The sequence below is a fragment of the Caulobacter sp. GW822-FHT01G02 genome (assembly GCF_058802865.1).
In genome coordinates this window covers 1-444341 of the sequence record NZ_JBXAON010000004.1, presented here as the reverse complement: position 1 = coordinate 444341, position 444341 = coordinate 1, and the positions used below count along the sequence as shown (strand labels likewise).

General features: G+C 68.0%; 420 protein-coding genes, 3 tRNA genes, 1 other RNA gene and 11 pseudogenes (1 of these 435 running past the window's edge). 262 read left to right on the top strand and 173 right to left on the bottom strand.

Annotated features, from left to right (window positions below):
- The 6 genes from AC1RNC_RS14425 to AC1RNC_RS14400 form a co-directional block, all read left to right on the top strand.
- A protein-coding gene (locus AC1RNC_RS14425; RefSeq protein ID WP_492887070.1) for an OprO/OprP family phosphate-selective porin crosses the window boundary here: on the top strand, positions 1-420 show its end. 840 nt of this gene lie to the left of the window's left edge; only the last 420 of its 1260 coding nucleotides appear in the window; its start codon lies off the left edge, out of view; its stop codon occupies positions 418-420.
- A gap of 72 nt (positions 421-492) precedes the next feature.
- On the top strand, positions 493-1536 hold the full coding sequence (locus AC1RNC_RS14420) for a substrate-binding domain-containing protein (protein WP_492887069.1): 1044 nt from the start codon (positions 493-495) through the stop codon (positions 1534-1536).
- A gap of 144 nt (positions 1537-1680) precedes the next feature.
- Positions 1681-2991 (top strand): hemolysin family protein, encoded by a 1311-nt coding sequence (locus AC1RNC_RS14415; protein WP_492887068.1) that lies wholly within the window; start codon positions 1681-1683, stop codon positions 2989-2991.
- Between the two features lie 33 nt (positions 2992-3024).
- Positions 3025-3648 (top strand): DsbA family protein, encoded by a 624-nt coding sequence (locus AC1RNC_RS14410; protein WP_492887067.1) that lies wholly within the window; start codon positions 3025-3027, stop codon positions 3646-3648.
- A gap of 10 nt (positions 3649-3658) precedes the next feature.
- Complete coding sequence (locus AC1RNC_RS14405; RefSeq protein WP_492887226.1) at positions 3659-4111, top strand: hypothetical protein; 453 nt, start codon at positions 3659-3661, stop codon at positions 4109-4111.
- Positions 4108-4788, top strand: coding sequence for an HTTM domain-containing protein (locus AC1RNC_RS14400; RefSeq protein WP_492887066.1), 681 nt, complete (start codon positions 4108-4110; stop codon positions 4786-4788). The genes AC1RNC_RS14405 and AC1RNC_RS14400 overlap by 4 nt, the downstream gene beginning before the upstream one ends.
- Here AC1RNC_RS14400 and AC1RNC_RS14395 read toward each other — a convergent pair.
- Both AC1RNC_RS14395 and AC1RNC_RS14390 read right to left on the bottom strand, forming a co-directional pair.
- Positions 4785-5876 (bottom strand): glycosyltransferase family 4 protein, encoded by a 1092-nt coding sequence (locus AC1RNC_RS14395; protein ID WP_492836587.1) that lies wholly within the window; start codon positions 5874-5876, stop codon positions 4785-4787. The two genes, AC1RNC_RS14400 and AC1RNC_RS14395, sit on opposite strands and share 4 nt — an antisense overlap.
- Positions 5876-6718 (bottom strand): UDP-2,3-diacylglucosamine diphosphatase, encoded by an 843-nt coding sequence (locus AC1RNC_RS14390; RefSeq protein ID WP_492836589.1) that lies wholly within the window; start codon positions 6716-6718, stop codon positions 5876-5878. Before AC1RNC_RS14390 ends, AC1RNC_RS14395 begins: the two co-directional genes overlap by 1 nt.
- A gap of 294 nt (positions 6719-7012) precedes the next feature.
- On the opposite strand from AC1RNC_RS14390, the gene AC1RNC_RS14385 reads away from it, so the two are divergent.
- Complete coding sequence (locus tag AC1RNC_RS14385) at positions 7013-7642, top strand: TetR/AcrR family transcriptional regulator (protein WP_492836591.1); 630 nt, start codon at positions 7013-7015, stop codon at positions 7640-7642.
- Between the two features lie 129 nt (positions 7643-7771).
- Here the strand turns inward: AC1RNC_RS14385 and AC1RNC_RS14380 are convergent, their stop codons facing one another.
- The 3 genes from AC1RNC_RS14380 to AC1RNC_RS14370 all read right to left on the bottom strand — a co-directional run bounded on the left by AC1RNC_RS14380 (position 7772) and on the right by AC1RNC_RS14370 (position 11295).
- Positions 7772-8410 (bottom strand): DUF4276 family protein, encoded by a 639-nt coding sequence (locus AC1RNC_RS14380; RefSeq protein WP_492887065.1) that lies wholly within the window; start codon positions 8408-8410, stop codon positions 7772-7774.
- Positions 8410-9660: an AAA family ATPase gene (locus tag AC1RNC_RS14375; RefSeq protein WP_492887064.1), complete on the bottom strand. Its 1251-nt coding sequence runs from the start codon at positions 9658-9660 to the stop codon at positions 8410-8412. Before AC1RNC_RS14375 ends, AC1RNC_RS14380 begins: the two co-directional genes overlap by 1 nt.
- A 1167-nt stretch (positions 9661-10827) precedes the next feature.
- Positions 10828-11295, bottom strand: a complete 468-nt coding sequence (locus tag AC1RNC_RS14370) for an Lrp/AsnC family transcriptional regulator (protein ID WP_492887063.1) — start codon at positions 11293-11295, stop codon at positions 10828-10830.
- A 122-nt stretch (positions 11296-11417) separates the two neighbouring features.
- Between AC1RNC_RS14370 and AC1RNC_RS14365 the strand changes: the two genes are divergently transcribed.
- From AC1RNC_RS14365 to AC1RNC_RS14345, 5 genes are all read left to right on the top strand, one after another.
- A complete protein-coding gene (locus AC1RNC_RS14365; RefSeq protein ID WP_492887062.1) occupies positions 11418-11690 on the top strand; it encodes a DUF6356 family protein in 273 nt (90 codons plus the stop codon).
- A complete protein-coding gene (locus AC1RNC_RS14360) occupies positions 11687-12688 on the top strand; it encodes a putative sulfate exporter family transporter (RefSeq protein WP_492887061.1) in 1002 nt (333 codons plus the stop codon). The genes AC1RNC_RS14365 and AC1RNC_RS14360 overlap by 4 nt, the downstream gene beginning before the upstream one ends.
- Positions 12689-12722: 34 nt before the next feature.
- A complete protein-coding gene (locus AC1RNC_RS14355) occupies positions 12723-14192 on the top strand; it encodes an amino acid permease (protein ID WP_492887225.1) in 1470 nt (489 codons plus the stop codon).
- Positions 14193-14265: 73 nt separating this feature from the next.
- Positions 14266-15414, top strand: a complete 1149-nt coding sequence (locus tag AC1RNC_RS14350; RefSeq protein WP_492887060.1) for an acyl-CoA dehydrogenase family protein — start codon at positions 14266-14268, stop codon at positions 15412-15414.
- 230 nt (positions 15415-15644) lie between these two features.
- Positions 15645-17252: a methyl-accepting chemotaxis protein gene (locus tag AC1RNC_RS14345; RefSeq protein ID WP_492887059.1), complete on the top strand. Its 1608-nt coding sequence runs from the start codon at positions 15645-15647 to the stop codon at positions 17250-17252.
- Positions 17253-17355: 103 nt separating this feature from the next.
- On the opposite strand, the gene AC1RNC_RS14340 is transcribed toward AC1RNC_RS14345, so the two are convergent.
- Positions 17356-17667: a hypothetical protein gene (locus AC1RNC_RS14340; RefSeq protein WP_099444777.1), complete on the bottom strand. Its 312-nt coding sequence runs from the start codon at positions 17665-17667 to the stop codon at positions 17356-17358.
- Between the two features lie 296 nt (positions 17668-17963).
- Here AC1RNC_RS14340 and AC1RNC_RS14335 point away from each other — a divergent pair, with 296 nt between their 5' ends.
- The 13 genes from AC1RNC_RS14335 to AC1RNC_RS14275 all read left to right on the top strand — a co-directional run bounded on the left by AC1RNC_RS14335 (position 17964) and on the right by AC1RNC_RS14275 (position 30891).
- The gene (locus AC1RNC_RS14335; RefSeq protein ID WP_492887058.1) at positions 17964-19985 is read left to right on the top strand and encodes a methyl-accepting chemotaxis protein; all 2022 of its coding nucleotides are present in this window, start codon (positions 17964-17966) and stop codon (positions 19983-19985) included.
- Entirely contained in the window at positions 19985-20272 is a 288-nt protein-coding gene (locus AC1RNC_RS14330) for an STAS domain-containing protein (protein WP_492887057.1), read from the top strand. The genes AC1RNC_RS14335 and AC1RNC_RS14330 overlap by 1 nt, the downstream gene beginning before the upstream one ends.
- Positions 20269-20634, top strand: coding sequence for a response regulator (locus AC1RNC_RS14325; protein WP_062095129.1), 366 nt, complete (start codon positions 20269-20271; stop codon positions 20632-20634). Before AC1RNC_RS14330 ends, AC1RNC_RS14325 begins: the two co-directional genes overlap by 4 nt.
- 85 nt (positions 20635-20719) lie before the next feature.
- Positions 20720-23002 carry a chemotaxis protein CheA gene (locus AC1RNC_RS14320; RefSeq protein WP_492887056.1) on the top strand — a complete coding sequence of 761 codons (2283 nt, stop codon included), beginning with the start codon at positions 20720-20722 and terminating at the stop codon, positions 23000-23002.
- Positions 23003-23005: 3 nt separating this feature from the next.
- Positions 23006-23473: a chemotaxis protein CheW gene (locus AC1RNC_RS14315; RefSeq protein ID WP_492887055.1), complete on the top strand. Its 468-nt coding sequence runs from the start codon at positions 23006-23008 to the stop codon at positions 23471-23473.
- The gene (locus AC1RNC_RS14310) at positions 23473-24351 is read left to right on the top strand and encodes a CheR family methyltransferase (protein WP_492887054.1); all 879 of its coding nucleotides are present in this window, start codon (positions 23473-23475) and stop codon (positions 24349-24351) included. The genes AC1RNC_RS14315 and AC1RNC_RS14310 overlap by 1 nt, the downstream gene beginning before the upstream one ends.
- Positions 24351-25385, top strand: coding sequence for a protein-glutamate methylesterase/protein-glutamine glutaminase (locus tag AC1RNC_RS14305; RefSeq protein WP_492887053.1), 1035 nt, complete (start codon positions 24351-24353; stop codon positions 25383-25385). Before AC1RNC_RS14310 ends, AC1RNC_RS14305 begins: the two co-directional genes overlap by 1 nt.
- 3 nt (positions 25386-25388) lie before the next feature.
- On the top strand, positions 25389-25778 hold the full coding sequence (locus AC1RNC_RS14300; RefSeq protein ID WP_010918325.1) for a response regulator: 390 nt from the start codon (positions 25389-25391) through the stop codon (positions 25776-25778).
- Positions 25775-26341: a chemotaxis protein CheD gene (locus AC1RNC_RS14295; RefSeq protein WP_492836618.1), complete on the top strand. Its 567-nt coding sequence runs from the start codon at positions 25775-25777 to the stop codon at positions 26339-26341. The genes AC1RNC_RS14300 and AC1RNC_RS14295 overlap by 4 nt, the downstream gene beginning before the upstream one ends.
- A 5-nt stretch (positions 26342-26346) precedes the next feature.
- Complete coding sequence (locus tag AC1RNC_RS14290) at positions 26347-26727, top strand: DUF8776 family protein (protein ID WP_492836620.1); 381 nt, start codon at positions 26347-26349, stop codon at positions 26725-26727.
- 7 nt (positions 26728-26734) lie between these two features.
- Entirely contained in the window at positions 26735-27337 is a 603-nt protein-coding gene (locus AC1RNC_RS14285; protein ID WP_492887052.1) for a response regulator, read from the top strand.
- Positions 27334-27804, top strand: coding sequence for a chemotaxis protein CheE (locus tag AC1RNC_RS14280; RefSeq protein WP_492836624.1), 471 nt, complete (start codon positions 27334-27336; stop codon positions 27802-27804). The genes AC1RNC_RS14285 and AC1RNC_RS14280 overlap by 4 nt, the downstream gene beginning before the upstream one ends.
- 267 nt (positions 27805-28071) lie before the next feature.
- Positions 28072-30891: a TonB-dependent receptor gene (locus AC1RNC_RS14275; protein WP_492887051.1), complete on the top strand. Its 2820-nt coding sequence runs from the start codon at positions 28072-28074 to the stop codon at positions 30889-30891.
- An 80-nt stretch (positions 30892-30971) separates the two neighbouring features.
- On the opposite strand, the gene nagA is transcribed toward AC1RNC_RS14275, so the two are convergent.
- From nagA to AC1RNC_RS14255, 4 genes are all read right to left on the bottom strand, one after another.
- Complete coding sequence (gene nagA / locus AC1RNC_RS14270) at positions 30972-32108, bottom strand: N-acetylglucosamine-6-phosphate deacetylase (protein WP_492887050.1); 1137 nt, start codon at positions 32106-32108, stop codon at positions 30972-30974.
- Complete coding sequence (locus AC1RNC_RS14265; RefSeq protein ID WP_492887049.1) at positions 32108-33199, bottom strand: SIS domain-containing protein; 1092 nt, start codon at positions 33197-33199, stop codon at positions 32108-32110. Before AC1RNC_RS14265 ends, nagA begins: the two co-directional genes overlap by 1 nt.
- Positions 33200-33237: 38 nt before the next feature.
- On the bottom strand, positions 33238-33981 hold the full coding sequence (locus tag AC1RNC_RS14260; protein ID WP_492887048.1) for a GntR family transcriptional regulator: 744 nt from the start codon (positions 33979-33981) through the stop codon (positions 33238-33240).
- Positions 33982-34056: 75 nt separating this feature from the next.
- On the bottom strand, positions 34057-34125 hold the full coding sequence (locus AC1RNC_RS14255; protein ID WP_476064238.1) for a hypothetical protein: 69 nt from the start codon (positions 34123-34125) through the stop codon (positions 34057-34059).
- Between the two features lie 124 nt (positions 34126-34249).
- Here AC1RNC_RS14255 and AC1RNC_RS14250 point away from each other — a divergent pair, with 124 nt between their 5' ends.
- The 4 genes from AC1RNC_RS14250 (at position 34250) to nagE (ending at position 43684) form a co-directional block, all read left to right on the top strand.
- A complete protein-coding gene (locus AC1RNC_RS14250) occupies positions 34250-36916 on the top strand; it encodes a TonB-dependent receptor (protein ID WP_492887047.1) in 2667 nt (888 codons plus the stop codon).
- A 145-nt stretch (positions 36917-37061) separates the two neighbouring features.
- Positions 37062-39344 carry a family 20 glycosylhydrolase gene (locus AC1RNC_RS14245; RefSeq protein WP_492887046.1) on the top strand — a complete coding sequence of 761 codons (2283 nt, stop codon included), beginning with the start codon at positions 37062-37064 and terminating at the stop codon, positions 39342-39344.
- Between the two features lie 24 nt (positions 39345-39368).
- On the top strand, positions 39369-41876 hold the full coding sequence (gene ptsP / locus AC1RNC_RS14240) for a phosphoenolpyruvate--protein phosphotransferase (RefSeq protein ID WP_492887045.1): 2508 nt from the start codon (positions 39369-39371) through the stop codon (positions 41874-41876).
- Positions 41877-41881: 5 nt separating this feature from the next.
- Positions 41882-43684 (top strand): N-acetylglucosamine-specific PTS transporter subunit IIBC, encoded by a 1803-nt coding sequence (gene nagE, locus AC1RNC_RS14235; protein ID WP_492887044.1) that lies wholly within the window; start codon positions 41882-41884, stop codon positions 43682-43684.
- On the opposite strand, the gene AC1RNC_RS14230 is transcribed toward nagE, so the two are convergent.
- Complete coding sequence (locus tag AC1RNC_RS14230) at positions 43685-44380, bottom strand: dienelactone hydrolase family protein (RefSeq protein ID WP_492887043.1); 696 nt, start codon at positions 44378-44380, stop codon at positions 43685-43687. It abuts the gene before it with no gap.
- Positions 44381-44601: 221 nt separating this feature from the next.
- Positions 44602-45399, bottom strand: a complete 798-nt coding sequence (locus AC1RNC_RS14225) for an IclR family transcriptional regulator domain-containing protein (RefSeq protein WP_492887042.1) — start codon at positions 45397-45399, stop codon at positions 44602-44604.
- A gap of 273 nt (positions 45400-45672) precedes the next feature.
- Between AC1RNC_RS14225 and AC1RNC_RS14220 the strand changes: the two genes are divergently transcribed.
- Both AC1RNC_RS14220 and AC1RNC_RS14215 read left to right on the top strand, forming a co-directional pair.
- Positions 45673-46473, top strand: a complete 801-nt coding sequence (locus tag AC1RNC_RS14220; RefSeq protein WP_492887041.1) for an isocitrate lyase/PEP mutase family protein — start codon at positions 45673-45675, stop codon at positions 46471-46473.
- Between the two features lie 126 nt (positions 46474-46599).
- A complete protein-coding gene (locus AC1RNC_RS14215) occupies positions 46600-47802 on the top strand; it encodes a CaiB/BaiF CoA transferase family protein (protein WP_492887040.1) in 1203 nt (400 codons plus the stop codon).
- Here the strand turns inward: AC1RNC_RS14215 and AC1RNC_RS14210 are convergent, their stop codons facing one another.
- On the bottom strand, positions 47803-48495 hold the full coding sequence (locus tag AC1RNC_RS14210; protein ID WP_492887039.1) for an isochorismatase family protein: 693 nt from the start codon (positions 48493-48495) through the stop codon (positions 47803-47805).
- A gap of 24 nt (positions 48496-48519) precedes the next feature.
- On the bottom strand, positions 48520-49710 hold the full coding sequence (locus AC1RNC_RS14205; RefSeq protein ID WP_492887038.1) for an acyl-CoA dehydrogenase: 1191 nt from the start codon (positions 49708-49710) through the stop codon (positions 48520-48522).
- 196 nt (positions 49711-49906) lie between these two features.
- Here AC1RNC_RS14205 and AC1RNC_RS14200 point away from each other — a divergent pair, with 196 nt between their 5' ends.
- The 13 genes from AC1RNC_RS14200 (at position 49907) to AC1RNC_RS14140 (ending at position 62932) form a co-directional block, all read left to right on the top strand.
- Positions 49907-51223, top strand: a complete 1317-nt coding sequence (locus AC1RNC_RS14200) for an aconitase/3-isopropylmalate dehydratase large subunit family protein (protein ID WP_492887037.1) — start codon at positions 49907-49909, stop codon at positions 51221-51223.
- On the top strand, positions 51223-51720 hold the full coding sequence (locus AC1RNC_RS14195; protein WP_492887036.1) for a LeuD/DmdB family oxidoreductase small subunit: 498 nt from the start codon (positions 51223-51225) through the stop codon (positions 51718-51720). The genes AC1RNC_RS14200 and AC1RNC_RS14195 overlap by 1 nt, the downstream gene beginning before the upstream one ends.
- A complete protein-coding gene (locus tag AC1RNC_RS14190; protein WP_492887035.1) occupies positions 51713-52612 on the top strand; it encodes an isocitrate lyase/PEP mutase family protein in 900 nt (299 codons plus the stop codon). The genes AC1RNC_RS14195 and AC1RNC_RS14190 overlap by 8 nt, the downstream gene beginning before the upstream one ends.
- 5 nt (positions 52613-52617) lie before the next feature.
- Entirely contained in the window at positions 52618-53565 is a 948-nt protein-coding gene (locus tag AC1RNC_RS14185; RefSeq protein ID WP_492887034.1) for a polysaccharide deacetylase family protein, read from the top strand.
- A 3-nt stretch (positions 53566-53568) separates the two neighbouring features.
- Entirely contained in the window at positions 53569-54528 is a 960-nt protein-coding gene (locus AC1RNC_RS14180) for a polysaccharide deacetylase family protein (protein ID WP_492887033.1), read from the top strand.
- A gap of 380 nt (positions 54529-54908) precedes the next feature.
- Positions 54909-57026, top strand: coding sequence for a TonB-dependent receptor (locus AC1RNC_RS14175; RefSeq protein WP_492887032.1), 2118 nt, complete (start codon positions 54909-54911; stop codon positions 57024-57026).
- Between the two features lie 81 nt (positions 57027-57107).
- On the top strand, positions 57108-58124 hold the full coding sequence (locus AC1RNC_RS14170) for a zinc-dependent alcohol dehydrogenase family protein (protein ID WP_492887031.1): 1017 nt from the start codon (positions 57108-57110) through the stop codon (positions 58122-58124).
- Entirely contained in the window at positions 58124-59467 is a 1344-nt protein-coding gene (locus AC1RNC_RS14165) for an MFS transporter (RefSeq protein ID WP_492887030.1), read from the top strand. Before AC1RNC_RS14170 ends, AC1RNC_RS14165 begins: the two co-directional genes overlap by 1 nt.
- Positions 59468-59494: 27 nt before the next feature.
- Positions 59495-60166: a hypothetical protein gene (locus AC1RNC_RS14160; RefSeq protein ID WP_492887029.1), complete on the top strand. Its 672-nt coding sequence runs from the start codon at positions 59495-59497 to the stop codon at positions 60164-60166.
- Positions 60163-60855, top strand: coding sequence for an acetoacetate decarboxylase family protein (locus AC1RNC_RS14155; protein WP_492887028.1), 693 nt, complete (start codon positions 60163-60165; stop codon positions 60853-60855). Before AC1RNC_RS14160 ends, AC1RNC_RS14155 begins: the two co-directional genes overlap by 4 nt.
- Before the next feature lie 77 nt (positions 60856-60932).
- Positions 60933-61421 (top strand): cupin domain-containing protein, encoded by a 489-nt coding sequence (locus AC1RNC_RS14150; protein ID WP_492887027.1) that lies wholly within the window; start codon positions 60933-60935, stop codon positions 61419-61421.
- Positions 61418-62452, top strand: coding sequence for a cupin domain-containing protein (locus tag AC1RNC_RS14145; RefSeq protein ID WP_492887026.1), 1035 nt, complete (start codon positions 61418-61420; stop codon positions 62450-62452). Before AC1RNC_RS14150 ends, AC1RNC_RS14145 begins: the two co-directional genes overlap by 4 nt.
- Positions 62453-62455: 3 nt before the next feature.
- Positions 62456-62932 (top strand): VOC family protein, encoded by a 477-nt coding sequence (locus AC1RNC_RS14140; protein WP_492887025.1) that lies wholly within the window; start codon positions 62456-62458, stop codon positions 62930-62932.
- Between the two features lie 67 nt (positions 62933-62999).
- On the opposite strand, the gene AC1RNC_RS14135 is transcribed toward AC1RNC_RS14140, so the two are convergent.
- Positions 63000-64271 carry a purine-cytosine permease family protein gene (locus AC1RNC_RS14135; RefSeq protein WP_492887024.1) on the bottom strand — a complete coding sequence of 424 codons (1272 nt, stop codon included), beginning with the start codon at positions 64269-64271 and terminating at the stop codon, positions 63000-63002.
- A gap of 323 nt (positions 64272-64594) precedes the next feature.
- On the opposite strand from AC1RNC_RS14135, the gene AC1RNC_RS14130 reads away from it, so the two are divergent.
- From AC1RNC_RS14130 to AC1RNC_RS14080, 11 genes are all read left to right on the top strand, one after another.
- Entirely contained in the window at positions 64595-65770 is a 1176-nt protein-coding gene (locus AC1RNC_RS14130; RefSeq protein ID WP_492887023.1) for a class I SAM-dependent methyltransferase, read from the top strand.
- Between the two features lie 33 nt (positions 65771-65803).
- Entirely contained in the window at positions 65804-66151 is a 348-nt protein-coding gene (locus AC1RNC_RS14125; RefSeq protein WP_492887022.1) for a hypothetical protein, read from the top strand.
- A gap of 51 nt (positions 66152-66202) precedes the next feature.
- Positions 66203-66763 carry a cysteine hydrolase family protein gene (locus AC1RNC_RS14120; RefSeq protein WP_492887021.1) on the top strand — a complete coding sequence of 187 codons (561 nt, stop codon included), beginning with the start codon at positions 66203-66205 and terminating at the stop codon, positions 66761-66763.
- A gap of 17 nt (positions 66764-66780) precedes the next feature.
- On the top strand, positions 66781-67413 hold the full coding sequence (locus AC1RNC_RS14115; RefSeq protein ID WP_492887020.1) for an isochorismatase family protein: 633 nt from the start codon (positions 66781-66783) through the stop codon (positions 67411-67413).
- A complete protein-coding gene (gene leuC, locus AC1RNC_RS14110) occupies positions 67414-68823 on the top strand; it encodes a 3-isopropylmalate dehydratase large subunit (protein ID WP_492887019.1) in 1410 nt (469 codons plus the stop codon). It begins immediately after the preceding gene.
- 2 nt (positions 68824-68825) lie between these two features.
- The gene (gene leuD, locus AC1RNC_RS14105) at positions 68826-69443 is read left to right on the top strand and encodes a 3-isopropylmalate dehydratase small subunit (RefSeq protein ID WP_492887018.1); all 618 of its coding nucleotides are present in this window, start codon (positions 68826-68828) and stop codon (positions 69441-69443) included.
- Positions 69444-69571: 128 nt separating this feature from the next.
- Entirely contained in the window at positions 69572-70441 is an 870-nt protein-coding gene (locus tag AC1RNC_RS14100; RefSeq protein ID WP_492887017.1) for an isocitrate lyase/PEP mutase family protein, read from the top strand.
- Positions 70438-71595: an iron-containing alcohol dehydrogenase gene (locus AC1RNC_RS14095; protein WP_492887016.1), complete on the top strand. Its 1158-nt coding sequence runs from the start codon at positions 70438-70440 to the stop codon at positions 71593-71595. The genes AC1RNC_RS14100 and AC1RNC_RS14095 overlap by 4 nt, the downstream gene beginning before the upstream one ends.
- 59 nt (positions 71596-71654) lie before the next feature.
- A complete protein-coding gene (locus tag AC1RNC_RS14090) occupies positions 71655-73703 on the top strand; it encodes a hydantoinase/oxoprolinase family protein (RefSeq protein ID WP_492887015.1) in 2049 nt (682 codons plus the stop codon).
- A 10-nt stretch (positions 73704-73713) separates the two neighbouring features.
- A complete protein-coding gene (locus AC1RNC_RS14085) occupies positions 73714-75588 on the top strand; it encodes a hydantoinase B/oxoprolinase family protein (RefSeq protein ID WP_492887014.1) in 1875 nt (624 codons plus the stop codon).
- Between the two features lie 43 nt (positions 75589-75631).
- The gene (locus AC1RNC_RS14080; RefSeq protein ID WP_492887013.1) at positions 75632-77134 is read left to right on the top strand and encodes an NAD-dependent succinate-semialdehyde dehydrogenase; all 1503 of its coding nucleotides are present in this window, start codon (positions 75632-75634) and stop codon (positions 77132-77134) included.
- Between the two features lie 367 nt (positions 77135-77501).
- Here AC1RNC_RS14080 and AC1RNC_RS14075 read toward each other — a convergent pair.
- The 4 genes from AC1RNC_RS14075 to AC1RNC_RS14060 form a co-directional block, all read right to left on the bottom strand.
- Positions 77502-77591, bottom strand: a tRNA-Ser gene (locus tag AC1RNC_RS14075).
- A gap of 309 nt (positions 77592-77900) precedes the next feature.
- Positions 77901-78746, bottom strand: coding sequence for an MBL fold metallo-hydrolase (locus tag AC1RNC_RS14070; RefSeq protein ID WP_492887012.1), 846 nt, complete (start codon positions 78744-78746; stop codon positions 77901-77903).
- Between the two features lie 106 nt (positions 78747-78852).
- Positions 78853-79554: a hypothetical protein gene (locus AC1RNC_RS14065; RefSeq protein WP_492887011.1), complete on the bottom strand. Its 702-nt coding sequence runs from the start codon at positions 79552-79554 to the stop codon at positions 78853-78855.
- Positions 79555-79681: 127 nt separating this feature from the next.
- The gene (locus AC1RNC_RS14060; RefSeq protein ID WP_492887010.1) at positions 79682-80707 is read right to left on the bottom strand and encodes an RluA family pseudouridine synthase; all 1026 of its coding nucleotides are present in this window, start codon (positions 80705-80707) and stop codon (positions 79682-79684) included.
- Between the two features lie 92 nt (positions 80708-80799).
- On the opposite strand from AC1RNC_RS14060, the gene AC1RNC_RS14055 reads away from it, so the two are divergent.
- Complete coding sequence (locus AC1RNC_RS14055) at positions 80800-83289, top strand: TonB-dependent receptor (RefSeq protein WP_492887009.1); 2490 nt, start codon at positions 80800-80802, stop codon at positions 83287-83289.
- 199 nt (positions 83290-83488) lie between these two features.
- The gene (locus tag AC1RNC_RS14050) at positions 83489-85195 is read left to right on the top strand and encodes an alkaline phosphatase D family protein (protein WP_492887008.1); all 1707 of its coding nucleotides are present in this window, start codon (positions 83489-83491) and stop codon (positions 85193-85195) included.
- Between the two features lie 129 nt (positions 85196-85324).
- On the opposite strand, the gene AC1RNC_RS14045 is transcribed toward AC1RNC_RS14050, so the two are convergent.
- Positions 85325-85951, bottom strand: coding sequence for a LysE family translocator (locus AC1RNC_RS14045; protein WP_492887007.1), 627 nt, complete (start codon positions 85949-85951; stop codon positions 85325-85327).
- Entirely contained in the window at positions 85938-86357 is a 420-nt protein-coding gene (hisI, locus tag AC1RNC_RS14040; RefSeq protein WP_492887006.1) for a phosphoribosyl-AMP cyclohydrolase, read from the bottom strand. The genes AC1RNC_RS14045 and hisI overlap by 14 nt, the downstream gene beginning before the upstream one ends.
- Before the next feature lie 112 nt (positions 86358-86469).
- Here hisI and AC1RNC_RS14035 point away from each other — a divergent pair, with 112 nt between their 5' ends.
- Positions 86470-87354: a DUF817 domain-containing protein gene (locus AC1RNC_RS14035; RefSeq protein ID WP_492887005.1), complete on the top strand. Its 885-nt coding sequence runs from the start codon at positions 86470-86472 to the stop codon at positions 87352-87354.
- Between the two features lie 45 nt (positions 87355-87399).
- Here the strand turns inward: AC1RNC_RS14035 and folE are convergent, their stop codons facing one another.
- Positions 87400-88035 carry a GTP cyclohydrolase I FolE gene (folE, locus tag AC1RNC_RS14030; RefSeq protein ID WP_492836709.1) on the bottom strand — a complete coding sequence of 212 codons (636 nt, stop codon included), beginning with the start codon at positions 88033-88035 and terminating at the stop codon, positions 87400-87402.
- 198 nt (positions 88036-88233) lie between these two features.
- On the opposite strand from folE, the gene cysS reads away from it, so the two are divergent.
- The 6 genes from cysS to AC1RNC_RS14000 are packed head-to-tail and all read left to right on the top strand — an operon-like array spanning position 88234 to position 93797.
- Positions 88234-89625 (top strand): cysteine--tRNA ligase, encoded by a 1392-nt coding sequence (gene cysS / locus AC1RNC_RS14025; protein ID WP_492887004.1) that lies wholly within the window; start codon positions 88234-88236, stop codon positions 89623-89625.
- Between the two features lie 14 nt (positions 89626-89639).
- The gene (locus AC1RNC_RS14020; RefSeq protein WP_492887003.1) at positions 89640-90101 is read left to right on the top strand and encodes an SRPBCC family protein; all 462 of its coding nucleotides are present in this window, start codon (positions 89640-89642) and stop codon (positions 90099-90101) included.
- 7 nt (positions 90102-90108) lie between these two features.
- Positions 90109-90570 carry an iron-sulfur cluster assembly scaffold protein gene (locus AC1RNC_RS14015; RefSeq protein WP_492836715.1) on the top strand — a complete coding sequence of 154 codons (462 nt, stop codon included), beginning with the start codon at positions 90109-90111 and terminating at the stop codon, positions 90568-90570.
- A gap of 52 nt (positions 90571-90622) precedes the next feature.
- Entirely contained in the window at positions 90623-90877 is a 255-nt protein-coding gene (gene yidD / locus AC1RNC_RS14010) for a membrane protein insertion efficiency factor YidD (RefSeq protein ID WP_492836717.1), read from the top strand.
- Positions 90874-92871, top strand: coding sequence for a threonine--tRNA ligase (gene thrS / locus AC1RNC_RS14005; RefSeq protein ID WP_492887002.1), 1998 nt, complete (start codon positions 90874-90876; stop codon positions 92869-92871). The genes yidD and thrS overlap by 4 nt, the downstream gene beginning before the upstream one ends.
- Entirely contained in the window at positions 92871-93797 is a 927-nt protein-coding gene (locus AC1RNC_RS14000; RefSeq protein WP_492887001.1) for a glycosyltransferase family 2 protein, read from the top strand. The genes thrS and AC1RNC_RS14000 overlap by 1 nt, the downstream gene beginning before the upstream one ends.
- Positions 93798-93830: 33 nt before the next feature.
- Here AC1RNC_RS14000 and AC1RNC_RS13995 read toward each other — a convergent pair whose 3' ends face one another.
- The 3 genes from AC1RNC_RS13995 to AC1RNC_RS13985 are packed head-to-tail and all read right to left on the bottom strand — an operon-like array spanning position 93831 to position 96777.
- On the bottom strand, positions 93831-94196 hold the full coding sequence (locus AC1RNC_RS13995) for a hypothetical protein (protein WP_492887000.1): 366 nt from the start codon (positions 94194-94196) through the stop codon (positions 93831-93833).
- A complete protein-coding gene (locus AC1RNC_RS13990) occupies positions 94193-95092 on the bottom strand; it encodes a hydroxymethylglutaryl-CoA lyase (protein WP_492886999.1) in 900 nt (299 codons plus the stop codon). The genes AC1RNC_RS13995 and AC1RNC_RS13990 overlap by 4 nt, the downstream gene beginning before the upstream one ends.
- Complete coding sequence (locus AC1RNC_RS13985) at positions 95089-96777, bottom strand: ArnT family glycosyltransferase (RefSeq protein ID WP_492886998.1); 1689 nt, start codon at positions 96775-96777, stop codon at positions 95089-95091. Before AC1RNC_RS13985 ends, AC1RNC_RS13990 begins: the two co-directional genes overlap by 4 nt.
- A 169-nt stretch (positions 96778-96946) precedes the next feature.
- On the opposite strand from AC1RNC_RS13985, the gene AC1RNC_RS13980 reads away from it, so the two are divergent.
- Together AC1RNC_RS13980 and AC1RNC_RS13975 are read left to right on the top strand one after the other, a co-directional pair.
- The gene (locus AC1RNC_RS13980) at positions 96947-97672 is read left to right on the top strand and encodes a glycosyltransferase family 2 protein (RefSeq protein ID WP_492886997.1); all 726 of its coding nucleotides are present in this window, start codon (positions 96947-96949) and stop codon (positions 97670-97672) included.
- A 91-nt stretch (positions 97673-97763) separates the two neighbouring features.
- Positions 97764-98186: a hypothetical protein gene (locus AC1RNC_RS13975; protein ID WP_492836730.1), complete on the top strand. Its 423-nt coding sequence runs from the start codon at positions 97764-97766 to the stop codon at positions 98184-98186.
- Here AC1RNC_RS13975 and AC1RNC_RS13970 read toward each other — a convergent pair.
- Positions 98180-98644, bottom strand: coding sequence for a tRNA (cytidine(34)-2'-O)-methyltransferase (locus tag AC1RNC_RS13970; RefSeq protein ID WP_492886996.1), 465 nt, complete (start codon positions 98642-98644; stop codon positions 98180-98182). The two genes, AC1RNC_RS13975 and AC1RNC_RS13970, sit on opposite strands and share 7 nt — an antisense overlap.
- Before the next feature lie 205 nt (positions 98645-98849).
- Between AC1RNC_RS13970 and petA the strand changes: the two genes are divergently transcribed.
- The 3 genes from petA to AC1RNC_RS13955 are packed head-to-tail and all read left to right on the top strand — an operon-like array spanning position 98850 to position 101553.
- On the top strand, positions 98850-99401 hold the full coding sequence (petA, locus tag AC1RNC_RS13965; RefSeq protein WP_492886995.1) for a ubiquinol-cytochrome c reductase iron-sulfur subunit: 552 nt from the start codon (positions 98850-98852) through the stop codon (positions 99399-99401).
- A gap of 5 nt (positions 99402-99406) precedes the next feature.
- Entirely contained in the window at positions 99407-100693 is a 1287-nt protein-coding gene (locus tag AC1RNC_RS13960; protein WP_492886994.1) for a cytochrome b, read from the top strand.
- Between the two features lie 5 nt (positions 100694-100698).
- Positions 100699-101553 (top strand): cytochrome c1, encoded by an 855-nt coding sequence (locus AC1RNC_RS13955; protein WP_492836738.1) that lies wholly within the window; start codon positions 100699-100701, stop codon positions 101551-101553.
- A 71-nt stretch (positions 101554-101624) separates the two neighbouring features.
- Here the strand turns inward: AC1RNC_RS13955 and AC1RNC_RS13950 are convergent, their stop codons facing one another.
- The 6 genes from AC1RNC_RS13950 to ychF form a co-directional block, all read right to left on the bottom strand.
- The gene (locus tag AC1RNC_RS13950; protein ID WP_492886993.1) at positions 101625-102095 is read right to left on the bottom strand and encodes a GNAT family N-acetyltransferase; all 471 of its coding nucleotides are present in this window, start codon (positions 102093-102095) and stop codon (positions 101625-101627) included.
- 157 nt (positions 102096-102252) lie between these two features.
- Entirely contained in the window at positions 102253-103020 is a 768-nt protein-coding gene (locus tag AC1RNC_RS13945; RefSeq protein WP_492886992.1) for a pepsin/retropepsin-like aspartic protease family protein, read from the bottom strand.
- 96 nt (positions 103021-103116) lie between these two features.
- Positions 103117-103635: a histidine phosphatase family protein gene (locus AC1RNC_RS13940; protein WP_492886991.1), complete on the bottom strand. Its 519-nt coding sequence runs from the start codon at positions 103633-103635 to the stop codon at positions 103117-103119.
- Between the two features lie 31 nt (positions 103636-103666).
- The gene (locus tag AC1RNC_RS13935; protein ID WP_492886990.1) at positions 103667-104347 is read right to left on the bottom strand and encodes a dienelactone hydrolase family protein; all 681 of its coding nucleotides are present in this window, start codon (positions 104345-104347) and stop codon (positions 103667-103669) included.
- Positions 104347-105027: a dienelactone hydrolase family protein gene (locus AC1RNC_RS13930; protein ID WP_492886989.1), complete on the bottom strand. Its 681-nt coding sequence runs from the start codon at positions 105025-105027 to the stop codon at positions 104347-104349. Before AC1RNC_RS13930 ends, AC1RNC_RS13935 begins: the two co-directional genes overlap by 1 nt.
- Before the next feature lie 66 nt (positions 105028-105093).
- A complete protein-coding gene (gene ychF, locus AC1RNC_RS13925) occupies positions 105094-106194 on the bottom strand; it encodes a redox-regulated ATPase YchF (protein ID WP_492886988.1) in 1101 nt (366 codons plus the stop codon).
- A 119-nt stretch (positions 106195-106313) separates the two neighbouring features.
- Here ychF and AC1RNC_RS13920 point away from each other — a divergent pair, with 119 nt between their 5' ends.
- The gene (locus tag AC1RNC_RS13920) at positions 106314-107159 is read left to right on the top strand and encodes a pirin family protein (RefSeq protein WP_492886987.1); all 846 of its coding nucleotides are present in this window, start codon (positions 106314-106316) and stop codon (positions 107157-107159) included.
- On the opposite strand, the gene AC1RNC_RS13915 is transcribed toward AC1RNC_RS13920, so the two are convergent.
- The 8 genes from AC1RNC_RS13915 to lgt form a co-directional block, all read right to left on the bottom strand.
- Entirely contained in the window at positions 107156-107905 is a 750-nt protein-coding gene (locus AC1RNC_RS13915) for a tetratricopeptide repeat protein (protein WP_492886986.1), read from the bottom strand. The genes AC1RNC_RS13920 and AC1RNC_RS13915 overlap by 4 nt on opposite strands.
- A 2-nt stretch (positions 107906-107907) precedes the next feature.
- Positions 107908-108525, bottom strand: a complete 618-nt coding sequence (gene pth, locus AC1RNC_RS13910) for an aminoacyl-tRNA hydrolase (RefSeq protein WP_492886985.1) — start codon at positions 108523-108525, stop codon at positions 107908-107910.
- Between the two features lie 88 nt (positions 108526-108613).
- Positions 108614-109213: a 50S ribosomal protein L25/general stress protein Ctc gene (locus AC1RNC_RS13905; protein ID WP_492886984.1), complete on the bottom strand. Its 600-nt coding sequence runs from the start codon at positions 109211-109213 to the stop codon at positions 108614-108616.
- Positions 109214-109370: 157 nt separating this feature from the next.
- Positions 109371-110426 carry a hypothetical protein gene (locus AC1RNC_RS13900; RefSeq protein ID WP_492836760.1) on the bottom strand — a complete coding sequence of 352 codons (1056 nt, stop codon included), beginning with the start codon at positions 110424-110426 and terminating at the stop codon, positions 109371-109373.
- Positions 110427-110565: 139 nt separating this feature from the next.
- A complete protein-coding gene (locus AC1RNC_RS13895) occupies positions 110566-111504 on the bottom strand; it encodes a ribose-phosphate pyrophosphokinase (protein ID WP_492886983.1) in 939 nt (312 codons plus the stop codon).
- Between the two features lie 127 nt (positions 111505-111631).
- Entirely contained in the window at positions 111632-112420 is a 789-nt protein-coding gene (pgeF, locus tag AC1RNC_RS13890; RefSeq protein ID WP_492886982.1) for a peptidoglycan editing factor PgeF, read from the bottom strand.
- Positions 112417-113493, bottom strand: a complete 1077-nt coding sequence (locus tag AC1RNC_RS13885) for a class I SAM-dependent methyltransferase (protein ID WP_492886981.1) — start codon at positions 113491-113493, stop codon at positions 112417-112419. Before AC1RNC_RS13885 ends, pgeF begins: the two co-directional genes overlap by 4 nt.
- On the bottom strand, positions 113480-114394 hold the full coding sequence (gene lgt, locus AC1RNC_RS13880; protein WP_492886980.1) for a prolipoprotein diacylglyceryl transferase: 915 nt from the start codon (positions 114392-114394) through the stop codon (positions 113480-113482). Before lgt ends, AC1RNC_RS13885 begins: the two co-directional genes overlap by 14 nt.
- A gap of 113 nt (positions 114395-114507) precedes the next feature.
- Between lgt and AC1RNC_RS13875 the strand changes: the two genes are divergently transcribed.
- The 5 genes and pseudogenes from AC1RNC_RS13875 to AC1RNC_RS13855 all read left to right on the top strand — a co-directional run bounded on the left by AC1RNC_RS13875 (position 114508) and on the right by AC1RNC_RS13855 (position 116949).
- Positions 114508-114777 (top strand): accessory factor UbiK family protein, encoded by a 270-nt coding sequence (locus tag AC1RNC_RS13875; RefSeq protein WP_125156683.1) that lies wholly within the window; start codon positions 114508-114510, stop codon positions 114775-114777.
- Positions 114778-114909: 132 nt separating this feature from the next.
- Positions 114910-115416 (top strand): type III secretion system chaperone family protein, encoded by a 507-nt coding sequence (locus AC1RNC_RS13870; RefSeq protein ID WP_125156682.1) that lies wholly within the window; start codon positions 114910-114912, stop codon positions 115414-115416.
- 27 nt (positions 115417-115443) lie between these two features.
- A pseudogene (locus AC1RNC_RS13865) lies at positions 115444-115550 on the top strand (hypothetical protein); the annotation flags it as partial.
- An 18-nt stretch (positions 115551-115568) separates the two neighbouring features.
- Positions 115569-116351: a pyrroline-5-carboxylate reductase gene (gene proC / locus AC1RNC_RS13860; RefSeq protein WP_492886979.1), complete on the top strand. Its 783-nt coding sequence runs from the start codon at positions 115569-115571 to the stop codon at positions 116349-116351.
- Positions 116352-116391: 40 nt separating this feature from the next.
- Positions 116392-116949 carry a TetR family transcriptional regulator gene (locus AC1RNC_RS13855; RefSeq protein ID WP_492886978.1) on the top strand — a complete coding sequence of 186 codons (558 nt, stop codon included), beginning with the start codon at positions 116392-116394 and terminating at the stop codon, positions 116947-116949.
- 111 nt (positions 116950-117060) lie between these two features.
- On the opposite strand, the gene AC1RNC_RS13850 is transcribed toward AC1RNC_RS13855, so the two are convergent.
- The 3 genes from AC1RNC_RS13850 to AC1RNC_RS13840 are packed head-to-tail and all read right to left on the bottom strand — an operon-like array spanning position 117061 to position 119622.
- Positions 117061-118401 carry a sensor histidine kinase gene (locus AC1RNC_RS13850; RefSeq protein WP_492886977.1) on the bottom strand — a complete coding sequence of 447 codons (1341 nt, stop codon included), beginning with the start codon at positions 118399-118401 and terminating at the stop codon, positions 117061-117063.
- A 3-nt stretch (positions 118402-118404) separates the two neighbouring features.
- Complete coding sequence (locus AC1RNC_RS13845; protein WP_492836771.1) at positions 118405-119106, bottom strand: response regulator; 702 nt, start codon at positions 119104-119106, stop codon at positions 118405-118407.
- A gap of 12 nt (positions 119107-119118) precedes the next feature.
- Positions 119119-119622 (bottom strand): MarR family winged helix-turn-helix transcriptional regulator, encoded by a 504-nt coding sequence (locus AC1RNC_RS13840; RefSeq protein WP_492886976.1) that lies wholly within the window; start codon positions 119620-119622, stop codon positions 119119-119121.
- Between the two features lie 80 nt (positions 119623-119702).
- Here AC1RNC_RS13840 and AC1RNC_RS13835 point away from each other — a divergent pair, with 80 nt between their 5' ends.
- From AC1RNC_RS13835 to AC1RNC_RS13820, 4 genes are all read left to right on the top strand, one after another.
- The gene (locus AC1RNC_RS13835) at positions 119703-120593 is read left to right on the top strand and encodes a branched-chain amino acid aminotransferase (RefSeq protein ID WP_492886975.1); all 891 of its coding nucleotides are present in this window, start codon (positions 119703-119705) and stop codon (positions 120591-120593) included.
- A gap of 107 nt (positions 120594-120700) precedes the next feature.
- A complete protein-coding gene (locus AC1RNC_RS13830) occupies positions 120701-120958 on the top strand; it encodes a hypothetical protein (protein WP_492886974.1) in 258 nt (85 codons plus the stop codon).
- Positions 120945-121568 (top strand): cytochrome b/b6 domain-containing protein, encoded by a 624-nt coding sequence (locus AC1RNC_RS13825; protein ID WP_492886973.1) that lies wholly within the window; start codon positions 120945-120947, stop codon positions 121566-121568. Before AC1RNC_RS13830 ends, AC1RNC_RS13825 begins: the two co-directional genes overlap by 14 nt.
- Positions 121569-121578: 10 nt before the next feature.
- On the top strand, positions 121579-122109 hold the full coding sequence (locus tag AC1RNC_RS13820; RefSeq protein ID WP_492886972.1) for a helix-turn-helix transcriptional regulator: 531 nt from the start codon (positions 121579-121581) through the stop codon (positions 122107-122109).
- 43 nt (positions 122110-122152) lie between these two features.
- Here the strand turns inward: AC1RNC_RS13820 and ahpF are convergent, their stop codons facing one another.
- Together ahpF and ahpC are read right to left on the bottom strand one after the other, a co-directional pair.
- Positions 122153-123739: an alkyl hydroperoxide reductase subunit F gene (gene ahpF / locus AC1RNC_RS13815; RefSeq protein WP_492886971.1), complete on the bottom strand. Its 1587-nt coding sequence runs from the start codon at positions 123737-123739 to the stop codon at positions 122153-122155.
- Between the two features lie 142 nt (positions 123740-123881).
- Positions 123882-124445, bottom strand: a complete 564-nt coding sequence (gene ahpC, locus AC1RNC_RS13810) for an alkyl hydroperoxide reductase subunit C (protein WP_099581443.1) — start codon at positions 124443-124445, stop codon at positions 123882-123884.
- Between the two features lie 412 nt (positions 124446-124857).
- Here ahpC and AC1RNC_RS13805 point away from each other — a divergent pair, with 412 nt between their 5' ends.
- The 5 genes from AC1RNC_RS13805 to AC1RNC_RS13785 all read left to right on the top strand — a co-directional run bounded on the left by AC1RNC_RS13805 (position 124858) and on the right by AC1RNC_RS13785 (position 134282).
- A complete protein-coding gene (locus AC1RNC_RS13805; RefSeq protein ID WP_492886970.1) occupies positions 124858-125898 on the top strand; it encodes a LacI family DNA-binding transcriptional regulator in 1041 nt (346 codons plus the stop codon).
- Positions 125899-126053: 155 nt separating this feature from the next.
- Complete coding sequence (locus AC1RNC_RS13800) at positions 126054-128906, top strand: TonB-dependent receptor (protein WP_492886969.1); 2853 nt, start codon at positions 126054-126056, stop codon at positions 128904-128906.
- 114 nt (positions 128907-129020) lie between these two features.
- Positions 129021-130550 (top strand): tryptophan halogenase family protein, encoded by a 1530-nt coding sequence (locus tag AC1RNC_RS13795; RefSeq protein WP_492886968.1) that lies wholly within the window; start codon positions 129021-129023, stop codon positions 130548-130550.
- Positions 130551-130572: 22 nt separating this feature from the next.
- On the top strand, positions 130573-132876 hold the full coding sequence (locus AC1RNC_RS13790) for a beta-glucosidase family protein (protein WP_492886967.1): 2304 nt from the start codon (positions 130573-130575) through the stop codon (positions 132874-132876).
- Positions 132876-134282 (top strand): glycoside hydrolase family 30 protein, encoded by a 1407-nt coding sequence (locus AC1RNC_RS13785; protein WP_492886966.1) that lies wholly within the window; start codon positions 132876-132878, stop codon positions 134280-134282. The genes AC1RNC_RS13790 and AC1RNC_RS13785 overlap by 1 nt, the downstream gene beginning before the upstream one ends.
- A gap of 61 nt (positions 134283-134343) precedes the next feature.
- Here the strand turns inward: AC1RNC_RS13785 and AC1RNC_RS13780 are convergent, their stop codons facing one another.
- The 9 genes from AC1RNC_RS13780 to AC1RNC_RS13740 form a co-directional block, all read right to left on the bottom strand.
- Positions 134344-135312, bottom strand: coding sequence for a tetratricopeptide repeat protein (locus AC1RNC_RS13780; RefSeq protein ID WP_492887224.1), 969 nt, complete (start codon positions 135310-135312; stop codon positions 134344-134346).
- Positions 135313-135486: 174 nt separating this feature from the next.
- Positions 135487-135891 (bottom strand): DUF4870 family protein, encoded by a 405-nt coding sequence (locus tag AC1RNC_RS13775; RefSeq protein ID WP_492886965.1) that lies wholly within the window; start codon positions 135889-135891, stop codon positions 135487-135489.
- 4 nt (positions 135892-135895) lie between these two features.
- Positions 135896-136270 carry a DUF4870 family protein gene (locus tag AC1RNC_RS13770; protein WP_492836784.1) on the bottom strand — a complete coding sequence of 125 codons (375 nt, stop codon included), beginning with the start codon at positions 136268-136270 and terminating at the stop codon, positions 135896-135898.
- A gap of 117 nt (positions 136271-136387) precedes the next feature.
- On the bottom strand, positions 136388-136939 hold the full coding sequence (locus AC1RNC_RS13765; protein WP_492886964.1) for a hypothetical protein: 552 nt from the start codon (positions 136937-136939) through the stop codon (positions 136388-136390).
- Between the two features lie 3 nt (positions 136940-136942).
- On the bottom strand, positions 136943-137365 hold the full coding sequence (gene folB, locus AC1RNC_RS13760; RefSeq protein ID WP_492886963.1) for a dihydroneopterin aldolase: 423 nt from the start codon (positions 137363-137365) through the stop codon (positions 136943-136945).
- A 14-nt stretch (positions 137366-137379) separates the two neighbouring features.
- Positions 137380-137895, bottom strand: a complete 516-nt coding sequence (locus AC1RNC_RS13755; RefSeq protein ID WP_492836787.1) for a 6-pyruvoyl trahydropterin synthase family protein — start codon at positions 137893-137895, stop codon at positions 137380-137382.
- Positions 137896-138070: 175 nt separating this feature from the next.
- Positions 138071-138841, bottom strand: coding sequence for an SDR family oxidoreductase (locus tag AC1RNC_RS13750; RefSeq protein WP_492886962.1), 771 nt, complete (start codon positions 138839-138841; stop codon positions 138071-138073).
- Positions 138838-139224 (bottom strand): dihydroneopterin aldolase, encoded by a 387-nt coding sequence (locus tag AC1RNC_RS13745; RefSeq protein ID WP_492886961.1) that lies wholly within the window; start codon positions 139222-139224, stop codon positions 138838-138840. The genes AC1RNC_RS13750 and AC1RNC_RS13745 overlap by 4 nt, the downstream gene beginning before the upstream one ends.
- 3 nt (positions 139225-139227) lie before the next feature.
- Positions 139228-139308 (bottom strand): hypothetical protein, encoded by an 81-nt coding sequence (locus tag AC1RNC_RS13740; RefSeq protein ID WP_125157318.1) that lies wholly within the window; start codon positions 139306-139308, stop codon positions 139228-139230.
- A gap of 205 nt (positions 139309-139513) precedes the next feature.
- Here AC1RNC_RS13740 and AC1RNC_RS13735 point away from each other — a divergent pair, with 205 nt between their 5' ends.
- The gene (locus tag AC1RNC_RS13735) at positions 139514-139984 is read left to right on the top strand and encodes an NUDIX domain-containing protein (RefSeq protein ID WP_492886960.1); all 471 of its coding nucleotides are present in this window, start codon (positions 139514-139516) and stop codon (positions 139982-139984) included.
- A gap of 89 nt (positions 139985-140073) precedes the next feature.
- A complete protein-coding gene (locus AC1RNC_RS13730; RefSeq protein WP_492886959.1) occupies positions 140074-141513 on the top strand; it encodes an aldehyde dehydrogenase family protein in 1440 nt (479 codons plus the stop codon).
- 496 nt (positions 141514-142009) lie between these two features.
- Here AC1RNC_RS13730 and AC1RNC_RS13725 read toward each other — a convergent pair whose 3' ends face one another.
- Positions 142010-142351 (bottom strand): hypothetical protein, encoded by a 342-nt coding sequence (locus AC1RNC_RS13725; protein WP_492886958.1) that lies wholly within the window; start codon positions 142349-142351, stop codon positions 142010-142012.
- A gap of 1117 nt (positions 142352-143468) precedes the next feature.
- Here AC1RNC_RS13725 and AC1RNC_RS13720 point away from each other — a divergent pair.
- The 4 genes from AC1RNC_RS13720 to AC1RNC_RS13705 all read left to right on the top strand — a co-directional run bounded on the left by AC1RNC_RS13720 (position 143469) and on the right by AC1RNC_RS13705 (position 144775).
- A complete protein-coding gene (locus AC1RNC_RS13720) occupies positions 143469-143660 on the top strand; it encodes a hypothetical protein (RefSeq protein WP_492886957.1) in 192 nt (63 codons plus the stop codon).
- Entirely contained in the window at positions 143660-143842 is a 183-nt protein-coding gene (locus AC1RNC_RS13715) for a DUF3606 domain-containing protein (RefSeq protein WP_010918311.1), read from the top strand. The genes AC1RNC_RS13720 and AC1RNC_RS13715 overlap by 1 nt, the downstream gene beginning before the upstream one ends.
- Positions 143843-143919: 77 nt before the next feature.
- Positions 143920-144357: a DUF6491 family protein gene (locus AC1RNC_RS13710; protein ID WP_492886956.1), complete on the top strand. Its 438-nt coding sequence runs from the start codon at positions 143920-143922 to the stop codon at positions 144355-144357.
- Between the two features lie 205 nt (positions 144358-144562).
- The gene (locus AC1RNC_RS13705) at positions 144563-144775 is read left to right on the top strand and encodes a hypothetical protein (protein WP_492886955.1); all 213 of its coding nucleotides are present in this window, start codon (positions 144563-144565) and stop codon (positions 144773-144775) included.
- A gap of 2 nt (positions 144776-144777) precedes the next feature.
- Here AC1RNC_RS13705 and AC1RNC_RS13700 read toward each other — a convergent pair whose 3' ends face one another.
- Both AC1RNC_RS13700 and AC1RNC_RS13695 read right to left on the bottom strand, forming a co-directional pair.
- A complete protein-coding gene (locus AC1RNC_RS13700) occupies positions 144778-145023 on the bottom strand; it encodes a hypothetical protein (protein ID WP_492886954.1) in 246 nt (81 codons plus the stop codon).
- A 167-nt stretch (positions 145024-145190) separates the two neighbouring features.
- Positions 145191-145508 (bottom strand): hypothetical protein, encoded by a 318-nt coding sequence (locus tag AC1RNC_RS13695; protein WP_492886953.1) that lies wholly within the window; start codon positions 145506-145508, stop codon positions 145191-145193.
- Between the two features lie 17 nt (positions 145509-145525).
- Here AC1RNC_RS13695 and AC1RNC_RS13690 point away from each other — a divergent pair, with 17 nt between their 5' ends.
- Positions 145526-145792: a hypothetical protein gene (locus tag AC1RNC_RS13690; protein ID WP_492836798.1), complete on the top strand. Its 267-nt coding sequence runs from the start codon at positions 145526-145528 to the stop codon at positions 145790-145792.
- A gap of 88 nt (positions 145793-145880) precedes the next feature.
- Complete coding sequence (locus AC1RNC_RS13685; RefSeq protein WP_492886952.1) at positions 145881-147761, top strand: AMP-binding protein; 1881 nt, start codon at positions 145881-145883, stop codon at positions 147759-147761.
- A gap of 4 nt (positions 147762-147765) precedes the next feature.
- On the opposite strand, the gene AC1RNC_RS13680 is transcribed toward AC1RNC_RS13685, so the two are convergent.
- Together AC1RNC_RS13680 and AC1RNC_RS13675 are read right to left on the bottom strand one after the other, a co-directional pair.
- Complete coding sequence (locus AC1RNC_RS13680) at positions 147766-150183, bottom strand: M28 family metallopeptidase (RefSeq protein WP_492886951.1); 2418 nt, start codon at positions 150181-150183, stop codon at positions 147766-147768.
- Positions 150184-150374: 191 nt separating this feature from the next.
- Entirely contained in the window at positions 150375-152798 is a 2424-nt protein-coding gene (locus AC1RNC_RS13675) for a TonB-dependent receptor (protein ID WP_492886950.1), read from the bottom strand.
- A gap of 250 nt (positions 152799-153048) precedes the next feature.
- Here AC1RNC_RS13675 and AC1RNC_RS13670 point away from each other — a divergent pair, with 250 nt between their 5' ends.
- Positions 153049-154497 carry a protein adenylyltransferase SelO gene (locus AC1RNC_RS13670; protein WP_492886949.1) on the top strand — a complete coding sequence of 483 codons (1449 nt, stop codon included), beginning with the start codon at positions 153049-153051 and terminating at the stop codon, positions 154495-154497.
- Positions 154498-154589: 92 nt separating this feature from the next.
- Positions 154590-154715, top strand: coding sequence for a hypothetical protein (locus AC1RNC_RS13665; RefSeq protein ID WP_099581400.1), 126 nt, complete (start codon positions 154590-154592; stop codon positions 154713-154715).
- Here AC1RNC_RS13665 and AC1RNC_RS13660 read toward each other — a convergent pair.
- From AC1RNC_RS13660 to AC1RNC_RS13640, 5 genes are all read right to left on the bottom strand, one after another.
- Positions 154712-155485, bottom strand: coding sequence for a polysaccharide deacetylase family protein (locus tag AC1RNC_RS13660; protein WP_492886948.1), 774 nt, complete (start codon positions 155483-155485; stop codon positions 154712-154714). The genes AC1RNC_RS13665 and AC1RNC_RS13660 overlap by 4 nt on opposite strands.
- 14 nt (positions 155486-155499) lie before the next feature.
- A complete protein-coding gene (locus AC1RNC_RS13655) occupies positions 155500-156339 on the bottom strand; it encodes a glycosyltransferase family 2 protein (protein ID WP_492886947.1) in 840 nt (279 codons plus the stop codon).
- Positions 156340-156479: 140 nt separating this feature from the next.
- Entirely contained in the window at positions 156480-158729 is a 2250-nt protein-coding gene (locus AC1RNC_RS13650; protein WP_492886946.1) for a TonB-dependent receptor, read from the bottom strand.
- 165 nt (positions 158730-158894) lie between these two features.
- Positions 158895-159872, bottom strand: a complete 978-nt coding sequence (locus tag AC1RNC_RS13645) for a FecR family protein (protein WP_492886945.1) — start codon at positions 159870-159872, stop codon at positions 158895-158897.
- Positions 159873-159957: 85 nt separating this feature from the next.
- On the bottom strand, positions 159958-160479 hold the full coding sequence (locus AC1RNC_RS13640) for an RNA polymerase sigma factor (RefSeq protein ID WP_492886944.1): 522 nt from the start codon (positions 160477-160479) through the stop codon (positions 159958-159960).
- Between the two features lie 591 nt (positions 160480-161070).
- On the opposite strand from AC1RNC_RS13640, the gene AC1RNC_RS13635 reads away from it, so the two are divergent.
- Together AC1RNC_RS13635 and AC1RNC_RS13630 are read left to right on the top strand one after the other, a co-directional pair.
- Positions 161071-161235 carry a hypothetical protein gene (locus AC1RNC_RS13635; RefSeq protein WP_492886943.1) on the top strand — a complete coding sequence of 55 codons (165 nt, stop codon included), beginning with the start codon at positions 161071-161073 and terminating at the stop codon, positions 161233-161235.
- A 56-nt stretch (positions 161236-161291) separates the two neighbouring features.
- Positions 161292-161783 (top strand): hypothetical protein, encoded by a 492-nt coding sequence (locus AC1RNC_RS13630; RefSeq protein WP_492886942.1) that lies wholly within the window; start codon positions 161292-161294, stop codon positions 161781-161783.
- Between the two features lie 10 nt (positions 161784-161793).
- Here AC1RNC_RS13630 and AC1RNC_RS13625 read toward each other — a convergent pair whose 3' ends face one another.
- From AC1RNC_RS13625 to AC1RNC_RS13610, 4 genes are all read right to left on the bottom strand, one after another.
- Positions 161794-164091 carry a CHASE2 domain-containing protein gene (locus AC1RNC_RS13625; protein WP_492886941.1) on the bottom strand — a complete coding sequence of 766 codons (2298 nt, stop codon included), beginning with the start codon at positions 164089-164091 and terminating at the stop codon, positions 161794-161796.
- Positions 164088-165464 (bottom strand): FecR domain-containing protein, encoded by a 1377-nt coding sequence (locus AC1RNC_RS13620; RefSeq protein WP_492887223.1) that lies wholly within the window; start codon positions 165462-165464, stop codon positions 164088-164090. Before AC1RNC_RS13620 ends, AC1RNC_RS13625 begins: the two co-directional genes overlap by 4 nt.
- Entirely contained in the window at positions 165431-166243 is an 813-nt protein-coding gene (locus tag AC1RNC_RS13615; protein ID WP_492836811.1) for a response regulator transcription factor, read from the bottom strand. Before AC1RNC_RS13615 ends, AC1RNC_RS13620 begins: the two co-directional genes overlap by 34 nt.
- 78 nt (positions 166244-166321) lie before the next feature.
- Complete coding sequence (locus AC1RNC_RS13610) at positions 166322-167530, bottom strand: winged helix-turn-helix domain-containing protein (RefSeq protein WP_492886940.1); 1209 nt, start codon at positions 167528-167530, stop codon at positions 166322-166324.
- A 71-nt stretch (positions 167531-167601) separates the two neighbouring features.
- Between AC1RNC_RS13610 and AC1RNC_RS13605 the strand changes: the two genes are divergently transcribed.
- On the top strand, positions 167602-168447 hold the full coding sequence (locus AC1RNC_RS13605; protein WP_492886939.1) for an aldose 1-epimerase: 846 nt from the start codon (positions 167602-167604) through the stop codon (positions 168445-168447).
- Here the strand turns inward: AC1RNC_RS13605 and AC1RNC_RS13600 are convergent.
- Positions 168437-169735: a lytic murein transglycosylase gene (locus tag AC1RNC_RS13600; RefSeq protein ID WP_492886938.1), complete on the bottom strand. Its 1299-nt coding sequence runs from the start codon at positions 169733-169735 to the stop codon at positions 168437-168439. The two genes, AC1RNC_RS13605 and AC1RNC_RS13600, sit on opposite strands and share 11 nt — an antisense overlap.
- 218 nt (positions 169736-169953) lie before the next feature.
- On the opposite strand from AC1RNC_RS13600, the gene ykgO reads away from it, so the two are divergent.
- The 7 genes from ykgO (at position 169954) to AC1RNC_RS13565 (ending at position 173611) form a co-directional block, all read left to right on the top strand.
- The gene (gene ykgO, locus AC1RNC_RS13595) at positions 169954-170079 is read left to right on the top strand and encodes a type B 50S ribosomal protein L36 (protein WP_004616427.1); all 126 of its coding nucleotides are present in this window, start codon (positions 169954-169956) and stop codon (positions 170077-170079) included.
- Positions 170079-170696: an HAD family hydrolase gene (locus AC1RNC_RS13590; protein ID WP_492886937.1), complete on the top strand. Its 618-nt coding sequence runs from the start codon at positions 170079-170081 to the stop codon at positions 170694-170696. The genes ykgO and AC1RNC_RS13590 overlap by 1 nt, the downstream gene beginning before the upstream one ends.
- Before the next feature lie 22 nt (positions 170697-170718).
- The gene (locus tag AC1RNC_RS13585) at positions 170719-171594 is read left to right on the top strand and encodes an NAD(P)-dependent oxidoreductase (RefSeq protein ID WP_492886936.1); all 876 of its coding nucleotides are present in this window, start codon (positions 170719-170721) and stop codon (positions 171592-171594) included.
- 89 nt (positions 171595-171683) lie between these two features.
- The gene (gapR, locus tag AC1RNC_RS13580; protein ID WP_099581374.1) at positions 171684-171953 is read left to right on the top strand and encodes a nucleoid-associated protein GapR; all 270 of its coding nucleotides are present in this window, start codon (positions 171684-171686) and stop codon (positions 171951-171953) included.
- 67 nt (positions 171954-172020) lie between these two features.
- Complete coding sequence (locus AC1RNC_RS13575) at positions 172021-172359, top strand: hypothetical protein (protein WP_492836817.1); 339 nt, start codon at positions 172021-172023, stop codon at positions 172357-172359.
- Between the two features lie 78 nt (positions 172360-172437).
- Positions 172438-172926 carry a hypothetical protein gene (locus AC1RNC_RS13570; RefSeq protein WP_492886935.1) on the top strand — a complete coding sequence of 163 codons (489 nt, stop codon included), beginning with the start codon at positions 172438-172440 and terminating at the stop codon, positions 172924-172926.
- Between the two features lie 217 nt (positions 172927-173143).
- Entirely contained in the window at positions 173144-173611 is a 468-nt protein-coding gene (locus tag AC1RNC_RS13565; RefSeq protein WP_492836819.1) for a hypothetical protein, read from the top strand.
- Positions 173612-173627: 16 nt separating this feature from the next.
- On the opposite strand, the gene AC1RNC_RS13560 is transcribed toward AC1RNC_RS13565, so the two are convergent.
- Both AC1RNC_RS13560 and AC1RNC_RS13555 read right to left on the bottom strand, forming a co-directional pair.
- Entirely contained in the window at positions 173628-173729 is a 102-nt protein-coding gene (locus tag AC1RNC_RS13560) for a hypothetical protein (protein ID WP_492836820.1), read from the bottom strand.
- Positions 173729-175201: a sigma-54-dependent transcriptional regulator gene (locus tag AC1RNC_RS13555; RefSeq protein ID WP_492836821.1), complete on the bottom strand. Its 1473-nt coding sequence runs from the start codon at positions 175199-175201 to the stop codon at positions 173729-173731. Before AC1RNC_RS13555 ends, AC1RNC_RS13560 begins: the two co-directional genes overlap by 1 nt.
- Before the next feature lie 301 nt (positions 175202-175502).
- On the opposite strand from AC1RNC_RS13555, the gene AC1RNC_RS13550 reads away from it, so the two are divergent.
- Positions 175503-177293: a M3 family oligoendopeptidase gene (locus AC1RNC_RS13550; protein ID WP_492886934.1), complete on the top strand. Its 1791-nt coding sequence runs from the start codon at positions 175503-175505 to the stop codon at positions 177291-177293.
- Between the two features lie 109 nt (positions 177294-177402).
- Positions 177403-178770 carry an ABC1 kinase family protein gene (locus AC1RNC_RS13545; protein ID WP_492886933.1) on the top strand — a complete coding sequence of 456 codons (1368 nt, stop codon included), beginning with the start codon at positions 177403-177405 and terminating at the stop codon, positions 178768-178770.
- A gap of 112 nt (positions 178771-178882) precedes the next feature.
- On the opposite strand, the gene AC1RNC_RS13540 is transcribed toward AC1RNC_RS13545, so the two are convergent.
- The gene (locus AC1RNC_RS13540; protein ID WP_492886932.1) at positions 178883-179386 is read right to left on the bottom strand and encodes a hypothetical protein; all 504 of its coding nucleotides are present in this window, start codon (positions 179384-179386) and stop codon (positions 178883-178885) included.
- Between the two features lie 76 nt (positions 179387-179462).
- Complete coding sequence (locus tag AC1RNC_RS13535; protein ID WP_492887222.1) at positions 179463-179972, bottom strand: RNA polymerase sigma factor; 510 nt, start codon at positions 179970-179972, stop codon at positions 179463-179465.
- A 103-nt stretch (positions 179973-180075) separates the two neighbouring features.
- On the opposite strand from AC1RNC_RS13535, the gene AC1RNC_RS13530 reads away from it, so the two are divergent.
- From AC1RNC_RS13530 to AC1RNC_RS13500, 7 genes are all read left to right on the top strand, one after another.
- Positions 180076-180555, top strand: a complete 480-nt coding sequence (locus AC1RNC_RS13530; protein ID WP_492886931.1) for a PaaI family thioesterase — start codon at positions 180076-180078, stop codon at positions 180553-180555.
- Positions 180548-181471: an alpha/beta fold hydrolase gene (locus tag AC1RNC_RS13525; RefSeq protein ID WP_492886930.1), complete on the top strand. Its 924-nt coding sequence runs from the start codon at positions 180548-180550 to the stop codon at positions 181469-181471. The genes AC1RNC_RS13530 and AC1RNC_RS13525 overlap by 8 nt, the downstream gene beginning before the upstream one ends.
- Positions 181472-181527: 56 nt before the next feature.
- A complete protein-coding gene (locus AC1RNC_RS13520; RefSeq protein WP_492886929.1) occupies positions 181528-182463 on the top strand; it encodes a glycosyltransferase family 9 protein in 936 nt (311 codons plus the stop codon).
- Between the two features lie 64 nt (positions 182464-182527).
- The gene (locus AC1RNC_RS13515; protein WP_125159184.1) at positions 182528-182758 is read left to right on the top strand and encodes an aa3-type cytochrome c oxidase subunit IV; all 231 of its coding nucleotides are present in this window, start codon (positions 182528-182530) and stop codon (positions 182756-182758) included.
- A 118-nt stretch (positions 182759-182876) separates the two neighbouring features.
- A complete protein-coding gene (locus AC1RNC_RS13510; RefSeq protein ID WP_492886928.1) occupies positions 182877-184019 on the top strand; it encodes a Re/Si-specific NAD(P)(+) transhydrogenase subunit alpha in 1143 nt (380 codons plus the stop codon).
- A gap of 25 nt (positions 184020-184044) precedes the next feature.
- A complete protein-coding gene (locus AC1RNC_RS13505) occupies positions 184045-184380 on the top strand; it encodes a proton-translocating transhydrogenase family protein (protein WP_099581343.1) in 336 nt (111 codons plus the stop codon).
- A 28-nt stretch (positions 184381-184408) separates the two neighbouring features.
- Positions 184409-185830 carry an NAD(P)(+) transhydrogenase (Re/Si-specific) subunit beta gene (locus tag AC1RNC_RS13500; protein ID WP_492886927.1) on the top strand — a complete coding sequence of 474 codons (1422 nt, stop codon included), beginning with the start codon at positions 184409-184411 and terminating at the stop codon, positions 185828-185830.
- Positions 185831-185905: 75 nt separating this feature from the next.
- On the opposite strand, the gene AC1RNC_RS13495 is transcribed toward AC1RNC_RS13500, so the two are convergent.
- The 3 genes from AC1RNC_RS13495 to AC1RNC_RS13485 form a co-directional block, all read right to left on the bottom strand.
- Positions 185906-186172, bottom strand: a complete 267-nt coding sequence (locus AC1RNC_RS13495; protein WP_492887221.1) for a DUF2442 domain-containing protein — start codon at positions 186170-186172, stop codon at positions 185906-185908.
- A gap of 100 nt (positions 186173-186272) precedes the next feature.
- Positions 186273-186446: a DUF4160 domain-containing protein gene (locus AC1RNC_RS13490; protein WP_492886926.1), complete on the bottom strand. Its 174-nt coding sequence runs from the start codon at positions 186444-186446 to the stop codon at positions 186273-186275.
- Between the two features lie 137 nt (positions 186447-186583).
- On the bottom strand, positions 186584-186940 hold the full coding sequence (locus AC1RNC_RS13485) for a UrcA family protein (protein ID WP_492886925.1): 357 nt from the start codon (positions 186938-186940) through the stop codon (positions 186584-186586).
- Between the two features lie 347 nt (positions 186941-187287).
- Here AC1RNC_RS13485 and AC1RNC_RS13480 point away from each other — a divergent pair, with 347 nt between their 5' ends.
- The 4 genes from AC1RNC_RS13480 (at position 187288) to AC1RNC_RS13465 (ending at position 191549) form a co-directional block, all read left to right on the top strand.
- On the top strand, positions 187288-188097 hold the full coding sequence (locus tag AC1RNC_RS13480) for a M23 family metallopeptidase (protein ID WP_492886924.1): 810 nt from the start codon (positions 187288-187290) through the stop codon (positions 188095-188097).
- A gap of 112 nt (positions 188098-188209) precedes the next feature.
- Entirely contained in the window at positions 188210-189166 is a 957-nt protein-coding gene (locus AC1RNC_RS13475) for an alpha/beta fold hydrolase (RefSeq protein ID WP_492886923.1), read from the top strand.
- A gap of 38 nt (positions 189167-189204) precedes the next feature.
- Complete coding sequence (locus AC1RNC_RS13470) at positions 189205-190122, top strand: ABC transporter ATP-binding protein (RefSeq protein ID WP_492886922.1); 918 nt, start codon at positions 189205-189207, stop codon at positions 190120-190122.
- Positions 190119-191549, top strand: a complete 1431-nt coding sequence (locus tag AC1RNC_RS13465; RefSeq protein ID WP_492886921.1) for an ABC transporter permease — start codon at positions 190119-190121, stop codon at positions 191547-191549. The genes AC1RNC_RS13470 and AC1RNC_RS13465 overlap by 4 nt, the downstream gene beginning before the upstream one ends.
- A gap of 82 nt (positions 191550-191631) precedes the next feature.
- On the opposite strand, the gene rpsU is transcribed toward AC1RNC_RS13465, so the two are convergent.
- Positions 191632-191868: a 30S ribosomal protein S21 gene (rpsU, locus tag AC1RNC_RS13460; protein ID WP_125159223.1), complete on the bottom strand. Its 237-nt coding sequence runs from the start codon at positions 191866-191868 to the stop codon at positions 191632-191634.
- A gap of 182 nt (positions 191869-192050) precedes the next feature.
- On the opposite strand from rpsU, the gene AC1RNC_RS13455 reads away from it, so the two are divergent.
- Positions 192051-192740 (top strand): COQ9 family protein, encoded by a 690-nt coding sequence (locus AC1RNC_RS13455; protein ID WP_492886920.1) that lies wholly within the window; start codon positions 192051-192053, stop codon positions 192738-192740.
- A 47-nt stretch (positions 192741-192787) separates the two neighbouring features.
- On the opposite strand, the gene rcdA is transcribed toward AC1RNC_RS13455, so the two are convergent.
- Complete coding sequence (gene rcdA, locus AC1RNC_RS13450; RefSeq protein WP_492836837.1) at positions 192788-193297, bottom strand: protease adaptor protein RcdA; 510 nt, start codon at positions 193295-193297, stop codon at positions 192788-192790.
- A 214-nt stretch (positions 193298-193511) separates the two neighbouring features.
- Positions 193512-193718 (bottom strand): DUF1192 domain-containing protein, encoded by a 207-nt coding sequence (locus tag AC1RNC_RS13445; protein ID WP_492836838.1) that lies wholly within the window; start codon positions 193716-193718, stop codon positions 193512-193514.
- A 73-nt stretch (positions 193719-193791) separates the two neighbouring features.
- Between AC1RNC_RS13445 and AC1RNC_RS13440 the strand changes: the two genes are divergently transcribed.
- Both AC1RNC_RS13440 and AC1RNC_RS13435 read left to right on the top strand, forming a co-directional pair.
- Positions 193792-194766 carry an NAD(P)H-quinone oxidoreductase gene (locus AC1RNC_RS13440; protein WP_492886919.1) on the top strand — a complete coding sequence of 325 codons (975 nt, stop codon included), beginning with the start codon at positions 193792-193794 and terminating at the stop codon, positions 194764-194766.
- Between the two features lie 149 nt (positions 194767-194915).
- Positions 194916-195629: a DUF1013 domain-containing protein gene (locus AC1RNC_RS13435; protein WP_492836840.1), complete on the top strand. Its 714-nt coding sequence runs from the start codon at positions 194916-194918 to the stop codon at positions 195627-195629.
- A gap of 80 nt (positions 195630-195709) precedes the next feature.
- Here AC1RNC_RS13435 and AC1RNC_RS13430 read toward each other — a convergent pair whose 3' ends face one another.
- Positions 195710-195883: a YdcH family protein gene (locus AC1RNC_RS13430; RefSeq protein ID WP_492836841.1), complete on the bottom strand. Its 174-nt coding sequence runs from the start codon at positions 195881-195883 to the stop codon at positions 195710-195712.
- Positions 195884-196012: 129 nt separating this feature from the next.
- Here AC1RNC_RS13430 and AC1RNC_RS13425 point away from each other — a divergent pair, with 129 nt between their 5' ends.
- Genes AC1RNC_RS13425 through AC1RNC_RS13415 form a run of 3 tightly spaced genes read left to right on the top strand, consistent with a single transcriptional unit; the run spans position 196013 to position 197420 of the window.
- A complete protein-coding gene (locus AC1RNC_RS13425; RefSeq protein ID WP_492886918.1) occupies positions 196013-196666 on the top strand; it encodes a UbiX family flavin prenyltransferase in 654 nt (217 codons plus the stop codon).
- Between the two features lie 5 nt (positions 196667-196671).
- Complete coding sequence (locus AC1RNC_RS13420) at positions 196672-197133, top strand: TIGR02444 family protein (protein ID WP_492886917.1); 462 nt, start codon at positions 196672-196674, stop codon at positions 197131-197133.
- Between the two features lie 59 nt (positions 197134-197192).
- Positions 197193-197420, top strand: a complete 228-nt coding sequence (locus tag AC1RNC_RS13415; protein ID WP_492886916.1) for a YdcH family protein — start codon at positions 197193-197195, stop codon at positions 197418-197420.
- Between the two features lie 85 nt (positions 197421-197505).
- Here the strand turns inward: AC1RNC_RS13415 and AC1RNC_RS13410 are convergent, their stop codons facing one another.
- The gene (locus AC1RNC_RS13410; protein ID WP_492886915.1) at positions 197506-197868 is read right to left on the bottom strand and encodes a response regulator; all 363 of its coding nucleotides are present in this window, start codon (positions 197866-197868) and stop codon (positions 197506-197508) included.
- 101 nt (positions 197869-197969) lie between these two features.
- Positions 197970-198683 (bottom strand): GGDEF domain-containing protein, encoded by a 714-nt coding sequence (locus AC1RNC_RS13405; RefSeq protein ID WP_492886914.1) that lies wholly within the window; start codon positions 198681-198683, stop codon positions 197970-197972.
- A gap of 328 nt (positions 198684-199011) precedes the next feature.
- On the opposite strand from AC1RNC_RS13405, the gene purE reads away from it, so the two are divergent.
- The 3 genes from purE to AC1RNC_RS13390 all read left to right on the top strand — a co-directional run bounded on the left by purE (position 199012) and on the right by AC1RNC_RS13390 (position 201202).
- Positions 199012-199503, top strand: coding sequence for a 5-(carboxyamino)imidazole ribonucleotide mutase (gene purE, locus AC1RNC_RS13400; protein WP_492886913.1), 492 nt, complete (start codon positions 199012-199014; stop codon positions 199501-199503).
- Between the two features lie 5 nt (positions 199504-199508).
- On the top strand, positions 199509-200594 hold the full coding sequence (locus AC1RNC_RS13395; protein ID WP_492886912.1) for a 5-(carboxyamino)imidazole ribonucleotide synthase: 1086 nt from the start codon (positions 199509-199511) through the stop codon (positions 200592-200594).
- Positions 200595-200683: 89 nt separating this feature from the next.
- The gene (locus AC1RNC_RS13390; protein ID WP_492886911.1) at positions 200684-201202 is read left to right on the top strand and encodes a GNAT family N-acetyltransferase; all 519 of its coding nucleotides are present in this window, start codon (positions 200684-200686) and stop codon (positions 201200-201202) included.
- Here the strand turns inward: AC1RNC_RS13390 and AC1RNC_RS13385 are convergent.
- Together AC1RNC_RS13385 and AC1RNC_RS13380 are read right to left on the bottom strand one after the other, a co-directional pair.
- Positions 201199-201438, bottom strand: coding sequence for a helix-turn-helix domain-containing protein (locus AC1RNC_RS13385; RefSeq protein ID WP_492836849.1), 240 nt, complete (start codon positions 201436-201438; stop codon positions 201199-201201). The two genes, AC1RNC_RS13390 and AC1RNC_RS13385, sit on opposite strands and share 4 nt — an antisense overlap.
- Positions 201438-201941, bottom strand: coding sequence for a DUF2975 domain-containing protein (locus tag AC1RNC_RS13380; protein WP_492886910.1), 504 nt, complete (start codon positions 201939-201941; stop codon positions 201438-201440). Before AC1RNC_RS13380 ends, AC1RNC_RS13385 begins: the two co-directional genes overlap by 1 nt.
- A 94-nt stretch (positions 201942-202035) precedes the next feature.
- Here AC1RNC_RS13380 and AC1RNC_RS13375 point away from each other — a divergent pair, with 94 nt between their 5' ends.
- From AC1RNC_RS13375 to AC1RNC_RS13355, 5 genes and pseudogenes are all read left to right on the top strand, one after another.
- A complete protein-coding gene (locus tag AC1RNC_RS13375) occupies positions 202036-202968 on the top strand; it encodes an ABC transporter ATP-binding protein (protein ID WP_492886909.1) in 933 nt (310 codons plus the stop codon).
- Entirely contained in the window at positions 202968-203693 is a 726-nt protein-coding gene (locus tag AC1RNC_RS13370; protein ID WP_492886908.1) for an ABC transporter permease, read from the top strand. Before AC1RNC_RS13375 ends, AC1RNC_RS13370 begins: the two co-directional genes overlap by 1 nt.
- A 43-nt stretch (positions 203694-203736) precedes the next feature.
- Positions 203737-204441, top strand: a complete 705-nt coding sequence (locus tag AC1RNC_RS13365; protein WP_492886907.1) for an aspartate/glutamate racemase family protein — start codon at positions 203737-203739, stop codon at positions 204439-204441.
- A gap of 236 nt (positions 204442-204677) precedes the next feature.
- Positions 204678-207023, top strand: a complete 2346-nt coding sequence (locus AC1RNC_RS13360) for a GH92 family glycosyl hydrolase (protein WP_492886906.1) — start codon at positions 204678-204680, stop codon at positions 207021-207023.
- Positions 207024-207143: pseudogene (locus AC1RNC_RS13355) on the top strand (hypothetical protein); the annotation flags it as partial. It abuts the gene before it with no gap.
- Here the strand turns inward: AC1RNC_RS13355 and pbpC are convergent.
- Positions 207140-209359, bottom strand: a complete 2220-nt coding sequence (gene pbpC / locus AC1RNC_RS13350; RefSeq protein WP_492886905.1) for a multimodular transpeptidase-transglycosylase PbpC — start codon at positions 209357-209359, stop codon at positions 207140-207142. The pseudogene AC1RNC_RS13355 and the gene pbpC sit on opposite strands and share 4 nt — an antisense overlap.
- A 54-nt stretch (positions 209360-209413) precedes the next feature.
- Between pbpC and AC1RNC_RS13345 the strand changes: the two genes are divergently transcribed.
- On the top strand, positions 209414-209899 hold the full coding sequence (locus AC1RNC_RS13345) for a YcgN family cysteine cluster protein (protein WP_492886904.1): 486 nt from the start codon (positions 209414-209416) through the stop codon (positions 209897-209899).
- A 216-nt stretch (positions 209900-210115) separates the two neighbouring features.
- Here the strand turns inward: AC1RNC_RS13345 and rpmE are convergent, their stop codons facing one another.
- Positions 210116-210340 (bottom strand): 50S ribosomal protein L31, encoded by a 225-nt coding sequence (gene rpmE, locus AC1RNC_RS13340; protein ID WP_125159158.1) that lies wholly within the window; start codon positions 210338-210340, stop codon positions 210116-210118.
- A gap of 124 nt (positions 210341-210464) precedes the next feature.
- Between rpmE and AC1RNC_RS13335 the strand changes: the two genes are divergently transcribed.
- On the top strand, positions 210465-212318 hold the full coding sequence (locus AC1RNC_RS13335; protein WP_492886903.1) for an ABC transporter transmembrane domain-containing protein: 1854 nt from the start codon (positions 210465-210467) through the stop codon (positions 212316-212318).
- Here AC1RNC_RS13335 and AC1RNC_RS13330 read toward each other — a convergent pair.
- The 7 genes from AC1RNC_RS13330 to thiE all read right to left on the bottom strand — a co-directional run bounded on the left by AC1RNC_RS13330 (position 212315) and on the right by thiE (position 218535).
- A complete protein-coding gene (locus tag AC1RNC_RS13330) occupies positions 212315-212554 on the bottom strand; it encodes a DUF2188 domain-containing protein (protein WP_492886902.1) in 240 nt (79 codons plus the stop codon). The two genes, AC1RNC_RS13335 and AC1RNC_RS13330, sit on opposite strands and share 4 nt — an antisense overlap.
- 4 nt (positions 212555-212558) lie before the next feature.
- On the bottom strand, positions 212559-213491 hold the full coding sequence (locus AC1RNC_RS13325) for an iron-containing redox enzyme family protein (protein WP_492886901.1): 933 nt from the start codon (positions 213489-213491) through the stop codon (positions 212559-212561).
- A 156-nt stretch (positions 213492-213647) separates the two neighbouring features.
- A complete protein-coding gene (locus AC1RNC_RS13320; protein ID WP_492886900.1) occupies positions 213648-214961 on the bottom strand; it encodes a hypothetical protein in 1314 nt (437 codons plus the stop codon).
- A 68-nt stretch (positions 214962-215029) separates the two neighbouring features.
- Positions 215030-216100, bottom strand: coding sequence for a glycerophosphodiester phosphodiesterase (locus AC1RNC_RS13315; RefSeq protein ID WP_492886899.1), 1071 nt, complete (start codon positions 216098-216100; stop codon positions 215030-215032).
- A gap of 164 nt (positions 216101-216264) precedes the next feature.
- Positions 216265-217065, bottom strand: a complete 801-nt coding sequence (locus AC1RNC_RS13310) for an inositol monophosphatase family protein (protein WP_492836863.1) — start codon at positions 217063-217065, stop codon at positions 216265-216267.
- Positions 217066-217366: 301 nt separating this feature from the next.
- The gene (locus AC1RNC_RS13305) at positions 217367-217789 is read right to left on the bottom strand and encodes a hypothetical protein (protein WP_492886897.1); all 423 of its coding nucleotides are present in this window, start codon (positions 217787-217789) and stop codon (positions 217367-217369) included.
- Between the two features lie 86 nt (positions 217790-217875).
- Entirely contained in the window at positions 217876-218535 is a 660-nt protein-coding gene (gene thiE, locus AC1RNC_RS13300) for a thiamine phosphate synthase (protein WP_492886896.1), read from the bottom strand.
- 132 nt (positions 218536-218667) lie between these two features.
- On the opposite strand from thiE, the gene AC1RNC_RS13295 reads away from it, so the two are divergent.
- From AC1RNC_RS13295 to AC1RNC_RS13285, 3 genes are all read left to right on the top strand, one after another.
- The gene (locus AC1RNC_RS13295) at positions 218668-218853 is read left to right on the top strand and encodes a (2Fe-2S)-binding protein (RefSeq protein WP_099575957.1); all 186 of its coding nucleotides are present in this window, start codon (positions 218668-218670) and stop codon (positions 218851-218853) included.
- Between the two features lie 147 nt (positions 218854-219000).
- Positions 219001-219480: a bacterioferritin gene (gene bfr, locus AC1RNC_RS13290; RefSeq protein WP_125159220.1), complete on the top strand. Its 480-nt coding sequence runs from the start codon at positions 219001-219003 to the stop codon at positions 219478-219480.
- A gap of 169 nt (positions 219481-219649) precedes the next feature.
- Positions 219650-220225, top strand: a complete 576-nt coding sequence (locus AC1RNC_RS13285; protein ID WP_492836866.1) for a tryptophan-rich sensory protein — start codon at positions 219650-219652, stop codon at positions 220223-220225.
- Between the two features lie 148 nt (positions 220226-220373).
- On the opposite strand, the gene AC1RNC_RS13280 is transcribed toward AC1RNC_RS13285, so the two are convergent.
- The 4 genes from AC1RNC_RS13280 to AC1RNC_RS13265 form a co-directional block, all read right to left on the bottom strand.
- A complete protein-coding gene (locus AC1RNC_RS13280; protein ID WP_492886893.1) occupies positions 220374-220820 on the bottom strand; it encodes a DoxX family protein in 447 nt (148 codons plus the stop codon).
- A complete protein-coding gene (locus tag AC1RNC_RS13275) occupies positions 220817-221569 on the bottom strand; it encodes an HvfC/BufC family peptide modification chaperone (protein WP_492886891.1) in 753 nt (250 codons plus the stop codon). The genes AC1RNC_RS13280 and AC1RNC_RS13275 overlap by 4 nt, the downstream gene beginning before the upstream one ends.
- A complete protein-coding gene (bufB, locus tag AC1RNC_RS13270) occupies positions 221562-222395 on the bottom strand; it encodes an MNIO family bufferin maturase (RefSeq protein WP_492886889.1) in 834 nt (277 codons plus the stop codon). Before bufB ends, AC1RNC_RS13275 begins: the two co-directional genes overlap by 8 nt.
- A gap of 143 nt (positions 222396-222538) precedes the next feature.
- Complete coding sequence (locus tag AC1RNC_RS13265; protein ID WP_492836870.1) at positions 222539-222829, bottom strand: BufA1 family periplasmic bufferin-type metallophore; 291 nt, start codon at positions 222827-222829, stop codon at positions 222539-222541.
- Positions 222830-223054: 225 nt separating this feature from the next.
- On the opposite strand from AC1RNC_RS13265, the gene AC1RNC_RS13260 reads away from it, so the two are divergent.
- The 3 genes from AC1RNC_RS13260 to AC1RNC_RS13250 all read left to right on the top strand — a co-directional run bounded on the left by AC1RNC_RS13260 (position 223055) and on the right by AC1RNC_RS13250 (position 225078).
- The gene (locus AC1RNC_RS13260) at positions 223055-223594 is read left to right on the top strand and encodes a sigma-70 family RNA polymerase sigma factor (RefSeq protein ID WP_492886886.1); all 540 of its coding nucleotides are present in this window, start codon (positions 223055-223057) and stop codon (positions 223592-223594) included.
- Positions 223581-224234 (top strand): anti-sigma-F factor NrsF, encoded by a 654-nt coding sequence (nrsF, locus tag AC1RNC_RS13255; RefSeq protein WP_492886884.1) that lies wholly within the window; start codon positions 223581-223583, stop codon positions 224232-224234. The genes AC1RNC_RS13260 and nrsF overlap by 14 nt, the downstream gene beginning before the upstream one ends.
- Positions 224235-224406: 172 nt before the next feature.
- Entirely contained in the window at positions 224407-225078 is a 672-nt protein-coding gene (locus AC1RNC_RS13250) for an NrsF family protein (protein ID WP_492886882.1), read from the top strand.
- 55 nt (positions 225079-225133) lie between these two features.
- Here AC1RNC_RS13250 and fba read toward each other — a convergent pair whose 3' ends face one another.
- From fba to gap, 4 genes and pseudogenes are all read right to left on the bottom strand, one after another.
- Positions 225134-226225 (bottom strand): class II fructose-bisphosphate aldolase, encoded by a 1092-nt coding sequence (gene fba / locus AC1RNC_RS13245; protein WP_492886880.1) that lies wholly within the window; start codon positions 226223-226225, stop codon positions 225134-225136.
- 252 nt (positions 226226-226477) lie between these two features.
- Positions 226478-227668, bottom strand: a complete 1191-nt coding sequence (locus AC1RNC_RS13240) for a phosphoglycerate kinase (RefSeq protein ID WP_492887220.1) — start codon at positions 227666-227668, stop codon at positions 226478-226480.
- A 21-nt stretch (positions 227669-227689) separates the two neighbouring features.
- Positions 227690-227767, bottom strand: a pseudogene (locus tag AC1RNC_RS13235) (hypothetical protein); the annotation flags it as partial.
- Positions 227768-227822: 55 nt separating this feature from the next.
- The gene (gene gap / locus AC1RNC_RS13230; RefSeq protein ID WP_492886878.1) at positions 227823-228830 is read right to left on the bottom strand and encodes a type I glyceraldehyde-3-phosphate dehydrogenase; all 1008 of its coding nucleotides are present in this window, start codon (positions 228828-228830) and stop codon (positions 227823-227825) included.
- A 214-nt stretch (positions 228831-229044) separates the two neighbouring features.
- On the opposite strand from gap, the gene AC1RNC_RS13225 reads away from it, so the two are divergent.
- The 6 genes from AC1RNC_RS13225 to AC1RNC_RS13200 all read left to right on the top strand — a co-directional run bounded on the left by AC1RNC_RS13225 (position 229045) and on the right by AC1RNC_RS13200 (position 233607).
- Positions 229045-229503: a hypothetical protein gene (locus AC1RNC_RS13225; protein WP_492886876.1), complete on the top strand. Its 459-nt coding sequence runs from the start codon at positions 229045-229047 to the stop codon at positions 229501-229503.
- A gap of 3 nt (positions 229504-229506) precedes the next feature.
- A complete protein-coding gene (locus AC1RNC_RS13220; protein ID WP_099575970.1) occupies positions 229507-229833 on the top strand; it encodes a cell division protein ZapA in 327 nt (108 codons plus the stop codon).
- Positions 229834-229913: 80 nt separating this feature from the next.
- Positions 229914-231884 (top strand): alpha/beta hydrolase family protein, encoded by a 1971-nt coding sequence (locus tag AC1RNC_RS13215; RefSeq protein WP_492886874.1) that lies wholly within the window; start codon positions 229914-229916, stop codon positions 231882-231884.
- A gap of 66 nt (positions 231885-231950) precedes the next feature.
- Positions 231951-232113: non-coding RNA, 6S RNA (gene ssrS, locus AC1RNC_RS13210), on the top strand.
- 39 nt (positions 232114-232152) lie between these two features.
- Positions 232153-232773: a 5-formyltetrahydrofolate cyclo-ligase gene (locus tag AC1RNC_RS13205; RefSeq protein WP_492886872.1), complete on the top strand. Its 621-nt coding sequence runs from the start codon at positions 232153-232155 to the stop codon at positions 232771-232773.
- A 9-nt stretch (positions 232774-232782) separates the two neighbouring features.
- Positions 232783-233607 carry a TIGR00282 family metallophosphoesterase gene (locus tag AC1RNC_RS13200; RefSeq protein WP_492886870.1) on the top strand — a complete coding sequence of 275 codons (825 nt, stop codon included), beginning with the start codon at positions 232783-232785 and terminating at the stop codon, positions 233605-233607.
- Here the strand turns inward: AC1RNC_RS13200 and AC1RNC_RS13195 are convergent.
- Positions 233604-234269, bottom strand: coding sequence for a glutathione S-transferase family protein (locus AC1RNC_RS13195; RefSeq protein WP_492886868.1), 666 nt, complete (start codon positions 234267-234269; stop codon positions 233604-233606). The two genes, AC1RNC_RS13200 and AC1RNC_RS13195, sit on opposite strands and share 4 nt — an antisense overlap.
- 154 nt (positions 234270-234423) lie before the next feature.
- Here AC1RNC_RS13195 and AC1RNC_RS13190 point away from each other — a divergent pair, with 154 nt between their 5' ends.
- The 3 genes from AC1RNC_RS13190 to AC1RNC_RS13180 all read left to right on the top strand — a co-directional run bounded on the left by AC1RNC_RS13190 (position 234424) and on the right by AC1RNC_RS13180 (position 237203).
- Complete coding sequence (locus AC1RNC_RS13190) at positions 234424-235179, top strand: YebC/PmpR family DNA-binding transcriptional regulator (RefSeq protein ID WP_492886866.1); 756 nt, start codon at positions 234424-234426, stop codon at positions 235177-235179.
- A 67-nt stretch (positions 235180-235246) separates the two neighbouring features.
- The gene (locus tag AC1RNC_RS13185; protein ID WP_492886864.1) at positions 235247-236209 is read left to right on the top strand and encodes a phosphoribosylaminoimidazolesuccinocarboxamide synthase; all 963 of its coding nucleotides are present in this window, start codon (positions 235247-235249) and stop codon (positions 236207-236209) included.
- 61 nt (positions 236210-236270) lie between these two features.
- Positions 236271-237203, top strand: a complete 933-nt coding sequence (locus AC1RNC_RS13180) for a nucleoside hydrolase (protein WP_492886862.1) — start codon at positions 236271-236273, stop codon at positions 237201-237203.
- A 16-nt stretch (positions 237204-237219) separates the two neighbouring features.
- Here the strand turns inward: AC1RNC_RS13180 and AC1RNC_RS13175 are convergent, their stop codons facing one another.
- Complete coding sequence (locus AC1RNC_RS13175; protein WP_492836885.1) at positions 237220-237501, bottom strand: hypothetical protein; 282 nt, start codon at positions 237499-237501, stop codon at positions 237220-237222.
- 68 nt (positions 237502-237569) lie between these two features.
- A complete protein-coding gene (locus tag AC1RNC_RS13170; RefSeq protein WP_492886860.1) occupies positions 237570-238991 on the bottom strand; it encodes a M20/M25/M40 family metallo-hydrolase in 1422 nt (473 codons plus the stop codon).
- Positions 238992-239112: 121 nt separating this feature from the next.
- Here AC1RNC_RS13170 and ruvC point away from each other — a divergent pair, with 121 nt between their 5' ends.
- The 17 genes from ruvC to AC1RNC_RS13085 all read left to right on the top strand — a co-directional run bounded on the left by ruvC (position 239113) and on the right by AC1RNC_RS13085 (position 254519).
- Positions 239113-239634 (top strand): crossover junction endodeoxyribonuclease RuvC, encoded by a 522-nt coding sequence (gene ruvC / locus AC1RNC_RS13165; protein ID WP_492887219.1) that lies wholly within the window; start codon positions 239113-239115, stop codon positions 239632-239634.
- On the top strand, positions 239631-240248 hold the full coding sequence (gene ruvA / locus AC1RNC_RS13160; RefSeq protein ID WP_492836887.1) for a Holliday junction branch migration protein RuvA: 618 nt from the start codon (positions 239631-239633) through the stop codon (positions 240246-240248). Before ruvC ends, ruvA begins: the two co-directional genes overlap by 4 nt.
- Complete coding sequence (ruvB, locus tag AC1RNC_RS13155) at positions 240245-241279, top strand: Holliday junction branch migration DNA helicase RuvB (RefSeq protein ID WP_492886858.1); 1035 nt, start codon at positions 240245-240247, stop codon at positions 241277-241279. The genes ruvA and ruvB overlap by 4 nt, the downstream gene beginning before the upstream one ends.
- A gap of 7 nt (positions 241280-241286) precedes the next feature.
- The gene (locus AC1RNC_RS13150) at positions 241287-242111 is read left to right on the top strand and encodes an FtsW/RodA/SpoVE family cell cycle protein (protein ID WP_492886856.1); all 825 of its coding nucleotides are present in this window, start codon (positions 241287-241289) and stop codon (positions 242109-242111) included.
- Complete coding sequence (ybgC, locus tag AC1RNC_RS13145; RefSeq protein ID WP_492886854.1) at positions 242108-242575, top strand: tol-pal system-associated acyl-CoA thioesterase; 468 nt, start codon at positions 242108-242110, stop codon at positions 242573-242575. The genes AC1RNC_RS13150 and ybgC overlap by 4 nt, the downstream gene beginning before the upstream one ends.
- Positions 242576-242690: 115 nt before the next feature.
- Positions 242691-243389: a protein TolQ gene (tolQ, locus tag AC1RNC_RS13140; protein ID WP_125159123.1), complete on the top strand. Its 699-nt coding sequence runs from the start codon at positions 242691-242693 to the stop codon at positions 243387-243389.
- A gap of 4 nt (positions 243390-243393) precedes the next feature.
- On the top strand, positions 243394-243915 hold the full coding sequence (locus AC1RNC_RS13135; protein WP_492886852.1) for an ExbD/TolR family protein: 522 nt from the start codon (positions 243394-243396) through the stop codon (positions 243913-243915).
- 19 nt (positions 243916-243934) lie between these two features.
- Positions 243935-244750 carry a cell envelope integrity protein TolA gene (gene tolA, locus AC1RNC_RS13130; RefSeq protein ID WP_492886850.1) on the top strand — a complete coding sequence of 272 codons (816 nt, stop codon included), beginning with the start codon at positions 243935-243937 and terminating at the stop codon, positions 244748-244750.
- Between the two features lie 47 nt (positions 244751-244797).
- Positions 244798-246096 (top strand): Tol-Pal system beta propeller repeat protein TolB, encoded by a 1299-nt coding sequence (gene tolB, locus AC1RNC_RS13125; protein WP_492887218.1) that lies wholly within the window; start codon positions 244798-244800, stop codon positions 246094-246096.
- Positions 246097-246286: 190 nt separating this feature from the next.
- Complete coding sequence (gene pal / locus AC1RNC_RS13120) at positions 246287-246853, top strand: peptidoglycan-associated lipoprotein Pal (RefSeq protein WP_492887217.1); 567 nt, start codon at positions 246287-246289, stop codon at positions 246851-246853.
- A gap of 75 nt (positions 246854-246928) precedes the next feature.
- A complete protein-coding gene (ybgF, locus tag AC1RNC_RS13115; RefSeq protein ID WP_492886848.1) occupies positions 246929-247798 on the top strand; it encodes a tol-pal system protein YbgF in 870 nt (289 codons plus the stop codon).
- A 175-nt stretch (positions 247799-247973) separates the two neighbouring features.
- Complete coding sequence (gene tilS / locus AC1RNC_RS13110) at positions 247974-249191, top strand: tRNA lysidine(34) synthetase TilS (protein WP_492886846.1); 1218 nt, start codon at positions 247974-247976, stop codon at positions 249189-249191.
- 78 nt (positions 249192-249269) lie between these two features.
- Entirely contained in the window at positions 249270-251153 is a 1884-nt protein-coding gene (gene ftsH, locus AC1RNC_RS13105; RefSeq protein ID WP_492886844.1) for an ATP-dependent zinc metalloprotease FtsH, read from the top strand.
- A 79-nt stretch (positions 251154-251232) separates the two neighbouring features.
- On the top strand, positions 251233-252045 hold the full coding sequence (gene folP, locus AC1RNC_RS13100) for a dihydropteroate synthase (protein WP_492886842.1): 813 nt from the start codon (positions 251233-251235) through the stop codon (positions 252043-252045).
- Positions 252046-252112: 67 nt separating this feature from the next.
- Positions 252113-252928 carry a bifunctional hydroxymethylpyrimidine kinase/phosphomethylpyrimidine kinase gene (thiD, locus tag AC1RNC_RS13095; protein WP_492886840.1) on the top strand — a complete coding sequence of 272 codons (816 nt, stop codon included), beginning with the start codon at positions 252113-252115 and terminating at the stop codon, positions 252926-252928.
- Positions 252925-253509: a nucleotidyltransferase family protein gene (locus AC1RNC_RS13090; RefSeq protein ID WP_492886838.1), complete on the top strand. Its 585-nt coding sequence runs from the start codon at positions 252925-252927 to the stop codon at positions 253507-253509. The genes thiD and AC1RNC_RS13090 overlap by 4 nt, the downstream gene beginning before the upstream one ends.
- A gap of 188 nt (positions 253510-253697) precedes the next feature.
- Positions 253698-254519, top strand: coding sequence for a PhzF family phenazine biosynthesis protein (locus tag AC1RNC_RS13085; RefSeq protein WP_492886836.1), 822 nt, complete (start codon positions 253698-253700; stop codon positions 254517-254519).
- A 9-nt stretch (positions 254520-254528) separates the two neighbouring features.
- Here the strand turns inward: AC1RNC_RS13085 and AC1RNC_RS13080 are convergent, their stop codons facing one another.
- Together AC1RNC_RS13080 and AC1RNC_RS13075 are read right to left on the bottom strand one after the other, a co-directional pair.
- Positions 254529-254897: a hypothetical protein gene (locus AC1RNC_RS13080; RefSeq protein ID WP_492886834.1), complete on the bottom strand. Its 369-nt coding sequence runs from the start codon at positions 254895-254897 to the stop codon at positions 254529-254531.
- A gap of 133 nt (positions 254898-255030) precedes the next feature.
- Positions 255031-256936: pseudogene (locus AC1RNC_RS13075) on the bottom strand (ATP-binding protein).
- Positions 256937-257102: 166 nt separating this feature from the next.
- Here AC1RNC_RS13075 and AC1RNC_RS13070 point away from each other — a divergent pair.
- The 6 genes from AC1RNC_RS13070 to AC1RNC_RS13045 all read left to right on the top strand — a co-directional run bounded on the left by AC1RNC_RS13070 (position 257103) and on the right by AC1RNC_RS13045 (position 262391).
- Positions 257103-257432 (top strand): hypothetical protein, encoded by a 330-nt coding sequence (locus AC1RNC_RS13070; RefSeq protein WP_492886832.1) that lies wholly within the window; start codon positions 257103-257105, stop codon positions 257430-257432.
- A gap of 70 nt (positions 257433-257502) precedes the next feature.
- Positions 257503-257943, top strand: a complete 441-nt coding sequence (locus AC1RNC_RS13065; protein WP_492886830.1) for a hypothetical protein — start codon at positions 257503-257505, stop codon at positions 257941-257943.
- Positions 257944-258078: 135 nt separating this feature from the next.
- A complete protein-coding gene (locus AC1RNC_RS13060; protein ID WP_492886828.1) occupies positions 258079-259251 on the top strand; it encodes a phosphoserine transaminase in 1173 nt (390 codons plus the stop codon).
- A 148-nt stretch (positions 259252-259399) separates the two neighbouring features.
- On the top strand, positions 259400-260980 hold the full coding sequence (gene serA / locus AC1RNC_RS13055) for a phosphoglycerate dehydrogenase (RefSeq protein WP_125159106.1): 1581 nt from the start codon (positions 259400-259402) through the stop codon (positions 260978-260980).
- A gap of 124 nt (positions 260981-261104) precedes the next feature.
- The gene (locus AC1RNC_RS13050; RefSeq protein WP_492886825.1) at positions 261105-261506 is read left to right on the top strand and encodes a VanZ family protein; all 402 of its coding nucleotides are present in this window, start codon (positions 261105-261107) and stop codon (positions 261504-261506) included.
- A gap of 78 nt (positions 261507-261584) precedes the next feature.
- A complete protein-coding gene (locus tag AC1RNC_RS13045) occupies positions 261585-262391 on the top strand; it encodes an FkbM family methyltransferase (RefSeq protein ID WP_125159105.1) in 807 nt (268 codons plus the stop codon).
- A gap of 35 nt (positions 262392-262426) precedes the next feature.
- On the opposite strand, the gene AC1RNC_RS13040 is transcribed toward AC1RNC_RS13045, so the two are convergent.
- Both AC1RNC_RS13040 and AC1RNC_RS13035 read right to left on the bottom strand, forming a co-directional pair.
- Positions 262427-263164 (bottom strand): hypothetical protein, encoded by a 738-nt coding sequence (locus tag AC1RNC_RS13040; protein ID WP_125159104.1) that lies wholly within the window; start codon positions 263162-263164, stop codon positions 262427-262429.
- Positions 263165-263266: 102 nt separating this feature from the next.
- Positions 263267-266482, bottom strand: a complete 3216-nt coding sequence (locus tag AC1RNC_RS13035; protein ID WP_492886822.1) for an acetyl-CoA carboxylase family protein — start codon at positions 266480-266482, stop codon at positions 263267-263269.
- A 121-nt stretch (positions 266483-266603) separates the two neighbouring features.
- Here AC1RNC_RS13035 and AC1RNC_RS13030 point away from each other — a divergent pair, with 121 nt between their 5' ends.
- The 4 genes and pseudogenes from AC1RNC_RS13030 to AC1RNC_RS13015 all read left to right on the top strand — a co-directional run bounded on the left by AC1RNC_RS13030 (position 266604) and on the right by AC1RNC_RS13015 (position 272202).
- Positions 266604-267386 carry an ImuA family protein gene (locus tag AC1RNC_RS13030; protein WP_492886820.1) on the top strand — a complete coding sequence of 261 codons (783 nt, stop codon included), beginning with the start codon at positions 266604-266606 and terminating at the stop codon, positions 267384-267386.
- Positions 267301-268848, top strand: a complete 1548-nt coding sequence (locus AC1RNC_RS13025) for a Y-family DNA polymerase (protein WP_492886818.1) — start codon at positions 267301-267303, stop codon at positions 268846-268848. The genes AC1RNC_RS13030 and AC1RNC_RS13025 overlap by 86 nt, the downstream gene beginning before the upstream one ends.
- Positions 268849-268936: pseudogene (locus AC1RNC_RS13020) on the top strand (NlpC/P60 family protein); the annotation flags it as partial. It lies immediately after the preceding gene.
- A 17-nt stretch (positions 268937-268953) separates the two neighbouring features.
- A complete protein-coding gene (locus AC1RNC_RS13015; protein WP_492886816.1) occupies positions 268954-272202 on the top strand; it encodes an error-prone DNA polymerase in 3249 nt (1082 codons plus the stop codon).
- 22 nt (positions 272203-272224) lie between these two features.
- Here AC1RNC_RS13015 and AC1RNC_RS13010 read toward each other — a convergent pair whose 3' ends face one another.
- Positions 272225-272662 carry a hypothetical protein gene (locus AC1RNC_RS13010; protein ID WP_492886814.1) on the bottom strand — a complete coding sequence of 146 codons (438 nt, stop codon included), beginning with the start codon at positions 272660-272662 and terminating at the stop codon, positions 272225-272227.
- A gap of 161 nt (positions 272663-272823) precedes the next feature.
- Positions 272824-274086, bottom strand: a complete 1263-nt coding sequence (gene cytX, locus AC1RNC_RS13005; protein WP_492886812.1) for a putative hydroxymethylpyrimidine transporter CytX — start codon at positions 274084-274086, stop codon at positions 272824-272826.
- Between the two features lie 228 nt (positions 274087-274314).
- Between cytX and AC1RNC_RS13000 the strand changes: the two genes are divergently transcribed.
- Complete coding sequence (locus AC1RNC_RS13000; RefSeq protein WP_492886810.1) at positions 274315-276510, top strand: catalase; 2196 nt, start codon at positions 274315-274317, stop codon at positions 276508-276510.
- A gap of 25 nt (positions 276511-276535) precedes the next feature.
- Positions 276536-277441, top strand: a complete 906-nt coding sequence (locus AC1RNC_RS12995) for an NAD(P)/FAD-dependent oxidoreductase (protein WP_492886808.1) — start codon at positions 276536-276538, stop codon at positions 277439-277441.
- Between the two features lie 6 nt (positions 277442-277447).
- On the opposite strand, the gene AC1RNC_RS12990 is transcribed toward AC1RNC_RS12995, so the two are convergent.
- From AC1RNC_RS12990 to AC1RNC_RS12980, 3 genes are all read right to left on the bottom strand, one after another.
- The gene (locus AC1RNC_RS12990; RefSeq protein ID WP_492886806.1) at positions 277448-279334 is read right to left on the bottom strand and encodes a polysaccharide biosynthesis protein; all 1887 of its coding nucleotides are present in this window, start codon (positions 279332-279334) and stop codon (positions 277448-277450) included.
- Positions 279335-279418: 84 nt separating this feature from the next.
- Complete coding sequence (locus tag AC1RNC_RS12985) at positions 279419-280630, bottom strand: molybdopterin molybdotransferase MoeA (RefSeq protein WP_492886804.1); 1212 nt, start codon at positions 280628-280630, stop codon at positions 279419-279421.
- Between the two features lie 124 nt (positions 280631-280754).
- Complete coding sequence (locus tag AC1RNC_RS12980) at positions 280755-281582, bottom strand: ferredoxin--NADP reductase (RefSeq protein WP_492841868.1); 828 nt, start codon at positions 281580-281582, stop codon at positions 280755-280757.
- 462 nt (positions 281583-282044) lie between these two features.
- Between AC1RNC_RS12980 and AC1RNC_RS12975 the strand changes: the two genes are divergently transcribed.
- The gene (locus AC1RNC_RS12975) at positions 282045-282464 is read left to right on the top strand and encodes a hypothetical protein (RefSeq protein ID WP_395445672.1); all 420 of its coding nucleotides are present in this window, start codon (positions 282045-282047) and stop codon (positions 282462-282464) included.
- A gap of 16 nt (positions 282465-282480) precedes the next feature.
- On the opposite strand, the gene AC1RNC_RS12970 is transcribed toward AC1RNC_RS12975, so the two are convergent.
- Positions 282481-282690: a hypothetical protein gene (locus AC1RNC_RS12970; protein WP_492886802.1), complete on the bottom strand. Its 210-nt coding sequence runs from the start codon at positions 282688-282690 to the stop codon at positions 282481-282483.
- A 222-nt stretch (positions 282691-282912) separates the two neighbouring features.
- On the opposite strand from AC1RNC_RS12970, the gene AC1RNC_RS12965 reads away from it, so the two are divergent.
- The 4 genes from AC1RNC_RS12965 (at position 282913) to AC1RNC_RS12950 (ending at position 285585) form a co-directional block, all read left to right on the top strand.
- Positions 282913-282988, top strand: a tRNA-Trp gene (locus AC1RNC_RS12965).
- Between the two features lie 96 nt (positions 282989-283084).
- On the top strand, positions 283085-283402 hold the full coding sequence (gene secE, locus AC1RNC_RS12960) for a preprotein translocase subunit SecE (RefSeq protein ID WP_492841862.1): 318 nt from the start codon (positions 283085-283087) through the stop codon (positions 283400-283402).
- Between the two features lie 10 nt (positions 283403-283412).
- Positions 283413-283970 carry a transcription termination/antitermination protein NusG gene (gene nusG / locus AC1RNC_RS12955; protein ID WP_099581184.1) on the top strand — a complete coding sequence of 186 codons (558 nt, stop codon included), beginning with the start codon at positions 283413-283415 and terminating at the stop codon, positions 283968-283970.
- Positions 283971-284085: 115 nt separating this feature from the next.
- Positions 284086-285585 carry a hypothetical protein gene (locus AC1RNC_RS12950; protein WP_492886799.1) on the top strand — a complete coding sequence of 500 codons (1500 nt, stop codon included), beginning with the start codon at positions 284086-284088 and terminating at the stop codon, positions 285583-285585.
- Here the strand turns inward: AC1RNC_RS12950 and fabA are convergent.
- On the bottom strand, positions 285582-286112 hold the full coding sequence (gene fabA / locus AC1RNC_RS12945) for a bifunctional 3-hydroxydecanoyl-ACP dehydratase/trans-2-decenoyl-ACP isomerase (protein ID WP_492886797.1): 531 nt from the start codon (positions 286110-286112) through the stop codon (positions 285582-285584). The genes AC1RNC_RS12950 and fabA overlap by 4 nt on opposite strands.
- Before the next feature lie 110 nt (positions 286113-286222).
- Complete coding sequence (locus tag AC1RNC_RS12940; protein WP_492886795.1) at positions 286223-288058, bottom strand: DUF885 domain-containing protein; 1836 nt, start codon at positions 288056-288058, stop codon at positions 286223-286225.
- Between the two features lie 125 nt (positions 288059-288183).
- Here AC1RNC_RS12940 and AC1RNC_RS12935 point away from each other — a divergent pair, with 125 nt between their 5' ends.
- Positions 288184-288936 carry an SDR family NAD(P)-dependent oxidoreductase gene (locus AC1RNC_RS12935; RefSeq protein ID WP_492886794.1) on the top strand — a complete coding sequence of 251 codons (753 nt, stop codon included), beginning with the start codon at positions 288184-288186 and terminating at the stop codon, positions 288934-288936.
- Between the two features lie 22 nt (positions 288937-288958).
- Positions 288959-289576 carry a 2-hydroxychromene-2-carboxylate isomerase gene (locus tag AC1RNC_RS12930; RefSeq protein WP_492886792.1) on the top strand — a complete coding sequence of 206 codons (618 nt, stop codon included), beginning with the start codon at positions 288959-288961 and terminating at the stop codon, positions 289574-289576.
- Positions 289577-289701: 125 nt separating this feature from the next.
- On the opposite strand, the gene spt is transcribed toward AC1RNC_RS12930, so the two are convergent.
- Complete coding sequence (gene spt / locus AC1RNC_RS12925; protein WP_492886791.1) at positions 289702-290919, bottom strand: serine palmitoyltransferase; 1218 nt, start codon at positions 290917-290919, stop codon at positions 289702-289704.
- 118 nt (positions 290920-291037) lie between these two features.
- Between spt and AC1RNC_RS12920 the strand changes: the two genes are divergently transcribed.
- From AC1RNC_RS12920 to AC1RNC_RS12895, 6 genes are all read left to right on the top strand, one after another.
- Positions 291038-291676 (top strand): TetR/AcrR family transcriptional regulator, encoded by a 639-nt coding sequence (locus AC1RNC_RS12920; RefSeq protein WP_492836036.1) that lies wholly within the window; start codon positions 291038-291040, stop codon positions 291674-291676.
- A gap of 182 nt (positions 291677-291858) precedes the next feature.
- Entirely contained in the window at positions 291859-292290 is a 432-nt protein-coding gene (gene rplK, locus AC1RNC_RS12915; RefSeq protein ID WP_492886789.1) for a 50S ribosomal protein L11, read from the top strand.
- 4 nt (positions 292291-292294) lie between these two features.
- The gene (gene rplA, locus AC1RNC_RS12910; RefSeq protein WP_492886787.1) at positions 292295-292981 is read left to right on the top strand and encodes a 50S ribosomal protein L1; all 687 of its coding nucleotides are present in this window, start codon (positions 292295-292297) and stop codon (positions 292979-292981) included.
- Between the two features lie 124 nt (positions 292982-293105).
- Positions 293106-293345 carry a type II toxin-antitoxin system VapB family antitoxin gene (locus tag AC1RNC_RS12905; protein ID WP_492836031.1) on the top strand — a complete coding sequence of 80 codons (240 nt, stop codon included), beginning with the start codon at positions 293106-293108 and terminating at the stop codon, positions 293343-293345.
- On the top strand, positions 293345-293740 hold the full coding sequence (locus AC1RNC_RS12900) for a type II toxin-antitoxin system VapC family toxin (RefSeq protein ID WP_492886784.1): 396 nt from the start codon (positions 293345-293347) through the stop codon (positions 293738-293740). The genes AC1RNC_RS12905 and AC1RNC_RS12900 overlap by 1 nt, the downstream gene beginning before the upstream one ends.
- Positions 293706-294953, top strand: coding sequence for a TIGR03862 family flavoprotein (locus AC1RNC_RS12895; RefSeq protein ID WP_492886782.1), 1248 nt, complete (start codon positions 293706-293708; stop codon positions 294951-294953). The genes AC1RNC_RS12900 and AC1RNC_RS12895 overlap by 35 nt, the downstream gene beginning before the upstream one ends.
- On the opposite strand, the gene AC1RNC_RS12890 is transcribed toward AC1RNC_RS12895, so the two are convergent.
- A complete protein-coding gene (locus AC1RNC_RS12890; protein ID WP_492886780.1) occupies positions 294950-296299 on the bottom strand; it encodes an alpha/beta fold hydrolase in 1350 nt (449 codons plus the stop codon). The two genes, AC1RNC_RS12895 and AC1RNC_RS12890, sit on opposite strands and share 4 nt — an antisense overlap.
- A 397-nt stretch (positions 296300-296696) precedes the next feature.
- On the opposite strand from AC1RNC_RS12890, the gene rplJ reads away from it, so the two are divergent.
- The 10 genes from rplJ (at position 296697) to gst (ending at position 310770) form a co-directional block, all read left to right on the top strand.
- Positions 296697-297215, top strand: coding sequence for a 50S ribosomal protein L10 (gene rplJ / locus AC1RNC_RS12885; protein WP_492836023.1), 519 nt, complete (start codon positions 296697-296699; stop codon positions 297213-297215).
- 47 nt (positions 297216-297262) lie between these two features.
- The gene (gene rplL / locus AC1RNC_RS12880) at positions 297263-297643 is read left to right on the top strand and encodes a 50S ribosomal protein L7/L12 (protein ID WP_099581159.1); all 381 of its coding nucleotides are present in this window, start codon (positions 297263-297265) and stop codon (positions 297641-297643) included.
- A gap of 285 nt (positions 297644-297928) precedes the next feature.
- Positions 297929-299023 (top strand): sensor histidine kinase, encoded by a 1095-nt coding sequence (locus tag AC1RNC_RS12875; RefSeq protein ID WP_492886778.1) that lies wholly within the window; start codon positions 297929-297931, stop codon positions 299021-299023.
- Positions 299020-299394, top strand: coding sequence for a response regulator (locus AC1RNC_RS12870; RefSeq protein WP_492886776.1), 375 nt, complete (start codon positions 299020-299022; stop codon positions 299392-299394). The genes AC1RNC_RS12875 and AC1RNC_RS12870 overlap by 4 nt, the downstream gene beginning before the upstream one ends.
- 10 nt (positions 299395-299404) lie before the next feature.
- On the top strand, positions 299405-300442 hold the full coding sequence (locus tag AC1RNC_RS12865) for a WD40/YVTN/BNR-like repeat-containing protein (protein ID WP_492886774.1): 1038 nt from the start codon (positions 299405-299407) through the stop codon (positions 300440-300442).
- Between the two features lie 107 nt (positions 300443-300549).
- A complete protein-coding gene (locus AC1RNC_RS12860) occupies positions 300550-300954 on the top strand; it encodes a hypothetical protein (protein ID WP_492886772.1) in 405 nt (134 codons plus the stop codon).
- 60 nt (positions 300955-301014) lie between these two features.
- Complete coding sequence (locus tag AC1RNC_RS12855; protein ID WP_492886770.1) at positions 301015-301173, top strand: hypothetical protein; 159 nt, start codon at positions 301015-301017, stop codon at positions 301171-301173.
- Positions 301174-301617: 444 nt separating this feature from the next.
- Positions 301618-305688 carry a DNA-directed RNA polymerase subunit beta gene (rpoB, locus tag AC1RNC_RS12850; protein ID WP_492886768.1) on the top strand — a complete coding sequence of 1357 codons (4071 nt, stop codon included), beginning with the start codon at positions 301618-301620 and terminating at the stop codon, positions 305686-305688.
- Between the two features lie 98 nt (positions 305689-305786).
- Positions 305787-309977, top strand: a complete 4191-nt coding sequence (gene rpoC / locus AC1RNC_RS12845) for a DNA-directed RNA polymerase subunit beta' (RefSeq protein WP_492886766.1) — start codon at positions 305787-305789, stop codon at positions 309975-309977.
- 91 nt (positions 309978-310068) lie between these two features.
- A complete protein-coding gene (gst, locus tag AC1RNC_RS12840; protein ID WP_492886764.1) occupies positions 310069-310770 on the top strand; it encodes a glutathione transferase, Atu5508 family in 702 nt (233 codons plus the stop codon).
- Between the two features lies 1 nt (position 310771).
- On the opposite strand, the gene AC1RNC_RS12835 is transcribed toward gst, so the two are convergent.
- The 4 genes and pseudogenes from AC1RNC_RS12835 to AC1RNC_RS12820 all read right to left on the bottom strand — a co-directional run bounded on the left by AC1RNC_RS12835 (position 310772) and on the right by AC1RNC_RS12820 (position 314512).
- The gene (locus AC1RNC_RS12835) at positions 310772-311110 is read right to left on the bottom strand and encodes a hypothetical protein (RefSeq protein ID WP_492886762.1); all 339 of its coding nucleotides are present in this window, start codon (positions 311108-311110) and stop codon (positions 310772-310774) included.
- Between the two features lie 234 nt (positions 311111-311344).
- Positions 311345-313252 (bottom strand): CocE/NonD family hydrolase, encoded by a 1908-nt coding sequence (locus AC1RNC_RS12830; protein ID WP_492886760.1) that lies wholly within the window; start codon positions 313250-313252, stop codon positions 311345-311347.
- Between the two features lie 105 nt (positions 313253-313357).
- Entirely contained in the window at positions 313358-314128 is a 771-nt protein-coding gene (locus AC1RNC_RS12825; protein ID WP_492886758.1) for a hypothetical protein, read from the bottom strand.
- A gap of 136 nt (positions 314129-314264) precedes the next feature.
- Positions 314265-314512: pseudogene (locus AC1RNC_RS12820) on the bottom strand (hypothetical protein).
- Between the two features lie 23 nt (positions 314513-314535).
- Here AC1RNC_RS12820 and rpsL point away from each other — a divergent pair.
- The 5 genes from rpsL (at position 314536) to AC1RNC_RS12795 (ending at position 320032) form a co-directional block, all read left to right on the top strand.
- On the top strand, positions 314536-314907 hold the full coding sequence (gene rpsL / locus AC1RNC_RS12815; RefSeq protein ID WP_004624021.1) for a 30S ribosomal protein S12: 372 nt from the start codon (positions 314536-314538) through the stop codon (positions 314905-314907).
- Between the two features lie 13 nt (positions 314908-314920).
- Positions 314921-315394: a 30S ribosomal protein S7 gene (rpsG, locus tag AC1RNC_RS12810; protein WP_047403744.1), complete on the top strand. Its 474-nt coding sequence runs from the start codon at positions 314921-314923 to the stop codon at positions 315392-315394.
- Between the two features lie 107 nt (positions 315395-315501).
- The gene (gene fusA, locus AC1RNC_RS12805) at positions 315502-317580 is read left to right on the top strand and encodes an elongation factor G (protein ID WP_492886756.1); all 2079 of its coding nucleotides are present in this window, start codon (positions 315502-315504) and stop codon (positions 317578-317580) included.
- Between the two features lie 118 nt (positions 317581-317698).
- Complete coding sequence (gene tuf, locus AC1RNC_RS12800; RefSeq protein ID WP_492835994.1) at positions 317699-318889, top strand: elongation factor Tu; 1191 nt, start codon at positions 317699-317701, stop codon at positions 318887-318889.
- A gap of 165 nt (positions 318890-319054) precedes the next feature.
- Positions 319055-320032, top strand: a complete 978-nt coding sequence (locus AC1RNC_RS12795) for a sensor histidine kinase (protein ID WP_492886754.1) — start codon at positions 319055-319057, stop codon at positions 320030-320032.
- Positions 320033-320090: 58 nt separating this feature from the next.
- On the opposite strand, the gene AC1RNC_RS12790 is transcribed toward AC1RNC_RS12795, so the two are convergent.
- From AC1RNC_RS12790 to AC1RNC_RS12780, 3 genes are read right to left on the bottom strand one after another with little or no spacing between them, the layout of a single operon-like run.
- Positions 320091-323225, bottom strand: coding sequence for an efflux RND transporter permease subunit (locus AC1RNC_RS12790; RefSeq protein ID WP_492886752.1), 3135 nt, complete (start codon positions 323223-323225; stop codon positions 320091-320093).
- The gene (locus tag AC1RNC_RS12785) at positions 323225-324322 is read right to left on the bottom strand and encodes an efflux RND transporter periplasmic adaptor subunit (RefSeq protein WP_492886750.1); all 1098 of its coding nucleotides are present in this window, start codon (positions 324320-324322) and stop codon (positions 323225-323227) included. Before AC1RNC_RS12785 ends, AC1RNC_RS12790 begins: the two co-directional genes overlap by 1 nt.
- Positions 324319-325809, bottom strand: coding sequence for an efflux transporter outer membrane subunit (locus AC1RNC_RS12780; RefSeq protein ID WP_492886748.1), 1491 nt, complete (start codon positions 325807-325809; stop codon positions 324319-324321). The genes AC1RNC_RS12785 and AC1RNC_RS12780 overlap by 4 nt, the downstream gene beginning before the upstream one ends.
- Positions 325810-325968: 159 nt before the next feature.
- On the opposite strand from AC1RNC_RS12780, the pseudogene AC1RNC_RS12775 reads away from it, so the two are divergent.
- From AC1RNC_RS12775 to AC1RNC_RS12765, 3 genes and pseudogenes are all read left to right on the top strand, one after another.
- A pseudogene (locus tag AC1RNC_RS12775) lies at positions 325969-329351 on the top strand (TonB-dependent receptor).
- Positions 329352-329498: 147 nt separating this feature from the next.
- Positions 329499-330590 (top strand): Fic family protein, encoded by a 1092-nt coding sequence (locus AC1RNC_RS12770; RefSeq protein WP_492886746.1) that lies wholly within the window; start codon positions 329499-329501, stop codon positions 330588-330590.
- Between the two features lie 73 nt (positions 330591-330663).
- Entirely contained in the window at positions 330664-332328 is a 1665-nt protein-coding gene (locus AC1RNC_RS12765) for a M20/M25/M40 family metallo-hydrolase (RefSeq protein ID WP_492886744.1), read from the top strand.
- Between the two features lie 3 nt (positions 332329-332331).
- Here AC1RNC_RS12765 and AC1RNC_RS12760 read toward each other — a convergent pair whose 3' ends face one another.
- The 5 genes from AC1RNC_RS12760 to AC1RNC_RS12740 all read right to left on the bottom strand — a co-directional run bounded on the left by AC1RNC_RS12760 (position 332332) and on the right by AC1RNC_RS12740 (position 338704).
- Entirely contained in the window at positions 332332-333447 is a 1116-nt protein-coding gene (locus tag AC1RNC_RS12760; protein WP_492886743.1) for a hypothetical protein, read from the bottom strand.
- A gap of 197 nt (positions 333448-333644) precedes the next feature.
- Entirely contained in the window at positions 333645-334871 is a 1227-nt protein-coding gene (locus AC1RNC_RS12755; protein ID WP_492886741.1) for a TetR/AcrR family transcriptional regulator, read from the bottom strand.
- A gap of 142 nt (positions 334872-335013) precedes the next feature.
- Complete coding sequence (locus AC1RNC_RS12750) at positions 335014-335970, bottom strand: alginate O-acetyltransferase AlgX-related protein (protein WP_492886739.1); 957 nt, start codon at positions 335968-335970, stop codon at positions 335014-335016.
- 212 nt (positions 335971-336182) lie between these two features.
- Entirely contained in the window at positions 336183-336695 is a 513-nt protein-coding gene (locus AC1RNC_RS12745) for a glycine cleavage system transcriptional repressor (protein WP_492886737.1), read from the bottom strand.
- 62 nt (positions 336696-336757) lie between these two features.
- Positions 336758-338704 carry a hybrid sensor histidine kinase/response regulator gene (locus tag AC1RNC_RS12740; RefSeq protein WP_492886735.1) on the bottom strand — a complete coding sequence of 649 codons (1947 nt, stop codon included), beginning with the start codon at positions 338702-338704 and terminating at the stop codon, positions 336758-336760.
- A 134-nt stretch (positions 338705-338838) separates the two neighbouring features.
- Between AC1RNC_RS12740 and AC1RNC_RS12735 the strand changes: the two genes are divergently transcribed.
- The 5 genes from AC1RNC_RS12735 to AC1RNC_RS12715 all read left to right on the top strand — a co-directional run bounded on the left by AC1RNC_RS12735 (position 338839) and on the right by AC1RNC_RS12715 (position 345956).
- Positions 338839-340065: a serine hydrolase domain-containing protein gene (locus tag AC1RNC_RS12735; protein ID WP_492886733.1), complete on the top strand. Its 1227-nt coding sequence runs from the start codon at positions 338839-338841 to the stop codon at positions 340063-340065.
- Positions 340066-340511: 446 nt separating this feature from the next.
- Positions 340512-342590, top strand: coding sequence for a 3-hydroxyacyl-CoA dehydrogenase NAD-binding domain-containing protein (locus AC1RNC_RS12730; RefSeq protein WP_492886731.1), 2079 nt, complete (start codon positions 340512-340514; stop codon positions 342588-342590).
- 140 nt (positions 342591-342730) lie between these two features.
- The gene (locus AC1RNC_RS12725; RefSeq protein ID WP_492886729.1) at positions 342731-344305 is read left to right on the top strand and encodes a class I adenylate-forming enzyme family protein; all 1575 of its coding nucleotides are present in this window, start codon (positions 342731-342733) and stop codon (positions 344303-344305) included.
- 118 nt (positions 344306-344423) lie between these two features.
- Complete coding sequence (locus AC1RNC_RS12720) at positions 344424-345410, top strand: DegT/DnrJ/EryC1/StrS family aminotransferase (RefSeq protein WP_492886727.1); 987 nt, start codon at positions 344424-344426, stop codon at positions 345408-345410.
- Positions 345411-345464: 54 nt separating this feature from the next.
- Positions 345465-345956 (top strand): DUF2199 domain-containing protein, encoded by a 492-nt coding sequence (locus tag AC1RNC_RS12715; RefSeq protein WP_492886725.1) that lies wholly within the window; start codon positions 345465-345467, stop codon positions 345954-345956.
- A gap of 10 nt (positions 345957-345966) precedes the next feature.
- Here AC1RNC_RS12715 and AC1RNC_RS12710 read toward each other — a convergent pair whose 3' ends face one another.
- The 7 genes from AC1RNC_RS12710 to AC1RNC_RS12680 all read right to left on the bottom strand — a co-directional run bounded on the left by AC1RNC_RS12710 (position 345967) and on the right by AC1RNC_RS12680 (position 351546).
- Positions 345967-346362, bottom strand: coding sequence for a type II toxin-antitoxin system HicB family antitoxin (locus AC1RNC_RS12710; protein ID WP_492886723.1), 396 nt, complete (start codon positions 346360-346362; stop codon positions 345967-345969).
- Positions 346363-346366: 4 nt separating this feature from the next.
- Positions 346367-346555 (bottom strand): type II toxin-antitoxin system HicA family toxin, encoded by a 189-nt coding sequence (locus AC1RNC_RS12705; RefSeq protein WP_004620875.1) that lies wholly within the window; start codon positions 346553-346555, stop codon positions 346367-346369.
- Positions 346556-346599: 44 nt separating this feature from the next.
- A complete protein-coding gene (gene corA, locus AC1RNC_RS12700) occupies positions 346600-347568 on the bottom strand; it encodes a magnesium/cobalt transporter CorA (RefSeq protein WP_492886721.1) in 969 nt (322 codons plus the stop codon).
- Between the two features lie 18 nt (positions 347569-347586).
- Positions 347587-348606, bottom strand: a complete 1020-nt coding sequence (locus AC1RNC_RS12695; protein ID WP_492886720.1) for an adenosine deaminase — start codon at positions 348604-348606, stop codon at positions 347587-347589.
- Between the two features lie 104 nt (positions 348607-348710).
- Positions 348711-349604 (bottom strand): pirin family protein, encoded by an 894-nt coding sequence (locus AC1RNC_RS12690; RefSeq protein ID WP_492886718.1) that lies wholly within the window; start codon positions 349602-349604, stop codon positions 348711-348713.
- A 95-nt stretch (positions 349605-349699) separates the two neighbouring features.
- A complete protein-coding gene (locus AC1RNC_RS12685; protein WP_492886716.1) occupies positions 349700-350977 on the bottom strand; it encodes an MFS transporter in 1278 nt (425 codons plus the stop codon).
- A 71-nt stretch (positions 350978-351048) separates the two neighbouring features.
- Positions 351049-351546: an Lrp/AsnC family transcriptional regulator gene (locus AC1RNC_RS12680; RefSeq protein ID WP_125155882.1), complete on the bottom strand. Its 498-nt coding sequence runs from the start codon at positions 351544-351546 to the stop codon at positions 351049-351051.
- A 142-nt stretch (positions 351547-351688) separates the two neighbouring features.
- Between AC1RNC_RS12680 and AC1RNC_RS12675 the strand changes: the two genes are divergently transcribed.
- The 7 genes from AC1RNC_RS12675 to AC1RNC_RS12645 all read left to right on the top strand — a co-directional run bounded on the left by AC1RNC_RS12675 (position 351689) and on the right by AC1RNC_RS12645 (position 358478).
- Positions 351689-355132, top strand: a complete 3444-nt coding sequence (locus tag AC1RNC_RS12675; protein WP_492886714.1) for an indolepyruvate ferredoxin oxidoreductase family protein — start codon at positions 351689-351691, stop codon at positions 355130-355132.
- A gap of 41 nt (positions 355133-355173) precedes the next feature.
- Entirely contained in the window at positions 355174-355479 is a 306-nt protein-coding gene (locus AC1RNC_RS12670) for a hypothetical protein (protein WP_492886712.1), read from the top strand.
- Between the two features lie 5 nt (positions 355480-355484).
- Positions 355485-355763, top strand: coding sequence for a type II toxin-antitoxin system RelE/ParE family toxin (locus tag AC1RNC_RS12665; RefSeq protein WP_492836117.1), 279 nt, complete (start codon positions 355485-355487; stop codon positions 355761-355763).
- A gap of 47 nt (positions 355764-355810) precedes the next feature.
- Positions 355811-356101: a hypothetical protein gene (locus AC1RNC_RS12660; protein ID WP_492835946.1), complete on the top strand. Its 291-nt coding sequence runs from the start codon at positions 355811-355813 to the stop codon at positions 356099-356101.
- An 8-nt stretch (positions 356102-356109) separates the two neighbouring features.
- Positions 356110-357234 carry an NAD(P)/FAD-dependent oxidoreductase gene (locus AC1RNC_RS12655; protein WP_492886710.1) on the top strand — a complete coding sequence of 375 codons (1125 nt, stop codon included), beginning with the start codon at positions 356110-356112 and terminating at the stop codon, positions 357232-357234.
- A 67-nt stretch (positions 357235-357301) separates the two neighbouring features.
- Positions 357302-358357, top strand: coding sequence for a glycosyltransferase (locus AC1RNC_RS12650; protein ID WP_492886708.1), 1056 nt, complete (start codon positions 357302-357304; stop codon positions 358355-358357).
- Between the two features lie 44 nt (positions 358358-358401).
- Positions 358402-358478: transfer RNA gene (locus AC1RNC_RS12645), tRNA-Met, on the top strand.
- A gap of 40 nt (positions 358479-358518) precedes the next feature.
- Here the strand turns inward: AC1RNC_RS12645 and AC1RNC_RS12640 are convergent.
- Both AC1RNC_RS12640 and AC1RNC_RS12635 read right to left on the bottom strand, forming a co-directional pair.
- A complete protein-coding gene (locus AC1RNC_RS12640; RefSeq protein ID WP_492886706.1) occupies positions 358519-358800 on the bottom strand; it encodes a BrnA antitoxin family protein in 282 nt (93 codons plus the stop codon).
- Positions 358760-359032 (bottom strand): BrnT family toxin, encoded by a 273-nt coding sequence (locus AC1RNC_RS12635; RefSeq protein WP_492886704.1) that lies wholly within the window; start codon positions 359030-359032, stop codon positions 358760-358762. Before AC1RNC_RS12635 ends, AC1RNC_RS12640 begins: the two co-directional genes overlap by 41 nt.
- 148 nt (positions 359033-359180) lie before the next feature.
- Between AC1RNC_RS12635 and AC1RNC_RS12630 the strand changes: the two genes are divergently transcribed.
- A complete protein-coding gene (locus tag AC1RNC_RS12630; protein WP_492886702.1) occupies positions 359181-359639 on the top strand; it encodes a hypothetical protein in 459 nt (152 codons plus the stop codon).
- On the opposite strand, the gene AC1RNC_RS12625 is transcribed toward AC1RNC_RS12630, so the two are convergent.
- The 4 genes from AC1RNC_RS12625 to AC1RNC_RS12610 form a co-directional block, all read right to left on the bottom strand.
- A complete protein-coding gene (locus AC1RNC_RS12625) occupies positions 359575-360579 on the bottom strand; it encodes a glycerophosphodiester phosphodiesterase family protein (RefSeq protein ID WP_492886700.1) in 1005 nt (334 codons plus the stop codon). The two genes, AC1RNC_RS12630 and AC1RNC_RS12625, sit on opposite strands and share 65 nt — an antisense overlap.
- A 140-nt stretch (positions 360580-360719) precedes the next feature.
- The gene (locus AC1RNC_RS12620) at positions 360720-362123 is read right to left on the bottom strand and encodes a glycoside hydrolase family 47 protein (RefSeq protein WP_492886698.1); all 1404 of its coding nucleotides are present in this window, start codon (positions 362121-362123) and stop codon (positions 360720-360722) included.
- Between the two features lie 49 nt (positions 362124-362172).
- Positions 362173-363603 carry a sensor histidine kinase gene (locus AC1RNC_RS12615; protein ID WP_492886696.1) on the bottom strand — a complete coding sequence of 477 codons (1431 nt, stop codon included), beginning with the start codon at positions 363601-363603 and terminating at the stop codon, positions 362173-362175.
- 99 nt (positions 363604-363702) lie between these two features.
- Complete coding sequence (locus AC1RNC_RS12610) at positions 363703-364161, bottom strand: Lrp/AsnC family transcriptional regulator (protein ID WP_395445708.1); 459 nt, start codon at positions 364159-364161, stop codon at positions 363703-363705.
- Between the two features lie 105 nt (positions 364162-364266).
- On the opposite strand from AC1RNC_RS12610, the gene AC1RNC_RS12605 reads away from it, so the two are divergent.
- On the top strand, positions 364267-365508 hold the full coding sequence (locus AC1RNC_RS12605; RefSeq protein ID WP_492886694.1) for a methionine gamma-lyase: 1242 nt from the start codon (positions 364267-364269) through the stop codon (positions 365506-365508).
- A 14-nt stretch (positions 365509-365522) separates the two neighbouring features.
- On the opposite strand, the gene AC1RNC_RS12600 is transcribed toward AC1RNC_RS12605, so the two are convergent.
- On the bottom strand, positions 365523-366497 hold the full coding sequence (locus AC1RNC_RS12600) for a glucokinase (RefSeq protein ID WP_492886692.1): 975 nt from the start codon (positions 366495-366497) through the stop codon (positions 365523-365525).
- 218 nt (positions 366498-366715) lie between these two features.
- Between AC1RNC_RS12600 and AC1RNC_RS12595 the strand changes: the two genes are divergently transcribed.
- Entirely contained in the window at positions 366716-367069 is a 354-nt protein-coding gene (locus tag AC1RNC_RS12595; RefSeq protein ID WP_492886690.1) for a PilZ domain-containing protein, read from the top strand.
- Between the two features lie 198 nt (positions 367070-367267).
- Here AC1RNC_RS12595 and AC1RNC_RS12590 read toward each other — a convergent pair whose 3' ends face one another.
- The 5 genes from AC1RNC_RS12590 to AC1RNC_RS12570 form a co-directional block, all read right to left on the bottom strand.
- Positions 367268-367699: a helix-turn-helix domain-containing protein gene (locus AC1RNC_RS12590; RefSeq protein WP_492835922.1), complete on the bottom strand. Its 432-nt coding sequence runs from the start codon at positions 367697-367699 to the stop codon at positions 367268-367270.
- 243 nt (positions 367700-367942) lie between these two features.
- Entirely contained in the window at positions 367943-368758 is an 816-nt protein-coding gene (locus tag AC1RNC_RS12585) for an acyl-homoserine-lactone synthase (RefSeq protein WP_492835920.1), read from the bottom strand.
- Between the two features lie 130 nt (positions 368759-368888).
- A complete protein-coding gene (locus AC1RNC_RS12580) occupies positions 368889-369617 on the bottom strand; it encodes a helix-turn-helix transcriptional regulator (protein ID WP_492835919.1) in 729 nt (242 codons plus the stop codon).
- 209 nt (positions 369618-369826) lie between these two features.
- Entirely contained in the window at positions 369827-371356 is a 1530-nt protein-coding gene (locus tag AC1RNC_RS12575) for a response regulator (RefSeq protein ID WP_492886687.1), read from the bottom strand.
- Between the two features lie 187 nt (positions 371357-371543).
- Positions 371544-374378, bottom strand: coding sequence for a TonB-dependent receptor (locus AC1RNC_RS12570; protein WP_492886685.1), 2835 nt, complete (start codon positions 374376-374378; stop codon positions 371544-371546).
- 479 nt (positions 374379-374857) lie between these two features.
- On the opposite strand from AC1RNC_RS12570, the gene queC reads away from it, so the two are divergent.
- Both queC and queE read left to right on the top strand, forming a co-directional pair.
- Positions 374858-375586 carry a 7-cyano-7-deazaguanine synthase QueC gene (gene queC, locus AC1RNC_RS12565; protein WP_492886684.1) on the top strand — a complete coding sequence of 243 codons (729 nt, stop codon included), beginning with the start codon at positions 374858-374860 and terminating at the stop codon, positions 375584-375586.
- 108 nt (positions 375587-375694) lie between these two features.
- Complete coding sequence (gene queE / locus AC1RNC_RS12560) at positions 375695-376327, top strand: 7-carboxy-7-deazaguanine synthase (protein ID WP_492886682.1); 633 nt, start codon at positions 375695-375697, stop codon at positions 376325-376327.
- A gap of 9 nt (positions 376328-376336) precedes the next feature.
- Here queE and AC1RNC_RS12555 read toward each other — a convergent pair whose 3' ends face one another.
- The 3 genes from AC1RNC_RS12555 to aroC all read right to left on the bottom strand — a co-directional run bounded on the left by AC1RNC_RS12555 (position 376337) and on the right by aroC (position 378467).
- Positions 376337-376579 (bottom strand): hypothetical protein, encoded by a 243-nt coding sequence (locus AC1RNC_RS12555; protein ID WP_125155904.1) that lies wholly within the window; start codon positions 376577-376579, stop codon positions 376337-376339.
- A gap of 48 nt (positions 376580-376627) precedes the next feature.
- Positions 376628-377170: a response regulator gene (locus tag AC1RNC_RS12550; RefSeq protein ID WP_492886680.1), complete on the bottom strand. Its 543-nt coding sequence runs from the start codon at positions 377168-377170 to the stop codon at positions 376628-376630.
- Between the two features lie 175 nt (positions 377171-377345).
- Positions 377346-378467 carry a chorismate synthase gene (aroC, locus tag AC1RNC_RS12545; RefSeq protein ID WP_492886678.1) on the bottom strand — a complete coding sequence of 374 codons (1122 nt, stop codon included), beginning with the start codon at positions 378465-378467 and terminating at the stop codon, positions 377346-377348.
- A gap of 199 nt (positions 378468-378666) precedes the next feature.
- Here aroC and AC1RNC_RS12540 point away from each other — a divergent pair, with 199 nt between their 5' ends.
- The gene (locus tag AC1RNC_RS12540; RefSeq protein WP_492886676.1) at positions 378667-379122 is read left to right on the top strand and encodes a hypothetical protein; all 456 of its coding nucleotides are present in this window, start codon (positions 378667-378669) and stop codon (positions 379120-379122) included.
- Between the two features lie 62 nt (positions 379123-379184).
- On the opposite strand, the gene AC1RNC_RS12535 is transcribed toward AC1RNC_RS12540, so the two are convergent.
- The 3 genes from AC1RNC_RS12535 to AC1RNC_RS12525 are packed head-to-tail and all read right to left on the bottom strand — an operon-like array spanning position 379185 to position 382621.
- The gene (locus tag AC1RNC_RS12535; protein WP_492886675.1) at positions 379185-380528 is read right to left on the bottom strand and encodes a M56 family metallopeptidase; all 1344 of its coding nucleotides are present in this window, start codon (positions 380526-380528) and stop codon (positions 379185-379187) included.
- 24 nt (positions 380529-380552) lie between these two features.
- Positions 380553-382238 carry a M56 family metallopeptidase gene (locus AC1RNC_RS12530; RefSeq protein WP_492886673.1) on the bottom strand — a complete coding sequence of 562 codons (1686 nt, stop codon included), beginning with the start codon at positions 382236-382238 and terminating at the stop codon, positions 380553-380555.
- A complete protein-coding gene (locus AC1RNC_RS12525) occupies positions 382238-382621 on the bottom strand; it encodes a BlaI/MecI/CopY family transcriptional regulator (RefSeq protein WP_492886672.1) in 384 nt (127 codons plus the stop codon). The genes AC1RNC_RS12530 and AC1RNC_RS12525 overlap by 1 nt, the downstream gene beginning before the upstream one ends.
- 142 nt (positions 382622-382763) lie before the next feature.
- On the opposite strand from AC1RNC_RS12525, the gene AC1RNC_RS12520 reads away from it, so the two are divergent.
- Positions 382764-383246 carry a hypothetical protein gene (locus tag AC1RNC_RS12520; RefSeq protein ID WP_492886670.1) on the top strand — a complete coding sequence of 161 codons (483 nt, stop codon included), beginning with the start codon at positions 382764-382766 and terminating at the stop codon, positions 383244-383246.
- Positions 383247-383314: 68 nt separating this feature from the next.
- Positions 383315-384277, top strand: coding sequence for a bifunctional helix-turn-helix transcriptional regulator/GNAT family N-acetyltransferase (locus tag AC1RNC_RS12515; protein WP_492886668.1), 963 nt, complete (start codon positions 383315-383317; stop codon positions 384275-384277).
- Here the strand turns inward: AC1RNC_RS12515 and AC1RNC_RS12510 are convergent.
- From AC1RNC_RS12510 to aptA, 3 genes are all read right to left on the bottom strand, one after another.
- Positions 384274-385419 carry an acyltransferase family protein gene (locus AC1RNC_RS12510; RefSeq protein ID WP_492886667.1) on the bottom strand — a complete coding sequence of 382 codons (1146 nt, stop codon included), beginning with the start codon at positions 385417-385419 and terminating at the stop codon, positions 384274-384276. The genes AC1RNC_RS12515 and AC1RNC_RS12510 overlap by 4 nt on opposite strands.
- Before the next feature lie 110 nt (positions 385420-385529).
- Positions 385530-386978: a serine hydrolase domain-containing protein gene (locus AC1RNC_RS12505; RefSeq protein ID WP_492886665.1), complete on the bottom strand. Its 1449-nt coding sequence runs from the start codon at positions 386976-386978 to the stop codon at positions 385530-385532.
- Positions 386979-387060: 82 nt separating this feature from the next.
- Entirely contained in the window at positions 387061-388374 is a 1314-nt protein-coding gene (aptA, locus tag AC1RNC_RS12500; protein WP_492886663.1) for an omega-aminotransferase AptA, read from the bottom strand.
- 96 nt (positions 388375-388470) lie between these two features.
- On the opposite strand from aptA, the gene AC1RNC_RS12495 reads away from it, so the two are divergent.
- The 19 genes and pseudogenes from AC1RNC_RS12495 (at position 388471) to AC1RNC_RS12405 (ending at position 412220) form a co-directional block, all read left to right on the top strand.
- A complete protein-coding gene (locus tag AC1RNC_RS12495; protein WP_492887216.1) occupies positions 388471-389145 on the top strand; it encodes a GntR family transcriptional regulator in 675 nt (224 codons plus the stop codon).
- Positions 389146-389201: 56 nt separating this feature from the next.
- Positions 389202-390701, top strand: coding sequence for an aldehyde dehydrogenase (locus tag AC1RNC_RS12490; protein ID WP_492887215.1), 1500 nt, complete (start codon positions 389202-389204; stop codon positions 390699-390701).
- A gap of 7 nt (positions 390702-390708) precedes the next feature.
- Positions 390709-392163: an NAD-dependent succinate-semialdehyde dehydrogenase gene (locus tag AC1RNC_RS12485; protein ID WP_492886661.1), complete on the top strand. Its 1455-nt coding sequence runs from the start codon at positions 390709-390711 to the stop codon at positions 392161-392163.
- Between the two features lie 163 nt (positions 392164-392326).
- Positions 392327-393700 carry an aspartate aminotransferase family protein gene (locus AC1RNC_RS12480; RefSeq protein WP_492886659.1) on the top strand — a complete coding sequence of 458 codons (1374 nt, stop codon included), beginning with the start codon at positions 392327-392329 and terminating at the stop codon, positions 393698-393700.
- Positions 393697-395076 (top strand): glutamine synthetase family protein, encoded by a 1380-nt coding sequence (locus AC1RNC_RS12475; protein ID WP_492886657.1) that lies wholly within the window; start codon positions 393697-393699, stop codon positions 395074-395076. Before AC1RNC_RS12480 ends, AC1RNC_RS12475 begins: the two co-directional genes overlap by 4 nt.
- A 52-nt stretch (positions 395077-395128) precedes the next feature.
- Positions 395129-396223: an ABC transporter substrate-binding protein gene (locus AC1RNC_RS12470; RefSeq protein WP_492886655.1), complete on the top strand. Its 1095-nt coding sequence runs from the start codon at positions 395129-395131 to the stop codon at positions 396221-396223.
- Positions 396224-396329 (top strand): annotated as a pseudogene (locus AC1RNC_RS12465) (hypothetical protein); the annotation flags it as partial.
- A complete protein-coding gene (locus AC1RNC_RS12460) occupies positions 396329-397249 on the top strand; it encodes an ABC transporter permease (protein ID WP_492886653.1) in 921 nt (306 codons plus the stop codon). The pseudogene AC1RNC_RS12465 and the gene AC1RNC_RS12460, both read left to right, overlap by 1 nt.
- Positions 397246-398103, top strand: a complete 858-nt coding sequence (locus AC1RNC_RS12455; RefSeq protein WP_492886651.1) for an ABC transporter permease — start codon at positions 397246-397248, stop codon at positions 398101-398103. Before AC1RNC_RS12460 ends, AC1RNC_RS12455 begins: the two co-directional genes overlap by 4 nt.
- A gap of 127 nt (positions 398104-398230) precedes the next feature.
- Positions 398231-399376 (top strand): ABC transporter ATP-binding protein, encoded by a 1146-nt coding sequence (locus AC1RNC_RS12450; protein WP_492886649.1) that lies wholly within the window; start codon positions 398231-398233, stop codon positions 399374-399376.
- A gap of 158 nt (positions 399377-399534) precedes the next feature.
- Entirely contained in the window at positions 399535-400287 is a 753-nt protein-coding gene (locus tag AC1RNC_RS12445) for a gamma-glutamyl-gamma-aminobutyrate hydrolase family protein (protein WP_492886647.1), read from the top strand.
- A gap of 16 nt (positions 400288-400303) precedes the next feature.
- A complete protein-coding gene (locus AC1RNC_RS12440) occupies positions 400304-401707 on the top strand; it encodes an aspartate aminotransferase family protein (protein ID WP_492886646.1) in 1404 nt (467 codons plus the stop codon).
- Positions 401704-403104, top strand: a complete 1401-nt coding sequence (locus AC1RNC_RS12435; RefSeq protein ID WP_492835866.1) for a glutamine synthetase family protein — start codon at positions 401704-401706, stop codon at positions 403102-403104. The genes AC1RNC_RS12440 and AC1RNC_RS12435 overlap by 4 nt, the downstream gene beginning before the upstream one ends.
- Positions 403105-403140: 36 nt before the next feature.
- A complete protein-coding gene (locus AC1RNC_RS12430; RefSeq protein ID WP_492886644.1) occupies positions 403141-404391 on the top strand; it encodes an NAD(P)/FAD-dependent oxidoreductase in 1251 nt (416 codons plus the stop codon).
- Positions 404392-404567: 176 nt separating this feature from the next.
- A complete protein-coding gene (locus tag AC1RNC_RS12425; protein WP_492886642.1) occupies positions 404568-406589 on the top strand; it encodes a tetratricopeptide repeat-containing sulfotransferase family protein in 2022 nt (673 codons plus the stop codon).
- 142 nt (positions 406590-406731) lie between these two features.
- Positions 406732-409104, top strand: coding sequence for a TonB-dependent receptor (locus tag AC1RNC_RS12420; protein WP_492886640.1), 2373 nt, complete (start codon positions 406732-406734; stop codon positions 409102-409104).
- 153 nt (positions 409105-409257) lie between these two features.
- Positions 409258-410541: an APC family permease gene (locus tag AC1RNC_RS12415; protein ID WP_492887214.1), complete on the top strand. Its 1284-nt coding sequence runs from the start codon at positions 409258-409260 to the stop codon at positions 410539-410541.
- On the top strand, positions 410538-411842 hold the full coding sequence (locus AC1RNC_RS12410; RefSeq protein WP_492886638.1) for a Xaa-Pro dipeptidase: 1305 nt from the start codon (positions 410538-410540) through the stop codon (positions 411840-411842). The genes AC1RNC_RS12415 and AC1RNC_RS12410 overlap by 4 nt, the downstream gene beginning before the upstream one ends.
- Before the next feature lie 138 nt (positions 411843-411980).
- Positions 411981-412220, top strand: a complete 240-nt coding sequence (locus AC1RNC_RS12405) for a hypothetical protein (RefSeq protein WP_492886636.1) — start codon at positions 411981-411983, stop codon at positions 412218-412220.
- Here the strand turns inward: AC1RNC_RS12405 and AC1RNC_RS12400 are convergent.
- Positions 412217-412813 carry a TetR/AcrR family transcriptional regulator gene (locus tag AC1RNC_RS12400; protein WP_492886634.1) on the bottom strand — a complete coding sequence of 199 codons (597 nt, stop codon included), beginning with the start codon at positions 412811-412813 and terminating at the stop codon, positions 412217-412219. The genes AC1RNC_RS12405 and AC1RNC_RS12400 overlap by 4 nt on opposite strands.
- On the opposite strand from AC1RNC_RS12400, the pseudogene AC1RNC_RS12395 reads away from it, so the two are divergent.
- Positions 412785-412898: pseudogene (locus tag AC1RNC_RS12395) on the top strand (hypothetical protein); the annotation flags it as partial. The gene AC1RNC_RS12400 and the pseudogene AC1RNC_RS12395 overlap by 29 nt on opposite strands.
- 48 nt (positions 412899-412946) lie before the next feature.
- On the opposite strand, the gene AC1RNC_RS12390 reads toward AC1RNC_RS12395, so the two are convergent.
- From AC1RNC_RS12390 to AC1RNC_RS12380, 3 genes are all read right to left on the bottom strand, one after another.
- Positions 412947-414089, bottom strand: coding sequence for an aromatic ring-hydroxylating oxygenase subunit alpha (locus AC1RNC_RS12390; RefSeq protein WP_492886632.1), 1143 nt, complete (start codon positions 414087-414089; stop codon positions 412947-412949).
- Between the two features lie 133 nt (positions 414090-414222).
- Positions 414223-415854 carry a phytoene desaturase family protein gene (locus tag AC1RNC_RS12385; RefSeq protein ID WP_492886630.1) on the bottom strand — a complete coding sequence of 544 codons (1632 nt, stop codon included), beginning with the start codon at positions 415852-415854 and terminating at the stop codon, positions 414223-414225.
- An 88-nt stretch (positions 415855-415942) separates the two neighbouring features.
- On the bottom strand, positions 415943-416584 hold the full coding sequence (locus tag AC1RNC_RS12380; RefSeq protein WP_492886628.1) for a glutathione S-transferase family protein: 642 nt from the start codon (positions 416582-416584) through the stop codon (positions 415943-415945).
- Between the two features lie 118 nt (positions 416585-416702).
- Here AC1RNC_RS12380 and AC1RNC_RS12375 point away from each other — a divergent pair, with 118 nt between their 5' ends.
- Entirely contained in the window at positions 416703-417266 is a 564-nt protein-coding gene (locus AC1RNC_RS12375; protein ID WP_492886626.1) for a TetR/AcrR family transcriptional regulator, read from the top strand.
- A 54-nt stretch (positions 417267-417320) separates the two neighbouring features.
- Here AC1RNC_RS12375 and AC1RNC_RS12370 read toward each other — a convergent pair whose 3' ends face one another.
- Both AC1RNC_RS12370 and AC1RNC_RS12365 read right to left on the bottom strand, forming a co-directional pair.
- Positions 417321-420395, bottom strand: a complete 3075-nt coding sequence (locus AC1RNC_RS12370; RefSeq protein WP_492886625.1) for an efflux RND transporter permease subunit — start codon at positions 420393-420395, stop codon at positions 417321-417323.
- A gap of 3 nt (positions 420396-420398) precedes the next feature.
- The gene (locus AC1RNC_RS12365) at positions 420399-421487 is read right to left on the bottom strand and encodes an efflux RND transporter periplasmic adaptor subunit (protein ID WP_492886623.1); all 1089 of its coding nucleotides are present in this window, start codon (positions 421485-421487) and stop codon (positions 420399-420401) included.
- A gap of 76 nt (positions 421488-421563) precedes the next feature.
- Between AC1RNC_RS12365 and AC1RNC_RS12360 the strand changes: the two genes are divergently transcribed.
- Together AC1RNC_RS12360 and AC1RNC_RS12355 are read left to right on the top strand one after the other, a co-directional pair.
- Positions 421564-422196: a TetR/AcrR family transcriptional regulator gene (locus tag AC1RNC_RS12360; protein ID WP_492886621.1), complete on the top strand. Its 633-nt coding sequence runs from the start codon at positions 421564-421566 to the stop codon at positions 422194-422196.
- Positions 422197-422260: 64 nt separating this feature from the next.
- Positions 422261-422464: a hypothetical protein gene (locus tag AC1RNC_RS12355; RefSeq protein WP_492835847.1), complete on the top strand. Its 204-nt coding sequence runs from the start codon at positions 422261-422263 to the stop codon at positions 422462-422464.
- Here AC1RNC_RS12355 and AC1RNC_RS12350 read toward each other — a convergent pair.
- Positions 422461-423825 (bottom strand): aminotransferase-like domain-containing protein, encoded by a 1365-nt coding sequence (locus AC1RNC_RS12350; RefSeq protein ID WP_492886619.1) that lies wholly within the window; start codon positions 423823-423825, stop codon positions 422461-422463. The two genes, AC1RNC_RS12355 and AC1RNC_RS12350, sit on opposite strands and share 4 nt — an antisense overlap.
- A gap of 68 nt (positions 423826-423893) precedes the next feature.
- Here AC1RNC_RS12350 and AC1RNC_RS12345 point away from each other — a divergent pair, with 68 nt between their 5' ends.
- Positions 423894-424304 carry a DUF983 domain-containing protein gene (locus tag AC1RNC_RS12345; RefSeq protein WP_492835843.1) on the top strand — a complete coding sequence of 137 codons (411 nt, stop codon included), beginning with the start codon at positions 423894-423896 and terminating at the stop codon, positions 424302-424304.
- 11 nt (positions 424305-424315) lie between these two features.
- On the opposite strand, the gene AC1RNC_RS12340 is transcribed toward AC1RNC_RS12345, so the two are convergent.
- Positions 424316-424789 (bottom strand): carboxymuconolactone decarboxylase family protein, encoded by a 474-nt coding sequence (locus tag AC1RNC_RS12340; RefSeq protein ID WP_199743390.1) that lies wholly within the window; start codon positions 424787-424789, stop codon positions 424316-424318.
- A 96-nt stretch (positions 424790-424885) separates the two neighbouring features.
- On the opposite strand from AC1RNC_RS12340, the gene AC1RNC_RS12335 reads away from it, so the two are divergent.
- A complete protein-coding gene (locus tag AC1RNC_RS12335; protein WP_492886616.1) occupies positions 424886-425743 on the top strand; it encodes a sigma-70 family RNA polymerase sigma factor in 858 nt (285 codons plus the stop codon).
- 1 nt (position 425744) lies between these two features.
- Here the strand turns inward: AC1RNC_RS12335 and AC1RNC_RS12330 are convergent, their stop codons facing one another.
- Positions 425745-426053 carry a polyhydroxyalkanoic acid system family protein gene (locus AC1RNC_RS12330; RefSeq protein WP_492886615.1) on the bottom strand — a complete coding sequence of 103 codons (309 nt, stop codon included), beginning with the start codon at positions 426051-426053 and terminating at the stop codon, positions 425745-425747.
- 158 nt (positions 426054-426211) lie between these two features.
- Between AC1RNC_RS12330 and didA the strand changes: the two genes are divergently transcribed.
- From didA to AC1RNC_RS12315, 3 genes and pseudogenes are all read left to right on the top strand, one after another.
- Positions 426212-426418 (top strand): DNA damage-induced SOS-independent cell division inhibitor A, encoded by a 207-nt coding sequence (didA, locus tag AC1RNC_RS12325; RefSeq protein ID WP_492886613.1) that lies wholly within the window; start codon positions 426212-426214, stop codon positions 426416-426418.
- A 45-nt stretch (positions 426419-426463) separates the two neighbouring features.
- Positions 426464-427465 carry a dipeptide epimerase gene (locus tag AC1RNC_RS12320; protein WP_492886611.1) on the top strand — a complete coding sequence of 334 codons (1002 nt, stop codon included), beginning with the start codon at positions 426464-426466 and terminating at the stop codon, positions 427463-427465.
- A 60-nt stretch (positions 427466-427525) separates the two neighbouring features.
- A pseudogene (locus AC1RNC_RS12315) lies at positions 427526-428322 on the top strand (DUF1295 domain-containing protein).
- Between the two features lie 135 nt (positions 428323-428457).
- Here the strand turns inward: AC1RNC_RS12315 and AC1RNC_RS12310 are convergent.
- From AC1RNC_RS12310 to AC1RNC_RS12290, 5 genes are all read right to left on the bottom strand, one after another.
- Positions 428458-429213 (bottom strand): DUF72 domain-containing protein, encoded by a 756-nt coding sequence (locus AC1RNC_RS12310; RefSeq protein WP_492886610.1) that lies wholly within the window; start codon positions 429211-429213, stop codon positions 428458-428460.
- Positions 429214-429426: 213 nt separating this feature from the next.
- Positions 429427-430815, bottom strand: a complete 1389-nt coding sequence (locus AC1RNC_RS12305; protein ID WP_492886608.1) for an L-serine ammonia-lyase — start codon at positions 430813-430815, stop codon at positions 429427-429429.
- 135 nt (positions 430816-430950) lie between these two features.
- Complete coding sequence (locus tag AC1RNC_RS12300; RefSeq protein ID WP_492886607.1) at positions 430951-432606, bottom strand: M28 family metallopeptidase; 1656 nt, start codon at positions 432604-432606, stop codon at positions 430951-430953.
- A 43-nt stretch (positions 432607-432649) separates the two neighbouring features.
- Complete coding sequence (locus tag AC1RNC_RS12295; RefSeq protein WP_492886605.1) at positions 432650-433843, bottom strand: DSD1 family PLP-dependent enzyme; 1194 nt, start codon at positions 433841-433843, stop codon at positions 432650-432652.
- Positions 433844-433985: 142 nt separating this feature from the next.
- Complete coding sequence (locus AC1RNC_RS12290; RefSeq protein WP_492886603.1) at positions 433986-434963, bottom strand: threonine ammonia-lyase; 978 nt, start codon at positions 434961-434963, stop codon at positions 433986-433988.
- 145 nt (positions 434964-435108) lie between these two features.
- Here AC1RNC_RS12290 and AC1RNC_RS12285 point away from each other — a divergent pair, with 145 nt between their 5' ends.
- The 6 genes from AC1RNC_RS12285 to AC1RNC_RS12260 all read left to right on the top strand — a co-directional run bounded on the left by AC1RNC_RS12285 (position 435109) and on the right by AC1RNC_RS12260 (position 444178).
- Complete coding sequence (locus AC1RNC_RS12285) at positions 435109-435717, top strand: acyloxyacyl hydrolase (protein ID WP_492886601.1); 609 nt, start codon at positions 435109-435111, stop codon at positions 435715-435717.
- Between the two features lie 139 nt (positions 435718-435856).
- Positions 435857-437143: an adenylosuccinate synthase gene (locus AC1RNC_RS12280; RefSeq protein ID WP_492886599.1), complete on the top strand. Its 1287-nt coding sequence runs from the start codon at positions 435857-435859 to the stop codon at positions 437141-437143.
- A 117-nt stretch (positions 437144-437260) separates the two neighbouring features.
- On the top strand, positions 437261-438991 hold the full coding sequence (locus AC1RNC_RS12275; RefSeq protein WP_492886597.1) for an ATP-binding protein: 1731 nt from the start codon (positions 437261-437263) through the stop codon (positions 438989-438991).
- A gap of 168 nt (positions 438992-439159) precedes the next feature.
- The gene (locus tag AC1RNC_RS12270; protein WP_492886595.1) at positions 439160-440308 is read left to right on the top strand and encodes a hypothetical protein; all 1149 of its coding nucleotides are present in this window, start codon (positions 439160-439162) and stop codon (positions 440306-440308) included.
- Positions 440309-440480: 172 nt separating this feature from the next.
- Positions 440481-441227 (top strand): response regulator, encoded by a 747-nt coding sequence (locus tag AC1RNC_RS12265; RefSeq protein ID WP_492887213.1) that lies wholly within the window; start codon positions 440481-440483, stop codon positions 441225-441227.
- Between the two features lie 215 nt (positions 441228-441442).
- Positions 441443-444178, top strand: coding sequence for a TonB-dependent receptor (locus AC1RNC_RS12260; RefSeq protein ID WP_492886593.1), 2736 nt, complete (start codon positions 441443-441445; stop codon positions 444176-444178).
- 3 nt (positions 444179-444181) lie between these two features.
- On the opposite strand, the pseudogene AC1RNC_RS12255 reads toward AC1RNC_RS12260, so the two are convergent.
- Positions 444182-444265, bottom strand: a pseudogene (locus AC1RNC_RS12255) (alpha/beta fold hydrolase); the annotation flags it as partial.
- Positions 444266-444341: the final 76 nt, after the last annotated feature.

The window sequence follows — 444341 nt, the reverse complement described above, 5'->3', positions numbered from 1 at the left end:
TCGAACATCGACGTCACCCGCGTGGGCGGCGCCGCGGTCGGCAAGGATCCGAAGGTGAAGGTGGGCTATGCCTTCGTCAGCTTCTGGCCGACCGGTGAGATGCGCAACTACGACGCCGCCGCCGGTGAAGTGAAGCGTCCGAAGATCCTGAACCCGGTCACGGCCGGCGGCACGGGCGGCCTGGAACTGGCCGTGCGCTACGACTACGCCGACCTGAGCGACGCCTACGACACCCTGAACGTCAAGCCGGCCGTGTCGCAAGCCGGCAAGTACACGGGCTGGACCCTGGGCGTGAACTACTACCCGGTCTCGTACGTCCGCTTCCAGGCCAACTACACCGACGGCAAGTCGGACAACATCGGCCTGAACCAGGACTACGACGTGAAGCAGTTCCAGCTGCGCGCTCAGCTGGACTTCTAAGACCGACCTGTTCGCGGGCGGATCCTCCCGGGTCCGCCCGATCTCCTTGCTTCATTCCTTTAGGAACTGACCATGAAGAAGCTCCTGTCCTGCGCGGCCGCCGCCGTCGCCCTGTCGGGTCTGGCCGCCGCGCCCGCCCACGCCGCCCGCGACTATGTGTGGGCCGCCGGCTCCTCGACCGTGTTCCCGTTCGCCACCCGCGCCGCCGAGAACTACGCCAAGAAGTCGGGCAAGAAGGCTCCGAAGATCGAAAGCCTCGGCACCGGCGGCGGCATCAAGCTGTTCTGCTCGGGCAACGGCGAAGGCTTCCCGGACATCGCCAACGCCTCGCGTCCGATGAAGAAGGCCGAGTTCGACGCCTGCGCCGCCAAGGGCGTCAAGGACATCATCGCGATCAAGATCGGCTTCGACGGCATCGTCGTCGCCACCGACAAGGACGGCGCCGACTACAACTTCAAGACCGAGAACCTCTACATGGGTCTCTCGAAGCTCGTCTATAAGAACGGCCAGTTCATCCCGAACCCGAACAAGAACTGGGATGACGTGGCCGGCGGCCTGCCGGGCAACCGCATCCAGGTGTACGGCCCGCCGCCGACCTCGGGCACCCGCGACGCCTTCGTCGAGCTGGCCATCGAGGCCGGCGCCCGCAAGTATCCGACCCTGGACGCGATCCGCTCGGACAACGAGAAGAAGTTCAAGGCCCAGGTCGACCCGCTGCGTAACGACGGCTGGATCGACGCCGGCGAGAACGACAACGCCATCGTCGGCACCCTGACCAAGACCCCGGGCTCGCTGGGCGTCTTCGGCTGGTCGTACCTCGAAGAGAACATGGACAAGATCAAGGGCGCCAGCGTCAACGGCGTGCGTCCCTCGGCCCAGACCATCTCGGACGGCTCGTATCCGCTGTCGCGCACCCTGTTCATCTACGTGAAGAAGGCCAATATCGGCGTCACCCCGGGCCTGGAAGACTTCCTGAAGGAGTTCACCTCGGACGCCGCGACGGGCCGTGGCGGCTATCTGCAAGGCCGTGGTCTGATCCCGCTGCCTCCGGGCCAGCACGATGCCCAGAAGGCCATCGTGGCCAACAAGACCACGATGAACCGTCCGGCTTCGTAAGCGGGCAGTTGGTCACTTAGACCGAGCTAGACGCCGCGGCTCTATGGGCCGCGGCGTTTTTCTTTGTATAGTGGACCGCGCCGGGCCTCCCCATGCCCGCGCCGCGGTCGCCGTCCGGGCCCGCGTCCTTGACCCTGCAGGGCCATGATCCTCGTCGCGCTCGCCGTCGTCTTCCTCCTCGTTCTGTTGAACGGGGTCTTTTCCATGTCCGAACTGGCCGTCGTCTCGGCCCGCAAGGCGCGTCTGCAAGGCTTCGCCGAGCGGGGGGATCGGGGCGCGAAGCTGGCCCTGGAGATGGCCGAGCACCCCACGCGGTTCCTGTCGGCCGTCCAGGTCGGCATCACCCTGATCGGCATCTTCGCCGGCGCCTACGGCCAGGCCACCATCGCCAGCGCGCTGGACCACTGGCTGGAAGGCTTCCCGCCGATCGCCAAATATTCAGAAGGCTTGGCCACCACGGTCGTGGTCATCGGCCTGACCTATGTGTCGGTGATCCTGGGCGAACTGGTGCCCAAGCGTCTGGCCCTGATGTTCCCGGACGTGATCGCCCGCCGCATGTCGCCGTTCCTGGCCATCGTGGCCATGGTGCTGCGCCCGTTCGTGACCCTGCTGACCGTGTCCACGGCCGCCGTGCTGAAGCTGATGGGCGTGCGCGACGAGCGCAACAACGGCGTCACCACCGAGGAGATGGAAGCCGTCCTGGCCGAGGGCGCCGACGCCGGCCTGATCGAGCCCGAGGAGCGGGCGATGATCAATGAGGTGCTGCGCCTGGGCGACCGCCCCGTCCGCGTGGCCATGACCCCGCGCCGCGACCTGTTCTGGGTGTCGCTGGCCGACAGCCCCGAGCAGGTGCTGACCGAGATCCGCGCCAGCGCCCACTCGCGCATCCTGGTGGCCACCGACGACGATCTCGACGGCGGGGTCGGCGTGGTGCTGAAGAAGGACCTGCTGGACGCCTGCCTGTCGAACGAACCCCTCGACCTCAAGGCCCACGTCCAGCAGCCGATCGCCATCCCGGAAACCATGTCGCTGCTCAAGGCCCTGGCGGTCTTCAAGCAGACCAGCCTGCACATGGCCCTGGTCGTCGACGAGTTCGGCTCGCTGCAGGGCGCGATCACGCCCCTGGACCTGCTGGAAATGATCGCCGGCGACTTCCCCGAGGACCACGAGGACGACGAGAAGCGCTTCATCCGTCGCGAGGACGGCAGCTGGCTGATCGACGCCCGTCTCGACATCCAGGAGCTGAACGATCACCTGGGCGAGAACTTCGAGGCCGAGGGCGGCTACCACACCGTGGCCGGCCTGATCCTGGACCGCCTGGGCCGCCTGCCGGTCGAGGGCGAACATGTCGAACTCGGCGCCTTCGACCTGGAGATCGTCGACATGGACGGCTCGCGGATCGACAAGGTCATCCTCAAGCACACCAAGCGCAAGAAGGACGGGCTGGAGGGGTAGGTCGGCCGACCGACCGTTTCCCCGGAGTTACCTATGCTTTTCCGTCACGCCATCGCCTTGGCCGCCGCTCTCGTCGCTTTCGCCTTTTCCGCGCCGGCCGGCGCCGCCGAGTACGGGTTCAAGGACCTCCTGCGCGAGCCGGGCGCGCCGCGCGCCGGGGCGACGGATCCGGACGTCATCATCGTGATGTATGCCGACTACAACTGCGGCTACTGCAAGCGCATGGAGCCGGTGCTGGCCAACGCCCTGAAGGCGGACCGGCGCCTGGCCGTGGTCCACAAGGAATGGCCCATCTTCGGCGACGTGTCCGAACACGCGGCGCGCGTGGCGCTGGCGGCGACCTATCAAGGCCGGTACGACGCGGTGCATCGGGCCTTCATGCTCTCGCCCACGCGGCTGAGCGACAAGGACATGGTCGACACCGTCGCCAAGCAGGCCGGCGTCGACTGGGCCAGGCTCACAAGCGACCTGAAGGCCCACGGCCGCGACATCGACGCCATCCTGACGCGCAATGAACGCGAGGCCGCCCTGCTGACGCTTCAAGGCACGCCGGGCCTGGTGATAAACGGCTATCTGATCCGCGGCGCCCTGTCGGAGGAACAGTTGAAGGACCTGCTCCAGAAGATCCGCGCGGCACAGCCGCGCCCCGCGGGCTAGGAGCCCGACGATCCCGATCCTGCCTGATCCCCTCAAGCTCCTGCTCCCCGCCCTGATCCCGTCGTGGAACTTCTTCGACGTGATCGCGCCGGCGCCGCGCGTCGAATACGCCCTGCTGGCCTCGCCCGGCGATGCGACCGGCGTCTGGCGCGCGTTCCGGCCCCGGCCCGAGCACGTGTCGCTGGCGACCATGCTCAAGCGCCTGGTCTGGAACCCGCGCTGGAACCAGACCCTGTTCGTGATGAGCTGCGCCGAGCGCCTGGCCGAGGACCGCACGCCCGCCCATAGCGAGGACGAACTGTTCAAGCGCATCGCCGCCGACCTGGCCGTCGAGCCCCAGGATCCCGCGCGGCCGTGGCTGTGCTTCCGCCTGGTCTTCGTCAGCCGCGAGGGCGAGGCGCTGACCGAGGAGGTCATGGTCCAACCCGCGCCGCGCCTTCTTCAGGACATCGCGATCCGATGAGCCTTGAAGCCGCCGTCCGCCTGACCGAGATCCTGCTGGCGCTGGCCCTGATCCAGCAGAGCCTCGAGCACCTGCGCGGCCTGCCCGGCGAGCGGCCGCTGTTCGCCGTCCGGATCCTGCTTTGCGTCCTCGTGGCCGGCGGGATCGCCGCGCCCTGGCCGCTGGTCGGGCTGGCGTTGGTGTCGCTGCTGATCCTTCACCGCTTCCAGGGGCCCTATAATGGCGGCAGCGACCGCATGGGCCTGCTGGCGCTGTGGTGCCTGGTCCTGACCCGCCTGCTGCCCACGCCGGCCCTCAAGGAGCTGTCGTTCGGCTATCTCGGGGCGCAGCTGATGCTCAGCTACTTCATCTCGGGCGGGGTCAAGATCGTCAATCCCGACTGGCGCTCGGGCCGGGCGCTGCGCGACGTTTTTCAGTTTTCCGCATATCCGGTCTCCCAGAATCTGCGCCGCTTCGCCGAGCGGCCCCAGCTGCTGCGGGTCATGTCCTGGGCGGTGATGGGCTTCGAGCTGGCCTTCCCGCTGACCCTGCTGTGGAAGCCGGCCCTGGTCGCCGGCCTGGCGGTCGCGGCGACCTTCCACCTGGCCAATGCCTGCCTGTTCGGCCTCAACCGGTTCTTCTGGACCTGGCTGGCGACCTATCCGGCCATCCTGTGGCTGCAGGGACGGTTGTTCTAGGCGGCCGTCTTCTTGCGCAGCCGCGCCAGGCGCCGCAGCCGCCGCCAGAAGCGGGTCTTCTCCGGCTCCGGATAGGGCTGCAGGTTGCGGAAGAACTCCTCGGCGCACGAGCGCCACGAGAACTTCTCGGCGAACTTGCGGACCACCGCGCGGTCCAGGTCCAGGCAGGCCAGGCAGGCTTCCTTGAGGCCGTCGGTCTGGCCGGGGGCCAGCACGCCGGCGTTGGAGCCGGGGATGATGTCGACCGGACCCGGGGCCGAGAACGCCGCCACCGGCACGCCGGCGGCCATGGCCTCCAGGATCACCAGGCCGAAGGTGTCGGTCAGGGACGGGAAGCAGAACACGTCCGCCCCGCCGAAATAGCGGGCCAGCTCGTCGCCGAACTTGGCGCCCAGGAACTTCACCTCGGGATATTTCTCGGCCAGCTCCTCGCGCTGCGGGCCGTCGCCGATGACGACCTTGGTGCCCGGCAGGTCCAGGCTGGCGAAGGCCTCGATGTTCTTCTCGACGGCGACGCGGCCGACATTGAGGAAGATCGGGCGCGGCAGGCCCTCGAACGGGTCGGGATCGCCCTCGACGCGCGGCTTGAAGATGTCGGTGTCCACCCCGCGCGACCAGGGCGAGAGGTTGCGGAAGCCGTGCTTGGCCAGCTCGTCGCGCATGGTCGGCGTGGCCACCATCAGGCGGCCCGACGGCTTGTGGAACCAGCGCATATAGGTGTAGCCGGCCGCCAGCGGCAGCGGCAGGCGGGCCGAGACATATTCCGGGAACTTGGTGTGGTAGCTGGTCGTGAACGGCAGCTTCCACTCCAGGCAGATGCGGCGCGCGGCCAGGCCGATCGGACCCTCGGTGGCGATGTGGATCGCCTCGGGCTCGAACTGCTTGAAGCGCTCCTGCACCGGCTCGTAGGCGCCGATCGCCAGCTTGATCTCGGGATAGGTCGGCAGCGGGAAGGTCGGGAACTGTTCGGGGCTGACGACGTCGACCTCGTGGCCCATCAGGCGCAGTTCCTCGACCACCCGGGTCAGGGTCCGGACCACCCCGTTGACTTGAGGCTCCCAGGCGTCGGTCGCAAGCAGAATTCGCATCAGGCGGCGGCGGGCTCCGGCAACGGCTCGTCGGCGGCTTCAGCGGCTTGAGGCGCGATCGAACGGGCGCGGTCGATCACCGACCACGAGCGCAGCTTGGCCCATTCCAGGATCTCGAGATGGCCGTCCGCGTGCTCGGCCAGGGCCGTGCAGCTTTCGACCCAGTCGCCGTCATTGATGTAGCGGACGCCGTCGATGTCACGCATCTCGGCCTTGTGGATGTGACCACAGATCACGCCGTCCACCCCCCGACGTCGCGCTTCGTCGGCCACGGCGGCCTCGAAGTTCTCGATGAACTGCAACGCGTTCTTCACCTTGACCTTCAGAAACGCCGACAGACTCCAATAGCCGAACCCCAGGCGACGCCGCAGGCGATTCACCAGAGTGTTCAGCATGAGGATGGTTCTATAGGACCAATCCCCGAGGAAGGCGAGCCACTTGGCGTGCTGGACGATGCCGTCGAACTCGTCGCCGTGGACAACCAGATAGCGTTTGCCGTCGGCGGCCTCGTGGATCACGTCGCGGGCCACGATCACCCCGCCGAAGTGGACGCCGCAGAAATCGCGGATCCGGTCGTCGTGATTGCCGGGGACGTAGATCACCTCCGTCCCCTTTCGCGCCATGCGCAGGATCTTCTGGACCACGTCGTTGTGGGCCTGGGGCCAGTACCAGCCGCTGCGCAGCTTCCAGCCGTCGATGATGTCGCCGACCAGATACAGCTTGTCGCACTCGACATGGCGGATGAAGTCCAGCAGCAGCTCGGCCTGGCACCCGCGCGTGCCCAGGTGCAGATCGCTGATGAAGATGGAGCGGTAGCGGCGAACGGCGACGTCGGCGCTCATGGTCGAACCCCCGTGTGGCGCCGCGAGATCACTCCGTCCCCGGATCGGAAGATGGCGGCCAACGGCAGGCGATTAAGCTGATTGCATGTCGCTTTGATGAAATGGGGCCGCGGCGGATTTACCGCGCGTTAAGGCGCCGCGCCCTCGCGGCGGTCCGCCGTCTGCCCGCGAAATGCGCAGTTTCGACGTCATTGTCAAAATTCTGGACCGATAAGCAATCCCTTTCGCCGCTTGGGGTTGCTTGAGGGCGGCAAGCCTGTTGCGGTGCAGCATCGCGGCGACTAGATCACCGGCATGGACGCCGCCCGCCTCGCCAAGGACACGCCGAAATCCCAGAAGACCCGCGCGCGGATTCTGGACCAGGCGATGCGCCTGATCGCCGAGATCGGCTACCACGCCGCCACCAACCCGGTGATCGCCGACGCCGCCGGCCTGACGCGCGGGGCGATGCTCTATCACTTCCCGACCCGCGAGGCCCTGGTCGAGGCCGCCGTGGCCCACATCCAGGCCGAGCGTTCGACCCTGTTCCGCGCCGCCGCCGAGAACCTGCCCGCCGGGGCCGACGTCACCGAGCACGCGATCGACAGCTACTGGGACCTGCTGCACAGCGTGCCGTTCCTGGCCTTCGGCGAGCTGGAGGACGCCGGCCGCACCGACCCGGCCATCCACGCCCTGCTGGCGCCCGCCCAGGCCGAGTTCGACCGCGCCCAGGCCGGCGACCACTTCCTGAAGATCCTCCATGCCGGCGCCGGCCCCCGCTTCCAGGCCAGCCGCGACCTGGCGCGCTTCATGCTGGAGGGCCTGGCCCGCACGACCCTGACCTACGACAAGGACGGCCGGAAGGAGCGCCTGCTGATGCTGATCAAGCGGGCCACGCACATGCTGAACCGCAAGGGCGATGTGCAGGATTTGTGGCCGGAGTAGGGGGCTGAAGCGGCCCTCGGTTCGCCGCCATGAACTCGACATAGGCCCCCCTGGGAGAGGGCGGCGGTGATATGGCCTGGGTCTAATGGTCTTGCCTCTCGTCAGAAGGCAATCGTACGGTGGCGGGGTTTAGATCGGGTCAGGTTGCAGAGGCGGGGAAACTGCCTCGAGCAGCGTCCCGTAGAAACTGGCGAAACTTGGGGAACGACATTCCGAAGGATCGAATTGCTCTCCAACCGATTGCGCCGCTTCCACTTTGCGCAGTCCGCCCCGAAAATATCCGGCCTTCTGTAAAACTCTTTCAAAGGCCTCCCAGGTTCCACCGCCAATTTCATCGCTGAGGCGAAAGGAAGCCTTCTGCGGAACGTTGGTTGGCGCGTTTGGATACGCCCGCATGACGCTGCTCCAGGCCCCAAAATACCAAGCTTCCAGTTCCTCAACTACCACCCGATTGGCGACCCGCCAACGGACCGGTCCGGCTGTCGTCCGAGTAGACATCCCGGCGGAGCGCGCTACCGCCTCCAACTTCGCCTTCAGCGCCCGGCAGTCCGCGCTGTCTCTATCGATTAGAACGATGATCCGAGCATAGTCGGGCAACCAACGGGCGTAGCCTCTCAATCGCCTCTCGAGGTTAGCCAGGAGGTCAGTCTTGCCTTGAAAGGCGTGGATCGTGAAGGTCGCCCGGCCCTCCAAGAGCCTAGGCAGCCACGCAGCGAGGAATGCTTCGGCGGAAGGTTCCTCAACGAGGATCTCAAGATGACCCGCCATCAGGGTTTGGCGAGTTGGAATGTCGGAGCCCCCTGATTTGTGAGGGGGTCGCCGACACCGAAATGGCCCTCCAGCCACAGCTGCCCTAGCAAACCGCCCTCGTCCACGAAGGCATTAATACCGGGGATTTCGGAGGCCGTTGCAACCTGCGTGTACCCGTCCTCGTCCCGGTAAAGCGCACGTACTTCCCTTGCCTGAAGGGCATTGAGGAAGAATGGAGAATGCGTCGTCACCAATAGCTGACCTCTTCCCGCAGCGGCGCGGCACTCTTCCGCCAATCCGTATAACAGGCGCGGATGCAAGAAATTCTCAGGTTCCTCGATCCCGATAAACGGTGGAGGCTGAGGATCATAGAGTAGCACCAAGTAAGCCAACATTTTCAGTGTGCCATCCGAGGCGAACCTAGCGAGGATGGGGTTGTCGAAGGGCGCATCCTTGATCGTGAGAAGTAGGCGCCCGTCCGGCATAGCCTCGGCCAAGACGCGCTCTATCCGTGGCACGCGGCGCCGTAGGATCTTGAAGATTTCTTCCAAACGAGTTGGGTGCTGCTCGCTTAGGTACTGGATTACATTGGCGAGGTTATCGCCATTGCGGGACAAACGCTCCTGAGGTCCAGCCTCGGGCTGACCTCGCGTGTTATCGACTGAGAAATAGGACACGTACCAGCCAGTTATGAACTGACGCAGCGCGGCGACACGCGGATGCTCGGCGAATTGGCCTAGAGCATTTACGGCGATAAGGTCTGGGGCGCTCAGCGGAAAATCGACGCGACTATCCTGTTCGTCCGGCTTGTCACCGCTGACCGCGCGTCCGATCCCTTCGCGGTAATTGAGGAAACGGAACGGCTGGCCATGGCTGCCCCGCTTCCAGCGGAGCCACTCTTCCACGACCACTGGCGAGCCATTTTTCTCATCGACGGCGAGATGATACGTGATGAGCGGGTATCCAGGCTCCCTGTACTTGATCTCGATGACGATCGGCCCCTCGCTGCCGCGCGTTTTCAGTTCTCTCGCACGCCCGCGGCGGTCCCACGCTCGCCGCAAACCAGTGTCGAAACACTCCGAAAGGAAAGCGAAAACATCGAAGAATGTCGACTTGCCGCTGCCGTTGGGCCCTAGCAACACTGTTAGGGGGGTTATATTTTTCAGCTCGATTTTGCGGAGCGCTCGGAAGTTTTCGACGCGCAAATATTCGATACGCGCGGTGGGACGCGACGCCGTAACTTTTTTTGTCGTTGGTTCGGTGGGCATACGATGCACGATACGTCAAAGGGTAGCCTGACCTTAATGGAGGTCAACTAATCTTGCTACGATTGAACGGCTGAAGCTGTGGTCATCCGGAGCGGGCAGGGCGTTTCGCCGGACGTTGTGCAACGCATCGTTGGAGCCGACGACTGCTGCCGACCGGGCGAAGCCATCAAACTCCGCCTTTCTGGGGCCGTGCGGTGCCTCAAAGCTGAACGCCTCCGCGTCGGGAGCCCGCCTTCAATCTCTTGGAGGCTGCAGCGTGCAGGGCTGTCCAGGTCAGTCAAGGCTCGCCTCCGGCGACCGCGCGCGGCGACGCGGAGCGTCGGCCTTGAGTGACCTGGACAGCCCTGCGATCGTCTCGCCGTGAGATGTAAGGCGGGCGCTCTTCCGGGGCGGAAGGCGGCTTGGACGGGAAGAGAGCGCGCACCGGAAACCCTCTCTCATGGAGAGAGGGAGGGGCCCGCGCCGCAGGCGTGGGAGGGTGAGTGGGTAGGCGAAGCCCATGGACGATCCTGGCGCTGTTGCGGACGATGTGCCGGCACGCCGGTTGGCGGTGTAACCACTCACCCTCCCATCGCGGCGCGATGGGCCCCTCCCTCTCTCTAAGAGAGAGGGGATTGAGGGCGCTGTATCCCCGGTGTTGGCGGGACAGAGCCACACGAAATCAACCGCTTGTCGATTTTTCGCGCCCCTGAATGATCCGCGTTGAATCCGCCCCGATACTCAGAGCTGTCCCCGTCGCGGGGGAGGGCGTTTGGATCCGGCCCAATACGGCGGCGGGGGTAGGTTGAGCGGGGCCGCTGGCGGTTCCCGGCGGCGCCTTCACGCCACGTCGCTTACTCTTTAGGAGCGCACGCGGGTGACGGAGCTGTCCGGGATCAAAACCATCAGCGGATCGACAGGGCGGTGATCGTACAAGCCGCCTATCGTGGATCGTCGGGGTCGAGACGGATGTAGCCGATCGACTTGGTCCGCGCCCGTCCGGGGGCTAGTGGGGTCCCGAGCTGAAAGACGCTCACGCCCCCCATCCTCACGGGCAAGAACAACCTGGCGGAGCGGTCGTCCGAGCCGAAACACACAAACCACTACGGTCTCCGGGTTCGCCCGGCCGCTCCGTCGCCTCCCCACACCTTCAGCGGCCGCGCCGCGTGGAGCGGCGAAGCCGTGAGCCTAGCTCGGGCAGATCGGCAGCGCCGTCGTGAACTTGATCTGCTCCATGGCGAAGCTGGACGAGACGTCGGTCAGCGGGGCGGTGGCGATCAGGCGCTTGTAGAAGCGGTCATAGGCGGCGATGTCCTTGACCACGACCTTGAGCAGATAGTCGACCTCGCCGCTCATCCGGTAGAACTCGACGACCTCGGGCAGGGAACTGGCGCCGGCCGCGAACTGGGTCAGCCAGGCCTCGTCGTGGCGGCCGGTCTTGACCGCCACGAAGACGGTCAGGGCGAGGTCCAGGGCCGCGCGGTCCAGCAGGGCGACGCGGGCGGTGATGACGCCGGCGTCCTGCAGGCGCTTGATCCGCTTCCAGCACGGGGTCTGGCTCAGGCCGACCCGCTCGGCCAGCTCGGCGATGGCGACGGTGGCGTCGTCCTGCAGGATGGCCAGGAGGCGTCGGTCGACTTGATCGAGATCAATCATCTCGCGATCCCCTGTTTTGGAGAATGAAATTCTCCGTATCGCGGAACGGGTAACCTTTCAAACCATGTCTTTCTTCGAATCCTCGCCATCCTAGGGCGCCTCGGCACAGCAACGGGGCTCCCATGGACCTGTCCTTCACGCGTCATCCCAAGTCGGTCGGCGAAAGCTATGGCCAGCACATGGGCGTGGCCTGGAGCTTCGGCTTCACCCTGCTGGGCGCGGGTCTGGCCTGCCTCGTCCACGGTCTGCTGCCGTTCGCCTTCGAGCGCACCGGCAGCCAGACGGTGCGCCGGCTGCACGAGCGGCTGTCCAGCCGCTGCGCCAAGGCCGACGCGCATTTCGCGGCTCAAGCGCCGATCTCGGGCCAGATCTCCGGCGAGACCGTCCGCGGATGACGACCGCCGCCCTGCGCCTGAGCGCCGGCAAGCTGGGTCCCGGCCTGATCGCCGGCCTGCTGCTGGCGATCCTGGCCAAACTGCTGGCCTCCAACCTGCACGCCCCGGCGCCGCTGGTCGCGGTGGTGCTGGGCATGATGCTCGGCGCCCTGGGCCTGCAGGCCCAGCTGGGCGCGGGTCTCGACGTCTTCGCCAAGCCCGGCCTTCGGCTCGGCGTGGCCATGATGGGCGCCCAGATCAGCTGGAGCGAGTTCGCCGCCCTGGGCGGTCCGGCCATCGTCGCCAGCGGCGCGGTGGTGCTGGGCGGGCTGGGCGTCGGGGCGCTGGCGGGGACCGCGCTGGGCCTGCCGTTCGCCGAGGCCCTGATCGCGGCCGCCGCCTGCTCGATCTGCGGCGCCTCCGCCGCCCTGGCCGCGTCACAGGCCGCGCCGGCCAGTCCGGCCAACCAGCGCACGACGGCCCTGGTCATCGTCGGCGTCAACCTGCTGTCGACCGTGGCTATGCTGGCCTATCCGCCGATCGCCCACGCCCTGGGCCTGAGCGCCCACCAGTCGGGCGTGTTCTTCGGCCTCTCGATCCACGACGTCGCCCAGGTGGCCGGCGCCGGGGCTTCGGTTTCGCCCGAGACGGCCAGCACCGCCGCCCTGGCCAAGCTGGCCCGCATCGTCTGGCTGGGCCCGGCGGTCATCCTGATCGGCCTGATGCTGACCCGCACCCGGGAAGGCGGCGTGGTCGGCGGGCTGAAGGCGCCGCCGCTTTTTGTTTTAGGCTTCGCGGCTCTCGCCGCAGCCCGCGGCCTGGGCCTGATCCCGCCCGTCCTGGTCACGACCATGGCGGCCTGCTCCGGCTTCCTGCTGCTGGCCGGCGTCGGGGCCATTTCGGCCAAGCTGGGGCCCAAGGCCCTGCTGGAGGTCGAGCCGAAGCTGGCGGTCATGCTGGCGACGGTCACCGTCGCCGTCGCGGTCCTGGCCTACGCCCTGACGAGAATATTCTTCTAAAGATCAGGCCTTGGCGGAGCACGAAACCCGCTCCATGGTCCCGGCCAAGAGTCGGAGGGACCTGATTTTGAGCATCTGGACGCGACGCAAGTCGATCGACACCATCACTGCGGGCCACGCGGACAGCCATCAGCTGAAGAAGACCCTGAGCTGGTACCATCTGGTCGCCCTGGGCGTCGGGGCCATCGTCGGCACCGGCATCTACACCCTGACCGGCGTCGGCGCGGGCCTGGCCGGGCCGGGCGTGATCCTGTCGTTCCTGATCGCCGGCGCGGTCTGCGCCTGCGCCGCGCTGTGCTACGCCGAACTGTCGACCCTGATGCCGGCGGCGGGCAGCGCCTACACCTACAGCTACGCGGCCATGGGCGAGCCTGTCGCCTGGTTCGTCGGCTGGAGCCTGATCCTCGAATACACCCTGGTCTGCGCGGCCGTCGCCGTCGGCTGGTCGGCCCACGCCCATGGCCTGTTCAAGATGGCGGGCTTCCCCGACTACCTGTTGGCCGGACCGCACGCCGGCGGTGTCGTCAACCTGCCGGCCGTGATCATCTCGATGGCGGTGGCGGGCCTGCTGGCCCTGGGCACCCGCGAGAGCGCCACGGTCAACATGGTCCTCGTTTTCGTGAAGATCATCGCCCTGGTCATCTTCGTCGCGCTGTGCCTGCCGGCCTTCGACGCAAGCCACTTCACCCCGTTCATGCCCAACGGCTTCTCGGCCCATGTGCCCGCCGGGGCCGCGCCGGACTCGGCCAAGATTGGCGTGATGGCCGCCGCCAGCCTGATCTTCTTCGCCTTCTACGGCTTCGACGCGGTCTCGACCGCCGCCGAGGAGACCAAGAACCCCAAGCGCGACCTGACCATCGGCATCGTCGGCTCGATGGCCGCCTGCACGGCCATCTACATGATCGTCGCCGCCGCCTCGATCGGCGCGTCGCGCACCGAGATCTTCTCCAAGAGCGAGGCGCCGCTGGTCTTCATCCTGGAGAGCCTGCAGCACGGCAAGATGGCCCAGCTGGTGGCGCTGGCCGCCGTCGTGGCCCTGCCGACCGTGATCCTGGCCTTCATGTACGGTCAGAGCCGGATCTTCTTCGTCATGGCCCGCGACGGCCTGCTGCCGCGCGCCCTGTCGAAGGTCAACGCCAAGACCGGCACGCCGGTGGTCATGACCCTGCTGACCGGCGCCCTGTCGGCGGTGCTGTCGGGCTTCCTGTCGCTGAAGGACATCGCCGAACTGGCCAATGCCGGCACCCTGGCGGCGTTCATCGCCGTGGGCCTGTCGGTGATCGTGCTGCGCCGTCGCGAGCCCAACCGCCCGCGCGTGTTCTCGACCCCGGCCTGGCAGATCGTGGCCCCCGCCGGCATCCTGGGGTGCCTGTATCTGTTCTACAGCCTGCCGGCCAAGACCCAGATCTACTTCCTGTTCGCCCACATCATCGGGGCGGTGGTCTACCTCGCCTACGGCATGCGCAAGAGCGTGCTGGCCCAGGCTGAAAAGGCCGCGCGGTAAGGGATTTCCAATCTCGAGGGCCGTCGCTACAGTCCGCGTCAAAACAAGCGTTTGATGTCGGGAGAAGAAGCGCATGGCCCTCGATCTGGAAACCCGCGAGCAGCTGATCGAGACGGTGGCTCGCTTCGTGGCCGAGCGCCTGCGCCCGATCGAGGCCAAGGTCGCCGAGGACGACGCGGTGCCCGCCGACATCGTCGAGGAGATGAAGGGCCTGGGTCTCTTCGGCCTGTCGATCCCCGAAGAATTTGGCGGCCTGGGCCTCAACATGGAGGAAGAGGCGCTGGTGGCCGTCGAGCTGGGCCGCGCCTCGCCGGCGTTCCGCTCGGTGTTCGGCACCAATGTCGGCATCGGCAGCCAGGGCTTGGTGATGTTCGGAACCGACGACCAGAAGGCCAAGTGGCTGCCGGGCATCGCGTCGGGCGAGATCATCACCTCCTTCGCCCTGACCGAGCCGGAAGCCGGCTCCGACAGCGCCGCGGTGCAGACCCGCGCCACGCTGGACGGCGACGGCTACGTCCTGAACGGCGCCAAGCGCTACATCACCAACGCCGGCAAGGCCTCGCTGTTCACGGTGATGGCCCGCACCAATCCCGACGTGAAGGGCGGGGGCGGGGTTTCGGCCTTCCTGGTTCCGCGCGACTTGCCAGGCCTTTCGGTCAGCAAGCCCGAGAAGAAGATGGGCCAGCAGGGCGCGCACATTCACGACGTCACTTTCGACAATGTCCGCGTCCCGGCTTGGAACCGGCTGGGCGAGGAAGGCGAGGGCTTCAAGGTCGCCATGCAGGTGCTGGACCGCGGTCGCCTGCACATCGCCGCCGTCTGCGTGGGCGTGGCCGAGCGGCTGATCGCCGACTGCGTGGCCTATGCCAGCGAGCGCAAGCAGTTCGGCCAGCCGATCGCCAGCTTCCAGCTGATCCAGGCGATGATCGCCGACAGCAAGACCGAAGCTTTGGCGGCCCGGGCCCTGGTCCTCGAGACGGCCCGCAAGCGCGACACCGGCGTCGGCGTCACCCTGGAGGCGGCGGCCTCGAAACTCTTCGCCTCGGAGATGGTCGGCCGGGTGGCCGATCGGGCCGTGCAGGTGTTCGGCGGTGCGGGTTATGTCGCCGACTACGGAATCGAACGGCTGTACCGCGACGTCCGGATCTTCCGCATCTACGAGGGCACCAGCCAGATCCAGCAGTTGGTCATCGCCCGCGAGACCTTGAAGCGCGGCGGGTAGGGCTGCGGCGGGATGTCGCGCCTGATTTCTGGTAGAGCCGTGGCGCCACGCCGCGGGGAGGCGGCTTTTTCCAGTGCACGCAAATGTCTTTGAAGGCGCTGCTACTCAAAGGTGTGTTCACGACCTTTGAGTGTCGTGCGTCATCCTGCCGCTTCGCATACGGAGAATATTTAAGCCGGCATTAAGTATACTGGACGAGGTTGTCTCCGGATTACGAAACGGGGACGACCATGAGCCAAGATCACGCGATCAGCGAACGAGCGGCGTTCATGGGTCTGGACGATAGGGCGCGGGCCTCCCTCCGCGCGCTTCAGCCCGTCGTCCGCGCCAATATCGGCCCCGCCCTGGACGCCTTCTACGCCAATGTCCGCGCGACGCCCGAGACCCGCAAGTTCTTCGGCGACGAGGGCCACATTCAGTCCGCCTCGAGCCGCCAGCAGGCGCACTGGGACGTGATCGCACGGGCCGAGTTCGATGACACCTACGTCAAGGCCGTGCGCGCTATCGGCCAGACCCACGCCCGCATCGGCCTGGAGCCGCGCTGGTACATCGGCGGCTACGCGGTGGTCAGCGAGCATCTGATCCGCGCCACGATCAACGACCAGTGGCCCAAGGGCTTCATGGCCAAGGGCGACCCGACAAAGGCCGGCGACGCGGTGAGCGCGCTGATGAAGGCGGTCATGCTGGACATGGACTTCGCCATCTCGATCTATCTGGAGACCATCGAGGCCGAGCGCCAGCGCCTGGAGGCGGTGCGCCTGGCCAACGAGGCCAGCCAGAACGCGGTGGTCCAGGCGCTGGGCGACGCGCTCGACCGCCTGGCCCAGGGCGACCTGGTCGGCCGCCTGTCGGCCGAGGTGGCGCCGGAGTTCCAGAAGCTGAAGGACGACTTCAACAACGCCGTCGGCATCCTGGAGCGGGCGATGAGCCGCGTGGCCGACGCCACGGACGGGATCCGCTCGGGCGCCGACGAGATCGGCGTCGCCGCTGACGACCTGTCGCGCCGCACCGAACAGCAGGCCGCCAGCCTGGAAGAGACGGCCGCGGCTCTGGACGAGATCACCTCGACGGTCCGTCGTTCGGCCGCCGGCGCCAAGCAGGCCCAGGACGTGGTGGTCGGCGCCAAGGCCGAGGCCGAGAAGTCCGGAGTCGTCGTCGACCAGGCCGTGGCGGCCATGGGCGAGATCGAGACCAGCTCGCGCTCGATCGGCAACATCATCGGGGTGATCGACGAGATCGCCTTCCAGACCAACCTGTTGGCGCTCAACGCCGGAGTCGAGGCGGCGCGCGCGGGCGAGGCCGGTCGCGGCTTCGCCGTCGTGGCGCAGGAGGTCCGCGCCTTGGCCCAGCGGTCGGCCGACGCGGCCAAGGAGATCAAGACCTTGATCGCCAGCTCGACCGCCCAGGTCGATCGCGGCGTGGGTCTGGTCGGCCAGACGGGCGAGGCCTTGCGCGGCATCGTCGGCAAGGTGGCCGAAATCGACGCCCTGATCGTGGAGATCGCCAGCTCGGCCCAGGAGCAGGCTCAGGGGCTTAACGAGGTGAACACGGCCGTCAATCAGATGGACCAGGTCACTCAGCAGAACGCCGCCATGGTGGAGCAGACGACGGCCGCGACCCATTCCCTCAAGGGTCAGACGCTGGAGTTGGTCAAGCAGGTGGCGACGTTCTCGATCTCGGCGCGCCAGAAGGCCGCCGCGCCGGCGACGCCCACGCCGACGCGCGCTCCGCCTGTCGCCCGCCCGCTCAGCCGCCCCGGCCGCCAACCGGCCGTCTCCGCCCCAGCGGCGCGGGGCAATGCGGCCGCGGCGCTCAAAGAAAAGTGGGAAGAGTTTTGAGTAAAGGAGCGGGTCAGGTGCGAATCTTGACCTGCGAACAGCAGAACGCCCCCGCCGACGGTGTCGGCGAGGGCGCTATGTGTTCCCCGGAAGGGACTGATGCTTACGCGCCGCCCGGGAAGCGGAACGGGACCTTCACGGTGCCCGTCTTGGCGCCCATGGGGAGCTTTTCGGCGATGCACATGGCGGCCTTGTCGAAACCCTTACCGGCGGCGCTGTTGTCGACGACCTTGCAGTCCGACAGCTTGCCGGCGTCGGCGGTGCATTCCAGCATCACCTGAGCGGCGTCGCGGGTGTTCGCGAACTGCTGCAGGCAACGGCCCATTTGGTCTTCGAAGCCACCGGCGGCCGAAGCGGCCTGAGCGACGAAAAAGCTGCCAGCGATTCCCGCGGCAATAGCGATCGGATATTTCATCCCGCTGCTCCTAGTAAATATGTCCCGTCCTGTGGACGCTGCGCCAACCGGACGCAGGAGCCTTTTCGCAGGTTCAAGTTAAGAGAATCTGAGTCGGAGAAGAATATTGGAAGTTTACTGTCAGGTAACCATCAGAGGGGGCCGCGCGACGCCCGCGAGGTGCTCCCGTCTTTATAGATTCCGCGCGTGGGAGCCTGCGACGAAACGACCCGTCCGACACCACCTCGAACTATTATGTCGAATTGGCTTTAACCAAGTCAGAGTCTGTTAGGACTCTATGGGGATTATCCCCTCTCATGTTGGCGGTCCGTGGGCACGGCGCGCCGGTTGGAGGGAACCTCGCGATGAAACGGATGCGTCTCGTCGATTTACCGTTGATTATAAAGATCGGCTTCGCGCCGGCATTCGCTTTGCTGATGCTGGCCCTGATGGCGGGTGGCGCCATCGTTGTTCAGAAGAGCCAGTCGGCCGCTCTGAAACAGGTCGTTGAAAGCGACATGCGCGAAAACCTGGAGATCCAGAAGATCTCCAAGCGTATTTCAAACGTCAACGGTGAACTCTACACCGTCATGACCCACAAGGCTGGCAACATCGACGTCGCCAAGAACGACGCTCGCATGGCCGCCGTGCTGACCGAGACCGACTCGATCAAGAAGGAACTGGCCGCCCTCAAGGCCAAGCTGCCGGCGGCCGAACAACCCAAGATCGCCGAACTGATCAAGCAACTCGATGAGTGCCGCAGCGCCATCGACACGGTCAGCGGCATGATCGGCGTCGACTTCAACATGGCCGTGGGCTTCATCGCCCCGTTCGAAGAACAGTACGCCAAGATGACCGGCACGCTCGACCAGGTCGTCGGCGCCGCCAACAAGCGCGTCGAAGCCGAGAGCGCCAAGCGCCAGGCCGAGGCGACCGCCGCGATGAGCATCACGATCGTGATGTCGCTGATCACCCTGGCCGCCGTCGGCGGTCTGGCGTGGTTCACCGTCATGACGACCCGCAAGTCGATCAACGACATCGCCGGCGCCACCGACAAGCTGTCGAAGGGCGACAACAGCATCGACCTCGAGAAGCTGACGCGCGGCGACGAACTGGGCGCCATCGTCACGGCGCTGAAGGTCTTCCGCGACAACCAACTGCACCTCGACACATTGCGCGCCGAGCAGGAAAAGTCCGCCGCCCTCACGGCCGACGAACGCCGCGCCAAGGAAGCCGCCGCGGCGGCCGCCGCCCAGGAAGCCTCGACCGTCGTCAGCAACCTGGCCCAGGGCCTGGAGAAGCTGGCCTCGGGCGACCTGACCTTCCGCGTGACCGCCGACTTCCCTGGCGACTATCGCAAGCTGAAGGACGACTTCAACGGCGCCATGGGCTCGCTGCAGGAGACGATGAAAGTCATCGCCGCCTCGACCGACGGCCTGCGCACCGGCGCCGACGAGATCGCTCACGCCTCGGACGACCTGTCGCGCCGCACCGAACAACAGGCCGCCAGCCTGGAAGAGACCGCCGCCGCGCTGGACGAGCTGACCGCCACCGTGCGCCGCACGGCCTCGGGCGCCCGCCAGGCTTCGGACGTGGTCTCAACGACGCGTGGCGAAGCGACGCATAGCGGCCAAGTCGTGCATCAGGCAGTGTCGGCCATGGGCGAGATCGAAAACTCGTCCAAGCAGATCAGCCAGATTATCGGCGTGATCGACGAGATCGCCTTCCAGACCAACCTCCTGGCCCTGAACGCCGGCGTCGAAGCCGCGCGGGCGGGCGAAGCGGGCCGCGGCTTCGCGGTCGTCGCCCAGGAAGTCCGGGCCCTGGCCCAGCGCTCGGCCGAAGCGGCCAAGGAGATCAAGGCCTTGATCTCCAGCTCGACCCAGCAGGTCAGCCAAGGCGTCAGCCTGGTCGGCCAGACGGGCGAGGCGCTGCAACGGATCGTGGCGAAGGTCGGCGAGATCGACGCCCTGGTCACCGAGATCGCGGCTTCGGCCGCGGAGCAGGCGACCGGTCTGAACGAAGTCAACACGGCCGTGAACCAGATGGATCAGGTCACGCAGCAGAACGCCGCCATGGTCGAGCAATCGACCGCCGCGACGCACTCGCTGAAAGGCGAGACCGGTGAACTGGTCCGCCTGATGGCCCGCTTCCAAGTGGGGAACGGCGCTTCGAACTACACCCGCCCGGCCATGGCCGACGCGGCCCAGCACGCTCCGGCGCGCAACCCGGTGGCCGAGCAGCAGGCCCGCCTGAACACCTTCGCCCGTCCGGGCCGGAGCAATGGTTCGGCGGCTGTCGCCCAGGCCCCCACTACGGATGGTTGGGAGGAATTCTAATGGCCGCCGCGATCGCGCTGCCTGAAACCCTGGATCTGAAGGCCGCGGCCCCGCTGAAGGCCGCCTTTCTGGAACGCCGCGGCGCGGCGATCATCGTGGAAGCCGATCAGGTCCGTCGCCTCGGCGGTCTGTGCCTGCAGGTTCTGCTGGCCGCCCGCAAGGCGTGGGACCAGGACGGTCAAGCCTTTTCCATCAAGGGGCCTTCCGAGGCCTTTGTCGAAACCACCCGTCTTTTCGGCGCCGAAAGGGTGCTCCTCTCGGCGGAATTCCAAGGAGCTGAATCGTGACCCGTACGATTCTCACGGTCGACGACTCCCGCACCATGCGGGACATGCTGCGCATGGCTCTGGCTGGCGCCGGCTTCAACGTGGTCGAAGCGGTCGACGGCGAACATGGCCTGGAGGTTCTCTCCGCCCATCGCCCCGACGTGATCATCACGGACATCAACATGCCCAAGCTGGACGGCTTCGGCTTCATCGAGGCGGTGCGGGTCGATGACGACTATCGCGCCATCCCGATCCTGGTCCTGACCACGGAAAGCGACCCGGCCAAGAAGCAGCGGGCTCGCGAAGCCGGCGCGACGGGCTGGATCGTCAAGCCGTTCAACCCGGAAAAGCTGGTCGACGCCATCCGCCGCGTCGCCGCCTAGGTCCGGGGCCGCCTGAGTCAGGCTCAAGTACCGCGTGCCGAATTTTGACTACCCGTTGCTAGACGCGAATTAGGACGTACGGGACATGGACGAGCTAGAGGCCATCAAGGTTACCTTCTTCCAGGAATGCGAGGAGCTTCTCGCTGACCTCGAGGGCGGTCTCCTGGCCATGCAGGAAGGGGCCGGCGACAGCGAAACGGTCAACGCCGTGTTCCGCGCCGTCCACTCGATCAAGGGCGGCGCCGGCGCCTTCGGCCTCGAGCCGTTGGTGCGCTTCGCCCACGTGTTCGAGACCCTGCTGGACGCCGTGCGCGCCGGCTCGGTGCCTAACACGGTCGACCTGGCCGCCGTCATGCTGCGCGCCTCCGACATCCTGGCCGACCACGTCAGCGCCGCGCGCGGCCTGGGTGATGTCGACATGGCCGCCTCGGCCGCCATGGCCGCCGAGCTGGAAACCTGGACCGACCCGAACGCCGCCCCGGCCCCGGCCGCCGCCGCCCCGGCGCCGGTCGAGGAGGCCGCTCCGGCCCCGCACACCACTGTTTCTGTCGTCGCCGCCGAAGACGCCATGGATGACGACGACCTTGGCTTCGTCTTCGTGCCCCAGACCATCTCGGTCGAGGCGCAGGCCGCCGACGCCGATCTGATCCCCGCCAACGTCTGGACGGTGTCGATCCGTCCGAAGTCAGACCTCTACCGCAAGGCCAACGAGACGGCGCTGCTGCTGCGCGAGCTCAACCGCCTGGGTCCGATCAAGGCGACGCTGGACGATCGCGCCCTGCCGGCGCTGGAAGATCTGGATCCGGAAGCCGCCTTCGTGACCTGGAGCGTCCGCCTCGAGACCGAGGACGACGAGACCGCGATCCGCGAAGTCTTCGAGTTCGTCGACGGTGACTGCGACCTGGAAATCACCCGTGGCGAAGCCGCGGTCGAGGACGCCCTGGCCTCGCTGCTGACGGTCGCCGAGACCATCCCCGAAATGGCCGTCGAGCCCGCCGCTCCGGCCGCCATCGAAATTCACGCCCCCGAAGCGGCTTTGGCGCCCGTCGCCGAGGTCGCGCCCGTCGCGCCGCCCCCCGCGCCGGTGGTCGAGGCCGCCAAGCCGGCCGCCCCGACGCCGAAGGCCACCCAGGTCGAGGTCCCGGGTCCGGGCCAGTCAGTCATCCGCGTCGATCCCGAGCGCATCGACCGCCTGATCGATCTCGTCGGCGAACTGGTCATCAACCAGGCCATGCTGGCGCAACGCGTCGGCGAATATGGCATCGCCCCGTCCTCCAACCTAGCCATGGGTCTGGATGAGCTGGAACAGCTCACCCGCGAGATCCAGGACAGCGTCATGGCCATCCGCGCCCAGCCGGTGAAGTCGGTGTTCCAGCGCATGCCGCGCCTGGTCCGCGAAGTCGCCAACATGACGGGCAAGCAGGCCCGTCTGGTCATGGACGGCGAAAACACCGAGGTCGACAAGACGGTCATCGAGCGTCTGTCCGACCCGATCACCCACATGCTGCGCAACGCCATCGACCACGGGCTGGAAAGCCCCGAGGAGCGCAAGGCGGCCGGCAAGAACGCCGAAGGCGTCGTGCGCCTGGCCGCGCTGCACCGCAGCGGCCGGATCGTCATCGAGGTCTCGGACGACGGCAAGGGCATCAATCGCGAGCGGGTGCTGTCGATCGCCGTCAAGAAGGGCCTGATCGCCCCCGACGTGACCTTGACCGACGAAGAGATCGACAACCTGATCTTCCTCCCGGGCTTCTCGACCGCCGACAAGATTTCGGACGTGTCGGGCCGCGGCGTCGGCATGGACGTGGTCAAGCGCTCGGTCCAGGCTCTGGGCGGTCGCATCTCGATCACCTCGCGCCCCGGCCAGGGTTCGACCTTCACGCTGAGCCTGCCGCTGACCCTGGCCGTTCTGGACGGCATGGTGGTCGATGTCGCCGGCGAGACCCTGGTCGTGCCGCTGGCCGCCATCGTCGAGAGCCTGCGTCCGAAGCCGGAAGAAGTTCGCCCGCTGGGCCCGGTCGGCTCGGTGCTGGCCGTCCGCGACAGCTTCGTGCCGCTGATCGACGTCGGCCTGACGCTCGGCTACCGCGACCATAGCCCCAACCCGACCGACGGCGTCGTGCTGCTGGTCGAGGGCGAGGACGGCTCGCGCGCGGCCCTGGTGGCCGACGCCATCCATGGCCAGCGTCAGGTCGTCATCAAGTCGCTGGAGCAGAACTACCAGCAGGTCGAGGGCGTCGCCGCCGCGACCATCCTGGGCGACGGCCGCGTGGCCCTGATCCTGGACGTCGATGCGACGATCGCCATGCGCCGCCGTGAAGGCGGCGCGCCTCGCCCCACAGAACCCACCCTCATCGCGGCGGAGTAAGTCATGACCGACCATGCCACCGCCATAGGCATTGACCGCCGGGAACTGATTTCCTTCCGCGTGGGCGACCAGGAGTACTGCGTCGACATCATGGCGGTCCGCGAGATCCGCGGCTGGAGCCCGGCCACGGTGCTCCCGCAGTCGCCCAGCTTCATGCGCGGCGTGATCAATCTGCGCGGCGCGGTGCTGCCGATCATGGACCTGGCCTGCCGCCTGGGCATGCCGGTGATCGAGCCGACCGTCCGCAGCGTCTTCATCGTGGTCAAGGCGGGCGACCGCACCGTCGGCCTGCTGGTCGACGCGGTGTCTGACATCCTGTCGATCAACGACGACATGATCCAGCCGACCCCGGACATGGCCTGCGACACCGTCCGCAACTTCGTGCGCGGCATCATCTCGATCGAAGGCCGCATGATCAGCGAGATCTCCTTGGACCGCATCCTGCCCGAACGGGAGGCCCTGGCCGCCTGATGACGAATTTCGCTTCCACCTCAGAGCGCCGCGAAGCCATCGTCGATGGCGAGTTCGCGTTCACCAATCAGGATTTCAAGCGCATCGCCGCGCTGCTGTACGATCTGGCCGGCATCAGCTTGCCCGACAGCAAGGCGACGCTGGTCTATTCGCGCCTGGCCAAGCGCCTGCGGACCCTGGGTCTGCGGACGTTCACCGAGTACTGCGCCTTCGTCGCCAGCGACAAGGGCCAAGACGAGAGCCAGGAGATGCTCCGCGCGCTGACGACCAACGTCACGCGTTTCTTCCGCGAGCCGCACCACTTCGACGACCTGCGCGCCAACGTGCTGGAACCTGTCGTCGACAAGGTGCGCGCGGGGGGGCGGCTGCGCCTATGGTCGGCCGCCAGCTCGTCGGGCCAGGAGCCCTATTCGATGGCCTTCACGGTGCTGTCGGTATGGCCGAACGCGGCCGATCTGGACATCCGGATCCTGGGCACGGACATCGACACCAACGTGCTGGCGATCGGCCGCGAGGCCGTCTACGACGAATCGCTGCTGGAAGGGATTCCAGCCTCGGCGCGCAGCCAGTTCTTCGAGCGCGACGCCTCGGATCGGCGCGCCTGGCGCGTTTGCGACGCGGCCCGCAGCCTGGTCGCGTTCCGGGAACTAAATCTCAACGGTCCGTCATGGCCTATGAAGGGGCCATTTGACGCCATCTTCTGCCGGAATGTCGTGATCTATTTCGATGAACCTACTCAAGAACGTGTTTGGAGCCGCTTCGCGCCGCTCGTCGCGCCTGGCGGCCGTCTCTATGTCGGCCATTCCGAGCGTGTGGGCTCCAATGTCACCGCGTTCGAAAGCTGCGGCCTGACCGCCTATAGGAAGGTGGGCCGCTGATGCCGAAGATTCGTGTTCTTGTCGTCGACGACTCCGCCACCATGCGGAGCCTGATCACGGCGGCCCTCTCCCGCGACCCGGAGATCGAGGTGGTCGGCGGCGCCGGCGACCCGTTCGAGGCGCGGGGCATGATCAAGGCCCTGAACCCCGACGTCGTCACGCTCGACATTGAGATGCCGAACATGAACGGCATCGAGTTCCTCGAGAAGATCATGCGCCTGCGGCCGATGCCGGTGGTCATGGTCTCGACCCTGACCCAGGCCGGCGCCGAGATGACGCTGCGGGCCCTGGAACTGGGCGCGGTGGACTGCGTGGGCAAGCCCGCCGACGCCACCGGCACCCAGGAAGCCCTGGCCGAGATCGTCACCAAGGTGAAGATCGCCGCCCGCGCCTCGGTTCGCACCAACGCCGGCGCGGCCCCGGCGGCCGCGCCCGTGCGGCGCAAGGACTTCGTGCCGTCGGGCGACATCGTGGCGATCGGTTCGTCGACCGGCGGGGTGGAAGCCCTGCTGTCGATCCTGACGCTGTTCCCCGAGACCTGCCCGCCGACGGTCATCACTCAGCACATGCCGGCGACCTTCACCGCCAGCTTCGCCGCCCGCCTGGATCGCGCCAGCGGGGCCAAGGTGCAGGAGGCTGTCGACGGCGCCCTGCTGGAGCCCGGCAAGGTCTATGTCGCTCCCGGCGGCGCGGCGCATCTCACGGTCGTTCGCTCGGCCGGCCTGCGCTGCCGCCTGGTCCAGGGCGACCCGGTCAGCGGCCACCGCCCGTCGGTGGACGTGCTGTTCAACTCGGTGGCCAACGCCGTCGGCGACAAGGCGGTCGGGGCTATCCTGACCGGCATGGGCCGCGACGGCGCCCAGGGCCTTCTGGCCATGCGCAAGGCCGGCGCCAAGACGCTGGGCCAGGACGAAGCTTCGTGCGTCGTCTACGGCATGCCGCGCTCCGCTTTCGAAATTGGCGCTGTGGAGAAGCAGGTCTCCCTGTCCCACATGGGCCAATCCATCCTCGATCTGGCCTCCGCGAGGCGATGAACCATGCCGCAAGCTAGCACCATCTCCGTACTCGTGGTCGACGACCAGCTCACCATGCGGGCTCTGATCCGCAATGCGTTGCAGCAGATCGGCTTCAAGGACATCCGTGAGGCGCCGGATGGCGAGGAGGCTCTCAAGAACCTCCTGGCCAAGCCCGCCAACCTCGTCATCTCGGACTTCAACATGCCGAAGATGGATGGCCTGGCGCTGTTGCGCGCGGTGCGCTCGCACCCGCCGATCCGCCAGACCGCCTTCGTCATGCTGACGGGCCGCGCCGACCGCGAACTGGTCCAGCGCGCCGTGCAGTTCGGCGTCAACAACTACTGCGTCAAGCCGTTTACGGTTCAAGGCTTGAAAGAGAAGATCGAACAAGTGTTCGGGCAGCTGACATGACGCAATTCTCCCATCACGACGACCCGGAACGGGCGGTCAAGGTTCATGTGACCCAGGGCGAAAGCCATGTGACGGGCGACCCGCAGGTGGTGATGACCACCGTGCTGGGCTCGTGCATCGCCGCATGCATCCGCGATCCGCAAGCCGGTGTCGGTGGCATGAACCACTTCCTGCTGCCGGATTCGGGCGATGGTCGCACCGGCGGCGACGCTGTCCGCTACGGCGCCTACGCCATGGAAGTGCTGATCAACGATCTGCTGAAGAAGGGCGCCCGCCGCGAGCGGATGGAAGCCAAGATCTTCGGCGGGGCCAAGCTGTTCGACGGCCTCTCGGACGTCGGCGCCAGCAACGCCGCCTTCGCCGAACGCTTCCTGCGCGACGAAGGCATCCCGATCGTCTCGTCCAGCACCGGCGGGGTCTCGGCCCGTCGCGTCGAGTTCTGGCCGACCTCGGGCCGGGTGCGTCAGCGTCTGGTGGCCGTCGACAACGCGCCGCAGGATGTCCGCCGTCCCGTTCCGCCGCCGATGCCGTCGGTGGCCAGCGGCGACGTGGATCTGTTCTGAGCCTGATGACCGCGCTGCCGCTTCAGACGCCGACGACCGCACCGACCGAGCACCTGCCGGTCGGAGAGCTGTCGCGTCGCCTGGCGGTGGAACTGGCTTCGGCCGCGACCCTGTGCCGGGACTGCGAACACCTGGCCGGCGACCTCGCCAGGGGTGGGGCGACGCTGGAGAACCTGACGCGTCTGCAGTCGCTGGACGAGCTGAGCCAGCGCCTGCACGGCCTGTCCGAGGTGCTCGAGCGCATCGGCCAGCACGCCTCCGGCGAATGGAACGTCTCGATCGAGCCGCTGCTGAGGGGGCTGGGTCTGTCCGACATGGTCGTGAGGCTGCGCGCCGAGGAGCGGCAGGGCGAACGCGCCGACCCCGGCGAGCTCGACTTCTTCTAGGCGCGCGATGGCCGACCCGCTCCTTCCCTCGACGCGGATCAATCTCGAAAAGGCCACGGTTCTGGTCTTGGATGACAACGGTCCCTCGTTGGACATATTGTCGCAGGTGGTCTCGGGCTTTGGCGTCAAACAGCTGCTCCGGGCCGAGAGTGTCGCGGACGCGCAGACCTTGATCCGAACCAAGACCTTCGACCTGATCATCAGCGACGTGCAGATGCCCGTCACCGACGGCATCGAGTTCATCGAATGGCTGCGCAAGGACGCCGGCGAGACCAACCGCTACGTCCCGGTCATCCTGGTCACCGGCCACACCCGCACCTCGCAGATCTTCAAGCTGCGCGACGCGGGGTCGAACTATGTCGTGGCCAAGCCGATCACGCCCAAGGTGCTGCTGGAGCGTATCGTCTGGGTCGCTCGCGAGGAGCGGCAGTTCATCGAATGCGACAGCTACATAGGACCTGATCGCCGTTTCAAGCACGAGGGACCCCCGCCAGGGACGGATGGACGGCGGAAGGATGACCTCCCGGCCGAGGTGGGCGATGCGCAGACGCCCAACATGTCGGATGACGAAATCGCCAACCTGATGCGCCCAGCGAAGGTGCAGATATGACCGTCCGTAAATTCCGTCCCCCCAACCGCCTCGCCAGCATGATCAAGGAGCGGGGCGGCATCCTGGCCCAGGACGCCGTCATCGCCGCCGAAGCGGGAGTCGAGAGCCTGCGCGAGGCCTCGCTGGCCGCGTTGGACGAAACGCTGGCCGAGATCGAGCGTCGCTTCGGCAAGGCCGCCGAAGACCGCGAGAGCGAGCCGTTCGATGCGCTTTACCTGCTCAGCTCACGGATCATCGACGTTGGTCATTTCGTCTCCGACAGCGGAGTCGACAAGGCGGCGGTGTCCCTGTGCACCCTGGCCGACAGCCTGGCGGAAGCCGAGGTCTGGCGCTGGGATGCGGTCGACGTCCACCTCAATGCCTTGAAGCTGCTGCGGGCCATGGGCGCCCAGCTGCCGGCGGATCAGCGCGCGGCGATGCTGGAAGGCCTCTATCAGGTCAGTCACCACCGTCCCGACGAGGTCTGACCCGGCCTGACCCGCCGCCGCCATGTGTCGGAAACGCAACGGCGCTAGGTCTCGTGAGTTGTGTCCGCTTTGTGGCCTTGTCGGCCGCCAATCGCTTTGTTAGTCCTCTGATACCGGTGTCAGAAACGAATGTCTGCTTCTGACACCGGTAGCAAAAACCAAGATCTAAGGCCGGGGTGCGGCTTCGTGGGAAGGACGCGGAGCTGAAACGAAGGCCTAGGGCGGCGGCGACGCCGTCTCCAAATGGTCTCATCGGGAGGAGGTTCTATGTCCAAGAATACCACGGGGCGCGTGCGCGCCCTGCACTACGGCGTGTCCGCTAGCGCCCTGGCCCTGGCGATGGTTTTCGCCGGCGCCGCGTCGGCCCAGGAAGCGCCCGCTCCGGCCCCTGCCGATGATCAAGTCGAGGCTATTGTGGTCACCGGCTTCCGCAAATCGCTGGATGCGGCGCTCAACGCCAAGCGCGACTCGGTCTCGTCGGTCGACGTCATCGTCGCCGAGGACATCGCAAAGTTCCCCGATCAGAACCTCGCCGAGTCGCTGCAGCGCGTTCCCGGCATCTCGATCGTTCGCGACGGCGGCGAAGGCCGCGCCATCACCGTGCGCGGCCTGGGCTCGCGCTTCACCCGCGTGCGGGTCAACGGCATGGAAGCGGTCGCCACCACCTCGGACGGCGCCAGCGCCAACCGCGAGCGCGGCTTCGACTTCAACGTCTTCGCTTCGGAGCTGTTCAGCTCGCTGGTCGTCCACAAGACCGCCGAAGCTTCGCTCGACGAAGGCTCCCTGGGCGCGGTCGTCGACCTGAACACCGGCAATCCGCTGGCCGGCAAGGACGGCTTCACGCTCGCGCTCAGCGCGCAGGGCCAATACAACAGCCTGAGCAAGGATCTCGGTCCGCGCCTGGCCGGCCTGGTCAACTATCGTCACCCGAGCGGCGTGTGGGGCGCGTCGATCTCGGCCGCCTATTCCCAGCAGGAACAGATCGAGTCGACCAACAACACCGTGCGCTGGGCTCAGGCCCGCTTCAACCGCGTGGGTTCGACCAACTGCTTCACCACCCAGAACAGCGGCGGCTCCTACGTTCCCAGCGCGGCCTGCAACGAAGCGGCCCTGGCCTTCCACCCGCGCATCCCGCGCTACGGCCAGGTCACCCATGATCGTGAGCGCCTGGGCCTGACCGGCAGCTTCCAGTATGCGCCGACCGACCGCACCAAGTTGTCGGTCGACGGCCTGTATTCGAAGTACAAGGCCATCCGCAACGAGAAGTGGGCCGAGGTCCTGTTCCGATCGAACGAGCGCTCGATCAACGTCCGCGACTACACGCTGGACAGCAACAACAACATGATCAAGGGCACGTTCGACAACGCCTGGGTGCGCCTGGAGCACTATGAGCGCAAGCTGGACACCACCTTCTACCAACTCGGCGCGAACCTGACCCACGAGTTCTCGGACAAGTTCAAGATCCAGGGTCTGGCCGGCTTCTCGAAGTCGGACGCCGACATCCCGTATGAGACGACGATCATCTTCGATGACCGGGACGCCACCGGCTACAGCTATGACTATACCAACATGAAGAAGCCGGTGCTGGCGTTCGGCGCCAGCATCAGCGATCCGACCAACTTTCAGTTCGCGGAATTCCGCGACCGTCCGTCGAACAACACCAATAAGTTCAAGACCTTCGGCCTGAACGGCGACTGGGCGATGAGCGACTCGATCACGCTAAAGGGCGGCGCGTCGTTCCGCCAGTTCGACCTGAACCTGCGCGAGGGCGCGCGCGACTCGACCTACTGCGCCGCCTTCACCTGCGCGGCCGGGACCTACGGCGCGCCGGTCACCTCGGCGCTGACCACGAACTTCACCCTGAGCGGCGCGGAGGCGCCGGCCGGCACGACGACCAGCTGGGCGGCTCCGAACCTCGATGCGGCGACGGCCCTGGTCAATCTCTACAACCGCCCTCTGATCCAGCAGGCCGGCAATACCCGCGCCGTGACCGAGAAGGACACCGGCGCCTTCGTCCAGATGGACGTGAAGAGCCGGATCGGCGACCTCGACTACGCGCTGAACGCCGGCGTGCGGTACGTGAAGACCGAGCAGTCCTCGACCGGCCTCAACAGCGGCCAGAACCTGACCGTCGATCGCACCTATAAGGACTGGCTGCCCGCGGCCAACCTGGTGCTCTATCCGATGGACAAGGTCATCGTCCGCGCCTCGGCCGCCAAGGTCATGACGCGTCCCAACCTCGGCGCCCTGACGCCCGGCGGGTCGGTGGACGGTTTCAACTACCGCATCACCACCGGCAATCCTCAGCTGAAGCCCTATCGCGCCAAGGCCTATGACGCCGCGGTGGAATGGTATTTCGCCCGCGAGTCGATCTTCTCGGTCGCGCTGTTCAAGAAGGACATCGCGAGCTTCCCGCTCTCGACGTCCGTCCAGGGCACCTACGCGTCGACCGGCTTGCCGCTGTCGCTGATCCTGGCCAGCTCGCCCGCCGCCGCCAATCCCGAAGCGCGGCCCTGGACGATTGGCACGACGATCGACGGGAAGGGCGCTTCGCTGAAGGGCGTAGAGTTCGCGATCCAGGGACCCTTCTCGTTCCTGCCCGGCTTCTGGTCGAAGTTCGGCGGCATCGCCAACGTGACCTTGGTCGATTCCAACGTCAATTATCGGGTCAATGGCGCAGCCACCGTCGCCGACCCTCGGAATCCGACGACGAACGCACAGCTTTCCTTCCCGCAACTCGTTGCGCGTGATGAGTCGTCGAGCCTGTTCGACCTGTCGAAGCGCGCCTTCAACGCGACGCTCTACTACGAGGCCGACAAGTTCAGCGCTCGCGCCTCGGTCGCCTATCGCAGCGGCTATATCGACGCCGCCAGCGACACCGGCAATGTGTTCGAGGGCTACAACAGCTCGGTCAATGTCGACGCCTCGATGCGCTATCGCCTCAACGACAACTTCGAGGTTTCGCTGGAAGGCGTGAACCTGACGGACGAGTACCGCGACCGCTTCACCGACCTCGCGGCCGACCGGAACTACGAATACAACCACTTCGGCCGGACCATCATGTTCGGGGTCCGTTACAAGATGTAGTCACGTCGCGAGGCGTGAACGAGAAAGGCCGCCGGGTGACCGGCGGCCTTTTTCGTTGCGGGATGGCCGGCCAAGAGAGGCTATCCGGCGACCCCGTCGATCCAGGTCGCCGTGACGTTGAGCGCATCGTCGAGCAGGCAGAGGTCGGCCGCGAAGCCGGGCGCGATGCTTCCCCGTTGGCCTTCCAGGCCCAGGAACGCCGCGGGGGCGGCCGAGGCCATCGTCACGGCGTCCTCCAGGCTGACGCCCAGCAGCGCGATGGCGTTGCGCACCGCGCCGGCCATGTCGAGGTCCGAGCCCGCCAGGGTGCCGTTCTCGTCGACGCAGACGCCGTCGCGCACCACGATCTCGCGGCCCTGCAGGACGAAGCGCTTGTCGGTCATGCCCACCGTCGGCATGGCGTCGGTCACCAGCATGAAGCGGTCGAGAGGCCGGGTGCGCAGGGCGATCTTCAGGGTCACCGGGTCGACGTGGCGGCCGTCGACGATGATGCCGGCCCACGCCGTCTGGCTCTCCAGAGCCGCGCCCACCGCGCCCGGCTCGCGGCTGGTCAGCGGCGACATGGCGTTGAACAGGTGCGTGAAGCCGGTCAGGCCGTGGTCCAGGGCCTGGCGCATGGTCTTGTAGAGCGCATTGGTGTGGCCGGCGGCGACGCGCACGCCGGCGTCGGCCAGGCGTTGGATCATTTCGGGCGTGGTGCGCTCTGGGGCCAGGGTGACCAGAGTCTTGCCGACCTTCAGCGAGGTCAGCAGGTCCAGGGCTTCGTCATCGATGACGCGGAACTTGCCCTCGTCATGGATGCCCTTGCGCTTGGGGCTGAGGAACGGACCCTCGATGTGGACGCCCAGCACGCCGGGCACGCCTTGCGTGATGGCTTGCTCGGTGGCCCGCATGGCCTGGTCGACCACCGAGAGGTCGTCGCTGATCAGGGTCGGCAGGAAGCCGGTCGTACCATAGGCCCTGTGGGCCGCGCCGATCGCGGCGATGGCCTCGGGCGTGGGCGAGTCGTTGAACAGCACGCCGCCGCCGCCATTGACCTGGGTGTCGATATAGCCGGGAACCAGCAGGCCGCCGGCCAGATCGTGGGCTTGCGCGCCGGCCGGAACCGCGCCGGTGTCGACGACGCCCGCGATCACGCCGCTCTCGATCAGAACGGCCTTGCCATCGACGACGCCGGCTTCCGTCAGGACGCGGCCATTTACAAGTGCAGCCAGCATCAGACGGTTTCAGTGACCTTGTTGAGGTGGGGCGGGCTGTCGGGATCGTAGCCGCGCGCGACCGAAAGCGCATTGGCCATTCGGTAGAAGCTCTGGATCATCAGGATTGGCTCGAGCACCGGGTGGTTCGACAGCGTCGGCAGGACGTCCGCGCCATCCTCGCCAGGGGCCGCCAGCAGCACGTCGGCGCCACGTTCGCGCAGGCCGGCGGCCATGTCGTCGACACTCGCTCGGCTCTCGTCGTTCTGGGCGAAGACCAGGGCCGGAAAGCCCTCCTTCACCAGCGCCATTGGGCCGTGCAGAACCTCGGCGGCGCTGAAGGCCTCGGCATGCAGGCCGCAGGTCTCCTTGAACTTCAGGGCCGCCTCCAGGGCGACCGCGAAACCGACGCCGCGGCCCAGGACGTAGAGATTGCGGGCCAGCTTCAGGCGTTCGACGGCCGGGGTCCAATCCAGGGTCCAGGCCTCGGCCAGGGCGGCCGGCAGGATCGCCAGCGCCTGCGTCAGCGACTCGTCTTCCGTCCAGGCGGCGATCAGCTGGGTGATGGCCACGAGGGCGGCGATGTAGGACTTGGTGGCCGCGACGCTGAGCTCGGGGCCGGCATGCAGCGGGATCACCTCGTCGGCCAGTTCGGCCAGAGGCGAGTCGACGACATTGACCAAGGCCACCGCATAGGCGCCGGCGGCCTTGGCCGCCTTCACGGCCGCCAGCAGGTCCGGGCTCTTGCCCGACTGCGAGATGGCCAGGACCAGCGCGCCTTCCAGGTTGGGCGAGGCGTCATAGACCGAGCTGACCGACAGACCGGCCGACGAGGTCAGCACCCCGGCCTTGGTCTCGATCAGGTAGCGGGCGAAGGTCGCGGCGTGGTCGCTGCTGCCCCGGGCGCAGGTGACGACGACGCGCGGCGGGTTGGCGCGCAGACGCTCGGCCAGGGCCTCGATCTTGCTGGCGTTGGCGGCCAGCTGGATCGCGGCGACGGCCGAGGCCTGGCCGGCTTCCAGGAACATGCGCGTGGACTCTGGCGCAAGACCCTGGGGCGACGACCGTGTGGGCGCGGGGGTCTCAGGACGGGTCAAGACGGTCGCCTCCAAGCTCTGCTCCTCAGACTCAAGACACTCGGGACTGGCGCTCACGACAGTGCATTCAGTTCCGCGACGAAATCGTACGCATCGCCGCGATAGTAGGATTGCGTGACTTCCACCGCCCGGCCGTCGCGCAGGAAGCCGCGCCGCTCGATCAGCAGGCCGGCGTCCTTGACGGGCACGCCCAGCAGGTCGGCCTGCTCGGCCTGGAACAGCACCGCGCGCAGGCGCTGCAGAGCCCGCACGGGCCGGTGGCCGGTGCTCTCCAGCGCCTCGTACAGCGAGACGCCGACCACCTCGGTGGAGGGCAGGGCGAAGGCGGCGATGGTGGTGTACTCCACGGCCATCGGCGCGCCGTCGGCGAAGCGGATGCGGGCGAAACGATAGACCGGCGTGCCGGGCGACAGGCCCAGGGTCAGCGACTCCTCGGGCGTGACGTGGCCCTCGGCGCGGCTGATCCATTCGCTGCGCGGCACGCGCCCGCGCGAGATCATGTCCTCGGTGAACGAGGTGAGCTTGGAGAAGCTCTTTTCCACGCGCGCGGCGACGAAGGTGCCCGCGCCCTGGCGGCGCGTCAGCAGGCCCTCGCTGACCAGACCGTCCAGCGCCTTGCGGACGGTGATGCGCGAGATGCTGAATTCGTCGGCCAGATCCCGCTCGGCGGGCAGGGCGTCGTCAGGCGCCAGCACCTTCGTCTGGATGGCCTCGCGGAGGGCGCGCTGCAGTTGCTTGTAGAGCGGAGCGTGATCGTTCCTAGCGTCGAGCCGCCCGATCCGTTCAGCAAACGTCATTTACAGCCTCCCTCGCCAGTCGTCGCGCAAACCGACGGCGCCCCGATACCCGTTCTCGATAGCATATGACCATTTTCATACCAATAAGAACGTGGTCTGCAATTGGTTTCTTTTTGGCCTTGTCATCCGCAAAATTTCCGTCACAGTTCTCTCCTGAGGCCTGAGAAGTACCACTTTCTGCGGAACCTCCCGGAAAATTGGTATCATATTGGGCTTGGGGTTCGGCTCCGGTCCAGTAGGCCCGGCAAAAATGGGGAGAAGCCGAGTTATGTCTAATTTCCGCAAATCCGTGCTGGCCGTATCGGTGAGCGCCATGGCCGTCATGGCCGCGGCGCCTGCCCTGGCGCAAGACGGCAACGCCGTGGAAGAGGTGGTCGTCACCGGCATCCGCGCCTCGCTGCTGCAGTCCATCGAGTCCAAGCGCCGCGCCAACGCCATCGTCGACGTCGTCACCGCCGAGGACGTGGGCAAGTTTCCAAGCTCCAACGTCGCCGAAGCCCTGACCATCGTTCCCGGCGTCACGGTCGACCGCGCCTTTGGTCAAGGTGAAAAGGTCAGCATCCTGGGCACCGACCCGGCGCTGAACCGCACTCTGCTCAACGGCCAGACCGTCGCATCCGCCGACTGGTTCATCCTGGATTCTCCGGGCCGCACGTTCAACTACGCCCTGCTGGCCCCGCAGATCGTCGGCAAGGTCGAGGTCTTCAAGTCGCCCGAGGCGCGCATCGACGAAGGCAGCATCGGCGGCACGGTCATCGTCAACACCCGCAAGCCGCTGGACCTGAAGGCCGGCCTCGTCGCCGGCGCGGTGAGCTATCTCTACACCGACCGCTCCAAGAAGGGCGACGCCCAGGGCTCGCTGCTGCTGAGCTGGAAGAACGACGCCCAGACCTTCGGAGCCAGCTTCTCGGTCCAGCGCGCCAAGGATCAGCTGCGTCGCGACGGCGTTGAGAGCTACGGCACCATGGCCGCCAATCAGTGGGCCGGCGGCAATCCGGACAACCCGGTGGACTCGCGGACCAAGGGCTGCACCGGCTCGTGCGCCACGACCCTGACCTCGAACCTGACGGCCCGCAGCCCGAACGCCTTCGGCGCCTCGTACTTCGAGCAGGACCGCACCCGCACCACCTACACCACGGCCCTGCAGTGGAAGCCGACCGACGCCCTGTCGTTCGACTTCAACTGGATGAAGATCAAGGCCGACTACGACAACACCAACCAGTCGATGTACGCCTTCCAGGGCAACACCTGGAACAGCCTGGGCGCCCTGACGGGCCTGACCGTCAACAATGGCGTCGTCACCAAGGCCTCGTTCAACAACGCGCTGAGCGTGCTGGACGTGCAGTACCGCGAAGCCGAGCTGAAGTCCGACACCTACCACCTGAAGGGCCAGTACAAGGCCGACGGCTGGGATCTGTCGGGCGAGATCGGCAAGTCCACCGCCGACGGCGGCACCAAGCGTCAGGTGTTCCTCGAGTTCCTGAACTGGGCCAACTACACCGTCGACATCTCCGGCGCGCCCAAGAGCCCCGGCAGCCTGACCTACACGACCAACGTCATGGGCAATCCGTCGGCCTTCGCGACCGATCCGGGCTGGAGCGGCAACCTGGTCAGCAAGCCGACCAGCGACGAGGAAAAGTACGCCCAGCTCGACCTGGGCAAGGACTTCGACGGCGTCATCCAGCGCGTCCAGGTCGGCTACAAGCGCCGTGAGCACCAGACCGGTCAGCAGTATTCGGGCATCGCCATCACCGGCGTCGCCGCCCCGGCCTCGCTGTTCGACCCGTCGACCGTGCCCAGCAACTACCTGAAGGGCTTCGACGGCGTCGGCGAGCAGATGGCGAACCGCTTCCGCATAGATGGCCAGTCGATGGTCTCGTACGTCGACAGCGGCAAATGGCTGGCTCCAGGCGCTTCGATGCCCAAGCCGTCGATCTTCGCCGCCGCCGAGTTCACGGCCGGCAACTGGAACATCGAGGAGAACATCGACGCGCTGTACGCCCAGGCCAATTTCAAGGCCGACAACGTCCGCGGTAACTTCGGCGTCCGCTACGTGAAGACCTCGGTCAACAGCGCCGGCTATGTCTGCAAGCCCGGCGCGGCTTGCAACGCCGCCGCCGACTGGACCTGGGCGACGACGAAGAAGAGCTACGACAACGTCCTGCCCAGCGTGAACATCATCGTCGACGCCCGCGAGGACCTGGTGTTCCGCTTCGCGGCCGCCCAGGTGATCGCCCGCCCGAACTACGCCGACATGACCAACTACTTCTGGCTGTCGGACGGCATCCTGACGGGCGGCGGCGGCAACCCGGCGCTGGAGCCCTACAAGTCGAGCAACGTCAACGCCTCGGCCGAATGGTACTTCCAGCCGCAAGCGATCCTGTCGGCCGAAGTGTTCTACAAGGACATCTCGAACTACATCCTGACCCGCACGCAGCCGGAATCGTACTTCAACCAGTCGCAAGGCAAGGTCACGACCTATCAGATCAGCCGTCCGTTCAACGCGGGCTCGGCCGAAGTGAAGGGCCTGGCGGTCGCCTACCAGCAGAACTTCGCCTACGGCTTCGGCCTGCTGGCCAACTACACCTACGCCGATGGCTCCGGCCAGGGCGGCGCGCCGCTGCCGTACAACTCGAAGAACCAGATCAACGTCAGCCCCTTCTACGAACATGGTCCGTTCTCGGCCCGGGCGACGTTCAACTGGCGCTCGAAGTACTTCACCGGCGTCGACCGCGGCGACGACATGTTCGTCAAGGCGTCCAAGACCCTGGACGCGACGGTCGGCTACGCGATCAACCAGAACATCACCATGTCGGTGTCGGGCCAGAACCTGCTGGACAGCGAGTACTACGCCTACGCCAACACCACGGCCCTGCCGCGCGGCGTCTACCGCACCGGCCGCAAGCTGCAGGCCACGCTGAACGTCGCCTTCTAGGACGCTCGGCGGCGGAGGCTCCTCACGGGGCCTCCGCCAGCCACGGCGCATTGATCCAACCCCTCCTGACTGCAAGCATGGAGCTGGGGCGGGGCAGTCTCGCTGTCCCGCCCGCTTTTTGCCGCCTGTTTCCCTGCGAGGCCGCGTGACCAAGACTCCGCTGCGCACCATCGCCGTTTCGGCGGTTGTTCTGGCTGCCGCGCTCGCGACGAGCGCCATGGCCGACTCCGCCGGCCTGACCCTGACCCCCGCGCCTGCCAAGGCGGTCCGCGCCGAAGGGGCCTTCAAGCTTTCCGCCGCCACCCGCATCCACGTGGCCAAGGGTGATGTCGAGGCCAAGGGTGTCGCCACCCAACTCGCCGACCTGATCCAGCGCTCTCGCGGCTTCAAGCCCGGCGTGGTCGAGGGGCCGCCCGCCGCCGGTGAAGCCGCCATCGTCCTGACCCGCGAAGGACCTGCGGGCGAGACCTACAAACTGGACATCTCGCCCAACGCCGTGACCATCGCCGCCGCCAAGCGCGCGGGCCTGTTCTACGGCGCCATGTCGCTGTGGCAGCTGGCGACGCCGGACGCGGCCAAGGGGCCGGTCGCCGTGCCCGCCGCGTCGATCGAGGACGCCCCGCGCTTCGCCTGGCGCGGCCTGATGGTCGACAGCGCCCGCCACGTCCAGTCGCTGGACACCCTGAAGGCGGTCATCGACGCCATGGCGGCCCACAAGCTCAATACCTTCCACTGGCACCTGGTCGACGACCAGGGCTGGCGGCTGGAGATCAAGAAGTATCCGAAGCTGACGGAGATCGGCGCCTGGCGCACCGATCCGGGCGCGGCGCGCGGCTATCCGAAGTACGGGGGCTTCTACACCCAGGATCAGGCCCGCGAGCTGGTGGCCTACGCCGCCGCCCGCAACATCACCGTGGTGCCGGAGATCGAGACCCCGGGCCACGCCCTGGCGCCGATCGTCGCCTACCCCTCGCTCGGCACGGCCGCGCCGGACGCCTCGCGGATGGGGGATTGGGGCGTGTTCCCCTGGCTCTACAACACCGACGACGCGACCTTCGCCTTTCTCGACGGCGTGCTGAACGAGGTGATGGACATCTTCCCGTCGACCTTCATCCACGTTGGCGGCGACGAGGCGGTCAAGGACCAGTGGAAGGCCAGCCCGAAGGTCCAGGCCAAGATCAAGGAACTGGGGCTCAAGGACGAACATGAACTGCAGAGCTGGTTCATCCAGCGGGTCGGCAAGTCGCTGAACAAGCGCGGCCGCCGCCTGATCGGCTGGGACGAGATCCTGGAAGGGGGTCTCGCCCCCAACGCCACGGTCATGTCGTGGCGCGGCATCGACGGCGCCATCGCCGCCGCCAAGCAGGGCCATGACACGGTGCTGTCGCCGCATCCGGTGCTCTATCTCGACAACCGCCAGAGCCAGTCGCCTGAAGAGCCGACCGGTCGCGGCCACGTCTCCAGCCTGAAGGACGTCTACGCCTTCGATCCGGCCCCGGCCCAGCTGACCCCGGACGAGCGCGAGCACATCCTGGGCGTCCAGGCCAATGTCTGGACCGAGCACATGCAGACCGATGCGCGCATGGAGCTGATGGCCTTCCCGCGCGCCGTGGCCCTGGCCGAGCGCGGCTGGTCGTCTGAAGCGGACGCGAACTGGGACGACTTCGCCCGCCGGTTGCCGGCCGAGATGGCGCGTCTGAAGATCCTGGGCGTCGCCGCCAACACCGTGCCGTTCGAGCCGCAAGGCTCGCCGTCGGAAGGCGTGGACGGCAAGACCCAGTTGGCCCTCTCGACCGGCTTGGGCGTCGGCGAGATCCGCTACACCACCGACGGCAAGGCCCCGACGGCGGCCTCCAGCGTCTATGCGGGCGCCCTGGCGCTGACCAGCGGCGCGACGGTGAAGGCCCAGACCTTCGTCGAAGGCCAGGCCCTGGGCCGCGCGCGGTCCTGGACCATCACGCCGGCCCTGCTGGACACTCGCGTCAGTGGCCAGCTGAAGGCCTGCACCGAGAAGGTGCCCTTGACGCTGATCGACGACGCGCCCGCCGCCTTCGACAAGCGGCCGATGATGTATGTCGACATCTTCAACCCCTGCTGGATCTGGGAAGGCGCCAGGCTGGACAAGGGCGCGGTGCTGACCGCGCGGATCACCCAGATCCCGTTCAACTTCCAGGTCGGCAAGGACCGCGACAACATTCCGCTCCACCCGCCCGCCACGCCAGGCGGAGAGCTGGAGGTGCGGTTAGGCTGTACGGGCGAGCGCATCGCCGCCATCCCGCTGGGCGACGCCGCCAGGAATCCGGGCCTGTCGACGGTCACCGCCCGCTTGCCGGCCCGCGCGGGCCAGGCGGACTTGTGCCTGACCTTCACCTCGAAGACCCTCGATCCCTTCTGGGTGATCGAGCGCGTGACCCTGAAGTCCCAATAAGCGTTCCAGACAGAGTAGCGCCCCGTGTCCAACCTCGTACTCTCCGCGCCGCTCAAGGGCTGGATCGCGCCGCTCGACGAGACTCCCGACGCGGTGTTCGCCGAGCGGATGCTGGGCGACGGCCTGGCCATCGATCCGTTCGGCTCGACCCTGCACGCGCCCTGCGACGCGGTGGTCGCCACCGTCCACCGCGCCCGCCACGCCGTGACCCTGCGCGCGGCCAACGGGGCCGAGATCCTGATGCACGTGGGTCTTGAGACCGTGGCCCTGAACGGCGAAGGCTTCAGCGTCTTCGTCAAGGAAGGCCAGAGCGTGAAGGCCGGCGACAAGCTGCTGGGCTTCGACATCGACCTCCTGGCCCAGCGCGCCCGAAGCCTGATCACCCCCGTGGTGATCACCAATCCGGACGCCTTCGAGATCGTCCGCCGCGACCAGGATCGCGAGGTGTCGGTCGGCGACTTCCTGATGGAGCTGGCGCCGATCGGCGGAACGGCCGCCGCCGGCCTGATGAGCGACGGCGAGGTCGCGCGCGCGGTCATTGTCCCCCTGGTCCACGGCGTCCACGCCCGTCCGGCCGCCCGCATCGCCGAGACCGCCCGCAAGTTCGAGGCCGAGGTCGCCCTCGTGGCGGTCAACCGCCGCGCCAGCGCCAAGAGCCCGGTCGGTGTCATGTCCCTGGCCATCCGCCACGGCGACACCATCCAAGTGGTGGCTTCGGGCCAGGACGCCGAGGCGGCGATCCAGGCGGTGGCCGAGCTGATCGGCGGCGGCATGGGCGAGGGCGGACCGGCTCCGGCCGAGAGCGCGGCGCCCGTTGTGATCGAGGCGCCTGTGGCGCCCGCCGAACTGCCGCGTGACGGCGTGCTGAAGGGCGTGCTGGCCGCGCCGGGGCTGGCCATCGGCAAGGCCGTTCGGTTGGCTTCGACCGACATCGTCGTGCGCGAAGCCGGCGAGGGCGTCGCCCATGAAGAGGCAGCCCTGGCCGCCGCCCTCGACACCGTCCGCGCCAGGATCGAAGCCAATGCCGCCAAAGGCGACAAGGCCCGCAAGGCCATCCTCGGCGCCCACCTGGCCTTCCTGGATGATCCCGAACTCTCCGCCGGCGCCCGCCGCCTGATCGGCGAGGGCAAGAGCGCCGGCTTTGCCTGGCGCAAGGCGGTGGGCGGCTATGTCGAGGCCCTGCGCGGTCTGGGCGACCGCCGCCTGGCCGAACGCGTCGACGACCTCGTCGACCTGGAACGCCAGGTGCTGCGCGCCCTGTTGGGTGAAGAGGACGAGGGCGCGGTCCTGCCGCCCGGCTCGATCCTGCTGGCCGACGAACTGCTGCCCTCGCAGCTGATGGGCGTCGATCCCGCCGCTGTGGCCGGCTTCGCCACCGCGCGCGGCGGCCCGACCTCGCACGTCGCCATCCTGGCCGCCGCCATGGGCATCCCGGCGATGGTCGCCCTGGGCGGCGCGCTGCTCAAGGTCAAGGACGGCGCGACGCTGATCCTCGACGCCGACAGCGGGACCTTGCGGGTCGCGCCCGACGCGCCGGCCCTGGAAGCGGCCCAGACCGCCCTGGCCCAGCGCCAGGAACGCCGCGCCGCCGCCCGGGCCGCCGCCCACGACCCTTGTGTCACCCGGGACGGCGTCCGCATCGAGGTGTTCGCCAACACCGGCTCGCTGAACGACGCCCTGGCCGCCGTGGCCAATGGCGCGGAAGGCTGCGGCCTGCTGCGCACCGAGTTCCTGTTCCTCGACCGCGACACCCCTCCCGACGAGGACGAGCAGGCCCGCCAGTACCAGGCCATCGCCTCGGCCCTGGACGGCAAGCCGCTGATCATCCGCACCCTGGATGTCGGCGGCGACAAGGCCGCGCCCTATCTGCCGATCCCGGCCGAGGAGAATCCCGCCCTGGGCCTGCGCGGCGTCCGCGTCAGTCTTTGGCGGCCGCATCTGCTGAAGACTCAGCTGCGGGCCATCTTGCGCGTTCGACCACTCGGTCAGTGCAAGATCATGGTCCCGATGATCGCCAGCCTGGACGAGCTGCGCGCCGTCCGCGCCGTGCTGGACGAGGCCAAGCGCGAACTGGGCGTCACCGACAAGGTCGAGCTGGGGGTGATGATCGAGACCCCGGCCGCCGCCATGACCGCCGACCTGCTCGCCGCCGAGGCCGACTTCCTGTCGATCGGCACCAACGACCTGACCCAGTACGTGCTGGCCATGGACCGGGGCAATCCGGAATTGGCCGCCCGCATCGACGCCCTGCACCCGGCGGTGCTGCGGATGATCGACCAGACCTGCAAGGGCGCGGCCAGGCATCATCGCTGGGTCGGCGTCTGCGGCGGGCTGGCCTCCGACGTCGCCGCCACCCCGATCCTGCTGGGCCTGGGCGTGACCGAGCTTTCGACCACGGCCTCGATCGCGCCCGAGGTGAAGGCCCGGGTCCGTGGCCTTTCTCTTGAAGCTTGCCGCAGCCTCGCGGCCCAGGCCCTGGACCAGACCTCGTCCGAGGCGGTCCGCGCCCTCGTGAAATCCCTCGGAGCCTGAACCCGATGAAGTCTCCGCTCGAGATCCTTCAGCCCTTGGGCCGGGCCCTGATGTTGCCGATCGCGGTGCTGCCGGTGGCGGCGCTGCTGCTGCGCATCGGCCAGACCGACCTGCTGGGCGCGCCAGGCCTGGCCGTCATGACCCACGGCGTCTCGCTGAACATCGCCAACGTCTTCAGCGCCGCCGGCGGCGCGATCTTCGGCAGCCTGGGCCTGATCTTCGCCATCGGCGTCGCCGTTGGCCTGGCCAGGGAGAACCACGGCGCGGCGGGTCTGGCCGGCGTCGTCTGCTACGTGATCGCCACCAAGGGCGTCGACGCCCTGCTGGTCGTTCCGCCCGAGGTCGCGGCCAAGGTGGTCGCCGAAGCCAAGGACCTGACGGCAGCGGCCTGGAAGGCCAAGGAGATCGGCAAGCTGTCGATTCCGGTCGGCATCCTGTCGGGCGTGATCAGTGGTTGGCTCTACAACCGCTACAGCGACATCAAGCTGCCGGAGTACCTGGCCTTCTTCGGCGGCCGTCGGTTCGTGCCGATCGTGGCCGGCCTGGCGGGCGTGATCCTGGCCCTGATCTTCGGCTCGTGCTGGGGCGCTCTGGAGGCCGGCGTCGACGGGTTGAGCCATCTGGTCACGGCGTCGGGCAATGTCGGTCTGTTCGTCTTCGGCCTGTTCAACCGCCTGCTGATCGTCACGGGCCTGCACCACATCCTCAACAACGTGGTCTGGTTCATCCTGGGCGACTTCAACGGCGTCACCGGTGACCTCAACCGCTTCGCCGCTGGCGATAAGACCGCCGGCGCGTTCATGAGCGGCTTCTTCCCGGTGATGATGTTCGGCCTCCCGGCCGCGTGCCTCGCCATGCTGCACACCGCCAAGCCCGAGCGCCGCAAGGCTGTCGCCGGCATGCTGGGCTCGCTGGCCCTGACCTCGTTCCTGACCGGGGTGACCGAGCCGATCGAGTTCAGCTTCATGTTCCTGGCCCCGGCGCTGTTCGCGATCCACGCGGTGCTGACAGGCCTGTCGATGGCTCTGATGAACATTCTCGACGTGAAGCTGGGTTTCGGCTTCTCGGCGGGCCTGTTCGACTACTTGCTGAACTTCAACAAGGCCACGCACCCGCTGCTGCTGATACCGGTCGGCCTGGTCTATGGCGCGATCTACTATGGCGTCTTCCGCTTCGCGATCCTCCGCTTCGACCTCAAGACTCCGGGGCGCGAGGATGAGGAGGCCGTCGCCGTCGAGACCGTCACCACTGGCGGCGGCCGGGGCGCGGACTTCGTGGCGGCCTTGGGCGGCGCGGGCAACCTGACCAGCGTCGACGCCTGCACCACTCGCCTGCGCCTGATCGTCGTCGACCAGGGCGCGGTCAGCGAACCGGCCCTGAAGGCGCTCGGCGCGCGCGGTGTGGTGCGGCCGTCCGACAAGGCGCTGCAGGTCGTGCTGGGCCCGATCGCCGACGGCGTCGCCGGCGAGATACGCGCCGCCCTAGGCCGAGGTATCGGGGGGGCTGCCGCGCTCGCCAAGCCCGTCGCAGCCGCCAAGCCCGCGCCCTTGGCGCCGCCCAGCATCGACGACGACCGCAAGGCCGAGAAGCTGCTGAGCGCTCTGGGCGGGCCCGCGAACCTGAAAAGTGTCGGGACCTGCTCCAGCCGCCTGCGCCTGGTCGTCGCCGACCAGGGCGCGGTCAGCGAGCCGGCCCTGAAGGCCCTGGGCGCGCGCGGCGTGGTCCGGGTCGGCGACAAGGTTGTCCACGTCGTGCTGGGTCCCGACGCCGAGCGCGTCGGCGAAGCGGTGCGCCGCCAGTTGCCCTAGCTAGAACAGGTGGGCCTTGAAGAAGGCCGCCGAGCGGGCGTTGGCGAGCCTGGCGTCGGCGTCGTCATAGTGGTCGCCGCCGGGCCGCGCGAAGGCGTGCTTGCGGCCGGGATAGGTGTGGATCTGGATGCGCGGGTGGCCGTCCAGGGCGTCGTGGATCTTCGCCTGGGCCTCCTTGCCGATATATTCGTCGTCGCCGGCCAGGTGCATCAGCAGCGGCTTCTTGATCCGCGCGCCCTCGGCCACGTAGTTGTCGGTCCCGCCGCCGTAGTAGACGACGCCCACATCCGCGTCGCTGGCCGCCATGGCCCGGAACGTCATCAGTCCGCCCAGGCAGTAGCCGGTCACGCCGACCTTGCCGTTGGCGCCGTCCAGCGTCCGCGCGGCCTTGATGGTGGCGACCACGTCCTCGACGCCCTTGTCGAAGTCGAAGCGATTGTAGAAGCCGAAGGCCTTCTCCGAGTTCTCGGGCGAGGCCTCCGACATCGCCAGGCCGGGTTCGAAGCGCCAGAACAGGTCGGGAGCGACGACGATATAGCCCTGGGCGGCCAGCTCGCCGGCGATCTGCCGGATGCCGTCATTGACGCCGAAGATCTCCTGAATGAGGACGATAGCCGGCGCGGGCGCCGTGCTGGGGCGCACCACCAGGGCCTGGAAGTCGCCATCGGGGACGGTGATGGTCAGGTACTCGGACACGGTCGCGCTCCTGCGGCGGATCGGGGGATGGCCGCGAGTTTCGACCTTCGCGCGAGCCCGCGCTTGAACGATCCTGTCGGGTCGGACGAGCGCCGCGCGCGCGGCTCGCCACCGTTCAGAACTGGCGGCTCGCGCAGGCGATGACCGTTGGCGTCATCGGTGGCGCAATCCTGAGCGCGGGTGAGCTGAACGGCCGCGCCGGCGCGGCCTATCGTATGGCTTCAGGCGGCCGCGCGGCCTTGAACGTCCCGCAGTTCAGCGCTGATCATCCGGGCGGCGGCGACCAGATCGTCGGCGTAACGGCCGACAGCCTCGTCCATCTTGATCGCGGAAGAGAAGAACACCAGCGTCAATGCGCCACAGACCACGCCGTCTTCGAAGATGGGCGCAGCGACCGAGGAGGTCTTGCCAGGCGTGGAGGTGAAGCGGTTCCTGGCGCGCGTCGCATAGCCCGCCTCGCGGATCTCTTCGAACAGGATACCCGACTGGAAAAGCGAGAGGGTATGCGGATCAATTCCAGGCCCGACCTCGTCGATGCTCTCCAGAATGCCAGCCCTCTCCTCATCGGTGGCGAACGCCATGTAGGCGCGCCCGGAAGCGCACTCAAGCAGAGGAAAGGTGTCTCCAGGATGATAGTTGTTGAAGCTCAGCGATGTCAGGGCATGGGTACTGTCGCGCACCATCATGGATTGCCCGACGCGGGTGGCGATCAACATCGGCCAAAGGTGTTTCTTGGTAAGCGCAACGATATGGGGGCGCGCGATCGAGGTGACCCGGCTGAAGTCCTGGTAGCCGCTGGCTAGCGTCTGAACGAGCGCCGTGGGGCGATAGTGCTTTCGGGCGGGTTCCCGTTCGATCATACCCTCGTGCAACAAAGTCTGCACAATTCGGCAGGCGGTCGGATAGGGCACCTTCGACTGAACGGCGATATCCATCATCGACAAGGAGCCGGCGCGGTTGATCGCCCGCAGGACGGCTAAGCTTCGCGTAACGGACCGAATTGGAACGCCTTTTTCCATTTGGTGAACTCTCCCCAGAACACCTTCGAAACTTTGTGCCGGAATCCACGCTCGCGTACCGCTTAGGCACATTTATCCGCCTGGCGATAAAATTAAAACTTCAACACAATCGAGCAAGAGGTTTTGCTCGCTCAAGAGACCGACTGGCGGCTAAGCCGACTAAGTCGCAGGCGCCCGCCGCAGGCTTTGACACGCCATCGCGTGACGGTTTCGAAGGCTCTCCCTATGCTCACACAGCTATTTCCCGTTGGACTTGCGAGGGAACTGACGAGCATGGCCATAAAGGCTCACGTGTCGAACTTCGAAGCCCTGGTGGCCGCGCGCGCGCGAGGGGGCGGCGATCTGCTGGCGGTGCCTGGCTGTTGGGATGCCTTCAGCGCCCGCGTGGCCGCCGAAGCCGGGGCCGCCGCGCTTTCTCTCTCGCCCCGTACGGTGGCCATGGCCCGGTACGGTCGTCCCGACGAGGATCAGGTTACGTTCGGAGAGGTGGTCGATCTCACGCGGTCCATCCGTGAAGTCGTCGATCTGCCTTTGATCGTCGACGTCCAGGCCGGCTACGGCAACGCGCTCAATGTGATCCGGACGGTAAAGCTGTTCGAGCGCGCGGGCGCCTCGGCGATCCACATCTCGGACGCCGTCAGCCCCGGCAGCGTGCAGGAGGGGGCCGGCGAGGTCGTCGTTCGGCCGGCGGACATGATCGGCAAGCTCAAGGCGGCTGTCGACACCCGCGTGGACGCCTTGATTATCGTCCGCACCCAGGCTGCGGGCGTCGAAGGCCTGGCTGCGGCGTTTGACCGGCTGGAAGCCTATCTCGAAGCCGGCGCAGACATGATTCTGGTGGATCGGGTGTCAGTGCAGCGGGTGGCGGCGCACTTCGCCGGCCGCGTCCCGATGATCTACGATTTCGGGTTCGACCAGGACGACGGTGTGACGGCCGCGGTGTTGGAAGATCTGGGCTATGCGATGGCGTTGAGCCCGGCCGCCGTGCTCAACGCCATGTCGCAAGCGGCGGGGCGGGCGCTGAGCAATCTCGCGCCCCCGCGCCGGCTTCGGCCTATCGGCGTCGTGAAATGATGCGGTCCGAGCCTGGCTATCCGCCGTTCGGGTAATGCACGCGAGCGCCCTCGTCGGCTTGCCTCTTGACTCTAATGTCTTCAGCAGAATTCGGGGAGCGGGCTTTTGGGACCTCTTGCGGGCGTAATGGTGCTGGATCTCACGCGCGTGCTCGCGGGGCCGTGGGCGACCCAGACCCTCGCCGATCTCGGCGCCGAGGTGATCAAGATCGAGCGGCCCGGAGCCGGAGATGACACCCGCGCATGGGGACCGCCGTTCCTTGACGGCGACGACAAGGACGGCGGGGGCGGCGACGCGGCCTATTTCACGGCGGCCAACCGCAACAAGAGGTCGGTCACCGCGAACCTGGCGACCCAAGAAGGCCGTGACATCGTCCGCGCGCTGGCGACGCGGGCCGACATCTTCGTCGAAAACTTCAAGGTGGGCGATCTGGGCCGTCATGGGCTCGACTACGCCAGTCTCGCCAAACTGAATCCCCGGCTGATCTACTGTTCGATCACCGGCTTTGGCCAGACGGGCCCCGAGGCCGGCCGGGCCGGCTACGACGCCATGATCCAGGCCATGGGGGGGTTGATGTCCATCACGGGCCAACCCGCCGGCGCGCCGGGCGACGAGCCCATGAAGACCGGCGTCGCCGTCGTCGACCTGTTCACCGGCATGTACGCGGCGACCGCGATCCTGGCGGCCCTATTGCACGTGCGCGCAACCGGGCAGGGTCAGCACATCGATCTGGCCCTGTTTGACGTCCAGTTGAGCATGCTCGCCAACCAAGCGTCGAACTATCTTGTTTCAGGGCGATCGCCCGGGCGGCTGGGCAATGCGCACCCCAATCTGGTTCCCTACCAGGTGTTCGAAACCGCCGACGGCGCCTTGGTGCTGGCGATCGGTAACGATGCTCAGTTTCGCGCCTTCGCGGCCTTGTGCGACGACGGGCTGGCGACCGATCGGAGGTTCCAGACCAACGCCTTGCGCGTCAGGAACAGATCCGAGCTCGTCGATGTCCTGCGGCCGCACCTGCGCAGGCGCACGACGACGGAATGGGCGAAGCTGCTCGATCGCGCCGGCGTGCCCTGCGGCCCGATTAATTCGGTCGCCCAGGCCTTCGCCGAACCTCAGGCGATCGCGCGCAACGCAGTGGTCGAGCAGACTCGCGACGACCTCGAAGCGCCGATCCGCACCGTGGCCTCGCCGATCAGGCTTTCACGGACGCCGCTGGAGTATCGCCTGGCGCCGCCCGCCCTCGGCGCCGACACTCGCGCCGTCCTTTCCGAACGCCTGGGGTTTTCGGAAGACGCGCTCGACGGCCTAGCGTCGAAGGGCGCGATCTGACTACCGCGCGGAAAGCCAGGCTTCGACCTCATCGACATCAACCACATCGGCGTATTTGAGCTGAAGGTCGGTCAGGTTGGCGAAGTGGTAGCTCTCGTGCTTGTCGGCGACGCACTGCTCGGGAACGATGGTGCGGTAGCCGTGGGAGAGCGAGTCCACCGCCGTCGCCCGCACACAGCCCGAGGTCGAGCCGCCGGTGATCACGACGGTGTCGACCCTGTGCCAGACGAGGTAGCTGGCCAGCGGCGTTTCAAAGAAGGCCGACGGCATCCGCTTGGTGAACACGAGGTCGCGCGCTTCGTCGATCTCCACCCGCGGATCGAACAGATGGCGTTCGCTCTCGTATTTGATGTTCTGCAGGGAATCTGGCGTATCGGTTCGCGTGCCCCAGACGCCCGCGTCGCCCGCGTCGGGCTTATAGGCGACGTGGCTCCAGATCACCGGCATGCCCTTCGACCGCGCGAGGGCCGATATGCGGTTGGTGTGTTCGATCTGTCTCGGGTCGGTGACGTAAGCGCTCCTTGGAAACAGATCAGGCCGCGTATAGGCCTGCTGGAAGTCGATGTTCATGATCGCCAGCTTTTGGCCGAAGCCGAACCGCGCTCGGGCGGGGTTGGCCTTCACGGCTTCGTAAAGTTCGCGCGCGGTTTTGTGCTCGCACACCATGGTCGGTTCGAAGGCAAGATCCGTCATTGGTTCAACTCCTTGCTTGCGCCCCTAGAAGGCGCTCTCGCCGGTGATGGCGCGGCCCAGGATCAGGGCGTGGACGTCGTGGGCGCCCTCGTAGGTGTTCACCGTCTCGAGGTTCGCGGCGTGCCGCATGACATGATACTCGCCGGAAATCCCGTTGCCGCCGTGCATGTCGCGGGCGACACGGGCGATGTCGAGCGCCTTGCCGCAGTTGTTGCGCTTCATCATCGAGATCGCCTCGGGAACCCAGGCGCCCTCGTCAAGCAGCCGGCCCAGCGCAAGGGCTCCCTCGAAGCCGAGCGCGATCTCGGTCTGCATGTCGGCCAGCTTCTTCTGGACGAGCTGACGCGACGCGAGCGAGCGCCCGAACAGCGAGCGGCTCGCGACATAGTCGCGGCTGGCATGGAGGCAGAACTCGGCCGCGCCCATCGCGCCCCAGGCGATGCCGTAGCGCGCCTTGTTGAGGCAGGAGAACGGCCCCCGCAGGCCCGACACGCCCGGCAGGATCATGTTCTCGGATACGAACACGTCGGCCAGCGCGATCTCTCCGGTGACGGAGGCGCGCAAGGACAGCTTGTTGCGGATCGTCGGCGTATTGAAGCCCTCGGCGCCCCGCTCGACCAGGAAGCCGCGGATCACGCCGTCGAGCTTGGCCCAAACGATGGCCACGTCGCAGATGGGGCTGTTGGTGATCCACATCTTCGCGCCATTGAGCACGTAGCCGCCGTCGACCTTCTTGGCGACCGTGCGCATGGAGGCCGGATCGGAGCCGCCGTCGGGTTCGGTCAAGCCGAAGCACCCCACCACCTCGCCCGCCGCCATGGCCGGCAGGAACTTCCGCTTCTGCGCCTCGGAGCCGAACGCATGGATCGGATACATGACCAGTGAGGATTGCACGCTCATCGCCGACCGATAGCCGGAGTCAGCGGCCTCGATTTCGCGAGCGATGAGCCCGTAGGCGACGTGGCTGACGCCGGCGCCGCCGTACTCCTCGGGCAGGGTCGGGCCGAGGAAACCGAGCGCGCCCATCTCCCTGAGAATCTCGCGATCGAAGCGCTCGTCGGCATAGGCGTCGACGACTCGGGGCATGAGCTTTTCGCGGGCGTACTGCCGCGCTGTCTCCCAGATCATCCGTTCTTCGTCGGTGAGCCGCGCGGCGAGGTCGAGTGGATCTTCCCAGCGAAACGTCTTCTGGCTTTGCCCAAGGGCGGCGGACATGGATGCTCCTCTGGCCGGACTTTGGGATCGGCCGCTGTCAGTTTGTGCTCACGCTCCAACTCCGCCTAGCCCGGCCGGATCGCCAGTTCAGAGACCGCCTTGGTCGCACAGCGGATAAGGCTATAGCTTCGCCCCATGCGGGTCCGCGCCGCCGCCTAGTATGGACCTCGTGATGCGAAGGAGCGGGGAGAGGCTATTGTCTGGTGCGATCGGGGATGCGGCGAGCCCGGCCGCGATGACGATGGTCGAGAAGATCATCGCGCGCGCCGCCGGCCTGAGCAGCGTCAGGCCTGGTCAGATGGTGACCGCCAAGGTCGACCTGGCCTTCGCTCACGACTCCTCCGGCCCGCGCCGCTGGCGTCCGATGCTCGAAGAGCTGGGCGTCGGGCTCTGGGACCCCGACAAGGTGGTCATCGTCGCCGACCACTATGTTCCCGCCGTCGACGCCGAGACCGCAGAGATTCTGCGCGTCACCCGTGAGTTTGTCCGCGACTATGGCGTGCGCAATTTCTTCGACATGGTCGGCATCAGCCACCTTGTGCTGCCCGATCATGGCCTAATCCGCCCCGGAGCGTTTATCGCGGGCGGCGACAGTCACACGCCGACGGCCGGCGCCTTCGGGGCCTATGCGGCCGGTTATGGCGCGACCGACATGGCGGGCGTCGTGGCCACCGGCGAGACCTGGCTGCAATGCCCCGAGACAGTGCGCGTGATCCTGAACGGCCATTTGCCGCGCGGACTCTCGGCCAAGGACGTCATGCTGAGCCTCTGCAAGGCGCTCGGCCTCGACAACGCCTTCCGCGCCATCGAATACGCCGGGAGCGCCGTCGAGGCCATGGGCATGCCGGAACGGATGGTGCTGTCGAACATGGCCGCCGAGCTCGGGGCCGAGACGGGCGTCGTCGCGCCCGACGCTGTCACCTTCGCCTATCTGCGCGAGCGCGGGCGTCCGGTGGAGGACGAAGCCGCCGCCCTGGCGCTCGCCTCCGATCCCGGCGCCGTGTTTGCCGAGACCCACGTCTTCGACGCCTCGGCGCTCGCCCCGCAGATCGCCGCGCCGCATTCGCCGGCCAACACCTTCGACGTCGGCCAACTGGCCGGCCAGAAGATCGACCAGGCCTATATCGGGGCCTGCGTGGGGGCGAAGATCGAAGACCTGCGCATGGCCGCGGCCGTGCTCAAGGGCCGCAGGATCGCGCCCGGCGTGCGGCTGCTCGTGGCGCCGGCCTCATCGAAGACCACCACCCTGGCCGCCGCCGACGGTACGCTCTCCGTGCTGATGGAAGCGGGCGCCACGCTGATGCCGTCCGGCTGCGGCGCCTGCGCGGGATACGGGGCCGGCGTGCTGGCTCAGGGCGAGGTCTGCATCTCCTCGACCAATCGCAACTTCCAGGGCCGCATGGGCTCGTCGGGCGCGAAGGTCTTCCTGGGTTCGCCCTATTCGGTGGCCGCCGCCGCGGTCGCCGGCGCGATCAGCGATCCGCGCGCGCTTCTCGAACAGGGAGCGGCGTAATGGGTCGCGCCTTCGTTTTCGGCGACAACGTCGACACCGACCTCCTGGCGCCCGGCGCCTACATGAAATCGAGCGCCGAGGACCTCGCCCGCCATTGCCTAGAGGCGCTCGACCCGTCCTTCGCCGCCACCGTGCGTCCGGGCGACGTGGTGGTCGCCGGCGCCAATTTCGGGATGGGCTCCTCGCGGGAGCAGGCGGCGGTGTCGCTCAAGCTGCTCGGCGTCTCGGCGGTGCTGGCGACGTCATTCGCGCGAATCTTCTTCCGCAACGCCATCAATCTCGGCGTCCCGGCGGTGGTGTTCGAACAGGCGGCGGAAATCTCGCCAGGCGATCAGTTGGAGATCCGCCTGGAGGAAGGCGCCGTCGATAACCTAACGACAGGCAAGACCTACGAGCTCGAGCCTCTCCCCAGCCATATCATGGCGATGATCCGCGACGGCGGGCTATTGCCGCACCTAAAGCGCCGTCTGGCGGCGCCGGAGTCCGACGATGAATAAAACCCTGTCGCAGAGGCTGGCCGGGAGTGAAGCCCTGCTCGCCCCCGGGGCCTACGACCCGCTTTCGGCCCTGATGATCGAGCGTGCCGGATTCGAGGCGGTCTATCTTTCGGGCGCGGCGATCTCCTACACCCAACTGGGTAGGCCCGACATCGGGCTCGTCAGCCTCGACCACGTGGTCGACGTAACGGCGCGGATTCGCGAACGGGTGTCCCTGCCGATCATCGTCGACGCCGATACCGGCTTCGGCGGTTCGATCAGCGCCCGCCGCACGATCAAACTGCTGGAACGCGCCGGGGCCTCGGCGATGCAGATCGAGGACCAGTCCTTCCCCAAACGTTGCGGCCATTTGGCCGGTAAGACGGTGATCTCCGCGGACGAGATGTGCGGCAAGCTGGCTGCGGTGCTCGACGCGCGCGAGTCCTCCGAGACCCTGGTGATCGCGCGGACCGACGCCATCTCCGTGATCGGCTTCGAGGAGGCGATCGCACGGGCGGTGCGCTACCGCGAGACGGGAGCCGACGTCATTTTCGTCGAGGCGCCGCGCACCGAGGCGGAGATGAGGGCCATCGTGAAGGCGCTGCCCGGCGTGCCGCTGATCGCCAACATGGTGGAGGGGGGGGCCACGCCGCCCTTCACCCTGGACCAACTCTCCGAAATGGGCTTCAAGCTGGTCATCTCGCCGGGCGCCCTGGTGCGCAATCTGGTGCATCAGGCCGAGGTCTTCCTGAAGAGTCTGCGCGAGAGCGGCTCCACCCAACCGATGCTGCGCAGCATGCTCGACTTCAAGGGGCTGAACGAGCGTCTGGGCATCGATGAGATGGCCGCCCTCGGAGATCGCTACGATCCCGGCCTCAAGTTGGAACTCTATCGCGCGGCCGCGGAGCGCTGATTTCCATGCGCGCCGATCCGAACCTTTACGACTACTGGCCTTACCGGGACCGTCCCAAGATCGTGTGGCCAGGCGGCAAGAAGCTGGCGTTCTGGATCGCACCCAACATCGAGTTCTACGAGTTCGATCCGCCGAAGAATCCATCGCGACCGGGCTGGCCCAAGCCATCGCCCGATGTCGTAGGCTACTCCCAGCGCGACTGGGGCAACCGCGTCGGACACTGGCGGCTGATGGATCTGATGGACCGATTTGGCCTGCGCGGCTCGATCTCCCTGTCGACCGCGCTCATCGACCATCATCCGGAAATCATCGAGGCCTGTGTTGCGCGCAACTGGGAGTTCTTCTCCCACGGCATCTACAACACCCGCTACGCCTATGGCATGGACGAGGTTCAGGAGCGGGCCATCATCGAGGACTCGATCCGCTCGATCCAGAACGCTACCGGGCAGCGGATCCGGGGCTATCTGGCGCCGGCGCTCACCCATACCGAGCGGACCTTCGACCTGCTGGCGGAATACGACTTCTGGTACACCTGCGATCTCTTCCAGGATGACCAGCCGCAGCCGCTGAAGACCAAAGGCGGGCGCCTGATCTCGATGCCCTATTCGCTGGAGGTCAACGACGTCATCGCCTATGGCGCGCTCACCATGGATCCCTGGCGCTACGCCGAGGTGCTAAAGCGGCACTTCGACCAGCTGCTGGAGGAGGGCGAGCGCAGCGGCACGGTGATGTGCATTCCGCTGCATGCCTATCTGGTCAGCCAGCCGCACCGTATTGGCGCGTTCGAAGAGGCGCTGAGCCACATCGCCGGCCACGGCTCCGACGTCTGGTTCGCGACCGCCGCCGAGATCGCCCAAGCCTATCGTGAGCAGTACTGGGACCAGACGGTCGCCGACATCCAGGCCAGGGGCCTGGCGACCGGCGGGACCGGCTTCGGCCCAGCGGAGGGCTGACCCATGCCGATGCCTGACGACTATCTGAACTATCCGCACCGCGCCTACGGCATGGACCAGTCGCTGTACGACTGGCGGCCGGCGAGCGCGCGGCCGAGGGTCGCCTGGCCGGGTGGATCTTCGGTGCTGGGCGTCATCGTCGTGCCGATCGAGCACCATATGCTCAATCCATCGGGCAAGCCGTTCAAACACCCGGGCGCGATGGTCACGCCCTATCCGGACCTGCGCCACTACACGACCCGCGACTACGGCAACCGCGTCGGAGTCTTCCGCATCCTCGACGCCCTGAGGACGCACGGCCTCAAGGCGACCTTTCCGATCAACGCCGTGTTGCTGCCAAGGGTGAGGCCGCTCATCGAGGCGATCCTGCAGGACGGCCACGAGATCGCCGCCTACGGGGTCGACACCGACCACATCCACTGGGGCTGCCTGGACCGCGAGACCGAGAAGGCCTGGATCGAGGAGACCAAGGCTGCCTTCGCCCGGGTGGGGCTTGCGCCCAGGACATGGATGAGCCCGGCGCGCCAGCAGTCGTTCTCCACGCTGGAACTGCTTGCCGGCGCGGGCTTCGAGGTCTGCCTGGATTGGGAGCCCGACGAGGTTCCGTTGCCGATGACGACGCCGTCGGGCGCGATCCTATCGTTGCCGATCTCCAACGAACTGGACGATCGCACGCTTCTGAGCGACCGACGCCAGACCGAGGACCAATGGGTCGACCAGGTTCTGGCCGCGCAGGCCTATCTTTCGAAGGACGCTGAGCGTTTCGGCGGTCGGATGCTCGGATTCACCCTGACGCCCTATGTCGCCGGCCAGCCGTTCCGGATCGCGTCCCTGCGCCGGATGCTCACCGGCCTAGCCGGCGCGAGTGGCTTCGCGGCGGTCACGGCCGCCGAGGCCGCCGACATGTTCGCGGTCAGCGAAGGCTCGAGCCCGGTTCGCCCCGCCCCGGACGCCAAAGGCTAAGGCAAGGAAAATCGTACCCGGAATCTAGATGCCTTGAGTGCTCCGGCGAGCTTAAAGCAAGGAGAGGTTGTGGATTCTTTGGGCCTTTTACACTCGTTGAGCTTCGTCTCGCGGGCGTGGTTCTTGCGATTTCTGTCTATGGATCCGGGGCGTATCCGATAGACGATCATTTACCTCATCTCAGGTTCCAATCCCAAAACCCGCACATATTCTGCGTGATGAGATCATTAGTTGGCGCTGGCGTACGCCATATACATCTCGTGTTTTAAGTTACGGACCAATAAAAACGCATCAATATAAGCCAGATATAAGGGGATTGTAGGATCATGGCTAAGATCAATGGCTGTAAATACTCGGTTTGTACTGGTTTGGCAATCTTCGTGTCGGTTTCGGCGGGGGCGCTGCTTACGGCGTCTGGAGCCTGGGCTCAGGATCAGTCAGATGATCATAGCGCCCTGGAAGAAATCATCGTCACCGCGCAGCGTACATCCGAGAACCTTCAGCGCTCGCCCGTGGCCGTGACCGCCCTGACCGCCCAAGGCCTCGAGAGGCGTCAAATCTCGAGTGTTCGCGACCTCAGCACCAGCATTCCCAACACCTTGATTTCGCCGCCGACCGCCGTGTCCAACGCCGCCCGGATCTACATTCGCGGCGCTGGTCAGGACAACTCCGGCATCCTGGCCGATCCGGCGGTGGCGATCTATGTGGACGGCGTCTACATGCCGCGCACCAATGGCGCGCTGTTCGACTTCTCCGACGTGGATCGGGTGGAAGTGCTGCGGGGGCCGCAGGGCACCCTCTACGGCCGCAACGCCTCGGGCGGCGCAATCAACATCATCACCAAGACGCCCGGCGCGGCGCTGGAGGCGTCCGGCGACATCGCCTACGGCAGCTTCAACACCCTTGACGCCCGCGCCTACGTCGCGGGTCCGTTGGCGCAAAATCTCACCGCCTCGATCAGCGGCCTTTATCGCCGCCGCGACGGGCTCGTGGAGAATACGATCACCGGGGACAAGCTGAACAACCGCAACCTCATCTCGACGCGCGGAAAGCTGCATTACACGCCCACCGACAGGTTCACCATCACGGCGACCGCTGACTATACGAAGGACAAGTCCCACGCCCTGACGGGCGTTAACCTCACCAACTACCCCGGCGTCACCTTTCCGCTCGCCAAGCCCGACCGCGATCCCTTCACCACCGAGATCACTGGCAGGCACTATGGCAACCTGACGTCCTGGGGCGTCGGAGTGCAGGCCAGCTACGAAGCCGGCGACTGGACCCTGAACTCCATCAGCAGCTATCGCCGCCTGGATAACCGGCTGATCATTCCGCTGGTGATGGTGACGAACACGGTCCCGATCCTGATCGACTTCGATATTCACGACAAGACGTGGAGCCAGGAGTTCAACGCCAGCTACGACACCGAGCGGTTCAAGGGCGTGGTCGGGGTCTACTACTTCAACGAGAACGCCAACGACTTCGAGCCCATAACCTCGCCGCCCAAGAACCTGTATCGCAAGACGGACGCCGCGGCGGCCTATGCCCAGGGGACCTTTAAGATCACCGACACGGTCGGTCTGACGGGCGGGCTTCGCTACACCTACGAGCAGACCAAGTTCACGCAGGCCTACTACACGCAACGGCCTTACGGCCAAGCGGCGAAGCAGGACTGGAAGGCCTGGACGCCGAAGATCGGTCTGGAATGGCAGATCCAGCCGTCGTTCATGACCTACGTGTCCTTCACCAAGGGGTTCAAGAGCGGCGGCTACAACGCCATCGCGCCGAACACCAATACGGGCACGAGCGTCGAGGGCGGCCCGATCGCCTATGATCCGGAAAAGGTCAAAAGCTACGAAGCCGGCTTCAAGTACCAGACGCCCGACAACCGCTTCCGCCTGAACGGAGCGCTGTTCCGTGCCGAATACAATGGCCTGCAACTGCCAGTCTATTTCCCGGGAACGGTCAACACGTTCACGTCGAACGCGACGGGCGCGCGGGTCCAGGGGATCGAGCTCGAGGCCAACTATCGGCCCAACGGCGAACTTGAGCTCTACGGGTCCTTCTCACACCAGAACGGCAAGTACACCGCGCCGTTCTCGTGCAGTGACGCCTTCACCAAGATCGTCAATTGTCAGGATCGGGAGATCAAGGCGCTGATCCCGACCCAGGCCTCGGCCGGCTTCACCTACACGCCTGAACTGGACATCCGGGGCACGATCCGTCTCAACGGCGGCTGGACCTACATGTCCGGCTACTGGAATAACGTGTCGAACACCGTCGACCTTGAAAAGACCGGCGCGCAAGGCTTGCTCAATGGTTCGTTCGCCTACCAGACGCCGGATGGCCGTTGGACCTTTTCGGTCGAGGGGAAGAACCTGGCGAACAAGAAGTACTATGCCGCCGTCCTGCAAGTCGCCAACGCAACCTCGCCGTCCGTGGCCGGCTATCCCGCCGACCCACGCATTGTGATGGCTCGGATCAAGTTCAACTACTAGTCCTCTAGCCCCGGGACGCCCGCTGGCGGGCGCCCCGGGGCTGAACCCAACCGTGCTTCCTTAGAGTTCGCGAGTTTCCCAATGAAAACCTTGGCGGTCGTTTATAAGCGCAACGGCGCCCCTCTCGAGGTCGCGGAACTCGACACGATCGATCTCGGTGACCCTCAGGCCGACGAGGCGATCGTGCAGATCGAGGCTTCGCCGATCCACATGGCGGACCTCTTCTACATGGAAGGGCGCCTGCCCCAGTGGGCGCCCCCGCCGCCGGCCATGGCCGGCATCGAAGCCTGTGGGCGCATTGCCCAAATCGGCGTCGACGGCGGCTTCGAGATCGGGGATCGCGTCTTTCTTCCCCGCCGCGGCGGCACCTTCAGCCAGTACGTCAAGGTCAAGACCGAGAAGCTGACCAAGGCCGTCAATCACGGCGATCCCGTGCAGATGTCGCTGATGCCGATCAATGGCGCGACCAGCTATGTGATGATGACGCGGGTGATGGACCTGAAGCCCGGCGAGTGGGTCCTTCAGAACGCGGCGAACTCCAGTTGCGGCCGGTTCAACATCAGCATCGCCAAGCAATTGGGCCTGAAGACCGTCAATGTCGTCCGGCGCGAAGAACTCATTCCCGACCTGCTGGCGCTGGGCGCCGACCAGGTGCTGCTCGACGGCGACGACCTGCGGGACCGCGTCTCGGCCGCCACCGGCGGCGCGAAGATTCGCTATGGGATCGACGCGGTGGCCGGAACGGCGACGAACCGCATGGCCGAGAGCCTCGATATCGGCGGCGTGCTCGCGGTCTATGGCATGATGTCGGGTCAACCTTGCCAGGTGGCTGGCGATCTCTTCCTGATGCGAGACCTGACGTTGCGAGGGTTCTGCACCCCGTATTTCGAGGCGGACCTGTCGGCTGACGACAAGCAAAAGATGATGACAGCCCTCGCCAACTGGTCCGCCGACGGCGCGCTCGTCGCCAAGATCGCGGCGACCTATCCGCTCCATGATTTCAAGGACGCCATGCGCCACGAGATGGAGAGCGGCTCGGCGCGCGACGGCAAGGTCGTGATCCTGCCGAACCCGGAACTCATCGGCGGGAACGCGTGATGACCACCGAGAGCGCCCCCCACGGCGCGGCGCCCTGGCCCTCGCCCGTCCGCGCCTGGTACGTGGTCGCCATCCTGGCGTTCGCCTACGCGTTCGCGATCCTGGACCGCATCGCCATCGGCATCCTGGTCATCCCGATCCAGACCGATCTCGGTCTGACGGACACCCAGATGGGCCTGCTGCAAGGCGCGGCCTTCGGCGTCTCCTACAGCCTGTTCGCCATACCGCTCGGCTGGTTCGTCGACCGCTACAGCCGGCGCACGCTGCTGGCCGCGGGCATCTGCGTGTGGAGCGTGGCCACCATCCTGTGCGCCTACGCTCGCGATTTCATGAGCTTCTTCATCGCCCGCGTGTTCGTGGGGATCGGCGAGGCCAGCGTTTCGCCCTCCGCGGCGTCGCTGATCGCCGACTATTTCCCACCCGAGCGCCGGGGGCGCGCCTTCAGCGTCTTCATGCTGGGCAGCACGCTCGGCATCGGCCTGGCCTATCTTCTGGGCGCCGTGGCGCTGCACCTTTCCGGGTTCGTGAAGGGACTAGGCTGGACGGTCCTCGCGGGGATGAAGAACTGGGAGATCGTGTTCGTCCTCGTGGGCGTGCCCGGCCTGCTGCTGGCCATTCTGGCCCTGGCGACGGTGCGCGAGCCCGTTCGTCGGGAAAAGGGCGAGGTCGCAACCGGGGCTACGGTGTCCCTGAAGGCGACCCTCATGAAGAACCGTCTCTCGTATCTGGCGGTGATCAGCGGAGCGGCCCTGATCATGATCACGGTCTATGCCCAGCTCGCCTGGCTGCCGACGCATTTCATCCGGCGCTATGGCTGGAGCGCCAGCGAAGTCAGCGTCGCCTTCGGGGTCGGCTTTCTGCCGATCGGTGTCTTCAGCAGCCTGAGCGCCGGGTGGGTGCTGAATTGGCTGCGCAAGCGTGGCCGCCGGGACGGCCCCCTGCTGGTGATCGCGTTCCAGGCGGTGGTCGTGCTGACCTGCGGGGCGCTGATGTGCGTGGGGCCGACGGCGCCGCTGGCCTATCTCGGCTTCATCCTGGTCACGATCCCCGGGACCTGGTCCTACGTCGCGGCGCTGGCGGGGCTCAACGAGATCACGCCCAATGAGTTGCGGGGCCAGGTCACGGGCCTCTTTACTCTCGTCACCGGCCTGGTCTCACTCGGCGGCGGCGCCTTCGCGGTCGGTTTCTTGTCCGACACCTTCTTCCACGGACCGAAGGGCGTCGGCCTGGGCCTGATGGCGGTCAACACCGTCGCGACGGTCGTGGCCGGGATCATCGTGCTGCTGACCATCAAGGCCTATCGCGACGCCGTTGGTCGATCGGTCTGGCTGGGCCAGGCTTAGGCGTCACCTGTCGAGCGAGGCATAACGATGCAGATTGGCCAGGACTTGCTTGTGCTGCTTTTCGAGCCTCCGGAAGGTCTCGAGGCGCTGATCGTCGATCCGACCTGTCCGCGCACGGGCCCGGCGGTCCTGCTGTTCGCCGACTCCATCGACCTCGACCTCTGGGCCAAGGAGCCGCTTGAGCCTCAGAGGGCGCTCTGGACAGAGGTCGCGATCGGCTATGGCTGCGAGGCGAGGGGCGAGCCGGCGACGGCGTTCCACTATCCCTACCTCATGCTCTCGGGCGCCAAGAGCGACCGGGGCGTGGCCGTCGCCGACGTCGAGATGACCCGGTTTCACGCGGCCTGCCCAAACTACGAGGGCGGCGCGCCCGGCCGGCATTGCGCGGCGACGGCCCGGACCATCGGCGGCCGGCCCATCGTCGACCTCGACATCACCCTCGAACGGCCGGAGGCCAGGACGCCCGCCGGTCTGCTGCGCTGGGTCAACAGGATCCGCTATGGCGACGTGACGACGCCCGGCGACTCCATCGATCGCGGCCTGTGGTTCGTACCCGCCCTTGATCCACGAACCGCCGACCTCTGGACGGGCGTGGGCAGCGCCACCTTCGGCGAAGGCATGGGCTGGTCGGGCGCGGTAAGAGGCGAGGCCTGGTCGTTCGGCGTCGTCTACGGTCTTGAGGGCGGAGAACGCCTGTGAGCCAGCCTCTGATCAAACGCGCCTGCGGCCAGACCTCGCTCGCCGCGGTCTGCGAGCTGGAACCGGGCCGCGCGGCGAAGCTGCTGCCCGCGCCCCTGACGGCCATCGCCGACCGAGCCTTCATCTATCTCGTGTGGTGCTCGCTCTACAGCGAGACCAGCACGGTCCGTGAGCGCTCGTTCCTGGAGGCCAACATCGCCATCCCGTGCGATGGGCCGGCTGGAGAAGGCACCTGGTTCGCCGCCGCCTACTTCAACTCGCGCCAGATCGTGCGGCACGCGCACCTGAGCGGCTGGGTCGGCGAGCACGCCCATATCGAGATCGGCCGCGTGCCCGCGGGCGTCGCCCGCCTCGTGTGGCCGTCACGCGCGCCGGTCGGCGGCTGGGTGGCGCGCGGCGGTCGCCGCGAGATCGAGATGGTCGTTCGTCCGGGCGAGGAGGTCGATCTTGAAACGACCCCGCTGCGCAAGTTCCTGCGCGTCTACGGCGTGCGCCAATTCGCCGATCAGCCCGACGTCACCCTCGAGTGGCACAATGAAGACGTGATCCATCGCATCCGCGAGGCGAACGCCGACTTGACCCTGGCCGGAGGCGCCGCGGCGCTGCTGGGCCCCGTGACCGTTTCGTCGGCCTACCTGATGGAGTTCGGCATCGACCTGGGTGGATCGCGGCTCGTCTCCGGCAGGTGATCAGCCGCCCCTTTCCGCGCCGCCCGCCAGCCCGGCCGACCTAGTCTCAACGCTCCCGTTTCCCGAGGAGCATTGAGATGTCCAAACAAGACGACGCGCCGGAAAACACGCTCGGCTACACGGCCTCGAGCGCCATCGCCTACTCGCGCTTTCGCATGTATCAGGTCGACGAAAGCGACCTGGAAAAGGCGCCGCTGTTCTCCTTCCCCATGCTCGACGGGGTGATGAACAAGGCGATCAATGTCGGCATCGACGAACCCGCCACCCAGGTGAATTTCGAGGAGTTCCTGCCGGGCCACGACATCAGCTGGGCGATGTTCCACGACGAACTGCACTATGTGACTTCGGGCGAGTGCGAGGTCACCTATCACCTGGCGCCGATGATGACGATCACCGGCACGGTCGTCGCCAAGCCCGGCTGCATCTACCTCTTGCCGCGCGGGGCGCATATCAAGTGGAAGGTGTTGGGCGACAAGCCGTTTCGCCACCTCTGCATCTGCATCCCCAACCCGGGCTATCCGGTGGCGCTGGCCGATAGCGTGCGCCGGGCCGAGGGCGGCCAATGAGCAGGTCGGCGCACTATCGCCGCGACGAGCCGGCCTTCTACAACTTCCTGTCGCTCGAGCGCGAAGCGCTCGACGCGCCCGACCTCATCGCAGGCATGCGCGGCTCGCTCATGAGCATGGACGCCCACAGCGGCTCGCGCACCTATGTCTGCGAACTGCCGTCGGGCTTTCGCACCCGCACGGACGGCAAGGCGGCCTCGCTGGAGTTCTTCGTGCTGCGGGGCGACCTGGCGCTGAACGGGTCGTCGGTCGGCGTCAGCGGTTACATCCACGCCCCGCAACTCTGCGGCGGCGGGGAGATCAGCACCGTCTCCGGCGCCCTGGTCCTGGCGTTCTGGAACCCGAACATGCCGGCCTACGCGTACCCGGTGACGCGCAACCGCGTGATCCAGACCGACAAGATCGAGTGGGTGAACAGCGTGCCGGGGTCGCACGGGGTGATGCACAAGTCCCTGCGCGCGCCTGACGCCGTGCCGGGCCCGAGCGGCGAGGGCTTCGACGGCGGACCCGGCGGGTTCCTGCGCTTCCAGTACATCTCGCCGCAGGCGATCGCGGACCTAGAGCACGTTCACCACGAATGCTGGGAGGAGATTATCGTTCTGAGCGGCGACATCCTGCTGGTCAACGAAGGCCAGATGGGCGCCGGCAGCGTCGTCTCCCACCCGCAGGAATGGTACCACGCGCCTTTCGTCTCGCGCAGCGGCGCCCTCATCCTGTGCCACACCGACGGTCCCATGGGCTATCCATGGCCGACGCGCGAGTACCCGCAAGGACGCTGTTTTTGCGAGCGCTACATCGCCGAGACTCCCTGGGACGAACCGGCCGCCCACATCCCCTGGAACGAGCATCCCTATGCGGCCGAACAGGAGGCGTCGGCCGCTTACCAGGCCTATCGCGCCTCGCCGCAGGGCGTTCGCTGGGGCGGCGACGAGCCCGACGCCGAGGTGCCTCGCGCGCCCGCGGGCCGAGGCCGGCAGAGCCGCTTCCGCGCCAGCTGGGTGCGTTCCGAAGACGACGAGTCGAAGAGCTGAGCCATGATCACCGACCTGCATCACACGACCCTGTTCGTGAGCGACATCGATCGCTCGATCGACTTCTATCGCGACGTTCTCGGTCTGGCGCTCGTCAGCCGTTCGGACGCCTGGGGCGGAACCTATCTCGGCAAGGTGTGCGGCATGCCCGACACCGACATGAGGCTCAACATCGCGCTCATCGGCGTTGGTCCTAAGGGCAAGATCTTCGAGCTGATCGAGGTTCTGCAGCCGCTGGGCGAGCCGACCGACGCCTCCTCGCGCGGCCGCGGCATCGCCCGTATCGGCTTCGAGGTCGACGACATCGAGGGGGCGGTCGCCAGGTTGAAGGAGCGCGGCGTCATCTTCCTTAGCGACGTGATCACCGTGGCGGTGGAGGAGGGGCAGCACTATTCGGACGGTAAGGCCGTGAAGTTCCTCGACCCGGACGGCATCGTGCTGGAGCTGCAGCAACCGCCCGCGCCTGGCCGGGTGACCTGAGGCTGGCGACGCCTTTAAGCGTTCTTCCAAAACCCCCAAGCCCGCGCGCGCTCGGGGGTTTTCCTTGTCAGGTGCGTTCGCTGACCAGCTGGGCCTGGCTCCCGGCCCGGCCCAGCAGGCGATAGAGGCCGAAGGTGATCGCGAGCGTCACCGGCGAAGAGAAGCTGGCGACTATCCCGCCGCTAGCCATCATCGTCAGGCCGACGGCCGCGCCGGCGAACCAGGCGACGAGGCCTCGCGGGATGAAGGTCCGGGTTTCCACGGCCTCGGGCGTGTCCGTCGGCGAGATCGCGCTTGAGGTGATGTAGGCCAGGGCCACGCCCACCCACGCCGTCAGGATCACCGCCTGATAGTTCACGGCGATCAGTATGTACTTCAGCACTTCGCTCGCCGCGGTGAAGGCGAACACGACCGCGCCCACCAGCAGCGTGCAGATCAGCCGGGGCGCGCGTAGGCGCAAGGCGTCGCGGAGGAAGGCCTGCAGATTGCTCGACGAGAGGAAGAAGTTCGCGGTGTTGATCCGGGTCTGGGTCACCCAGATGAACAGCAGGCCCAGCGGCCCGCCCAGCACCGTCAGGCAGACGTCGATCACCGCCGTCTCGGAAACCACGGCCATGTTGGCGCTGGCGGCCAGATAGATGCCGACGCTAATGTTTACGAGGAAGGTGACCACATAGAACGGGAAGCCGAAGGTGATCCTGGAGTGGTGCTCGATGTCCTCGATCTTGCCGAACCGGCCGATGTCCAGCGTGATCATCATCAGCAGCTGCATGCCGAACACGGCGATGAAGCAGTACCACCAGCCCGCCGGCGTGGGATTGGCGGCCGGGATGTTCAGCCAGGCATGCGAGTAGCCGAAGCGATGGATCGACATGGCCACGACGGCGATCAGGCCGATGACGTAGATCGGCAGCAGGACGGCGTTCAGCTTGTCCAGCCACTTCTGGATGCTGCCGACCGCCAGCGCGACGCTGTAGACGGCGATGATCGCGCAGGCCTGTAAGTAATTGATCGCGCTGAACACCTTGACCGCCGCGGCCGCCACCACCGCGCTCTCGAACACCGCGTAGTAGATGGCGATCACCGCGAAGATCAGGGTGGCGAGGGAGGCTCCCAGCGTTCCAAATATCCTGCGCGAAAGCAGGTAACAGCTCTCGCCGCTTCGGATCGCGAAGCGCGAGAAGATGTAGCCCAGACCGCTCAGGGCCACGACGCCGAGAAACGTCCCGATCAGGGCGTCGCGCGTTCCAAAGGTCGTGGCCAGGGTCGCGCCCAGCAGCAGGTAGAAGATCGCGCTGCAAAGCGAGAACCACACCATGGTGAGCGGGCCGCGGGACATCCTGTCCTCGGCGTCGACCCGTCTTGTCGCTGAATCATGGGATTCGCTGTGAGCCATTCTCCGGTCTCCATCCTGGCTTTGAAGGGCGCGCGCGCCGTGGAGCGCCCCCGAGGCGCCATGCCAGGCAGCCTGTTCGCGCGGCCCCTAACCACAATGTCGTTCGCAGATTTATCCGAGGTCCGGACAGTTTCGCGGTCCGGCATTGCTCGGCGTCGAGCGGTCGTCGCTAAATCGCCGGCGTGGGCTCATCAAGTCGCAGGCCTTGCTTCCTCAAGCCCACACGCCGTTGGCCTTCCGCAATGACTGATGTTGGAGTGACGAATATGGCTGTGACCGGAGAACTGACCGAACAGTTTGCTCACGCGGTTTTGCCCGAAACCACGTCGGAGGAATATTCGCGGCAAGAGTTCGTGAAGTCGTTGAAATTCCACCTGGCGTCGACGGTCAGCCTCGGCATCAAGGCGGCCTATCAGGTGCGCGCCCAGCCGCAATTTAAGCAGGCCAAGGGCCGCGAGCCGGAGACTTATCGCGAAGTCCAACACGCCATGGCGGGCGAACCCTACTACCAGTTCTGGAGCGCGATGCAGCGCAACAGTCAGGAAATGATGTGGAAGGCGGCGCAGGTCCCGGTCGAACGCCAGCTGCCGTCCCTGATCGACGCCTTCAGGAACGCCTCGGGCTCGAAGGGCTCGCTGACCCTGGATCCGACGCTCGAGGCGCCGCGCTATCACCGTCTGGTCGACATCCACTGCATGCCGGGCGGCTACCACACCGAGTTCGCCGAGGAGGACATCGCCAACGGCGCCGTCTACGACCGCGCGGTCTATGTCTATGTGATGGGCCGCATGGGGCCGCTGAACTCCGACATCGGCGACAGCACCGCCAACTTCGTCAAGGCCAGGTTCCCCGACCTGAAGCCTCGCCGGATCCTCGACATGGGCTGCGGCGTGGGTCACTCGACCCTCTCGTACGTCGACGCCTACCCGGACGCCGAAGTTTACGGCGTCGACGTCGGCGCGCCGATGCTGCGTTACGCGCATGCCCGCGCCGAGTCGCTGGGCAAGCCCGTTCACTACAGCCAGCAGAACGCCGAGAAGATGAACTTCCCGGACGGCTATTTCGACCTGATCGTCAGCCACATCCTGGTGCACGAGACCAGCCACGTGGCGATCCGCAACATCATGCGCGAGACCAACCGCCTGTTGTCGCCCGGCGGGGTCGTGGCCCACACCGAGACCCCGCCCTACCGCCAGCTGGAGCCGTTCGACGCCTTCATGCTCGACTGGGACACCCGCAACAATAACGAGCCCTTCTGGGGCGCCAGCCACGAGATCGTTCCGGCCGACATGGCCGAGGAAACCGGCTTCGAAGGCGCCAAGGCGTTCGAGGGCCTGCAGCCCAGCGCCTACGAATCCGCCGACGCCCAGCGCACCAAGGTGTTCCAGGGCGGCGACTTTGGCGGCGGCGGGGCCTGGTACATCTGGGGCGTCCAGAAATAGACGCCGCGTCCATTAGATCTCGGGAGTTTTTCTATGAACTTGCAACAAGGCGCTAAGGGGGAGCGGCCGCGCTATTTCGCCGACCCCGGCATCGACAAGGTGCTCTCGATGACGATGGCGCTGGCGGGTGAGGTCGCTGTCATGCGCGATCGCATCGACAGCCTGGAGCGTCTGCTGGAGACCAACCAGCCCGTGAGCCGAGCGGCTCTGGACGCCTACGCGCCCGACGACGCCGCCCGCGCCGCGCGCGACCACTGGCGCGCCCGGTTCCTCGATATCGTCCTGCGCGCTGTCCACCAGGAGCGGGAGGCTCTGGAGCGGCGGATGAACGCCCAGTCCTATGCGGCCGTCATCGAGGACGTCGAATCGACGACCGCATAGGGGCGCGGGGCGACCGTCGGCAACCGTGACTTAAAAATATTCAGGAAATCAATGTCAGAGCTTAGCCCCAGGACCGCCGTCCTGTTCATGGACTTCCAGCCGGGCATCATCGGCGCCCTGCCCAACAACAATGAACTGGTCGCCACCGCGGCCGACGTGCTGGCGCGGGCGCGGGCCGCCAACCTTCCCGTGATCTTCATCCGCGTCGCGTTTCGCCCTGGGCATCCGGAAGTCAGCGACCGCAACCAGATGTTCAGCGCGATCAAGAAGGCCGGCCGCATGCAGCTGACCGATCCGGCCAGCGAAATCGACCCGCGCTTGGCGCCGCTCGACACCGAGTTCGTGGTGGTCAAGCACCGCGTCGGCGCCTTCTACGGCACTGAACTGCAGCCGATCCTCAACGCGCGGGACGTCGACACCCTGGTCCTGCTGGGCGTGGCCACGGGCGGGGTGGTGCTGTCCACGGTCCGCGCCGCCGCCGACCAGGACTATCGCCTGCTGGTGGTCCGCGACGGCTGCGCCGACGCCGATCCGCAGATCCACGAGACGCTCATGGACAAGGTGTTCCCCCGCCAGGCCCAGGTGGTCTCCGCCGCCGACCTGCCGTTCTGATCGGACGGGCGGCGGCCATGACCGGGCATGACGACCTAGATGCGAACTACGCCGTCGCCTTCGACGGCGCCTTGCCTTTCGGCGAGCGTCCCGCGCTGCTGATCGTCGACGTGGTCGTCGCCTATCTGGCGCCTGGATCGCCGCTCCACGACCCGGCCTTCGAGACAGCGCTGGCCAGCAATGAACGGTTGGTCGCCGCGGCTCGCGGCGCGGGCGTGCCGGTCATCTTCACCAACGTCGTCTACCAGCCGGGCGGGGCCGACGGCGGCCTGTTCTACCGCAAGGTTCCGGCGCTGAAGCTGTTTGACCGTGGTTCGGCCGCGGGCGCCTTCCCGGCCAGCCTTCAGCCGCTGCCGACCGAAACCGTCGTCTCAAAGCAGTACGCCTCGGCGTTTTTCGGCACGTCGCTCGCGGCAACCCTGACGACCATGAAGGTCGACTGCCTGCTCATCACCGGATTTTCCACGTCCGGCTGCGTCCGCGCCACGGCATTGGACGCCATGCAGCATGGGTTCGCGCCCTTCGTCGTCAGCGACGCCTGCGGCGACCGTCACCGCGCGCCGCACGAGGCCAACCTGTTCGACCTGCGGGCCAAGTACGGCGAGGTGGTCACCGAGCGCGAGGCGATCGCGCTGATGGGAGAGACCTGAATGTCGGCGCTGGCAAGGACGCTCTACGACAAGCTCTGGGACGACCACGTCGTGGCCGACGAGGGAGATGGCGTCTGCCTGCTCTATATCGACCGCCAGATCCTCCATGAGGTCTCCAGCCCCGTGGCCTTCTCCGGCCTGGAAGCGCGCGGCGCGAGCGTTCGTCGGCCCATGGCGCAACTCGCCACGGTCGACCACGCCATCCCGACCAAGGATCGCGACAAGCCAGTCGCCGATCCTCTCGCGCGCTCCCAGATCGCACTGCTGGAGAACAATGCGAACGCGCACGGGATCACCCTCTATGGCTCCAAGAGCCCACGCCAGGGGATCGTCCACGTCGTCGGGCCCGAGCAGGGGTTCACTCAGCCGGGCATGACGCTGGTCTGCGGCGACAGCCACACGGCCACGCATGGCGCCTTCGGGACGCTGGCCTTCGGCGTCGGCACCTCCGAGATCGAATGTGTGCTGGCCACCCAGACGCTTCGCCAGTCCAAGTCGCGCAATATGGCGCTGAGGACCACCGGAGCGTTCGGTCCGGGCGTCTCGGCCAAGGACCTGGCCATGGCCGCGGTGGGCCGCATCGGCGCGGGCGGCGCGTCCGGCTATGCGATCGAGTACATGGGCGCCGCCATCTCGGCCATGTCGATGGCCGCGCGCATGACCCTTTGCAACATGACGATCGAGGCGGGCTCCCGGATCGGCATGGTCGCGCCCGACGAGACCACCTTCGCCTTCGTTGAAGGCCGTCCCTTCGCGCCCAAGGGCCACCTCTGGGACGAGGCCGTCGCCTATTGGCGCACGCTTTCCAGTGACGCGGGCGCGCGCTTCGACCGGGTGCTGGAGATCGACGCCGGCGCGCTGGCGCCGCAAGTCACCTGGGGCGTCAGCCCGGACATGGTGCTGCCGGTCACGGGCCGGACCCCCAATCCTGACAGCGCCGCCAGCGAGCCGGAGCGAGAAGGCGTCCTGAAGTCGCTCGCCTATATGGGCCTGACGCCCGACACCGCTCTGCAGGACATTTCCATCGACTACGCCTTCATCGGATCGTGCACGAACAGCCGCCTCGAGGACCTTCGGGCGGCCGCCGAGATCGTGGCGGGAAAGCGCGTGGCTCAGCACGTCACAGCCCTGGTCGTCCCGGGCTCAAGCACGATCAAGCGCCAGGCCGAGGCCGAGGGGCTGGACCTCATCTTCCGCCAAGCCGGCTTCGAATGGCGCGACGCCGGCTGCTCGCTTTGCGTGGCCATGAACAACGACCGCCTCGCGCCGGGCCAGCGCAGCGCCTCGACCTCCAATCGCAACTTCGAGGGCCGGCAAGGCCCGGGCGCGCGCACGCACCTGATGAGCCCGATGATGGTCGCGGCCGCGGCGATCGCCGGGCATATCGTCGACGTGCGGGAGATCGGCTGACCATGGAGCCGTTCGTCAGCATCGCCTCGATCGCCGCGCCCCTGCTCGAGCGCGATATCGACACCGACATCATCTTCCCGGCCCGCTACCTGCTGCTGACCAGCAAGACCGGCCTGGGCCGATACGCCTTCTTCGAGCGGCGCTACGCGGATGACGGAAAGACCGAGAAGGCCGACTTCCCGCTCAACCAGCCCGCCTTCCGGGGCGCCCAGATCATCGTCGCCGGATCGAACTTCGGCTGCGGCTCCAGCCGCGAGCACGCGGTCTGGGCCCTGGTCGATCTCGGCGTGAGGTGCGTCATCGCCGACAGCTTCGGCGACATCTTCTATTCGAACTGCTTCAAGAACGGCCTGCTGCCCGTGGTGGTCACGCCCGAACAGCGCGCCGATCTGACGGCCCGCGCCGCGGCGGGAGAAACGCTGGACGCGGACCTCGAACACCAGGAGATCCGCACCGCCGACGGCGGGGTCATCGCCTTCCGGGTGGATGGCTGGCGGCGGGAGGCTCTGCTGAACGGTTGGGACGAAATCGCCACGATCTCGCGGACGCGGGGCCAATCCATCGCCGCCTTCGAAGACGCGCAGAGAAAGCGCTGCTCCTGGCTCTATGCGGACGAGTGATCGCGGCGCGCGCGCATCGGGGCTGTCCGCATCGCGGATAGTCTCGCCTCCGTCCGCGCGAATTCCGGCCACTGGCCTAAGTCTCGGGACGTCGCGGACTTCGCGCGGCGCCGTTGCAAGGTTGTCAGATGGCCGATCCCATCATCCGGCGGAAGCTCGACCGTAAGGAATTCTTTGTCGCGCCGGGCGTGCAGGACATGATTACCGCCGCCATCTGCCGGAAGGTTGGCTTCGAGGTGGTCTATGGCACGGGCTACTGGCTGACGGCCTCGGCCTATGGTCTGCCCGACGCGGGCATCGCCACCTACAGCCAGATGCTCGACCGCATGGCGACCGTGGTCCGTTCGTCGAACGGCGCGGTCATCGCCGACGCCGACACGGGCTACGGCGGCCTGCTCAACGTGCATCACACCGTGCGCGGCTACGAGGCCGCCGGCGTCACGGCGATCCAGCTGGAAGATCAGGAATTTCCCAAGAAGTGCGGCCACACCCCCTTCAAGCGGGTGATCTCGCTCGAGGACATGGTCGACAAGATCCGGGTCGCCGTGGATGCCCGCGAGGACAAGCAGAACTGTCTGATCATCGCCCGCACCGACGCGCGGGCTAGCGAGGGCATGGACAAGGCCCTGAAGCGGGCCGAGGCCTACCGGAAGGCCGGCGCCGACGTCATCTTCTTCGAGGCGCCTCAAAGCGAAGAGGAGATGCGCCGGGCCTGCGAGACCATCGACGCGCCGATGATGGCGAACATGGCCGATGGAGGTGTCACCCCGATCCTGCCGGCCCAGGTGCTGAAGGACATTGGCTACGCCTTCGCCATCTACCCCTCGATGACGAGTCTGGTCGGCGCCGCCGCGATGGAGGCGGCGCTCGTCAAACTGCAGACCACGGGCGTCAGCGCCGACCCGGCGACCCCGATGTTCGACTTCAAGGAGTTCTGCGGCCTGATCGGCTTCGAGGAGGTCTGGGCCTTCGAACGCAAGTGGGGGGGACAGGCGTGACCGGCTTCACCTTCGAGACCACCCCACGCATCCTCTGTGAGGACGGCGTCAGCGGCAGGCTCGGCCAGCTCGCCGCCGAGCTCGGGATCAAGCGGCCACTGATCGTCACCGACCGCGGACTGTTTGAGCTTGGCGTCCTGGACGACGCGCTTGACAGCTTCAAGGCTGCGGGTTTGCCCGTCGAGCTGTTCCGCGATGTGCTCGCCGACCCGCCAGAAGCCTCGATCGAGGCCGCCGCGCGGTTCGCCAGGGCTCGCGACACCGACGGCGTGATAGGTCTCGGCGGCGGCAGCTCGATGGACACCGCCAAGCTGGTCGCCCTGCTGGCGGGCCCCGGCGGCCAGACCCTGACGCAGGCCTATGGCGTGGAACGGGCGCGCGGCCCGCGCCTGCCGCTGATCCAGGTTCCGACCACCGCGGGCACCGGCTCGGAAGTCACCTCCATCGCCATCGTCACCACGCCGGACGACCAGAAGGTCGGCGTCGTTTCCCGTCTGCTCTATCCCGACATCGCGGTCCTGGACGCGACCCTGACGTTCGGCCTTCCGCCCCGCATCACGGCGATGACCGGCATCGACGCCATGGTCCACGCCATCGAGGGCTATACCAGCCGCATCAAGAAGAATCCGGTCTCCGACAGCCTGGCGCTGAAGGCGCTGGAACTGCTGTCGGGCTCGATCCGCGCCGCCGTGGCCGACGGGCGCGATGTCGACGCCCGCCGCACCATGCTGCAGGGCTCGCTGCTGGCCGGCATGGCCTTCGCCAACGCGCCGGTGGGGGCGGTCCATGCGCTCGCCTATCCCATCGGCGGCCTTTTCCACGTGCCGCATGGCCTGAGCAACGCGCTGGTGCTGTCGCCGGTGCTGGCTTTCAATCAACAGGCCGCCCAGGCGCATTACGCCGAACTGTGCCGCGTGGTCGCTCCGCGAGCCGTAGGCGCCACCACCGAGTCCGCCGCCGCGGGCTTCGTCGCCGCCATGGCCCAGCTGGTCGCCGACATGCCCATGGAACAGAGCCTGACCCAGGTCGGCGTCCAGCGCCAGGACATCGAGCGCATGGCGACCGACGCCATGAAGGTCTCGCGGCTACTCGTGAACAACCCCCGCGACGTCAGCCACCAAGACGCCGTGGACCTCTATCTCAAGGCGCTCTGAGGCGTCGAACCGACAGATCGAAGGGGCAGGGGCGACCCCGTCCTCGGGAGCAGATCAGAATGGCGTATCGATTGGGTGTTGATGTCGGCGGGACCTTCACGGACCTGCTGTTGCTCGAGGAGCGGACTGGCGCGTTCTGGCGGCACAAGACGCCGTCCACGCCCGCCGACAGCTCCGTCGGAATCCTGAATGGCGTGACCGCCATCTGCGAGGCCGCGGGCGTCGCGCCGGCCGACATCGAGGTGTTCCTGCACGGCACGACCGTCGCCACCAACGCGGTTCTGGAAGGCAAGGGCGCGCGCGTCGGCCTGATCGTCACCCGAGGCTACCGTCAGATCATGCAGATCGCCCGCAGCTTCGTACCGGGCGGCCTGGCCGGCTGGGTGGTGTGGAACAAACCCTCGCCGCTCGCGGCCCTTGTTGACACCTTCGAGATCGGCGGCCGCATGGACGCCCAGGGCGTTGAGCTCGAACCCATCGACGACGCCGAAATACGAACGGTGCTCGAAGGCCTCAAGGCCCAGGGCGTGGAAGCGATCACGGTCTCCCTGATGAACGCCTACCTGAACGGCGCCCACGAAAGGCGCGTCGGCGAGCTGGCGGCCGAGATCATGGGCGATGTTCCGGTCTCGCTGAGCCACGAGGTCCTGCCCGAGATGCAGGAATACGAACGCACGCTCACCACGGTGGCGAACGCCAGCGTCCGGCCCATCGTCGGACGCTATGTCCGCAATCTGCGCACGAAGCTGCGCGACGCGGGGGTGGCCGGAAAGCTCTCCCTGCTACGTTCGGACGGCGGTCTGATGTCGTCGGAGAAGTCCGAGCACCATCCGGTGTCGCTCCTGATGTCGGGCCCAGCGGGCGGTGTCACCGGCGCGCTCTGGGTCGGCAAGAAGGCTGGCATCCACAACATCCTCACCCTGGATGTCGGCGGGACGTCGACGGACGTCGCCCTGATCGAGAACCTGGACGCGCGCCGCGTCCGCACGACGGAGGTCGGCCACCTCTCGGTCCGCGCCTCGGCTCTGGACGTGAAGACCGTCGGCGCCGGCGGCGGCTCCATCGCCTATGTTCCCGAACTGACCAAGGCCCTTCGCGTCGGCCCGCAATCGGCCGGCGCCGTGCCCGGACCGGTGGCCTATGGCAAGGGCGGGACCCTTCCGACCGTGACCGACGCCAATGTCGTTCTGGGCTATTTGCCCGAGGCCCTGCTCGGCGGGACCTTCAAGCTCGACCGCGAAGGCTCGGTCCGCGCCGTGCAGACAATCGCCGACGCGCTTGGCATCGGGCTCTATGAAGCCGCGCGCGGCATCATCGACATCGTCAACGAGAACATGTTCGGCGCTCTGCGCATGATCTCGGTCCAGCAGGGCTATGATCCGCGCGATTTCGCCCTCATGGGCTTTGGCGGCGCGGGTCCCTTGCACGTCAACGCCGTGGCCCGCCTGATGGGCAGTTGGCCGGCGATCTCGCCGGTTTCCCCGGGGGTGCTCTGCGCGCTTGGCGACGCGACCACCCGGATGCGCACCGAGACCGCCCGCTCGTTCTCGCGGCGATTCGACCAGACGACGTCGGAGGAAGTCATCGCCCTGCTCGAGGAGATGGCGCGCCAAACCCGCGACGAACTCATGGCGGACGGCCTGCCCGAGGCCGAGATCACCTCGCTCTTCGAGATCGACGTCCGCTACGAGGGACAGGCCTTCGAAGTGCCGCTCGCCATTGATCCGGAGACCTTGCGGCGCGATGGCCTGGCTGGCGTGACCTCGAGGTTCGATGAGGAGCACCAACGGCTCTTCACCTTCAAGATGGATACCCCGCACGAGCTCGTGAACCTGCGGGCCGTGGCGCTCGGGACCGCTCTGGACCTTCCGGCGGCCGAGCCGCCTCAGGGGACCGGCGACCCCATCGCCGCCAAGATCCGCGACCATGAGCTCTGGATCGACGGGCGGATGCACCCGGCTGTGATCTATGAGCGCGCCAAGCTCTGCAAAGGCGACGTGATTCCGGGGCCGGCGATCGTCACCGAGATGGATTCCACCACCCTGATCGAGCTCGGCTGCGTCGGCACGGTCGACGCTATCGGCAACATCCTGATCACTCTGGCTTGAGGAGCAGACCATGCCCGCCACGATCATCCAGAGCAATTCGACGCCGTTCGAGAAGATCGCCATCGACCCGGTGACCCTCGAGGTCATCGAGAACGCCCTGCGCAACGCCCGCGTCGAGATGGACGCCACACTGGTGCGCACGGCCATGTCGCCCGGCATTCGCGAGCAAGGCGACGCCTTCCCCCTGATCGCCGATCACAAGGGTCGCATGGTCGTGGGCCAGTTCGGCTCCTACATCGGCCCGTTTCTCGAAGGCTTCGAGGGCACGGTCGAGGACGGCGACATGATCTTCCTCTCCGACCCCTACTCGGTCGGCGGCGCGATCAGTCATTCCAACGACTGGCTGGTGCTGCTGCCGGTGTTCAAGGACGGCCGGCTGATCGCCTACACGTCGATGTTCGGCCACCAGTCCGACATCGGTGGCAAGGTGGTGGGCTCCATGCCCATCGACGCCCGCTCCATCTTCGAGGAGGGTGTCCGCATCCCGCCCGTGAAGATCTGGAAAGCCGGGGTCTACAACGAGGACTTAATCCGCCTGGTCATGCACCAGACCCGCAAGCCCGATTGGTGCGCGGCGGATCTCAACGCCCTGGTCGCGGCTTGCCGCGTGGCCTCGCGCCGGGTGATCGAGCTCGCCGAGCGTTTCGGCGACGACGTCTATGTGTCCGCCACCGAAGAGCTGCTGGCCCGCAACTATCGCGCCATGAAGCAGCTGATCCTGACCTCAGTCAGCGAGGAGGCGGTCAGCTTTGAAGACTATGTCTGCGACGACGGTCTCGGCTATGGGCCCTACAAGATCCGTTGCACCATGCAGCGCGTGGGCGAGAAGGTCGTGCTCGACTTCTCCGGCACCGATCCCCAGAGCCAGGCCTCTATCAACTTTTTCCTCAACGAGAACATGCTGCGCATGTTCTTCGGCATCTACATGATCATGGTCTTCGACCCGCAGATCCTGTTCAACGACGGCTTCTACGACCTGATCGAGGTGCATATCCCGGAAGGCTCGCTGCTGAAGCCCGCCTTCCCCGCTGCGCTTTCAGGGCGCACTCACGCGCTCGGCCGCATCTTCGACATCCTGGGAGGGCTGCTCGGCCAGAAGACGCCCGAGTTCCTGACCGCGGCGGGCTTCTCGTCCTCGCCGCACCTCTTCTATTCGGGCTTCGACGCCAAGGGGCAGTGGTTCCAGCTCTTCCAGATCGGGTTCGGCGGCATCCCCGGCCGGCCCATCGGCGACGGCCCGGACGGCCACTCGCTCTGGCCGGGCTTCACCAACGTGCCCAACGAGTTCCTGGAGCGCTACTTCCCGCTCGTCATCGAACGCTACGAGACCGTGGCCGACTCCGGCGGCCCCGGTCTTCATCGAGGCGGCAACGGAATCCACATGACCTACCGGTTCCTGGAGCCCGGCACGATCGCCATCCACGATGATCGCTGGTTCATCCCGCCCTGGGGCGTGAACGGCGGCGAACCGGGAGCTCGCGCGCGCAAGCTCCTGGAAAAGGCTGATGGTACGACCACCGTCGTTGGCAACAAGGTCGAGGATGTGCCGGTCGAGGCCGGCGACCGCCTACATTTCATCACCTGGGGTGGTGGCGGCTGGGGCGATCCCCTGGATCGCAATCCGTCCCTTGTGGCGCTGGAAGTGACGCAAGGCCTCGTCACGGTCGAGGGCGCCCGCCGCTATGGCGTGGTGATCGCGGACGGCGGACTGGACGCGAGCGCGACCTCCGCGCTCAGATCCCGGATGCGCGCCGCGCGTCCCGCCGAGCAGGGCGTGTTCAACTACGGTCCCGACCTGGAGACCTTGCGCCGTAACTGCCTGGCCGAGACCGGCTTGGAGGCTCCCAAGCCGCCGATCCGGCCGACGCGCCTCGCCGCCGAGTGACCTCGCGGCGATGCAAGCCGGGGAGAGCATCCGGACGGTGGAGATGTTCCAGGACATGGGGGTGGGTGTGAACGTGCGGAATGTCAGCCGAATTCCTGGTCTGCAGCGTGCCGACCTGGTCCGTAGCGAGGCGTTCATCGGCGGCGCGTGGGTTGGAGCCGAGAGCCGAATCCTGGTCGAGAACCCCGCGGACGGCTTGGTCGTCGGCGACGTCCCCAACCTCGGCGCAGCTGAAGCGATGGACGCCGTGACCGCCGCCCGGGATGCGATGCCCGGCTGGCAGGCGCTCACCGGCAAGGCGCGCGGCGAGGTCCTTCGCCGCTGGTCCCAACTCATGCTGGCGCACGCCGAGGATCTGGCCCGGATCATGACCGGCGAGCAGGGCAAGCCGTTGGCGGAGGCCCGAGGCGAGGTCGCCTACGCCGCGGGCTTCCTCGAATGGTTCGCCGAGGAGGCGCGTCGCGTGAACGGCGATGTCCTGACCCCGCACGCCGCGGACAAAAGGCTCACGGTGCTGCGGCGGCCCGTGGGGGTGGTGGCGGCGATCACGCCCTGGAACTTCCCTCTGGCGATGATCACGCGAAAGGCCGGGCCGGCCCTGGCGGTTGGCTGCGCGATGGTTCTCAAGCCTTCGGAGCTCACCCCCCTGTCGGCGCTCGCGCTTGCGAAGCTCGCCGAGGAAGCGGGCGTCCCGCCCGGCGTGTTCAACGTGATCACGGGCGAGGCCGCCCCGATCGGCGAGGTGCTGACCGGCGACCCTCGCGTCCGCAAGTTCACCTTCACGGGATCGACGGCAGTCGGGAAGATGCTCGCTGCACGATGCATGGCGACGGTCAAACGGGTGTCGCTGGAACTCGGCGGCAATGCGCCTTTCATCGTCTTCGACGACGCCGATATCGAGGCTGCGGTGGAGGGCGCGGTCGCCTCGAAGTTCCGCAATACGGGCCAGACCTGTGTCTGCGCCAACCGGTTTTTCATCCAGGCGGGCATCCACGATCGCTTTGCCTCCGCCCTGGCCGAGCGTGTCGGCGGGCTCCGCCTTGGCGCCGGCCTGACAGGTGAATTCGACCAGGGGCCCCTCATCGATGTGCGCGCCGTCGCCAAGGTCCGCGCTCACATCGCCGATGCGGTTGAAGGCGGCGCGCGCATCCTGACCGGCGGCCAGTCGGCGGTCGTGGGTGCGTTGTTCTTCCAGCCGACCGTGCTCGTCGGCGTGCGGCTGGACGCCCTGGTGAACCGCGAGGAGACGTTCGGGCCGCTGGCGGCGATCACGCGGTTCGAGACGGAGAGCGAGGCCGTCCGAATGGCAAACGACACCTCGACCGGGCTCGCCGCCTACGTCTTCACCAAGGACATGTCGCGAGGCGTCCGACTAAGCGAGGCCCTGGAGTGCGGCATGGTGGGCCTGAATACCGGTCTGATCTCGACCGAGATCGCACCATTCGGCGGCGTCAAGGAGTCCGGCATGGGACGGGAGGGGTCGCGATATGGACTGGAGGACTACCTCGACCTGAAGCTTGTCTGCGCCAAGATCGACCTCAATTAAATCGCCGGCTGGGATGGCAGATAGAGCACAGGCGCGCGAATTTACCGGGATCTGGGGCGGACCTGTGCTGATGCCCGTGCATGACCTTGAACTGACGCCTTCCATCGGCGCACCTCCAGAAACTGGACATTCAGGCTGTCGAGCCGACCAGTTCGCATAGAGCCTTTTCACGCGGTCAGGCGTCCGACTCCAGCGGGCCCTTACTCCGCTCACGGCGGCGGTCCCTAGCCCGACTTTCCAGCGTCTCCGCTGGGCGGGCCGCAGATGACGAAATCATCCGCGTATACCAGTCGCGCGCACCAAATTTTGGCCAACGCAACGGGCGCTCCGAAGAGCGTGCTGTATTTTATGCGGAAACGATGGTGGCTGGCGGAGAGGGTGGGATTCGAACCCACGGTGCCCTTCCAGGCACGCCGCATTTCGAGTGCGGTACATTCGACCACTCTGCCACCTCTCCAGGCCGCCGTTCCGAGCGGTTTTTGGAACCGCCCGAGGTCGAGGGCGCGATACCTAGCGGCGTCGCCGCTGGGACGCAAGCCCTTCTTCCCAGCTTTTTTCCGCCTGGAGCATGACAGCCGAAAGTGGTTGCCGGTTTCGGCGGCCACCATGCTCCAAACTCTTGAAAGAGAGCCTGTTTATCCGTTTCGGATGGGACATCCGAAGCGGACAGGCTCTCTGCCTTTCGGTCGCGGAATCATCTGAGTGCAGCGGAAAACGGCGATGGTTTTTCCGTCGCTTCGCCGCGGGGCCGTCGCGAAACGAAAGCCTAGAGCTTGGAGATATCCACCGGCGGGAAGCGCGGGCCGCTTTCCGGTTCGGACGGCAGCTTGCCCGAGCGGATGGCCACGCGCAGGGCGGCCGAGGCCAGCACCGGGTCGGGCAGGATGGCGTCGGCGGCGGTGCGCAGGGCGATGAAGTCGAGCCGGTCGATCTTGTCGTTCAGCTGGATGTTGGCGGCCTTTTCCTCGGCCACGGTCGACTCGCGGACCTCGCCGGCGCAGACGCCGGGCAGGATGCGGGTCCGCGGCGGCAGCTTGAGGAACTTGCGGGCGTCGTCCCAGGCCTTGCCGGCGTCGGCGCCGGGGATGTCGCAGCGCCCGGCGCCCTCGGCGGGAGCCAGCATCAGGTCGCCGGTGAACAGCACGTCGCCCATCAGATAGGCGACCGCGCCAGGCAGACGGCCGGTCAGGGCGATCGGCGTGAACTCCACGCCGCCCATCGGGAAGCTGTCGCCGTCCTGGGCCAGCTTGTCGAAGTCCCAGCCGTCCAGGTCGACCATGGTCTCGCCGAACTTGGGAGCCAGGCGCTTGAGGCTGTCGACGACCTTGGCGCCGATGCAGATCGACGCGCCGGTTTCGTATTTCAAATGACCGGCGGCCGACAGGTGGCCGGCGTGAAGGCCGGTCTCCAGGATCCAGGTCGGGCCCAGGTCGCGGGCGCGGATTTCGGCGATGATCCGGTTGATGAAGCTGGCGTCCACCGCCTCGGTGACGGGATCGAAGTCCAGGACCGGATCGACAATGGCGCAGAGATAGGTGGCGGGATCGACGATCAGATAGGTCACCGTCCCCGTCGCGGGATGGTGGTATGCGATGATTTCCGGCTGCATCAATCTGCCTCAGACGCCCGAGGCCGGCACCATGGCGGCCAAGCCGTTAAACATCCGCGAACGGCGATACGGCTTTCGACGGTTTCTAGGCTGTTTGGCGCCTGCCCGCTCAGCGCCTGTCGGCGGCGGCGCAGGGATGGCTTCCGTCGCGCATGCCCTCGACCCAGAGCGGCTCGACATAGCGGCTCCCATCGCGGAAGCCGGGCGCGCAGCCGTCCGGGGTGTCGGAGCCGCCGCGCCGGTTGCCCGTCATGATCGACAGGGCGACCGACTGGCTCTCGCCGCCGCGCGTGCGGCCATATCCTGGGCCGTAGCCATAGCCGCCGCCGTACCCATAACCGGGACCATAGCCGCCGCCATAGTAGGGGTCGTACCAGCCGCCGCCATGCTTGCCGAAGTCGGTCTTGGAGACGGCGACCCCGACCGTGGTGTTCTCGCCGACCGGGAACAGGCCCGAGGCGTAGACGCTGCGATAGCCGCCGGTGCCGACGGATACGCCCATCTCGCCATGAACCTTGCGCTTGCCGTTCTCGTCGCGGTCGGCGGGCAGCAGGCCGCGCGGGCCGTCGTCGACCTCGGGGCCGGGATTGGCGGCGATGAAGGCGGCGATCTGTTCCTGGGTGGTCAGCTGCCTGACCGGCGCCGGCGCCGGCGGAGCGGCCGGAGCCGTGGCGGTCAGGGCCTGGGCCGAGGGCTTGGCCTGGGCGGTGGCGATGACCTCGTCGTCCTCGCTCGCGAAAGCCGGGCCAGCGAGAACGGCGGCGCTCATGCTCGCGGCGGTCAGGGCGATAATCGCGAGATGATGCCGCATGGGACGCTCCAACATGACCCGGCCGATAAACTGGACCGCCCAAGAACTAGACCGGTAAGCCAGCGCAATTAGGGCGCTTTTGTTGCCAGGGCGCAAGTTTAACCCGCCTTGTGAATATGGGCCGGGGTCAGAGCGTTTCCAGTCCCGCCTCCAGCGCGGCCATGTCGGGGGGCAGGGGCGTCTCGAAGCGCAGGGTCTGACCGGTCACGGGATGGACGAAGCCCAGCACCGCCGCGTGCAGGGCCTGGCGCTTCAGGCCCGCCGCCGCGACCTGCTCGCGGACCGGTTCCGCCGCCTGGCTGGCGCCATAGACGGGATCGCCCAGGCACGGCGAACCCTTGCTGGCCATGTGGACGCGGATCTGATGGGTGCGGCCGGTTTCCAGTCTGCATTCCACCCGGGCGGCTAGCGGCTTGTCCCGAGAACCGAACGTCGCCTCGACTCGGTAGTGGGTGATCGCCTGACGGCCGCCGGACTTCAGCACGGCCATCTTCTTGCGGTCGCCGAGCGAGCGGCCCAGCAGGGTGTCGATCGTGCCGTGAGCCGGCGACGGCGCGCCCCGCGTCAGGGCGACGTAAAGCCGGTCGATGTCGTGGGTGGCGAACAGCTTCGACAGGCCCTGGTGCGCCACGTCGCTCTTGGCGGCGACCATGACGCCGGAGGTGTCCTTGTCGAGGCGGTGGACGATGCCCGGCCGCGCCACGCCGCCGATGCCCGACAGGCTGTCGCCGCAATGGTGCAGCAGGGCGTTGACCAGGGTGCCGTCCGGCGTGCCGGGCGCCGGATGCACGGCCATGCCGGCGGCCTTGTCGACCACGATCAGGTGCTCGTCCTCGTAGAGGATGGAGAGCGGAAGGGCCTGCGGCTCAGGATCGGCCGGGGCGGGCGGTGGCACCGACAGCACGTAGGTCCCGGCCCTGGCCTTGCGCGAGGCGTCGGTGATCGGCTGGCCGTCCAGGGAGAGGCGGCCCTCGCCGATCAGGGCCTGCAGGCGGGCGCGCGACAGGTCGGGGAACAGCGGGGCCAACACCTTGTCCAGGCGCTGGCCGGCCAGGCTGTCGGGCAACTCGGCGGTCAGCGTCTCGCCGGCGCCCGCTTCGGGAGCATCGGCGTCCAGGGCGTCGTCATCCAGCTGGTCTTCGACTCTATCCACCGGGGTTTCATCGCTCCGTCACACGCTCGTCGCGTAGCCGACATGGCCCATGCCTACGGCCCAAGTCTAGTATGGCGCCGAGGGGATAATCGATGCACGCTTTCCGCACCACCACGCTGTTGACCGCCAGCCTCCTGGCCCTGGCCATCGCCGCTCCGGCCATGGCCGCCGATGAGGCGCCGGCGCCGGCCAACAACGATCAGGCCACCCAGCTGGGCGAACTGGTCATCACCGCCCAGAAGCGCGCCCAGGACCCGGTGGAGGTGCCGATCGCGGTCACCGCCTATTCGGGCAAGTTCCTGGAAGCCATCGGCGTCAAGTCGTTCGAGGAGCTGTCGGCCTTCACCCCCGGCTTCCTGGTTCAGAACCAGTCGAACAACAACTCCGGCTTCGTGATGCGCGGCATCACCTCCGACTCCGGCTCGTCCGCCGACGAGGCGCGGGTGTCGATCTATCAGGACGGCGTGTCGATCTCGCGCTCGCGCGGCTCGTATGTCGAGCTGTTCGACATGGAGCGGGTCGAGGTGGCCAAGGGCCCGCAATCGACCCTGTTCGGGCGCGGCGCCCTGATCGGGGCGGTGAACCTGGTGCAGAACAAGGCCAACCCGGCCAAGACCGACTGGGCGCTGAAGGCCGAGGGCGGCACCGGCGGCTATTTCACCGGCGACGCCATGGTCAATTTCGCGTTCGGCGACGGCAGCGCGCTGCGCATCGCCGCCCGCACCCGCCAGGTCGACGGCTATGTCGATGACGCGGCCGGCGGCGACCCCTACAATTCGACCGACACCCAGGCCGTGCGCGTCGCCTATCACCTGGAGCCGGGCAATCTGAAGCTGGACCTGATCGGCAACTACCAGGTCGACGACACCACCGGCACCTCGTTCAAGAGCCACACCTTCAACCCGACCAACCCGGTCACCGGCGCGGTGCTGGGCGACACCGGCGTGGCCTCGGCCGCGACCCTGTCGCCGGGCGCCGGCTTCGAAGGCGGCAAGCCGCTGGGCCTGGACCGCAAGGTCTACGGCCTGACCGCCCTGGCCGAGTACAAGCTCAGCGACAGCCTGACCCTGTCGTCGATCACCGCCACGCGCGCCTTCCACTCGAACGAAGTGTTCGATCCGGACGGTACGAGCCTGCCGATCCTGACCTTCGCCGAGGACGCCAAGGGCCGTCAGCAGAGCCAGGAACTGCGCCTGCGCTATGACGACGGCGGCCGTTTCTCGGGCTTCGTCGGCGGCAACTACTTCCACGAGACCGGCTCGTGGCGGATTCCTGGACAGTATGACGAGCGTCTGGTGCTCGCGCTGCTGGCCGGGAACACGCCCCTGGGCATCAGCCGTCCGAACCCGCAGCCTCTGGCCGTGCTGACCAACCCGGCCTATCTGGCGCAGGTGCTGCAGCTGGGCTTCGGCATTCCGAGCGCCATTGCGCCGGGGATCGTCTCGAACCTGAAGCCGATCCACCGCGAGACCTTCGCCAACTACAGCGAGAACACCGCCTACGACGTCTATGCCGATGGCACGTTCAAGCTGACCGACAAGTTCGAGATCACGGCCGGCATCCGCTACACCAGCGAAGACCGCGAGGCCGCCTACACCTCGAGCGTCGACAACGGCCGTTCGATCCTGGGCGTCCTGCTGGCCGCCCCGACCCCGACCAACCTGTTCCTGGCCGCCCAGCCGAACGCGGTGAACAATCCGGCCCTGCCGATGGTCGGCCTGATCACCCAGCCGACGGCGAACAACGGCGACCGCTTCAGCAAGAAGATCGACGACAGCGGCCTGACCTGGCGCCTGGTCGGTCGCTATGCGGCTTCGGACGACCTGAGCTTCTACGCGTCCTACGCCCGCGGCCGTCGCCCGGACGTGATCTCGACCAGCGCCCCCGCTACGCCCCTGGGTTCGGCCCGCTTCAACGTGGTCGACGCCGAGGAGGTCAACAGCGTCGAGGGCGGCGCCAAGGCCAAGCTGGCCGGCGGCCGCGTGTTCCTCTCGGGCGCGGTGTTCCACTACGACTACGACAACTTCGCCACCAGCTTCCGCCAGGGCGCGCAGGTCGTGACCCTGAACGCCGGCAAGGCCAAGGCCTACGGCTTCGAGGGCGAGGCCCGCGTCCAGGCCGACGATTACTGGACCCTGTTCGCGACCTACGGCTACAACCACGCCCGCCTGAAGACCGGCCTGCGCGAGGGCAACCACTTCCGCCTGTCGCCGGACAGCACCTTCTCGGTGGGCGCGGCGTTCAGCCACGAGGCCTTGGGCGGCAAGCTGACCTTCACCCCGACCTATACCTGGCGCTCGAAGATGTTCTTCGACGACGACAACGACCGCTCGGACCTGCAGTCGGCGGGCCTGTTCCCCGACACCCGGGTCGACGAGTATCAGAACGCCTACGGCCTGCTGAACGTGCGCGTCGGCTTCGGCGCCGCGGATGACCGCTGGAAGGTCGAGGCCTTCGTCGAGAACCTCACCGACCAGAAGTACCTGAAGGACGCGGGCAACACCGGCGACAGCTTCGGCATCCCGACCTTCATCGCCGGCAAGCCGCGCTTCATGGGTGTTGGCGTCACGTTCCGTCACTAACCTTACCACCGTTTTCCCGGCGAAACCGGGGCCCAGATGGAGGAGTGCTGGGGCAGGTTCCAAGAGCTCAACGCTCTTCCAATCAGCCCAAACACCTTGGGATCTGGGTCCCGGCTTTCGCCGGGAAGATCGGATTTGAGGGGGAGCTCGACAGCTCCCCGTTTTCCATTGTTTCGTACGCTGACCGGAGGGCCGTCCCATGCAGATCGATCGTCGTAAGGTTCTGGGCCTGCTGGGCCTGTCGGGCGCCGCCGCCGGCGAGGCCGCGGCCGCCACCGTCAAGGGCCTGCACGATGGCCCGGTCAGCTTCGACCACGGCGTGGCCTCGGGCGATCCGCTGCAGGACCGCGTGATCCTGTGGACGCGGGTGACCGCGCCGGGCGCCAAGCTGCCGGTCGGCGTGCGTTGGGACGTGGCGAGCGATCCGGCCTTCAAGACCGTCGTCCGTCAGGGTCACGCCACCACCGACGCCGGACGCGACCACACGGTCAAGGTCGACGTGACCGGGCTGAAGCCGGGGACCGAGTACCACTACCGCTTCCGCGCCAGCCGCGCGGGCCAGCCGGTCGGCGAGGCGGTGGTCGGCCGCACCCGCACGCTGCCGACCGGCGCGACCAAGGACGTGGTCCTGGCGGTGGCCTCGTGCAGCCTCTATCCGAACGGCTATTTCAACGCCTATGACGCGATCGCCAAGCTGCCGCGCGTCGACGCGGTGCTGCACCTGGGCGACTACATCTACGAGTACGGCGCCGCGCCCGGCGACTACGGCATGAACTCGCCGACCGCCAAGACGCGCATGCCCGACCCGCCGCACGAGATCGTCACCCTGGACGACTATCGGCGCCGGCACCGTATCTACAAGACCGACCCGATGCTGCAGGCGGCCCACGCCCGCGCGCCGTGGATCGTCGTCTGGGACGACCACGAGACCGCCAACGACAGCTGGATCGGCGGGGCCGAGAACCACACGCCCAAGACCGAGGGCGACTGGGCGACCCGCAAGGCCGCCGCCCTGAAGGCTTACTATGAGTGGATGCCGATCCGTGAGCCTTCGGCGGGCGCCTTGCCCGAAGCGGCCTGGCGCGGCTTCCAGTTCGGCGACGTCGTCACCCTGCTGATGACCGAGACGCGTCTGACCGCGCGCAGCCAGCAGCTCGACTACGAGACCGACCTGCCGGTCGTCGACGGCAAGCCCGATGTCGCCGCCTTCGTCGCCAAGTGGAAGGATCCCTCGCGCCGGATGATGGGCCAGGATCAGGAGCGGTGGCTGGCCGGTCAGGTCGGCGCCTCGGTCAAGGCCGGCACGGCCTGGCAGGTGCTGGGCAACCAGGTGGTCATGGCCCGCGTCGCCACGCCCAACCTGCAGAAGACGATGGGCGAGGAGAAGTTCGGCGCTCTGGTCGCCAAGCTGCCCGACTACGCCAGGAAGCGCGTCGCCCAGTCGGTGGCGATGTCGGCCTACGAGATTCCGTCGAACCTGGACGCCTGGGACGGCTATCCGGCCGATCGCCAGCGGGTCTACGACATCTTCACCGCCGCCCAGGCCCGGCCGATCGTTCTGGCCGGCGACAGCCACATGTTCTGGGCCAACGAGCTGTGGAACGACGGCGGCGACAAGCGGGTGGCCGTCGAGTTCGGCGCGACCTCGATCACCTCGCCCGGCTATGGCGACCTGATGCCCGGCGCCCCGATCGGCGAAGCCTTCGTCCAGCGCAACAAGGAAGTCCGCTACAGCCACGCCAGCGCGAAGGGCTTCGTGTTGCTGACCCTGGAACACGGCAAGGCGACGGGCGACCTGGTGGCGGTCTCGACCATCCTGGAGCCGAAATACGAGACCAGCGTGCTCAAGCGCTTCGTCGTGACGCCCGCCGCCGGCGGCGGCGTCGAGGCGCTGAAGGAAGCGTGATGAGCTTCTCCTTCCCCTTTATGGGGAAGGGGGACCACGCAGTGGTGGATGGGGGCCGACCCGCAGGGCGCCTGCGCGGCCCCCTCCGTCGGCTCCGCCGACACCTCCCGAAGGGGGAGGAGCAATCACCTACCGCCGCTCCAGCGCCAGGCGCAGGCCGAACGCCACGAACACGCAGCCGGTCACCCGGTCCAGCCAACGCACCACCACCGGGGCGCGCAGCAGACCGGCGATCGGCACCGTCGCGGCGATCAGGGCGGCGAACCACAGCAGGCCCAGCGCCACGTGGATGCCCGCCAGCAGCAGGCCGAACCGCGCCGGGTCGACGCCGGCCGGGATGAACTGCGGCAGGAACGACACGTAGAAGATCCCGACCTTGGGGTTGAGCAGGTTGGTCAAGAGCCCGCGCCGCAGGGCCGCGATCGGGCCGGCGTCGATGGCCTTCATCTCGCCGGGCTCGAACTGGTCGCGAGGCTTGAGGATCATGCGGATCCCGGTCCAGGCCAGATAGGCGGCGCCGACCCACTTGAGGACTGTATAGGCGGCTTGCGAGGCGGTCAGCAGGGCGCCGACTCCGAACGAGGCCGCCGCCCCCCAGATGAAACAGCCCAGGCCGATCCCGATCGCCGCCCCGGTCGCGCGGCGCGGCCCCTCGGCGGCGGCGGTGCGGATCACCAGCGCGGTGTCGAGGCCCGGCGTCAGGGTCAGCAGGCCCGCGGCCAGGGTGAAGGCGATCAGGGCCTCAGGCGTGGTCATGGATCGGTGTTTCCCGCTCGATCAGCTTGCCGTCTTCCAGCACGCGATAGAAGCATGAGCGGAAGCCGACGTGGCAGGCGCCGCCGTCGCCGCGCGGGCGCACCTTCAGCAGCACCGCGTCCTGGTCGCAGTCGACCCGCAGCTCGACGACGTCCTGCAACTGGCCGCTGGTCTCGCCCTTCTTCCAGAGCTCGCTCCGCGAGCGGCTGAAATAGTGGGCGATGCGGGTCTCGACCGTCAGCTTCAGCGCCTCGGCGTTCATCCAGGCCAGCATCAGGATCTCGCCGCTGTCGGCGTGCTGGGCCACCGCCACGACCAGGCCGTCGGCGTTGAAGCGTGGGGCCAGAGCGGTTCCGCGCTCCAGATCGTGCTTGCTGTGGGCTTGGGGGAACAGGTCGGTGCTCATGGCGCCACATATGGCGCAGGGCGAGGCCGTGCGCTAGTTTCCCGCCCCGCAAAGCCCGCCTGAGCAGGCTTTTTGGAAAGCTGGAGCGCGGCGTCGCGCTCCGGGGGACGCGATGAACCTGAAAGACCGCATCAAGGCCGGCGTGGCGGCGCTGGACGTGAAAGCGAGGCCGTGGGCGCGCCAGTCGCGCTGGAACGGCTATGCCTACGAGTTCCTGCTGTTCGGGCTGAAGCAGGCCTGGGCCTGCCTGTTCGGCGGCCTGATGCTGGCGCTGATGGTGGGAACCCATCTGTTCTGGCCGGAGCACGCGCCGCTGGCGCGCTACGACTTTCTGGTGATCGCCGCCGTCGCCATCCAGGCGATGCTGCTGGCCCTGAAGCTGGAGCGCTGGGACGAGGCGCTGGTCATTTTCATGTTCCACGTCGTCGGCACGATCATGGAGCTGTTCAAGACCGCTCATGGCTCGTGGATCTATCCCGAGCCCAGCCTCTTGAGGATCGGCGGCGTGCCGCTGTTCACCGGCTTCATGTACGCCTGCGTCGGCAGCTACATCGCGCGGATCTGGCGGCTCTTCGACATCACCTTCGTGCGTTATCCGCCGTTCTGGAGCACCCACATCCTGGCGGTCCTGATCTACGCCAACTTCTTCAGCCACCACTACATCGTCGACTTCCGGATGGGGCTGTTCGCCCTGTCGGCGATCCTGTTCGGCCGGACCTGGTTCGTGTTCACGCCGGACCACATCGCCCGCCGCATGCCGATGCTGATGGGCCTTGTCCTGGTGTCGCTGTTCATCTGGTTCGCCGAGAACCTGGGCACCTTCGCCGGAGCCTGGATCTATCCCAACCAGGCCCAGGGCTGGCATCTGGTGCCGATCGAGAAGATGGGCGCCTGGTATCTTCTGATGCTGATCAGCTTCGTGCTGGTGACGCTGGTCCACCGCCCGGTGGACGCCTGCGTGGCGCGGCTGCGCGAGGGGATCTGGCGCGCGGCCTAGACTTAACGGATCTCCTCCCCTGAACGGGGGAGGAGGTCTCGTTTTTTACTTCCGCGTCACCAGATCCATGAACCGCTGCTGCAGGACCTTGTCGGTCTTGAACACGCCGCGGAACTGGGTGGTGATCGTCGAGACGTCGTGGTGGTGAACGCCGCGGGTGCTCATGCACTGGTGCTCGGCGTCGATCAGCACGGCGACACCGGCGGCCGAGAGGTGGTCCTCGATGGCGTCGGCGACCTGCATGGTCATGGTCTCCTGGGTCTGGAGACGCTTGGCGAAGATCTCGACCAGACGGGCCAGCTTGGACAGGCCCACGACCTTGCCGGTCGGCATGTAGGCCACCCAGGCCTTGCCCAGGAACGGCGCCATGTGGTGCTCGCAGTGGCTCTGCACGTCGATGCCGCGCAGCATGACCATGTCGTCGTAACCCTGGACGTCCTCGAAGGTGCGCGAAAGCTCCTTGGCCGGATCGCCGTGATAGCCGGCGAACCACTCGCCATAGGCGTCGACCACGCGCTGGGGCGTATCGAGCAGGCCTTCACGGTCCGGATTGTCGCCGGCCCAGGCCAGCAGGGTCCGGACGGCGGCCATGGCCTCGTCTCGGGTCGGGCGCTGGGCGGGTTCAAGATCAAGACCGGTTTCAGAGCCGATCAGGGTTCGCTCGCGGGACAAAGCGTCCATGTTTTTCAGAGGTCTTTCCACGGGCTGAGTTGCGCCGAAGCGCCTGTCGCTCCGGAATTACGCGTGCCACCCGTTTCATATACGGCGCGGGGAGCGATTTAGACGCATCGCGACATGGCCCTTACCGTATCAGGAAGATATATGGGGCCGGCCCCTTTCGGGGGCAACACCTCCGTTACGTTAGGTTGCCGCGACCCAATGACCCTGAAGATCCATGACACCCTGGCGCGCGAGAAGCGCGACTTCGTTCCCGCCGATCCCCAGCGGGTGACGATGTACGTGTGCGGTCCGACGGTCTGGAACCACGCCCACATCGGCAATTTCCGTCCCGTCGTGGTGTTCGACGTGCTCTATCGCGTGCTGCGCAGCCTCTATGGCGAGGACGCGGTGGTCTATGCCCGCAACGTCACGGACGTGGACGACAAGATCAACAAGAAGGCCGCCGAGGAAGGCGTCGATATCTCGGTGATCACCGAGCGCTACCTGGCCGCCTATCACGCCGACGCCGACGCCCTGGGCGCGCTGCGTCCGAACCTGGAGCCGCGCGCCACCGACCATATCGGCGCGATCGTCGAGATGATCGGCAAACTGGTCGACAACGGCTCGGCGTACGCCGCCGACGGCCACGTGCTGTTCGACACCCAGAGCTTCCCCGACTACGGCCAGTTGTCGGGCCGTCCGCTGGACGAGATGATCGCCGGCGCCCGCGTCGAGGTCGCGCCCTACAAGCGCCACCCGGCCGACTTCGTGCTGTGGAAGCCGTCCAAGGAGAACGAGCCCGAGTGGCAAAGCCCCTGGGGCGCGGGCCGTCCGGGCTGGCACATCGAGTGCTCGGCCATGATCGAGAAGACGCTGGGCGACACCATCGATATCCACGCCGGCGGCATCGACCTGGCCTTCCCGCACCACGAGAACGAGGTCGCCCAGAGCCGTTGCGCCCACAAGACGCCGGTGCTGGCCAACTACTGGATGCACAACGGCTTCCTCGACATGGCGGGCGAGAAGATGTCCAAGAGCCTGGGCAATGTCGTCATCCCGCACGAGCTGCTGAAGAACGTCCCGGGCGAGGTGATCCGCTGGGCGCTGCTCTCGGCCCACTATCGCCAGCCGCTGGACTGGACGCCGGAGCTTCTGGAACAGTCCAAGAAGTCGCTGGACCGCCTGTACGGCGCCCTGCGCCGCGCCAAGGACGTGCCGCTGGACCAGGCCATGGAAGCCCCGGAAGAGGTGGTCGCCGCCCTGATGGACGACCTCAACACGCCGCTGGCCACGTCCGCCTTCTTCGAGGTCTCCAGCCTGATCGAGAAGGCCGTGACGGCCGGCGACACGGTCGCCATCGCCGCCAACAAGGCTCGCCTGATCGAGGCCGGCGCCCTGCTGGGCTTCCTGCAGGCCGACCCGGACAGCTGGTTCGAGGGCGACGCCTCCGACGAGCTGAAAGCCCAGGTCGAAGACCTGCTGGCCAAGCGTCTGGCCGCCCGCGCCGCCAAGGACTGGGCCGCCGCCGACGCCATCCGCGCCGAGATCGACGCCCTGGGCGTGGTGGTTATGGACGGCCCGTCGGGCGCCACCTGGCGAATGAAGGACTAAGGGTTAGCGAGCCGATGAAGCGCGCCGTAGAGCACCGTATCGGGGTCCAGGCCCCCGCCGAGATCGTCTGGGAGATCGTCTCGGAATTCGAGTCCTGGGAGACGTGGAACCCGCTCTACCGCAAGGCCGAGGGGCAGCTGAAGATCGGTACGAATCTCACCCTGGAGCAGCACCTGCCCGGCCAGCCGGCCACGGTGATCACGCCGGTGGTCCAGGACTGGGTGCCGTTCGAGCAGTTGCATTGGCGCTCCAGCCGGATCGGCGGCTTCGTGACGGCCATCCGCTATCTCGAGATCGAGAGCATGGGTCCGAGCAACTCGACCTTCTCGAACGGCGAGCTGTTCATGGGCTTGCTGCTGCGGTTCGTCAGCCGCGAGGAGCGCCGCAAGCTGCGGGCCGCTTTCACGCAGATGGGCGAAGCCGTCCGTGATCGCGCCGAGGCCATCTGGTCCGAGCGCCAGAAGACCCTATCTTGAGTTTCCAATGATCGACGACCTCTACAGCGCCCGGATCCTGACGCTCGTGGCCAACATGCCGCGAGCCGGACGCCTGCCCGCGCCCGACGCCAGCGCCGAGAAGCACGCCAAGCTGTGCGGCAGCCGGATCGTCGTCGACGTGGTGGTCGAGGACGGCAAGGTGGTCGACTACGCTCAGGAGGTCTCGGCCTGCGCCCTGGGCCAGGCCGCCGCCGCGATCCTGGGCGCGAATGTCATCGGTGCGGAACTTTCCGACATCGAGTTGGCGCGCGACTCTCTTGCCGCTATGCTGAAGATGAACGGTTCGCCTCCCGCGGGCCGGTTCGCGGAGCTCGCTGTGCTGGAGCCGGTCAAGGACTATCCCGCCCGTCACGCCTCGACGCTGCTAGCGTTCGAGGCGACCGTCGAGGCTGTCCGGAAGGCCACAGCTGTCTCCGAAACGCGAACTAGCACCGCCGGCGCGGCTTGATCCCTCTCTCCGGGGAGTGTGTAACCGCACTGCAACAAAGTCGCGCGCCGGCATGACCTTCTACGACCGCATCGTCGACCTTGGCCTTCGCGCCTACAAGTTGACGCTCTCGCCCCTCATCGGGCGGCAGTGCCGCTTCGCGCCGAGCTGTTCGGAGTATGCGGCCGCCGCCCTCAAGGATCATGGCCCGCTCAAAGGGTCCTGGTTGGCGTTGCGACGGATTTGCCGCTGCAATCCGTTAGGTGGCTCGGGGTATGACCCGCCGCCGCCGGGGCGCCAGCCACGCAAGTGGATATGTGAAGAATGATCGATCTGGTTTTCCCCGACGGCTCCGTCCGTCAGTACCCCGATGGCTCGAGCGGGCGCGACGTCGCCGCCGCCATCTCCAAGTCGCTGGAAAAGAAGGCCCTGCTGATCAAGCTGGACGGCCAGGTGCTGGACCTCGACCGCCCGCTGACGCCCGACCTGCTGGCGGGTGAGCGCAAGTTCGAGATCCTGACGCGCGAGGCGCCCGAGGTCCTCGACACCATTCGGCACGACACGGCCCACGTGCTGGCCGAGGCGGTGCAGGAGCTGTTCCCCGGCACGCAGGTCACGATCGGCCCGAACGTAGAGGACGGCTTCTACTACGACTTCGCGCGCGACGAGCCGTTCAGCCTGGACGATCTGGAAACGATCGAAAAGCGCATGAAGGAGATCGTCGACCGCGACGAGAAGATCCGCCGCGAGGAGGTCGATCGCGACGCCGCCATCGCCGACTTCGAGGCCATGGGCGAAAGCTACAAGGCCCAGATCATCCGCGACCTGCCGGCCAGCGACACGATCACGGTCTATCACCAGGGCGACAAGTGGAAGGACCTGTGCCGGGGCCCCCACCTGCCGTCGACGAAACACGTCGGCAAGGCCTTCAAGCTGACGAAGCTGGCCGGCGCCTATTGGCGCGGCGACCAGAACAACGCTCAGCTGCAGCGCATCTATGGCACGGCCTGGGCGTCGGAAGCCGACCTCGAAGCCTATCTGAAGCGCATCGAGGAAGCCGAGCGCCGCGATCACCGCAAGCTGGGCAAGACGATGGACCTCTTCCATATCCAGGAAGAGGGCAAGGGCATGGTGTTCTGGCACGCCAAGGGCTGGGCCCTGTACCGCGTGCTCGAGGACTATATGCGCCGTCGCCTCGACGCGGCCGGCTACAAGGAAGTGAAGACGCCGCAGATTCTCGACAAGAGCCTGTGGGAGAAGTCGGGCCACGCCGAGAAGTTCGGCCACGCGATGTTCATGTGCGAGAGCGCCGAGGGCGAGATCCTGGCGGTCAAGCCGATGAACTGTCCCGGCCACATCCAGATCTTCAACGTCGGGCAGAAGTCTTATCGCGAGCTGCCGCTGCGCATGGCCGAGTTCGGGGCCTGCCACCGTTACGAGCCTTCGGGCGCCATGCACGGCATCATGCGCGTGCGCGCCTTCACGCAGGACGACGCCCACATCTTCTGCCGCGAAGAGCAGGTCACGGAGGAAAGCGCCCGCTTCATCGAACTGTTGCGCAGCGTCTATAGCGACCTGGGCATGACGCTGGCCGACACCAAGTTCTCGACGCGTCCGGACTTGCGCGCCGGCTCGGACGAGGTCTGGGACAAGGCCGAGGCGGCCCTGTCGGCCGCCGCCGAGGCAGCGGGCGAGACCTTGGTGCTGCAACCAGGTGAAGGCGCCTTCTACGGCCCGAAACTAGAGTTCTCGTTGAAGGACGCCATTGGCCGTGTCTGGCAGTGCGGCACGCTGCAACTTGATTTTGTTTTGCCGGAACGATTGGACGCCGAGTACGTTTCGGAGGATGGTTCGAAGAAGCGTCCGGTGATGCTTCACCGGGCAATCTTGGGGTCCTTCGAGCGTTTCATCGGCATCTTGTTGGAAAACTTCGCGGGCGCCCTGCCTGTTTGGCTCGCGCCGACGCAGGTTGTCGTGGCCACGATCACATCCGACGCCGATGACTATGCCCGTGAGGTCGTCGAGAAATTGACCAGCTTGGGGATGCGCGCGGAAGTGGATCTGCGTAATGAGAAGATCAATTACAAGATTCGCGAGCACAGCCTCGCCAAGGTGCCCGTGATCGCAGTGGTGGGTCGTAAGGAAGCCGAGACGGGTCAACTGGCCCTTCGTCGCCTTGGCGGTGAAGGTCAGAATATCCTGCCGCTGGAGGAAGCCCTCCGCGTGCTGAAGGCCGACGCCACCCCGCCCGACATCGCCCGCGTCCAAGAAGCCGCCAGATTGGGGCTCGCCAAACCCGCTCCAGAGGCTGCGACCGCCTGATGAATAGCATCCTCCCGTCCGTCTCGACCCTTGCCGTTGGTGCGCGTCCGGCCCGTCCGAACGTATCCGTCGTCATGGTCGTCTATCGGACGGGAGAGGCGCTGGCCCAGAGCATCAGGCATGTCCTGGCCGAGCCGCTGGTCGATGAGTTCGTCATCGTCGACAACGGGTCAGACGGGCGCGACGAGGACATGCTGCGTTCGCTGGCCCTGACCGAGCCGCGCGTCGTGCTCAAGCAGGGCCACGGCAATATCGGCTTCGCCCGCGGCGCCAACATGGGCGCCTCGACGGCGGGCGGCGAGTACATCGTCTTCCTGAATCCCGACGCCAATCTGCAGGCGGGCTGCGTGTCCGCCCTCGTGACGGCCTTCAAGGGCCAGCCGACCCCGACCGTGGTCGGCGCGCGGGTGCTGAACGTCGACGGCTCCGAGCAGCGCGGCGGCCGCCGCGGCGAGGTCACGCCGATGACCACCGTGCTCAGCTTTGGCCAGTTCACGCGTCGTCACCCGCAGCTGGCCAGCTTCGAGATTCATCGCGAGAACGAGCCGCTGCCGTGCGCGCCCGTGCCAATGCCGACCATCTCGGGCGCATGCTTCGCCATGCGCCGCGGCGACTTCGAGGCTCTGGGCGGCTTCGACGAGGGCTACTTCCTGCACGTCGAGGACATCGACCTGTGCTGGCGCGCGCGCCGCTCGGGCGGCCAGGTGCTGTTCCAGCCCGACGCTCAGGTCATCCACCTGGGCCACACCAGCCAGGAACACCCGCTGAAGGTCGAATTCCACAAGGGCGTCGGCCTGACCCGCTACTTCATCAAGCGCGCCGACAGCCTGCAGCTGTTCGCGGCGGCGGTGCTGCTGGCCCCGGCGATCATGCTGATGTCCGTGTGCCGGCCGCTGCTGTGGAAGCTGACGGGACGGCCGATCTAGGGTTCGAACGCCTCTCTCAAGGCCGGGCGTTCTTTACATCGGTCCGATCGTCTCAAACCGCAGCCCATCCGGCCCCTCGATCGACGTCGGGGCTTTCAGACTCTTCGCCGGCAGCAGAGCCTTGTAGCGGTGGTACGCCGCCGTCGCGTCGCGGCCCGTCTTCACCGTCAGGCACTGGTCGAACTCGCCCTCGCGGCCCCAGGGCTTGCGTTCGGAGCGGGCGATGTCGGGGTCGGTCTTGACCCTGCCGGCAACCGTCGCGGCCAGCGACTGATCGATCCCCATGCCGTAGCTGCCGAACTTGATCGTCACGTCGCAGCGGGCGGCGGGACCGTCGTCGACGGGCGCGGCGGCGCAGGCGGCCAGGCCCAGGGTCAGCAGGGCGGCGAGGCGGATCATGCGGGGAAGCCTCCGGCGCGGGCCAGGGACGAGGCGGGGGCCTTGCCCAGCTTGGCGCTGATCTCGCGGCCGATCTCGATCAGGGCCGCCAGATCGTAACCCGTCTCGAAGCCGGCCCGTTCCAGCATGTAGACCAGATCCTCGGTTCCGATATTGCCCGTGGCGTTCGGCGCGAACGGACAGCCGCCCAGGCCGCCGACCGAGGCGTCCAGCACGTCGACCCCTGCCTCGACGCTGGCATAAGCGTTGGCCAGGCCCGTGTTGCGAGTGTCGTGGAAGTGCATCCGCAGGCGCGTGTCCGGCGCGGCGGCGCGCGCGGCCTCGATGCGCTTGCGGACGGTCCAGGGATCGGCGACGCCGATGGTGTCGGCGATGGCGATCTCGGCTACGCCCAGGGCGGCGGCCTCGCGGACGATGGCCACGACCTGGTCTTCGGACACCTCGCCGTCGAACGGGCAGCCGAAGGCCACCGAAATGGTCGCGGTGATCGGCGGGCCGCCCTCGACCGCCTGGCGTTCGGCGATGGCGGCCAGCGCATCGATCTGCTGGCGGACGGTCGCGCCCTGGTTGGCCAAGCCGAAGCCATCGGAGGCGCAGACCACGACATTGGCCTCGTCGCACTGGGCGGCGACACAGCGCTCCCAGCCGCGCATGTTCAGCACCAGGCCGATCCGCGAGTGCTCGAGGTCGGCCGGCAGAGCCGCCATGATCTCTTCCGCGCCCGCCATCTGCGGCACGCGGTTGGGATTCACGAACGACACCACCTCGGTGCGCTTGGCGCCGGCGGCCTCCAGTTTGCGGATCAGGTCCAGCTTCTCGTCGACCGACAGGGACAGCTTCTCGTTTTGCAGGCCGTCGCGCGGCCCGACCTCGACGATCTGGATGAAGCGGCTCACGGTTGGACCTCGTCTTCGGGAGCAGGAGCCTGGGGCTCGCCGCGGTAGATGGTCAGGCGTTCCTGGTCGCCGTCGGAATAGTTCAGCCCCTCGACCGTGGCGACGGGACGCGGAGCCAGGCCCAGGCCGGCCAGGGTGTCGCGGAAGGGCTTCTCCTCGCGGCCCTCGACCACGGCGGGGCGGCCTTCGACGACCGCCTGGGCCGCGCCCTCGCCGTTGGTCAGTTCGGTGGCCGTGCCGAGCTGGAAGATCAGGCTGGGCTCGGCATAGCCGGTGACGGCCACCGGGCCGGCCGCGCCCGAGCGGGGCGACAGCTTCGTGCGGTCCAGGGCGTCGGCGACGTCCTTGGACAGGAACAGCGGCTCCAGGCGTGGGATCAGACCAGCGGTCAGGGCGACGTGCGCGCCAATGCCCAACACCCCTGCCGTGACCAGGGCGCGGGCCGAGTGGCGGCGCAGGAGCAGCACCGCGCCGGCGATCCCGGCGGCGAGAGCGAGGCCGGCGGCCACCGCCGTCCAGGCCAGATCTCCGCCCGCGCCGAATTGCATCTGGCCATAGAGGGCGACAGCGGCCAGCAGCGCGCCCATCAGCACCGACAGCCCGCCGCCGATCCAGCGGACCAGATTGCCCAGCGGCTCGCGCACGGCGGCGGCCATCAGCATGGCCAGGGCGCCATAGGCCGGCAGTTCATAGTGAACCAGCTTGGTCGGCAGGATCTCGAACATCAGCCAGGTCGGGACCAGCCAGCAGACGGCGAAGCGCACGCCAGGCTCGCTCCGCTTTTTCCAGCCCACGACGAGACCGGCGGGCAACAGCAGGGTGGCCGGGAACGACAGCAGCGGGGCGAGGAGGGCGTGGTAGCCGAACGGACCTGCGTGACCCTCCTGGCCGCCGGCCAGCTTGGGCGCCAGATCGCCCCCTACGGCCGCGCCCCAGAAGGCGCCGTCGGTCGCGACGGTGATCATCATCGCCCACGGCAGACAGATGGCCGCGAACAGGATCAGGCCCCAGGTCCAGCCCAGGTCCTTCATCCAGGCCGCCTTGCGGTCCCAAAGGGCCAGGCCGACCAGGGCGAAGATCGCCACCAGCAGGCCGACCGGACCCTTGATCAGCGCCGCGATCGACAGGCCCAGCCAGAAGGCCAGCTTGGTCCATTTTCCGGCCGGCTCGCCTTTCAGCTGGGCGGCGTAGACGCGGGCCAGGGCGGCCATGGCCAGGGTGGTGGTTCCGCACAGGGCCGCGTCGGTCTTGGCGATGAACGCCTCGGACGACAGCAGGAAGGTCGCCCCCAGGATCGAGCCGGCCAGCAGGCCGGTGCGCGGGTCGAACAGCGCCGCCGCGCCCCAGGCGCAGGCCGCCGCCGCCAGCATCGCTCCCAGCAGGGACGGGATGCGATAGGCCCAGATGCGTCGGTCCTCCGCGTCCGAGAACGCCTTGACGCTAAGCGCCTGCAGCCAGTGGATGCCGACAGGCTTCTTGAAGCGCGGCTGGTCCTGGAACTTGATGACCACGTAGTCGCCCGTCTCCAGCATCTGGGAGGTGGCCTGGGCGAAGCGGGACTCGTCCCGGTCCAGCGGCGGCATGGCGAATACGCCGGGCAGGCCCGCGATCAGGGCGACGAGCGCGGCGAACACAGGGCCGCGCCACCCGCGGCTCCAGTCATCCAGGCGAGATTCAAGCGTCATGCGGCCACGTTTAGCACGATCCTTTCGCAAGAGCGCGATAGCCGAAAGTGGAGGCCGGTTTCGGCGGCAATCGCGCTCTAACCTTTTGAATCAAGGCCTTTTTGTCCTTTTCAAAGGTAGGCTTTTGAAAAGGAAAGGCCTTGACGAATTTTTCCGCTATTAGAAGCCGATGAACGCCACCCCCGATTTTTCCGTCGTCGTGCCTGTCTTCGACGAAGGCGAGGCCGCTCCGAAGCTGGCGCACGAGATCGCGACCGCTTTCGCCGGCGAAAACTACGAGATGATCTTCGTCGACGACGCCAGCCGCGACGACACCAAGGCCCGCCTGGTCGCGCTGAAGGCCGAGATCCCGCAACTGCGGGTGCTGGGTCATCGCAAGAACTCCGGCCAGAGCCGCGCCGTGCGCACCGGCATCCTGGCCGCGCGCGGTCCGATCATCGTCACCCTGGACGGCGACGGCCAGAACGATCCGGCCGACGCCCCGCGCCTGGCCAAGACCCTGCAGGCTGGTCCCGAGACCCTGGCCCTGGTCGGCGGCGAGCGGGTCAAGCGCCAGGACTCGAGCGCCAAGCGCTTCGCCTCCAAGTTCGGCAACGGCGTGCGCAAGCGTCTCCTGAAGGACAGCGCCAACGACACCGGCTGCGGGCTGAAGGCCTTCCGCCGCGAGGCGTTCCTGCGCCTGCCGTATTTCGATCACATCCACCGCTACATCCCGGCCCTGATGCTGCGCGAGGGCTACGAGGTGAGCTTCCAGCCGGTGAACCACCGTCACCGCGAGAGCGGGGTGTCGAAATACACCAACTTCGGCCGCCTCAAGGCCTCGATCTCCGACCTGCTGGGCGTGATGTGGCTGCAGTCGCGGGCCCGCGATCCCCAAGGCGTGGACGAAGCTTAAGCGTCGCGGGCGAGGCCGCTTCACCCCCGGCCAGATTCCGGCTACGCCTTAACCAAGACGGCGGCTTGCATCCGCCGTAGGGGGAAGTTCGATGTTCGCTGCGGTTCCGCTGCTGGCCTTGCCGGTCATCATCTACAATCTGATCGCCCTGACCCTGACGGGCGGCTTCAAGGCCGCGGACGCCAGCGTCCGCATGACCGACCGGCTGTTCACCATCCACATGACCTCGCGCGCCGAATGGGGCGTCAGCCTGGGCGACCTGCTGCTGGCCGCTTCGCTGGTGGTGCTGTTCGTCGAACTGCTGAAATCGACGACCAGCCGCAAGATCGCGATCATCAACCACTCGCTGTCGATGGTGCTGTTCATCCTGTGCCTGGTCGAGTTCCTGCTCTTTCCGGCCTTCGCGACCTCGACCTTCTTCCTGATCACCCTGATGGTGCTGCTGGACGTGCTGGCCGGCTTCATCGTGACGATCGTCGCCGCGCGGCGGGACGTGGATTTCGGGGATCACTGATCTCCCGGAAACCCGCTCGTCTGCCGTAGGGCCTCGCCCAGCGCCATCGCCGCCGTCGTCGCCAGGTTCATCGAGCGCGTCTCCGCCCGGATCGGGATAACGATGCGGCCCTGCGCCGCCGCGTGGACGTCCTCGGGCGCGCCGCGACTCTCGTTGCCGAACAGCAGCGTGTCTCCGGGTTCGAACGAAAACCTGTGGAAGGGCGTGGCGCCCTTGGTCGTGAAGAGCAGCAGGCGCCCGTCAACGCGCTCCGGCGCCTTAAGGAAAGCCTCCCAGCTGTCGTGGCGCGTGAGGTGCGTCAGCGGCCCATAATCCAGCGCCGCGCGCTTCAAGCTCTTGTCATCCAAGGGAAAACTACAGGGCTCGATCACGTCGAGCCCGACCCCGAAACAGGCCGAGAGCCGGATGGCCGCACCGACGTTTTGGGGAATGCCTGGTTGAAAAAGTGCGATACGCATAATAAGCGAACCAACCACAAGGGCAGCAGGGGCTTTGCCGGGAATCGAAAGGGCTTGCGGACTCGGTCCGCGCGTCCGATACGACGATCCGACCGCTGCCTTGTGGCGGAGATCCGCTTGCGGGTCGAGCAAGATATGGCGCTGAAAGGCGCTTCTCCAAGTCGGACCGCTTTTCGCGGACCGGCGGAATTAGAGGGTGACGTAGGTGGCCGACACCGCCGTGGGCGCAACGACCGAGCCGGAACACGGGAGCGATCCCTCCCGGCGCGACTTCATTCACATCGCCGCGATCGCGGCCGCCGCCGGCGGCGCAGCGACTCTGGTGTGGCCGTTCATCGACCAGATGAACCCGTCCGCCGACACGCGGGCCCTGGCCTCGACCGAGTTCGACCTGACCAAGGTCGCCGAGGGCCAGCAGGTCGTCATCAAGTGGCGCGGCAAGCCGCTCTTCGTGCGCAATCGCACCAAGGCCGAGATCGCCAAGGCCGTCGCTGACGACAACGCGTCGATGAAGGACCCGGCCACGGACGCCTCGCGCGTCAAGCCGGGCAAGGCCCAGTGGCTGATCGTCGGCGGCAACTGCACCCACCTCGGCTGCGTCCCGACCTTCGGCGGCGGCGAGTACGGCGGCTGGTTCTGCCCGTGCCACGGCTCGGTCTATGACACCTCGGGTCGTATCCGTAAGGGCCCCGCGCCCCTGAACCTGGTGGTTCCGGAATACGCCTTCCTCACCGACACCAAGGTCAAGATCGGTTAAGCGAGATGAGCGGACATTCGACCTATCAACCCAAGACCGGTATCGAGCGCTGGCTCGACGCTCGTCTGCCGATCATCCGCCTGGGCTATGACTCGTTCGTCGACTATCCCACCCCGCGGAACCTGAACTACTGGTGGACCTTCGGCGGCATCCTGTCGCTGTGCCTGGCCTCCCAGCTGATCACCGGCATCATCCTGGTGATGCACTACACGCCGAGCGCCTCGGGCGCCTTCGCGTCGGTCGAGCACATCATGCGCGACGTGAACTACGGCTGGCTGATCCGTTACATGCACGCCAACGGCGCGTCGATGTTCTTCATCGCCGTCTACATCCACATGCTCCGCGGCCTCTACTACGGCTCCTACAAGGCGCCGCGTGAAGTGCTGTGGCTGCTGGGCTGCGTGATCTACCTGCTGATGATGGCGACCGCCTTCATGGGCTACGTCCTGCCCTGGGGCCAGATGTCGTTCCACGGCGCCGTCGTGATCACCAACCTGTTCGGCGCCCTGCCGCTGGTCGGCGAGAGCATCACCACCTGGCTGTGGGGCGGCTTCGCGGTCGACAACCCGACCCTGAACCGCTTCTTCTCGCTGCACTACCTGCTGCCCTTCATGATCGCGGGCGTCGTGATCCTGCACATCTGGGCCCTGCACGTGGTCGGCCAGAACAACCCGACCGGCGTCGATCCCAAGTCGAAAGCCGACACTGTCGCCTTCACGCCGTACGCCACGGTGAAGGACGGCTTCGCGATGAGCGTCTTCCTGATCCTCTTTGCCTTCTTCGTCTTCTACATGCCCAACGCGCTCGGCCACGCTGACAACTATGTCGAGGCCAACCCGCTGGTGACGCCGTCGCACATCGTTCCGGAATGGTACTTCCTGCCGTTCTACGCGATCCTGCGCGCCGTGCCGGACAAGCTGATGGGCGTGCTGGCCATGTTCGGCGCCATCGCCTGCATGTTCGCCCTGCCCTGGCTGGACACGTCGAAGGTGCGCTCGATGCGCTACCGCCCGACCGCGAAGATCTACTTCCTGTTCTTCCTGGTGGCCTGCATCATCCTGGGCTTCTGCGGCGCCAAGCTGCCGGACGATCCGGTGATCCCGCACCTGACCACGTTCCAGCTGGGCGGTTCGGACCTGAACAGCTTCGTGTGGCTCAGCCGCGTCGCCTCGCTCTACTACTTCGCTTTCTTCCTGGTCGTGCTCCCGGTCCTGGGTCTGGTCGAAAAGACCCTGCCGGTTCCGGACTCGATCGCTTCGCCGGCCCTCTCGGCCGACGCTCATAAGGGTTGATCCCGATGCTCCGCAAACTCTCGGTTCTCGCGGCGGCGGTCGGTCTCCTGACGGTCGGCGTCACCGGTCCGGCGCTCGCCAGCGGCGGCGCGCTGAAGGCCAAGGAAGTCCACTGGTCGTTCGAAGGCCCGTTCGGCAAGTTCGACCAGGCTCAGCTGCAGCGCGGCTACAAGGTCTATCGCGAGGTCTGCTCGGCCTGCCACGCGATGAAGCTGGTGGCGTTCCGCAACCTCGGCGACAAGGGCGGCCCGTTCTACAGCGAGAAGTATCCGAACTCGAACGACAACCCGTGGGTCAAGGCGATCGCCAAGGACTACGAGGTCGCCGACATCGACGGTGAAACCGGCGACGCCATCAAGCGTCCGGCCACCAGCGCGGACTACTTCCCGGCGCCGTTCGCCAACGAAGCCGCGGCCCGCGCCTCGAACGGCGGCGCTCTGCCGCCGGACATGTCGCTGCTGGCCAAGGCCCGTGAAGAGGGACCGAACCACATCTACTCGGTGGTGACCGGCTATGTGGATCCGCCGAAGGGCCTGAAGGTTCCGACCGGCGGTCACTACAACCCGTACTTCCCGGGCGACCTGACCTCGGCCTGGTCGGGTAGCCACGAGCACGTCCCGCCGGGCGGCTTCATCGCCATGGCCCCGCCGCTGAAGGCCGGCCTGGTGACGTTTGACGACGGCACCAAGTCGACCCTGGACCAGCAGGCCAAGGACGTTTCGGCGTTCCTGATGTGGGCCGCCGAGCCCAAGCTGGAAGAACGCAAGCAGACCGGCTTCGCCGTTCTGATCTACCTCGTCCTGCTCTCGGGTCTGCTGTACGCCAGCTACAAGACCGTGTGGCGCAACGAGTCGCACTAAGCAGGCTCAGCGCCAAAAGAACTGAAGTTCGAAGGGCCCGGTGGAAACACCGGGCCCTTCTTCTTTGCGGGCTACAGGTCCAGCCGCCACACGATCAGCGACCCGTCTTCGCTATCCTCGCGCTCGCCCACGGCCTGGAAGCCGTTGCGGCTCAGGACCGTCTGGGATGCGGGGTTGTCGACCGAGGTCTCCGCCATCAGGGCGTGGACGCGATCATCCCCCCGGGCCCAGGCCGCCAGGTCGGCGACGGCGCGGGTGGCGGCGCCTCGGCCCCAGCGTGTGGGGGCGACGCCGTACCCGATCAGCAAGGATCGGTCGGCCGCGTCCAGCGGCTGGACGGACGAGATCAGGCCCACGACCTCGCCGTCTTCCACGATCATCCAGGCGCTGGGGCTGAAGGTCGCCCGGATGTGGTCGGCCAGATCGCTCAGCATGGCCAGCACCTCGGGCGGCGCCACGGGGCTGTCGGCCAGGCGATAGGGGGCAGGGGCCTCGCCGCGCAGCAGGGCGGCGAAGTCTTGGGTATGGGCTTCAATAAGCATCAAAGGTCTCGGCTTTGAGAAGGCGCGCTGGGATCAGCGCGAAGGCCGAGCGACGGACGTCAGGCGCGTAGGCTCGCGTCGCCGCCGCGGCGGCTGTACGGAATGGCGACGACGATCAAAGGCGCTCTCCTACGTCCAAGCCTCAAGCCATAAGGTCTCAGGGCGCGACCGACAAGGTGCGGGCGTCGGCCGACAGCCGCAGGCGGTGACGGGCCCATAGCGCCGTGCCCAGGGTCCCGTCGACGCCGCCCGGCAGGTCGTCGGCCAGGGTCGCGGGAACATTCTCGGCCAGGACGCCGCCGATCGACAGGGCCCGCAGCCGGGCCGGAGCCGTGTGGCGGGCGTTCGTATCCAGCTTTCCGGTCGCGGCCGCCCCGCGTGTCGAGAGCCGCGCCATGGCCTTCGAGGCGGTGTCGATGGCGAAGGCCCCGCGCAGGGCCGTGGGGCCGTCGCTGACGGCCGCGGCGAGGGTCGGCAGGCCGTCGATCACTTCGACCGGCAACACGACCTGTCTGCCCGCGCTCCACGGCTGGTCGATGCGCACTCGGCAGTGGGCGAAGTCGATCTCGATGCTGTGGCCGGCCAGGACGTCCATCCCGATGACCCCGGCGATCGGGGTGACGAAGCCGGCGCCTCGCGCGTCCAGATCGGCGACCCTGACCGACACCCCCGGGGCCTTCAGCCCCGCGACCTCGACCGGCAGAGTCAGCTCGGGCGCGGTGATGCCCTCCATCTGGGCCTTGGTCTCGTGCAGCAGCGTGCGCGGGGCCGAGAGGTCGAGAACATAGTCGCCGGCCATGTCGGCGATCACCGCCGGGACGATCACGGCTCCGTTCTCGAACCAGCACGCCGTCTCCCCGGCCCGCGCGGCGCCGGCGAGGGGCAGCGAAAGCAATAGGGCCAGGGCGGTTACGCGGCAACGCATGGGGTCAGCGTAGCTCAGCCATGACGTCCGCGCGATGGTCTCGACACCGCCGCCATCGCCGTCACCCTGCCGGCGGGGACGATCCCGCCGAAGGACTCAGCAAGCCTGGGTCGGCGCGCCGTAACGTGCGTGGATCGCCTTGGGCGCCGCGCCGCCCAGCTGGATGACGGTCATGTGGTCATACTCGCAGTCGCTCAGGACCTCCGGCGCGGGATCGCCCAGCGCGCGGGCGATGTCGGTGACCGTGTTGCTGTGGCCGACGATCAGCACCGTGGCGTCGGCGGGCGCCTCGCGGGCGGCCTCGGCGACGCGCTGGGCGTGGGCGACCGCGCCGCCATCCAGGGCGATCGGGACGATCCTCAAGCCGGCGGCCTCGGCCGTGGGCTGGCCGGTCTGCTGGGTGCGCTTCAGCGGCGTCGCCAGCACCATCGAGACCTTGGACCCGGCGAGGCTGGCCGCCAGCGCCCGGGCGCGGGCCTGGCCGGCCGGCGACAGGTCCGGATCGCCGTTGGGCGAGACCTTCTCGCCGTGACGGACGATCACCACCGTCTGGGCCAGGGCCGGCGAGGCGGCGAGCAGGAGCGACAGGCTGAGAGCGGTCAGTGAGCGGATCATCCGCTGAGCCTAGGCGGGGCTCGACCCGTGCTCAAGCCTCGCCCTTGCCGCCGCCCGAGCGCTGGAACAGCTGCAAGGTTCGCAGCATCGCCAGGCGGGCGCTGTCGGGGTGGTGGCCGCTGGGAGCCACGAAGGCGTGCCCGGCCTCGTAAAGATAGATCGGCAGGTCCGGATGTGCTCCGCGGATCGTGTCGACATCGGCCAGCGGGATCAGGTTGTCGGTCTTGCCGAAGTGCAGGATGGTCGGGACCTTCGGCGTCTCGTCGTGGTAGGCGACGATGTCGCCGCCATAGAAAGCCGAGACCGCCGTCAAGCCGTCGCAGCGGCAGGCCGCCAGCCAGGCCGTCGTGCCGCCATAGCAGAAGCCCATGGCGAACACCGGGCCGTCCAGGGCGTCGATGCAGGCCTGGACACGGGGCAGGGTGGAGACGCCCCAGCCGGTCGCCTTGCCCATGGCCATCCGCGCGTCGAGGATCGTCGGCGTCAGGTCTTCGACCGGAAAGTCGGCGTCGGCCGCGTCCATCAGGCTGGGAACGATAACCTCATAGCCCTGCTCGGCCAGGGTGTCGGCCAGCGCGCGCAGATGCGGCGTGACGCCCCATATGGCGTGCAGCATGACGACGCCGCCGCGCCGGGCTTCCTGGGGTAAGGCGTGGTAGGCCGTGAACGGCGAGCCGTCCTCCCTGCAGGCCAGAGGGATCCGCTGGCCCATCACGCGGCTCCATTGGCGACGAACAGCGCCAGCGTTCGCGCGCGGGCCAGTTCCGCGTCGGCGAGATCGCTGTCGGGCCGGCCATCGTTGTTGAAGCCGTGGCCGCTGGCCTCATAGATGTGGACCGGCACGTCGGGATGGGCGGCCTCGACCTTGGCCTTGACCTCGTCGGCGGCGATTTGGGCGTCCTTGCGGCCCAGGTGCACGATCACCGGCGCCTTCAGCGCTAGCTCGGCATTGGCGGCGATCATGCTGCCGTAATAGGCCGAGCACGCCGCCAGGCCTTTCAGCCGGCCGGCCGCCAGCCAGACCAGCGAGCCGCCCAGGCAGTAGCCGACCGCGAACACCGCGCCGCGCGCCGCCAGATCGTCGATGCAGGCCTGGATGTCCGACAGCATGGCGTCGATCCCGACCTTCTGCACATAGCTGACGCCCGTCTGGAAGCCCTTGGGATCATGTTCCGCCACGAAGCCGGGCTCGGCGCGATCGAAGATCGACGGGGCCAGCACCTCGAAGCCCAGGGCCGCCCAACGCGCGACGTCCTCCTGAACGTACTGGTCGAGGCCGAAGATCTCCTGGACCACGACCACGCCGCCTTTCCGCGCGCCGTTCGGCTGGGCGTGCAGGGCTGTGAACTGGAAGCCGTCGACGGCGGACGTCAGGGTGACGGTGTCGGACATAGGCGTACTCCCCAATGAGAAACGGCCGGGGCGTTTCCGCTCCGGCCGCTGGCTTGTTCTGAGCGCTTAGACGTTGAAGCGGAAGTGCATCACGTCGCCGTCCTTGACGACGTACTCCTTGCCTTCGGCCCGCATCTTGCCGGCTTCCTTGGCGCCGTTTTCGCCGCCCAGACGGATGAAGTCGTCAAAGGCGATGGTTTCGGCGCGGATGTAGCCCTTCTCGAAGTCGGTGTGGATGACGCCGGCCGCCTGCGGGCCGGTGTCGCCGACGTGGATGGTCCAGGCGCGGGCTTCCTTGGGACCCACCGTGAAGTAGGTCTGCAGGTTCAGCAGGGTGTAGGCCTCGCGGATCAGGCGGTTCAGGCCCGGCTCTTCCAGGCCCAGGGTCTCCAGGAACTCGGCGCGTTCGGCGGCGTCCAGCAGGGCGATCTCGCTCTCGATCTGGGCCGAGATGACCACCGACTTGGCGTTGTCCTTGGCGGCGCGGGCGGCGACCAGGTCGCTGTACTTGTTGCCCTTGTCGGCCGAGCCTTCGTCGACATTGCAGACATAGAGGGCGGGCAGCGAGGTCAAGAGCTGCAGCATGTGCCACGCCTTCTCGTCCTCGGCGTCGATCTTGGCGGCGCGGGCCGGGCGGCCTTCGCGCAGCAGGGCCAGGGCGATATTGGCCAGGCGCAGCGTGTTGGCGCTGTCCTTGTCGGCGCCGACCTTGGCGCGCTTTTCCAGGGCGGGGACGCGCTTTTCCAGGCTTTCCAGGTCGGCCAGCATCAGTTCCATCTCGATGATCTCGAGATCGCTGATCGGGTCGATACGGCCTTCGACGTGGACGATGTCGCCGTCCTCGAAGCAACGGGCCACGAAGGCCACGGCGTCGCAGTCGCGGATATTGGCCAGGAACTGGTTGCCCAGGCCTTCGCCCTTGCTTGCCCCGCGCACCAGGCCGGCGATGTCGACGAAGGTGATCCGGGCGGGAATGATTTCCTTGGAGCCGGACACCTTGGCCAGGGCGTCCAGGCGCGGCTCGGGCACGGCCACTTCGCCGGTGTTGGGCTCGATCGTGCAGAACGGGTAGTTGGCGGCCTGGGCCGACGCCGTCTGGGTCAGGGCGTTGAACAGGGTGGACTTGCCGACGTTGGGCAGGCCGACGATGGCGACTTTAAGGGCCATGGAACTCTCGTGGATTTCGTTGGGCGGGCGATTAGCACGGATGGTCGGGAAAGGCGAACCGGACCCCTCTTGCATGAACTGCAACCAGATCAGATATCAAAGGCGCAAAGGAGCTTCCCATGAGCGTTCGCCCCGTCCTGAAGATCGTGAAGGGCATGCCCGCCTCGGATGGCGACGGCGTGCGGCTGACCCGGATGCTGGGCACGCCGGAAGCCCAGATGTTCGATCCGTTCCTGATGCTGGACTGCTTCGACAACGACCAGGCCTCCGACTACATGGGCGGCTTTCCCGACCACCCGCATCGCGGCTTCGAGACCGTGACCTACATGCTGGAAGGCCGGATGCGCCATAAGGACAACACCGGCCGCGAGGGCGTGATCGGGCCGGGCGGGATCCAGTGGATGCGGGCCGGCAAGGGCATCGTTCACTCCGAGATGCCCGAGCAGGCCGAGGGCCGGATGCGCGGCTTCCAGCTGTGGGTGAACCTGCCGGCCAAGCTGAAGATGAGCGCGCCCGGCTATAGCGAGTTCGAGAGCGATGCGATCCCGGTCGAGGCCCGCGACGGCGGCGTCACGGTCAAGGTGATCTCCGGCGTGACCTCTCCTCCAGATGGGGGCGCCGGCACGGCCGGCCCGATCGGCGGCGGCGCGGTGGATGCGCTCTATTTCGACGTGGTTCTGCCGGCCGGGACCGTGTTCGAGGAGCCGGTGGGCGATGACCGCAACACCATGCTGGCGGTCTACGAAGGCCAGGTCCGCGTCGCGCACGACACGGTCGACGCGCTGTCGGGCGTCTTTCTGGGTCGTGGCGACACGGTCCGTGTCGAGGCCGTCACCGACGCGCGGGTGCTGCTGCTGGCCGGCCGCCCGATCGACGAGCCGGTCTTCTGGCATGGCCCGTTCGTGATGAACTCCCGCGAGGAGATCGTGCAGGCGTTCGAGGACTTCCAGCGCGGGCGGTTCTAACCCACCCCAGCCGCCGCGAAGTCGCGCCAGGCCTTGGCCTCCTTGCGGAAGTGGGCGTGGGTCTTGGACAGGCGCTTGTCGATCTCGGCCAGTTGAGCCCGGGCCTCATCCTTGCGACCCATGCGGGCCAGGAAGACGGCGTAGCGGGCGATGCCCTCGAAGCCCGGATAGTTGTCGGCGGCCCAGCGCAGCGCGGTCTCGGCCTGCTCTTCCCGGCCCAGGGCGTGGTAGACGCGGCCCAGCGCCAGCATGATATGGGCCGTGCGGCCGCCCGTGGGCGTCTCGCCCAGCTTTTCCAGCAGCGGCAGGGCCTCGGCCGGACGGCTCAGCTCGATCAGGGCGTTGGCGCGGCCCAGTAGCAGTTGCGGATCGTCGGCGTACAGGCCGGTCAGGCTGTCGGCATAGAGCTTTTCGGCCTCGGCGTGCTTGCCCAGCTCCGTGGCGGCGACGGCCAGGCGGACGCGGTTGGCGACCGTAGGGGCGTCATCGACGGCGCGGGCGGCCTCGCGGTACTCGCGCTGCGGATCAATGGCCTTGCGCGCCGCCTGGCCCATCTTCTGGGCGGTGCGGCCGCCGAACCAGGCGGGCGCGATGATGGCGACGAAGTAGACGAGCCCGCCGATCGGCTGGAACGCCAGGATGATCCACAGCCAGTACATCTGCTGGCCGGTGCGGACCACGTGGACGCACAGGGCGATGGCGATCAGGAGCGACAGGCCGATCAACGGCAGGGGAAGCGAGAACATCGTCAGTCGTCCTTGGCGGGCTTGCGCGGATCGGCCTTGGGCGCGGGCGCCAGGCGCATGACCTCGGCCTGGTAGCGCTCGTCGTCGCCCGCGGCGGCGAAGGGCAGGGCGTCGGCGATGGCGTCCAGCATCGGGTCCAGCCACTGGTGCTCGACCTTGTGGAAGTCGCCCAGCACATAGTGCATGACCGCGTCCTTGTGGCCGGGATGGCCCACGCCGATGCGACCCCGGCGGAAGGCGTCGCCGACCTGGCTGGTCACCGAGCGGATGCCGTTGTTGCCCGCCGCCCCGCCGCCGGCCTTCATCCGGAAGCGGCCAGGGGCCATGTCGATCTCGTCGTGGAAGACGATGACGTCGGACGGCGCAAGCTTGAAGAACTTCATGGCCTCGCCCACGGCGCGACCGCTCTCATTGTAGTAGGTCTTGGGCTTGAGCAGCAGCAGCTTGACCGGGCCGTCGGGCGTGCCGACCTGCCCCTCGCAGGCCAGGCCCTGAAAGCGCGCGCGCCACGGGGCCGTCCCCCACTTTCGGGCGAGGGCGTCGACGGCCATGAAGCCGACGTTGTGGCGGTTCTTCTCGTACTTGGGCTCGGGATTGCCCAGGCCGGCGAGGATCAGCATCGCTTGGATCTCAAGACTTCAAACGAAAACAGGCGGACCCGAAGGCCCGCCCGTTCCGTAAAACAGTTCGGTCGGATGACCGAGCGGATTAGGCCTCGGCCGTGGTGTCGCCGGCGTCCGACTGGGCGGCCGACGAGGCCTTCAGGGTCGCGATCACGAAGTCGCGGTCCATGGCCGGCTTCACGCCTTCCGGCAGCTTCACTTCCGAGATGCGGATGGTGTCGCCGATGTCGTGGTTGGTCAGGTCGATGACCAGTTCTTCCGGGATCTTGTCGGCCGGGCAGGCCAGTTCGACGGTGTGACGGATCACTTCCAGCGAGCCGCCCTTCTTCAGGCCGACCGAGGTTTCGTGGTTCTTGAAGTGAACCGGCACTTCGATCTTGATCAGCTGGTGCTCGTCGACGCGGTACAGGTCGAAGTGGACCGGCTCGTCGGTGACCGGGTGGAATTGCACGGCCTTGGCGATGACCGATTGCTTGTCTTCACCGTGTTGCAGCGTGACCAGGTGGCCCAGCAGCTTGCCGGTGTAGAGCGACTTGCGGAACTCGTTGGCGCGCACGGCGATGTTCACCGGGGCCTTGCCGCCGCCGTACAGGGTGCCCGGGATCTTGCCTTCGCGACGGACGGCGCGGGCCGCGCCGGTGCCGGCGCCTTCACGGACTTCAACGTTCAGAATGATCTCGGACATTGTCGTGTCTTTCTAGAGAGCCGGATGCTCTCTTTTGTGACCCGGCGCCTATGGCTGTATCGCCACGCTCGCCAGCATCGTTTTGGGGTCGCGCTACATACACAAAAGGGCCGGGCGACGCAACGCCCGGCCCTTTCGGCTGGAATCGGGGAGAAGATCAGCTCTTCTTGGTGGCCGACTTCTTGGCCGGAGCCTTCTTGGCCACGGCCTTCTTGACCGGCTCGGCCTTCGGCGGCGGGGGCGGTTCCGGCGGCAGGGTCGCGCCCGAGGCCTTGACCACGCACGCGCCGGTGTCGATCAGGATGTGCTGACCCAGGCAGAAGATGTCCTCGTAGTGCGGCTTGGACACGGCCAGGCACTGGTAGAGGTTCAGCTTGGCCATGTTCAGGCAGTTGGCCGTCGCCCAGTCGCCGCTCAGCGCGTCGATCGAGGCCAGGTTGTTGTCGCCGGCCGCGCCGAGGGCGGCCAGGGCCGCGACAGCCAGGCCGCGGATGACCACGGGCTGGTAGGGGGCGGGGGCCGCGCGCGGGGTCAGGCCCAGCGACTGGCCGCCGGTCGAGGCCTGCTGCAGCACGGCCACGTCGGCGCTTTCGGCCAGGGCCGGAATCGCCGACAGCGACTTGGCCGAGGCCAGGCGACCGTCGCGATCGACGACCGAGCTCTTCGACCAGGTCGACCTCTGCACGTCATAGGCGGCCTGCTTCACGGCCTTGCCGGCCATGTAGACCTTCAGGCCGTCGCGGCCGACGGTATCGATGATCAGGCCGGCGGCGCTGTCGGCGCCCTTGAACACGGCCGCGTACGAGGGGTTGGAGAAGATGTTGTTGATCATCTCCTGGCGCTGGGTCGGATTGGCCGCGACCTCGCGCACCGAGGCGACGAAGGTGGGGTCCTGCAGGGCCAGGACGGCGGCGTAGGCCACCGCGCCGTTCATGAACGACTTGGCCTCATAGGCCGCGCCGATCTTCAGCGACGCCTGGATCTGCTCGCCGTTCTGGAAGGTCGGAGACACCGCGCCGGCGCGGGCCATATAGCCGCGGAAGGCGCTGGCCCGCTCGACGATGCTGGCTGACAGCGTGATCGGCGGCGGCGGGGGCGGGGCCTGCACGAGTGGCGGCGGCGGCGGCGGCGGCGAGCTACAGGCCGCCACCAGGGCGGCCAGCGCCACGACGGTCGTCGTCAGGACGACGCGCGTACGCGAAAAAGAACGCATTTTCTGAACATCCCCATCAAGTCTTGGGGCGCGCATAGCAGCCCGGGTCGGCGAGATTGTGACTTCGCCTCGTTAACCAGACTTTTACAAGCGTGGCCGTGCGCGAGGCGAGTTCGCGCTCGGTCCTCGCCCGACAGGCTTAGTCGAACAGCTTCGACACCGACTCTTCGTTGGCGATGCGGCGGATGGCCTCGCCGATCAACGGCGCGCACGAGACGTAGCGGATCTTGGGGCAGGCCTTGGCCGGGTCGGAGGCCTCGATCGAGTCGGTGACGACCAGCTCGGTCAGCGCCGAATTGGCGACGCGGTCCACCGCCGCGCCCGACAGGACGCCGTGGGTGATGTAGGCGCTGACCGACTTGGCGCCGTGGCTGATCAAGGCCTGGGCGGCGTTGCACAGCGTCCCGGCCGAATCGGCGATGTCGTCGAACAGGATGCAGCGGCGGTCCTTGACGTCGCCGATGATGTTCATGACTTCCGACTGGCCCGGGCCCGAGCGGCGCTTGTCGACGATGGCGAGGTCGGCGTCTTCCAGGCGCTTGGCCAGGGCGCGGGCGCGCACCACGCCGCCGACATCCGGCGAGACGACCATCAGGTCGGGACCCATCGGATAGTGGCGGCGGATGTCTTCGGCCATCAGACGCGAGGGCAGCAGGTTGTCGGTCGGGATGTCGAAGAAGCCCTGGATCTGGCCGGCGTGCAGATCCATCGTCAGGACGCGGTCGGCGCCCGAGCGGGTGATCAGGTTGGCGACCAGCTTGGCCGAGATCGGCGTGCGGCCGCCGGTCTTACGGTCCTGGCGGGCGTAGCCGAAATAGGGCAGCACGGCGGTGATCCGCTTGCCCGACGCGCGCTTCAGGGCGTCGATGCAGATCAACAGCTCCATCAGGTTGTCGTTGGCCGGATAGCTGGTCGACTGGATGACGAAGACGTCCTCGCCCCGCACGTTCTCATCGATGGTGACGAACACCTCGAGGTCGGCGAACCGGCGCACCTGGGCGCGCGTCAGCGGCATATCGAGATATTCCGCGATCGCCTGGGACAGCGGGCGGTTGGAGTTGCCGGACAGCAGCTTCATGGAGATATCTCGGGGTGGGGGGCGGCCGATGCGGGGCCTTCTAGCAGCGATCGCCCCAGGCACAAGTGTTAACGGCGGAACTTTTTCGCTTCCGTACCCGGAGCATCGCCCGCGTGTTCCGGAAGCCTCACGCTTCCAGGCTGATCGCCGACAGCAGACGGCCGTAGTCGCCCTCGCCATTCAGGAAGGCGCGGCGGTTGGAGAAGAACCATTCCTCCTCGGCCCGGGTGTCGCGGCCGACCCATTCGCGGCGCTCGACGCCGGCGGTCTCCAGGCGGTCCAGCACGAACGCCGGCAGGTCGAAGAAGCGCTTGTCCTCGGCGGCGCCTGGCTTGAAGAACCGGCCCGAGCCGGGGCAATCGGCCTCGAACCGGTGCAGGAACTCCAGCCCCACCTCGTAGGACTTGGGGCCGATGCAGGGGCCGACGACGCCGGTGATACGCTCGGGCCGGGCGCCCAGCTCAACCATGCGGTCGACGGCGGCCTGGACGACGCCGTCCAGCGCTCCACGCCAGCCGGCGTGGGCGGCGGCCACGATGCGGGCCTCGGGATCGGCCAGCAGCACCGGCGCGCAGTCGGCCGCCATGGCGCCGCAGATGACGCCCGGGGTCTTTGAAACCACCGCGTCGCCTTCCGGCCGCGCATCGCCCCAGGAGCCGTCGGCCGTGATCGCGATGGTCGAGTGGATCTGGTAGCAGACGTTCAGATCCTCGGGGGCGCCGCCGAACCAGCGCGCGATGCGGGCGCGGTTCTCCTCGACGTCGGCCGGCTCGTCCTTGCTGCCGCGCCCCACGTTCAGGCTGTCGTAGATTCCCTTCGAGACCCCGCCCTGGCGCGTGAAGAAAGCGTGCTTGATGCCGGGCAGACTGGCCAGGAGAGGCGACTGGACGGTGGGCAGGTCAGGCTTCTTGGTCATGTCGCGTCCTCGAAGAGGGGGGGCGAAAGGTCGGGCGCGGTCAGGCACGCAACCTTGAACAGAGCGCCCATCTGCGCCTTGCCGACCAGACGATCAAGCTGTCTCGCGATCCGATCGGCGTGATCGGGGCGGGCGACGGCCAAGGTCTGGGCCCGGGCCTCGATGCCCAGGGCCAGCAGGAACTGCGCCTGGGTCAGGATCGGCCCGGCCTTGGCGCCGGTTTCCCGCGCGGCGGCGACGACCGACGGGAAGTCGGCCCAGACGGTGAGGTCGGCCAGGCCCGCGGTGGTCAGCGGGTCGACCTTCTGGTGGTTGCGGATGGCCTGCAGAGTGTCGCCGGCCTCCGGCGCGTCGCGGCCATAGTCGATCAGCAGCGCCGCGCCGCCGTCGGCAGCGAGGCGGTGGGCGATGTCCGAGGCCAGGGCGGCCTGGGCGGGGGAAGATTCCCAGACGCTCCCTTCGCCGGCTTCGGGCAGGTGAAGCGGCGCGGCGTCAGGCGACTTCCCGAGGCCGCGCAGCCCGAACGCCAGTTGACCGTCCTCGCCCAACCCGATCACCCGCTCGGCCCAGCCTTCACCAGTCCGGACGAACTGGCGAGCGGGCAGGCAGTCCAGCAGCTCGTTGGCCACCAGGATCATCGGCGCGCCAGCCGGGACCTCGTCCAGGCGACCGACCCAGCGCGGGCCTTCGCCCAGCTTGGCGGCCTGCTTGGCGCGCAGCGGCCCCGACACCTCGACCAGCCAGACCTCGGTCGCCGCCAGGAAGTCCGGATCCAGCCGCGCCGCCCGCAGCAGGTCGCTCATCAGCGTGCCGTCGCCCGGGCCCATCTCGACCAGGCGGAACGGCGCGGGCCGGCCCATGCGGGTCCAGGTCTCCAGCACCCACAGGCCGATCAGCTCGCCGAACATCTGGCTGACCAGCGGCGCGGTGATGAAGTCGCCGCCCGCGCCCAGATCAGGGCGCATCGCGTAGTAGCCGTCGCGCGGGTCGTGCAGGCAGCGGGTGAAGAACTCCGGGACGCCGATCGGCCCGTCCTGGGCGATCTGCGCCTTCAGGCGATCAAGCAGGCTCATGCCCGCCTTCGCCTGGACCGACTTGAACAGGCTCGCGCAGCGCCTTCCACAACAGCCAGCCGCCAACCAGGATCATCGGGGTCGACAGCATCATCCCCATGGTCAGGCCGAACGGGAAGTCGGGCATGCCGACGTCGGGATTGCGCACATTTTCCAGCGACAGGCGGAACAGGCCGTAGGCGATCAGGAAGGTCGCCACGATCGCCCCGCGCCGCTGCAGCCACTTCAGGCGATAGACGGCGAAGACCAGAATGAGGAACAGCAGCAAGCCCTCCAGCCCCGCCTCGTAGAGCTGGCTGGGATGGCGCGGGTATGAGCCGGCCGGGCAAATGTGCTGTGGGTGGGCGGCCTTGATCGTCTCGTTGCAGAAGATGATGCCGAACGGCCCGTCGGTGGGGCGGCCCCACAGCTCGCCGTTGATGAAGTTGGCGATGCGGCCGAAGAACAGGCCGATCGGGGCCACCGGCGCGATCAGGTCGCCCAGCTTCAGCATGTCGATCTTCTGCTGGCGGGCGAACAGGGCGATCGCCGCGCAGACGCCCAGGAAGCCGCCGTGGAAGGACATGCCGCCCTCCCAGATCTTGAACAGGTCCAGCGGGTGCGCGAACAGCCAGATTCGCTGGTCCTCGTTCATCAGCATGTAGAACAGGATGTAGCCCAGCCGGCCGCCCAGGATGATGCCCAGGGTGATCCACAGCACCAGGTCGTCGATCTGCAGCGGCGTGGCGGTCGGCGCGCGGCCGCCCCACAGGCGCTCGGTCCGGGTCATCCGGACGGCGAAGCGCCAGCCCAGCAGGATGCCCGCCACATAGGCAAGGGCGTACCAGCGCAAGGCCAGCGGACCCCATTGCAGGGCCCAGGGACCGATGTGCACGATCGGGTCGATGTTCGGGAAAATCACGTGCGGCTCCGTGCGGGACACATGGTCGCACTCGTATAGCCTTCGGGCTTCGCTTTCATCCCCCGTTTCCCATATAAGGACGCAGCCCACTCTTTGGGCCACTCGGAACCGCGATGCACAGCCAGAACCCTTTCCTCGACGAATTCGCCAAGCTGACCCAGGCGGCCATGGGCATCGCCCAGACGGCCGGCGAGGAGGCCAAGACCGCCATGCGGGCCCAGGCCGATCGTCTGGCGGCCGAATTCGACCTGATCCGTCGCGACGATTTCGAGGCGCTGAAGGCCGAGGTCGCGGCGCTGCGCGAAGAGGTCGCGGCTCTGAAGGCGGCCAAGAAGGCGCCCGCTAAAAGCGCTTCTGGAAAAACCGCGACTTCAGGCGAATAGGCGATTCGGCGCTCGCTCACGGCGTGAAGCGAGTTGAGACGAACGTCACGAAGCAGATTAGTGTCCCTTGGCGCGTGAGCGATTCATGGCGGGGGCAACCCTCGCCGTCGCGGGCGGGGACGTAGGTTTTTCATGGACACCCAACCGGAAGACGACGACGTCCTGATGGCGCTCGACCCCCTCGAGGTGGTCGAACACGTGCTGTCGGCCGAGAACCTGACCTTCGACCGCACGGAAGACGGCGATCTGGCGTTCGCGCTGAAGGGCGACTGGAAGGACTACGAGCTGTGGTTCGCCTGGCGTCCGGAAGCCGACTGCCTGCAGCTGTGCCTGTCGCTGGACCTGCGCGCGCCGAAGTCCAAGCGCGCCAACGCCTACGAGCTGCTGGCCCTGATCAACCAGCGCGTCTGGCTGGGCCACTTCGAGGTCTGGACCGAGGACGGCGAGGTGGTGTTCCGCCACGCCCTGGCCCTGCCGGCGGGCGAGCGCCCGACCATGGCCCAGGCCGCCTCGATGATCGACGCGGCGGTGGAAGCCGCCGATCGCTTCTTCCCGGCCTTCGAATTCCTGCTCCAGGGCGCCAAGACCCCGGACGAGGCCATGGCCGCCTGCATGTTCGAGACCGTCGGCCAAGCCTGATTTAGGCTTGCGCCTAGCCCCCAGGGTTGTCATCCCGGCCGCAGCGCGAAGCGCGGAGAGCCGGGACCCAGGGGCAACCTCATCGCGCGTGGCCCCTGGGTCCCGGATCGCGCAAGCGCGTCCGGGATGACACAACAGGTGGAACGCGAAGCATGACCCCCATTCTCCTCCTCGGCGCGGGCCGCATGGGCGGCGCCTTGATCGAAGGCTGGAGCGCGGCCGGCGCTTTCGCCGCCGCCGACCTGATCGTGCGTGATCCGAACGCCGCCGCCGCCGCCTTCGCCGGCGCGGTGGTCAATCCGCCGCTTGAAGCCCTGTCCGCCGCCAAGACCGTGCTGCTGGCCGTGAAGCCGCAGATCTGGCGCGAGGCGGTCAAGGACGTGGTTGCGCACCTGGCCCCCGACGCCGTCATCGTCTCGATCGCCGCCGGTGTCCGCGCGGCGGACATCTCCGAAGTCTTCGGCGGCCGTCGCGTGGCGCGGGTGATGCCGACCACCGCCGTCGCCATCGGCCGGGGAGCGGCCTCGATCCATGCCGAGGATGACGACGCCCGGGCCGCCGCTCATGCCCTGTTCGCGCCGGTCGCGACCGTGGTCGACCTGCCGAACGAGGACCTGATGCACGCGGCCACCGCCGTGTCGGGCTCGGCCCCGGCCTATCTCTACGCCTTCATCGAGGCGCTCGAAGCCGCCGGCGCGGCCCAGGGCCTGGACGCGGCGGATAGCGCCCGCCTGGCCCGGGCCACGATCATCGGCGCCGCCGCCCTGATGGAGAAGAGCGGCGAGGAGCCGGCCGAGCTGCGCAAGCAGGTGACGTCGCCGGGCGGCACGACGGCGGCGGCGCTGGCGGTGCTGATGGGCGAGGGCGGCTTTGGCGACCTGCTGCCGAAGGCGCTGGACGCGGCCGTGGCGCGCTCGAAGGAACTTGGCGGCTAACCGTCTTGCTCCCGTCGCTTTCCGCCGCCATGTGACTCCCATGACCGACGCCCCAATCTCCGCTGACGACGACATCCTCGACCGGGCCGCCGCCGCGGCCCTCGCCCTGGCCGCCGACAGGCCGTGGCCGGCCATCGCCCTGCGCGACATCGCCGTGAAGGCCGACGTCCCGTTCGCCGAGCTCTACGGGCTGGCCGACAGCAAGCACGCGGTGCTGGCCCATCTCTCGGCCCGCTTCGACCGCGCGGCGCTGGGCGTCGACTATGCCGAGACCGCCGACGTCCACGATCGCCTGTTCGACGCCGCCATGGCCCGGCTGGAAGCGATGGAGCCCCATCGCGCCGCCCTGATCGCCATAGCCAAGGCCGAGGGCGTCCTCGTCTCGGCGACCCGCTTCCCGCGTATCGCCCGCGCCGTGCTGGAAGCCGCCGGCGTCGAGGCCACCGCCCCGCGCCTGGCCGCCATGACCGCGGTCTGGGCCCGGGTGGTCCAGGTCTGGCGCGACGACGAGGGCGCGCTGAACCGGACCATGGCCGAGCTCGACAAGCGCCTGAAGCAGATGGCCGATCGGCTGGCAAAGATCGGGGCGGGATTTTAGGCAGCGGGCCCGTCCTCGTCCTTCGACAAGCTCAGGATGAGGACTACTTTTCGCCGCGTGGCCGTAGAAACCTCATCCTGAGCTTGTCGAAGGAAGAGGTTTCGGACCGCCTTACCCCGGCAGCCGGATCGAGGCCCTCAAGCCTCCCATCATCGACCGCGATAGCACCAGATCTCCGCCCAGCCCGCGCGCCATGTCGCGGGCGATGGCCAGGCCCAGGCCGACGCCCTTTTCGTTCTGGTTCCGGCTCTCGTCCAGGCGCGAGAACGGCTTGAAGGCCTCCTCGTAGCGGTCCTCGGGGATCCCTGGCCCGTCGTCGTCGACCGTCACCTCGACGCCGCCCGTCAGGCGGGCCGTGGCCGTCACCTTCACCCGGTCGGCATGGGCGACGCCGTTGTCGATCAGGTTCGCCAACGCCCGGCGGAAGGCCAGGGGCCGTAGCCGCGCCTCCAGGTCGCGGGTGATTTCGGTCTCGACCATCGCGCCGCCGCGCTCGGCGTCGGCGACCACGCCCTCGACCAGCTCCGACAGGCTTACTTCCTGAACCGCCTCCCCGCCCTCGCCGCGGGCGAAGGCCAGGTACTCGTCGATCATGTGCTCCATCTCGGAGAGGTCGCCCTTCATGGCCTCCAGCTGTTCGCTGGGCTCGGACATGGCCATTTCCAGCTTCAGCCGGGTCAGCGGCGTGCGCAGGTCATGGCTGACGCTGGCCAAGAGGGCGGTGCGTTGCTCGATGTGGCGGATGATGCGCGCCCGCATGGCCATGAAGGCCATGGCCGCCTGGCGCACCTCGCGCGCGCCATGCGGCTTGAAGTCATGGTCCTCGCCCCGGCCGAAGGCGTCGGCGGCGTCGGCCAGGCGCTCGATGGCCCGCACCTGGTTGCGGATGAACAGGATGGCCACCGCCGTCAGCAGCATGGTCGCCACCACCATCCACAGGATGAAGATGTGCCCCTGGGTGGCGTAGGCGCGGTCGCGCAGCGCGTAGATCTGCAGGACCCCGTCCTTCACCTGCACGCGGATGTCGATATAGGCCGTGTAGCGGGTGGTATCGAACCAGAACGGGTTGTCGAGCCGGTCGTCCAGCGCCTTGTCCAGCGAACGATCCAGGGCGGCGAACAGCGAGGGCCGGTGTCCGGTCGGCAGTTTGCGGCCCTTCTGGAAGGCGATCGACAGCGACATCGAGTCCTCGGCCCGCTTGGCCAGCTTTTCGACGGCGGCGGGGCTGGGATCGTCCTCGTAGGACTGCACGGCCCAGGCGATGTCGCCGGCCAGGCCCTCGGACAGCTTGCTGGTCACCGACTGCCAGTGGGCGTCGAAGAAGGCCCAGGTCACGGCGATCTGCATCACCGCCACCGGCAGGATGATGATCAGCAAGCTGCGCCCGAACAGGCTCGTCGGCAGCCAGCGCTTGATGAAGAGCGGGACGTACAGCTTGGTGCGCAGGCGCATCAATCAGTCCGGAGCCAGCCGATAGCCGACGCCGCGCACGGTCTGGAGGTAGCGCGGGTTCTTCGGATCCGGCTCGATCTTGCGGCGCAGGCGGGTGACCTGGACGTCGACCGCGCGGCCGGTGGCGTCGGCGGTGTCGCGAGCCAGCTCCAGGCGGTCGACCGGCTCGTGAGCCGAGCGGGCCAGGCGGCGCAGCAGGGTGACCTCGGCCTCGGTCAGGCGCACGACCTCGCCGTCACAGGTCAGTTCGCCGCGATCGGCCTCGAACGTGCAGCGGCCCAGCAGCAGCGCCTTGGGCCCCACCGGGCGCGCCGACGAGCGGCGCAGGATGGCCTCGATGCGAAGGAGCAGCTCCTGCGGCTCGAACGGCTTGCCCAGATAGTCGTCGACCCCGCTGGACAGACCTTCGATGCGGTCAGCGGTCTGGTCGCGGGCGGTCAGCATCAGGATCGGCGTGCGACCGCTTTCGCCGCCCTTGGACCGCAGGCGCTTGGTGAAGGCGTAGCCGTCCTCGCCGGGCATCATCACGTCAAGCACCATCAGGTCGAAGTCCAGCGCGCCGAACAGGCGGTCGGCTCCGGCCGCGTCCGAGGCGGCCGTGACCCGGAAGCCGGCGCGGCCCAGGAATTCCTTGATCAGCTTGCGCAGGCGGTCGTCGTCGTCGACGACCAGGATGTGACGCTCGCGGCGCTCTTCAGGACTCATGGCGGAACACTATCAGGTTTGACGGCGGGGGGCGCCGACGCCCTGGCGCGGGCCGGCCAGCGCCGCCAGGATCCGCCGCGCGCCGGCCACGCCGTCAAGACCGCCGGTGCGGTAGGCGCGGGCCAGCAGCGCCCGCAGCCGCTCGGCGGTGCGCTGCTCGAAGGCCACGCCCTCGGGGGTCAGGGTCGCCGGACGCCGACGGCCGTCCAGATCGCCCGCGCCGCGCTCGACCAGGCCGGCCTTCTGCAGGTCGGCGAGGGTACGGCTGGCGGCCTGTTTGGACAGGCTGGTCAGCTTCGAGAGGTCCTGCACGCCAATGCCCGGCCGGCGGCGCAGCAGGAAGGTCGCGCGCCAATGCGAGCGGCCCAGACCCAGGGGCTCGGCCTCCAGCGCCGTGTCGACGGCGGCCCACAGCGAGGCCTCGGCCAGCAGGATCAGTTCCAGCCCGCCGTCCAGCTCCTCCTCGCGGAGGATCAGACGGGGATCGTCCGAACCGGGCTGCAGCGGGGCTATCATCGCGAGGAGTCCATTTTATTTGACGCCCCCGTCCTCGGGGCGTCTAAGAGCCGGGTTTCCAATAAGGAGGTCTTGGACCGATGTCTCTGGTTCCCTTCGACGATCGTGACGGTTGGATCTGGCTGGACGGCCAGTTCGTTCCCTGGCGCGAGGCGAAGGTGCACGTACTGACCCACGGACTTCACTACGCCTCGTCCGTGTTCGAGGGCGAGCGGATGTACGGCGGCGAGATTTTCAAGCTGACCGAGCATACCGAGCGCCTGTTCAAGTCGGCGGAGATCCTCGACTTCAAGATCCCTTACACGGTGGCCGAGATCGACGAGGCCTGCAAGGCGACGGCGGCCAAGAATAACCTCAAGGATTGTTATGTCCGCCCGATCGCCTGGCGCGGGTCGGAAATGATCGGTGTTTCGGCGCAGCAGACCAAGATCCACGTCGCCATCGCCGTCTGGGAGTGGCCCAGCTACTTCGACCCGGCGACCAAGGCCAAGGGCATCCGCCTGACCTGGGCCAAGTACCAGCGTCCGGACCCCAAGACCGCCCCCGTCGCGGCCAAGGCCGCCGGCCTCTACATGATCTGCACCATCTCCAAGCACGCCGCCGAGAAGGATGGTTACGCCGACGCGATGATGCTCGACTATCGCGGCTATGTGGCCGAAGCCACGGGCGCGAACGTCTTCTTCGTCAAGGACGGCGCCCTGCACACCCCCAAGCCCGACTGCTTCCTGGACGGCATCACCCGCCGCACGGTGATCGACATCGCGCGCGGCAAGGGGATCGAGGTCGTCGAGCGTCACATCCAGAAGGAAGAGCTGTCGACCTTCACCGAGTGCTTCATCGTCGGCACCGCGGCCGAGGTGACCCCGGTCTCGGAGATCGGCGAGTTCAAGTTCACGCCCGGCAAGCTGTCGCTGGACCTGATGGACACCTACGCGGCGCTGGTGCGCGACGGGGCGATGGCCGAGGCCTGAGGGCCTGTAAGCAGGCGCTTATCCGGCGCCTGTAAGCCTGCCGCCTATGGCCGCGCCGGCTGGCGCGGCGCACGCCTTCTCTCGTCTCAAGCACGGGAGAACCGCAAGTGACCAAACCCTCGTTCGCCATATTCGGCGCCAGCCTCCTGATCCTGTCCCTGGCCGCCCCCGCCCTCGCGGAGGAGGCCAGGCTTCCTCGGGCCAAGGTGGTCTCGCTCGCCCCCGCCACGTCCAAGCCGGCGCCGGCCAAGGCCGAGGATCCGGACGACGACGCCCGCCACAAGGCTCGCCACAAATCCGTTGAGCGTGACGACGCCGAGCGGGGCGAAAGGCATGACGCGGAGCGCCGCCATGACCGCGACTGAGACCACGCCGGCGCCCCGCCGCTGGGACCCGGTGGTCAAGCTGACGCATTGGACCGTTGTCGCCGCCGTCCTCGCCAACGGTCTGATCACCGAGGCGGGTTCGGCCCCGCACCTGTGGGTCGGCTATACGCTGGCCGCCACCCTGATCCTGCGTCTGATCTGGGGCGTCATCGGACCGGCCGAGGCCCGATTTTCGGCCTTCCCGCCCAGCCCGGGCCGCGCCCTGGCGCATGTCCGCGAGATCGTCGCCGGTCGACGCACCGAGCACGCCTCGCACAATCCGCTGGGCGCCCTGATGGTCTATGCGATCTGGAGCGTCCTGGCCGTCATCGTCGTGACCGGCGTGCTGATGGTCAGCGCCCCCGCCGCGCCGGAGCGCGCCGCCGCCCCACCCGCCGCGGTGGTCGCGACGCTCGATCGTGACGGGGATGACCACGAAGAGGCCGGGGAAGCCGGCGAAGAGCACGAGGAGGGCCCGTTGACCGAGATCCACGAGACCGCGGTGAACCTGCTTTACGGCCTGATCGTCCTGCACATCGCGGGCGTCGTCTTCGAAACGCGGCGGAGCGGACGGCGGATAGTCTTGGCGATGCTTCCCGGGCGGCGCTAAGTCTCTGGCGATGATCAATCGACGTCGAGCCCTTGAGCACAGGATCACGATGATCGCGGTCATCGTGATCCTGCAGCTGGCCGCGACTATCTTCTTCCTGGTCGACTTCACCGGCGATCTGCGCGCTGGCGGACTGGGTTCGCACCTGCTGGCCGAGGGCGGCGCGGCGCTGGCCCTGCTGGTCGGCGTCCTGTTCGGCGCGACCCAGGTGCGCTGGCTCGTCCTGCGCGCGCGCCAGGACGAGGCGGCGGTGGCCGCGGCCAAGGGCGCCCTGGCCGACCTCGCGCACCTGCGCTTTTCCGATTGGCGGCTGACCGGGGCCGAGGCGGATGTCGCCCTCTTCGCCTTGAAGGGCTGTGACGTCGCCGAGATCGCCGCCCTTCGCGGCGCGGCCGCCGGCACGGTGCGCGCCCAACTGGCTCGGGTCTACGCCAAGGCCGGGGTGCGCTCGCAATCCGCGCTGATGGCGTTGTTCATGGAGGAGCTGGTGGAGACCACCGGGAGCGAGGGGGCCGCGACCGAGCGGCGTCGCGACCCTTAGCCGTAGCCGTAGCCATGGTCGCCGCCGCCGCCCGCGCCGGCGCTTAAGCCGCCTCCGCCTCCTCGTTCGCCGGAACCTGACGGATCAGGTAGTCGAAGGCCGACAGCGAGGCTTTCGCGCCTTCGCCCATGGCGATGATGATCTGCTTGTAGGGCGTGACCGTCGCGTCGCCGGCGGCGAAGACGCCGGGCAGCGAGGTTTCGCCGCGATAGTCGACCTCGATCTCGCCGCGGTTGGTCAGGGCGACGCCGGAGTCCTTCAGCCACTCGGTGTTGGGCACCAGGCCGATCTGGACGAAGACGCCTTCCAGGTCCACGCGGTGGACGCTGTCGTGGTTGCGGTCCTTGTACGACAGACCCGAGACCTTGCCGCCGTCGCCATGGATCTCGGTGGTCATGGCCGAGGTGACGATGGTGACGTTCGGCAGGCTGGCCAGTTTCCGTTGAAGCACGGCGTCGGCGCGCAACTGGCTGTCGAACTCGATCAGCGTCACGTGGGCGACGATGCCGGCCAGGTCGATGGCCGCCTCGACGCCGCTGTTGCCGCCGCCGATCACCGCCACGCGCTTGCCCTTGAACAGCGGGCCGTCGCAGTGCGGGCAATAGGCCACGCCCTTGTTGCGATACTCGGCTTCACCGGGGACGTTGACGTTCCGCCAGCGGGCGCCGGTCGACAGGATGACGGTGCGCGACTTCAGGCTGGCGCCGTTCTCCAGCTTGACCTCGATCAGGCCGCCCGGGGTCTTGGCCGGAACCAGACCGACGGCCTTCTGCAGGTTCATGATGTCGACGTCATATTCCTTGACGTGCTGCTCCAGCGCCGCGGCCATTTTCGGCCCCTCGGTGTGGGGGACCGAGATGAAGTTCTCGATGGCCATGGTGTCCAACACCTGACCGCCGAAGCGTTCGGCCGCGACCCCAGTCCGGATGCCCTTGCGGGCGGCGTAGACCGCCGCGGCCGCGCCGGCCGGGCCGCCGCCGATGACCAGCACGTCGAAGGCGTCCTTGGTCTTGATCTTCTCGGCCATGCGGTCGCCCGCGCCGGTGTCCAGCTTGGCCAGGATCTGTTCGACATCCATGCGGCCCTGGCCGAAGGCCTCGCCGTTCAGCAGGATGGTCGGCACGGCCATGACCTGGCGGGCCTCGACCTCTTCCTTGAACAGGGCGCCGTCGATGGCGACGTGGCTGATGCGCGGGTTCAGGGCGCTCATGGTGTTCAGCGCCTGCACCACGTCGGGGCAGTTCTGGCAGGACTGCGAGAAATAGGTCTCGAAGCGGTAGTCGCCGTCCAGCGCCTTGATCCGTTCGATGACCTCGGCGTCGAGGCGCGGCGGGTGGCCGCCGACATGCAGCAGGGCCAGCACCAGCGAGGTGAACTCGTGACCCAGCGGCAGGCCGGCGAAACGCACCGAAGCGTCACCGGCGGCGCGGGTGATGGCGAAGGAGGGCTTGCGGGCGTCGTCGCCCGACAGGTTCAGGGTGACCTTGTCCGACGTCGCGGCGACGTCTTCCAGCAAGGCCAGCATCTCCTTCGAACCGGCGTCGTCCGCGAGGGAGGCGACCAGTTCGATCGGCTGGCGCAGGTTCTGCAGATAGGTGGTCAACTGGGTCTTCAGACCGGCGTCCAGCATGGCGCGCTCCCAAAAAGGCTAGGGGGAGAGAAAGGTAGCGTTCGATTTTCGGGGGGAGGAGGATCGAACGCGGCGTACGATCAAGGGCCGGGCCGCCGACCGGTCCGAATGAACGGCCGGCGGTCCGAGTAGTTCTTAGGCTTTAGATCTTGCCGACCAGGTCGAGCGACGGGGCCAGGGTCTTTTCACCCTCTTCCCACTTGGCCGGGCAGACTTCGCCCGGGTGGCTGGCCACGTATTGGGCGGCCTTGATCTTGCGCAGCAGCTCGATGGCGTTGCGGCCGATGCCTTCGGCGGTGACTTCCATGAACTGGATCACGCCTTGCGGGTCGACCAGGAAGGTGCCGCGGTCGGCCAGGCCGACGCCCGGGCGCATGATTTCGAAGTTGTTGGTCACCACGCCCGACGGGTCGCCGATCATCGTGTACTTGATCTTGCCGATGGCCGGCGAGCTGTCGTGCCAGGCCTTGTGCGAGAAGTGCGTGTCGGTCGACACCGAATAGATCTCGACGCCCAGGCGGGTGAAGACGTCGTAGTTGTCGGCCAGGTCTTCCAGCTCCGTCGGGCAGACGAAGGTGAAGTCAGCGGGGTAGAAGAAGAAGACCGACCACTTGCCCTTGGTGTCGGCTTCGCTGACCGTGACGAACTTGCCGTCCTTGTAGGCCTGGGCGGTGAAGGGTTTGATCTCGGTGTTGATCAGCGACATGAGGCGCTCCAGTTGGAAGAGATGAGCCCTGTTACAGGCCCGACTCGCGATTGATCAAATTGATAAAACTTCTCAACGGGATAGAGTGGATCTATCAATTTCGCAAAAGCGAAATGGGTTTGGCTGGCATGTTTAGCATTCGTTGATCGAATGATGAATTATCGAATGTCGAGTATGGGTCGCTGGCGCGGCCCCGTCGTTGCTTTGTCGCAAAAACTTATGGAGTCAGGGCGCGTCGCGCTTGCGTTTCGCCGCGACGGGCATGTCATGCCTCATATTGGTCAGACCAATTTGATTGATCGGCTAAGCCATCTCGTGCGAACCCTTGCGCGCGAACCCTTGCCTGTGGAACGCCTATCGCTTGTGTGACCGGGGCTTCCCGACCATGGTCCCGTATCCAGTGGAGTGTGATTTGACCGGCAAGAGACCGACCATCGACGACGTCGCCCGCGTTTCGGGTGTGGCGCGCGTGACGGTGTCTCGAGTGCTGAACGGCGGCCCCAATGTCCGCGACGAGGTCCGGACCCGGGTCATGCGAGCCATCGAGCAGCTGGACTACAAGGTCAATCCCCAGGCCCGCAGCCTGGCCGGCGGGGCCAGCCGTCTGCTGGCCTTCGTCTTCGCCTCGGACCTCGAGAACGATCCGAATTCCTACTATGAATCCGCTCTGGAGCTGGGGGCCCTGCGCGCCTGCCTGACCCTGGGCTACCAGGTGCTGGTCCAGAACGTCCCGCAGCAGACGCCCGACCGCGAGAAGCGGGTGCTGGACCTGATCACCAGCCAACGCTGCGAGGGCCTGATCCTGTCGCCCCCCTACAGCGACGACGTCTCGCTGATCCGGGCGGCCTTGGCTCAGGGCTGCAAGGTGGTGACGGTGTCGCCCGGCGGACCGGGGCGCGGGATCGCCGACGGAGTCGGAGTCGACGACGAGGCCGGCGGCTACGACATGGCGCGCGAGCTGCTCAGCCTGGGCCATCGCCGCTTCGGCTTCATCGCCGGGCTGGAGGGCCACCTTTCCGCGGACCGACGCATGAAGGGGTTCGAGCGCGCCCTGGCCGAGCAGGGTCTGGGCGAAGACGCCTGGATCATGGCGCGCGGCGACTTCACCTTCCGCTCCGGCACACACCTGGCGCCGGGGCTGCTGGACCATCCGCTGAGCCCCAGCGCCCTGGTCTGCGCCAATGACGACATGGCCGCCGGCGCCCTGTCGGCCGCCCACGCGCGGGGCCTCAGCATCCCTCGGGACCTGTCGATCACCGGCTTCGACGACGCCCCCGTCGCCGCCATCGTCTGGCCGCCCCTGACCACCGTGCACCAGCCGGTGAAGGTGCTGGGCCAGCGCGCCGTCGAGATGCTGGTGGCCCGCCTGACCGGAACCAACAGCGCCTCCGAGCCGGTCTTCCAGCAGTTGGACCACGCGGTCGTACGCCGCCAGACCACGGCCGCGCGCTAGCGACCGTACCCGCTTTCCGGTTTCGATCTTGACAACGTTGTCTCCCGGCGTGCTAGTGGAAGCGCTTCCATGGAAGCGCTTCCACGGCCAAGATTGGCCTCACGACAAAAAAGGCCGTCGCTTCGCGCAGGAGCGGCTTCAGAGGGGAGAGCTAGATGATAAACCGCAAGAGCGGCGCGCGTCCGTCCATCCAGAAATTTTACGTCACCGCTTCCACGGCCGCGATCACGCTGGCCCTGGCCGGCTCGGCCTTTGCCCAGCAGGCGGCTGCTCCGGCCCCGGAAGCCGACGACACGGTCGACGCGATCGTCGTGACCGGCATCCGAGCCGGCATCCAGAACTCGATCAACATCAAGAAGAACGAGACCTCGATCGTCGAGGCCGTCTCGGCCGAGGACATCGGCAAGCTGCCGGACGTATCGATCGCCGAGTCGATCGCGCGTCTTCCCGGGTTGGCCGCCCAGCGCGTCAACGGCCGCGCCCAGGTGATCTCGATCCGGGGTCTCGCGCCCGACTTCACCACCACGCTGCTGAATGGCCGCCAGCAGGCCAGCTCCGGCGACAACCGCGCCGTCGAGTTCGACCAGTATCCGTCGGAACTGCTGTCCAGCGTCGTGATCTACAAGACGCCGGACGCCCAGGTTTCCGGCATGGGTCTTTCCGGCACCGCCGACCTGCGCACCGTGCGCCCGCTGGGATACGGCAAGCGCGTCCTGGCCTTGAACCTGCGCGGCGAGAAGACCTCGGGCAAGAAGCTGAACGAAGACTCCCACAACGTGGGCGGCCGGTTCAGCGCCAGCTACATCAACCAGTTCGCCGACGGCACGATCGGCGTGGCCCTGGGCTACGCCCACCTGGATTCGCCCTCGCAGGTGAAGCGCTACAAGGCCTATGGCTACGAGGCCTTCCCGCCGGAATCGACCTCGCCGGACAGCGCCGACGGCGCCCTGATGCTGAACGGCCAGGAGATCATGGCCGTCTCGCGCAACAACAAGCGCGACGCGGTCATCGGCATCTTCGAGTACCAGCCCAACGACAGGATTCACTCGACGCTGGACCTGTACTACTCGACCTTCAAGCAGAAGGAGACGACGCGCGGCGCCCAGTGGTTCTCGAACCCTTACGCCGATGGCGTGACCTATTCGAACGTCACGACCGCCGACATGGGCGGCTCGAAGTTCGCCACCGGCGGCACGCTGAATCACGGCGTGCCGATCGTGCGCAACGACTACAACACCCGCCAGGACCAGCTGTTCTCGGCCGGCTTCAACAACGAATTCCAGCTGACCGAAAAGACCAAGCTGGTCGCCGACCTGTCCTATTCGTCGAACAAGCGGAAGGAACAGATCATGGAGACCTACGCCGGCTACGGCCGTGGCGTGGGCGGGGTCACCGGGTCGACGGCGGACGTGGGTCGCACCTATGACACCATCGGCTTCAAGGTCGCCGACAACGGGTTCTCGCAATATGACGAAGGCCTGAACTATGCCGACGCCAGCAAGGTCACCCTGGGCGACCGCGCCCCGTGGGGCGGCTGGGGTCACGACGGCGCGATCCGCTACCCGCACGTCAAGGAAGACGTCAAGGCCGTCGACATCCGTCTCGAGCACGAGATGGACGGTTTCATCACCCAGCTGTCGGGCGGCGTGAACTACACCAAGCGCGACAAGGGCAAGACCGTCTCGGACAACGACCTGTTCCTGAAGAACGGTCGCCAGCAGGTCTATGTCGACCAGGCCGATCTGGTCTCGCCGACCAACCTCGGCTTCGCCGGCTTCGGCGACGTCCTGTCCGTCAAGATCGGCGACGTCTGGAAGAAGTACTACAACTCCTCCCCGATCCTGGACGCAAACTACTACGACAAGAACTGGGACATCACCGAGGAGGTCACGACCTTCTTCGCCAAGGCCAACTTCCAGAGCGGCGACCTGCGCGGCAATGTCGGCGTCCAGGTGGTCAAGCAGAAGCAGGAGTCGAGCGGCGTCGTGATCAACGGCCTGGCCTCGGGCCAGCCGATCGTCCCGACCAAGATCAACGCCAAGGACGACTACACCGACGTCCTGCCCAGCATGAACCTGATCTACGACCTGGGCGGCGGCCACCGCCTGCGCTTCGCCCTGTCGAAGACCATGGCCCGTCCGCGCATGGACGACATGCGCGCCAACGTGACCCCGGGCTTCAATGGCCTGGTCTGTTCCAGCCAGCCCTGCGGTCCGGGCACGACGGTCAATCCTTGGTCGGCCTCGGGCGGCAACCCGCACCTGAAGCCCTGGATGGCCAAGGCCGCGGACCTGGCCTACGAGTGGTATGTCAGCCCCGCGACCTATGTGTCGGTGGCCGGCTTCTACAAGAAGCTCGACACCTACATCTACCAGCAGTCGGGCACGTTCGACTTCACGGGGATCCCGCTGCCGGCGGGGGCCAACATCCCGGCCGGGACGATCATCAACAACATCGGCCAGATGACCCTGCCGGCCAACGGCAACGGCGGCACGGTCAAGGGCGTGGAGTTCAGCGGCGCGGTCGAGTTCGGCCAGTTCGCCGATATCCTGAAGGGCTTCGGCCTGCAGGGCAGCCTGTCGCTGACCAAGTCGAACCTGAACCCGACCAGCAACCCCGATCCGACCCAGGAGGTCCGCATCCCGGGCCTGTCGGGCACGGTCTACAACGTCACCGGCTACTATGAGCGCGGCGGCTTCCAGGCGCGCATCAGCCAGCGCTACCGCTCGGCCTTCAAGGGCGAAGTGGTGCAGCTGTTCGCCACCCGGGGCTTCACCGAGATCCTGGCCGACAAGCAGGTGGACGCTCAGATCGGCTACACCTTCAACGACGGCCCGCTGGAGAACCTCGGGCTCCTGTTGCAGGTCAACAACCTGACGGACTCGCCGTACCGCACGCGCCTCGGCCTGGATAACGGCGGCACCAAGACCCAGAGCGGCGGTTCGCTGCCGGAGACCTACGAGAAGTACGGCCGTCAGATCCTGTTCGGCGTGAACTATCGGTTCTAAGCAGAAGGCTGAGCCGAGCCGCGCTCCCCTGCGGCTTGGGCTCGCCAGGCAAGAACCAACGGAGGCGGGGGCGCCTGAGGCGTCCCCGACCTTTGCTCAATGGGAGGCGGGTGGTTGCAACCGCTCAAGAAGATACTGATCGCCGGCGGCGGGTCCGCGGGTTGGATGACGGCGGCGCTGTGCTCGCGGCTGTTCCAGGGTCTCTACGAGATCGTGCTGATCGAGTCCGAGCAGATCGGCACCGTCGGGGTCGGGGAAGCGACCATCCCCGCCATCAAGAAATTCAACGAGCTGCTCGGCCTCGACGAGGACGACTTCCTGCGCAAGACGCAGGGCTCGTTCAAGCTGGGCATCGAGTTCCGCGACTGGTTCCGCAAGGGCGAGAGCTACCTGCATGGCTTCGGCGTGCTGGGCCAGGACCTGGGCTGGCTGCGCGTCCACCAGTACTGGCTGCGGATGCGGGAGCTGGGCCAGGCCCCGGACTTCGACGCCCTGTCGATCAACAACGCCATGGCGCGGCAGGACAAGTTCATGCGCGCCCGGGCCGACATGGCCGAGTCGCCGATCGGCCATATCGCCCACGCCTTCCACTTCGACGCGGGCCTCTACGCCAAGCACCTGTCGACCTACGCCCAGGCGCGCGGCGTCCAGCGGCGCGAGGGCAAGATCGTCGACGTCACGCTGCGGCCCGAGGACGGCTTCGTCCAGTCGGTGACCATGGACGACGGCGAGGTCATCGCCGCCGACCTGTTCGTCGACTGCTCGGGCTTCCGGGGCCTGATCATCGAGCAGGCCCTGAAGACCGGTTACGAGGACTGGACCCGCTGGCTGCCGGCCGACCGGGCCATCGCCGTGCCGACCGAGCGCTCGGCCCACTTCACGCCCTATACCCGCTCGACGGCCCACGACGCCGGCTGGCAGTGGCGGATCCCGCTGCAGCACCGCACCGGCAATGGCCATGTCTATTCCAGCCAGTATATCGACGACGACGAGGCCGAGCGCGTCCTGCTGGCGAACCTGGACGGCGCCCAGCGCGCCGACCCGCTGCGCATCCGTTTCACGACCGGCAAGCGCAAGAAGATCTGGAACAAGAACTGCGTCTCGATCGGCCTGGCCAGCGGCTTCATGGAGCCCCTGGAGTCGACCAGCCTGCACCTGATCCAGTCGGCCGTGATCCGCATGGTCCGCCTGCTGCCCGATGGCGGCTTCGACCCGGCCAATGTCGACGAGTTCAATCGCCAGAGCGACTTCGAATACGAGCGCATCCGCGACTTCATCATCCTGCACTACAAGGCCACCGAGCGCGACGACACGCCGTTCTGGCGCCACTGCCGCGACATGGAAGTGCCCGCCACCCTGCAGCGGAAGATGGATCTCTTCCGCGCCAACGGCCGGGTGTTCCGCGAGGACGACGAACTGTTCACCGAGGAAAGCTGGATCCAGGTGTTCCTGGGCCAGGGCGTGATCCCGCGCGGCTACGATCCGCTGGTCCGCGTCCACTCGGACGAGGCCATCGCCACCCACCTCGGCAATATCCAGACGGTCATCGGCAAGTGCCTGAACGTCATGCCCAGCCACGCCGAGTTCGTGGCCCGCGCGTGCCAGGCCCCGCCGCTGCCGGCGACCCCTGTTCCAGTCCCCTAGACGTTTTCGACGGAGTAACGCCATGACGACCGCCGCCCAGCCTTCATCCGCCCTGCGGATCCTGTGCCGGACCACCGCCGCCGTGGCGTTGCTCGCCCTCACACCGATGTCCCTGGCCTTTGGATCCGGGGCGCTCGCCCAGGTCATGCCGACCAAGGACAGCGCCCCGCTGGCCCCGCGCGCCAACGACCCGGCCTGGGCCCGCGCCGACGCCCTCGTCAAGCAGATGACGATGGACGAGAAGATCACGTATCTGCACGGCCTGTTCCCGCCGAACACCAAGCCGGCGCCGGCCGACATGATCCCGTCGGCCGGTTATGTGCCGGGCGTGCCGCGCCTGAAGATCCCGACCTTGCGGGAAAGCGACGCCAGCCTGGGCGTGGCCAACCAGGTCGAGCAGCGCAAGGGCGACGTCGCCACCGCCCTGCCATCGGGCCTGGCCCTGGCTTCGACCTTCGAGCCCAAGCTGGCCTATGCCGGCGGCGCGATGATCGGCGCCGAGGCCCGCGCCAAGACCTTCAACGTTCTGCTGGCCGGCGGCGTCAACTTGACCCGCGACCCGTGGGCCGGCCGCAATTTCGAATATCTCGGCGAGGACCCGCTGCTGGCCGGCGAGATGGCGGGCGAGCAGATCAAGGGCGTGCAGTCCAACCACATCGTCTCGACGATCAAGCACTTCGCCCTGAACGCCCAGGAGACCGGCCGCCACGTGATGGACGCCCAGATCGACGAGGCCGACCTGCGCGAAAGCGATCTGCTGGCCTTCCAGATCGCGATCGAAAAGAGCAACCCCGCCTCGGTCATGTGCGCCTACAACAAGGTTAATGGCGACTGGGCCTGCCAGAACGACTTCCTGCTGAACAAGGTGCTCAAGCGCGACTGGAACTATCCGGGCTTCGTGATGTCCGACTGGGGCGCGGTGCACAGCACGGTGAAGGCGGCCCTGGCCGGCCTCGACCAGCAGTCGGGCCAGGAGCTGGACACCCAGATCTTCTTCGGTGACGACCTGAAGGCCGCCGTGGCCAAGGGCGAGGTCAGCCAGGCCCGTGTCGACGACATGGTCCGCCGCATCCTGCACGGGGTGATCACCTCGGGCCTGATGGACAACCCGACTCCGACGACCGCCCAGCCCATCGACTACGACGCCCACGCCAAGGTCGCCCAGGCCGTGGCCGAGCGCGGCTCGGTGCTGCTGAAGAACGAGGGAAACCTGCTGCCCCTGGCCAAGACCGCCAAGAAGATCGTGCTGATCGGCGCCCATGCCGATGTCGGCGTGATCTCGGGCGGCGGCTCGTCGCAGGTGCGCTCGGTCGGCGGCGCGCCGGTCGAGATCCCGCTGAACGGCGGCGAGGCGGCCTCGTTCGTCCGGGTCACCTGGCACGCCTCCTCGCCGCTGGAGGCGATCAAAGCCGCCGCGCCGGGCGCTGAAGTGATCTATGTCGACGGCAAGGACCCGGCCGCGGCGGCCGCCGCCGCCAAGGACGCCGACGTCGCTATCGTCTTCGCCTGGCACTGGCAGACCGAGGCGCAGGACGCGCCGTCGATCTCCCTGCCCGAGAACCAGGACGCCCTGATCGACGCCGTCGCGGCGGCCAACAAGAATTCCATCGTGGTGTTGGAGACCGGCGGCCCGGTGACCATGCCGTGGCTGGATCGCGTCGGCGCGGTGCTGCAGGCCTGGTATCCCGGCCAGCGCGGCGGCCAGGCCATCGCCCGCCTGTTGTTCGGCGAGGTCAATCCGTCGGGCCGCCTGGCCATGACCTTCCCGAAATCCGCCGACCAGGCCCCTCGCGCCAGCGCGCCGGGTTTCGCCGAGCAGGCGGCCATCGACGACGCCCGCCGCGCCGGCCAGAAGGTCGATGGCATCAAGGGCTTCGCCGTCCAGTATCCCGAGGGCGCGGCCGTCGGTTACCGCTGGTACGCCCAAGAGAAGCATCAGCCGCTCTATCCGTTCGGCTATGGCCTCTCCTATACGGCCTTCGCCTACAAGAACCTCAAGGTCGAGGACGCGGCGGGGCTGAAGGTCAGCTTCGACGTCACCAACACCGGCAAGGTCGCCGGCGCCGACACCCCGCAGCTCTACGTCACGGCGGGCAAGCGCAAGTCGATGGTTCGCCTGGCGGGCTTCGAGAAGGTCGATCTGGCGCCGGGCCAGACCAAGCGCGTCACCCTGACCGTCGAGCCGCGCCTGCTGGCCGACTACGATGTCGCCAAGCCGGGCTGGACGATCCCCGCCGGGACCTATCCGCTCTATGTCGGCAGCCACGCCGGGGATATGGCCCTGACCGGCAAGGCCAACCTCAAGGCCTGGTCGCGGAAGCCGTGATGCGTATTCTGTCCCTCACCCTCGCCGCCGCGCTCGTCGCGGCGGCCCCCGCCCACGCCGCGCCCAAGCTGCACAGCTGGACGACCACCGGCGACAAGAGCCAGCTCCTGGCCGCCCAGGCGCCGTCGGTCGCGGTGGCGGCCGATGCGGTCGCTGGCCTGCCTGTGGTCGCGGTCGACGCGAAGGAGCGCCACCAGACCATGGTCGGCTTCGGCGCGGCGATTACCGACGCCTCGGCCTGGCTGATCCAGAACAAGCTGACCCCAGCCCAGCGCGACAGTCTGCTGCGCGAGCTCTATGGACGCGGCAAGGGCGGCCTTGGCTTCAGCTTCACGCGTGTGACGATCGGCGCCTCGGACTTCTCGCTGGACCACTACAGCCTGGACGAAACGCCGAACGGCGCGGCCGATCCGACGCTGCAGCACTTCTCGCTGAAGAGGCCGCAGGAATACGTCTTCCCGACCGTGCGCGCGGCCCTGAAGATCAATCCCGAGCTGAAGGTCATGGCTTCGCCGTGGAGCGCTCCGGCCTGGATGAAGACCACCGGCTCCCTGGTGAAGGGCCAGCTGAAGCCGGAAGCCTATCCGGTCTATGCCGACTTCTTCGCGCGCTACATCAAGGAAACCAGGAAGGTGGGCGTGCCCACCGACTACCTCAGCATTCAGAACGAGCCCGACTTCGAGCCTGACAACTATCCGGGCATGCGCTGGCTCCCCGCCGACCGCGCCAGGTTCTTCGGCGAGAACCTGGCCCCGGTGTTCAAGCGCGAGAAGATCGCGACCAAGGTGCTCGATTGGGACCACAACTGGGACCAGCCGCAGCAGCCGCTGACCGTTCTGGCCGACGCCAAGGCCAGGGCCTTCGTCGCCGGCGTCGCCTGGCACTGCTACGCCGGTCAGGTCGAGGCTATGGAGACGGTGCGCGCGGCCCATCCGGACAAGGACGTCTTCTTCACCGAGTGCTCGGGCGGCGAATGGGCTTCCAAGTTCGACGACAGCTTCTCGTGGATGGTCGAGCAGCTGATCATCGGCTCCACCCGTCGGGGCGCGCGCGGCGTGCTGATGTGGAACCTGGCCCTGGACGAAAAGTTCGGCCCCCACGCCGGCGGCTGCGGCGACTGCCGCCCGGTGGTGACGATCGACAGCACGAGCGGCGCGATCACCCGCACCCAGGAATATTACGCCTTTGGCCAGGCCAGCCGCTTCGTGAAGCCCGGCGCGGTGCGGATCGGTTCGCCGGAAAAGGTCGGCGACCTGCGTACGGTGGCGTTCCAGAACCGGGATGGCGGCCGGGTGCTGCTGGTGCTGAACACGGGCAAGACGCCGGCGGATTTCGCCATCGTTGAGGGCGGCCGGCGGTTCAAGGCCAGCATCCCGGCGCGCGCGGCGACGACCTTTACCTGGTAGGCTCTATATCAAGCATCTAGAGCGTGGCAGCCGAAACCGCTCACACATTCGGTTGCCACGCTCAGCTCGAGATCTTGGCTTCTAGCTCGTTCAGGCGCGCGCGCGTCACCGCAAGGTCCGGTCCGAACCGCGCCGGGTCGGCGGCGGCGAGGCGGCCGGCGATGTCGTAGCTCTCGCGGTAGAGATCCAGCGCTCGCATGCGATGGCCCCGGTCCTCGCGCAGGTCGGCCAGACGTTCCAGGTTCACCGATAGCGCCCGCTGGGCGCCCGCGTCGCCGGCCTCGCGGCCGCCGCGCGAGCGTCGCAGGGCCAGGGCCTCCTCGAAGGCGGCGAGGGCGGCGTCCAGGCGGCCCTCGGCCTCGGCCACGTCGCCGACGCCCGACAGCGAACCGGCCAGCAGCTCGGCGCTCTCGTCATTGCCTCGCGTCTGGCGCACCTGGCGAGCATAGGAAACCGAGGTGTCATAGGCCTCGGCGGCGTCGTCCATCTGGCCCTGGGCGCGGGCGAAGTCGCCGAGGTCGCGGTAGACGATCGCCAGTTCCTCGTCGGTTTGCGCGGTGGTCTTCATCGCCGAAAGGGCGCGGGCGGCCTCGTGCCAGGACCCGTCGCGGCTGAACGAGACCAGGCGGCCGCGCAGTTCGGCGAACGTCGCGGGGCGGGGCGCTGGCGCGGGCTGCGTGGCCGCGGGCGGGGCCACCGACATGACCGGCGGAGCCACAGGCTCGGGCTCCGGCTCGGGAGGCGCTAAGGTTGGCGTCGCGACGACGGGCTGGGCCCGCGGCTCCCCCAGCTCCAGGCCAAAGGCCATCGGCGCGGCGCGCTTCTTCGGTTTGCGGCGGGGAAGCAGGGCGGCGACGATGAGCGCCCCGCCCACCATCGCCGCCGCCACACCGACGGCGGGCCGATGCGGCTCGAATGGTCCGAGATCGAGATTCGTGGCCCAGTTCCCCAGCGAGCCCCAACCCGCCACCACGTATCCCGACGTCGCCAGGATCAGCCCCAAGATGATCCCAACCAGTCGCGCCAGCATCACGTCCCCCCAGACGTTCACCCAAGACGGGCGCCAACCCCGAAAACGGGGCGTCCCAGCCGCCAGGCCGCACAGGTCATCCGATGGCCCCGCTTCCGTCGAGCCGTCTCAACTGGCAGGGGAAGCGGGGCGAGCGGATGGCTCTTCAGCGGGCGCCCGGCGGGAACGGCGCCTCTAAATCAGCCACGCGCGCGGGCGCGGATACGCCTCGCCGCGCGACAGATAGTAGATCCCGACAACGCAGCGGGCCACGAACCACAGGCCGACCGCCCCCAGAATGAGGCCGCCGGCGATGATCATCGGCAGGCCGACCAGCACGATCAGCATCGGGATGCCGAAGAAGATCAGCGCGCCGCCGATCAGGAACCAGGCGATCGACAGCCAGAAGGTCCGGATGGCGAAGGTGTAATGGCTTTCGTTGATCGGCCCGGCCGCGTCGCGGTTCGCATAGGCGACGATCAGGCCGATGATCCAGGTCAGGCCGTTGGTGAAGCCCAGCAGATAAAGGCCGTAGACGACGGCCGGCAGGACCTTGTCCTCTTCGGCCGCGGGGGAGGTGACGGCGGTGGTGTCGGTCATGGTCTTACAGCATCCAGTTCTTGGGCGTGGGATAGGGTTGGCCCTTCAGCAGGTTCGACAGGCCCACGACGCCGCGCACGACCAGCCAGACGCCGATGGCGGGCAGCAGGAAGACGCCGATCCCGACCGGGGTCAGCAGCAGGGCGACGACGCTGAAGCCGAGCGCCAGCCAGAAGGTGCGGATCTGGAACTCGTAGTGGCTGGCCAGCCACTCGGGCGCGTCCTTGCGGCTGATATAGGCGATGATCGCGCCGATCAGGCTGGTGAGGCCGCCGGTCACGCCGCCGGCGATGTGCAGGGCGTAGACGACGCCGGGCAGGGTCTTGTCGTCCTGCAGACGCGGCGGGACGGCGGGGTCGATGGCGGTGGGGTCGGACACGAGCTTGAGCCTAGAAGAACGTCGTTGGCTCAATCGTCGCGCCGATCGCGGCGGGATGCAAATGAAGGTGGCGTCATGAAGGCGACGTAACCCGGACGCTCCCCCGCATCACGGATCTCAAGGCAGAAGATCGCTAGGCGGGTCGTGGGGATCGAACGGCGTCCCTCGGTTCAGCCAGGGCAGGACGGCGAGCAGCAGGATCAGCACGAAGCTCATCCGCGCGGCCATGTCGACGCCGACCGAGGCCATGCCCGCCGTGAGCGAGAACAGCAGCATCGCCGCCGCGCCGAAGGCGGTCAGGCCGATGATCCAGGTCAGGGCGGCGCGCGCCTCGAACCGCGCCAGGCCGAAGCGGGCGCGGGGCGCCAGATCCGCGCCGACGGCGGCGATGGCGCGGGCCAGGGTCGAGAAGCTGGAGAGCCGGTCCTCGAACTGGCCCGGGCCGAGATAGCTCTGCGAGGCGATGCTCAGGCGGCGCCGGCCGAAGGTCAGCAGCAGGCTGCGCCGGCGGCCGCCGGTCCTGTCGACAGCCAAGCTGTAGCGGGTCAGGCTGGACAGTGGAAAGCGGCGCTCGACCTTGCCGCGCGTCTCCACCAGCGCGCCGGCCTCCAGGGTCCAGATGGTCTCGGGCTGGAAGGGGGCCAGTCGGGCGCTGTGGGTGATCGCCATGGACTAGGACCGGACGGCGGTGATCTCGACGCCGGCGGCGGCCGCGTGCGGGGCCAGGGCCAGGGGCTTTTCGACCCGCACCCGCGCGCGGGTGACGCGCGGATCGGTGAAGCAGGCCTGGGCCAGGCGCTCGGCGAAGGTCTCCACGAGGTCGATATGGCCCTCGGCGGCGATGGCGCGGGCGGCCTCGCCGATGGTCTCGTAGTTGACCGTGTCGCCCAGGCGCTCGCAGTGGCTGGCGGCCACGTCGAGTTCGACATCGACGACCAGCGGCTGCATGCGACCGTGCTCGTGGTCATAGACGCCGATCTCGGCGTCGACCTTCAGGCCACGGACGAAGACCTTGGTGACGATGATCCGCGCCAAGGGGGCGTCGGCCGGAGCGTCGGCGGGCGCGGTGTCGGCGAGGGAAGCGGGAGCGGCCATTCGATCCGGTTTCGCTAGAAGTCGTTGATGCTGTTGTCCGCGCGCAGGCACCACTGACCGGGCGCCCAACCGGCGAGGCCGGCCATGTCCGTGGCGTCCAGGCCGACCGCGTTGGTCGGGGTTTCCTGGATCCTGAGGGACTCTAGCGTGAACAGGCCGTCGATGGCGAGGAAAGCCTTGGCCTTCAGCGCCATGGCGATCGCCAGGGCCTCGGTGGTCGGGTCGCCGTCGAAGGTCATGACCCGCGCCAGGGTCTCGGGCTCGTGCTCGCGGAAGAAGCCGATCAGCGGGTCGGCCAGATTGGCCTGGAACGCGTGGTCCACCGCGCTGTCGATCCAGCCATGCCAGGCGCGCTTGGCCCGCTCGAACGAGGCCGACATGTTCGAGCCGCCCAGGTCCAGCCGCGTGGCCGGGCGCAGGCGGATGAACACATATTCGTCGTGGCCGTGCGGGGTCTTGCACTTGGACGACGGTTCGCTCAACAGCCGGTGGGCCATGGAGTACCGGCGATTGAATTCGAGGCTAAGCATCTGGAATACCTGGACCGGCTGCGCTGGGTTGGCCAAGCGCGGCGCGGAACGCGTCAAATGTGGAAGGGCGGTTCGGCGAAACGACGGTGACGAATAGTCGAGCGCTTCAGAGAGGCCGCGCCCTTATCATGAACAGCAGGTGCAGCGCAAAATATAGTTGCTCAGCGCCGCCTCGCTAGACGTCTGGATCGTAGGCCACGTCCCGCGCCCGGCCCAGCAGGCTCTCGCCGCCGTCGACGGTCAGGGTCTGGCCCGAGAAGGCCGGGGTGTCGACGATGAACAGCAGGGCGCGCGCCAGATCGGCTGGGGTGCTGCTGACGCCGGACGGGGTGGCGCGGGCGGCGCGGACGTAGTCGTCGTGCGTCTGCTTGCCCGAGGGCAGGGTGACGCCCGGCGACAGGCCGCAGACCCGCACCTTCGGGGCCAGGGCCTGGGCCAGCACCGGCGTCAGGGCGGCCAGGCCCAGCTTGCCGGCGGTGTAGGAGAAGTAGTCGGGATTGGGCCGCAGCACCTTCTGGTCCAGCAGGTTCACCACCAGGCCGGTCTCGGCCTCGCCCAGGGCCGTGGCGAAGGCGTGGATCAGGAAGACCGGCGCGGTCAGGTTGGTGGCGATATGCCGGTCCCAGCGCTCCGCCGTCAGGGTCTCGAAGGTGTCGTACTCGAACAGCGAGGCGTTGTTGACCAGCAGGTCCAGCCGGCCGAACCGGGCGCGGACGGCGGTGACCAGGGCCTGGCCCGCAGCGGGGGTCGACAGATCGGCCTGGAACAGCGCGACCGCGTGGCCGTCGGCGGTCAGGGCGTCGGCCAGCGCCTGGGCGTCCTCGGCGGAGTGGCGATAGTGCAGGGCGACCGCATAGCCCGCCTCGGCCAGCGCCCGCGCCAGGACGGCGCCGATGCGCCGCGCCGCGCCGGTGACCAGGGCGACTTTTGGCGGGGCGGTCGTCAAGCCGGCCGGACCTTGAACCACTCGACGCCGGCCGCGCGGGTTGCCGGGAAGATCTCCGGCTTGACGACGCGGACCCAGCAGGCGTCGACCAGCGGGTCGAGGAAGGCCGCGTCGACGGCCTCCTGCAGCAGGGTTTCCAGCAGGTCGACATGGTCGCGGCCCTGCCAGCCGACGATCAGGGCGCGCAGCGGATCATAGTCGATATAGGTCCCCGGACCGGTGAACTCGGTCCGGGAATACAGCCGCGCGCTGACGCGCAGCCGGTTGGGGCGCTCGGGATGGCGCTCCCACGGGTGCAGCCCGCAACGGACCAGAACCTCGACGTCGTCCAGCACCGCAACCTGATGCGGCGCGGCGGTCCGCCAGTCGAAGGGGCCCGTCATCGCCTAGTCGATGCGGCCGAACTCGAAGAAGTTCAGGCCCATGATGACAGCCAGGAAAATGGCGATGACACCGATCGCGATCATGGCGCGGCTCCGGAAAGAGAAAACAAAGATCGAGCCGGCTTTAGCCTCCGGCGCCGCTGACCGCAAGGGTGGGGCCGCCCTCGTCCTTCGACGGGCCTCAGGATGAGGGCTGCTTTTGGGCCGCTCAGTAGGAAACCTCATCCTGAGCTTGTCGAAGGACGAGGTTTTCGGTCCCTCTGGGTCGGCGATATGGCTACAAGGATTCATGCTCTGGCGCCGTCGCATCGAACCCTTCACCCGCCCGCTGGTCTACGCCTTCTTCCGCGTGACCCGGGGGCTGACCCTGGGCGTGCGGGCGGTGGTCACGGACGAGGCCGGCAAGGTCCTGCTGATCCAGCACACCTATATCAAGGGCTGGTACCTGCCCGGCGGCGGGGTCGAGCGCGGCGAGACGGCGGAGATCGCCGTGGCCCGCGAGCTTCAGGAGGAGGCGGGCGTGCGCGCCCTGTCGCGTCCGCGCCTGGTCTCGGCCCATAGCAACGAGGTTTTGCACCCCGGCGACCACGTGCTGCTCTACCGTATCGAGGCCTGGGAGCCCTGCGCCTCGGACGCCGAGGGCGAGATCCACGCGGTGGGCTGGTTCGATCCCGACGACCTTCCGGAGGACACGACCAAGGCCACGCGGCGGCGGATCGCCGAGGCGCTGGGTGGGGCGGAAGCAGATGTGATGTGGTGAGGGCTAGCCACCTGAACGCCGATCACATTAAATGCTTGTTTGAAACCGCCCCGCAGAGCGGATCCCACATCCAAGGGCAGGAGAACGGCATGCGCGAGTACACCAAGTTCTATATCGACGGCGCCTGGGTCGATCCGGCCCAGCCCAAGACGCTCGACGTCATCAACCCGGCCAACGAAGAAGTCGCCGGCGTGATCTCGATGGGTTCGGAGGTCGATGTCGACCGCGCCGTCCGCGCCGCCCGCAAGGCGTTCGACAGCTGGTCGCAGACCAGCCGCGAGGAACGCATCGACGTGCTCGAGCGCGTCATCGCCGAATATCAGAAGCGCTTCGAGGACATGGCGAAAGCCATCACCGAGGAGATGGGCGCTCCCGCCTGGCTGGCCCAGCGCGCCCAGGCCGCCATGGGCATCGGCCACGTCCAGACGGCGGTCGCCGTACTCAAGGACTACAAGTTCGAGGAAGACCGGGGCACGACCCGGATCGTCAAGGAGCCGATCGGCGTCTGCGCCTTCATCACGCCGTGGAACTGGCCGGTGAACCAGATCGCTTGCAAGGTCGCCCCGGCCCTGGCCACCGGCTGCACCATGGTGCTGAAGCCGTCGGAGATCGCGCCGTTCAGCGCCTATATCTGGACCGAGATCCTGCACGCCGCCGGCGTGCCGCACGGCGTCTTCAACCTGGTCAACGGCGACGGCCCCACGGTCGGCGCGGCCCTGTCCAGCCATCCGGAAGTCGACATGGTCTCGTTCACCGGCTCGACCCGCGCCGGTATCGAGGTGGCCAAGAACGCCGCCCCGACTGTCAAGCGCGTCCACCAGGAGCTGGGCGGCAAGAGTCCCAACATCATCCTCGACGACGCCGACTTCGCCCGCGCGGTGGGCGGCGGCGTGGCCTCGGTGATGATGAACTCGGGCCAGTCGTGCAACGCTCCGACCCGGATGCTGGTGCCGGGCAAGCGCATGGACGAGGTGATCGCCATCGCCAAGGCCGCCGCCGAGAGCCACACGGTCGGCGACCCGAACGGCAACCACAAGATGGGCCCGGTGGTCAGCGAGACCCAGTGGAACAAGATCCAGGGCCTGATCCAGAAGGGCATCGACGAGGGCGCCACCCTGGTCACCGGCGGCGTCGGCCGTCCGGAAGGCCTGGACAAGGGCTACTATGTCAAGCCGACCGTCTTCGCCAATGTGAAGCCCGACATGACGATCTCCAAGGAAGAGATCTTCGGCCCGGTGCTGTCGATCCTCGGCTACGACACGGTGGATGAAGCCGTCACCGTCGGCAACGACACCGAGTATGGCCTGGCGGCCTATGTCTCGGGCGGCGACCTGGAGACGGTGCGCAAGGTGGCCAGCAAGCTGCGCGCCGGCCAGGTGAACCTCAACGGCGCCGGCCCCGACCTGATGGCCCCGTTCGGCGGCTACAAGATGAGCGGCAACGGGCGGGAGTGGGGCGACCACGCGTTCGGGGAGTTCCTGGAGACGAAGGCGATCCTGGGTTACTCGGCGAAGGCGGCGGCGGAGTAGGCTTGCGCTGAATTAGGTGAGTTTGGAGAGGGCGGGGCTGCGAGGCTCCGCCTTTTCTATGCCCTCAATACTGTTCATTTGGATTTTGGTGGAAGATATGAAGCCAAAGAATTGGCGCCGGTGAGCGGTCCGGACGGTGGACTAAGCAAAGCGTTCGCAAATAGGTTCTTTGCTTCTGGGGCGGGTAGGGTTGGAGTTAGTATCGCGCCTGTTGCAGGGTCGCGCGGTCGATTTATCCAGTCCCAAATCCATTTCGGCATCGAACCTGCAGGCACATCACTACTGCTGAGTCCGAACACAATTATTTGGTCGGCTGGGTTCAGGTGGCTTCGCAGCATTTCGGATACGGTTATTGAGGACTTGTTGGTCCACATGACCCAACACGTCGTGTTGTAATTCAACCAATCCAAAGCAAGGTCATTCATCCTTTGATGAATGCCTTCGTGGTTGAGAAAGCCATAGGCCGGCCCTATCGAGACGTGGAGGTAGCGATAGCTCATAGCTCGCCCTGGTGCTCGATTAGAGGGTTTTGGCTCAGCTGCCCGACAGTGGTCGGTGGAGGTGGAATTCCATCCAGAGGTTTCATGGCGGATTGTTGCGCCAATACTCGAGTGATTTGCGCGCCATCCATCGCAGATAATTCTGGGTAACGATTGGCGTAGATGAATGCCTGATTTAGAAAATAGAATGTTATCAATATTATTGCGGCTATGGCACCGCAAGAAACGTATATATTTATAAATGCGAAAACGATCGCAATTAAACCTAAAACTACAAGCGCAGCCTTTGCGATTGTGCCAATTCGCCCAATGGCGCCGGGGCCGAAGTTAGCGGACATCACGCCTTGAAGTACCTTTGCTAAGGTCGAGGCGTTTGGATGTGAGCTCATTTGTTAAGCTTAACGTCTGGTCGCCGTAGATGCAAAGCTGGGATGCGAAAGTAAGATGAGCGCCCCTCCCAGGGGCGGACCCAACCTTGCATCTCTTGGAGGCTGCAGCGTGCCGGACTGGCCTGGTCAGTCAAGGACCGCTCTCCGAGCGGCCGCGCGCGGCGACGCGTAGCGTCGTCCTTGAGTGACCTGGACAGCCCGGCGATCGTCTCGCCGTGAGATGTAAGGATGGCTCCCTTGCCGCGCGGAAGGCGGCGTGGACGGGAAGAGGGCGCGCACCGGAAACCCTCTCTCATGGAGAGAGGGAGGGGCCCGCCGCGTAGCGGTGGGAGGGTGAGAGGTTTCACCGTCGGCCGGAGAAGCCTGGACCGTTCCGCCGCGCGTTTCGTCAGCGCCTTGTCCGGAGAGGGGGTAGCCTCTCACCCTCCCACGCCAGGGGCGTGGGCCCCTCCCTCTCTCTAAGAGAGAGGGGATTGAGGGCGCTGTATCCCCGGTGTTGGCGAAGCTGGACCCCGCGAAATCAATGGCTTGTCGATTTTTCGCGCCGCTGAATGATCCGCGTTGAATCCGCCGCGATACTCAATGCGTCCCCGTCGCGGGGGAGGGCGTTTGGATCCGGCCCAAAACGGCGGCGGGGGTAGGTTGAGCGGGGCCGCTGGCGGTTCCCGGAGGCTCGAAAGTCGCCCCGTCCGTACTCTTTAGGCGGATCGGTTGGCGAACGGGCAGTCTCCGGGGCCAAAGCCATCAGCGGAGCGACAGGGCGGTGATCGTACAAGCCGCCTATCGTGGATCGTCGGGGTCGAGACGGATGTAGCCGATCGACTTGGTCCGCGCCCGTCCGGGGGTAAACGGGGACCCGAGCAGATAACGCTCACGCCTCCCGACCTCACGGGCAAGAACAGCCTGGCGGAGCGGTCAGCGAGCCGAAACAAAAACAAACCCTACGGTCTCCGGGTTCGCCCGGCCGCTCCGTCGCCTCCCCACACGCCTTCAGCGGCCGCGCCGCGTGAAGCCGATCGGATGTGTCCGCGGCGGCGCCCGCCGCAAGATGTGCTAGGCTTCCTCCATGACAACCCACGCCCCGCCGCCCGAAGCGCCTCCCGAAGCGCCTCTCGACGAGACCCCGATGCAGCGCGCCCTGCGCCTCAAGCAGGCCGCGCTCGACGCCCGGCCCAAGGCGCCGCGCGGCGGGAAGTTTCAGCGACAGCAGTCCGCGCGCATCGCGGCGGGCGACTCCAAACCCTGGATGAAGAAATAATGGCCGGACTCAAGGACAAGCGCGGGTTCATCGACAAGGACCGCCTGGATCTCACCGAACGCCAGGCCGTCGAGTACTGGATGAAGCGCTGGGGCGTCACTCGCGACCAGATCACCGCCGCCCACCGCAAGGTCGGCCGGATGACCAAGGACATCGCCGCCGAGCTTGGGAAAAAGCGCTGAAACCCCGACAGAGCTAGTCTTCCCGGACCCGCGTTCTTGAACTAAGCTTCTGGTTCAGGACGATATGGAGCACCACCATGAAGGCGGTTTTCGCGGTTGCCGGCGTTGCGCTGGCCCTGGTTTCGGCTTCTGCCTTCGCTGACGAAGGTCAGCGCTTCGACTGGGCGGCCCAGCAAGCGCGCTACACGAACGACCGCGCCCCGCCGCAGGTCGCCAAGCAGTGCTTCAACGGCCAGATGATCGCCGGCGCCAACCGCGCGGGCGCCAACACCCTGTACGTCCAGTCGGCCGGCGGCGGCGCCATCTACCAGATGCGCCTGGCCGGCGACTGCTCGGGTCTGAACGCGGCCCAGAAGATCTCGCTGCGCGCCGACGGCAGCGACGTGGTCTGCCCGGGCGACCGCGCCGAGCTGACCGCCCGCACGGCCGCCGGCTCGCAGCTGTGCCGCGTCGCCGACGTGCGCCGCGTCACCGCCCGCGAAGGCGCCTCGCTGTCGAAGGCCTCGGTTCGCTAGAGCCTGTCCCGTTTGGATGGCGTCATCGAAACGGGATAGGCAGGCCCTAGAATCAAACACTTAGAACCCCTTGAAACGCTTCGGATGATCGCGTCTGAAGCTAAGGGGCTCTCGCACGGCGTTTCGCCACGCGGCCGCGAAAGAAATGTCATCGTTTGCATGGTCTGCTTCCTGACCTGAGATCAGGCTCAGCGGAGCGACCGGCATGGCGGGCGTGGACGTTGGTGGCGTAGAACTCGAATTTCCCTGTCCGCATTGCGGCGGTCACGCGTACGCGACCATCGCGGTCGTGCGCGTGCTGCCGGTGCTGGATTGCCCAGCGTGCGGCGGGCGTTTCGGCGTCGATCTGGAGACGTTCAGCGCCCAGGTGACGCGAGCCGAGGCGGCGGCCAAGCCCCCGCGGCGCGGGCGGCGCTGACTCTAGCGGGCGTTGGCCGCGCCGCCGGCGTCGTCGCGTGAGACGGCCCGCAGCAGGTGGTTGCGGCCTTGGGGCGTGATCTCCCAGCCCCCGCCGCCGCGACGCGCCAGGCCCAGCCGGGTCAGGGCCTGGGCGGCGCTGATGTTGACGAAGTTGGAGTCCTGGCCCGGCTGGCGTTCGGCCAGGCTCCGCAAGGCGTTGAGCTGGCTGTCGGACAGGGTGTCGCTGACGGGGGGATCCTGGGTCATGTCGTTCCGATGCATCGGTGATCGAAGCCGCCGATCGGCCGGGGAACCCGGGCGCCTGGGGAAGCCGCCAGGTCGACATGAACCTCGTCAGCATACCACGTTTCGACCGGGGAGGCGCGCGCCTTCTGAATCTCGACGGAAAGCCGAGGGGCGGTCCGGAGGGTATTTCAAGATTTCCGTCTGTTTTCGCGAGAGTTTCGGCGGCTGAAATATTTTGGACGATCAAGAAAATCGTCGGGTTCCGATCGCGAACGATTAATTCCCCGGAGGGTTCGATTTTGTGTTAATCTTCTGAAATGCGAGAAATTACCAATCGAGCCGTTCTCACTGTCGCCCGACATGAGGGCGCGTGGAGCGTCGAGCTGGCGGGCGAGCATTTTGGCCAATCCGCCGACAAGGAAGTCGCCAAGGCCGCCGCGCATCGCCGCGCGCGGACCCTGCAGGACTCCGGCCAGGCCTGTCAGATCCGCATCACCGGAGAACACGGTTTCGGAGGTCGCCCGTGAGCAAGAGCCCCGCGCCCAAGCCGCCGCCGCAGGCCCCTTCGGTCCTGTTCCGCCGCGAGATCGAGGCGGCCATCGCCGCCGGCGCCTCGGCCAAGAAGATGACCCTGCGGCTGACCTTGAATGACGGCCGTCGCCTGCGTCGCGACGACACCGTGCCGCTGGAGCAGATCAGCTATCGCGGCGGCGAGATGCACTTCCTGGGCGTCCGCGTCCTGGAAGGCGGCGTCGCCGTCAGCGCCCTGGACCAGTCCGCCGGGGCCTGAGGCTTCCCAAAACGGCAACCTTGCCGCGCGTCCGCTTTCCGTTACCGTTGTTTGCAGAAGAACAACGATAACCTGAGGGAGTGAGACCATGACGCCGCCGGACGGCGCGTCGCCCTCGCGCGACGTCTCCAAGGTTCCGTTCAAGCCGCTGGCCATGAAGGGGCCCGACGTCAGCGTCGAGCGGCGGCCGGACGGCTCGATCGTCATCACCTCGAACCACGCGCCGGGCGAGGGTCCGCGCTCGATCGCCCACCTGATCGCGCAAAAGGCCGCCGAGCATCCGGATCGGCCCTACATCAAGCAGCGCGAGCCCGGCCATGGTCCCTGGCGCGAGGTCACCTACGGCCAGGCCCAGCGGGCGGTCGAGGGCGTCGCCCAGTTTCTATTGGCGGGAGGCGGGCGTCTGGATCGCGGCCTGACCCACGCCGACAGCGTCATGATCCTGTCGGGCAATTCGATCGAGCACGCCCTGATGACCCTGGGCGCCTATGCCGCCGGCGTCCCGGCCGCGCCGATCAGCCCGGCCTACAGCCTGATCTCGACCGACCAGGCCAAGCTGAAGCACTGCTTCGAGAAGGTCGCCCCCCGCGTCGTCTTCGCCCAGAGCGGGGCGATGTTCGCCAAGGCGCTGGAGACCCTGAAGGCCATCGACCCGACCATCGCGGTGATCACCGCCGACGGGAGCGCGGGAACGATCGCCTTCGCCGAGGTCGCCGGGACGACGCCGACCGCGGCTGTCGCGGCGTCCCGCGAAACGCTCGGTCCGGCGACCGTGGCCAAGTACCTGTTCACCTCGGGCTCCACCGGCCTGCCCAAGGCCGTGCCCCAGACCCACGGCATGATGGCGGGCGTGATCGCCGGCCAGGAGGGCCTGCGCACCGATGCGCCCACCGACGAGATCCCCCAGAGCCTGGAGTGGATGCCCTGGAGCCACATCTCGGCCGGCAATATCGGCTTCAACAGCGTGCTGTGGGCCGGTGGCACGCTGCACATCGACGAGGGCAAGCCGCTGCCGGGCCTGTTCGAGACGACGATCAAGAACCTCCACGAGGTCTCGCCGATCGTGTTCGGCTCGGCCCCGATCGCCTTTTCGATGCTGGCCGAGGCGATGGAGAGCGATCCGGCCCTGCGCCGCTCCTTCTTCAAGAACCTGCGCTATATGGGCTATGGCGGCGCGACCCTCTCCAACGACGTCTATGACCGCATCCAGGCCCTGGCCGTGGCCGAGACGGGCCAGCGCATCCCGCTGACCACCATGTACGGCGCGACCGAGACGCAAGGCGTCACCGTCACCCACTGGATCACCGAGCGGGTCGGGCTGGTCGGCCTGCCGCTGCCGGGCATCGCCCTGAAGCTGGCCCCCAGCGGGAGCAAGTACGAGGTCCGGGTGAAGGGGCCGACCGTGGCGGCCGGCTACCACAAGGATCCGGAGCGCACGGCGGCGGCCTTCGACGAGGAGGGCTTCTACAAGCTGGGCGACGCGGCGCGCTTCGTCGATCCGGACGACCCGGCCAAGGGCCTGGTGTTCGACGGCAGGGTGACCGAGGACTTCAAGCTGGACAGCGGCACCTGGGTCAGCGTCGGCGTGCTGCGCCCCGACCTGGTGGCGGCCTGCAGCCCCTATATCCACGACGCGGTGATCACCGGCCAGGACAAGCCGTTCATCGGCGCCATGCTGTGGCCCTCGCCGGCGGGCCTTCAGGCGTTGGTCGCCGATCCGGGGCCGGGGACGCCGCTGGAGAAGCTTGTGGCGATCGTGCGGGAACGAATTGCGGCCTTCAACGCGGCGGCGGGCGGCTCGTCGCGGCGGATCGGCCGCTTCACCCTCCTGACCGAACCGCCCTCGATCGACGCCGGCGAGATCACCGACAAGGGCTATGTCAACCAGCGCTGCGCCCTGGACCGCCGGGCCGAGCGGGTGGAGGCGCTGTACGCCAAGCAGCCCGGCGAGGGCGTGTTCGCCGTTTAGCGCGTCACCAGCTCATCCCGCCGCGCACCAGTACGGCGGTCTTGTCCGACGTGCCGATGGCCATCAGGTCGGCCGGCTTGGCGGGCGGGGCCTTGGCCAGGGCGGGCCAGCCGTCGTGATACTCCAGCGCCGCGACCTCGACCTTGCCGGCGTCCTGGGTGGTGAAGCTCAGGGTGACGCCGTTCGGGTCGGGGGCGTGATAGGTCAGGGCCGACCACTGGCCGGCCTCGGTCTTCAGCGTGATCGGCCGACCATTGAGGCGCGGCGAGGCCAGCGCGCCGCTGGGCCGCAGGCGCAGGGTGACCATCTCGGCCCCCGGCGCGGGGATCAGCCGGACCAGCAGGCGGTCCTCGGCGCGATCGACCGTCAGCTGCGGCGCCTCGACTGGCACGGCGCGGGTCTCGGACATCCAGACGGGCTTGCGCCAGAACGGGGCCAGTGGCTGCTGCTTGGCGGCCGAGCCGCCGTCGTCGGGCAGGACGGCCTTGGTCCAGGCGTCGAGGCGCGGGGCCTCGGTCAGCCGCCAGGCCTTGCCGGTCGACAGATCGGCGACGTGCAGGGCCTGGGTCACGGCCGGGCGGCCGGGCTCGCCGCCGAGGCGGGCGGCGTTGGCGATCAGGGCGATGCCGGCCAGGGCGAGCACGCCGGCGGCGCGCCAGGCCCAGCGCGTGGCCGCGAAGTCGTGGGCCAAGGGCGACAGGGCCGGCGCGGCCAACATGGCGAACAGGGCCAGGACCGCCGGTTCCATCATGCCGACGCCAGCGAAGGTCCAGGACCCCCAGGCGGTCAGCTGGGCCGTCGACAGCACGGCCAGCAGGCCGACGGCGCAAGTGAGCGCAAGCGCCACCCGCCGGTCGCGCGTCCCGCCGACGCCGATGATCAGGGCCGCGCCCAGGGCGGCGACCAGCAGCGGCCAGGTCAGCATCACCGTCGCGCCGGGGGCCAGGATCTGGGCGGTCGTGGCCAGCACCAGCAGCACGATCATCCCGCCGATCCAGGCGCCCAGGACGTCGGTCTTGAAGCCCAGGGACAGGGCGGCCAGCACGCAGGCGGCGACGCCCAGACCGAGGCCGATGGGATCGAAGCCGCCGACCAGGCTGCACGCCCCGCCCAGGGCCAGGGCGACGGCGCAGGGGATGATCCGGCGCGCGCCCCGCGCCTGGGCGGTGGCGACGCCCAGGCCGACCGCCACGGCCAGCAGGCCGCAGCCCCACAACAGCATGTCGAAGCGGGTCAGGACGCCGTAGTAGCGCTGCACGTCCGTGATCATCAGCAGCCGGCCGGCCAGATGCAGCACCGTGGCGATGCTGGCAGCGGTGAGCAGCAGGCCGGCCACCCCCCGGGCGATCTCCCAGCCGCTGGCGGCGCCGAGGCTGAGCGTGCGCCAGGCGGTGAAGACGATCAGGCCCGCGGCGAGGACCAGCAGCCCCCAGCCGACGGTCGGCGGATAGCTGATCAGGAACAGCCCCAGCACGTCCGAATAGATCGCGTTCGGAGCCTTGGCTGGCAGGGTCGGGGCGTCGGCCAGGGCGCGAATGGTCGGCAGCGCCTGGTCGCCGATATGCTGCAGGCTGCCGCGCTCCAGGTGGTCGGGCCGGGCCAGCGGCGTGTGATAGGCCAACTGGTCGTCGATGAAGGCCAGGTTCAGCCCCGGCAGACCCTTCTTCACCGCGTGGGTGAAGTCGGTGTCGTTGGGCATCTTCTCGTACACCGTCGAGGCCAGGGAGTTGGCCGACGGACCCTTGGCCTGACGGGCGAAGACGCTCATCAGGGCGCCGTTGCCGGGGCCGGTCTGGAACATGGCCGCGCGGCCGGCGTCGCCCCGGGCTTCCATGTTCACCACCAGGCCCACACGCTCCAGGGTCGGGTCGCGGTTGAAGAAGGCGTCGGCGCCCAGCAGGCCCGCTTCCTCGGCGTCGGTGAACAGGAAGATGACGTCGCGGGCGTGGGGGCCGTCGGCCTTCAGGGCGCGGGCGATCTCCAGCGCGGCGGCCACGCCCGTGGCGTCGTCGGCGGCTCCGGGTGAATTGTGAACCGAGTCATAGTGGCTCATCACCAGGATGGCCGGCAGGCTGGGATCCTTGCCGGGCAGGACGCCGATCACGTTCTGGACGGCGGCCACGGTCAGCGCGCGGCCGGTGTCGGACTTGGTCCAGAAGCCCTCGCCGGACCGGATCGAGACCTGCAGCCCCAGCTCCGCGATCCGCTCCCGCAGATGGTCGCGGACCTTGGCGATCTCGGCCGAGCCGGTGGGGTGGGGCCTCTGCGCGATGGTCGTGACGTCGGCCATGGCGCGGTCGGCGGAGAAGGCCGTGGCCGGGGCGCTGGCGGGTACGGGCGCGGGGGTTCTCTGGCTCCACGCGCCCAGCGCCAAGCCGATGGCCAGGCAGATCCAGAACCCGAGGAAGCGGATCGTCTTCATGGGCGCGGCTCCGGCGTTGAACGAATCCCCCGAAGGCCATGCTGGGGTGATGCGCGGCGATCGAAAACCCCTTCGCCTACGGAAAAAGAAAAGGGCGACCCGGTCGCCCGGATCGCCCTTCCCCTCTTCCGAAAGCCGGCGGAGGCTCGAGGCCGCCGCCGGTTCCCCCTCCCGGCTAGAACTCTGGCTGGTTAGAACCTGGCCTTCAGGGTCACGCCGTAGGTGCGCGGCGCGCCGAGGAAGGCGTCGTAGGTGCCCGATTGCAGCGGGCCGTCGTAGCCGACCTGATAGTACTTCTTGTTGGTCAGGTTCTGGGCCCAGGCGTCGACCGTCCAGAGGCCGGTCTGGCTGCCGATGCCGATGCGGCCGTTCATCACCGTCATCTTCGGCTGGACCTTCTGCGGGGCCAGGTCCGAACCGGTGTTGTAGCTGGAGCTGTACTTGGCGCTCAGGTTGGCGTGGAACAGCAGCGACGAACCCAGGTCATGCTCGTAGCTGGCCGCCAGCGAGCCCGACCACAGCGGGGCGAACGACAGGCGGGCGTCGGACAGGCGCGGCGAGACCCCGGTCGGCGCGATGAACGGGCCGTACTCGGTCTCGGCGTAGGTGACGCCGCCCTGCAGGCTGAGGCCCCGGATCGGCGTGAACCACAGCAGGTCGGTGTCGACGCCGAACGATTCCACCTTCGGGATCGAGGTGACGATGTAGCTGACGCCGGTGAAGGTGTTCAGCTGGAAGCCGTCATACGATTGGTGGAAGAAGGCCGAGTTCACCGACAGGCGGCGGTTCAGCCAGCTGGTCTTGAAGCCGACCTCGATCGACTCGACCGTTTCCGGCGCGAAGCCGGTGTCGGGGTTCGGCGTACCCAGGCCGATGCGCGAGCGGTCGAGGTTGAAGCCGCCGGCCTTGTAGCCCTTGGCCCAGGACACATACGACATGATGTCGTCGGTGACCTTGGCCGAGACCTTGAAGGTGCCGGTCCATTCCTTCTCGTTGCGCTTCTGCTTGGAGCTGTAGTTGTTGAAGCCCGGATCGGTCCACGGCAGGCAGAGGTTGCCGATCACGGTCGCGGCGTTGGCGGCGCCGACGATGCCGACGATCGTCCCGGTGCGGCCCAGAGTGGCGGCGCAGCCGTTGTTGCCCGGCAGGTTGGTGTACTGCGTCGCCAGGGTCTTCAGTTCATGCGTATGGCGCAGGCCGATCGTCAGGTCGATCCGATCGGTCAGGTGGTAGGTGTCGTTGGTGAAGAACGACAGGCTCTTGGAGTTCTGCGCGTAGGCGTCCAGCGAGCCGGAATTCGCCGTGTAGGAGGTGCCGGGCGCGCGGCCGGTCAGCGCCGACACGAAGGTCGGGCTGGCGCCGCCCGACAGCAACAGACCCAGATAGGTCTCGTAGGCCGAGCCGTAGCGGAACGGCGTCAGCTGATCGAGGTCCTCGTCGGCGTAGAAGGCGCCGATCAGCCATTCGCCCTTTTCGGCGCGGCCGGCGAAGCGCAGTTCCTGGCTGAACTGCTTGAAGCGCGTGCGCCACTGGTCGCCGTTGCGGTAGGCGATGTCGGCGGTCGAGAAGTCGATGTCCTGGCCGTTGTTGGTCGTCCACTCACGCGCCGCGGTGATCGAGGTCAGGGTCGCGCCGCCCAGCCACGGCGTGGTCCATTCGCCTTCCAGCGAAACGCCCTTGTCCTCGATCTGCTGATCGGTCGGGCGGTTGGCGTAGGAAATGCGGTCGAAGGGCTTGGCCGGAATGGACACGCCGGAGTCGGCCGACAGGGCGTCGAGGATGGGGCCGGTCGGGCCGGTCACGATCTGCACGCCCACGCAGCAACGTTCGTCACGCTTGGTGTAGTCGCCGATGAAGCGGAACTTCAGCTCGTCGGTCGGGGTCGCCAGAAGCTGGCCGCGGATGGTGTAGAAGTCCTGGTTGGCGTCGTCGGTGGCCGTGCGCGGACCCGCGCCGGTCTTGATGGTGTAGAAGCCGTCGCGCTCGCGCTTGGCGGCGAACAGGCGGCCGGCCAGCTTGTCGGCGATGATCGGACCGGTCACGGCGACCGAACCGCCCTTGGAGCCGTAGTTGCCGAAGGTCGCCTCGGCCTCGGCGCCGAATTCGAACTCGGGCGCCTTGGTCAGGACGTTGATGACGCCGGCCGAGGTGTTCTTGCCGAACAGGGTGCCTTGCGGACCCTTCAGCACTTCGACCCGCTCCATTTCGCCCAGGTCGTTGAAGGCCACGCCGTTACGGGGGCGATAGACGCCGTCGATGACGACGCTGACCGAGGATTCCAGGCCGGGGTTGTCGCCGACCGTGCCGACGCCGCGGATGCGGACGGTGGTGTTGGTCTCGTTCGACGTCGACGCCACGTTCAGGCCGGGGGTCAGGATCTGCAGATCCTTGATGTCCTTGACGCCCGCGCCTTCCAGCTGCTTGGCGCCGACCGCGGTCACCACGATCGGCACGTCCTGCAGGTTCTGCTCGCGCTTCTGGGCGGTGACGACGATGCTGTCGACGGTGGGGATCTCGTTCTGGGGGGCGGCCTGCTGGGCCTGGACGGCGCCGGCGCCCATGCCGGCGAGGACAACAGCGGACGCAGTGCCGCAAAGCACCTGGGTGAAGCGCATTTCCTACCTCTCGGTTGTCGGCCGAAAGCGCTTGCCCGCCCCCGGCTCGTTTTTTTTTGTTGTTCCGTCGAACGGTTGTTCGAATGGATAGCCAAGGGTTAGGCGCCACAGGCGCGCTCGGCAAGCAAAATCCCTTGTCAGGACTAGGTTCGGGCGACTTCTGTTGCCGGGAAGCGACAGCATTGGCCGGCCGTCGTAGAAATTCGAAAGAGGCTTGCGCGCGCGGCGGGCGGGTCTCATCTGGCCACTCATGAGCCTCTCGCCCGTCTACCGTCCCGATCCTCGCCTGCAGGCCCTGGGGCGCGATTTCGCCGATCCCGTCGAGGCGGCCGACTTTCCGGAAACGATCCTGCGATTCCGCAACCAGAGGGCGGCGGCCAGCGTCGGGCTGGACGGCCTGACCGACGTCGACTGGGTCCGCCACTTCGGCCGCTTCGCGCCGTTGCCGGACAACCAGCCGGTCCCGCTGGCCATGCGCTATCACGGCCACCAGTTCCGCGTTTACAATCCCGACCTCGGCGACGGCCGCGGCTTCCTGTTCGCCCAGCTTCGCGAACGGGGAACGGATCGCCTGCTGGACCTCGCCACCAAGGGTTCGGGCCAGACGCCGTGGTCGCGGGCCGGCGACGGCCGTCTGACCCTGAAGGGCGGGGTGCGCGAGATCCTGGCCGCGGCGATGCTGGAGGCTCTGGGCGTTCCGACCTCGCGCGCCTTCTCGCTGGTCGAGACCAGCGAGGCCCTGACGCGCGGCGACGAGCCCAGTCCGACCCGCTCGGCGGTACTGACCCGGCTGTCGCACAGCCATATCCGCTTCGGGACCTTCCAGCGCCTGGCCTATTTCGACCAGCGTGACCTGATCGTCCAGTTGGTGGATCACGTGGTCGAGAGCTATTTCCCGCATCTGGCCGACGCGCCCGACCGGGCGGCGGCGCTGATGGGGGAGACGGTGAGCGCCAGCGCCAGGCTGCTGTCGCGCTGGATGACGGCGGGCTTCGTGCACGGGGTGCTGAACACCGACAACATGGTCGTGACGGGCGAGAGCTTCGACTACGGCCCCTGGCGGTTCCTGCCGCGCAACGATCCGAACTTCACGGCCGCCTATTTCGACCACCAGGGGCTCTACAGCTTCGGCCGCCAGCCCGAGGCGGTGTTCTGGAATCTGCAGCAGCTGGCCGCCTGCCTGACCCTGGTCGCCGATCAGGCCGGTCTGCTGGCGGCGCTGAACGGCTTCTCCGACGCCTATCGTCTGGCCCTGCGCGGCGCGATGCTGGACCGCCTGGCCGTCAAGAGCCGCGACCCGGACGATGATGTCGAACTGGTCAACAGCGCGTTCCGGGCCTTGGCCGAAGGGGGCGACGCCTTGCGCTGGGAGCCGTTCTTCTTCGACTGGTTCGGCGGGGCGGCGTCCGAGGCGCGGGCGCTGGGCGGTCCGCGCGCCGATCTCTACCGTACGGAGACGTTCGAGACGTTCCGTCGCCGGCTGGCCGACTTCGAGCCCGATCGGCCCGAGCGCCTGGGCGATCCCGTATTCCAGCGTCCGGAGCCGGAGGAGCTGATCATCGAGGAGGTCGAGGCCCTGTGGGCGCCGATCGCGGAGAGCGACGACTGGGGACCGCTCAACGAAAAGCTTGGCCGGATCGAGGCCGCCCGCGTGGCCTACGCCCTTGGATCGAACGGCGCCAAAAACACCGCACCCTGAGTTTTTTCATTCGGGCGCGGAACAACCGTCAAGTTTCCGTCTTACAGTTCCGGCACAGTGCCTATGACGAACGCCCGCGTGGAGATTCCCAGATGCGCATCTTCCAACCGATCATGCTGGTCTGCGCCGTGGCCATGTCCTTCGTGGGGGCCCTCGGCATCCCGGGCTGCGCCCGCGCTATCGGCGAGTGCCTGCGCGACCGCCCCGAGCTGGCTTAAGCGCTGAGCGCTTCGGACTGGACGGCGGCTTCGCCCGTCAGCTGACGGCGCGCCGTGACGGGGAACGTCGCCAGGAAGCGCTCCAGGAACAGCCAGGTCGCCTTGTCATGATCCAGGTGGTGGGTCAGCAGGCCGATCGGCTCGTTCCATTGACCCGTCTTGCGCCGCTGGCTCATCAGCCGTCGCATCCGTGACAGGAAGCGCCAGGTTCCGCGGAACCGGCCGCCGCCCTTCCAGCGCAGCACGTCCAGGTGGGCGTCGAGGCGCGTGACGCCGTCGCGCACGCCGCTGGTCTGGTCGAAGCCAGACACCACCGTGATCGACGAGTCGGGCAAGGCCTCCAGAAGCCGAGGCCTGATATTGTTCCATGGCGGCACGAACAGCGTCGGCGTCACCCCCGCGCGATGGAAGAGCGCGACGGTGGCGCGCAACTGGGCCCGCACCCAGTCGACGTCGTCGCTGTCGACGATCTCGCCGAAGCCCTGGCCTTCCGGCTGGCGGTTGACGTGCTTGAAGCCGTGGACGGCGAGCTCGACGTGCGGCTCCGTCTCGATGCGGCGCACCAGCAGCGACAGGCTGGGCCCGGCGATGGCCGCCAGGGTCAGCGGGGCGGCGTGACGGCGCGACAGGGCCAGCAGCCGCTCCAGCCCGTCGGTCGCCACGCGGGCGTCGTCATCGCGCCACCACAGGACCGGCGCATGGCCGGCCTTGGTCCAGAGCGCGAGCTCGGGCCCCAGGACCAGACGGAAGGCGAGTGGCGGTCGGGACATACTGGCGTTGAGCGTTACTGGCCGTTGGCCTCGGCGCGGCGCAGCGGCAGCGGGGCGGGGGCGATCACCGGGCGCCCGGCCTCGGTCGCCTGGGCGCGGGCGCGCAGGATCTCGCGCGCCCGCAGGTTCGACAGGATCGGGTACAGGCCGGCCATCAGCGAGATCAGGAAGCCCAGGTCGCCTTCCTTGTAGCCCTTGCGCGAGACGTAGCACTTGAAGAACCGGCGCACGCCGCGGAAGGCGTCGTCGCCGAGGCCCTTGATCTTGCCGCTGTCGGCCAGGTCCAGGGCTTTCAGGGCGGTGTAGCGGCCCAGGCGCGCGAACATGTCGGCGATGTCCTCGTCGACCATGTGCTGCAGGGGTTGGGTCAGACGGCCGCCGTAGACCCCCTCGAGCTTGGCGCCCGGATGGACGCGCTCGGCCTTCCACGACTTGACGCCGCGACGGAACAGTCGGGCCGCCGAGGCGGTGCCGAAGGACCCGCCCCAGCCGTGGCGGACCAGTTGTTGACCGACATAGTTGTCGATCGGGATCTGGTACCAGTCGGCGGCGTCGTCACGCTCGATGGTCTGGCGGATCTCCTCGGCGAAGGCCGGGGTGACGCCTTCGTCGGCGTCCAGTTCAAGGACCCAGTCGCCGGTGCAGCGGGCGATGCCGGCGTGCTTGCGCGGGCCTTCGATCGGGAAGATGCCCGAAACGACCTTGGCGCCGTAGTGGCGGGCGATGGCTTCGGAGCCATCGCTGCAACGGTCGGCGACCACGACGATCTCGTCGCAGAACGACAGGGCCGCCAGGCACGCCGGAAGGCGTTGTTCTTCGTTGTGCACGCAGAGCAGGGCCGAAAGCTTGGCCATCACATGTCCTCGACCGAACGACCACGCCCCCGCGGTCGCTTTGACAGTAAGACGCCGCCGTGCGCGACCTCCCCCCCGGGGAATGACAAATATGTAAGCTTTGCAACAAACTACCGGCGCGGCCTGGGGCGCCGGGATGACTAGAAGTTGGCCGACAGGGCCAGGCTCCACGTCCTCGGACGCTGCGGCGTCACCTGGCGGACCTGGCCGAAGCTGAACGGGTTGCCGTAGGCGAAGGTGTCGCTGGAGCTGTTCCAGGGATTGCTGACGAACACGGCCGCGCGCCAGCGGTCGGTCATCACTTGGGCCGATAGCTTGCCGGTGTAGTAGCCGCCCATGGTCGGCGAGAAGCGCGGGTCGAAGGTCAGGCGAGACTCGCCGATATAGCCGGTCTCGGCCGTCAGCATCAGTGTGGCGCCGGCGATGGGGCGCTGATAGGTCGCCAGGCTGCCGAACGAGACGTCCGGCACGCCGGGCAGGCTGGCGGTGTTGGTGATGCCATAACCGGGCGCGATACGGGTCAGCTTCGGCTCGTTGAACAGAGCGTTGGCCTTCAGGGTCAGGCGCGGCGTCGCCTTCCAGCCCGCCTCGATCTCCAGGCCACGGTTGCGACCGTCGCCGATATTGGCGGTGTAGGACAGGCCTGACGCGAAATACTGGTCGGTCTGGATATCGCGCCAGTCATCATAGAACAGCGCCGCCCGCAGATTCACCCGGCCGTCGAACGGACTTAGCGTCGCGCCGACCTCGTAGTTGCGCAGATGGTCGGGATGGAACACTCGCCTTGCCTCGGACGGCGTTGTCAGGCCCCCTGAGTTGAAGCCGCCGGCGCGATAGCCCTCCGAGCTCAGGGCGTAGATCATGCCGCCGCGCGCCAGGTCGCGCTGGATCGAGATCTTCGGCGAGAAGCCGTTGAATGAGGCCTCGCGGTCGAGGTCGCGCGACTGGCCTGGCGACGGCGCCAGGACGTAGGAGCGGGTGTGGACCGTGGTCTTGAACGCCCGCCCGCCCAGCGCGACCTTCCAGTCGCCGCCCAGGTCGTAGGTCGCCTCGCCATAGAGGGCGTACTCGTTCAGCCGGTCCTTGCGGTTTTCGTCGTAGAAGCTGCGGGTTACATTGCCCGCGCGGGCGCGCAGATTGGCGTCGCCGTCCTCGATACTGGTGGCCAGGAAGCCGCCGATCATCCAGCGCAGCCGGCCCAGGGCGGGCGCGGTGTAGATCATGTCCTCCACCGCCATGCGCACGCGCGCGGCTTCGTCATAGAAGCCGAGCTCAAGCGCCTCCTTCGAGAACTGCTTGAGCGAGACGGTGGCGTCGTAGCGGCTGGCGTAGCGGTGGGTGACGTAGCCGGTCACCGACTCGAACTGGCCCCAGTCGCCCGAGCCGCTGATCTTGACGGAGGTCTGGGACAGGCGGTTGCGGTGGATCTCGCGCATCTGATTGGCGCGGCGCGGGCCGCCGGGGGCCAGGGTGACGTACTGGGTGTCCTTGGACGAGACGCTCTGCAGGGCCGAGCTCAGCTTGATCTGCCATTCGCCCAGGTTCCCGCGCCAAGCCACGCGGCCGCCGCGGCGCGTGGTCTTGTCGACGTTGGACAGGCGCAGGTTGACGTCGTCGAGATAGCCGCCGTCGACGTCGTAGTAGATCGCCGCGCGCAAGGCCGAGACCTGGCCGATCGGCGCGTTGATCACGCCCTCGGCGCGATAGCTGTTCGAGCCGGATTCGGTGGTGGCGATGGTCGAGCCGACCGAGGCTGAATAGCGTCCCAGCTCCGGCTGGCGGGTGACGATACGATAGATGCCCGACAGCGAGCCGCCGCCGTAGAGCGCCCCCTGCGGACCGCGCATCACCTCGACCCGATCGACATCGATCAGCCGCAGGTCCGGGTCGGGGGCGTTGTAGTTGACGGGGATGTCGTCGAGATAGGTGCCGACCGTCGACTGGGTGCGGCCCGTGAAAGTGCCGTCCGACAGGCCGCGCAGCAGGATCTTGTTGCGCGCCGCGCCCAGGTTGGTGGTCATGAAGCCAGCCGTCTGGCGGGCCACCGAGCCGGTTTCGCCGACCCCGGTGTCCTGCAACTGCGGCGAGCCGATGACGCTGACGCCGCCGGCCAGGGCTCCGAGGCGCGACGAGCGCTTGCCGGCGTTGATGACCAGCGGGGTCAGGGGCGCGATCGGCTCTGGCGCGACGATGGCCGGCCGGCCGGCGACCACGGGGCGCGGCGCCGGCGGGCGAGCGACCCAGAAGCGAACCGTGCGGGCGTCGACGAAGCTGTAAGCGCAGCCCTTGCCCAGGCTGACGCGATCCAGGGCTTCGCGCAGGCTGAAGGTTCCGATCAGCGGGACGCCTGGACCCTTGCAGGCTTCGACGCCTCCGATGGTCGTATCCATGCGGACGCCCAGCTCGATCAGGGTTTCGGCGGCGGTGGCCTTGCGGATGTCTAGGCGGACGCGCGATTCCGCCGCGGCGGCTTCATGCGCGCTGGCGCCCAGACCCAGAAGACTGGCGGCGAGCAGGAGCGAAGCCCGATTCAGGGTCGGACCCGGTCAAGAACGTCAGTTGGGAGCGGACGGCCTTCCGCGCAGGACAATCGAATCATCGCTCGGCGTCGCCGAAATCGGCATGAGGCTGGTCAGGCGACGGACCATCGCATCCTGACCATCCACGATCAATACGCCGGAGAACCGAAGGTTGGCGGTGTTTTCACCTTCAAGGCGAAGCGGCCGGTCGAAATAGTGGTTCATGTCGCCGACGATCCGCGTCAGCGGCTCGTTGCGATAGATCAGCCGGCCCGAGCGCCAGCCCACCTGGTCCTCGGCCGCGACACCGCGCACGCTGACGCCGGCAGCGCCCTCGACATGTTCCAGCATCTGGCCCGGGCGCAGCCGCACGGGGGTGTCGTCACCATCGGTCGAGACTTCCACCAGGCCGCGCAGCACGGTGACCGTGAGCAGGCCGTCGCGGCGGCGGACGTCGAACTTGGTGCCGACCACGCGCACGGTCTCGTCGCCGGCGGTGATCAGAAACGGGCGAGCGGCGTCGTGCGCCACGTCGAACAGGGCCTGGCCGTCATGGACGGTGACGCGGCGGGCGTCCTTCTCGAGGCGCACGGACAGATGCGAGTCGGTGTTCAGGTCGATGTGGCTGCCGTCAGCCAGCGCGATGGCGCGGTTCTCGCCCTTGGCCGTGGTGTAGAGCGTGTCGGAGGCGGGCAGGAGCTCGCTCCATGGCGCGACGACCAGGGCGACGGCCGCCGCGGCGCCTGCGGCGCCCAGACCACCCAGCCAACGCCAGTCGATCGAGAACACACGCTTCGCCGCGGCGCGCTTCGGCTCGGCCAATTCCCCCCGGACGGCCGCGCCTCGCTGGAAGATCTCCTCGTCGACGGCCTGGATGGCGTCATACGCCTCCCGCGCACCGGGCTCGTCGAGCCAGGCGTCAAACGCCAGCCAGTCGGTCTCTTCGACCTCCGGCCGCTGCAATCGGGTCAGCCAATCAGCCGCCTCTTGCAGGTGTTGCGCTGACCGGCTCATCCGGTGGTGCTCCGACGAGGATCCATCATCCCCTTAAAAACTGACGGCGCCGACGAGACCCGTCCCCCATGCGGACTTGCATAAATCACCGGAGTCGCCTCGTCAGGGTCTTTAGGGCGGCGCTAATGTGCTTTTCCACCGTACTGACGCTGATGCCCATGCGCCGGGCGGTTTCCATGTGACTGTGACCCTCCAGCTTATGCAACTGGAAAGCTTGACGGGTCTTTTCAGGCAGATCCTCGACAGCCTCGACCAAGGCCTTCAGCCGCTGGCGGCCGGCGACCACCTCGTCGGCGGCGGGCTCGTCGGCGACCTCGTGGCCGGCGACGACGGTGGTGTTGACGTGGCGCCAGTCGCTGTCGCGCGTCCCCGACCGCTTCTGGCTGCGCAGGCGGTCCAGCATCAGGTTCGAGCCGATCCGGTGCAGCAGGGCCGACGGATTATCGACCGGGCCGATCGACTCCATGCCGCTGATGCGGATGTAGAGGTCCTGGACCAGATCCTCGGCCTCGGCGCGGGAGCCCAGGCGCGCGGAGAAGAAACGCACCAGATTGGCGCGCTTTTCCTCGTACAGGCCGAGCAGCGTGGCCTTGTCCGAGCTCGTCACGCTCAAAAGATCACCCACGTCCGCCAAAAACCGCCCCGTCACGGCGCAGCACTATCCATCTTTTTGGCGGAAAGACGATCGTTTGTTGCGACCGATCCTCAAGTCAGACTCGGAGCGGGCGCGAGGCTGTCTAGGGTCCAAAAACCCGTGAAAGTTCAAATAACGGCGGCTTTTCATGCTTAAGCCTCGCCGCCTGAATGGCGCCGTCCTCGACGAACGGTGGCGATGCCTGGACTTATGTGGCGAAATGTCGCGGCGCGGGCGTCGCGAGGCGGCGCCGTCTTGGCGCGCATCGAAATCTCCGCGTGAAGTGGGGACCGCCCTCCTCCGCTGAACGGGGGGAGAAGGGCGGCGATGTCAGGCCCTGCTTGGGGGAGGGGCGGGCCTTGTCCTTGCGAGACCCCGTCACCTTGCGCCTTCGGGTCGAAGAAAACTTGAATGGAACGATCAGTTTTTGCGTCGCTTCAAGGCGATCGTCCGCCTGCGGCCGACGTCGGCAATGTAATCCATTGTAAAATCAGAGACGCGGTCCCTGGCCGGCGTCGAGCTCTTGCCATTTAAGCTGAAAAACGCGACTGGGGAGCGCGGAACATGGAACGGTCCAGCATGATGGCGCCGACGGTCGAGACCGTTGGCCACCGGTCCCGACCGCGTCGCCTTCGCCCCGGCCGGTTCTTGGTGGCCGTGGGCCTTGCGGTGCTGAGCTGGGCGATGATCATCCTGGCCTGGTGCGCCCTGAGCGCCTGGCTCGCGTGACCTTCGGCGCGCACGGCGCTATCATCTTTTAGTTGGACCACCTGGGGCGAACGACCATGCGCGCACGCGGCTTTTTGCTGGCCGGAGCCTGTCTGACGCTGCTTGCCGCCTGCGCCTCGCCTCGCGCCGTGGGGCAGGGGGACGTCACCGGGTTGAAGGGTCTGGCCCCCTATTCCAGCTCGGCCGACGGCGCCGACGCGGCCTTCGCCAAGGCGGTCCAGGCGCGGGCGATCGACGCGCTGGGCGGAAGCGGCGGCGGCAAGCCGGCCTATCTCGTGCAGGTCGGCGTGGCCGTGGCGCCTTTGAGCGTCGGGGTTTCCAGCGCCGCCGGGACCCTGGACGACAAGGCCTGGCGCAGTCCGGCCGAGCGCCGTCCCTGGTGGCGACCCTGGCAGGGCAAGGGACCGGCCCGCACCGTCACCCTGGCGGTGGTCGAGGCCGGTACGGGCAAGACGGTCGCCTGGTCCTCCATCCGGGCGCGCAAAGGCGAGCCGGCGGCCGTGGCCGACCTGCTGGTCGCGGCCCTGCGGCCTTCCACCAAGGGCTAGACGCCAGGAGCTAGTTCGCCAGCCCGACGGTGTGGCGCGGCAGGCGGACGGTGAACTCCGCCCCGACGCCAGGCGCGCTGCGGCACGAAACCTCGCCGCCGTGGCGGGCGACGGCGGCCTGCACGAAGGCCAGGCCCAGGCCCGCGCCATTGACCGTGAAGTCGTGACCCGGCCGCTCGAACCGCTGGAAGGGCCTAAAAGCGGTGGCCGCCTCCTCGCGCGAGAAACCCGGCCCCTGGTCGGCGATGGAGACATTGGCGGTCGGGCCGCTGGCCGAAGGTTGCTCCGAGAGGCTGACGGTGATGGTCGAGCCCTCCGGGCTGTACTTCACGGCATTTCCCAGCAGGTTGACCAGGGTGCGGGCCAGGACGCCCCGGTCGCCCAGCACGGTCAGCGGCGCGTCGTCGCCGACCTGCTCGATACGGATCTTGCGCTGCACCGACTGCGGCCAGACCTCGTCGATGGCCTCGACGGCGATGTCGGCCAGGTCGACTGGCTCCAGATGGACCGGCGTCACCTCCGCCCGCGCCAGTTGTACGAAGCCGTCGGCCAGGGCCAGGGTTCGCTTGGCGTAGGCGGCGATGCGGTCGGACAGCTCGGGCGGGACGTCCGGCGTCGTGGCCAGCAGGGCCAGGATCGAGGTCTGCGGCGAGCGCATGTCGTGGGTCAGCAGTTGCAGGGCCTGCTCGCGTTGGCGCATGGCGGCCGTGAGGATCGAGATATCGGCCAGGCGGACGATCCAGCCGGCCGGCGCGTCGGCCTCGTCCCTGCGGAACACGGTCTGCAGCTGGAAGGCGCGGCCGTCGGGCAGATGCAGGTCGATCGGCTCGTGCCGCTCGTTGGCCAAAGGGGGGGGAGTGGGGGGCCAGTCCAGCTCGAAACGATGGCCCAGCGGTTCCAGAGCGTTGATCAGATCGGCCAGGGACGAGCCCGTCAGCTGAATCTGACTGGGCTTGAACAGGGCCTGGGCGGCGGCGTTGGCGGCGATCACCCGGCCGTGGGCGTCGGCGACCAGGGTGGCGTCGGGCAGGCTGAACAGGGCGTCGGCCGAGAAGCGGCGCAGGTCGTCCATGCGGGTGATGGCCTCGCCCAGGTTCGAGGCCTGGCGCGCCACGACGTCGCTTTCGAAGTCGGCCGGAGCGGTTCCGCGTCCGCGCACGATGCCACGCACCCGCGCAAGTTCGCGGCTCAGCAGGTCGTTGACCCGGCCCAGCTGTCCCCAGCCCCAGACCAGGGCGATAATCTGCAGGCCCAGCACGGTGGCGATCGGCGATAGCCAGACCTGGCCCAGCCAGAACATCGCCGCCGAATAGGCCACACCGACCAGGCAGAGGCCGATCGTCAGCATCAGGTTGGCGCGCGGCGGCAGGATCAGGAACCCGACCATCAGCAGCCACAGCAGGGTGAGCGTGAAGGCCGCGCGGCTCCACGGGCCGGCGGGCTTGACCATCAGGCCGCTGCGCAGGCCGTCCAGGACGCTGGCCTGCAACTGCACGCCGGTCATGCTGGCGGCGTCGGGCGTCACCGGCGTCGGGAAGGCGGGACCCAGGCCCGGGGCGGTGAGGCCCACGAACACCGTGTGGCCGGCGATCAGCGACGGCGGCGCCTCGCCGTCCAGAACGCTGGAAAAGCTGACGTGGCGATAGATCGACGGCGGGCCGGCGAACGGGATCAGCAGGGTCTGGTCGAAGCCGCGGGTGACGTCGCGCCCGCCCGCCGGGCGGGTGGCGCGATGGACGACGGTGACCAGGTCTGGAGTCAGGCTGGCGCCGTTGATCTCGAACGGGGCCATGCGGCGCACGACGCCGTCGTCGTCGAAGCGAACATGGGCCAGACCGACGCCGGCCGCGCCCTGGGCGATGGCCGGCACCGAGCCCAGGACGCGCGGTGGGGCGTCCGCGCCCGCGTCGGCCAGGAATTGCGGCAGGTAGACCCGGCCCGAGCGCTTGATGGCCTCGCCCAGCGCCTGGTCCTGGGCCGGGTCGCCGGCCTCGCTGAACAGCACGTCGTAGACGATGGTCCGCGCGCCCGCCTCGGTCAGGCGGTCGACCATCCTGGCGTGGGTCTCGCGCGACCACGGCCAGGCGCCCAGCTGGGCCAGGCTGCGGTCGTCGATGTCGATGATCAGGATCGAGGGATCGGCCGGTCGGCCGTTGGCGCGGGCCAGGATGTCGTAGAGCACGTTGTCCAGCCGCTTGGGCGGCAGGACGGCGAAGACCACCATGAGCAGGCTGGAGACGATGGCCAGCAGCAGCCAGGACAGCAGCCGCCCGCTCGGGCGCGGCGCGCGGGGCCCGGCGTTCGTCACTTCCCGATCTGCAACTGCTGCAGCGTCCCTACCTTCTCGGTCACCGCGCCATCCTTGAAGCGCACGGCGGCCACGCGCCAGGAATAGCTCCCGGGCGGCAGGTCGGTCAGGGTCAGCTGGGGTTCGGTCAGGCCGGGCTGGTCGACGATGGCGACCTTGGCCTCGGCGTCGGAAAACAGCTGGAAGCGATAGTTGCGCACCCCGTCGCCAGCCGCGCTCCAGCGGAACAGGAATTTGCGATGCTTGCCCTCGCGGCTGTCGGACGGCGCGCCGGCGTCCAGCGTGTTGAGGTCGCGGTCGAAGCTGTAGTCGGACGGGAAGCCTTCCAGGCCGCCCGGGTCGATCGCGGTCAGGCGGACGAAATAGGTGCCGTTCTCCAGCTGGCTGAAGTCGGCGGTCGGGCGCTCGCGGGTCGTGGTCTGGGTCCTGGCCTCGGCGAAGACGTCCATGAAGCCGGCGTCGCGGGCCAGCAGCAGGCGATAGGCGGCCGCGCCCTGGACGGGCTCGACGGTGAAGCGGACGATCGCCTCGTTCTGGGTCTGGCCGCCGGGACCCATCTTCGGTCCGGGCAGCAGTTCGACGGGCGCGCCGACGCCGCTGGCCGAGGCGCTGACGCCGAAGCCCGCCGCCACCGGCGGTCCGCCGGTCGCCACCTGGCCGGCGTCGACCCCGACCGCGCCTTTCAGCACTTCCGTCTGGGCTCCGTCACCGCTGGCGCCGACCCGGAATTCGGTGCCGCGCACGGCCGAGACCGAGACAGGGGTGCGCACCTCGAACCGGGCGCCCGGCGTATGGGTCGGCGTCGCCGAGATCGTGCTCTTGCCCTGGTCCAGCTGGAACACCCGCTGGGGCGCATTGTTGATCATCACCTGACGCAGCTTGGAGATCCGCACGCGGGTGTTCGACGGCAGGGTGACGCGCGAGGCGTCTTCCAGCTCGAAGGTGGCGAAAGCGCCGGGGCCGGTGCTGATCACCTGGCCCTCGGACAGCGGCATGCCGACCCGCGCCGGCGTGCGCTGGCCGTTGGTCTCGACGGTGACGGGGCCGGTGAACGCCGACAGGCTGGCGGCGATCGGCGTCGACTTCAAAAGGTTCGGGTCGATGTTCAGCTGCGAGCCCGGTCGCAGGCGTGTGGGCTGGGCCACGCGATTGGCCTTTTGCACCGCCCGGTAGTCGCCAGGCCGGTTCATGTAGCGGCTGGCGAGACCGATCAGCGTGTCGCCCGGCTTGACCACATAGGCCACCGGCGGCTCCGGCGCGGCGGTCTGGGCGTTGGCCGCGCTCGCGAGCGTCAGCCCCGCCAGAAAAAGGAGGCCCGCTCCGGCAGCCCTGATCATGTCTACTCTCCCCCGCCCGCCGTCTCGGGATCGCAGGCCTCGAGACGATAACCGAAACCGTAGACCGTGCTGAGTCGGAAACCGTTGGTGGGCCGCAGGTGCAGCTTGGCGCGCAGGCGCGAGACGTGCGCGTCCAGGGTGCGGGTCTCCAGATCCGGCCGCTGGCCCCAGATGCGCCGAAGCAGGTACTCGCGCGACAGGGGGCGGGACAGGTTGTTGAAGAGCAAGGACGCCAGCTGGAATTCCTTGGGCGTCAGGGCCTCGACATGGCCGGCCCAACTGGCCGTCTGGGCGCCCGGGTCCAGGCGATAGGGACCATGTTGCTCGACCTGGGGCGAGACCGGCGGCCGGTGGATGCGGCGGGCCACGGCGTTGACGCGGGCTAGCAGCACCTGGGGCTGCAGCGGCTTGACGATGTAGTCGTCGGCGCCGGCGTTCAGGCCTTCCACGAGGTCCGCCTCGACCGAGCGGCTGGTCAGCAGCAGCACCGGCGGGGCGGTGGTCGGATCCTCGCGCAGCAGGCGCAGGGTCTCGACACCGGACAGCTCCGGCATGTTCCAGTCGAGAATGATCAGGTCGAACGTCTGCTTGCGCAGCTCGGCCAAAAGGCGCGAGGGCGTCGTGAAGCTGGTGCAGACAAAGCCTGCAGGATCCAGAACCGAAGCGACAAGCGCATTATGGCTTTGGTCGTCGTCGAGCAGGGCGACTTTCATGCGCTCACTTATACTGGGAAGTGGCGCGTCCCGCGGGGGAGCGGAACGCGCCGCGGGACGCCCGATGTCGGTGGGGTGACGAGCAGGCGACCAGCTATTCATTGTTATCGCGCCCCGCCCCCGGTTGCTCGCCTTCAGGCGGCATTTTTACAATGCTTTACAGTCGGGTCGAGCGAGCATTCATGCGGCGACCCGGATGATCGAACCCAACTTGGGGGCGAGATCGCCCGTGGAGCGAACCTCGACGCCGGAAAGTCCCAGCCAGGACGCCATCAGCGCCAGTTCCCCGGCGAGCCGGTCGGCGGTCGCGTCATCGGCGTCAGGCTCGGCGTGGGCGGCCAGGACCAGCAGCTTGCCGGCCTTGCGATCGGCCTTCAGGTCGACACGCGCGGTGATCGCCTCGTCCTGCAGGAACGGCAGGACGTAGTAGCCGTGGGTGCGCTTGTGGGCGGGGGTATAGATCTCCAGCCGCACGCGGACGCCGAACATCCGCTCGGTGCGCTCGCGGAACCAGATCAGGTTGTCGAACGGCGAGAGCAGGGCGGCGGTCTTCACCGCGCGTGGCCGCCGCGCCCGCGGCCACAGATAGGCGGGCTGCTCCCAGCCCTTGACGGCGACCGGGGTCAGGGTCCCGTCGCCGACCAGCGCGGCCACGCCGTCGCGAGCGTCGGTCACGCCCAGCCGGAAGTAGTCGCGCAGGTCCCGCTCGGTGGCCACGCCCATGGCGCGGGCCGAAATCTTCAGCAGTTCGCGGCAAGCCTCGGCGCGGGCGGGCGTGGGGGTCTCGACGATCGCGCTGGGCAGCACCTTCTCGGGCAGGCCATAGACGCGCTCGAAGCTGTTGCGGCGGGTGGCGGTGGTCAGGCGGCCGGTCCAGAACAGGCATTCCATGGCCCGCTTGCCCTCGCTCCAGCCCCACCAGCCGCCTTCGCCCTTGGCGCCCAGCTCCAGTTCGGAGGCCGCCAGCGGGCCGCGCTCGGCGACGGCGGCCAGGGCCTTGTCGATGAAGTCCGCGTGGCTGCGCAGGAAGCCCGAGACATTTTTCCAGACCCCGACGCCGTCGAGGGCGTCCTGCATCCGCCAGCGTAGCAGGGGATGGGTCGAGAGCGGCGTCAGCGAGGCCTCGTGCGCCCAGTATTCGGCGAGGTCCGGCGTCTTGCCCCAGGCCATAGCCTCCAGCAGCGACCGGTCGTAGGCCCCCAGGCGCGAGAACAGCGGCAGATAGTGCGAGCGCGAGACGACATTGACCGAGTCGATCTGCACGACGCCCAGGTTCTCGATCGTCGAGAGCAGGTGGCGTTTGCCCGGCGCGGTCGGGCGCGGTCGCGCGAAGCCCTGCGCCGCCAGCGCGATGCGTCGCGCGTCCTTCGCGGAGAGGGTCTCGACCATGGCTCTAGTTGAACTTGCGTCGGGACCGGGCGCAAGGCAGTGAGACCGCTAACATCTAGGGAGCAGCCATCATGACCGTGATCGAACGGGGCCCGGCCCGCTTGGCGCTCGCGCCAGAGGTCGGCGGCGCGATCGCCGCGTTCACGATCGGCGGCCGGGACGTGCTGCGGCCGATGGCGGCTGGCGCGACCGACGCCCTGCTGACGGCGAGCTTTCCGCTGGTCCCGTTCTGCAACCGCATCCCGAACGGCCGCTTCGCGTTCGAAGGCCGCGAGGTCGTGCTGCCGCCGAACCTGGCCGGCCATCCGCATACCCTGCACGGACAGGGCTGGCGCAACGCCTGGACGGTGGAGAAGGCGCGGGGAGGCGAAGCGGTGCTCTCCTACGAACACGCGGCGGACGCCTGGCCGTGGGCCTATCGCGCCGAGCAGCGCCTCGTGCTGTCCGAGAGCGGGCTGCGCATCGAGCTGACCGTGACCAACACCGGCGACGCGGCGATGCCGGCCGGCCTGGGTTTCCACCCCTATTTCCCGCGTCGCGAGGGCGAGGTCCTGACGGCGGCCAATGACGGCGTCTGGATGATCGACGCCGACGTGCTGCCGACCGTGCGCCATCCGGGCGTCCGGGGACCGGACTGGGCCGCTGGCGCCGTGGTCGAGGGCCACGCGCTGATCGACCATTGCTACACAGGCTGGGACCAGCGAGCGGTGCTGAGCGCGCCGGGCCAGCCGGACACGGTCGTCACCGCTTCGGCCGATTGCCGCTGGCTGCACGTCTATGTCCCGCCGGGGGAGGACCACTATTGCGTCGAGCCCTGCGCCAGCCGCCCCAATCCGTTCGGGGAAGGGGAGACTGGCGTGGTGACGCTTCAGCCCGGGGAGAGCCGGTCGATCTGGATGGAAGTGGCTAAGGCGTAATCCCGGCCTGGGCTTTCAGCCTGCTCACCATGTCGTTCGACATGTAGCCGTCGGCCGGCAGTTGCTGGCTCTGCTGCCAGGCGCGCAGGGCCTTGCGGGTGCCGGCGCCGATGACGCCGTCGGCCGGACCTGGATTGAAGCCGACGCGGGCCAGGGCGATCTGGGCGGCCATGCGGTCCGACATCGACAACGGGGTCTCGACCGGCCAGGGCGTGATCGGGGCCTCGCCGCCGCCGAAGCGGTCGGCCAGCAGGCCGATACCCAGGGCGTAGGACGTCGAGTTGTTGTAGGTGCGGATCGCGAAATGGTTCGGCAGGGCCAGGAAGGCCGGACCCGCCGCGCCCGCCGGCAGGAGCAGCATGGCCGGCGAGGCGGCGTCGGCCGCCGTCCAGGGCAGGCCGTCGGCGCGGCGCACGCCACGCGCTTCCCACCAGGCCGGGATCTGTTTGTCGACTTCGGTCACCGAATAGTCGAAGCCGGCCGGCAGGATCACCTCCTTGGCCCAGCCCGCGCCGGGCTTCCAGCCGCCCTTGACCAGCAGGTTGGCGGCCGAGGCCAGGCTGTCGGCGTCCGAACCCCAGATGTCGCGGCGGCCGTCGCCGTCGAAGTCGACGGCGGTCGAGCGGTAGCTGGAGGGGAGGAACTGAGTCTGGCCCATCGCCCCGGCCCACGAGCCGCGCAGCTGGGCGCGAGTGACCTCGCCCGAATCGATGATCTTCAGAGCGGCGATCAGTTCGCCCTCGGCCCAGGCGCGGCGGCGGCCGTCAGCGGCCAGGCTGACCATCGAGCGGACGACGTCGAAATTGCCCTGCAGCTGGCCGAACGCCGATTCCATGGCCCAGACAGCCAGCAGGATGTCACGCGGCACGCCGTAGCGGGCCTCGATGGTCGGCAGGTAGGCCAACTCCTCCCGCTTGCGGCGGCCCACCGCCACGCGGTCGTCGCTGATCACGCCCTTGATGTAGTCGCCCACCGGCTTGGAGAACTCCGGCTGGCGGCTGTCCAGGCTGATGACCTTGGGATCGGGCGTCACGCCGGCCAGCTCGCGATCCAGCAGGGCGGGCGACAGGCCCTGGGCGATGGCGCGGCCTCGGAAGTCCCGCAGCCAGGTGTCGAAGGCCAGCTCGCCGGCGGGCACGGGCGTCGCCGGAACCGGCTGCGGCGCGGCCGGAGTCTGGGGCTTGGGCGCCGGTTGCGGCGGGGTGATCGCCGTCAGCGGACCTTGTGGAGACGTGTCCGCGCAACCGGCGAGCAGGAGAACGAGAAAGACGCGACGATCGATGGCCATGCGGGGGAAGCTACCGGGGTTCGAGTAAAGCCTTCAATCACAAGCGCGCCAGACGGGTGAAGTTCCCGCGAAATCCCCACGCGCATTTGGGCGAAAGGGCGTCGAGCGCATTGACTCCGGTCCGCGTCGCACTTATACGCACCGCCTCCGAAACACCCCGGAAGTTCTGGCCGTATTCTGCGCGCCCGAACCTCTCCGCCGAAGTACAGAGACCGGTCATGAAGGTTCGCAGCTCGCTGAAGTCGCTGAAGGGTCGCCACCGCGACTGCAAGATGGTGCGTCGCAAGGGCGTCATCTACATCATCAACAAGACCGACCCGCGCTTCAAAGCCAAGCAAGGCTAATGACCTTGTCGTCTCCCAGAGCCGTTCTCTGGGATGTCGGCAACGTCATCGTGCGCTGGGATCCCCGCGCACTGTACGCGAAGATGTTCAAGGAACCGGCCGATCTCGACCGGTTCCTTTCGCATGTCTGCACGCTGGATTGGCACGTCGAGCACGACAAGGGCGTCGGCTTTCCGGAGAACGCCGCGCCGCTGATCGCGCGCTTCCCCGAGCATGAAGCAGAGATCCGGGCCTGGGACGAGCGGTTCGGCGAGATGCTGTCGGGGCCGATCCCCGAAACGGCGTCCGTGATCGAAGCCCTGGCGGCCGCTGACGTGCCGCAATTCGCCCTGACCAACATGCCCCAGAGCAAGTGGCCGGTGGTCCAGGCGATGTCGCCGGCCCATTTCGGCCATTTCCGCGATGCGATCGTCTCCGGCGACGAGCAGGTGATCAAGCCGGGCCGCCGGATCTACGAGATCGTGCTGGAGCGGACGGGCCTGCGGGCCTCGGACCTGCTGTTCATCGACGACAGCGCCGCCAATATCGCGGCGGCCATGGACATCGGCTTCCACACCCACCACTTCACCGATCCGGCGCAGCTGCGCGCCGCTGTCGAGCGGCACGGCCTGCTCTAGGTCCCAGTAGGGGAGATCTTGCATGAACGTCGGTTTCGTCGGCCTCGGCGCCATGGGCGCGGCCATGGTCCGCAACCTGCTGGGCAAGGGCGTCCAGGTGACGGTGTGGAACCGCTCGCGCGCGATCGTCGACGAGCTGGCCGCCGAGGGCGCGAGCGCGGCCGCCAGCGTCGACGAGGCCTTCGCCGCTGATATCGTGCTGACCATGCTGGCCCACGACCAGGCCATGCGCGCGGTGCTGCTGGACACCGGCGTTCTGGCCAAGGCCCGCAAGGGCGTGGTCCACGTCAACCTCGCCACCATCTCGACCGCCCTGGCCGCCGAGCTGTCGGTCCTGCACGCCGAGCTGGGTCTGGGCTATGTCGCCGCGCCGGTGTTCGGCCGTCCGCCCGTGGCCCAGGCCGGGGGGCTGAACGTCCTGGCCGCCGGCGCGCCCGACGCCGTGGCCGCCGCCATGCCGGTGCTGGAGCTGCTGGCCGCCAAGGTCTGGCCGCTGGGCGAGGATCCCGTCCGCGCCAACGCCCTGAAGCTGGCCGGCAACTTCATGATCGTCTCGGCCATCGAGAGCATGGGCGAGGCCGTGGCGCTGGGTGAAGCCTATGGCGTCGAGGCGCCCGAGTTGCTGGACATGCTGTCGAGCACCCTGTTCGCGGCGCCGATCTACAAGATCTACGGGGCCATGATCGCCGAGCGCCGTTACAGCCCGCCGGGCTTCGCCGCCGAGCTTGGCCTCAAGGACGTGCGCCTGGTGCTGGACGCCGCCGAGGCCAAGGGCCTGTCGATGCCTTTGGCCGATCTGGCCGAGGCCAGCCTGGAATCCCTGCTGGGCGGACCGGACAAGGACCTCGACCTGGCCGCCCTCGCCGAAGTCGCGCGAGCCAGGGTCGAAGGAAGGTAGTGGAAGGTCGCTGAATCGCGCTTCCCAGGGGCGCGCGTTCGCACTAGGTTCCGCGCCTCCCAATTCCAGCCTCTCGCGAGACTTTCCGCATGGCCGACGACGCCACTCCCCACGCCGACGTTCTGAACTCGACCGCCCAGGGTCAGCTGAAGTCGATCATCGACCGCGTCGAACGCCTCGAGGTCGAAAAGACCGAGATCATGGAGCAGATGAAGGAGGTCTATGCCGAGGCCAAGGGCAATGGCTTCGACGTGAAGATCCTCAAGAAGGTGGTTCGTCTGCGCAAGCAGGACCGCGCCAAGCGCCAGGAAGAGGACGCGATCCTCGACCTGTACCTCTCGGCCATCGGCGAGATCTGAGTTTTTACCGGGCGCGCATTTTTTAGGTAGTGTTTTGGCGCGCGGGGTCGGGGATAGTCCTCGCGACATGCGCGCCAAGCCGCCCGATCCGAAAGCACAGGCCAAGAAGGCCGCGCTGAACGCCCTCAAGCGGGCCCGTCGCGCGGCCGAGAAGTCGGGCGTCGAACTCTCCGAATGGGAGGGCGAGTTCCTGACCAGCGTCGCCCAGCGCGTCGAGACCTATGGGCGGGCCTTCGCCGATCCCGAGAAGGGCGCGCGCGGTCAGGCCCTGTCGGGCAACCAGGCCATCAAGCTCAAGGAAATCGCCCGCAAGGCCAAGGGCGAGGCCAAGCCGATGAAGCGCGGCAAGGGCTTTGCGCGGCGCGGTCGCGAGCCAGAACCCGCGCCGGAAAGCGACGAAGACTGATTCCGACGCGACCAGGCCAGGCCCGGAGACGCGCGGTTCGCGCTTAGCCTTCCTCCCCAGGAAACCGGGAGGAAAACCATGGCAAACACCAAGTCGCCGCGCCACGTCGTGCTGACCATCCTGCTGGGAACGGCGGTGGCCGGAACCCTGGATATGACCGAGGCCTGCGTTTATTGGGGCGTGACCAAGGGTGTCGCGCCGGAGCGGATCTTCCAGAGCGTGGCCAGCGGCCTGCTGGGCAAGGCGGCCTTCACCGGCGGCGCGCCGGCGGCGGCGCTGGGGCTCGCGGCCCACTTCGGCATCATGGCGGCGATGGTCGCCTGCTATGTGCTGGCCGGCCCGAGACTGCCGATCCTGACCAAGCGCCCGATCGTCATGGGCCTGGCCTATGGCCTGGCGACCTATGCGGTGATGAACTATGTGGTCCTGCCGCTGTCGCGGGCCCCGCATGGCGGACCCTTCGTGCTGTCGACCTTCGTGAACAATCTGGGCGCGCATCTGTTCATGGTCGGCGCGCCCATCGCTCTGATCGCGGCGTCACGAGAAAAGATGACAAAAACAGCCTGAGATTTGTCTCAAAGGCTTACCAAAAACTCTTGTTCGCCGAGCGACGTTAAGATCTTGGTAAGAGTCTCGGCTGAAAATGTGAATAATTGTAAAGAGTTAAATACTCATCGCTGTGAGGTTCTGGGTCGCGGGCGGGTCGCGGCTCCAGCCTCGACGTACGCGGGCGAAAGCCTGGATCGGCGTCGAGCGAGCTGCACGGCTCCGTGGATCAAGGATAATGGCGACCACCTATCAATATCTGCTGCGCCGCAAGGCGGAGTTGGAAACCCGCATGGTTGAGGCTCAAAAGCGCGCCCAGGCGCCGTTCGAGGGCGAGCTACGAGCGATCATCGTGGCGCTGGAGGCCCTCAAGCAGGCCGGCATGTCCGAGCGGCTGTCGGCCGGCGAGCCGGCGCCGTTCGCGCCGCCAGCTCCGGGTAAGCGCGGCCGAAGGGGGCGCTCCACCCGCGACATGATCCTGATCACCTTGACCCAGGCGCCGGGCCTGAACGAGGCGGAGATCGCCCGTCAGCTGGATCACCGCTGGAGCCGGCCGGTGACCCCGGCCCAGGTCGGCCGCGAGCTGGAGCAGATGGAGATCGAGGGCATGGCTCGGCGGTCCGGCGCGGGATGGGTCCGCATCGAGGAGGCCCCCCAGAATGTCGAAGAGCGGCCAAGCTTCAGCGTGGCCGCTCCCGGACATTAGTTCGGTCTTGAACGCCTCAGGCGCGCGCCGGCTTCGCCGACACCGCCGGGCGCGCCGGCTTCAGCAGCGCCTTCAGGCGCTGTTCGCGCGAGACCGGACGGAAGATCATCAGAGCCATCAGCCAGCCTCCTTCATATCGACCTCGATGCCCTGCTCGCGAACCTTGCGATAGAGGGTCGAGCGGCCGATGCCGAGGCGGCGGGCGACTTCGCTCATATGGCCGGCATAGACGTCGATGGCGTGCTGAATAAGGTCGCGCTCGATGTCTTCCAGCGTCCGCAGGTGGCCGCGGTCGTCGAGGATGCGCACGGGCGCCTCGGCCGCGCCCGTCGGGGCGGCCATGGCCGCGTGGGCGGCTTGCAGCATGGCGGCCGGCGGCGGCGCGGGCGGGGTCGCGACGGCCTCGACTGGCGCGGCGAGCCCCGAGATGGCCGGGAAGTCGTAGGGCTGCAGGTAAGGCGCGTCGGCCAGCACGATGGCGCGATAGACCGTGTTCTCCAGCTGGCGAACATTGCCGGGCCAGTCGAACGCGGTCAGCAGCTGCAGGGTCTCGGGCGAGGCGCCGATGACGCGCTTGCCCTCTTCGACGTTGAAGCGGCGAATGAACGCCTCGACGAGGGCCGGGATATCCTCGCGGCGCTCGCGCAGGCTGGGGGCTTCCAGCGGGAAGACGTTCAGGCGGTAGTAGAGGTCTTCGCGGAAATGCCCGACCGAAACGGCCTGCTGCAGATCGCGATTGGTCGCCGAGACGATGCGGACGTCGACCTTCAGCGAACGCTTTGAGCCGATCGGATCGATCTCGCCTTCCTGCAGCGCGCGCAGCAGCTTGACCTGGACGTCCAGCGGCAGTTCGCCGACCTCGTCCAGGAACAGGGTGCCGCCGTCGGCTTCCTTGAACTTGCCCAGATGCTTGTCGCTGGCGCCGGTGAACGAGCCCTTCTCGTGGCCGAACAGGATCGACTCCACGAGGTTCTCGGGGATGGCGCCGCAGTTAACGGCCACGAACGGCTTGCCGGCGCGCTCCGAGGAGCCATGCACCGCGCGGGCGATCAGCTCCTTGCCGACGCCGCTTTCGCCGGTGATCAGCACGGGGATGGCGCTCTTGGCCGCCCGCTCGCCCATGCGCTTGACCATGGTCATGACCGGCGAGGCGCCGATCAGATCCGCGAAGGTCGTCTTGCCGCCGGCCCGCTTGGTCAGGCGCTCGACCTCGCCCTTGAGGTCGCCCATGGACAGGACGTTGCGGATCGAGACGGTGATGCGCTCGGGGCTGGCCGGCTTGATGAAGAAGTCGGCGGCTCCGGCCTGCATGGCCTTGACCACGGTATCGACGCCGCCGCTGGCGGTCAGCACGATCACGGGCTGGTTGAAGCCGCGGGCGCGCATCTCCTTCAGCGTCTCCTGACCGGTCAGGCCGGGCATGACGAGGTCGAGCAGGATCACGTCGGCCGGAGCGCCCGACGTCAGGTGCGCGATCGCCGCGTCGCCGCCTTCGGCGTGCGAGACCGCGAACCCGTCGCGCTCGAGCACCGCCTGGATCAGCCGACGTTGTGTCGGGTCGTCATCGACGACTAGGACCGTTTTGGTCATAGGGCACATCCACCAGAACCGGCCATGCCCACATGGAGCAAGGCTCTTGTTGGTTCAGAGTGATACAGGCCGCGGGTAAACACCGGCTTTCGCAGACGTGTCGCGGAGCTTAAGGTTTAGCGTTAACAGGACCTTACCTGGGGAGGGGCGCGCGTACGCCAATCTGCTGCTATCGAGACCGACGAACTGGTGGGGCTTCTGCGACAGGCCTGGCGCACCCCACGCCCAAGGCGATCCAGAAACGCCATCCGTCGATCTGACGCGTTGCGCCTGCGGGCCGCCGAGGCCTATCTGCTAGCCCATGAACGCGCCCTTCAAGCCCGACACCCCGCCCGAATGGAACCTGGCCGATCTCTATGTCGGCCGCGACGATCCCCGGATCGAAACCGACCTCGCCGCCGCCAAGGCCGCCAATGACGAACTCGCCTCGCTGGAGGGGATGTTCCTGGAGGCTCGCAAGGAGCCAGCGCGCTTGGGCGTGCTGCTGGATCGCGGGATCACCCTCTATGAACAGGCCACCAACGGCCTGTGGAGCGTCGGAGCCTATGCCGGTCTGGAAGCCGCCGTCGCTCGCGATGACCCGGCCTGGGCCAAGTTCGAGGCCGACCTGCGGGCCCGCTCGTCCCAGATCGCCGCCGAGAGCCTGTTCTTCACGCTGGAGCTGAATCAGCTGGAAGACGGCGAGATCGCCAAGGCGCTGGAGGCCCATCCCGACGCGGCCCGCTGGGCGCCGTGGCTGCGCCGCGTGCGCCTGTCGCGGCCGCACGAGCTTTCGCCGGAGCTGGAGCGCTTCATCGTCGACAAGAGCCCGGCCGTCGCCAACTGGGTGCGGCTGTGGGACGAAACCCTTGCCAAGCTGACCGCGACCGCTGGCGACGAAACCCTGACCTTGCCCGAGACCCTGAACCGTCTCTCCGACCCCGACGTCACGCGGCGCAAGGCCGCCGCGGACGGACTGGCCAAGGCTTTGGAAGAGCGCGCCTCGACCCAGGCCCTGGCGCTGAACACCCTGGCCTTCGAGAAACAGGTCGAGGACCGCTGGCGCCGCTACGACAGCCCCGCCCAGTCGCGTCACCTGGCCAATGAGGTCGACGGCGACGCGGTCGACGCCCTGGAGCAGGCGGTGGTCGAGGCCTATCCGCGCCTGTCGCACCGCTACTACGCCCTGAAGGCCAAGGTCATGGGCCGCGACAGCCTGGACTACTGGGACCGCAACGCCCCGCTGACCGCCGCCGCCCCGCGCGCCTACGCCTGGGACGAAGCCAAGGGCATGGTGCTGGAAAGCTTCCAGGACCTGGCGCCGAAGTTCGCCGACGCCGCGCGGGTGTTCTTCGACAGGCCGTGGATCGATGCTCGCCCGCGTCCGGGCAAGCAGTCCGGCGCCTTCGCCCATCCGGTGACCGCCGACCGCCATCCGTTCGTGTTCATGAACTATATGGGCGAGCGGCGCGACGTGCTGACCCTGGCCCACGAACTGGGCCACGCCGTCCACCAGACCCTGTGCCAGCCGCTGGGCACCCTGCTGGCCGATACGCCCCTGACCCTGGCCGAGACGGCCTCGATCTTCGGCGAGGGCCTGGTCTTCGACCGCCTGCTGGCCGAGGCGAGCCCCGAGGACCGCAAGGGCCTGCTGGCTGGCAAGATCGAGGACGGCCTCAACACGGTGGTCCGCCAGATCGCCTTCCACCGCTTCGAGCGCCGCTTCCACGAGGCCCGCCAGGAGGGCGAGCTGTCGCCCGACCAGATCGGCGGCCTTTGGCTGGAGGTGATGGGCGAGAGCCTGGGCCCGGCCGTGAAGCTGAACGAAGGCTACGAGCACTACTGGGCCTATGTCAGCCACTTCTGCCACGCGCCGTTCTACGTCTACGCCTATGCGTTCGGGGATCTCCTGGTGCGCGGGCTGATGGAGAAGCGCCGCGAGAATCCGGCCAAATTCGCGCCCCTGTACGAGGATCTGCTCGCGGCCGGCGGCACGCGCACCTATGTCGAGGCGCTGAAGCCCTTCGGGTTGAACCCCAGGGACAAGGCGTTCTGGGCCGCCGGCTGCGCGCAGCTGGAGCGGCTGGTGGACGAGTTCGAACGGCTCGTCTGACGCCCTGCGTTCGCCCTCGTCCTTCGACAAGCTCAGGATGAGGGCGAAGAACTTCCGGGGTGCGTCCGTCACCTCATGCTGAGCCTGTCGAAGCACGAGGTGACGCGGCATGGTTGACGATCGTAACGACCCCGCCAAAGACCCCGAACGCGACCGCCTCTCCGGCCGGCTCTCCCGTTTCGCCAAGGTGGGCGCCGGGCTCTCGGGCGCGGCCGTGTCCTACGGCGCCAACCGCGTCTTCGCCGGCGACGACGCCAACGCTCGCAACGCCAAGGCGCTGAAGGCGGCGCTGGGCGGGCTGAAGGGGCCGCTGATGAAGGCGGCCCAGATGTTCGCCACGGTGCCGGACCTGTTGCCGCCCGAGTTCGCCAAGGAGTTCGCCGAGCTCCAGACCAACGCGCCCGCCATGGGCTGGCCGTTCGTGCGCCGGCGCATGGCGGCCGAGCTGGGACCCGACTGGCAATCCAGGTTCGCGACCTTCGAGCACGAGGCCGCCGCCGCCGCCTCGCTGGGCCAGGTGCACCGCGCCACGACCCATGACGGCCGGGCCATCGCCGTGAAGCTGCAGTACCCCGACATGCAGAGCGCGGTCGAAAGCGACCTGGGTCAGCTGCGCGCCCTGATCGGCGTCTTCAAGCGCATGGACGGCTCGATCGACCCGTCCGAAATGATCGTCGAGATCGGTGATCGCCTGCGCGAGGAGTTGGACTACGGGCGTGAGGCCAGGATGATGTCCGTGTACGGAAATTTTTTCGCCGACCGCGAGAACATCCGCACGCCGACGCCGGTTCCGGAGCTGTCCACCGGCCGCCTGCTGTCGATGACCTGGCTGGACGGCCAGGGCCTGCTGGCCTTCAAGAGCGCCCCGCAGGAGACCCGCGACCGCATCGCCGCCCTGCTGTTCGAGGCGTGGTGGAGCCCGATGACCCATCTCGGGATCATCCATGGCGACCCGCACCTGGGGAACTACAGTTTCGGCGGTGACGAGGCGGCGCACCTGAACCTGCTCGATTTCGGCTGCATCCGCGTCTTCCCGCCGACGTTCGTGGCCGGGGTGGTGCGGCTCTATCGCGCGCTCTCGAACGACGACCGCGCCGAGCAGGTCGAGGCCTATCGCACCTGGGGCTTCCAGGGCCTGACCGACGAACTGGTCGACACCCTGAACGTCTGGGCGCGCTTCATCTACGGCCCGCTGCTGGACGACCGGATCCGCACCGTCGCCGACGACGTCCCGCCGGGCGAGTACGGGCGCCGCGAAGCTTTCAAGGTGCGCCAGGCCCTGAAGGCGGTGGGCGGGATCACCATCCCGCGCGAATTCGTGTTCATGGACCGCGCGGCGATCGGGCTGGGCGCGGCCTTCCTGCATCTCGGGGCTCGCCACAACTGGCGGGCGCTGTTCGAGGCGTCGCTGGAGGGGTTCTCGGAGGAGGGTGTCGCCGAGCGGCAGGCGAAGGCGCTCTCCGAGGTCGGCCTCTAATTCTTGTCATCCCGGAAGCCTCGCAGAGGCTGTCCGGGACCCAGGGGCAACCGCCCTGCCATTGGCCCCTGGGTCCCGGCTCTCCGCTTACGCTACGGCCGGGATGACAAGATTAGTGTTCGTATTCTCGGAGAAGGTCTTCCAGCCGCCGCTGCTCGGGCTTCATCACCCAGTAGAACCGCAGGGTGTTCCAGCCGAAGCTGGCCACTAGCGCCCCGCCGCACAAGGCCAGGGCCTGCATCCCCGCCGCGCTGTCCATCTTGCCGTCGCGCTGCAGGCGCTCGATGGCGAACCACATGGGCAGGATGAACACCGGGGCCATCATCCAGAACACGTGGTAGTTCCGCCGCGCCGCCTGGTTGCGGGCCAGGAGGCCGGCCAGGGTGTCGCGCATCGGCTGGCCGGTGTCGCGGGTGCGGGCCCGGAAGCCGTTCCAGAACACCGCGATCATCACGACCCAGCACACGCCCAGCATCGCCATGCCAGCCCAGCCGTGAAAGTCCTCGCCGCCACGCAGCACGGCCGCGCCGGCGACGAGCGTGAACACGGCCAGGGCCGCGAACGGGATGGCGCTCAGCAGGAATTCCGTCCTGCGACGGGTCTTCAAGGTGCTCATCAGTGCCTCCATCAGTCGGGCCTGGTGCTCTTCGGAGGGGCGGTTGGCCTCTGACCGCCAGACCTGTTCGAGGCGCTCAAAGTCCATCGGCGTCCTCCTTCACTTGGGTCGAGAGCCGTTGGCGCAGGCGGGTCAGCCGCGCGCCGACATTGGTCTCGGTGAGCCCGTGCAGCCGGGCGATCTCGCCATAGGCGACGCCGTCCAGCGACAGCAGGATCAGCGAGCGCTCGATCGGGGCCAGGGTGCGGATGGCCGCATAGAGCCGCTCCAGCAGCGGGCCTTGCGGATCATCGCCCGCGTCGCGGATCAGCAGCTCGGCCTCGATCGACACGCCGCGCAGGCGTCGCCGGATCTCACCCCGCCGCCAGGTGAGGGCGGCGTTGTGGGCTACCCGGTGGGCGAAGGTCCCGGCCGCGCTCTGCTCCCGGAAGCTCGGGCGCGCCTTCCACAGCGCCACCGTCAGTTCCTGCAGCAGGTCGTGCTGGTCGCAGGGTTCGGCGAACGCCCGCGCCGTCCGCTGCAGCATCGGTAGATGCGGCGCCAGCCAGTCGGCGAAGTCCTCGTCGATGTCGTGGTCGCTCGCCATCCCCTTGGCCATCCGTCTCCCCGTTTCGAAAGGTTAGATGCCGGCCGGGGCCTCGTCCTTACGGAAGGCTTTTCTTTTTTCAAACGCTCGTTAGCCTGACGGCATGTCCGACGACCTGACAGACGCCCAGACCGCCGCGATCCCCGACGGGTTCTCCCAGCTGAACTGGTCTCGCGGCTTCGGCCGTCAGATCGGGCCGCTGTTCGAGCATAGCGAAGGCCCGGGCCAGGCGCGCCTGGCGTTCCGGGTCGAGGAGCACCACACCAACGGCCTGGGCAACTGCCACGGCGGCATGCTGATGAGCTTCGCCGACATGGCCTGGGGCCGGATCATCTCGCTGCAGAAGTCCTACAGCTGGGTCACCGTGCGGCTGATGTGCGACTTCCTCTCGGGCGCCAAGCTGGGCGACTGGGTGGAGGGCGAGGGCGAACTGATCGGCGAGGAGGACCTGCTGTTCACCGTACGCGGCCGCATCTGGGCCGGCGACCGCACCCTGATCACCGGTACGGGCGTCTTCAAGGCGCTGAGCCCCCGCAAGCCGCGTCCGGGCGAACTAGCCTATACGGAAAGCGCCGATGGCTGACGATCAAACCTCGCCGGTCTCGCTGCTGGCCCCCTTCCACGGCGAGCCGCCGCCGGCCCCGGCCTGGTTCAAGGGCGCCGTCGCCCAAGCCCCGGAGCGTTCGACCATCGCCGTCGAGGGCGCGAACATCGAACTGCTGACCTGGGGCGAGATTGGCAAGCCGGGCCTGCTGTTCCTGCACGGCAACGGCGCCCACGCCGACTGGTGGAGCTTCATCGCGCCGTTTTTCGCCCAGGACTGGCGCGTGGCGGCGATCTCGTGGTCGGGCATGGGCGGCAGCGACTGGCGGCCGGCCTACAGCGCCGAACTGTTCGCGACCGAAATCTTCGCCGCCGTCGAGGCCGCTGGCCTCGAGGCCGGCGGCGTCAAGCCGATCGTCGTCGGCCACTCTTTCGGCGGCTTTCCGACCCTCTATTGCGCCGCGCGCCATCCCGAGCGCCTGCGCGGCGCGATCTTGGCCGACAGCAGCATCCAGCCGCCGGAAAAGCGCTGGAAGGGCCCGCCGCCGCGTTCCGGGCAGGGCAGCCGTGTCTACGTCACGCTGGAAGAGGGGCTGAATCGCTTTCGCCTGGCCCCGCCGCAGCCGTGCGAGAACCTCTACATCGCCGACTTCATCGCCCGTCGCTCGCTGAAGGCGGTGGAGGGCGGCTGGACCTGGAAGTTCGATCCGGATCTCTGGCACAATTTCCGGATGCCCGATCTTGGGCAGCTTCTGCCTCAGATCGCTTGTCCGGCGGCCCTGATGTGGGGCGAGCGATCTAACCTGATGCATGCGGAGACGCTCGACTATATGGTGGCGCAAATGCCCAAGGACGTGCTGCTTCTCCCGCTGCCCGACGCCGATCATCACGTGATGATCGACCAGCCCCTGGCCTTCGTGGCCGGGCTCCGTGGACTATTGGCGAACTGGTCCTGAGCGACGCGCCGGGGCCCGTTCTCGTCTACGCGCCCGATCGCGGGATCGGCGATCTGATGTGGCATTTGCCGACGATCCGAGCCATCGCGGCCACGACGCCCGAGCGCAAGGTCGTGCTGGTCGCGCGACCGTCCAGCCGCGCCGCCGAGGTCCTGACCGTCGAGCCCAGCGTCGCGCGCGTGCTGTACGCCCCCCACTACAAGGGCAAGCTGAAGGGCGTGCGCGAAGTCATTGACTTCTATCGCATCTGCCGCGCCGAGAGGCCGCGCGCGGTGTGGGTCCTGGAGAAGATCGACCGCCCCGCCATCGCCGCCGCCCTGGCCGGCGCGCCCGAGCGGCGAGGCTTTGGCCTTGGGCACGGGCAGGAGCGGTTCCTGACCACGGGGCCGTACCTGCCCAAGGCGATGCGCTCCGCCCACCGGCTCGACAAGCTGGCGGCGTTCGAGGAGGCTCACGGCCTGGTCGTCGACAGTCGGGAGCCGGAGCTGAGGCTGGATCCCGAGGCGCTGGCGGCCGTGAAGACCAGGTACGCCGACAAACCTGGTCCCTGGCTGACCCTGGGCATTGGCGCCAGCGAGCCCGCGCGCACCTGGCCGGCCGAGAGGTTCGCCCAGACGGCGTCGCGGCTCTCGGACCTGTTCGGTACGGTGTTCTGGGTCGGCGGCCCGCACGAGGCGCGCGTCGCCACGGCCGCGATCGGCGATCTGCCCAACAACGTGGTGGCCTGCGACCTGACGCTGGACAAGTCCGCCGCTCTGATCGCGCTGTCGGCCGGGTTCCTGGGCAACGATTCGGGCGCGCTCAACGTGGCCGCCGCCGTCGGCACGCCGTGCGTGGGGCTGATGGGCACGGCGCCGGTGCCGGCCTATTCCCGCTGGCTCTCGCGGCTGGACGGCGGCGAGGGGCGAATCTCCGATATCACGGTCGGTCAGGCTGTCGACGCCGTGCGCGCCCGCTTCGTATCGGAAGCCTGGGGCAATACGCACGCTTGAGCCTTAGCGCCCCCCGTTGTATCGGGCGGGCTCGGTATTCTCTCTTTGCTTCCAAGGACGACACATGGCCGGCGATTATCACCGCGGTGAGATGGACATTCACGAACAAGTCGCGACCTTCGCGGCGTTCAACAACATGACGAAGTGGGGCTCGCTGGCCGTCGCCACCCTGCTGCTGTTCATCACCCTGCTGTTCTGCACCGCGGCCGGCTTCATCGGCAGCGCTATCGCCGCCGCCTTGCTGCTGGCCGCGGGGATCTTCTTCCTGCGCGACAAGCCGGCCTCGACCCACTGACACCGGTGGACATCGGCATATTTTCTCCCTGAGCTGCGTCTTGAGCCTCGACAAGAGGCAAGACTATCCCCTACAGAGCGCCGCATGCTGCTGAGCAAACAGCGCTCTGGGGAGGGGTATGCCGATGGCCGTTATCGCCGTCACGAAAGAGACCCGCGCGAACGAAACGCGGGTCGCGGCCACGCCTGAAACCGTCAAGAAGCTCGGCGCCGCCGGCTTCTCGGTGGTGGTCCAGGCGGGGACGGGGACGGCCGCGTCCTATCCGGACGCCGACTACGAGGCCGCCGGCGCCAAGATCGCCAAGACGGCCGTCGAGGCCCTCAAGGACGCCGACGTCCTGTTCAAGGTGCGCGCGCCCGAGGCCGCCGAGATCGCGGCCCTGAAGAGCGGGGCCATCGTCGCCGCCGCGCTCAATCCCTACCAGGACAAGGAAACGCTGGACGCCCTGGCAAAGGCCGGCGCGACGGCGATCGCCATGGAGTTCATCCCGCGCATCACCCGCGCGCAGGTGATGGACATGCTGTCGTCCCAGGCCAACCTCGCCGGCTATCGCGCCGTGATCGAGGGCGCCGAGGCCTATGGCAAGGCCCTGCCAATGATGATGACCGCCGCCGGCACCGTCGCCGCGGCCAAGGTGTTCATCATGGGCGTGGGCGTCGCCGGCCTGCAGGCCATCGCCACGGCCCGCCGCCTGGGCGCGGTGGTCACCGCCACCGACGTGCGTCCGGCCACCAAGGAGCAGGTCGAGTCTCTGGGCGCCAAGTTCCTGGCCGTCGAGGACGAGGAATTCAAGAACGCCCAGACCGCTGGCGGCTACGCCAAGGAGATGTCCAAGGAATACCAGGCCAAGCAGGCTGAACTGGTTTCCAGCCACATCGCCAAGCAGGACATCGTCATCACCACGGCCCTGATTCCCGGCCGTCCCGCGCCGAAACTGGTCAGCGCCGCCCAGGTGGCGTCGATGCGCGCGGGCTCGATCCTGGTCGACCTGGCCATTGAGCAGGGCGGCAATGTCGAGGGCGCGAAGCTGAACGAGACGGTGATCACCGCCAACGGCGCCAAGATCCTCGGTCACGCCAACCTGCCGGGCCGCATCGCCACCGACGCCAGCGCGCTCTACGCCCGCAACCTGATGGCCCTGGCGACCCTGTTCACGACGAAGGAGGGCGCGTTCGCCCCCAACTTCGAGGACGAGATCCTGCAGGCCGCCGTCGTCACCCGCGGCGGCGCGATCGTCCACCCGAATTTGAAGACCGCCTAACAACAGCATCGAAAGGGAGGCTCCCATGGAAGCCGTCGACCCCACCGTGTTCCGTCTGGCGATCTTCGTGCTCGCCATCTTCGTCGGCTACTACGTCGTCTGGAGCGTGACGCCCGCGCTGCACACGCCGCTGATGGCCGTCACCAACGCCATTTCGTCGGTGATCATCGTTGGCGCCCTGCTGGCCGCCGCGGCCCATGGCGCCAATAGCGACCTGGCCGGCGGCGCCGTCGCCGGCTCGACCTGGATCTCCAAGGGGGCCGGCACGCTCGCCGCGGCCTTCGCGGCGGTCAACATCTTCGGCGGCTTCTTGGTCACCCAGCGCATGCTGGCGATGTACAAGAAGAAAGAGAAGAAGTGAGCAAGCGAGAGCAGGGGGAAATAGAACAATGAACGCCAATCTCGCCGCCATTCTCTACATCGTCTCGGGGGTGCTGTTCATCCTCGCGCTGCGTGGCCTTTCCAGTCCCGTGACCAGCCAGGCGGGCAACCGTAACGGCATGATCGGCATGGCCATCGCCGTCGGCACCACCCTGGCCACCCTGTGGAGCCAGGGCGCGCTGGACGTCGTGACCCTGGGCCTGATCCTGGGCGGCGTCGCCGTCGGGGGCGCGGTCGGGGCGGTCATCGCCCGCAAGGTCGCCATGACCTCGATGCCGCAACTGGTCGCCGCCTTCCACTCGCTGGTCGGCATGGCCGCCTGCCTCGTGGCCGTGGCCGCCATCTATACGCCCGCCGCCTACGGCATCGTGGGCGAGGACGGACACATCCACCTCAACAGCCTGATCGAGCTGTCGCTGGGCCTGGCTATCGGCGCCATCACCTTCACCGGCTCGGTCATCGCCTTCGCCAAGCTGAACGGCAATATGGGCGGCGCGCCGATCCTGCTGCCGGCCCGTCACCTGCTGAACATCGCCATCGCCGCGGCCATCGTGGCCCTGGTCGTGGTCCTGGTGGTCAGCGGCGGTTCGGCCATCTGGGCCTTCTGGGGCATCTTCGCCCTGAGCCTGCTGATCGGCGTCACCCTGATCATCCCGATCGGCGGCGCGGACATGCCGGTCGTCGTGTCGATGCTGAACAGCTATTCCGGCTGGGCGGCGGCGGCCCTGGGCTTCACGCTCGAGAACACCACCCTGATCATCACCGGCGCGCTCGTCGGTTCGTCGGGCGCGATCCTGTCCTACATCATGTGCAAGGGCATGAACCGCTCGTTCGTGTCGGTGATCCTGGGCGGCTTCGGCGCCGACGCTTCGGCGGCGGCCGGTCCCGGCGGCAAGGTCGAGAGCCGTCCCGTCAAGCAGGGCAGCGCCGACGACGCGGCTTTCATCATGAAGAACGCCAGCAAGGTGATCATCGTCCCGGGCTACGGCATGGCCGTCTCTCAGGCCCAGCACGCCCTGCGCGAAATGGCCGACAAGCTGAAGGAAGAGGGCGTCGAGGTGAAGTACGCCATCCACCCCGTCGCCGGCCGGATGCCTGGCCACATGAACGTGCTGCTGGCCGAGGCCAATGTCCCCTATGACGAGGTGTTCGAGCTGGAGGACATCAACAGCGAGTTCTCGACGGCCGATGTGGCCTTCGTGATCGGCGCCAACGACGTCACCAACCCGGCCGCCAAGACCGACCCGACCAGCGCCATCTTCGGCATGCCGATCCTGGACGTCGAGAAGGCCCGCACCGTCCTCTTCGTCAAGCGCGGCATGGCCTCGGGCTATGCCGGCGTCGAGAACGAGCTGTTCTTCCGCGACAACACGATGATGCTGTTCGGCGACGCCAAGAAGATGGTCGAAGGCATCGTGAAGGGGCTGTAGGGCTCCTCACCGCCAAGAAACGACGAAGGCCCCGGCGGTGACGCTGGGGCCTTTTTTGTAAGTATAGAGCCTAAATCAGGCTGCTGCGTCGATCCTCTTCAGCAGGCCTGCCGTGGCCAGCTTCATATGGGCGTTCATGGCGTCGAAATCGCAGCCGTTCGGCCAGGTCGGGGTGCCCATCTCGATAAAGACGCGAGCAAAGAAGGCCGGATCGCGAAGCGGCTCGGTCACGACACCGTCGCTGACGAAATCGCGGAGGTCGAGGATGCCCGTCATCTGGTCGTCGAAATCGATCTCAAGGCGATAACCATCCAGCGCCTTGACGCGCACGGCTTGCACCATCTTGTACTCATTCATCGGCGAGCCCTTCGATCTTGAACGTGGGCAGTTTCTCGACCGCCAAATCCCAGTTGCGCATCAACTCGGGACGGTTCTTCACAATTCATTCTACCACATAGCGCGCTTGTCGGCGCGGGAAGTGTCCAGCCAGCCGGCGGCCGGACGTGATGTCAAAGAGGGCGGCATGATCGCCGTAGTTGGCATGGACATGCGGCGGATTGTGGTCTCCGAAATTGATCCGGATGACGATGCCCAGGAAGATCGAAATAATCGGCACGCGAGTGCTCCATTTATTTCAATCTATGCGATATATTTTACCATCCGCAATCAAAACGAAACAAAGGCCCCAGGGTTACCTGGAGCCTCTGTCGCGGGGTGTGGGGGAGTGGGTGTCTGGGTCAGCGGCGCTCAAGCTCACTTGGCGGCCAACTCGACCGCGTTGCGGCGGGCGGCGAAGGCCAGGGCCTTGCGTTGTTGCTTGGGCAGTTGGGCGTTCACTTCGCGATGGACGTCGGCGACACAGGCGCCCAGCGACATGAGCAGGCCTTCGCTGCTGCGTTGCTTGGCGCGGCACAGGGCCTCGCCGGCGGTGTCGATGCGGGCCTTGAAGATCGCGGCTTGCGACGGGCTGGACAGGTCCAGGTCGGCGAACGAGACGGTGGTGACCGGTTCGCGCTCGGCGGCGTTGGCGGCTTGGGTCAGGCCCAGCACCGGCACGGCGGCGAGGCTCAGGCTGGCGACGGTGGTCAGGCTCATGATGAACTTGCGCATTTGAAGTATCCCTCTGGCTGGGCGCTATTCCCTGCGCCGATGAATACTGTCTATTCTCGGGAGTTCGCGAAGTCCCGTTACGTCTCATTCATGACGTGAAATTAAAGAAGTGTCCTGGTTTTAATGAAATGAAGTTTCCGTAATATTTGACGATTACATGACGCCTGTTGATCGATCGTCGATGCGAGCTTGGCGGCATAGTTAGCAAATGGTTAAGCTGCGCCCTGTTTTCGCCCCATGCGACATCCATACACCCCGCCAATTCACTGTTCCGAAAGGTCAAGCATGAGAGCTAGACGCGCGCGGCGCGGTCCTCTCCTTGACCGAATGTCCGAGAGGAAAGCGGTTTGATCCCCAAGAGCCTGGCTGTTCAGTCTCCCCAAGTACGCGTCGCCTTCTTCGCCATGCTGGGCGTCGCGGCGATGGCGGGGGCGCTGAACGGCGCGGTGGCGCTGGGTGAGTGGGTCGCCCACGCGACCCCTGTCTCTCGCCCGACGCCCGCCATTGTTCCGACCGAGCCCGTCGCCGAAGAAGAGGCCGAGCCCGCCGCACCGCCGCCCGCCTATCAGTTCGACGCGCCGCTGCCTGGTCGGGTGGTCAATTCGCCGTTCGGCCTGCGCCAGTTGCCCTGGGAAGAGAACGGCCGCCTGCATCAGGGCGTCGATATCGCCGCCCCCAGCGGCGCGGCGGTCAAGGTCGCCGCCGATGGCGTGGTCAAGGCCACGGGTCTTTCCCCCACCTACGGCCGCTATGTCCAGGTGATGCACAAGGGCGGGCTGACCACGATGTACGCCCACCTCGCCGGACCGGCCAAGGGCGTCAAGCGCGGCGTCTATCTGCGTCGTGGCGCGACGGTGGCCTATGTCGGCAATTCGGGCCGTTCGACCGGTTCGCACCTGCACTTCGAGATCCGCGACGGCGACAAGGCCCTGAACCCCAGCTTCTTCCTGGGCCGCAGCTTCGCCGAGGCCGACGACCTGCCGCTGAAGGCCGCCAGCCGGGTGTCCAGGAAGGTTCGCCTGGCGACGGTCTCGAAGTGGCCGAAAGGCGTGGCTCGGACCGGCAAGGACGGAATCACCGTCACCCGCGTGAAGGGCGGTCGCGTGCGCGCCACGATCCCGGTGGTCGACGGCTCGATCCCCAGCGTGGCCGGCTAGAGCGCAGAGCGCTCCAGGTTTCGGACGCAATCCGAAGCGGACAGACTCTAAAACTCCGCTCAGAGAGCGCCACGTTCTCGACGCGTCACAAAGCGTTACTACATTGAACGCCATGATCCAGTTTCTCGGCCGTGGCGTCGCGGGCTTCGTGCTCCTGCTCTTGTCCTATATCGCCGTCGGCGGGCTGATGAGCGCCTCTGGGGCGCCCAAGCCGCGCGGTCAGTTGGTCGAGATCGAGCCGGGGCGCAAGCTGCGGCTGGTCTGCGAAGGTCCCCGAAGCGACCGCCCGGTAGTCTGGCTGGAGGCCGGGGCTTTCGGCTTCGCCGCCGACTGGGGCGCCGCGCAAGAGGCCCTGACCGCCGCCGGCTGGCGCTCTTGCGCCTATGACCGCGCCGGCATGGGCTATTCGCCGAAGGGCCCCAACCCGCGCGACGGCATCGCCATCGTCACCGACTTCGAGAAGCTGGTCGCCGCCTCGGACGAGCCTGGTCCCTACATCCTGGTCGGTCACTCGATGGCCGGCCTGCGCCTGCGCCAATATGCCGGCCGCAATCCCGACAAGGTCGCCGGGCTCGTGCTGATCGACGCCGCTACGCCCGAGGCCGCCCAGAACCCACGCATGAAGGGCTTCATCGAGGCCTTCGCCAGTATCTCCAAATGGGCCGCGCGCGGCGCTTCGATCGGCCTCTACAAGCCGCTGGTGCACACCCGCCTGGGCGACAAGATCGACCTGCCCCCAGCCGCCAAGGCCGAGAAGGGCTGGGCCTTCGCCAATGGCCGCCACAACCGCACCTCCGCGGAGGAGGTCGGACTGTGGCATGAGGCCTCGCAGCAGGCCGGCGAGCAGCCGGCCTATGATCCGAAGTGGCCGGTCGCCGTGCTGACCGCCGGGCCTGTGAAGGGGCGTGAGAGCTGGAAGGACCTGCAGGCCGCCCCGGCCCGCGCCTCCCAGCATGGCATGATCGACCACGTCGAGACCGCCACCCACACCCTGCTGATCGGCCGCCGCTTCGCCGACCATATCGTCCGGGCCGTCGCCTTCGTGGCCGACGCTCGTCAGAAGGGCTGATACAACTTCCAGGAAGTCGATTCGGGGAGGTCGTCATCATGGTCAGCGCCGTCAACCTGGAGGGCGTCAGCAAGACCTATGACGATTTCCACGCCGTCCGGGACGTCAGTTTCGAAGTCCCCTCCGGCCGGATCACCGGTTTCCTGGGCCCCAACGGCGCGGGCAAGACCTCGACCATCCGCATGATCCTGGGCCTGTTGCCGGTCAGCGCGGGCGAGATCACGGTGCTGGGCGCCAGAGACGCCACCAAGGTCCACGAGCGGATCGGCTTCCTCCCCGAGGAGCGCGGCCTCTACAAGCGCATGACCCCGATCGATGCGATCGCCTTCTTCGCGGGGCTGAAGGGCGTGCCGGAGGCCGAGGGCCGCAGGCGGGCCAAGGCGATGCTGGAGGCGCAGGGCCTGGGCTTCGCCATGAAGCGGCCGATCAAGGATCTCTCCAAGGGCATGGCCCAGAAGGTCCAGCTGATCTCGGCCCTGGCCCACGAGCCGGAGCTGGTGGTGCTGGACGAGCCGTTCTCGGGTCTCGATCCCGTCAACCAGCAGGCCCTGGAGACGATGATCCGCGAGATCGCCGCGCGCGGGGCCACGGTATTGTTCTCCACCCACGTGATGCAGCACGCCGAGCGGCTGTGCGACAAGGTCGTGCTGATGGCGCGCGGGCGGAAGGTGTTCGATGGCGACGTCGCCACGGCCCGCCGCGCCGCGCCTCGAGCCCTGGTGCTGGAGGGCGATCTGCTGGCCGAGCAGGTCATGGCCTTGCCGGGCCTGGGCGCGGTGACCTCCGAGCCGCTGCCGGACGGCGGCTGGCGACATGTGGCGGTGCTGCCGGAGACGAGCGCCGGTCAGGACGCCCTGAAGGCCGCCTTCGCCCGGGATCTCGCTTTGCGCCGGTTCGAGCTCAAGGAGCCCAGCCTGCACGACGCCTTCATCGTCCTGACGGGAGACCAGGCATGAGCCGCCTGCTGAGGATCGCCCGCCGGGAATACCTGGCCTATGTCCGCACCATTGGCTTCTGGCTGTCGATCGTGGCGCTGCCGCTGGTCATCGGCGTCAGCGCCACCGCGCCGTTGATGATGATGAAGACCGCCAAGCCCGAGCGGCTGGCGATCGTCGACCTGACGGGCCAGAACCTGGGGCCCGCCGTCGCCAGGGCGGTGGTCGAGGACCAGAACCGCGCTTCGGCCCGGGCCCTCCGCGCTGCGGCCCTGTCGGCGGCTGGTCCCAAGGCCCAGGAGGCCGTCGGCAAGGCCCAGGCCAAGGGCGGCGAGGCGGCGGGGCGGGAGGCTCTGGCGGGCTTCAATCCGGCCGCCGCGGCGCGTTTCAAGCCGCCACGCGCCAAGGTGATCATCCTGCCGGCGTCTCCCGAGGCCCAAGCCGCCGCGACGCCGCGTGAGGCGGGCCTGGTCGCGCGTCGCGACGTGGCCGACAAGCGCCTCGATTCGGTGCTGATCCTCAGCGGTCGCGACGACGCCATCGTCATGGACCTGTGGAGCCGCAACCTGGGCGCGCCGGTGCTGGAGAACGACCTGCGCCAGGCCGTGGGCGGCCTCATGCGCGAGCGCGCCCTGGCTCGCGCCGGCGTCTCGGCCCAGGTTCTGAAAGCCGCCGACGGTCTCAAGCCCGCCTTCAACAGCCTGTCGCCCAAGGCCGCTTCGGGCGAGAAGGTCAGTCTGCGCGACCGCTTGCCGGCCATTGTCGGCTTCGCGGCCGGGATGCTGCTGTGGTCGATGGTCCTGACCGGGGCCAGCATCCTGCTCAACAGCGTGATCGAGGAAAAGTCGTCCAAGATCCTCGAGGTGCTGCTGTCATCGGCCTCCGTGCCCGAGATCATGGGTGGCAAGATCCTGGGGGTGGCGGGCCTGACCCTGACCGTCTTGGGCATCTGGGCCCTGGCCGGCTGGCTGGCCCTGATCAACTTCGCCCCCGGCCTGGCCGGAGACCTCGCGGCCGTGCTGCTGGGCAAGGGGCTGGTGTTCTATTTCGGCGCCTATCTGGTCGGCGGCTACCTGATGTACGCGGCGCTGTTCGCCGGCATCGGGGCCTTTTGCGAGAGCCAGCGCGACGCCCAGACCCTGCTGGGGCCGATCATGATGGTGATGACCATTCCAGTGGTGTTCATGAGCCAGGCGATCCGCTCGCCCGACGCGCCGATCCTGAGCGCCCTGTCCTGGTTTCCGCCCTTCACGCCGTTCCTGATGCCGGCGCGCATCGCCAGCGATCCGCCGCTGGTCCAGGTGGTCGGAACCACGGTGCTGATGGCCGCAGCCGTGGCGGCGATCATCGCCTTCTCGACCCGCGCCTTCCATGTGGGGGCTCTGGCGACGGGGAAGGTGAACCTGAAGACCCTGGTCGGTCTGATCGTCAGGAAGCAGGCGGGGTAGGGAGCCTCTAGCCCAGAAACGACGAAAGCCGCGCGGATCGCCGCGCGGCTTTCGAGATCTTCGAAGCTGAAGAGGTCTGGTCTTAACGACCAGCCGGCTTCTTCGGCATCGGCAGCAGGCCTTCGCGCTGGGCGCGCTTGCGGGCCAGCTTGCGGGCGCGACGGACGGCTTCAGCCTTTTGGCGAGCGCGCTTTTCCGACGGCTTCTCATAGTGCACGTGCCGCTTCATTTCGCGGAACGAGCCTTCGCGTTGCATCTTCTTCTTCAGAGCCTTCAGGGCCTGATCGACGTTGTTGTCGCGGACGAAAATCTGGACCAGGGGTATCTCTCCATTCGACAGCCCGACCAATATTCCCAAGTCCCTCTTGAGGGGCCGGGCGGGCGAACAAAACCGGGTAACCTGAGAGGGGTTCTCCCAGGCGATGAGGCGGGGCTGATAGCAGAGCGAAGGGCCGCTGTCCATGCGCGACGCGGCCTAAACACCAGTGTAGACTCGGATTTATGACGCAAACCGCCCAGACCGCCGTTCAGACCTCCAGCCAAGCTTCGGATCAACCGGGCTCCTCATGGGCCGACGCCGCCGAGCAGCGCGTACTGGACGAAGCCTTGCGTCTCGCGCCTAAGGCCGGCTGGAACGCCGGGATGGTCAGTCGCGCCCTGGCGGCGGCGGGCCTCGGCGAGGCCGAGCGCCAGCTTCTGTTGCCCGAAGGCCCGCGCGACCTGGCCGCTTTGCTTTCGCGACGCCATGACGCGGTCGCGCTTCGCAAGCTGCGGACGTTCGATCTGGCCACGCTGAAGATTCGCCAGCGGATTCGCGAGGGTGTCGTCGCGCGCCTCGACGCGGCCCAGGAGAACGCCGACGTGCTGCGCCCGCTGGCCGCCTTCCTGGCCTTTCCGACCAACCTGGCGCTGGCCCTGCGGCTGACCTGGGAATCGGCCGATGTGATCTGGCGCTGGGCCGGCGATGTGGCGACCGACGAGAACCACTATTCGAAGCGGGCGATTCTCTCGGGCGTCCTGATCTCGACCCTGGCCGTCGACATGGCCTCGGGCCGCGCTTCGGCGCTGTCGCACCTGGACGCGCGCATCGACAACGTCATGGCCTTCGAGACGTGGAAGGCGGGCTTCAAGCCGATGGACCTGGCCAGCGAGACGGTCTCGGCCCTGGCCCGCATCCGATACGGGAAGTAACCCAACTCCGATTTCCCCGGCGAAAGCTGGGAAGATCGGAATTTGGCTCAGCCCCCGAACGCCGCCGCCAGGCGTTCGAAGTGGGCCTGCACCGGCCGAGGCGCCTCTTCGTTCGGCGATTCCACGTACATGCGGCGATCCAGGTGGCGGACGCGCTCATACAGGCGTTCGGAGCGTTGCAGCAGGTTCATCAGGCCGAAGGGCAGTTCCTCGATGACCGGCGGTTCGCCCGCGGCTTCCGCGCCCAAACGGTAGGATTCAGCGCAGGCGGCTTCCGGCGGCATCTCGCCCTCGCGCACGGCGCGCTGCACCAGCAGCCACGAGGCCACCTGCATCAGGCGGGTGGTCAGGCGCATGCTCTCGGTGGCGTAGCCCAGGGCGGCGTTGCGGGAGAGGACCTTGCTGTCATGCCGACCGGCCCCGTCGAGATAGGCGGCGGTCTCCTCGACCAGTTGCATGCCCTCCTCGAACGTACGGTCGAACAGCTCCGATCGCGCGAAATCCTGGATCACTCCAGCACGCCAAGGGGTGTCCGCGAACGCGTTCACTTCGGTCATATCTACTCAATGCCCCTCGAAAGGCCGCGAGGACGTCTCGCTTGGCGGGGTGGAGTGCAACCCCCGTGCCAGAACTCGCCGTCCCGTTGCGACCCACCCCTTCGATCGACCATGCTCTCTCCAGCGCGCCGAGCGCGCGAGAACAGGAATGGGCGTCAGAAGGCGGATGACCGCTTAAGACGCCAGTAACCTCACCGAAACCTTAAAAGAACCCTTAGTCCAGGCGACCAAACAGCGCATTGGCGGCGTCGCGGCCGGCCTTTTTCTTGGCGAGCTGGGTCTTGGTGCGCTCGATTTCGGCCTGCAAGGCCGCGATGCGCTCCTCCAGTTCGGCGACGCCGTAGACCTCCAGGTCCTCGTGGGTCGTCTCGTTCAAGGTGTGTCCGTTGAAGGCGCGAGGCTCCGCGGGCTCTTCGAACATCGGCTTCTCTCCTTTTCCGCCAGCCATCTGACGCCTACCTGGGGGCCAAGGCAAGCATGAGAGGACCCCGAGCATGGCCGGAACGATGACGGCGATCGCGATCGAAGGCGGCAAGGGACCGGCCGAGGCGCTGAAGCCCGTTGAAGTCCAACGCCCCGAGGCGGGGGCTGGTCAGATCCTGATCAAGGTCGCCGCCGCGGGCGTGAACCGCCCCGACCTTCTGCAGCGCATGGGGTTCTACCCGCCGCCGCCGGGCTCGCCGGAGACCCTGGGCCTGGAGGTCGCGGGCGAGGTCGTGACCGGTTCGGGGCGCTGGAAGGCCGGCGATAAGGTCTGCGCCCTGCTGGGCGGCGGCGGTTATGCCCAATACGCGCTGGTCGACGCCCGCCACGCCCTGCCGATCCCCAAGGGTTTGGACCTCGTCCACGCCGCGGCCCTGCCCGAGACCGTCTTCACCGTCTTCGCCAATGTGTTCGAGCATGGCGCCCTGAAGGCCGGCGAGACGCTTCTGGTTCACGGTGGAACGTCCGGAATCGGAACAACCGCCATCGCCATGGCCAAGGCGGCCGGCGCCAAGGTCATCGCCACGGGACGCGGCGCCGACAAGAAGGCCAAGGCCCTGGAGCTGGGCGCCGATATCGCCATCGATGCGAAGGCCGAGGACTTCGCCGCGATCGTCAAGGCGGCCGGCGGCGCCGACGTGGTGCTCGACATGGTCGGGGCCAGCTATTTCGACAAGAACCTCGACGCCCTGAACGTGGGCGGCCGCATCGTCTACATCGCCAGCCTGGGCGGACCGGTGCTGGAGGCGCCAGTCATGAAGATCATGCAGAAGCGGGCGGTGATCACGGGCTCGACCCTGCGTCCTCGCTCCGCCGACGAGAAGGCGCGGCTGGCCGCCGAGGTCGAGCGCGTGGTCTGGCCGTGGATCGAGGCTGGCCAGGTGAAGCCGCTGATCGACGCGACCTTCCCACTCGCGGACGCCGCCAAGGCCCATGCGCACCTCGAAGCCGGCGAGCACGTGGGCAAGGTGGTGTTGACGGTCTAGGGTCAAGCCTAGAGTGCAGATTCACTCAAAGCTCTGACGTTGCTTTCGTTTGCCTGATCCCCGTTCCCTTTTCACAAGAACCGGATTATAGCGTTCATCAACATCCCGCCCGGCCGAAAGGCCGGGCGCCGTCATTTCTGGAGGACCGCATGTCCGACATTCTGATGCCCAAGGCGACCGCCGTCTGGCTGGTGGACAACACGTCGCTGAGCTTCGAGCAGATCGCCGATTTCTGCGGCCTGCACCCGCTGGAAGTGCGCGGCATCGCCGACGGTGAAGTGGCGCGCGACATCCGCGGCGCCGACCCGATCGGCAACGGCCAGCTGACCCGCGAAGAGCTGGACAAGGCCCAGGCCAATCCCGACTACCGCATGAAGGCCCAGGTCAGCCGTCACGCCGAGCTGCTGAAGCCCCAGAAGAAGGCGCCGCGCTACACGCCGGTGTCGCGCCGTCAGGACCGTCCGGACGCCATCGCCTGGTTCCTGCGCCACCACCCGGAAGTGACCGACGCCCAGATCTCGAAGATCCTCGGCACCACCAAGGCCACGATCGAGCAGGTCCGCGCCCGCACGCACTGGAACGCGGCCAACATCAAGCCGATCGACCCGGTGACCCTGGGCCTGATCGGCCAGCTGGAGCTGGACGCCCTGGTCAAGAAGGCCGCCGAGAAGAAGGCCAAGGACGACCTGAAGAAGGGCATCCTGCCGGAAGACCCGACCCTGCGTCCCGCCTCGGAGGCCGGCCAGTTCGAGCCCGAGGTCGAGGAAGAGGAAGAAGACTTCCGCGCCAAGCGCGGCGACCTCAAGGCCGAGGACGTGTTCGGCAAGGCCGGCGCCTATGTGGACGAGGACGACGAGGACTGATCCTCGTTTCCGAGCTGAAAAAAGCAGAGGCCCCGCTCCATGCTGGAGCGGGGCCTCTCGTTTTTCGGCTGCCCTAGCAGCTAGTGAAGTCGCGCCCTCAGGCCTTCGATCTCCTCCTTCAGCCGAAGCTTCTGCCGCTTAAGCTCCCTAAGCATCGTTCCGTCACACCCGGGTCGACTGGTCTCCTCCTGGATCTTGCGATCGAGCCCCTCGTGACGGGACCCAAGCTCGCGGATACGGGATTCGATGGCCATGGCTCTCGGCTCCTTGCTGTTGGAGAAGAAAGTGAACACCCGCTGCGCGGCGGTGTCAGATCACATATGATTGCAAGCGGCTCCGCTTGACGTGGCCGAGTTTGCTCCCAAGACGGACGAAAATTTACCATGACGGACGTTTTGAAAGCCGCGGATCGCCCCCAGGATCGCCCCCAGGATCGCCCCAAGCTGGTCGTTGGAATTTCAGGGGCTTCCGGCGTGGTCTACGGCGTGCGGACCCTGGATGCGTGCCGCGAACTGGGCGTCGAGAGCCACCTCGTCGTCTCGAAGTCGGCGGTGCTGACCCTGCAGCAGGAGACCGGCCAGTCGGTCGCCGAGCTCAATGAGCGGGCGGATGTTGTCCATCGCGTGAGCGACATTGGGGCGGCCATCGCCTCGGGCTCGTTCCGCACCCTGGGCATGGTCATCGCGCCCTGCTCGGTGCGGACGATGAGCGAAATCGCCACCGGCGTAACGTCCTCGCTGCTGACCCGGGCCGCCGACGTAACCCTGAAGGAGCGCCGGCCGCTGGTGCTGCTGGTGCGCGAGACGCCGCTGCACCTGGGCCACCTGCGGACCATGACCAGGCTGGCCGAGATGGGCGCGGTGATCGCCCCGCCGCTGCCCGCCTTCTACGCCAAGCCCGCCACGATCGCCGAGATGGTCGACCAGTCGGTGGGCCGGGCGCTGGACCTGTTCGATCTCTCATGGAAGCCGGTGAAGCGCTGGGGCGAGGACCTCGCCACCCTGTCTGGCAAGGATGTTCAAGGCGAGGAAGGTTAACGCCGATGCGGATCTGGGACTGGGCTCTCGAGGTCTATGCGCGTCAACCTGTCGCAGAGGCGTGCCTGCACTTGCAGGACGCCCACGGCCAGAACGTGCCCTACCTGCTATGGGCCGCCTGGATGGCCGGGGAAGGGCGCTCGGCCGACCTGAAGGATGCGGCCAGGATGATGCGCGCCTGGGACGCCGAGGTCGGCGCGCCCCTGCGCGGCGTGCGCCGGGCGCTGAAGCCCTCGCGCCCTCCGGTCGATGACGCCGCCAGGGAGGCCCTGCGCGACGCCGTGAAGGCCGCCGAGTTGAAGGGCGAGCGGGTGCTGATGGAAAGCCTGGAGGCTTTGAGCGGTCCGCCGGGCGCGCCGGCGCCGGCGCTGGACGGCCTGGTCGCCGCCGCCGAGGCCTCGGGCGACCCGCCTCGCCGCGCCGCTTTGGAAAAGCTGGCGGTCGCGCTTGAAAAGTCCACGGGCTGAGCGCCTTTACGGCTCGTCAGCCTTTGCTATCTAAATCCCTACTGGGGCTCACCTGAGATATGTCCATGAACGACGATGATCCGTCGGACGACACCGATATCGCGATCGAACGTCGCCTTGCCGACCTGCGCGAGGATCACAAGGATCTCGACGACGCCATCCGAGCGCTGGAAGAGCGCTACCAGCCCGACATGCTGCAGGTCGCCCGCCTGAAGCGCAAGAAGCTGGCCCTCAAGGACGAGATCGGCCGGCTGGAAGACCAGCTGACCCCCGACATCATCGCGTAGAGCCGGACAAGCTCCACCTCGAACATCTAGAGCGTGTCTGGGGCCGAAACCGCTCACGCTTTCGGCTGCGACGTGCTCGGACCCGTCAGGCGGCGATCGCGGTCGCTTCCAGGTCGCGGACGGTCTGCAGCAGGCGACCCGGCGTGATCGGCTTTTCCAGCCGCGCGTCGGCGTGCTGGTCGTCCTTCAGCAGGCGGGGGTCGACGGCCGAGGCCATCAGGGTCATGGCGCAGGGGCGCGCCTTGCGCACGGCGCTGACCAGCTCGCCGCCGCTCATGCGCGGCATCGCGTGGTCGGTGATCACCAGGTCGGGCTTGAACCGGTCCAAGGCCTCATAGGCTTCCTGGCCGTCCCGACACAGCAGGACGTCAAACCCCGCCTCGGTCAGGGTGATTTCGTAGATCAGCGAGAGGACAGGGTCATCCTCGGCGATCAGAATACGCTGCATCCGTCCTACGCCCAGTCATGCTTAACAGACTATGAAGATCTGTTACCGCGGCCGGCGGGGGCCGTCGCCGTGCGATAAGGTCGCATTCCCCTGAGTTGTCGTCAGGCTTGCTTCCGCTTGCGGACGAACATGGCGGCGTCGGCTTCGGCCAGGGCCTGTTCCGGATCGGCGCCGGGCTCGATCTCGCGCACGCCGTAGGAGATATGCAACGGGGCCGACCATTCGCCGAACTCGACGGGCGTGGAGCGGACAGCGTCGGCCAGGCTCTGAGCCTTGGACAGGGCGGTTTCCTTGTCGGCCTGGGCCAGCAGCACGGCGAACTCGTCGCCGCCCATGCGGCCCACGACGTCGCTCTCGCGGACATTGGCCAGCAGGCGCTTGGCGACGGCCTTCAGGGCCTCGTCGCCAGCGGCGTGGCCGAAGCGGTCGTTGACGGCCTTGAAGTTGTCGAGGTCGAAGAACACCACGCTGGCCGGCGAGCCGTAGCGCTGGGCGAAGGCCGAGACGCGCTTCATCTCGCGCAGGAACGCCCGGCGGTTCAGCACCGGCGTCAGCACGTCCATGTCGGCCAGGCCCTGCGCCTCGTTCAGGCGCAGCTTCAGCATGGCGACCTCGTTCCGCAGGTCGTCGATCTCGCTCATCAGGGTCTGAAGCGCCTCGATGACCTTCGGGCTCATGTCGGCTTCCGTGAGGCCCAGGAAGGCGGCGCTGTCGGGGGCGGCCACCTCACGCGCCACGACCTGAGCCCCGGCGCGCGCGAGGGCGCGCTTGCGGATGGCGGCGAAAGGTTCGGTTCGGGCGCCGGAGATCTTCATGAGTTCACAGGGAATCGTTATGGCACAGCTAGCATTAAGGTTAACGGGAACGCCGTTCGACGCAATCGGGGGCGCCGATAAGCCGCAGGCGCGGATCGACGCGCCCACTCTAGATGCGACCCCGGAACGTTTTGTGTCGTTTTGGGCTTGCCGGAGCGGGCGGACGCGCATACGGGGCGGCCTTCCGACGCTCGCCTAGAGCGTGGCGGCCGAAAGTGTAAGCGGTTTCGGCGCCTGCCACGCTCTAAATGTTTGAGGTAGAGCCTGTTCATCCGTTTCCGATTGTCTCCATCGGAAACGGACAGGCTCTAGCAGAGAGACGACGCCGATGCCTTCGACCACGCCGCCCGTCGCCATCATCATGGGCAGCCGCTCGGACTGGCCGACCATGAAGGGCGCGGCCGACGCGCTGGACGCCCTGGGCGTGGCCTATGAGGCCAAGGTGGTCTCGGCCCACCGCACCCCTCGGCGCCTGTTCGACTTCGCCACCGGCGCGGAAGCCGCCGGCTACAAGGTGATCATCGCCGGGGCCGGCGGCGCGGCGCATTTGCCGGGCATGGCCGCCTCGATGACCAATCTTCCGGTGCTGGGCGTGCCGGTGCAATCCAAGGCGCTGAGCGGCCTCGACAGCCTGCTCTCGATCGTCCAGATGCCCGGCGGCGTCCCGGTGGCGACCCTGGCGATCGGCGAGGCTGGGGCCAAGAACGCTGGCCTCCTGGCCGCCCAGATTCTGGCCCTGTCGGATCCGGCCCTCAACCAGCGCCTGTCGGCCTTCCGCCAGGCCCAGACCGACAGCGTCGCCGAGAGCGTCGAGGACTGATCCAGATGCCTGAGTTTCCTCTCGTTCCCGGTTCGACCATCGGCATCCTCGGCGGGGGCCAACTGGGCCGCATGCTGGCCCAGGCCGCGGCCCGGCTGGGCTTCGATGTCGTCGTCCAGGATCCGGAAGAGAATTCACCCGCCGGCCGCGTCGCCGCCCGCCAGATCGTCGCCGCCTACGACGACCGCTGGGCGCTGAAGCGCCTGGCCGAGGCCTGCGACGTCGTCACCTACGAGTTCGAGAACGTTCCGGCCGACACCGTGTCGGAACTGGCCGCCTTGGGCGCGGTGGTCTCGCCGGGCGCCAAGGCCCTGGCCGCCGCTCAGGACCGGGTGGTCGAGAAGAGTTTCCTGGCCGAGATCGGCGTGCCGACGGTGGCCTTCGCCCCCGTCCAGGACAGCGAGAGCCTGGCCGCGGCGGTCGCCAAGATCGGCGCGCCGTCGCTGCTGAAGACGCGCCGCGATGGCTATGACGGCAAGGGCCAGGCCTGGATCCAGAAGGCTTCCGACGCCGAGGCTGCGTTCGAGAAGATCGGTCGGCGCGCCGCCATTCTCGAGGCTCCCGCCGACTTCGGCCGCGAACTGTCGGTGATCGCCGCCCGTAGCCGCGACGGTGAGATCGCCTGCTATCCCCTGTCGGAGAACCACCACGAGGGCGGCGTGCTCAAGCGCACCGTGGCTCCCGCCAAGGTCACGCCGGCGACCCGCGACCAGGCCGAGACCATCGCCATCAAGATCCTGACCGCCCTGGACTATGTCGGGGTGATCGGTGTGGAGCTGTTCGAGCTGGCTGGCGGCAAGCTGCTGGTCAACGAGTTCGCCCCGCGCGTCCACAACACCGGCCACTGGACCCAGGACGGCTGCGAGGTCGACCAGTTCGAGCAGCACATCCGCGCCGTCGCCGGCTGGCCGCTGGGCCCGACCGACCCGCACCATCATGTCGAGATGACCAATCTTCTGGGCGCCGACGTCGACGCCTGGCGCAAGCTGGCCGCCGAGCCGGAGACCCGCATCCACCTCTACGGCAAGGGCGAGGCCCGGCCGGGACGGAAGATGGGCCACGTGAACCGGTTGCGGCCCCTGCGGGACTAGGTGGCGGCGGCGCGCCGCCCTTGCGGGGCTTGGCGGTCGCCGGGAAGCGCCTAAGGTCGAGCGAAGAATCTTGGCCTTGGGGATACGCCTTGTCGCCCACGCTCGAAACCGAACGCCTGATCCTGCGGGTCCCGGTCCAGGACGACTTCGACGCCGGCTGGGCCGAGTTCCACGGCGATGCCGAGTGCATGCGCTATCTGGGCGGCGCCATGCCGCGCAGCATCGCCTGGCGCGCCATGGCCCAGGTGGTCGGCATGTGGCCGCTGCGCGGGTTCGGGACCTTCTCGGTGATCGAGAAGGCCACCGGGCGCTGGGTCGGTCGCTCCGGTCCCTGGCAGCCGGAGGGCTGGCCGGCGCGGGAGGTCGGCTGGATGCTGCACCGCTCGGCCTGGGGCCGGGGCTACGCCACCGAGGCGGCTGGCGCTTGCCTGAAGTTCGTGTTCGAGGACCTGGGGTGGACGTCGGTGGCCCACATGATCCATCCCGACAATCTCGCCTCGCAGGCCGTCGCCGCCCGACTGGGCTCGCGGCTGATCAGGATGGTCGACCTGCCGCCGCCGATGGACGTGGCGGGCCCGACCCAGATGTGGGGTCAGGACGCGCCTTAGTCCCCGTCGTCGGGCGCGGTCAGGTCAGACGTGTCGAACGCGTAGTCCAGCAGGTCGCCCGGCTTGCAGTCCAGGGCCGCGCACAGACGGGCCAGGGTGCGGAAGCGGATGCCCTTGACCTTGCCCGAGCGGAACAGGGACAGCTGGGTCTCGCTGAGGCCGACCTCCTGGGCCAGGTCGCGGGCCTTCAGACCCTTGGCGACGATCAGGGCGTCCAGGGTGACGCGAACGGGCATCAGATCATCTCGTCGAGTTCGGCCTGCGCCGCCAGGGCCTGGTCCATCACGCGGCCCAGCAGGAAAAGGGCGCCGCCGATCATGCCCAGCGTCATGCCGGCCACGTCGAAGTTCAGATAGCTGCGCTTGTCCGCCCCGACCAGCCGCATCAGGTTGATGACCACGAAGACGCTGGCGACGCCGCCGACCCCCAAGGCCAGGCCGACGCGGCGCAGGGCCGAGGGCAGGGCGGCCTGGATCAGCCGGCCCTTGGCGATCTCGCCCAGCGCCTGGCCGATAGACCACACGCCGAACAGGTAGCAGACGGCCGGGATGTACTGGATCGTGATGGCGAGCACCTTCGCGGGCGTGGGCGCCGTCGGCCGATGCAGGGCCATCAGCAGCAGCGGCGCGATCCAGGCCATCAGCGCCAGGAGCAGGCCGACGCTGACGACCATGAACACGGCCAGCCAGCGGAACTGGCCGCACATGCGGCGGAATTTCTCGGCGTCCTTGGCGTTCACGGCGGCCTCCCAACCTGTCTCATCTTTAATCTTGACTTAAAGACGGTCGCTTCGCAACTTTATATCTGACTTAAACGAAAGTGAGCGCCGCCGCATGTCCGTCGCCATCGAAACCGAAGGCCTGTCCCGTCGTTTCGGCCCGCGCCTGGCGGTCGACGGCGTGTCGATGACCGTGCCAGAGCGGGCCGTGTACGGCTTCCTGGGCCGCAACGGCGCGGGCAAGACCACGACGCTGAAGATGGTGCTGGGCCTGATCCGTCCGACCTCAGGCGTGGCCAGGGTCTGCGGCCTGGACGTCGCCCGCGACCGCATCGGCGCGGCGCGCAAGGTCGGGGCGCTGCTGGAGGCGCACGGCTTCTACGGCAACCTGACCGGCCGGGAGAACCTGGCCCTGACCGCGACCCTTCTGGGCTGTCCGGCGAGCGAGATCGACCGGGTGCTGGAGGTGGTCGAGATGCGTCCCGACGCCGGCCGCAAGGTGGCCGGCTATTCGCTGGGCATGCGCCAGCGGCTCGGCCTGGCCCGCGCCATGCTGGGCGCGCCGCCGGTGCTGGTGCTGGACGAGCCGACCAACGGTCTCGACCCCGACGGCATCGCCGACATGCGCCGGTTCCTCAAGAGCCTGCCAGAGCGCACCGGCGCCACCGTGCTGCTGTCCAGTCACCTTCTGGGCGAGATCGAGCAGACCGCCACCCATGTCGGCGTCGTCAATGACGGCCGGCTGGTGCTGGAGGGGGAACTTTCGCGCCTGAAGGCCGACCTCGCGCCGGAGATCGTCCTGCGCACCGGCGACGATGCGCGGGCCGCCGCGCTGTTGCGCGGCCACGGCCTGGACGTCCGCGTCGCCGAAAGCCTGACCGTGGCCCTGGACGCCGGCGACGCCGTCGACCCGGCCGTGGCCGGGCTCACCGCCCTGCTGGTCGAGGCCGCCGTTCCCGTCTTCGCCATCGGTCCCCGCGCCCAGTCGCTGGAGGACATCTATCGCCGCGTCGCCGTTTCCACCGTCCGTCAAGCCGAGGCCGCCTGATGCTCGCCGTCCTGTCCGTCGAAATCCGCAAGCTCAACCGCTCGCTGGCCGCGCTGCTGGCCATCGCCGCGCCGTCGCTGATCGCCGCCTTCCTGTTCTTCCTGGTGCTGCGCGGCAATAAGGCCCCGCCGTGGGACAGGCTGTTGGAAGGCTCGACCACCGCATGGGCCTTCTTCATGCTGCCCATGAGCGTGACGGCCCTGACCGCTCTGGTCGCGCACATGGAGCACGGACCCCGCGCCTGGGATCATCTGCGGGCGCTGCCGGTCCCGCGCTGGAAGCTCTATGCCGCCAAGGCGATCTGCGTGATCGCCGTGGTCACGGTCATGAGCGGCCTGAACCTGCTGCTGAGCTGGGCGTCGGTCTCGGCGGCGGCGACGATCAAGCCCGTCATGACGCCGACCGGGACGGTGGACGTGGCGCGCCTGCTGTTGCTGAATCTCAAGATCGTCGCCGCCGCGATCCTGCTGACCGCCATACAGCTGTGGACCGCCCTGCGCTTCGCCAGCTTCGTGCCGGCCCTGGCGATCGGCATCGGCGGGACCTTCTTCTCGGTGGTGGCGACCTCGGCCAAGGAGGGGGTGTTCTTCCCCTGGCAGATGCCGGTGAACATGCTGGCCAGGGAGGCGTGGCGGGTAGAGACCGCCCTGGCGCTCGGCGGCGGCCTTGGCCTGGTCGCCCTGGCTGTAGCGATCGCCCATCTGGCGCGGCGCGAGGTGTTGTAACCCCGCGTCGGGCTCTCTAGGACCGTCTCCGACGGAGGACGGCATGACCGAACAGGCGCTCATCGGATTGATCGGCGGCATGAGCTGGGAAAGCTCGGCCCAGTACTACAGGCTGATCAACGAGGCTGTGCGCGACCGGGTGGGCGGCGTCGCCTCGGCCAAGACGCTGATGTGGTCGTTCGACTTCGCCGAGATCGAGCATCTGCAGCACGCCGGCCGCTGGCCCGAGCTGTCGCGCCGCCTGGCCGACGCCGCCCGGGCGCTGGAGGCGGGCGGGGCCGATTTCCTGGTCCTCTGCACCAACACCATGCACCGCGAGGCCGACGCCATCGAGGCGGCCGTGCGGATCCCGCTACTGCACATCGCCGACCCGACGGGCGAGGCGATCAAGGCGGCCGGCCTCACGACCGTGGGCCTGCTGGGCACGGCCTTCACCATGGAGCACGACTTCTATCGCGGCCGGCTCGAGCAGAAGCACGGCCTGACCGTGCTGACCCCGGACGCCGACGACCGCGCCGCCGTGCACCGGATCATCTACGAGGAGCTGGTGACCGGCCAGGTGCTGGGCGCCTCGCGCGAGACCTACAAGGCGGTGATCGCTCGACTGGCGGCGCGGGGCGCCCAGGCGATCATCCTGGGCTGCACCGAGATCATGCTGCTGATCGGCCAGGCGGACAGTCCGGTCCCGGTATTCGACACCACGACCCTGCATGCGATGGCGGCGGTGGACAGGGCGTTGTCGGAGTAGAGACCTACGCTGCCCCACTCTTTTATCCGCCGTCATTCCCGCCCTTGTGGCGGGAACCTCTCTATCCGCCGCAGGTGCGGAGGTGTGGCGGGCCAGCCCGCCAAGGCGTCTCACGCGCCAGCTGAACCAGGGGTTCCCGCCACAAGGGCGGGAATGACGGCGGTGGAGAGGGGCCGGGATGACAAGCGTGTGGGCGCTGATAGGGTGCGCTCCGCTCAAGTTGCGGAGTTTCCCGAATGCGTCTCTGTTCAGTGTCGGGCCTCGCCCTGCTCGCCAGCCTCTCGATCCTGGCGGCGACGCCCGTCCTGGCCCAGACCACAACGGCCTATGAGTCCGTCGACCCGTTCATCGGCACGGGCGGCGACGGCCACACCTTCCCCGGGGCGGTGGTTCCGTTCGGCATGGTGCAGCTGAGCCCCGACACCGACATCCTGCCGTTCAAGCAGAGCTACGCCCGCGCGGCCGGCTACCGTTTCGGCGACCCGACCATCCTGGGCTTCTCGCACACCCACTTCTCGGGCGCGGGCCATTCGGACCTCGGCGACATCCTGCTGACCCCCGTCGCCGGCGAGGCCAAGCTGGAGCCGGGCGAGGTCGACAAGCCGGGTTCGGGCTACCGGTCGCGCTACAGCCACGACACCGAGGTCGCCCAGCCGGGCTATTACGCCGTGACCCTCAGCGACAGCCGCGTGCGCGCCGAACTGACCGCCGGCCTGCGCACCGGCCTGCATCGCTACACCTTCCAGAAGGGCGACCGCGCCCAGGTGCTGATCGACCTGCGAAGCTCGATCTACAACTATCCGGGCAAGGTGCTGTGGTCGCGCCTGCGGGTGTCGCCGGACGGCGTGGTCACCGGCTATCGCGAGACGCGCGGCTGGGCGCCGGGCCGCAAGCTGTTCTTCGCCATCAGGTTCGACCGCCCGCTGGTCGGCCAGCAGTTCCGCAACACCGAGAAGGACGTGCCCTATAACGGCTTCGCCCAACCGGGCCGCACGCCGGGCGACCGCGCCCAGGTCCAGGGCCGCGCCCTGGTCGGGGTGTTCGACTTCGGCCAGATCGACGGGCCGCTGACCGTGAAGGTGGCGCTGTCGTCGGTCAGCGAGGACGGGGCGATCGCCAACCTCGCCAGCGACGAGCCGGGCTTCGACTTCGACGCTCAGCGCGCCCGCGCCAAGACCGCGTGGGAAAAGGCCCTGGGCGCGGTCGACATCGAGGCCCCGGCCCCGATGAAGAAGACGCTCTACACGGCGCTCTACCACACCCTGCTGGCCCCCAGCGTCTATGCCGACGCCGACGGCCGTTACAGGGGCCCCGACGACCAGGTGCACGAGGGCAAGCTGGACGGCCGCCCGTTCACCTTCCACTCGACCTTCTCGCTGTGGGACACCTTCCGGGCCGAGCACCCGTTGCTGACCCTGATCCAGCCGGCCGACTACACCAACGACGTGGTCAATTCGCTGATCGCCTCGCAGAAGCAGAGCCCGTACGGCATCCTGCCGGTCTGGCAGTTCCACGGCCAGGAAACCTGGACGATGATCGGCTACCACGCCGTGCCGGTGATCGCCGACGCCTGGATGAAAGGCATCCGCGGCTATGACGGCAAGGCGGCCCTGGACGCCATGGTCAAGAGCGCGACCTACGCACCCTATGGCGGCCTCGGCGACTACATGAAGCTGGGCTACGCGCCGATCGATAAGGAGCCGGAAGCCGCCTCCAAGACCGTCGAATACGCCTATAACGACTGGACCATCGCCCGCATGGCCAAGGACATGGGCCAGGACGAGATCGCCAAGACCTTCGAGAAGCGGGCGTCCTACTGGCGCAACAGCTTCGACGTGAAGACCGGCTTCCTACGGGCCCGCAAGAGCGACGGGACCTTCCGCGAGCCGTTCAACCCGACCGCCATCAACTACGGCTCGGACTATACCGAGGGCAACGCCTGGCAATATTCGTGGTTCGCGCCGCAGGACCTGGGCGGGATCGTCAAGACGCTGGGCGGCGACGCCGCGACGGTCAAGAAGCTGGACGCCATGTTCGACTTCGACAATTCGAAGGTCGACTATTCGCACGCCGAGGACATCGCCGGCCTGATCGGCCAGTACATCCACGGCAACGAGCCCAGCCACCACGTGGCCTATATGTACGACTACGCCGGCGCCCCGTGGCGCACCCAGGCCCGGCTGAGCCAGATCATCAAGACCCAGTACAAGCCTACGCCCGACGGCCTGTCGGGCAATGACGACCTGGGCCAGATGTCGGCCTGGCTGATGTTCACCAGTCTGGGCTTCTATCCGGTGACCCCGGCCTCGAACGAATACGCCATCGGCCGGCCGTTCGTGGACAGGGCGGCGCTGAACCTGCCGAACGGCAAGCGCTTCACGGTGCGGGCCGAGGGCCTGGCGGACGATAGGCCGTACGTTGGCAAGGTGACGCTGAACGGCAAGCCGCTGACCCGCGCCTATCTCAAGCACGACGAGATCGTGGCGGGCGGCGAACTGGCCTTCACGATGAGCGCCACGCCGAACAAGACCTGGGCGACGAAGGTGGCGGATAGGCCGACGTCGCTGACCGGATACAAATAAGCTTGTCATCCCGGCCGCAGCGAAGCGGAGAGCCGGAACCCAGTGGTGACCGCACTGCGCCGACCCCTGGGTCCCGGACAAGCGCTACGCGCTTTCCGGGATGACAAGAATTGGGCCTAGTAAGGCAACCGCTCCGGCGGCGGCGGGGCGGTCGGCGCCATGGTCTCGGCCGCCTTCGCCGCCGCGTCCAGTTCCGAGGCCGCGCGCGCGAACTCCGCCGACAGGGTCTCGTAGTAGCCGTTGCGCGGATCCGGCTCGGTCTGCGGCGCGGGGTCCGGCAGCAACCAGTCGAAGTCGCGGACCGCCAGGGTCTGGTGGGCGGTCATCATGAAGCGGCGCCAGATGCTGGCCGGGATGTCGCCGCCGACCACCTTGTTCATCGGCTTCTCGTCGTCATTGCCGACCCAGACGCCGGTCACGTAGTCGGGCGTGAAGCCGACGAACCAGGCGTCGCGCCAGTTCTGGCTGGTGCCGGTCTTGCCGGCCGCCGGACGGCCGAAGGCGGCGCGCTTGGCCGTGCCCTCGGTGACCACCTTCTTCATCATCTTGACCATGATGCTGGCGTGGCCGACGTCATAGACGCGGCGCTCGGCCTGGGGAGGCTGGTGCTGGAACAGCGCCTGGCCGTCCTGGGTGGTGACCGCCTCGATGACATAGGGCTCGACCCGGACGCCGCCCTGCTGGAAGACCTGGAAGCCCGAGGTCAGCTGCAGCAGGCTCACCTCGTACGAGCCCAGGGCCACCGACAGGTCGGGGACGGGCGGCAGGGTGGTGATGCCGAAGCGGCGGACGAGATCGCCGATCGCCGCGCCGCCGGCCTCCTGGCCGAGCTTCACGGCCACGGTGTTGATCGAGTTGATCAGCGCGCGCTCGACGGTCATCGGACCGCGATAGCCGCCGCTGTAGTTCTCGGGGCTCCAGTCGCCGAACCTGACCGGCTCGTCGACGCGGATGTCGGTCGGCAGCACGCCCTTCTCGACGGCGGCGGCGTAGACGAACGGCTTGAACGTCGAACCTGGCTGGCGGCGGGCCTGGACGGCGCGGTTGAACGGGCTCTCGCCGTAGTCCGTGCCGCCGACCATGGCCCGGATGGCGCCGTCGGTCGACAGCGACAGCAGGGCCGCCTGGCGCGCGCCCGAGCGGGTGGTTTCGGTGGCCATGGTCTGGCGCACGATCTCGGCGCCCTCGCGCTGCAGCAGCGGGTCGATGGTCAGGCGCACCACGAGGTCCGGCGCGTTCTGGCCGGCGATCTTCACGGCCTCGGTGGTCGCGTAATCCAGCACCCAGCCGTAGTCGCCCTCGTCCTGCAGGGCCATCGGCGACAGGCGCGGGGTGTCGTCCAGCGCGCGACTCTCCTGCTCGGCGGTGATCCAGCCTTCCTTGCGCATATTGGCCAGGATCAGCCGCGAGCGGGTCAGAGCCCGCTCCATGTCGTTGGTCAGGGCCAGGCGCGACGGGGCCTTGGGCAGGCTGGCCAGCAGGGCCGCTTCCGACAGGGTCAGCTGGCTGGCGGGCTTGCCGAAATAGGTCTGGGCCGCGCCGTCAACGCCGTAGGTGCCGGCCCCGAAATAGATGCGGTTCAGATAGAGCTCGAGAATCTCGTCCTTGGTCAGGACCTGCTCGAGCTTCCAGGCCAGCAGCATCTCCTGGAGCTTGCGCTTCACGACGCGGTCGGGCGTCAGGAACAGGCCCTTGGCCAGCTGCTGGGTCAGGGTCGAGGCGCCCTGCTTGGTCTTGCCGCCGCGCCAGTTGACCCAGGCGGCCCGGACGATGCCCTGGGCGTCGATCGGTCCGTGTTGGTAGAAACGCCTGTCCTCGGCCGCCAGGAAGGCCTGGGGCACGTAGTTGGGCACCGCCCCCAGGGTGATACGCTGGCCATAGCGCGGACCGCGCGTGGCGATCACCTGGCCGTTGCGGTCCTCGAAGCGGATGCCGGGCGCGCGGTTGACCGCGAACAGCGCCGAGCGCGAGGGCAGGGGCGGGGTGTCCTTGAGGTACTTCTGCCAGACATAGGCCGCGCCGCCGCCGGCGGCGAGCACGCCAACCAGGAACGAGACCAGCAGCACGCCCCAGATCCAGCCCCACTTGCGGGCCTTCTTCCTGGCGGCGCGGTGCTGAAGATCGGCGCGGAAGGGCTCCTCCGGCGGCGGAGGGGGCGGCGGAGGCTGATAGGACGGCGGCGGGGGCGGGGACAGCTGGAACGGATCCCGCAGCGGTTCAGGCTGCGCCCACGGGTCGTGGGGCGGCTCAGGCGGCGCGCCGGCGGCAGGCTCCGGCCTGCGTTTGGACGGATCCTTGTCGTCGAATTTGTACGGCGGAAGGGTCCAGTCGTTCACGGTCTGAGTCAGGCTCTGTTTGTTCGCCAGGTAAATCGGGTTTAGGACGGCGCCATGACGCCACGCAAACCTTTCTGGGAGACGAAGACGCTCTCCGAGATGACCGTCCCCGAGTGGGAGAGCCTATGCGATGGGTGCGGCCTTTGCTGCCTCGTTCGCTTCGAAGACGAAGATACGGGCGAGATCATCCCCACGCGGGTGCACTGCCAGCTCCTCGACGCGCATCTCTGCCGCTGCAAGGACTATCCGAACCGCAAGAAGACGGTGCCGGACTGCATCAAGCTGACGCCCTACAATATCGAGGATCTGGAGTGGATGCCGCTGTCCTGCGGCTATCGCCGGATCCACGAGGGCAAGGACCTGCCGCGCTGGCACCCGCTGATCACCGGCGATCCGGACAGTCCCCACAAGGCGGGCGTCTCGGTGCGCGACCAGACGGTGTCGGAGCTGAGCTTCAAGGACGCCGAGGACGCCATGGATTTCGTGGCGACGGACCTGATGCGCGATCGCGGTGATGATCCTTACGATCCGGAGGAGTAGTTCCCTCTCCCCTTGGGGGAGAGGGTGGCCCACGAAGTGGGTCGGGTGAGGGCGCGCGAGGCTTGTCCGGACAGGGCTGTCGACCCCTCATCCGTCGCTTCGCGACACCTTCTCCCGCAAGGGGAGAAGGAACCTGGACCCCAGATACGGAAAAAGCCGGCCCGCAAACGCGGCGCCGGCTTTTCGTCGCCCTTACGGCGAGAAGCTCTAAGCTTCTTACTTCTTGGTGAAGCCGGCGAACTTGGCGTTGAAGCGCGAGACGCGGCCGCCGCGGTCCATCAGCTGGGCGTTGCCGCCGGTCCACGCCGGGTGGGTGCGCGGGTCGATGTCGAGCGCCAGCGTCGCGCCTTCCTTGCCGTAGGTCGAACGGGTTTGGTAGTTCGAGCCATCCGTCAGGGTGACGGTGATGAAGTGGTAGTCGGGGTGAATGTCTTGTTTCATGGCGGCGATCCAGTCCGACTAAGCCGGCGAGTGTGAATTGGGTTAAGCGCCCTCCGCGCACGCGCGGGGTGGCCCTCGAAGACGGGCGGCTATAAAGAACCCGCGCGATTTTGGCAAGGGACTGTTGATGACTGACGCGAACGGCGGCGACCAAAAGGCCGAAGGCCGCCCCGGCGCGGGGGCCGAGCTGGTCCAGGGCATGGCCGAGGCCAAGGCCCGGCGACCGCGCCGCAAGGACATCCGCCCGCTCGCCCACCTGCTGCCTTTCGTCAAGGCGCACAAGGGCGACGGGATCGCGGCGGCCTTCTTCCTGCTGTTCTCGACCGGGGCGACCCTGGGCCTGACCGCCGCCTTCAAGGACGTGATCGACCACGGATTCGCCAAGGGGCAGGGCAGCGAGATCAACAGCGCCTTCCTGGGCCTCGGCGCCGTGGCCATGGTGCTGGCCATCGCCACCGCCCTGCGATTCTTCTTCATCACCCGCCTGGGCGAGCGGGTCGTGGCCGATCTGCGCCGCGCGCTCTACGGCCATACCCTGGGCCTGGACCAGGAATATTTCCTGAAGACCCGCACGGGCGAGGTGCTGTCGCGCCTGACCACCGACGTCTCGCTGATCGAGCAGCTGGTCGGCGCCTCGGCCTCGATCGCCCTGCGCAACATCCTCAGCCTGGTGGGCGGCCTCGGCTACATGGCGGTGGTCTCGCCCAAGCTGGCGGGCTTCATCGTGCTGATGGTGCCGGTGATCCTGGCCCCGATGTTCCTGGTCGGCCGCCGCGTGCGCAAGCTGACCGTCACCGCCCAGGACCGCTTCGCCGACGCCGTCGGCTATGCCGGCGAGAGCCTGGACGCCCTGGAGACGGTGCAGGCCTTCGGCCGCGAGCAGGCCTCCTCGCTGCGCTTCGGCGGGGCGGTGGAAGAGGCCTACAAGGCCTCGGTGCGCCGGATCACCACTCGGGCCAGCATGACCGCCATGGTCATCACTCTGGCCTTCGGCGGCGTCACCCTGCTGCTGTGGACCGGCGCGCGCCTGGTCCTGGCCGGCGAGATGACCGGAGGCACCCTGGCCCAGTTCGCCATGCTAGCGGTGATGGCCGCCGGCGCGATCGGGGCCCTGGGCGAGGTCTGGGGCGACGTCCAGAAGGCCTCCGGGGCCATGGACCGCATTTCCGAGCTGCTGAACGCCAAGCCCGACATCGCCGCCCCGCCCGCGCCCAAGGCCCTGCCGGTCCCGGCCCAAGGGGCGATCGCCTTCGAGAACGTGGTCTTCGCCTATCCCGGTCGCCCCGACCTGCCGGCTCTGAACGGCTTCGATCTGGCCGTGAAGCCCGGTGAGACGGTCGCCCTGGTCGGCCCTTCGGGGGCGGGCAAGAGCACCGTTCTGCGGCTTCTCCTGCGTTTCTATGACCCACAGTCCGGGGCGATCCGCCTGGACGGCGTCGACCTGCGCGACGTCGAGCCGTCGGAAGTTCGCGCCCGCATGGCCCTGGTGGGTCAGGACTCGCCGCTCTTCTCGGGTTCGGCCATGGACAACATCCGCTTCGGCCGCGCCGACGCCACCGAGGCCGAGGTCAGGGCCGCCGCCGAGGCCGCCCAGGCCGCCGGCTTCCTTTCCGCCCTGCCGCAGGGTTTCGACACCCCGGTCGGCGAGCGCGCCAAGACCCTTTCGGGCGGCCAGCGTCAGCGCCTGGCCATCGCCCGGGCCCTGGTCCGTCAGGCGCCGATCCTGTTGCTGGACGAGGCCACCAGCGCCCTCGACGCCGAGAGCGAGCGCCTTGTCCAGCAGGCCCTGCACGCGGCCATGGCCGGCCGCACCACCCTGGTCATCGCCCACCGCCTGGCCACCGTGCTGAAGGCCGACCGCATCGTGGTTATGGAGGAAGGCCGCGTGGTCGAGCAGGGCACCCACACCGAGCTCTTCGCCAAGGGCGGCCTCTATGCGCGGCTCGCGAGGCTGCAGTTCGGGGTCGAGGCGGCTTAGGCGCCGGCTACCGCCCCAAGAGGCTCTGGCGGATCCTCGAACCACGCTTCGAACGACCGCGCCTCGGCCGAACGGCCATGGATGCGGACCTCGGCCGTGGCCGGCCAGGCGCGCGCCAAGTCGTGGGCTTCCGCCACGGCCCGGCGGCGGCCGGTGAAGAACAGCACCTCGCCGGTGTCGCCGATCTTCACGCACCAGCCGCCGTCATAGGGCGAGACCTCGAACAGGCAGGCCATCGTTCTACTCCGCCGCGTAGACCAGGGGATGGGCGTGGGCCCACAGGTGGGCGCGGTAGGTGTCGAAGCACTGCTCGCCGCAGATCAGGCGCATGACCGCCCCCTCGGCGATGTATCGGGCGCGGGAGGGATCCTCCGCCACCAGCGGAACCAGGGCCTCGGCGTTCCAGGCCCTGGAGTGCTCGATGTCCAGCTGGGCGTGCAGGGCGAAATATTTGCGGGCCTCGGCCGCGACGCCGACGCGCTTCAGGCCGGCGTCGACGCAGGCCACGCGGGTCGGGGCGGTCAGCTCGACCACCCCCAGGGCGCCGATCGACTGCCAGACATAGCGCCGCGTCGTGGCGAAGGCGGTCATGACGTTGGCCAGGCACAGCGACGGCCACAGGGTGGTGTCGATGGTCGGCGTCAGGCCCAGGGTCGCGGTGGTCCGCGTCAGCATCGGGCCATGCATGCCCTTGGCGCCGCCGCGGCCCATCTCGTCCCAGTAGTTGCGGGCCAGTTCGAGCTTGGCGCGGTCGGGGACCTTGACCTGGGTCAGGGCCACCAGGTCGTCAAAGCCCGCCTCGCCGGCCGCCTCCTGGGTCAGGAACCACTTGAGGTCCTCCAGCGAGGCCTCGCCTTCCAGCCAGTCGAACAGCGGGTCCCACTGCCCGGGGCCGTGGTCCTTCAGCGCCTCGAACCAGGCGATTAAGCCGTCGGGATCTTGCGGGACGTCCTCGACCAACGGGGCGACGTGCAGACGGAACGCCTCGATGAACGCGCCCTCGATCCGGCGCATCCTGATTTCCTGGTCCAGCTCCTCGCGCCAGCCCTCTGAAGGCGCGGCCGGAGACAGGCGGACGTGGTTCCAATGGGCCAGACCCTTGTGCAGGGCCTCGGCGTCGGGGAACTGCGGGCTGAACGCGCCCAGGCGGGAAAGTCGCTCGCCACCGTACACGGACACACTCCTTGGTCTTGAAGGAGAGGCCGCCAGGCGAGGCGACCCCTACGCCGCCAAAAGGCGGCGGCGAGGGGGCAAACGGTGATGGCGCGTATTGCGTTCCTGTGTCGGCAAAGCGACGCGGGCGCGCGCCAAGCTATTGCACAGGCTTGGCTATTTGCGCAGATCCGCCGGAACGGTCGGCTCGCTGATCACGCGCTCCATGGCCTTCCAACGCGCGTCCTGGGTCTTGCCGGCCCGGTAGACGTGGTCGCGAACCATGTCCTGGCCGATGTTGTAATTGATCACGTACGAGCGGTAGGTCTCGATGAACGACACCCGCTTCTCGGCTCCGCCGCGCGAATAGAGCGTGTACTTCATCAGCGCCCGGACGGCCTGTTCCTTGGTCATCTTGCCGGAGAGGTACAGGGCCGCGATGGTGTTGCCGCTGCTGGACAGCGCCGCCTTGGCGTCCTGCAGTTCGCCATAGGCCTCGGCCGTCTTCGGATCCAGGCCCGCCAGCGGGTAGAGCTTGTCACGCTCGAATTCGGTCTTGGCCTTGCCCGGGAAGGCCAGCTCGATGCCGAAATTGGCGCTGCCCTCGGCGATGAACGACTGCGGCGAGAACAGCGGATAGACCGAGAACTCCACCCAGCCCTTGTCCTTGGTCAGCTTCTCTTCCAGCAGAGCGTTCAGCACGTGGTGGCCCGGATAGCCCTCGTGGCAGCCCAGATCGAGCGCGCGGCTGATATAGATCGGCAGGTCGGTGTTGATCTGGATCAGGCTGTGGGCGCCGCCCTTGTACCAGTTGTAGCCGCTCCACGGCTTCTTGGTGACGAACTCCATGTCGAAGCGCTCGCCGGCCGGCAACTTGATGTGCTCCTCGGTCTTGGCCTTGCAGGCGGCGATGCCGGCCTGCATCACCGCCTCCACCTTGTCGGTCGGGATCACGTAGCGGTTCTGGAAGGCGTCGACACGGGCGGCGAGATCGCCCTTGCCCGGGACCAGCTTGTCGATCCGGGCCAGGATCGGGTCATAGCTCTTCAGCGGCTTGATCACCGGGCGGACGCCGAACAGGCCCTGCGCCTCGTCCTCGAAGCTGAACTTGTCGCCGGCGATCATGGCCAGGCGAGTCTGGGCGGCCTTGATCTGGCCCTTCAGGAACAGCTTGCGGCGGCGCTCGTCGGGCGACAACTGCTTGTCCTTGGCGGCGACCACCAGGGTCATCAGGCGGTCGGCTTCCTTGCGCAACACCGAGACCGGGCGTGGGGCGGCCTTGGCGGTGTCCATCAGGTGGACCGGGCCGTAATAGGCGTCGACATAGCCGGGCTCGCGCTCGCCGGCTTCCAGGGTCATGCGCACGAAGTCCTCGGCGACGCGGTCCAGCAGCTCGCTGGACGCCGTCCGGGCGGGTTGGGCGGCGGCGGCCGAGCCCAGCATGAGCGCGGCGGCGAGGACGGCCGTGGAGACGACGTGGCGGATCTTCATGAGGCTTCCCCTGGGAGTTCGGCCGGCACGCTGCACCGGTCCGGGCCGTCTCCGCAAGAGGCGCCGGGCTACCCCCGCGCGGCGGCCGCCAGTCCCGGGAAGTCGCTGAACACGCCGTCGACGCCCGCCGCGTAGAGCGCCTTGAACACCGGCGCGACGTCGCCGTGCATGGCGAGGAAGGCTTGGGCCTTGGGATCGCCTTTCCGCAAGCTGGCGGGCAGGAAGTAGTTCTCGGCCCGCACCGTCCACGGGTGAACCTGCAGGCCCGCGGCGTGGGCGTTCTTGACCAGGTCGGTGGCCGGCAGCAGGACCTGCTTGTCGTTGGGGACCACCAGGCTCCAGTTCGGGCCCAGGCCGTCGGCATAGACGGCGACGTCCTTCAGGCCCTGGGCGGTGATCAGGTCGGCGTATTTGACGTTCGGCAGGTCGGCTGGGCCGCCTTCGCCGTCGACCAGGAACACCAGGCGCGCGGGGGTCTTGGCGCGCAGCTTCTTCAGCGCGCCGACCTCGAAGCACTGCACGAACACCGGCGCGCTCGCCGAGTTCAGGTCCAGCGCCTTCAGCTTGGCGACCAGCCGATCCTCGGTCGGCAGGCCGATCGAGGCGAAATAGGTCGGGTGCTTCAGCTCGGGATAGGTTCCGATCACGCGGCCCGTGCGCTGGCTGCCGGCCCTGGCGATGGCCACGACCTCCTCGTAGGTCAGGATCTGGGCCTGACCGTCGAAGGCGGCGCTGGCCGGACGCAGCTGCGGCAGCCGCTCGCGGGCGCGCAGGGTCTTGATCTCGGCCAGGGTGAAGTCTTCGACGAACCAGCCGGTGACCTGCTCGCCGTCGATGGTCTTGGTCGCCTTGCGGGCCGCGAATTCGGGACGGCTGGCGACGTCGGTGGTGCCGCCGATCTCGTTCTCGTGGCGGGCCACCAGGTGGCCGTCCTTGGTCGGGACCAGGTCCGGCTCGATGAAGTCCGCGCCCTGCTCGATGGCGCGCTCGTAGGACAGGGCGGTGTGCTCGGGGCGTTCGCCGCTGCAGCCGCGGTGGCCGATGACGATGGGCTTCCTGGCCTGGGCGCGGGCGAAACCGGGCAGCAGCGTGCCGGCGAGCGCGGCGGTGGTCATGGCGCGACGGGTGAGCAGGGTCATGGGGCGCGATTTAGCGCCGGGATGTGACGGTTTGGCGAGTCCTTAAAACTGTCATCCCGGCCAAGCGCGAAGCGCGCCGAGCCGGGACCCAAGGGCAACCGCACCGAACTTGGCCCCTGGGTCCCGGACAGCCTCTGCGAGGCTTCCGGGATGACAAAAAAGGGTCAGGCCGCCCGCAGTCGCTCGAGGATCAGCGGATAGAGATCTTGGTTGCTGGCCAGGATCGACTTGCCCTGCACGACGTCGTGGTCGTCGTCATCGATCGTGGTGACCTTGCCGCCCGATTCCTGGACCATCAGCACGCCGGCCGCGACGTCCCACGGGTTGAGGTTGCGCTCCCAGTAGGCGTCGAAGCGGCCGGCGGCGACCCAGGCCAGGTCCAGGGCGGCGGCGCCGAAGCGGCGGACGCCGGCGACCTTCTGGCTGACCTGGTGCAGCTCCTTCAGGAACTGGCCGTGGCCCGGCTTGCCGGCGAACGGCACGCCGGTGGCCAGCACGGATTCGTCGAGGTTACGGCGGGCGGCGACGCGCAGGCGCTTCTCGGCGCCCAGGAACGCGCCCTTGCCCTTTTCGACCCAGAACAGGTCGTTGGTGATCGGGTTGTAGGTGACGCCGGCGACGACGCCCTCGCCCTCGCGCTGCAGGGCGATGTTGACCGCGAAGTGCGGGATGGCGTGCATGAAGTTGGTGGTGCCGTCCAGCGGGTCGACGATCCAGGTGTGGGTCTTGTCGGTGCCTTCGATCATGCCGCGCTCTTCGCCCAGGAAGCCGTAGCCCGGGCGGGCCTTGGTCAGGATCTCGAACAGGGTCTGTTCGGCCTTGATGTCGGCGTTGGTGACGAAGTCCGCCGCGCCCTTTTTCGAGACCTGCAGTTCCGTGACTTCACCAAAGTCGCGAGCCAGGCCACGGGCGGCCTTCCGGGCCGCGTCGATCATGACGTTCAGAAGGGCGGAAGGCGTAGCCAAGGCGTGTAATCCTCAAGAAAGCCGTCGACGCCCGCCGGAAGGTCCGGCGGCGGAGCGGTAGGTCGACGGTGTGAAAGAACGGGCGCGGAACCTAGTCGTCCACAGGCCTGAAGGCAAGATGGGCGCGGTTCGAGATGGTTAAGGCCGGACACGTATCAAAACACCGATTTCCCCGGCGAAGGCCGGGGCCCAGATCCATCCGGAATGACTTGGGATGGCGCGCCTCGCGGCCTCGCCACCTCGTTGAAGCCAATGGGTTCGATCTGGGTCCCGGCCTTCGCCGGGAAGATCGGATTGGAGGCTAAGGCAGCTCGACCTTCGGCAGGGTGTCCTTGGTCTCGCAGAGCAGTTTGCCGGCCTTGCCGACGGCGCCGGAGATGTCGTCGATCTTGGCTTCCTTGCGCCAGCCCTTGGGCAGGCCCTTGGAGCCGTCGAAGTCCATGCCCAGGTCCATCCACTTGTCGGCCGCGCAGTCGAGCGCGAAGACCAGGATCGGACCCTTGCTGGCCGGCCAGTTCTTGTAGGGGCCGTTCGCTTGGCCTTCGGCGACGCGGGTCACGATCAGCCCGGTGGCCTGGTCCACGCGGGTGAAGTCCGCGTCGTAGTAGGACTTGGTGTCTCCTGGAGCCTGCTTCCAGGTCTCGGCGGTCGCGCCCGTCGAGATCAACGACGTCGAAAGCGCCAGGACCGTTACGCTAAGCAAACACACTTCGAGTCGCTTCATCGGCGTCCTCCCCATTTATCGTTGTTCGCTGACGGGGAAGCTATGCCTATGTGCGGCGCGTCACAAGGGAACGCCGTTATTTCGCCTTATTCGCGGCCAGCCCCCAACCTCGCGCTCAGGCCCTCGACGATCGCGGTGTTCAGCGCGGCGACGGCCGCGTCAGGGCCTTCCGGATAGGCCCAGACCCCGGCCGAGACGGCCAGGAAGTCCGCGCCGGCCGTGGCCAGGGGCGCGGCGTTGGCGGCGGTGATGCCGCCGATGGCCACGCAAGGGATCTCCATCGTCTCCTGCCAGATGGTCAGGATCTCGGGTTCGGCGGTGGTCGGGGCGTCCTTGGTCGTCGTCGGGAAGAAGGCCCCGAACGCCACATAGTCGGCCCCGGCCTCCGAGGCTTCCATGGCCAGGTGGCGGCTGTCATGGCAGGTGACGCCGACCATCCGCTGGCCCATCAGCTTGCGCGCGTCCTTCAGGGCCATGTCCGACTGGCCGACGTGGACGCCGTCGACCGGCAGGCGGGCGGCGAGATCGGGGCGGTCGTTGAGGATTACGGCGACGTCGTGGGCCTGGGCGATCGGCGACAGGGCCTCGACGGCGGCGGCGATCACGTCGTCCGGGGCGTCCTTCAGGCGGATCTGCAGGGCGGCGACATCGCCGCCTTCCAGGGCCTTGGCCAACTGGCGGCCGAAGGCGGTCAGGTCGGTCAGGGACGGCGGGGTGATCAGATAGAGGCGGCAGGCGAGCGTCATAAGGCTGGGCTTTAAGCCAATTCGAGCCGCCCCGCGACACCTAGCCGCTATGAACCGTAGTGAGAGTCAGTTGCAAAAGCTGTCGTGAGTGGCTAGATGAGAATGACACTCAATCGGGTAGGGCGTTCTGCCTTGTACGTCTGCAATTGTAACGGCATCCGCGAGCGCGAAGTGCGCGCCGCCATCGACGCTGGCGCCACGCGCCCGGCGGACATCTTCCGTCACAAGGGTTGCCAGGCCCAGTGCGCCAAGTGCGTCTGCGAAATGCGCCAGATGATCCAGGACAATCGTGAAGCGTTGGCCTTCGCCGCCGAGTAGCGGCTCGAACACCAGCAAATTCAGGGATCCGCCCAGCGTTCGCTCGGATTTCCGTGAGAGCGCGAGCGACTCGCACATATTCAGGTTGAAGCCGGTTTCGGCTTGCCCCAGGTTCCGGCCGAACACGTGAACTTCAAGGAGGCCGCCATGCAGGGCGATCCCGGCATCATCCGACTGCTCAACGCGGTGCTCACCAACGAACTGACGGCGGTCAACCAGTACTTCCTGCACGCGCGGATGTACGACAACTGGGGCTTCAAGCGCCTCGGCAAGATCACCTATGACGAATCGATCGGCGAGATGAAGCACGCCGACAAGCTGATCAACCGCATCCTGTTCCTGGAAGGGCTGCCGAACCTCCAGGACCTGCACAAGCTGAAGATCGGCGAGACCGTGCCCGAATGCCTGGCCAGCGACCTGGCCGTGGAGGTCGGCGGCCGCGAGACCCTGATCCCCGGCATCGTCCAGTGCGAACAGGCCCGCGACTATGTCAGCCGCGAGCTGCTGCGCGAGATCCTCAGCGACACCGAGGAGCATATCGACTTCCTCGAGATGCAGCTGGGCCTGGTCAAGGCGCTGGGCGAGCAGAACTACCTGCAATCGGCGGTGGGGGAACTGCCGGCCTGAACCGTCTTTGCGCTGAAGGTCGCGGACGGCCTAAGGTCGCGATACCGTAAGCGCGTTTTCAGCTGGCGCGATGCGGGGAACACGCCATCATGTGTGGACGGCCCGGTCGCGCTGGAACCAAGATTCAGCTGGGCTGTTTGACCTTGCGAGTTCACGAGGGAGTCCCGCCATGCATGTCGCCAACGGAAAGTCGCGGGAACGCGCCCTGGCTGGACGCGAGGCGTTCGAGCTGGAAAGGCGGGAAGGCCTTCATCCCGCGGCGCAGATCGGCGTCGGCGCGGCCCTGGCCGGCGGCGCGATCATCGCGGCCATGGTGATGGGGCGCCGGCACGAGCGGGTGCTGGACGACGAGATGTACGCCGTCGAGTTCGCCGAGATGCACGAACCGGTGGCCCACCAGCCCAAGCCGCTGACCAGCCTGCTTCTGCCGCCGCTGTTCATCGCCATGACCCTGTCGGGCCTGCGCACCTGGAACGCCCCGGCCAGCCCCGCCCGCACCCGCGCCCTGACGATCTGGAGCCTGGTGCAGGGCTTCAACGCCCTGTGGCTGGGCCTGGGCGCCAAGCGCCTGGGCGGCCAGCTGGGCGCGGCCACGGCCTCGCTGACGGCCTCGGCGGCCTATGCGATCGAGGCCCGCAAGGTCGGCGGCGGCGTCGCTCCCGACTTCGGCTGGATCGGCATCGCCAACGCCCTGACCTCGCAGCTGTGGCGCAAGCCCGTGCCGCGCATGCCGACGATTCATTAGCCCCACAATCCGTTCTTCCCGGCGAAAGCCGGGGCCCAGATGCAAGAGCGCCCGCGTTCCGGAGAGGATCGCGGGTGTTTCTGCATGCGCCTCACAGCCCTGCGATCTGGGTCCCGGCTTTCGCCGGGAAGATCGGGTGTGGGGAGGCTCAAGCGATCTTCAGCGCCCGGTCCAGGCTGAACCGCCCGCCGCCCCGCGCGATCAGGAACAGCAGCAGCCCCGCCCACGACAGGTGGGTCGGCCAGGCGTCGGGATAGACGAAGATCTCGATCACCGCCGTCATCCCCAGAAAGGCGAGCGCCGAGAGCCGGGTGAACAGGCCCAGCACCAGCAGGATCGAGAACAGGTGCTCCGAATAGGTCGCCGCGTGCGCCGCCACGTCCGGCGACAGCAGCGGCACGTGGTATTCGGTCTCGAACAGCGAATAGGTGCTGTCCTTGATGTGCAGCAGCCCGTCGACCTTGGTGCGGCCCGACTGGAAGAAGATCGCCGCCACGCCGAAGCGGGCGACGAGGGCCAGGACATCCTCGGTCAGAACCCTGCCGGCGATCCGGGCGAAGACGTCGAAGGGGGCGCGAAGAGCGGCGGCGGTCATTGGTCGATATCCATGAAGGCGCCGTCGGCGATCAGGCCGGCGAACAGCGCGGCGAGGTCGGCGGCGGGATGGGTTGTCAGGGCGCGCTCGGCGGCCTGGGCGGTGGTCTGGCCCTCGCGACAAGCGCGGAGGAATTCGGTTTCGGCCTCGCCGATCACGCGATGCGTGACGACGCCGTTGGCGCGAAGGCAGAGGAGCGCTTCGGGAGTCTCGGAGAGCTCTAGGTCCTCATGGCCCGAGCGGGCCGCCGACCACAGGCTGGGCAGGCCGGCCTCGAAGGCGGCGAAGCGGGTGCTGGGGTGCAGGGCGAGCCGCGTCTCGGCCAGGGCCTCGGGCGGCAAGGCGGCCAGCGCCCCGGCGGTCAGGGCCGGCGCCTCGGCGGCGAACAGGGCTTCGGTCCACAGGCGGTCGAGATGGGCGACGCCGACCAGATAGGGCAGCTCCTCGGCGGGCGGGAAGCGGCCCAGCCAGGCGGGAAAGGCCTCGCCGTAGTCCAGCAGGGCCGCGCTGGTCGGCGGGGCCTCACGGGCGAACAGCACGGCGGCGGCGCGGAACCACTCTTCGCCGACCATGGACAGCACGGTCGGGAAGTTGGCGGCCAGGGCGTCGACGCAGCCCTTGGCGATGGTGTTGCGGTAGACCGACAGGCCCGCCTCGCCGACGCCGGGCGCCAGCCACGGCGACAGCGCCGAGCGCTCGCCACAGAGGGCCGCGACGAAGGCGTCCTGGAAGTCCAGCAGCTCAGGCATGAACAGGCTCCAGGACGGGCTCCAGCAGGGCGGCGGCGCGGTCGCGCTCGGCCATCAGCGTCGCGAAGTCGGGAATGTCGTCGTCGCGCTCGATCAGGGTCGGGCGGGGGCCGATGCTGTCGATCAGCCGGCGATAGAGCGTCCAGACAGGCTCGGCCACCGGCGCGCCGTGGGTGTCGATCAGCAGGTCGGATCCTCCTTCATCAGCGCCATGGCCGGCCAGGTGGATCTCGCCGATCGCCTCGGCCGGCAGGGCGTCCAGATAGGCCTGCGCGCTGTAGCCGAGGTTGCTGGCGCTGACGAAGACGTTGTTGACGTCGACCAGCAGGCCGCAGCCGGTTTGGGCGACCAGGGCCTTCAGGAAGTCGACCTCGCCCAGGTCATGGCCGGTCAGGGGCAGGTAGAGGGACGGGTTCTCGATCAGCACCTTGCGGCCCAGGGCGTCCTGCATGCGGCCGACATTGGCGGCGATGCGGGCGAGGGCGGCGTGGGTGCGCGGAAAGGGCAGGAGATCGGGCTGGTGCAAGCCTCGGTGCGTCGACCAGGCCAGGTGCTCGGAGATCACGAACGGCTCGAACCGGTCGGCCAGACGCTTGAGGGCGGTCAGGTGCTCGGAGTCCGGATCGGCGTCGGCGGCCAGGGACAGGCCCACGCCGTGCAGCGACAGCGGCCGGCGCGCGCGGATGGCCTCCAGCGCCGCCAGGCGCGGACCGCCAGCCGACATGTAGTTCTCGGGATGGACCTCGAACCACAGGCCCTGAGCCTCGCACGCGAGCGCGTCGGCATAGTGCTGGGACTTGAGGCCAAGGCCGGCGGTGGGGGTCATGGGAAGCTCTCAAAACCCTTGTCATCCCGGAAGCCTCGCAGAGGCTGTCCGGGACCCAGGGGCCAAGCGCATCGCGGCTCCCCCTGGGTCCCGGCTCTCCGCTTCGCCGCGGCCGGGATGACAAGAATGGATGTTGCCGGGCTTTACGCCTTCGGAGTCAGCGAACCCATGCCCTTCGGGGTCTTCATGGTCACGCACGCGCCCTTGGCCACATGCTTCCAGGCGTCGCCCTGGTAGTCGACCTTCGAGGTGCCGGCGCACGAGGTGCCCGCGCCCGCCTTGCAGTCGTTCTCGCCGGCCTTGGCCACGCCGTAGCACTTTTCCATTTCGACCTTGGCGCCGGTCTTCATGTGCTCGTCGGCCGAGGCCATCGAGACGCCGGCCGAGAGGGCGAGGACGGCGGCCAGGGCGGCGGTGGTGGCGGTGCGGTTCATGGGGTGTCTCCTTGGTGTTCTTGGGGAAGTCTTGGGATCGTTGCTGGCCGGAGCGGCATGTTGTCGCCCGGTCGATGGGAGATACGAAGCTTCCGCCGTGAAGGTTACACCGGTCGCCGAACAAAAAACGGGGAGAACAAAATTTCGGCGCGGCGGTCTCGGGCGGTTCCGGCGCGGCGCGACACCGTGTAACCATCGGCCCTTCCCGCGCGAATAGGGGTGTGCGTGACGGATACCGAGACCCGTTTGAAGGCGCTGATGCTGCGCGGGCTGGACGGTGACGCCGCCGCCTATCGCGAGTGTCTGGCCGTTCTTGGCGTCCGGCTGCGCGCCTATTTCGCGCGACGGATGTCCGGCGCGTCCGGCGATGTGGAGGATCTGGTGCAGGAGACGTTGCTGGCGGTGCATCTCAAGCGGTCGACCTGGGACTCGTCCCAGTCGTTCACCGGCTGGGCGCACGCGGTGGCGCGCTACAAGCTGATCGACCACTGGCGGCGGCGGAAGATCCGCCAGACCCTGCCGATCGAGGACCACATCGAATTCCTGGCCGCCGACGAGCCCGATCCGGGCGTCGGCCTCGAGCTGGACCGCGCCCTGGCCACTCTGCCCGAAAAGCAGCGGATCCTCGTCTCCGACGTCAAGCTGACCGGCCTGTCCCTGGCCGAGGCGGGCGCGAAGGCGGGCATGACCGAAGGCGCGGCCAAGGTCGCCCTGCACCGGGCGCTGAAGGCCCTGGCCGAAAGGATGCGCCGTGCGAACGGATGATCTGATCGACGCCCTGGCCTCGGACGCCCAGGCCACGGATTTTGGGCCGACGCGCGCTCCGCCCCGGCGTCTGGCGATGGTCGCCGGCCTGGGCGCCCTGGCGGCCCTGGTCCTGGTGCTGGCCTGGCTGCATACCCGCCATGACCTGATGCCGGCCATGCGCGGCGGCATGTTCTGGATGAAGGCGCTCTACACCGCCCTGCTGGGCGCGGCCGGCTACCTGGCCGTCGAGCGGTTGTCGCGGCCGGGTGGATCGGGCCGCCGCGGCTGGATCCTGGGCCTGTCCGTCCTGGGGGCGTTTTCGGTCGCGGGCGTCGTCCAGGCGATGATGAACCCCGACATCCAGATGACGCTGCACATGCTGCGCGGCCATTCCTGGCATGTCTGCAGCCGCAATATCCTGGTCCTGGGCCTGCCGATGCTGGCCCTGGGTCTGTGGGTCGTGCGCGGCATGGCCCCGACTCGGCCAACCCTGGCGGGCCTGGCGACGGGACTGTTCGCGGGCGGGGTGGCGGCGACGGTCTATGGCCTGCACTGCGCCGAGAACACCTTCACCTTCGTGGCCCTCTGGTACAGTCTCGGGGTGCTGTCCCTGGCCGCCCTCGGCGCGGCGGTCGGGCGCTGGGCGCTGCGCTGGTAGGCAAGGCCGCCAGTTGGCGAGCTGTCGCCAGATCTAGCGACGATCAAGTTTCGTGTCGTCGCGCTCCGGTCGATTGACAAACCGATGTTCCGCGACTGAAGTGCCGCGGCCTTCGCGAATGAGACGCGATAGGCGCTAGTGAACCGCCATACGACTCTGTGGGGAGAGACGCGTGACGATCGACGACACCGTCGCCCCGATAGGCGGGATGAGGGCCGGCGCTCCCATCTGGTCGGCCGCGACCCTGCCCTGGCGACTGGCCGAGGCCGCCGCCGCCGGCGCCCTGGCCGGCGTGCTGATGATTCTGGTCTGGCTGGATCTGCGGCCGGACCTGCCGGTCGCCGCCACCCGCGCCTTCTTCTGGATCAAGGCGATCTATCCCGCCGCCGTCGCTCTCTGCGCCCTGGCCGCCGCGACCCTGTTGGCGCGCGCGTGCGTCGGCGGGTTCCGGGCCTTGGCCGGGGCGGGGGCCCTGGCCTGCGCCATGTTGATAGCCGCCGCCCTCCAGGCGTCCGGCGCGGGCGCCGAGGCGCTCGTCGACCCCTACTGGCCGAGCGCCGCCACCTGTCTTGGCGACATCCTGGTCATCGCCGCGCCGATGTTGGCCCTGGTGGCGGCCGGGTTGCGCGACATTGACCTGGAGCGGCCCGCGTTCACCGGTTTCGCCTGCGGCCTGTTCTGTGGGGGCGTTGCGGCGACGGTCGACGGCCTGCACTGCTGGCAGGGAACCTACGCGTTCGTGGGGCCCTGGTTCACCCTGGCCATGCTGCTCTGCGGCGCGGTCGGGGCCGGCGCGGCCAAGCTGCTCGCCCGCCGCCGCCTTTTTCTCGCGGCCGCCGAATAGCAAGAGGCCTCCCGGATCGCGCCGGGAGGCCTCTTCGTCTTCAACGCATCGAAGCCTACTCGGCGGCGGCCTTGGCCGCGTCCCCGCCGAACTTGGCGTGCAGTTCGCCCGAGTGGTAGCGCTTGGCCATGGTCGCGGTCGACAGCGCCTTGATCTTGTCGGCGTGGCCGGCCGAGCCGAACTCGACGAAGCGGGCCTGGCAGACCTTGCGCATGGCTTCCTTGGCGGGTTTCAGATAGGCGCGCGGATCGAACTCGCCCGGCTTCTCGACCAGGATCTTGCGGATCGCGCCGGTGATGGCCATGCGGTTGTCGGTGTCGACATTGATCTTGCGCACGCCGTGCTTGATGCCGCGCTGGATCTCTTCGACCGGCACGCCCCAGGTCTGGGGCATCTCGCCGCCGTACTGGTTGATAATGTCCTGCAGGTCCTGCGGGACCGACGACGAGCCGTGCATCACCAGGTGGGTGTTGGGCAGGCGGCGGTGAATCTCTTCGATCACGTTCATGGCCAGGACGTCGCCGTCCGGCTTGCGCGTGAACTTGTAGGCGCCGTGGCTGGTGCCCATGGCGATGGCCAGGGCGTCGACGCCGGTCTGGGCGACGAAGTCGACCGCCTGGTCCGGATCGGTCAGCAACTCGTCATGGCTGAGCTTGCCCTCGAAGCCGTGGCCGTCCTCGGCCTCGCCCATGCCGGTCTCCAGCGAGCCCAGCACGCCCAGTTCGCCTTCGACCGAGACGCCGCAGCTGTGGGCCATCTGCACCACCTTGCGGGTGACCTCGACATTGTACTCGTAGGAGGCCGGGGTCTTGGCGTCTTCCATCAGCGAGCCGTCCATCATCACCGAGGTGAAGCCGTACTGGATCGCCGTCGCGCAGGTCGCCGGGCCGTTGCCGTGGTCCTGGTGCATGCAGACCGGGATGTGCGGATAGATGTCGACCAGAGCGTCGATCATCTTGGCTAGCATGATGTCGTTGGCGTAGTTCCGCGCCCCACGCGACGCCTGGATGATCACGGGCGAGTTGACGGCCTCGGCCGCCTCCATGATCGCCAGGCCCTGTTCCATGTTGTTGATATTGAAGGCGGGCAAGCCGTACTCATGCTCGGCGGCATGGTCCAACAGCTGGCGCAGCGTGATGCGAGCCACGTAGTTCTCTCCTGCAAGCGTTAAGTGGTTGGGTCGTTTCTTGTTCTTGGGGCCGTGACGCTTGTGCGTTCTCTGCCCGTTTAGTCAGTCTGCGTACTTAAACTCTTCCGATCTTCCCGGCGAATGCCGGGACCCAGATCCCAAGGCGCTTGGTCTGATTGGAAGAACGCGGTGTTCTTGGAAATCGCTTCAGCGCTCGTCCATCTGGGCCCCGGCATTCGCCGGGGAGATCGGAGAAAACTAGTCAGATTCTCAAGCCTCCAAGGCCGCGACGCCCGGAAGCGTCTTGCCCTCCATCCATTCCAGGAACGCGCCGCCGGCGGTCGAGACGAACGTCATGTCGGCCGACACGCCCGCGTGGTTCAGGGCCGACACCGTATCACCGCCGCCGGCCACGGCCACGATCTTACCCGATTTCGCCAGTTGCGCGGCGTGCTTTGCCGCCGAAACGGTCGCCTCGTCGAACGGAGGGACTTCAAACACGCCCAGCGGGCCGTTCCAGATCAGGGTCTTGCTGGCGTCCATGGCCGCCAGCAGGGTCTTCACCGTCTCGGGGCCGGCGTCCAGGATCAGGTCGTCGGGCTGGACGTCATAGACATTGCGGGTCTCGGCGTGGACGCCCGGCTTGACGCTCTTGGCCACCACCACGTCGGTCGGCAGCAGCAGCTTGCAGCCGGCCGCGCCCGCCAGGTCGATGATCTCCAGGGCGGTGTCGGCCAGGTCGGGCTCGCACAGCGAGGCGCCGACATCGATCTTGGCCGCGTGCAGGAAGGTGTTGGCCATGCCGCCGCCGATGGCCAGATAGTCCAGCTTGGTCACCAGATTGCGCAGCAAATCGAGCTTGGTCGAGACCTTGGAGCCGCCGACGATGCCGATGACCGGCTTCTTGGGATTGCCCAGGGCGGCGTCCAGGGCTTCCAGCTCGCGCTGCATCGCCAGGCCCGGATAGGCCGGCAGCAGGTGGGCCAGGCCCTCGGTCGAGGCGTGCGCGCGGTGGGCGGCGCTGAAGGCGTCGTTGACATAGACGTCGCCATTGGCGGCCAGGGCCTTGGCGAAGTCAGGATCGTTCTTCTCCTCGCCGGCGTGGAAGCGGACGTTCTCCAGCAGGGCCACGCCGCCGTTCTCCAGACCGTCGACGACCTTGGCCGCTTCGGGGCCGATGGCGTCCGAGGCGAAGGCGACCGGCTGCTCCAGCAGCGCCGACAGCGGCTCGGCCACGAAGGCCAGGCTCATCTCCGGAACGACCTTGCCCTTGGGCCGGTCGAAGTGGGCCAGCAGCACGACCTTGGCGCCTTGCTGGGACAGGTAGTGGATGGTCGGCAGGGCCGCGCGCAGGCGGGTGTCGTCGGTGATCTTCCCGCCATCGACCGGCACGTTGAAGTCCACCCGGACCAGGGCGCGCTTGCCGGCGAGATCGGCGGTGTCGAGGGTGCGGAAGGTCATCGGTCGTCCTGCGGTGGGTGAACCTCGTCCTTCGACAAGCTCAGGATGAGGTTCAAGAGATCGGCAATAGCCCTCATCCTGAGCCTGTCGAAGGACGAGGGCGGGCCAAGGAAAACCCCGCTCCTTGCGAGAGCGGGGTTTGGTGGTGCGTTCCTTACAGGAACTTCGCCATCTCAAGAGCGGTGTCGCTCATGCGGGTCGCGAAGCCCCACTCGTTGTCGTACCAGCTGAGCACGCGGACCAGCTTGCCCTCGATGACCTGGGTCTGGGGCAGGGCGGCCGTCGAGCTGGCGGCGATGTGGTTCAGGTCCGACGAGACCAGCGGGTCGGTCGTGGTGAACAGCACGCCCTTCATCGGACCGTCGGCGGCGGCCTGCAGGGCGGCGTTGACCTCGGCGGCGTCGGTGTCGCGCGTCGGCACGACCTTCAGGTCGATGACCGAGACGTTCGGGGTCGGGACGCGGATCGACGAGCCATCCAGCTTGCCCTTCAGTTCCGGCAGGACCAGGCCCAGGGCCTTGGCGGCGCCGGTCGAGGTCGGGATCATTGAGAGGGCCGCGGCGCGGGCGCGATAGAGGTCCTTGTGCATGGTGTCCAGCGTCGGCTGGTCGCCGGTGTAGCTGTGGATCGTGGTCATGTAGCCACGCTCGATGCCGACCAGGTCGTGCAGGACCTTGGCGACGGGGGCCAGGGCGTTGGTGGTGCACGAGCCGTTCGAGACGACGATGTCGTCGGCGGTCAGGGTCTCGTGGTTGACCTTGTAGACGATGGTCTTGTCGGCTCCGTCCGCGGGAGCGGACACCAATACGCGCTTGGCGCCGGCTTCCAGGTGCAGGGCGGCCTTGTCGCGGGCGGTGAAGATGCCGGTGCACTCGAACGCGATGTCGACGTTCAGGTCCTTGTGCGGCAGATCCTTGGGATCACGGATCGCCGTGACCTTGATCTTGCCCATGCCGACGTCGATCCAGTCCTCGCCCGAGGTGACCACGCCCGGGAAGCGGCCGTGGACGCTGTCGTAGCGCAGCAGGTGGGCGTTGGTCTCGACGGGACCCAGGTCGTTGATGGAGACGACCTCGATGTCGCGGCGGCCATGCTCGGCGATGGAGCGCAGGACCAGACGTCCGATGCGGCCGAAGCCGTTGATGGCGACGCGAATAGCCATGGGTCGTTCTCCTGTTATGACCGCGCGATCGAGTTCGATCGGCGTTCCCTATTTGGGTGCGCGTTTTGCGGGGGAAAGGCGCTGAGTCAAGGCCTAGAAACTGACACGGCTTCGGTAAATGCTGCTATGGGCTCCGCGCCGCCCAAATGTCGCCCTGACGACTGGCATAGACGGGGCTCATCTATATGTTGCGTCGCATGATTGGAAATCGCCGATGATCCCGGCCGACGGTACGGCCCTCGACCTGGCCGTGCGCCGTCTGGAGCGCGCGGTGGCTCAGCTCGAGCAGCGCCAGGCGGCCAAGGCCGCCGAGGTCGAGCGCGCGCTCGCGGCCGCCGCCGCCGCGCCCGCCGCGTCATCGTCCCCCGCCGAGCCGGGCCTCTTCGATGACGAAGAGCGCACGCGCCTGGTCGCCGACCTGGAAGCCGCCCGCGAACGTGAAAAGGCGCTGGAGGAAGCCGGCGAGCAGGCCTCCGCCGCCCTGGGCCGCGCCATCGCGGAGATCCGTTCCGCGCTCGGCGACGAGTTCGTGGCCAATGACGACCACGCGCATGACGACGACGAAGCCGAGGACGCCGTCGCGCCGCTGCAGGACGACGACCTGTTCGACGCGCCCAAGGCAGGCGATCCCAAAGTCAGCGATCCCAAAGTCCGCGATCGGGGGGAGGCCTGACGCATGGCCCAGGTGACCATCCACGTGAACGGCCGGCCCTACATGGTTGGTTGCGAGGACGGCCAGGAGCCGCATCTCTCGGAACTGGCGCGGCTGTTCGACCGCCAGGTCCGCCAGGTCAGCTCCGACGTCGGCCAGTTGGGCGAGACGCGGCTGTTCCTGATGGGCGCCCTGCTGCTGGCCGACGAGCTGTCGGACATGAAGCTGCGCCTGGCCCACGCCAACGCCGAGATCGCCCGCCTGAACCAGGACGGCACCAAGGCCGAGATCGCCGCTATCCGCGCGCTCGACGCGGCCGCCGAGAAGATCGAGAAGCTGGCGGCGGAGTAGGCGCTCCGCTCGCTATAACTTGAGGTTGTTCTCTCCGCTGTATTCCCTACCCTCGGGGCCTGTTTCGGAAGAGGGCTTCGATGAGAGTGCTGGCGACGTTCGGGCTTCTGGGCTTGGCCTTGAGCGGCCCCGCCATAGCGGCGGATTCCACTGCCGCCGCGTTCGGCGCGCGCGAATACATCCAGCAGATCAGCCTGTCGCCCGACGGCCAGAAGGTGGCGATGATCGTCCCGACTGCGGGGCGCGGCGTCCACCTGGAGGTGGTCGACACGGCCGCTTCCGGCCCGCCTAAGCCGATCCTCGCCTCCAGCGGCAGCCCCGAACGGCTGACGAGCTGCCGTTGGTCGACCAATACGCGCCTGGTCTGCCAGATCTATGTCGTCGTGAAGGACGCGCAGAATCGGCTGGGCTTCACCCGCCTGATCGCGATCAACAGCGACGGGGGCGACCTGAAGGTGCTCAGCGCCCAGACAAACGACCGCTCGTTGCGGATGTCGCAGAACGGCGGCGTGGTGATCGACTGGGCCACCGACGACGCGCCGGGCGGGATCCTGATGACCCGCGACTATGTGCCGGAACGCGGCACTGGCACCCACCTGGCCAACGAAGACGACGGCCTGGGCGTCGATCGCGTCGACACGACAACCTTGGCTCGCCGGTCCGTCGAGAAGTCAAACCTCAACGCCATCGAATATATCAGCGATGGGCGCGGGACCGTCCGGGTGATGGGCGTTCGGCCGACGCGGTCGTCGGGCTACGCCAGCGACAGGATCCTCTATTTCTATCGCCAGCCTGAACGCCGCGACTGGCTGCCGTTGGGCCAGCTGACCCTCGGCGCCACGGGCTATAGCGGCTTCAGCCCCGAAGCCGTCGATCCCAAGCTCAATGTCGTCTACGGCTTCGACGTCAAGGACGGCCGCCTGGCCTTGTACAAGACGGCGCTGGACGACAGCCTCAAGCGCGACCTGGTGCTGGCGCGGCCGGACGTCGACGTTACGGGCCTTGTTCGGATCGGTCGCCAGAACCGCGTGGTCGGCGTCTCCTACGTCACCGACAAGCGCGAGACCGAATTCTTCGACCCCGACTTGCGCAAGTTGGGTCTGGCGCTGGGCAAGGCGCTGCCGGGTCGCCTGGTCACGTTCGTCGACGCCTCGGCCGACGAGTCCAAGCTGCTGCTGTTCGCCGGCGGCGACAGCGATCCGGGCCTCTACTACCTCTATGACAAGACCACCCGGAACCTGCAGGAGCTGATCGCCGCCCGGCCGCAGCTGGAAAAGTTGAAGCTGGCCACGGTGAGGGCGGTGACCTATCCGGCCGCAGACGGCACGCAGATCCCGGGCTACCTGACCCTGCCGCCGGGCAGCGACGGCAAGAACCTGCCGACGATCGTCATGCCGCACGGCGGCCCCGGCGCGCGCGACGAATGGGGCTTCGACTGGCTCGCCCAGTATTTCGCCCAGCAGGGCTACGCCGTCTTGCAACCCAACTATCGAGGCTCGGCCGGCTATGGCGCCGACTGGTTCCAGAAGAACGGCTTCCAGTCCTGGCGCACCGCGATCGGCGACGTGAATGACGGCGGCCGCTGGCTCGCCCAGCAGGGGATCGCCGCGCCGGGCAAGCTGGCCATCGTCGGCTGGTCGTACGGGGGATACGCGGCGCTGCAGTCGGCGGTGCTGGATCCGGACCTCTTCAAGGCTATCGTGGCGATCGCGCCGGTCACCGATCTGGAGACCCTGCGCGCCGAGTCGCTGAACTTCACCAACTACCTCCAGGTCAGTGAATTCATCGGCAAGGGCCCGCACGTGACCGAGGGCTCGCCCGCCCAGAACGCCGCGAAGATCAAGGCGCCGGTCCTGCTGTTCCATGGCGACCTCGACGCCAATGTCGGGATCGGCGAGTCGCGGCTGATGGAGCGCAAGCTGCGGGACGCGGGACGCAAGGCCGAGTTGGTCGAGTTCAAGGGATTGGACCACCAGCTCAACGACGACACGGCGCGAACCGAGATGCTGACCAAGACCGACGCCTTCCTGAAGGCGTCGCTGGGCCTCTGATCGTCGCCTGCGACGCGGGCGCCTCTATCGCTGGGGCGCCCAACCCCCTATATTGATCCACGGCGGGTCTTGCTGTGGCTCTCGTCGAAGATTTCTATTCCCAGGGACCTTAATCTCTCTATCGGGACCTGTTCCCTCCCGTGGCCGTGGCTGCGGGAACACGGGGCCCACCTGTTACTGACAGGTTCGAGTGGATTGAAACGTCTTCACGGTTCTTCGCGGCGCCGCCACCTTTCTTCCCGAAGCGATGGTCTCCTATAAGCGACGGATGGCGATCACCGATCCTGTCGCGGCCAAGACGGCCCTGCGCGTCTTTCTGCGCAACCAGCGCAAGCAGCTGGCGCTGGAGCACCCCGAAGCCGACTGGATGATCGCCGAGGTGGCGCGCGAGCCGCTGGCGCGACTGTTCTCCGATCCCGCTGGTAAGGTCGCCGCGCTCTATCACGGGCTTGGCTCGGAGGTGTCGCCGCGCATCCTGGCCGACCAGATGCGGGAGGCCGGTTGGACGATCGCCCTGCCGGCCGTCGAGGACGCCGAGACGCGCCGCATGGTGTTCCGCGCCTGGGACGTCAGCCAGCCGCTGGTCCATGACGCCATCGGCCTGCGCGGTCCCCCGCCGACCCAGCCGGTCGTGCTGCCGGACCTGGTCATCACGCCGCTGCTGGCCTTCCAGCGCGACGGCCTGCGCCTGGGGCAGGGCGGCGGCTATTACGACCGGGCGCTGGAAGCCCTGAGGGCTCGCAAGTCCGTTGTCGTGCTGGGCCTGGCCTACAGTGGCCAGCAGGCGGAGAATTTGCCGCACGAGCCGCACGATCAAAGGCTGGACGCTATTCTCACCGAAAAAGAGTATATCGCGGTCAATGACATGGGCCGCCCAGGCCCTCCTTAAGGACTTTCGATGCGTTTCGCCTTCTTCGGCGATGTCGTCGGCAAGTCGGGCCGCGACGGCCTGGCCGACCATCTGCCCGATCTTCGCCGCCGGCTCTCCCTCGAGTTCGTGATCATCAACGCCGAGAACGCCGCGGCCGGCTTCGGCATCACCGAGAACACCGCACGCGAGCTGTTCGAGGCTGGCGCCGACTGCCTGACCCTGGGCAATCACAGCTGGGACCAGCGCGAGGCTCTCACCTATATCGTCCGCGAGCCGCGCCTGATCCGGCCGGCCAACTACCCGATCCTGTCCGACGCCCCGGGGCGCGGCAGCCATCTCTTCCAGACCGACAGTGGCAAGACGGTGTTTGTCGTCAACCTGCTGGGCCGGGTGCACATGGACGCCATGGACGACCCGTTCGCCGCCGCCGACCGTGAGCTGGACAAGGCCCCGCTGGGCCAGGTGGCCGACGCGGTGATCGTCGACATGCACTGCGAGGCGACGTCGGAGAAGATGGCCATGGGCCACTATTGCGACGGCCGCGCCTCTCTAGTGGTCGGCACCCACACCCACGTCCCGACCGCCGACTGCCAGGTGCTGCCGGGCGGCACCGCCTACCAGACCGACGCCGGCGCCTGCGCCGACTATGACAGCGTCATCGGCAACCAGAAGGAAGAGCCTCTGCGGCGCTTCACCACCAAGATCAGCGGCGGGCGCTACACGCCGGCCTCGGGGCCGGCGACGGTGTGCGGCGTGTTCGTCGAGACCGACGACCGCACGGGCCTGGCGGTGCGTGTCGAGCCGATCCGCGTCGGCGGGCGGCTGCGGCAGTCGATCCCGGAAGTCGCCTAAGCGGTCGGGAAGTATTGGAAGAACGGCTCGGCCTCGGCCAATACGCGCTGGACCGAGGGGCGGCTCTTCAGGCGCTCCAGATAGGCCAGGCACAGCGGCCAGCGGTTCCCAAAGGGCGCTTCTGGCGCCTGGACCTTGTCGGCGTAGAACAGCGCCGGCATCGCCGCGCAGTCGGCCAGGCCGAAGTCGCCGCACATCCAGTCGCGGCCGTCGGCCAGTTCCTTTTCCAGGTGATCGCAGGCCGTGGCCAGTTGGGCGTAGGACTCCCGGACGCCGTACGGATCCTTGCCAGCCTCCGCCGGCCGGATGCGATCGGCGACGATGCGCTGCATCGGGTGATGGATGTAGTGGTCGAAGAAGCGGTCCCAGAACCGCGTCCGCCAGGCCAGGTCCGGGTCCCGCGGTACGAACCGCACGCGGCCCGGATAGCGCAGGTCCAGATAGTCGAGGATGACGCTGGTCTCGAGCACGGTCTCGTCGCGGGCCTCATCGCGCAGCGCCGGCATCTTGCCCATCGGCGACAGCTTCAAGAACGCCTCGCGTCCGGACGGATCGCCCAGGTTGACCATCACGTTCTCGAAGGCGATGTCGTTCTCGTAGAGGCCGATCAGCACCTTCCAGCAGAACGAGGACAGCGGGTGGGCGTGTAGCGTCAGGCTCATCGGTCGCTCCCTGATACTTAAGTTATCGCCTAACTATCATCGGGGCGGGACGAAGTGCAAGCGCCGGCCGGCGCCCCTTGGGGGTGACAAAACCCGCCCTCGGGGGCTAGAAGCGCCCACACTCCATTTTTCAGACCAGAGACAGAGCCTCCGAATGGCCGGCCACTCGAAATTCAAGAACATCATGCACCGCAAGGGCCGCGCCGACGCCGCGCGCTCCAAGCTGTTCTCCAAGCTGTCGCGGGAAATCACCGTCGCGGCCAAGACCGGCCTGCCCGACCCGGCCATGAACCCGCGCCTGCGCCTGGCCGTGAACAACGCCAAGGCCGAGAGCCTGCCCAAGGACGTCATCGACCGCGCGATCAAGAAGTCGCAGATGGGCGACGCGGCCGACTATTCGGAAATCCGCTATGAAGGCGTCGCCGCCGGCGGCGTCGGCATCATCGTCGAGGTGCTGACCGACAATAAGAACCGCGCCGCCGCAAACGTCCGGTCCTACTTCACCAAGATCGGCGGCAACATGGGGGCCACCGGCTCGGTGACCTTCAACTTCGATCACGTCGGCCAGATCACCTACCCGGCCAAGGCCGCGTCGGAAGACGCCATGATGGAAGCCGCCATCGAGGCCGGCGCCGACGATGTCACCTCGGACATGGACGAGGAGGGCGAAGGCCACACCATCTACACCGCCTTCGAAAGCCTGAACGAGGTGGCCGCCGCCCTGGAAGCCAAGTTCGGCGCGGCGTCGAACACCAAGATCGCCTGGCGCCCGAAGATGCAGGTGCCGGTCACGGGCGACTCGGTCGCCACCCTGATGAAGCTGCTCGACCTGCTGGACGACGACGACGACGTCCAGAACGTCTATTCGAACGAAGACATCAGCGACGAAGACCTGGCCAAGCTGGGCTGACGCTCTTGGGGGAGGTCCGAATGGGCCTCCCCTTCTTACTTCCAGTATTTCCAGCGACGAGGCCCCGGTGACCTTTTCCGCCCCGAACGCCCTGGCTGAAGTCGACCTGCCCGGACTGCCCAACCACTATCGCGGCAAGGTGCGGGACAATTACGACCTGCCGGACGGCCGCCGGGTGATCGTGGCGTCCGACCGTCTCAGCGCCTTCGACCGCATCCTGTGCGCCGTGCCGTACAAGGGCCAGGTGCTGACGCAGACGGCGCGCTACTGGTTCGACGCCACCGCCGATATCTGCCCCAACCACGTCCTGGCCTATCCGGACCCGAACGTGCTGATCGGCCGGCGTCTGGAGATGCTGCCGGTCGAACTGGTGGTGCGCGGCTATCTGGCCGGGACCACCTCGACCTCGATCCTGACGCTCTACAACAAGGGCGAGCGCGAAATGTATGGCGTGCGCCTGCCCGACGGCCTGCGCGCCAACCAGCGCCTGCCCGAGCCGATCCTGACCCCCACCAGCAAGGCCGCCGACGGCGATCACGACGCGCCGCTGTCGCCCGCCCAGATCCTGGAACAGGGCCTGCTGACGCCCGAGCAGTGGGACCAGCTCAGCGCCTACGCCCTGGCCCTGTTCGCGCGCGGCCAGGCCCTGGCGGCCGAGCGCGGGCTGATCCTGGCCGACACCAAGTACGAGTTCGGCCTCGACGCCGACGGCGCCATCGTCCTGGCCGACGAGATCCACACCCCCGACAGCAGCCGCTTCTGGAAGGCGGCGACCTACGACGCCAGGTTCGCGGCCGGCGAGCGCCCCGACAGCTTCGACAAGGACTTCGTCCGCGCCTGGGTGGCCCAGCGCTGCGATCCCTACAACGACCCGATCCCAGAAATCCCCACGGACCTGATCCGGCAGACCTCGGACGTCTATATCGAGGCGTTCGAGACGATCACCGGCCAGGCGTTCCAGCGCCCCGCGGCGGACGAGCCGATGATGGCGCGGGTGAAGCGGAATTTGGACGCCTACCTGGCGGGTTAGGCGGGGATTGATCTCTCTCGCCGCTCTTCTCGCCGTCATGGGGCGCGGCTAGACTGCGGACATGGTCCTGCGGGTTCACATCGACACCGATTGCGGCGTGGACGACGCCCTGGCGCTGACGCTTCTGGCCCGCGCGCGACAGGCCGTGGACGTGGTCTCGGTCTCGGCCGTGTTCGGCAACACCTATGTCGACCAGGCCGCCGCCAACGCCCGGGGCGTGCTGCGGCTGGCCGGCTGCGGGGCCGAGGTCTATATCGGCGCCGGCTCGGGCCTGGCCCGCCGGCGGGTCGAGCGGATGCGGCCCGCCCACGGAGTCGACGGCCTGAACGGCGCGGGCTTCTCGCAGCGCTGGAAGCTGCCCGAGCTGGAGCGCGGCCATTCGGCCAACTTCCTGGCCTTCGCCGCGCGTCGCAAGGTGATGGGGCTGTTCCTCGGCCCCTTGACCAACCTGGCCAAGGGGCTGCTGGAAGACCCCGCCGCCTTCCGCGACTGGCGGCCGACGATCATGGCCGGCGCCTTCGAGGTGGCCGGCAAGGCGGCCGGCGGCGCCGACTTCAACAGCTGGAGCGACCCGGAGGCCCTGCAGCGCACGCTGGAGGGCCGGGTCATGCCGCGCCTGATGCCGATGGATGTCACGCACCAGGTGTCGGTCACCGCCGAGGACCTGGCCAAGGGCGCGGCCTGCTGCGGCTCGCCTTTGTCCCAGCGCTTGATCAAGGCGGCCGGGCCCTATATCGCCTTCCATCAGCAGGTCTGGGGTGGCGAAGGCTGCCGGCCGCACGACTCGGTGGCGGCCGCCAGCCTGATCGCGCCCGAGCTCTTCAGCTTCACGCCCGCGCGCCTGCGGGTGGTCGTCGACGGCGAGCGCCAGGGCCGCGTCGACCGCATCGACGGCGCGCCCAACGCCGAGGTCTGCACGGGCCTCGACGTCGCCGCCGTCAAACGCCTGATCCTGGGCGGCCTGTTCGGCTGGAGCGCGGTGGAGGCGGCCTGAGTCTCGCCCCGGCTTCCTAATGCGGCTGGCGCCACTGGGCGGCGCGTTCGCGGACCAGCTCGCGCATGAACTGGTCGAGCTCGGCCAGACGGCGATCCATCTCGCCCACCGGCACGCCGTTCCAGACCGCGTGATCATAGGCCGACCGCGCTTCGCGAAGATTTTCGCCGGCCTGGTAGCGCTCGGTTATGTAGAGGGTCTCGAGAAGCTTGGTCGGTCGGTCGAGCTTCTCGTGCTTCATCGACCAGTAGCTGACCATGTACTCGGCCAGGATGCCGTCGTCCGATGTCTCGACCATCGTCCGTCTCCCTTTACGCTGGAGCGGAGATAGGGAGATCGGACGACGGTTCCAGAGGCGAAGGGCGTCTATTTGCCGCCCGCGTAGTCCTTGATCAGGGCGTAGAGGAAGTCGCGGCCGTCATAGAGCGACTTGACCCGGATGCGCTCGTTCAGGCCGTGGATGCCATCGCCGTCCGAGCTGCCGAACAGGCCCGAGACGCCATAGGTCGGGATGCCGGCGGCGTTGGTGTGGACGCCGTCGGTGGCGCCGGTCAGCAGGATCGGCACGATCGGAACGCCGGGCCACAGCTTGGCGGCTTCCTTCTCGATCGGGCCCATGATGGCCGGCGTCAGGGGCGGCGGCGGCGAGACGCTGTTGGGCTCGTGGGCCAGAGTCACGGCGACGGGCGCGCCCGCCAGTTCGGCCAGCTTGGTCCGGACCTCCTCGACCGGCGTGCCCGGCAGGATGCGGCAGTTGACGTTGGCCGTGGCGCGCTGGGGCAGGGCGTTGGGCGCGTGTCCGGCACTGACCATCGTGGCCACGCAAGTGGTGCGCAGCATCGAGTTCCACATCGGGTCGGCGGTCACGGTCTTCAGGGCGGCGGGATCGTTGATGTTGGCGACCAGCGCCTTCATCGCCGCCGCCTGCTCGGCCGGCACGCGGGCCTGCATCTTGGTGAAATAGCCGCGCGTGGCGTCGTTGAAGCGCGGCGGGAAGCCATAGGCGCCGATCCGGTCCAGGCCCGCCGACAGCTGGTAGATGGCGTTGGCCGGGACGGGGCGGCTGGAGTGGCCGCCGGGATTGGTCACGGTCAGGGTGAAGTCCTGATAGACCTTCTCGCCGCCCTGGACCTCCAGCACGACGGGCTTGTCATGCTCGTCCAGCAGGCCGTCGGCGCCTTCGTTCAGGGCGAATTCGGCGTCGACCAGCGGGCGGTGGTTCTTCACCAGGTCCTCGATGCCGTTATAGGCCTCGCTCTCTTCGCCACAGGTCAGGGCCATCTTGATGTCGCGCCTGGGCTTGAAGCCGGCCTGCTTCAGGCGGACCAGGCTGTCGACCCAGATGGCCGCCTGGGCCTTATCGTCCGAGGTCCCGCGCCCGAAGAAGTAGCCGTTCTCCTCGACCAGCTTGAACGGGTCGCGGGTCCAGTCGGCGCGGTTGGCCTCGACCACGTCGATATGGGCCAGCAGCAGCATGGGCTTGGATTTCGGATCGGTCCCGTGAAGGATCGCCACCAGGCTGCCCTCCTTGGGATGGCCGTCGGCGACCACGACCTTGACATCCTCGGCCGGGAAACCCGCCGCCTTCAGCCGCGCGCCCATGGCCTCGGCCGCTTGGGTGCAGGAGCCGACCGACAGGGTGGTGTTGATCTCGACCAGCTCCTTGTAGAGGTCGCGGAAGGCCAGTTGGTCGGGGCGGACGGTCTTGGGCGGTTCGGCGACCTGGGCGCTCGCCGTCGTCGCGAGGGCCACAAGGGCGCCCGCCATCATCCAAACCGACCGTTTCATCCGTACTCTCCCCAATGAACCTGGGCGCGAGGAGAGCCCGCCAGCGCTCGCGGCGCAAGGGCCGCCGTTAACGCCTCGTTAGCAAAGGACTGGCTTTTCGTGGGGCCGGGAAAAGGCGATGGTGCGAGAACACATGATGAACGCGAATCGCACGCCAATCCGAATCCTGGGGCTCGATCCCGGTCTGCGCCGCACCGGCTGGGGCGTGCTGACGGTCGAGGGCTCGCGCATGAGCCATGTCGCCCACGGGGTGATCGTTCCCGACGAGAAGGCTGACTTCGCCCAGCGCCTGCTGCATCTGTTCGAGGGCATCTGCGCGGTGATCGAGCAGCACAAGCCCGACGAGGCGGCGGTCGAGGAGGTGTTCTTCAACACCAACGCTCAGTCGACGCTGAAGCTGGGCCACGCCCGCGCCGCCGCCCTGATCGCGCCGGCCCGCGCCGGGCTGCTGGTCGCTGAGTATTCCACGCGTCTGGTCAAGAAGGCGGTGGTCGGCACCGGCGCGGCCGACAAGGCCCAGATCGGCTTCATGATCGCTCGCCTGCTGCCCACGGCCGGCAAGACCACGGCCGACTGCGCCGACGCCCTGGCTGTCGCCATCACCCACGCCAATCTGCGCGTCGCCAATCGGAGGGTCGCATGATCGGAAGATTGCGGGGCGCCGTCGCCGAGGTCGGCGAGGAAGAGGCTCTGATCGACGTCATGGGCGTCGGCTACGTCGTCCGCTGCGGCCACCGCACGCTTCAGCGCCTGCCGGCCCTGGGCGAGGAGACCTTGCTGCACATCGAGAGCCAGTGGAGCGAGAGCGCGGGCCTGCGGCTCTACGGCTTCGCCACGCGCGAGGATCGCAAGGCCTTCGTGCTGCTGCAGGCCATCCAGGGCGTCGGGCCCAAGGCCGCCATGGCGGTGCTGGACGTGCTGTCTCCGGCGGAGCTGGCGTCGGCGGTGGCCCGCGAGGACAAGGCCGCTGTCGGCCGCGCCAACGGCGTGGGACCCAAGCTGGCCCTGCGCATCGTCACTGAACTGAAGGACAAGCCGATCACCGACGGGCCGGTGCTGACAGCCGCCCCGGCCTCGGGCGCGACCGCCGCGCCCGCCAAGCCCGCGCCCACCGGCGACGCCGTCGCCGCCCTCATGGGGCTGGGCGTCGCCGAGGTGAACGCTCGCCGCGTGGTGGAGGCCGCCGCCGATCGCCTGGGCGAAGAGGCGACGGTGCAGGCGCTGATCAAGGCCGGCCTGCAGGAGCTTGGGCGATGACCCGCGTCATCTCCGGCGAGCCCCAGCACGGCGACCATGTTCCCGCGACCGACCGCGCTCTGCGCCCGCAAACCCTGGCCGAGTTCGTCGGTCAGGAGCAGGCCAAGGGCAATCTGCGCATCTTCATCGAGGCCGCCAAGGGGCGGGCCGAATCCCTGGACCACGTGCTGCTGTTCGGTCCGCCGGGCCTGGGCAAGACCACCCTGGCCCAGATCATCGCCCGCGAACTGGGCGTCAATTTCCGCGCCACCTCCGGCCCGGTGCTGAACAAGCCGGGCGACCTGGCCGCGATCCTGACCAATCTCGAGCCGAACGACGTCCTGTTCATCGACGAGATCCACCGCCTGTCGTCGAACGTCGAGGAAATCCTCTATCCGGCCATGGAGGACCATGTGCTGGACCTGGTGATCGGCGAGGGACCCTCGGCGCGCTCGATCCGCATCGACCTAGCGCCCTTCACCCTGGTGGCCGCGACGACCCGGGCGGGGATGCTGGCCACGCCCTTGCGCGACCGCTTCGGCATTCCGATCCGGCTGGAGTTCTACACCCCCGCCGAGTTGCGCCACGTGCTGCTGGGCGCGGCCCGCAAGATGGGCGCGCCGCTGTCCGAGGACGGGGCCGACGAGATCGCCAAGCGGGCTCGCGGCACCCCGCGGGTCGCCGGCCGTCTGCTGCGCCGTGTCCGCGATTTCGCCGAGGCCGACGGCGCGGCCGTCATCGACCGCAAGGCCGCCGGCCTGGCGCTCGCCCGGCTTGAAGTGGACGAAGTGGGCCTCGACAGTCTCGACCGTCGCTATCTGCGCGCCCTGATCGAGCACTATGGCGGCGGCCCGGCCGGGGTCGAGACCATCGCCTACGCCATCGCCGAGGCCCGCGACGCCGTCGAGGACGTCATCGAGCCCTATCTGATGCAGCAGGGCTTCATCCAGCGCACGCCCCGCGGGCGGGTGGCCTGCGGCAAGGCCTATCTGCACCTTGGCCTGAAAGCGCCGCCGGCCCCGACGGGGCAGGGCGGCCTGTTCGACGAGTAGAACCGCCATGCGCAAGGCCGCCGTCACGCTGCAGGTCGTGGCCACCCTGGCCATCTCGGTCCTGGCGATCCGCGCGGCCGGCGGCTCGTCCCCGGCGATGATCCTGCAGGTCGCCGCCGGCGTGGTCGGGGCGCTCTCGGCGATCGTTATCGCCTGGCTCGTCCGGCCGCCGGGGCGCATCGCCGCCGTGATCGTGCTCGCGCTGACGCTGGCCATCGAGGCCTACATCCTGGTGGCCGGCGTCTCGATGGAAGGCGTCCGCCGCTGGGTGGCGCTCGGACCGCTGCAACTGCACGCCGCCTCGCTGCTGGTCCCGCTGGCCGCCTGGACCGCCGCCCAGCGCCTCGACGCCATCGTCGCCTTACTGCTGGCCGCGACCCTGGTCGTCCTCGCCGCCCAGCCCGACGCGGCGTCCGCGCTGGCCCTGACCCTGGCGCTCGGCGTCGTGGCCCTGGTCGACAAGTCCAAGCGCCGCCTGGCCGGAATCCTCGCCGTCATCGGCGCGGCCGGCGTCGCCTGGGCGCTGAGCCGTCCCGATCCCCTGCCGGCCGTCGACCACGTCGAACTGGTTGTCCGCCGCGCCTTCGAGGCCTCGCCGACCTTGGGCCCGCTCGCGGCGGTCGCGCTGATCGCCGTGCCGATGGCCATGCTCTGGAGTCGCCGCGCCCCCGCCGCCCTGGCGCTGGCCGCCGCCTGGGCCGGCTTCGTCCTGGCCAACCTGATCGCCAACTATCCCGCGCCGGTGATCGGGGCGGGGGCGGCGCCGGTGCTGGGGTGGTTGATGTCGATGGGGCTGACGTTCGCGACGCCAGCGGCTAAGCAGTCCTCATGACGACCCCGCCCGAACCCACCGCTCCTGAACCGACGGCCGGCGTGTTTTCCGGCCGCGAGCATCAGCTGCCCGTGCGGATCTATTACGAGGACACCGACTTCTCGGGGATCGTCTATCACGCCAACTACCTGCGCTACATGGAGCGGGGGCGCAGCGACTTCTTCCGCATGGTCGGAATCTCGCACACCGCGCTGGCCAAGGCCGACACGGCGTTCGCGATCATCCACATGACGCTGGACTTCAAGCGCTCGGCGCGGATCGACGACGCGCTGATCGTGCGCACGACCTATGACCGGGTGAAGGGCGCGCGGCTCTATGTCAGCCAGAAGGTGACGCGCGGCGACGAGGTGCTGGTCGAGGCCCGGGGCGAGGCGGTCTGCATCACCCTGGACGGCCGTCCGCGTCGTCCGACGGCGGAGATGCTGGCGCAGCTGGCGCCGTGGCTGATCAGCGACGACGAATAAACAAACAGCGTTTTTCGGGATCGCTCGACGATTGTCATAGTTTCACCCAAGCGTCGCTTCATGCCATACGGCGCGTGATAAGAGTTTCAGACGCCCCAACGGAGCCATAACCCGCATGGACGCCTCGGCAGCCGCCCCGAATTTCTCGTTCTTCGCCCTGTTCATGCAGGCCGACTGGGTCGTGAAGGCCGTCATGATCGGCCTGATCCTGGCGTCTCTGGGCTCGTGGGCCGTGATTCTGGACAAGCTGGTTCGCTTCGCGGGCCTGAACCGCGCCGCCGACCGCTTCGAGGAGCAGGTCTCGGGCGGGCGTTCGCTGGAGGACGTCGCGGGCGAGGCCGGCGCCAATCCGCGCCACGCCCTGCCGCGCATGCTGCAGGCGGCGCTGAAGGAATGGCGCGACGCCAAGACCAAGGGCGCCATGAGCGAGAACCAGGCCGGTTTCCTGATCGCCCGCATCGACCGCATCCTGGACGCCCAGATCGCCCGCGAGAACGCCAAGGTCGAGGAAGGCCTCGGCAGCCTGGCCATCGTCGCCACCGCCAGCCCGTTCATCGGCCTGTTCGGCACCGTCTGGGGCATCATGCACGCCTTCCAGAACATCGCGATCTCGAAGAACACCTCGCTGGCCGTCGTGGCCCCGTCGATCGCCGAGGCGTTGTTCGCCACGGCCGTCGGCCTGATCGCCGCCATCCCGGCCTATATCGCCTACAACAAGTTCTCGACCGACGCGGGCAAGTACGCCGGCCGCCTGGAAGGCTTCGCCGACGATCTGTCGACCGCGATCCAGCGTCGCCTGTCGGACCGGGTCTAGGCCGATGGCGATGTCGTCCAACGACGCCTTCGCGACCGGCGGCGGCCGGGGCCGTCGTCGTCGCGGCCGCCGCTCGCGCGGGGCCCTGTCCGAGATCAACGTCACCCCGCTGGTCGACGTGATGCTGGTGCTGCTGATCATCTTCATGATCAGCGCGCCGCTGCTGACCGCCGGCGTGCCGCTGGAGCTGCCCAAGACCGAAGCCGCCGCCCTGCAGAATCAGGACGAGCCGATCACAGTGTCGATCAACCGCGAGGGCAAGATCTTCGTCGGCGAGACCGAGATCCCGTTCCAGAACCTGGCCCCGCGCCTGACCGCGATCGCCGGCAGCGGCTACGACAAGCCGATCTTCGTCCGCGCCGACGGCGGGGCGACCTATGCGGTCGTCGCCCAGGTGATGGCGGGCCTGTCGAACGCGGGCTTCAACAAGATCAACCTGATCACCGAGACGGGCGGTCCCTCCACGGGCGCGGCGCCGAAGGATGCTCAGCCGGAGGGCTCGGGCGACCTGCGGCCGGCGCAATAGGGGCGGCCAGGAAAGCTTGATGAGCGTTCGCCGCGAATCCCCGATCTCTCCGGGCCTGCTGGCCTCGATCGCGCTGCACGCGGCCGTGGCGGCGCTGATCGCGTTCGGCCTGCCGTGGAAGCAGTCCAAGCCGATCACCATCGGCGAGTCGGTGCCGGTGACCATCGTCACCAACGGCCCGACCAATGTACGTCCCGCCGAGGAAGCGCCCGAGGAGCAGACGGCGCAGACGCCGGATCCGGTCCCGGAGGCCACGCCGCAGCCGCCGGCTCCGACGCCCGCGCCCACGCCGACCCCGGCTCCCGCGCCGCCGCCCAAGCCGACGCCCGTTCCAAAGCCGGCCGTTACGCCCAAGCCGGCCAAGCCGACCCCGACGCAGAAGAAGCCGGACACCGACTTCTTCGCCTCGCTGGAAGCCTCGATCGCCAAGTCCAAGAAGGCGACGGGCAAGCCGACCGCCAACGCCCCCAAGGGGCCGGCCCGGGCGGAGACCTCGGTCTCGGCCCGCCCGGCCATGGGCGCGGCGACGGGGCTGTCCGCCGCCGCCCTGGGCCGCCTGCAGGGCGAGGTCCAGGACCGCTGGAACCCCAACTGCGAGGTCGAAGGCGGCGCCAACGTCAATGTCCGCGTGGTGTTCGTGATCGGACCGGGCGGCCGGGTCGTCGGTCAGCCGGAGTCGCCGGGCACGTCCTCGCCCGATCCCGTGGTGAAGGCGGCTTCGGACCGCGCCATCCGCGCGCTGTTCGCCGCCTCGCCGTTCGCCTACCTGCCGTCCGACCTGTACGGTCAGAAAATCGCCCTGAACTTCAACGCAAAACAGGCCTGTTCGCGTTGATGCTCGGAAGGATCAAGAAGGAGACTTCGATGCGCTTGAAAGCCCCGATGCGTCTGAGAGCTCTCTTGCTCATGGCCGCCGTCCTGCTGGGCGGCGCGGCTTTCGTCACGCCGGCCGCCGCGCAGATCGAGGTCGACATCAACGCCGGCGCGGTCAAGCCGCTGCCGATCGCGGTTCCCGCCTTCTCGGGGACGACGCGCGGGGCCGAGATCGCCCAGGTCATCACCGGCAATCTCGAGCGCTCGGGCCTGTTCCAGCCGTTGAACGTGTCGGGCGTGCCGGACAAGCTGCAGGACGTCAACGTCCAGCCGCGCTTCCCCGACTGGCAGGCGACGGGCGCCCAGGCCCTGATCAACGGCCAGGTCACGGTCGGCCCCGACGGCGGCCTGCGCGTCGACTTCCGCCTGTGGGACGTGTTCAGCCAGCAGCAGCTGCTGGGCCTGCAATTTTCCTCGACGCCCGACAACTGGCGGCGGGTGGCCCACAAGATCAGCGACGCCGTCTATGAGCGCCTGACCGGCGAGAAGGGCTATTTCGACACCCGCGTGGCCTTCGTCGCCGAGAGCGGCCCCAAGCTGGCCCGCGTCAAGCGCCTGGCGATCATGGACCAGGACGGCGCCAACCCGCAGTACCTGACCGACGGCTCGTACATCGTGATGACGCCGCGCTTCTCGTCGACCAGTCAGGAACTGACCTATATGGCCCTGCGGCCGACGGGGTCGTCGATCTACCTGCTGAACCTGGAGACCAGCCGGCAAGAAACGGTCGGCAAGTTCCCGGGCATGGTGTTCGCCCCGCGCTTCTCGCCGGATGGCAGCAAGGTGGCGTTCTCGGTCGAGAAGGCCGGCAACAGCGACATCTATCTGATGGACCTGCGCAGCCGCGCCACCACCCGCATCACCACCGACCCGGCCATCGACACCTCGCCGTCGTTCTCGCCGGACGGGACCAAGATCGCCTTCAACTCCGACCGCGGCGGCCAGGCCCAGCTCTATGTGATGAACACCGACGGCTCGGGCGTGCGCCGCATCTCGTACGGCGGCGGCCGCTACACGACCCCGGTCTGGAGCCCGCGCGGCGACTTCATCGCCTTCACCAAGCAGACCGGCGGCGAATTCCACATCGGCGTCATGCGTCCCGACGGCAGCGACGAGCGTCTGCTGACCACCAGCTATCTGGACGAGGGTCCGACCTGGGCGCCGAACGGCCGGGTTCTGATGTTCTTCCGCGAGGGCTCGGCCGGCAATCCCAAGCTGTGGACGGTGGACATCACCGGCCGGATCCTGCGGCCGGCGGCCTATGGCGGTTCGGGCTCCGACCCGGCCTGGTCGCCGCTGCTCGACTGATTGACACATCCTTCGGGCAACCTGCGCGAAGCACAGGCGTTAAGGCAGAGGTTTCGGCTGGGTCTATTCGCGCCGGAAGTGAATCATCATCGTCTGACGAGCTTCTGACATCATTGTGAGGCTTGGTCAGGCATTTCATGGGTCCATTGCAAGCGTTGCGCAGGTATGGATCAGGTCCAGAGTTCGTAGACTGAGGAGAAACTGGATGAGCTTCGACACCCAGCGCGCCATTAGACTGGCGCTCGTCGGCGTGGCTGCCGCCTCGCTCGCCGCCTGCGCTTCGCGTCCGAAGCCCCAGCCCGTTGCGCCGGCGCCGGAACCGACGCCGGCCGCGCCGAGCCAGCCCTACACCCCGCCGCCGGCCCCGCCGGTGTCGAGCGGCGTGCTGCCGGGTTCGGTTCAGGACTTCGTCGTCAATGTCGGAGACCGCGTCTATTTCGACACCGACGAATATTCGGTCCGCGCCGACGCCCAGCCGGTCCTGGCCGGCCAGGCTCAGTGGCTGAACCGCTATCCGCAGGTCCGCGTCCGCATCGAAGGCAACGCCGACGAACGCGGCACCCGCGAGTACAACCTGGCGCTCGGCGCCCGCCGCGCCAACGCCGTGCGTGATTTCCTGATCGGCCAAGGCGTCGCCGCCGCCCGCATCGAGACGATCTCGTTCGGCAAGGAACGTCCGATCGACGCGGGCACGAGCGAAGAGGCCTGGGCCAAGAACCGTAACGGCCACACGGCCATCACGGACGGCGCCCGCTAAGCCGCAAGTCCTGGGGCGGCTGCTCAACGAGTAGCCGCCCTAGTTTTGTCCGCGTCCTATCGTTAGATCACGGTCATGAAGCTGAAATCCGCTCTGCTCGCCGTCCTGTTCGCCTCGACCGCAGCCGTGGCCGTCGCCCAGACCCCGCTGCCCGCCGAGGATCCATTGGACGATCGCTCGGCCAAGCGCGTCGAGCGCATGGAGAAGGTGGTCCGCGAGCTGCGGTCGATCGTCTTCCAGGGCCGCGACACCGGTAAGCCCGTCGTTGTGCAGCCGGCCGAGACCGACGCCCAGATCGCCGCCCTGAACGAGCGGGTCGGCGACCTGGAACAGACCCTGACCAAGCTGAACGGCCAGAACGAGGCCGCCAATTTCGAGCTGACCAAGGCCAATCGCGCCGTCGCCGACCAGAAGGCGCGCGCCGACCTGCTGGAACAGCGCCTGGCCGCGCTGGAGAAGTCGATCGCCGACATGCAGACCGCTGCGGCCGAGGTGAGCGCCCAAGGAACCGGGGGAATGGCGCTCGCCGGCGGGACCCCGCCGCCGCCGGCGCCGCCCGCCGATCCGGCCGTGGCCTTCAAGCAGGCCAAGGATCTGCTGCTGGCCGGCGACTACGCCAACGCCGAGCAGGCCTTCGCGGCCTATGCGAACAATTATCCGGACAGCGCCAAGGCGCCGGAGGCCCGCTACTGGCAGGGCGAGACCCTGTTCGTGCGCGAGGCCTACACCGACGCGGCCGGCGCCTATATCGGCGCGATCCGCGGCTGGCCGCAGACCAGCTGGGCGCCGGACGCCACGCTGAAGCTGGCCCGTTCGATGGTGGCTCTGAAGAAGACCACCGAGGCCTGTCGCACGCTGGACGAGCTGACCAAGCGCTATCCGAAGGCTCCGGCCCAGGTCACCTCGCGCGCGGCCTCGACCCGCGTCGCGGCCAAGTGCGCGTAGGATTGGGTTTCCAGCCCTCCCATAACCGCCGTCATTCCCGCCCTTGTGGCGGGAACCCCTGGTTCAGCTGACACGTGAGACGCAAGCGGACTGCTCGGCAGTCCGCCCCTCCCGCACGTGCGGCGGATAGAGGGGTTCCCGCCACAAGGGCGGGAATGACGGGAGAATTGGGATTGTGGGATTGATGAGCATCCACGCCATCCTCGATCGTCGCCTGGACCGCGCCTCCACCGCGCCGCTGGCCGTCGGCTTCTCCGGCGGCGGCGATTCTCTCTTCCTGCTGAAGGCGGTCGTGGACTGGGCGGGCCAACGGCCCGTTCTGGCCCTGGTCGTCGATCACCAGCTTCAGCCCGACAGCGCGCGCTGGACCGCCGAGGCCGTCGCCAAGGCGCGGGCGCTGGGCGCGGCGGCGAAAGCGCTGGCGTGGACTGGCGACAAGCCTTCCACCGGTGTCCCCGCCGCCGCCCGTCGCGCGCGTCACGCTCTGCTGGCCGCCGCCGCCCGAGAGGCCGGGGCCAAGGTCCTGCTGCTGGGCCACACCGCCAGCGATCTGGCCGAGGGCGCGGCCATGCGGGCCGAGGGGTCGACGGTTTCCGACCCCCGCGAATGGGCGCCGTCGCCGGTCTGGCCTGAGGGGCGGGGCGTCTTCCTGCTGCGGCCGCTGCTGGGCCTGACCCGCGACGAGATCCGGCGGGCCTTGGCCGCCGAGGGCGAGACCTGGCTGGACGATCCCGCCAACGAGGATCTCCGCTACGCTCGGGCGCGGGCCAGGGCGTCGGGCGTCGACGAGGTTACGGCGGACGAGGCCGTTTCGCGCCGCCCACCGGCCTTCGAAGTCGACCGCGCCGGAACCATCCGCCTGTCGCGCGATGTCGCCGCCGCCCATCTGGCCGCCGCCCTGCTGTGCGCCGCCGGGACGGAGCGACCGCCCCGGGGCGAACGGCTGGCGCGGTTGGCGCAACGTCTGCGCTCCGGTGAAATCTTCACCGCTACCCTCTCCGGCGCGCGGATCGAGGCTGACACGGAGGTGATGGTCTGCCGCGACGCCGGCGAAATCGCGCGCGGCGGCCTTGGCCCGCAGGACCTTGCTCCGGGCCAGACCCGCGTCTGGGACGGTCGCTGGGAAATTGCCGCCGGCGCCGAGCCGCTGACCGTCAGCGCCTTGAAGGGCGAGGCCTCCCGTCTCTCGCCCAGCCAGCGCGCCGCCCTCTCCGCCCTCCCGGCGCCGGCCCGTCCCGGCCTGCCGTTGATCATGCGTCCCGGCGCGGTCCCGTATTGCCCCGCGCTTGACGGCCCGGACCTTGCAGCCGAAGGAAGTGCGCGCGCGCGTCCGCTCGTTCTGGATCGTTTCAAGGCCGCGATCGGTCTGATCGACCAAGAATCCGTGACCTGATGTCACGTCCATGGCGCAAGCGCGCGTGACCTCCTATCTTGGGAGGTCAAGAACCTATTCGTTGGGAAGACGAGGCGTATGAATTTCCGGAACCTGGCCATCTGGCTGGTGATCGTCGCGGTGCTGGCGGGCGTGTTCGTCGTCAGTCAGAACGCCCGCACCAAGGGCGGCGGCGAGATAAGCTATTCGCAGCTCCTCAAGGATGTTGACGCGGGCAAGATCAAGTCCGCCGAGATCGCGGGGCAGACCGTCATGGCCAAGGGCGCCGACGGCAAGGTGCTGACGGTCAACGCGCCGCTGAACTCCGACGAACTGGTCAACCGCATGGTGGCCAAGAACGCCGACGTGAAGTTCAAGAGCGGCTCGATCAGCTTCCTGGCCATCGTGGTCCAGCTGTTGCCGATCCTGCTGGTCGTGGGCGTCTGGCTGTTCTTCATGCGCCAGATGCAAGGCGGGGCGAAGGGCGCCATGGGCTTTGGCAAGTCCAAGGCCCGGCTGCTGACCGAGAACAAGAACCGCATCACCTTCGAGGACGTCGCCGGCGTCGACGAGGCCAAGGAAGAACTGCAGGAGGTCGTCGACTTCCTGAAGGATCCGGCCAAGTTCCAGCGCCTGGGCGGCAAGATCCCCAAGGGCGCCCTGCTGGTCGGCCCTCCCGGTACGGGTAAGACCCTGATCGCCCGCGCGGTCGCGGGGGAGGCGGGCGTGCCGTTCTTCACCATTTCCGGTTCGGACTTCGTTGAGATGTTCGTCGGCGTCGGCGCCAGCCGCGTGCGCGACATGTTCGAGCAGGCCAAGAAGAACGCGCCCTGCATCATCTTCATCGACGAAATCGACGCCGTCGGTCGCCACCGCGGCGCCGGCCTGGGCGGCGGCAACGACGAGCGCGAGCAGACCCTCAATCAGCTGCTGGTCGAGATGGACGGCTTCGAGGCCAATGAAGGCATCATCCTGATCGCCGCCACCAACCGTCCCGACGTGCTGGACCCCGCCCTGCTGCGTCCGGGCCGCTTCGACCGTCAGGTCGTGGTGCCGAACCCGGACGTCGCCGGCCGCGAGAAGATCATCCGCGTGCACATGAAGAACGTGCCGCTGGCCGCCGACGTCGACGTCAAGACCCTGGCGCGCGGCACCCCGGGCTTCTCGGGCGCCGATCTGGCCAACCTGGTCAACGAAGGCGCCCTGCTGGCCGCCCGCAAGAACCGCCGCATGGTCACCATGCATGACTTCGAAGCCGCCAAGGACAAGGTCATGATGGGCGCCGAGCGCCGCTCGATGGCCATGAGCGACGCCGAGAAGAAGCTGACCGCCTATCACGAGGGCGGCCACGCTCTGGTGGCCCTGCGCGTTCCCGTCGCCGATCCGGTCCACAAGGCCACGATCGTGCCGCGCGGCCGCGCCCTGGGCATGGTCATGCAGCTGCCCGAGGGCGACCGCTACTCGATGAGCTACGACATGATGACCTCGCGCCTGGCGATCATGATGGCCGGCCGCGTCGCCGAGGAGCTGATCTTCGGCAAGGAGAAGATCACCTCGGGCGCGTCCAGCGACATCAGCGCCGCCACCAGCCTGGCCCGCAACATGGTCACCCGCTGGGGCTTCTCGGACGAGCTGGGCACGGTGGCCTATGGCGACAACCAGGACGAGGTGTTCCTGGGCCATTCGGTCGCCCGCACCCAGAACGTCTCGCCCGAGACGATGGTCAAGATCGACAAGGAAGTCCGCCGCCTGGTCAAGAGCGGCGAAGACGACGCCCGCAAGATCCTGACCGAAGAGCTCGACAACCTGCACGTCGTGGCTAAGGCCCTGCTGGAGTTCGAAACCCTGAGCGGCGACGAGATCATCGGCGTCATGAAGGGCGAGACCCCCAAGCGCGACGAGGACGAGAGCAACAAGGAGACGGTCTCCGCGCCGTCCCTGGTGCCGCTGTCCCCGGGCGCGGGCACTAGCGTCACAGCCTAGGCGGACCGAACTCAGACGATCAAAGCCGGCTCGAAAGGGCCGGCTTTTTTCTTGGCCGCGCGAGGTCTAGAACCGCGCCATGATCCAGGCCCTGCGCCCCCGTGTGATGGGGATCGTCAACGTCACGCCCGACAGCTTCTCCGACGGCGGCAAGTATCTCGGCGCCGCCGACGGGATCGAGCACGCGCGCCGGCTGATCGCCCAGGGCGCCGACATCCTCGACATCGGCGGCGAGAGCACCCGGCCGGGCGCGGCCCCGGTCTCGGAGTTCGACGAGATCCTGCGCGTGGTCCCGATCATCGAGGCGATCCGCCGGGCCAGCGATATCCCGATCTCGATCGACACGATGAAGCCCGGCGTCGCGCGCGCGGCGGTCAGGGCCGGGGCGAACATCTGGAACGACGTGGCCGCTCTGCGTTTCTCGCCCGAGGCGCCCGAGGTCGCCGCCGAGCTGGGCTGCGAGGTGATCCTCATGCACATGCTGGGTCAGCCCGGAACCATGCAGGACGACCCGCGCTATGGCGACGTGGTCGCCGAGGTCGAGGCCTTCCTGCTGGCGCGGGCCTTCACGGCCATGGCCGCCGGCGTGGCCAAGGAGAAGATCTGGCTGGATCCGGGCATCGGCTTCGGCAAGACGGTGGCCCACAACCTCGCCTTGCTGAAGGCCCTGCCGCGCTTCGTGGCCCTGGGGTATCCGATCCTGCTGGGGGCCAGCCGCAAGCGTTTCATCGCCGGGCTCGACCCGTCGGCGGGCGAGGCCACGGATCGCCTGGGCGGCTCGCTGGCCGCGCACCTGGCCGGCGCCGCGGCCGGCGTGGCGGCGGTGCGGGTCCACGACGTGCGCGAGACGGTCCAGGCCCTGGACGTCCAGGCGGCGATCGCGGGGGCTTAGGCCTATCCCTTCTCCATCAACGGGGAAGGGAGTTTCCGGTGATCCGATTCCCGCCTAAACACCCTCCATGTCCCAAGTTCCCCTCACAGCGCCCCTGGGCCGGGTCCTCGTCATCGCCGGATCGGATTCCGGCGGCGGCGCGGGGATCCAGGCCGACATCAAGACCATCACCGCCCTGGGGGGCTACGCGGCCACCGCGATCACCGCCGTGACGGTGCAGAACACCCTGGGCGTCACCGGCGTCCATCCGATTCCGCTGGACGTGATCGCCGCCCAGGCCCGGGCGGTGCTGGACGACATCGGCGCCGACGCGATCAAGACCGGCATGCTGGGCGACGTCGGGGTGGTCGAGACCGTGGCCGCCGCGATCGATCACGCGGGCCAGATCCCGGTCATCGTCGACCCGGTGATGATCGCCAAGGGCGGCGCCGCCTTGCTGGCCGAGGCCGCGATCGGCGCGGTCAAGAGCCTGATGATCCCGCGCGCGGCCCTATTGACCCCTAACGCTCCCGAGGCCGCCGCCCTGACGGGCCTGACGGTCGAGACCACCGATGACCTGCGCCGGGCCGGCGAGGGCCTGCTGGCGATGGGCGCCAAGGCGGTGCTGATGAAGGGCGGTCATATCGACGGTGAGCGTGTCGTCGACGTGCTGATGACCGCCGACGGCGAAACCACCTTCGAGGGCGAGCGGATCGAGACCCGTCACACCCACGGCACCGGCTGCACCCTGGCCAGCGCCTGCGCTACGGGCCTGGCCCAGGGGCTTTCGCTGAACGAGGCGGTCGCCCGGGCCTGGAACTATGTCCACGAGGCCATGCTGCGCGCGCCCGGTTTCGGCGTCGGCCACGGCCCGCTGGACCACGGCTGGACGCTGCGCCGATGAGCCCCCCTCTCGAGGACCGCTTGCGGGAGATCGTCCGCGCCACGCCCACCACCTGGGAGGTGCTGCGCACCGTCCGGGAGCTCGATCTGCCCGACTGGATGATCTTCTCCGGCGCGATCTATCAGCCGGTCTGGAACGCCCTGACCGGCCGCGATCTCGCCTACGGCATCAAGGACTATGACGTCGCCTATCACGACGACAGCGACACCAGCTACGAGGCCGAGGACGTGGTCATCCAGCGCGTCGCCGCCGCTTTCGCGCCGCCGCTGCGTGACCTCGTGGAGGTGCGGAACCAGGCCCGCGTCCACCTGTGGTTCGAGAAGAAGTTCGGCGCCGACGAGCCCTACCCGCCGCTGGAGGACAGCGCCGCGGCCCTGAAGCGCTTCGTGGCCACCGCCTTCTGCGTCGGGGTGCGGCTCGAGGATGATGACACCCTGAGCGTCTGGGCGCCGTTCGGCCTGGAGGACCTCTTCGCCATGCGCCTGCGGCCCAATCCGCTCCGGGTGAAGGGCGCGGGCGGCTGGGAGCGCACGACGGGCTCGGCAAAGGCGCGCTGGCCCGAGATCACCGTCGAGGGGTGAGAAGCCGTCCTCGTCCTTCGACAGGCTCAGGATAAGGACGAATGTTGAGGCCGTGCAGTTGAAAACCTCATCCTGAGCTTGTCGAAGGACGAGGTTTTCAGCTCCGCGGCGATTGTCACGAGGACAATAAAGCCTTTGCCGACCGCGTTCCGCGCGCATAACAGCGATGTCCAGTTTGGGAGATCGCTATGCGCCAGTGGACCATCGACGCCTTCGCCAGCGGACCGTTCAGGGGCAACCCCGCCTGTGTGGTCGAGCCGCTGGACGCGTGGCCCTCCGCCGCCTGGATGCAGGCCCTGGCGGCCGAGAACAACCAGGCCGAGACGGCCTATCTGCTGAAGACCGCCGATCCGGCCCGCTATGGCCTGCGCTGGTTCACGCCGGCCCTGGAGGCCCCGCTGTGTGGCCACGCCACCCTGGCGGCGGCGCACGCCCTGTTCGAGGAACTGGGCGTCGACGTTCCGCTCCTGACCTTCGACACCCTGTCCGGGCCGCTGACGGTGAAGCGGGCAGATGAAGGGCTGGAGATGGACTTTCCCGCCGATCCGCCGCGCCGGACGGAGATCCCGGAGGGGCTGGCCGAGGCGTTGGGCGCGCAACCTGTCGAGGTCTGGGCCGGGGCCTATCTGATCGCGGTGATGGATAGCGAGGCGACGGTGCGCGGCCTGAAGCCCGACCTTGGCCTGGTCAAGAAAATCCAGGGCGAGGCGACCGGCGGCCCCGGCCAGGCCGTGGTCGTGGCGTCGGCCGATCCTGGCCAGTCCTACGCCGTGGTCAGCCGCTTCTTCGCGCCGGGCTTCGGCATCCCCGAGGACCCGACCACCGGCTCGGCCCACTGCATCCTGACGCCGCTGTACGAGGCGAAGCTTGGTGCGAGCCCGCTGAAGTTCCACCAGGCCTATCCGGGCCGGGGCGGGGACCTGGAATGCGAAAGCCGCGACGCGCGCGTTCTGTTGCGCGGCCGCGGCTTCACGGTCTTGGAGAGCCGGCTCCGGGTGGAGCCGGCTTAGGTCAGGCTGTTACCAGCGGCCCGGGCCGCGATGGTCACGATCGCCGTAGCCGTGGCCGTAGCCATAGCCGTAGTCGCGGTCGTGGCGCTCGTAGCGGATCTGGGCGCTGATGCGGTCGAAGCGGCGATCCAGGTCGGCGCGTTCCCAGCCGCTCAGGCCGCCGCGACGATACCGGTGCTCCAGGCGCTCGGTCTCGCGCAGTTCGGCGCGCAGGCGATAGGCCTCGCCGCGGGTCAGCGAGCCGTTGCGCACGCCGATGTCGATGCGGCGGTCGAGCATGGCCTGGCGGTCATTGATCGGCTGGGCCGAGGCGATGGCGGGAATGGCGGCGGCCGACAGGGCCGAGACCGCGGCGATCGAGATCAGGATCTTTTTCATTGGTTCGGTTCCTCTCTGAAACTTGTCCCGCCGCTCCGGGGGGAAGCGACGTTGAGCTAAGAGAAACACGCGCAGCCTGAAGCGGTTCTGAGCCGCCCGTTATGTTCTGTTCATCTGGTGTCGAGGGTTTGGCTTACGCCGCCTGGGCCGGGCGGGCGGCGGTCATGGCCGCTTCGATCGCGTCATAGAGCTTGGTGACCTCGATCGGCTTGGCCACGTGGCCGTCCATGCCGGCGGCCAGATAGTCCTCGACCTGGTGGGCCAGGGCGTTGGCGGTGACGGCGATGATCGGGGTGCGCGCGCGGCCCTGTTCGGCTTCCAGGGCGCGGATGACCCGGGCGGCCTCGACGCCGTCCATGACGGGCATGTGGATGTCCATCAGCACGATGTCGAACGTCCCGGCCCGCCAAGCCTCGATGCAGGCCCGGCCGTCGGCGACCGTGGTCACCTCGGCGTTGAGCGGAGCCAGGACGGCGGCGACGACCTTCTGGTTGGTCGGATTGTCGTCGGCGGCCAGCACGCGCAGGCGGGCGGTCTCGGCCGGCGCGGCTTGCGGCGCGGGGACGTGGTCGTCGTCGATATAGTGGACGTCGGTGATCGCCTCCTCGCGGGGCAGGGCGACCAGGACGGTGAAGGTCGAACCGCGACCCTCGCGGCTCTGGACCTTGATCGAGCCGTCCATCAGCACCGCCAGCTCGCGGCAGATGGCCAGGCCCAGGCCCGAGCCGCCGAAACGGCGCGTGGTCGAGCTGTCGGCCTGGACGAACTTGTCGAACAGGCGCGGCAGGATCTCGGGCGAGATGCCGATGCCGGTGTCGGCCACGTCGATGCGCAGGCCCGAGCCGTCCTCGGCCGAGGCGAACCTGACGGCCACCGCGCCTTCCAGGGTGAACTTCAGGGCGTTGGCGATCAGGTTGCCCAGGATCTGGCGCAGGCGGTCGGCGTCGCCGCGCCACAGGCCCTGCGCCTCGGGCGCGACGGCGACCTCGAAGGCCAGGCCCTTGTCGCGAGCCTGGGGCGCGTAGGTCTCGCGGATCGACTGGGCCAACTGGGCGATGTCGAACGGGCGGTCGGTGATCTCCAGACGCCCCGCCTCGATCTTGGAGAGGTCCAGCACGTCGTTCAGCACGCCCAGCAGCACCGCGCCTGATTCGCGGATCACCTTCAGGCGCTCGCGCTGGGTGTCGCTCATCTTGTCCATGGCCATCAGCTCGGCCATGGCCAGGACGCCGTTCAACGGCGTGCGGATCTCGTGGCTCATATTGGCCAGGAAGTGCGACTTCAGGACATTGGCGGCGTTGGCGTCGTCGCGCGCCCTGACCAGCTCGGCCATGGCGCCGCGCAGGTCGTGGTCGTTGGCCTCAAGGCGACAGACCAGGTGGTTGAAGCTGTCGGTCAGGCTCTGGAAGACATCGTCGTCGGCGGTCTGCTCGACGGCCTTGAAGCGGCCCCCGACGGCGGTCTCGTGCATGGCTTCCGACAGGCGCTCCATCGGCCGCGCCAGGCGGCGCGCCAGGCTGTTGGCCAGGAGAATCGCCAGGCCGGCCGCGCCGAAGAACAGGGCGCCGGTCAGGGCCAGGTCGCGGGCCAGGATCTGGCCCAGGCCCGGATGCTCGGCCAGCAGCACCAGCGTGCCGACATCCTGCGAGGCGAGCTTGATGGGGCGGGTCAAGGTGTCGGTGTCGGCCGGATTGGCCGCGCCCAGTTGGGCGACGACGCGCCCCTTGGTGTCGGTGATGCGCACGCCCGCCACGCTGGGGGCCTTGGCGACGGCTTCCAGGGCGCGATAGACGCCGACCATGTTGTGATCGGCCAGCGGCGCGGCGGCGCCGGCGGCGGCCATCTCGGCCAGAATCTCGTGATTGGCGCGCGCTTCCTGCCGCGCGACGCTCCATTGCTGCAGCATGAAGCACAGGCATGCGGCCACCAGCGCCAGCACGGTCGTGGCCAAAGCCACGCCAGCGATGCGCGCCTGCAGCGGTGCGTGTGTATACCCGCTATGATTGCGGATGCTGCTCATCCCACGTCCAGGTATTCATCAATGTTGCGACAGTGTGCCGCAAGGTTCCTAACGGTTCGCTTCCAAGGCGAGCGAGGGCGGGGGTTAGTAGCGCGACAAAACAACGCTAAGGCGCATTTTCATGATTGCTTTTGCTTTAACATTCTATTTACCTTTCTTCTTAGTGTTTCGTTAAGGAGGCGGGTGTGGAAAAGGTTTTTGTAGCGCAGCGTGTGGCTACCAAGCTGTATGCGACCGAAGCCGCGGTGGACGCGGCCACGGTGGAAGTCATGGAAATGATGGCCGAACTGATGCAGGCCCGTAAGGACCTGGGCCTGTCGGCGACGGTCGGGAACGGCGCCAGCGCCAAGTTCGCGGAAGCCGTCCAGGCTCTGGCGATCGCGCGCACGGCGATCGTCGAAGCGCACAGCCAGCTGGACGAGACGCGCCTGCGCGTCGGCATCCGGACGCGGATGGGCGGCTTCATCAAGGAGGATCAACTCCCCCAGCAGATCGGTCTTCGCGAGGCTGTCTAAGTCTCGCCAAAAAGCACATTGCAATAGTTTAATACCTTTGGGTCTCTAATTCACGTTAGAGACCCAAAACATGCTTGCGCACCTGCAACCATTAGTCCTGTTCGGCTGGCTGCTTCTTGCGGTCACGTGCTTCGCCTCGTGGCGATGGGGCGGTCGACCGGAGCGCAGTGGCGCGACGCTGGTGCTGGCGATCACCGTCGGCTTCGCCCTGGCGGGCTACCTGCTCGACAAGGAAGTGACGCGGGCCGTCTACCTGCTTTTGGATGGGATTCTGGCGCTAGGCCTGCTGCTGCTGGCTCTGCGCCACGCGACTCGCTGGCTGGGCGTGGCGGTGCTGCTGCAAGGTGTGCAGTTCAGTCTTCACGCCTACTACTTGGTCGCCGCGCGGCGTTATGACAGCCTCTACGCCCTGGTGAACAACCTGGTCAGCCTGGGCGTGCTGTTCTGCCTTCTGGCCGGCTCGATCCTGGCCTGGCGTTGGCGCAAGGCCTCGAGCGTCGCCGCAAAATAATTGCCACGGCCGGACGAAACGTCGCTCGCCTCGCAAAAATCGTCCTTGCAATCTCGCCCGAAACGCGGTTCTTCGCCGGCGGGCCACATCCCCCCAACGGGATGCAGTCCATCTGTAAGGATGGGAGACATCGATATGACGACCCTCGCCAAGCCGGCGATCCGCCCGGCTCGCCCCGAGTTCTCTTCCGGCCCCTGCGCCAAGCGCCCCGGCTGGACCCCCGAAAATCTCAGAAACGCGGTCCTGGGCCGTTCGCACCGCTCGAAGCTGGGCAAGGCGCGCCTGAAGGCCGCCATCGACCAGACGCGCGACGTGCTGGAGGTTCCGGCCGACTTCCTGATCGGCATCGTCGCCGGTTCGGACACCGGCGCCGTCGAGATGGCCATGTGGTCGATGCTCGGCGCCCGTCCCGTGCAATTGCTGGCCTTCGAGTCCTTCGGCAAGGACTGGGTCACGGACGTCACCAAGCAACTCAAGCTGCCCGACGTCGAGGTGCTGAGCGCCCCGTACGGCCAGCTGCCCGACACCACCAAGGTCGATCCGGCCAAGGACCTGGTCTTCACCTGGAACGGCACGACCTCGGGCGTGCGCGTGCCCAACGCCGACTTTATCTCGGCAGACCGCGAGGGGATCGTGATCTGCGACGCCACCTCGGCGGCGTTCGCCCAGGAGCTGGACTGGGCCAAGCTCGATGTCGTGACCTTCTCCTGGCAGAAGGCGCTGGGCGGCGAGGGCGCGCACGGGATCCTGATCCTGTCGCCGCGCGCCGTGGCCCGCCTGGAAAGCTACACGCCGGCCTGGCCGATGCCGAAGCTGTTCCGCATGACCAAGAACGGCAAGATCGCCGCCGACATCTTCGAGGGCGCGACGATCAACACGCCGTCGATGCTCTGCGTGGAAGACGCCCTGGACGCCCTGAAGTGGGCCGCCTCGATCGGCGGTCTGGAAGCCATGCAGGGCCGCGCCGACCAGAACCTGGCCGTGCTGGCCGAGTGGGTCGCCAAGACCGACTGGGTCGATTTCCTGGCCGCCACGCCGGAGATTCGCTCTAACACCTCGGTGTGCCTGAAGGTGGTCGATCCCCAGATCGCCGCCCTGCCCGAAGACGCCCAGGCCGACTTCGCCAAGAAGCTGGCCAGCCTGCTCGAGAAGGAGGGCGCGGCCCTCGACATCGGCGGCTATCGCGACGCTCCGGCCGGGCTGCGCATCTGGTGCGGCGCCACGGTGGAGGCTTCCGACCTGGAAGCTCTGACGCCCTGGCTCGACTGGGCCTTCGCCACCGTCTCGGCCGAACTGGCCGCCGCTTAAGACAACGCTTGCCCCCACCTGGCCGCTGCGCGGCCGTCCGCCCCCGGAAGGGGGCGGAATAGGATCCTTCCTCCCCCTATGGGGGAGGGGGACCGCCGAACGGCGGTGGAGGGGGCTTTCGCAAACATTCTCCGCAAGGAAATCCTCCATGACCGCTCCCCGCGTTCTCATCGCTGACAAGCTCAGCCCCGCCGCCGTCGACATCTTCAAGAACCGCGGCGTCGACTTCGACATCAAGGTCGGCCTGTCGAAAGACGAACTGATCGCCGTGATCGGCGACTATGACGGCGTCGCCATCCGCTCGGGCGCCAAGCTCGACAAGGACGTCATCGCCGCCGCCCACAAGCTGCGCGTCATCGCCCGCGCCGGCATCGGCGTCGACAATGTCGACATCCCGGCCGCCACGGCCAAGGGCATTGTCGTGATGAACACGCCCTTCGGCAACTCGATCACCACGGCCGAACACGCCATCGCCATGATGTTCGCCCTGGCCCGCCAGATCCCCGCCGCCGACGTCTCGACCCAGGCCGGCAAGTGGGAGAAGAACCGCTTCATGGGCGTGGAACTGTACGCCAAGACCCTGGGCCTGATCGGCGCCGGCAACATCGGCTCGATCGTCGCCGACCGCGCCTTGGGCCTGAAGATGAAAGTCGTGGCCTACGACCCCTTCCTGAGCCCCGAGCGCGCCGTCGAGATGGGCGTCGAGAAGGTCGAGCTGGAAGACCTGCTGGCCCGCGCCGACGTCATCACCCTGCACACCCCGCTGACCGACAAGACCCGCAACATCCTGTCGGCCGAGAACCTGGCCAAGACCAAGAAGGGCGTGCTGATCGTCAACTGCGCCCGCGGCGGCCTGGTCGATGAGGTCGCCCTGCGCGCCCTGCTCGACAGCGGCCATGTCGGCGGCGCCGGCTTCGACGTCTTCGTCACCGAGCCGGCCAAGGAAAACCCGCTGTTCGGCTCGGACAAGGTCGTGGCCACCCCGCACCTGGGCGCCAGCACCTCGGAAGCCCAGGAGAACGTGGCCCTGCAGGTCGCCGAGCAGGTCAGCGACTACCTGCTGACCGGCGCGGTCACCAACGCTCTCAACAGCCCCTCGATCACGGCCGAGGAAGCCCCCAAGCTGAAGCCGTTCGTGGCCCTGGCCGAGAAGATCGGCGCCCTGGCCGGCCAGATGGTCGATTTCGGCATCACCGCGATCGACATCGCCTTCGAGGGCGAGGTCAGCAACCTCAACGTCAAGCCGATGACCTCGGCGGCCCTGGCCGGCGTGCTGAAGCCGATGCTGGCCGAGATCAACATGGTCTCCGCCCCGGCCATCGCCAAGGAACGCGGCATCACCGTCTCGGAGAGCCGCCAGGAAGTCAGCCCCACCTATGACAGCCTGATGCGTGTGACCATCACCACCGAGAAGGGCAAGCGCAGCTTCGCCGGCACGGTGATCGCCGGCGCCCCGCGCGTCGTCGAGGTCAAGGGCATGGAGCTGGACGCGGCCTTCTCGCCGGCCATGCTCTACATCAACAACCTCGACAAGCCGGGCTTCATCGGCGCGCTGGGCATGCTGCTGGGCGAGGCGGGCGTCAACATCGCCACCTTCAACCTGGGCCGCCTCTCGGCCGACGCCGACGCCATCGCCCTCGTGGGCGTCGACCAGGCTCCGGCCGCCGAACTGCTGGCCAAGATCCAGGCCCTGCCGCACGTGAAGGAAGCGCGCGCGCTGACGTTCTAGGCGCTTCGACCTGCCTGTCCCGGATGACCGATCCGGGACAGGACCGGGGCGTCTGGGATGGCCAAGGTTGGCTTTCGCATTGCATCGCCTGGATGACGCCCCTTTTTCGTTCGATAGGCCGCTCATGTTGTTTCGCAGTCGCAAGATCAACGTCCTGGCCTTCACGATCTTCGTCGCGGCGGCGGCCTTCGCCCTGTGGCGGGCCCTGCTGCCCGACGACGGCGGCATGGGTCTGATCCCCTGGGACAAGGCCAAGCACTTCATCGTCTTCTATGTCCTGACCGCCCTGGCGATCACCGCCTTGCCCGCCAGCCGCTTCTGGCGCATCGGCCTGGTGCTGTTGGCCTTTGGCGGCATGATCGAGGTGCTGCAGGCGTTCGTCGGGCGCGACGCGGCTTGGGGCGACGTGCTGGCCGACGCCTGCGGGATTGGCGCGCTGTTCGGACCGATCATCCTGCGTGACCTGACCGCCAGACCGTCGCCCACCCCGGCCCAAGCCGCCAAGCTCGAAGTCCAGACGCCCTAGACGCCGAGAGTTCTTGGCCTATCGTCAGACGCCGATTCCGGCGCCGTCATCGCGGCGCGACGGCGTCTCGGGGCCCGAATGCGAAAATCAAACCTCCGCCCGACGGCCTTCGTGCTGGTGTCGACCAACCACGGCTCCCTGTTGGTCAATCGTCACGACTACAGGATCGTCCAGAACGGCGCTTACGGCGTGGGCTACCAACTGTTGGAGACCTCGTCGTTCGACCAGGACGAGGTGGACGCCGCCGTCAGGCTGCTGGAAATGCGTCGCGCCCATTTCGGCGACGGCGTGGTGGCCATCGACTGCGGCGCCAATATCGGCGTCCACACCGTCGAGTGGGCCCAGTTGATGACCGGCTGGGGCAAGGTCATCGCCTTCGAGGCGCAGGAGCGGATCTTCTACGCCCTGGCCGGCAACATCACGCTGAACAATTGCTTCAACGCCCGGGCGATCTGGGCGGCGGTCGGCGCCGAGCGCGGGGTGATCGACGTCCCGGTCCCCGACTACTTCAAGCCCGCCAGCTTTGGCAGTCTCGAGATCCGCCAGACCGAGCGCACCGAATTCATCGGCCAGGAGATCGACTATTCCGCGGAGAACGCCCAGAGCACCCAGATGATGGCGATCGACGATCTGGCTCTCACGCGGCTGGACTTCGTCAAGATCGACATCGAGGGCATGGAGATGGAGGCCCTGCGGGGCGCTCGGCGCACCATCGCGACCTGCAAGCCGATGATGATGATCGAGCGGATCAAGTCCGACGAGTCCGAGCTGCGCGAGTTCCTGATCGGCCTGGGCTACGGCGTCTACTACATGGGCATCAACATCCTGGCCGTTCACCAGGACGATCCGATGTCGGAACAGATCAAGGGGATGGCGGGCGGCTGAGCCCGAGCGGGTTAACCGCCGACACTTAACCCGCCCTAGGAAAAGGTCAGGTGCTCGGCGCGGAAATAGAACAGCCAGTCCAGCCTCAGGATATTCTGGATGCGGAAGCTGGGCGGCTCATAGCGCGACACCACGCTGAGGGGTTTGTCGCGGATCTTCAGGATCTCGACCAGCAGCACCAGCGACGTGTCGATGGTGGCGATGCGCGCCGCCCGCTCGATCACCGTGCTCCAGTCGAACAGGCTGTAGCCCTCGATCGGGCGGAGGCGGACTTCCTTTTCGGGCGCCTTGTGGGTGAACTGGATCTGGCTGTTGCTGCCATGCTCGTTCAGCAGCGCATAGGGCTCGCCATCGTCCAGGCCCAGAAGCTTGAACAGCGCCTCTTCCTTGGCCAGGTCGCGGCGCAGCTCCACATGGTCGGCCCAGTCGGCCATATCCATTCCGGCCACCTGATACTTCAGGTCCATCGTCTGCTCGGGGGCGTAGCGCCAGCTGAAGAACAGCGACAGGAACGTATAGTTCGGCCCTTCGATCGGGCTGAGGGCGATCTTGTCGCTCAGGAACAGCAGCTCGTCGCGGAAGTCGAAGGCCTCGGTGTCGAGGATCGGCGTCTCGATGTTCGCGGGCATGACCAGGGCGTCATAGACCCAGCTGTGCTTCTGCAGGACCGGCATGATCACGCGGCGCCCGGTCGCGGCGTAGGTCTTGGCGATCTTCTGGACGAAGAGCAGATCCCCGACCATGCCGGGCTGAAAGATGAGTACCGGCTTCATGCCGCTCCGCCGAATCGTGAGAGCCCGCAGTCTTGCATAACTTGACCGCCCTGAAGACTTGGTCGCCTCGCGCCGACGTTCGGACCTTCGTCGCGCGCGAACCTAGAAACTGTCCACGCGCACGCTCCACGGCTTGGACACCCCCGCCGCCGCGTCCATGCCGCCGATCACCCAGCGCCGGGTGTCGGCCGGGTCGATGACCGCGTCGATCTCCAGGGCGGCGGCCATGCTGGTCGCCTTGCCGGCCGCGTAGAGCCGCGCCACGAGCTGGTCGTAGAGCGCCTTCTGCTTCACGGGATCGGTCTCGGCTTCCAGCTCCTTGCGGTAGCCCAGCTTGACCGCGCCCTCCAGGCCCATGCCGCCGAACTCGCCGGTCGGCCAGGCGGCGATGAAGGTCGGCGAATGAAAGCTGCCGCCCGCCATGGCCTGGGCCCCGAGGCCGTAGCCCTTGCGGGTCACCACGGTGAAGAGCGGGCTGCGCAACTTGGCGCCGGCGATGAACTGGCGGCTGACCCGGCGCACGGCGGCGGCGTCCTCGCTGTCAGGACCGACCATGAAGCCGGGCGTGTCGCACAGGCTCAGGACCGGCAGGGCGAAGGCGTCGCAGAGCTGCAGGAACCGCGCGGCCTTCTCGGCCCCCTCGCAGTCGATGGCCCCGCCCAGATGGCGCGGGTCATTGGCGAGCAGGCCCATCGGCCGGCCCTCGATGCGGATCAGGCCGGTGACCATGCCCGTCGCGAACCCGCCGCGCAGCTCCAGGAACGAACCCTCGTCGACCAGGCCATGGATCAGCGCCCGCACGTCATAGACCCGCAGCCGGTTCTGCGGGATCGCGCCCCGCAGCCGCCGCTGATCCGGCGCGGTCCAGCTCGGCAGCGCGCCTTGGAAATAGGACAGCGCCTGCTTGGCCAGCCGGGTGGCGTGGGCCTCGTCGTCGGCCAGGATGTCGATGACGCCATTCTTCCATTGGCGCGCCGACGGCCCGATCTGCTCGGGCCGGAAGACACCCAGCCCGCCGCCCTCGATCATCGCCGGCCCGCCCATGCCGAGGTTACTGTCGCGGGTGGCGATGATGATCTCCGACAGCCCCGCGATGGCGGCGTTGCCGGCGAAGCAGCGGCCGGCGACGATGGCGATCTTGGGAACCAGGCCCGATAGCTGGGCGAAGCTTCTGAACGTCGGCACGTCCAGTCCGGCCACCGCCGTGGTGTCCGTGTCGCCCGGCCGCCCGCCGCCGCCCTCGGCGAACCACACGACCGGCAGCTTCTGGTCGGCGATGATCGCCATCAGCCGGTCGGACTTCCTGTGGTTCATCGCGCCTTGCGTGCCGGCCAGCACCGTGAAGTCGTAGGCCAGCGCCGCCGTCCGCGCCTTGTCAGGCGGGAAGAGGCCGCCATTGACGGTCCCGACGCCGGTGATCAGCCCGTCGGCGGGCGTGTTGGCGATCAGGTCCTCGGTCGAGCGCCGCCGCTTCTGCGCCGCGATGGCCAGGGCGCCGTATTCCAGGAAACTGCCCGGATCGACCAGGTCGTCGATGTTCTCCCGCGCCGTGCGGTGGCCGGTCTTGCGGCGCTTGGCGACGGCGTCGGGGCGGGCTTCGTCCAGGGTGTGGCGGTGGCGGGCGATGACCTCGGCCAGGTCGGGGCGGATCGCGTCGAGGTCCTCGGCGACGGCTTCGACGGCCTGGTCGCCCGCGACCTCCATCGGCTCCAGGAACACCAGCGGCTGGCCTTCGGCGACGGTGGCGCCGGGCTGGACGGTGATCTTCAGCACCCGCCCGCCGGTGGCGGCGTGAACGAGATGCTCCATCTTCATCGCCTCCAGCACGGCCAGGGCCTGGCCGGGGCGGACGAGGTCGCCCTCGGCCACCGCGATCGAACCGACCGTGGCCGCGAGCGGCGCGGCGACGGTGAGGGCGCCGTCCAGGGTCTCGAAGGACCGCGCGGCGCTTTCCTCCGGCAAGTCGGCGACCAGCGCCGCGGCGTGGTCCTCGATGAACCGCGTGGTCGGCCTATCCGGCGCGACCGCCAGGATCGCCCGCACCAGCGGCGCGGTGGTCGAGACGCCCGTGATCTGGAACTCCGCCAGCGCCCGGTCCAGCCGCGCCGAGGCCTCGGCATGGGTCCGCCCGCGCGCGATCACCTTGGCCAGCAGGCTGTCATAGGCTCCGCCGACCGCCGTCCCGGCCGCGACCCCGGCGTCGACCCGCACGCCCGGACCGCCCGGCGGGCTCCAGGCGTCGATCACACCGCTGGACGGCTTCACCAGGCCGTCGGCGGTCAGGGTCTCGGCGTTGATCCGCGCCTGGATCGCGACCCCGAAGGCCGGCGGAACCTCCAGGTCCAGGGGCTTTCCCGCCGCCAGGTCGAATTGCAGCCGCACCAGGTCCAGGCCCGTGACCTCCTCGGTCACCGTATGCTCGACCTGCAGGCGCGGATTGACCTCGAGGAAGAAGGCCTCGCCCCCCACGGAAGGATCGGCGTCGGCGTCGATCAGGAACTCCACTGTCGCCAGGCCGCGATAGCCGGCGCACAGGGTTTCGGCGTGCTTCCACAGAGCGGCCCGCAGCGGAGCGGGAAGGGCGGCCGGGGCGATCTCGACCAGCTTCTGGTTCCGCCGCTGGAGGGAGCAGTCGCGGTCGCCGATCGCCAGCACGCGCCGCCCATCGCCGACGATCTGCACCTCGACGTGGCGCGCCCGCTCGATCCGCTTCTCGGCATAGAGCCCATCGTCCCCGAAGGCCGCGAGGGCTTCCCGCGCGCAGGCGGCGAAGGCGGCGTCCAGCTCGCCGGGGTCCAGCACCGCCCGCATGCCGCGCCCGCCGCCGCCGGCCCGCGCCTTCAGCATGATCGCGCCGTGCTCGGCCTGGAACGCCCGCGCGCCGTCCGGTGAGATCGCCCCCGTCCCCGGGATCAGCGGCACGTTCCGCTCGGCCGCCAGCGCCCGCGCGGCGGCCTTGTCGCCGAAGGTCTCCAGGTGCTCGGGCGAGGGGCCGACGAAGATGATGCCCGCCTCGGCGCACGCCCGCGCCAGGCCCGCGTTTTCCGACAGGAAGCCATAGCCGGGATGCAGGGCGTCGCAGCCCTGCGCCTTGGCCGCCGCCACGATCGCGGCGATGTCGAGATAGGCCCGCGCGCCCGTACCGGGCAGGGCGACCGCCTGGTCGGCGGCGCCGACATGGGGCGAGCCCGCGTCATCGGTCGCGTAGACCGCTACGCTCGTAAGCCCGGCCTCCGCCGCCGCGCGGGCGATGCGGACGGCGATCTCGCCACGGTTGGCGATCAGGACACGGGCCAAAGGGGCGCGGGTGAGGGACATGGGACGCTCCGACGGGCTTCATACGGCCGTTTGAGACACTTTGGCCGGTCCCGCCCGACTCTCCAAGGCTTGACTCCGCCGCGCCGCGAGATCAGAACAAAAGTGGAACAAGGAGTAAGGAATGGCCGGATCGCGCGAGGCGCGTCTTGCGGCCCTCAGAGGCCGGATCGCCGCGATCGAAGCGGGGACTCGGACTCCGAATCCAGTCTTGCCGTTCGGCGATCCGGCCGTCGATGGGTGCTTCCCGGGCGGCGGCCTGCCGCTGGGTGGCTGGCACGAGGTGACGGGCGCGGGGCTGGAGAGCGAGACCGGCGCGGCCCCCGCCGCCTTCGTCGGCCTGCTGCTGCGCCCCCTCATGAAGACCGGCGCCATCGTCTGGATCGCCCGGCGCGGCGACCTGTTCGCGCCGGGCCTGTTCGGCCTCGGCTTCCCGACCGAGCGGCTGATCCAGGTTCGCACCCGCGACGAGGCCGAGACCCTGTCGGTGCTGGAGGACGCGCTTTCCACCCAGGGCGTCGCCGCCGCCGTCGGTGAAGCCGAGGCCCCGGATCTGACCGCCGGCCGCCGCCTGCAGCTGGCCTGCGAGAAGCGCGGCGGCTTCGGGGTGGTGCTGCACCGAAGACCTTACGGGGGACGAGCGGGCGCGGGCCAGGCGGTGTCCGGTTCGGCCTCGTTCAGCCGCTGGCGGATCGGACCGTCGCCGACCCCGCCGCCGGCGGACGACATCGGCCTTGGACCTCCACGCTGGCGGGTCGAACTGGAACGCTGCCGGGGCGGACGCCCCGGGTCTTGGATCTTGGAAGCACAGGAGGCCGGCCATGGCCCGCATCCTTTCCGTCTGGTGTCCCAACTGGCCGATCACGACGTGGCGCCGGCGGAACCCGGGCTGCGATACGTCGGCTGAAGCCGCGCCCTTCGCCCTGCTGGCCACGGAGGGCGGAACCCGCCGCCTCGCCGCCGTCGACGAGACCGCCCGCGCCCTTGGCCTCGGCCCCGGCCAGAAGGCCGCCGACGCCATGGCCCTGGTTCCGAACCTGATGACCTTCGACCACGATCCCGTCGCCGACCGCGTGGCGCTGGAGGCCCTGTGCGACTGGTGCGTGCGCTTCTCGCCGGCCGTGGCGATCGACGGGGCGGACGGCCTGTTCCTCGACATCACCGGCGCCGACCACCTGTGGGGCGGGGAGCGCGACATGTTGGTCGATCTCGTGGCGCGGCTGGCGCGCTGGGGCGTACCGGCCCGGGCGGCGATCGCCGACACCGCCGGGGCGGCCTGGGCCCTGGCGCGGTTTGGCGACGACCTGGCCATCGCCGCGCCGGGCGAGCAGCGCGCGGCGATCGAGGCCTTGCCCGTCGCGGCCCTGCGCCTGGAGGACGCCGCCGAGGCCCAGCTGCCGCGCCTGGGCCTGCACCGTGTCGGGCAGCTCTTCGCTCTGCCCCGCGCCCAGCTGGCCAAGCGCTTCGGCCTGGGCTTGACCCTGCGCCTCGATCAGGCCCTGGGCATGGCGGCCGAGGCCCTGAGCTTCCGCCGCCCGGCCACGCCCTGGTTCGACCGCATGGCCTTCTTCGAGCCGATCAGCGCACCCGAGGACCTGGCCCGCGTGACTGGCGACGCCCTAGGCTTGATCTGCCAACGGCTGGAGGCCGAGGGGCGCGGGGCCAAGCGCTTCGAGGTGGTGTTCCACCGCCTGGACGGCCAGGCCTATCCGGTCCGCGCGAGCCTGGCCCGCATCGGCCGCGACGCCAAGCGGCTGACCAAGCTGATCGTCCCCAAGCTGGACAAGGTCGACCCCGGCTTCGGCATCGAGGTCGTCACCGTCCACGCCGCCGCCGTCGAGCCCTTGGCGGCGGCGCAGGATCGGCTGGATACGCCAAATGGCGGAGCGGGCGGGACCAGCCTCGACGAGACTCTGGCCCCTCTGATCGACCGCCTGGTCAACCGCCTGGGCGAAGCCCGCGTCTGGCGCGCCGATCCGTATGAGAGCCACGTCCCCGAACGCTCGGTCGTCCGCAACGCCCCGCTGGACCCGCCGGCCGCCGCGAAATGGGACCCCGACCGCCCGCGCCCGGTGCGGCTGTTCAAGCGTCCGGAAGCGATCACGGCCATCGCCAAGCTGCCTGACGATCCGCCGATGTCGTTCACCTGGCGCGGCCGCGCCCACCGCGTCCGCCGCGCCGAGGGCCCCGAACGCATCGGCCAGGAATGGTGGCGCGCCGGCGTCGGCGAGACCGATACCGGCCCCGGCAAGGTCCGGGACTACTACCGCGTCGAGGATGACGTGGGGGGGCGGTTCTGGATCTATCGCCAGGGCCTGTTTGGCGAGGACGAAGCGCCGAAGTGGTGGATCCATGGCCTGTTTGGTTGAGGTCGGAAATCCTCCCCCCAGCGGGGGAGGTGGTCGCGAAGCGACCGGAGGGGGACGTTATCCTGGCCCGGCCTCTTCCCCCTCCGTCGCTAGGGGGAGGATCTGATGGCGCGCGCCCCCGCCTACGCCGAGCTCCAGACCACCACCAATTTCTCGTTCCTGCGCGGGGCCTCGCACGCGGAGGAGCTGGCGATCGCGGCCGAGGCGCTGGGCCTCTCGGCCATCGGCGTCACCGACCGCAACAGCCTGGCGGGCGTCGTCCGGGCCTGGACGGCGGCCAAGAAACGAAACGTCCGTGTACTGAGTGGGTGCCGGCTGGACTTCATGGACGGCACGCCCAGTCTTCTCTGCTACCCGACCGACCGCGAGGCGTTCGGCCGGCTGACGCGCCTGCTGACGGTCGGCCAGCGGCGGGCGGGCAAAGGCGAGTGCCACCTCTCCTGGCCGGATTTTCTGGAGCATTCCGATGGCCAGTTGGGCCTGATCCTGCCGCCCGGGACGCTGGATGAGGCTTTCGAACGCGACCTGGCCCGCATGGCCGGCGACTTGCGGGGACGATCCTGGCTGGCCGCCAGCCGGGCCTACGCCGCCCAGGACCTCAAGCGTCTCTCGCGCCTGGACGACCTGGGCCGCGAGGCCGGCGCGCCGATCGTGGCGACCAATGACGTGCTCTATCACGGCCCCGAACGGCGACCGCTGCAGGACGTCATCACCTGCGTGCGCGAGCACTGCACGATCCAGGAGGCCGGCTTCCGGCTGGAGGCCAATGCCGAGCGTCACATCAAGTCGCCGGCCGAGATGGCGCGCCTGTTCGAACGCTGGCCCCGTGCGGTCGAGCGCACGGTCGAGATCGTCGAGCGGATCGGCTTCGACCTCGGCCAGCTCAACGAGGAATATCCGGACGAGCCCGTACCGGCCGGCAAGACGGCGATGGAGCACCTGAGCGATCTCACCTGGTCCGGCGCGGCCTGGCGCTATCCGGCCGGCGTGCCGGAGAAGGTCGCCAGGCAGCTGAAGGAAGAGCTGCGGCTGATCGCCAAGATGGACTACCCCAACTATTTCATCACCGTGCACGACATCGTGCGCGAGGCCCGAAGCATGGGCATCCTGTGCCAAGGACGGGGGTCGGCGGCCAATTCCTCGGTCTGCTTCTGCCTGGGCGTGACGGCGATCGACCCGACCGAGCACCGGCTGCTGTTCACCCGCTTCATCTCCGAGAACCGCGGCGAACCGCCGGACATCGACGTCGATTTCGAGCACGAGCGGCGCGAGGAGGTCATGCAGTACGTCTACCGCCGCTATGGCCGGGAATATGCCGCCATCTGCGGGACGGTGATCCACTACCGCCCGCGCAGCGCCATCCGCGATGTCGGCAAGGCCCTGGGCCTGACCGAGGACGTCACCTCGCTGCTGGCCGGCACGGTCTGGGGCAGCTGGGGCTCGGGCCTGCCCGAGGAGCATCTGCGCAATGCGGGCCTGGATCCCGAGGCGCCGGAGATCGCCCGCGCGGTCAACCTGGCGACCGAGCTGATGGGCTTCCCCCGCCACCTGTCGCAGCACGTCGGCGGCTTCGTCCTGACCAAGCGGCGGCTGGACGAGACCGTGCCGATCGGCAACGCGGCCATGCCCGACCGCACCTTCATCGAGTGGGACAAGGACGACATCGACAGCCTGAAGCTGATGAAGGTCGACGTGCTGGCCCTGGGCATGCTGACCGCCATCCAGCGCGCTTTCGGCATGTTGCGGGCCGATCATGGCGAGCCGATCGTCGACCTGGCCGATGTCCCCGTCGAGCTGCCCGGCGTCTACGACATGCTGTGCGTCGCCGACAGCGTGGGCGTGTTCCAGGTGGAAAGCCGGGCGCAGATGTCGATGCTGCCCAGGCTGAAACCCCGCCGGTTCTACGACCTGGTCATCGAGGTGGCGATCGTCAGGCCCGGCCCGATCCAGGGCGACATGGTGCATCCCTATCTGAAACGGCGGAATGGCGAGCCCGTCGAGTGGCCCGAACCCGATCCGAAGCATGGCCCCGCGAACGAACTGCACGAGATCCTCGGCAACACCTACGGCGTGCCGCTCTTCCAGGAGCAGGCCATGAGCCTGGCCATCGAGGCGGCCAAGTTCACGCCCGACGAGGCCGACGGCCTGCGCAAGGCCATGGCCACCTTCCGCAACCTGGGCACGCCGGACGAGTATCGCGACCGGTTCGTCGAGGGCATGGTCGCGCGCGGCTACCAGCGCGACTTCGCCGAGCGGTGCTTCAAGCAGATCGAGGGCTTCGGCCACTATGGCTTTCCGGAGAGCCACGCGGCCAGTTTCGCCAAGCTCGTTTACGTCTCGGCCTGGATCAAATGGGCCTGGCCGGACGTGTTCTGCGCGGCCCTGATCAACTCCCAGCCGATGGGCTTCTACCAGCCGGCCCAGCTGGTGCGGGACGCGCGCGAGCATGGGGTGGAGGTGCTGCCGCCGGACATCCTGGCCAGCGACTGGGACTGCACGCTGGAGAGCGTGACGGCGGGCTTCCGCGCGCCTCGGATCCGCGCGGACAAGATCGCCAACGACCAGAACCGCCCCCGCTGGAAGGCCGTCCGCCTGGGGTTCCGCCAGATCAAGGGCCTGAAGGAGAAGGGCGATATCGAACCCCTGCTCAAGGCGAGAGAGGAGGGCGCTCGCACCCCGGGCGAGTTCGCGCAGGGCGGCGTGCCGCAGCGGGCGCTGGAGCTGCTGGCCGAGGCCGACGCCTTCGCCTCGGTCGGGCTCACCCGCCGCGAGGCGCTGTGGACGGTGAAGGGGCTGAAGGGCGAGCACAAGGCGCCGGTGCGGGCGCCGTTGCTGGCCGGGCTGCCGCTGTTCGAAGACCGCGCGGCGCTGCCGGCCATGGGCCAGCCGCAGGAGGTGGCCGAGGATTACCGCACCACCAGCCTATCGCTGAAGGACCATCCGGTAAGCTTCTACCGCGCGATGCTGACCCGGCGCGGGGTGATCACGGCCGAGCAACTGCTGACCCTGAAGGACGGCCGCAAGGTGTCGGTGGCGGGGCTTGTCCTGATCCGCCAGCGGCCGGGCACGGCCAAGGGCGTGGTGTTCGTGACCCTGGAGGACGAGACGGGGGTGGCCAATGCGGTGGTCTGGAAGGACCGCTTCGAGGCCGACCGCAATGTGGTGATGACCGCCTCGTTCCTGGTCGTCCACGGCCGGGTGCAAAGGGCCGAGAACGTCATCCACGTGGTGGCCGAGGGCTTCACCGACCTTTCGGCGCACCTGTCCACCCTGCGCGACGAGCCGGGCGCGCCGGCCCCGCGCGTGCGCCAGAAGGTGTCCGGACGACTGCTACGAAGCCGGGATTTCCATTAGGCGAGGCCGGTGATGTCGCCGTCTATCGGCTAAGGCAGGACAGGACGAAGGGAACCACCGTCCCGACCACCAGCAGCAGGATATGGCGCATGCGGTGCAACGGCTGGCGCAGGGTCATCCAGACGCCGGTGATCGTCGAGATGATCAGGCCGACCGACGCCAGGGCGAAGAAGGCCTTCAGCAAGGTTGTCGGAAGCCGCTGAGCCTTGGCCTCTGGAGGCGATGCGGCTGGGGCGGGCCCCGGCGAGGGCTTTGTGGATGGCTGCGACTGGGGACGACGCCCCTCGCGATAGAGCTGCTTTTTGTGCAGCACCCCCAACTTGGCCACGACCGCCGGCGGCGCGTAGCCAGGATGGGCTTCGTGCAACTCGTAGATCTGCAGCACGCCCGTTATCGCGAAGAGCAGGACGGTGGGCGCGATGATCATGCCGATGTAGGCGTGCCACTTGCGTAGAAGCATCTGCAGCGCGGCCGGATGCCGAGACAACCTTTTTGCCGTGCCGGTTGGCGTGGTCATTCCCCTTGTCCTTTGCTGTCGCTATCAAGAACAACCTTGGCCGTCAGCGGCAGCGGCGCATTGCTGCATGTCAAAGAGTCGAGTCGGACGATCCCCGCTCGGCTCTAGCCCGCCTTGCCGCCCCACGCCCGCTTCAGCCCCAGATAGACCACCCCGGCCGCCACGAAGCTGGGCAGGGTGGCGCCGAGGTCCGGAGCCAGGCGGCTCAAGCCCTGATAGGCGGCGACGCCGATCGCCCAGGCCAGCAGGCCGGGCAGGTTCAGGCCGCTCCGGGCCACGGCGGCGGCGCGGCGGCGCAGGACGAAGTGGTCGGTCAGCAGCACGCCGAACAGCGGGGCGAAGACCGAGCCGATCAGCAGCAGGAAGCCCTCGTACTGGGTGATCGGCGCGAACAGGGCGATGGTCGTGCACAGCGCGCCGAAGACCAGGGCCAGGTTGGCCGGCTTGGCGGGGACCAGGGTCGCGGTCGAGACGGCGGCCGAGTGAATGTCGGCGAAGGTATTGTCGGTCTCGTCGATGACGATCAGCAACAGGGCGACGCCGCCGCCGCTGGCGGCCAGGGCCGTCAGCAGCAGGTTGTCGCCGCCGCCCGACACCAGGGCATAGGCCGCGCCCAGGGCCATGAACCAGATATTGGCCAGCACATAGCCGGCCGCCGAACCCTTGAACATGCCGCCGCTGGTGCGGCCGAAGCGGGTGTAGTCGGCGATCAGCGGCAGCCACGACAGCGGCATGGCCACCACCAGGTCGACGCCGGCCCCGAAGCTCATCTCGCCGGTGCCGGCCTTGGCCAGCAGGGCGGCAAGGTCGTGCTCGGCCAGCAGCCGCCAGCTCAGCCAGCCGGCGCCGGCCAGCAGCAGCCACAGGCCCCAGGCGCGCAGGAAGCGGCGCACGAACGACACCGGCCCCTGGATGGCCAGGAAGGTCGCCAGGATCCCGAACGCCAGGGTCCAGATCATCGGGTTGGAAAAGCCGAAGGTCTGCCTGGTCAGGGCGTCGGCGGAATCGCGCATGGCGATGATCTCGAACGCGCCCCAGCCGGTCAGCTGGATGGCGTTGAGCACCGCCGGGACCGCCGCGCCGCGCGCGCCCAGCGCCAGCCGCAGCGTGCCGACGGCGGAGAGGCCGGTATCGCTCCCGACCACGCCGGCGGCGGCCAGCAGCAGGGCGCCCAGCACCGAGCCGGTGACGATCGCCGCCAGCGCCATGCCCAGGCTGAGGCCGGGGACCAGGAACGCGCCGGCCTGCAGCACCAGCAGGCCGATGCCCAGGCTGAACCACAGTGAGAACGCGTCCTGAGCGCGGAAGACCCGGCGCGCTTCCGGCACGGGGGTCAGGGGATCGTAGGTGTCGTGGAGTTCAGCCATGAGCCCGGTCTAGAGCATTTCCCGATCCAATTGGATCGGTGAAAAGCTCTAGCGTATTGTTTTAACGCATTTTCTGACGACGAACCGGTATCCACTTCGTCGGAAAATGCTCTAGCAGGTCATCTTCGGGGCGCGATACCGAAGTCGCCGATGTGTCGAGTTCACGACCGCAACCTCGCGCCGCGAGCGGACGTTAGGCTCTCACATCCACACAATCGGAAGATGCTCATGGCCACCCCGGCGAAAACCAAGGCCAAGACGGCCCCGCGCGCGGGCGCTAAGCCCCCGATTTCGACGAAGGTCCCCCAACCCGCGGGCCCTTCGACCGAGGGCGAGACGCTCATCGCTCCCGGCGGCGAAACGCATCAGCAGGCCGACGGCCCGGCCACCCAGCTGACCACCAACCAAGGCGTGCCGATCGCCGACAACCAGAACTCGCTGAAGGCCGGCGCGCGTGGTCCGGTGCTGCTGCAGGACTTCATCTTGCGCGAAAAGATCATGCACTTCGACCACGAGCGCATCCCCGAGCGCGTGGTCCATGCCCGCGGCTCGGCCGCGCACGGCTTCTTCGAGTGCCTGGAGTCCTGCGCCGACGTCACCTGCGCCGACTTCCTGCAGCGCCCTGGAGAGCGCACCCCGGTGTTCACCCGCTTTTCGACGGTGGCCGGCAACAAGGGCTCGGCCGACCTGGCGCGCGACGTGCGCGGCTTCGCGGTGAAGTTCTATACGCAGGCAGGCAATTTTGATCTCGTCGGCAACAACATCCCGGTGTTCTTCATCCAGGACGCCATCAAGTTTCCCGACCTGATCCACGCAGCCAAGCAGGATCCCGACCGCGAGTTCCCCCAGGCCGCCACCGCGCATGACACCTTCTGGGACTTCATCTCGCTGACGCCCGAGAGCATGCACATGATCATGTGGGCGATGAGCGACCGGGCGATCCCGCGCTCGTTGCGGATGATGGAGGGCTTCGGCGTCCATACCTTCCGGCTGGTCAACGCGGCGGGTGACAGCACCTTCGTCAAGTTCCACTGGCGGCCCAAGCTGGGTGCGCAGTCCGTGGTCTGGGACGAGGCCCTGAAGATCAACGGCGCCGATCCCGACTTCCACCGCCGCGACCTGTGGGAAGCCATCGAGGGGGGCGACTTCCCCGAGTGGGAGTTCTGCCTGCAGACCTTCACCCAGGAGCAGGCCGACGGCTTCGACTTCGATGTGCTGGACGCCACCAAGCTGATCCCGGAGGAGGTCATCCCCCTGCGCGTGGTCGGCCGCATGGTGCTGGACCGCAACCCCGACAACTTCTTCGCCGAGACCGAACAGGTGGCCTATTGCGCCGCCCACGTGGTGCCGGGGATCGACTTCACCAACGACCCGCTGCTGCAGGGCCGGCTGTTCTCGTACCAGGACACCCAGCTCAAGCGCCTGGGCGGGCCCAACTTCCACCAGATCCCGATCAACCAGCCCAAGTGCCCGTTCCACAACCTGCAGCGCGACGGTCACATGCAGATGGGCGTCCCCAAGGGTCAAGTGAACTACGAGCCGTCCAGTCTGGGCGCCGACGTGGCGCGTGAGTCGCTGGAAAGCGGCTTCCACACCTTCCCCAATCCGGAGGCCGGCGAGCAGTTGCGCCTGCGGCCGGAGACCTTCGCCGACCACTACACCCAGGCCCGGCTGTTCTTCGCCAGCCAGACCAAGCCCGAGCAGGACCACATCGTCGCGGCCCTGGTCTTCGAGCTCAGCAAGTGCGTGACGCCCCGTGTTCGCGAGGCCGTGCTGTCGCGGCTGATCCACATCGATGAATTCCTGGCCCAGTCGGTGGCCGAAGGGCTGGGTTTCCCGGGCCAGATCGTCCCGGCTCCCGCGCCGGTCCCGGCCAAGGACATGGACCCCTCGCCCATGCTCAGCCTGCTGGCCAAGGCCGCGCCGACCCTGGAGGGCCGCAAGATCGGCGCCCTGGTCAGCGACGGCTGCGACGACAAGCTGGTCGCCAAACTGAAGACCGCGGTCGAGACGGCGGGCGCGAAGCTGCAGATCGTCGGCCCGACCATCTATGGCGTGACCACGGCCAGCGGCGCGTTGCTGCCGGTCGACCACAAGATCGACGGCGGTCCCTCGGTGCTGTTCGACGCGGTGGCGATCCTGCCGTCCAACGATGGCGGCGAGCAGCTGGCGATCGAGGCGGCGGCGGTCAACTTCCTGCGCGACGCCTATGGCCACTTGAAGGTCATCGCCTACCTGCCCTCGGCCGCGCCGCTGTTCGCGGCGGGCGGCATCGTCGACGTGGGGTCCGATGACGACGCGGGCTTGATCGCCCTGCCGGACGCCAGCCTCGACGACTTCATCGCCGCGGCTTCGGCCGGCCGCATCTGGGTGCGCGAGCCCCTGGTGCGTCCGCCGCCCAAGCCGGTGATCGCGGCGGCTTGAGGCTAGCCTCGGCGGCCCGCCAGCCATGATCGACTGTCTCATCATCGGCGGCGGGCCCGCCGGCCTGACCGCCGCGATCTACGCCGCGCGCTTCCACCTGTCCGTGCAGGTGGTCGACGCCGGCGACAGCCGCGCCGAGAAGATCCCGCTCACCCGCAACCACGCCGGCTTTCCCGACGGAATCTCCGGCGTGGCGTTGCTGGAGCGCATGCGCGAACAGGCGGTCCTCTACGGAACGGAGCTGATCGCAGGGCGCGTCAGCGGCCTGGGGCGCGGCGCGGACGGCTTCGTCGCCACGCTACCCGATCGCGAGATTGCGGCTCGAACCGTCCTCCTCGCCACGGGGGTGACCAATCGGCGGCCGCTGATGGACGAGGCTCTCCACGCCGAGGCGCTGCGGCGGGGACGCCTGCGTTATTGCCCGGTCTGCGACGGCTATGAGGTCACCGACCAGGCCGTGGCGGTCGTCGGCCGCGGTCCGCGCGCCGCCCGCGAGGCCGAGTTCCTGCGCAGCTACACCGCCGATGTTAGCCTGATCGGCCTGACCGGCGAGGACGGTCTCGACGAGGCCGCCCGGGCTCGTCTCGACGCCATCGGGGTCCAACGTTTCGCCGGCCCGGCGCGTGATTTCCACCTGGAGAACGACGGTCTGGTCGTGATCTGCACGGCGGGCCGTCTGCGCTTCGACGCCGTCTATCCGTCTCTGGGTTCCGATGTCCATTCAGACCTCGCCCGGGCCCTGGGCGCGGCCGTCACCGAGGACGGTTGCATCAAGGTCGACGCCCATCAGCGCACCAGCATTCCTGGCCTCTACGCGGCTGGCGATGTGGTGCTGGGTCTGGACCAGATCAGCCACGCCATGGGCGAGGCCGGGGTCGCCGCGACCACGCTGCGCAACGATCTGGCCGCGCTGGCGCCGCTGCTGCGCTAGCGCGTCTCAGGACGCCCGGATCTTGACCACCTTGGACGGTCCGACCTGACGCAGCTCCTCGACCAATTCGAACAGGTGGGCGCGCACGGCGGCTTCGTCGCCGTCCTCGGCCAGGGCGTCGAGAGCCAGCAGGCGCTCGGGTTCGATGAGCGGGGCGTCGGCCAGGCGCAGGGCTTCGATGATGCCCGGGGCCTTGGGGCGGGCGATCTCGTTCACGTCGACCAGGGTCTCGGTCAGCTTCTCGCCAGGACGCAGGCCGGTGATCAGGATCTCGATGTCCTTGCCGGGGGTCAGGCCCTGCAGCTCGATCATCCGGCGGGCCAGGTCGATGATCTTGACCGGCTCGCCCATCTCCAGGGTCAGGACGCCGGCCTCGGGTTCGGAGGCGATGCGTGACAGGGCCACGGCGCGCAGCACCAGTTGCACGGCCTCGGGGATGGTCATGAAGTAGCGCTCGACCGCGGCGTCGGTCAGGGTGATCGGGCCGCCCCGCGCGATCTGGCTCTGGAAGATCGGCACGACGGAGCCGGCCGAGCCCAGCACGTTGCCGAAGCGGACGATGCTGACGCGCATGTCGCCGCCGCCGCCGTACTGGCGCGCCACGGCCTCGGCCACGCGCTTGGCCGCGCCCATCACGCTGGTCGGGGCCACGGCCTTGTCGGTGGAGATCAGGGCCAGGTGCGCGGCGCCGCAGGCCTTGGCGGCGATGGCGACATTGCGGGTGCCCAGCACATTGGTGCGCACGCCCTCGCAAGGATGGTTCTCGACCAGGGTCACATGCTTCAGCGCCGCGGCGTGGAAGATGATGTCGGGGTGCTGCTCGGCGAAGACGCGGCGGACCCGGGCGGCGTCGCGCACGTCGCAGAGGATCTCGCGGCGCGGCATGCCGGGCCAAGTCTGGCCCATTTCGCGGTCGATGTGGAACAGGTTGTATTCCGAGGCGTCGACCATGGTCAGGTGGGCGCAGCCGCTGGCGGCGATCTGGCGGCACAGTTCCGAGCCGATGCTGCCGCCGGCCCCGGTGACCAGGACGCGGCGACCCGCGACCAGGGCGCGGACAGGCTCGGGGTCGAGGCGGACGGGCGGACGGCTGAGCAGTTCCTCGATGCTGATCTCGCGGAGCGAGGCGACGGCGGCCGCGTCGGCGCCCATCTCGACCACGCCGTGACGGCGCAGCAGGCGCACGCCCTCGGTCTTCAGGCGACCCAGGCGCTCGGCGCCGAACGTGCTCATGGCGCTGTCGGTCAGGAACAGAATCGCCGAGGGCGACAGGCCGCTGTCGCGAAGGCGGGCCAGCACGCTGTCGAAGTCGGCGATCGAGCCCAGCACGCAGACGCCGCGCAGTTCGTCGCCCATCTCGCGGTCATGCGGCGAGACCACGCCGATCGGGGCGTAGCGTTCGCCGAGGCCCGCCGGGGCGCGCAGGAAGGCCTCGGCCTCGTTGGCCGAGCCGATGATCAGCAGGCGCGGCAAGGCCGGCTGCATCGAGGCGGGGCCCAGACGCAGCACCGAATCGAACAACTGGCGCTCGTGCAGGCTGCGGCGGATGACGCGCAGGGCCGACAGGAAGGTGGCCTGGATCAGGGCCGCGCCGGCGACCATGCGCAGGCCGCCGTCGATTCCTGGGTGAACCAGGCGGGTGATGGCCAGGAAGGTCGCCGCCGTCAGCACGGCCGAGCGGAACAGGCGCAGGTGGTCGCTGGCCGAGACGAAGCGCCAGGGCGCGCGCTCGACGCGGAACAGCAGCTCGACGATCAGAGCGCCTAGTCCGTAGTAGCCCGCCTGTACCAGGGTGTCGGGCGTGAAGGGCATGTCGATGACGAGGTATCGCCCGAACAGCAGGGCCAATGAGGCCAGCAGAACGTGGGCCGCGATCTTGCCAACATGCCCCATGAATAGAACCTCTCGGCCTGAAGGTCGGGTCGCGCCCGGGAAACTCGTCCGGGCTTAGCACGCGAAATTGTCGCCGTCGCGGTTTCAGCCGCGCCGCAGAGGCAGAACGTCGACGATGTCATTCGCCGAGGCGGCTGAAACTCCCGCCCGTCGTCGCAGGAGAGCATCGGCCCGCGCGAAGACGCTGACCAGCGAGGAATCCTGATCGGGGAATACGTGGGCGATCGTTCGCCCCTCGGGATCGACGGACAGGGCCGCGCGCATCCAGTGCTCGCGGGGACCTGTGGCGGGCAGGGCGGCGGCCAGGCGAGCCGGGAGCAGGCGGACCTCGGCGTCGCCGCCGGCCAGGGCCGCCAGCAGCGGGCGCAGAAAAAGCTCCGCGCAGACCAGGGCCGAGGCCGGATTGCCAGGCAGGCCCAGCACGCGGCGGCCATCCGAAAGGCGGCCGGACCAGGTCGGCTTGCCGGGACGGACGGCGATCGTCTCGACGGCGAGTTCCAGCCCCAGGGCCTTCAGGGCCGGCTTGACCAGGTCGTGGTCGCCGACCGAGGCGCCGCCGATGGTGACGATCAGGTCGGCTTCGACAGGCTGAACGGCGGCGGCGATGGCGGTTGCGTCGTCGGCCGCGGCGGTCAGGCGGAAGGCCTCGCCGCCCCAGGCCTGGACGAGGGCGACCAGGCTGAACGAGCCGCTTTCGAAGATCTGGTCCGGGCGCGGGCTGGCGCCGGGCGGGACCAGTTCGTCGCCGGTGGCCAGGATCGCCACGCGCGGGCGGCGGGCGACGGCGACCTCGCCGAGGCCGGCCGAGGCGATCAGGCTGAGCCGCCACGGATCGATGACGACGCCGGGCTCGAGCAGGACGTCGCCGGCCTGGAAGTCGCCGCCGGCCGGGCGGGTGTTGGACTTGGGGGTCTCGCCCGCTTCGAAGCGGACCGTATCGCCGTCGCGGATGGCCTCTTCCTGGATGACGACGAGGTCGGCGCCGGCCGGAACCGGCGCGCCGGTGAAGATGCGCACGGCCTGATCGGTCCGGACTTCATGCGGATAGGCCTTGCCCGCGGCGCTCTCGCCGGCGATCGCGAAGGCCTTGCCGGGGGCGTAGTCCGCCCGCCGGATCGCCCAGCCGTCCATGGCCGAGGCGTCGAACGGCGGCTGCGGGCGGGGGGCGGTGATGGTCTGGGCGAGGACGCGGCCGAGGCTGGCTTCCAGCGCGACGGTCTCGACGCCCAGCCGGCCGGCGCCGTCCAGGATCCGGGCGCGGGCGTCTTCGACGGTGAGATTCTTGAGGTTGGTCACGCGCCGTTCCGTCCAGGATGCCGTCCCCGCCCTTCGACAGGCTCAGGGTGAGGACAAATTTGATGTCGACGCACTCGATAACCTCATCCTGAGCTTGTCGAAGGACGAGGTTATCGGGTCCGCATCACCCCACGAACGCCCGCTCGATCACGAAGTCGCCCGGGTCGGCGTTGGAGCCTTCCTTCAGGCCGTGGGCCTCGAGCAGGGCGGCGGTGTCCTTGATCATCGCCATCGAGCCGCACAGCATGGCGCGGTCGTTCTCGGGGTCGAACTTCGTCTGGTCCAGGCCGAGGTCCTTGAACAGCTTGCCGCTCTCGATCAGGTCGGTGAAGCGGCCCTGACGCTCGAACGGCTCGCGGGTCACGGTCGGGTAGTAGGTCAGCTGGGCGCGGGCCTCGTCGCCGACCAGCGGATCGTCGAAGATGTCGTGGGTGAACAGGTCGCGATAGGCCAGCTCCTTCACCTCGCGCACGCCGTGGGCGACGATCACGCGCTCGAAGCGGCTATAGGCGTCAGGGTCGCGGGCCACCGCCAGCCAAGGCGCCAGGCCCGTGCCGGTGCCGAACAGGAACAGGCGCTTGCCCGGGCGGACGGCGTCCAGAACCAGGGTGCCGGTCGGTTTCTTGCCCAGCAGGATGTCGTCGCCCGGCTGGATCAGTTGCAGGCGCGAGGTCAGCGGACCGTCCGGAACCTTGATCGAGAAGAACTCCAGCTCCTCGGCGAAGTGCGGCGAGGCCACCGAATAGGCGCGCAGGATCGGCTTCTTCTCGCCCAGCTCTTCGCGCGGCGGCAGGCCGATCATCACGAACTCGCCCGAGCGGAAGCGGAAGGACGCCGGACGGGTGATGCCGAAGCTGAACAGGCGGTCGGTCCAGTGCTTGACCCACAGCACCTTCTCGACGTGGAAAGGGGCTTCTTTAACCGGCGTTGCGGCGGTCGCGGTGGCCGTCATCTGAGCTCTGAAATCCTTGAGAGAAAAGGGCGCCGCCACGGCCCTGAGGCGACGCCCGTCTCATTTGTGCAAGCCCGTCTTGATGTCAACGCCGGTTGTCTAAAGTCGTCCCCTGAAAAACTTCGCCGCCGGTTCGCGCCCGCGCGCCGGGTGTCCGCGATGTGTCGGCGAGTCGGAAGATCAGGCTGAGTATTCGCGCGGTAAGAAAAAGCGTCGTCTCGGTTCGACAGCAAATATTCAGATAAGAAGAAATGTCATGCCTGTTCGGCATAGGATTGCGCCGCCATGGTTCAGTTTCGCAAACACGTGCGTGTGTCGTCCGATTAGGGACAATCTTTTTCCTGAACCATCAAGACGCCGGACCGGTTTTTCGAAAACGGCAAAAATGTGATTGCCGGTATTCCAAACGAGGCGCAGACTTCCTTTTGCTTCGTTCGCGGAGCCAACGATACGGAGGAACGTATGCGGGTTTGGTTCGTAGGGGCCGCCGCGGCGGCCGGTCTGTTAGCGTTTGGTTTGGCTGCCTGCAGTGACGGCGGCGCGAAGACGAAAGTCGCGCAAGCTAATCAGGTTGTCGTGGAATCCACGTCAGTCACAGCGTCGGGCTGCGTGCGGCCCGTCGAGAAGACCAACTGTCTCGTCGTGAAAGGGCGTGGCGGCGGCTATTACGACATCAGCAGCGCCAGTCCGGCGCCGGACATGTCGAAGGGCGTCGCGGTCTCGCTGCGCGGCAGGGATTCGGGCAAGAACACCCAGTGCGGCCGCGAGCTGACGGACGTGAAGTGGTCGTATCTGGGCATCCAGTGTGGCGCGACCTTGCCGGCCAGCGACTCGACCGCGGCCGACAAGGGCGAAAAGACCAAGCTGGCCAAGGCCGGCTAGGTTGGACTGAAGAGCGCTAGCCCTCGCCGGAGCCCGGATCCGTCTGGGTCTTCGGCGAACGGGTGCTGTCGGCCGAGCCTTGAGGCTCGGTGGCCGGTCGCGGCGGCTCGCCTTCGCGGGGCGAGGGCTTCTGGTTCTCGTTCTCGACTTCCCGATTCGACGGGCGGTCGGAGGATGAGGCCGGCTGGGGCGGATTGGTGATCGTGGGCATGGCGTAAGAACGCACCGCCCGAGGCTTCGATCCTCGCCGAGACCCCATGGGCCGGGAAGAAAACCACGATCGAGCCCGCGAAGCCGCTCAAACCTCCGCGCGCCGCTTGCCCGCCGTTCGCGACCCTGCTAAATGGCGCGGCTCTGGCGACAGGACGTGGCGCGCCGAGGCTTCCAAGCCTTCCGGCGCGCTGTCTGTCTCCGGATGTCCGTCGGCCCGAAAGGGTGGTCGGTCCGCAGGAGTGTAGCTCAGCTGGTAGAGCGTCGGTCTCCAAAACCGAAAGTCGTGGGTTCGAGTCCCCCCACTCCTGCCACTATATATGTTTGACGGGTCGCTTTCGGGCCCGGCTATGGCCACCGGGCTGTTTGTAGGTCCGGGTCCAACTTAGGAAGTCGTGAGCCTCTAGAGCATGGCCAGGAAACCGGGATCCAGCCCGTCAGCGATCAAGAACCGCGCCGCCAAGACGGCCGCGGCGATGGCGCCCGCAGGGGCCGCCGCGGCCGTCGCCGCGCCCGCCCCGCCGAAGAAGCGCACCACGCCGGTGCAGTTCTTCCGTGAGGTGCGCGCCGAGGCCCGCAAGATCACCTGGACCAGCCGCAAGGAGACCTGGATCACCTCCGTGATGGTCTTCATCATGGTGGTCCTGGCGTCGTTGTTCTTCCTGGCCGTCGACGGCGGCCTGGGCTTCGCCATCAATCAGCTCCTGAAGCTGGCGACCTCGGGATAAGATAGAGACGATGAGCACCGAAACCGCGTCCAACCCGAACCACAAGTGGTACATCGTCCACGCCTACTCGAATTTCGAGAAGAAGGTGGCCGAGAGCATCCGCGAGCAGGCCAAGAACCAGGGCCTGGAGGAGAACTTCTCCGAGATCCTGGTTCCGACCGAAGAGGTCGTCGAGATCCGCCGCGGCCGTAAGGTCAACGCCGAGCGCAAGTTCTTCCCGGGCTATGTCCTGGTGAAGATGAACCTCTCGGACGAAGCCTACCACCTGATCAAGAACACGCCGAAGGTCACGGGCTTCCTGGGCAGCGGCTCCAAGCCGATGCCGGTCTCCGAAAAGGAAGTCCAGCGCATCGTCGGCGCCATCGAGGAAGGCGTCGAGAAGCCCAAGACCGTCGTCCTGTACGAAGTCGGCGAGAACGTCCGCGTCATCGACGGCCCGTTCGCCAGCTTCAACGGCTCGGTCGAGCAGGTCGACGAGGAAAAGGCCCGCCTGCGGGTCACCGTCTCGATCTTCGGCCGCGCCACCCCGGTCGAGCTGGAATACGCCCAGGTCGAAAAGATCTCCTGATCCCTTCGATACGGTTGAACGTAAAAAGCCCCGCGCTCGCAAGGCGCGGGGCTTTTGCTTTGACGTCCGGCCCCGCCCGCCCTCAGGTTGAGCGCGGGATGGCGGGAGCGATTCCTTGCGAGGACTGACACCGCCGATCGGCACGCGTCGAGAGCTGGGCCTGCTGGCGCTGGCCGCCGCGATCCTGTGCGCGCCGGGCTTCCTGTGGGGGCCGGGCGAGTCGCATTCCTGGATCTATAACGTCCTCTGGACTCGCCAGATCGCCGAGGGCTTCGCGCGGGGCGAGCTCTATCCGCGCTGGTTCCCGGAAAGCTTCTCGGGGCTGGGCAGTCCAACCTTCTATTTCTACGCGCCGTTCGCTCACTGGATCGCCGGCGGGCTGGAATTCCTGGGCCTGTCGACACGGCGCGCCGTGCAACTGCTGTCCTACGCCCTGCTGCTCGGCTCGGGCCTGGCGATGTATGCCTGGCTGCGCTTCCGGGGGACTCTGCCGCTGCTGGGCGCGATCCTCTACATGGCCGCGCCCTATCACCTGACCGACCTCTATGTCCGGGGCGCGCTGGCCGAGGCGGCGGCGTTCGTCTGGCTGCCGCTGATCGCGATGGGGATCGAGCTTCTGCCTCGCCGAAAGGGCGTGGTGTTGCTGGCCGCGGCCTTCGCCGGCCTGACCCTTTCGCACCTGCCGACAGCGCTGCTGGCCTGTGTCTTCCTGATCCTGCCGCTGGCGGTCTGGAGGGCGGTGAAGACGCCGGCGATCATCGCGCCGGGGATAGCGGCGGCTGTCCTGGGCGCGGGCCTTAGCGCGGTCTACTGGTTGCCGGCCCTGACCCTTCAGGGGTGGGTCTCCACCGACCTGCTGTGGAGCCCCTACTATCAGCCGGCCACCTGGTTCGCGTGGCGGCTGTCGCCGCTGAATCTGGCGCTGTTCGCCGGGGCGGCGTTGGGCTGGACGCTGCTGGCCGCGCCGTCGCGGACCTTCTGGTCGTGGATCACTCTGATCTCGGCCTTGGCGGCCCTGGGTCTGATTCCCTTCGTCTGGGATCTGCCGCTGCTGGCCAAGGCGCAGTTTCCCTGGCGACTGCTGGTGGTGGTGGAGTTCGCCGCCATCACCGCGATCGCCGCCCATCCGCCGAAGGGCCTGGCGCTGTCGGCGGGGCGGATCGTGCTGGTCGTGCCGGTCGCCATGATGATCGCCCAGGCCGCCGTGGCTCTGCGCGCCCAGCCGGACGTCGCCACGGTCCTGGCGATCCGGAACGAGGCGCCCGAATATCTGCCGCACGGCCTGCCGGCCGCCGGCGTCTCGGGAACGCAGCGGACGGCCGACGTCTCCGCCTACGATCGCCTGCCCCGGGGCGCGAGCGTCGACGTGCAGGCCGCGGGTCCGGTCACCTTGGGCCGGGCGGCCTTCCCGATCTGGCGGATCACCCGCGACGGCGAGGAAATCCCCTACCGGGGGCCGCTGATCACCTTCGAGGCGCGGCCGGGCGTCTACCGGATCGAGCGCCGCGTGCTGTGGCAGGAACGCTGGGGAGCGCTGGCGAGCGGGGCGGCGGCGGCGATGTTGGCTATGCTTGTGGTCCTGGAATGGCGTCCACTTCGTCGAAAAATGCTCTAGGCGCGGCTCTCGATCATCCCGACCTTCAGGTCGTTGGCCGTGTAGACGCATTCGCCGTCCACGAGCAGGCGGCCGTTGGCCAGGCCCAGGGCCAGCTTGCCTCGGCGGACCTGGCGCAGGCTGATCTCGTAGCGGACCAGCTTGGACGCCGGCGTGATGTCGCCGCGGAACTTGACCTCGCCGACGCCGAGGGCGCGGCCCTTGCCGGGCGAGCCCGACCAGCCCAGCCAGTAGCCGATCACCTGCCACATGGCGTCCAGGCCCAGGCACCCGGGCATGACCGGGTCGCCGATGAAGTGGCAGGCGAAGAACCAGAGGTCGGGGGTGATATCCAGCTCGGCGACCACGTGGCCCTTGCCGAAGTCGCCGCCGTCCAGGCTGATCTCGGTGATGCGGTCCATCATCAGCATCGGCGCCGCGGGCAGCTGGGCGTTGCCCGGTCCGAAATAGCCGCCCCGGCCCGACTCCAGCAGGTCGGCCTTGGCGTAGTGGTCCTTGGGCGTGTGGAAGTCGCGCGGATCGGCCAAGTCTCTCTCCCGTCCCTCAGGTCCGCGCGGGCGGTCTTCAATCGCCGCCGCATCCGCCCGAGGTCTGCTCAAGCTGTGGGTGCGGCGGCGGGATCGTCAAGATTGAGCGGTCAGGCGGTGAAGGTCATCGTGCTCAACACCTGCTCCAGCACCACCAGCGGCATGGCCCCGCGCAGCAGCACGTCGTGGAAGGCCTTGGGGTCGAACTTCGCGCCGGCCTTGGCCTTGGCGACGTCGCGCAGGCGCTCCCACTCGGTGTGGCCGATCTTGTAGCTGCAGGCCTGGCCGGGCCAGATGCAGTAGCGGTCGATCTCGCGCTGCACCCGCGAGCGCGGCATGCCGGTGTTGTCGACCATGTAGTCGGTGGCCTGGGCGCGGCTCCAGCGCTTGTGGTGCATGCCGGTGTCGACCACCAGGCGCACGGCGCGGAACTGCAGCGACTGCAGGAAGCCGATCTCGCCCAGCGGGTCGTCCTTGTAGGCCCCCATCTCGGCGGCCAGCTGCTCGGCATAGAGCGCCCAGCCTTCGCTATAGGCGGCGAAGCCCATGCCGGCCCGGCGCAGCATCGGGATCTCCTGCGAGCCCAGGGCGATCGAACCCTGCCAGACGTGACCGGGCAGGGCCTCGTGATAGGTCAGGGTCGGCAGGCTGAACTTCGGCCACTCCGTGGTGTCCTTGAGGTTGATGTAGAAGCGGCCCGGGCGCGCGCCGTCCAGCGACGGCGGCTGGGCGTAGCCGTTTGGGGCGCCGTCCTCGATCTCGGGCGGCACGCGGACGATCTCGACCGGGGCGGAGGGCAGGGTGCGGAACTGGGTCGGCAGCTGCGCGCGGATCGCCTTCGTCTGGGCGTTGAGGTCGGCCAGCAGCTGGGCGCGGCCGGCGTCGGTGTTGGCGTAGAGCTGGTCGGGGCGGGCCGACAGGGCCGTCAGCCGCGCGGCGACCGTGCCGGTGGTCAGGCCCTGCTTCTTCAGCAGCACGTCGATCTGGGCGGTCAGGTCGGCCACCTGGTCGAGGCCCAGCTTGTGGACCTCCTCGGGCGTGCGGCGGGTGGTGGTCTGGAAGGCCAGGGCCCCGGCGTAGAAGGCCTCGCCCATCGGCAGTTTCCAGGCCCCGGCGTCGCCAGTGGCCTTGGGGCGCAGGGCCTCCAGGGCGGCGATCTGGCGGTCGAGGGCCGGCTGCACCTTGCCGCCGACGATGGCGCTGGCGCGCGCCGACCAGTCGCTGGAAAGGCCCGCCTTGGCCGCGCGCGCGACCAGGGACTGGACGATGCTGGTCTGTTCGGGCGCCGGGGCGCGCTGGCGCTTCAGCTGGGCGAGCCCCGCGTCGAGGGCGAAGTCCGGGGCCAGAACGCCGGCGGCGGCGTCCATCTTGAACGACGTGGTATTGTCGTCGAGGACCTTGGCGTAGGCCTCCAGCCGCGAGAGATAGGCCTCGGCGTCTTCCCTGGTCTTCACCGGGTGGCGGGAGTCCAGAAAGTCCGGAACGGACTGGTAGGGGCCGGTCAGCTGGCTCAGCACATAGGGCGAATAGGGGGCGTAGCCGAAGCCGGCCGGGCCTTCGCCGTAGGTGAACTTTTCGCCGCCCTCGACGATGCGCTTGTAGGTGTAGGTGGTGACCTCGTGGTCGACGCGGGCGGCCGGCGACAGCTGGGTCGGGTCGATCCTGGCCAGGGCCGCGACGCGGTCCTTGCGCTGGGCGACCCAGGCGGTGCGGGCCGCGCGCGAGCCGTCGTTCAGCTGGGCGCGCTGGCCGGCGCGGGCTCCGACGTCCAGGCCCCGGCTGGTGGCGGTCTCGGGCGAGGCGTCGAGGTCGGCTTCCCAGAACCGGTCCAGCAGCGCCTTGAGCTCGGCGTCCTTCGCGCCCAATGGGGATCCAGGCGCGGCGAGGGCGGGCGAGACGGCGAACGGCGTCAGCGCGACGCCCAGCAGAAACTGACGACGATCCATGAAAACTCCCCCGCGCCCCTGCGCTGTTTCGGAGATACGTTATCCGATCAGGGGGCGCGCGCCAGCGCCCCTCGACTCCGTAGCGATTCAAGACGAACCTGTCGTCGAGATAGAGGAGTTGGTCGATGAGCAGTCCCAAAGGCGCCTGCCTGGTGGTGGGTGTCGGCGACGGGGTCGGCGGCGCGATCGCCAAGGCCTTCGCGGCCGAGGGCTACACGGTCTGCATGACCCGTCGCCCGCGCCACCTCGAGCAGCTGGAGGCCCTGGCCGCCGAGATCCGCGCCCAAAGCGAGAAGGGGAGCGGCGGCCAGGCCCGCGCCTACGGCGTCGACGCCCGCCGGGAGGCCGAGATGATCGCCCTGGTCGACCAGATCGAGGCCGAGGTCGGGCCGCTGGAGGTGGTCGTTTTCAACATCGGCGCGAACGTCCGCTTCGGCCTGGTCGAGACCACGGCCCAGGTGTTCAGCAAGGTCTGGGAGATGGCCTGCTTCGCCGGCTTCCTGACCGCGCGGGAGGCGGCGCGGGTGATGGTCCCGCGCGGTCGCGGCACGATCCTGTTCACCGGGGCCAGCGCCAGCCTGCGCGGCAAGGACGGATTTTCGGCCTTCGCCTCGGCCAAGGCCGGCCTGCGGGCGGTGGCGCAAAGCGCGGCGCGGGAGTTGGGGCCGAAAGGGATCCACGTGGCCCATGTCGTGGTCGACGGGGCGATCGACGGGGTCTTCACCCGCTCGGTCCGCGAGGATGTCCAGGGCCTGCTGGATCGCGACGAGATCCTGAAACCCGCCGAGATCGCCGCGAACTATGTCTGGCTGCACGGCCAGCCGCGCTCGGCCTGGACCCACGAGATCGACCTGCGGCCCCATTCTGAAACTTGGTAGGGGGAGAAAGCTGGTGAACGCCATGAGCAAGAGTGTCGACTTCATCTTCGACTTCGGCAGCCCCAACGCCTACCTGGCCTGGAAGGTGCTGCCGGAGATCGCCGCCCGCCACGGCGCGAGCGTGACCCTGCTGCCGTGCCTGCTGGGCGGCATCTTCAAGGCCACCGGCAACCAGGCCCCGGCTATCGCCTTCGCCGGCGTCAAGGGCAAGATGGACTACGAGATGCTGGAGATGCGCCGGTTCATCGAAGCGCACGGACTGGCCGCGTTCCGGTTCAATCCGCACTTCCCGGTCAATACCCTGCTGCTGATGCGCGGCCAGATCGCCGCCCAAAGAAGCGAAATGGGGATGGGCGTCGGCGAGGCCTATCTCGGCGCCATGCTGAAGGGCATGTGGGAGCAGGGCCTCAAGCTCGACGATCCGGAGGTGTTCGTCGCCACGGCGAACGCGGCCGGCCTGGACGGCGCGGCCCTGCTGGCGGCGACAGGCGACCCGGAGGTGAAAGCCCAGCTGATGGCCAACACCGAGGCGGCCGTCGCGCGCGGCGTCTTCGGCATCCCGACCTTCTTCGTCGGCGGCGAGATGTTCTTCGGCAAGGAACGGCTCGGCCAGGTCGAGGCCGAGTTGGCGAAGGGGTAGGGGGGCTCAAATCAGCGGGGCCGTCCTCGTCCTTCGACAAGCTCAGGATGAGGACGAATTTCAGCGCCGTATCTCAGTAGAAAACCTCATCCTGAGCGTGTCGAAGGATGAGGTTTTCGCTCCCCCTAAGCCTTGGCCATCAGCCGCTGCTCGGCCAGCACGCCGAACTCATGACCCAGGCGGATCATGGCTTGCGCCAGGCCGTCCATCTGCGCCTCGGTGTGGGCCGCCGAGATGGCGCAGCGCAGCAGGCTCTCGCCCGACGGCGTGGCCGGCGGCAGGCCGATATTGACGTAGTAGCCGGCCTCCAGCAGCGCGCGCCACATGGCCAGGGTCGTGGCGTCCGACTCCAGGCACACCGCGACGATCGGGCTGGGCGTCGAGCCCAGCTGGAAGCCGGCGGCCTCCAACGCGCCGTACAGGCGGCTGACATTGGCCCACAGCTTGGCGCGCAGGTGCGGGCGTTCCTTCACGGCTTTCAGCGAGGCGCGCACGGAGGCGACGGTCGCCGGCGGCAGCGAGGCGGTGAACATGTAGGGGCGGCAGGCGATGCGCAGGATGTCGAACTGCTCGTGGTTGGAGACGCAATAGCCGCCGACCGCGCCCAGGCTCTTGGAGAAGGTGCCGACCACGAAGTCGACCTGATCCAGCAGGCCTTCCTGTTCGGCCAGGCCGCAGCCGTTGTCGCCCAGCACGCCCATCGAGTGGGCCTCGTCCACCAGGATATAGGCGCCGTGGCGCTTGGCGACCTCGACGATCGCCTTCAGCGGGGCCATGTCGCCCAGCATCGAATAGATGCCCTCGACGACGATCAGCTTGTTGCCCGGCTCGCCCTCCAGGCGGCGCAGGCGCTTGTCCAGGTCGGCGGCGTCGTTGTGCTTGAAGCGGATGGCGCTGGCCTGCGTCTGCTTGCAGGCGTCGTAGATCGAGGCGTGGCTGTCGGCGTCCAGCAGCAGGAAGTCGCCGGCCCCGACCAGCGTCGAGATGATGCCGAGATTGGCCTGGTAGCCGGTCGAGAACACCATGGCGTGGGCCATGCCGTGCAGCTCGGCCAGTTCACGCTCCAGCGCGACGTGGTCCGAGAACGAGCCGTTGGCGATCCGCGAGCCGCAGGTGCCCGTGCCCTCGCGGCGCACCGCCTCGACCGCGGCCTCGATGCTGGCCTCGTCGAAGGCCAGGCCCAGATAGTTGTGCGTACCCACGGTCACGGTCTTGCGGCCGTTGATGATCGCCTCGCTGGCCGAGAGGAGCTGGTCCATCACCACGCCGGTCGGCATCTGGCCGGAAGCGCGAGCAGTCTCGTAGCGGGCGGCCAGGGCGGAGTGGCTGTCGAAGAGTCCCAAGTGCGTGCTTTCTGAATTCGGCGCGGAGGGTGGTCGTAAGGTTCCGCTTGTTCGGAAAATGGAATACAGTCTAAAAATAGACGCATCAATGAAAATGGATTCTATTCCAAACTCTGGGATGGCTCTGCGGGAGCTGGGCAAGGCGCGCCGATATGCCGAGATCGTCGGCGCGGCGGCTGTTCTGTGGCGTGAGCACGGGTTTGACAAGGTCTCGTTGAGTCAAATCGCCGCGGCCGCCGAGGTCTCGCCCCAGACCATCTACAACCTGATCGGCGGTCTCGACGCGGTCGGGTTGGCGGTCATCAACGTGGCCATGAACCGGGTCGAGTCGCTGCTGTCGCGCTCCTCGGCGAAAGGCGTGGCCTTCGCGCTGGAGGCGGCGCGGGCCTCGGCCCAGCTCTATATCGACGACAGCCATCTCTATCGCCAGGTGCTGGTGCGGATCCCGCGCGTGCTGTTCGAGGGCACGCACCTGGGCCGCGACGTCGCCCAGATTGTCATCCTGGCGATGATCCAGGCCCAGGCCGCCGGCGAGATCGCGCCGCACGTCGATCCCGACCGGCTGGGCCGGGTGATCTACGCCAACTATCTGGGCGCGATCTACGACTGGGCCTGCGGCGACGCCAGCGATGAGGTGTTCCTGGAAACCAGCCAGGTCGCCGTGCTGGCGCCGGCGGCGGCTTGCGCCACCGACGCGGCCAGGCCGGGCCTGACGGCGCAGCTCTATTCGATGCTCCGCTGCCCGAACGCGGCCTGAGCTAAAGGGCCCTAGAGGCTTTGACTCTCCCCTGACCACCTGCTAAACGCCGCGCCTCGCTCCCGAACCCCGGTTCTGGGGCGTGCTTGTCGTTTCGACGACACGCTCAAATCCGTGGGAGGGCCGCCAAGCCCGCACCACGGCTCACCAGCGAGGGCCCTCGGCCCTCACGAGAGGATACCATGGCTAAGAAGATCCTGGGCTACATCAAGCTCCAGGTGAAGGCTGGCTCGGCCACGCCTTCGCCCCCCATCGGCCCGGCTCTGGGTCAACGCGGCGTCAACATCATGGGCTTCTGCAAGGAGTTCAACGCGCGCACCGAGAACGTCGAAAAGGGCACGCCCCTGCCGACCGTGATCACTGTCTACCAAGACAAGTCGTTCACCTTCATCACCAAGACGCCCCCGGCGACGCACTACCTGAAGCAGATCACCGGTCTGAAGTCGGGCGCGAAGCTGACCGGTCGCGAGACCGTCGGCGAAGTGACGCGCACGCAACTGCGCGAAATCGCCGAAAGGAAGATGAAGGACCTGAACGCCAACGACATCGAGGCCGCGGCCAAGATCATCGAAGGCTCCGCCAAGGCCATGGGCCTGAAGATCGTGGAGGCCTAATCACATGGCTAAGCAACCCAAGCGCATCACCGCCTGGACCGGCGATCGCGAAGCGACCCATTCGGTCGAAGCCGCCATCGCCCTGGTCAAGGCCAACGCCAAGGCCAAGTTCGACGAGTCGATCGAGATCTCGGTCAACCTCGGCGTCGATCCGCGTCACGCCGACCAACAGGTCCGTGGCGTCGTGAACCTGCCGTCGGGCACCGGCCGTGACGTCCGCGTCGCCGTCTTCGCCAAGGACGCCAAGGCCGCTGAAGCGACCGCGGCGGGCGCCGAGCACGTCGGCGCCGAAGACCTGTACGAAAAGATCGCCGGCGGCTTCATGGACTTCGATCGCGTCATCGCGTCGCCGGACATGATGGCCCTCGTCGGTCGCCTCGGTAAGGTGCTGGGCCCGCGCGGCCTGATGCCGAACCCGAAGGTCGGCACCGTGACCCCGAACGTCGGCCAAGCCGTTAAGGACGCCAAGGGCGGCGCCGTCGAGTTCCGCGTCGAGAAGGCGGGCATCGTCCACGCCGGCATCGGCAAGGCCTCGTTCACCGACGAAGCCCTGGTCATCAACGTCAAGGCCATGATCGACGCCCTGAACAAGGCCAAGCCGTCGGGCGCCAAGGGCGTCTACGTGAAGCGCATCGGCCTGTCGTCGACGATGGGTCCGGGCTTCAAGGTGGACACCGCCTCGGTCGGCTAATCGCCGTTCGAAGCTTGAGTTACCTGGACGGGCGCTGGAGCGATCCAGCGCCCGTCTTGCGTTTGGGGGGTGGTTTTGCGGGGCGGCCGGGCGATGTTATCTTCGGCCTGAGGTGGAGGTTTCGATGTCTATCCACGTTCGTGATCCCGAGGTCGACGCGATGGTGCGGTCCTACGCCGAAGAACAGCGCGTCGGTATCGATGAGGCCATCAAGCTGGCCGTGACCAAGGCGCGCGCGGCCGATGAAGACGATCTGGCCAAGCGACGCGCGGCGCTGAAAGCGATCCGGGATGAGGTCGCCTCGTGGCCGCGAACAGGCGAGGTCGCGGACAAGGCGTTCTTCGACGAACTATCAGGCGACTGATGTTCGTGGACGCCTCAGCCTGGACGGCAATCATTCTCAGCGAGCCCGAGGCGGACGCTTTCGAGGCGAAGCTCATGGCTTCCGACCGCGTGCTGACCTCGGCGATCGCGAACTGGGAGACCGCTCGGGCGGTCATGAAGATGACGCTACAATCTCAGTCGCGGGTGCAGGCGATCATCGCCGGCTATCAACTGGGCGTGCGCGCAACGCTCGTGGAGATCGGTCAGGCTGAGCAAAGCCTGGCGCTTGAGGCCCATGCCCGGTTCGGAAAAGGCGTCCACCCCGCAAGGCTCAACATGGGCGACTGCTTCGCCTATGCCTGCGCCCGGGCTCACGGCGCGCCCCTGCTCTACAAGGGCGATGATTTCTCCCATACCGACATTCGGGCCGCTTAGATTGATCGACAGTGTTTTCGACGTCGCCGTGATCGGCGGCGGGCCGGCCGGGCTGATGGCGGCCGAGACGGTCGCCCAAAGTCTAGGGGGAGCGGCCGGCAAGTCCGTGGCGGTGTTCGAGAAGATGCCGACCTTCGGGCGCAAGTTCCTGATGGCCGGGCGCGGCGGGCTCAATCTCACCCACGCCGAGGACTTCGAGCGGTTCGGCCAGCGCTACGGGGCGCGGTCGGCGGCCCTGGCGCCGATGCTGGAGGCGTTCGCGCCCAAGGATCTCACGGCCTGGGCCGAGGGGCTGGGACAGCCGACCTTCGTCGGGGCCAGCGGCCGAGTGTTTCCCAAGGCGATGAAGGCCTCGCCGCTGCTGCGGGCCTGGCTGGCGCGCCTGGAGGGGCAGGGCGTTCAACTGCGCACGCGGGCCGAATGGACCGGCTGGAGCGCCGACGGCGACCTGCTGATCAACGGCGAGGTCGTCCGTTCTCGGACGGTAGTGCTGGCCCTGGGCGGGGCCAGCTGGGCAAGGCTCGGCTCCGACGCGGCCTGGGTTCCGGCGCTGGAAGGGCAGGGCGCGGCCATCGCGCCGTTCCGCGCCGCCAACTGCGGCTTCGACGTCGCCTGGAGCGCGATCTTCCGCGAGCGCTTCGCCGGCGAGCCGCTCAAGAACATCGGCCTGCGCCATGGCGAGGCCAGCGCGCGGGGCGACGCCATGGTCGCCGGCTACGGCCTGGAGGGCGGGGCGGTCTACGCCCTGGCGGCCAGCCTGCGCGATGCGATCGAGGCTGACGGGAGGGCGGCGCTGACCATCGACCTGCGCCCCGATCTGCCGGTCGAGACCCTGGCGCGCCGGCTGGGCGCGCCGCGCGGCGGCCAGAGCCTGGCCAACTTCCTGCGCAAGACGGTCAAGCTGTCGCCCGTCGAGGTCAACCTGCTGCGCGAGGCGCACGGCCTGGACCTGCCGAGCGAGCCGGCCGCCCTGGCCGCGGCGATCAAGGCCGCGCCGATCGCGCTGACCGCCGTCCAGCCGCTGGACCGGGCCATCTCCGCGGCTGGCGGCGTGACGTTCGAGAGCCTGGACGGCCTGGCGCTGAAGGGCCGTCCCGACGTGATCCTGGCTGGCGAGATGCTGGACTGGGAGGCCCCGACCGGCGGCTACCTGCTGCAGGCTTGCTTCGCCACCGGCGTGGCGGCGGGGAAGCAGGCGCTGGCGAGGCTCTAGGGTTTCATCGCCGCCCGGATCTTCGCCGCCATCGCTTCCAGGTCCTTCGGATCGGCCGGCGCGTTTTCAGCCAGGTAGACGGGCTTGCCGGCGATGCGCGGGATCACGTGGACATGCAGATGCGGCACGCTCTGGCCGACGCCGTTGTTCTGCAGGATCATGAAGCCCTCCAGCCCCAGGGCGTCGACCTCCGCCTGGCCGACCTTCTGGGCGACGGCCATGACCTTGGCGATATCCTTGGGATCCATCTCCAGCAGGTTGCGGGCCTTGGAGGTCTTGGAAATCACCAGCACGTGGCCGGCCTCCAGCGGGGCGCGATCCATGAAGGCCAGGACGTCGGCGTCCTCATAGACCTTCCAGGCCGGCAGCTCGCCCCGGATGATCTTCGCGAACGGGTTGTTCGGGTCGTAGGCGGCCTTCAGCGGAATGCGCGACCCGGCCGGCGTGATCGTCGGGTCGAACCGGGCCAGCCAGCGGATCACCTCGCTCTCCAGGGCGATGCGCGAATCCGAGAAGCTGTGGTCGGTGGGGTAATAGGCCTCGGTCAGTTCCCTGGCCCCGGCGGCCTTGGCGGCGGCGGCAAGCTTGCGCGTGCCGGGCGCGCCGGCGAACTCGGCACCGATCAGCAGCACCGGACGGTCGGAGATCCTGGCGGTGAGTTTCTCGAGGTCCAGCTTGGCCGCGTCGCGCTCGATCTCGGCGACCAGGGCTTCGGAGGTCGTGGCCAGCGGCGCGGTGTCCGGGCGCATGGCCTCGGCCGCGCCCCTGCGGGTCTGGTCACTGGTGATCCTGGCGGCTTCCTCGCCGATGTCCCACGAGTCGATCAGCACCGCGCCCGCCACGCGCGGCTCGGCGGCGACGGCGTCGGCGGCCATGAAGCCGCCCATGCTGTGGCCGGCCACGACGATGCGCTTGGGATCGATATGGTATTTGGCGACATTGGCCGGATCCAGCAGCCAGGCCACGGCCGCCTCGCCGTCGGCGCGGGCGTTGGCGAAGCTGAACTGGCCCTGGCTGCCCCACGAGCCGCGATAGTTGATCCGCATCGCGTTCCAGCCCGCCCGGCGGACGGCCTGCAAGAGGTCGATATTGGTCTCGTTGCCCGGGAAGCCGTGCAGGAACAGCATCGTCGGGTGCGGCTGCGTCCCCGAGGCCAGGTAGAGGATGGCGTTGACCTTGGATCCGGCGATGTCGACCTGGAACGCGGCCATGTCGGCCGGATGGTCCTTGTCGCGCGCGGGATCGGCGACCACGGCCCGCGGCGTCGGCGGGGCCTTCAGCTCGGCGAAGGCGGGACTGGCGACGGCGAGCAGAAGCGCGGTGAGCGCGGCGACGGTGCGGTGCATGGCGGGTTCCCCTCGGAGCTTGGGCCATTAGAGCCTGACCGTGAGGTGTTTTGGGAGGGGATTTCCGCGCGCTGTTGATATCCCGTCGATCTTCGTCTATACGGCGCGCCTCTTCGACGGACTCCGGTCCGACGAAGAACCTGTTTGAGAACTACGGGGCGTGGGGTCACCAACGCCGTAATCGAGGAAGAGCCCTTCCTCGCCGTCGGGAGACAGGGATAGAGACGCCAAGGTCTCCCGCTCGTGACCCCTTCCCAGGAGGGGATGTCCGAGATCGGAGCGCGGCCGACTTTCCTTGGAACAGGCATATGCGACTCGCGCGCGGGAGCAATTCCGCATGAGACCGCATCTGGCTGCCGGAATGGTCCGGCCGCTGCTAACTGAGTAGGAGACCGCAATGGACCGCGCTCAAAAGCAGGAGTCGATTGAATCGCTGAAAAGCGTGTTCACCGACGCCGGCGCTGTCGTCGTGACCCACTACATGGGTCTGACCGTTGCGGAAATGACCGACCTTCGTCTTCGCCTCCGCAAGGAAGGCGCCGCGATCAAGGTTGTGAAGAACACCCTGGCCCTCAAGGCTCTGGACGGCAAGCTTGGTGATACGGGTTCCGCCCTGTTCACCGGCCCGGTCGCCATCGCCTACGGCCCGGACGCCGTCTCGGCCGCGAAGATCGCGGTGCAGTTCGCCAAGGAAAACGACAAGCTTAAGATTGTCGGTGGCGTTCTGGACCAGACCAACGTGCTCGACGAAGCCGGCGTGCGTGCTCTGGCGACCCTGCCGTCGCTGGACGAACTGCGTGGCAAGCTTATCGGCCTCATCCAGGCTCCGGCGACCAAGATCGCTGGCGTCCTGCAGGCCCCGGCTGCCCAGCTGGCTCGCGTTTTCAACGCCTACGCGACCAAAGACGCCGCGTAACGGTCATCCCCGCATATCTATCCCAATCTCTCTTTAGGAACTGACACATGTCGAAGCTCGAAAAGCTGGTCGAAGAACTGTCCACCCTGTCGGTGCTGGAAGCCGCTGAACTGTCGAAGCTGCTGGAAGAAAAGTGGGGCGTCTCGGCCGCCGCTCCGGTCGCCGTCGCCGCCGCTGGCGGCGCCGCCGCTCCGGTTGAAGCCGCTGAAGAGCAAACCGAGTTCACCGTCGTTCTGACGAACGGTGGCGACAAGAAGATCAACGTGATCAAGGAAGTCCGCGGCGTCCGTCCGGACCTCGGCCTGAAGGAAGCCAAGGACCTGGTCGAAGGCGCTCCGCAGAACGTCGTCGAAAACGTCTCGAAGGCTCAAGCCGACGAAGTCGCCAAGAAGCTGACTGAAGCCGGCGCCACCGTCCAAATCAAGTAATCTGGGCCCCGCCCTGGACATTTCGACCATGTCGGAATGTCCAGCCTTTTACAGGAAATCGGAGCCCCTTGGGGCTCCGGGCGGGGACTGGGTTCCTTTGGAACTGGCGAGCGGGCCCGGAGGGAAACCTCCGGGCCCGTTCTGTTTCGCGGCGCTCGCGCCCGCCGACGGCGTGCGGCGAAATGCTGGCCAAGATTGTATCCGGAGCGGCTCTGTAGCAGTTTCGTCCTCGACCATGGCCGAGTCAGATCCCGAACCGGGTCAGCGGGCCCAGGAGAGGCGACGATGGGGGCGATCTGGGATTGGTTGATCAACCCGTCCGGGTTAACGCCGCACGGCTTTTGCCTGAGCTGGGCGCCTGGGCTGGTGGCGACGCACGTGATCGCCGACGCGCTGATCGGCCTGTCCTACTTCTCGATCCCCCTAGCCATCGCCGCCTTCGTGCGCCAGCGGCCGGACATCCGCTACAGCTGGGTGGCCTATCTGTTCGTGGCCTTCATCCTGGCCTGCGGCACCACCCACCTGTGGGCCATCCTGACCCTATGGTTCCCCGCCTATGGCGTCGAGGGCGTCATCAAGGCGATCACGGCGGTGCTGTCGATCGCGACGGCCGCCCTGCTATGGCCCCTGATTCCCAAGATCGTCGCCCTGCCGTCGGCCAAGCAGCTGGAGCAGGTCAACGCCACCCTGGCCCAGCGGGTCGCCGAGCGGACCGCCGAGCTGGAGGCCGTCAACGGCCAGCTGACCGAGGCCTTGGCCGATCGCACCCGAGCGCTGGCCCAGCGCGACCTCCTCCTGCGCGAGGTCTATCACCGGGTGAAGAACAACCTGCAGATCATCGACGGCATGCTGGCCATGCAGAGCCGCAGGCTGGACGACGAGAGCGCCCGGTCGGCTCTGGCGACCATGCGGGGGCGCGTCTACGCCCTGGGCCTGGTGCATCATCAACTGATGGAATCGACGGACCTCGAGACCTTCGACATCGCGCCGTTCCTGCGGGAACTGGCCGACAATATCGTCCAGGGCGGCTCGACCGAGAACGTGGAGCTGTCGGTCGAGGCCGCGCCGTTGCCGGTGGGGTTGGACTTCGCCATCCCCCTGGGCCTGATCGTCACCGAACTGGTGACCAACTCGCTCAAGCACGCCTTTCCCGACGGCAAGGGCCGCATCGAGGTTTCGCTGGTGCGTTTGGATGACGGCCGGCTGGAACTGGCCGTGTCCGACAACGGCAAGGGCTACGCGCCCGGCGAGACCAAGACGGGCTCCCTAGGCGGCACGATCATAGAGGGTTTGGTGACGCAATTAGGTGGTACAATGAAGGTGCGACACGACAAGGGCGTGCGCACCGAAATCACGATCCCGGGGGCGGCGCCCGCATGAACCACCTCTCCAACAGCGTGCTGGTCGTGGACGACGAGTTCCTGATCGCCCAGGGACTTTGCATGCAGGTCGAGGAAATGGGTCTTCCCGTCTGCGGCTCGGCGGCGACGGCGAACGAGGCCGTGGTCCTGACCCGGCGGCACCGCCCGGCCGTGGTTCTGATGGACATGCGGCTGCGCGGCGAGGGGGATGGGGTCGACGCGGCCCTGGCGATCCACGCGACGGTCGGGTCGAAGGTGATCTTTCTGACCGGCTCGCGCGAGCAGGAAACCATAGACCGCATGCGCCTGAGCCGTCCGGCGGCGATCCTGTTCAAGCCCGTGTCCGAGCGCGCCCTGCGTTCGGCGATCCACGCCGCTATGGCGTCCTGAAGAGTTCAACATGATCCATCGTCGTCACCTGATCGCCGGCGGCCTGACCCTGGCCGCCGGACCCGCCTTCGCCGCCGACGGTCTCGCCCAGGAAGGTCTGGGCGGCATCCGCATGCCGGCCTCGGTGATCGACAGCGAGTTGCGCGGCCTGTCGCCGACCGGCGGCAAGCGCTACTGGGCCTCGGGCTCGAAGGGGTGGCTGATCCGCGGGCATGACGAGCGCCAGGACGCCATGCGGATCATCGGGGCCGAGACGCTGGACTTCCGCGGCCTGCACGCCTTCGACGACAACCACGTCCTGGCCATGAGCGCCGGGCCCGGCGAGGCCTCGCAGCTGTGGCGCACCCAGGACGGCGGCAAGACCTGGAAGCGGATCGCCGCCAACCTGGACCCGGAAGGCTTCTGGGACTCGATCGCCTTCGTCGACAGCCGGCGCGGCTTCATCCTGGGCGACCCGACCAGGGGCCGGTTCACGGTGCTCTACACCGCCGACGGCGGCGAGACCTGGGCGCGGCTGAAGGACGAGGGCGTGCCGCCGGCCGCGCCGAACGAGGGAGCCTTCGCCGCCAGCAACGGCTGCGTGGCGATCGGCCCGCGCGGTCAGGTCGCCTTCTGCACAGGCGGGGCGGGCAAGGCGCGGGTCTATGTCTCGCGCGGCGGGGGCGGGGTGTTCGTGGCTGCCGACACGCCGATCCTGGCCGACGCTCCGTCGAAGGGCGCCTTCGCCGTGGCCTACGACAAGCATGGCGCGCTGTGGGTCTGCGGCGGCGATTACCAGAAGCCCAAGGCCGAGGGCGTCAATCTGGCGCGGCTGGATCCGGGCCGCGTGAGCTTCGAGCCGGTCGCCGCGCCGGCCGGCTACCTGTCAGGGATCTCGGTGAAGGGTTCGACCGTCATGGCCACCGGCCTGGCCGGGACCATCGTCAGCCGCAAGGGCGGGCCGTTCCAGCAAGTCTCGGCCGCGCCGATGAACACGGTGCGGCTGGCCTCGGAGAAATCCGCCGTGCTGTGCGGACCCAAGGGTTCGATCGGTCTCTGGCGGGCCTGAGGCGGCAAAAGGCGCCGCCTCGCTTCCGGGAAAGCTGAAGCTTTTCAACGCCACTCGCGTTGGTGCGATTCTTGCAACCTCCAGGCGTGTTCGCCTTGGAGGACGGGATGTCGGTCTCGGGTATCGGAAACGGAAACTGGTCGGCCTACGCCGTCGCGAGCGCCGAGCGCACGCGAGGGACCGCGAACGCCCGCGTCGACAACGGTCCAAGCAGCGACGTCGACAAGGTTCGCGAGAAGGGCCTCACGGCCTTCGCCAAGGAGGCCAAGGCCGAGGCCTGGGCCGAGAAGGTGCGCAAGTGGCGCGACGAGGCCATGAAGGCGATGGGCCTGACCCAGGAGAAGCTGGACGCCATGTCGCCGGAGGACCGGGCCAAGGCGATGCAGCAGATCGACGAGTATGTGCGGCGGAAGATCGACGAGGCGATGGAGGCGGCGCGCGAAGAGGCCAAGCGCAAGGGCCAGCCGCTGGGCGGGACGGGCGTTCCTCAATTCGTGGACTTCAGCGCCTAGAGGGGGGAACGCCAAGCGTCGCCGTGCGCTAATGGCGGGTATCACCAAGGAAGCTTCGCCATGCTCAAGGTCGCCGGTGTTCTGCTCGTCCTGATGATCCTGTTCGGGATCCTGGGTTTCGTCGCCAACGTGGCCGGCGCGATCACCAAGGTCGCGTTCTTCGTCTGCCTGATCGCCCTAGGCGTCTCCCTGGCGATGAAGGCGCTGAAGAAGGGCTAATTCCGCCGATCTCCCGGCGAATGCCGGGGTTCAGATCGAATCCGACGAGGCCGGTCTTCTGGACGAGGCTTTGGAGCGAGAACACCCTAGCCTCTCGGACTGCATCTGGGCCCCGGCATTCGCCGGGGAGGTCGGGTGTTGGAAGCTCGGGTCAGCCTATTTACGCCCGTTTACGAATCCCCCTTTTCTTCCCCGCTCGGTTCCCCTATATCCCCGCGTTCACGATTACATCGGCGGAGCGCTTTGGCGCGTCCGTATTACGCCCCGAGGCGCGATCAGCCGCCCTCCGATCCGCGCGAAGGGGCGCCCATCAGGCTTCCGGTCCCGGTCGCCCGATAGGGGAATTCCAGCGTCCGCGGCTCCCTGAGAAGGCGAGCGGCGAGGGTGGACGCTACGGACATTCTAATTCACGCGCGGATTCCGTCCGCGCCGCAGGGAAACAACATGGCGCAATCCTTCACCGGCAAGAAGCGGATCCGGAAGTCTTTCGGCCGCATCCCCGAAGCTGTGCAGATGCCGAACCTGATCGAGGTTCAGCGCTCTTCCTACGAACAGTTCCTGCAGCGCGAGGTCCGTCCGGGCCAGCGCCGCGACGAGGGCGTCGAGGCGGTCTTCAAGTCGGTCTTCCCGATCAAGGACTTCAATGAGCGCGCGGTGCTCGAATACGTCTCGTACGAATTCGAAGAGCCCAAGTACGACGTTGAAGAGTGCATCCAGCGCGACATGACCTTCGCGGCGCCGCTGAAGGTTAAGCTGCGCCTGATCGTGTTCGAAACGGAAGAAGAAACCGGCGCCCGCTCGGTCAAGGACATCAAGGAGCAGGACGTCTACATGGGCGATATCCCGCTCATGACGGACAAGGGCACCTTCATCGTCAACGGCACCGAGCGCGTCATCGTCTCGCAGATGCACCGCTCGCCGGGCGTGTTCTTCGACCACGACAAGGGCAAGACCCACGCCTCGGGCAAGCTGCTGTTCGCCGCCCGCGTGATCCCGTACCGCGGCTCGTGGCTGGACTTCGAGTTCGACGCCAAGGACATCGTCTACGTCCGCATCGACCGTCGCCGCAAGCTGCCGGCCACGACCTTCCTCTATGCCTTGGGCATGGACGGTGAAGAGATCCTGACCACGTTCTACGACGTCGTCCCGTTCGAGAAGCGCAGCGGTGGCTGGGCCACCCCGTACAAGCCCGAGCGCTGGCGCGGCGTGAAGCCGGAGTTCCCGCTGGTCGACGCCGACACGGGCGAGGAAGTCGCTCCGGCCGGCACCAAGATCACGGCTCGCCAGGCCAAGAAGTTCGCCGACGGCGGCCTGAAGACCCTGCTGCTGGCCCCGGAAGCCCTGACGGGCCGCTACCTGGCGCGCGACGCGGTCAACTTCTCGACCGGTGAAATCTACGCCGAAGCCGGCGACGAGCTGGACGTCACCTCGATCCAGGCCCTGGCCGACCAAGGCTTCGACACCATCGACGTGCTCGACATCGACCACGTCACGGTCGGCGCCTACATGCGCAACACCCTGCGGGTGGACAAGAACGCCGTCCGCGAGGACGCGCTGTTCGACATCTATCGCGTCATGCGTCCGGGCGAGCCGCCGACCGTCGAAGCCGCCGAGGCGATGTTCAAGTCGCTGTTCTTCGACGCCGAGCGCTACGACCTGTCGTCGGTGGGCCGCGTGAAGATGAACATGCGCCTGGAGCAGGACGTGTCGGACGAAGTCCGCATCCTGCGCAAGGACGACGTCCTGGCCGTGCTGAAGGTCCTGGTGGGCCTGCGCGACGGTCGCGGCGAAATCGACGACATCGACAACCTGGGCAACCGTCGCGTCCGCTCGGTCGGTGAGCTGCTGGAAAACCAGTACCGCGTCGGTCTGCTGCGCATGGAACGCGCCATCAAGGAACGCATGTCGTCCGTCGACATCGACACCGTGATGCCGCACGACCTGATCAACGCCAAGCCGGCCGCGGCCGCCGTGCGTGAATTCTTCGGCTCCTCGCAGCTGTCGCAGTTCATGGACCAGACGAACCCGCTGTCGGAAATCACCCACAAGCGTCGTCTCTCGGCCCTCGGCCCGGGCGGTCTGACCCGCGAGCGCGCCGGCTTCGAAGTCCGCGACGTTCACCCGACCCACTACGGCCGGATCTGCCCGATCGAAACGCCGGAAGGCCCGAACATCGGTCTGATCAACTCGCTGGCCACCCACGCCCGCGTCAACAAGTACGGCTTCATCGAGAGCCCGTACCGTCGTGTGAAGGACGGCAAGCCGCAGGACGAAGTCGTCTACATGTCGGCGATGGAGGAATCCAAGCACGTCATCGCCCAGTCGAACATCAAGGTGGTCGACGGCGAGATCCTGGAAGACCTGGTCCCGGGCCGCATCAACGGCGAACCGACCCTCCTGCAAAAGGAGACGGTCGACCTGATGGACGTGTCGCCGCGCCAAGTCGTGTCGGTGGCCGCCGCCCTGATCCCGTTCCTCGAAAACGATGACGCCAACCGCGCCCTCATGGGCTCGAACATGCAACGTCAGGCCGTGCCGCTGGTGCAGTCGGACGCCCCGCTGGTCGGCACCGGCATGGAAGCCGTCGTCGCCCGTGACTCGGGCGCCGTCGTCATCGCCAAGCGCACCGGCGTGGTCGAGCAGATCGACGGTACGCGTATCGTCATCCGCGCCACCGAAGAAACCGACGCGGCCCGTTCGGGCGTCGACATCTATCGGATGTCGAAGTTCCAGCGTTCGAACCAGTCGACCTGCATCAACCAGCGCCCGCTGGTGAAGGTGGGCGACCGGATCCGCGCCGGCGATATCATCGCCGACGGTCCGTCGACCGAGCTGGGCGAACTGGCCCTGGGCCGCAACGCGCTCGTCGCGTTCATGCCCTGGAACGGCTACAACTTCGAAGACTCGATCCTGATCTCCGAACGCATCGTCCGCGACGACGTCTTCACCTCGATCCACATCGAGGAATTCGAAGTCATGGCCCGCGATACGAAGCTCGGCCCGGAAGAAATCACCCGCGACATCCCGAACGTCGGCGAGGAAGCCCTGCGCAACCTCGACGAAGCTGGCATCGTGGCGATCGGCGCCGAGGTCCAGCCGGGCGACATCCTGGTCGGCAAGGTCACGCCGAAGGGCGAAAGCCCGATGACGCCGGAAGAAAAACTCCTGCGCGCCATCTTCGGTGAAAAGGCCTCGGACGTCCGCGACACCAGCCTGCGCCTGCCCCCGGGCGTCGCCGGCACGATCGTCGACGTGCGGGTGTTCAACCGTCACGGCGTCGACAAGGACGAACGCGCCCTGGCCATCGAACGCGCCGAGATCGACCGCCTGGGCAAGGACCGCGACGACGAGTTCACGATCCTGAACCGCAACATCTCGGGCCGCCTGAAGGAATTGCTGGTCGGCAAGGTCGCTCTGTCGGGTCCCAAGGGCCTGTCGCGCGGCGAGATCACCGCCGAGAACCTGAGCCAGGTGGCTTCGGGCCTGTGGTGGCAGATCGCCCTCGAGGACGAGAAGGCGATGGGCGAACTGGAAAGCCTGCGCCGTCTGTTCGACGAGAACCGCAAGCGCCTCGACCGTCGTTTCGAGGACAAGGTCGACAAGCTGCAACGCGGCGACGAACTGCCCCCGGGCGTCATGAAGATGGTCAAGGTCTTCGTGGCCGTGAAGCGCAAGCTTCAGCCGGGCGACAAGATGGCCGGCCGTCACGGCAACAAGGGCGTCATCTCGCGCATCCTGCCGATCGAGGACATGCCGTTCCTCGCCGACGGGACGCACGTCGACGTCGTTCTGAACCCGCTGGGCGTGCCCTCGCGCATGAACGTCGGTCAGATCTTCGAGACCCACCTGGGCTGGGCTTGCGCCAACTTGGGCAAGCAGATCACCAACCTGCTGGAAGACTGGCAGCACGGCGGTCAGAAGCAGGCCCTGATCGATCGCCTGCGTGACATCTACGGCCCGGACGAAGAGCTGCCGGAAACCGAGGAAGAGCTGATCGAGCTGGCCAAGAACCTGGGCAAGGGCGTTCCGATCGCCACCCCCGTGTTCGACGGCGCGCGCATGAGCGATATCGAGGAGCACCTCGAAATGGCCGGCGTCAATCCGTCGGGCCAGTCGATCCTGTTCGACGGTCAGACCGGCGACCAGTTCAAGCGTCCGGTCACGGTCGGCTACATCTACATGCTGAAGCTGCACCACCTGGTCGACGATAAGATCCACGCCCGTTCGATCGGTCCGTACTCGCTCGTCACGCAACAGCCGCTGGGTGGTAAGGCCCAGTTCGGCGGTCAGCGCTTCGGGGAAATGGAAGTGTGGGCTCTGGAAGCCTACGGCGCGGCCTACACCCTGCAGGAAATGCTGACGGTGAAGTCCGACGACGTGGCTGGCCGGACCAAGGTCTACGAGTCGATCGTCCGCGGCGACGACACGTTCGAAGCCGGTATCCCGGAAAGCTTCAACGTGCTGGTCAAGGAAATGCGCTCGCTCGGCCTGAACGTCGAGCTGGAGAACAGCTGATCCGGACCTCCCTCCTCCGCGTGATCGCGGGGGAGGGGCCTCCCGTCAGCCCTCTCCAACTTTGAATTTTCGCGGGCAGTCCCGCAGAAGGAACCAAGATGAACCAGGAAGTCCTGAACATCTTCAATCCGGTCCAGGCCGCTCCGACCTTCGACCAGATCCGCATCTCGCTGGCCTCGCCGGAAAAGATCCGCTCGTGGTCGTTCGGCGAGATCAAGAAGCCGGAAACCATCAACTACCGCACGTTCAAGCCCGAGCGTGACGGCCTGTTCTGCGCCCGTATCTTTGGTCCGACCAAGGACTACGAATGCCTGTGCGGCAAGTACAAGCGCATGAAGTACAAGGGCATCATCTGCGAAAAGTGCGGTGTCGAAGTCACCCTGGCCCGCGTCCGTCGCGAGCGCATGGGCCACATCGAACTGGCCTCGCCGGTCGCCCACATCTGGTTCCTGAAGTCGCTGCCGTCGCGTATCGCCATGATGCTCGACATGCCGCTCAAGGACATCGAGCGCGTCCTGTACTTTGAATACTACATCGTCACCGAGCCGGGCCTGACCCCGCTGAAGCAGCACCAGCTGCTGTCGGAAGACGACTACATGCGCGCCCAGGAAGAGTACGGCGACGACAGCTTCACCGCCGAGATCGGCGCCGAGGCCGTCCAGAACCTGCTCAAGGCCATCGACCTCGAGAAAGAGGCCGAGCGTCTGCGCGAGGAACTGTCCGGCACCGTCTCGGACATGAAGCAGAAGAAGTTCAGCAAGCGCCTGAAGATCCTGGAAGCCTTCCAGGAGTCGGGCAACCGTCCCGAGTGGATGGTGCTGACGGTCGTTCCGGTCATCCCGCCGGAACTGCGTCCGCTGGTGCCGCTGGACGGCGGCCGCTTCGCGACCTCGGACCTGAACGACCTGTATCGCCGGGTCATCAACCGTAACAACCGCCTCAAGCGCCTGATCGAGCTGCGCGCCCCCGACATCATCATCCGCAACGAAAAGCGGATGCTGCAGGAGTCGGTCGACGCCCTGTTCGACAACGGCCGTCGCGGTCGCGTCATCACGGGCGCCAACAAGCGTCCCCTGAAGTCGCTGGCCGACATGCTGAAGGGCAAGCAGGGCCGCTTCCGCCAGAACCTGCTGGGCAAGCGCGTCGACTATTCGGGCCGTTCGGTCATCGTGGTCGGTCCCGAGCTGAAGCTGCACGAGTGCGGCCTGCCCAAGAAGATGGCGCTCGAGCTGTTCAAGCCGTTCATCTACGCGCGCCTGGACGCCAAGGGCCTGTCGGGCACCGTCAAGCAGTCCAAGCGCATGGTCGAGCGCGAGCAGCCGCAGGTGTGGGATATCCTCGAAGAGGTCATCCGCGAGCACCCGGTCATGCTGAACCGCGCCCCGACGCTTCACCGTCTGGGCATCCAGGCGTTCGAGCCGAAGCTGATCGAGGGCAAGGCCATCCAGCTGCACCCGCTGGTCTGCGCCGCGTTCAACGCCGACTTCGACGGCGACCAGATGGCCGTGCACGTCCCGCTGAGCCTGGAAGCTCAGCTGGAAGCGCGCGTCCTGATGATGTCGACCAACAACATCCTGTCGCCCGCCAACGGTCGCCCGATCATCGTGCCGTCGCAGGACATCGTCCTGGGCCTGTACTACCTGTCGGTCGCCCGCGAAGGTGAGCCGGGCGAAGGCAAGATCTTCGCCGATCTGGGTGAAATCGAAGCCGCCATGGACGCCGGCGTCGTCTCGCTGCACGCCAAGATCAAGGCGCGCCACACCGAGATGACTCCTGACGGCGTGATGCTGCGCAAGGTGATCGACACGACGCCGGGCCGCATGAAGATCGCCGCCCTGCTGCCGCATCACCCGCAGATTGGCCACCGCCTGATCGAAAAGGCGCTGACCAAGAAGGAAATCGGCAATCTGATCGACATCGTCTACCGCCACTGCGGTCAGAAGGCGACGGTCATCTTCGCCGACAAGATCATGGGTCTGGGCTTCAAGGAAGCCGCCAAGGCCGGCATCTCCTTCGGCAAGGACGACATCATCATCCCGAAGCGGAAGGAGGCGATCGTCGCCGAAACCCGCGCTCTGGCCGAGGAGTACGAGCAACAGTACGCCGACGGCCTGATCACCAAGGGCGAGAAGTACAACAAGGTCGTTGACGCGTGGGCCAAGGCCACCGACCGCGTCGCCGACGAGATGATGGCCGAGCTTCAGATGAAGCATCGCGACGAGAACGGTCGCGAAAAGGAAATCAACGCCATCTACATGATGGCCCACTCCGGCGCCCGGGGTTCGCAAGCCCAGATGAAGCAGCTGGGCGGCATGCGCGGCCTGATGGCCAAGCCCTCCGGCGAGATCATCGAGACCCCGATCGTCTCGAACTTCAAGGAAGGCCTGACCGTTCAGGAGTACTTCAACTCGACCCACGGCGCCCGGAAGGGCCTGGCGGACACCGCGCTGAAGACCGCCAACTCGGGTTACCTGACCCGTCGTCTGGTCGACGTCGCGCAGGACTGCATCATCGTCGAGGAAGACTGCGGCACCACGCGGGGCATCACCCTGCGCGCCGTCGTCGAAGGCGGCGACGTGCTGGTCTCGCTGGGCACCCGCGTCCTGGGCCGCTTCACGGCCGAGGACGTCAAGGATCCGGGCACCGGCGAGCTGGTCGTTCCGGCCGACACCTATATCGACGAGAACATCGCCGACGCCATCGAGGCGGCGGTCGTCCAGTCGGTGAAGGTCCGCTCGGTCCTGACCTGCGAAGCCAAGGTCGGCGTCTGCGGCGCCTGCTATGGCCGCGACCTGGCCCGCGGCACCCCGGTGAACATCGGCGAAGCGGTCGGCGTCATCGCCGCCCAGTCGATCGGTGAGCCCGGCACGCAGCTGACCATGCGTACGTTCCACATCGGCGGCACCGCCCAGGTGGCCGAGCAGTCGTTCTTCGAGGCCTCGAACGAGGGTACGGTCCGCGTGATCGGCCCGACCGTCATCGGCTCCGACGGCGCCCTGGTGATCATGAGCCGCAACACCTCGGTCAGCGTGCTGGTCGATGGCAAGGAGCGCGAAACCTACAAGCCGCCGTACGGCGCCCGCCTGCGGGTCAAGGACGGCGATACGGTCAAGCGCGGCCAGCGCCTCGGCGATTGGGACCCCTACACCACCCCGATCATCACCGAAGTGGCCGGCAAGATCCGCGCCGAGGACCTGGTGGATGGCCTGTCCATCCGCGAGGAAGTCGACGAAGCGACCGGCATCGCCCAGCGCGTCATCGCCGACTGGCGTACCTCGGCCCGCGGTTCGGACCTGCGTCCGGCCATGGGCGTGCTGTCGGAAGACGGCTCGTACAAGCGCCTGTCGAACGGCGGCGAGGCTCGCTACCTCCTGTCGGCCGGCGCCATTCTCTCGGTCGCCGATGGCGACGAGGTGAAGCCGGGTGAAGTGATCGCGCGTATCCCGACCGAAGGCGCCAAGACCCGGGACATCACCGGTGGTCTGCCGCGCGTCGCCGAACTCTTCGAAGCCCGCCGTCCGAAGGACTGCGCGGTCATCGCGGAAATGGACGGCCGTGTCGAATTCGGCAAGGATTACAAGAACAAGCGCCGGATCAAGATCACGCCGGACGTCGACGCTGATGGCAACCAGGCCGAGGCGGTCGAGTTCCTGATCCCGAAGGGCAAGCACATCGCCGTCCACGACGGGGACTTCATCTCCAAGGGCGAATACATCATCGACGGCAACCCGGATCCGCACGACATCCTGCGCATCCTGGGCGTCGAAGCCCTGGCGAACTTCCTCGTCGACGAGATCCAGGAGGTCTATCGACTGCAGGGCGTGCCGATCAACGACAAGCACATCGAGACGATCGTTCGTCAGATGCTGCAGAAGGTCGAGATCCTCGAGCCCGGCGACACCGGCCTGATCAAGGGTGACCACCTTGATAAGCCGGAGTTCGACAAGGAACAGGACAAGGCTGTCGCCCGTGGCGGTCGTCCGGCTGTGACCCAGCCGGTGCTGCTGGGCATCACCAAGGCCTCGCTGCAGACCAAGAGCTTCATCTCGGCCGCGTCGTTCCAGGAAACGACCCGCGTCCTGACAGAAGCCTCGGTGCACGGCAAGACCGACACCCTGGAAGGCCTGAAGGAAAACGTCATCGTGGGTCGCCTGATCCCCGCCGGTACGGGTTCCTACCTGCGCAGCCTGCAACGCGTCGCCGCCAAGCGCGACGAGCAGCTGGCCCAGCAGCGCGAAGAAGCGATGGAGCCGCTGCCGGCCGAGATCGCGCTGGCCGACGCCGAATAGGCCCTCGGGCTTAGAGCGAATACGGAAAGGCCCGGGAGCGATCCCGGGCCTTTTTCGTTGTCAGAGGCGTCCAGCGCCTGGAGATGCCGCCATGTCCGACTACGAGCTCTACTACTGGTCCGCGCCATTTCGCGGGCAGTTCGTGCGCGCCGTCCTGGCCCACGCCGGCAAGACCTGGACGGAAGGCGGCGACGCGGCGATCGCGGATCTGATGGGCGGGCCGGTGAAGGCCATGCCGGTCCCGTTCATGGGGCCGCCGATGCTGGTCGACAACAGGGCGAAGGTCGCCATCGCGCAGACGCCGGCGATCCTCTTCTATCTGGGCGAGACCCTGAACCTGCTCCCGGCGACGCCGGAGCCGCGCGCCCTGACGCTGAAGATCGTCTGCGACGCCAATGACGTCATCGATGAGATTACCAATGACGGCGGCCGCGAGATGTGGACCGGCAAGCGCTGGGCCGAGTTCGTCCCACGCCTGAAGAGGTGGATGTCGTTCTGGGAGGAAACCGGCCGTCGCCACGGCTTGACGGCCGATGCTGGCTTCCTGCTGGGCGGCGACGGGCCGGGGATGGCCGACATCGTCACCGCCACCTTGTGGTCGACCCTGACCGAGCGCTTCGACGCCATCGGCGAGATCCTCGACGAGGCCGCGCCGATGACCGCCGCCCTGGTCCGCCGCGTCGCCGAGCTGCCGCCGCTGCGCAAGCTGGCCGACAAGGCCCGCGAGGACTACGGCGACACCTGGTGCGGTGGCCAGATCGAGGCGTCCCTCAGGAAGGTGCTGAGCGCGTAGGCTAGCGCGGTTCGCGCACGTAGATGGTCTTGGTCGAGCGGCCGCGGAGCAACAAGCCCAGGACGACGCCCAGACCGGCGGCGACACCCAGGGCCTGGGCCGGCTTGAGCTGCACCCAGGCTTCCAGGTCGCCATAGCGGTTCTGGATCTCGTCGCTGGCCTGGGCGGCGATGTCCTTGACCCGGGCGCGGGTCTCGTCGACCGCCTCGGAAGCGACCTCTTTGAGGCTGTCATAGGCGTCGTGGGCTGTGCTGGCGACGGCCTTGAGCTTGGGCTCGACCTTGGCGCGGGCGGTCTTGGCGGTCGTTTGGGAAGTCAGGCTGTCGGCATAGTCGGTCATGATCGAACCTCGTGGCGGGAGAGGACGGCGCGGCGCGCCGCGAGACGCTTGCACAACCCCGTGGCGCGCTGAGCGTTCCGCCCGACCTCGCCCGACCTCGCCCGACCCGACGCTGGCCGCGCCTGGGGCTCCGGCCGTGACGCGCCGCTGGACGAGGCGCGCGGCCTGACCGCCCTCATCCAACACTTCAAGGTCGGCGGCGTGGCGTCGATGGGCCATGCCGCCTGACCAGGCTCACTTCCGGCTCACCACTGGCAGCTCGATGTAGGACTCCTCGCCGGCCGCGTGGTGAATGGCGTTGTTGGCGACCACGAACTTGCTTTCCTTCTCGTTGTCGCCGCCGGTGTTCAGGTTGCGGACGAACTTCGGGAAGTTGGACGAGGTGACCTCCACCCGGATGCGGTGGCCGGGCAGGAAGGTGTTGCTGGTGGTGATCGGCGTCGGCTTGACCGCATAGGTCTGGCCGGCCGTCATCATCGCCGGCTTCTCGTAGCTGTCGCGATAGCGGGCCCGCATGATGGTGTCGCCCAGGATATAGGCCGTGCCGTCCGGCCCGACGTCGACCAGCTTGACGGCGAAGTCGGTGTCCTTGGCGTCCGACGAGACCTTCAGGACCGCGCGGACGAAGCCCGAGACCTCCAGCGGCTCGGTCAGCGGCTCGCTGGTGTAGACCAGTACGTCCTGGCGGGACTCCACTCCGCGCTGGTCGAAGGCGCCGGCGATGACCAGGCCGCCGTTGCAGCAGTCGCCGCCGCCCACGGTCTGGACCGGATTGGCCGGATCATAGGCGTAGCGGTCGGGTTGCTCCCCCGCGCCCGGCGCGACGGCGGTCAGCTTGCCGTCGCCGGCCAGGCTGTTGGCGCGGCCGCTGGAGCGCAGATAGAGGCGCATCGGGGCCGAGCCCTCCGGCGGCCACTGGGCCGACTGCTTCCAGCTGTTGGCGCCCATCGAATAGTAGCGGACCGGCGGCGTCGACTTCGGGAAGGCGTTGACGTCGCCCTTCAGCCAGCGGTCGAAGAAGGCGTAGACCTCCTTGTCGGCGTCGAAATTGACCGTGCCCATGTCGCGGTCGCCCGACTTGTAGGGGACCTGCAGCGTGCGGGCGTTGAAGCCGCAGTGGTTGCTGGGCGTGACGATGGCGTACTGGTTGTCGCTGGCTTCCTTGTCCGAGTTCACCGCGCGAGCGTGGTTGAACAGGGCCATGTTCGGGCCGATCGACACGTCGTACCAGGAATTGAACCACAGGGCCGGCACGCCCCAGCCCTTGTCGTCGTGATAGAGGCCGCCCTTGCGCCAGGCCGGGTCGGCGGGGCCGTCGCGGTTGATCAGCGCCTCGAACGTGCCCTTGGGCTCGCCCAGGTCCTGCAGCATCTCGTTGACCGGCAGGTGGCGGATCTGGGTGGGCCAGTTCACCTCGGGCTTCTTGGCCTCCAGGTCGTTGTACTTGGCGAGGCGGGCGATGGTCTTGGAGTCCAGCCCCTTGGGCGGCTGAGCGCGCAGCGGATTGTCGACGCCGTACAGCCACACGAAGAACAGGTTGCGCGGCACGCCGCCGGTGTACCAGTTGCCCTGCTCCTGGAACTCGCCGACCTTGCCGATGCCGGCGCCCGACGACTGCGGGACCATGGCGGCGTGGGCCGGGTGGTTCTGGCCGGCCAGGGCCAGCTGCCATTCGGCCGTCGACGAGCAGCCGCGGGTACCGACCTTGCCGTTCGACCAGCTCTGCTTGGCGATCCAGGTCAGGGTGTCGTAGCCGTCCGTCTGCGGATGGCCCAGGATCTCCCACTCGCCTTCCGAATAATAGCGGCCGCGCTCGTTCTGCAGCACCAGGGCGTAGCCGTGCTTGATGGCGTCCAGCGCGTTACGGGTGGTCCCCGCCTTGTAGGGCATCTCGTTATAGGGCGTCTTGATCAGGATGGTCGGCAGTGGCCCGGTCGCGCCCTTGGGGCGATAGACGTGGGTCGCCAGCCGCACCCCGTCGCGCATCGGCACCATGACGTACAGCTGCACGTCGGCCTTGGCGGCCAGCTCGCGATCCAGCGCGGAGTCGGAAAACTGCGAATAGTCCTGGGCCAGAACCGCCGACGGAGCCGTCGACGTGGCCAGGATCAGCGCGGCGCATAGTGAAGCCGAAAAACGCATGATGTCCCCTCACAACCAAGGCGCGCCCCTTGAGCCCGCGCGCCAACCTGGCGGTGAGGGTATTCCGGGGGCGTACGGAGGAAACCCCTTTTTAGCGCCCCTCTTTCAGCGCTGGTCGTTGTCGCGCGAGCGCTGCTTCTCGCGGGCGTCGGCCTTGTCGTAGTCGCGCAGCTGCTTGAGGCGCTGCTGCTGGGCGTTGCGGGTGCGGCCCAGGCCGTCCTGCTCGGCGCCGAGCACGAAGGGGATCTCCTTCATCGTCCCGGGCTGGTCCTTGCTGCGATGGTCGACGCCGGGACCCATCGGCGCTTCGTCGAACTTGCGGGCCAGCTCCTGCATGATCGATTGGGCCTCGAATTCGCGGGCCTTGGCCGCGTTCATCGGGCCGGCATAGGTCCCGCGCGGCGGAGCGGCGCCGAAGCGCTCGTCGCATTTCTCGCGCTCGCGGCGGTTCAGGCCGACGGCGTCGGCGCTGACGCAGCCCGTGGCGCTGCCCCGCAGGGCCGTGCGCAGGTCGCCGGCGCCTTCGCCCGGCAGCGGCGCGGGACGGATCGCGGTCCCAGGCCGGGCGATTCCCGTGGCGGGAACCGACAGGACCGGAACGCCGGCCGGGGCGGTTCGCGCCGGCGCGCGCACCTGGAAAGGCAGGGTGGGCGAGGGCGCCGCGGTCGCCGCCGAGGCCGGCGCGGGGCGGGGCTCCGGACGCGCCTCGGGAACGGGCCGCTGCAGGTCCAGCGTCATCACCGACAGGTCCTCGGCGACCATGTTTTCCAGCAGGGGCCGCGCGGGAATCGCCAGCCAGGCCAGCAGCGCCACGTGCAGCAGCAACGATCCGGCGAGAATCGTCGCCCGGCGTAGATTGTCCCTGCTGCGCCTCACGCTGACCCTCACCCGGCCTCCCCAGCCTTGCCTCCGCCCTCCCCACGTGGTGCGCGAGGCCGGCGAGACAAGGCGCTCCATCCCGACGCGAGCCTGCACAGCTTGCGGTGGCGAAATCTTGACCTTGGCGGGCGGCTTAAGGCGGCGTTAACCGGCGCGGGAACAGGCGGTTGACGTTGAGCCCCTTCGCGAGTAAATACCGCGCTCTTTTTCGAGGCGGTCGTTCGCGTCCGTTCCGATGAGCTTCCTCTCCTCGTGAGCGGAGAACCCGCCGGTGTGCTTCCCGCGCCCCGGCGAGTTTCGTGTTTATCGGGTCTCCAAGCGGAGCCTTGAACCAAGAACAACAAAGACAAGGACCTGAAGCGCCCCGGCCGAAAGGCACACGCTTCCATCAGAGCAGAGACTTAATGCCTACCATTAACCAGCTCATCCGTAAGCCGCGCTCCCCGAAGCCGGTCCGGAACAAGGTGCCCGCCCTGAAGGGCTGCCCCCAACGTCGCGGCGTTTGCACGCGCGTCTACACCACGACCCCGAAGAAGCCTAACTCGGCTCTGCGTAAGGTCGCCAAGGTCCGTCTGACCACCGGCATCGAAGCCGTGTGCTACATCCCGGGCGAAGGTCACAACCTGCAGGAGCACTCGGTGGTGCTCATCCGCGGCGGCCGCGTCAAGGATTTGCCCGGCGTCCGTTATCACATCCTGCGCGGCGTCCTCGACACCCAAGGTGTCAAGGATCGTAAGCAGCGTCGTTCGCTCTACGGCGCCAAGCGTCCGAAGTAAGGAATAGAAGAAGATGTCCCGCCGCCGTCGCGCCGAGAAACGCCAAGTCCTGCCGGATCCCAAGTTTGGGGACCTGATCGTCACGAAGTTCATGAACTACGTGATGTACGAGGGCAAAAAAGCCGTCGCCGAAAACATCATCTATGGTGCTTTCGACATCCTGGAATCCAAGCGCAAGGACCAAGGTCCGCTTGAGACCTTCCACTCCGCTCTGGACAACGTCGCCCCGGCGATCGAAGTCCGGTCGCGTCGCGTTGGCGGCGCCACCTACCAAGTGCCGGTTGAAGTCCGTCCGGACCGTCGCCGCGCCCTGGCCATCCGTTGGCTGGTGACCGCCGCTCGCAAGCGCGGTGAAAACACCATGACCGAAAAGCTGGCTGGTGAGCTGCTCGACGCTTCGAACAACCGCGGCACCGCCGTGAAGAAGCGCGAAGACACCCACAAGATGGCTGAAGCCAACCGGGCGTTCTCGCACTATCGCTGGTAAGCTTTTCGCGACCAGCACTCTTTCAGGCGCGGGTGGTTTGCGATAAACCGCCCGCGCCGCACGTTTAAATGTCCCTGCCTCACCGCAGCGCTACGCAGAGCTTCATCATGGCCCGCCAGCATAAAATCGAAGATTACCGTAACTTCGGCATCATGGCGCACATCGACGCCGGTAAGACCACGACGACCGAGCGGATCCTGTATTACACGGGTAAGTCGCACAAGATCGGCGAAGTCCACGATGGCGCGGCCACCATGGACTGGATGGAGCAGGAGCAGGAACGCGGCATTACGATCACGTCGGCCGCGACGACCGCTTTCTGGAACGGCAAGCGTCTGAACATCATCGACACCCCCGGGCACGTCGACTTCACCATCGAAGTCGAACGCTCGTTGCGCGTGCTCGACGGCGCCGTGACGGTGCTGGACGGCAACGCCGGCGTCGAGCCGCAGACGGAAACCGTCTGGCGTCAGGCCGACAAGTACAAGGTTCCGCGCATCGTCTTCGTCAACAAGATGGACAAGATCGGCGCCGACTTCGACAAGTCGGTGGAATCGATCCGTGACCGTCTGGGCGCCAAGGCCGTGCCGATCCAATTCCCGATCGGTTCGGAAACGAACCTGAAGGGCCTCGTGGACTTGGTCCGCATGAAGGCCGTGGTCTGGGACAACGACGCCCTGGGCGCGAACTTCCGCGACGAGGAAATCCCCGCCGACCTGATGGACAAGGCGATCGAAGCCCGCGCCTATCTGGTCGAGAACGCCGTCGAACTCGACGACGAAGCGATGGAAGCCTATCTGGGCGGCGAAGAGCCCTCGGAAGCCACGATCAAGAAGTGCCTGCGCAAGGCCGTTCTGACCGGCGCCTTCTATCCGATCCTCTGCGGCTCGGCCTTCAAGAACAAGGGCGTGCAGACGCTGCTGGACGCCGTCGTCGACTACCTGCCGTCGCCGCTGGACATCCCGCCGACCAAGGGCATCGACTTCAAGACCGAAGAAGAAGTCGTGCGTCACGCCTCGGACGAAGAGCCGCTGTCGGTTCTGGCGTTCAAGATCATGGACGACCCCTTCGTCGGTTCGCTGACCTTCTGCCGCATCTATTCGGGCAAGCTGGAAACCGGCATGTCGCTGCTGAACGCCACGCGCGACAAGCGCGAGCGCGTCGGCCGCATGCTGCTGATGCACTCGAACAACCGCGAAGACATCAAGGAGGCCTATGCCGGCGACATCGTCGCCCTGGCCGGCCTGAAGGAAACCCGCACGGGTGACACCCTGTGCGATCCGCTGAAGTCGCCGGTCATCCTCGAGCGCATGGAATTCCCGGCCCCGGTCATCGAGATCGCCGTCGAGCCCAAGTCGAAGGCCGACCAGGAGAAGCTGGGCGTCGCCCTGCAGAAGCTGGCCGCCGAGGATCCGTCCTTCACCGTCTCGACCGACTTCGAGTCGGGCCAGACGATCCTGAAGGGCATGGGCGAACTGCACCTCGACATCAAGATCGACATCCTGAAGCGCACCTACAAGGTCGAAGCCAACATCGGCGCGCCGCAGGTGGCCTATCGTGAATCGCTGGGCCGCAAGGTCGACATCGACTACACGCACAAGAAGCAGACCGGTGGCACGGGCCAGTTCGCCCGCGTCATGATCACCTTCGAACCGGGCGAGCCGGGTTCGGGCTTCGTGTTCGAAAACGCGATCGTCGGCGGCGCGGTGCCGAAGGAATACATCCCCGGCGTCCAGAAGGGCCTGGAATCGGTCAAGGACAACGGCCTGCTGGCCGGCTTCCCGCTGATCGACTTCAAGGCGACCCTGACGGACGGCAAGTTCCACGACGTCGACTCGTCGGTCCTGGCCTTCGAAATCGCCTCGCGCGCCGCCTTCAAGGAGCTGCGCGAAAAGGGCGCTCCGAAGCTGCTCGAGCCGATCATGAAGGTCGAGGTCGTGACGCCGGAAGAATACCTGGGCTCGGTCATCGGCGATCTGAACAGCCGCCGTGGCATGATCCAGGGTCAGGACATGCGCGGTAACGCGACTGTCGTGAACGCCTACGTGCCGCTGGCCAACATGTTCGGCTACGTGAACACCCTGCGGGGCATGTCGCAAGGCCGCGCCCAGTTCAGCATGGTCTACGACCACTACGATCCGGTGCCGCAACACGTCGCCGACGAAGTGATCAAGAAGTACGCCTAAGCTTTTCTCAACGAAAAGCGTGGGTTAGAGATCGAGAGGGTTCCTTGGAACCCTCTCGCCAACACCCCAGAAGTCCCACCTATTTTGAAGGCCCCTCTGGGGTCCTGGAGCTAAGAAGATGGCCAAGGAAAAGTTCGAACGCACTAAGCCGCACTGCAACATCGGCACCATTGGTCACGTTGACCATGGCAAGACGACGCTGACGGCGGCGATCACGATCACGCTGGCGAAGACGGGCGGCGCGACCGCCAAGAACTACGCCGACATCGACGCCGCGCCGGAAGAAAAGGCCCGCGGCATCACGATCAACACCGCGCACGTCGAGTATGAGACGGCCAACCGTCACTACGCGCACGTCGACTGCCCCGGCCACGCCGACTACGTGAAGAACATGATCACGGGCGCGGCCCAGATGGACGGCGCGATCCTGGTCGTGTCGGCCGCCGACGGCCCGATGCCGCAGACCCGCGAGCACATCCTGCTGGCCCGTCAGGTCGGCGTGCCGGCTCTGGTCGTGTTCATGAACAAGGTCGACATGGTCGACGACGAAGAGCTGCTGGAGCTCGTCGAAATGGAAGTGCGCGAGCTGCTCAGCTCGTACCAGTTCCCGGGCGACGATATCCCGATCGTCAAGGGTTCGGCCCTGGCCGCCGTCGAAGGCCGTGATCCGGCCATCGGCGAAGACCGCATCAACGAACTGATGACCCAGGTCGACGCCTACATCCCGCAGCCGGAACGCCCCGTTGACCTGCCGTTCCTGATGCCGGTCGAAGACGTGTTCTCGATCTCGGGCCGCGGCACCGTGGTCACGGGCCGTATCGAAAAGGGCGTCGTGAAGGTCGGCGAGGAAGTCGAGATCGTCGGCATCCGTCCGGTCCAGAAGACGACCTGCACGGGCGTCGAAATGTTCCGCAAGCTGCTGGACCAAGGTCAAGCCGGCGACAACGTGGGCGTGCTGCTGCGCGGCACCAAGCGTGAAGACGTCGAGCGCGGCCAAGTGCTCTGCAAGCCGGGTTCGATCACCCCGCACACCAAGTTCGTGGCCGAGGCCTACATCCTGAACAAGGAAGAAGGCGGCCGTCACACCCCATTCTTCACCAACTACCGTCCGCAGTTCTACTTCCGCACGACCGATGTCACCGGCATCATCAAGCTGAAGGAAGGCGTGGAAATGATCATGCCGGGCGACAACGCCGAGCTGGACGTCGAGCTGATCACCCCGATCGCCATGGACCAAGGCCTGCGCTTCGCCATCCGCGAAGGCGGCCGCACGGTCGGCGCCGGCGTGGTCGCGAAGATCGTCGAGTAATCGACCGATCTCAGCGACAGCTGAACTGATCTAAGCGAAGGCCCCGGAGAGCGATCTCCGGGGCCTTTTGCTTGGGTCGGTGGGCGAAGAGGCCCCTGTGTCGGGTCGTTGCTTGACGCGCCGCGAGCTTTGCCGCATCCGGGGCCGTCAGCAGGGGGCTTGGCGATGGGAGCGTTCATTCGCGGCAAGCCGGCGGGCTACGGGTTCGCGGTGCTCGCGGCCCTGGCGGCCTGGGCGCTGCGCCTGACGCTGAACGACTGGTTCCCGCCCGGCTTTCCCTATCTGACCTTCTTTCCGGCCGTGGTCATCACCGCCTATTTCGCGGGCCTGCGGCCGGCGATCCTTTGCGCGGTCCTGTCCGGCGTGGCGGCCTGGTACTATTTCATCCCGCCGTACCGCACGTTCCACATCAACTTTTCGACCAGCGTGGCCCTGGCGTTCTACGCTTTCGTGGTGGTGATCGACATCTTCTTCATCGACGGCATGCGCCGGGCGCTGCGTCAGCTGGAGGAGGAGCGGGCGCGCTACGCCGCCTTGGCCGAGAGCCGGGACCTGCTGTATCGCGAGCTGCACCATCGGGTCAGCAACAACATCCAGGTCGTGGGCTCGCTGCTGCGGCTGCAGGCCGCCGGCATGGCCGACGAGGACGCCCGCCACGCCCTGAACGAGGCCGGCGGCCGGATCGCCTTGATCGCCAGCATCCAGCGAGAGCTGCACACCGCCGTCGGCGAGCCCGCGCCCTTCCGCGCCTTCGCCGAGGTCGTCCTGAACGAGGCCTCGCAGGCGGCTGGCGCGAAGGTCGTCCTGACCATCGAGGGCGGCGACCAGCCGCTGCACCCCGACCAGTCCACGCCGGTCACCCTGGTCATGCTGGAGAGCTTCAACAACGCGCTGGAGCACGGCTTCGGGGAAGCCCGCTCGGGACAGGTGCGTGTCGATCTCGACCAGTCCGGCGACATCCACGTCCTGACGGTCCGCGACGACGGGGCCGGCCCGCCCGACGGCTTCGATCCGGCCGACTCCAGGAGTCTCGGCCTGCGCATCGTCCGCGCCATGGCCCAACAGCTGAACGGCAAGTTCGAGATGGCGCGCGAGGGGGCGTGGACCGTGTGCCGGCTGAGCTACGCGCCAAGGGCGGAGTAGGGGGCTGGAGCCTCTCCTCCACCAAAGGGGGAGGAGAGGGAAGTTCGCGTGGTCTCCGCTACAGCCGATCCGCCCGAGCCGTCTGGCCCTCCGCAGCCTCGCGCGGGGTGACCACGCGGGACAGCTTCGGCCTCAGCCACATCTCGATGTCGTCGACGATCTCGTAGACCACAGGCACCAACACCAGCGACAGCACGGTCGAGGTGATCAGGCCGCCGATCACGGCCACGGCCATGGGCTGGCGGAACTCCGAGCCGGTGCCGATGCCCATGGCGGTCGGCAGCATGCCGGCCATCATGGCCAGGGTGGTCATGACGATCGGCCGGGCCCGCTCGTGGCAGGCGTCGAGAATGGCCTCGCGCTGGCTCATGCCGTCGCGCTCCTGCTCGATGGCGTACTCGACCAGCAGGATCGAGTTCTTGGCCGCCAGGCCCATCAGCATCAGGAAGCCGATCAGCGACGGCATCGACAGTGACTGGCCGGTGACCAGCAGGGCGAAGAACGCGCCGCCGATCGCCAGCGGCAGGGCCGACAGGATGGTGATCGGCTTGAAGAAGCTGCGGAACAGCAGCACCAGCACGCCGAACACCAGGCCCACCGCCGACAGCAGCGCCACCGCGAAGCCGGTGAACAGCTCCACGAAGGCCTCCTGGTCGCCGGCCGAGGCCGGGCCGACGCCCTCGGGCAGCTTCGCCATGGTCGGCAGCTTGGCGACGTCCGTCATCGCCTGGCCCAGCTGGGCGCCGTTGTTGAGGTCGGCCTCGATGGTCACCTGCCGCTTGCGGGCGAAGCGGTCGATCTTGGCCGGCCCGGCCTGGAACGACAGGTCGGCGACGGTGTCGAGGCGCGTCGTGCCGCCGCTGGCGGTCGGGATGCGCAGGGCGCCCAGGGCGTCGAGGTCGCGACGGCTGTCGGCCGGCAGGCGCACGCGGATCGGGATCCGCCGCTCGCCCTGGGTCATCTTGGCGACGTTGGCGTCGATGTCGCCGACCGTGGCCACGCGGGCGATGGCGGCGATGTCGGCCGAATTGACGCCGAGGCGCGCGGCCTCGTCGGCCTTGGGCCGGATAAGGATCTCCGGGCCGCTGGGCGGGGACGACGGACGCGGATCGGCGACGGTGGAGAGCTTCTGCATCTCGCGCTCGATCTGGGCGGCGGTGCGTTCCAGCAGCGGGCCGTCCTCGGAGATCAGGATGGTCTGGACCTCCGACGTCCCCCAGTCGCCCAGCAGGTTCACCCGGGCGTCGGGAATGTCGTGCAGGCCGTTGCGGACCTCCTGCTTGATCTCGGTGACCGTCTGCTTGCGATCGCCGTTCAGCACGATGGTGATGGTGGCGTCGCGGATGTCGGCGCCGCTCTGGCCGCCCCAGCCGCTGCCGATGTTCGAACCGACCTGGGCGAAGACGTGGGCCACTTCCGGGCGCTTGCGGAACATGGTCGTCACCGATTGAACCGTGCGCTCCATGTCGGCCACGGTGGCGCCGGGCGGCCCCTGGACCTTCAGATAGTAGTAGTTGTTGTTGGCCGCCGGCTGGAAGGCGGTGGGCAGGAGGCCCGCCAGCATGATCGAGCCGATGAAGATCAGGCCGCCGATGGCGCAGGCCAGGATCCGGTGATCCAGCGACCAGTCCAGCACGCCGCGATAGAAGCCCTTGAAGTCCTTGCGCGGATGCGGGGTCTTGGCGGGCTTGAGGAAATAGGCGGCCAGCAGCGGGGTCAGCAGGCGGGCGACGACCAGCGAGAACAGCACGGCCACGGCCACCGTCAGGCCGAATTCCTTGAAGAACTGGCCGGGCGTGCCGGGCATGTAGGACACCGGCACGAACACCGCCACGATGGTGAAGGTGGTGGCCACGACCGCCAGGCCGATAGCGTCGGCGCCCTCGATCGCGGCGTGGTAGGGCCTCTGCCCCCGGGCGACGCGCTTTTCGATGTTCTCGATCTCGACCACGGCGTCGTCGACCAGGATGCCGATGACCAGGGTCAGGGCCAGCAGGGTCACGACGTTCAGAGAGAAGCCCATGATCGCCATGAAGGCGAAGGTGGGCACCAGCGACACCGGCATGGCGATGGCGGTGATCAGGGTGGCGCGCCACTCGCGCAGGAACAGGAACACCACCAGCGAGGCCAGCAGCATGCCTTCCAGCAGGGTGTGCTCGGTGGCCGCGAAGCTGGCGCGGGTCTCGTCGACGGTCGAGAAGATCTTCACGAACGACACGCCGGCCTGCTTTTGAGCGAGGGCGTCGATGGCCTTCTTGACGTTGTCCTCGACGGCGACGTCACTGGAGTCGCGGGTCTTCATCACCTGGAAGGCGACGACCGGCCGGCCGTCCAGGCGGGCGAAGCCGCGCTGCTCTTCCGAGCCTTCGCCCACCTGGGCCACGTCGGTCAGCTTGACGTAGCGGCCGCCGGCGATCGGGATGGTGATCTGGCGCAGTTGCTCGACCGTGGTCGCCGCGCCCAGCACGCGCAGGGTCTGCTCGCGACCGCCGACATTGGCGCGACCGCCGGGGGCGTCGACGCTGAAGCTGGCCAGAGCCTGGTTCAACTGGGGCGCTGTGACCCCGAACGAGGCCATGCGGTCCGGGTCGAGGATGACATTGATCTCGCGATCGACGCCGCCGACGCGGGCCACCTGGGCCACGCCCTTTTCGCCCTGCAGGGCGCGGGTGACCGTGTCGTCGATGAACCACGACAGCTCGGTCGAACTCATGTTCGGGGCCGAGACGGCGTAGGTGATGATCGGGGCGCTGGTGATCTCCAGCCGCTGGACGATCGGCTCGTCGACCTCGCGGGGCAGCAGCGAGCGGGTCTGGTCGACCTTGGAGCGCACCTCGTCGGTGACCTTCTGCAGGTCCTCGCCGAGATTGAACTCGATCGTGGTGGTCGAGGCGCCCTGGACCACCGACGAGCGGATGGTCTTGACGTTGGAGATGCTGGCCACCGCGTCCTCGATGGGGCGGGTGACCTGGGTCTCCATCTCGCCGGGCGCGGCCCCGCTCTGGGTGACCGTCACGGTCACGGCCGGGAACTCGACGTTCGGGAACTGCTTGATCGGCAGGCCCAGATAGCAGCCGATGCCGGCGATCATCAGGGCGATGAACACCACCGCCACCGGGATCGGGTTCTTGATCGCCCAGGCGGAGACCCGCAGTTCGCCGGTCTTGTGTCCGGGCTTTTGTTCAGCGGCCATCAGCGGGCCGCCTGCTGGGCCGAAGCGGGGGCGGGGCGCACCACGTCGCCGTCGGTGACGAAGGACGCGCCGCCCAGGACGATGCGCGTGCCGGCGGGAGGGCCCTGGACCAGCTGAGCCCAGCCGCCGCCCTTCCGGCCGACCTTCACGCCGACCATGTGGGCGCGGTTGTCGCCGTCGACCGTCATCACGAACAGGCCGTCGGCCTCATAGCGGATGGCCGATTCCGGGATGGCGGTCACCGCTGCGCCCGAGGCCCCAAAGGTGGCGCGGCCGAAGCCGCCGGGACGCAGGTCGGGGCGCACGGGCAGGCGCACGCGCACCTTGCCCAGGCGGCTCCCGCTATCGACGCGCGGGCTGATCAGGCGCACGACGCCCGAGATCGACTGGCCGCCGGGCAGGGACACTTGAGCCGCCTGGCCCTCGCGGATGCCGGCCAGGTCGGCTTCGTTGACCTCGGCGTCCAGCTCGACCAGGCCGTCGCGGGCGATGGTGAACCACGGAGTCGTCCCGCCGCCGGCGATCTGGCCCGGCTGCACGCCGCGCGACAGCACCCGGCCGCTGACGGGCGAGGTGATGGTCATGCGCGCGGCGCGAGTGCGCAACTCCTTCAGCGCCGCCTCCTGGGCCTTGGCCTGGTAGCGGCGGGTCTCGATCTGCTCCTGGGACAGGATCCCCTGGCCGTCGAGGCCGGACACCCGAGCCGCTTCGGCCTTGGCCTGGGCTGTGACGGCGGCCTGCTGCTCGACCTGGGCCCGCAACAGGGTGTCGTCCAGCTGGACCAGGGGCTGGCCGGCGCGGACCCAGTCGCCCTCGTCGGCATAGAGGCGCGCGACGCGGTAGCCGGTCAGCTCCGAGCCGACGGCGGCCTCCTCGCGCGAGACCAGCAGGCCCGAGGCCTCGACCCCGCCGCCCAGCGGCCGGGTCTCGACGCTGCCGATGCTGACCGTGCGCGCCTGGGCGGCGGCGGTCTTGGCGGGGGCTTCCTTGTCCTTCTTGCCGCCACAGGCGGTGAGGCCGGTTCCCGCGACAAGCAGGGCGCCGCAGACCAGGGCGGTGGCGATCGGAGAGCGGGTCGTCATCGGGGCGGGTCTCATTGGGCGGAAGGCTTGCTGGGAATAGACGCGGGCGACCAACCGCCGCCGAGCGCCTTGTAGGTCTGGACGGCGCGTTGCAGCGCCTGGGTCTGGGCCCCGGTCAGGGCCGTGCGGGCTCCACGCCAGGACTGCTCGGCCTGCAAGGCCGTGGTCAGGTCGGTCAGGCCCATGGCGTAGCCCTTGCGGCTGGCCTCATAGGCCACGGCGGCGCGGCGTTCGCCGGCGGCCAGCAGGGTGACGCGACGCTCGTCGGCGTCCTGTTGCACCAGGGCGCTCTCGGTCTCGCCGAAAGCCTTCTGGACGGTCTGTTCGTAGGTCACGGCGGCCTGCTCCACCCGGGCGCCGCTGACCTTGATGTCGGACATCAGCTTGGGAATGTTCAGCACCGGGATCGACAGGTTCGCCCCAAGGGTCCAGGCCGAGCTGGTGGTCGAGACCGACGAGCCGGCCTGCAGGAAGCTGGGGTTGATCGCCTTGGAGATCCCGACGCCCGGCGTCAGGGTCAGGGTTGGGAACAGGGCCAGCTCGCTGATGTTCAGATTGCCCGAGGCCGAGGCCAGGCGGGCGGCCGCCTCGCGGATGTCGGGGCGGCGGGCCAGCAGCTCGGCCGGGGCGGCGGCCGGGACCGGCGGGGCCTTGGCCAGGATCGGTTCGACCGGCAGGCTGGCCAGCGGATCGACGCCCTTGCCGACCAGGATCAGCAGGCTGCGGCGCGAGGCCTGAAGTTGGGCTTCCAGCTGGGCGACCTGGGCCTGGGCCTGGGCCAGGTCGGCGGCCGTGCGGTCGCCTTCGGAGGTGGCGGACAGGCCCCGGCGGCCCTTCTCGTCGGAGACCTTGAACAGGTTCTTGGCGATGGTGGCGTTGGCGCGGGCGTCCTCCAACTGCACGGCGTAGCCGCGCGCCTCGAAGTAGGACTGGGCGACATTGGCCGCCAGCGCGGCGCGGGCGCCTTCGTAAGCGAAGCGGGCGGCGGCCAGGTCGTTGTCGACCACGCGGCGGGCGGCGCTGCGCCGGCCGATCAGGTCCAGCTCCCAGGAGACGTCGAACTCGGCCGAATAGGTCTTGCTGACCCCGCCCTGGGTGAAGCCGCCCGCGCCGCTCTGGTCGATGATGTGGGTGTCGGTGCGCTTGGCCGAGCCGGTCAGCGGGGTCTGCGGGATGTAGATCTGGCGGATCTGGCCCTCGCGCACGGCGCGAGCCTCTTCCAGCCGGGCGGAGGCCAGGCGCGCATCGGGAGCCTGGGCCAGGGCCGTGGTGATCAGATCGTTCAAGACCGGATCGTTGAAGGCGGTCCACCACTGATCCAGAGCCTGAGAGGCCAGCGGCGATCCCGCCGGCGCCTCGAAGGCGGACGGCAGTTTGACGTCGGCCCGGCGCGCGGGGGTGGTGCAGGCCGACAGACCGGCGCCGACGAGCACGACTGTCGAGACGAGCAGAATGGAAGGCCGGCCTGGACGCCTGGAAGCGCCGGTCTTGGCGAAACGCATAGAGTTCGAATCCGATTGTTCTCGCCCTGCGGGCGGGACTTGGCGACCAATGGTTTCCCACTTAGGCGCCCCCGCGCCGGTGGGAAAGTCCCAGCCCAACGCTTTAGCGAAGCTTATGTTGCGGCGCACGCGTCCTTGGAGCCTTGCGCGGCCATACCGATGGTTGGTGCGACGTGTCGACGCGCCGAAGCGATCCCGTGCGGCGGGCGGTTGACGTGGGGCAAAAACATACCGCATCATCGAAACAGATGTTCGAGATCATTTTTCGGCATCCGTGACGGTTACTGAAACCGGCGCAGTACGCGTGGCTTTTCAAGTGTCCGGCCTCCAGGGGAACCAAGGCTTGTCGGCTCCAGAAGGCGCATCACCAAGTTTCGAAAAAGAACGCACTTCGCGGCGCGCGGGCTTTGGCGCGCGGGCGGCCGCGCGCGCCGAATTCGGGAGACCACCGCCCAGCTGAACGACCCCAATACCCACCAGGGCATCGCGCAGACGATCGGCCCATCAAAAACAATCGAGGGAGGGAAATCATGAGACGAACCAGCTTCCTGCGCGGAGGCTCCTGCCTCGCGCTGGCCTTCGCCCTGACGAGCGGCATGGCGGGCGCGGCGGCCGCCCAGCAGAAACCCAACGACACGCCGACCGAGGTCGAAGAAGTCGTCGTCACCGGCTCCTTCATCCGGGGAACGCCCGAGGACGCCGCGCTGCCGGTCGACGTCGTTAGCGCCGAGGAACTCCAGAAGCGCGGTTCGCCCTCGACGGTCGAGCTGCTGAAGGCCCTCTCGATCTCCAATGGCGTGCTGGGCGACACCAACCAGTTCGACAGCCGGGCCCAGGGCTCGGAGGGCTCGGGCTCGGTCAACCTGCGGGGCCTGGGCTCGCAGCGCACCCTGGTGCTGCTGAACGGCCGTCGCCTGGCGATCAACCCGTTCGGCGCGGCCGGAGCGGGCATCGTCGACACCAACATCATTCCCGCCGCCGCCATCGGCCGCCTGGAGGTGCTGAAGGACGGCGCCGCGGCGACCTACGGCTCGGACGCCATCGCCGGCGTCGTCAACTTCATCACCAAGAAGAATTTCAACGGCCTGGAAGTGGCCGCCGACTACCGTCACATCGACGGCTCGAAGGGCGACTACGGCGGCAGCCTCACCTGGGGCCAGACCTGGGACAACGGCAACGTCCTGGCCAGCGTGGGCTGGCAGCACCGTTCCAAGCTGTCGGTCGCCGACCGCGACTGGGCCAACAAGTCATACCTCTCAAACCCCGAGGCGGGATGGTCGGCGGCGGGCAACCCCTCGACCTTCATTCCCCTGGCCAGCACCTCCAGCGGCATGCGCGATCCGGGCTGCTCGGGCCTGGGCGGCTACGCCGGTTTCAGCGGCCTGACGCCGGTCTGCTACTGGCACTACACGCCGTTCGACAACCTCGTGGAGAAGTCCAACGCGGTTCAGGCCTATGCCGAGGTCAATACCGACCTGTCGGCCAAGACCAAGTTCCACGCCGAGGTGCTGTACGCCCACACCGACGTGCCCGACTGGAACACCTCGCCGTCCTACGCGGCGCTCGCCGTGCCGACGGCGGAAGTGGCGCCGATCGCGGCCCTGACCGGCCGCTACTTCGTGCCGGCGAGCAATCCGGGGCTCGCGGCCTTCATCGCCGCCAATCCGACGGTGCAGCTGACCAGCCTGGCGACGGGCGCGACCTCCACCGCGCCGGGCGCGATCTTCGCCGGCGGGGCGCTGGACGTGGCCAACCGGCCTTTCGGCATCGGCGGCAATCCGAAGTTCGGCTACGGCCCCTCGATCGGCTCGCGCTCGTTCGACGCCTTCCGCGTGTCGGGCGACCTGTCGGGCGAGTTCGAGAACGGCGTCGGCTGGGACATCGCCCTGACCTACTCGCAGGAAGTCGGCATCCGCACCGGCTACGACACCCTGGTCAACCGTTTCGCCCTGGCCTTGCAGGGGCTGGGCGGTCCGCTGTGCGACAGCAATCCCACGACCCCGGGCATCCAGGGCACGCCGGGCGTCGGCGGCTGCATGTATTACAACCCCTTCGCCAGCGCGATCCCGTCCAACGTGATCACCGGCGTGGCCAATCCCGGCTACAACGCGACGCTTCAGAACAACAAGGATCTGGTCGACTGGTTCTTCAAGAAGCTGTCGACCAAGCAGTCCTCGCGCCTGTTCGTCGGCGAGGCGGTGCTGAACGGCAAGACCAGCATCACCCTGGCGGGCGGCGACGTCGCCTGGGCCGCCGGCGTCCAGTACCGCCGCACCTATTTCAAGGCCGACTACAACGACATCAGCAACGCCGCGATCAATCCGTGCGTGAACACCCCCGACTTCGGGGTGACCACCTGCACAGGCTCGGCCCGCAACGGCCCCTTCATGTTCCTGGGCGTCGGCAACGAGGCCGATAACCAGAGCGACGTGATGGCCGGCTTCGGCGAGCTGTCCGTGCCGATCACCGACGACTTCCAGGCCCAGTTCGCGGCCCGCTACGAGAAATACGGCAACGGCATCGGCTCGACCTTCAACCCCAAGGCCTCGCTGCGCTGGCAGGCCATGCCGTGGCTGGCGTTCCGCGCCTCGGCCGGCTCGACCTTCCGGGGGCCGCCGGATCCGCTGACCACCACCACCTCGGTGACCTCGCTGCAGGGCATCCTGGGCGTGTTCCGCGCCGTCGACATCTTCGGCAACCCGAACCTGAAGCCGGAAAAGGCCAAGACCTACAACTTCGGCACGCTGTTCAAGGCCGGGGAGTTCAAGGCCAGCATCGACTACTTCTACTTCGACTTCAAAAACCCGATCGTCGCCGAGCCGGTGGCGGGCATGGTCGCCTCGCTCTATCCGAACGGCGCGGCCGGCGCGAACAACTGCGCCAACCCGGCCTATGCGGGCCTCGTGTCGCGCTTCACCTTCAACGGCGCCTGTGGGACCCCGACCACCAGCATCGCCCGCCTGCGCACCGGCTACATCAACGGCGCGCCGGTGAAGAACGCCGGCTTCGACTTCTCGGCCGAGTACCGGTTCAGGGAGGTGGCCGGCGGCGACCTGACCTTGGGCGGCAACGCCACCTACATCCAGAAATACAAGGTCGGCGCCACGGTCGTGGAAGGCATTACGGTGGAGAAGGCCTTCGACGCCGTGGGCCTGCTGAACTACCAGACCACGGTCGTGCCGATCCCCAAGTGGAAGGGCGACGTCTTCGCCGAATGGAACCGGGGTCCGCATAACCTGCGGCTGTCGGTCCACTACATCGGTTCGTACACCGACCAGCGCACCGCCCCGTTCGCGGCCAACGCCTACAAGGACACCACCGGCGCGGGCGTCACGGTCAGCGCGGGCAAGACGATCAAGAAGCAGATCCTGACGGACCTGGCCTACCGCGTCTTCCTGCCCTGGGACACGACGGCGACCCTGGCGATCACCAACCTGTTCGACAAGGACCCGTCCTACGCCCGCCTCGACCTGGGCTACGACCCGTTCACCGGCGACCCGCTGGGCCGCACCTACAAGGTGGGCCTGCGCAAGAAGTTCTAGGTCGCGAACTCCCTCGAGCACGTGGGTAACTTGCGGCGCGCCCTTCGCGGGGCGCGCCGATTTCTTGTGGTCGCGATTGCGAGGTAATTTAACATGTCGATCTGTCGTGTTAGAAATTTCGCGTTTTTCGAACATGTGAGGGGCGATATGTTGAAAGCGACCTATCGCCTACCCATCCTCCCGCCTCACGGCGATCTGGAGACGTCGGCGGTGCTGCGCGCCCTGGCCGACGCGCACCGGCGCTTGGCCGAACTGAAGGGACGGGCAGCCAGCATCCCCAATCAAGCGATCCTCATCAACACCCTGGCGTTGCAGGAGGCGAAGGCCAGTTCCGAGATCGAGAACATCGTCACGACCCAGGACGAACTGTTTCAGGCAAGTCTGTTCATGGATGGTCCGGGCTCGCCGGCCGCTAAGGAGGTCGCCTACTATCGGGACGCCCTGAAATGTGGCTTTGACAGCCTGCGCCGAAACCAAGGACTCCTGACGAACAACGCTATCATCGAGATGTTCCAGGTTTTGAAGCGGACCGACGAGGGCTTCCGCTCGACGCCGGGCACCGCCCTGAAGAATGAGGCGACCGGCGCGCTCGTCTATGTGCCGCCTCAAAGGAACGACGAGATCCGCGCGCATATGACGGCGCTGGAGCTATTCATCAACGACGACGACGTCTGCGACCTCGATCCACTGGTCAAGATGGCGCTGATCCACCACCAGTTTGAGAGCATCCACCCCTTTTCGGATGGCAATGGGCGGATTGGCCGGATCATCAATGTCCTCTACCTCACCCGCGTCGGGTTATTGGACATTCCGATCCTGTACCTCAGCCGCTACGTGACGACCCACAAGGCCGATTACTATCGGCTTCTGCAATCGGTTCGCGACGATGGAGACTGGGAACCATGGCTTCTCTACATGCTGAGAGCGGTGTCTAGGACGTCTCTCCAGACCCTGGAGCTGATCGAAGGCGTGCGTGAGCTCATGGCGGACTACAAACGGCGCCTGAGGGACCACCCGTCCATCAAGTACTCCCAAGACCTGCTGAACAACCTGTTCCGCCACCCCTACACGCGTATCGAGTTCGTCCAGGGCGATCTCGGCGTCGCGCGCCAGACGGCGGCGAAATATCTCGACCAACTCGCCGAGGCCGGCTTCGTCGAGAAGCATCAGCAGGGGCGGAACAACTACTACGTCAACGCGCCCCTGATTGAGCTCTTCCTGCGCGTATCGGAGACGTAAGGGCGCGCCGATTTCTTGTGGGTGGGCCTACGATCACGCTACCAATCGTCATCCGTCGATCGAAGGTTCGTCCATGTCCAAAGCCGCCGTTCTCGCCCTGGCCTCAGGCCTGATCCTCGCCAGCGCCGCGGCCGCCCAGGACAGCGGGCCGATCGATCCGGCGCGGCTGTCGGAGATCACGCGGGAGCTGGCCTCCGACCGCTTCGCCGGCCGCGCGCCGGGCGGGGAGGGCGAGGCACCGACGATCGAGTACATCAGCGCCCAGTTCAAGGCGCTGGGCCTGGAGCCGGCCGGCGACAACGGCGCGTGGACGCAGAAGGTGGCGCTGGTCCGCACACGCCTCGATGGCCCGGCGACCCTGACGGTGGCCACCAAGGCCGGCCCCCTGACCCTGAACCAGGGCGAGCAGTCGCAGGTCATGACCCTGCGCCCCGTCGACAAGGTCAAGATCGACAAGGCTCCGCTGGTCTTCGTCGGCTACGGCGTCGCCGCGCCGGAGCGGAAGTGGGACGACTTCAAGGGCGTCGACCTGAAGGGCAAGATCGCCGTCTTCCTGATCGGCGACCCGGACCTGGAGGCCGCGCCGGGCGAGCCGGTGGCCGGCAAGTTCGGCGGCTCGGCCGCCACCTACTACGCCCGCTGGACCTACAAGTACGAGGAGGCCGTCCGGCGCGGGGCGATCGGCGCGCTGATCGTCCACGAGAGCCTCGGGGCCGGCTATGGCTGGACGACGGTCAAGGCCTCGAACGGCGAGGGCTACGACATCGTCCGGGCGGACCCCGCTAAGGACAAGCTCTTGATGCAGGGCTGGATCCAGCGCGACGTGGCGGTCGACCTCTTCAAGCGCTCGGGCCTGGATTTCGAGGCGCTGAAGCGCGCGGCCCGCACCGCCGCCTTCAAGCCGGTGGCCCTGACCGGCGCCAGCCTGTCGGCCGACTACGCCGTCAGCCACCAGGCGATGGACAGCGCCAACGTCCTGGCGCGTCTGCCGGGCGCCAAGCATCCGGACGAAACCGTGGTCTACGCCGCCCACTGGGACGCCTATGGCGTGGGCGCGCCGGACGCTCAAGGCAACACCATCCGGCGCGGCGCCGCCGACGACGCCATCGGCGTGGCCGCGGTGATCGAGGCCGCCCGCGCCTTCACCCAAGGTCCGCGCCCGGAGCGCTCGATCCTGTTCGCCGCCTGGACCGCCGAGGAGCGTGGCCTGTTGGGCTCGGAATACTACGCCAACCACCCGACCGCGCCGCTGGGCAAGACGGTGGCCAACTACACCTTCGACGTGCTGCAGACCGTGGGGCCGGCGCGCGACGTGGTGCTGGTCGGGGCGGGCCAGAACGCGCTGGAGGACGGCCTCGCCGCCCAGGCCGCCAGGCAGGGCCGGACCATCACCCCGGACGCCAAGCCCGAGCGGGCGCTGTTCTACCGCGCCGATCACTTCTCGCTGGCCCGTCGCGGCGTGCCGGTGCTGCTGCTGATGGGCCTGGGCGGCGGGGCGGACCTGATCAAGGGCGGCCGCGCCGCCGGCGACGCCTGGGTCGCCGACTACACCAGCCGCTGCTACCACCAGCCCTGCGACGCCTGGAGCCCCGACTGGGACCTGCGCGGCGCCGCCCAGGACGTCGCCCTGACCTATGAAGCCGGCAAGGCCCTGGCCAACTCCCGCGACTGGCCGGACTGGAAGGCGGGCTCGGAGTTCAAGGCCATCCGCGCCGAGACGGCGGCGGAGCGGAGGTAGGGCCTACAGGTAATCCAGCATGCTCGGCGGCCCCGCCACCGAGCCATCCGCGTTGAACATCTGGGCCAGCTTGTCGCTGGCGGCCTGGAGTTCGACCAGCTTGGAATAGACGGCCGGGGTCCAGCCGGAGGCGTCGCGTTCCTCGGCGGTCATGCCGGCGTAGCGGGTGATCATCGCCTTGCCGAAGCCGCCGTCCGCGTCCGAGGTCGACTGGTAGCTGGCCTTGATGGCGTCGCTGTCGCGCTGGCGGATCTCGGCCTTGGCCTGGGCGACCTCGTGGGTCGAGAACTGGTCGTCCTTGTTCAGGGCCACGGCCGAGAGCGAGCGGTCGTCGAAGCGGCGGAAGTCGATCGCGCCGCTGCTGCCGTCCTTGGCCGCGTCGGGGGCGACGGCCAGCTCGTACTGCTTGTCCAGCGCGGTGCGGACGTCGCCGGCCACCTTGCCGAAGTCGCGGGTCTTGGCGCCGGCGACGACGCTGCCGGTCTCCTTCATGTAAGCGGCGACGCTGTCGTTCTGGATGCCGGCGGGGGCCAGGCCCGGACGGGCGATGGCCTGCTTGCGGCCTTCGACCAGGGCGGCGCGCTCGGTGGTCCAGGCGGTGGAGGCCTTTTCCTCCGGCCCGGCGGCGTCCATCTGGTCAAGGGCGGTCTGGTAGAGGCTGGCATAGTCGCCGGTCAGCCGCGCCTGGGCGGCGGGGCTGGCCAGGGCGGTGTCGTGCTGGTCCTTCAGGGCCAGGGCCGCGACGACCTGCTGGTCCATTGGGAACTGGCCGCCTTTGTTCGACGCGACGGCGTAGAGGCTGCGGCGGTCCATGCTGGAGAGGTCGATGGTCGCGTCGCCGTTGTTCAGGGCGCTCTTGGTTCCGGCCGCTTTCAGCAGACTCGCGATCTGGCTCCTTGCGTCGGAGACCACCGTGTCGATCGTCCGGGAGTCGGTCTGGGCCTTCAGCGCGGCCTGGGCGGCGGCCGAGAGCGTGACATTGACCGCCGGCGTGTTGATCGTCGGGCTCTGGTCGCGGGTCGTCCCGTTGGCGGCGGCCTGCTGGGCGCGCTGCGCGGCCGTCTGCCCGGCGGTCAGGCCGGGGGCGTAGTTCGACGAGTACGGATTGATCGTCGTCATGACGGCGGGGCTCGAAGCGACTCAGTCGCCTCAGGGTACAGCCGTCAGCGGGGGGAGGCGAGACTATGGTTAATAGGTCGCAACCTTTGGCCCGTCCTCGTCCTTCGACAAGCTCAGGATGAGGACTACTTTCTCGCCGTCGCAGTAGAAAACCTCATCCTGAGCTTGTCGAAGGACGGGGTTTTCGGTTCCTCGGCTTAGTTCAAAACCCCCGTCAGTAGCGGCCTGGCGAACAGGTCGGCCGCCTCGTCCCGTTCCAGGCCCGGGACCCAGGCGCCCAGGCTGGCGGCGGCGTTCAGCATCGAGTTGATCATGTGGGCGGCGATGCTGGGGTCGATCGGCCGGATCGAGCCGTCGGCGACGCCGTCGGAGATGATCGAGGCGAAGCGCTGCCAGCCGCGCATGTAGCCGTCGGCCATGTCGTGACGCAGGGTGTCGGGCAGGGCGCCCAGCGACGAGGCGCGCAGCAGCGGCCCATGCTCGGACAGCTGGTAGCTGGTCAGGCCGGCGGCGGTCGAGACCAGCCGCGTCCAGTTGTCCGCCGGCAGGTCGCGGGCGTCCAGCTGCGAGCGGCGGGTGACGGTGAAGGTGCGCTCGAAGCACTCGGCGACCAGGGCGTCCTTGTCGTCGTGGTGGTGATAGAACGAGCCCTTGGTGACGTTCAGCGCCGCCGAAATCTCCTCGACCGAGGCGCCGCGATAGCCGCGCTGGTTGATCAGGCGGGTGGCGGCGACCAGGAAGGTCTCGCGCCATTCCAGGCCTTCGGGCGACACCGGAGTCGGGTCGGGCAGGGCGCGCGGGGCCCAGACCTGGCCGGCGGCGGGCAGACCGTTCAGCAGGATGTCGCCCATCCGGTCGCGCACGCGGCCATAGTCGTCGACGTCGTAGCGGCGCAGCCAGCGGCCAGACCAGAACACCTGCTCCATCAGCAAGTGGGTGCGGGCCGTGCGCTGGCGCTTGTCCAGGTGGGCCAGGGACGGGTCATCGAAGAAGCTCCGCACCCGGCGGAACAGATCGTTGAACGCGCCGACCACCGAGCCGCGCAGGGGCTCCTTGAGGGCCTTGATCTCGGCGAAGCTGGTCAGGGGCGTGGCCTCGCCCAGGCGGACCCGGCGGTTCAGGTCGAGATAGAGGTCCAGGAACTTCAGGATGCGCGCGGCGGGCGCGGCCTCGGCGGCGGCCTCCTCGACCATGGCCTCGAAGCGCTCCAGGCCGCGCATGAAGCAGGCGGCGGCCAGATCGTCCTTCCTGCGATAGTAGTAGGTGACGCTGGTGGTGTTCAGCCCGACATTGGCGGCGACATCGGCCAGGGTCATGCCGCGCACGCCCTGGCGGTTCAGGATCGCCGTGGCCGCCGCCAGGATCGTCTCCTTCTTGCGGGCGTAGCGCGCTGTCGCCGCCCCCGCCACCCGACCGTCGTCCATAACAAAATCCCCAAGTCCACTCACCTTCGGCGGCCGCGCCAGGCACTGGACTATCGGGTCCAATCTAGGCGTGTGGAGGGCCGGCTTAAAGGGCGCTCCGTCCGTCGAGGGACAATTGGCGCTCACCTAGCGTCGGGGTTTGTCAGGAATGTTTCAGGACGCCCGCTTTTGACGGGCCTTCCGCCGCCATCTGGGTTTCGACCAGGTCGAGGAATTTGCGGCCGACCGCGCCGCCGGTCTGGCTCTCGACCTGCTCCAGCACCACCACGTCGGCGGCCATCAGGTCCTTGAGCACGCTTCGCGGCGTGGCGGTCAGGGGATAGGCGCCGCCGTCGCGGTACTCGATGGGGGCCAGCGTCAGATAGCCGTAGTTGCGGGCGCGGCCGGCCAGGCGCGCCTGCGTCAGGAACAGGGCCAGCGGATCGAAGAAGCTGTCGTTGACGGCGGTGAGGGTGAACACGCCCGAGCCAGGCGGTCCGACGGGATGGGCGGTGACGGCCGGGGCCTTCCAGCCCTTGGGCGGCTTTCGCAGGTTCAGCAGGCTGGAAAGGTCGCGGTCCAGGCCGGTCTCGTCCGGGGCCTGCGCGACGTCCCAGTCCAGCGCCGGCGTTTCGAGTCCCTGGCGGTTCAGCTCGCCGACGAAGGCGCGGGCGGCCAGGGCGACGCCCAGCTGGTTCCAGTGAACGCCGTTGCGGGGGAACATCTCGTAGCCGAGCTTGCCGCGCTGGGCCTCCAGCGTCGCGCGGCCGTCGACCCAGTGGACGCCGGCGGCGGTCAGGGCGCTGCGGGCGGCGGGATAGACGCTGTCGCGCCTGGCCGCGCAGGGGTAGCTCGGCGGCACGAGGTCCGGGAACCAGGTCGTCTTGATCGGGGCCAGGACATAGACGAATTTCTGGCCGCGCGCTTCGAACCAGTCCTGCGCGCGCCGCAGGCGGCGGGCGTAGTCGGGCATGGCCGCGATGTCGACCTTCAGCTTGAGGCCGCAATGGGCCTCGATATAGCTCTCCTCGAACAGGGCGCCCAGCAGGCCGATGCTCATGGCGGTGGCCTCGTGGTTGCGCACCGCTAGGAACTGGCCGTCCAGCGCGGGCTGGGCCATGGCGCCGAGAACGGCGCCCAATTGCGGCAGGCCGTGGCTGCGGAAACAGGAACAGCGGCGACGAAAAGAGCATGGTCCCCCAGGGTGTCGCGCTTGCTCGACCTCCGGCCGAGGGTTAGCGGCGCGGCGGCGCTTTGAACAGAGGCCCGGTATGGCTCGGTGATTGAGAACGGATCAGCCGAGGCGGCCGGAAGCGCTGGCCGGTCGGGCGTTCACTCGGCCGGGGTCAGCGAGATGTCGACCATGATCTCGGCCGAGATGTTCTCCAGCGCCGCCTTGACCGCCTCGGCGTCCAGGGCGGGCGGCAGGCGCAGGCGGGCGTCCAGATGGAACAGCGGCGCGCCGGAGTAGGGCTCGACGCTCATACGGGTTTCGAAGGCCTCGATATTGGCGTTCAGGCCAGCGAGCACGGCCGTCACCTGATGGACGATGCCGGGCTGGTCCTGGCCGACCAGACTGAAGGCGACGGCCTGGCCCTCGGGTCCGGCCGTCTCGACCGCCGGCGCGATCCGCACGTCGAGGCCTTGAGCGTCCACCGCGCTGACGGCGGCGCGCAGGGCGTCGGCGTCGCCGGCCTCCACCAGCACGGAGCCGACATAGAGGCCGCCCAACTGGCTGAGGTGGCTTTCCAGCCAGTTGCCGCCGGCCGACAGCACCGCGCTGGCTATGGCCTGGGTCAGGCCGGGCCGGTCGCTGCCGATGACGCTCAGGATCAAAAGGGCCATCGGCGCCTCCCAGGAAAGTTGGTCCGCAACCAAGCGCATCGCGCCCGCGACGGCAATCCCGATCAGGACGCCTCCAGCGCGGCCGACGGCCTGGCGGCCAGGGTCCGGACGATGGCCTGGGTCAGGGCCCGCGGCGACAGCGGCTTGGCGATCGCCCCGTCCATGCCGGCCGCCAGATAGCTGGCCTGCTGGTGGGACAGAGCGTTGGCGGTCATGGCCAGGATCGGCGCGGCCCCCGCGGGTCCGGGCAGCGCGCGGATGCGCTGGGTGGCCTCGATCCCGTCCATGACCGGCATCTGGATGTCCATCAGGATCAGGTCGAAACCCGCGCGGGCCGCGGCGACGCCCTGGACGCCGTCCTCGGCGGAGCTCACCTGGGCGCCCAGCGCCTCCAGCATGCGGCCGGCGATCAGGCGGTTGGTGGCGTTGTCCTCGATCAACAGCACGCGCAGGCCGTCGAACAACGAGGTGTCGGGTTCGTCGACGTGGGCCGCTCCATGTCCGAGATGCGGCGCGGCGCAGGCGTCGGCCTCGACCTGCAGCCAGAAGGTCGAGCCTTGGCCGACCTTGCTCTCGAACCCGACCTCGCCGCCCATCATCTCGGCCAGGCGCCGACAGATCGACAGGCCCAGGCCCGAACCGCCGAAGCGGCGGGTGGTCGAGCCGTCGCCCTGACGGAAGCGCTCGAACAGGCTCTTGCCGGCCTCTTCGTCGATGCCGACGCCGGTGTCGGCGATCTCGAAGCGCAGGCGGAGCTTTCCATCCGTACGCCTGCCGGAGAGCCGCGCCACGACGCCGCCCTCCAGGGTGAATTTCACGGCGTTGCCCAGCAGGTTGAACAGCGCCTGACGCAGGCGCAGCGGGTCGGTGGCCGCCCAGCCCAGGTCGCCCTCGTCTCCCTTGGAGGGCGCTTCGACGCGAAGATAGAGGCCCTTCGCCTCGGCCTGCGGTCGCAGCATGTCGGCGACGCCGACCAGCAACTCGGCCGGATCGACCGGCTCGGAACCCAGCTCGAGCTTGCCGGCCTCGATCTTCGAGAAGTCGATGATGTCGTTCAGGAGCTCCGACAGCATCTCGCCGCAGCCCAGCGCCTCGTTCAGCAGGCGGCGGCCGTCGTCGGTCAGCGTCTCGGTCTTCAGAAGGTGCAGCACGCCCAGCACGCCGTTCATCGGCGTGCGGATCTCGTGGCTCATATTGGCCAGGAACTGGCTCTTGGCCTCGGCCGCGCTCAGAGCCGCGTCGCGGGCCTCGACCAGTTCGGTGACGTTCTGGCTGATGCCGATGACGTCGTAGGCGTCGGGGCTGGAGCCGCGCACGCCGCGCCAGGCGCAGTGCATGTGCGTCCAGTTGCTGGTGGCCGGATCCAGGTAGCGGTAGTCGATCTCGACATGCTCGCCGCCGCGCAGGGTGCGCGAGAACGCGTCCCAGACGCGCACGCGGTCGTCGGCGTGGATCGACAGGGTCATCTCCGCCACCGTCATGGTCCGCACCCCGCCCTGCGGCGAATTGGGCGTGGGGATGTCCTGGTCGAAGACATAGACCCCCTTGCGGGGGTTGAAGCGCCAGACGTAGACGCCGGCGGCGCTGCGCAGCAGTTCGTTGGAGCGCTCGGCCTGCTGGCGGGTGATCTCGCGGGCGCGGTCTTCGCTGAAGTCCTGGAAGACGATCATCAGACCGCCGCCCTCCAAAACCTTGGACTTCGAGCGCACCCAGAGCCAGCCGCCGCCCTTGCGGGCCAGGCGATGCTCGCCGGACGCCTGGCCGCGCGCCTCCAGCGTCCGCCCGATGTCCTCGATGATCAGCCTGTCATGCAGGTGGAAGAAGTCGTGCATGTGCCGACCGACCGATTCGTCGGGCGACCAGCCCGTCAGCTGCACCCAGGCGGGATTGACGCGGGCGATCACCCGGTCGTCCAGGACGACGAACATGTCGAGGCTGCTCTGGAAGAACCAGTCCGCGGCCGCGGCTTCAATTCTGGAGGCAGCCTCGGCGTCCAAGACCTTGCCCATCCCCGTTTCCTCGTTTTCAATCGATACTCGCAGGATCGGGTAAAGTTTACGTTGCGGAAAAAAGCCCCGTCTTCGATTTCGATCTAACGGTACGCAAACACGACCAGAGCAGGTCGCAAGGGGAGACCAGGAACTTGAGCACGCCAGAAGCCGTCGGACTGTCGAGCGAGCGATTGAAGCGCATCGATAGCTTCATCCAGTCCAAGTATATCGACACCGGAAAACTGCCCTGCGCGCTTACCCAAGTCTGGCGGCGTGGCCAGCTGGCCTATACCTCGGTGCTGGGCAGCGCCGATGTCGAGCGGGGAAAGCCTCTGAAGGCCGACAGTCTGTTCCGCATCTACTCAATGACCAAGCCGGTCACGAGCGTGGCCTTCATGATGCTGGTCGAGGACGGTCTGGTGTCGCTGGACGATCCGGTTCACCGCTTCATCCCGGCCTGGCGCGACCTGGGCGTGTTCGCCGCCGGGGTCGAGGGGGCGTTCCAGACCAAGCGCGCCGGCGAGCCGATGCGGACGATCGACCTGCTGCGGCATACCTCGGGTCTTACCTACGGCTTCCAGCAGCGGACCAATGTCGACGCGGCCTATCGCAAGCTGAAGCTGGACGGGATCGACAGCGAGGGCGGCCTGCAGGGCTTCGTCGACGCGCTGGGGACCGTGCCGCTGGAGTTCTCGCCGGGCGAGGCCTGGAACTACTCGGTCTCGACCGACGTGCTGGGCTATCTGGTCGAGAAGATCTCGGGGATGCCGTTCGACGTCTTCCTCAAGACCCGCATCTTCGATCCGCTGAAGATGGTCGACACCGGCTTCTTCGTGCCGGAGAGCCAGCGCGACCGCTTCACCGCCTGCTACGCCCTGACCCCCTCGGGCCGGGTGGTGCTGCAGGACGATCCGGAGAAGAGCCGCTTCTTCATGGACCCGTCGGTGAAGTCCGGCGGCGGCGGCCTGATCTCGACCGCCGACGACTACATGCGTTTCTGCCGGATGCTGCTGAATGGCGGTGAACTGGACGGCGCGCGCCTGCTCAGCCCCAAGACCCTCAAGCTGATGACCATGAACCACCTGCCCGGCGGCAAGGAGCTGGTTCAGGTCTCGAAGTCGCTGTTCAGCGAGGCGGTGTTCGAAGGCCTGGGCTTCGGCCTCGGCTTCGCCATGACCATCGACCAGGCCCGGACCAAGAACCTGGGCTCGCTGGGCGAATATTTCTGGGGCGGCATGGCCTCGACGGCGTTCTGGATCGACCCGGTCGAGGACCTGGCGGTGGTGTTCATGACCCAGCTGATGCCGTCGACCTCCTATCCGATCCGTCGGGAGCTGCGGACGCTGGTCTATTCGAGCTTCACGGAAGCGGCGGGGTAGGGGAGTCTCTCGTCAAAGAAAGCGGCGCGGGAGACAGCTCCCGCGCCGAGTTGCGCTTTACCAAAGTCCGACGCATTGCGAGCAACGCGCCACGCTCGCGGAATTCACCGACTTCGAATTGTGAGGACGCGTGCAAGGCGCATCCAAAGTCCATGACTTCCCGCGAACGCCCTCCCCAGCGCGGATCATTCTCTCTGGATTTCAGGCAAATGCGGCGCCGAGCAGCCCCTCGACGCCGCACCCACCCCCACGGATGATCTCGGCTGAAACCGTGATTTCGAATTTGTAGTATGTGATGAAATTCGTCAACGCCGCCCCGTCTCGAAGCGCTCCGAAAGCACGTGTCGTCACGGAGGTCTGGACATCTTCGCGCGACCGTGCAGGCTGGCTTCAAACAACCGTTCAAACGCCAAAACGGCATTCATAAGAGCAGGGGTCGAAACGTCATGGCCGCGATCAACGCCGTCACCGATCTTTCCGTCGAAGGCGACATCGGCGTCGTCACGCTGAACTCCCCGCCGGTCAACGCGCTGTCGGCCGCCGTCCGCGAAGGCTTGAAGGGCGCGTTCGACGCGGCCATCGCCGATCCGGCCGTGCGGGCGATCGTGCTGATCTGCGAGGGCAAGACCTTCATCGCCGGGGCCGACATCACCGAGTTCGGCAAGGCCATGACCGGCCCCAGCCTGCAGGACGTCCAGGCGGTCATCGAGAACTCGCCCAAGCCCGTCGTGGCGGCGATCCACGGCACCGCCCTGGGCGGCGGCCTGGAGGTGGCGCTGGTCGCCCACTACCGCGTCGCCGTGCCCTCGGCCAAGGCTGGCCTGCCGGAAGTGAACATCGGCCTGCTGCCCGGCGCCGGCGGCACCCAGCGCCTGCCGCGCATCGTCGGCGTCGAGAAGGCGCTGGAGATGGTCACCAGCGGCCAGCATGTGCCGGCCAAGGCGGCGCTGGCCATGGGCCTGTTCGACTCTCTGGTCGACGAAGGAAACCTGCGCGACGGGGCCATCGCCTTCGCCAAGACCGTGCTGGCCGAGGGCCGGCCGCTGAAGAAGGTCCGCGAGCTGAACGACAAGGTCGAGGCCGCGCGCGGCAAGCCCGAGATCTTCGCCGACTTCCGCAAGGCCAACGCCAAGAAGTTCCGCGGCTTCATGGCCCCGGAGAACAACATCAAGTGCATCGAGGCGGCGGTGAACCTGCCCTTCGAGGAGGGTCTGAAGGAAGAACGCCGGCTGTTCATGGAGCTGATGACCGGCACCCAGTCGGCCGCCCAGCGCTATGTGTTCTTCGCCGAACGCCAGGCCGCCAAGATCCCCGACGTGCCGGACGACACCCCCATCATCCCGGTCAAGAAGGTCGGCGTGATCGGCGCCGGCACCATGGGCGGCGGCATCTCGATGAATTTCCTCAACGCCGGCATCCCGGTGACGATCATCGAGGCCAAACAGGAGAACCTGGAGCGCGGCGTCGGGATCATCCGCAAGAACTATGAGAACACCGCCAAGAAGGGTCGCCTGACCCAGGACGACGTCGAAAAGCGCATGGGCCTGCTGACCCCCTCGATGAACCTCGAGGACCTGGCCGACTGCGACCTGATCATCGAGGCCGTGTTCGAGCTGATGGAGATCAAGAAGGAGGTCTTCGGCAAGCTGGACAAGATCGCCAAGCCCGGCGCGATCCTGGCCTCGAACACCTCGTACCTGGACATCGACGTGATCGCCGCCAGCACCAGCCGGCCCGAGAGCGTGATCGGCCTGCACTTCTTCTCGCCGGCCAATGTCATGCGCTTGCTGGAAATCGTGCGCGGCGCCAAGACCGACAAGTCGGTGATCGCCACCTCGATGCAGATCGGCAAGAAGATCGGCAAGGTCGCGGTGCTGGTCGGCAACTGCCACGGCTTCGTCGGCAACCGCATGCTGGCCCAGCGCCAGCGCGAGGCCCAGAAGCTGATCCTGGAAGGCGCCATGCCCTGGGACGTCGACCGGGTGCTGTACGATTTCGGCCTGCCGATGGGCCCGTTCGCCATGAGCGATCTGGCCGGTCTCGACATCGGCTGGGATCCGGCCAAGACCAGCTCGTCCACCGTGCGCGAAGTGCTGTGCGAGATGGACCGTCGCGGCCAGAAGAACGGCAAGGGCTTCTACGACTACGACGAGAACCGCAACGCCAAGCCGTCGCCGGTCGTGGAAGAGGTGATCCGTGACTTCGCCGAGAAGCGCCAGATCCAGCGCCGCGAGATCAGCGACCAGGAGATCCTGGAGCGCTGCCTCTATCCGATGGTCAACGAGGGCGCGAAGATCCTCGAAGAGGGCAAGGCCATCCGGGCGTCCGATATCGATATCGTCTGGATCAACGGCTACGGCTGGCCGGTCTATCGCGGCGGTCCGATGTTCTGGGGCGAGCTGGTGGGCCTGGATAAGATCCTGGCCAAGATGCAGGAGTTCCACGCCCAGCACGGCGACGACTTCAAGCCGTCGGCCCTGCTGGAGCGGCTGGTGGCCGAGGGCAAGGGCTTCAAGGACGCTTGAGGCGGCGCTGCCCCCTCCGTCGGCTTCGCCGACACCTCCCCCATAAAGGGGGAGGAGAACCGCGCCCTTCCTCCCCCTTTATGGGGGAGGTGGCCCGAAGGGCCGGAGGGGGCTGCGCAGACCTGTTATCGGAGTTACCCATGACCACCATCGCCGCCATGATGTCCGCCGACTACGGCGTGATGGGCGACATTCTTCGCCAGCGCGCCCAGGAAGGCCCCAACCATCCGGCCGTGATCATGGAGACCGGCGAGGCGGTGACCTACGCGGAATTCGACGCCTTGGTCGACCGCGTCGCCGCCGCCCTGCAGCGTGACGGGATCGCGCCCGGCGAGGCCATCGCCGTCTGCGCCCTGTCGTCGATCCCCTATGCGGCGGTGTTCCTCGGCGGCCTGCGGGGCGGCGTCGCGGTGGCCCCGATCGCGCCGTCCTCGACGCCCGAGGCCATCGCCGGCATGGTCGCCGACTGCGGGGCCAGGCTGTTCTTTCTCGACGCCGGCGTCGCCGAAGCGCAGAGGCCCGCGCCGATCCCGGTGCGCCAGATCGCCCTGGACGGTTCAGGCGCCGGCGAAGCCTTCGACGCCTGGCTGGCTCCGGAAGGCGCGACGCCGCGCCCGGTCGCGATCACGCCCGAGCATCCGTTCAACATCATCTATTCCAGCGGCACCACCGGCACGCCCAAGGGCATCGTCCAGTCGCACGGCATGCGCTGGAAGCACGTCTTCCGGGGCGACGCGGTCGGCTACGGCCCGGCGGCGGTCAGCGTGCTATCAACCCCGCTCTATTCGAACACCACCCTGGTCTGCTTCTTCCCGACCCTGGCAGGCGGCGGGACCGTCGTGCTGATGAAGAAGTTCGACGCCGGCAAATATCTGGAGCTGGCCCAGAAGCACCGCATGACCCACACCATGCTGGTGCCGGTGCAGTACCGCCGCCTGATGGAGCGGCCGGACTTCGACAGCTACGACCTGTCCTCGACGCATCTGAAGTTCTGCACCAGCGCCCCGTTCGGCGCCGAGCTGAAGGGGGAGGTGCTGCAGCGCTGGCCCGGCGGCCTGGTCGAGTATTTCGGCATGACCGAGGGCGGCGGCACCTGCATCCTGATGTGCCACGAGCATCCGGACAAGCTGCACACGGTCGGCCAGCCCGCTCCGGGCCACGACATCCGCCTGATCGACGAGGACGGCGTCCAGGTCGGCCCCGGCGTGGTCGGCGAGATCGTCGGCCGCTCGGCCGCGACCATGAGCGGCTATCACGGCCGGCCGGACAAGACCGCCGAGGCCATCTGGACCTCGCCCGAGGGCTGGACCTTCATCCGCACCGGCGATGTCGGCCGCTTCGACGAGCAGGGCTTCCTCACCCTGATGGACCGCAAGAAGGACATGATCATCAGCGGCGGCTTCAACATCTATCCGTCCGACCTGGAAGCGGTGCTGGTCCAGCATCCGGCCGTGGTCGAGGCGGCGGTGGTCGGGGTGCCCTCGGACGCCTGGGGCGAAACCCCTGTGGCCTTCGTGGCGGTGAAGGGCGAGGCCGACGCCGAGGCGATCAAGACCTTCGTCAACGGCCAGGTGGGCAAGACCCAGCGCCTGGCCGATGTGAAGATCGTCGACAGCCTGCCGCGCAGCCATATCGGCAAGGTGCTGAAGCGCGAACTGCGGGACGCTTGGCAAGTTTCGGGGCAAGTTTCGGGGCAAGTTTCGCCTAGTCAGTGAACTTTTTGCCGCGACGGCGCGCCGCATTAGGCTAGGCGGAATCGATGAATACGGTTGCTTAACCATATGGTGCGGCCATGGAGGTCGCCCGGTTCGTCGTGGAATGCGTTCTAAAGCCATGCTCCCGAAGCCTGCCGCCGCCGCTCCGATCGCCGCTCCTCAAGCGAAGACGTTCATCCGCGCTTCTGGCGGCCCCATCGATTTCGACGCGGTCGCCGCCGCGCTCGGCGTCGCCGGACACAGCTCGGACCTCGATCAGCGCCTGGCCGCCCGGTTCGCCCGTCCCGTCGCCGTTCGCGCCTTCGCCGACCGCGTCGAGGCCACCGCCGCGGCGCTGAAGGCCCTGGGCGTGCGCGAGGGCGGCGTCTGCGTCGTCTCCGCCCTGGCCGATCCGGAAACCCTGGCCGGCGTCGCCGCCGCGGGGCTCAAGGCCTGGCTGGTCGATGTCGACCCGTTCAGCGCCATGTTCGACACCGGCCACCTGCGCGCGCGCCTGCCCGATGCGCCGGGGCCGCTGGAGGCCATCGTTCCCGCCGCCGCCCACGGCCGCGCGCCCGACATGCGCGCCTGGGCCGCCTTCCGCGCCGAGACTGGCCTGCCGATCCTGATCGACGCCGCCGGCGCCTTCGACGTGGTGATCGCCGCGCCGGTTCCTGTTCTCGTGGGCCTGCCCGCTGGGGCGGGCGTCTTCGTCGCCTGCGAGGACGCCACCCCGATCAACGCCATCGACGCCGCGCCCTTCTCCGGCGACGACGGCCTCGCCGCCTGGCCGGGCCTGCGCCAGCGTCTGTGCGGCACGGCCCAGCAGCTGCGCGTCCTGCTGCTGGACAGCGGCGTCGGCTTCCAGCCGGGCTGGGGCATGAGCTGGATCTCGCAGACCTGCGCCCTGTCCCTGCCGACCGACGACGCCGGCGCCGTGGCCTGGAAGCTCCAGGCGGCCGGGATCGCCGCCAGCTGCTCGGTCCGCGACCGCGCCCTGGCCGCCGACGACACCCCGACCGCCGACCACCTGGCGGCCTCGACCGTGGTCATCACCCTGGATCCGGGGCTCGACATCGAGGGTCTGGACCGCCTGTGCGACGCCCTGCGCGACGCGGTGGCCTAGAGGCGGCCGCCGACTTGGCCTAAGCATTGGCGCGTATTCACGCCGAAGGTTGCGATGGCCGAAGAGTCTCAAGAGCCCCAGTCCCTGGAATCCTTGTCCCTCGACTGGGGCTTCACCCTGCCCGACGAGGTCTGGGCGATCCCCGAGGACGAGCGCGACGCGGAGGTCCGCTACAACGACGACCTCTGCCAGTGGGGCGACCGGGTTTTCATCCGCTGCATCCTGCCCGTGCCCCTGAAGGGGACGGACGACTATTTCGGCTGGGGCGCCTGGGCCGAGGTCGATGCCGAGGTCTTCGAGCGCTATCTCGACCTCTATGACGCCGACGGCCGCGAGGAGCCGCCGCACCCGGCCAAGCTGGCCAACCGCCTCGCGCCCTATGCCGGAACGACGCTTGGGACCCGGATGCTGATCCAGTTCCAGACCCCGGACGAGCGCCCGACCCTGATCCTGCTGGACGGCGACAAGAGCCGGCTGGCGCAGGACCAGCGCGACGGCATCGACGCCGCGCGGCACCACGAGATCCTGGAGATTTGCGGGGAGTAGGGCTGGCCCGCTACGCCGCGTCGATCATTCGCTTGGCGGCGCGCGCCAGCAGGCCCGAGCGTGTGAAGCCGTGGGTCTCGGCATAGGCGTCGATATCGCGAAGGGTGGTCTCGGGCAGGGTGATATTGACCCGCACCGTCCTGGGCTGGGCGGTCTTCAGGGGCACGATGATCACCGCGCCGTCGCGGTTCACGGGATTGGCCATCACCTCGTCCAGGGTCGAGGGCGCGGGAATAGACTCGCCATCCTCGACCATGCCGTCGATGTGGAGGAGCAGGGCCTCCTCGGCGTTGGCGCGGGCCTCCTCCAGGGTCGCGCCCACGCTGACGCACCCGGGCAGGTCGGGAAAGGAGACCCCGAACTCGCTGTCGGCGTCCTTGTGGATGAGGGCGATATAGCTTGTCATTGGCTCACCTCAGGATCAGGCCCGATTGCCGTTCGATCGACCGTAGCGTCCCGAGCGGAAGGTCTCGTTTGGGATGCGGAACGGTCACGCGACCGGGTTTCGTGGGGTGCTTGAACTGAGCGTGGGAGCCGCGCCGGGCCACCTCGACCCAGCCGTCGGCCTCCAGCGCGGAGATGACCTCACGACTATTCATGAGTGTGTATTTATGGGTATAATTTCTTTGCCGTCAAGGCGAGCCTAGAGCCAGCCCGTCTTCCGGAATCGCCGGTACAGCAGTCCGCAAACCACCACGATCACGGCCAGCACGCCGTAGTAGCCATACTGCCACTTCAGCTCGGGCATGTGCTCGAAGTTCATGCCGTAGATGCCGGCCACGGCCGTCGGCACGGCCAGGATGGCGGCCCAGGCGGCCAGCTGGCGGGTGATCGCGCCCTGGCGCTGCTGTTCCAGCAGGCTGGAGATCTCGAACACCGAGGTCAGCACCTCGCGCAGGCCGTCGACCAGGATCTCGGTGCGCTGGATGTGATCGCGGACGTCGCGGAAATAGGGCCGCACCTCGCTGTCGATGCAGGGCAGATCGTGATGTTCCAGCGCGCTGACCACCTGGGTCATGGGCCCGAGCAGCTTCTTGAACTTCATCAGCGCCCGGCGAAGGTTGAAGATGCGGGCGATCTCGGCGCGGCTGAGGAAGGCGTCCAGCGCCCGCCGCTCGAACGCGACCAGCTCTTCCTCGATGGCGTCGACGATCGGCATGTAGCCGTCGACGATGAAGTCGAGCACCGCGTGCAGCACGTAGTCGACGCCGTGGGCCAGCAGGACCGGCGCGGCTTCCAGCTGGGCCCGCAGTTCGGTGTGGGCGCGGGCCGACCCGTGACGGACGGTGATCAGGTGGCGGTGGCCGACGAAGAAGTCGGTCTCGCCATATTCGATGTGGTCATTGTCCAGATGGGCGGTCTTGGCCACGACGAACAACTGGTCGCCATAGACATCGACCTTGGGCGTCTGGCGCGCATTGAGCGCGTCCTCGATCGCCAGCGGGTGGAGGTGGAAGGCCTGTTGCAGCACGCGCAGTTCGGCCTCGTCGGGCTCGACAAGGCCGATCCAGACGAACTCGCCCTCGCGCGGCCGCAGACTGTCCGGATCGTCCAGGCTGACCGGACGAACGGCCTGGCCGGCGACATAGGCGCTGGCGGCGACGACACTCACTGGAAGGGGCTCACGGCTCTAGTGGGCGGCCGCGTAGGCTTCGACCTGCGCCACCCGCCGGGCCTTCTCGGCCTCGGTCAGGAAAGAGCCGGTGAAGCTGTTCTTGGCCAGGGTGACGATCTCGTCCCGCGTAAGACCGACCGCGTTGGCGGTGGCCATGTAGTTCTCCAGCAGGTAGCCGCCGAAATAGGCCGGGTCGTCGGAGTTCACGGTGGCCTTCAGGCCCAGGGAGAGCATTTTCTTCAGCGGATGGACGTCCAGGCTGGGCACGCCGCACAGTTTCAGGTTCGACAGCGGGCAGACCGTCAGGGTGGTTCCATCGGCGATCAGGCGCGCGGTCAGGGCCTCGTCCTCCAGGGCGCGGTTGCCGTGGTCGATGCGGTCGACCTTCACCAGGTCGATGGCTTCCCAGACGTATTCGGGCGGGCCTTCCTCGCCGGCGTGGGCCACGATCTTGAGGCCCAGGTCGCGGGCCGCCTGGAACACCCGGGCGAACTTGGCCGGCGGGTGGCCGACTTCGGAGCTGTCCAGGCCGACGCCGGCGATCTTGTCGAGCCAGGGCTTGGCCTGCTCCAGGGTCGCGAAGGCGGCCTCTTCCGACAGGTGGCGCAGGAAGCAGAGGATCAGCTTGGAGGTGACGCCCAGCGTCTTCTCGGCCTCGTCCATGCCGGCCAGCAGTCCCTTCATCACCGTGTCGAAGGCGATGCCGCGATCGGTGTGGGTCTGGGGATCGAAGAAGATCTCGGCATGGGTCCCGCCGTCGGCGGCCAGGCGCTTGAAATAGGCCAGGGCCAGGTCCTTGAAGTCCTCGGCGGTCTGAAGCACGCCCGCGCCCTGGTAGTAGATGTCCAGGAAGTCCTGCAGGTTGGAGAAGGCGTAGGCCGCGCGGATGTCCTCGACCGACTTGTAGGGCAGGGTGATCCCGTTGCGCTGGGCCAGCTCGAACATCAGCTCGGGCTCGAGGCTGCCCTCGATGTGCATGTGCAGCTCGGCTTTCGGGAGGCCGCGGACAAATTCGATGGAGGCGGTGTCGATCATGCGGACGTTATGAGCCTCCCTAGCGACGCCTTTCAACTGTCATCCCAAGCTTTATGCGCAGGACCCGTCCGTCCGCCGCCAGCGCGGAGAGGACAGGCGCCTGCCTAGAGCGGTTGCGGCGTCTTCGGCGGCCCTTCCGGCAACGGAATGAACTCGTCGTGGTCGAAGTCGGGCAGCTTCATGCGGCCAGCCTTCCAGTCGGCCTTGGCCTGCTCGATGCGGTCCTTGGACGAGGAGACGAAGTTCCACTCCATGAAGCGCGGGCCGATCGGCTCGCCGCCCAGCAGCATGACGGTCGAGCGCTCCAGCGCCTTGAACACCACGGTCTCGCCCGGAGCGAACACGGCCATCCGCAGGGCCGAGAGCTCGCGGCCGTCGACCTCGACCCGGCCGTCGGCGACATAGGCCGCGCGCTCGGAATATTCGGCCGGCAGGGCCGCGGTCGTGCCCGGCTCAAGCTCCCAGTGGACGTAGAACAGCGGTGAGAACACCGGCACATTGGCCTTGGCGCCGAACGCCTCGCCGGCGATCAGCCGCGCTTTCAGCCCGCCGCTCTCGTAGGACGGCAGCTCGGCCTGGCCTTCGTGGTGGCTGAAGCTGGGGGCGATCTCTTCATATTCCTTGGGCAGGGCGATCCAGGCCTGCATGCCGTCCATGCGGCCGCCCTGGCGGCGCAGGGTCTCGAAGCGTTCGGAGTGGGTGATCCCCGAGCCGGCGGTCATCCAGTTGACCTCGCCCGGCTTGATCACGGTCTCGGAGCCGACGCTGTCGCGGTGGGTGATCTCTCCCTGGAACAGGTACGACAGGGTGGAGAGGCCGATGTGCGGATGCGGGCGGACGTCGGCGCTCTTGGAGAAGCCCGGCGCGAAGTCGGCCGGCCCCATGTGGTCCAGGAAGGTGAACGGGCCGACCATGCGCTTGGCGTGGAAGGGCAGCACGCGGCCAACCTCGAAGTTTCCGATGTCGTGGCGGCGGGCTTCGATGACGAGGTCGATCATGGGTCGGCTCCGGGAAGGAATACGCGGAACTTAGCTGGGACAAGACCGCCGCGTCTTGTGCAAAGCCGGCAATGCAAGGTTCGCGTTTTTGATCCCTACAGCGTGTCGGCGGCCTTCTTCAGCGGCAGCAGCGCCAGCAGGCTGATCGCGCCCGCGCCGGCGAGATACAGGCCGACCAGCTTCAGGCCGCCATGGGTGGCCAGGGCCTGGGCGATGGCCGGGGTCATGCCGCCGCCGATCACCCCGCCGACATTGAAGGCGATCGACGAGCCGGTATAGCGCACCCGCGCCGGAAACAGGCTGGGCAGCCAAGCCCCCAGCGGGCCATAGACCAGGCCCATGACCACCAGGGCCAGGGACAGAAAGACGCCGATCGTCCAGAGCGAGCCCGAGCCCATCATCGGCGCCAGGGCCGCGCCGGCGGCGATGGTCAGCAGCGAACCGGCCATCAGCACGCGGCGGGGACTGGTCTTGTCGGCCCAGTAGCCGGCCCAGACGATGCCGCCGGCCATGAACAGGATGGCGACCAGCAGCACGCCCAGGAACACCTGGCGGTCATAGCCAAGGGCCGTGACGCCGTAGCCCAGCGAGAAGGCGGTGGTCAGGTAGAAGAGGGCGAAGCAGGCGACGACGGCGAACGTGCCGCCGATCGTCTCGCGGGCGTGGGTCTTCAGCAGCTCGGCCACCGGCACGTGCGGCGGGGGGGCCGCGTGGGCGGCGGCCTGGAAGGCGGGGGTTTCGGTCAGCTTGAGGCGGATCCACAGGCCGACTCCGACCAGCAGGATGCTGCCCAGGAACGGCAATCGCCAGCCCCAGCTCTGGAACTGCTCCGGCGTCAGGACAGCGCCCAGAGCCAGGAACAGGCCATTGGCGGCGATGAAGCCCACCGGAGCGCCCAGTTGCGGGAACATGCCGAAGCGCGCGCGGAAGCCGGGCGGGGCGTTCTCCACCGCCAACAGGGCCGCGCCGCCCCACTCGCCGCCCAGGCCAAAGCCCTGGCCGAAGCGCAGCAGGCACAGCAGGAACGGCGCGACCCAGCCGGCCGTGGCGTAGGTCGGCAGGAAGGCCACCAGCAGCGTCGAGCCGCCCATGATCAATAGCGAGGCCACCAGGGTCGACTTGCGCCCGATGCGGTCGCCGAAATGGCCGAACACGATCGAGCCCAGCGGGCGGGCGATGAAGGCCACGCTCAGGCTGGCGTAGGAGGCCAGGAGCTGCATGGCCGGCGAACTGGCGGGAAAGAACAGCGGCCCGAACACCAGCGAGGCGGCGGTCGCGTAGATATAGAAGTCGTAGAACTCGACCGCCGTGCCGATCAGGCTGGCGGCCAGCACGCGTCGCGTCGACGCGCCGCCAGCGCTCGATTGGGCCATCTGGCCTCTCCCCAAGGTGTCGGAAGACCGACGCGGACGGCTCCAGGGCCGCCACGCGCCATCGTGAAGGATCAGCCCAGCGGGCTGACGTACGGACTCACCAGACCCAGCGGCACGGCCGTCGAGTTCTTGACGCCGCGGATGACGATGCGGCTCTCGATGTTGCTGACCAGACCTAGCGACAGCAGCTTCTCGCGCAGGAACTCGTCGAAGGCGCGCATGTCGCGGGTGACGATGCGCATCTCGTAGTCAGCCGCGCCGGTGACGGTGGCGCACTGCACGACCTCGGCCCACTTGGCGACGGCCTGTTCGAACGTGTCCAGATTTTCCTTGGTCGGAAGGGACAGCTTGACGGTGCAATAGACTTCGAAGCCCAGACCCAGCTTCTCGCGGTCCAGGATCGTGACGCGACGCTGGATGACGCCAGCGTCTTCCAGGCGCTTGATCCGGCGCCAGCATGGGCTGGACGAGAGGCCGACCCGTTCGGCGATCTCCGCGACGGACAGTCCGGCGTCGTGTTGGATGAGATCGAGGATCTTGGCATCCACGGCGTCGAGTTGTTCGGACAAGAAATTCCTCCCCCAAGCGGGCGTTGACGCTCCAATTTTGCGCAAAGGGGGCCTGAGTCGGGCACGCCTTGGGCAAACAATTTCCGCGCTTCTATAAGATATTGCGTTACGGGCGAGAAGACCCCGGAGGAAAATTTTTGCCATGCGGCACTCTGAAGTCACTCTCGACGACAAATATGTGCTCGAAAATGGTCGAGCCTTCATCACTGGCGTTCAGGCGCTGCTGCGGGTCCTGCTGGATCGCAAGCGCCTTGATCGCCTCGCGGGCCTGAACACCGGGGGCTATCTTTCCGGCTATCGCGGCTCGCCGCTGGGCGGCCTCGACCAGCAGGCCGCGCGCATCAAGAAGCTGCTGACCGCGCACGACGTGGTCTTCCAGGAAGGCCTCAACGAAGACCTCGCCGCCACCGCCGTGTGGGGCAGCCAGCAGGCCAACCTGTTCCCCGGCGCGCTCTATGATGGCGTGTTCGGCATGTGGTACGGCAAGGCCCCGGGGGTCGACCGCACCGGCGACGTCTTCAAGCACGCCAATTTCGCCGGGACCTTCCCGACCGGCGGCGTGCTGGCGGTGGCCGGCGACGACCACGGCTGCAAGAGCTCGACCCTGCCGTCGCAGTCGGAATTCGCCTTCCAGGACTTCGAGATGCCGGTGCTGTCGCCGGCCGACGTTCAGGAAGTGCTGGACTATGGCGTCCTCGGCATCGCCCTGTCGCGGTTCTCGGGTCTGTGGACGGGCATGATCGCCCTGGCCGACACCATGGACAGCGGTGTGACCATCGATGTTTCGCTGGGCCGCCACCAGGCTGTCATTCCAGACTTCCCGTTCCCGCCCGGCGGTCTCGGCATCCGGCTGAAGGACCAGCCGATGGAGAAGGAACGGCGGATGCGGCTGCACAAGCTGCCCGCCGCCCTGGCCTTCGCCCGCGCCAACCACATCGACCGCGTGGTGCTGGGCGCCTCGCACGTGCGCGTCGGCAAGGCGCGCCTGGGCATCGTCTGCCAGGGCCAGGCCTACAAGGACGTGCTGGAGGCCTTCACGGCCATGGGCATGACCCTGCAGGAGGCCGCCGACCTGGGCGTCTCGATCTACAAGGTCGGCATGCCTTGGCCGCTGGAGCCGCTGGGCCTGCGCGCTTTCGCCGCCGGCCTCGAGACCCTAATGGTCATCGAGCACAAGCGCGGCCTGATCGAGCCCCAGGCCCGCGCCGCGCTTTATGATCTCCCCGCCCAGGCGCGTCCGCGCATCATTGGTAAGGTCGACGAACGCGGCGCCCCGCTGCTCTCGGAGCTCGGCTCGTTGTCGGTGGCCGAAATCGCCTTGGCCATCTACGACCGCCTGCCGGACGGCCCGCACATGGAGCGGGCCCGCGCCTATCTGAACCGCGTTTCGGCCGCCGGCGTCGCCGCTGTCAGTCTGGCCGCCGACCAGGCCCGCAAGCCGTTCTTCTGCTCGGGCTGCCCGCACAACAGCTCGACCAAGCTGCCGGAGGGCTCGCGGGCTCTCGCCGGCATCGGCTGCCACTACATGGCCGGGTTCAACGACCCGATGACCGACCTCAACACCCACATGGGCGGCGAGGGCCTGACCTGGGTCGGCGCGGCGCCATTCACCAGCGAGAAGCACGTCTTCCAGAACCTGGGCGACGGCACCTACAACCACTCGGGCTCACTGGCGATCCGGGGCGCGATCGCGGCCAAGGCCAACATCACCTACAAGCTGCTCTATAACGACGCCGTCGCCATGACCGGCGGCCAGCGCGCCGAGAGCGGCTTCACCCCCGCCCAGATCACCCGCCAGCTGGCGGCCGAGGGCGTGACCAAGACCGTCATCGTCGTCGACGAGCTGAACCGCTACGAGGGCGTCACCGATCTTGCGCCGGGCGTCGAGGTCTTCCCGCGTTCGGACCTGATGCGCGTGCAGGAGATGCTGCGCGACACGGCCGGCGTGACGGTGCTGCTGTACGACCAGACCTGCGCCACGGAAAAGCGCCGCCGTCGCAAGCGCGGCTCCATGCCCAAGGCGACGAAGCGCGTGTTCATCAACCCGCTGGTCTGCGAAGGCTGCGGCGACTGCTCGGTGAAGTCCAACTGCGTCTCGGTCGAGCCGCTGGCCACGGAGTTTGGCCGCAAGCGCAAGATCAACCAGTCGTCCTGTAACCAGGACTACAGCTGCGTCGAGGGCTTCTGTCCCTCGTTCATCACCCTGGAAGGCGCCGAGAGCGCCCAGTCCAAGAAGACGCCGGCGGCCCTGACCGCCGAGTCGACGCCGCTGCCCGAGTTCGAGCCGCTGACCGGCGTGCGCAAGATCCTGTTCACGGGCGTGGGCGGCACGGGCGTGACGACCGTGGCCTCGATCCTGGCCATGGCCGCCCACATCGACGGCCGCGCCGGCAGCGTGGTGGACATGACGGGTCTGGCCCAGAAGGGCGGCTCGGTGTTCAGCCACGTCAAGATCGGCGAGACCGAGGAGACCATCGTCGGGGGCCGCGTCCCGGCCGCCAGCGCCGACGTGCTGATCGCCTGCGACCTGCTGGTGGCGGCCTCGCCCGAGGGCCTGTCGCTCTACGCCAAGGACCGCACGCGCGCCTTCGGCAACAGCGACTTCGCCCCGACCGCCGACTTCGTCACCAGCCGCGACGTCAAGTTCGACAGCGGCGCCATGGCGCGCCGGGTCAAGGGCGCGACCAACACCTTCGACGCCTGTCCGGCCCAGCGCCTGGCCGAGACCGAGTTCGGCGACGCCATCTACGCCAACATGATCATGGTGGGCTTTGCCTGGCAGCGCGGGGTGATTCCGGTCTCCAGCCGCGCCCTCTATCGCGCCATCAAGCTGAACGGCGTCGACGCCGAGGCCAATTTGCAGGCCTTCGAACTGGGCCGCCGCGTGGCCCACGACCCGACCTCGATCGCCGTCAAGGAAGACAAGGTCGCCACGCCCGAGACCATGCCGCTGGACGACCTGATCGCCCACCGTATCAAGGAGCTGACGGCCTACCAGAACGCGGTCTACGCCCAGCGCTACGCCGACAAGGTCGCTAAGGTTCGCGCGGCCGAAGTCGCCGTCAGTGGTCCCGATGGCGAGCTCCCCTTGACCCGCGCGGCGGCGGTCAATCTCTACAAGCTGATGGCCTATAAGGACGAGTACGAGGTCGCTCGTCTGTATACGGATGGTCGCTTCAAGGCCGAGCTGGCCGGGACCTTCAAGGGCGGCAAGGCCAAGGTCTGGCTTTCGCCGCCGCGGCTGGCCCCCAAGGGGCCGGACGGCAAGCCCAAGAAGATCGCCTTCGGCGGCTGGATGCTCGACGCCGCCTTCCCGATGATGGCCAGGATGAAGGGCCTGCGCGGCGGCCCGCTCGACATCTTCGGCCACACCGAGGAGCGCAGGATGGAGCGCGACCTGATGGCGTCCTACGAGACGACCCTCGACCGCCTGGCCGCCGGCCTCTCCCCGGAGAGCCTGCCGCTGGCGGTGAAGATCGCCGAGATCCCGCAACAGATCCGCGGCTACGGCCACGTCAAGGACGCCTCGGTGGTCACGGCGAAAGCGGCGGAGGCCAAGCTGTGGGCGCAGTGGGGCGGTAGCTGACCACCGTATCGTGGCGGGAAGTCTGTGATAGACTTTCCGCCATGAACAAGCCGGTTCGCGACGCTTCGGTTTCAGTGACCCTTCCCAGCAGCGCGGTGGAGGAACTTAGCGCGCGCGTCGCCTCGGGAGAGTTCGGCAGCCTGGATGAGGCCGTCACGGCCGCGCTCCTGGAGCTTGAGCACTTTCGCGCCGTCGAATTGGTTGGGGGCGAGGCGGCGTTTCGGGCTCTGGCGGGGCGGATCGAAGCCGATTCCGAAGCGCATGTCGGCGAGGTCGACGCTTTCGAGTTCCTGCATGCGCTGAAAGACGAATATGAGCGCTTTGCCGCCCAGGACGACCGCGCCTGAAGCCAGTGCGTCTCAGCGCGCTGGCCGCTAAGGAAATCCGTCGGATAGGCGAGGACATAAAGCGCGATAAGCCCCAGGCCGCAGTGGCTTTCGTGGCTCAGCTGCTTCAGCGCTGCGAGAGTGTGGCCAACGCGCCTGAAGGCTATGGACTGAAGCCGCAATACGGCTCCGCCGTGCGCGGTGTAACAGTTTCGCCCTATGTGATCCTGTATCGGATACGAGCAACGGACATCCTCATCCTCAGTGTCCGGCATGGCGCGCGCAGGCCGGTGGCGCTGAAATGATCAGGGACCTGCGTGGCGCGCTCCAGGGTTCGTGCTAGGTTCCCGCCATGAACAAGCCTCCGAACCCCGTGACCGTCACCCTCAACGCCGAGGACGCCGCCGACCTGCAGGCGCGGGTCGAACGGGGCGAGTTCGCTTCGCTGGATGAGGGCGTCGCCGCTGAATTGGCCGAGCTGAACTATCGGCGGGCGGCTGAGATTGTCGGCGGTCCGGAGAAGCTCGAGGCTCTGCTGGACAAGCTGGAAGTGGTCGAGACGCAGGACCCCGCCGACTGGGTTGGCGGCAAGCGTTCGCTGTCCGACATGCTGGCGGACCTGAAGGCCCAGGCCGGATCCTAGGCGTTCCCATGGCTGATTTCGATTTCGACGCTGTCGTTGTCGGGGCGGGCGCGGTGGGCCTGGCCTGCGGTTATGCGCTGGCCAGGCGCGGCCTGATCGTCGCCGTGCTGGAGGCCGAGAGCCACATCGGCCAGGGCGTCTCGTCGCGCAATTCGGAGGTGATCCACGGCGGGCTCTACTATCCGACCGGATCGCTGAAGGCGCGCCTGTGCGTGCAAGGGCGGCGGTTGCTGTACGCGTTCCTCGACACGCACAACGTCGCCTACAAGCGCTGCGGCAAGCTGGTGGTGGCGACGTCCGACGACGAGATCCCGCGCCTCGACGCCATCTGGGATCAGGCCCTGGCCAACGACGTCGAGGGCATGGAGCGGCTGACCGGCGAGCAGGCCCGCGCCCTGGAGCCCGGCCTCAACGCCCACGCGGCGCTGCTGTCGCCGCAGAGCGGGGTCTTCGCCAGCCACGACTACATGCTGGCCCTGCAGGGCGAGATCGAGGCCGCCGGCGGGGCGGTGGTGCTGTCGACGCCGTTCGAAGGGGCCGAAGCGTTGCCGGGCGGCGGCTTCACCGTGCGGGCGGGCGGGGCGGATCCGACCAGCCTGACCTGCCGCCTGCTGGTCACCGCGCCGGGCCTGTCGTCGCAGGACGTAGCCGGCCGCATCGAAGGTTATCCGGCCGACCACATCCCCAAGGCCCACTACGGCAAGGGCGTCTATTTCCGCCTGACCGGCAAGGCGCCGTTCCAGCGGCTGATCTATCCGCCGCCGATCCACGGGGCGCTGGGCACCCACTATCGCAACGACCTGGGCGGCCAGGCGGTGTTCGGGCCGGACCTGGAATACGTCCCGACGCCCGACTATTCGGTCGACCCGGCCAAGGCGGAGGCCTTCGCCGCCTATATCCGCAAGTTCTGGCCGGGCCTGCCCGACGGCGCCCTGCAGCCCGACTACGCCGGCGTGCGGCCCAAGCTGCACGGCCCCGACGCGCCGCAGCCCGACTTCCAGCTGCGCGGCGCCGAGGACCACGGCTTCGAAGGCCTGATGGCGTTGTTCGGCATCGAGAGCCCGGGCCTGACCAGTTCTCTGGCGATCGGCGAGACGGTCGCCACGCGGCTGCTAGGGGAGCCGGCCGTCTAGCTTCGCGTTGACACTGGATCGGCGCCCGCCGATGGTCCGCCGCCTTACGTTGCCCCCGGAGTTCGCCTTGACCAACCTGCTGCACGCCATGCTGGGCAAGGGTCTGGGCGGCCTGGAGCAGGTGTTTCTCGACTACCAGCCGATCCTCGAGGCCTGGGCCGCCAAGCGCGGCGGCCGGTGCGTCGGCGTGGTGCGCAAGGGCGGCAAGGTGGCCGCCGCGCAAGCCGGACGGACCCCGCCCCTGACCGCCATGCCGGCCTTTACCGACTGGGATCCGATCACCCTCGGCGCGGCGCGCGCCGTGGTTCGGGCGAACAGGCCGGCGATCATCCTCAGCCACGGCCAGCGTCCGGCGCGGGTGTTCGCCAAGGCCGCCCCGGCCGGCGTCATCCAGGCCGTCTGTGTGCACAAGCCCAGCTTCGACGTGACGCCGGGAACCCACTATCTGTGCGTCGGCCAGCACCTGGCGAACCTGGCCCTGGAGCGCGGCGCGCCCGCGGATCACGTTCACGTCGTTCAGAACGCCGTCCGGCCGCCAAACGTCCGAGCCAGGCCCTTCGCCCGTGAGGACGACCCGGTGAAGATCGTCGCCGCTGGCCGGCTGCACGCCAAGAAGGGCTTCGACGTCCTGATCCGCGCGGTCGGCAAGCTGCGCGCCTGGGACGTCGACGTCACCTGCGAGATCGCCGGCGAGGGCGGCGAGCGCGCCGACCTGGAGGCGCTGATCAAGGCGCTGGATCTCGATCCGTGCGTGAAGCTGGCGGGCTGGACCGACGATATCGCGGGCTTTCTGGCCACGGGCGACCTGTTCGCCTTTCCCTCGCATCAGGAAGGCTTCCCGCTGACCCTGCTGGAGGCCATGGCGGTCGGCCTGCCGGTGGTGGCCACCGAGATCGACGGGCCGGTCGAGATCCTCAAGGAGGGGATCACCGGCCGCCTCGTGCCGGACGACGACCCCGACCGCCTGGCCGAGGCTCTGGGCGAGCTGATCAGCGACCGCGATACGGCCCGACGCCTGGGCGCGGCGGCGCGAGAACTGGTGCTGACCGAATACGGACCCGACGCGCTGGCGCGGAGGTTGGAGGCCGCGCTGGACGGAATGCTCGCCAATTCTAAGGCTTGATGCCAACCGCGCTCGGGAGTATGACCCCCGTCCGTCCTGGCTATGGCTGGGTAGCTCAGATGGTTAGAGCGGTGGATTCATAACCCACAGGTCGGCGGTTCGATCCCGCCCCCCGCCACCAGGACGGAATTCTTTCTCCTTAAAATTCAATCTCTTCCGAGTTAGGCGCAGACGGCCTTCTTGAGGATCTCATTCGCGCGGCTTTGCCAGCCAGGCCCGCCTTCGCGCAGCTTTTCGATCACCTCCTGGTCCAGGCGCAAGGTGACCTGCTTCTTGGGATTGGCGGATTTTGGGCGGCCAGGCCGCGTCAGCGTGCCATTGGCGGGCCGGATGACCTTGCCCCCAATGCTGAACTGAGCGCGAGCGAATTGGTCTTCGGTCCATTCGGGAGCGTCATCGGGATCAACCCACGCGCTTTCCGAATTTTCTTTGTTCTCGGGCATTGCATTTCCTCATCGAGATGATGCGCCGCGTCTTTCCGCGTAGCGTCCAAATGACCATGATCAGGCGTCCGTCTAGTCGGCCGACTGTCTGAAAGCGATTTTCTCCATAGTCCTCGCGATCGTCGAGGGACGTGAGTTCCGGCCCGTCGAACACTGAAGCCGCATCCGCGAAATCCAAGCCGCGATGCTCCAGCGTTTGGCGGCGTTTCTCCTCATCGAATTCGATATCCATGTCGGAAGCACCCCCTCCGACATAACTATCCCATAGATTGCATTGATATATATATATCGCCCTTTGCGATATGATTTTTTGTAGCTACGAAAATAGCGCGATCGACGCGAGCAGGCAACGGCTTCTCGGCGTCGCCCGTTCTCGCCCCATGGCGCGCGCGCTCAAGGTCTTCACGTGGTCGGACGGCTTCCACCGCTACACGGTGGCCGAGACCTCGCGCGTCAAGGCGTTGGCCGCCTGGGAGACCGATCGCGATCTGTTCAAGGAAGGCGTCGCCGAGGAAGCGCCGGAGGCGCCCGACGCCAAGGCCGCTCTCGCCGCGCCCGGCGCGGTGATCCGGCGGGCCGAGGGCGGGTTGAAGTCGGCGGTCGACAGGCTGCCGAAGCCCAAGGCCAAGAAGGTTGACGACCGGGCCGAGGCCAAGCGGAAGCGGGCGCTGGCGGAGGCCGAAGCCGCGCTCGACGCCGCCGAGACCGAACAACGCGACGCCGAGGCCGACCTTGAACAGCGTCGCCGCGGGCTCGACGCCGAGGCCGTCGCGCTCAGCGGCTCCGGGGCGAAGCGCCGCGCGGCTCTGGAAAAGACGATCGCGCGTCTGCGACGGTGATCGCCGCGCCGCCGCGCAGGCCCTGGCCGTCGAGATAGTCCAGCAGCGCCGCCGGATAGTCGGTCTGGACGACGCTGACGCCCTGCGCGATCAGGCCGCCCCAGGCCTTGCCGGGATCGATCAGGGCGCGCGTATCACCGGCCGCGTCGGGCAGTCCTTTCGGACCCTTGCCGGCCAGGGTGTTGGTCCAGAGGCGGACGCGGGCGGCGCGGGCCGCGTCGCGCACGGCCATGAAGCCGTCCTTCTTCAGCGCGCCCAGCTCGATGGCCGGGATCGCCCGCGCGCCCGAGGCCTGGGCGGTGGCGATCTCCGCCAACTGGACGGCGCGCGGGGCGCCCTTGCCGCCGACGATCGGCATGAAGGCCAGGTTCTTGTAGAGCGGCTGGTCCGCGATCGGCGCGTCGCCCAGACCGACCCGGGCCTTGAACAGCACCCAGTCGGCGGCGTCGACGTCATTGACCAGGCGGGCGACCCGTGCGGGCGAGCCTTCCTTCAGGTCAATATTGACCAGGATGCGGCCGCGGGCGGCCTTGAGGAAGGCGCCCAGGGTCGGCGGCGCGGCGTCGGTGGCCTGGTCGCCGGCCTTCAGGCGCAGGGCCTGCAGCTCGCCGAGGGTCAGGTCCGAGACCTTACCCCTGCCGGTGGTGGTCCGGTCGACCTTGGCGTCGTGCATGAGGACCAGGGCGCCGTCCTGGGTGCGGCGCACGTCGATCTCCACGACGTCGACGCCCAGGGCGATGCAGCGTTCCAGGGCGGCGATGGAATTCTCGGGGACGGCGCTCGTCAGGCCGCGCGACGGGGCGGGCGCGTGGCAGGCGCGGTGAGCCACCACCATGACGCCGTCGGCCGGATCGTAGAGGCGTTGGCGCGGGTCGGCGGCATGCGCCGAACTCGCCAGCGTCGCGATGGCTAAAGCGATCGAAAGCGCATCAAGTCGCATGGTCAAAGCTCCCCAGCCCTTCCCACTGCATCGCTAATTCAGGCGACAGCCGTGCGGCGGTTCGGACTCATTGGGATGACGTCGCCAAGGCGGAGGCGCCTCAGGCTTTCAGTGCGACAAGTTGTCCTGAGCGAGCGGCCTTAGACCTTTCGGAAACCCCGCAGGACATTGGCCTCGGTGCTGAGCTGCAGCTTGGCGTAGTCGATGCGCGGCGTGTCCGAGAAGATCAGGTAGTAGTACTTCATCTGCTCGGACCACCAGTAGCCGGGGCAGTTGTCGCCCTGGGTCATCGGCTTGGTCGTGATGTCCTTCAGAGCGGTATAGCCATAGGCGGCGCGGCTGGTCGCCTTCATCTCGCGATAGTGGATCGCCGTCAGCTGGCGATAGCGGTCGTCGCGGTCCAGCAGCCACAGGTTCAGGCAGGCGTCGGCATATTCGGGGCGCAGGCCGGTGGCCTTGCGGCGCGCCTGGCGGGTGGCGACGTCGATCGATTCCGGGATGACGCCATAGATCGCCTGCATCTCGGTGAACGAGGCCAGGTAGTCGTCGCCCTCCGTCTTGAAGCCGACCTGGGCCAGCAGGCCGGCATAGTAGGCGGCCAGCTCGCTCTGCGACGTGTTCAGCACCGCGCCGGTCTCGTAGTCGACCATCGGGAACCACAGGCGGCCGTCGTAGCGCTTGGCCTGGTGGGCCAGCTGGGCGGCGGTGACCTCCTGCGCCCAGCGCTTGCAGTCTTCGTCGCCGAACAGCTCCCAGGCGTCCCACAGATATTCGTAGAAACTGTCGGCGTAGATATCGATGCTGGCCGTGCGGCTGATCCATTCGCCCGTACGCGCATCAATGTTGGCGGCCATCAGGCCGATCTTCGAGCGCTTGTCGAGCGCGTGCTTCATCGCCTTCTTGGCGACGTCGAAATAGCGCTTGTCGCCGGTCAGCTGGCTCAGCACCCCGAACTCGGTGATGTAGGTGCCGATCTCGGCCAGGTTGGTCTCGGGATCGCGGACCGCGCCGGTCTTCAGGTTGACATAGCGCCAGGGCAGACCGTAGGGCGAGGCGTCGAACGCCTTCAGCAGGCGGTCGGCCAGGTCCTTGGCCTTGGCCAGCAGGACGGGGTCGCCGCAGGCCAGATGCGCCGAGATCAGGCCGCCGACCAGGCGGATATTGGTCTCGAAGACTTGCGCCTCGCCGTTGACGTCGAAGTTCAGCGACGACTTCACCCAGTCGACGCCGGCCTGGAACTCGGCGTCCAGGCCCATGATCCACAGGGTGTCCAGCGCCTCGACTAGCGACAGGCCAAGATCGTGGCCCTCGACGAAGAACGACTGCGACGTGCCGCTGACGGGATTGATCTCGTCCTTGCCCCAGGCCTTGGCGACATAGCCCTGCCAGGCCCACTGGAACTCCTTGCGGACGTCGGCGGCCAGGGCCTTCCAGTCCTCTTTCGGCTGGCTCTTCTTGGGCGCGGCCAAGGCCAGGCCAGGCGCGAGGCCGGCGGCGGCGAGGGCGGCGAAGGCGGAGCGGCGGGTGAGTCGGGCGAGCGTCATGGAACCCAACCTAACGGCGACCGCGGGCCTGGGCGAGAGGGCGACCGACCTAGCTGGTCGAGGTTTCGTTCGCCGGGGCCTCGGTCAGGCGGGCGCGGAGGACGCAGCTCAGGCCTTTGGGGCGGTAGTCCATGGTCGCCGCGCCCTTCAACTCGCCGCCCAGGCTGCGTTCGATCAGGCGCGAGCCGAAGCCCTTGCGGGTGGGCGGGGTCACCACGGGACCGCCGGTCTCGGTCCAGAGGAGTTCCAGCGCGCGGCTATCGGGGTCGTAGGTCCACGACAGCGACACCCGGCCCGCGGCGTTCGACAGCGCGCCGTACTTCAGGGCGTTGGTGGCCATCTCGTGCAGGATCAGCGCCATGGTCAGGGCCCCGCCCGGCTGCAGGCGCACGGCCGGGCCGTCGATGGTGAAGCGCTCGCTGGCCTGGTCGAAGGGGCGCAGGGCGCGCTCGACCACTTCCCGCAGCTCCGCGCCGTGCCAGCTCTCGCGGGTCAGGATGTCGTGCACCCCCGACAGGCCGAGCAGCCGCGCCTCGAACTTCTCGAAGGCCACGACCGGGTCGGGTTCGTTGCGCAGGGTCTGGGCGGCCATCGACTGGACGGTGGCCAGGGTGTTCTTGACCCGGTGGTTCAGCTCGTTGATCAGCAGGCGCAGCTGGCTCTGGTGGCGCGCCTGGGCGTCCTCGGCCTCCTTGCGGGCGCTGATGTCGGAGATGATCGCCAGGATGTAGGCCGGCTGGCCGTCGACGCGGACCATCGAGGCGGTCAGGTGGATCCAGAGGTCGCCATTGCCGACCAGGAACCGCCGCTCGGCCGCGCAGGTCTCGATCTCGCCCGACAGCAGGGCCGCGCTCGACAGGAGCGTCTGATCCAGCATGTCCGGATGCACCAGGCTCTGCAGGGCAACGCCCAGCAGGGCGTCGCGGTCGCGCCGCAGCAGAGCGCAGAAGCTGTCATTGGCTTCCAGGATCTCGCCGGTGGGCGTCAGGCGCGCCACGCCCATGGCCGCCTGGTCGAACACGGCGCGATAACGGGCCTCGGCGGCCTCCAGCTTGAGCCGCGCCTCGACGTTGGCGGTGACCACCTCGGTGTAGAGCACCAGGCCGCCGATCTCGCCGCCCCCATCGTCAGTGGGGTCCGTGCGCCACGGCGCCATCGACCAGCGGATCCATTCGGTGCGGCCGTCGCGGTCGACGTAGGGGTCGCCCTCGTGGCGCAGCTCGACGCCCTCGGCCAGGACCCGGGCGTGCAGGTCGCGCCACTTCTGCGGGATCTCGGGGAAGACGTCGTAGTGTCGCCGGCCGATCAGCGGCATGTCGGGCGGCAGGTGCTGGTCGGTCAGGTACTGCCGCGAGGCGGCCAGGTAGCGCATCTGGTTGTCGAAGATCGCGATGCCTAAAGGCGCGTGCTTCAGCGCCGTGGTGACGCTGGGCGAGCCGGCCATTTGAGGCCTGGACTGGGGCGGCGCTTCGTTGCTCATCGCGCCTTATGGTAGCGGTCTCGGTCGCTACCGGCGCTGAATTTCCCGTGACAGGTTGTTGGACGAATTGCCGCACCTGCCAGGGCGAAGCGACTGGGCTCAGCTGGCCACCGGAAACACCCGCGTCTGCTTGACCACGCCATAGGCGAAGCTGGTGTCGATCGAGGCGATGCCGGGGATGGCGTGCAGCTTGCGGCGCATGAAGGCCTCATAGGCCTCCAGGCTGTCGACGATCACCCGCAACAGATAGTCGTCGCTGCCCGCCAGCAGAAAGCAGTCCAGGATCTGGTCGATGCGCTGCACCTGGGCCTCGAAGCCGGTGATCAGGTCCTGGCTGGGACTGTTCAGGCGCACGCGGACGAAGACGGTGATCGGCAGGCCGTAGGCTTTCTGGTCGACCAGGGCGGTATAGCCGGTGATGACCCCCTCGGCCTCCAGGTTGCGCACCCGGCGCAGGCAGGGGGAGGGCGACAGGTTGACCCGCTCGGCCAGCTCCTGATTGGTCAGGCGCCCGTCCTTCTGCAGCTCGCGGATGATCTGGCGGTCCTTGGTGTCCATGCGCGCCTCTTGAGCGGAATCTGCCAAAATTGAAGCTCATCATGGCAGACTTCGCAATCTATGCCGTCCAGGTTCGCGCCACTCTCACCCGACAGGGAGTGAGACATGCGTAACGACCAGGGCGGCTTTTCCACGCGGGCGATCCACGCGGGCTATGATCCCGCCGACGAGCACGGGGCGCTGACGCCGCCGGTGCACCTGACCTCGACCTTCGCGTTCGAGAGCGCCGAGGCCGGCGGCGAGATGTTCGCCGGCACGCGGGAGGGGCACTTCTACTCGCGGATCTCCAACCCCACGACCGACCTTCTGGAGCGCCGGCTGGCCAGCCTGGAGGGCGGCGAGGCGGCCGTCGCCACGGCCTCGGGCATGGGGGCGATCACCGCCACGCTGTGGAGCTTCCTGCGGGCGGGCGACGAGGTCATCACCGACCAGACGCTCTACGGCTGCACCTTCGCCTTTCTGCGCGACGGCCTGACCCGGTTCGGCGTGACGGTGCGGACGGTCGACATGACCCGGCCCGAAGCCCTGGCCGAGGCGATCTCGAACAAGACGCGGATCGTCTATTTCGAGACCCCGGCCAATCCGAACATGCGCCTGGTGGATATCGCCGCGATAAGCCGGATCGCCCGCGACGCCGGCGCCAAGGTGGTGGTCGACAACACCTACGCCACGCCGGTCCTGACCCGGCCGCTCAGCCTGGGCGCGGACATCGTCGTCCACTCGGCGACCAAGTATCTGGGCGGTCACGGCGACCTCATCGGCGGCGTGGCGGTCGGCGGCGTCGAGGACATGCGCCGCGTGCGCCTGGTCGGCGTGAAGGACATGACCGGCGCGGTGATGTCGCCGTTCACCGCCTTTCTGGTCATGCGGGGCCTGAAGACCCTGGCGCTGCGCATGGCCCGCCACAGCCAGAGCGGGGAGGCCGTCGCCCGCTGGCTGGAGGCGCACCCGGCCGTCGCGCGGGTGTTCTATCCGGGCCTGAGGAGCTTTCCGCAGCACGCCCTGGCCGAACGCCAGATGGGCGCCGGCGGCGGCATGATCGCCTTCGAGCTGAAGGGCGGTCACACGGCGGGCGCGGCTCTGATGAACCGCCTGACGATGATCCGCCGGGCGGTGTCGCTGGGCGACGCCGAGACCCTGATCCAGCACCCGGCCAGCATGACCCACTCGCCCTATTCGCCCGAGGAGCGGGCGGCGGCGGGCATCGGCGAGGGGCTGGTGCGGCTGTCGGTCGGGCTGGAGGACGTGGCGGATATTCTGGGCGATCTGGAAGGAGCGCTGGCGATTGCCGCTCCCCCGCCGGGGGACCTGTCCGCGAAGCCGACCGAGGGCGCCGTCTCCGCCTGACGCGGAGGGCGATCTCAGCAGTCCAGGAACTTCACCTCGTCCGCCGCGTACCTCATGTCGCTGGCGCTGAAGAGCCCGGACAAGCCCAGCAGGGTGCAGCGGCCGACGGCCAGGTACACCGGAATCCCCTGCACATACGCGCCCATCCGGCCCTTGTCGGAGAACCGTCTGGCGAACGCCGCGCGGTCCAGCAGGTCGCCGAAGCGCTCCATCAGCGGGCTGTTGATGTAGACGCCGCCGCGGGCGGCGAACATCAGGGCCGCGTCGCCGGCGAAGGCGCCGAGCAGGGCGCTGAAGATCGACACCGCCTCGCGGGCCCGCGCGTCGCCGTCGCGGGCGCGGGACAGGATCACATCGTCGCTGTCGGTATCGCCGCCCAGCGCCATATGGATGTCCGCCAGTCCCTGCTGCGACAGGAAGTGTTCGGCCGAGACCCGGCCGTACTTGATCTGCAGGGCCGAGAAGACCGGGACCTCGCGCGCCTCGCCGGGCGTGAAGTCGATGTGGCCGCCTTCGCTGACCACCGGGACCCAGCCGTCGTTGCGATGTGGCGACAGGCCCGCGACACCGAGGCCAAGATTGGGGCCGATCACCGCGATCGGCGCGTTCTTGGCCGGCTTGCCGGCGTGGATCAGGGTCATGGCGGTGTTCGCCAGTCGCGGCGCGCCCAGCGCGCAGGCGGCGAAATCGTTGAGCAGGGTCACGCGTGGGGTCTTGAGCACCGCTCTCAGCCACGACTGGGTCACCGTGAAGTCGCCAGCCGTCAGAGCGATCGCGCCGTCGATCTCCGGACCCGCGCCGCAGACCGCCGCGCCGATCAACTCGCCATGGCCGCCCTTGGCGAGGGCGGTGGCCAGGTGCATCTCCAGTTCGCGCAGGGACCCGCAGGCCAACTCCTGGTGCGCGCGGGGCGGATCGCCAGGACGCACGACCGCCAACGCCAGGTCGCGCCCGTTCACGTCGGCCAGCAAGACCGATCCCTTAGCCATGTCGTTTCCTCGCACGGCCGGATCTTCTGTCCGGCTTCGGTGAACCCTGTTGTACCGGTAACATGGACCGGCAAATGGCGATATCCCTGAAGAACGGCGTTATGACAGGGTTGTCACCACCAAAGTCAAACCCCGCCTCCCGCTCCTGCCGCGTTAACCTTCACGACTAAATCCTAAATTTAGACGGCCGATTAACCGCGGCGTGCGTTTATCCCCGCATGGCGAAGTACGCGTCAGGCGGCGATCACGATCGACGGACAGCCGTCCGTATTCAGACTCAGAGATCCGGCAAGATCCTGTGTGGCGCCTTCGCATGGGATTGCGTGATCCGCGACCTGTCGAGCAGCGGCGCGCGCATCCAGATGCTGTCCGGCGCCGCCCCGCCGGGAAAGGCGCAACTGGTCGATCTGGTCGCTGGCCTGGCCCACGACGTGACCGTGGCCTGGCAGCGCGATCGCGAGGTGGGCATGCGCATCGTCCGCACCTACGACCTTCGCGGCCTCACCCCCGCCATCGCGGGCGCCGCCAAGCGGATCTGGCTGGCCTCGCAAGCCGGTGTCTCGACAGGGTAAATGTGAAAAAGACCTCGGCCCGCGAGCCGAGGTCTTCTCATTTTTCGCTAGAGCGGGGCGCGCTTGAGCGGAGCGCGCCTAGAGCCTGTCCCGTTTGGATGGATCCGTCTAAACGGGATAAACAGGCTGTAGAATCAAACGTTTAGAGCCCTTTTGAATGCTCAAGATGGTTCCATCTAGAGCTAAAGGGCTCCGGCCTCAGGCGGTTTCGCGAGAGGCTTCGTCGGCCATCGCACGCACCAGGTCCAGAACCTGACGACGAACGCGGCCGCGACCGATGCGTGGGAACACCTCGGCCAGCTCCAGGCCTTCCGGCGTGGTCAGGAACTCCTGAACCACCTTTTCGGCGTGCTGGGCGGCGTCGTCGACTTGCGCGCCGCTCATCGGATCGGCCAGGCCGTCGAAGAAGAACGACACCGGGACCTGCAGGGTCTTGGCGATCTCGTAGAGCTTGCTGGCGCTGACGCGATTGGCGCCGCGCTCGTACTTCTGCACCTGCTGGAAGGTCAGGCCCAGGCTGTCGGCCAGCTGTTCCTGGCTCACGCCCAGCAGCTTGCGACGCATGCGGACACGGCCGCCCACGTGCAGGTCGACAGGGTTGGGGCGTCGGCCTTCTGTTTCTTCGCTCATCTGTTTTCCGCCTCCAACGGTTGTTCGGAGAAAATGACACGACCGTGACGTCGGCGGAAGCTGGGGCGTTCATAGCGCGGCGTTACGTCGCGATGGTCCAGCTGGCCTCCCCGATCCGAGGAAGTTAGCCGCCAAGGAGACGATTCGCCGCCAACCGAAGGGCGATCCGCTGCCGCCCAGCGCGAGTGGCCAAAGTCCGTGTGCGGCCCGTTCCTATCGGAACGAACCGCACGCCGCAAATTCTTATGCGTGAAGGGGCGACCCGTCGGCGCGGCCCTCCCAGATGCGCCGCGCCTCTCCGGTGCTGTCGTGCAGGCGGAACAGGGTCTCGGCCGCCAGGGTCTCGTCGCGCGGGGCGCCGGCGGTCAGCTGTGGCGTCATGGCGCGAGTGACCTGGCGCTGCACCGAGGCCAGATCGCCGAACGCCATCATGTCCAGGGCGTCGATCTCGTAGCCGATCGGCGATTCACGGCCGATCGCCTCCAGCACGCGGTCCAGCAGAGCCTGCGAGACGGCGATCTCGGAGCCCGCCACCACGCCGTATGCGTAGGGGCGCGGAATACCGACCAGACGGGTGTCGATCGGCGAGTTGAGGATGCCCGGATAGAGCTGCATGTCGATCATGCCCACGAAGCGGGTCACGCCCCGGCGCAGGGCCAGTTCGAAGGCGGCGGCCCAGCACTCGAACACGCGCTCGCCCCGGCCGGGGCCCTTGCGCCGGCGATAGGCCTCGGTGGTGAACAGGCGCGAGGCCTCCCAGATGTCGGCGCCCTTCTTGGGCGTTTCGCTGGGCGCGATAAGGTGAGCGAACTTATCGGCCAGCATGCAGCGGTCGTCGGTGGGCCGCAGGCGCAGGCCCACTTCCAGCTCGAGGGCGTCATTGAAGCCCAGCAGATAGATGGCGCGGTGGTCGTCATAGTCGTCGACCTCGCCGCCATCCAGGACGACGAGGTCGACCCAGCCGTTCTTCTCGACGCACTGGCGCCGGCGTTCTTCGTGCATGGCCCAGAGCTGCGGGCCGTACAGATGACGGTTCTCGGAAGTGATGATGTGGATCATGGCCGGCCCCCAAAGCTGGCGAAAACAGGAACGGCCTGCATTAGGGGGCATGATCCGGCGAACGGACGATAGGCCAAACGGCCTAAGCCTTGCGCGCGGAGGGTGCTTGTCAGGGCCGCGGGGGTCTGGGTTAGAGTTTGGAGAGCAACCCCAGCTCACCCGCCTTGAGCACGGCTTCCTGGCGCTTGACTACGCCCAGCCGCTTCTTGGCGGCCTCGATGTGGTGATGGACCGTGCGCGGCGACAGCTGCAGGATCGCGCCGATCTCCCAGTCGGTCTTGCCGCGGCTGGCCCAGTACAGGCACTGGGCCTGGCGCTCGGAGATGACCCCGTAGTCGGGATTGTCGTCCTGCATTTCCCAGTGCTTGAGCATGATCGCGCCGAACACCGTGGCCAGGCTGTCGATGACCGCGCGCGCGGTCGGGTCGGTGGTGGGGGCCTCGGTCGACATGCGGATCAGCACTTCCTGGCCGGCCGGGCCGAAGACGCGCACGACATAGCCGTCGTTCATGCCCAGCTCGGAAGCCTCGCCCCACATGGACTGGGCGCGGCCGTCGCCCAGCGGCTTGGCGTCGGTCCAGGCGAACGAGCGCGGCGACTTCAGGAGGAGCTTCACGCACGGATCGTGGACGACGTAGCGTTCGCTCCAATAGCGCTGGTCCCAGCCCTCGAAGTCGCGGCGGCTCAGCGTCGGCGGCTCCTTGCCATAGTGCTCGGCATTGACCAGGGTGGCGCAGAACTTGTCGTAACCGAAGGCCCCGATCGCCTGGGCGAAATGGCTTTCCACCTCATGGGCCGAGCCCAGGTGCGGCGCCTGGCTGAGAAACGCCCAGGCCTGTTGTTCCGCCGTATTCAGCACTCGAGACGCTCCGTACTCACGCTGAGAGCGAAGCTAGGCTGGGATACGCCTCGGCGCCAAGCGTGTGCTATCCAGGGTAGCGTCGGAAAGCGGCGTCCAATTGTCGCCGGATGCGCGGGCGCGGCTAGAGCGCGTTAGGTTTAGGTGTGAACGGGTAAACCGCTCGACCGCGCTCTAAGTCTATGAATTAGAGCTTGTTGATCTGGTTTCTAGGCGGCGGCTTCTTCGCCGTCTTCGTCCTCGCCCAACAGGGCGCTCAGCACGGTGGCCAGGCGCTCGGGCTTGATCGGTTTTTCGACCACGTCCTGCATGCCCGCGGCGATGTAGGTCTGGACGTCGGCCGGATCGGCGTTGGCGGTCAGGGCCACGATCGGCACGCCGCCAGCGCGGCCGCCGATCTCGCGGATGGCGCGGGTGGCGGCGATGCCGTCCATGCGCGGCATCTTGATGTCCATCAGGATCAGATCGAAGCGGCCGCCCTTGGCCATCTCGACGGCGTCGACGCCATCGACGGCCTGCTCGGAGGTGCACTCGAACATGTCGCACAGCGCCTCGGCGACCATGCGGTTGGTGGCGTTGTCGTCGACGATCAGGATGTGGGCGGCGCGGGAGGCGACGGCCTGCTCCTCGTGGATCTCGGCCTCGGCGGCGGCGGCCGCGAGCGTCAGGCCGAAGCCGACGGTCAGGCCGGCGCCGCGATTGGCCTCGGCGTGCAAGGGACCGCCCATGGCGCGCAGGACGCGGTGAGCCAGGGCCATGCCGACGCCCAGGGCCATCTCGTTACGGTCTTGCAGGCTGGACGGGCCCAGAGGGTCGTTGATCCGGGCCAGGCGCTCGTCGGCGTGGCCCTCGGTGTTGTCGCGCACCAGGCCTTCCAGACGGATCTGGTCGCCCTCGGCGCGGGCCGTAAGGCGGGTCTCGATCATGCCGCGGCCGGCGGCCAGGGCGTTCTCGATCAGGATGTCGAACACCTGCAGCAGGCGCTCGCCGTCGACCTCGACCCCGCATTCCGGATCGCCGTTGTAGGAGACCAACAGGGTGGAGCCGCCCTCATGGGCGCGTTCGGCCCAGCGGGCCTCGACCGCGTCGGCCAGGTCGCGCAGGCGGGTGGGGGTGGGGGCGAAGGTCAGTTGGCCGCGGGACGAGCGGTGCAGGTCGATGGCGCGGTTCACGGTCGCGCCCATGTCGCGGCTGGTGTCGCCGATGGCGCGCACGAACGCCGAGGCGTCCGGCGTCAGGCGCTGCTGCTCGAGGCGTTCGGTGATGGCCAGCACGCCGTCCAGGTGGGCGCCGATGTCGACGGCCATGCGCTCGGCCATGCCCATGGCGTCGCGGGCGTCGCGTTGACGCCGACGGTGAGAGGCGAGCAGCGAACCCAGGCCGCCGACGCCCACATAGCGGCCGGCGGCGTCCACGGCGATATAGGCGGTGCGGAAGACGGGCGTGGGGCTGTCGGCCAGGGTGTTGACGAAGCTGCTGGCGTCGGTCTGGGCCGCGACGATACGCGGCGCGGTGTCCATGACCTCGGAAATCGGCTTGCCGGCGAGAGCTTCCTCGGCGACCCGCATCATGCCCTGCAGAACGTCGCGATACACCAGGCCGACCGGCGCGCGGCCGGCGTCGACGATCGCCAGCGCCGGCATGGCCGGATCGGCGTCGAACATCGCGGCCGCCTCGGCGCAGGACGTGCCGGGCGCGATCGGGTCGCTCAGATCGATCAGACGGTAAAGCGTTTCCATGCGGCGTTTCGCTGGGATTTGGAAGGACAGCTTGCCCTAGCCGGCCTTGCGGAGTCGTTAAGTTGGGCGCGGTCGCGGCGCGGTAATCGTGGGAAATCGCTCACCTTTCCGCCGAGCCTCCGGAGCCCCGACGAAAAAGGGACGGCGGATGACCCGCCGTCCCCTCCATTTTCTTGCGTAACCAGACCTACCAGGACTTGGTGATCGACACCCCATAGAGGCGCGGCTCGGCGGTGATCACGTTGGTGAACAGGCCCGAGCTGTCGTCGGTGGTGTAGGCGTCGACGATCGGCGTCTTGTTGCCGATGTTCTTCACATAGGCGTCGATCGAGACGCCCCATTCCGGCTTTTCCACCTTCAGGGTGATGTTGCCGTTGTCCCACGACTTCAGGCGGTCGTACTCGGTGTTGTACACGCGAGCGAACTGCTGGCTCTGGCGGTAATAGTCGCCGCGCAGGGTGGCCGACCAGCCGGAGGGCAGCTCGAAGGTGTACTGGGCGCCGAGCGAGGTGGTCCAGTGCGGCGAGTTCGGCAGCTCATTGCCCGACAGGTTCGCCGCCGTGCCTTCGATCGAGTAGCCGGCCCCGTAGGTGTAGAGGCCCGTGGCGTTGGCCAGGAACGCCGCGGTGGGCGCGGGGAGGCCCGCGCCGCCGGCCGCGGCCGGGGCCGACAGGAACGCCTGATAGGCCGCCGCCCCCGAGCAAGCCCAAGGCAGGGTGGCCCCGGCGCCGGCGCCCAGGATGGTGGCGACGCCGGCGGTGGCCAGCACGCAGTTGGCGCCGACGGCCGACGAGTTCGGACCCACCTTCACGACCGTATAGGCCGGGTTGGACTGGGTGCGGTTCATCGTGTCGATCGAGGTGACCCCATCGCCGATCTTGGTGTGCAGATAGCCGATATTGGCGTTCAGCTTCAGGTTCCGGACCGGCGACCAGATGCTTTCCAGTTCGAAGCCGTAGACCTTGGCGTCGACGTTCTCGTTCACCGAGGTGCGGTTCACGATCTTGGAGATCTGATAGCCCTTGTAGTCGTACGAGAAGCCCGTGGCGTTGATCAGCACGCTGCCGCCGGCCAGGGTGTTCTTGGCGCCGATCTCGATGGCGTTGACGAACTCCGGGTCGAAGGTCTGGCGGATGCCCACCGCCCCGGCCGGGACGCCCGGATTGATGCCGCCGCCCTTGTAGCCCTTGGAATAGAAGGCATAGAGCAGGGTGTCGTCGGTAAAGCCCAGGTGGGCCTTGTAGTCCACGCCGATGCGGCCCGTGGTCTCGTTGAAGCGGGCGCGCTGGTCCGGGTTGGTCGGGTTCAAGGTCAGGCCGTAGCCGGGGGCCAGCAGGACGGTCGAGTAGTTCTTGACCGCCTTCTTGTCGCGGGTCTGGCGCAGGCCCAGGGTGAACTTCAGGTCCTCGCTGGCCTGATAGTACAGCTCGCCCATCACCGCGTCCGACACCAGGGTGTAGGGCGTGCGGTTGTCATAGTAGTTGTGGCCGTCGCCGGTCGGGTCGGCCGCCGTGTCGATGCCGATGCAGTTGGCGGTGGTCGCCGGGTTGCAGTTCGGATTGCCGGTCTTGGAGAAGTTCAGGGCCAGCGACGACAGGGTCAGCGAGTTGCCGATCACGTAGTAGTCGGTCAGCGTCCGATAGGTGAAGTGGATGGCGCCGACGGTGAAGTTCAGCGGGCCGTCGAAGGCCGACTGCAAGCGAAGTTCCTGGCTGAACTGTTCCGAACGGCCCGACGAGACGTCGATGGTCGTGAACTTGTTGGTATTGCCCACCTGCGGGTCGTTGAAGAACCCGCCCGGCGTGAAGGGCGTGTTGTTGAAGGGGACCGGCGAGACGTTCCGGTTGTAGTCCTGCTTCGTATAGACGCTGCCCTTGCTGTAGGCGGTCATCGAGGTGGCCGTCAGGGCGTCGGTCAGGTCGTAGGCCAGGGTGAGCTGATAGACGTTCGAGCCCGACCGGTAGAGCGGATCCAGCGCCGTCTCGATCTCGCGCAGGTTCGTCGAGGTGGTGTCGCCCAGGTTCGTGTCGCCCGAGGTGAAGCCGAAGATGTTGCCCAGAAGGCCCGTCAGCGTGCCCGAGGTGTTGACCGTGCCATAGGCGCTGGCGCCGTACAGCGAGGCGGGCAGACAGCCCTGGGTCAGGAAGCCGCGCGCCGCGCCCGTCGGCACGCCGCCGACCGTGGCCGGGCCGTTGTCCTTGGTGCAGAGCTGCTTGCCGGTCCGCGCGCGGTTGTCGTTCTCGTGGAAGCGTTCCCACAGGAAGTTGGTGCGCAGCTTGTCGGTCGGATTGAACATCACCTGGACGCGGGTCGAGTAGAGGTCCCGATCGTCGACGACGTGGTTGTTGAAGGTGTTGGTGACGAAGCCGTCGCGCTTCAGCGAGGCGCCCGACAGGCGGACGGCCAGCTTGTCGCCGAAGATCGGTACGTTGACCATGCCGCGCAGCTTGACCGAATTGTAGTTGCCGTACTCGGCGCGGACATTGGCCTCGAACTGGTCGGTGGGCTTGGCGGTGATGACGTTGACCACGCCGCCGGTGGCGTTGCGGCCGTAGAGGGTGCCCTGTGGGCCGCGCAGCACTTCCACGCGCTCCACGTCGTAGAACTCGGCCTCGAACAGGTTGCCCGACTGCATCGGGGCGTTGTTCAGGTGGACGCCGACGCCCTGGTCGGCCGAGGCGCCGACGGCCTTGGCCCCGATGCCGCGGATCTGGAAGTTGAAGCTGTTGGTGAAGTTGCTCTTGGCGAAGCTGACGTTCGGAATCGCCTGCTGAAGGTTCGGACCGCCGTCGATCTTCTGCGCTTCGAGGGAGTCCTGGCTGAACGCCGACACGGCGATCGGCACGTCCTGGAGCGCTTCTTCCTTCTTCTGGGCGGTGACGACCAGCTCTTCGATGACGGTGGTGTTCTGCTGCGCCGGCTTGGCGGCCTGCTGGGCGAACGCGGGGACGGCGAAGCCGGAGATCGCGACCGCCGAAGCGCCCATGACCAATAGGCTCCGCATACGCAGAGTTTGCGACATTGAATTCCCTCCCTGGACCCGGGCGGCGCCTTATGAATGGAGCCTGCGAGGGCCGATGTTTCCTCGGCGCCGTACTGTTCTCACCACGCGGGCGTACGGCGAACCCATCGCAGCATTCCGAGATTGCATACTTGCGTTTGAAAGCTGTCAACTGGCGCATTCGTAAGTGAACAGCGATAGGTTACGCCTTTTCACTTTCCAGGAGGCGGTGTTCTCCCGGTACGGGTGCGTTTTGATTGATTAGAAGATCAAGTTTGGTGTTTCCGTAACGGAACTTGGCGCCAAGGGGCGCCAATATATCTCGCAATGGCGAGATATGACTGGGTTTGGCGGGTAAAAGATCTCGCTCTCATTCGTCGATTAAGTATCGCATGAGTCGGCCTGGCGCGCTCCCGATGCCGCCCCTGGCGGTTCCGGCTTGGCCTTGCCTCGTGTAGAGGAGGGGCCATGTTCCCCCTTTTCCACCTTGAGAGGCTCGCATGAGCCCGAATACGTCCACTGGCGCGCTCGTTCTGTTCTCCGGCGGCCAGGACAGCAGCGTCTGCCTGGCCTGGGCCCTCGAACGCTATGAGCGCGTCGAGACGGTCGGCTTCGACTACGGCCAGCGCCACGTCGTCGAGATGGAGGCCCGCCAGGCCGTGCGCCGCGAGGTCGCCGCCCGCTTCCCGCAATGGGCCGATCGCCTGGGCGAGGATCACGTGCTGGACATCCGGAGCTTCGGCGCCGTGGCCCAATCGGCCCTGACCGCCGACCGCGCCATCGAGATGACCGAGCGCGGCCTGCCCTCGACCTTCGTGCCGGGCCGCAACCTGGTGTTCCTGATCTACGCCGCCGCCCTGGCCGACCGTCGGGGCATCGAGGCCCTGGTCGGCGGCATGTGCGAGACCGACTTCTCGGGCTATCCCGACTGCCGACGCGACACCTTGGACGCCCAGCAGAACGCCCTGAACCTGGGCATGGACCGCGACTTCCGGGTCGAGACCCCGCTGATGTGGCTGACCAAGGCCCAGACCTGGGCCCTGGCCAAGGCGCTGGGCGGCGAAGACCTTGTTCAGCTGATCATCGAGGAAAGCCACACCTGCTACCAGGGCGAACGCGGCGAACTCCACGCCTGGGGCCATGGCTGCGGGACCTGCCCGGCGTGCGAGCTGCGCGAGAAGGGCTATGTCGAGTGGGTCGCGGCGGGACGCGAGGCGCTCGGTGCGTGAGAACCTCGTCCTTCGAGAGGCTCAGGATGAGGTTCTCAGCCTGACCGTCCGCAATAGTCCTCATCCTGAGCTTGTCGAAGGACGAGGACGGGCCAAGGCGGTCGGCGCATGACCTACTCCGTCAAGGAAATCTTCCTGACCCTGCAGGGCGAGGGCGGCCAGGCGGGCAAGGCGGCGGTGTTCTGCCGTTTCGCCGGCTGCAACCTGTGGAGCGGCCGTGAGCAGGACCGCGCCAAGGCCGTCTGCACCTTCTGCGACACCGACTTCGTCGGAACCGACGGCGAGAACGGCGGCAAGTTCGCCACGGCCGAGGCCCTGGCCGCCGCCGTCGAGGCCCAGTGGACCGGCGGACCGGACGACCGGCTGGTGGTCTGCACCGGCGGCGAGCCGTTCCTGCAACTGGATAACGCCGTCATCGCGGCGCTGCACGCGCGCGGGTTCCAGATCGCCTGCGAGAGCAACGGCACGCTGGAGGCCCCGGCGGGGATCGACTGGATCTGTATCAGCCCCAAGGCCGACGCGCCGGTGGTCCAGACCTCGGGCCAGGAGCTGAAGCTGGTCTTCCCGCAGGACAAGGCCATGCCGGAGCGCTTCGCGGGTCTGGATTTCGAGCGGTTCTACCTGCAGCCGATGGACGGTCCGGATCGCGACCGGAACACCCAGCTGGCGGTCGCCTATTGCCTGGCGCACCCGCAATGGCGCCTGAGCGTCCAGACGCACAAGTATCTGGGCCTGCCCTAGGCCTTAGCGCTAGCGGCGATAGTCGTCGCGATCGCGGTCCTTCTTGCCGTCGCCCGGGATCACCGCCTTGCCGGTTGCGACGACGGCCTTGCCCGCGCCGCCGACGACCGCGCCGGTGACGCCGATCGCCGTGCCGGCCACGGTCCCGACGGCGGCCGCCGCGAGGCAGCCGGTCTGAGAGAGCGCGACCATCGTCAGGATGGCGGCCAGGGGCGCGACGCGGGAAAGCGGAGCCAGGCGGCGAAGGGTCATGGTGAAGCTCGCAAAACGCTGTTCACCACGTTCTAACCGGCTAAAGGTTTAAATTCTCCGCGTCGGATGGCCGCGACCCGCCTCGGCGTCGTCCACATAGAGCGCCCGCTTGTCGTCTTCGCGCCTGCGCTCGCCCCGGTAGCGCGGATCGGCGCGGCGGCGACGGTCAGGGCCGAAATAGTCGCCCGCGCGGACGAACGGGCGGGGGTTCTCGATCAGCAGGGTCAGGCGGTGGATGACCCCGCGCGCCGTGACCGGCTTGGTCAGGAACTCGTTGACCCCGGCGTCGCGGGCCTCATGCACCCGGCGCTCGGTCGAGTGGCCGGTGATCATCACGATCGGCACGAACGGGTTGGGGCTGTCGGGCGACTGGCGGACCAGCTGGACGAAATCGATGCCGTCCAGGCCGTTCATCGACAGGTCGGTGAACACCACGTCGATCGCGGTGGAGCGCAGGATCGCCAGCGCCTCGGCGCCGTCCATGGCCTCGAACACATAGCGCACGCCGATCGCCCGCAGGATCTCGATCAGCAACATCCGCATGTGCTGGTTGTCGTCGACCAGCAGGATTTTCAGGAGATCGAACCGCACGCGCCGAGCCCCCCGTCCTCGCCTAACGTATCGCAACCATAGCGTGTGTCGTTCGCGCGCCAGGGGATACGCGTATTGAGCCATACCTTTGCAATCGTATGCACGTCAACCCGAAAAGCCGAGCCTAATCAGCGACCAGGGCTCGGAAATCGTGGCTTTCGACCTTTGGTCACTCTTATTGGCGGCTCGCGCCGGGCGCGAATACGCGGCCGCCCGTCTGGCCCCGATGGCGCAGGAAGGCGTCGGCCAGCACGCAGGCGGTCATGGCCTCGACCACCGGTACGCCGCGGATGCCGACGCACGGATCGTGGCGGCCCTTGGTGCGCAGGTCGATCTCCTGGCCGGCCTCGTTGAGGGTCTGGCGCGGGATAAGGATCGACGAGGTCGGCTTGAAGGCCACGCGCGCCACCACCGGCTGGCCGGTCGAGATGCCGCCCAGCACGCCGCCGGCGTGGTTGGACAGGAATACCGGCTCACCGTTGTCGCCCAGCCGCATGGCGTCGGCGTTGTCCTCGCCGGTCAGGGCGGCGCTGGCGAAGCCCTCGCCGATCTCGACGCCCTTGGCGGCGTTGATCGACATCAGGGCGGCGGCCAGTTCGGCGTCCAGCTTGCCGTAGAGCGGCGCGCCCCAGCCGGCGGGCACGCCGACGGCCTCGACCTCGACCACGGCCCCGGTCGAGGAGCCGGCCTTGCGGATCGTCTCCAGGTGCTCTTCCCAGACTGGTATGATGGCCGGGTCCGGCGACCAGTAGGGGTTCTGTTCGGTCTGGCTCCAGTCCCAGTTGTCGCGGTTGATCGCGTGCGGACCGATCTGCACCAGGGCGGCGCGCACGGTCACGCCGGGGATCACCAGCCGCGCCACCGCGCCGGCCGCCACGCGGGCCGCCGTCTCGCGGGCCGAGCTGCGCCCGCCGCCGCGATAGTCGCGCACCCCGTACTTGGCGAAATAGGGATAGTCGGCGTGCCCCGGGCGGAAGGCCTGGGCGATCTCGCCATAGTCCTTGGAGCGATGGTCGGTGTTCTCGATCATCAGGCTGATCGGCGTGCCGGTCGTGCGCTGGCCGTCGGTGCGCTCGTCCTCGAACACGCCCGACAGGATGCGCACGGCGTCCGGCTCCTGGCGCTGGGTGACGAACTTGCCATTGCCTGGGCGGCGCTTGTCGAGGAACGCCTGGATCATCTCGGCGGTCAGGGCGATGCCGGGCGGCACGCCGTCGACGACGCAGCCGAGCGCCGGGCCGTGGCTTTCGCCCCAGGTGGTGACGCGGAACAGGTGACCGAAGGTGTTGTGCGACATGGCGGGGGGTTTAGCGGAAACGTCGGGCTGGGCAAAGCCGCCGGGCTTAACACTCAAGCTCAAATGCTCGTTTGAATAGAATTAGATTTAAAAAACCTTATAGATTGTATTTCGAGGGGTGGCTGGTACCTTGGCGCTCGGCGTCGATCCCCGGAATGGGACGCGCCGATCACTCACGAAAAACCGATGGGAGAAGCAAATGACCAGTGGTGTGGCGAACTTTGCGGGTGATTGCGGCGAATGCTCCGACCGGGGCAAGTACCACAAGGCGACCTGTCCCGGCGGCATGCAGGTGGGTCAGTCGGCGACGGTGAACGGCAACTCGCCGCAGAACTGCGTCGTGGCCAACGACAAGGGTACGGTGTTCGGGATCGAGCTCCTGTCGAACGCCGGCTTCTACAGCTACCAGGTTCGCGTCGACGCCCAAGGGCCCAGCGGCGCCTTCAGCGGCTCGATGTACCTGGCCTTCGAGGACGAGACGCACGACGTCTACTATCTGAGCATCTACTCCTCGCGGCGTGAGTCCCACACCGTGTCGTTCAACAGCAGCTCGCCCAACATCATCGCGATCTACTGGAGCGACTACGATTTCACCGTGAAGACCGGTGACGCCGCTCGCGCCAAGGCCGACTTCAAGGTCCTGAGCCCGGCCTGACACGGCTCGGCGCCGGCGGTGGGGGCGCGACCTCCGCCGCCTAGCCGCGCGCCTTCGCGGCGCTAGACGCCAGGCTTGAGGAAGACGTTCAGGGTCACGCGCGACTTGCCGCCGGTCGAGTGGTTGACGACGTCCAGCCGCTCGATCGCCCCGTCGGGCAGGGTGGTGGGATCGAAGCCGGCCGGCGGGGTGTCGCCGTTCAGCAGCACCGTCGTCTCGGGGGCTCTGAGCCGACCGCGAACCTGGACGTGGCCGTGATAGGTCGAGACCTGGCCGTCCGGAACCTTCAGCCTGCCCTTGACGATCTCGGCGTTGCTGACGCGGACCATGTCCGAGCGGATCTCGACATACTGGCCGCTGCCGTTGTCGCTGATGACGGTCCGGCTGCCGCGCTGGTTCTCGCCTTGCTGGGCCAGGGCGATCGAACCGCCGGCGACCACGGCCATGGCGAGCAGGCTGGCCAGGCCCAGCAGGGCGCGGCGGGTGAAGCTGGCGGGGTCCTGGGGATGGGTGATGGCTCGCAGGCGCATGGCGGTCGGCTTTCGTCCTTTGCCGGTGAAGGCGGGATGCAGGGCGGGTGCGGCGCGGCCGCGCAACACCGCGATCAGGGCCTCGGCATAGCCGTGGCGGTCGGCGGGGCTGGCGCCGTCCAGGGCCAGGGCGTCGCTCAGCTCCTCGCGGGTGGCGGCGGCGCGAGCGCGGATGGCGGCGAACGGCGGGACCATCCAGAACAGCCCGCCCAGCAGGTGCTCGGCCAGAAGCCGCCAGTTGTCGCCACGCTTCAGATGCGCCAGCTCGTGGGCGCAGATCGGCACGAGGCGGTGGACATCCAGGCGTTCGACCAGCTCGGCGGGCAGCAGGATGACCGGTGTCGTCAGGCCGGCCAGCAGGGGCTGGTCGATCACGTCGCTGACCTTCACCTCGGGCCGGCCGGTGTCCAGCCGGCGGGCGGCGGCGCGGACGGCAAGGGCCAGCTCCTGTGAGACGGGACGGGCGTCGCGGACGATGCGCTCGAGCTTGGCGCGACCGGCGATCTGGCGGGCGCCCGCGACGGCCAGGCCGCCCAGCGCGCCCAGGATCAGCACGGCGCTCAGCATCTCGCCGCTATCGACCGTTGGCAGGGCGCGGGTCGACAGGTCATGGACCACGGCGCCGGCGGTGGCCGCGGCGCGGGTGGTCATGGCGACCTGATAGACCGGATCGGTGGTCTCCTGGGGCAGGGCCGAGACGCCGACCATCAGGGCCAGCACCGTCGGCGGCAGGGCTACCGCCCGGTTCCAGGCCTTGACCCGGGTCAGGGGATCGCCGGTCAGCTTGTCGGCGGCCTTGCCGAGCACCCAGCCCAGTCCGCTGGCCGGCCAGGCGGCGGCCAGGCCGAGGGCGGCGGAGGCGAAGAGCGCGTTCATGGGATCACTCCACGAGCTCGAGATCTATTTCAGCGGGTCGTTCAGAACGACGTTGACGGTCGGATTGCCGGACTTGGCGTTGGTCACTTCCACGCGCTGGATGACGCCCACGCGCAGGTCGGCGGGCTGGAACCCGGGCGAGGCCGTCGCGCCGTTGACCCTGACGACCACGTTCACCGGGTCCAGCCGGCCCCGCACCTCGACGTCGCCGATGAAGACCACCTTGTCTTCCTTGAGCGAGGTCTCCTGGCTGTCGGCCCGGAACTCGAGGCCGGTCAGCTTCGACTTGGGGCGAGGATTGGGCTGGGGATTGGGGCGCGGGTTCGGGTGTGGGTCGGGATGGGGATCGGGATGCGGATTGGGCCGTGGGTTCGGGTTAGGTCCCGCGCGCACCCGCGTCGGCGCCATGGGCGCGAGCGCGGCCAAGGGCGGGGGCGCCGCCGCCGCCGCCGCCGCCGCGGGAGCCATCGGGGTCAGGGGCGACAGAGCGGGCGCGGCCGCGACGGCCTCCCGGGCGGGAGCGGCTTCGGCCGCCGGCGCGGCCGCGAGCGCCGGGGCGGCGTCCATGGCCGGCGCCGCTTCCGCCGCTGGCGCGGCGTCCTCGGCGGCGATGGCCGCGACGGCCTCCGCGGCCGCGACCGTCTCGGGCGAAGGCGGCGGAGCCAGGCGGCGGGCTTGGGCGGCCAGCGCCAGCGAGCCGGCGCCAGTGGTGGCCGTGAGCGCGGCGCCCAGCGCCAGGGTCAGGCCGACCCGCAAGCCCGAGGCGCGGCCTCGGGGCTGCAGGATCGCCGACAGGCGCAGGGCGGCCAGATCGCGGTCGCGACCCGTGAAGGCCGACTCGAAGGCCAACTTAGGCGAGGGCTGGGCGTTCATCTTCAGGGCCTCGACAAGCGCGCGGGCATAGTCGCGGCGGGCCTCGGGGGGGGCGCCGTCCAGGGCGGTCAGGTCGCAGACGGCTTCGCGCGCGGCCAGCATCCGACCGCGCAGGGCCTTGACCGGCGGGACCAGCCAGAACAGGCCCGCCAGGGCTTCCTCGGCCGGGATCCGCCAGTTGTCGCCGCGACGCAGGTGGGCCAGCTCGTGGCCGCAGACCAGCTCCAGCCGGCGGGTGTCGCCGCTTTGCGCCAGCGCCTTGGGCAGCAGGATCACCGGGCGGCGGGCGCCGGCCAGCAGCGGTTCGGAGACGGCGTTGCTGATCCGCACGCGCGGCGCGCTGACCCGCAGGCGGGCGGCGCGCAGGCGGACGGCCTCGACCAGGGCGAAGTCCTGGCACGGCTCGGCGGTCGCGCGGACCTTGGCCAGGCGACGGCGGCCGCGGTTCCAGCGCCAGCCGCGCGTCAGCAGGCCGGCGGCCGAGAGGCCGACCAGGCTCCAGGCCAGGCCGTTGGTCAGGGCGGGGGAGGGAGCCCACGCCGGAGTGGCGGATGTCGGCTCGGTGGAGGCGATCGTCTCCACCACGGCCATGCGGACCGGTCCCGGAGCGATCGAGGCGGCCGGCGCGGCCTTCTCGATCGACGCCGGGACGAAGGTCAGGGCGATGGTCGCGGCCAGGGCGCCGGCGGGCAGAGCGTAGGCCAGGCTCCAGGCGGCGGCGCGCGGGCGCGGATCTTCGGTCAGGCGCTCGACCAGGCGGCCGAGGCCAAAGCCCAGGGCGCCGACGGGCCAGGCGGCGACCAGGCCCAGGGCGGTGGAGGTCAGCAGCGGATGCATCACTTGGCCTCCTTGCCGCCGGAGGTCTGGATGGTGTTGAGCAGGGCTTCCAGTTCCTCGATCTCGGTCTCGGACAGGATCTGGCTGCCGGCGAAGGCCGAGGCGGGCAGGCGGCCGTCGATCTCGAGCAGCCCTCGCAGGCGGTTCAGTACCCCGCCGATCACGTCGACCTTGCCCGTCCGGGCCTCGTAGACCGCCAGGCCGTGCACCGAGCGACGGACCAGCAGGCCCTTGGCTACCATCCGCTCCAGCACGGTGCGGGTGGTCGAGGCGCTCCAGCCCAGCTCGGGCTCGATCAGGCCCTGCGCCTCGCGGGCGCTCATCGCACCGCCGCGCCAGAAGGCCTTCAGCACTTCCAGTTCCAGGTCGGAGGGTTCGGTCATTGGGATGGGGACCTCAGTGATGTCGCGAGTACGCTACAAATGTCACGAACTCGCGTCAAGCGTGGTGATCGATGTTCTCTAGTGACAAGCGTGACAGCTTGATTTACGCATGTACACCTGATTTACGCACGTGAGTTCAGTCATGGCGACCGACCAAGTCCGCATTGTCAAAGTGCCGCTCGAAGGGCGCGCGCCCAGCCGCTGGCGCTGGGTGGCGGTCGCTCTCGGTTTCGCGGTCCTGATCGGCTTGGGCTTCGCGATCATGGCGCGCCATGACAGCGCGGTTCAGGTCCAGCGGGACGCCTTCTGGCGCGTCGAGGGCCCGCCGTGCGCGCCGCTGGAGCCTCAGGTCTTCCGTAGTCTTCGTAGGCTGCCGCAGGCCACGCCCTATGACGACGTGTTGTTCCGGCGCCTGGGCGGGACGATGACCTGCACGCACCTGATCGACCGGACGGGCGGCGCGGCGGCGCGCTATCCGGTCTGCAAGTTCAACGCGCCCGACTATCTGGTCGTGTCGGTCGCAGGCCGTGACCGGTTCTACGACCTGACCGGCGGACACTCCGCCGCCGTCGAGGTGCGCGGCGGCCAGGTGCGTTGCGCGGTCATCCCGCCGTTCCGGATGTAGTCGCCCGCTTGCGCGTTCCGCATTCTCATAGCAAGCTATATAGCCTGCTATGAGTCTGGAGGCGCGCGATGGAAGTCGATCTGCTGGCGGGGTTTGGCGTGGGATTCCTGGGCAGCCGCCTCAAGCGCCTGGCCGAGCGGATGCAGGCCGACGCGGCCGAGGTGGCGCGGTCCTTGGACCTGCCGGTGCAGCCGGCCCAGATGTCGCTGCTGATGACCATCCGCCTGCATGGCCCGATCGCCGTGGGCGAACTGGCCCAGCGCCTGCGACTGGCCCAGCCGACCGTCACCCGCGCGCTCGGAACCCTGGAGCGCGACGGCTTCGTCGAGGCCCGCCGTACGCCGGGCGACGGCCGCTCCAAGCGCCTGGCGCTGACGGAAGCGGGCGAGGCCTTGATGGTCCAGGTGCAGACCGAGCTTCTGCCGCGCATCGAGCCCGCCGCCGCCGAACTGGTCGAGGGGCTTTCCGGCGACTTCATGCAGGGCCTGGCCAAGGTCGAGGCGCGGCTGGACGAGGCCTCGCTGTTGACGCGGATCCAGGCGGCCGGGCCGCCGTCCCTGTGGGCGCGCGACTTCTCCGACGACCTCGCCGAGGCCTTCTACCGGATCAACGCCGAGTGGATTCAGGACATGTTCGTCCTGGAGGACAACGACATCGCCCTGCTGTCGCGGCCGCGCGAACTGATCCTCGACAAGGGCGGGGTGGTGCTGTTCGCGCAGACGGCCGAGCTGGGCGTGGTCGGGACCTGCGCCCTGATGGTCTCGAAGGACGGCTGGGTGGAACTGACCAAGATGGGCGTCCTGGCCAGCGCCCGGGGGCTGAAGGTCGGCGAGTTCCTGCTGGCCAAGACCCTGGAGCGCGCCGCCAGCCTGGGCATGGACAAGGTCTATCTGCTGACCAATCGCAAGTGCGGGCCGGCCATCCACCTCTACGAGAAGCTGGGCTTCGTCCACGACGCCGAGATCATGGCGATGTTCGGGGCGCGCTACGAGCGTTGCGACGTGGCCATGTCGTACCGCCCGCGCGGCTAGGCCTTGGCGAGGACCTTCCGGGCCAGCCAGCGCCGGACCGGCTGGTCATAGAGCTTGAGGCAGGCCCAGGCGATCGCCACCGCCAGCACGAACACCCCGGCCCCGACCAGCGCGCCCTGGGCCGGCCCGACCTTCCTGTCCACGACCCAGCCGGTGTAGATATAGATCAGCGGATAGTGGGTGATGTAGAGCGGGTAGGACAGGTCGCCGAAGAAGCGGGCGATCCGCACGCTGGGACCCTCAACATCCTTTTCGCCAGCCCCGATGGCGACGATCAGCGGGAACAGCAGGATGATGCAGGCGGCTTCATAGAGGCCGTTCACCCAGCGAAGCTCGCCCACGCCGAAGCGCGGCAGGGACAGGCCGGCGATCAGCAGCAGGCCGCAGACGGCGAAGGCGTTGGGGACCTTGATCCGCTTGCCCAGGCGCATCAGCAGCACGCCGGCGAAGAACGGGAACATCACCCGCGTCAGGCCGATCTGGACGCCGCTCCTGTCCAGCGCCCAGCCGCCGATCACGTCGCCGCGCGGGCCCAGGACCAGCAGGCCGATCAGCGCCAGCGCCGACACCGCGACCAGCGCGGCGAGCCAGCGGTTCGACAGCTTCCGCAGGCCCACGGCATAGAGGATGTTGGCGATGTACTCGTAGAACAGCGACCACTGCGGTCCGTTCAGCGGATAGATCTCGCCCCAGCCGCGCGGCTCGGCCGCCGGGGTCATCGGGATCATCACGAAGCTCAGCAGCACCATCAGCAGCACCTGCCAGGCGGTGACGGTCGCCAGCTTGGGGAACAGCGACCAATGCTGGAGGCCCAGCAGGGCCGCGCCGATCAGCGCGCCGACGATGATCATCGGCTGCAGGCGCACCAGGCGGCGCTTGTAGAATTGCCAGACGCTCATGCCGCCCCAGCGGTCGTCATAGGCGTAGGCGACCACGAAGCCCGACAGCAGGAAGAAGAAGTCCACCGCCAGGTAGCCGTGATTGATGATCTGCCGTTCCGGATCGCCGCCGGCATGGGCCTCGAACAGGTGGAACAGCACCACCATCAGGGCGGCGACGCCCCGCAGTCCATCAAGGATGACGTAGTGGCTCTTGGCGGGCGCGGTGGCGTCGGTCGAGGTCGTGGCGGCGTCGGAACTCATGCGCGATCAGGGCCTCCCCGCCCCTTTTCAGTATTGGGCGGGAGGCTTGCTGTATTCGTCGGCGGACGACAAGGGGGTTTTCGAATTTGTCCCTAGGACAAATTCAAGGATCACTTCGCCGGCTTGCGCGTGAACGCGACCTTGTCGTCGCGCAGGATCAGGGCGCCGTGGTCGGGATCGCTGAAGACGATCCTCAGGTCCTGGGCGGTGATGAAGAAACTGCTGGGCGTGTCCGGAAACAGCGGGTCGACGACGCCGGTCCAGATGTCGGCTGCCAGCCGGTCGCCATCGCGGCGAAGGGTGAAATCGCCGCCCTCGCCGATCGTGAAGGTTCCGACGAACTTGGCCTGCTCGGCCATCGGCGCCGGAATGACGGGACGTTCGATGGGGTGATAGTCGGGCCAGCCATATTCGACCGCGACGGCGCGGACGATCGCCTCGCTGAGCTGATAGCCCTGGTCGCCGTTGGTCAGCACGACGACGCCGTCGCCGGTGTCGGGATAGGCCAGGATCACCGCCTTGTACCCGGCGTTGGATCCGTTGTGGTAGAAGTACTTGCGCGCCGTGGCGCCCTGGACCGACAGGCCAAGGCCGTAGCCCGACTTCACCGGCGTCAGCATCTCGCGAGCGGTCTTCGGCGACAGGACGTGGCCGGTTTCGCCGTTCGCGGACTTCGCCAGGTCGATCACGAATTTGGCCAGGTCGTTGGCGGTGGTCCACAGGCCGGCGGCGGCCATTTCCGGATAGGTGTGGGGACCGCCCGCGACGAGCGCGCCCTTGGTGTCGTGCGGCCAGGCGGCGTGGGCCGCGCGCGCGGCGTCCAGCGGCTGGTCCTCGGTGCTGCGGGTCATGCCGATCGGCGCGAACACCTTGTCGCGGACGATGGCGGGGAAGGTCTGGCCCGTGGCGTCGACCATCATCTGCTGGGCGATCGAATAGCCTCCGCCGGAATAGCGATAAGCGCTCCCCACGGCCTGGTCGACGACGACCGGCGCGGAGTTGGCGGGGGCCGTCCCGCTCAGCACCTTGGGCAGGGTCGGAACAGGCGCACCGGCCGCGTAGCCGGCGAAGCCATGCACGCTGGTCCCGGCCGTGTGCGACAGCAGCGCGCGCAGGGTGACCGGCGTGGTCGCGGTGAAGGGGCTGGCCGGCAGGGTCCAGCTCTTGAGGGTCTTGTTGACGTCGGTGTCCAGCGACAGTCGGCCGTCCTGGACCACGGCCAGGGCCGCCATGGCGGCGACCGGCTTGCTGACCGAACCGGCTTGAAACAGCGTGTCGGCGGTGACCGGTTCGCCGCCCAGGCGGGTGACGCCGAAGCCGCGCGCCCACTCGACCTTGCCGCCCCTGATCACCGCGATGGCGACGCCCGGCACGTGCAGGGCCGCCATCCGGTCCTGAAGGCTCTGCTTCGCCGGCGGCGCGCCCTGGATCTCGACGGCGGATCGCAAGCCGGTCGTCACGCCCCGGACATGCTGCTCGACCGTCGGACTCGCCGCCCAGGTGGGCGCCGCCGCGACGCAGATCAGCGCCGTCATCGCGGCCTGTCGGATCATGTTCATGCGGCGCACCCCTTGTGTGGCAAGGAGTTCAGGCGTTCCGGGCCGCGAGGGCAACACAACAATCGGTAATGTACGCTCGCGCCTAGTCGACCTTGGCGAGCACCTTCCGGAGCGTCTCGACCATCCGGTCGATGTGCGTCTTCTCCAGGATCAGCGGCGGCGACAGGGCGATGATGTCGCCCGTCACCCGGATCAGCAGGCCTTCGTCGAAGCAGGTCTCGAACGTCTCCATCGCCCGGGCGGTTGGCGCGCCGTCGCGGGGAGCGAGCTCGATGCCCGCGACGAGGCCGAGGTTGCGGATGTCGATGACGTGGCGGGCGTCGGCCAGGCTGTGCATGGCGTCCTGCCAGTAGGCCTCCATCGACGCGGCGCGGTTGAAGAGGTCGTCCTCCTGATAGGTCTCCAGGGTGGCGAGGCCCGCCGCGCAGGCCAGGGGGTGGGCCGAATAGGTGTAGCCGTGGAACAGCTCGATCGGCGCGTCGGCGCCCTCGAGCATCGTGTCGTAGATCTGGGTGGAGGCCGCCACCGCGCCGCACGGGACCGTGGCGTTGGTCAGGCCCTTGGCCAGGCAGATCAGGTCGGGCGTGACGCCGAAGCGGTCGGTGGCGAACGGGGCGGCCAGGCGTCCGAAGCCGGTGATCACCTCGTCGAAGATCAGCAGGATGTCGTGCTTGTCGCAGATCGCCCGAAGGCGCTCCAGATAGCCCTTGGGCGGAACCAGGACGCCGGTGGAGCCGGCCACCGGCTCGACGATGACCGCGGCGATGTTGGAGGCGTCATGCAGGGCGACGATCCGCTCCAGGTCGTCGGCCAGGTGGGCGCCGTGCTCGGGCTGGCCCTTGGCGAAGTGGTTGCCCGGCACGCCGTGGGTGTGGGGCAGGTGGTCGACGCCGGTGAGCAGGGAGCCGAAATACTTGCGGTTGGTCGGGATGCCGCCGACCGAGATGCCGCCGAAGCCGACGCCGTGATAGCCGCGCTCGCGGCCGATCAGCCGGATCTTGGTCCCCTTGCCCCGGGCGCGGTGATAGGCCAGGGCGATCTTCAGCGCCGTGTCGACCGACTCCGAACCGCTGTTGGTGAAGAAGATCCGGTCCAGCCCCTTCGGCGTGATCTGCGCCAGGCGCGAGGCGAACTGGAAGGCCAGCGGATGGCCCATGTTGAAGCAGGGGGCGTAGTCCATCTCGGCCGCCTGGCGCTGGATGGCTTCGCGGATCTTCGGGCGATCGTGGCCGGCGTTGACGCACCAGAGGCCGGCGGTGGCGTCCAGCACCTCGCGGCCCTCCGGCGTCTTGTAGATCATGCCCTTGGCGGACGAGAGCATCCGGGGATGGGCCTTGAACCGGCGGTTCGGGGTGAACGGCATCCAGAAGGCGTCGAGGTCGTTGGCGCTGGGCATGGCGGGTCCTTCGCGAGAGCCTTGCATTGTGATCGCAATTGAGCCCCTCTCGTAAAGAGAGCTTTTATGGCCGCGCTTGGAGGGGCGGTGGAAAAGATGGTTCAGACCCGCCGTCCGCTGGCCGACCAGACCGCCGTTCATGACCAGGTCTATGAGGCGATCCGCCAGGCCCTGATCACCGGCCGGATCGCCCCCGGCAAGGGCGTGTCGCTGCGCAGCCTGGCCGCCGAACTCGGCGTCAGCCCCATGCCCGTGCGCGACGCCGTGCGCCGTCTGGTCGCCGAGCGGGCCCTGGCGATCAATCCGGCCAACAAGCGATTGTCCGTCCCATCCCTGACCGCCGACCGGCTGGAGCAACTGTCCCTGGCCCGGCTATGGGTCGAGCCGGAGCTGGCGGCCCGCGCCGCGGCCCACGCCGACGCCGGCCTGGTTCGCCAGCTGCAGGCGATCGACGCCGATGTCGACGAAGCGCTGCGGCTGGGCGATGTCGACCGCTACATGACCGCCAACCACGCTTTCCACTTCGCCCTCTATGAGCGGGCGGGGGCGGACGTACTGCTGTCGATGGCCGGCGGCCTGTGGCTGCAGGTCGGGCCGTTCATGCGGGTGGTGTTCGGCCGGGTGGGAGCCGATGGCCTGGTCGCGGATCGCCACGCCGAGGCCATCGACGCCCTGAAGGCCGGCGACGCGGACGGCGCCCGCCGCGCCATCGCCGCTGACCTGTCCGAAGGCATGGACAAGATGCGCGTCGCGGTAGACGCGGCGAGATAAAGTCGGATGCTTGACACTTCCCGTGGTCAGGCAAACTGTGATCACAATCAGTACGGATTTACCGCGTGACCCTGCCCGCCGACATTGCCGAGCGCCTGTCCCGCCTGGAGCCGCCCAGCCGGGCGGTGATCGACGGCGCGCGGGTCGAGGCCGTCACGGGGGCGACCTTCCAAAACGTCTCGCCGCGCGACGGCCGGGTGCTGAACCTGGTGACGGCCTGCCAGCCCGAGGACGTGGCGCTGGCCGCATTCAGCGCCCGCACGGCCTTCGAGGATGGCCGCTGGCGCGACCAGAGCCCGCGCGCCAAGAAGAAGGTGCTGTTCCGCCTGGCCGAACTGATGGAGCGGGACGCCGAGGACCTGGCGCTGCTGGAGAGCCTGGACGTCGGCAAGCCGATCAGTGACGCGCGCAATGTCGATGTGCCGCTGGCGATCAACACCTGCCGCTGGTACGCCGAGGCGCTGGACAAGGTCTATGGCGAGGTCGGGGCCTCGCCGGTCGACCGCCTGAGCTACGCCGTCCACGAGCCGCTGGGCGTGATCGGGGCGATCGTGCCGTGGAACTTCCCGCTGCACATGGCGATGTGGAAGGTCGCGCCCGCGCTCGCCATGGGCAATTCGGTGGTGCTGAAGCCGGCCGAACAGTCGCCGCTGACCGCCCTGAAGCTGGGCGAGCTGGCTCTCGAGGCTGGGCTCCCGGCGGGGGTGCTGAACGTCGTCCCCGGCCTCGGCGGCGTCGCCGGCGAGGCCCTGGCCCTGTCGATGGACGTCGACATGATCGCCTTCACCGGCTCGGGCCCAGTGGGGCGCAAGCTGATGGAATATTCCGCCCGCTCGAACCTGAAGCGGATCAGCCTGGAGCTGGGCGGCAAGTCGCCCCAGATCGTCTTCGCCGACTGCCCGGACCTGGACGCCGCCGCCCAGGCCGCCGCCTGGGGCGTGTTCTATAACCAGGGCGAGGTCTGCACCGCCGCCTCGCGCCTGCTGGTCGAGGCTTCGATCAAGGACGAATTCCTGGAGAAGGTCGTGGCCGTCGCCAGGGGCATGGTCGTCGGCGATCCGCTGGATCCGGCCACCCAGTTCGGCGCCATGGTCAGCGAGCGGCAGATGAACACCGCGCTGGACTATATCGCCACCGCCGACAGCCAGGGCGCGCGCCGCGTGCTGGGCGGCCAGCGCATCCGCCAGGAAACCGGCGGCTTCTATGTCGAGCCGACCATCTTCGACCGCCTGGAGGCCGACCACACCCTGGCCCGCGAGGAGGTGTTCGGGCCGGTGCTGGGGGTGATGAGCTTCAAGTCCGAGGACGAGGCGCTGCAGCTGGCCAACGACACCGTCTATGGCCTGGCCGCCGGCCTCTGGACGTCCGACATCAACCGCGCCCTGCGCGGCGCGCGGCGGCTGAAGGCGGGGCTGGTCTGGGTCAATGGCTGGGACGCCTGCGACATCACCATGCCGTTCGGGGGCTTCAAGCAGTCGGGTTTCGGTCGTGACCGCAGCCTTCATGCGTTGCACAAGTACGCCGACCTGAAGTCGGTGTCCGTGACGTTGAGGTAGCCCGCCCATGACCAGTTCTTCCCGCCTGAATCTCGTTGAAACCGAAGCCTTCATCGACGGCCTCTGGATCGAGGGCGACGCGACGTTCGAGGTGCTCAATCCGGCCGACGGGACGGTGATCGCCAACGTCGCCGACCTGAGCGCCGGCGAGACGCGGGTCGCGATCGAGGCCGCGCACCGCGCCTTCCCGATCTGGGCCGCCAAGACCGCCAAGGAGCGTGGGGCGATCCTGCGCAGGTGGAGCGACCTGATGCTCGCCCACGCCGACGACCTGGCCCGGCTGATGACCGCCGAGCAGGGCAAGCCCTTGGCCGAGTCGAAGGGCGAGGTGGCCTATGGCGCGGCGTTCATCGACTGGTTCGCCGACGAGGCCAAGCGCGGCTACGGCCACACCATTCCGACCCCGATGCCCGGCAAGCGGCTGATGTCGATCAAGCAGCCGATCGGGGTCTGCGCGGCCATCGCGCCGTGGAACTTCCCGATCGCCATGATCACCCGCAAGGTTGGGCCGGCCCTGGCCTCGGGCTGCACCGTGGTGGTGAAGCCCGCCGCCGAGACGCCGCTGTGCGCCCTGGCCATCGCCCGGCTGGCGGTCGAGGCGGGCGTGCCGGCCGGGGTGCTGAACGTCGTCACCGGCAAGGATTCCAGCGCCATCGGCAAGGCCCTCTGCGAGGACGGCCGGGTCCGCAAGCTGTCGTTCACCGGCTCGACCCCGATCGGCAAACTCCTCTACGCCCAATGCGCCGGCACGATGAAGAAGCTCAGCCTGGAGCTGGGCGGCAACGCGCCCTTCATCGTCTTCGACGACGCCGACCTGGAGGCCGCCGTCGACGGCGCGATCGCCAGCAAGTACCGCAATACCGGCCAGACCTGCGTCTGCGCCAACCGGCTGATCGTGCAGGCGGGGATCCACGACGCCTTCGCCGCGCGGCTGGCCGAGAAGGTCGCGGCGCTGAAGGTCGGTCCGGGCACGGGCGACGGGGTCCAGATCGGTCCGCTGATCAACGACAAGGCGCTGTGCAAGGTCGACCGCCTGGTGACCGAGGCGGTCCGCGACGGGGCCAGGGTGCTGACCGGCGGCGACCTGCACGGCCTGGGCGGCCTGTTCTACCAGCCGACGGTGCTGGTCGACGCCACGCCCCAGATGGCGCTGTTCCAGGAGGAGATCTTCGGCCCGGTCGCGCCGATCGTGAAGTTCGAGACGGAAGCCGAGGCCATCGAGCTGGCCAACGCCACGCCGTTCGGCCTGGCGTCCTATTTCTACAGCCGCGACGTCGGCCGCTGCTGGCGCGTGGCCGAGGCGATCGAGGCCGGCATGGTCGGCATCAACGAAGGGCTGATCTCGACCGAGGTCGCCCCGTTCGGCGGGGTGAAGGAATCGGGCCTGGGCCGCGAGGGCTCGTCCGAGGGCTTGGATGAGTATCTGGAGACCAAGTACCTGTGCTTTGGCGGGGTGGGATGATCGGTTCGCCCCGCCCTTTGCACAACCTCCGTCATTCCCGCCCTTGCGGCGGGAACCCCTCTGTCCGCCGCAAGGGCAGGGGTATGGCGGGCTGGCCCGCCACGGCGCCTCACGTGTCGGCTGAACCAGGGGTTCCCGCCGCAAGGGCGGGAATGACGGTTGAATGGGGAGGGGCGGGGGCATGATCGCTGAACTCACCCGCTCAGCCACCGACCTCCTCGCCAGCGAGCGCGCGCGGTTCACGGCTGAGCATCCGCGCTCGGTCGCCATGGCCAAGGCGGCGGCCGCCCACTGGCGCGGCGGCGCGCCGATGCACTGGATGAACGACTGGGCTTCGCCGAGCCCGATCTTCGCGGCGCAAGGCGTCGGGGCCCAGGTCACCGACGTGGACGGCAAGCTTTATGACGACTTCTGCCTGGGCGACACGCCGGCGATGTTCGGACACGGCGATCCGTCCGTGGCCGCCGCCGTCGCCGACCAGGTCAAGCGCGGGGCCGGGTTCATGCTGCCGACCGCCTCTGCGGTGATCGTCGGCAGGTTGCTGGCCGAGCGCTTCGGCCTGCCGCTGTGGCAGACGGCGACCACGGCCAGCGACGCCAACCGCGCGGCGATCCGCTGGGCGCGGGCGGTGACGCAGCGGCCGGTGATCCTGGTGTTCGACGGCTGCTACCACGGCATGGTCGATGACGCCTTCGTGGTGCTGAAGGACGGCGAGCGCGTCATGAAGCCGGGCCTGCTGGGCCAGGTCCAGGACCTGACCGCCACCACCTGGGTGGTGCCGTTCAACGATCTGGCGGCCCTGGAGAACGCGCTCGCCTCCGATCAGGTCGCCGCCGTCCTGGCCGAGCCGGTGATGACCAACTGCGGCATGATCCTGCCCGAGCCCGGCTTCCACGACGCCTTGCGCCGCCTGACCCGCGACGCCGGGACCCTGCTGATCATCGACGAGACCCACACGATCTCGACGGGCCCCGGCGGCTACACCCGCGCCCATGGCCTGGAGCCCGACGTCTTCGTGCTGGGCAAGGCCGTCGCCGGCGGCGTGCCGGCCGCCGTCTGGGGCGTGACCGCCGAGCTGTCGGCGCGGATGGATGAGGCCCAGGCGCGGATCGGTCCGGGCCAGTCCGGCATCGGCACGACGCTGTCGGGCAACGCTCTGGCCATGGCGGCCATGCGGGCCATGCTCTCCGAGGTGATGACCGACGCGGCCTACGCCAAGATGCTGGCCGGCGCCGAGCGGCTGGTCGCGGGTCTGAAGACCGTGATCGCCGCGCGCGCGCTGGCGTGGTCCGTCGCCCATGTCGGCGCCCGCGTCGAACTGGTGTTCGGCGATCCTCCGCCGAAGAATGCCGCCGCGATGCGGAAAGTGCTGGACCACGAGGCGGTGGAAGCGCTGCACTTGTGGCTGATCAACCGGGGCGTCCTGATCGCGCCCTTTCACAACATGATGCTGGTCTCGCCCGTCACCGACGACGCGGCGATCGACCGGCTGGTCGCGGCCGTTGATGGGTTCGCGGCCGCGATGGGGGACGCATGAGCGCCGTAGCCGATATCCAGGAATGCCGCGACTTCCTCGCCGCCAACCCGCAGGTGAAGTTCGTCGAGGTGTTCTTCACCAGCATGACCGGCGTGCCGCGCGGTAAGCGGCTGCGGGTGCATGAGCTGGAAGCCATCTATGAGTACGGCCGCTTCCTGCCGGGCTCGGTGCTGGTGGTCGACACCAACGGCGCCGACTGCGAGGACACGGGCCTGGTCTGGGAGGACGGCGACGCCGATCGCCGCGCGCGGCCCGTGCCCGGAACCCTGACCCTGGCGCCGTGGCTGGGTCCCGACGTCGCCCAGGTGATGCTGTCGATGTACGAGCTGGACGGGACGCCCAACGACCTCGACCCGCGCCACGTGCTGCAAAGGGTGCTGGACCGCTACACCGCCGACGGCCTGACGCCCGTGGCCGCCTGCGAGCTGGAATACTACCTCGTCGATCTGCAGCGCGGCCCGAACGGCGAGCTGCAGCCGGCCAAGTCGATGCAGACCGGCCTGCGCCCCACGGGCATCCAGGTCTACGGCCTGCCCGAGCTGGAGGCCCACGCCCCGTTCCTGCGCGAACTGTGGGACACCGCCGACGTGCTGGGCGTGCCGCTGGAAGGCGCGATCTCGGAATTCGCCCCGGGCCAGGTCGAGCTGACCCTGAAGCACAAGCCCGACGCCCTGCGCGCGGCCGACGACGCGGTGCTCTACAAGCGCGCCGCCAAGGGCGTCGCTCTGCGTCACGGCTGCGAGGCGACCTTCATGGCCAAGCCGTGGGCGGAGCGGGCCGGCAACGGCTTCCACGTCCATCTCAGCGTCAATGACGCGGACGGCAACAACCTGTGCGCCGCCGAGGATCTGGAAGGCTCGCCGCTGCTGAAGCAGGCCATCGCCGGCATGAAGGCGCTGCTGGGCGAGGGCATGGCGATCCTGGCCCCGAACGCCAACAGCTATCGCCGCTTCAAGGCCAACTCCTACGCGCCGGTCGCCCCGACCTGGGGCGTCAACAACCGCACGGTCAGCCTGCGCGTGCCGGCTGGTCCGCCGAAGACCCGCCACGTCGAGCACCGCGTCGCCGGGGCCGACGGCAATCCATACCTGGTGATGGCCGTGCTGCTGGCCAGCGCCCACCACGGCATCAAGAACAAGCTGGATCCGGGCCCGGCGGTGGTCGGCGACGGCTACGCGGCGGCGGCCAAGGAGAACATCCGGCTGCCGTCCAACTGGTTCGCGGCGGTCGACCTGTTCGAGACGTCCGCCGTGCTGCGCGACTATCTCGGCGACCGCTTCGTGGACATGTTCGTCTCGGTCAAGCGTACCGAACAGGCGCGCTTCTTCGAGGTCGTCACCGAACTCGATTTCGACTGGTACCTCCGCAACGCCTGACGGCGAGTAGCTGCCCAAGGCAAGGCACACACGGAACAAGAGGGAGTTTCGAATGAGCGGATACAGGAACGGCGGGGCCTCGCGGCGCTCGCTTCTCACGGCCTTCGGGGCGGCGGCCATCGGCCTGTCGTTCACGGCCTGCGGCGAGAAGCCCAAGCCGGCCGGCGCGAACGGCGAAGAGCCGAAGCTGAACTTCTACAACTGGGACACCTATATCGGCGAGACCACGCTGGGCGACTTCAAGAAGGCGACCGGCGTCGACGTGAACATGAGCCTGTTCGCGACCAACGATGAGCTGTTCGCCAAGCTGAAGGCGGGCAATCCGGGCTTCGACGTGATCGTGCCGTCGAACGAGTTCGTCACCCGCATGGGCCAGGCCGGCATGCTCGAGGTGCTGGATCACGCCAAGATCCCGAACATGAAGAACATCGACCCGTCCTTCCTGAACCCGGACTTCGACCCGGGCCGGAAGTACTCGATGCCCTACACCTGGCTGCTGCTGGGCATCGGCTACCGCAAGAGCAAGGTCCAGGGCGTGCCCGACAGCTGGAAGTGGCTGTTCGACAGCGACAAGTACAAGGGCCGCATCGCCCTGCTGTCGGAAAGCGCCGACCTGGTGCGCCTGTCGGCCAAGTATCTGGGCCACTCGGTCAACAACATCCCTGAGGACATGCTGCCGAAGATCGAGCAGATGCTGATCAAGCAGAAGCCGTTCGTGAAGGCCTTCCACGACGACAACGGCCAGGACCTGCTGGTCTCGGGCGAGGTCGACCTGGTGCTGGAATATAACGGCGACATCGCCCAGGTGATGAAGGACGACCCGGACCTCGACTTCGTGGTGCCCAAGGAGGGCTCGTTGATCAACAGCGACACCCTGTGCATCCCGAAGGGCGCGCCGCGACCGAACAACGCCCACGCCTTCATCAACTACCTGCTGGACGCCCAGGCCGGGGCCGAGATCACCAAGACGATCCTCTACCCGACCCCGAACGCGGCGGCCAAGGCGCTGATGCCGGAGAGCTACCGCAACAACCCGGTGATCTTCCCGCCGGCCGACATCATGGCCAAGTGCGAGTACGGCGCGTTCGAAGGGGCCGAGAAGGCCAGTCAGTACGAGGAAATCATCACCCGGGTGCGGGCGGCTTAGACCGCGGAAAATCCTCCCCCCAAGGGGGAGGCGGCCGAAGGCCGGAGGGGGAAGTTCGGGCTGTCCGGCTTCTTCCCCCTCCGTCGCCTCCGGTAGGGGGAGGATTTGGAGGGCTCAATGGAACAATCCTGGAAACAGGCCAAAGCCGTCTTCGCCGCCGCGCTGGGACCGCCGCTGGTGTGGCTGGTGGTGTTCTTCCTGGCGCCGATGGCGATCGTCTGGGCCTACAGCTTCGGCCACAACGAGGGCCTGACGCAGATCGCCATCACCGGCACGTTCCACAACTACGCCCGGGCGATCGAGCCGCTGTACCTGAAGATATTCCTGAAGTCGGCCTGGGTGGCGGGGCTGACCACGGGCCTGTGCCTGGTTCTGGGCTTTCCGGTCGCCCTGGCCATCACCTTCGCGTCCGACAAGGCCAAGACCTGGCTGCTGCTGATGATCATGCTGCCGTTCTGGACGAACCTCCTGATCCGCACCTACGCCCTGATCGCCGTGTTGCGCACCGAGGGCTTTATCAATCAGAGCCTGGAATGGCTTTGGAAGGGCGGGGGAGGACTGGCCGCCCTGGTCGGCCTGCAGCCGCTGGGCGACTTCCAGCCGCTGGGGCTGCTGCACAACAATTTCGCGGTGATCCTAGGCCTCGTCTACGTCCACCTGCCGTTCATGGTGCTGCCGCTCTATTCGGCCCTCGACAGGCTGGACAAGTCGCTGCTGGAGGCCAGCCTCGACCTCGGCGCCGGGCACATGCGGACCCTGTTCAAGGTGGTCGTGCCCCTGGCCCTGCCGGGCATCGCCTCGGGGATCCTGATCACCTTCATCCCGGCGCTCGGCGCCTATCTGACCCCGGACCTGCTGGGCGGCCCCGACAGCCAGATGATCGCCAACGTCATCGAGCGCCAGTTCAAGCGCGCCAACGACTGGCCCTTCGGCGCGGCCATGTCGTTCGTGCTGATGTACCTGACCTTCATCGCCATCGCGATCCAGGCGGTGCTGGCGAAGAAGACGCCGGAGGCGAAGGGATGAGCAAGCGCAGCCCGCCCGGTCCGCTCGAATACCTGCGCCGCTGGCCGATGCAGGCCTGGCTGGCGATGGTGGGGATCTTCCTCTACGCGCCGCTGGTCGCCCTGATGGCGTTCAGCTTCAACGACAGCCGGCGCAACATCGTCTGGAAGGGCTTCACGCTCAAATATTACGACAAGCTGTTCAACGACTCCGCCCTCCTGGAAGCGTTCGGCAACAGCCTGACGATCGCGGCGGCCTCGACGGTGATCAGCCTGATCCTGGGCGCCTCGGCGGCCCTGCTGCTGTGGCGCTTCCGCTTCCCGGGCAAGACGGTCCTGGACGGCGCCCTGGCCCTGCCGATCGTGGTGCCCGAGATCTGCATGGGCGTGGCCATGCTGGTGTTCTTCGCCCGGGTCATGCCCTGGCCGCAGGGCCTGCCGTGGCCGCTGAACCTGGGGGCGATCATCATCGCCCACGTGTCGTTCTCGTTCCCGTTCGTGGCGGTGGTGGTGCGCGCCCGCATGGCCAGCTTCAACCGCGAGATGGAGGAGGCGGCCCGCGACCTGGGGGCCGGCGAGTTCCGCACCATCAAGGACGTGATCCTGCCGCACATGGCGCCGTCGCTGGTGGCCGGGGCGCTGCTGGCCTTCACGCTGAGCCTGGACGACTTCGTCATCACCTTCTTCACCGCCGGGCCGGACACGGTGACCTTCCCGGTCAAGGTCTATTCGATGGTCCGCTTCTCGGTGACGCCGGAGGTCAACGCGGCCTCGACGGTGCTGATCGTGCTGACCGTGCTGCTGACCGCGGCGGCGCTGAAACTGCAGGGGGACCCGGCGGCGACCGCCGGTCACGGGACGGGGGATCCGAAATGAGCGCTCGCCTCCTTCCGATCTTCCCGGCGAAAGCCGGGACCCAGATTCAGCCTGAGCTTTGGCCGTACCTGGCGCTTCCCAGCCTTACGATCTGGGCCTCGGCTTTCGCCGGGGAAGTCGGGGTTCTGTGTGTCGGGGGACAAGCCCAGTGAGCCAACCGAAACCCATCATCACCTTCGAGAACGTCACCAAGCGCTTCGGCAAGCTCGCGGCGGTCGACAACGTTTCCCTGACCGTGACCGAGGGCGAGTTCTTCGCGCTGCTCGGCCCGTCGGGTTGCGGCAAGACCACCCTCCTGCGGATGCTGGCCGGCTTCGAAACGCCCACCGAGGGCCGGATCCTGATCGACGGCCAGGACATCTCCAAGGTGCCGCCCAACAAGCGGCCGGTGAACATGGTGTTCCAGTCCTACGCCGTGTTCCCGCACATGAGCGTGGCCGACAACGTCGCCTACGGCCTGGTGGTCGACAAGGTGGGCAAGGCCGAGCGCGAGCGGCGCGTCGAGGAGGCGCTGGAACTGGTGCAGCTGGGCGGTTACGGCGACCGCAAGCCCGACCAGCTGTCCGGCGGCCAGCGCCAGCGCGTGGCCCTGGCCCGGGCCCTGGTCAAGCGGCCGCGCGTCTTGCTGCTGGACGAGCCGCTGTCGGCTCTGGACGCCAAGCTGCGCGAGCAGATGCGCACCGAACTCTGCACCCTGCAGGAGAAGGTCGGGATCACCTTCATCATGGTCACCCACGACCAGGACGAGGCCCTGGCCCTGGCGTCGCGTTGCGCGGTGATGAGCCGGGGCGTGCTGCAGCAGGTCGCCACGCCCAGCGATCTCTACGAGTTTCCCAACAGCCGCTTCGTGGCCGACTTCATCGGCAGCGTGAACCTGTTCGAGGGCGTGCTGGCCGTCGACGAGCCCAGCCACGCGGTGATCCGCTCGCCGGACCTGCCGGTCGACATCTTCCTCGACCACGGCGTCACCGGCGCCCGCGGCGGCACGGTCTGGGCGGCGATCCGTCCCGAGAAGATCGAGCTGCACAAGAAGGACGGCGACGAGCCCCCCAACCTCGGCGACTGCCCGAAGGGGACCAACGCCATCGCGGGCGTGATCAGGCACGAGGCCTATCTGGGCGGCTCCTCGACCTATGAGGTGGAGATCGAGGGCGGGCGTCGGATCAAGGTCCAGCGCTCGAACCTGACCCGCTGGGACCAGGAGGACTTCAAGCTGGGCGAGACGGTGTGGCTATGCTGGCACGCCTGCTCGCCGGCGGTGTTGTTGTCGTGACCCATGCTTAGCCATAACCCGACCTTCCCGGCGAACGCCGGGACCCAGATTCACCCAGAGCGTCGACCGACGTCGCGCCTCTGGAATGCGCCAGCCCATCGGACCTTGGCGCCCTCGATCTGGGCCCCGGCGTTCGCCGGGGAAATCGGAGGTCTAGGATGACCACCCGCCCCGTCGCTGGAATCATCTGCTGCACGCGCACCGTCGGGGTGGAGTCGGCCCAGGCGGTGATGAGCCGCTATGTCGAGGCGACCATGGCCCATGGCGACGTCGCGGCGCTGCTGGTCCCTTCCCTGCCGGGAAGGATGCGGGCGGCCGAGGTCGCCGGGCGGCTGGACGGGCTGATGCTGACAGGCAGCCCCTCCAATCTCGACCCGGCGCTCTACGGCGAGGAGATCGGTGACGCGCCAGGTCCGTTCGACGCCGCGCGCGATGGCATGACCGCCGACCTGATCAAGGCCATGCTGGACCTCCGCAAGCCGGTGTTCGGGATCTGCCGCGGCTTCCAGGAGATCAATGTCGCGTTCGGCGGGACGCTGCGACGGGACATGGCCGCCAATGCCGACCTGATCGCCCACCACGCGCTGGACGACGTCGATTTCAACGGCATGTTCGACCACACCCACGCCGTGGAGCTGACGCCGGGCGGCGTCCTGGCCCGCGCTTTCGGCGTGGAAGAGGCTGTCGTCAACTCGGTGCACTATCAGGGTGTCGACCGGTTGGGCGAGGGGCTGACCGTCGAGGCGCGCGCGCCCGATGGCGTCGTCGAAGCCTTCTCCGCCACCGTCAACGGCGCGCCGGTGCTGGCCGTCCAGTGGCACCCCGAATGGAAGCCGGCGCAGAACCGGCAGTCGCGGATCTTTTTCGAAATCTTCGGACGCGCCCTCAGAGGCGCGCCGCTCGTCGTGTAAGGCCAGGAGCTTCAAGATGACCGTCCCCATCCGCAACCACGACGTCGCCGAGCTCAAGCGTCTCGACCTCGCCCACCACCTGCCGGCCCAGGCTGATCACAAGGTCCTGTTCGAGCTGGGCGGCAGCCGTGTCGTCACCCGCGCCGACGGGGTCTACATCCAGGACGGTGACGGCCACCGCATTCTGGACGGCATGGCCGGCCTGTGGTGCGTCAATGTCGGCTACGGCCGCACCGAGCTGGCGGAAGCCGCCTACGAGCAGATGCTGGAGCTGCCGTACTACAACACCTTCTTCAAGACGACGACGCCGCCGACCGTGAAGCTGGCGGCCAAGATCGCCGAGAAGATGGGCGGCCATCTGACCCACGTGTTCTTCAACTCGTCGGGCTCGGAGGCCAACGACACGGTCTTCCGCCTGGTACGCCACTATTGGAAGCTCAAGGGTCAGCCGCAGCGCACCGCCTTCATCAGCCGCTGGAACGCCTATCACGGCTCGACCGTGGCCGGGGTGTCGCTGGGCGGCATGAAGCACATGCATGTGCAGGGCGACCTGCCGATCCCCGGCGTCCACCACGTGATGCAGCCCTATCCGTTCGGCGACGGCTTCGGCGAGGATCCGGCCGCCTTCCGCGACCGCGCCGTCAAGGCCATCGAGGACAAGATCCTCGAGGTCGGCCCCGAGAACGTCGCGGCCTTCATCGGCGAGCCGGTGCAGGGCGCGGGCGGGGTGATCATCCCGCCGGACGGCTACTGGCCGGCGGTCGAGGCGCTGTGCCGCAAGTACGGGATCCTCCTGGTCTGCGACGAGGTGATCTGCGGCTTCGGGCGGCTGGGCCAGTGGTTCGGCCACCAGCACTACGGGATCAAGCCGGACCTGATCGCCATGGCCAAGGGCCTGTCGTCCGGCTACCTGCCGATCTCGGCCGTCGGCGTGGCCGATCACATCGTCGCCGAGTTGCGCGAAAAGGGCGGCGACTTCATCCACGGCTTTACCTATTCGGGCCACCCGACCTGCGCGGCCGTGGCGCTGAAGAACATCGAGATCCTGGAGCGGGAGGGCCTGGTCGAGCGCACGCGCGAGGACACCGGCCCCTATCTGGCCAAGGCCCTGGCGACCCTCAACGACCATCCGCTGGTGGGCGAGACCCGCTCGCTGGGCCTGATCGGCGCCGTCGAGATCGTCCGCGAGAAGGGGACCAACCATCGTTTCCTCGACAAGGAGGGCGAGGCCGGTCCGATCGTGCGCGACCTCTGCATCAAGAACGGCCTGATGGTCCGCGCCATCCGCGACAGCATCGTCTGCTGCCCGCCGCTGATCATCACCCACGCCGAGATCGACAAACTTGTCGCGATCATCCGCCAGTCTCTGACCGAAGCCGAGCCCGTGCTGCGGGCGCTCAAGCCGGAGGCGGTGTCATGAAGCCGAAACACAACAAGGCCAAGCGCGAGACCACGCTCAATCGGGGGGTCTCGTCGCTGGAAGAGGCCCAGGCCTGGTTCGCGCGGCAGAGCATCGAGGAGATCGAGTGCGTGGTGCCCGATCTGGCCGGCGTGGCGCGCGGCAAGATCATGCCGGTGCGCAAGTTCCTCGGCACGCCCTCGATGAACCTGCCGCTGGCGGTGTTCTACCAGACCATCACCGGCGACTTCCCCGAGTTCGAGGGGGCGGTCAGCGCGGTGCAGTCAGACACCGACATCTTCCTGACCCCGGACTTCGCGACCCTGGCCGCCGTGCCGTGGGCCCAGGACCCGACGGCCCAGGTGATCCACGACGCCTTCCACCCCGACGGCCGCCCCGTCGAGGAGGCGCCGCGCCAGGTGCTGCGGCGGGTGCTGGCCCTCTATGCCGAGCAGGGCTGGGTGCCGATCGTGGCGCCGGAGATCGAGTTCTATCTCGTCGACAAGAACACCGACCCGGACTATCCGCTCAAGCCTCCGATCGGCCGCTCGGGCCGGCCCGAGACCGGGCGGCAGGGCTATTCGATCAGCGCCGTGAACGAGTTCGATGCGCTGTTCGAGGACATGTACGAGTACTCCGAACGCCAGGGCCTGGAGATCGACACCCTGATCCACGAAAGCGGCGTGGCCCAGATGGAGATCAACCTCCGTCACGGTAATCCGCTGGAGCTGGCCGACCAGGTGTTCATGTTCAAGCGCACCATCCGTGAGGTGGCGCTGGAGCACGAGATCTACGCCACCTTCATGGCCAAGCCGATGGCCAGCGAGCCGGGCAGCGCCATGCACATCCACCAGTCGATCGTCGACAAGGACGGCCAGAACCTGTTCTCGCACCGCAAGTCGGGCGAGGAGACGGCGCTGTTCCATGGCTTCATCGCGGGGCAGCAGACCTATCTGCCGGCGATCATGGCCATACTGGCGCCGTACGTGAATTCGTATCGTCGGATCGCCAAGGACTCGGGCGCGCCGGTCAACACCCAGTGGGGTTACGACAACCGCACCTGCGGCCTGCGGGTCCCGCCGTCAGGGCCGGAGAACCGCCGGTTGGAGAACCGGATTCCCTCGTCGGACGCCAATCCGTACCTGGCCATCGCGGCCTCGCTGGCGGCGGGCTATCTGGGCATGACCCAGGGGCTGAAGCCGAGCGATCCGGTCGCGACCGACGCCAGCGTGGCGGGCGTGCAGCTGCCGCGCAGCCTGTCGGAGTCGCTCAAGCTGTTCGAGCAGTGCGAGCCGCTGGTCGAGATCCTGGGGCCGATCTTCTGCCAGGCCTATGACCGCGTGAAGCAGGCCGAATACGAGACCTTCATGCGCACGATCAGCCCGTGGGAGCGGGAGTTCCTGCTGCTGAATGTGTAGCCCCTCGAAGCCCTTCCCTCATCAGGGGGGAAGGGGATGAACTGGTATGAGGCCACGGTCCCCGACCGTCCCGACCTGCCGCCGCTCGACGGTGACACCCAGGCCGACGTCTGCATGGTCGGCGCAGGCTTCACCGGTCTGGGCGCGGCCCTGGCCCTGGCGGCCCGAGCCAAGGTCGTGGTGCTGGAAGCTGGCCGGGTCGGCTGCGCGGCGAGCGGACGCAACGGCGGCCAAGTCCATACCGGCCAGCGGCGCGATCAGGTCTGGCTCGAGAAGACCGTCGGCCGCGATGACGCCCGGGCCCTGTGGCGGCTGGCCGAAGACGCGCGCGCGCACTTCAAGACCCTGACCGACGCTATTCCGTGCGACTGGCGGCCAGGGATGATCCACGCGCGCCACAAGCCGAACGGCGAGGGCGAGGACGCCGACTACATCGCCCTGATGGCCGACCGCTATGGCTACGACCAGCTGGCGCCGATCGACGAGGCCGGCCTCGCCAGCGAGCTGGGGACCGACGTCTATCACGGCGGCCTGATCGATCGCGGCGGCGGCCATGTGCATCCGCTCAAGCTGACCCTGGGCATGGCGCGGCGAGCGATCGCGGCGGGCGCGTTGATCCACGAGAACACCCGCGCCGAAAGCTGGACGCGAGCGGGCGGCAAGATCGTCGTCGAGACCGCGACGGGCCGGGTCACCTGCGATCAGCTGATCCTCAGCGGCGACGGCCTGCTGAACGCCATGGCCGGCAAGGCGGGCGCGCGGGTCATGCCGATCAACAACTTCATCGCCGTCACCGCGCCGCTGGGCGGCCTGGCCGAGACGATCATCCGCTCCAACGCGGCGGTGTCGGACAGCCGGTTCGTCGTGAACTACTTCCGCAAGACGCCCGACGGCCGGCTGCTGTTCGGCGGCGGCGAGAACTACCGGCCGGGGTTTCCGAGCGACATCGCAGGCATGGTCCGCAAGAACCTCGCCAAGGTCTATCCGCGGCTGGCCGACGTCCCGATCACCCACGCCTGGGGCGGGACCCTGGGCATCACCATGAGCCGGATGCCCTTCGTCGGCGAGATCGCGCCGGGCGTCCGCGTGGCCTCCGGCTATTCCGGGCAGGGGGTGATGCTGGCGCCGTATATCGGCAAGCTGCTGGCCGAGGCGGCCTTCGGCGAGACGGAGGGCGTCGACCTGCTCTCGCGCCTCCCCACCCCGCCGTTCCCGGGCGGGCGCCTGCTGCGCTGGCCGCTGACCGTTGCGGGGCTGAGCTGGTACGCGTTGCGGGATCGGCTGTAGCGCGCCTTCCTCCCCCTGAGGGGGGAGGTGGTCGCGAAGCGGCCGGAGGGGGAAGTGCTTCCCCGCCGACCTCTTCCCCCTCCGTCGTCTCTTCGAGCCGACACCTCCCCCTTCAGGGGGAGGATTTGGCGACGCTCCGATTGACACGCTCCCCGGCGCTCCGCTCTCCTCGCCGCATGGAGTCCACGACCGCCCAGCCCGCCATGAGTCTCGCCGCGGCGCTCGAACACGCCGAGCGTCTGCTGGAGGTCGATCCGCGCCTGGCGGCCGAACAGGCGCGGGCGATCCTGGAGGTCGTGCCGCGCCACGCCGACACCACCCGCGTGCTGGCCGCCGCCTTGCGGCTGTCGGGGGATCCCGAGGCCGCCGCCGCGACGGTCGGGCCGCTGGCCGAAGCCCTGCCGAACCTGCCCCTGGCCCAACTGGAACTGGCGCTGAGTCTGGAGCAACTGGGCCGCACCGCCGAGGCCGTACGCGCCTTCGATCGCGCCAGCGCGCTTGAGCCGCGCCTTTCGGAGGCCTGGCGCGGGCTTTCCGAGAACCTGGCGCTGCTGGGCGACGAAGTCGGCGCCGAGAAGGCCCTGGCGCGGCAGCTGCGCGCCTCGACCCGCGATCCTATCCTGGTCGAGGCGGCGACGGCGCTATCCGACAATCGTCTGGGCGAGGCCGAGCGACTGCTGCGCGAGCGGCTGAAGGAAGACGCCGGCGACGTCGCCGCCATCCGCATGCTGGCCGAGACCGGCGCGCGCCTGGGCCGCTACGCCGACGCCGAGGGCCTGCTGACCCGCTGCCTGGAGCTGGCCCCCAACTTCGCCGCCGCGCGCCACAATCTGGCGACCATGCTCTATCGCCAGAACAAGAACCTGGAGGCCCTGAGCGAGATCCAGCGCCTGACCGACAAGGATCCGCGCCATCCCGGCTACGCCAACCTGCGGGCGGCGATCCTGGCGCGGCTGGGCGAGTACGACCAGGCCATCGCCGTCTGCGAGCGGATGCTGGCCGAATACCCCAACCAGCCCAAGGGCTGGATGAGCTATGGCCACGCGCTGAAGACCGTGGGCCGCCAGGCCGACGCCATCGCCGCCTACCGCAAGGCCCTGGCCCAGGCGCCGACCCTGGGCGAGGCCTGGTGGAGTCTCGCGAACCTGAAGACGGTGAAGTTCGACGCGGCCGATGTCGCGGCCATGACCGCCGCCCTCGACGCGCCGGGCCTGTCCGACGACGACCGCCTGCACCTGCGCTACGCCTTGGGCAAGGCGCATGAGGACGCGCAGGCCTGGGACGTGGCGTTCGAACACTACGCGGCCGGGGCGGCGATCCGCCGGAATCAGCTGAACTACGACGCGCAAGAGAACGCCGCCGAGACGGCGCGGGCCAAGGCGGTGTTCACGCCCGGATTCCTGGCGGCGCGGGCGGGGCAGGGCGCCCAGGCCCCCGATCCGATCTTCATCGTCGGCCTGCCGCGCGCCGGCTCGACCCTGATCGAACAGATCCTGGCCAGCCACTCGATGGTCGAGGGCACCATGGAGTTGCCCGACCTGATCGTCATGGCGAGGCGACTGGGCGGCAAGACCGCCAACCGGGCCGAGTCCAGCTATCCCGAGGTGCTGGCCGAATTGTCGCCGGATGAGCTCCGCGCGCTGGGCGAGGAGTTCATCGAGCGCACCCGCGTCCAGCGCAAGACCGACCGGCCGTTCTTCATCGACAAGATGCCCAACAACTTCGCGCACGCGGGCTTCATCCACCTGATCCTGCCGAACGCGAAGATCATCGACGCCCGCCGACATCCGCTGGGCTGCTGCTTTTCGGGCTTCAAGCAGCACTTCGCCCGGGGGCAGGCGTTCAGCTACGACCTGACCGACATCGGCCGCTACTATGTCGACTACGTGGAGCTGATGGCCCACTTCGACGCGGTGCTGCCCGGCCGCGTCCACCGGGTGATCTACGAACACATGATCGAGGATCCGGAGCGCGAGATCCGCGCTCTGCTGGACCATTGCGGCCTGCCGTTCGAGGAAGCCTGCCTGTCGCCGCACAAGAACGACCGCGCCGTCCGCACCGCCAGTTCAGAGCAGGTCCGCCGCCCGATCTTCAAGGACGCGGTCGAGCACTGGCAAAAATTCGAATCACACCTCGACCCGCTGAAGCAGGCATTGGGACCGGTCCTCGACGCCTATCCGGACGCGCCCGTTATTTGACCATCCGCCCGGCGTCCTCCCCCGCGCCTGCCATTTCTGCAACACTTCAAGGAATTGACATCAAACTGAAATTTCCAATCTTGCCGGACGCTTGAGGCAGGTCGAACCTCGTTCGATCAAAGCCGCCAAGGGGAGCGACTAAATGTCGTCGGGATCGGTTCGTTTGAAGAAGGTCGGCATGTGTTCCGCCGCCTTGTTCGCATCTACAATGTTCACCACCATCGCCTACGCTCAAGCGCAGGCGCCGCAATCATCGACCGCTCTGGAAGAAGTGGTCGTCACCGCGCAGAAGCGATCGGAAAACCTGCAGGATGTGCCCGTCAGCATTCAGGCGATGGGCGGCGAGAAGCTGGAGCAACTGCAGGTCGCGGCCTTCGTCGACTATGTGAAGTACCTGCCTAGCGTGTCGTTCACGACCTCGGGCCCAGGGTTCGGCCAGGTCTATATGCGCGGCGTGGCCAGCGGCGGGGACGGCAACCACTCCGGCTCGCTGCCCAGCGTCGGCGTCTATCTGGACGAACAGCCAGTCACCACCATCCAGGGCGCGCTGGACATCCACGTCTACGACATCGCCCGGGTCGAGGCCCTGGCCGGTCCGCAAGGCACGCTGTATGGCGCGAGTTCCCAGGCCGGCACGCTGCGGATCATCACCAACAAGCCGACGACCAGCGGCTTCTCGGCCGGCGTCGACGTCGAGGCCAACAAGGTCGACCACGGCGGCACGGGCCACACGGTCGAAGGCTTCGTCAACGTCCCGCTGTCGGACAAGATGGCCGTGCGGGTGGTCGGCTGGGACGTCCGCGACGCGGGCTATATCGACAACGTGGCGGGCTCGCGCACCTATACGCGCGGCGATGCCGATCCGACCAATGACGTGACGATCAACAACAAGTCCCGGGTCAGGGACAACTATAATTCCGTCTACACCCAGGGCGGCCGCGCGGCCCTGCGCATCGAGGTCGACGACAACTGGGTGATCACGCCCACGGTCATGGGCCAGGTGCAGAAGGTGGGCGGCCTGTTCGCCTTCGACCCCAAGGTCGGGGACCTCAAGGTCGCGCACTTCTACCCGGAAAGCAGCAAGGACAAGTGGGTCCAGGCGGCCATGACCATCGAGGGGCGGATCGCCAATCTCGACGTCACCTACGCCGGCTCGTACCTGAAGCGTAACGACGTCACCAACTCGGACTATACCGACTACTCGTACTTCTACGACCAGTTGGGCTCGGGCTTCGCCTGGACCGACAACGCCGGCAATCTCGTGAACCCCTCGCAGTACATCCAGGGCAAGGACCGGTACCGCAAGGAAAGCCACGAGATCCGCATCGCCTCGCCGCAGGACCAGAAGCTGCGGTTCGTGGTCGGCGGCTTCTACCAGAAGCAGAAGCACCACATCTTCCAGAACTACAAGATCGACGGCCTGGGCAGCACGCTGTCGGCGCCGGGACATACGGGCACCATCTGGCTGACGGCGCAGCAACGGATCGATCGGGACAAGGCCGTGTTCGGCCAGGCCGAGTATGACATCACCGAAAAGCTGATGCTGACCGCCGGTATCCGGTTCTTCAAGTCGAACAACACCTTGGCCGGCTTCTTCGGCTATGGGGCCGGCTATGGCTCGACCGGGGAGCGGGCCTGCTTCGCCTCGACGGTCAAGGTCGACGACGCGCCTTGCATCAACCTGGACAAGGGCACCAAGGAGAGCGGCAACTCGCCGAAGGTCACGCTGACCTACAAGCTCGACAGTTCGAAACTGGTCTACGCCACCTATTCCAAGGGCTTCCGGCCGGGCGGCATCAACCGCCGCTCGACCCTGCCGCCCTACCGCGCCGACTATCTGGAGAACTACGAGGCGGGCTGGAAGACCACCTGGCTGAACAACAGCTTCCGCTGGAACGGCGCGGTGTTCATGGAGGACTGGAAGAACTTCCAGTTCTCGATCCTGGGCGCCAACGGCCTGACCGAGATCAAGAACGCCAACCAGGCCCGCATCAAGGGCGTGGAAAGCGACATCACCTGGGTCCCGGTCCACGGCCTGACGATCAACGCCTCGGGCGCCTATACCGACGCCAAGCTGACGGCCAACTACTGCGGCTTCACCGACGCCTCGGGCAATCCGATCACCACCTGCGCCTCGCCGCAGGCGCCGGACGGCACGGTCTTGCCGGTGACGCCGAAGTACAAGGCCAACCTGACGGCGCGCTACGAGTTCAGCCTCGCCGACTGGGACGCCTTCGCCCAGGGCGCCGTCGTCGGCCAGTCCGGCAACTGGACCGACCTGCGCTTGAAGGAGCGCGCCATCATCGGCCGGCAGAAGGGCTACACGACCGCCGACTTCTCGGCCGGCGTCGACAAGGATGGCCTGTCGATCTCGGTCTATCTGAAGAACGCCTTCGACAAGCGGGCCAGCCTGAACCGCTACGCCGAGTGCGCCGAAAGCGTCTGCGGAACCCAGTACTACATCGTCCCGAACCAGCCCCGCACCATCGGGGTCAAGCTGGGCAAGACGTTCTAGGATCCGTTCAAGGTCTAGGGGAAGGGGAGTCTCGATCATTCCCCTTCCCCCGTCGTTCCCGCCACAAGGGCGGGAATAACGACAGAATAGCCGAGCGGGTTAGGGAGTGAGTTTAGAGTGAAGACCTCGGATCCAAGACCCCTGGGCCTGTGGATGTGCACGGCGTTGGTCGTGGGCAACATGATCGGCTCGGGCGTCTTCATGCTGCCGGCCTCGCTGGCGCCCTATGGCTGGAACGCCGTCATCGCCTGGTTGATCACCATCGGCGGGGCGTTGTGCCTGGCGCTGGTCTTCGCACGGCTGGCCCGGGCCTTTCCCCGCGCCGGCGGCCCGTTCGCCTATACCGAGGAGGCGTTCGGCAGACCCGCCGGCTTCATGGTCGCCTGGTCGTACTGGATCTCGGTCTGGGTCTCCAACGCGGCCCTGGCCATCGCCGCCGTCAGCTATATGAGCGTCTTCGTTCCGGACCTGGCCAAGACCCCAGGTCTGGCGGCCCTGGTCACGGTCGCGATGGTGTGGATCGCCACGGCGATCAACTGCGCCGGGGCCCGCACGGCCGGCTGGACCCAGCTGGTGACCACGATCCTCAAGTTGGCGCCGCTGGTCGCCGTGGCCAGCCTGGCCGGCCTCATCCTGCTGCGCAAGGGACCCGCGGCGATCGCGCCCTTCGAGCCCTCGGCCCTGTCGGGCGGCAGCGTCACCGCCGCCGCGGCCCTGACCCTGTGGGCGTTGCTGGGCGTGGAGTCGGCCACCATTCCCGCCGAGCAGGTTGACCAGCCCGAGCGCAATATCCCGCGCTCGACCCTGTTCGGCACGGCCTTCACCGGCCTGATCTATCTGCTCGTCTCGTCGGGCGTGCTGCTGCTGACGCCGGTTTCGGTGTTGCAGGGCTCGAACGCCCCGCTGGTCGACTTCATGGCCTATCACGGCGGCGGCGACTTTCGCCTGGCCCTGGCCGCCTTCGCCGCGATCAGCGCCCTGGGCGCCCTGAACGGCTGGGTGCTGCTGCAGGGGGAATTGCCGGCGGCCATGGCTCGCGAGGGCGTCTTCCCCGCCTGGATGGGCAAGACCACGGCCAACGGCACGCCGGTTCGCGCCCACCTGATGTCCAGCGTGCTGGTGACGATCCTGGTGGTGATGAACTACGCCAAGTCCATGGCCGACACCTTCACCTTCATGGCCCTGCTGGCCACGGCGTCGAGCCTGTTCGCCTATCTCTTCTGCTCGCTGGCGGTGCTGAAGCTGGGGCGCGAGAAGCGGATGCCCGTCTCGCCGGCCTTCGCCGCCATCGCCGCCTTGGCGGCGGTCTACTCGGCCTGGACCTTCTACGGCGCGGGCTGGTCGGTGACCTTCTGGGGGCTGGTGCTGCTGGCGGCCGGCGCGCCGGTCTATCTGCTGATGCGCCGCGCGCGCCTGGCTCGCGAGGCCGCCCGATGATCGCCCGCCCCAGGATCGCCTACCTGACCGCCGCGGCCCTGCTGGCCGGGCTCGTGGCCACCGCCGCATCGGCCGGCGAGGCGTCGTATGTCCGCGCCGGGCGTCTGATCGACCCGCAGTCGGGCAAGGTGCTGACCGACCGGCTGATCCGCGTCGAGGACGGCAAGATCACCGCCGTCACGGCCTGGACGACCGCGCCGAAGGATGGCCCCGTGACCGACTGGTCAAAGCTGACCGTCCTGCCCGGCCTGATCGACATGCACACCCACCTGGTCGACCAGGAGCAGACCGAGAACATCGCCGAGCCGCTGCTGACCACGGCCGCCTACCAGTCGTTCATCGCCGCCGATCACGCCCGCAAGACCCTGATGGCGGGCTTCACCAGCGTCCGCGACGTCGGCACTTGGCGGGCGTTCGGCGACGTGGCCCTGCGCGACGCCATCAACAACGGTCTCGTGCCCGGCCCGCGCATGTCGGTGGCCGGGGCCTATATCACCGCGCCCGGCGGGGGCGGTGAGGTGACCGGCATCGCCGCCGACGTCGGCATCCCGGCCGAGATGCGGGGCGGGGTGGTCGAGGACGCCGCCGACACACACCGCAAGGCGGCCAATATCCTGGCGCATCACGCCGACTTCCTGAAGCTGATCGCCACCGGGGCGGTGCTGACCGTCGGCACCGAGCCGGGCCAGCTGGAGCTGTCGGAAGACGAGATCCGCGCCGCCGTCGAGGAGGCCGCCCGGCGCGGGACCTACGCCACCGCCCACGCCCACGGGGCCGAGGGCATGAAGGTCGCCATGCGGGCCGGCGTCCGCTCGATCGAGCACGGCTCGCTGATGGACGACGAGGCCATCGCCATGATGAAGGCCAAGGGCGTGTTCCTGGTCGCCGACATCTATGACGGCGACTGGATCGACGAATACGGCAAGGCCCACGGCTGGCCGGCCGAGACCCTGCGCAAGAATTACGAGACCACCGAGGCCCAGCGCGAGGGCTTCCGCAAGGCGGTCAAGGCGGGGGTCAAGATCGCCTACGGCACCGACTCCGGCGTCTATCCGCACGGTCTCAACGCCCGCCAGCTGCCCTACATGGTCAAGTACGGCATGACGCCGATGCAGGCGATCCAGTCGGCCACGACCGTGGCGGCCGAGCTGATGGGCAAGACCGGCAAGGTCGGCTGCGACGCGGCCGGCTGCTACGCCGACCTGATCGCGGTGTCGGGCGATCCGCTGGCGGACATCGGGATCCTGACCCGGATTCCCAAGGTCATGAAGGGCGGGGCGGTCGTAAAGGACGCCCCCTAGCCCGCTGTGAAATTCGGCACAGCGGACCTTGGCCCGGACCATGCATTGTGCATCGCAGCGCAATTTGATTGTGCGAGAGCGAAACAACTGTCATGTCGACGTGGTTAGTACACGTTGAGTACGTCCAAGGAGGTCTCCATGACCGAGAACCACTACTACGTCCGCCCGGTCGCCGGTGTGTGGCATGTGACCTGGAACGACTCGGCCGAACTGATTGGCTGCTATTCCTCGCAACACGAAGCCGAGGCCCTGGCCCAGCTGCTGGCCCGCCACATGCGCGAACAGGGCCGCAAGGCCCAGGTTCACGTCGACGCGCCGGAAGTCCGCACGCCCTCGTGGGGCCGCAACCGCGCGGCGCACCAGGCGGCTGCGGCTTAAGCCAGCCAGCTCTCCAGCGCGCGCGTCACGATCGCGCGCGCCTCTTGCGGGCTGAAGGTCGCCGGGTCCAGGCACAGCTCCAGCCACAGGCCATCGACGGTCGCCGTCAGGGCGATGGCGGCCAGGCGGGTGTCGGCGACGTCCGCCTCGCTCAACAGCCCTTCCAGTCGCGCCCGGAAGTCCGCGTAGGACGCCGCGTGGATCGCGGCGATGCGCGGCTTGGTCTTAACCAGGCTCCAGAACCCGATCCAGGCGGCCAGCAGTCGCGGATCCAGCACCGGCGGCGCGAAGCTGGCGCCCAGATAGGCCAGCAGCCGCTGGCGAGATGTCGGGCCGGCGGCCTCCAGCGCCGCGTCCAGCGCCGCATCGATCCGCTGGCCGACAGCCTCGTAGGCCGCCGCGATCAGGTCGTCGACCCCCTCGAAATAGTGGCGCAACAGGCCCGGCGAGACGCCCGCCTCGGCGCAGATCGCGCGGACGGAGGTTCCTTCGACGCCTTCGCGCGCCAGCACGGTCTCGGCGGCGGCCACGAGCGCCTGACGGCGGACGTCGGCGGTCTCGCGGGTGAAGGCGGCGCGGGTCACCTTCCCCATCCCCAAAGCTTGTCATCCCGGCCGCGGCGAAGCGGAGAACCGGGACCCAGGGGCGACCGCACCGCGCCGGCCCCTGGGTCCCGGACAGCGCTACGCGCTTCTGGGATGACAGGCGTTTGAGCGGCCTTAGGGCTCACCACCCCTCCGGCGGCCTGGCCATCCGAGCCTCCGGGATCAGGGCCCGCATCTTGCGGCCAAAGCTGCGCAAGCTGACCTCGCTGGTCGCCAGCGGTCCCGCCGTGAAGGTCCGCGAGGCCATGCCCTGCTGCACGCGCGCCACCAGCTCGGTGTCTTCGGCGTTGACCTGCCGGTTGATGCGCCAGTTCAGATAGCGCGCCGCCTTCATCTCGCGCCGGTCGTCGGGCAGGGCGTAGGCGATCTCGCGGATCATGGTCTCCGTGGCCGAGATCGGGATGAACTGCATGAAGTCCACCTGGTCCGGATAGATGTCGAAGGCGAAGTTCGGCCACAGCTTGAAATAGGTCCACAGCCGCTTGCGGTCGCCGGGCAGGTGCGGAACGTCGGGCAGCAGGTCCTGATAGAGCCGCTCGGACGGGCTTTCCGACGGCTCGTCGATCAGCTGGCCCCACATCTTGTCGACGAAGGTGTGGGCCTCGACGCCGTAGCCCTTGCCGAACAGCCGCGTCAGGCCCGGGTGGGCGACGGGGATGTGCAGCCCGTCCGAATAGTTGTCGCTGATGTTCTTCCAGTTGACCGCGCGCGGCCGCAGGGTGACCCGGCCGAACGGCTGCAGCTCCTCGAAGCGGTAGTGGGCGACCTCGTCCTCGTAGGGGGCCATCATCGTCGCCACCGACGGCCCTTCCCCCTCGATCCGCACGAAGACGAAGCCGCGCCAGATCTCCGTCTCGATCGTGGCGAGCCCCTCCTTGGCCATGTCCAGCGCCGGATAGTCGTCGCGCATCGGCACGCCGATCAGCCGGCCTTCCAGGTCGTAGGTCCAGGCGTGGTAGGGGCAGACGATCCGCCCGCCACAGCGACCGACCGGGCCGTCCAGCAGCCGCGCGCCCCGGTGGCGGCAGACATTGGCGAAGGCCCGCGCGCCCCCGTCCTTGCCGCGCACCACCACCAGGCTCTCGCCGACGAAGTCGAAGGTGTGGAAGTCGCCGGCCTTGGGGATGTCGTTCAGGTGACAGACGATCTGCCACGACGGCCGGAAGATCTTGTCCTGCTCCTCGCGAAAGAAGCGCTCGGAGCCGTAGATCCAGCCGGGCAGGCCCCAGTCGGCCTGGGGGTCTTCGTTGGAGATGGCGGTCATCGGGCGCCTCCTTCTCCGATTTCCCCGGCGAATGCCGGGGCCCAGATCGTAAGGCTGTGAGGCGCCAGATAAGGCCTAGGCTCGGGATGTATCTGGGTCCCGGCGTTCGCCGGGAAGATCGGGTTTTTAGGCATCACCGCCCCACCACCGACAGCTTCAGGGCCGTGACGAAGTCCTTGTCCCTCAGGATCTCCCGCGCCGCGTTCCGCCCCGGATTGCCCGACACCCCGCCGCCCGGATGCGTGCCGGCCCCGCACATGTAGAGCCCTCCGATCGGCGCGCGGTGGCTGGCGTGGCCCAGGAAGGGGCGCGTGGCCCACAGCTGATCCAGCGACATGTGGCCGTGCATGATGTCGCCGCCGATCAGGCCGAACTTCCGCTCCAGGTCCAGCGGCGACAGGATCGTGCGGCCCAGCACCGAGGCCTTGAAGCCCGGCGCCCAGCGCTCGACCGTGTCGACGATCAGGTCGGCGGCGGCCTCGCGCTCGTCGTCCCACGAGCGGCCGTTCGGCAGGGTGGGGGCGAACTGCTGGCAGAACAGGCTGGCCACGTGCTGGCCCGGAGGGGCCAGCGAGGTGTCGATGGTCGAGGGGATCAGCATCTCGACGATCGGAGCCTTGCTGATCCCGTCCCCTTTCGCGTCGCGATAGGCGGCGTCCATGTAGTCCAGGCTGGGGGCGATCACGATGCCCGACTGGTGGTGCTCGGCGGCGTCCTTGCCGGGCAGGCAGATGAAGCTGGGCAGCTCCGACAGCGCCACGTTCATCCGGAAGGTGCCCGAGCCGTTCTTGTAGCCGTCGACCGTCTTGCGGAAGTCGGCGGTCAGGGCCGAGGGCGGGACCAGCTTTTTGTACAGTAGGGCCGGATTGACGTTGGCGCTGACGATCGGGGCCATCACCTGGCGGCCGTCGACCAGTTGCACGCCGACTGCTTTAGCGCCATCGACATGGACGCCCTCGACCGGCGCGTTCAGCAGGATCTCGACGCCCGCCGCCTCGCAGGCCTTGGCCATCGCCTGGGTGATGGAGCCCATGCCGCCGACCGCGTGGCCCCAGGCGCCCTTCTTGCCATTCACCTCGCCGAAGGTGTGGTGCAGCAGGACGTAGGCCGATCCCGGCGAGTCCGGGCTGGCGAAATTGCCGACCACGGCGTCGAAGCCGAAGGCGGCCTTGACCGCGTCGCTCTCGAACCAGCCGTCCAGCACGTCGCGGGCGCTCTTGGTGAACAGGTCCAAGAGGTCGCGCTTCCTCTGCCGGGAAAGCATGGCCAGGCGGCCGCCCTGGCGCAGGGCCCGCAGCGCGCCCGGCAGGCCGTCGCCCAGGTTCGGCGGCGTTTCCTGGGCGAAGTCGCGCAGCACGTCGCCGATCTCGTCCAGCATGGCGTAGTAGGCCGGCAGCACCTCGGCGTCGCGATAGCTGAACTTGCGGAACGCTTCCTGAGTGCGCTCCAGCCCGCCGCCCAGCTTCAGATAGCGCTCGTCGCTGATCGGCAGGAAGTTGGAGATCGGCCGTTCCAGGAAGGTCAGGCCGTAGTCGTGCAGGCCCATGTCGGCGATCACCCGCGGGTTCAGCAGGCTGACCGTGTAGCTGGCCACGGAGTTGCGGAAGCCGGGGTGGAACTCCTCGGTCACCGCCGCCCCGCCGACCACGCCGCGCGCCTCGCAGACCGTGACCTTCAGCCCGGCCTTGGCCAGGTAGAAGGCGCAGACCAGACCGTTGTGACCGCCGCCGATGATCACGGCGTCGCGGGTGGTGGTTTCGGCCATGGTGTCTCTCCCCCAGAGTAGGTGGAGAGGTTGCTATACGATCGTACAATAGGCAAGCGGTCGCGCCGAGGGCGCGACCGCCATATCGTCAGGCCGCCTTGACGCTGGGCCGTTCCTGCACGCGTTGACGCCAGGCGGTCAGCGCCGTGCAGTCCTCCGGCACGTCGATCTTCGCGAAGCCGGCGAAGACCAGGCCCTCCAGCACGGTGATGTCGGCCATCGAGAACTGGTCGCCGGCCACATAGGGACGGTCGCGCAACACGCCGTCGAAATAGCGCATGCCGGCCACGGCCCGCTCGCCCTGGCGGCGGCCGAAGGCGTCGCGGCCGGTCCAGGTGGGCTTCTTGCCGTCCTCGATCGCCGCGCCAAGGCCCGGGGTGGCGTAGTGGAAGTAGTCGGCGACCGCGTCGATCAGTTCGACCTCGGCGCGCTTCTGCATCATGTGGATCATGGCCTTGTCGCGCGGGGTCGCGCCGGTCAGCACCGGCTTGCCGTCGAGATTGTCGAGATACTCGGTGATGGCCGTGCATTCCGAGATGTAGAGGCCGTCGTCCAGTTCCAGCACCGGCACGGTTCCGGAGGGGTTCTTGGCCAGGAAGGCGGCTTCCTTGTGCTCGCCGCCGGGCAGGTCGACCTTCACGAATTGGACCTGGTCGGTCAGGCCCTTCTCGCCCAGGGCGATGCGGACGCGCAGCGGGTTCGGGAAGCCGGGGATGTCGTGGATCTTCATGGTCACCTCCATTTGTCTATCTATCGATAGGTAGATTGCGGGGCCGGCATAGGGGCTTCCGCTGGCGGCTGTCAACGTCTATCTACTGGTAGGTAAGTTTGAGACGATCCGAGCGACGATGAGCACCGACACCCGCGAGACCATCCTGGCGGCCGCCCAGGCGACCGTGCAGGCCAAGGGCTACAACGCCCTGAGCTTCCGGGAGCTGGCCAAGGACGTCGGCATCAAGAGCGCCAGCATCCACTACTATTTCCCGACCAAGGGCGACCTGGGCGCGGCCCTGGCGCGGCGCTACACCGACAATGCGATGGGCTATTTCGACCAGCTGATCGCCGAGGGGCGGCCGATCGAAGAGACCTTCCAGCGCTATGTGGCGGTGTTCCGCGCCGCGCTGCGCAACGACAACCGCATGTGCCTCTATGGCGTCATGGCCGCCGAATATGGCGACCTGCCGGACGCGGTGCGCCTGGCGGTCGACGCGTTCAGCCAGGCCAATGTCGACTGGCTGGTGAAGCTGCTGGGGCCGCGACATCCGGAGCTGGACGAGGCGGCGCTGCGTCACCGCGCGCTGGCGATCTTCGCGGCGATCGAGGGCGCGCAGCTGGTCGCGCGGGGGCGCGGGGATATCAGCGTGTTCGACCAGACCCTGGCGGCCTACAGCGCGGCGGGGCTGACGCCCTAACACCTCGTCTTGTCATCCCGGAAAGCGCGCAGCGCTTGTCCGGAATTGCAGGAATTAGTGAGCTGAAGCCTCCGCCTTCCCCCGCGCCGTCAGCCAGTACATCACCGGCGTCGCCACGCGGCTGAGCAGGGTGCTGGTGATCAGTCCCCCAATGATCGCGATGGCCAGCGGCGAGTAGAGGCCCGAGCGTTCCAGGGCCAGCGGCAGCAGCCCGCCGATCGCCGTCACCGAGGTCAGCAGCACCGGCAGGAAGCGCACCTCGCCGGCCTTCTCGATGGCGTCGTGCAGGTTCATGCCCTCGCGGCGCAGCTGTTCGGTGAAGTCGACCAGCAGGATCGAGTTCTTGATCTCGATGCCGATCAGGGCGATCACGCCGATCGTGGCGGTGAACGACAGGGAATAGCCGGTCAGGGCCAGGGCCAGCACCGCGCCGAACACCCCGAACGGGATGATGCCGGCCACCACCAGGGCGGTCTTGAACTTCTGGAACTCCAGAACGAGCACGGCCAGGATCCCGAACACCGCCACCAGCACCGCCGCGCCCAGGCCGGCGAAGCTTTCCGACGCGGCCTCGGCCTCGCCGCCCAGCGACAGGCGGTAGCCCGGCGGCAGCGGCAGCTCCTTGTTCAGCCGCGCCAGGGCGTCCTGCGTGACGCCCGAGGCCAGGAAGCCGGTGCGAACCCAGGCGCTGACGGTCACGGTCCGCTCGCGGTCGAAGCGGTCGATGCGCGAGGGGCTGGATTTGAGGCGCGGGGTGGCGATGGCGTCCAACGGCGCGGCCAGGCCGTCGGCGGTCGGGACATAGACGCCCTTCAGGGCCGAGAGCGGATTGCGCGCCGCGCCGTCGGCCTGGGCCATGGGCAGTCGCACCTTGACCGCGTAGTCGTCGCCGTCCGGATCGCGGAAGCGGGCGGTCTCCTCGCCGGACAGGGCCAGGCGGGCGATGCGCCGCGTGGCGCCGGCCTGGACGCCCAGGGCGGCGGCCTTGGCCTCGTCGACGCCGAGGTCGAGGTCGGTGCGGTCCAGGCGGACGGGGTTGGTGACGTCGCGGGTTCCGGGCGTGGCCTTCAGGATCGCCTCGGCGCGGGCGGCCAGGGCCTTCAGCACGTCGAGGTTCTGCCCGGTCAGTCGGATGGCGACGGGCGCGTCGATCGGCGGGCCGTTCTCGAAGGTCTGCACGCTGATCCGCGCGCCGGGATAGTCGGCGAACTGCTGGCGCAGGCGGTCCAGCACCTGCTCGCTGCGGCCCGGCTCCCAGCGCTTGAGGCTGACGAACACCTCGGCGAAGGTCGTGGCGCTCTCGCGCTGGCTCTTGTTGTAGAAGATCTGCGGGTTGCCGCGGCCGAGGTTGGCCGCTTCCCAGATGACGTCCGGCTCGGCCCGCACACGCTGCTCGACATAGCGCAGCACCTGGTCTGTGCGGGCCAGGGACGTCCCGTCGGGCGTCTCGATGCGGATCAGGAACTGCGGCGTCTCGGCGGCCGGGAACAGCGACGAGCCGACCAGCTTCACCAGCGGGAAGGTGGTCAGGCAGATGGCCAGCAGGACGGCCATGGCGACCCACGGCCGGGCCAGGGCGCGGTGCAGCACCGGCCGATAGAAGCGGTGAATGCCGTTGTTGACCGCCCGCAGCAGGGCGTTGCCCTCGGGATCGGAGTGCTTGTCCAGCAGGCGGCTGGCCAGGAACGGGATGATGGTCATCGACACGAAGAGCGAGGCGGCGATCGTGCACAGCACCGTCACCGGCAGCGACTTGATATAGGCCCCCGAGCCCGCAGGCAGAGCCATCAGCGGCAGGAAGGCCAGCATCAGCGTCGCCGTGCAGCCCAGCACCGCCAGGCTGATCTGGCGGGTGCCGTTGATCGCCGCGTCGACCCGGTCCTCGCCCTCGCGCACACGGCGGGCGATGTTCTCGGTGATGACGATGCTGTCGTCGACCAGCAGGCCGAGCGCCAGCACGAAGCCGGCGATCGACAGCTGGTTCAGGGTGAAGCCCAGCGCCTGCAGCATGGTCAGGCCGATCAGCAGGGAAAGTGGGATCGACACCATCACCACCAGGCCGGCGCGCGGACCCAGCGGCAGCAGGGTGATCAGCACCAGGCACAGGGCGATGCCGAAGTCGCGGAACAGGTTGTTCAGCCGGTGCTTGACGTTCTCGGCCTGGACGAAGCCGCGCTCCATCTTCACCCCGGCGGGCAGGGTCTTTTCGTAGTCGTCCAGCACCCGCTGCACGCCCTTGGTGATCTTGGCGACGTCCTGGCCGTCCTTCTGGTTGACGGTCAGGAAGACGGCGCGCTTGCCATTGAAGCGGGTCAGATGCGTCGGCTCGGCCTGGGCCCAGGCCACCTGGGCGACATCGCGCACGCGGGTCACCTGGCCGCCCAGCGAGCGGACCGGCGTGTCGCCGATCGTCGCCAGCTCATGGAAGGCCCCGCCGGACTTGACGTTGAAGCGGCGCTCCCCCGCCTGGACCGCGCCGATCGGCGCCTCGGCGCCGGCCGCTTTCAGGGCGTCGACGACGGCGGTGGGCGGCAGCTTCAGCGCCGACAGGCGGGCGAGATCCAGGGTCACCTGCACCTCCGAAGGCGGCGCGCCCCAGTACTTGGCCTCGCGCACGCCCGGCACGCGGTCCAGCCGCTCGCGCAGGCGGTCGGCGGTCTTCTCCAGGCGGCGCATCGGCAGGATGTCGGAGGTCAGGGCGACCTGGACGATCGACACCTCGGTGGTGCGGATCCGCTCGATCTCCAGCCGCTGCACGCCGGCCGGCAGGTTTCCGCGGATGGCGTTCACCTCGCGCACCACCTGGTCGAACTTGCGCTCGGTGTCGACGTCCCAGGTGAAGTGGACGCGGATGATGGCCGAGCCGTCCACGGCGGTCGACTCGACCTTGTCGATGTCGTCGAGGCCGTCGACGGCGTCCTCGATCGGGTCGACGATCAGCTGCTCGATCTCCGAAGGCTCGGCGCCGGGCAGGACCGCGCGGACGATGACGATCGGCGTCGGGAAGTGCGGGTCTTCCGAGCGCGGCACGTTGTTGAAGGCGTTGATCCCCAGCATGATCAGCAGGCCGAAGGCGACCAGGGTGAACTGCCAGCGACGGACGGCGAAGGTCGCGAGATCGAACTTCACGGCTTACTGACCCCTGGAGGCGTCGAGACGCTTGGGATCGATGACTCGCACGGCCTCGCCATCGGCGACGAAGCCGGCCCCGGCCGTGATCACCTGGGCGCCGTCGGGCAGGCCCGAGACCAGGGCGTCGTCGCCGTCGAAGCCGCCGAAGCCGACGGCCATGCGCCGGGCCTTGCCGTGGTCGAACCGGTAGACGAAGGCGCGCTGGCCGTTGGCCTCCAGCACCGCCTCGGCGGGGATGCGGGCAAAGGCCGTCGTGGCGCCCGGCGCGGTGCGAACCGACAGCGAGGCGTGGGCGACCTGGCCGCTGCGCAGGGCGGCGGGCGGGGCGGAGAGCTCGATTTCGACGCTGATGGCGCCGGTGCGGGTGTCGGCGGCCTCGCCGACGCGGGTGACGCGGCCAGACAGGGTCTGCTCCGCGAGGTCCTCGACCCGAACCTGCGCCACATCGCCGACCCGCACCCGCGCGGCTTCGCGAGCGGAAAGCGGCAGGCGCAGGACGAGCGGGCTGGAGAGGTCGGCGATCCGCGCCACCACCTGGCCGGCGGCGACGACCTCGCCCGCCTGGGCGCGGCGCTCCAGCACCACGCCCGAGGCCGGCGAAACGAGGCTGGCCCAGCGGCGGTCGAAGCGGGCTGCGTCATAGGCGGCCTGGGCGGCTTTCAGTGCGCTCTGGCGGTCGTCGATCCGCTGGCGGCTGACATAGCCCTTCTCGAACAGCGTCTTGTCGCGCTCGATGTCGCGGCGGGCGCGCTCCAGGTCGGCCACGGTCTGCTGCTGGCGCGCGTCGACCCCGGCCGGATCGATGGCGGCGACCAGCTGGCCGGCCGAGACGCGGTCGCCGGCCTCGACCTTCATGGCCGTCAGCACGCCGGGGATGCGGAACGACAGCGCCATCTCGCGGCGGCGCTCCAGCGTACCGGCTCCGGTCACGGCGCCGGCCGCTCCGGGCGCGGCGACGCGGGCGGCCTCGACCGGAGTCGGCGGGGTCGCCGCCTCGGTCTTGGCCTTGCCGCCACAGGCCGCCAGCGCCGTCGTCATCAGCAGCGCCGCCAGGGGAGGGAGCGGTGTCCGCCACATAAGCTGTTCCAAATCGATCGATGATAAGTTATCAGTGATTGATAGCGATGGCTTGTCAAGCTTGGATAGCAGTGGTCAACGACCTTCGATGAAGTCTCCCCAAACGCGTTCCCCACGCAAACCCAAGGGCCAGGGCGCCGAGCGCCGCGAGGAGATCCTCGACGCCGCCCAGAGCCTGTTCGCCCAGAAGGGCGTCCACGCCGTCTCGACCCGCCAGATCGCCGAGATCGCCGGCATCTCGCAGCCGGCCCTCTACGCCTACTTCACCACCAAGGACGACATCGCCGCCGAGCTGTGCGTGCGGGCCTTCGCGATCCTGGGCCAGCGGATGGCCGACGCGCGGGTCGGCTACACCCCGACCACCGAGAATTTCGATCGCTGCCTGCGGGTCTATATCGACTTCGGCCTCGACCATCCGGATGCGTACCGCGTGGCCTTCATGCTGGAGAAAAGCATCGACGGCTCGTTTCTTGAGAAAACCGGCGGAAAGCCGATGGCCGCCGGCAAGGAAGTCTTCCAGGTGTTCGTCGAGATGGTCGGCGAGCTGCACGCCGGCGGGCTGATGGCCGGCGACGACGTGATGGCCGCGACCCAGTCGTTGTGGGCCGGGCTGCACGGCCTGGTCTCGCTGCTGATCGCCCGGCCGGAATTTCCCTGGATCGAGCGCGAGACGCTGATCGCCACCCATGTGGCCATGCTGCGCAGAGGCGCGCTCAAGTAGGGGGCGTTGAAGTAGAGGGCTCGGACCTCTAAGTGAGCGCCTCGCTCTTTCGGGAAGGATCCCCATGGCCCAGCTCCTGCCGCTCCAATCGTTCAGCCTGCAGGAGACCGACGACGGCTATCGCCTGCTGGTCTCGGCCATCGGCGGCGAGTCGCTCTACGTCTCGATCACCCCCGACCAGATGGACGACATCATCGACAGCCTCGAGAACGCCATGGGCGGCGAGGGTGAAGGCGGGAGCGAAGTCGAGGACGACGGGGAGTTCTAGGAACACCCTTTTCCTGGTGGCAGGGTCAGCGCCCGCAACGCGGTCAGCGCCCGGCTCAAGGTCGCCCGCTTGGCCGCCGCGCCCAGCGAGACCCGCAGGCCCTCACCGACCGCTCCCGGCGCCCGGAAGGCCTCCGCCCCCACAAGCGCCAGGCCTCGGTCCCTGGCGGCCGGCGTCGCGGTCGCGCCGGGCAGCCAGACGTGCAGGCTCTCGGGCCCGCCCGTCGCCGCCGGCAGCAGCGCCGCCGCCAGGGCGCGACGGGCCACCGCCTCCTCGCGGACGCCCTCCAGGATCCGGGTCGCGACGCCGTCGCGGATCCAGCCGGTGACCACGGCCGCCATCAGCGGCGCGGGCATCTGGGCGATGGCGTGCAGAGTCCGCGCCGCGCCCTCGGCCTGTCCCGGTGGGGCGACGATGTAGGCCAGGCGCAGGCCCGGCGAGAGCGCCTTGGCGGTGGTGGCGACATGGAACACGCCCTCCGGCCATAGGGCGGCGAGGGCGGGCAGGGGCGCGGCGGGCAGCAGGCCGTAGGCGTCGTCCTCGATGATGGTCACGCCGGCCGCGCGGGCGATCGCCACGACCGCCTCACGTCGGGCAAGGCTCATGGTCGCCGCCGTCGGGTTCTGGAAGGTCGAGGTGCAGCACAGCAGGCGCGGACGATGCTGGGCGATCAGCCGATCCAGCGCTTCCGGCTCCAGCCCCTCGGCGTCCATCGGGCAGGCCACGATGCTCAGGCCGCGCCGGGCGGCGGTGGCCAGCAGGCCCGGATAGGCGAAGGCCTCGGCCAGGATCACGTCGCCAGGCGTCGTCAGGTGGTCCAGCAAGGCCGACAGCGCCGTCTGGGCGCCGCTGGCGACGATCACCCGCTCGGCGGCCGTCTCGCCCAGGCTCGGGGCCAGCCAGGCCGCGCCGGCCGTGCGCTGGGCCAGGGAGCCGGCGCCAGGGTGATAAGCCATCAAGGTCGCCGGATCGGTCCGGGCCAGGATCGCGCCGGTCGCCTCGCGCAGCAGCGCCGCCAGGTTCAGCCCCGCGGGCGGCGGCGGCAGGTTCATCGACAGGTCGACCAGCCCGGCCTCGTCCTCGATCGTGCGAGAACGGATGAAGGTGCCCCGTCCCGTGGTCCCCTCGATCAGCCCCCGCTCGCGGGCCAGGGCGTAGGCGCGGGTCACCGTCGTGAAGTCGATCCCAACCAGCCGGGCCACCTCGCGCTGGGCTGGGATCTGGTCGCCGGCCTGCAGCTCGCCCTCGGCCACGGCCCGCTCCAGGGCCTCGGCGATCCGGCGATAGGCGGGACCGTCCAGGGCCTCGATGCGGCGCAGCCAGGCGGCGGCCGGATTCGGTGATCCCCTAGTTGCGGGCATGGCTCAATATCCATACATTAATCGCACAATGTATGGATCAATCCTGCGATTGTAGGAAGGGGCCTCTGATGGCCGACTATGAAGTTTACGACTCCCCGACGCCGATCGAGGCCGGCTTCAAGTGCTGCTGCCCGCGCTGCGGCGAGGGCAAGCTGTTCGGTGGTTTCCTGAAGCTGGCGCCGAAGTGCGACCGCTGCGGGCTGGACTACAGCTTCGCCGACCCGGCTGACGGCCCCGCCTTCTTCGTGATGAGCGGCATCGGCATTCTGGTGATCGCCGTCTTCGCCTGGATCGAGGTGACCTATCACCCGCCGATCTGGGTGCATCTGGTGACGGTGTTCCCCGCGCTGATCATCGGCTGCCTGGCGACCCTGCGCCCGGTGAAGAGCTGGCTGGTCGCCTCGCAATATATCAACAAGGCCGAGGAAGGCCGCTTCGAGAGCCTGGGCCGCCACGACTTCGACTCGCGGCGGCTCTAAGGGGCTGGGGGCTAGACCCCCAGCGACCCGGCCACCTGACGCGTGGCCGCGTTCAGGCGGTTCCAGACATTGATCGCCGAGATGCTGATCAACAGGCCCGCCAGCGCCTTTTCGTCATAGTGGCGGGCGGCCTCGTCCCAGACCTCGTCGGACACCGGGTCGGCCTTGTCGGCGACGCGGGTCACGGCTTCGGCCAGGGCCAGGGCGGCGCGTTCGGCCTCGGTGAAGTAGGGCGTGTCGCGCCAGCCGGCGACGGTGGCCACGCGTTCGGGGCTCTGGCCGGACTTCAGGGCGCCGCGGGCGTGCATCTCCAGGCAGACGCCGCAGCCGTTGATCTGGCTGACGCGCAGGTGCAGCAGTTCATGCAGGGTTTCCGGCACGCCCTCGACATGGGCGGACCTGGACAGCGCCATCATCGCCTTCATGGCGTCGGGCAGCAGATGGGCGGGTTGGGTCATCCTGGCGTTCATTTGGCGGGCTTGCATCGGTCTTGCTCCTTGCGGTTTGGCGACGCCGTCGGTCACATCCGGCGGCTTGCGTTCGTCGAAGAGGTGACGAAGCCCGACGGAGCGATGTGACCGATGCCGCGAGAAAATGTCCTGGCCGACCGTTTCGAGGCTGATCGGGCGCGTCTGCGCGGCGTGGCCTATCGGATGCTGGGCTCGCTGCCCGAAGCCGAGGACGCCGTGCAGGAGGCCTGGCTGCGGCTGTCGCGGTCGGGCGCCGACGGTGTCGACAATCTCTCGGCCTGGCTGACCACGGTCACTTCGCGCGTGTGCCTGGACATGCTGCGCAGCCGGAAATCCCGTCGCGAGGACGCGCTGGACGGCGGGATCGAACCCTCGGTCAGCGGCGAGGACGCGGTCGAGCGCGAGACGATCCTGGCCGACTCCGTTGGGCTGGCCCTGCTGGTGGTGCTGAAGGCCCTGAGCCCCGCCGAGCGCATCGCCTTCGTGCTGCACGATTTGTTCGACATGCCGTTCGACCAGATCGCTCCGATCGTCGAGCGTACGCCCGACGCGGCCCGGCAACTGGCCAGCCGGGCGCGCCGCCGGGTGCGCGGCGGCGCGGCGTCGCTGGACGCGGCTCAGACCGCGCAGAAGAGCGTGGTCGACGCCTTCCTCACCGCCTCGCGCACCGGTGATCTGGCGGGACTGATGGCCGTGCTGGCGCCGAACGTGGTGGTCCGCTCCGACATCCTGGGCGGCGGCGGTCAGGTCCGCGAGCTGCGCGGCGCCGAGAAGGTGGCCAATTTCTACAACGGCCTGGCCCAGACCGCCCGCACGGCCCTGGTCGATGGCGCGATCGGCGCGGTGGTGGCGCCGTTGGGCCGGCTGACCCGCGTGCTCGACTTCCGCGTCGAAAACGGCCGGATCGTCGAGATCTTCGTCGCCGGCGATCCGGATCGTCTGGACGCCGTCGAAGTGGCGATGGTCTAGCCTATTTCAGCAGCAACTGCCCGCGCCGCGACAGCTCGTCCTTGATCTTGCCGGCGGCCATGCCCAGCAGGCCCGGCAGGCTGATGTCGAGGCGGGCGTGGTCCTCCAGCACCTGGACGACGCCGTTGATGGTCTGGCCCATGGCGACGGCCGAGAAGTTCAGCACGTCGCCGGCCCAGCTCTGGGTGAAGCCCTTGGCGTCGCCGCCGGGGATCTGGCCGGCCAGCTGCGCCAGGCCCTGTTCCAGCCGCCGTTTGGCCTCGGCCGCGCCCAGCTGATGGGGGATGTTGATGCTGATGGTCTTGGCCATGGGGTCCTCTGGGCGGCTTTCCTTGGGCGGCTTTCCGGCAAAACGCGGCGGGATACGAAACGGTTTGCGCGATCGGTTCAATACGTCCGATTCTGGCGCATGGCGCGCTCAAGTTGGTCCTTACCAGATGAGGCCCCTCATCGGACCGGGGAAAAGACATGACCGACTTCGCCATGATCCAGCCGTTCGCCCGTCGTGCCCGCTTCGTGCGTCCGGGCCGTCCGGGCGGCGTCCTCGGCGCCATCCACTATGCCGGCGTGCTGCTGGTCTGGCTGGCCCTGTTCGTCGTCGACCGCCCGCTGGCCCTGAAGGTGATGGCCGAGCGCCGCGCGGACTCGCCGATCCCCCGTCGCTGGGGCTGGTGATTTGGGGGCTGGTAGGAGACCACAAAACGCGGCATCCCTTCGGGCATGTCGATCGCCGTCTCCGTCCGCCCGGTTTCGCACCCGCTGAAGGCCCCGTTCCGCATCTCGCGCGGGGTCAAGACCGCCGCCGATGTGGTCGAGGTTATCGCCTCGGCCGACGGTCATGTCGGGCGCGGCGAGAGCGTGCCCTATGGCCGCTACGGCGAGACGGTCGACAGCGTGCTGGCCCAGCTGACGCCGGCCCTGGCCTCGACGGATGTGGAAGGCGCCTGCGCCGCCCTGCCGCCCGGCGCGGCCCGCAACGCCCTGGACCTGGCGCTATGGGATCTGCGGGCCAAGCGCACCGGGGTCAGCGTGGCCGCCACCACAGGCCTGCCGATCCCTTCCGCCCTGGTCACCGCCGTGACCGTCAGCCTCGACACGCCCGAGGCCATGGGCGCGGCCGCCCGCGCCGTGGCCGACGCGCCGCTGATCAAGATCAAGCTGTCGGCCGAGGACCCCGCCGCCCGCCTGCGCGCTGTCGCGGCCGCCGCGCCCAATTCCCGCTTCATCGTCGATCCCAACGAGGGCTGGACCTTCGACATTCTCGACGGATTGAAATCCCTGCTGGCCGACCTGCCGATCGCCCTGGTCGAGCAGCCGCTGCCCGCCGACGCCGACCATGACCTCGAAGGCTGGGACCCGCCGTTCACGGTGTGCGCCGACGAGTCCGTCCATGTCGGCGGCGACCTGGCGGCGCTGAAGGGGCGCTACCAGGCGGTGAACCTCAAGCTGGACAAGACCGGCGGCCTGACCGAGGCGGTCACCATGCTGAAGGCGGCCAAGGCGCTGGGTTTCCAGGTGATGACCGGCTGCATGGTCGCCTCGTCCCTGGGCGTCGCGCCGGCGCTGCATCTGGGCGGGGCCAGCGACTTCGCCGACCTCGACGGGCCGTGGTGGCTGGCGACCGATCATCCCGGCGGGCTGCGGGTCGAGCGCGGCCGGATCACGCCGCCGAAGCCGGGCTTCTGGGGCGACGCGGTGACAGCCCAGGGACTGTGGCTGTAGCGCGGGAGATCTTTCCCGTGGTTTGGTGCGTATCTCCGTGACCCAGTCCGAGGTCTCGACATGCCGCTCCTCACCGTTCTCGCCGTCAACGCCGTCGTTTCGGCGGTCGCCTTCCTGGCGCTCTGGCTCGTCAGTCTGCGGCTCAAGGACGTCAGTTTCATCGACGCTTGGTGGGGACGGGCATGGCGCTGCTGGCCTGGAGCACGCTGTTTCAGACTCCGGCGACGCCGCACGGCCTGCTGCTGACGGGACTGTGCACCCTGTGGGCGGCGCGGCTGGGCGGTTACCTGTTCTGGCGCTGGAGCACCCACGAGGCCGACCGGCGCTATGTCGCGATGATCGACCACGCCGAAAAGCACCGCGGCTGGAGCTTCGCCAAGACCGCCCTGCTGCTGGTGTTCTCGCTGCAATTCGCCTTGGGGTTCCTGGTAGCCTTGCCGGTGCAGTTGGGCCAGCAGGGCGGGCCGTTGGGACCTCTGGCCTTCGCGGGCGCTGCCCTGGCGGTCGTCGGGATTCTGTTCGAGACCATCGGCGACGCGCAACTGACCCGCTTCAAGGCCGACCCGGCCAACGCCGGCAAGGTCATGGACCGGGGCCTGTGGCGCTACACCCGCCATCCGAACTATTTCGGCGACGCCTGCGTGTGGTGGGGGCTCTACCTGATCGCCGCCGAGACGGGCCTGGGCGCCTGGAGCCTGCCGGGGCCGATCCTGATCACCGTGCTGCTGACCCGCTGGAGCGGCGTGCCGACCACCGAGGGCAAGATGCGCAAGTCCAAGCCGGGCTACGAGGACTACGTGGCGCGGACCAGCGGCTTCGTGCCGTGGTTTCCGAAGAAGATCGGCCAAGCTCAATAAACCGTGTCATCCCGGAAGCCTCGTAGAGGCTGTCCGGGACCCAGGGGCGGCGCGCGGCGCGTTTCGTCACCCCCTGGGTCCCGGCTCTGCGCTTCGCTTCGGCCGGGATGACAAGCTTTGGGTGCGAGGGAGCTTTCAGGCCCCCAGCTTCTCGATCAGCGCCATCGCGGCCGCCGGATTGCGCACCTTCGCGCCGGCGATGAAGTAGGCGAACACGTCGCCCCGTTCGGCCCATTTCCGCGCCTGCCTCACCACCCCGTCCAACTCCTCCGACGTCATCCCGGTCGGCTCGTCCGGCTTGCTGGACATCAGCCGCGCATAGGTGAAATCCGCCGTCGGCTGGTCGATGCAGGGCCAGGTCGGCTCCTCGTCGTCGACGGCGTAGACGATGGCCGCGCCGTACTGGGCGGCCAGGTCGTAGAACTCCTGGCAGGCGAAGGTCGGGCTGCGGACCTCCAGAGCGTGACGAAGCTGGACGCCCTTCCGCTCTTTTGGCAGCAATTTCAGGAAACCCTCGAAATCCGCCGCATCGAACTTCTTGGTCGCCATGAACTGCCAGTTGATAGGACCCAGTTTCGGACCCAGCTCCTCGAGCCCCTGGGACAGGAATTTTTCGAGGGAATCGTTGTTTTCGGACAGCACCTTGCGGTTGGTGCAGAAGCGGCTGGCCTTGACCGCGAACACGAAGTCGTCCGGCGTCTCGTCGCGCCACTTCTGCCAGCTGTTGGGCTTGAAGGTCGAATAGTAGGTGCCGTTGATCTCGATGCTGGTCAGCTTCGACGAGGCGTATTTCAGCTCGTCCTTCTGCTTGAGATCGTCGGGATAGAAGGTCCCGCGCCAGGGCTCGAACGTCCAGCCGCCGATACCGGTTCGGATCACGCCCTTGGCCATGTTTGTTCCCTTCCTGTTCACGGCGAAGCTAGTCGAGGAAGAGGCGGGCGTCGAGGGGAGAATCTTTCCTCCCCCGCTTGGGGGAGGGGGACCGCCGAACGGCGGTGGAGGGGGTTTGCGCCGGGCCATCGAGTCATGACCAGCCCCCTCCGTCTCGTCGCGTATTCGCGCCGATCCACCTCCCCCATGAAGGGGGAGGAGTCTGCGTCTCCCTCAGCACTCCACCCTATTCACCGACAGGCCCACGGCCAGACCGCCCATCGAGGTTTCCTTGTAGATCTCGTTCATGTCCTCGCCGGTGCGCTTCATCGTGGCGATGACCTTGTCGAGGCTGACCGAGTGCTGGCCGTCGCCGAGCAGGGCCAGGCGGGCGGCGTCGATGGCCTTGATGGCGCCCATGGCGTTGCGCTCGATGCAGGGGATCTGCACCAGGCCGCCGATCGGGTCGCAGGTGAGGCCGAGGTTGTGCTCCATGCCGATCTCGGCGGCGTTCTCGATCTGGGCGTTGGTCCCGCCCAGGGCGGCGGCCAGACCGGCGGCGGCCATCGAGCAGGCCACGCCGACCTCGCCCTGGCAGCCGACCTCGGCTCCCGAGATCGAGGCGTTGCGCTTGTAGAGCGCGCCGATCGCCGCGGCGGTCAGCAGGAACACCCGGATCTGCTCGGGGCCGCCCTTGTGGAAGCGCACGAAGAACCGCAGCACGGCCGGGATCAGGCCGGCCGCGCCATTGGTCGGGGCGGTGACCACGCGGCCGCCGGCGGCGTTCTCTTCGTTGACCGCCATGGCCCACAGGTTGACGAAGTCCATGGCCGCCAGCGGGTCGCTCATCTGGCGCTCCATCCGGCCCAGGATGGTCTGGTGGATCTGGTGAGCCCGGCGCTTGACGGCCAGGCCGCCGGGCAGGACGCCGTCCTGGCGCATGCCGCGATCGATGCAGGCCTCCATGGCCCCGAAGATGCGGTCGAGGCCGGCATTCATCGCGCCCTCGTCCATCCGGGCCAGCTCGTTGGCGGCCATGACCTGGGCGATGGTCAGGCCGGCCTGCGCGGCGCGGTCCAGCAGGTCGGCGCCGCTCTCGAACGGGAAGGGGACGCCGGGGCCTTCGTCCGGCGGGGCGTTGCTGCCCATTTCGCGCTCGTCGCGGACGAAGCCGCCGCCGATCGAGAAGTAGGTGCGTTCGGCCAGCACTTCGCCGGCCTTGTCGAAGGCGGTGAAGGTCAGGCCATTGGGGTGCTGCGGCAGGCGCTCGTGGCCCAGCCAGACGATGTCGCGGGCCTCGTCGAAGGCGATGGCGTGATCGCCGGCCAGATTCAAGGACTGGGTGGCCTGGCTCTCCAGCAGGGCGCGCTCGCCGGCGTCGGGATCGAGCGTCGCGGGCACGAAACCCATCAGGCCCAGGATCACGGCGCGGTCGGTGGCGTGGCCCCGACCGGTCAGGGCCAGCGAGGCGTAGAGGCGGACCTCCACCCGGTGGACGCTCGTGAGCTTACCGGCCTCGCGCAGGCGGCCGACGAACAGCACGGCGGCGCTCATCGGCCCCATGGTGTGGCTGCTCGACGGGCCGACGCCGAGTTTGAAGAGGTCGAAGACGGAGGCGGTCATGATCGTGGGTCCGCCCTCGTCCTTCGACAGGCTCAGGATGAGGGCTACTGGGGAGGCTTTTGGGGTACTAAGGGCGGCGCAATCGAGATCCTCATCCTGAGCTTGTCGAAGGACGAGGATCTCGTAGCGCTTATCCTACTTCCGCTGCGCGGCGGTCTTGTCGCGCAGGGCCTTGAATTCCGAACCCGCCTGCCATTGCGGCCAGACGCGGCTGTTGGCCAGGTCGTGGCCGATCTCGTAGACGAGACCCAGGTCCATGGCCTGACCCGACAGGTCCCAGTCGGCCGACCATTCGTCCGCCGGCTGGTGATAGCGCTTCTCGGTGTAGTCGGCCTCGGCCTTCTCGCCGGCCTCCTTGCCGCCCTTCACCAGGTCGTTGCCCGAGCCGATCGAAATGGCCGGCACGCCGCGCTTGGCGAACGGGAAGTGGTCCGAACGGTAGAAGTGGCCGGCCTGTGGCACGGGATCCGGCGTGAAGTAGCGGCCGTGCAGCTTGGCCTTGGCGACCAGCATGTCCTGCAGATCGACCTTGCCGTCGCCCGACGTGCCGATGTCCTTGGCCGGACCGGCGGCCGACAGGGCGTCGATATTGATGTCGCCGACCGTGGCAGCCAGCGGGAAGAGAGGATTCGAAGCGTAGTATTCCGAGCCCAGCAGGCCCTTTTCCTCGGCGGTCACGGCCAGGAACAGGATCGAGCGCTGCGGCGCGGGCTGGTTCTTGAAGGCGCGGGCCAGCTCCAGCAGGGCGGCGATGCCGTCGGCGTTGTCGACGGCGCCGTTATAGATCTTGTCGCCCTTGGCGTCCGGAGCGCCGACGCCCAGGTGGTCCCAGTGGCCGCTGTAGATGACGGTCTCGTTCGGGAACTTCGCGCCGACGATGCGGCCGGCGACGTTCTTGGAGATGATCACCTCGTGCTTGACCTTGTAGTCGGCCGAGTAGGTGACGCCCTTCAGCTCGACCGGCTTGAAGTCGCGGGTCTGGGCCTGCTTCTTCAGGGCGTCGAAATCCAGGCCGGATTTCTTGAAGAGGTCGACGGCCGTATCACGCTGGATCCAGGCCTCCATCGACGGGTGCGACTTGCCCGGTTCCTTGCGGACGATGTCGAACATCACGTTGGTGTTGGAGTTCTTGACCGTGTTCCAGCCGTACGAGGCCGGGGCCGTCTCGTGGACGATCAGGACGCCGGCGGCGCCCTGGCGCGCGGCTTCCTCGTACTTGTAGGTCCAGCGGCCATAATAGGTCATGGCCTTGCCGCCGAAGTCACCGGAACCGGTCTCGAAGTCCGGGTCGTTGATCAGCACGACCAGGATCTTGCCCTTCAGGTCCAGGCCCTTGAAGTCGTCCCAGTTGCGCTCAGGCGCCTTGACGCCATAGCCGACGAAGACCAGCGGGGCGTCCTTGATCGAGACGCTGTCGACATTGGTCATGGCCGCGCGGATGGCGACCTGCTCGCCCTGGGTCAGGGTTTGCTTGGCGCCGCCGACCGTGACGCTGGCCGCGACCGGGCCGGTGATCTCGAACTTGCCCAGCGGCACGTTCTGGGTCCAGGCGCGCTTGCCGTCCTTTTGCAGGTCGCCGGCGGGGGAGAGGCCGATGGCCTTCATCTGGTCGACGATATAGCCGACGGCCTTCTTCTCGCCCTCGGTGGCGGGGCCGCGGCCCTCGAACGCGTCGGACGACAGCACCTTGATGTGAGCCGACAGCCTGGCGGGGTCGATCTTGGGCGCGTCCGCCGCGTGCGCCAGCATGGGCGCGGCGAGCAGGGCGGTGGCGAGCAGCAGGCGTTTCATCTCAAGCCCCTCCAGGAGCAGATCTTGTCGTTGGGCGCGGACCCTAGAGGGAGACCCGCCGCCCGTCCACCGGCCAGCGTTCCAGCTTTTCACCGTCCCAGACGTGCAGGGCGTCATAGAGATTGATGGTCGGATCGCAGTGGCCAGGCTGCAGCCAGACGAGGTCGCCAACCTTGGGCGCATCGGCCGGGATGGCGCGATCGGGATCGGCGTCGGCGTCGGCCACGGCCCGGTCGAAGCTCAGCGGATCGCGGCCGCCGGCCTTCAGCACGTCGATCAGGGCCGGGTGGGCGATCATGCCGTGCTCGTCGCCCATCGGCCGCCAGAGGGAGCCCGGCGCGGCGCCGGCGACCACCCGGGCCGGCGGCCCGTCCATCGACACGGCCTTGAAGCCGGCGTCGACGGTGACGTGGCTCTTGTGGTTGGCCGAGACGACGGTGGAGGCGATGAACAACGCCGGCTCGAACGCCCAGGCTTCGCCGTCCGGCGCGCCGCAGGCGTCGTATTCGACGTCCATGACGGCGTAGGACCCGGCCTGCAGCTCGGTATAGACGCCCGAGGCCAGGTCGAAGACGTGGGTTCCGGTGCCGCCGCCCGTCACCACCGGCGGCGGCAGGCCGGCGGCGGTCAGTTCGGCGACCAGGGCTTTCAGCGTGGCGAAGGCGGCCTCGGCGGCGGTCTTGCGCAAGGTCAGGTCGTCCATGTGCTGCAGGTGGCCGAGATAGGCCTGGATCCCCGCAAACCGTAGGCCCGGCGCGGCGTCGGCGGCGCGGGCCAGTTTCAGGGCGTCCTTGGGGTAGGTGCCGGCGCGGTGGGTGCCAAGGTCGAGATCGACGACCAGGTCCAGCGTGACGCCGGCCGCGACGGCGGCGTCGGACAGGCGATCGATCTGGCCCTCGTCATCGGCGACCACGCCGACGGTCGCGCCGGTCTTGGCTAGCGCGGCCAGGCGCGGCGGTCCCCAGGGCGGGACGGGGGCGGTGACGAGGACGTCGGTGATCCCGCCGGCCACGTAGGCCTCGGCCTCGCCGACCGTCTGGCAGCACAGGCCCACGGCGCCGCCTTCGACGATCAGGCGGCCCAGCGTGGAGCACTTGTGGGTCTTGCCGTGGGCCCGCAGGCGCACGCCGGCGGCGTCGCAGAGGGCCTGCATGCGGGCGAGGTTGCGGGTGAGCGCCGCGCGGTCGACGACCAGGAGGGGCGTCTGGGGGAGATGTTCGGCGCCTGGAAGTTCCATGTTGTCCTCAATCCTCCTCTTGTCATCCCGGCCGAAGCGAAGCGTAGAGCCGGGACCCAGGGGCGGCGCGCACAGCGCTCTGTCACGCCCTGGGTCCCGGACAGCCTCTGCGAGGCTTCCGGGATGACAAGGATTTTGTTGCTTAGAGTTCGCCCTGAAGAACCTGCGCGAACAAGCCCGGATCGACATTGCCGCCCGACAGCACGATCGCCGCCGTCCGGCCTCTCAGGTCGATCTTTCCGGTCAGCGCCGCCGTCAGCGCCACGCAGCCGCCCGGCTCGACCACCAGCTTCAGCACCGAGAACGCGTAGCGCATCGCCTCGGCCACCTCGGCGTCGGTGACGGCGGCGATCCCGCTCAGCGTCTTGCTGTTGATCGCCCAGGTCAGCTCGCCGGGGGTCGGGGTCAGCAGGGCGTCGCAGATCGAGCGGGCGTCCTTGTCGATGGTTTCGCGCCGGCCGCTCTCCAGCGAGCGGCGGGTCTCGTCAAAGCCGGCGGGCTCGGCCCCCCAGACCTCCGTGGACGGAGAAAGCGCCTTCACCGCCGTCGAGGTCCCGGCGATCAGGCCGCCGCCGCCGACGGGCGACAGCACCCGGTCCAGCGTGACGCCCAGCGCCGTGGCCTGCTCGACGATCTCGATCCCCAGCGTGCCTTGTCCGGCGATGATGTGCGGATCGTCATAGGACGGCACGACCACGCAGCCGCGCTCGGCGGCGATCTGGTCGGCGATGGCCACGCGGTCCTCGGTGAAGCGGTCGTAGAAGCGGATCTCGGCCCCGAAGCCCCGGGTCCCCTCGACCTTCACGGCCGGGGAGTCGGACGGCATGACGATCAGGGCCGGGATCTCCAGCAGCTTGGCCGCCAGGGCCACGCCCTGGGCGTGGTTGCCGGACGAGAAGGCCACGACGCCCCGCGCCTTCTCCGCGTCGGTCAGCTGGCTGAGGCGGTTATAGGCTCCCCGGAACTTGAAGGCCCCGGCCCGCTGCAGGGTCTCGGGCTTCAGGAAGATCCGCCCGCCCAGGCGTGCGTTCAGCGCGGGGCTCTCGATCAGCAGGGTCTCGACGGCCAGGCCCTTCAGGCGTCCGGCGGCGGCTTGGATGTCGGCGAGGCAGATGTTCATGCCCCCAGGTTTAGGGGTTGCGGCGGCGCTTTTGAAGCACCGCCGCCGCATCGGGGCAAAACCGTTCAAGGAGCACCCCTGAAACAGTTTGCGACCTTCGTCGTTCAATCCATATAGGGATGGGCTGACTGTTCAGGACGACTCGATGAAGACCGCCATGTTCGCCGCCGCGGCTGCTGTCGTGCTGGGGTGCGCCGCCCCCGCCATGGCCGAAGAGGCATTCGTCGGGGTCTACAAGCACGACGTGACCTTCATCGGCGACGCGGTCGGCCTGGGCGCCGCCGGGCGCGAGGACGGGGCCGACATCCACCTCGGCTATCGCACCGACAAGCTGGAAAACCTGCGTTGGCTGGGCAAGCCGCAGGTCCACGCCATGGTGTCGATCAACACCAAGAACACCTCGAACTTCGTGGCCGCCGGCTTCGACTGGAAGATCGAGCTGGGCCAGCCGGGCGGCTTCTATTTCCGCCCCGGGATCGGCCTGGCCTATACCGACGGCAAGGCCGGCCTGCCGCCCGCCAACGCGCCGGGCCTGACCCAGGCCGAGCGCGATCGCCGGACCTATCTCTATTATCACCGCATCGATTTCGGCTCGAAGGTGCTGTTCGAGCCGGAGCTGGCCCTGGGCTACCAGGTCAGCGACAAGGTGTCGGTCGAGCTTTCCTATACCCACCTGTCGAACGGCCAGATCTTCCACCAGGGCAAGAACCAGGGGCTTGACGACGCGGGGGTCAGGCTGGTTTACGCCTTCTGACTTCGCGCCGAGCCGATTTGACGGTTCGCGTGTCGCCCCTTGAAAACAAGGGTGGCCAAAACTGATTGAACGTCCGGGGTCGAGTCCTGTCGAAGGACCCCGCGACGTCACCCGGCAGGCGACAAGGCATATCTCCACCATGGCAAACGTGACCGTTGTCGGCGCCCAGTGGGGCGACGAAGGCAAGGGCAAGATCGTCGACTGGCTCAGCAACCGGGCCGATGTCGTCGTGCGGTTCCAGGGCGGCCACAACGCCGGCCACACGCTGGTGGTCGACGGCAAGGTCTACAAGCTGGCCCTGCTGCCTTCGGGCGTCGTCCAGGGCAAGCTGTCGGTGATCGGCAACGGCGTCGTGGTCGATCCCTGGCACCTGCTGAGCGAGATCGACAAGATCGCCGACCAGGGCGTCAACATCACCCCCGAGCTGCTGATCCTGGCCGACAACGCCTGCCTGATCCTGCCGCTGCATCGCGACCTGGACCAGGCCCGCGAGGCGGCCTCGACCCAGAAGATCGGCACCACCGGCCGCGGCATCGGTCCGGCCTATGAGGACAAGGTCGGCCGCCGCGCCATCCGCGTCGCCGACCTGGCCGATCCCGAAGCCCTGAAGCCGAAGATCGAGCGTCTGCTGAGCCACCACGGCGCCCTGCGGCGCGGCCTGAACCTGCCGGAGGCCAACGCTCAGGAGCTGTTCGACGCCCTGATGGCGCTGGCCCCGCGCATCCTGCCCTACGCCCAGCCGGCGTGGCGGGTGCTGGACCAGGCCTACAAGGCCGGCCGCCGCATCCTGTTCGAAGGCGCGCAAGGCTCGCTGCTGGACGTCGACCACGGCACCTATCCGTTCGTCACCTCGTCCAACACCGCCGCCGGCCAGGCCTCGGCCGGTTCGGGCATGGGCCCGTCGGCGACCGGCTTCGTGCTGGGCATCGTCAAGGCCTACACCACCCGCGTGGGTGAAGGCCCGTTCCCGGCCGAGCTGTTCGACGACGTCGGCAAGCACCTGTCGACCGTCGGCCGCGAGGTCGGCGTCAACACCGGCCGCGCCCGCCGCTGCGGCTGGTTCGACTCGGTTCTGGTGCGCCAGTCGGTGGCCATCAACGGCATCCACGGCGTCGCCTTGACCAAGCTGGACGTGCTGGATGGGCTGGAGACCCTGAAGATCTGCGTCGGCTACAAGATCGGCGACAAGGTCCTCGACTACCTGCCGGCCGGCCTGCGCGACCAGGCCGCCGCCACGCCGGTCTACGAGGAGATCGCCGGCTGGACCGAAAGCACCGCCGGCGCCCGCTCGTTCAAGGACCTCAACGCCAACGCCATCAAGTATGTGCGTCGCGTCGAGGAACTGATCGGCGCCCCGGTCGCCCTGCTGTCCACCAGCCCCGAGCGCGACGACACCATCCTGATGCGAGACCCCTTCCAGGGATAGAGCGCAAAAAAGGCGCGGCGGACTGTCGCACGGTAAACGCTTGGTGAACCTTGTTCGCCTAGCCTCCCGCGACCTAGAGCAGGGCGGCCTGAAGCTCTAGTTTTGCGGGAGGAGCGTTTGGCTCTTCGAGATATCCTGGACGACGGACGAGAAGGCGCCTCGCTCTTGATGAGCCGGCGCAGCCGGGTCGCGCGCCTGACCGTCACCACCCTGGTGGGCGGGCTGCTGGCCTTTCACTTCGGCGCCGGGCCGGCCCTGGCCTGGGGCGCGGTGAATGTCGTCCTCGAAGGCTGGCTCGTCTATCTGCAACTGGTCTTCGAACCGCGCCAGACCGGTCGCACGCGGCTGGCTCTGCGGGTGGGGCCGCCGGCCTGCTTCGCGGCCGCCTGGTCGATCATGGCCGGCTGGAGCGCGGTGCACGGTCCGATAGCGATGAAGTTCGCCGCCGTGATCATCCTGTTCGGCATGGTGGTCGAGGGGCTGAAATACGCCACGGTCAGCTGGGCGGCCATGCTCGCCATCCTGCCCGGGCCGTTCGGCGCCCTGACCCTGATCGCCCTGCTGGCCAAGCGCTTCACCGTCTGGGACAAGGCCGTGGTCCTCGTGACGATCGCCGGCCTCATCGGCTACGCCATCGACGCGGTGCGCGTGATGCGCAAGTCCGCCCAGGCTCTCGAGCGCGCCGAGATCGAGGCCCTGGAGGCCAGTCGCGCCAAGTCGGACTTCCTGGCGATGATGAGCCATGAACTGCGCACGCCGATGAATGGGATGCTAGGTCTGGCCCATGCCCTGCGCGGCACCAACCTCGACGCGCGCCAGATGGACTATCTGGACACGATCGAACAGTCGGGCCACGGCCTGATGACCATTCTCAACGACATCCTCGACCTGTCGAAGGTCGAGGCCGGCAAGCTCGTCCTGGATGTCGCGCCGTTCGACATCCGCAAGTCGGTCTCGCAGATCCGCCTGGTCTGGCGCGAGACCGCGCTGTTGAAGGGCGTCGAGCTGGCGGTCGAGATCGATCCGGCGACGCCGGCCTGGCTGGCGGGTGACGATGCGCGCGTGCGCCAGATCCTGCGCAACCTGATTTCCAACGCCCTGAAGTTCACCGACGCCGGCCGGGTTGTCATCCGCGTCGCGCCGAACGGTCCTGGAGAGGGCGACGGGATCGCCCTGTCCGTGTCCGACACCGGCGTGGGCATGGACGCCGCCCAGGTCGCCCAGCTCTTCACCCCGTTCGTCCAGGGCGACCGCACGACCGCCCGCCGGTTCGGCGGCACCGGCCTGGGCCTGGCCATCTGCCGGCGCCTGGCCGAGCAGATGGGGGGCGAGATCGGCGTGGAGAGCACGCTGGGCGAGGGCTCGATCTTCACCGCCCGCCTGCCGCTGCCCGCCGCCGCGGCGCCGGAGGACGCATCGGACGACGCCGCCGCCGCCGACCTGACCGGCGCGCGGGTGCTGGTCGTCGACGACAACGCCATCAACCAGACCGTGGCCCGCGCCATCCTGGAAGCCGCCGGAGTCCTGGTGGCGACCGCCGCCGATGGCCACACGGCCCTGGCCCGCCTGCGGGTCGAGGACTTCGACGTCGTGCTGATGGACGTACACATGCCGGTGATGGATGGCGTCGAGACCGTGCGCCGCATCCGCGCGGGCGAGGGCGGCCGGGTCGACCTGCCGGTTGTGGCCCTGACCGCCGACGCCATGGTCGGCGACGCCGAGCGCCTGCTGGCCCAGGGCTTCGACGACGCTCATCCCAAGCCGATCCAGCCGGCCGGACTGCTGATGACGGTGGCCAGGATGCGCGGCGCGGCGTCGGCGCCCGAAGCGCTGAAGGCCGCGAGCTAGAGCCTATTCCCCGATATAGCGGGCCAGTTCCTCCGGGGCGCCCGTGGGGAAGGATCCGAGCGACCCCGCGTCCCCACTTCCGGTTGCGTGCGATTGAGCGAACGTCGTTTGGTTAGCGTTTGTTAGCCACCCCGGCCTTATGACGGCGTGTCTACACAAGGGGTTTTCGTGTCCGCACTCGCGCGTCGCCGCAAGCTGAAGCCGATCCACAAGTCCGATCGGATGATGCGCAGCCTGCGCGCCCTGGAGCGCACGGCCTCGACCAGCCGTGTCCTCAACCTGCTGGCCGTCGAGGCCGAGAGCGCCCACCGGCCCGAATACGCTCAGGCGCCGCTGTTCCGGAACCGGACCCTGAACACCGCCATCGTGCTGAAGCACCGCCTGCGCAACGACGACATCTACCTGTTCGACGAAGCCCGGCCGACGGCGACCAAGATCATCATCCCGTTCGACCGCAAGGACCTGGGGCTGGGCGGCCAGTCGGTGTTCGTGGGTCAGCGCGGCTGGGCCGATCTGGTGGTCGAGGCCTGCAACGCCTCGGGCGACATGAGCCGCGATCTCGCCACCCTGCGGATGATCGACGTGCTGCCGTCGCTGGATCCGTTCCTGCTGCGCGAGCACCTGCGCCGCCACGGCGTGCTGGTGGCCAACTGCTATTTCGCCCTGTCGACGGCCGACTACGAGAACATGCAGGGCTTCGTGACCCTGGAAATCTCACGGCTGATCGAGCTGGCCTATCGCGGGGCCGGCGGCGTCGGCCGCGCCCATGCCGCCCGCCTGGTCGAGGCCCTGCTGTCGACCGATGTCGACGAGCGCCTGGAGCCGCTGCGCGACACCCTGGTCATGGAGGGCGAGAGCTTCAAGGAGGGCGTCTTCAGCTGGAAGGGCTTCCTCTATTACAAGTGGATGCTGACCAAGCTGTGGCCGCAGCTGACCACGGTGGGCCAGGAGATCGGCCGCCTGATCGTCACCGGCAACAAGGACGCCGAGACCGCCAAGTTCGTCGACGACTCCCGCCGCCGCCTGCAGGGCGGGGTGCTGGTCGAGCGCTCGGCGATCCTGCGCACGCTGAAGGTCTATGACGACGCGTTCGAGGACCTGATCGAGAACGGCCGGCCCACGGCCTTCCGCGACTTCCTGCTGCGCGCGCCCGAGATGTTCCTGTCGCTGGGCGAGCGGGTGGGGGTGATCTCGCACATCTCCAGCTACTGGCGTTATCGCTTCCCCCAGAACGAGCCGCTGACGGTCGACGTCGAGGAGGCCATCGATATCCTGATGGACTTCGAGGCCGGCCTGTCGGTGCCCCTGGGCGCCTAGCGAGCGCACGGAGCGAGCACGGCAAGCTGACGCGATTAATCGCTGCGCGATTATAAGCGGATTTTTACATTCTGGGTCTATTCGTCGGGGTCTAGTTTCGAGGAGTCTGTGGTCCGTGTTCGACGGTAACGTCCGCACAATCCAGCGTGTCGCCGCCAAGGTGCAGCGAGTCATGGTCGTCGATCCGAATCCGGCGACGGCGCGCTTGCTGGCCGAGCACCTGCGCCCCCTGGGGGGCGTGCAGATCTTCGCCGCGCCGTCGGCGGAGAAGGGCTACGCCATGGCCCGCGCCACCGATCCCCAGCTGATCTTCGTCGAGCACAACCAGGCCGGCGTCGACGGCCTGGCCTTCACCCGCAAGATTCGCCGCAGCGACCTGATGTGCCGCGAGGCCCCGGTGATCATGTGCACGGCCGAAGCCACCGCCGAAGCGATCTTCGGCGCCCGCGACGCCGGCGTGCACGAGTTCATGCGCAAGCCCTTCAATCTGGGCGATCTGGAGCGCCGCCTCGAAGCGGTGACCCTCAAGCCGCGCGACTGGATCGAGGCCGTGGCCTATGTCGGTCCCGACCGCCGCCGCTTCAACTCGGCCGACTACAAGGGCCCGCGCAAGCGCAAGGCCGACGGGGCCGGCACGCCTGGCGCGCGCCTGTCCCAGGCCCTGCGCATCGTCAAATCCGCCGCCACCGCGCTGGACAGCGATCCGGCCCAGGCCCGCCGCGCCCTGATCGCCCAGGCGGTCGAGTTGCGCAAGGTCGGCGAGTTCATCAAGGACCGCCGCCTGGTCGAGGCCGCCGCGGCGCTGGAAACCTGCATGGGCGCGGACCTGGCCGGTCCCGCGGCCCGCTCGGAGCTGGTCAAGCGCATTGACGCCCTGCTGGGCTTCATGGTCGGCGAGGACACGGGCCGGGCGGCATAAGGTTCTCCCCCGTGTCATGGGAGAGCATAAGTAAAGAAAGGCGGCGTCCGATGGGCGCCGCCTTTCTTTGTTTTCGAGATTGTGGCGGAACCCAGTCAAACTATGTCGTCATAAAGGCGTCATTGTTTCGTCGTGGAGACGAGACGCCCCGCCGCTAAGGCCTCCCCACTGAAGCTCGAAAGTCGCGCGAAGTCGCGACGGCACTGGGGGTACACATGTCCATCCGCATCCGAGCGGCGCTGCTGCGCCGCGCAAGCATCCTTTCGCTCGTGCTGGCGACCGTCGCCGGCGTGGCGCATGCCGACCCCATCGCCAGCGCCGACGCCGTCGCCAAGGCCGATGAGACCGACACCACCGTCAGCGACATCGTCATCACCGGTCGCCGCCCGCTGGCCGAGAGCCAGGCCGTGGCGCTGCAGATCCAGAAGAACTCCGACTCGCTGGTCAGCGTGCTGTCGGCCGACGCGGTCGGCGCCCTGCCCGACCAGAACATCGCCTTCGCCGTCGGCCGCCTGCCGGGCGTGGGCGTCGAGCGCGACCAGGGCCAGGCCCGCTACATCAACCTGCGCGGCGCGCCGTCCTACTGGACGACCCTGTCGTTCGACGGCCTCAGCGTCGTCAGCCCGGAAGGCCGCGCCACGCGCTTCGACAACATCCCCTCGGCGATCGCCAGCCAGATCACGGTCCAGAAGGCCATCGTGCCGTCGATGCCGGGCGACACGGTCGCGGGCAATGTCGACATCCGCACCCGCCGCGCCTTCGACTACAAGGGCCAACACATCACCGGCAAGCTGGGCTGGGGCCGCGTCAAGCTGGGCGGCGGCGACGAGATCGACAGCAACCTCGTCTATTCGAACGTCTTCGGCGACAAGTTCGGCATCGTGGCCCAAGGCTCGTACTATTCGCGCGAGATGGCGACCGACAACTGGGAAACCGACCCGTATCTCAGCAACACCGTCGCGCCCGACAAGAAGTTCGCCCGCGAGCACGAGAACAAGCACTATCGCCTGACCCGCGAGAACCTGTCGGCCTCGATCCGGCTGGACTACAAGTTCGACGAGAACAACTCGATCTTCGCCAGCACGATCAACACCTATTATCACGACGACGAACTGCGCGATAACTTCCTCTTCCGCCTGGACCAGGGCACGGACGCGGCCGGCGCCGGCTATACCAGCGCCGCCTATATCAACGCCAACAACCCGACCTTCGGCACGAGCTATGGCGCGCGCATCGACAGCCGCATCGACTACCGCAACAGCAAGGAAGCCATGTCCACCAACACGGTGGGCGGCGAGCACAAGTGGAACAAGTTCAGCGCCTCTTGGCGGCTGAACTACACCTACACCCAGGACGGCCGTGACACCCCGGTGACCATGGCGTTCCGGAGCCCCTCCAGCTTCCTGCTGCGTCCGACCGTCGAGTACGATTTCCGTAACGGCGACGTGAACACGGTCAAGCTCTTCCAGACCGGCGGCCTGACCGGCGCCCGCACTCGCGGCGCCCAGGTGACCAACATCGAGGACTTCCAGTTCCCGCTGACCAGCGCCGGCAACCTCAAGGGCGGCGACTTCACCAACGCCCTGACCGCCAAGGCCGACTTCGACTACGAGGCCGAACTGGGCGGCCATGAGACCAAGTTCGAGTTCGGCGGCCTGTGGACCGACCGCACCAAGAAGTCGCGTGAAAGCGCCTTCAGCCAGGCTTTCTCGGGCTCCACCGCGCCGGCCTGGGCGCAGTTCGCGACCAATATCGGCTATCTGGGCAGCCAGAACCTCAACTACACCTTCCGCTACACCGACAAGGACTACACGACCAACTTCGTAAAGGGCCTCGTCGCCGCCGGCACGGCGACCAAGACCGACACCACGGAGAACTACTGGCGCGTGGGCGAGACGATCACCGCCGGCTACGCCATGGGCACGACCCGCTTCGACTGGGGCAACCTCGTCTACGGCGTCCGCGTCGAGCACATCGAGAACGAGGGCCAGGCCTATGTCAGCTTCCCGGCCGCGGGCGCGACCCCGGCCGGCGTGCGCCTGGTCAAGACCAAGAGCGACGACACGCTCTACTATCCCAGCGCCCACCTGAACTGGAACCTGCAGGAAGACCTCAAGCTGCGGGTCGGCGTTACCACCTCGGCCTCGCGCGCCGATTTCGATGACCTGCGCCCGAACTTCACCTTCAGCGACAGCAACCAGACGGTCTCGGGCGGCAATCCCAACGCCAAGCCCGAACGCCAGGTCGGCCTGGACACCTATCTGGAATGGTACGCCGGCCAGGAGACCTTCCTGTCGGCGGGCGTGTTCTACAAGGACCTGAAGGACGTCCTGGTCCAGACCTCGCGCACGTTCGGCGACAGCTCGCTCAACAGCAATGGCGTCGACCGCTCGGGCTACGCCTACAGCAGCATCGACAACGCCGGCGAAGGCCACCTGCAGGGCATCGAGCTGTTCTTCAGCGGCACCGCCAAGACCTTCGTCGAGCAGCATAGCCTGCCCGATTGGCTGGGCGGCTTCGGCACGCGCCTGTCGGGCACCTGGACCTCGTCGAAGGTCACCCTGCCGTCGGTCGGCGGCGCGCCGGCCCGCACCATCTCGGTGCTGGGCACCTCGGACGCCGTCTATAACGTCCAGGCCATCTACGAAAAGTACGGCATGACCCTGCGTCTGGCCTACCAGTACCGCACGCCGTGGGGCCAGTCGGTGGGCGCCTATCGCGTCGTCAACGGCGGGACCTATCCGAACGGCAACGGCGATATCTTCTGGGACAGCGACGAGGAGATGGACTTCTCGGCCCGCTATCGGGTCAACAAGAACCTCGAAGTGTTCTTCGACGCCAGCAACCTGACCAACCAGGGCGCGCGCCGCTACGGCGACCAGTCGCGCTACCCGATCGAGTACGAGAAGTTCGGCCGCCGCTATGTCGGCGGGGTGCGCTTCAACTTCTGACGTCTAACGCTTGCCCGCGGGGCGTTGCAGCCAGTGGCGCAGCGCCCCGTTCACCGGCCCTGGCGCCTCCATCGGCGTCATGTGGCTGTCGTTACAACCTAACGCTGGCCCAACGACAACTTAACGCCGACCAAGGTGCGACAGTCGCATCTTTGGCCTTACA

What these genes read in the sequence shown, in the direction of transcription:
- AC1RNC_RS14420 (WP_492887069.1), top strand. Translation starts at nt 493, where the DNA reads ATGAAGAAGCTCCTGTCCTGCGCGGCCGCCGCCGTCGCCCTGTCGGGT.
- AC1RNC_RS14415 (WP_492887068.1), top strand. Translation starts at nt 1,681, where the DNA reads ATGATCCTCGTCGCGCTCGCCGTCGTCTTCCTCCTCGTTCTGTTGAAC.
- AC1RNC_RS14410 (WP_492887067.1), top strand. Translation starts at nt 3,025, where the DNA reads ATGCTTTTCCGTCACGCCATCGCCTTGGCCGCCGCTCTCGTCGCTTTC.
- AC1RNC_RS14400 (WP_492887066.1), top strand. Translation starts at nt 4,108, where the DNA reads ATGAGCCTTGAAGCCGCCGTCCGCCTGACCGAGATCCTGCTGGCGCTG.
- AC1RNC_RS14395 (WP_492836587.1), bottom strand. Translation starts at nt 5,876, where the DNA reads ATGCGAATTCTGCTTGCGACCGACGCCTGGGAGCCTCAAGTCAACGGG.
- AC1RNC_RS14390 (WP_492836589.1), bottom strand. Translation starts at nt 6,718, where the DNA reads ATGAGCGCCGACGTCGCCGTTCGCCGCTACCGCTCCATCTTCATCAGC.
- AC1RNC_RS14385 (WP_492836591.1), top strand. Translation starts at nt 7,013, where the DNA reads ATGGACGCCGCCCGCCTCGCCAAGGACACGCCGAAATCCCAGAAGACC.
- AC1RNC_RS14380 (WP_492887065.1), bottom strand. Translation starts at nt 8,410, where the DNA reads ATGGCGGGTCATCTTGAGATCCTCGTTGAGGAACCTTCCGCCGAAGCA.
- AC1RNC_RS14375 (WP_492887064.1), bottom strand. Translation starts at nt 9,660, where the DNA reads ATGCCCACCGAACCAACGACAAAAAAAGTTACGGCGTCGCGTCCCACC.
- AC1RNC_RS14370 (WP_492887063.1), bottom strand. Translation starts at nt 11,295, where the DNA reads ATGATTGATCTCGATCAAGTCGACCGACGCCTCCTGGCCATCCTGCAG.
- AC1RNC_RS14365 (WP_492887062.1), top strand. Translation starts at nt 11,418, where the DNA reads ATGGACCTGTCCTTCACGCGTCATCCCAAGTCGGTCGGCGAAAGCTAT.
- AC1RNC_RS14360 (WP_492887061.1), top strand. Translation starts at nt 11,687, where the DNA reads ATGACGACCGCCGCCCTGCGCCTGAGCGCCGGCAAGCTGGGTCCCGGC.
- AC1RNC_RS14355 (WP_492887225.1), top strand. Translation starts at nt 12,723, where the DNA reads ATGGTCCCGGCCAAGAGTCGGAGGGACCTGATTTTGAGCATCTGGACG.
- AC1RNC_RS14350 (WP_492887060.1), top strand. Translation starts at nt 14,266, where the DNA reads ATGGCCCTCGATCTGGAAACCCGCGAGCAGCTGATCGAGACGGTGGCT.
- AC1RNC_RS14345 (WP_492887059.1), top strand. Translation starts at nt 15,645, where the DNA reads ATGAGCCAAGATCACGCGATCAGCGAACGAGCGGCGTTCATGGGTCTG.
- AC1RNC_RS14340 (WP_099444777.1), bottom strand. Translation starts at nt 17,667, where the DNA reads ATGAAATATCCGATCGCTATTGCCGCGGGAATCGCTGGCAGCTTTTTC.
- AC1RNC_RS14335 (WP_492887058.1), top strand. Translation starts at nt 17,964, where the DNA reads ATGTTGGCGGTCCGTGGGCACGGCGCGCCGGTTGGAGGGAACCTCGCG.
- AC1RNC_RS14330 (WP_492887057.1), top strand. Translation starts at nt 19,985, where the DNA reads ATGGCCGCCGCGATCGCGCTGCCTGAAACCCTGGATCTGAAGGCCGCG.
- AC1RNC_RS14320 (WP_492887056.1), top strand. Translation starts at nt 20,720, where the DNA reads ATGGACGAGCTAGAGGCCATCAAGGTTACCTTCTTCCAGGAATGCGAG.
- AC1RNC_RS14315 (WP_492887055.1), top strand. Translation starts at nt 23,006, where the DNA reads ATGACCGACCATGCCACCGCCATAGGCATTGACCGCCGGGAACTGATT.
- AC1RNC_RS14310 (WP_492887054.1), top strand. Translation starts at nt 23,473, where the DNA reads ATGACGAATTTCGCTTCCACCTCAGAGCGCCGCGAAGCCATCGTCGAT.
- AC1RNC_RS14305 (WP_492887053.1), top strand. Translation starts at nt 24,351, where the DNA reads ATGCCGAAGATTCGTGTTCTTGTCGTCGACGACTCCGCCACCATGCGG.
- AC1RNC_RS14300 (WP_010918325.1), top strand. Translation starts at nt 25,389, where the DNA reads ATGCCGCAAGCTAGCACCATCTCCGTACTCGTGGTCGACGACCAGCTC.
- AC1RNC_RS14295 (WP_492836618.1), top strand. Translation starts at nt 25,775, where the DNA reads ATGACGCAATTCTCCCATCACGACGACCCGGAACGGGCGGTCAAGGTT.
- AC1RNC_RS14290 (WP_492836620.1), top strand. Translation starts at nt 26,347, where the DNA reads ATGACCGCGCTGCCGCTTCAGACGCCGACGACCGCACCGACCGAGCAC.
- AC1RNC_RS14285 (WP_492887052.1), top strand. Translation starts at nt 26,735, where the DNA reads ATGGCCGACCCGCTCCTTCCCTCGACGCGGATCAATCTCGAAAAGGCC.
- AC1RNC_RS14280 (WP_492836624.1), top strand. Translation starts at nt 27,334, where the DNA reads ATGACCGTCCGTAAATTCCGTCCCCCCAACCGCCTCGCCAGCATGATC.
- AC1RNC_RS14275 (WP_492887051.1), top strand. Translation starts at nt 28,072, where the DNA reads ATGTCCAAGAATACCACGGGGCGCGTGCGCGCCCTGCACTACGGCGTG.
- nagA (WP_492887050.1), bottom strand. Translation starts at nt 32,108, where the DNA reads ATGCTGGCTGCACTTGTAAATGGCCGCGTCCTGACGGAAGCCGGCGTC.
- AC1RNC_RS14260 (WP_492887048.1), bottom strand. Translation starts at nt 33,981, where the DNA reads ATGACGTTTGCTGAACGGATCGGGCGGCTCGACGCTAGGAACGATCAC.
- AC1RNC_RS14250 (WP_492887047.1), top strand. Translation starts at nt 34,250, where the DNA reads ATGTCTAATTTCCGCAAATCCGTGCTGGCCGTATCGGTGAGCGCCATG.
- nagE (WP_492887044.1), top strand. Translation starts at nt 41,882, where the DNA reads ATGAAGTCTCCGCTCGAGATCCTTCAGCCCTTGGGCCGGGCCCTGATG.
- AC1RNC_RS14225 (WP_492887042.1), bottom strand. Translation starts at nt 45,399, where the DNA reads ATGGAAAAAGGCGTTCCAATTCGGTCCGTTACGCGAAGCTTAGCCGTC.
- AC1RNC_RS14220 (WP_492887041.1), top strand. Translation starts at nt 45,673, where the DNA reads ATGGCCATAAAGGCTCACGTGTCGAACTTCGAAGCCCTGGTGGCCGCG.
- AC1RNC_RS14215 (WP_492887040.1), top strand. Translation starts at nt 46,600, where the DNA reads ATGGTGCTGGATCTCACGCGCGTGCTCGCGGGGCCGTGGGCGACCCAG.
- AC1RNC_RS14210 (WP_492887039.1), bottom strand. Translation starts at nt 48,495, where the DNA reads ATGACGGATCTTGCCTTCGAACCGACCATGGTGTGCGAGCACAAAACC.
- AC1RNC_RS14205 (WP_492887038.1), bottom strand. Translation starts at nt 49,710, where the DNA reads ATGTCCGCCGCCCTTGGGCAAAGCCAGAAGACGTTTCGCTGGGAAGAT.
- AC1RNC_RS14195 (WP_492887036.1), top strand. Translation starts at nt 51,223, where the DNA reads ATGGGTCGCGCCTTCGTTTTCGGCGACAACGTCGACACCGACCTCCTG.
- AC1RNC_RS14190 (WP_492887035.1), top strand. Translation starts at nt 51,713, where the DNA reads ATGAATAAAACCCTGTCGCAGAGGCTGGCCGGGAGTGAAGCCCTGCTC.
- AC1RNC_RS14185 (WP_492887034.1), top strand. Translation starts at nt 52,618, where the DNA reads ATGCGCGCCGATCCGAACCTTTACGACTACTGGCCTTACCGGGACCGT.
- AC1RNC_RS14180 (WP_492887033.1), top strand. Translation starts at nt 53,569, where the DNA reads ATGCCGATGCCTGACGACTATCTGAACTATCCGCACCGCGCCTACGGC.
- AC1RNC_RS14170 (WP_492887031.1), top strand. Translation starts at nt 57,108, where the DNA reads ATGAAAACCTTGGCGGTCGTTTATAAGCGCAACGGCGCCCCTCTCGAG.
- AC1RNC_RS14165 (WP_492887030.1), top strand. Translation starts at nt 58,124, where the DNA reads ATGACCACCGAGAGCGCCCCCCACGGCGCGGCGCCCTGGCCCTCGCCC.
- AC1RNC_RS14160 (WP_492887029.1), top strand. Translation starts at nt 59,495, where the DNA reads ATGCAGATTGGCCAGGACTTGCTTGTGCTGCTTTTCGAGCCTCCGGAA.
- AC1RNC_RS14150 (WP_492887027.1), top strand. Translation starts at nt 60,933, where the DNA reads ATGTCCAAACAAGACGACGCGCCGGAAAACACGCTCGGCTACACGGCC.
- AC1RNC_RS14145 (WP_492887026.1), top strand. Translation starts at nt 61,418, where the DNA reads ATGAGCAGGTCGGCGCACTATCGCCGCGACGAGCCGGCCTTCTACAAC.
- AC1RNC_RS14140 (WP_492887025.1), top strand. Translation starts at nt 62,456, where the DNA reads ATGATCACCGACCTGCATCACACGACCCTGTTCGTGAGCGACATCGAT.
- AC1RNC_RS14135 (WP_492887024.1), bottom strand. Translation starts at nt 64,271, where the DNA reads ATGTCCCGCGGCCCGCTCACCATGGTGTGGTTCTCGCTTTGCAGCGCG.
- AC1RNC_RS14130 (WP_492887023.1), top strand. Translation starts at nt 64,595, where the DNA reads ATGGCTGTGACCGGAGAACTGACCGAACAGTTTGCTCACGCGGTTTTG.
- AC1RNC_RS14125 (WP_492887022.1), top strand. Translation starts at nt 65,804, where the DNA reads ATGAACTTGCAACAAGGCGCTAAGGGGGAGCGGCCGCGCTATTTCGCC.
- AC1RNC_RS14120 (WP_492887021.1), top strand. Translation starts at nt 66,203, where the DNA reads ATGTCAGAGCTTAGCCCCAGGACCGCCGTCCTGTTCATGGACTTCCAG.
- AC1RNC_RS14115 (WP_492887020.1), top strand. Translation starts at nt 66,781, where the DNA reads ATGACCGGGCATGACGACCTAGATGCGAACTACGCCGTCGCCTTCGAC.
- leuC (WP_492887019.1), top strand. Translation starts at nt 67,414, where the DNA reads ATGTCGGCGCTGGCAAGGACGCTCTACGACAAGCTCTGGGACGACCAC.
- leuD (WP_492887018.1), top strand. Translation starts at nt 68,826, where the DNA reads ATGGAGCCGTTCGTCAGCATCGCCTCGATCGCCGCGCCCCTGCTCGAG.
- AC1RNC_RS14100 (WP_492887017.1), top strand. Translation starts at nt 69,572, where the DNA reads ATGGCCGATCCCATCATCCGGCGGAAGCTCGACCGTAAGGAATTCTTT.
- AC1RNC_RS14090 (WP_492887015.1), top strand. Translation starts at nt 71,655, where the DNA reads ATGGCGTATCGATTGGGTGTTGATGTCGGCGGGACCTTCACGGACCTG.
- AC1RNC_RS14085 (WP_492887014.1), top strand. Translation starts at nt 73,714, where the DNA reads ATGCCCGCCACGATCATCCAGAGCAATTCGACGCCGTTCGAGAAGATC.
- AC1RNC_RS14080 (WP_492887013.1), top strand. Translation starts at nt 75,632, where the DNA reads ATGTTCCAGGACATGGGGGTGGGTGTGAACGTGCGGAATGTCAGCCGA.
- AC1RNC_RS14065 (WP_492887011.1), bottom strand. Translation starts at nt 79,554, where the DNA reads ATGCGGCATCATCTCGCGATTATCGCCCTGACCGCCGCGAGCATGAGC.
- AC1RNC_RS14055 (WP_492887009.1), top strand. Translation starts at nt 80,800, where the DNA reads ATGCACGCTTTCCGCACCACCACGCTGTTGACCGCCAGCCTCCTGGCC.
- AC1RNC_RS14050 (WP_492887008.1), top strand. Translation starts at nt 83,489, where the DNA reads ATGCAGATCGATCGTCGTAAGGTTCTGGGCCTGCTGGGCCTGTCGGGC.
- AC1RNC_RS14045 (WP_492887007.1), bottom strand. Translation starts at nt 85,951, where the DNA reads ATGACCACGCCTGAGGCCCTGATCGCCTTCACCCTGGCCGCGGGCCTG.
- hisI (WP_492887006.1), bottom strand. Translation starts at nt 86,357, where the DNA reads ATGAGCACCGACCTGTTCCCCCAAGCCCACAGCAAGCACGATCTGGAG.
- AC1RNC_RS14035 (WP_492887005.1), top strand. Translation starts at nt 86,470, where the DNA reads ATGAACCTGAAAGACCGCATCAAGGCCGGCGTGGCGGCGCTGGACGTG.
- folE (WP_492836709.1), bottom strand. Translation starts at nt 88,035, where the DNA reads ATGGACGCTTTGTCCCGCGAGCGAACCCTGATCGGCTCTGAAACCGGT.
- cysS (WP_492887004.1), top strand. Translation starts at nt 88,234, where the DNA reads ATGACCCTGAAGATCCATGACACCCTGGCGCGCGAGAAGCGCGACTTC.
- AC1RNC_RS14020 (WP_492887003.1), top strand. Translation starts at nt 89,640, where the DNA reads ATGAAGCGCGCCGTAGAGCACCGTATCGGGGTCCAGGCCCCCGCCGAG.
- AC1RNC_RS14015 (WP_492836715.1), top strand. Translation starts at nt 90,109, where the DNA reads ATGATCGACGACCTCTACAGCGCCCGGATCCTGACGCTCGTGGCCAAC.
- yidD (WP_492836717.1), top strand. Translation starts at nt 90,623, where the DNA reads ATGACCTTCTACGACCGCATCGTCGACCTTGGCCTTCGCGCCTACAAG.
- thrS (WP_492887002.1), top strand. Translation starts at nt 90,874, where the DNA reads ATGATCGATCTGGTTTTCCCCGACGGCTCCGTCCGTCAGTACCCCGAT.
- AC1RNC_RS14000 (WP_492887001.1), top strand. Translation starts at nt 92,871, where the DNA reads ATGAATAGCATCCTCCCGTCCGTCTCGACCCTTGCCGTTGGTGCGCGT.
- AC1RNC_RS13995 (WP_492887000.1), bottom strand. Translation starts at nt 94,196, where the DNA reads ATGATCCGCCTCGCCGCCCTGCTGACCCTGGGCCTGGCCGCCTGCGCC.
- AC1RNC_RS13985 (WP_492886998.1), bottom strand. Translation starts at nt 96,777, where the DNA reads ATGACGCTTGAATCTCGCCTGGATGACTGGAGCCGCGGGTGGCGCGGC.
- AC1RNC_RS13980 (WP_492886997.1), top strand. Translation starts at nt 96,947, where the DNA reads ATGAACGCCACCCCCGATTTTTCCGTCGTCGTGCCTGTCTTCGACGAA.
- AC1RNC_RS13975 (WP_492836730.1), top strand. Translation starts at nt 97,764, where the DNA reads ATGTTCGCTGCGGTTCCGCTGCTGGCCTTGCCGGTCATCATCTACAAT.
- AC1RNC_RS13970 (WP_492886996.1), bottom strand. Translation starts at nt 98,644, where the DNA reads ATGCGTATCGCACTTTTTCAACCAGGCATTCCCCAAAACGTCGGTGCG.
- AC1RNC_RS13960 (WP_492886994.1), top strand. Translation starts at nt 99,407, where the DNA reads ATGAGCGGACATTCGACCTATCAACCCAAGACCGGTATCGAGCGCTGG.
- AC1RNC_RS13955 (WP_492836738.1), top strand. Translation starts at nt 100,699, where the DNA reads ATGCTCCGCAAACTCTCGGTTCTCGCGGCGGCGGTCGGTCTCCTGACG.
- AC1RNC_RS13950 (WP_492886993.1), bottom strand. Translation starts at nt 102,095, where the DNA reads ATGCTTATTGAAGCCCATACCCAAGACTTCGCCGCCCTGCTGCGCGGC.
- AC1RNC_RS13945 (WP_492886992.1), bottom strand. Translation starts at nt 103,020, where the DNA reads ATGCGTTGCCGCGTAACCGCCCTGGCCCTATTGCTTTCGCTGCCCCTC.
- AC1RNC_RS13940 (WP_492886991.1), bottom strand. Translation starts at nt 103,635, where the DNA reads ATGATCCGCTCACTGACCGCTCTCAGCCTGTCGCTCCTGCTCGCCGCC.
- AC1RNC_RS13935 (WP_492886990.1), bottom strand. Translation starts at nt 104,347, where the DNA reads ATGGGCCAGCGGATCCCTCTGGCCTGCAGGGAGGACGGCTCGCCGTTC.
- AC1RNC_RS13930 (WP_492886989.1), bottom strand. Translation starts at nt 105,027, where the DNA reads ATGTCCGACACCGTCACCCTGACGTCCGCCGTCGACGGCTTCCAGTTC.
- ychF (WP_492886988.1), bottom strand. Translation starts at nt 106,194, where the DNA reads ATGGCCCTTAAAGTCGCCATCGTCGGCCTGCCCAACGTCGGCAAGTCC.
- AC1RNC_RS13920 (WP_492886987.1), top strand. Translation starts at nt 106,314, where the DNA reads ATGAGCGTTCGCCCCGTCCTGAAGATCGTGAAGGGCATGCCCGCCTCG.
- AC1RNC_RS13915 (WP_492886986.1), bottom strand. Translation starts at nt 107,905, where the DNA reads ATGTTCTCGCTTCCCCTGCCGTTGATCGGCCTGTCGCTCCTGATCGCC.
- pth (WP_492886985.1), bottom strand. Translation starts at nt 108,525, where the DNA reads ATGCTGATCCTCGCCGGCCTGGGCAATCCCGAGCCCAAGTACGAGAAG.
- AC1RNC_RS13905 (WP_492886984.1), bottom strand. Translation starts at nt 109,213, where the DNA reads ATGTCCGAGATCATTCTGAACGTTGAAGTCCGTGAAGGCGCCGGCACC.
- AC1RNC_RS13900 (WP_492836760.1), bottom strand. Translation starts at nt 110,426, where the DNA reads ATGCGTTCTTTTTCGCGTACGCGCGTCGTCCTGACGACGACCGTCGTG.
- AC1RNC_RS13895 (WP_492886983.1), bottom strand. Translation starts at nt 111,504, where the DNA reads ATGAAGCTGCTGTCCGGCAACTCCAACCGCCCGCTGTCCCAGGCGATC.
- pgeF (WP_492886982.1), bottom strand. Translation starts at nt 112,420, where the DNA reads ATGACCAAGAAGCCTGACCTGCCCACCGTCCAGTCGCCTCTCCTGGCC.
- AC1RNC_RS13885 (WP_492886981.1), bottom strand. Translation starts at nt 113,493, where the DNA reads ATGAGCCTGCTTGATCGCCTGAAGGCGCAGATCGCCCAGGACGGGCCG.
- AC1RNC_RS13875 (WP_125156683.1), top strand. Translation starts at nt 114,508, where the DNA reads ATGCACAGCCAGAACCCTTTCCTCGACGAATTCGCCAAGCTGACCCAG.
- AC1RNC_RS13870 (WP_125156682.1), top strand. Translation starts at nt 114,910, where the DNA reads ATGGACACCCAACCGGAAGACGACGACGTCCTGATGGCGCTCGACCCC.
- proC (WP_492886979.1), top strand. Translation starts at nt 115,569, where the DNA reads ATGACCCCCATTCTCCTCCTCGGCGCGGGCCGCATGGGCGGCGCCTTG.
- AC1RNC_RS13855 (WP_492886978.1), top strand. Translation starts at nt 116,392, where the DNA reads ATGACCGACGCCCCAATCTCCGCTGACGACGACATCCTCGACCGGGCC.
- AC1RNC_RS13850 (WP_492886977.1), bottom strand. Translation starts at nt 118,401, where the DNA reads ATGCGCCTGCGCACCAAGCTGTACGTCCCGCTCTTCATCAAGCGCTGG.
- AC1RNC_RS13845 (WP_492836771.1), bottom strand. Translation starts at nt 119,106, where the DNA reads ATGAGTCCTGAAGAGCGCCGCGAGCGTCACATCCTGGTCGTCGACGAC.
- AC1RNC_RS13840 (WP_492886976.1), bottom strand. Translation starts at nt 119,622, where the DNA reads ATGATAGCCCCGCTGCAGCCCGGTTCGGACGATCCCCGTCTGATCCTC.
- AC1RNC_RS13835 (WP_492886975.1), top strand. Translation starts at nt 119,703, where the DNA reads ATGTCTCTGGTTCCCTTCGACGATCGTGACGGTTGGATCTGGCTGGAC.
- AC1RNC_RS13825 (WP_492886973.1), top strand. Translation starts at nt 120,945, where the DNA reads ATGACCGCGACTGAGACCACGCCGGCGCCCCGCCGCTGGGACCCGGTG.
- AC1RNC_RS13820 (WP_492886972.1), top strand. Translation starts at nt 121,579, where the DNA reads ATGATCAATCGACGTCGAGCCCTTGAGCACAGGATCACGATGATCGCG.
- ahpF (WP_492886971.1), bottom strand. Translation starts at nt 123,739, where the DNA reads ATGCTGGACGCCGGTCTGAAGACCCAGTTGACCACCTATCTGCAGAAC.
- ahpC (WP_099581443.1), bottom strand. Translation starts at nt 124,445, where the DNA reads ATGTCGCTGATCAACACCGAGATCAAACCCTTCACCGCCCAGGCCTAC.
- AC1RNC_RS13800 (WP_492886969.1), top strand. Translation starts at nt 126,054, where the DNA reads ATGATAAACCGCAAGAGCGGCGCGCGTCCGTCCATCCAGAAATTTTAC.
- AC1RNC_RS13790 (WP_492886967.1), top strand. Translation starts at nt 130,573, where the DNA reads ATGACGACCGCCGCCCAGCCTTCATCCGCCCTGCGGATCCTGTGCCGG.
- AC1RNC_RS13785 (WP_492886966.1), top strand. Translation starts at nt 132,876, where the DNA reads ATGCGTATTCTGTCCCTCACCCTCGCCGCCGCGCTCGTCGCGGCGGCC.
- AC1RNC_RS13780 (WP_492887224.1), bottom strand. Translation starts at nt 135,312, where the DNA reads ATGCTGGCGCGACTGGTTGGGATCATCTTGGGGCTGATCCTGGCGACG.
- AC1RNC_RS13775 (WP_492886965.1), bottom strand. Translation starts at nt 135,891, where the DNA reads ATGACCGACACCACCGCCGTCACCTCCCCCGCGGCCGAAGAGGACAAG.
- AC1RNC_RS13765 (WP_492886964.1), bottom strand. Translation starts at nt 136,939, where the DNA reads ATGGCGATCACCCACAGCGCCCGACTGGCCCCCTTCCAGCCCGAGACC.
- folB (WP_492886963.1), bottom strand. Translation starts at nt 137,365, where the DNA reads ATGGCCGCTCCCGCTTCCCTCGCCGACACCGCGCCCGCCGACGCTCCG.
- AC1RNC_RS13755 (WP_492836787.1), bottom strand. Translation starts at nt 137,895, where the DNA reads ATGCTTAGCCTCGAATTCAATCGCCGGTACTCCATGGCCCACCGGCTG.
- AC1RNC_RS13745 (WP_492886961.1), bottom strand. Translation starts at nt 139,224, where the DNA reads ATGACGGGCCCCTTCGACTGGCGGACCGCCGCGCCGCATCAGGTTGCG.
- AC1RNC_RS13740 (WP_125157318.1), bottom strand. Translation starts at nt 139,308, where the DNA reads ATGATCGCGATCGGTGTCATCGCCATTTTCCTGGCTGTCATCATGGGC.
- AC1RNC_RS13735 (WP_492886960.1), top strand. Translation starts at nt 139,514, where the DNA reads ATGCTCTGGCGCCGTCGCATCGAACCCTTCACCCGCCCGCTGGTCTAC.
- AC1RNC_RS13730 (WP_492886959.1), top strand. Translation starts at nt 140,074, where the DNA reads ATGCGCGAGTACACCAAGTTCTATATCGACGGCGCCTGGGTCGATCCG.
- AC1RNC_RS13725 (WP_492886958.1), bottom strand. Translation starts at nt 142,351, where the DNA reads ATGTCCGCTAACTTCGGCCCCGGCGCCATTGGGCGAATTGGCACAATC.
- AC1RNC_RS13720 (WP_492886957.1), top strand. Translation starts at nt 143,469, where the DNA reads ATGACAACCCACGCCCCGCCGCCCGAAGCGCCTCCCGAAGCGCCTCTC.
- AC1RNC_RS13715 (WP_010918311.1), top strand. Translation starts at nt 143,660, where the DNA reads ATGGCCGGACTCAAGGACAAGCGCGGGTTCATCGACAAGGACCGCCTG.
- AC1RNC_RS13710 (WP_492886956.1), top strand. Translation starts at nt 143,920, where the DNA reads ATGAAGGCGGTTTTCGCGGTTGCCGGCGTTGCGCTGGCCCTGGTTTCG.
- AC1RNC_RS13705 (WP_492886955.1), top strand. Translation starts at nt 144,563, where the DNA reads ATGGCGGGCGTGGACGTTGGTGGCGTAGAACTCGAATTTCCCTGTCCG.
- AC1RNC_RS13700 (WP_492886954.1), bottom strand. Translation starts at nt 145,023, where the DNA reads ATGACCCAGGATCCCCCCGTCAGCGACACCCTGTCCGACAGCCAGCTC.
- AC1RNC_RS13685 (WP_492886952.1), top strand. Translation starts at nt 145,881, where the DNA reads ATGACGCCGCCGGACGGCGCGTCGCCCTCGCGCGACGTCTCCAAGGTT.
- AC1RNC_RS13680 (WP_492886951.1), bottom strand. Translation starts at nt 150,183, where the DNA reads ATGAAGACGATCCGCTTCCTCGGGTTCTGGATCTGCCTGGCCATCGGC.
- AC1RNC_RS13675 (WP_492886950.1), bottom strand. Translation starts at nt 152,798, where the DNA reads ATGCGCTTCACCCAGGTGCTTTGCGGCACTGCGTCCGCTGTTGTCCTC.
- AC1RNC_RS13670 (WP_492886949.1), top strand. Translation starts at nt 153,049, where the DNA reads ATGAGCCTCTCGCCCGTCTACCGTCCCGATCCTCGCCTGCAGGCCCTG.
- AC1RNC_RS13665 (WP_099581400.1), top strand. Translation starts at nt 154,590, where the DNA reads ATGCGCATCTTCCAACCGATCATGCTGGTCTGCGCCGTGGCCATGTCC.
- AC1RNC_RS13660 (WP_492886948.1), bottom strand. Translation starts at nt 155,485, where the DNA reads ATGTCCCGACCGCCACTCGCCTTCCGTCTGGTCCTGGGGCCCGAGCTC.
- AC1RNC_RS13655 (WP_492886947.1), bottom strand. Translation starts at nt 156,339, where the DNA reads ATGGCCAAGCTTTCGGCCCTGCTCTGCGTGCACAACGAAGAACAACGC.
- AC1RNC_RS13650 (WP_492886946.1), bottom strand. Translation starts at nt 158,729, where the DNA reads ATGGATACGACCATCGGAGGCGTCGAAGCCTGCAAGGGTCCAGGCGTC.
- AC1RNC_RS13645 (WP_492886945.1), bottom strand. Translation starts at nt 159,872, where the DNA reads ATGAGCCGGTCAGCGCAACACCTGCAAGAGGCGGCTGATTGGCTGACC.
- AC1RNC_RS13635 (WP_492886943.1), top strand. Translation starts at nt 161,071, where the DNA reads ATGGAACGGTCCAGCATGATGGCGCCGACGGTCGAGACCGTTGGCCAC.
- AC1RNC_RS13630 (WP_492886942.1), top strand. Translation starts at nt 161,292, where the DNA reads ATGCGCGCACGCGGCTTTTTGCTGGCCGGAGCCTGTCTGACGCTGCTT.
- AC1RNC_RS13615 (WP_492836811.1), bottom strand. Translation starts at nt 166,243, where the DNA reads ATGAATAGCTGGTCGCCTGCTCGTCACCCCACCGACATCGGGCGTCCC.
- AC1RNC_RS13610 (WP_492886940.1), bottom strand. Translation starts at nt 167,530, where the DNA reads ATGGTCGAGACCCTCTCCGCGAAGGACGCGCGACGCATCGCGCTGGCG.
- AC1RNC_RS13605 (WP_492886939.1), top strand. Translation starts at nt 167,602, where the DNA reads ATGACCGTGATCGAACGGGGCCCGGCCCGCTTGGCGCTCGCGCCAGAG.
- AC1RNC_RS13600 (WP_492886938.1), bottom strand. Translation starts at nt 169,735, where the DNA reads ATGGCCATCGATCGTCGCGTCTTTCTCGTTCTCCTGCTCGCCGGTTGC.
- ykgO (WP_004616427.1), top strand. Translation starts at nt 169,954, where the DNA reads ATGAAGGTTCGCAGCTCGCTGAAGTCGCTGAAGGGTCGCCACCGCGAC.
- AC1RNC_RS13590 (WP_492886937.1), top strand. Translation starts at nt 170,079, where the DNA reads ATGACCTTGTCGTCTCCCAGAGCCGTTCTCTGGGATGTCGGCAACGTC.
- AC1RNC_RS13585 (WP_492886936.1), top strand. Translation starts at nt 170,719, where the DNA reads ATGAACGTCGGTTTCGTCGGCCTCGGCGCCATGGGCGCGGCCATGGTC.
- gapR (WP_099581374.1), top strand. Translation starts at nt 171,684, where the DNA reads ATGGCCGACGACGCCACTCCCCACGCCGACGTTCTGAACTCGACCGCC.
- AC1RNC_RS13575 (WP_492836817.1), top strand. Translation starts at nt 172,021, where the DNA reads ATGCGCGCCAAGCCGCCCGATCCGAAAGCACAGGCCAAGAAGGCCGCG.
- AC1RNC_RS13570 (WP_492886935.1), top strand. Translation starts at nt 172,438, where the DNA reads ATGGCAAACACCAAGTCGCCGCGCCACGTCGTGCTGACCATCCTGCTG.
- AC1RNC_RS13565 (WP_492836819.1), top strand. Translation starts at nt 173,144, where the DNA reads ATGGCGACCACCTATCAATATCTGCTGCGCCGCAAGGCGGAGTTGGAA.
- AC1RNC_RS13560 (WP_492836820.1), bottom strand. Translation starts at nt 173,729, where the DNA reads ATGGCTCTGATGATCTTCCGTCCGGTCTCGCGCGAACAGCGCCTGAAG.
- AC1RNC_RS13555 (WP_492836821.1), bottom strand. Translation starts at nt 175,201, where the DNA reads ATGACCAAAACGGTCCTAGTCGTCGATGACGACCCGACACAACGTCGG.
- AC1RNC_RS13550 (WP_492886934.1), top strand. Translation starts at nt 175,503, where the DNA reads ATGAACGCGCCCTTCAAGCCCGACACCCCGCCCGAATGGAACCTGGCC.
- AC1RNC_RS13545 (WP_492886933.1), top strand. Translation starts at nt 177,403, where the DNA reads ATGGTTGACGATCGTAACGACCCCGCCAAAGACCCCGAACGCGACCGC.
- AC1RNC_RS13540 (WP_492886932.1), bottom strand. Translation starts at nt 179,386, where the DNA reads ATGAGCACCTTGAAGACCCGTCGCAGGACGGAATTCCTGCTGAGCGCC.
- AC1RNC_RS13535 (WP_492887222.1), bottom strand. Translation starts at nt 179,972, where the DNA reads ATGGCGAGCGACCACGACATCGACGAGGACTTCGCCGACTGGCTGGCG.
- AC1RNC_RS13530 (WP_492886931.1), top strand. Translation starts at nt 180,076, where the DNA reads ATGTCCGACGACCTGACAGACGCCCAGACCGCCGCGATCCCCGACGGG.
- AC1RNC_RS13525 (WP_492886930.1), top strand. Translation starts at nt 180,548, where the DNA reads ATGGCTGACGATCAAACCTCGCCGGTCTCGCTGCTGGCCCCCTTCCAC.
- AC1RNC_RS13520 (WP_492886929.1), top strand. Translation starts at nt 181,528, where the DNA reads ATGTGGCATTTGCCGACGATCCGAGCCATCGCGGCCACGACGCCCGAG.
- AC1RNC_RS13515 (WP_125159184.1), top strand. Translation starts at nt 182,528, where the DNA reads ATGGCCGGCGATTATCACCGCGGTGAGATGGACATTCACGAACAAGTC.
- AC1RNC_RS13510 (WP_492886928.1), top strand. Translation starts at nt 182,877, where the DNA reads ATGCCGATGGCCGTTATCGCCGTCACGAAAGAGACCCGCGCGAACGAA.
- AC1RNC_RS13505 (WP_099581343.1), top strand. Translation starts at nt 184,045, where the DNA reads ATGGAAGCCGTCGACCCCACCGTGTTCCGTCTGGCGATCTTCGTGCTC.
- AC1RNC_RS13500 (WP_492886927.1), top strand. Translation starts at nt 184,409, where the DNA reads ATGAACGCCAATCTCGCCGCCATTCTCTACATCGTCTCGGGGGTGCTG.
- AC1RNC_RS13495 (WP_492887221.1), bottom strand. Translation starts at nt 186,172, where the DNA reads ATGGTGCAAGCCGTGCGCGTCAAGGCGCTGGATGGTTATCGCCTTGAG.
- AC1RNC_RS13485 (WP_492886925.1), bottom strand. Translation starts at nt 186,940, where the DNA reads ATGCGCAAGTTCATCATGAGCCTGACCACCGTCGCCAGCCTGAGCCTC.
- AC1RNC_RS13475 (WP_492886923.1), top strand. Translation starts at nt 188,210, where the DNA reads ATGATCCAGTTTCTCGGCCGTGGCGTCGCGGGCTTCGTGCTCCTGCTC.
- AC1RNC_RS13470 (WP_492886922.1), top strand. Translation starts at nt 189,205, where the DNA reads ATGGTCAGCGCCGTCAACCTGGAGGGCGTCAGCAAGACCTATGACGAT.
- AC1RNC_RS13465 (WP_492886921.1), top strand. Translation starts at nt 190,119, where the DNA reads ATGAGCCGCCTGCTGAGGATCGCCCGCCGGGAATACCTGGCCTATGTC.
- AC1RNC_RS13455 (WP_492886920.1), top strand. Translation starts at nt 192,051, where the DNA reads ATGACGCAAACCGCCCAGACCGCCGTTCAGACCTCCAGCCAAGCTTCG.
- rcdA (WP_492836837.1), bottom strand. Translation starts at nt 193,297, where the DNA reads ATGACCGAAGTGAACGCGTTCGCGGACACCCCTTGGCGTGCTGGAGTG.
- AC1RNC_RS13445 (WP_492836838.1), bottom strand. Translation starts at nt 193,718, where the DNA reads ATGTTCGAAGAGCCCGCGGAGCCTCGCGCCTTCAACGGACACACCTTG.
- AC1RNC_RS13440 (WP_492886919.1), top strand. Translation starts at nt 193,792, where the DNA reads ATGGCCGGAACGATGACGGCGATCGCGATCGAAGGCGGCAAGGGACCG.
- AC1RNC_RS13435 (WP_492836840.1), top strand. Translation starts at nt 194,916, where the DNA reads ATGTCCGACATTCTGATGCCCAAGGCGACCGCCGTCTGGCTGGTGGAC.
- AC1RNC_RS13430 (WP_492836841.1), bottom strand. Translation starts at nt 195,883, where the DNA reads ATGGCCATCGAATCCCGTATCCGCGAGCTTGGGTCCCGTCACGAGGGG.
- AC1RNC_RS13425 (WP_492886918.1), top strand. Translation starts at nt 196,013, where the DNA reads ATGACGGACGTTTTGAAAGCCGCGGATCGCCCCCAGGATCGCCCCCAG.
- AC1RNC_RS13420 (WP_492886917.1), top strand. Translation starts at nt 196,672, where the DNA reads ATGCGGATCTGGGACTGGGCTCTCGAGGTCTATGCGCGTCAACCTGTC.
- AC1RNC_RS13415 (WP_492886916.1), top strand. Translation starts at nt 197,193, where the DNA reads ATGTCCATGAACGACGATGATCCGTCGGACGACACCGATATCGCGATC.
- AC1RNC_RS13410 (WP_492886915.1), bottom strand. Translation starts at nt 197,868, where the DNA reads ATGCAGCGTATTCTGATCGCCGAGGATGACCCTGTCCTCTCGCTGATC.
- AC1RNC_RS13405 (WP_492886914.1), bottom strand. Translation starts at nt 198,683, where the DNA reads ATGAAGATCTCCGGCGCCCGAACCGAACCTTTCGCCGCCATCCGCAAG.
- purE (WP_492886913.1), top strand. Translation starts at nt 199,012, where the DNA reads ATGCCTTCGACCACGCCGCCCGTCGCCATCATCATGGGCAGCCGCTCG.
- AC1RNC_RS13395 (WP_492886912.1), top strand. Translation starts at nt 199,509, where the DNA reads ATGCCTGAGTTTCCTCTCGTTCCCGGTTCGACCATCGGCATCCTCGGC.
- AC1RNC_RS13385 (WP_492836849.1), bottom strand. Translation starts at nt 201,438, where the DNA reads ATGCCCGTTCGCGTCACCCTGGACGCCCTGATCGTCGCCAAGGGTCTG.
- AC1RNC_RS13375 (WP_492886909.1), top strand. Translation starts at nt 202,036, where the DNA reads ATGTCCGTCGCCATCGAAACCGAAGGCCTGTCCCGTCGTTTCGGCCCG.
- AC1RNC_RS13370 (WP_492886908.1), top strand. Translation starts at nt 202,968, where the DNA reads ATGCTCGCCGTCCTGTCCGTCGAAATCCGCAAGCTCAACCGCTCGCTG.
- AC1RNC_RS13365 (WP_492886907.1), top strand. Translation starts at nt 203,737, where the DNA reads ATGACCGAACAGGCGCTCATCGGATTGATCGGCGGCATGAGCTGGGAA.
- AC1RNC_RS13360 (WP_492886906.1), top strand. Translation starts at nt 204,678, where the DNA reads ATGCGTCTCTGTTCAGTGTCGGGCCTCGCCCTGCTCGCCAGCCTCTCG.
- AC1RNC_RS13345 (WP_492886904.1), top strand. Translation starts at nt 209,414, where the DNA reads ATGACGCCACGCAAACCTTTCTGGGAGACGAAGACGCTCTCCGAGATG.
- rpmE (WP_125159158.1), bottom strand. Translation starts at nt 210,340, where the DNA reads ATGAAACAAGACATTCACCCCGACTACCACTTCATCACCGTCACCCTG.
- AC1RNC_RS13330 (WP_492886902.1), bottom strand. Translation starts at nt 212,554, where the DNA reads ATGGCCTGCCTGTTCGAGGTCTCGCCCTATGACGGCGGCTGGTGCGTG.
- AC1RNC_RS13320 (WP_492886900.1), bottom strand. Translation starts at nt 214,961, where the DNA reads ATGAAGATCCGCCACGTCGTCTCCACGGCCGTCCTCGCCGCCGCGCTC.
- AC1RNC_RS13315 (WP_492886899.1), bottom strand. Translation starts at nt 216,100, where the DNA reads ATGACCCTGCTCACCCGTCGCGCCATGACCACCGCCGCGCTCGCCGGC.
- AC1RNC_RS13305 (WP_492886897.1), bottom strand. Translation starts at nt 217,789, where the DNA reads ATGAAGCGACTCGAAGTGTGTTTGCTTAGCGTAACGGTCCTGGCGCTT.
- thiE (WP_492886896.1), bottom strand. Translation starts at nt 218,535, where the DNA reads ATGACGCTCGCCTGCCGCCTCTATCTGATCACCCCGCCGTCCCTGACC.
- bfr (WP_125159220.1), top strand. Translation starts at nt 219,001, where the DNA reads ATGCAGGGCGATCCCGGCATCATCCGACTGCTCAACGCGGTGCTCACC.
- AC1RNC_RS13285 (WP_492836866.1), top strand. Translation starts at nt 219,650, where the DNA reads ATGCATGTCGCCAACGGAAAGTCGCGGGAACGCGCCCTGGCTGGACGC.
- AC1RNC_RS13280 (WP_492886893.1), bottom strand. Translation starts at nt 220,820, where the DNA reads ATGACCGCCGCCGCTCTTCGCGCCCCCTTCGACGTCTTCGCCCGGATC.
- AC1RNC_RS13275 (WP_492886891.1), bottom strand. Translation starts at nt 221,569, where the DNA reads ATGCCTGAGCTGCTGGACTTCCAGGACGCCTTCGTCGCGGCCCTCTGT.
- bufB (WP_492886889.1), bottom strand. Translation starts at nt 222,395, where the DNA reads ATGACCCCCACCGCCGGCCTTGGCCTCAAGTCCCAGCACTATGCCGAC.
- AC1RNC_RS13265 (WP_492836870.1), bottom strand. Translation starts at nt 222,829, where the DNA reads ATGAACCGCACCGCCACCACCGCCGCCCTGGCCGCCGTCCTCGCCCTC.
- AC1RNC_RS13240 (WP_492887220.1), bottom strand. Translation starts at nt 227,668, where the DNA reads ATGACCTTCCGCACCCTCGACACCGCCGATCTCGCCGGCAAGCGCGCC.
- gap (WP_492886878.1), bottom strand. Translation starts at nt 228,830, where the DNA reads ATGGCTATTCGCGTCGCCATCAACGGCTTCGGCCGCATCGGACGTCTG.
- AC1RNC_RS13225 (WP_492886876.1), top strand. Translation starts at nt 229,045, where the DNA reads ATGATCCCGGCCGACGGTACGGCCCTCGACCTGGCCGTGCGCCGTCTG.
- AC1RNC_RS13220 (WP_099575970.1), top strand. Translation starts at nt 229,507, where the DNA reads ATGGCCCAGGTGACCATCCACGTGAACGGCCGGCCCTACATGGTTGGT.
- AC1RNC_RS13215 (WP_492886874.1), top strand. Translation starts at nt 229,914, where the DNA reads ATGAGAGTGCTGGCGACGTTCGGGCTTCTGGGCTTGGCCTTGAGCGGC.
- AC1RNC_RS13205 (WP_492886872.1), top strand. Translation starts at nt 232,153, where the DNA reads ATGGCGATCACCGATCCTGTCGCGGCCAAGACGGCCCTGCGCGTCTTT.
- AC1RNC_RS13200 (WP_492886870.1), top strand. Translation starts at nt 232,783, where the DNA reads ATGCGTTTCGCCTTCTTCGGCGATGTCGTCGGCAAGTCGGGCCGCGAC.
- AC1RNC_RS13195 (WP_492886868.1), bottom strand. Translation starts at nt 234,269, where the DNA reads ATGAGCCTGACGCTACACGCCCACCCGCTGTCCTCGTTCTGCTGGAAG.
- AC1RNC_RS13190 (WP_492886866.1), top strand. Translation starts at nt 234,424, where the DNA reads ATGGCCGGCCACTCGAAATTCAAGAACATCATGCACCGCAAGGGCCGC.
- AC1RNC_RS13180 (WP_492886862.1), top strand. Translation starts at nt 236,271, where the DNA reads ATGGTCCTGCGGGTTCACATCGACACCGATTGCGGCGTGGACGACGCC.
- AC1RNC_RS13175 (WP_492836885.1), bottom strand. Translation starts at nt 237,501, where the DNA reads ATGGTCGAGACATCGGACGACGGCATCCTGGCCGAGTACATGGTCAGC.
- AC1RNC_RS13170 (WP_492886860.1), bottom strand. Translation starts at nt 238,991, where the DNA reads ATGAAACGGTCGGTTTGGATGATGGCGGGCGCCCTTGTGGCCCTCGCG.
- ruvA (WP_492836887.1), top strand. Translation starts at nt 239,631, where the DNA reads ATGATCGGAAGATTGCGGGGCGCCGTCGCCGAGGTCGGCGAGGAAGAG.
- ruvB (WP_492886858.1), top strand. Translation starts at nt 240,245, where the DNA reads ATGACCCGCGTCATCTCCGGCGAGCCCCAGCACGGCGACCATGTTCCC.
- AC1RNC_RS13150 (WP_492886856.1), top strand. Translation starts at nt 241,287, where the DNA reads ATGCGCAAGGCCGCCGTCACGCTGCAGGTCGTGGCCACCCTGGCCATC.
- ybgC (WP_492886854.1), top strand. Translation starts at nt 242,108, where the DNA reads ATGACGACCCCGCCCGAACCCACCGCTCCTGAACCGACGGCCGGCGTG.
- tolQ (WP_125159123.1), top strand. Translation starts at nt 242,691, where the DNA reads ATGGACGCCTCGGCAGCCGCCCCGAATTTCTCGTTCTTCGCCCTGTTC.
- AC1RNC_RS13135 (WP_492886852.1), top strand. Translation starts at nt 243,394, where the DNA reads ATGGCGATGTCGTCCAACGACGCCTTCGCGACCGGCGGCGGCCGGGGC.
- tolA (WP_492886850.1), top strand. Translation starts at nt 243,935, where the DNA reads ATGAGCGTTCGCCGCGAATCCCCGATCTCTCCGGGCCTGCTGGCCTCG.
- tolB (WP_492887218.1), top strand. Translation starts at nt 244,798, where the DNA reads ATGCGTCTGAGAGCTCTCTTGCTCATGGCCGCCGTCCTGCTGGGCGGC.
- ybgF (WP_492886848.1), top strand. Translation starts at nt 246,929, where the DNA reads ATGAAGCTGAAATCCGCTCTGCTCGCCGTCCTGTTCGCCTCGACCGCA.
- ftsH (WP_492886844.1), top strand. Translation starts at nt 249,270, where the DNA reads ATGAATTTCCGGAACCTGGCCATCTGGCTGGTGATCGTCGCGGTGCTG.
- folP (WP_492886842.1), top strand. Translation starts at nt 251,233, where the DNA reads ATGATCCAGGCCCTGCGCCCCCGTGTGATGGGGATCGTCAACGTCACG.
- thiD (WP_492886840.1), top strand. Translation starts at nt 252,113, where the DNA reads ATGTCCCAAGTTCCCCTCACAGCGCCCCTGGGCCGGGTCCTCGTCATC.
- AC1RNC_RS13090 (WP_492886838.1), top strand. Translation starts at nt 252,925, where the DNA reads ATGAGCCCCCCTCTCGAGGACCGCTTGCGGGAGATCGTCCGCGCCACG.
- AC1RNC_RS13085 (WP_492886836.1), top strand. Translation starts at nt 253,698, where the DNA reads ATGCGCCAGTGGACCATCGACGCCTTCGCCAGCGGACCGTTCAGGGGC.
- AC1RNC_RS13080 (WP_492886834.1), bottom strand. Translation starts at nt 254,897, where the DNA reads ATGAAAAAGATCCTGATCTCGATCGCCGCGGTCTCGGCCCTGTCGGCC.
- AC1RNC_RS13065 (WP_492886830.1), top strand. Translation starts at nt 257,503, where the DNA reads ATGCTTGCGCACCTGCAACCATTAGTCCTGTTCGGCTGGCTGCTTCTT.
- AC1RNC_RS13060 (WP_492886828.1), top strand. Translation starts at nt 258,079, where the DNA reads ATGACGACCCTCGCCAAGCCGGCGATCCGCCCGGCTCGCCCCGAGTTC.
- serA (WP_125159106.1), top strand. Translation starts at nt 259,400, where the DNA reads ATGACCGCTCCCCGCGTTCTCATCGCTGACAAGCTCAGCCCCGCCGCC.
- AC1RNC_RS13050 (WP_492886825.1), top strand. Translation starts at nt 261,105, where the DNA reads ATGTTGTTTCGCAGTCGCAAGATCAACGTCCTGGCCTTCACGATCTTC.
- AC1RNC_RS13045 (WP_125159105.1), top strand. Translation starts at nt 261,585, where the DNA reads ATGCGAAAATCAAACCTCCGCCCGACGGCCTTCGTGCTGGTGTCGACC.
- AC1RNC_RS13040 (WP_125159104.1), bottom strand. Translation starts at nt 263,164, where the DNA reads ATGAAGCCGGTACTCATCTTTCAGCCCGGCATGGTCGGGGATCTGCTC.
- AC1RNC_RS13035 (WP_492886822.1), bottom strand. Translation starts at nt 266,482, where the DNA reads ATGTCCCTCACCCGCGCCCCTTTGGCCCGTGTCCTGATCGCCAACCGT.
- AC1RNC_RS13030 (WP_492886820.1), top strand. Translation starts at nt 266,604, where the DNA reads ATGGCCGGATCGCGCGAGGCGCGTCTTGCGGCCCTCAGAGGCCGGATC.
- AC1RNC_RS13025 (WP_492886818.1), top strand. Translation starts at nt 267,301, where the DNA reads ATGGCCCGCATCCTTTCCGTCTGGTGTCCCAACTGGCCGATCACGACG.
- AC1RNC_RS13015 (WP_492886816.1), top strand. Translation starts at nt 268,954, where the DNA reads ATGGCGCGCGCCCCCGCCTACGCCGAGCTCCAGACCACCACCAATTTC.
- AC1RNC_RS13010 (WP_492886814.1), bottom strand. Translation starts at nt 272,662, where the DNA reads ATGCTTCTACGCAAGTGGCACGCCTACATCGGCATGATCATCGCGCCC.
- cytX (WP_492886812.1), bottom strand. Translation starts at nt 274,086, where the DNA reads ATGGCTGAACTCCACGACACCTACGATCCCCTGACCCCCGTGCCGGAA.
- AC1RNC_RS13000 (WP_492886810.1), top strand. Translation starts at nt 274,315, where the DNA reads ATGGCCACCCCGGCGAAAACCAAGGCCAAGACGGCCCCGCGCGCGGGC.
- AC1RNC_RS12995 (WP_492886808.1), top strand. Translation starts at nt 276,536, where the DNA reads ATGATCGACTGTCTCATCATCGGCGGCGGGCCCGCCGGCCTGACCGCC.
- AC1RNC_RS12990 (WP_492886806.1), bottom strand. Translation starts at nt 279,334, where the DNA reads ATGGGGCATGTTGGCAAGATCGCGGCCCACGTTCTGCTGGCCTCATTG.
- AC1RNC_RS12980 (WP_492841868.1), bottom strand. Translation starts at nt 281,582, where the DNA reads ATGACGGCCACCGCGACCGCCGCAACGCCGGTTAAAGAAGCCCCTTTC.
- AC1RNC_RS12975 (WP_395445672.1), top strand. Translation starts at nt 282,045, where the DNA reads ATGCGGGTTTGGTTCGTAGGGGCCGCCGCGGCGGCCGGTCTGTTAGCG.
- secE (WP_492841862.1), top strand. Translation starts at nt 283,085, where the DNA reads ATGGCCAGGAAACCGGGATCCAGCCCGTCAGCGATCAAGAACCGCGCC.
- nusG (WP_099581184.1), top strand. Translation starts at nt 283,413, where the DNA reads ATGAGCACCGAAACCGCGTCCAACCCGAACCACAAGTGGTACATCGTC.
- AC1RNC_RS12940 (WP_492886795.1), bottom strand. Translation starts at nt 288,058, where the DNA reads ATGGATCGTCGTCAGTTTCTGCTGGGCGTCGCGCTGACGCCGTTCGCC.
- AC1RNC_RS12935 (WP_492886794.1), top strand. Translation starts at nt 288,184, where the DNA reads ATGAGCAGTCCCAAAGGCGCCTGCCTGGTGGTGGGTGTCGGCGACGGG.
- AC1RNC_RS12930 (WP_492886792.1), top strand. Translation starts at nt 288,959, where the DNA reads ATGAGCAAGAGTGTCGACTTCATCTTCGACTTCGGCAGCCCCAACGCC.
- AC1RNC_RS12920 (WP_492836036.1), top strand. Translation starts at nt 291,038, where the DNA reads ATGGCTCTGCGGGAGCTGGGCAAGGCGCGCCGATATGCCGAGATCGTC.
- rplK (WP_492886789.1), top strand. Translation starts at nt 291,859, where the DNA reads ATGGCTAAGAAGATCCTGGGCTACATCAAGCTCCAGGTGAAGGCTGGC.
- rplA (WP_492886787.1), top strand. Translation starts at nt 292,295, where the DNA reads ATGGCTAAGCAACCCAAGCGCATCACCGCCTGGACCGGCGATCGCGAA.
- AC1RNC_RS12905 (WP_492836031.1), top strand. Translation starts at nt 293,106, where the DNA reads ATGTCTATCCACGTTCGTGATCCCGAGGTCGACGCGATGGTGCGGTCC.
- AC1RNC_RS12900 (WP_492886784.1), top strand. Translation starts at nt 293,345, where the DNA reads ATGTTCGTGGACGCCTCAGCCTGGACGGCAATCATTCTCAGCGAGCCC.
- AC1RNC_RS12895 (WP_492886782.1), top strand. Translation starts at nt 293,706, where the DNA reads ATGATTTCTCCCATACCGACATTCGGGCCGCTTAGATTGATCGACAGT.
- AC1RNC_RS12890 (WP_492886780.1), bottom strand. Translation starts at nt 296,299, where the DNA reads ATGCACCGCACCGTCGCCGCGCTCACCGCGCTTCTGCTCGCCGTCGCC.
- rplJ (WP_492836023.1), top strand. Translation starts at nt 296,697, where the DNA reads ATGGACCGCGCTCAAAAGCAGGAGTCGATTGAATCGCTGAAAAGCGTG.
- rplL (WP_099581159.1), top strand. Translation starts at nt 297,263, where the DNA reads ATGTCGAAGCTCGAAAAGCTGGTCGAAGAACTGTCCACCCTGTCGGTG.
- AC1RNC_RS12875 (WP_492886778.1), top strand. Translation starts at nt 297,929, where the DNA reads ATGGGGGCGATCTGGGATTGGTTGATCAACCCGTCCGGGTTAACGCCG.
- AC1RNC_RS12870 (WP_492886776.1), top strand. Translation starts at nt 299,020, where the DNA reads ATGAACCACCTCTCCAACAGCGTGCTGGTCGTGGACGACGAGTTCCTG.
- AC1RNC_RS12865 (WP_492886774.1), top strand. Translation starts at nt 299,405, where the DNA reads ATGATCCATCGTCGTCACCTGATCGCCGGCGGCCTGACCCTGGCCGCC.
- AC1RNC_RS12860 (WP_492886772.1), top strand. Translation starts at nt 300,550, where the DNA reads ATGTCGGTCTCGGGTATCGGAAACGGAAACTGGTCGGCCTACGCCGTC.
- AC1RNC_RS12855 (WP_492886770.1), top strand. Translation starts at nt 301,015, where the DNA reads ATGCTCAAGGTCGCCGGTGTTCTGCTCGTCCTGATGATCCTGTTCGGG.
- rpoB (WP_492886768.1), top strand. Translation starts at nt 301,618, where the DNA reads ATGGCGCAATCCTTCACCGGCAAGAAGCGGATCCGGAAGTCTTTCGGC.
- rpoC (WP_492886766.1), top strand. Translation starts at nt 305,787, where the DNA reads ATGAACCAGGAAGTCCTGAACATCTTCAATCCGGTCCAGGCCGCTCCG.
- gst (WP_492886764.1), top strand. Translation starts at nt 310,069, where the DNA reads ATGTCCGACTACGAGCTCTACTACTGGTCCGCGCCATTTCGCGGGCAG.
- AC1RNC_RS12835 (WP_492886762.1), bottom strand. Translation starts at nt 311,110, where the DNA reads ATGACCGACTATGCCGACAGCCTGACTTCCCAAACGACCGCCAAGACC.
- AC1RNC_RS12830 (WP_492886760.1), bottom strand. Translation starts at nt 313,252, where the DNA reads ATGCGTTTTTCGGCTTCACTATGCGCCGCGCTGATCCTGGCCACGTCG.
- rpsL (WP_004624021.1), top strand. Translation starts at nt 314,536, where the DNA reads ATGCCTACCATTAACCAGCTCATCCGTAAGCCGCGCTCCCCGAAGCCG.
- rpsG (WP_047403744.1), top strand. Translation starts at nt 314,921, where the DNA reads ATGTCCCGCCGCCGTCGCGCCGAGAAACGCCAAGTCCTGCCGGATCCC.
- fusA (WP_492886756.1), top strand. Translation starts at nt 315,502, where the DNA reads ATGGCCCGCCAGCATAAAATCGAAGATTACCGTAACTTCGGCATCATG.
- tuf (WP_492835994.1), top strand. Translation starts at nt 317,699, where the DNA reads ATGGCCAAGGAAAAGTTCGAACGCACTAAGCCGCACTGCAACATCGGC.
- AC1RNC_RS12795 (WP_492886754.1), top strand. Translation starts at nt 319,055, where the DNA reads ATGGGAGCGTTCATTCGCGGCAAGCCGGCGGGCTACGGGTTCGCGGTG.
- AC1RNC_RS12790 (WP_492886752.1), bottom strand. Translation starts at nt 323,225, where the DNA reads ATGGCCGCTGAACAAAAGCCCGGACACAAGACCGGCGAACTGCGGGTC.
- AC1RNC_RS12785 (WP_492886750.1), bottom strand. Translation starts at nt 324,322, where the DNA reads ATGAGACCCGCCCCGATGACGACCCGCTCTCCGATCGCCACCGCCCTG.
- AC1RNC_RS12780 (WP_492886748.1), bottom strand. Translation starts at nt 325,809, where the DNA reads ATGCGTTTCGCCAAGACCGGCGCTTCCAGGCGTCCAGGCCGGCCTTCC.
- AC1RNC_RS12770 (WP_492886746.1), top strand. Translation starts at nt 329,499, where the DNA reads ATGTTGAAAGCGACCTATCGCCTACCCATCCTCCCGCCTCACGGCGAT.
- AC1RNC_RS12765 (WP_492886744.1), top strand. Translation starts at nt 330,664, where the DNA reads ATGTCCAAAGCCGCCGTTCTCGCCCTGGCCTCAGGCCTGATCCTCGCC.
- AC1RNC_RS12760 (WP_492886743.1), bottom strand. Translation starts at nt 333,447, where the DNA reads ATGACGACGATCAATCCGTACTCGTCGAACTACGCCCCCGGCCTGACC.
- AC1RNC_RS12755 (WP_492886741.1), bottom strand. Translation starts at nt 334,871, where the DNA reads ATGGACGACGGTCGGGTGGCGGGGGCGGCGACAGCGCGCTACGCCCGC.
- AC1RNC_RS12750 (WP_492886739.1), bottom strand. Translation starts at nt 335,970, where the DNA reads ATGGCCCAGCCCGCGCTGGACGGCCAGTTCCTAGCGGTGCGCAACCAC.
- AC1RNC_RS12745 (WP_492886737.1), bottom strand. Translation starts at nt 336,695, where the DNA reads ATGGCCCTTTTGATCCTGAGCGTCATCGGCAGCGACCGGCCCGGCCTG.
- AC1RNC_RS12740 (WP_492886735.1), bottom strand. Translation starts at nt 338,704, where the DNA reads ATGGGCAAGGTCTTGGACGCCGAGGCTGCCTCCAGAATTGAAGCCGCG.
- AC1RNC_RS12730 (WP_492886731.1), top strand. Translation starts at nt 340,512, where the DNA reads ATGGCCGCGATCAACGCCGTCACCGATCTTTCCGTCGAAGGCGACATC.
- AC1RNC_RS12725 (WP_492886729.1), top strand. Translation starts at nt 342,731, where the DNA reads ATGACCACCATCGCCGCCATGATGTCCGCCGACTACGGCGTGATGGGC.
- AC1RNC_RS12720 (WP_492886727.1), top strand. Translation starts at nt 344,424, where the DNA reads ATGCTCCCGAAGCCTGCCGCCGCCGCTCCGATCGCCGCTCCTCAAGCG.
- AC1RNC_RS12715 (WP_492886725.1), top strand. Translation starts at nt 345,465, where the DNA reads ATGGCCGAAGAGTCTCAAGAGCCCCAGTCCCTGGAATCCTTGTCCCTC.
- AC1RNC_RS12710 (WP_492886723.1), bottom strand. Translation starts at nt 346,362, where the DNA reads ATGACAAGCTATATCGCCCTCATCCACAAGGACGCCGACAGCGAGTTC.
- AC1RNC_RS12705 (WP_004620875.1), bottom strand. Translation starts at nt 346,555, where the DNA reads ATGAATAGTCGTGAGGTCATCTCCGCGCTGGAGGCCGACGGCTGGGTC.
- AC1RNC_RS12695 (WP_492886720.1), bottom strand. Translation starts at nt 348,606, where the DNA reads ATGATCGACACCGCCTCCATCGAATTTGTCCGCGGCCTCCCGAAAGCC.
- AC1RNC_RS12690 (WP_492886718.1), bottom strand. Translation starts at nt 349,604, where the DNA reads ATGATCGACCTCGTCATCGAAGCCCGCCGCCACGACATCGGAAACTTC.
- AC1RNC_RS12685 (WP_492886716.1), bottom strand. Translation starts at nt 350,977, where the DNA reads ATGGCCCAATCGAGCGCTGGCGGCGCGTCGACGCGACGCGTGCTGGCC.
- AC1RNC_RS12675 (WP_492886714.1), top strand. Translation starts at nt 351,689, where the DNA reads ATGCGGCACTCTGAAGTCACTCTCGACGACAAATATGTGCTCGAAAAT.
- AC1RNC_RS12670 (WP_492886712.1), top strand. Translation starts at nt 355,174, where the DNA reads ATGAACAAGCCGGTTCGCGACGCTTCGGTTTCAGTGACCCTTCCCAGC.
- AC1RNC_RS12660 (WP_492835946.1), top strand. Translation starts at nt 355,811, where the DNA reads ATGAACAAGCCTCCGAACCCCGTGACCGTCACCCTCAACGCCGAGGAC.
- AC1RNC_RS12655 (WP_492886710.1), top strand. Translation starts at nt 356,110, where the DNA reads ATGGCTGATTTCGATTTCGACGCTGTCGTTGTCGGGGCGGGCGCGGTG.
- AC1RNC_RS12640 (WP_492886706.1), bottom strand. Translation starts at nt 358,800, where the DNA reads ATGCCCGAGAACAAAGAAAATTCGGAAAGCGCGTGGGTTGATCCCGAT.
- AC1RNC_RS12635 (WP_492886704.1), bottom strand. Translation starts at nt 359,032, where the DNA reads ATGGATATCGAATTCGATGAGGAGAAACGCCGCCAAACGCTGGAGCAT.
- AC1RNC_RS12630 (WP_492886702.1), top strand. Translation starts at nt 359,181, where the DNA reads ATGGCGCGCGCGCTCAAGGTCTTCACGTGGTCGGACGGCTTCCACCGC.
- AC1RNC_RS12625 (WP_492886700.1), bottom strand. Translation starts at nt 360,579, where the DNA reads ATGCGACTTGATGCGCTTTCGATCGCTTTAGCCATCGCGACGCTGGCG.
- AC1RNC_RS12620 (WP_492886698.1), bottom strand. Translation starts at nt 362,123, where the DNA reads ATGACGCTCGCCCGACTCACCCGCCGCTCCGCCTTCGCCGCCCTCGCC.
- AC1RNC_RS12615 (WP_492886696.1), bottom strand. Translation starts at nt 363,603, where the DNA reads ATGAGCAACGAAGCGCCGCCCCAGTCCAGGCCTCAAATGGCCGGCTCG.
- AC1RNC_RS12610 (WP_395445708.1), bottom strand. Translation starts at nt 364,161, where the DNA reads ATGGACACCAAGGACCGCCAGATCATCCGCGAGCTGCAGAAGGACGGG.
- AC1RNC_RS12605 (WP_492886694.1), top strand. Translation starts at nt 364,267, where the DNA reads ATGCGTAACGACCAGGGCGGCTTTTCCACGCGGGCGATCCACGCGGGC.
- AC1RNC_RS12600 (WP_492886692.1), bottom strand. Translation starts at nt 366,497, where the DNA reads ATGGCTAAGGGATCGGTCTTGCTGGCCGACGTGAACGGGCGCGACCTG.
- AC1RNC_RS12595 (WP_492886690.1), top strand. Translation starts at nt 366,716, where the DNA reads ATGGCGAAGTACGCGTCAGGCGGCGATCACGATCGACGGACAGCCGTC.
- AC1RNC_RS12590 (WP_492835922.1), bottom strand. Translation starts at nt 367,699, where the DNA reads ATGAGCGAAGAAACAGAAGGCCGACGCCCCAACCCTGTCGACCTGCAC.
- AC1RNC_RS12585 (WP_492835920.1), bottom strand. Translation starts at nt 368,758, where the DNA reads ATGATCCACATCATCACTTCCGAGAACCGTCATCTGTACGGCCCGCAG.
- AC1RNC_RS12575 (WP_492886687.1), bottom strand. Translation starts at nt 371,356, where the DNA reads ATGGAAACGCTTTACCGTCTGATCGATCTGAGCGACCCGATCGCGCCC.
- AC1RNC_RS12570 (WP_492886685.1), bottom strand. Translation starts at nt 374,378, where the DNA reads ATGTCGCAAACTCTGCGTATGCGGAGCCTATTGGTCATGGGCGCTTCG.
- queC (WP_492886684.1), top strand. Translation starts at nt 374,858, where the DNA reads ATGAGCCCGAATACGTCCACTGGCGCGCTCGTTCTGTTCTCCGGCGGC.
- queE (WP_492886682.1), top strand. Translation starts at nt 375,695, where the DNA reads ATGACCTACTCCGTCAAGGAAATCTTCCTGACCCTGCAGGGCGAGGGC.
- AC1RNC_RS12555 (WP_125155904.1), bottom strand. Translation starts at nt 376,579, where the DNA reads ATGACCCTTCGCCGCCTGGCTCCGCTTTCCCGCGTCGCGCCCCTGGCC.
- aroC (WP_492886678.1), bottom strand. Translation starts at nt 378,467, where the DNA reads ATGTCGCACAACACCTTCGGTCACCTGTTCCGCGTCACCACCTGGGGC.
- AC1RNC_RS12540 (WP_492886676.1), top strand. Translation starts at nt 378,667, where the DNA reads ATGACCAGTGGTGTGGCGAACTTTGCGGGTGATTGCGGCGAATGCTCC.
- AC1RNC_RS12535 (WP_492886675.1), bottom strand. Translation starts at nt 380,528, where the DNA reads ATGAACGCGCTCTTCGCCTCCGCCGCCCTCGGCCTGGCCGCCGCCTGG.
- AC1RNC_RS12530 (WP_492886673.1), bottom strand. Translation starts at nt 382,238, where the DNA reads ATGCATCCGCTGCTGACCTCCACCGCCCTGGGCCTGGTCGCCGCCTGG.
- AC1RNC_RS12525 (WP_492886672.1), bottom strand. Translation starts at nt 382,621, where the DNA reads ATGACCGAACCCTCCGACCTGGAACTGGAAGTGCTGAAGGCCTTCTGG.
- AC1RNC_RS12520 (WP_492886670.1), top strand. Translation starts at nt 382,764, where the DNA reads ATGGCGACCGACCAAGTCCGCATTGTCAAAGTGCCGCTCGAAGGGCGC.
- AC1RNC_RS12515 (WP_492886668.1), top strand. Translation starts at nt 383,315, where the DNA reads ATGGAAGTCGATCTGCTGGCGGGGTTTGGCGTGGGATTCCTGGGCAGC.
- AC1RNC_RS12510 (WP_492886667.1), bottom strand. Translation starts at nt 385,419, where the DNA reads ATGAGTTCCGACGCCGCCACGACCTCGACCGACGCCACCGCGCCCGCC.
- AC1RNC_RS12505 (WP_492886665.1), bottom strand. Translation starts at nt 386,978, where the DNA reads ATGAACATGATCCGACAGGCCGCGATGACGGCGCTGATCTGCGTCGCG.
- aptA (WP_492886663.1), bottom strand. Translation starts at nt 388,374, where the DNA reads ATGCCCAGCGCCAACGACCTCGACGCCTTCTGGATGCCGTTCACCCCG.
- AC1RNC_RS12495 (WP_492887216.1), top strand. Translation starts at nt 388,471, where the DNA reads ATGGTTCAGACCCGCCGTCCGCTGGCCGACCAGACCGCCGTTCATGAC.
- AC1RNC_RS12485 (WP_492886661.1), top strand. Translation starts at nt 390,709, where the DNA reads ATGACCAGTTCTTCCCGCCTGAATCTCGTTGAAACCGAAGCCTTCATC.
- AC1RNC_RS12480 (WP_492886659.1), top strand. Translation starts at nt 392,327, where the DNA reads ATGGGGAGGGGCGGGGGCATGATCGCTGAACTCACCCGCTCAGCCACC.
- AC1RNC_RS12475 (WP_492886657.1), top strand. Translation starts at nt 393,697, where the DNA reads ATGAGCGCCGTAGCCGATATCCAGGAATGCCGCGACTTCCTCGCCGCC.
- AC1RNC_RS12470 (WP_492886655.1), top strand. Translation starts at nt 395,129, where the DNA reads ATGAGCGGATACAGGAACGGCGGGGCCTCGCGGCGCTCGCTTCTCACG.
- AC1RNC_RS12455 (WP_492886651.1), top strand. Translation starts at nt 397,246, where the DNA reads ATGAGCAAGCGCAGCCCGCCCGGTCCGCTCGAATACCTGCGCCGCTGG.
- AC1RNC_RS12445 (WP_492886647.1), top strand. Translation starts at nt 399,535, where the DNA reads ATGACCACCCGCCCCGTCGCTGGAATCATCTGCTGCACGCGCACCGTC.
- AC1RNC_RS12440 (WP_492886646.1), top strand. Translation starts at nt 400,304, where the DNA reads ATGACCGTCCCCATCCGCAACCACGACGTCGCCGAGCTCAAGCGTCTC.
- AC1RNC_RS12435 (WP_492835866.1), top strand. Translation starts at nt 401,704, where the DNA reads ATGAAGCCGAAACACAACAAGGCCAAGCGCGAGACCACGCTCAATCGG.
- AC1RNC_RS12430 (WP_492886644.1), top strand. Translation starts at nt 403,141, where the DNA reads ATGAACTGGTATGAGGCCACGGTCCCCGACCGTCCCGACCTGCCGCCG.
- AC1RNC_RS12425 (WP_492886642.1), top strand. Translation starts at nt 404,568, where the DNA reads ATGGAGTCCACGACCGCCCAGCCCGCCATGAGTCTCGCCGCGGCGCTC.
- AC1RNC_RS12420 (WP_492886640.1), top strand. Translation starts at nt 406,732, where the DNA reads ATGTCGTCGGGATCGGTTCGTTTGAAGAAGGTCGGCATGTGTTCCGCC.
- AC1RNC_RS12415 (WP_492887214.1), top strand. Translation starts at nt 409,258, where the DNA reads ATGTGCACGGCGTTGGTCGTGGGCAACATGATCGGCTCGGGCGTCTTC.
- AC1RNC_RS12410 (WP_492886638.1), top strand. Translation starts at nt 410,538, where the DNA reads ATGATCGCCCGCCCCAGGATCGCCTACCTGACCGCCGCGGCCCTGCTG.
- AC1RNC_RS12405 (WP_492886636.1), top strand. Translation starts at nt 411,981, where the DNA reads ATGACCGAGAACCACTACTACGTCCGCCCGGTCGCCGGTGTGTGGCAT.
- AC1RNC_RS12400 (WP_492886634.1), bottom strand. Translation starts at nt 412,813, where the DNA reads ATGGGGAAGGTGACCCGCGCCGCCTTCACCCGCGAGACCGCCGACGTC.
- AC1RNC_RS12390 (WP_492886632.1), bottom strand. Translation starts at nt 414,089, where the DNA reads ATGACCGCCATCTCCAACGAAGACCCCCAGGCCGACTGGGGCCTGCCC.
- AC1RNC_RS12385 (WP_492886630.1), bottom strand. Translation starts at nt 415,854, where the DNA reads ATGGCCGAAACCACCACCCGCGACGCCGTGATCATCGGCGGCGGTCAC.
- AC1RNC_RS12380 (WP_492886628.1), bottom strand. Translation starts at nt 416,584, where the DNA reads ATGAAGATCCACGACATCCCCGGCTTCCCGAACCCGCTGCGCGTCCGC.
- AC1RNC_RS12375 (WP_492886626.1), top strand. Translation starts at nt 416,703, where the DNA reads ATGAGCACCGACACCCGCGAGACCATCCTGGCGGCCGCCCAGGCGACC.
- AC1RNC_RS12360 (WP_492886621.1), top strand. Translation starts at nt 421,564, where the DNA reads ATGAAGTCTCCCCAAACGCGTTCCCCACGCAAACCCAAGGGCCAGGGC.
- AC1RNC_RS12355 (WP_492835847.1), top strand. Translation starts at nt 422,261, where the DNA reads ATGGCCCAGCTCCTGCCGCTCCAATCGTTCAGCCTGCAGGAGACCGAC.
- AC1RNC_RS12350 (WP_492886619.1), bottom strand. Translation starts at nt 423,825, where the DNA reads ATGCCCGCAACTAGGGGATCACCGAATCCGGCCGCCGCCTGGCTGCGC.
- AC1RNC_RS12345 (WP_492835843.1), top strand. Translation starts at nt 423,894, where the DNA reads ATGGCCGACTATGAAGTTTACGACTCCCCGACGCCGATCGAGGCCGGC.
- AC1RNC_RS12340 (WP_199743390.1), bottom strand. Translation starts at nt 424,789, where the DNA reads ATGCAAGCCCGCCAAATGAACGCCAGGATGACCCAACCCGCCCATCTG.
- AC1RNC_RS12335 (WP_492886616.1), top strand. Translation starts at nt 424,886, where the DNA reads ATGCCGCGAGAAAATGTCCTGGCCGACCGTTTCGAGGCTGATCGGGCG.
- AC1RNC_RS12330 (WP_492886615.1), bottom strand. Translation starts at nt 426,053, where the DNA reads ATGGCCAAGACCATCAGCATCAACATCCCCCATCAGCTGGGCGCGGCC.
- didA (WP_492886613.1), top strand. Translation starts at nt 426,212, where the DNA reads ATGACCGACTTCGCCATGATCCAGCCGTTCGCCCGTCGTGCCCGCTTC.
- AC1RNC_RS12320 (WP_492886611.1), top strand. Translation starts at nt 426,464, where the DNA reads ATGTCGATCGCCGTCTCCGTCCGCCCGGTTTCGCACCCGCTGAAGGCC.
- AC1RNC_RS12310 (WP_492886610.1), bottom strand. Translation starts at nt 429,213, where the DNA reads ATGGCCAAGGGCGTGATCCGAACCGGTATCGGCGGCTGGACGTTCGAG.
- AC1RNC_RS12305 (WP_492886608.1), bottom strand. Translation starts at nt 430,815, where the DNA reads ATGACCGCCTCCGTCTTCGACCTCTTCAAACTCGGCGTCGGCCCGTCG.
- AC1RNC_RS12300 (WP_492886607.1), bottom strand. Translation starts at nt 432,606, where the DNA reads ATGAAACGCCTGCTGCTCGCCACCGCCCTGCTCGCCGCGCCCATGCTG.
- AC1RNC_RS12295 (WP_492886605.1), bottom strand. Translation starts at nt 433,843, where the DNA reads ATGGAACTTCCAGGCGCCGAACATCTCCCCCAGACGCCCCTCCTGGTC.
- AC1RNC_RS12290 (WP_492886603.1), bottom strand. Translation starts at nt 434,963, where the DNA reads ATGAACATCTGCCTCGCCGACATCCAAGCCGCCGCCGGACGCCTGAAG.
- AC1RNC_RS12285 (WP_492886601.1), top strand. Translation starts at nt 435,109, where the DNA reads ATGAAGACCGCCATGTTCGCCGCCGCGGCTGCTGTCGTGCTGGGGTGC.
- AC1RNC_RS12280 (WP_492886599.1), top strand. Translation starts at nt 435,857, where the DNA reads ATGGCAAACGTGACCGTTGTCGGCGCCCAGTGGGGCGACGAAGGCAAG.
- AC1RNC_RS12265 (WP_492887213.1), top strand. Translation starts at nt 440,481, where the DNA reads ATGGTCGTCGATCCGAATCCGGCGACGGCGCGCTTGCTGGCCGAGCAC.
- AC1RNC_RS12260 (WP_492886593.1), top strand. Translation starts at nt 441,443, where the DNA reads ATGTCCATCCGCATCCGAGCGGCGCTGCTGCGCCGCGCAAGCATCCTT.